At 67.8% G+C, this 461,373-nt stretch carries 409 protein-coding genes, 4 tRNA genes and 3 pseudogenes (1 of these 416 only partly in view); 174 read left to right on the forward strand and 242 right to left on the reverse strand.

What is annotated here, in order from left to right:
- Window positions 1–163: 163 nt before the first annotated feature.
- The 10 genes from ACIG5A_RS38450 to ACIG5A_RS38495 form a co-directional block, all read right to left on the reverse strand.
- Window positions 164–832, reverse strand: a complete 669-nt coding sequence (locus ACIG5A_RS38450; RefSeq protein WP_397249509.1) for an MspA family porin — start codon at window positions 830–832, stop codon at window positions 164–166.
- 66 nt (window positions 833–898) lie between these two features.
- A complete protein-coding gene (locus tag ACIG5A_RS38455) occupies window positions 899–1,576 on the reverse strand; it encodes an MspA family porin (protein WP_397249511.1) in 678 nt (225 codons plus the stop codon).
- A 381-nt stretch (window positions 1,577–1,957) separates the two neighbouring features.
- Entirely contained in the window at window positions 1,958–2,629 is a 672-nt protein-coding gene (locus ACIG5A_RS38460; protein WP_397249513.1) for an MspA family porin, read from the reverse strand.
- Between the two features lie 67 nt (window positions 2,630–2,696).
- Window positions 2,697–3,371, reverse strand: coding sequence for an MspA family porin (locus ACIG5A_RS38465; protein ID WP_397249515.1), 675 nt, complete (start codon window positions 3,369–3,371; stop codon window positions 2,697–2,699).
- Window positions 3,372–3,706: 335 nt separating this feature from the next.
- Entirely contained in the window at window positions 3,707–4,384 is a 678-nt protein-coding gene (locus ACIG5A_RS38470; protein WP_397249517.1) for an MspA family porin, read from the reverse strand.
- 114 nt (window positions 4,385–4,498) lie between these two features.
- A complete protein-coding gene (locus ACIG5A_RS38475; RefSeq protein ID WP_397249519.1) occupies window positions 4,499–5,173 on the reverse strand; it encodes an MspA family porin in 675 nt (224 codons plus the stop codon).
- Window positions 5,174–5,872: 699 nt separating this feature from the next.
- Window positions 5,873–6,367 carry a molybdenum cofactor biosynthesis protein B gene (locus ACIG5A_RS38480; RefSeq protein WP_397250297.1) on the reverse strand — a complete coding sequence of 165 codons (495 nt, stop codon included), beginning with the start codon at window positions 6,365–6,367 and terminating at the stop codon, window positions 5,873–5,875.
- A 137-nt stretch (window positions 6,368–6,504) separates the two neighbouring features.
- Complete coding sequence (locus ACIG5A_RS38485) at window positions 6,505–7,977, reverse strand: trypsin-like peptidase domain-containing protein (protein ID WP_397249522.1); 1,473 nt, start codon at window positions 7,975–7,977, stop codon at window positions 6,505–6,507.
- Between the two features lie 72 nt (window positions 7,978–8,049).
- On the reverse strand, window positions 8,050–9,444 hold the full coding sequence (locus ACIG5A_RS38490; protein ID WP_397250299.1) for an ATP-binding protein: 1,395 nt from the start codon (window positions 9,442–9,444) through the stop codon (window positions 8,050–8,052).
- Window positions 9,445–9,526: 82 nt separating this feature from the next.
- On the reverse strand, window positions 9,527–10,213 hold the full coding sequence (locus ACIG5A_RS38495; RefSeq protein WP_397249524.1) for a response regulator transcription factor: 687 nt from the start codon (window positions 10,211–10,213) through the stop codon (window positions 9,527–9,529).
- Window positions 10,214–10,569: 356 nt separating this feature from the next.
- On the opposite strand from ACIG5A_RS38495, the gene ACIG5A_RS38500 reads away from it, so the two are divergent.
- The 5 genes from ACIG5A_RS38500 to ACIG5A_RS38520 are packed head-to-tail and all read left to right on the forward strand — an operon-like array spanning window position 10,570 to window position 15,489.
- On the forward strand, window positions 10,570–13,287 hold the full coding sequence (locus ACIG5A_RS38500) for an ATP-binding protein (RefSeq protein ID WP_397249526.1): 2,718 nt from the start codon (window positions 10,570–10,572) through the stop codon (window positions 13,285–13,287).
- Window positions 13,284–13,691, forward strand: a complete 408-nt coding sequence (locus tag ACIG5A_RS38505) for a roadblock/LC7 domain-containing protein (RefSeq protein WP_397249528.1) — start codon at window positions 13,284–13,286, stop codon at window positions 13,689–13,691. The genes ACIG5A_RS38500 and ACIG5A_RS38505 overlap by 4 nt, the downstream gene beginning before the upstream one ends.
- 8 nt (window positions 13,692–13,699) lie before the next feature.
- Complete coding sequence (locus ACIG5A_RS38510) at window positions 13,700–14,071, forward strand: DUF742 domain-containing protein (RefSeq protein WP_397249530.1); 372 nt, start codon at window positions 13,700–13,702, stop codon at window positions 14,069–14,071.
- Window positions 14,061–14,693, forward strand: coding sequence for a GTP-binding protein (locus tag ACIG5A_RS38515; protein WP_397250301.1), 633 nt, complete (start codon window positions 14,061–14,063; stop codon window positions 14,691–14,693). Before ACIG5A_RS38510 ends, ACIG5A_RS38515 begins: the two co-directional genes overlap by 11 nt.
- A complete protein-coding gene (locus ACIG5A_RS38520; protein ID WP_397249532.1) occupies window positions 14,686–15,489 on the forward strand; it encodes an MHYT domain-containing protein in 804 nt (267 codons plus the stop codon). The genes ACIG5A_RS38515 and ACIG5A_RS38520 overlap by 8 nt, the downstream gene beginning before the upstream one ends.
- 123 nt (window positions 15,490–15,612) lie before the next feature.
- On the opposite strand, the gene ACIG5A_RS38525 is transcribed toward ACIG5A_RS38520, so the two are convergent.
- On the reverse strand, window positions 15,613–16,422 hold the full coding sequence (locus ACIG5A_RS38525) for a VOC family protein (RefSeq protein WP_397249534.1): 810 nt from the start codon (window positions 16,420–16,422) through the stop codon (window positions 15,613–15,615).
- A 141-nt stretch (window positions 16,423–16,563) separates the two neighbouring features.
- Between ACIG5A_RS38525 and ACIG5A_RS38530 the strand changes: the two genes are divergently transcribed.
- A complete protein-coding gene (locus tag ACIG5A_RS38530) occupies window positions 16,564–17,610 on the forward strand; it encodes a glycoside hydrolase domain-containing protein (protein WP_397249536.1) in 1,047 nt (348 codons plus the stop codon).
- A gap of 460 nt (window positions 17,611–18,070) precedes the next feature.
- Window positions 18,071–18,295 carry a hypothetical protein gene (locus ACIG5A_RS38535; RefSeq protein ID WP_397249538.1) on the forward strand — a complete coding sequence of 75 codons (225 nt, stop codon included), beginning with the start codon at window positions 18,071–18,073 and terminating at the stop codon, window positions 18,293–18,295.
- 149 nt (window positions 18,296–18,444) lie between these two features.
- On the opposite strand, the gene rpmF is transcribed toward ACIG5A_RS38535, so the two are convergent.
- From rpmF to mrf, 3 genes are read right to left on the reverse strand one after another with little or no spacing between them, the layout of a single operon-like run.
- Window positions 18,445–18,618: a 50S ribosomal protein L32 gene (gene rpmF / locus ACIG5A_RS38540; RefSeq protein ID WP_397249540.1), complete on the reverse strand. Its 174-nt coding sequence runs from the start codon at window positions 18,616–18,618 to the stop codon at window positions 18,445–18,447.
- Window position 18,619: 1 nt separating this feature from the next.
- Window positions 18,620–18,883 carry a type B 50S ribosomal protein L31 gene (locus ACIG5A_RS38545; protein ID WP_397249542.1) on the reverse strand — a complete coding sequence of 88 codons (264 nt, stop codon included), beginning with the start codon at window positions 18,881–18,883 and terminating at the stop codon, window positions 18,620–18,622.
- Window positions 18,880–20,253 carry a ribosome hibernation factor-recruiting GTPase MRF gene (mrf, locus tag ACIG5A_RS38550; protein WP_397250303.1) on the reverse strand — a complete coding sequence of 458 codons (1,374 nt, stop codon included), beginning with the start codon at window positions 20,251–20,253 and terminating at the stop codon, window positions 18,880–18,882. Before mrf ends, ACIG5A_RS38545 begins: the two co-directional genes overlap by 4 nt.
- 101 nt (window positions 20,254–20,354) lie before the next feature.
- Here mrf and rpmB point away from each other — a divergent pair, with 101 nt between their 5' ends.
- From rpmB to rpsR, 4 genes are read left to right on the forward strand one after another with little or no spacing between them, the layout of a single operon-like run.
- Entirely contained in the window at window positions 20,355–20,591 is a 237-nt protein-coding gene (gene rpmB, locus ACIG5A_RS38555) for a 50S ribosomal protein L28 (protein WP_328406336.1), read from the forward strand.
- Between the two features lie 13 nt (window positions 20,592–20,604).
- Window positions 20,605–20,775 carry a 50S ribosomal protein L33 gene (rpmG, locus tag ACIG5A_RS38560; RefSeq protein WP_040695436.1) on the forward strand — a complete coding sequence of 57 codons (171 nt, stop codon included), beginning with the start codon at window positions 20,605–20,607 and terminating at the stop codon, window positions 20,773–20,775.
- On the forward strand, window positions 20,775–21,080 hold the full coding sequence (rpsN, locus tag ACIG5A_RS38565; protein WP_397249545.1) for a 30S ribosomal protein S14: 306 nt from the start codon (window positions 20,775–20,777) through the stop codon (window positions 21,078–21,080). The genes rpmG (ACIG5A_RS38560) and rpsN overlap by 1 nt, the downstream gene beginning before the upstream one ends.
- Before the next feature lie 34 nt (window positions 21,081–21,114).
- Window positions 21,115–21,369: a 30S ribosomal protein S18 gene (gene rpsR, locus ACIG5A_RS38570; RefSeq protein WP_040695439.1), complete on the forward strand. Its 255-nt coding sequence runs from the start codon at window positions 21,115–21,117 to the stop codon at window positions 21,367–21,369.
- Window positions 21,370–21,456: 87 nt separating this feature from the next.
- Here rpsR and ACIG5A_RS38575 read toward each other — a convergent pair whose 3' ends face one another.
- Window positions 21,457–22,017 carry a LysM peptidoglycan-binding domain-containing protein gene (locus tag ACIG5A_RS38575; RefSeq protein WP_397249547.1) on the reverse strand — a complete coding sequence of 187 codons (561 nt, stop codon included), beginning with the start codon at window positions 22,015–22,017 and terminating at the stop codon, window positions 21,457–21,459.
- Between the two features lie 278 nt (window positions 22,018–22,295).
- Between ACIG5A_RS38575 and ACIG5A_RS38580 the strand changes: the two genes are divergently transcribed.
- Window positions 22,296–22,757 (forward strand): hypothetical protein, encoded by a 462-nt coding sequence (locus tag ACIG5A_RS38580; protein ID WP_397249549.1) that lies wholly within the window; start codon window positions 22,296–22,298, stop codon window positions 22,755–22,757.
- A 4-nt stretch (window positions 22,758–22,761) separates the two neighbouring features.
- On the opposite strand, the gene ACIG5A_RS38585 is transcribed toward ACIG5A_RS38580, so the two are convergent.
- From ACIG5A_RS38585 to ACIG5A_RS38615, 7 genes are all read right to left on the reverse strand, one after another.
- Window positions 22,762–24,366 carry a family 20 glycosylhydrolase gene (locus ACIG5A_RS38585; RefSeq protein WP_397249551.1) on the reverse strand — a complete coding sequence of 535 codons (1,605 nt, stop codon included), beginning with the start codon at window positions 24,364–24,366 and terminating at the stop codon, window positions 22,762–22,764.
- Between the two features lie 71 nt (window positions 24,367–24,437).
- On the reverse strand, window positions 24,438–26,006 hold the full coding sequence (purH, locus tag ACIG5A_RS38590; protein WP_397249553.1) for a bifunctional phosphoribosylaminoimidazolecarboxamide formyltransferase/IMP cyclohydrolase: 1,569 nt from the start codon (window positions 26,004–26,006) through the stop codon (window positions 24,438–24,440).
- Window positions 26,003–26,695: a phosphoribosylglycinamide formyltransferase gene (gene purN / locus ACIG5A_RS38595; protein WP_397249555.1), complete on the reverse strand. Its 693-nt coding sequence runs from the start codon at window positions 26,693–26,695 to the stop codon at window positions 26,003–26,005. The genes purH and purN overlap by 4 nt, the downstream gene beginning before the upstream one ends.
- Before the next feature lie 132 nt (window positions 26,696–26,827).
- Window positions 26,828–28,345, reverse strand: a complete 1,518-nt coding sequence (locus ACIG5A_RS38600; RefSeq protein WP_397249557.1) for a DUF6350 family protein — start codon at window positions 28,343–28,345, stop codon at window positions 26,828–26,830.
- A 76-nt stretch (window positions 28,346–28,421) separates the two neighbouring features.
- The gene (locus tag ACIG5A_RS38605; protein WP_397249559.1) at window positions 28,422–29,489 is read right to left on the reverse strand and encodes a DUF5336 domain-containing protein; all 1,068 of its coding nucleotides are present in this window, start codon (window positions 29,487–29,489) and stop codon (window positions 28,422–28,424) included.
- Window positions 29,490–29,691: 202 nt separating this feature from the next.
- On the reverse strand, window positions 29,692–29,949 hold the full coding sequence (locus ACIG5A_RS38610) for a hypothetical protein (RefSeq protein ID WP_397249562.1): 258 nt from the start codon (window positions 29,947–29,949) through the stop codon (window positions 29,692–29,694).
- An 80-nt stretch (window positions 29,950–30,029) separates the two neighbouring features.
- A complete protein-coding gene (locus ACIG5A_RS38615; RefSeq protein WP_397249564.1) occupies window positions 30,030–33,335 on the reverse strand; it encodes an AfsR/SARP family transcriptional regulator in 3,306 nt (1,101 codons plus the stop codon).
- Window positions 33,336–33,556: 221 nt separating this feature from the next.
- Here ACIG5A_RS38615 and ACIG5A_RS38620 point away from each other — a divergent pair, with 221 nt between their 5' ends.
- The gene (locus tag ACIG5A_RS38620) at window positions 33,557–34,495 is read left to right on the forward strand and encodes an undecaprenyl-diphosphate phosphatase (protein ID WP_397249566.1); all 939 of its coding nucleotides are present in this window, start codon (window positions 33,557–33,559) and stop codon (window positions 34,493–34,495) included.
- 110 nt (window positions 34,496–34,605) lie between these two features.
- Here the strand turns inward: ACIG5A_RS38620 and sucD are convergent, their stop codons facing one another.
- Complete coding sequence (gene sucD / locus ACIG5A_RS38625; protein WP_397249568.1) at window positions 34,606–35,520, reverse strand: succinate--CoA ligase subunit alpha; 915 nt, start codon at window positions 35,518–35,520, stop codon at window positions 34,606–34,608.
- Window positions 35,521–35,548: 28 nt separating this feature from the next.
- Window positions 35,549–36,712 (reverse strand): ADP-forming succinate--CoA ligase subunit beta, encoded by a 1,164-nt coding sequence (sucC, locus tag ACIG5A_RS38630; protein WP_397249570.1) that lies wholly within the window; start codon window positions 36,710–36,712, stop codon window positions 35,549–35,551.
- Between the two features lie 512 nt (window positions 36,713–37,224).
- On the opposite strand from sucC, the gene ACIG5A_RS38635 reads away from it, so the two are divergent.
- From ACIG5A_RS38635 to ACIG5A_RS38645, 3 genes are all read left to right on the forward strand, one after another.
- On the forward strand, window positions 37,225–38,472 hold the full coding sequence (locus tag ACIG5A_RS38635; RefSeq protein ID WP_397249572.1) for a M23 family metallopeptidase: 1,248 nt from the start codon (window positions 37,225–37,227) through the stop codon (window positions 38,470–38,472).
- 874 nt (window positions 38,473–39,346) lie between these two features.
- On the forward strand, window positions 39,347–40,318 hold the full coding sequence (locus tag ACIG5A_RS38640) for a M23 family metallopeptidase (protein ID WP_397249574.1): 972 nt from the start codon (window positions 39,347–39,349) through the stop codon (window positions 40,316–40,318).
- Window positions 40,319–40,598: 280 nt separating this feature from the next.
- Window positions 40,599–41,978: a DUF1731 domain-containing protein gene (locus ACIG5A_RS38645; RefSeq protein WP_397249576.1), complete on the forward strand. Its 1,380-nt coding sequence runs from the start codon at window positions 40,599–40,601 to the stop codon at window positions 41,976–41,978.
- Window positions 41,979–43,055: 1,077 nt separating this feature from the next.
- On the opposite strand, the gene ACIG5A_RS38650 is transcribed toward ACIG5A_RS38645, so the two are convergent.
- A complete protein-coding gene (locus ACIG5A_RS38650) occupies window positions 43,056–45,593 on the reverse strand; it encodes a UvrD-helicase domain-containing protein (RefSeq protein ID WP_397249578.1) in 2,538 nt (845 codons plus the stop codon).
- 460 nt (window positions 45,594–46,053) lie between these two features.
- Between ACIG5A_RS38650 and ACIG5A_RS38655 the strand changes: the two genes are divergently transcribed.
- The gene (locus ACIG5A_RS38655; RefSeq protein ID WP_397250305.1) at window positions 46,054–46,347 is read left to right on the forward strand and encodes a chorismate mutase; all 294 of its coding nucleotides are present in this window, start codon (window positions 46,054–46,056) and stop codon (window positions 46,345–46,347) included.
- Between the two features lie 115 nt (window positions 46,348–46,462).
- Here the strand turns inward: ACIG5A_RS38655 and ACIG5A_RS38660 are convergent, their stop codons facing one another.
- Window positions 46,463–47,917 (reverse strand): NAD-dependent succinate-semialdehyde dehydrogenase, encoded by a 1,455-nt coding sequence (locus ACIG5A_RS38660; protein ID WP_397249580.1) that lies wholly within the window; start codon window positions 47,915–47,917, stop codon window positions 46,463–46,465.
- Between the two features lie 4 nt (window positions 47,918–47,921).
- The gene (locus ACIG5A_RS38665) at window positions 47,922–48,485 is read right to left on the reverse strand and encodes a hypothetical protein (RefSeq protein WP_397249582.1); all 564 of its coding nucleotides are present in this window, start codon (window positions 48,483–48,485) and stop codon (window positions 47,922–47,924) included.
- Window positions 48,486–48,716: 231 nt separating this feature from the next.
- On the opposite strand from ACIG5A_RS38665, the gene pgi reads away from it, so the two are divergent.
- On the forward strand, window positions 48,717–50,369 hold the full coding sequence (pgi, locus tag ACIG5A_RS38670; protein WP_397249584.1) for a glucose-6-phosphate isomerase: 1,653 nt from the start codon (window positions 48,717–48,719) through the stop codon (window positions 50,367–50,369).
- A 271-nt stretch (window positions 50,370–50,640) separates the two neighbouring features.
- On the opposite strand, the gene ACIG5A_RS38675 is transcribed toward pgi, so the two are convergent.
- Together ACIG5A_RS38675 and ACIG5A_RS38680 are read right to left on the reverse strand one after the other, a co-directional pair.
- Window positions 50,641–51,345, reverse strand: coding sequence for a nucleoside/nucleotide kinase family protein (locus tag ACIG5A_RS38675; RefSeq protein ID WP_397249586.1), 705 nt, complete (start codon window positions 51,343–51,345; stop codon window positions 50,641–50,643).
- A 185-nt stretch (window positions 51,346–51,530) separates the two neighbouring features.
- On the reverse strand, window positions 51,531–52,445 hold the full coding sequence (locus tag ACIG5A_RS38680; protein ID WP_397249588.1) for a LysR family transcriptional regulator: 915 nt from the start codon (window positions 52,443–52,445) through the stop codon (window positions 51,531–51,533).
- A gap of 71 nt (window positions 52,446–52,516) precedes the next feature.
- Here ACIG5A_RS38680 and ACIG5A_RS38685 point away from each other — a divergent pair, with 71 nt between their 5' ends.
- Window positions 52,517–52,927 (forward strand): nuclear transport factor 2 family protein, encoded by a 411-nt coding sequence (locus tag ACIG5A_RS38685; protein WP_397249590.1) that lies wholly within the window; start codon window positions 52,517–52,519, stop codon window positions 52,925–52,927.
- A gap of 66 nt (window positions 52,928–52,993) precedes the next feature.
- Here ACIG5A_RS38685 and ACIG5A_RS38690 read toward each other — a convergent pair whose 3' ends face one another.
- Together ACIG5A_RS38690 and ACIG5A_RS38695 are read right to left on the reverse strand one after the other, a co-directional pair.
- Window positions 52,994–54,616, reverse strand: coding sequence for an acyl-CoA dehydrogenase family protein (locus ACIG5A_RS38690; protein ID WP_397249592.1), 1,623 nt, complete (start codon window positions 54,614–54,616; stop codon window positions 52,994–52,996).
- Window positions 54,603–55,241 carry a TetR/AcrR family transcriptional regulator gene (locus ACIG5A_RS38695; RefSeq protein ID WP_397249594.1) on the reverse strand — a complete coding sequence of 213 codons (639 nt, stop codon included), beginning with the start codon at window positions 55,239–55,241 and terminating at the stop codon, window positions 54,603–54,605. The genes ACIG5A_RS38690 and ACIG5A_RS38695 overlap by 14 nt, the downstream gene beginning before the upstream one ends.
- A gap of 177 nt (window positions 55,242–55,418) precedes the next feature.
- Here ACIG5A_RS38695 and ACIG5A_RS38700 point away from each other — a divergent pair, with 177 nt between their 5' ends.
- From ACIG5A_RS38700 to ACIG5A_RS38710, 3 genes are all read left to right on the forward strand, one after another.
- Window positions 55,419–56,171, forward strand: coding sequence for a crotonase/enoyl-CoA hydratase family protein (locus ACIG5A_RS38700; protein WP_397250307.1), 753 nt, complete (start codon window positions 55,419–55,421; stop codon window positions 56,169–56,171).
- A 3-nt stretch (window positions 56,172–56,174) separates the two neighbouring features.
- Complete coding sequence (locus ACIG5A_RS38705) at window positions 56,175–57,824, forward strand: hypothetical protein (protein WP_397249597.1); 1,650 nt, start codon at window positions 56,175–56,177, stop codon at window positions 57,822–57,824.
- A 123-nt stretch (window positions 57,825–57,947) separates the two neighbouring features.
- Complete coding sequence (locus ACIG5A_RS38710; RefSeq protein WP_397249599.1) at window positions 57,948–58,505, forward strand: dihydrofolate reductase family protein; 558 nt, start codon at window positions 57,948–57,950, stop codon at window positions 58,503–58,505.
- A 24-nt stretch (window positions 58,506–58,529) separates the two neighbouring features.
- On the opposite strand, the gene ACIG5A_RS38715 is transcribed toward ACIG5A_RS38710, so the two are convergent.
- The gene (locus ACIG5A_RS38715; protein WP_397249602.1) at window positions 58,530–59,735 is read right to left on the reverse strand and encodes a PucR family transcriptional regulator; all 1,206 of its coding nucleotides are present in this window, start codon (window positions 59,733–59,735) and stop codon (window positions 58,530–58,532) included.
- A 215-nt stretch (window positions 59,736–59,950) separates the two neighbouring features.
- Between ACIG5A_RS38715 and ACIG5A_RS38720 the strand changes: the two genes are divergently transcribed.
- Window positions 59,951–61,348: a lipase family protein gene (locus tag ACIG5A_RS38720; protein WP_397249604.1), complete on the forward strand. Its 1,398-nt coding sequence runs from the start codon at window positions 59,951–59,953 to the stop codon at window positions 61,346–61,348.
- A 60-nt stretch (window positions 61,349–61,408) separates the two neighbouring features.
- On the opposite strand, the gene ACIG5A_RS38725 is transcribed toward ACIG5A_RS38720, so the two are convergent.
- Window positions 61,409–62,101, reverse strand: coding sequence for a pyridoxamine 5'-phosphate oxidase family protein (locus ACIG5A_RS38725; protein WP_397249606.1), 693 nt, complete (start codon window positions 62,099–62,101; stop codon window positions 61,409–61,411).
- 79 nt (window positions 62,102–62,180) lie between these two features.
- Here ACIG5A_RS38725 and ACIG5A_RS38730 point away from each other — a divergent pair, with 79 nt between their 5' ends.
- From ACIG5A_RS38730 to ACIG5A_RS38745, 4 genes are read left to right on the forward strand one after another with little or no spacing between them, the layout of a single operon-like run.
- Complete coding sequence (locus ACIG5A_RS38730; protein ID WP_397249608.1) at window positions 62,181–63,557, forward strand: PLP-dependent aminotransferase family protein; 1,377 nt, start codon at window positions 62,181–62,183, stop codon at window positions 63,555–63,557.
- Window positions 63,558–63,567: 10 nt separating this feature from the next.
- Complete coding sequence (locus ACIG5A_RS38735; RefSeq protein ID WP_397249610.1) at window positions 63,568–63,813, forward strand: DUF2630 family protein; 246 nt, start codon at window positions 63,568–63,570, stop codon at window positions 63,811–63,813.
- Window positions 63,814–63,820: 7 nt separating this feature from the next.
- Window positions 63,821–65,257: a dihydrolipoyl dehydrogenase family protein gene (locus ACIG5A_RS38740; protein ID WP_397249612.1), complete on the forward strand. Its 1,437-nt coding sequence runs from the start codon at window positions 63,821–63,823 to the stop codon at window positions 65,255–65,257.
- 14 nt (window positions 65,258–65,271) lie between these two features.
- Window positions 65,272–66,783 carry a carboxylesterase/lipase family protein gene (locus tag ACIG5A_RS38745; protein WP_397249614.1) on the forward strand — a complete coding sequence of 504 codons (1,512 nt, stop codon included), beginning with the start codon at window positions 65,272–65,274 and terminating at the stop codon, window positions 66,781–66,783.
- Window positions 66,784–67,048: 265 nt separating this feature from the next.
- Here the strand turns inward: ACIG5A_RS38745 and ACIG5A_RS38750 are convergent, their stop codons facing one another.
- From ACIG5A_RS38750 to cobF, 3 genes are all read right to left on the reverse strand, one after another.
- The gene (locus ACIG5A_RS38750) at window positions 67,049–67,918 is read right to left on the reverse strand and encodes an Fpg/Nei family DNA glycosylase (RefSeq protein WP_397249616.1); all 870 of its coding nucleotides are present in this window, start codon (window positions 67,916–67,918) and stop codon (window positions 67,049–67,051) included.
- 52 nt (window positions 67,919–67,970) lie between these two features.
- Window positions 67,971–68,564, reverse strand: a complete 594-nt coding sequence (locus ACIG5A_RS38755; RefSeq protein WP_397249618.1) for a Uma2 family endonuclease — start codon at window positions 68,562–68,564, stop codon at window positions 67,971–67,973.
- A 79-nt stretch (window positions 68,565–68,643) separates the two neighbouring features.
- On the reverse strand, window positions 68,644–69,408 hold the full coding sequence (gene cobF, locus ACIG5A_RS38760) for a precorrin-6A synthase (deacetylating) (RefSeq protein WP_397249620.1): 765 nt from the start codon (window positions 69,406–69,408) through the stop codon (window positions 68,644–68,646).
- A gap of 45 nt (window positions 69,409–69,453) precedes the next feature.
- On the opposite strand from cobF, the gene ACIG5A_RS38765 reads away from it, so the two are divergent.
- Window positions 69,454–70,257: a thymidylate synthase gene (locus ACIG5A_RS38765; RefSeq protein ID WP_397249622.1), complete on the forward strand. Its 804-nt coding sequence runs from the start codon at window positions 69,454–69,456 to the stop codon at window positions 70,255–70,257.
- 74 nt (window positions 70,258–70,331) lie between these two features.
- A complete protein-coding gene (locus ACIG5A_RS38770) occupies window positions 70,332–70,823 on the forward strand; it encodes a dihydrofolate reductase (protein ID WP_397249624.1) in 492 nt (163 codons plus the stop codon).
- Here ACIG5A_RS38770 and ACIG5A_RS38775 read toward each other — a convergent pair.
- The gene (locus ACIG5A_RS38775; protein ID WP_397249626.1) at window positions 70,820–71,272 is read right to left on the reverse strand and encodes a MarR family winged helix-turn-helix transcriptional regulator; all 453 of its coding nucleotides are present in this window, start codon (window positions 71,270–71,272) and stop codon (window positions 70,820–70,822) included. The two genes, ACIG5A_RS38770 and ACIG5A_RS38775, sit on opposite strands and share 4 nt — an antisense overlap.
- Window positions 71,273–71,375: 103 nt before the next feature.
- On the opposite strand from ACIG5A_RS38775, the gene ACIG5A_RS38780 reads away from it, so the two are divergent.
- From ACIG5A_RS38780 to ACIG5A_RS38810, 7 genes are all read left to right on the forward strand, one after another.
- Complete coding sequence (locus tag ACIG5A_RS38780) at window positions 71,376–72,377, forward strand: hypothetical protein (protein ID WP_397249628.1); 1,002 nt, start codon at window positions 71,376–71,378, stop codon at window positions 72,375–72,377.
- 57 nt (window positions 72,378–72,434) lie between these two features.
- A complete protein-coding gene (locus ACIG5A_RS38785; RefSeq protein ID WP_397249630.1) occupies window positions 72,435–72,764 on the forward strand; it encodes a cupin domain-containing protein in 330 nt (109 codons plus the stop codon).
- A gap of 57 nt (window positions 72,765–72,821) precedes the next feature.
- Entirely contained in the window at window positions 72,822–73,865 is a 1,044-nt protein-coding gene (locus ACIG5A_RS38790; RefSeq protein ID WP_397249632.1) for a Dyp-type peroxidase, read from the forward strand.
- On the forward strand, window positions 73,862–74,662 hold the full coding sequence (locus tag ACIG5A_RS38795; RefSeq protein WP_397249634.1) for a family 1 encapsulin nanocompartment shell protein: 801 nt from the start codon (window positions 73,862–73,864) through the stop codon (window positions 74,660–74,662). Before ACIG5A_RS38790 ends, ACIG5A_RS38795 begins: the two co-directional genes overlap by 4 nt.
- A gap of 79 nt (window positions 74,663–74,741) precedes the next feature.
- Window positions 74,742–76,229, forward strand: a complete 1,488-nt coding sequence (locus ACIG5A_RS38800; RefSeq protein WP_397249636.1) for a carboxylesterase/lipase family protein — start codon at window positions 74,742–74,744, stop codon at window positions 76,227–76,229.
- A 110-nt stretch (window positions 76,230–76,339) separates the two neighbouring features.
- Entirely contained in the window at window positions 76,340–76,873 is a 534-nt protein-coding gene (locus ACIG5A_RS38805; RefSeq protein ID WP_397249638.1) for a hypothetical protein, read from the forward strand.
- Between the two features lie 79 nt (window positions 76,874–76,952).
- Window positions 76,953–78,491, forward strand: a complete 1,539-nt coding sequence (locus tag ACIG5A_RS38810; RefSeq protein WP_397250309.1) for a TerD family protein — start codon at window positions 76,953–76,955, stop codon at window positions 78,489–78,491.
- Here ACIG5A_RS38810 and ACIG5A_RS38815 read toward each other — a convergent pair.
- Window positions 78,492–79,146, reverse strand: a pseudogene (locus ACIG5A_RS38815) (TetR/AcrR family transcriptional regulator). It lies immediately after the preceding gene.
- 182 nt (window positions 79,147–79,328) lie between these two features.
- Between ACIG5A_RS38815 and ACIG5A_RS38820 the strand changes: the two are divergent.
- The 4 genes from ACIG5A_RS38820 (at window position 79,329) to ACIG5A_RS38835 (ending at window position 84,215) form a co-directional block, all read left to right on the forward strand.
- Entirely contained in the window at window positions 79,329–80,834 is a 1,506-nt protein-coding gene (locus ACIG5A_RS38820) for an amino acid permease (protein WP_397249640.1), read from the forward strand.
- Window positions 80,831–81,583, forward strand: a complete 753-nt coding sequence (locus tag ACIG5A_RS38825; RefSeq protein ID WP_397249642.1) for a DUF1989 domain-containing protein — start codon at window positions 80,831–80,833, stop codon at window positions 81,581–81,583. Before ACIG5A_RS38820 ends, ACIG5A_RS38825 begins: the two co-directional genes overlap by 4 nt.
- On the forward strand, window positions 81,580–82,194 hold the full coding sequence (locus ACIG5A_RS38830) for an urea amidolyase associated protein UAAP2 (RefSeq protein WP_397249644.1): 615 nt from the start codon (window positions 81,580–81,582) through the stop codon (window positions 82,192–82,194). Before ACIG5A_RS38825 ends, ACIG5A_RS38830 begins: the two co-directional genes overlap by 4 nt.
- 62 nt (window positions 82,195–82,256) lie before the next feature.
- Window positions 82,257–84,215: a 5-oxoprolinase/urea amidolyase family protein gene (locus ACIG5A_RS38835; RefSeq protein ID WP_397250311.1), complete on the forward strand. Its 1,959-nt coding sequence runs from the start codon at window positions 82,257–82,259 to the stop codon at window positions 84,213–84,215.
- Between the two features lies 1 nt (window position 84,216).
- Here ACIG5A_RS38835 and ACIG5A_RS38840 read toward each other — a convergent pair whose 3' ends face one another.
- Window positions 84,217–84,615 (reverse strand): hypothetical protein, encoded by a 399-nt coding sequence (locus tag ACIG5A_RS38840; protein ID WP_397249646.1) that lies wholly within the window; start codon window positions 84,613–84,615, stop codon window positions 84,217–84,219.
- Window positions 84,616–84,706: 91 nt separating this feature from the next.
- Complete coding sequence (locus ACIG5A_RS38845; protein WP_397249648.1) at window positions 84,707–85,855, reverse strand: epoxide hydrolase family protein; 1,149 nt, start codon at window positions 85,853–85,855, stop codon at window positions 84,707–84,709.
- A gap of 63 nt (window positions 85,856–85,918) precedes the next feature.
- Between ACIG5A_RS38845 and ACIG5A_RS38850 the strand changes: the two genes are divergently transcribed.
- Window positions 85,919–86,869, forward strand: coding sequence for a helix-turn-helix transcriptional regulator (locus ACIG5A_RS38850; protein WP_397249650.1), 951 nt, complete (start codon window positions 85,919–85,921; stop codon window positions 86,867–86,869).
- Between the two features lie 41 nt (window positions 86,870–86,910).
- On the opposite strand, the gene ACIG5A_RS38855 is transcribed toward ACIG5A_RS38850, so the two are convergent.
- Both ACIG5A_RS38855 and ACIG5A_RS38860 read right to left on the reverse strand, forming a co-directional pair.
- The gene (locus ACIG5A_RS38855) at window positions 86,911–88,062 is read right to left on the reverse strand and encodes an epoxide hydrolase family protein (protein WP_397249652.1); all 1,152 of its coding nucleotides are present in this window, start codon (window positions 88,060–88,062) and stop codon (window positions 86,911–86,913) included.
- A 174-nt stretch (window positions 88,063–88,236) separates the two neighbouring features.
- Window positions 88,237–88,710: a MarR family winged helix-turn-helix transcriptional regulator gene (locus ACIG5A_RS38860; protein ID WP_397249654.1), complete on the reverse strand. Its 474-nt coding sequence runs from the start codon at window positions 88,708–88,710 to the stop codon at window positions 88,237–88,239.
- 109 nt (window positions 88,711–88,819) lie between these two features.
- On the opposite strand from ACIG5A_RS38860, the gene ACIG5A_RS38865 reads away from it, so the two are divergent.
- Window positions 88,820–89,959, forward strand: a complete 1,140-nt coding sequence (locus tag ACIG5A_RS38865; protein ID WP_397249656.1) for a GDSL-type esterase/lipase family protein — start codon at window positions 88,820–88,822, stop codon at window positions 89,957–89,959.
- Window positions 89,960–90,010: 51 nt separating this feature from the next.
- Here ACIG5A_RS38865 and ACIG5A_RS38870 read toward each other — a convergent pair whose 3' ends face one another.
- Window positions 90,011–90,628 (reverse strand): TetR/AcrR family transcriptional regulator C-terminal domain-containing protein, encoded by a 618-nt coding sequence (locus ACIG5A_RS38870; protein ID WP_397249658.1) that lies wholly within the window; start codon window positions 90,626–90,628, stop codon window positions 90,011–90,013.
- 70 nt (window positions 90,629–90,698) lie between these two features.
- Between ACIG5A_RS38870 and ACIG5A_RS38875 the strand changes: the two genes are divergently transcribed.
- Window positions 90,699–91,253, forward strand: a complete 555-nt coding sequence (locus ACIG5A_RS38875; RefSeq protein WP_397249660.1) for a peroxiredoxin-like family protein — start codon at window positions 90,699–90,701, stop codon at window positions 91,251–91,253.
- Window positions 91,250–91,789, forward strand: a complete 540-nt coding sequence (locus ACIG5A_RS38880) for a DUF1772 domain-containing protein (protein WP_397249662.1) — start codon at window positions 91,250–91,252, stop codon at window positions 91,787–91,789. The genes ACIG5A_RS38875 and ACIG5A_RS38880 overlap by 4 nt, the downstream gene beginning before the upstream one ends.
- Before the next feature lie 128 nt (window positions 91,790–91,917).
- Here ACIG5A_RS38880 and ACIG5A_RS38885 read toward each other — a convergent pair whose 3' ends face one another.
- The 6 genes from ACIG5A_RS38885 to ACIG5A_RS38910 all read right to left on the reverse strand — a co-directional run bounded on the left by ACIG5A_RS38885 (window position 91,918) and on the right by ACIG5A_RS38910 (window position 146,576).
- Window positions 91,918–92,523, reverse strand: coding sequence for a Uma2 family endonuclease (locus ACIG5A_RS38885; protein WP_397249664.1), 606 nt, complete (start codon window positions 92,521–92,523; stop codon window positions 91,918–91,920).
- Between the two features lie 124 nt (window positions 92,524–92,647).
- Complete coding sequence (locus ACIG5A_RS38890) at window positions 92,648–143,044, reverse strand: non-ribosomal peptide synthase/polyketide synthase (RefSeq protein ID WP_397249666.1); 50,397 nt, start codon at window positions 143,042–143,044, stop codon at window positions 92,648–92,650.
- Between the two features lie 337 nt (window positions 143,045–143,381).
- Complete coding sequence (gene cobM, locus ACIG5A_RS38895; protein ID WP_397249668.1) at window positions 143,382–144,137, reverse strand: precorrin-4 C(11)-methyltransferase; 756 nt, start codon at window positions 144,135–144,137, stop codon at window positions 143,382–143,384.
- A gap of 26 nt (window positions 144,138–144,163) precedes the next feature.
- Window positions 144,164–144,589 carry a PPOX class F420-dependent oxidoreductase gene (locus ACIG5A_RS38900; protein ID WP_397249670.1) on the reverse strand — a complete coding sequence of 142 codons (426 nt, stop codon included), beginning with the start codon at window positions 144,587–144,589 and terminating at the stop codon, window positions 144,164–144,166.
- A 107-nt stretch (window positions 144,590–144,696) separates the two neighbouring features.
- On the reverse strand, window positions 144,697–145,314 hold the full coding sequence (locus ACIG5A_RS38905; RefSeq protein WP_397249672.1) for a LuxR C-terminal-related transcriptional regulator: 618 nt from the start codon (window positions 145,312–145,314) through the stop codon (window positions 144,697–144,699).
- Window positions 145,311–146,576, reverse strand: coding sequence for a sensor histidine kinase (locus tag ACIG5A_RS38910; RefSeq protein ID WP_397249674.1), 1,266 nt, complete (start codon window positions 146,574–146,576; stop codon window positions 145,311–145,313). The genes ACIG5A_RS38905 and ACIG5A_RS38910 overlap by 4 nt, the downstream gene beginning before the upstream one ends.
- A gap of 130 nt (window positions 146,577–146,706) precedes the next feature.
- Between ACIG5A_RS38910 and ACIG5A_RS38915 the strand changes: the two genes are divergently transcribed.
- From ACIG5A_RS38915 to ACIG5A_RS38925, 3 genes are all read left to right on the forward strand, one after another.
- Window positions 146,707–147,774, forward strand: a complete 1,068-nt coding sequence (locus tag ACIG5A_RS38915; RefSeq protein ID WP_397249676.1) for an ABC transporter permease — start codon at window positions 146,707–146,709, stop codon at window positions 147,772–147,774.
- Between the two features lie 68 nt (window positions 147,775–147,842).
- Window positions 147,843–148,586, forward strand: a complete 744-nt coding sequence (locus tag ACIG5A_RS38920; RefSeq protein WP_397249678.1) for an ABC transporter ATP-binding protein — start codon at window positions 147,843–147,845, stop codon at window positions 148,584–148,586.
- A gap of 74 nt (window positions 148,587–148,660) precedes the next feature.
- Complete coding sequence (locus tag ACIG5A_RS38925; RefSeq protein ID WP_397249680.1) at window positions 148,661–149,518, forward strand: hypothetical protein; 858 nt, start codon at window positions 148,661–148,663, stop codon at window positions 149,516–149,518.
- A gap of 64 nt (window positions 149,519–149,582) precedes the next feature.
- Here the strand turns inward: ACIG5A_RS38925 and ACIG5A_RS38930 are convergent, their stop codons facing one another.
- A complete protein-coding gene (locus tag ACIG5A_RS38930; RefSeq protein ID WP_397249682.1) occupies window positions 149,583–150,362 on the reverse strand; it encodes a helix-turn-helix transcriptional regulator in 780 nt (259 codons plus the stop codon).
- Between the two features lie 36 nt (window positions 150,363–150,398).
- Here ACIG5A_RS38930 and ACIG5A_RS38935 point away from each other — a divergent pair, with 36 nt between their 5' ends.
- Window positions 150,399–150,764 (forward strand): DUF4345 family protein, encoded by a 366-nt coding sequence (locus ACIG5A_RS38935; RefSeq protein ID WP_397249684.1) that lies wholly within the window; start codon window positions 150,399–150,401, stop codon window positions 150,762–150,764.
- Here the strand turns inward: ACIG5A_RS38935 and ACIG5A_RS38940 are convergent.
- On the reverse strand, window positions 150,761–151,663 hold the full coding sequence (locus tag ACIG5A_RS38940; RefSeq protein WP_397249686.1) for an SDR family NAD(P)-dependent oxidoreductase: 903 nt from the start codon (window positions 151,661–151,663) through the stop codon (window positions 150,761–150,763). The two genes, ACIG5A_RS38935 and ACIG5A_RS38940, sit on opposite strands and share 4 nt — an antisense overlap.
- Before the next feature lie 227 nt (window positions 151,664–151,890).
- Between ACIG5A_RS38940 and ACIG5A_RS38945 the strand changes: the two genes are divergently transcribed.
- Both ACIG5A_RS38945 and ACIG5A_RS38950 read left to right on the forward strand, forming a co-directional pair.
- Window positions 151,891–152,811 (forward strand): hypothetical protein, encoded by a 921-nt coding sequence (locus ACIG5A_RS38945; RefSeq protein WP_397249688.1) that lies wholly within the window; start codon window positions 151,891–151,893, stop codon window positions 152,809–152,811.
- Entirely contained in the window at window positions 152,808–153,992 is a 1,185-nt protein-coding gene (locus ACIG5A_RS38950) for a JmjC domain-containing protein (RefSeq protein ID WP_397249690.1), read from the forward strand. Before ACIG5A_RS38945 ends, ACIG5A_RS38950 begins: the two co-directional genes overlap by 4 nt.
- A 3-nt stretch (window positions 153,993–153,995) precedes the next feature.
- Here the strand turns inward: ACIG5A_RS38950 and ACIG5A_RS38955 are convergent, their stop codons facing one another.
- The gene (locus ACIG5A_RS38955; RefSeq protein ID WP_397249692.1) at window positions 153,996–154,397 is read right to left on the reverse strand and encodes a nitroreductase family deazaflavin-dependent oxidoreductase; all 402 of its coding nucleotides are present in this window, start codon (window positions 154,395–154,397) and stop codon (window positions 153,996–153,998) included.
- An 87-nt stretch (window positions 154,398–154,484) separates the two neighbouring features.
- On the opposite strand from ACIG5A_RS38955, the gene ACIG5A_RS38960 reads away from it, so the two are divergent.
- The gene (locus ACIG5A_RS38960; protein ID WP_397249694.1) at window positions 154,485–155,063 is read left to right on the forward strand and encodes a TetR family transcriptional regulator; all 579 of its coding nucleotides are present in this window, start codon (window positions 154,485–154,487) and stop codon (window positions 155,061–155,063) included.
- Window positions 155,064–155,067: 4 nt separating this feature from the next.
- Here the strand turns inward: ACIG5A_RS38960 and ACIG5A_RS38965 are convergent, their stop codons facing one another.
- Entirely contained in the window at window positions 155,068–155,994 is a 927-nt protein-coding gene (locus ACIG5A_RS38965; RefSeq protein ID WP_397249696.1) for a LysR family transcriptional regulator, read from the reverse strand.
- 155 nt (window positions 155,995–156,149) lie between these two features.
- On the opposite strand from ACIG5A_RS38965, the gene ACIG5A_RS38970 reads away from it, so the two are divergent.
- Window positions 156,150–157,505, forward strand: a complete 1,356-nt coding sequence (locus tag ACIG5A_RS38970; protein WP_397249698.1) for an MFS transporter — start codon at window positions 156,150–156,152, stop codon at window positions 157,503–157,505.
- Window positions 157,502–158,284: a 3-hydroxybutyrate dehydrogenase gene (locus ACIG5A_RS38975; RefSeq protein ID WP_397249700.1), complete on the forward strand. Its 783-nt coding sequence runs from the start codon at window positions 157,502–157,504 to the stop codon at window positions 158,282–158,284. The genes ACIG5A_RS38970 and ACIG5A_RS38975 overlap by 4 nt, the downstream gene beginning before the upstream one ends.
- 2 nt (window positions 158,285–158,286) lie before the next feature.
- On the opposite strand, the gene ACIG5A_RS38980 is transcribed toward ACIG5A_RS38975, so the two are convergent.
- Entirely contained in the window at window positions 158,287–158,886 is a 600-nt protein-coding gene (locus tag ACIG5A_RS38980; protein ID WP_397249702.1) for a TetR/AcrR family transcriptional regulator, read from the reverse strand.
- Between the two features lie 92 nt (window positions 158,887–158,978).
- Here ACIG5A_RS38980 and ACIG5A_RS38985 point away from each other — a divergent pair, with 92 nt between their 5' ends.
- Genes ACIG5A_RS38985 through ACIG5A_RS39010 form a run of 6 tightly spaced genes read left to right on the forward strand, consistent with a single transcriptional unit; the run spans window position 158,979 to window position 167,056 of the window.
- Complete coding sequence (locus ACIG5A_RS38985) at window positions 158,979–160,574, forward strand: carboxyl transferase domain-containing protein (protein WP_397249704.1); 1,596 nt, start codon at window positions 158,979–158,981, stop codon at window positions 160,572–160,574.
- 5 nt (window positions 160,575–160,579) lie between these two features.
- A complete protein-coding gene (locus ACIG5A_RS38990; protein ID WP_397249706.1) occupies window positions 160,580–162,628 on the forward strand; it encodes a biotin carboxylase N-terminal domain-containing protein in 2,049 nt (682 codons plus the stop codon).
- Complete coding sequence (locus tag ACIG5A_RS38995) at window positions 162,625–163,785, forward strand: acyl-CoA dehydrogenase family protein (RefSeq protein WP_397249708.1); 1,161 nt, start codon at window positions 162,625–162,627, stop codon at window positions 163,783–163,785. The genes ACIG5A_RS38990 and ACIG5A_RS38995 overlap by 4 nt, the downstream gene beginning before the upstream one ends.
- A gap of 32 nt (window positions 163,786–163,817) precedes the next feature.
- A complete protein-coding gene (locus ACIG5A_RS39000) occupies window positions 163,818–164,267 on the forward strand; it encodes a MaoC family dehydratase (protein ID WP_397250313.1) in 450 nt (149 codons plus the stop codon).
- A complete protein-coding gene (locus tag ACIG5A_RS39005) occupies window positions 164,264–165,082 on the forward strand; it encodes an HpcH/HpaI aldolase/citrate lyase family protein (protein WP_397249710.1) in 819 nt (272 codons plus the stop codon). The genes ACIG5A_RS39000 and ACIG5A_RS39005 overlap by 4 nt, the downstream gene beginning before the upstream one ends.
- Window positions 165,083–165,112: 30 nt before the next feature.
- Window positions 165,113–167,056: an acetoacetate--CoA ligase gene (locus tag ACIG5A_RS39010; protein ID WP_397249712.1), complete on the forward strand. Its 1,944-nt coding sequence runs from the start codon at window positions 165,113–165,115 to the stop codon at window positions 167,054–167,056.
- Between the two features lie 58 nt (window positions 167,057–167,114).
- Here ACIG5A_RS39010 and ACIG5A_RS39015 read toward each other — a convergent pair whose 3' ends face one another.
- Entirely contained in the window at window positions 167,115–167,303 is a 189-nt protein-coding gene (locus tag ACIG5A_RS39015; protein WP_397249714.1) for a hypothetical protein, read from the reverse strand.
- Between the two features lie 339 nt (window positions 167,304–167,642).
- Between ACIG5A_RS39015 and ACIG5A_RS39020 the strand changes: the two genes are divergently transcribed.
- Complete coding sequence (locus ACIG5A_RS39020) at window positions 167,643–168,002, forward strand: Rv2640c family ArsR-like transcriptional regulator (RefSeq protein ID WP_397249716.1); 360 nt, start codon at window positions 167,643–167,645, stop codon at window positions 168,000–168,002.
- Here ACIG5A_RS39020 and ACIG5A_RS39025 read toward each other — a convergent pair whose 3' ends face one another.
- Together ACIG5A_RS39025 and ACIG5A_RS39030 are read right to left on the reverse strand one after the other, a co-directional pair.
- Window positions 168,003–169,478 carry a protein kinase gene (locus ACIG5A_RS39025; protein ID WP_397249718.1) on the reverse strand — a complete coding sequence of 492 codons (1,476 nt, stop codon included), beginning with the start codon at window positions 169,476–169,478 and terminating at the stop codon, window positions 168,003–168,005.
- 100 nt (window positions 169,479–169,578) lie between these two features.
- On the reverse strand, window positions 169,579–170,313 hold the full coding sequence (locus ACIG5A_RS39030) for a DJ-1/PfpI family protein (protein ID WP_397249720.1): 735 nt from the start codon (window positions 170,311–170,313) through the stop codon (window positions 169,579–169,581).
- 223 nt (window positions 170,314–170,536) lie between these two features.
- On the opposite strand from ACIG5A_RS39030, the gene ACIG5A_RS39035 reads away from it, so the two are divergent.
- Both ACIG5A_RS39035 and ACIG5A_RS39040 read left to right on the forward strand, forming a co-directional pair.
- On the forward strand, window positions 170,537–171,784 hold the full coding sequence (locus ACIG5A_RS39035) for a TetR/AcrR family transcriptional regulator (RefSeq protein ID WP_397249722.1): 1,248 nt from the start codon (window positions 170,537–170,539) through the stop codon (window positions 171,782–171,784).
- A gap of 187 nt (window positions 171,785–171,971) precedes the next feature.
- Window positions 171,972–173,186 (forward strand): TetR/AcrR family transcriptional regulator, encoded by a 1,215-nt coding sequence (locus tag ACIG5A_RS39040; protein ID WP_397249724.1) that lies wholly within the window; start codon window positions 171,972–171,974, stop codon window positions 173,184–173,186.
- Between the two features lie 41 nt (window positions 173,187–173,227).
- Here the strand turns inward: ACIG5A_RS39040 and ACIG5A_RS39045 are convergent, their stop codons facing one another.
- The 11 genes from ACIG5A_RS39045 to ACIG5A_RS39095 are packed head-to-tail and all read right to left on the reverse strand — an operon-like array spanning window position 173,228 to window position 182,798.
- Window positions 173,228–173,860, reverse strand: coding sequence for a hypothetical protein (locus ACIG5A_RS39045; protein ID WP_397249726.1), 633 nt, complete (start codon window positions 173,858–173,860; stop codon window positions 173,228–173,230).
- Between the two features lie 12 nt (window positions 173,861–173,872).
- Window positions 173,873–175,051 (reverse strand): MCE family protein, encoded by a 1,179-nt coding sequence (locus ACIG5A_RS39050; RefSeq protein ID WP_397249728.1) that lies wholly within the window; start codon window positions 175,049–175,051, stop codon window positions 173,873–173,875.
- Window positions 175,048–176,127: an MCE family protein gene (locus tag ACIG5A_RS39055; RefSeq protein WP_397249730.1), complete on the reverse strand. Its 1,080-nt coding sequence runs from the start codon at window positions 176,125–176,127 to the stop codon at window positions 175,048–175,050. Before ACIG5A_RS39055 ends, ACIG5A_RS39050 begins: the two co-directional genes overlap by 4 nt.
- Window positions 176,124–177,215 (reverse strand): MCE family protein, encoded by a 1,092-nt coding sequence (locus ACIG5A_RS39060; protein ID WP_397249732.1) that lies wholly within the window; start codon window positions 177,213–177,215, stop codon window positions 176,124–176,126. The genes ACIG5A_RS39055 and ACIG5A_RS39060 overlap by 4 nt, the downstream gene beginning before the upstream one ends.
- Window positions 177,215–178,237 (reverse strand): MlaD family protein, encoded by a 1,023-nt coding sequence (locus ACIG5A_RS39065; protein WP_397249734.1) that lies wholly within the window; start codon window positions 178,235–178,237, stop codon window positions 177,215–177,217. The genes ACIG5A_RS39060 and ACIG5A_RS39065 overlap by 1 nt, the downstream gene beginning before the upstream one ends.
- A complete protein-coding gene (locus ACIG5A_RS39070; RefSeq protein ID WP_397249736.1) occupies window positions 178,234–179,256 on the reverse strand; it encodes an MCE family protein in 1,023 nt (340 codons plus the stop codon). Before ACIG5A_RS39070 ends, ACIG5A_RS39065 begins: the two co-directional genes overlap by 4 nt.
- 1 nt (window position 179,257) lies before the next feature.
- Window positions 179,258–180,646, reverse strand: a complete 1,389-nt coding sequence (locus tag ACIG5A_RS39075; RefSeq protein WP_397249738.1) for an MlaD family protein — start codon at window positions 180,644–180,646, stop codon at window positions 179,258–179,260.
- An 8-nt stretch (window positions 180,647–180,654) separates the two neighbouring features.
- Complete coding sequence (locus tag ACIG5A_RS39080; protein WP_397249740.1) at window positions 180,655–181,518, reverse strand: ABC transporter permease; 864 nt, start codon at window positions 181,516–181,518, stop codon at window positions 180,655–180,657.
- 1 nt (window position 181,519) lies between these two features.
- Window positions 181,520–182,374 carry an MlaE family ABC transporter permease gene (locus tag ACIG5A_RS39085; protein ID WP_397249742.1) on the reverse strand — a complete coding sequence of 285 codons (855 nt, stop codon included), beginning with the start codon at window positions 182,372–182,374 and terminating at the stop codon, window positions 181,520–181,522.
- Complete coding sequence (locus ACIG5A_RS39090; protein ID WP_397249744.1) at window positions 182,371–182,574, reverse strand: hypothetical protein; 204 nt, start codon at window positions 182,572–182,574, stop codon at window positions 182,371–182,373. The genes ACIG5A_RS39085 and ACIG5A_RS39090 overlap by 4 nt, the downstream gene beginning before the upstream one ends.
- Window positions 182,574–182,798 carry a hypothetical protein gene (locus ACIG5A_RS39095; protein ID WP_397249746.1) on the reverse strand — a complete coding sequence of 75 codons (225 nt, stop codon included), beginning with the start codon at window positions 182,796–182,798 and terminating at the stop codon, window positions 182,574–182,576. The genes ACIG5A_RS39090 and ACIG5A_RS39095 overlap by 1 nt, the downstream gene beginning before the upstream one ends.
- 207 nt (window positions 182,799–183,005) lie before the next feature.
- Between ACIG5A_RS39095 and ACIG5A_RS39100 the strand changes: the two genes are divergently transcribed.
- Window positions 183,006–183,914, forward strand: a complete 909-nt coding sequence (locus ACIG5A_RS39100) for an oxygenase MpaB family protein (RefSeq protein WP_397249748.1) — start codon at window positions 183,006–183,008, stop codon at window positions 183,912–183,914.
- 38 nt (window positions 183,915–183,952) lie between these two features.
- Here ACIG5A_RS39100 and ACIG5A_RS39105 read toward each other — a convergent pair whose 3' ends face one another.
- Window positions 183,953–185,698, reverse strand: a complete 1,746-nt coding sequence (locus tag ACIG5A_RS39105; protein WP_397249750.1) for an FAD-dependent oxidoreductase — start codon at window positions 185,696–185,698, stop codon at window positions 183,953–183,955.
- A 316-nt stretch (window positions 185,699–186,014) separates the two neighbouring features.
- On the opposite strand from ACIG5A_RS39105, the gene ACIG5A_RS39110 reads away from it, so the two are divergent.
- The 3 genes from ACIG5A_RS39110 (at window position 186,015) to ACIG5A_RS39120 (ending at window position 188,579) form a co-directional block, all read left to right on the forward strand.
- Window positions 186,015–186,887 carry a GNAT family N-acetyltransferase gene (locus ACIG5A_RS39110; RefSeq protein WP_397249752.1) on the forward strand — a complete coding sequence of 291 codons (873 nt, stop codon included), beginning with the start codon at window positions 186,015–186,017 and terminating at the stop codon, window positions 186,885–186,887.
- A gap of 102 nt (window positions 186,888–186,989) precedes the next feature.
- On the forward strand, window positions 186,990–187,685 hold the full coding sequence (locus tag ACIG5A_RS39115; RefSeq protein WP_397249754.1) for a type 1 glutamine amidotransferase domain-containing protein: 696 nt from the start codon (window positions 186,990–186,992) through the stop codon (window positions 187,683–187,685).
- Window positions 187,686–187,706: 21 nt separating this feature from the next.
- The gene (locus ACIG5A_RS39120) at window positions 187,707–188,579 is read left to right on the forward strand and encodes an aldo/keto reductase (protein ID WP_397249756.1); all 873 of its coding nucleotides are present in this window, start codon (window positions 187,707–187,709) and stop codon (window positions 188,577–188,579) included.
- Window positions 188,580–188,845: 266 nt separating this feature from the next.
- Here the strand turns inward: ACIG5A_RS39120 and mftG are convergent, their stop codons facing one another.
- The 5 genes and pseudogenes from mftG to mftA all read right to left on the reverse strand — a co-directional run bounded on the left by mftG (window position 188,846) and on the right by mftA (window position 193,579).
- Entirely contained in the window at window positions 188,846–190,309 is a 1,464-nt protein-coding gene (gene mftG / locus ACIG5A_RS39125) for a mycofactocin system GMC family oxidoreductase MftG (RefSeq protein WP_397249758.1), read from the reverse strand.
- A gap of 13 nt (window positions 190,310–190,322) precedes the next feature.
- Window positions 190,323–191,720, reverse strand: a complete 1,398-nt coding sequence (gene mftF, locus ACIG5A_RS39130; protein ID WP_397249760.1) for a mycofactocin biosynthesis glycosyltransferase MftF — start codon at window positions 191,718–191,720, stop codon at window positions 190,323–190,325.
- 199 nt (window positions 191,721–191,919) lie between these two features.
- Window positions 191,920–193,149, reverse strand: a complete 1,230-nt coding sequence (gene mftC, locus ACIG5A_RS39135; RefSeq protein ID WP_397250315.1) for a mycofactocin radical SAM maturase — start codon at window positions 193,147–193,149, stop codon at window positions 191,920–191,922.
- 153 nt (window positions 193,150–193,302) lie between these two features.
- Window positions 193,303–193,500 (reverse strand): annotated as a pseudogene (gene mftB / locus ACIG5A_RS39140) (mycofactocin biosynthesis chaperone MftB); the annotation flags it as partial.
- Window positions 193,501–193,513: 13 nt separating this feature from the next.
- On the reverse strand, window positions 193,514–193,579 hold the full coding sequence (mftA, locus tag ACIG5A_RS39145) for a mycofactocin precursor MftA (RefSeq protein ID WP_397250317.1): 66 nt from the start codon (window positions 193,577–193,579) through the stop codon (window positions 193,514–193,516).
- Between the two features lie 351 nt (window positions 193,580–193,930).
- Between mftA and mftR2 the strand changes: the two genes are divergently transcribed.
- Entirely contained in the window at window positions 193,931–194,569 is a 639-nt protein-coding gene (mftR2, locus tag ACIG5A_RS39150; protein ID WP_397249762.1) for a mycofactocin system transcriptional regulator MftR2, read from the forward strand.
- A 61-nt stretch (window positions 194,570–194,630) separates the two neighbouring features.
- Complete coding sequence (locus tag ACIG5A_RS39155) at window positions 194,631–195,686, forward strand: 2Fe-2S iron-sulfur cluster-binding protein (RefSeq protein ID WP_397249764.1); 1,056 nt, start codon at window positions 194,631–194,633, stop codon at window positions 195,684–195,686.
- A gap of 1 nt (window position 195,687) precedes the next feature.
- On the opposite strand, the gene ACIG5A_RS39160 is transcribed toward ACIG5A_RS39155, so the two are convergent.
- From ACIG5A_RS39160 to ACIG5A_RS39170, 3 genes are all read right to left on the reverse strand, one after another.
- Window positions 195,688–196,428, reverse strand: a complete 741-nt coding sequence (locus tag ACIG5A_RS39160) for a DNA alkylation repair protein (protein ID WP_397249766.1) — start codon at window positions 196,426–196,428, stop codon at window positions 195,688–195,690.
- Window positions 196,429–196,481: 53 nt separating this feature from the next.
- Window positions 196,482–197,240, reverse strand: a complete 759-nt coding sequence (locus ACIG5A_RS39165; protein ID WP_397249768.1) for a glutamate racemase — start codon at window positions 197,238–197,240, stop codon at window positions 196,482–196,484.
- 63 nt (window positions 197,241–197,303) lie between these two features.
- Window positions 197,304–198,515: an NAD(P)/FAD-dependent oxidoreductase gene (locus tag ACIG5A_RS39170; protein ID WP_397249770.1), complete on the reverse strand. Its 1,212-nt coding sequence runs from the start codon at window positions 198,513–198,515 to the stop codon at window positions 197,304–197,306.
- A gap of 162 nt (window positions 198,516–198,677) precedes the next feature.
- Here ACIG5A_RS39170 and ACIG5A_RS39175 point away from each other — a divergent pair, with 162 nt between their 5' ends.
- From ACIG5A_RS39175 to ACIG5A_RS39185, 3 genes are all read left to right on the forward strand, one after another.
- Complete coding sequence (locus tag ACIG5A_RS39175; protein ID WP_397249772.1) at window positions 198,678–199,037, forward strand: SPW repeat protein; 360 nt, start codon at window positions 198,678–198,680, stop codon at window positions 199,035–199,037.
- Entirely contained in the window at window positions 199,037–199,663 is a 627-nt protein-coding gene (locus ACIG5A_RS39180) for a TetR/AcrR family transcriptional regulator (RefSeq protein WP_397249774.1), read from the forward strand. The genes ACIG5A_RS39175 and ACIG5A_RS39180 overlap by 1 nt, the downstream gene beginning before the upstream one ends.
- A 93-nt stretch (window positions 199,664–199,756) precedes the next feature.
- Window positions 199,757–200,668, forward strand: coding sequence for a hypothetical protein (locus ACIG5A_RS39185; RefSeq protein ID WP_397249776.1), 912 nt, complete (start codon window positions 199,757–199,759; stop codon window positions 200,666–200,668).
- Window positions 200,669–200,784: 116 nt separating this feature from the next.
- Here the strand turns inward: ACIG5A_RS39185 and fusA (ACIG5A_RS39190) are convergent, their stop codons facing one another.
- Window positions 200,785–202,887 (reverse strand): elongation factor G, encoded by a 2,103-nt coding sequence (gene fusA / locus ACIG5A_RS39190; RefSeq protein ID WP_397249778.1) that lies wholly within the window; start codon window positions 202,885–202,887, stop codon window positions 200,785–200,787.
- A 248-nt stretch (window positions 202,888–203,135) separates the two neighbouring features.
- Between fusA (ACIG5A_RS39190) and ACIG5A_RS39195 the strand changes: the two genes are divergently transcribed.
- Together ACIG5A_RS39195 and tuf (ACIG5A_RS39200) are read left to right on the forward strand one after the other, a co-directional pair.
- A complete protein-coding gene (locus ACIG5A_RS39195; RefSeq protein ID WP_397249780.1) occupies window positions 203,136–203,561 on the forward strand; it encodes a hypothetical protein in 426 nt (141 codons plus the stop codon).
- 281 nt (window positions 203,562–203,842) lie between these two features.
- Window positions 203,843–205,033, forward strand: a complete 1,191-nt coding sequence (gene tuf / locus ACIG5A_RS39200) for an elongation factor Tu (RefSeq protein WP_397249782.1) — start codon at window positions 203,843–203,845, stop codon at window positions 205,031–205,033.
- A gap of 104 nt (window positions 205,034–205,137) precedes the next feature.
- Here tuf (ACIG5A_RS39200) and ACIG5A_RS39205 read toward each other — a convergent pair whose 3' ends face one another.
- The 9 genes from ACIG5A_RS39205 to hppD form a co-directional block, all read right to left on the reverse strand.
- Window positions 205,138–205,452, reverse strand: coding sequence for a hypothetical protein (locus tag ACIG5A_RS39205; RefSeq protein ID WP_397249784.1), 315 nt, complete (start codon window positions 205,450–205,452; stop codon window positions 205,138–205,140).
- Window positions 205,453–205,487: 35 nt separating this feature from the next.
- Window positions 205,488–205,970, reverse strand: coding sequence for a hypothetical protein (locus tag ACIG5A_RS39210; RefSeq protein WP_397249786.1), 483 nt, complete (start codon window positions 205,968–205,970; stop codon window positions 205,488–205,490).
- 109 nt (window positions 205,971–206,079) lie between these two features.
- On the reverse strand, window positions 206,080–207,270 hold the full coding sequence (gene tuf, locus ACIG5A_RS39215) for an elongation factor Tu (RefSeq protein WP_397249788.1): 1,191 nt from the start codon (window positions 207,268–207,270) through the stop codon (window positions 206,080–206,082).
- 114 nt (window positions 207,271–207,384) lie between these two features.
- On the reverse strand, window positions 207,385–209,487 hold the full coding sequence (gene fusA / locus ACIG5A_RS39220) for an elongation factor G (RefSeq protein WP_397249790.1): 2,103 nt from the start codon (window positions 209,485–209,487) through the stop codon (window positions 207,385–207,387).
- Window positions 209,488–209,632: 145 nt separating this feature from the next.
- Window positions 209,633–210,103 (reverse strand): 30S ribosomal protein S7, encoded by a 471-nt coding sequence (gene rpsG / locus ACIG5A_RS39225; RefSeq protein WP_014353063.1) that lies wholly within the window; start codon window positions 210,101–210,103, stop codon window positions 209,633–209,635.
- Window position 210,104: 1 nt separating this feature from the next.
- Window positions 210,105–210,479 carry a 30S ribosomal protein S12 gene (gene rpsL / locus ACIG5A_RS39230; RefSeq protein WP_014353064.1) on the reverse strand — a complete coding sequence of 125 codons (375 nt, stop codon included), beginning with the start codon at window positions 210,477–210,479 and terminating at the stop codon, window positions 210,105–210,107.
- A gap of 271 nt (window positions 210,480–210,750) precedes the next feature.
- Window positions 210,751–211,302, reverse strand: coding sequence for a DUF3558 domain-containing protein (locus tag ACIG5A_RS39235; RefSeq protein ID WP_397249792.1), 552 nt, complete (start codon window positions 211,300–211,302; stop codon window positions 210,751–210,753).
- A 12-nt stretch (window positions 211,303–211,314) separates the two neighbouring features.
- On the reverse strand, window positions 211,315–211,842 hold the full coding sequence (locus tag ACIG5A_RS39240) for a DUF3558 domain-containing protein (protein WP_397249794.1): 528 nt from the start codon (window positions 211,840–211,842) through the stop codon (window positions 211,315–211,317).
- A gap of 219 nt (window positions 211,843–212,061) precedes the next feature.
- Entirely contained in the window at window positions 212,062–213,240 is a 1,179-nt protein-coding gene (hppD, locus tag ACIG5A_RS39245; RefSeq protein WP_397249796.1) for a 4-hydroxyphenylpyruvate dioxygenase, read from the reverse strand.
- Window positions 213,241–213,379: 139 nt separating this feature from the next.
- On the opposite strand from hppD, the gene ACIG5A_RS39250 reads away from it, so the two are divergent.
- Together ACIG5A_RS39250 and ACIG5A_RS39255 are read left to right on the forward strand one after the other, a co-directional pair.
- Complete coding sequence (locus tag ACIG5A_RS39250; protein ID WP_397250319.1) at window positions 213,380–213,904, forward strand: Lrp/AsnC family transcriptional regulator; 525 nt, start codon at window positions 213,380–213,382, stop codon at window positions 213,902–213,904.
- Window positions 213,905–214,044: 140 nt separating this feature from the next.
- Window positions 214,045–215,211, forward strand: coding sequence for a low temperature requirement protein A (locus ACIG5A_RS39255; protein WP_397249798.1), 1,167 nt, complete (start codon window positions 214,045–214,047; stop codon window positions 215,209–215,211).
- Between the two features lie 167 nt (window positions 215,212–215,378).
- Here ACIG5A_RS39255 and ACIG5A_RS39260 read toward each other — a convergent pair whose 3' ends face one another.
- The 3 genes from ACIG5A_RS39260 to ACIG5A_RS39270 all read right to left on the reverse strand — a co-directional run bounded on the left by ACIG5A_RS39260 (window position 215,379) and on the right by ACIG5A_RS39270 (window position 219,377).
- Window positions 215,379–216,491 carry a winged helix DNA-binding domain-containing protein gene (locus tag ACIG5A_RS39260; RefSeq protein WP_397249800.1) on the reverse strand — a complete coding sequence of 371 codons (1,113 nt, stop codon included), beginning with the start codon at window positions 216,489–216,491 and terminating at the stop codon, window positions 215,379–215,381.
- Window positions 216,492–216,614: 123 nt separating this feature from the next.
- Entirely contained in the window at window positions 216,615–217,589 is a 975-nt protein-coding gene (locus ACIG5A_RS39265) for an NADPH:quinone oxidoreductase family protein (protein ID WP_397249802.1), read from the reverse strand.
- Between the two features lie 117 nt (window positions 217,590–217,706).
- Window positions 217,707–219,377 carry a serine/threonine-protein kinase gene (locus ACIG5A_RS39270; protein WP_397249804.1) on the reverse strand — a complete coding sequence of 557 codons (1,671 nt, stop codon included), beginning with the start codon at window positions 219,375–219,377 and terminating at the stop codon, window positions 217,707–217,709.
- 150 nt (window positions 219,378–219,527) lie between these two features.
- Between ACIG5A_RS39270 and ACIG5A_RS39275 the strand changes: the two genes are divergently transcribed.
- A complete protein-coding gene (locus ACIG5A_RS39275; RefSeq protein ID WP_397249806.1) occupies window positions 219,528–220,304 on the forward strand; it encodes an acyl-[acyl-carrier-protein] thioesterase in 777 nt (258 codons plus the stop codon).
- Window positions 220,305–220,350: 46 nt separating this feature from the next.
- On the opposite strand, the gene ACIG5A_RS39280 is transcribed toward ACIG5A_RS39275, so the two are convergent.
- On the reverse strand, window positions 220,351–222,021 hold the full coding sequence (locus ACIG5A_RS39280; RefSeq protein WP_397249808.1) for an FAD-dependent oxidoreductase: 1,671 nt from the start codon (window positions 222,019–222,021) through the stop codon (window positions 220,351–220,353).
- Window positions 222,022–222,172: 151 nt separating this feature from the next.
- Between ACIG5A_RS39280 and ACIG5A_RS39285 the strand changes: the two genes are divergently transcribed.
- On the forward strand, window positions 222,173–222,664 hold the full coding sequence (locus ACIG5A_RS39285) for a SixA phosphatase family protein (protein ID WP_397249810.1): 492 nt from the start codon (window positions 222,173–222,175) through the stop codon (window positions 222,662–222,664).
- Between the two features lie 25 nt (window positions 222,665–222,689).
- Here ACIG5A_RS39285 and ACIG5A_RS39290 read toward each other — a convergent pair whose 3' ends face one another.
- Window positions 222,690–222,890 carry a hypothetical protein gene (locus ACIG5A_RS39290; RefSeq protein WP_397249812.1) on the reverse strand — a complete coding sequence of 67 codons (201 nt, stop codon included), beginning with the start codon at window positions 222,888–222,890 and terminating at the stop codon, window positions 222,690–222,692.
- Window positions 222,891–222,948: 58 nt separating this feature from the next.
- Between ACIG5A_RS39290 and ACIG5A_RS39295 the strand changes: the two genes are divergently transcribed.
- Both ACIG5A_RS39295 and ACIG5A_RS39300 read left to right on the forward strand, forming a co-directional pair.
- Window positions 222,949–223,317, forward strand: a complete 369-nt coding sequence (locus ACIG5A_RS39295) for a glyoxalase superfamily protein (RefSeq protein ID WP_397249814.1) — start codon at window positions 222,949–222,951, stop codon at window positions 223,315–223,317.
- A 79-nt stretch (window positions 223,318–223,396) separates the two neighbouring features.
- Window positions 223,397–224,257, forward strand: coding sequence for an alpha/beta fold hydrolase (locus tag ACIG5A_RS39300; RefSeq protein WP_397249816.1), 861 nt, complete (start codon window positions 223,397–223,399; stop codon window positions 224,255–224,257).
- 57 nt (window positions 224,258–224,314) lie between these two features.
- Here the strand turns inward: ACIG5A_RS39300 and ACIG5A_RS39305 are convergent, their stop codons facing one another.
- Together ACIG5A_RS39305 and sigJ are read right to left on the reverse strand one after the other, a co-directional pair.
- Entirely contained in the window at window positions 224,315–225,493 is a 1,179-nt protein-coding gene (locus ACIG5A_RS39305) for an NAD(P)/FAD-dependent oxidoreductase (protein ID WP_397249818.1), read from the reverse strand.
- A gap of 81 nt (window positions 225,494–225,574) precedes the next feature.
- Window positions 225,575–226,537 carry an RNA polymerase sigma factor SigJ gene (sigJ, locus tag ACIG5A_RS39310; RefSeq protein WP_397249820.1) on the reverse strand — a complete coding sequence of 321 codons (963 nt, stop codon included), beginning with the start codon at window positions 226,535–226,537 and terminating at the stop codon, window positions 225,575–225,577.
- A 91-nt stretch (window positions 226,538–226,628) separates the two neighbouring features.
- On the opposite strand from sigJ, the gene ACIG5A_RS39315 reads away from it, so the two are divergent.
- Both ACIG5A_RS39315 and ACIG5A_RS39320 read left to right on the forward strand, forming a co-directional pair.
- Window positions 226,629–227,102 carry a MerR family transcriptional regulator gene (locus ACIG5A_RS39315; protein WP_397249822.1) on the forward strand — a complete coding sequence of 158 codons (474 nt, stop codon included), beginning with the start codon at window positions 226,629–226,631 and terminating at the stop codon, window positions 227,100–227,102.
- Window positions 227,099–228,106: an aldo/keto reductase gene (locus ACIG5A_RS39320; protein ID WP_397249824.1), complete on the forward strand. Its 1,008-nt coding sequence runs from the start codon at window positions 227,099–227,101 to the stop codon at window positions 228,104–228,106. Before ACIG5A_RS39315 ends, ACIG5A_RS39320 begins: the two co-directional genes overlap by 4 nt.
- Before the next feature lie 45 nt (window positions 228,107–228,151).
- Here ACIG5A_RS39320 and ACIG5A_RS39325 read toward each other — a convergent pair whose 3' ends face one another.
- Window positions 228,152–228,322 (reverse strand): hypothetical protein, encoded by a 171-nt coding sequence (locus ACIG5A_RS39325; RefSeq protein ID WP_397250362.1) that lies wholly within the window; start codon window positions 228,320–228,322, stop codon window positions 228,152–228,154.
- A 143-nt stretch (window positions 228,323–228,465) separates the two neighbouring features.
- On the opposite strand from ACIG5A_RS39325, the gene ACIG5A_RS39330 reads away from it, so the two are divergent.
- The 4 genes and pseudogenes from ACIG5A_RS39330 (at window position 228,466) to ACIG5A_RS39345 (ending at window position 230,540) form a co-directional block, all read left to right on the forward strand.
- Window positions 228,466–228,759 (forward strand): putative quinol monooxygenase, encoded by a 294-nt coding sequence (locus ACIG5A_RS39330; RefSeq protein ID WP_397249826.1) that lies wholly within the window; start codon window positions 228,466–228,468, stop codon window positions 228,757–228,759.
- 3 nt (window positions 228,760–228,762) lie between these two features.
- Window positions 228,763–229,230, forward strand: a pseudogene (locus ACIG5A_RS39335) (carboxymuconolactone decarboxylase family protein); the annotation flags it as partial.
- A 12-nt stretch (window positions 229,231–229,242) separates the two neighbouring features.
- Window positions 229,243–229,554 (forward strand): GNAT family N-acetyltransferase, encoded by a 312-nt coding sequence (locus ACIG5A_RS39340; RefSeq protein WP_397250321.1) that lies wholly within the window; start codon window positions 229,243–229,245, stop codon window positions 229,552–229,554.
- Complete coding sequence (locus ACIG5A_RS39345; RefSeq protein WP_397249828.1) at window positions 229,551–230,540, forward strand: pirin family protein; 990 nt, start codon at window positions 229,551–229,553, stop codon at window positions 230,538–230,540. The genes ACIG5A_RS39340 and ACIG5A_RS39345 overlap by 4 nt, the downstream gene beginning before the upstream one ends.
- 113 nt (window positions 230,541–230,653) lie before the next feature.
- Here the strand turns inward: ACIG5A_RS39345 and ACIG5A_RS39350 are convergent, their stop codons facing one another.
- A complete protein-coding gene (locus tag ACIG5A_RS39350; protein WP_397249830.1) occupies window positions 230,654–231,631 on the reverse strand; it encodes a GlxA family transcriptional regulator in 978 nt (325 codons plus the stop codon).
- Window positions 231,632–231,739: 108 nt separating this feature from the next.
- On the opposite strand from ACIG5A_RS39350, the gene ACIG5A_RS39355 reads away from it, so the two are divergent.
- The 3 genes from ACIG5A_RS39355 to ACIG5A_RS39365 all read left to right on the forward strand — a co-directional run bounded on the left by ACIG5A_RS39355 (window position 231,740) and on the right by ACIG5A_RS39365 (window position 234,966).
- On the forward strand, window positions 231,740–232,678 hold the full coding sequence (locus ACIG5A_RS39355; protein ID WP_397249832.1) for an NADP-dependent oxidoreductase: 939 nt from the start codon (window positions 231,740–231,742) through the stop codon (window positions 232,676–232,678).
- Between the two features lie 275 nt (window positions 232,679–232,953).
- Window positions 232,954–234,174, forward strand: a complete 1,221-nt coding sequence (locus ACIG5A_RS39360) for an FAD-dependent oxidoreductase (RefSeq protein WP_397249834.1) — start codon at window positions 232,954–232,956, stop codon at window positions 234,172–234,174.
- A gap of 144 nt (window positions 234,175–234,318) precedes the next feature.
- Window positions 234,319–234,966 carry a hypothetical protein gene (locus ACIG5A_RS39365; RefSeq protein WP_397249836.1) on the forward strand — a complete coding sequence of 216 codons (648 nt, stop codon included), beginning with the start codon at window positions 234,319–234,321 and terminating at the stop codon, window positions 234,964–234,966.
- Here ACIG5A_RS39365 and ACIG5A_RS39370 read toward each other — a convergent pair whose 3' ends face one another.
- A complete protein-coding gene (locus tag ACIG5A_RS39370; RefSeq protein WP_397249838.1) occupies window positions 234,967–235,824 on the reverse strand; it encodes a helix-turn-helix transcriptional regulator in 858 nt (285 codons plus the stop codon).
- 100 nt (window positions 235,825–235,924) lie between these two features.
- Between ACIG5A_RS39370 and ACIG5A_RS39375 the strand changes: the two genes are divergently transcribed.
- Complete coding sequence (locus ACIG5A_RS39375) at window positions 235,925–236,935, forward strand: aldo/keto reductase (protein WP_397249840.1); 1,011 nt, start codon at window positions 235,925–235,927, stop codon at window positions 236,933–236,935.
- Between the two features lie 23 nt (window positions 236,936–236,958).
- On the opposite strand, the gene ACIG5A_RS39380 is transcribed toward ACIG5A_RS39375, so the two are convergent.
- The 20 genes from ACIG5A_RS39380 to rplJ form a co-directional block, all read right to left on the reverse strand.
- Window positions 236,959–237,429 carry a PaaI family thioesterase gene (locus ACIG5A_RS39380; protein ID WP_397249842.1) on the reverse strand — a complete coding sequence of 157 codons (471 nt, stop codon included), beginning with the start codon at window positions 237,427–237,429 and terminating at the stop codon, window positions 236,959–236,961.
- Between the two features lie 89 nt (window positions 237,430–237,518).
- The gene (locus tag ACIG5A_RS39385; RefSeq protein WP_397249844.1) at window positions 237,519–238,025 is read right to left on the reverse strand and encodes a CD225/dispanin family protein; all 507 of its coding nucleotides are present in this window, start codon (window positions 238,023–238,025) and stop codon (window positions 237,519–237,521) included.
- Between the two features lie 90 nt (window positions 238,026–238,115).
- Window positions 238,116–239,180, reverse strand: coding sequence for a glycerophosphodiester phosphodiesterase family protein (locus tag ACIG5A_RS39390; RefSeq protein WP_397249847.1), 1,065 nt, complete (start codon window positions 239,178–239,180; stop codon window positions 238,116–238,118).
- 94 nt (window positions 239,181–239,274) lie between these two features.
- The gene (locus ACIG5A_RS39395) at window positions 239,275–240,306 is read right to left on the reverse strand and encodes an alpha/beta fold hydrolase (protein ID WP_397249849.1); all 1,032 of its coding nucleotides are present in this window, start codon (window positions 240,304–240,306) and stop codon (window positions 239,275–239,277) included.
- Between the two features lie 454 nt (window positions 240,307–240,760).
- On the reverse strand, window positions 240,761–240,988 hold the full coding sequence (locus ACIG5A_RS39400) for a hypothetical protein (protein ID WP_397249851.1): 228 nt from the start codon (window positions 240,986–240,988) through the stop codon (window positions 240,761–240,763).
- 192 nt (window positions 240,989–241,180) lie between these two features.
- Window positions 241,181–245,134: a DNA-directed RNA polymerase subunit beta' gene (locus ACIG5A_RS39405; protein ID WP_397249853.1), complete on the reverse strand. Its 3,954-nt coding sequence runs from the start codon at window positions 245,132–245,134 to the stop codon at window positions 241,181–241,183.
- Window positions 245,135–245,250: 116 nt separating this feature from the next.
- On the reverse strand, window positions 245,251–248,757 hold the full coding sequence (locus tag ACIG5A_RS39410) for a DNA-directed RNA polymerase subunit beta (protein ID WP_397249855.1): 3,507 nt from the start codon (window positions 248,755–248,757) through the stop codon (window positions 245,251–245,253).
- 424 nt (window positions 248,758–249,181) lie between these two features.
- Complete coding sequence (locus ACIG5A_RS39415) at window positions 249,182–249,940, reverse strand: hypothetical protein (protein WP_397249857.1); 759 nt, start codon at window positions 249,938–249,940, stop codon at window positions 249,182–249,184.
- Window positions 249,941–249,949: 9 nt separating this feature from the next.
- Entirely contained in the window at window positions 249,950–250,699 is a 750-nt protein-coding gene (locus ACIG5A_RS39420) for a hypothetical protein (RefSeq protein ID WP_397249859.1), read from the reverse strand.
- 29 nt (window positions 250,700–250,728) lie between these two features.
- Window positions 250,729–251,970 (reverse strand): MCE family protein, encoded by a 1,242-nt coding sequence (locus ACIG5A_RS39425; protein WP_397249861.1) that lies wholly within the window; start codon window positions 251,968–251,970, stop codon window positions 250,729–250,731.
- Window positions 251,967–253,205, reverse strand: a complete 1,239-nt coding sequence (locus tag ACIG5A_RS39430; protein WP_397249863.1) for an MCE family protein — start codon at window positions 253,203–253,205, stop codon at window positions 251,967–251,969. The genes ACIG5A_RS39425 and ACIG5A_RS39430 overlap by 4 nt, the downstream gene beginning before the upstream one ends.
- Window positions 253,205–254,437: an MCE family protein gene (locus ACIG5A_RS39435; RefSeq protein WP_397250323.1), complete on the reverse strand. Its 1,233-nt coding sequence runs from the start codon at window positions 254,435–254,437 to the stop codon at window positions 253,205–253,207. Before ACIG5A_RS39435 ends, ACIG5A_RS39430 begins: the two co-directional genes overlap by 1 nt.
- A gap of 34 nt (window positions 254,438–254,471) precedes the next feature.
- Entirely contained in the window at window positions 254,472–255,482 is a 1,011-nt protein-coding gene (locus ACIG5A_RS39440; protein ID WP_397249865.1) for an MCE family protein, read from the reverse strand.
- Complete coding sequence (locus tag ACIG5A_RS39445; protein ID WP_397249867.1) at window positions 255,483–256,562, reverse strand: MCE family protein; 1,080 nt, start codon at window positions 256,560–256,562, stop codon at window positions 255,483–255,485.
- Window positions 256,559–257,911, reverse strand: coding sequence for an MCE family protein (locus tag ACIG5A_RS39450; RefSeq protein ID WP_397249869.1), 1,353 nt, complete (start codon window positions 257,909–257,911; stop codon window positions 256,559–256,561). The genes ACIG5A_RS39445 and ACIG5A_RS39450 overlap by 4 nt, the downstream gene beginning before the upstream one ends.
- Window positions 257,908–258,672: an MlaE family ABC transporter permease gene (locus ACIG5A_RS39455; protein WP_397250325.1), complete on the reverse strand. Its 765-nt coding sequence runs from the start codon at window positions 258,670–258,672 to the stop codon at window positions 257,908–257,910. Before ACIG5A_RS39455 ends, ACIG5A_RS39450 begins: the two co-directional genes overlap by 4 nt.
- Before the next feature lie 105 nt (window positions 258,673–258,777).
- Complete coding sequence (locus tag ACIG5A_RS39460) at window positions 258,778–259,485, reverse strand: MlaE family ABC transporter permease (protein ID WP_397250327.1); 708 nt, start codon at window positions 259,483–259,485, stop codon at window positions 258,778–258,780.
- A 98-nt stretch (window positions 259,486–259,583) separates the two neighbouring features.
- Entirely contained in the window at window positions 259,584–260,648 is a 1,065-nt protein-coding gene (locus ACIG5A_RS39465; RefSeq protein WP_397249871.1) for an ABC transporter ATP-binding protein, read from the reverse strand.
- A gap of 244 nt (window positions 260,649–260,892) precedes the next feature.
- Entirely contained in the window at window positions 260,893–261,273 is a 381-nt protein-coding gene (gene rplL, locus ACIG5A_RS39470) for a 50S ribosomal protein L7/L12 (RefSeq protein WP_397249873.1), read from the reverse strand.
- A gap of 64 nt (window positions 261,274–261,337) precedes the next feature.
- On the reverse strand, window positions 261,338–261,898 hold the full coding sequence (rplJ, locus tag ACIG5A_RS39475; RefSeq protein WP_397249875.1) for a 50S ribosomal protein L10: 561 nt from the start codon (window positions 261,896–261,898) through the stop codon (window positions 261,338–261,340).
- 437 nt (window positions 261,899–262,335) lie between these two features.
- Here rplJ and ACIG5A_RS39480 point away from each other — a divergent pair, with 437 nt between their 5' ends.
- The gene (locus ACIG5A_RS39480; RefSeq protein WP_397249877.1) at window positions 262,336–263,973 is read left to right on the forward strand and encodes an MFS transporter; all 1,638 of its coding nucleotides are present in this window, start codon (window positions 262,336–262,338) and stop codon (window positions 263,971–263,973) included.
- Window positions 263,974–264,058: 85 nt separating this feature from the next.
- Here ACIG5A_RS39480 and ACIG5A_RS39485 read toward each other — a convergent pair whose 3' ends face one another.
- The 11 genes from ACIG5A_RS39485 to ACIG5A_RS39535 form a co-directional block, all read right to left on the reverse strand.
- Window positions 264,059–264,592 carry an NADPH-dependent FMN reductase gene (locus tag ACIG5A_RS39485; RefSeq protein WP_397249879.1) on the reverse strand — a complete coding sequence of 178 codons (534 nt, stop codon included), beginning with the start codon at window positions 264,590–264,592 and terminating at the stop codon, window positions 264,059–264,061.
- A gap of 151 nt (window positions 264,593–264,743) precedes the next feature.
- Window positions 264,744–265,457: a 50S ribosomal protein L1 gene (rplA, locus tag ACIG5A_RS39490; protein ID WP_397249881.1), complete on the reverse strand. Its 714-nt coding sequence runs from the start codon at window positions 265,455–265,457 to the stop codon at window positions 264,744–264,746.
- 110 nt (window positions 265,458–265,567) lie between these two features.
- Window positions 265,568–266,002: a 50S ribosomal protein L11 gene (gene rplK, locus ACIG5A_RS39495; protein ID WP_397249883.1), complete on the reverse strand. Its 435-nt coding sequence runs from the start codon at window positions 266,000–266,002 to the stop codon at window positions 265,568–265,570.
- A gap of 154 nt (window positions 266,003–266,156) precedes the next feature.
- Window positions 266,157–266,954: a transcription termination/antitermination protein NusG gene (gene nusG / locus ACIG5A_RS39500; RefSeq protein WP_397250329.1), complete on the reverse strand. Its 798-nt coding sequence runs from the start codon at window positions 266,952–266,954 to the stop codon at window positions 266,157–266,159.
- 139 nt (window positions 266,955–267,093) lie between these two features.
- Window positions 267,094–267,489, reverse strand: coding sequence for a preprotein translocase subunit SecE (gene secE / locus ACIG5A_RS39505; protein ID WP_397249885.1), 396 nt, complete (start codon window positions 267,487–267,489; stop codon window positions 267,094–267,096).
- A gap of 65 nt (window positions 267,490–267,554) precedes the next feature.
- Window positions 267,555–267,627 (reverse strand) — tRNA-Trp (locus ACIG5A_RS39510).
- Window positions 267,628–267,956: 329 nt separating this feature from the next.
- Window positions 267,957–269,030: a fused (3R)-hydroxyacyl-ACP dehydratase subunits HadA/HadB gene (locus ACIG5A_RS39515; protein ID WP_397250331.1), complete on the reverse strand. Its 1,074-nt coding sequence runs from the start codon at window positions 269,028–269,030 to the stop codon at window positions 267,957–267,959.
- A gap of 187 nt (window positions 269,031–269,217) precedes the next feature.
- On the reverse strand, window positions 269,218–269,388 hold the full coding sequence (rpmG, locus tag ACIG5A_RS39520) for a 50S ribosomal protein L33 (RefSeq protein WP_011211653.1): 171 nt from the start codon (window positions 269,386–269,388) through the stop codon (window positions 269,218–269,220).
- A gap of 43 nt (window positions 269,389–269,431) precedes the next feature.
- Window positions 269,432–269,507: transfer RNA gene (locus ACIG5A_RS39525), tRNA-Met, on the reverse strand.
- 90 nt (window positions 269,508–269,597) lie between these two features.
- Window positions 269,598–269,670 (reverse strand) — tRNA-Thr (locus ACIG5A_RS39530).
- Window positions 269,671–269,898: 228 nt separating this feature from the next.
- A tRNA-Tyr gene (locus ACIG5A_RS39535) sits at window positions 269,899–269,981 on the reverse strand.
- A 172-nt stretch (window positions 269,982–270,153) separates the two neighbouring features.
- Here ACIG5A_RS39535 and ACIG5A_RS39540 point away from each other — a divergent pair.
- Window positions 270,154–270,645 (forward strand): YajQ family cyclic di-GMP-binding protein, encoded by a 492-nt coding sequence (locus ACIG5A_RS39540; protein WP_397249887.1) that lies wholly within the window; start codon window positions 270,154–270,156, stop codon window positions 270,643–270,645.
- Window positions 270,646–270,740: 95 nt separating this feature from the next.
- Here ACIG5A_RS39540 and htpX read toward each other — a convergent pair whose 3' ends face one another.
- The gene (gene htpX, locus ACIG5A_RS39545) at window positions 270,741–271,622 is read right to left on the reverse strand and encodes a zinc metalloprotease HtpX (RefSeq protein WP_397249889.1); all 882 of its coding nucleotides are present in this window, start codon (window positions 271,620–271,622) and stop codon (window positions 270,741–270,743) included.
- A gap of 84 nt (window positions 271,623–271,706) precedes the next feature.
- Window positions 271,707–272,729, reverse strand: a complete 1,023-nt coding sequence (locus ACIG5A_RS39550) for a polyprenyl synthetase family protein (RefSeq protein WP_397249891.1) — start codon at window positions 272,727–272,729, stop codon at window positions 271,707–271,709.
- A gap of 194 nt (window positions 272,730–272,923) precedes the next feature.
- Between ACIG5A_RS39550 and ACIG5A_RS39555 the strand changes: the two genes are divergently transcribed.
- Genes ACIG5A_RS39555 through ACIG5A_RS39565 form a run of 3 tightly spaced genes read left to right on the forward strand, consistent with a single transcriptional unit; the run spans window position 272,924 to window position 275,136 of the window.
- Window positions 272,924–274,192 (forward strand): geranylgeranyl reductase family protein, encoded by a 1,269-nt coding sequence (locus tag ACIG5A_RS39555; RefSeq protein ID WP_397249893.1) that lies wholly within the window; start codon window positions 272,924–272,926, stop codon window positions 274,190–274,192.
- 24 nt (window positions 274,193–274,216) lie between these two features.
- Window positions 274,217–274,645, forward strand: a complete 429-nt coding sequence (locus ACIG5A_RS39560) for a helix-turn-helix transcriptional regulator (RefSeq protein ID WP_397249895.1) — start codon at window positions 274,217–274,219, stop codon at window positions 274,643–274,645.
- A 53-nt stretch (window positions 274,646–274,698) separates the two neighbouring features.
- On the forward strand, window positions 274,699–275,136 hold the full coding sequence (locus ACIG5A_RS39565; protein ID WP_397249897.1) for a VOC family protein: 438 nt from the start codon (window positions 274,699–274,701) through the stop codon (window positions 275,134–275,136).
- Window positions 275,137–275,208: 72 nt separating this feature from the next.
- Here ACIG5A_RS39565 and ACIG5A_RS39570 read toward each other — a convergent pair whose 3' ends face one another.
- The gene (locus ACIG5A_RS39570) at window positions 275,209–275,718 is read right to left on the reverse strand and encodes a DUF2505 domain-containing protein (protein ID WP_397249899.1); all 510 of its coding nucleotides are present in this window, start codon (window positions 275,716–275,718) and stop codon (window positions 275,209–275,211) included.
- 40 nt (window positions 275,719–275,758) lie between these two features.
- Between ACIG5A_RS39570 and ACIG5A_RS39575 the strand changes: the two genes are divergently transcribed.
- From ACIG5A_RS39575 to ACIG5A_RS39590, 4 genes are all read left to right on the forward strand, one after another.
- A complete protein-coding gene (locus ACIG5A_RS39575) occupies window positions 275,759–276,211 on the forward strand; it encodes a DUF3592 domain-containing protein (RefSeq protein ID WP_397249901.1) in 453 nt (150 codons plus the stop codon).
- A gap of 100 nt (window positions 276,212–276,311) precedes the next feature.
- Window positions 276,312–277,454, forward strand: coding sequence for a glycosyltransferase family 4 protein (locus ACIG5A_RS39580; protein ID WP_397249903.1), 1,143 nt, complete (start codon window positions 276,312–276,314; stop codon window positions 277,452–277,454).
- Between the two features lie 30 nt (window positions 277,455–277,484).
- The gene (locus tag ACIG5A_RS39585) at window positions 277,485–278,222 is read left to right on the forward strand and encodes a demethylmenaquinone methyltransferase (protein ID WP_397250334.1); all 738 of its coding nucleotides are present in this window, start codon (window positions 277,485–277,487) and stop codon (window positions 278,220–278,222) included.
- Between the two features lie 91 nt (window positions 278,223–278,313).
- Entirely contained in the window at window positions 278,314–282,522 is a 4,209-nt protein-coding gene (locus tag ACIG5A_RS39590) for a molybdopterin-dependent oxidoreductase (RefSeq protein ID WP_397249905.1), read from the forward strand.
- A gap of 15 nt (window positions 282,523–282,537) precedes the next feature.
- On the opposite strand, the gene ACIG5A_RS39595 is transcribed toward ACIG5A_RS39590, so the two are convergent.
- Complete coding sequence (locus tag ACIG5A_RS39595) at window positions 282,538–283,572, reverse strand: aldo/keto reductase (protein WP_397249907.1); 1,035 nt, start codon at window positions 283,570–283,572, stop codon at window positions 282,538–282,540.
- A gap of 82 nt (window positions 283,573–283,654) precedes the next feature.
- On the opposite strand from ACIG5A_RS39595, the gene ACIG5A_RS39600 reads away from it, so the two are divergent.
- The 3 genes from ACIG5A_RS39600 to ACIG5A_RS39610 all read left to right on the forward strand — a co-directional run bounded on the left by ACIG5A_RS39600 (window position 283,655) and on the right by ACIG5A_RS39610 (window position 285,054).
- On the forward strand, window positions 283,655–284,290 hold the full coding sequence (locus tag ACIG5A_RS39600) for a TetR/AcrR family transcriptional regulator (protein ID WP_397249909.1): 636 nt from the start codon (window positions 283,655–283,657) through the stop codon (window positions 284,288–284,290).
- Window positions 284,291–284,463: 173 nt separating this feature from the next.
- Window positions 284,464–284,700, forward strand: coding sequence for a hypothetical protein (locus ACIG5A_RS39605; protein ID WP_397249911.1), 237 nt, complete (start codon window positions 284,464–284,466; stop codon window positions 284,698–284,700).
- Window positions 284,701–284,820: 120 nt separating this feature from the next.
- The gene (locus ACIG5A_RS39610; protein ID WP_397249913.1) at window positions 284,821–285,054 is read left to right on the forward strand and encodes a hypothetical protein; all 234 of its coding nucleotides are present in this window, start codon (window positions 284,821–284,823) and stop codon (window positions 285,052–285,054) included.
- A 122-nt stretch (window positions 285,055–285,176) separates the two neighbouring features.
- Here ACIG5A_RS39610 and menD read toward each other — a convergent pair whose 3' ends face one another.
- The 3 genes from menD to ACIG5A_RS39625 form a co-directional block, all read right to left on the reverse strand.
- Window positions 285,177–286,820, reverse strand: coding sequence for a 2-succinyl-5-enolpyruvyl-6-hydroxy-3-cyclohexene-1-carboxylic-acid synthase (gene menD / locus ACIG5A_RS39615; protein WP_397249915.1), 1,644 nt, complete (start codon window positions 286,818–286,820; stop codon window positions 285,177–285,179).
- Between the two features lie 167 nt (window positions 286,821–286,987).
- Window positions 286,988–287,434 (reverse strand): DUF6918 family protein, encoded by a 447-nt coding sequence (locus ACIG5A_RS39620; RefSeq protein ID WP_397249917.1) that lies wholly within the window; start codon window positions 287,432–287,434, stop codon window positions 286,988–286,990.
- A gap of 85 nt (window positions 287,435–287,519) precedes the next feature.
- Complete coding sequence (locus ACIG5A_RS39625) at window positions 287,520–288,209, reverse strand: PaaI family thioesterase (protein ID WP_397249919.1); 690 nt, start codon at window positions 288,207–288,209, stop codon at window positions 287,520–287,522.
- Between the two features lie 128 nt (window positions 288,210–288,337).
- On the opposite strand from ACIG5A_RS39625, the gene ACIG5A_RS39630 reads away from it, so the two are divergent.
- From ACIG5A_RS39630 to ACIG5A_RS39650, 5 genes are all read left to right on the forward strand, one after another.
- On the forward strand, window positions 288,338–289,231 hold the full coding sequence (locus tag ACIG5A_RS39630; RefSeq protein WP_397249921.1) for a 1,4-dihydroxy-2-naphthoyl-CoA synthase: 894 nt from the start codon (window positions 288,338–288,340) through the stop codon (window positions 289,229–289,231).
- A 21-nt stretch (window positions 289,232–289,252) separates the two neighbouring features.
- On the forward strand, window positions 289,253–289,645 hold the full coding sequence (locus ACIG5A_RS39635) for a VOC family protein (RefSeq protein ID WP_397249923.1): 393 nt from the start codon (window positions 289,253–289,255) through the stop codon (window positions 289,643–289,645).
- A gap of 370 nt (window positions 289,646–290,015) precedes the next feature.
- Window positions 290,016–291,146 carry an o-succinylbenzoate--CoA ligase gene (gene menE / locus ACIG5A_RS39640; RefSeq protein ID WP_397250335.1) on the forward strand — a complete coding sequence of 377 codons (1,131 nt, stop codon included), beginning with the start codon at window positions 290,016–290,018 and terminating at the stop codon, window positions 291,144–291,146.
- A gap of 81 nt (window positions 291,147–291,227) precedes the next feature.
- A complete protein-coding gene (locus ACIG5A_RS39645; protein ID WP_397249925.1) occupies window positions 291,228–292,214 on the forward strand; it encodes an ATP-binding cassette domain-containing protein in 987 nt (328 codons plus the stop codon).
- Window positions 292,215–292,281: 67 nt separating this feature from the next.
- The gene (locus tag ACIG5A_RS39650; RefSeq protein ID WP_397249927.1) at window positions 292,282–293,118 is read left to right on the forward strand and encodes an ABC transporter permease; all 837 of its coding nucleotides are present in this window, start codon (window positions 292,282–292,284) and stop codon (window positions 293,116–293,118) included.
- Between the two features lie 64 nt (window positions 293,119–293,182).
- On the opposite strand, the gene ACIG5A_RS39655 is transcribed toward ACIG5A_RS39650, so the two are convergent.
- Window positions 293,183–296,533: an AfsR/SARP family transcriptional regulator gene (locus tag ACIG5A_RS39655; protein WP_397249929.1), complete on the reverse strand. Its 3,351-nt coding sequence runs from the start codon at window positions 296,531–296,533 to the stop codon at window positions 293,183–293,185.
- A 128-nt stretch (window positions 296,534–296,661) separates the two neighbouring features.
- On the opposite strand from ACIG5A_RS39655, the gene ACIG5A_RS39660 reads away from it, so the two are divergent.
- Window positions 296,662–297,123, forward strand: coding sequence for an SRPBCC family protein (locus tag ACIG5A_RS39660; RefSeq protein ID WP_397249931.1), 462 nt, complete (start codon window positions 296,662–296,664; stop codon window positions 297,121–297,123).
- Window positions 297,124–297,171: 48 nt separating this feature from the next.
- Entirely contained in the window at window positions 297,172–298,041 is an 870-nt protein-coding gene (locus ACIG5A_RS39665) for a 1,4-dihydroxy-2-naphthoate polyprenyltransferase (RefSeq protein ID WP_397249933.1), read from the forward strand.
- A 20-nt stretch (window positions 298,042–298,061) separates the two neighbouring features.
- On the opposite strand, the gene ACIG5A_RS39670 is transcribed toward ACIG5A_RS39665, so the two are convergent.
- From ACIG5A_RS39670 to ACIG5A_RS39685, 4 genes are all read right to left on the reverse strand, one after another.
- The gene (locus ACIG5A_RS39670) at window positions 298,062–298,454 is read right to left on the reverse strand and encodes a phage holin family protein (protein ID WP_397249935.1); all 393 of its coding nucleotides are present in this window, start codon (window positions 298,452–298,454) and stop codon (window positions 298,062–298,064) included.
- A 77-nt stretch (window positions 298,455–298,531) separates the two neighbouring features.
- Window positions 298,532–299,137: a Clp protease N-terminal domain-containing protein gene (locus tag ACIG5A_RS39675; RefSeq protein WP_397249937.1), complete on the reverse strand. Its 606-nt coding sequence runs from the start codon at window positions 299,135–299,137 to the stop codon at window positions 298,532–298,534.
- Window positions 299,137–299,358: a helix-turn-helix domain-containing protein gene (locus ACIG5A_RS39680; RefSeq protein ID WP_397249939.1), complete on the reverse strand. Its 222-nt coding sequence runs from the start codon at window positions 299,356–299,358 to the stop codon at window positions 299,137–299,139. Before ACIG5A_RS39680 ends, ACIG5A_RS39675 begins: the two co-directional genes overlap by 1 nt.
- 32 nt (window positions 299,359–299,390) lie before the next feature.
- Window positions 299,391–299,708, reverse strand: coding sequence for a hypothetical protein (locus ACIG5A_RS39685; RefSeq protein WP_397249941.1), 318 nt, complete (start codon window positions 299,706–299,708; stop codon window positions 299,391–299,393).
- A 238-nt stretch (window positions 299,709–299,946) separates the two neighbouring features.
- On the opposite strand from ACIG5A_RS39685, the gene ACIG5A_RS39690 reads away from it, so the two are divergent.
- Window positions 299,947–300,255 carry a hypothetical protein gene (locus ACIG5A_RS39690; RefSeq protein ID WP_397249943.1) on the forward strand — a complete coding sequence of 103 codons (309 nt, stop codon included), beginning with the start codon at window positions 299,947–299,949 and terminating at the stop codon, window positions 300,253–300,255.
- 20 nt (window positions 300,256–300,275) lie between these two features.
- Here ACIG5A_RS39690 and ACIG5A_RS39695 read toward each other — a convergent pair whose 3' ends face one another.
- Both ACIG5A_RS39695 and ACIG5A_RS39700 read right to left on the reverse strand, forming a co-directional pair.
- Entirely contained in the window at window positions 300,276–301,361 is a 1,086-nt protein-coding gene (locus tag ACIG5A_RS39695; protein WP_397249945.1) for a PLP-dependent cysteine synthase family protein, read from the reverse strand.
- Window positions 301,358–301,708 carry a DUF4229 domain-containing protein gene (locus ACIG5A_RS39700; RefSeq protein ID WP_397249947.1) on the reverse strand — a complete coding sequence of 117 codons (351 nt, stop codon included), beginning with the start codon at window positions 301,706–301,708 and terminating at the stop codon, window positions 301,358–301,360. The genes ACIG5A_RS39695 and ACIG5A_RS39700 overlap by 4 nt, the downstream gene beginning before the upstream one ends.
- Before the next feature lie 182 nt (window positions 301,709–301,890).
- On the opposite strand from ACIG5A_RS39700, the gene ACIG5A_RS39705 reads away from it, so the two are divergent.
- The 3 genes from ACIG5A_RS39705 (at window position 301,891) to sph (ending at window position 303,698) form a co-directional block, all read left to right on the forward strand.
- A complete protein-coding gene (locus ACIG5A_RS39705) occupies window positions 301,891–302,100 on the forward strand; it encodes a BldC family transcriptional regulator (RefSeq protein ID WP_397249949.1) in 210 nt (69 codons plus the stop codon).
- 125 nt (window positions 302,101–302,225) lie between these two features.
- On the forward strand, window positions 302,226–302,432 hold the full coding sequence (locus ACIG5A_RS39710) for a hypothetical protein (RefSeq protein ID WP_397249951.1): 207 nt from the start codon (window positions 302,226–302,228) through the stop codon (window positions 302,430–302,432).
- A gap of 297 nt (window positions 302,433–302,729) precedes the next feature.
- Window positions 302,730–303,698: a sphingomyelin phosphodiesterase gene (gene sph, locus ACIG5A_RS39715; RefSeq protein WP_397249953.1), complete on the forward strand. Its 969-nt coding sequence runs from the start codon at window positions 302,730–302,732 to the stop codon at window positions 303,696–303,698.
- A gap of 104 nt (window positions 303,699–303,802) precedes the next feature.
- On the opposite strand, the gene ACIG5A_RS39720 is transcribed toward sph, so the two are convergent.
- The 7 genes from ACIG5A_RS39720 to hemL form a co-directional block, all read right to left on the reverse strand.
- Window positions 303,803–303,928 carry a hypothetical protein gene (locus ACIG5A_RS39720; protein WP_397249955.1) on the reverse strand — a complete coding sequence of 42 codons (126 nt, stop codon included), beginning with the start codon at window positions 303,926–303,928 and terminating at the stop codon, window positions 303,803–303,805.
- Window positions 303,929–303,932: 4 nt separating this feature from the next.
- The gene (gene ccsB, locus ACIG5A_RS39725; protein WP_397249957.1) at window positions 303,933–304,898 is read right to left on the reverse strand and encodes a c-type cytochrome biogenesis protein CcsB; all 966 of its coding nucleotides are present in this window, start codon (window positions 304,896–304,898) and stop codon (window positions 303,933–303,935) included.
- Window positions 304,899–304,900: 2 nt separating this feature from the next.
- On the reverse strand, window positions 304,901–306,640 hold the full coding sequence (locus ACIG5A_RS39730) for a cytochrome c biogenesis protein ResB (RefSeq protein ID WP_397249959.1): 1,740 nt from the start codon (window positions 306,638–306,640) through the stop codon (window positions 304,901–304,903).
- Window positions 306,637–307,482, reverse strand: coding sequence for a cytochrome c biogenesis CcdA family protein (locus ACIG5A_RS39735; RefSeq protein ID WP_397249961.1), 846 nt, complete (start codon window positions 307,480–307,482; stop codon window positions 306,637–306,639). Before ACIG5A_RS39735 ends, ACIG5A_RS39730 begins: the two co-directional genes overlap by 4 nt.
- The gene (locus ACIG5A_RS39740) at window positions 307,479–308,081 is read right to left on the reverse strand and encodes a TlpA disulfide reductase family protein (protein ID WP_397249963.1); all 603 of its coding nucleotides are present in this window, start codon (window positions 308,079–308,081) and stop codon (window positions 307,479–307,481) included. Before ACIG5A_RS39740 ends, ACIG5A_RS39735 begins: the two co-directional genes overlap by 4 nt.
- Window positions 308,078–308,707 carry a histidine phosphatase family protein gene (locus ACIG5A_RS39745; protein ID WP_397250336.1) on the reverse strand — a complete coding sequence of 210 codons (630 nt, stop codon included), beginning with the start codon at window positions 308,705–308,707 and terminating at the stop codon, window positions 308,078–308,080. The genes ACIG5A_RS39740 and ACIG5A_RS39745 overlap by 4 nt, the downstream gene beginning before the upstream one ends.
- A gap of 104 nt (window positions 308,708–308,811) precedes the next feature.
- The gene (gene hemL, locus ACIG5A_RS39750) at window positions 308,812–310,146 is read right to left on the reverse strand and encodes a glutamate-1-semialdehyde 2,1-aminomutase (RefSeq protein ID WP_397249965.1); all 1,335 of its coding nucleotides are present in this window, start codon (window positions 310,144–310,146) and stop codon (window positions 308,812–308,814) included.
- Between the two features lie 160 nt (window positions 310,147–310,306).
- On the opposite strand from hemL, the gene ACIG5A_RS39755 reads away from it, so the two are divergent.
- Complete coding sequence (locus ACIG5A_RS39755; protein ID WP_397249967.1) at window positions 310,307–310,684, forward strand: hypothetical protein; 378 nt, start codon at window positions 310,307–310,309, stop codon at window positions 310,682–310,684.
- A 1-nt stretch (window position 310,685) separates the two neighbouring features.
- Here ACIG5A_RS39755 and ACIG5A_RS39760 read toward each other — a convergent pair whose 3' ends face one another.
- The 6 genes from ACIG5A_RS39760 to ACIG5A_RS39785 form a co-directional block, all read right to left on the reverse strand.
- The gene (locus tag ACIG5A_RS39760; RefSeq protein ID WP_397249969.1) at window positions 310,686–310,934 is read right to left on the reverse strand and encodes a hypothetical protein; all 249 of its coding nucleotides are present in this window, start codon (window positions 310,932–310,934) and stop codon (window positions 310,686–310,688) included.
- A gap of 95 nt (window positions 310,935–311,029) precedes the next feature.
- Window positions 311,030–311,266 carry a hypothetical protein gene (locus ACIG5A_RS39765; protein ID WP_397249971.1) on the reverse strand — a complete coding sequence of 79 codons (237 nt, stop codon included), beginning with the start codon at window positions 311,264–311,266 and terminating at the stop codon, window positions 311,030–311,032.
- A 37-nt stretch (window positions 311,267–311,303) separates the two neighbouring features.
- Window positions 311,304–311,546 carry a hypothetical protein gene (locus ACIG5A_RS39770; RefSeq protein WP_397249973.1) on the reverse strand — a complete coding sequence of 81 codons (243 nt, stop codon included), beginning with the start codon at window positions 311,544–311,546 and terminating at the stop codon, window positions 311,304–311,306.
- Window positions 311,543–312,052 (reverse strand): hypothetical protein, encoded by a 510-nt coding sequence (locus ACIG5A_RS39775; RefSeq protein WP_397249975.1) that lies wholly within the window; start codon window positions 312,050–312,052, stop codon window positions 311,543–311,545. The genes ACIG5A_RS39770 and ACIG5A_RS39775 overlap by 4 nt, the downstream gene beginning before the upstream one ends.
- 271 nt (window positions 312,053–312,323) lie before the next feature.
- Window positions 312,324–313,307 carry a porphobilinogen synthase gene (gene hemB, locus ACIG5A_RS39780; RefSeq protein WP_397249976.1) on the reverse strand — a complete coding sequence of 328 codons (984 nt, stop codon included), beginning with the start codon at window positions 313,305–313,307 and terminating at the stop codon, window positions 312,324–312,326.
- 46 nt (window positions 313,308–313,353) lie between these two features.
- A complete protein-coding gene (locus ACIG5A_RS39785) occupies window positions 313,354–313,530 on the reverse strand; it encodes a hypothetical protein (protein WP_397249978.1) in 177 nt (58 codons plus the stop codon).
- 310 nt (window positions 313,531–313,840) lie between these two features.
- Between ACIG5A_RS39785 and ACIG5A_RS39790 the strand changes: the two genes are divergently transcribed.
- The 3 genes from ACIG5A_RS39790 to ACIG5A_RS39800 all read left to right on the forward strand — a co-directional run bounded on the left by ACIG5A_RS39790 (window position 313,841) and on the right by ACIG5A_RS39800 (window position 316,063).
- Window positions 313,841–314,626: a hypothetical protein gene (locus ACIG5A_RS39790; RefSeq protein WP_397249980.1), complete on the forward strand. Its 786-nt coding sequence runs from the start codon at window positions 313,841–313,843 to the stop codon at window positions 314,624–314,626.
- An 82-nt stretch (window positions 314,627–314,708) separates the two neighbouring features.
- Window positions 314,709–315,572 (forward strand): tetratricopeptide repeat protein, encoded by an 864-nt coding sequence (locus ACIG5A_RS39795; RefSeq protein ID WP_397249982.1) that lies wholly within the window; start codon window positions 314,709–314,711, stop codon window positions 315,570–315,572.
- A 188-nt stretch (window positions 315,573–315,760) separates the two neighbouring features.
- Window positions 315,761–316,063, forward strand: coding sequence for a hypothetical protein (locus ACIG5A_RS39800; protein ID WP_397249984.1), 303 nt, complete (start codon window positions 315,761–315,763; stop codon window positions 316,061–316,063).
- A gap of 85 nt (window positions 316,064–316,148) precedes the next feature.
- On the opposite strand, the gene ACIG5A_RS39805 is transcribed toward ACIG5A_RS39800, so the two are convergent.
- The 5 genes from ACIG5A_RS39805 to ACIG5A_RS39825 form a co-directional block, all read right to left on the reverse strand.
- Window positions 316,149–317,714, reverse strand: coding sequence for a uroporphyrinogen-III synthase (locus tag ACIG5A_RS39805; protein ID WP_397249986.1), 1,566 nt, complete (start codon window positions 317,712–317,714; stop codon window positions 316,149–316,151).
- On the reverse strand, window positions 317,711–318,766 hold the full coding sequence (hemC, locus tag ACIG5A_RS39810) for a hydroxymethylbilane synthase (protein ID WP_397249988.1): 1,056 nt from the start codon (window positions 318,764–318,766) through the stop codon (window positions 317,711–317,713). The genes ACIG5A_RS39805 and hemC overlap by 4 nt, the downstream gene beginning before the upstream one ends.
- 70 nt (window positions 318,767–318,836) lie before the next feature.
- Window positions 318,837–320,237 (reverse strand): glutamyl-tRNA reductase, encoded by a 1,401-nt coding sequence (locus ACIG5A_RS39815; protein WP_397249990.1) that lies wholly within the window; start codon window positions 320,235–320,237, stop codon window positions 318,837–318,839.
- Window positions 320,234–321,070, reverse strand: a complete 837-nt coding sequence (locus ACIG5A_RS39820; protein ID WP_397249992.1) for a redox-sensing transcriptional repressor Rex — start codon at window positions 321,068–321,070, stop codon at window positions 320,234–320,236. Before ACIG5A_RS39820 ends, ACIG5A_RS39815 begins: the two co-directional genes overlap by 4 nt.
- 402 nt (window positions 321,071–321,472) lie before the next feature.
- Entirely contained in the window at window positions 321,473–321,736 is a 264-nt protein-coding gene (locus ACIG5A_RS39825; protein WP_397249994.1) for a glutaredoxin family protein, read from the reverse strand.
- A gap of 207 nt (window positions 321,737–321,943) precedes the next feature.
- On the opposite strand from ACIG5A_RS39825, the gene ACIG5A_RS39830 reads away from it, so the two are divergent.
- Entirely contained in the window at window positions 321,944–322,894 is a 951-nt protein-coding gene (locus ACIG5A_RS39830) for an HAD family hydrolase (protein WP_397250338.1), read from the forward strand.
- Between the two features lie 201 nt (window positions 322,895–323,095).
- Here ACIG5A_RS39830 and ACIG5A_RS39835 read toward each other — a convergent pair whose 3' ends face one another.
- From ACIG5A_RS39835 to ACIG5A_RS39875, 9 genes are all read right to left on the reverse strand, one after another.
- Window positions 323,096–324,124: a lysophospholipid acyltransferase family protein gene (locus ACIG5A_RS39835; protein WP_397249996.1), complete on the reverse strand. Its 1,029-nt coding sequence runs from the start codon at window positions 324,122–324,124 to the stop codon at window positions 323,096–323,098.
- Entirely contained in the window at window positions 324,121–325,152 is a 1,032-nt protein-coding gene (locus tag ACIG5A_RS39840) for an NAD-dependent epimerase/dehydratase family protein (protein WP_397250340.1), read from the reverse strand. The genes ACIG5A_RS39835 and ACIG5A_RS39840 overlap by 4 nt, the downstream gene beginning before the upstream one ends.
- Window positions 325,153–325,531: 379 nt before the next feature.
- Window positions 325,532–325,633: a 30S ribosomal protein bS22 gene (locus tag ACIG5A_RS39845; protein WP_003402602.1), complete on the reverse strand. Its 102-nt coding sequence runs from the start codon at window positions 325,631–325,633 to the stop codon at window positions 325,532–325,534.
- A 188-nt stretch (window positions 325,634–325,821) separates the two neighbouring features.
- Window positions 325,822–326,094: a helix-turn-helix domain-containing protein gene (locus ACIG5A_RS39850; RefSeq protein WP_397250342.1), complete on the reverse strand. Its 273-nt coding sequence runs from the start codon at window positions 326,092–326,094 to the stop codon at window positions 325,822–325,824.
- A gap of 190 nt (window positions 326,095–326,284) precedes the next feature.
- Complete coding sequence (proC, locus tag ACIG5A_RS39855) at window positions 326,285–327,103, reverse strand: pyrroline-5-carboxylate reductase (RefSeq protein ID WP_397249998.1); 819 nt, start codon at window positions 327,101–327,103, stop codon at window positions 326,285–326,287.
- Window positions 327,104–327,114: 11 nt separating this feature from the next.
- A complete protein-coding gene (locus ACIG5A_RS39860) occupies window positions 327,115–328,023 on the reverse strand; it encodes a thioesterase family protein (RefSeq protein WP_397250000.1) in 909 nt (302 codons plus the stop codon).
- A gap of 219 nt (window positions 328,024–328,242) precedes the next feature.
- On the reverse strand, window positions 328,243–329,106 hold the full coding sequence (locus ACIG5A_RS39865; RefSeq protein WP_397250344.1) for a sugar phosphate isomerase/epimerase family protein: 864 nt from the start codon (window positions 329,104–329,106) through the stop codon (window positions 328,243–328,245).
- A 103-nt stretch (window positions 329,107–329,209) separates the two neighbouring features.
- Window positions 329,210–330,880 carry a hypothetical protein gene (locus ACIG5A_RS39870; protein WP_397250002.1) on the reverse strand — a complete coding sequence of 557 codons (1,671 nt, stop codon included), beginning with the start codon at window positions 330,878–330,880 and terminating at the stop codon, window positions 329,210–329,212.
- Window positions 330,877–331,902, reverse strand: a complete 1,026-nt coding sequence (locus ACIG5A_RS39875; protein ID WP_397250004.1) for a hypothetical protein — start codon at window positions 331,900–331,902, stop codon at window positions 330,877–330,879. Before ACIG5A_RS39875 ends, ACIG5A_RS39870 begins: the two co-directional genes overlap by 4 nt.
- A 136-nt stretch (window positions 331,903–332,038) precedes the next feature.
- Between ACIG5A_RS39875 and ACIG5A_RS39880 the strand changes: the two genes are divergently transcribed.
- Entirely contained in the window at window positions 332,039–332,917 is an 879-nt protein-coding gene (locus ACIG5A_RS39880) for a hypothetical protein (RefSeq protein WP_397250006.1), read from the forward strand.
- Between the two features lie 192 nt (window positions 332,918–333,109).
- Entirely contained in the window at window positions 333,110–333,442 is a 333-nt protein-coding gene (locus ACIG5A_RS39885) for a hypothetical protein (protein ID WP_397250009.1), read from the forward strand.
- A gap of 198 nt (window positions 333,443–333,640) precedes the next feature.
- On the opposite strand, the gene ACIG5A_RS39890 is transcribed toward ACIG5A_RS39885, so the two are convergent.
- From ACIG5A_RS39890 to ACIG5A_RS39900, 3 genes are all read right to left on the reverse strand, one after another.
- The gene (locus tag ACIG5A_RS39890) at window positions 333,641–334,330 is read right to left on the reverse strand and encodes a response regulator transcription factor (protein ID WP_014988578.1); all 690 of its coding nucleotides are present in this window, start codon (window positions 334,328–334,330) and stop codon (window positions 333,641–333,643) included.
- Window positions 334,327–335,562 (reverse strand): sensor histidine kinase, encoded by a 1,236-nt coding sequence (locus ACIG5A_RS39895; protein WP_397250011.1) that lies wholly within the window; start codon window positions 335,560–335,562, stop codon window positions 334,327–334,329. The genes ACIG5A_RS39890 and ACIG5A_RS39895 overlap by 4 nt, the downstream gene beginning before the upstream one ends.
- A gap of 221 nt (window positions 335,563–335,783) precedes the next feature.
- A complete protein-coding gene (locus ACIG5A_RS39900) occupies window positions 335,784–336,182 on the reverse strand; it encodes a winged helix-turn-helix transcriptional regulator (protein ID WP_397250013.1) in 399 nt (132 codons plus the stop codon).
- A gap of 91 nt (window positions 336,183–336,273) precedes the next feature.
- Between ACIG5A_RS39900 and ACIG5A_RS39905 the strand changes: the two genes are divergently transcribed.
- Together ACIG5A_RS39905 and ACIG5A_RS39910 are read left to right on the forward strand one after the other, a co-directional pair.
- Entirely contained in the window at window positions 336,274–336,939 is a 666-nt protein-coding gene (locus ACIG5A_RS39905; RefSeq protein ID WP_397250015.1) for an NADPH-dependent F420 reductase, read from the forward strand.
- 158 nt (window positions 336,940–337,097) lie between these two features.
- Window positions 337,098–337,427: a hypothetical protein gene (locus ACIG5A_RS39910; protein WP_397250017.1), complete on the forward strand. Its 330-nt coding sequence runs from the start codon at window positions 337,098–337,100 to the stop codon at window positions 337,425–337,427.
- A gap of 57 nt (window positions 337,428–337,484) precedes the next feature.
- Here ACIG5A_RS39910 and ACIG5A_RS39915 read toward each other — a convergent pair whose 3' ends face one another.
- The 8 genes from ACIG5A_RS39915 to ACIG5A_RS39950 form a co-directional block, all read right to left on the reverse strand.
- Window positions 337,485–339,518: a CocE/NonD family hydrolase gene (locus ACIG5A_RS39915; protein WP_397250019.1), complete on the reverse strand. Its 2,034-nt coding sequence runs from the start codon at window positions 339,516–339,518 to the stop codon at window positions 337,485–337,487.
- A 177-nt stretch (window positions 339,519–339,695) separates the two neighbouring features.
- Entirely contained in the window at window positions 339,696–341,747 is a 2,052-nt protein-coding gene (locus ACIG5A_RS39920) for a CocE/NonD family hydrolase (protein ID WP_397250021.1), read from the reverse strand.
- A 269-nt stretch (window positions 341,748–342,016) separates the two neighbouring features.
- Complete coding sequence (locus tag ACIG5A_RS39925) at window positions 342,017–342,745, reverse strand: S1 family peptidase (RefSeq protein ID WP_397250023.1); 729 nt, start codon at window positions 342,743–342,745, stop codon at window positions 342,017–342,019.
- Between the two features lie 304 nt (window positions 342,746–343,049).
- The gene (locus ACIG5A_RS39930) at window positions 343,050–343,787 is read right to left on the reverse strand and encodes a phosphoglyceromutase (protein ID WP_397250025.1); all 738 of its coding nucleotides are present in this window, start codon (window positions 343,785–343,787) and stop codon (window positions 343,050–343,052) included.
- A gap of 105 nt (window positions 343,788–343,892) precedes the next feature.
- Window positions 343,893–344,798, reverse strand: a complete 906-nt coding sequence (locus tag ACIG5A_RS39935) for an ROK family protein (RefSeq protein ID WP_397250027.1) — start codon at window positions 344,796–344,798, stop codon at window positions 343,893–343,895.
- Window positions 344,799–344,965: 167 nt separating this feature from the next.
- On the reverse strand, window positions 344,966–345,442 hold the full coding sequence (locus ACIG5A_RS39940; RefSeq protein ID WP_397250346.1) for a YbjN domain-containing protein: 477 nt from the start codon (window positions 345,440–345,442) through the stop codon (window positions 344,966–344,968).
- Between the two features lie 23 nt (window positions 345,443–345,465).
- A complete protein-coding gene (mshA, locus tag ACIG5A_RS39945) occupies window positions 345,466–346,884 on the reverse strand; it encodes a D-inositol-3-phosphate glycosyltransferase (RefSeq protein WP_397250029.1) in 1,419 nt (472 codons plus the stop codon).
- Window positions 346,885–347,161: 277 nt separating this feature from the next.
- Window positions 347,162–347,983, reverse strand: coding sequence for an alpha/beta fold hydrolase (locus ACIG5A_RS39950; RefSeq protein ID WP_397250031.1), 822 nt, complete (start codon window positions 347,981–347,983; stop codon window positions 347,162–347,164).
- 75 nt (window positions 347,984–348,058) lie between these two features.
- Between ACIG5A_RS39950 and ACIG5A_RS39955 the strand changes: the two genes are divergently transcribed.
- Complete coding sequence (locus ACIG5A_RS39955; protein WP_397250033.1) at window positions 348,059–348,796, forward strand: SDR family NAD(P)-dependent oxidoreductase; 738 nt, start codon at window positions 348,059–348,061, stop codon at window positions 348,794–348,796.
- A gap of 61 nt (window positions 348,797–348,857) precedes the next feature.
- On the forward strand, window positions 348,858–349,298 hold the full coding sequence (gene mscL / locus ACIG5A_RS39960; protein ID WP_397250035.1) for a large conductance mechanosensitive channel protein MscL: 441 nt from the start codon (window positions 348,858–348,860) through the stop codon (window positions 349,296–349,298).
- A gap of 19 nt (window positions 349,299–349,317) precedes the next feature.
- On the opposite strand, the gene ACIG5A_RS39965 is transcribed toward mscL, so the two are convergent.
- Window positions 349,318–350,559 carry an Ig-like domain-containing protein gene (locus ACIG5A_RS39965; RefSeq protein ID WP_397250037.1) on the reverse strand — a complete coding sequence of 414 codons (1,242 nt, stop codon included), beginning with the start codon at window positions 350,557–350,559 and terminating at the stop codon, window positions 349,318–349,320.
- Between the two features lie 68 nt (window positions 350,560–350,627).
- Complete coding sequence (locus tag ACIG5A_RS39970; protein WP_397250348.1) at window positions 350,628–351,710, reverse strand: UDP-N-acetylmuramate dehydrogenase; 1,083 nt, start codon at window positions 351,708–351,710, stop codon at window positions 350,628–350,630.
- A gap of 49 nt (window positions 351,711–351,759) precedes the next feature.
- On the opposite strand from ACIG5A_RS39970, the gene ACIG5A_RS39975 reads away from it, so the two are divergent.
- The 3 genes from ACIG5A_RS39975 (at window position 351,760) to ACIG5A_RS39985 (ending at window position 353,634) form a co-directional block, all read left to right on the forward strand.
- On the forward strand, window positions 351,760–352,245 hold the full coding sequence (locus ACIG5A_RS39975; protein WP_397250039.1) for a DUF2505 domain-containing protein: 486 nt from the start codon (window positions 351,760–351,762) through the stop codon (window positions 352,243–352,245).
- A 76-nt stretch (window positions 352,246–352,321) separates the two neighbouring features.
- Window positions 352,322–352,843 (forward strand): DUF2505 domain-containing protein, encoded by a 522-nt coding sequence (locus tag ACIG5A_RS39980; protein ID WP_397250041.1) that lies wholly within the window; start codon window positions 352,322–352,324, stop codon window positions 352,841–352,843.
- Complete coding sequence (locus ACIG5A_RS39985) at window positions 352,813–353,634, forward strand: class I SAM-dependent methyltransferase (protein WP_397250043.1); 822 nt, start codon at window positions 352,813–352,815, stop codon at window positions 353,632–353,634. The genes ACIG5A_RS39980 and ACIG5A_RS39985 overlap by 31 nt, the downstream gene beginning before the upstream one ends.
- On the opposite strand, the gene ACIG5A_RS39990 is transcribed toward ACIG5A_RS39985, so the two are convergent.
- Complete coding sequence (locus tag ACIG5A_RS39990) at window positions 353,624–355,099, reverse strand: hypothetical protein (protein ID WP_397250045.1); 1,476 nt, start codon at window positions 355,097–355,099, stop codon at window positions 353,624–353,626. The two genes, ACIG5A_RS39985 and ACIG5A_RS39990, sit on opposite strands and share 11 nt — an antisense overlap.
- Before the next feature lie 87 nt (window positions 355,100–355,186).
- The gene (locus tag ACIG5A_RS39995; protein WP_397250047.1) at window positions 355,187–355,768 is read right to left on the reverse strand and encodes a hypothetical protein; all 582 of its coding nucleotides are present in this window, start codon (window positions 355,766–355,768) and stop codon (window positions 355,187–355,189) included.
- A 98-nt stretch (window positions 355,769–355,866) separates the two neighbouring features.
- On the opposite strand from ACIG5A_RS39995, the gene ACIG5A_RS40000 reads away from it, so the two are divergent.
- Entirely contained in the window at window positions 355,867–356,583 is a 717-nt protein-coding gene (locus ACIG5A_RS40000; RefSeq protein ID WP_397250049.1) for a DUF2993 domain-containing protein, read from the forward strand.
- Between the two features lie 238 nt (window positions 356,584–356,821).
- Here the strand turns inward: ACIG5A_RS40000 and deoC are convergent, their stop codons facing one another.
- Window positions 356,822–357,490 carry a deoxyribose-phosphate aldolase gene (gene deoC, locus ACIG5A_RS40005; protein ID WP_397250051.1) on the reverse strand — a complete coding sequence of 223 codons (669 nt, stop codon included), beginning with the start codon at window positions 357,488–357,490 and terminating at the stop codon, window positions 356,822–356,824.
- 205 nt (window positions 357,491–357,695) lie between these two features.
- Here deoC and ACIG5A_RS40010 point away from each other — a divergent pair, with 205 nt between their 5' ends.
- Both ACIG5A_RS40010 and ACIG5A_RS40015 read left to right on the forward strand, forming a co-directional pair.
- Window positions 357,696–358,280 (forward strand): GNAT family N-acetyltransferase, encoded by a 585-nt coding sequence (locus tag ACIG5A_RS40010; protein ID WP_397250053.1) that lies wholly within the window; start codon window positions 357,696–357,698, stop codon window positions 358,278–358,280.
- 70 nt (window positions 358,281–358,350) lie between these two features.
- Window positions 358,351–359,316: a formyltetrahydrofolate deformylase gene (locus ACIG5A_RS40015; RefSeq protein WP_397250055.1), complete on the forward strand. Its 966-nt coding sequence runs from the start codon at window positions 358,351–358,353 to the stop codon at window positions 359,314–359,316.
- A 9-nt stretch (window positions 359,317–359,325) separates the two neighbouring features.
- Here ACIG5A_RS40015 and ACIG5A_RS40020 read toward each other — a convergent pair whose 3' ends face one another.
- The 5 genes from ACIG5A_RS40020 to ACIG5A_RS40040 all read right to left on the reverse strand — a co-directional run bounded on the left by ACIG5A_RS40020 (window position 359,326) and on the right by ACIG5A_RS40040 (window position 363,579).
- Window positions 359,326–360,363: an alpha/beta fold hydrolase gene (locus tag ACIG5A_RS40020; RefSeq protein ID WP_397250057.1), complete on the reverse strand. Its 1,038-nt coding sequence runs from the start codon at window positions 360,361–360,363 to the stop codon at window positions 359,326–359,328.
- A gap of 126 nt (window positions 360,364–360,489) precedes the next feature.
- Window positions 360,490–360,795, reverse strand: coding sequence for a DUF2516 family protein (locus tag ACIG5A_RS40025; RefSeq protein ID WP_397250350.1), 306 nt, complete (start codon window positions 360,793–360,795; stop codon window positions 360,490–360,492).
- 137 nt (window positions 360,796–360,932) lie between these two features.
- Window positions 360,933–361,559 carry a heparin-binding hemagglutinin gene (locus ACIG5A_RS40030; protein WP_397250059.1) on the reverse strand — a complete coding sequence of 209 codons (627 nt, stop codon included), beginning with the start codon at window positions 361,557–361,559 and terminating at the stop codon, window positions 360,933–360,935.
- Window positions 361,556–362,059 (reverse strand): helix-turn-helix domain-containing protein, encoded by a 504-nt coding sequence (locus ACIG5A_RS40035; protein ID WP_397250061.1) that lies wholly within the window; start codon window positions 362,057–362,059, stop codon window positions 361,556–361,558. The genes ACIG5A_RS40030 and ACIG5A_RS40035 overlap by 4 nt, the downstream gene beginning before the upstream one ends.
- A 104-nt stretch (window positions 362,060–362,163) precedes the next feature.
- Window positions 362,164–363,579: a DUF445 domain-containing protein gene (locus ACIG5A_RS40040; protein WP_397250063.1), complete on the reverse strand. Its 1,416-nt coding sequence runs from the start codon at window positions 363,577–363,579 to the stop codon at window positions 362,164–362,166.
- Between the two features lie 224 nt (window positions 363,580–363,803).
- Between ACIG5A_RS40040 and ACIG5A_RS40045 the strand changes: the two genes are divergently transcribed.
- The 5 genes from ACIG5A_RS40045 to ACIG5A_RS40065 all read left to right on the forward strand — a co-directional run bounded on the left by ACIG5A_RS40045 (window position 363,804) and on the right by ACIG5A_RS40065 (window position 369,665).
- Complete coding sequence (locus ACIG5A_RS40045; protein ID WP_397250065.1) at window positions 363,804–364,472, forward strand: TetR/AcrR family transcriptional regulator; 669 nt, start codon at window positions 363,804–363,806, stop codon at window positions 364,470–364,472.
- A gap of 219 nt (window positions 364,473–364,691) precedes the next feature.
- Complete coding sequence (locus tag ACIG5A_RS40050) at window positions 364,692–366,152, forward strand: ABC1 kinase family protein (protein WP_397250067.1); 1,461 nt, start codon at window positions 364,692–364,694, stop codon at window positions 366,150–366,152.
- Window positions 366,153–366,179: 27 nt separating this feature from the next.
- Window positions 366,180–367,430 carry a saccharopine dehydrogenase family protein gene (locus ACIG5A_RS40055; protein ID WP_397250069.1) on the forward strand — a complete coding sequence of 417 codons (1,251 nt, stop codon included), beginning with the start codon at window positions 366,180–366,182 and terminating at the stop codon, window positions 367,428–367,430.
- Window positions 367,431–367,548: 118 nt separating this feature from the next.
- Window positions 367,549–368,181 carry a class I SAM-dependent methyltransferase gene (locus tag ACIG5A_RS40060; RefSeq protein WP_397250071.1) on the forward strand — a complete coding sequence of 211 codons (633 nt, stop codon included), beginning with the start codon at window positions 367,549–367,551 and terminating at the stop codon, window positions 368,179–368,181.
- A 47-nt stretch (window positions 368,182–368,228) separates the two neighbouring features.
- On the forward strand, window positions 368,229–369,665 hold the full coding sequence (locus ACIG5A_RS40065; RefSeq protein WP_397250073.1) for an alanine/glycine:cation symporter family protein: 1,437 nt from the start codon (window positions 368,229–368,231) through the stop codon (window positions 369,663–369,665).
- Window positions 369,666–369,672: 7 nt separating this feature from the next.
- Here ACIG5A_RS40065 and ACIG5A_RS40070 read toward each other — a convergent pair whose 3' ends face one another.
- Window positions 369,673–369,873, reverse strand: a complete 201-nt coding sequence (locus ACIG5A_RS40070) for a hypothetical protein (protein ID WP_397250075.1) — start codon at window positions 369,871–369,873, stop codon at window positions 369,673–369,675.
- A gap of 84 nt (window positions 369,874–369,957) precedes the next feature.
- A complete protein-coding gene (locus ACIG5A_RS40075) occupies window positions 369,958–370,701 on the reverse strand; it encodes a GntR family transcriptional regulator (protein WP_397250077.1) in 744 nt (247 codons plus the stop codon).
- Between the two features lie 156 nt (window positions 370,702–370,857).
- Between ACIG5A_RS40075 and ACIG5A_RS40080 the strand changes: the two genes are divergently transcribed.
- From ACIG5A_RS40080 to ACIG5A_RS40105, 6 genes are all read left to right on the forward strand, one after another.
- Complete coding sequence (locus ACIG5A_RS40080) at window positions 370,858–371,256, forward strand: hypothetical protein (RefSeq protein WP_397250079.1); 399 nt, start codon at window positions 370,858–370,860, stop codon at window positions 371,254–371,256.
- A complete protein-coding gene (locus tag ACIG5A_RS40085; protein ID WP_397250081.1) occupies window positions 371,238–371,870 on the forward strand; it encodes a WXG100 family type VII secretion target in 633 nt (210 codons plus the stop codon). The genes ACIG5A_RS40080 and ACIG5A_RS40085 overlap by 19 nt, the downstream gene beginning before the upstream one ends.
- Window positions 371,867–372,592, forward strand: coding sequence for an ESX secretion-associated protein EspG (locus ACIG5A_RS40090; RefSeq protein WP_397250083.1), 726 nt, complete (start codon window positions 371,867–371,869; stop codon window positions 372,590–372,592). The genes ACIG5A_RS40085 and ACIG5A_RS40090 overlap by 4 nt, the downstream gene beginning before the upstream one ends.
- Window positions 372,593–372,689: 97 nt before the next feature.
- Window positions 372,690–373,535: a polyphosphate kinase 2 family protein gene (locus ACIG5A_RS40095; RefSeq protein WP_397250085.1), complete on the forward strand. Its 846-nt coding sequence runs from the start codon at window positions 372,690–372,692 to the stop codon at window positions 373,533–373,535.
- Window positions 373,536–373,686: 151 nt separating this feature from the next.
- A complete protein-coding gene (locus ACIG5A_RS40100; RefSeq protein WP_397250087.1) occupies window positions 373,687–374,457 on the forward strand; it encodes a DsbA family protein in 771 nt (256 codons plus the stop codon).
- Window positions 374,454–375,026: a vitamin K epoxide reductase family protein gene (locus ACIG5A_RS40105; RefSeq protein WP_397250089.1), complete on the forward strand. Its 573-nt coding sequence runs from the start codon at window positions 374,454–374,456 to the stop codon at window positions 375,024–375,026. Before ACIG5A_RS40100 ends, ACIG5A_RS40105 begins: the two co-directional genes overlap by 4 nt.
- A gap of 7 nt (window positions 375,027–375,033) precedes the next feature.
- Here ACIG5A_RS40105 and ACIG5A_RS40110 read toward each other — a convergent pair whose 3' ends face one another.
- Window positions 375,034–376,128: a S1C family serine protease gene (locus ACIG5A_RS40110; RefSeq protein ID WP_397250091.1), complete on the reverse strand. Its 1,095-nt coding sequence runs from the start codon at window positions 376,126–376,128 to the stop codon at window positions 375,034–375,036.
- Window positions 376,129–376,212: 84 nt separating this feature from the next.
- Window positions 376,213–376,677, reverse strand: coding sequence for an SRPBCC family protein (locus tag ACIG5A_RS40115; protein ID WP_397250093.1), 465 nt, complete (start codon window positions 376,675–376,677; stop codon window positions 376,213–376,215).
- 101 nt (window positions 376,678–376,778) lie between these two features.
- Here ACIG5A_RS40115 and ACIG5A_RS40120 point away from each other — a divergent pair, with 101 nt between their 5' ends.
- Together ACIG5A_RS40120 and ACIG5A_RS40125 are read left to right on the forward strand one after the other, a co-directional pair.
- Window positions 376,779–377,834 (forward strand): NAD(P)-dependent alcohol dehydrogenase, encoded by a 1,056-nt coding sequence (locus ACIG5A_RS40120; RefSeq protein ID WP_397250095.1) that lies wholly within the window; start codon window positions 376,779–376,781, stop codon window positions 377,832–377,834.
- Between the two features lie 290 nt (window positions 377,835–378,124).
- On the forward strand, window positions 378,125–379,351 hold the full coding sequence (locus ACIG5A_RS40125; RefSeq protein WP_397250097.1) for an AI-2E family transporter: 1,227 nt from the start codon (window positions 378,125–378,127) through the stop codon (window positions 379,349–379,351).
- Window positions 379,352–379,354: 3 nt separating this feature from the next.
- On the opposite strand, the gene ACIG5A_RS40130 is transcribed toward ACIG5A_RS40125, so the two are convergent.
- Complete coding sequence (locus ACIG5A_RS40130) at window positions 379,355–380,656, reverse strand: hypothetical protein (protein WP_397250099.1); 1,302 nt, start codon at window positions 380,654–380,656, stop codon at window positions 379,355–379,357.
- Window positions 380,657–380,753: 97 nt separating this feature from the next.
- Here ACIG5A_RS40130 and ACIG5A_RS40135 point away from each other — a divergent pair, with 97 nt between their 5' ends.
- The gene (locus ACIG5A_RS40135; RefSeq protein ID WP_397250101.1) at window positions 380,754–381,305 is read left to right on the forward strand and encodes a TetR/AcrR family transcriptional regulator; all 552 of its coding nucleotides are present in this window, start codon (window positions 380,754–380,756) and stop codon (window positions 381,303–381,305) included.
- A gap of 8 nt (window positions 381,306–381,313) precedes the next feature.
- Here ACIG5A_RS40135 and ACIG5A_RS40140 read toward each other — a convergent pair whose 3' ends face one another.
- Entirely contained in the window at window positions 381,314–382,045 is a 732-nt protein-coding gene (locus ACIG5A_RS40140) for a ZIP family metal transporter (protein ID WP_397250103.1), read from the reverse strand.
- A 176-nt stretch (window positions 382,046–382,221) separates the two neighbouring features.
- On the opposite strand from ACIG5A_RS40140, the gene ACIG5A_RS40145 reads away from it, so the two are divergent.
- Window positions 382,222–383,727 (forward strand): WD40 repeat domain-containing serine/threonine protein kinase, encoded by a 1,506-nt coding sequence (locus ACIG5A_RS40145; RefSeq protein ID WP_397250105.1) that lies wholly within the window; start codon window positions 382,222–382,224, stop codon window positions 383,725–383,727.
- 5 nt (window positions 383,728–383,732) lie between these two features.
- On the forward strand, window positions 383,733–384,062 hold the full coding sequence (locus ACIG5A_RS40150; protein ID WP_397250107.1) for a WD40 repeat domain-containing protein: 330 nt from the start codon (window positions 383,733–383,735) through the stop codon (window positions 384,060–384,062).
- A 138-nt stretch (window positions 384,063–384,200) separates the two neighbouring features.
- Here the strand turns inward: ACIG5A_RS40150 and metE are convergent, their stop codons facing one another.
- The 3 genes from metE to aceA form a co-directional block, all read right to left on the reverse strand.
- Entirely contained in the window at window positions 384,201–386,504 is a 2,304-nt protein-coding gene (gene metE / locus ACIG5A_RS40155) for a 5-methyltetrahydropteroyltriglutamate--homocysteine S-methyltransferase (RefSeq protein ID WP_397250109.1), read from the reverse strand.
- 98 nt (window positions 386,505–386,602) lie between these two features.
- Complete coding sequence (locus ACIG5A_RS40160) at window positions 386,603–387,472, reverse strand: 3-hydroxybutyryl-CoA dehydrogenase (protein ID WP_397250111.1); 870 nt, start codon at window positions 387,470–387,472, stop codon at window positions 386,603–386,605.
- 192 nt (window positions 387,473–387,664) lie between these two features.
- Entirely contained in the window at window positions 387,665–388,954 is a 1,290-nt protein-coding gene (aceA, locus tag ACIG5A_RS40165) for an isocitrate lyase (RefSeq protein WP_397250113.1), read from the reverse strand.
- 485 nt (window positions 388,955–389,439) lie between these two features.
- Here aceA and ACIG5A_RS40170 point away from each other — a divergent pair, with 485 nt between their 5' ends.
- On the forward strand, window positions 389,440–390,570 hold the full coding sequence (locus ACIG5A_RS40170) for an alpha/beta hydrolase family protein (RefSeq protein WP_397250115.1): 1,131 nt from the start codon (window positions 389,440–389,442) through the stop codon (window positions 390,568–390,570).
- A 7-nt stretch (window positions 390,571–390,577) separates the two neighbouring features.
- Here ACIG5A_RS40170 and puuE read toward each other — a convergent pair whose 3' ends face one another.
- The 7 genes from puuE to uraD form a co-directional block, all read right to left on the reverse strand.
- A complete protein-coding gene (gene puuE, locus ACIG5A_RS40175) occupies window positions 390,578–391,483 on the reverse strand; it encodes an allantoinase PuuE (protein WP_397250117.1) in 906 nt (301 codons plus the stop codon).
- Window positions 391,480–392,439, reverse strand: a complete 960-nt coding sequence (gene alc / locus ACIG5A_RS40180; protein ID WP_397250119.1) for an allantoicase — start codon at window positions 392,437–392,439, stop codon at window positions 391,480–391,482. Before alc ends, puuE begins: the two co-directional genes overlap by 4 nt.
- Complete coding sequence (locus ACIG5A_RS40185) at window positions 392,436–393,668, reverse strand: DUF6986 family protein (RefSeq protein ID WP_397250121.1); 1,233 nt, start codon at window positions 393,666–393,668, stop codon at window positions 392,436–392,438. Before ACIG5A_RS40185 ends, alc begins: the two co-directional genes overlap by 4 nt.
- 103 nt (window positions 393,669–393,771) lie before the next feature.
- Window positions 393,772–395,142: an 8-oxoguanine deaminase gene (locus ACIG5A_RS40190; protein ID WP_397250123.1), complete on the reverse strand. Its 1,371-nt coding sequence runs from the start codon at window positions 395,140–395,142 to the stop codon at window positions 393,772–393,774.
- On the reverse strand, window positions 395,139–396,047 hold the full coding sequence (pucL, locus tag ACIG5A_RS40195; RefSeq protein WP_397250125.1) for a factor-independent urate hydroxylase: 909 nt from the start codon (window positions 396,045–396,047) through the stop codon (window positions 395,139–395,141). Before pucL ends, ACIG5A_RS40190 begins: the two co-directional genes overlap by 4 nt.
- Before the next feature lie 4 nt (window positions 396,048–396,051).
- Window positions 396,052–396,369, reverse strand: coding sequence for a hydroxyisourate hydrolase (gene uraH / locus ACIG5A_RS40200; RefSeq protein WP_397250127.1), 318 nt, complete (start codon window positions 396,367–396,369; stop codon window positions 396,052–396,054).
- Window positions 396,366–396,860 carry a 2-oxo-4-hydroxy-4-carboxy-5-ureidoimidazoline decarboxylase gene (gene uraD, locus ACIG5A_RS40205; protein ID WP_397250129.1) on the reverse strand — a complete coding sequence of 165 codons (495 nt, stop codon included), beginning with the start codon at window positions 396,858–396,860 and terminating at the stop codon, window positions 396,366–396,368. The genes uraH and uraD overlap by 4 nt, the downstream gene beginning before the upstream one ends.
- A gap of 138 nt (window positions 396,861–396,998) precedes the next feature.
- Here uraD and ACIG5A_RS40210 point away from each other — a divergent pair, with 138 nt between their 5' ends.
- Complete coding sequence (locus ACIG5A_RS40210) at window positions 396,999–397,601, forward strand: NTP transferase domain-containing protein (protein WP_397250131.1); 603 nt, start codon at window positions 396,999–397,001, stop codon at window positions 397,599–397,601.
- A gap of 16 nt (window positions 397,602–397,617) precedes the next feature.
- Window positions 397,618–398,658 carry an XdhC family protein gene (locus tag ACIG5A_RS40215; RefSeq protein WP_397250133.1) on the forward strand — a complete coding sequence of 347 codons (1,041 nt, stop codon included), beginning with the start codon at window positions 397,618–397,620 and terminating at the stop codon, window positions 398,656–398,658.
- A 12-nt stretch (window positions 398,659–398,670) separates the two neighbouring features.
- Here ACIG5A_RS40215 and ACIG5A_RS40220 read toward each other — a convergent pair whose 3' ends face one another.
- The 4 genes from ACIG5A_RS40220 to ACIG5A_RS40235 form a co-directional block, all read right to left on the reverse strand.
- Window positions 398,671–399,762 carry an ABC transporter substrate-binding protein gene (locus tag ACIG5A_RS40220; RefSeq protein ID WP_397250135.1) on the reverse strand — a complete coding sequence of 364 codons (1,092 nt, stop codon included), beginning with the start codon at window positions 399,760–399,762 and terminating at the stop codon, window positions 398,671–398,673.
- 78 nt (window positions 399,763–399,840) lie between these two features.
- A complete protein-coding gene (locus tag ACIG5A_RS40225; protein ID WP_397250137.1) occupies window positions 399,841–400,635 on the reverse strand; it encodes an ABC transporter permease in 795 nt (264 codons plus the stop codon).
- Window positions 400,636–401,382 carry an ABC transporter permease gene (locus ACIG5A_RS40230; protein WP_397250139.1) on the reverse strand — a complete coding sequence of 249 codons (747 nt, stop codon included), beginning with the start codon at window positions 401,380–401,382 and terminating at the stop codon, window positions 400,636–400,638.
- On the reverse strand, window positions 401,379–402,215 hold the full coding sequence (locus ACIG5A_RS40235) for an ABC transporter ATP-binding protein (protein WP_397250141.1): 837 nt from the start codon (window positions 402,213–402,215) through the stop codon (window positions 401,379–401,381). The genes ACIG5A_RS40230 and ACIG5A_RS40235 overlap by 4 nt, the downstream gene beginning before the upstream one ends.
- 151 nt (window positions 402,216–402,366) lie before the next feature.
- Here ACIG5A_RS40235 and pnuC point away from each other — a divergent pair, with 151 nt between their 5' ends.
- Entirely contained in the window at window positions 402,367–403,056 is a 690-nt protein-coding gene (gene pnuC, locus ACIG5A_RS40240; RefSeq protein ID WP_397250352.1) for a nicotinamide riboside transporter PnuC, read from the forward strand.
- 33 nt (window positions 403,057–403,089) lie between these two features.
- Here the strand turns inward: pnuC and ACIG5A_RS40245 are convergent, their stop codons facing one another.
- From ACIG5A_RS40245 to ACIG5A_RS40275, 7 genes are all read right to left on the reverse strand, one after another.
- The gene (locus ACIG5A_RS40245) at window positions 403,090–403,851 is read right to left on the reverse strand and encodes a TetR/AcrR family transcriptional regulator (RefSeq protein WP_397250143.1); all 762 of its coding nucleotides are present in this window, start codon (window positions 403,849–403,851) and stop codon (window positions 403,090–403,092) included.
- 8 nt (window positions 403,852–403,859) lie between these two features.
- Entirely contained in the window at window positions 403,860–405,389 is a 1,530-nt protein-coding gene (locus tag ACIG5A_RS40250) for a cytochrome P450 (protein ID WP_397250145.1), read from the reverse strand.
- Window positions 405,390–405,517: 128 nt separating this feature from the next.
- Complete coding sequence (locus ACIG5A_RS40255; protein ID WP_397250147.1) at window positions 405,518–406,312, reverse strand: DeoR/GlpR family DNA-binding transcription regulator; 795 nt, start codon at window positions 406,310–406,312, stop codon at window positions 405,518–405,520.
- Window positions 406,313–406,445: 133 nt separating this feature from the next.
- Entirely contained in the window at window positions 406,446–408,521 is a 2,076-nt protein-coding gene (locus ACIG5A_RS40260) for a CocE/NonD family hydrolase (protein WP_397250149.1), read from the reverse strand.
- 125 nt (window positions 408,522–408,646) lie between these two features.
- Window positions 408,647–409,300 carry a TetR/AcrR family transcriptional regulator gene (locus ACIG5A_RS40265; RefSeq protein ID WP_397250151.1) on the reverse strand — a complete coding sequence of 218 codons (654 nt, stop codon included), beginning with the start codon at window positions 409,298–409,300 and terminating at the stop codon, window positions 408,647–408,649.
- 51 nt (window positions 409,301–409,351) lie between these two features.
- Entirely contained in the window at window positions 409,352–409,546 is a 195-nt protein-coding gene (locus tag ACIG5A_RS40270) for a ferredoxin (RefSeq protein ID WP_397250153.1), read from the reverse strand.
- Between the two features lie 50 nt (window positions 409,547–409,596).
- Window positions 409,597–410,472, reverse strand: coding sequence for a LysR family transcriptional regulator (locus tag ACIG5A_RS40275; RefSeq protein WP_397250155.1), 876 nt, complete (start codon window positions 410,470–410,472; stop codon window positions 409,597–409,599).
- Between the two features lie 95 nt (window positions 410,473–410,567).
- On the opposite strand from ACIG5A_RS40275, the gene ACIG5A_RS40280 reads away from it, so the two are divergent.
- Genes ACIG5A_RS40280 through ACIG5A_RS40295 form a run of 4 tightly spaced genes read left to right on the forward strand, consistent with a single transcriptional unit; the run spans window position 410,568 to window position 413,812 of the window.
- Window positions 410,568–411,125, forward strand: coding sequence for a UbiX family flavin prenyltransferase (locus ACIG5A_RS40280; RefSeq protein WP_397250157.1), 558 nt, complete (start codon window positions 410,568–410,570; stop codon window positions 411,123–411,125).
- A 16-nt stretch (window positions 411,126–411,141) separates the two neighbouring features.
- Window positions 411,142–412,635, forward strand: a complete 1,494-nt coding sequence (locus ACIG5A_RS40285) for a UbiD family decarboxylase (RefSeq protein WP_397250159.1) — start codon at window positions 411,142–411,144, stop codon at window positions 412,633–412,635.
- Between the two features lie 35 nt (window positions 412,636–412,670).
- On the forward strand, window positions 412,671–413,075 hold the full coding sequence (locus ACIG5A_RS40290) for a DUF3224 domain-containing protein (protein ID WP_397250161.1): 405 nt from the start codon (window positions 412,671–412,673) through the stop codon (window positions 413,073–413,075).
- On the forward strand, window positions 413,075–413,812 hold the full coding sequence (locus ACIG5A_RS40295) for an SDR family oxidoreductase (protein ID WP_397250163.1): 738 nt from the start codon (window positions 413,075–413,077) through the stop codon (window positions 413,810–413,812). Before ACIG5A_RS40290 ends, ACIG5A_RS40295 begins: the two co-directional genes overlap by 1 nt.
- Window positions 413,813–413,901: 89 nt before the next feature.
- On the opposite strand, the gene ACIG5A_RS40300 is transcribed toward ACIG5A_RS40295, so the two are convergent.
- Genes ACIG5A_RS40300 through ACIG5A_RS40310 form a run of 3 tightly spaced genes read right to left on the reverse strand, consistent with a single transcriptional unit; the run spans window position 413,902 to window position 416,946 of the window.
- Complete coding sequence (locus tag ACIG5A_RS40300; RefSeq protein WP_397250165.1) at window positions 413,902–414,816, reverse strand: carbohydrate ABC transporter permease; 915 nt, start codon at window positions 414,814–414,816, stop codon at window positions 413,902–413,904.
- The gene (locus ACIG5A_RS40305; RefSeq protein WP_397250167.1) at window positions 414,813–415,667 is read right to left on the reverse strand and encodes a carbohydrate ABC transporter permease; all 855 of its coding nucleotides are present in this window, start codon (window positions 415,665–415,667) and stop codon (window positions 414,813–414,815) included. The genes ACIG5A_RS40300 and ACIG5A_RS40305 overlap by 4 nt, the downstream gene beginning before the upstream one ends.
- 28 nt (window positions 415,668–415,695) lie before the next feature.
- The gene (locus ACIG5A_RS40310; RefSeq protein ID WP_397250169.1) at window positions 415,696–416,946 is read right to left on the reverse strand and encodes an extracellular solute-binding protein; all 1,251 of its coding nucleotides are present in this window, start codon (window positions 416,944–416,946) and stop codon (window positions 415,696–415,698) included.
- Window positions 416,947–417,103: 157 nt separating this feature from the next.
- On the opposite strand from ACIG5A_RS40310, the gene ACIG5A_RS40315 reads away from it, so the two are divergent.
- The 5 genes from ACIG5A_RS40315 to ACIG5A_RS40335 all read left to right on the forward strand — a co-directional run bounded on the left by ACIG5A_RS40315 (window position 417,104) and on the right by ACIG5A_RS40335 (window position 422,237).
- Window positions 417,104–418,018, forward strand: a complete 915-nt coding sequence (locus ACIG5A_RS40315) for an SIS domain-containing protein (RefSeq protein WP_397250171.1) — start codon at window positions 417,104–417,106, stop codon at window positions 418,016–418,018.
- Window positions 418,019–418,083: 65 nt separating this feature from the next.
- On the forward strand, window positions 418,084–419,160 hold the full coding sequence (locus tag ACIG5A_RS40320; protein WP_397250173.1) for an ROK family protein: 1,077 nt from the start codon (window positions 418,084–418,086) through the stop codon (window positions 419,158–419,160).
- A 142-nt stretch (window positions 419,161–419,302) separates the two neighbouring features.
- Window positions 419,303–420,463 carry an N-acetylglucosamine-6-phosphate deacetylase gene (locus ACIG5A_RS40325; protein ID WP_397250175.1) on the forward strand — a complete coding sequence of 387 codons (1,161 nt, stop codon included), beginning with the start codon at window positions 419,303–419,305 and terminating at the stop codon, window positions 420,461–420,463.
- Window positions 420,460–421,398: a hexose kinase gene (locus ACIG5A_RS40330; RefSeq protein WP_397250177.1), complete on the forward strand. Its 939-nt coding sequence runs from the start codon at window positions 420,460–420,462 to the stop codon at window positions 421,396–421,398. The genes ACIG5A_RS40325 and ACIG5A_RS40330 overlap by 4 nt, the downstream gene beginning before the upstream one ends.
- Before the next feature lie 11 nt (window positions 421,399–421,409).
- The gene (locus ACIG5A_RS40335; protein WP_397250179.1) at window positions 421,410–422,237 is read left to right on the forward strand and encodes a class II fructose-bisphosphate aldolase; all 828 of its coding nucleotides are present in this window, start codon (window positions 421,410–421,412) and stop codon (window positions 422,235–422,237) included.
- Window positions 422,238–422,243: 6 nt separating this feature from the next.
- On the opposite strand, the gene ACIG5A_RS40340 is transcribed toward ACIG5A_RS40335, so the two are convergent.
- On the reverse strand, window positions 422,244–422,969 hold the full coding sequence (locus ACIG5A_RS40340) for a helix-turn-helix domain-containing protein (RefSeq protein ID WP_397250181.1): 726 nt from the start codon (window positions 422,967–422,969) through the stop codon (window positions 422,244–422,246).
- A gap of 273 nt (window positions 422,970–423,242) precedes the next feature.
- Between ACIG5A_RS40340 and ACIG5A_RS40345 the strand changes: the two genes are divergently transcribed.
- Together ACIG5A_RS40345 and ACIG5A_RS40350 are read left to right on the forward strand one after the other, a co-directional pair.
- Complete coding sequence (locus ACIG5A_RS40345; protein ID WP_397250183.1) at window positions 423,243–424,040, forward strand: alpha/beta fold hydrolase; 798 nt, start codon at window positions 423,243–423,245, stop codon at window positions 424,038–424,040.
- A 43-nt stretch (window positions 424,041–424,083) separates the two neighbouring features.
- Entirely contained in the window at window positions 424,084–424,476 is a 393-nt protein-coding gene (locus ACIG5A_RS40350) for a hypothetical protein (RefSeq protein WP_397250185.1), read from the forward strand.
- A 70-nt stretch (window positions 424,477–424,546) separates the two neighbouring features.
- Here ACIG5A_RS40350 and ACIG5A_RS40355 read toward each other — a convergent pair whose 3' ends face one another.
- Together ACIG5A_RS40355 and ACIG5A_RS40360 are read right to left on the reverse strand one after the other, a co-directional pair.
- Window positions 424,547–424,759 carry a DUF397 domain-containing protein gene (locus ACIG5A_RS40355; protein ID WP_397250187.1) on the reverse strand — a complete coding sequence of 71 codons (213 nt, stop codon included), beginning with the start codon at window positions 424,757–424,759 and terminating at the stop codon, window positions 424,547–424,549.
- Window positions 424,756–425,634: a DUF5753 domain-containing protein gene (locus tag ACIG5A_RS40360; protein ID WP_397250189.1), complete on the reverse strand. Its 879-nt coding sequence runs from the start codon at window positions 425,632–425,634 to the stop codon at window positions 424,756–424,758. The genes ACIG5A_RS40355 and ACIG5A_RS40360 overlap by 4 nt, the downstream gene beginning before the upstream one ends.
- A 1,295-nt stretch (window positions 425,635–426,929) precedes the next feature.
- Here ACIG5A_RS40360 and ACIG5A_RS40365 point away from each other — a divergent pair.
- Complete coding sequence (locus ACIG5A_RS40365) at window positions 426,930–427,379, forward strand: DUF4254 domain-containing protein (protein ID WP_397250191.1); 450 nt, start codon at window positions 426,930–426,932, stop codon at window positions 427,377–427,379.
- 119 nt (window positions 427,380–427,498) lie between these two features.
- A complete protein-coding gene (locus tag ACIG5A_RS40370; protein WP_397250193.1) occupies window positions 427,499–428,260 on the forward strand; it encodes a hypothetical protein in 762 nt (253 codons plus the stop codon).
- Window positions 428,261–428,513: 253 nt separating this feature from the next.
- On the opposite strand, the gene ACIG5A_RS40375 is transcribed toward ACIG5A_RS40370, so the two are convergent.
- The 8 genes from ACIG5A_RS40375 to ACIG5A_RS40410 form a co-directional block, all read right to left on the reverse strand.
- Entirely contained in the window at window positions 428,514–428,936 is a 423-nt protein-coding gene (locus ACIG5A_RS40375; RefSeq protein ID WP_397250195.1) for a hypothetical protein, read from the reverse strand.
- A gap of 246 nt (window positions 428,937–429,182) precedes the next feature.
- The gene (locus tag ACIG5A_RS40380; protein ID WP_397250197.1) at window positions 429,183–429,539 is read right to left on the reverse strand and encodes a nuclear transport factor 2 family protein; all 357 of its coding nucleotides are present in this window, start codon (window positions 429,537–429,539) and stop codon (window positions 429,183–429,185) included.
- A gap of 338 nt (window positions 429,540–429,877) precedes the next feature.
- Entirely contained in the window at window positions 429,878–430,162 is a 285-nt protein-coding gene (locus tag ACIG5A_RS40385; RefSeq protein ID WP_397250199.1) for a DUF3349 domain-containing protein, read from the reverse strand.
- A 17-nt stretch (window positions 430,163–430,179) separates the two neighbouring features.
- Window positions 430,180–430,515, reverse strand: a complete 336-nt coding sequence (locus tag ACIG5A_RS40390; RefSeq protein ID WP_397250201.1) for a DUF3349 domain-containing protein — start codon at window positions 430,513–430,515, stop codon at window positions 430,180–430,182.
- Window positions 430,516–430,526: 11 nt separating this feature from the next.
- The gene (locus ACIG5A_RS40395; RefSeq protein ID WP_397250203.1) at window positions 430,527–430,802 is read right to left on the reverse strand and encodes a hypothetical protein; all 276 of its coding nucleotides are present in this window, start codon (window positions 430,800–430,802) and stop codon (window positions 430,527–430,529) included.
- An 11-nt stretch (window positions 430,803–430,813) separates the two neighbouring features.
- On the reverse strand, window positions 430,814–431,995 hold the full coding sequence (locus ACIG5A_RS40400; RefSeq protein WP_397250205.1) for an anion permease: 1,182 nt from the start codon (window positions 431,993–431,995) through the stop codon (window positions 430,814–430,816).
- A 102-nt stretch (window positions 431,996–432,097) separates the two neighbouring features.
- On the reverse strand, window positions 432,098–433,372 hold the full coding sequence (locus ACIG5A_RS40405) for a lipase family protein (RefSeq protein WP_397250207.1): 1,275 nt from the start codon (window positions 433,370–433,372) through the stop codon (window positions 432,098–432,100).
- A 137-nt stretch (window positions 433,373–433,509) separates the two neighbouring features.
- The gene (locus tag ACIG5A_RS40410; RefSeq protein ID WP_397250209.1) at window positions 433,510–435,021 is read right to left on the reverse strand and encodes an ATP-dependent DNA ligase; all 1,512 of its coding nucleotides are present in this window, start codon (window positions 435,019–435,021) and stop codon (window positions 433,510–433,512) included.
- A gap of 93 nt (window positions 435,022–435,114) precedes the next feature.
- Between ACIG5A_RS40410 and ramB the strand changes: the two genes are divergently transcribed.
- Both ramB and ACIG5A_RS40420 read left to right on the forward strand, forming a co-directional pair.
- Window positions 435,115–436,521, forward strand: a complete 1,407-nt coding sequence (gene ramB / locus ACIG5A_RS40415) for an acetate metabolism transcriptional regulator RamB (RefSeq protein ID WP_397250211.1) — start codon at window positions 435,115–435,117, stop codon at window positions 436,519–436,521.
- 173 nt (window positions 436,522–436,694) lie between these two features.
- Complete coding sequence (locus ACIG5A_RS40420) at window positions 436,695–437,372, forward strand: hypothetical protein (RefSeq protein ID WP_397250213.1); 678 nt, start codon at window positions 436,695–436,697, stop codon at window positions 437,370–437,372.
- 103 nt (window positions 437,373–437,475) lie between these two features.
- Here the strand turns inward: ACIG5A_RS40420 and ACIG5A_RS40425 are convergent, their stop codons facing one another.
- Window positions 437,476–438,735 (reverse strand): MFS transporter, encoded by a 1,260-nt coding sequence (locus ACIG5A_RS40425; RefSeq protein ID WP_397250215.1) that lies wholly within the window; start codon window positions 438,733–438,735, stop codon window positions 437,476–437,478.
- Window positions 438,736–438,809: 74 nt separating this feature from the next.
- Between ACIG5A_RS40425 and ACIG5A_RS40430 the strand changes: the two genes are divergently transcribed.
- Window positions 438,810–439,721: a TetR/AcrR family transcriptional regulator gene (locus ACIG5A_RS40430; protein ID WP_397250217.1), complete on the forward strand. Its 912-nt coding sequence runs from the start codon at window positions 438,810–438,812 to the stop codon at window positions 439,719–439,721.
- A gap of 69 nt (window positions 439,722–439,790) precedes the next feature.
- Here the strand turns inward: ACIG5A_RS40430 and ACIG5A_RS40435 are convergent, their stop codons facing one another.
- Window positions 439,791–441,620: an acyl-CoA dehydrogenase gene (locus ACIG5A_RS40435; RefSeq protein WP_397250219.1), complete on the reverse strand. Its 1,830-nt coding sequence runs from the start codon at window positions 441,618–441,620 to the stop codon at window positions 439,791–439,793.
- Window positions 441,621–441,924: 304 nt separating this feature from the next.
- Complete coding sequence (locus ACIG5A_RS40440) at window positions 441,925–442,800, reverse strand: NERD domain-containing protein (RefSeq protein WP_397250221.1); 876 nt, start codon at window positions 442,798–442,800, stop codon at window positions 441,925–441,927.
- Between the two features lie 268 nt (window positions 442,801–443,068).
- On the opposite strand from ACIG5A_RS40440, the gene ACIG5A_RS40445 reads away from it, so the two are divergent.
- The gene (locus ACIG5A_RS40445; protein ID WP_397250354.1) at window positions 443,069–443,602 is read left to right on the forward strand and encodes a carboxymuconolactone decarboxylase family protein; all 534 of its coding nucleotides are present in this window, start codon (window positions 443,069–443,071) and stop codon (window positions 443,600–443,602) included.
- 7 nt (window positions 443,603–443,609) lie between these two features.
- Here the strand turns inward: ACIG5A_RS40445 and ACIG5A_RS40450 are convergent, their stop codons facing one another.
- Window positions 443,610–444,380 (reverse strand): TetR/AcrR family transcriptional regulator, encoded by a 771-nt coding sequence (locus ACIG5A_RS40450; protein ID WP_397250223.1) that lies wholly within the window; start codon window positions 444,378–444,380, stop codon window positions 443,610–443,612.
- 217 nt (window positions 444,381–444,597) lie between these two features.
- Window positions 444,598–445,449, reverse strand: coding sequence for an SDR family oxidoreductase (locus ACIG5A_RS40455; RefSeq protein ID WP_397250225.1), 852 nt, complete (start codon window positions 445,447–445,449; stop codon window positions 444,598–444,600).
- Between the two features lie 105 nt (window positions 445,450–445,554).
- On the opposite strand from ACIG5A_RS40455, the gene ACIG5A_RS40460 reads away from it, so the two are divergent.
- From ACIG5A_RS40460 to ACIG5A_RS40470, 3 genes are all read left to right on the forward strand, one after another.
- Window positions 445,555–445,947, forward strand: coding sequence for a winged helix-turn-helix transcriptional regulator (locus tag ACIG5A_RS40460; protein ID WP_397250356.1), 393 nt, complete (start codon window positions 445,555–445,557; stop codon window positions 445,945–445,947).
- A 166-nt stretch (window positions 445,948–446,113) separates the two neighbouring features.
- Entirely contained in the window at window positions 446,114–447,283 is a 1,170-nt protein-coding gene (locus ACIG5A_RS40465; protein ID WP_397250227.1) for a heparan-alpha-glucosaminide N-acetyltransferase domain-containing protein, read from the forward strand.
- A 62-nt stretch (window positions 447,284–447,345) separates the two neighbouring features.
- On the forward strand, window positions 447,346–447,762 hold the full coding sequence (locus ACIG5A_RS40470; RefSeq protein WP_397250229.1) for a PPOX class F420-dependent oxidoreductase: 417 nt from the start codon (window positions 447,346–447,348) through the stop codon (window positions 447,760–447,762).
- A gap of 56 nt (window positions 447,763–447,818) precedes the next feature.
- On the opposite strand, the gene ACIG5A_RS40475 is transcribed toward ACIG5A_RS40470, so the two are convergent.
- Both ACIG5A_RS40475 and ACIG5A_RS40480 read right to left on the reverse strand, forming a co-directional pair.
- Window positions 447,819–448,775 (reverse strand): ATP-grasp domain-containing protein, encoded by a 957-nt coding sequence (locus ACIG5A_RS40475; protein WP_397250231.1) that lies wholly within the window; start codon window positions 448,773–448,775, stop codon window positions 447,819–447,821.
- Between the two features lie 8 nt (window positions 448,776–448,783).
- Window positions 448,784–449,995, reverse strand: a complete 1,212-nt coding sequence (locus tag ACIG5A_RS40480) for a pyridoxal phosphate-dependent aminotransferase (protein ID WP_397250233.1) — start codon at window positions 449,993–449,995, stop codon at window positions 448,784–448,786.
- 92 nt (window positions 449,996–450,087) lie between these two features.
- Here ACIG5A_RS40480 and ACIG5A_RS40485 point away from each other — a divergent pair, with 92 nt between their 5' ends.
- Entirely contained in the window at window positions 450,088–450,681 is a 594-nt protein-coding gene (locus ACIG5A_RS40485; protein WP_397250235.1) for a winged helix-turn-helix transcriptional regulator, read from the forward strand.
- 247 nt (window positions 450,682–450,928) lie between these two features.
- Window positions 450,929–452,629 (forward strand): protein kinase, encoded by a 1,701-nt coding sequence (locus ACIG5A_RS40490; RefSeq protein WP_397250237.1) that lies wholly within the window; start codon window positions 450,929–450,931, stop codon window positions 452,627–452,629.
- A 71-nt stretch (window positions 452,630–452,700) separates the two neighbouring features.
- On the opposite strand, the gene ACIG5A_RS40495 is transcribed toward ACIG5A_RS40490, so the two are convergent.
- The 3 genes from ACIG5A_RS40495 to lpdA all read right to left on the reverse strand — a co-directional run bounded on the left by ACIG5A_RS40495 (window position 452,701) and on the right by lpdA (window position 455,362).
- The gene (locus tag ACIG5A_RS40495; RefSeq protein WP_397250239.1) at window positions 452,701–453,420 is read right to left on the reverse strand and encodes a polysaccharide deacetylase family protein; all 720 of its coding nucleotides are present in this window, start codon (window positions 453,418–453,420) and stop codon (window positions 452,701–452,703) included.
- An 89-nt stretch (window positions 453,421–453,509) separates the two neighbouring features.
- On the reverse strand, window positions 453,510–453,932 hold the full coding sequence (locus tag ACIG5A_RS40500; protein WP_397250241.1) for a hypothetical protein: 423 nt from the start codon (window positions 453,930–453,932) through the stop codon (window positions 453,510–453,512).
- 26 nt (window positions 453,933–453,958) lie between these two features.
- The gene (lpdA, locus tag ACIG5A_RS40505) at window positions 453,959–455,362 is read right to left on the reverse strand and encodes a dihydrolipoyl dehydrogenase (RefSeq protein WP_397250243.1); all 1,404 of its coding nucleotides are present in this window, start codon (window positions 455,360–455,362) and stop codon (window positions 453,959–453,961) included.
- 556 nt (window positions 455,363–455,918) lie between these two features.
- Here lpdA and ACIG5A_RS40510 point away from each other — a divergent pair.
- On the forward strand, window positions 455,919–457,082 hold the full coding sequence (locus ACIG5A_RS40510; RefSeq protein WP_397250245.1) for an AraC family transcriptional regulator ligand-binding domain-containing protein: 1,164 nt from the start codon (window positions 455,919–455,921) through the stop codon (window positions 457,080–457,082).
- 229 nt (window positions 457,083–457,311) lie between these two features.
- The gene (locus tag ACIG5A_RS40515; RefSeq protein WP_397250358.1) at window positions 457,312–458,325 is read left to right on the forward strand and encodes an NADP-dependent oxidoreductase; all 1,014 of its coding nucleotides are present in this window, start codon (window positions 457,312–457,314) and stop codon (window positions 458,323–458,325) included.
- Window positions 458,326–458,465: 140 nt separating this feature from the next.
- Here the strand turns inward: ACIG5A_RS40515 and ACIG5A_RS40520 are convergent, their stop codons facing one another.
- Entirely contained in the window at window positions 458,466–459,443 is a 978-nt protein-coding gene (locus tag ACIG5A_RS40520) for a dipeptidase (RefSeq protein ID WP_397250247.1), read from the reverse strand.
- Between the two features lie 122 nt (window positions 459,444–459,565).
- On the opposite strand from ACIG5A_RS40520, the gene ACIG5A_RS40525 reads away from it, so the two are divergent.
- A protein-coding gene (locus ACIG5A_RS40525; protein ID WP_397250249.1) for a prolyl oligopeptidase family protein crosses the window boundary here: on the forward strand, window positions 459,566–461,373 show its 5' portion. 256 nt of this gene lie beyond the right edge of the window; only the first 1,808 of its 2,064 coding nucleotides appear in the window; it begins with the start codon at window positions 459,566–459,568; its stop codon lies off the right edge, out of view.

The raw sequence follows: 461,373 nt of genomic DNA on the forward strand, positions 1-461,373 counted from the left end.
CCCCACCCACCCCCCCCGGGGGCCGACAACCCGTCGTCTTAATTTTTTGAAAACCCCCCCCCCCAATAGGCGGGGGCAGGCTTAAAACGCCCCCCGGGGGGGGGGGGCCCCCCCCCCGCCCCGCTTCTGTCTGTGTCCGCTCGGGTTGTCCCCTCCGAACGGATCAGCCGAGGCTGAAGGGCTGACCCCACAGCGTCACGATGGAGACCACGTTGTCGGTCTCGACCTTGACCCGGACGAACGAGCGCGCCTGCGCGTAACCGGCGCAGCCGTTCACGGCGATGGTCGCGTCGTTGTAGGTGACGGCACCGTGCGTGCCCTTGAACTTGGTGCGCTTCTTGTGCGCCTCGTTGCCGAAGTCATCGGCCTCTTCGACGTCGAGCAGCTGCAGCACCTTCGCCTGGCCGGGGCCGAGGGTCAGGGCGCCACCGGCCTTGGCGGAGAAGTCAGGCTTCTTGCCCTCCCAGTCCGTCTTGCCGCCGCCGGCACCGCTGACGTTGCCGCCGACGATGTTGACCTGGCAGCCGACCACGTAACCCGGGAAGATCTGGCCGCCCTTGGCAGCCTTGCCCTCCAGGTCGACAACGGCGCGGCCGCTGGCCCACACGTTGCGCGAGAGCGGGGTGCCGTTCATCGACGGGTTGATGTTCGCCGACTCGTTTTCCATCTTGACGTGCACGATGGTGCCGTCGTCGAGCGTCTCGGTGATCTCGCCGCCCGGCAGCGGGATGAAGGTGTCGGCGTTGGCGGCACCGGTGGAAAGCAGGCCCACAGCGACGGTGGCGGCGGCTCCTACACCGGCCATCCGCGCCACGATCTTACGGTTGATCATATTTCCTTTGCCCCTCAGGGAATGAGTTCGCTTGTGCGAGAAAAGATTTGAGGAATCTTGCCGACATCAGCCGACGCTGAACGGCATCCCGTAGAGGATGGTCTTCGAGTACTCGTCACCGATGATCTCGACGACGGTGTAGGAGCGCGCCTGGGCGTAGCCCGCGCAGCCCTGGATCTCGATCTCGGTGTCCTTGTACTGGACCGAGTAGGTGCCGGGCTTCAGGATGTCCTTGCCGTCGATGGCGACGAACTTGATCTCACCGGGGCCGAGCTTCACACCGAGCGAGCCGTTGAGGCCGGGGCCGACGTTACCGATGCTGACGTCGCCGCCGAGCGCGAACGCGTCGCTCGCGATGCTGACCTGGCAGCCGATGATGTAGCCGGTGCTCAGGCGGGAGGCGCCGTGCGTCGAGGAGTTGTTGGTACCCGGGATGTTCTGGGCGCCGTTGTTCGGGCCGACCTTGCCCTCGGGGGTGGCGGTGACTTCGGCCTTCGCCTTACCCGAAACCCACACGACACGACCCGCGCCGTTGGCCGCGAGGGACGGCGAGACCGTTGCGCTTTCCTGGGTGCGGTTGATCGTGACGCCCGGGCCGATCTGCTGGCCATCAGGCAGCGGCACAAAGACATCCGCGTTCGCGGCGCCGGTCGAGAACAGGCCCATGGCCACGGCGGCAACCGCGGTACCGATGGACGCGGCCCGGGCACCATGACGCAGACCGTTGGTGCGGTTCTTGCTCATACTTCCCCTCATCAGGTTCTAGCGTTCGGCCTCGTCACGAGACCTGTTATGTCCGTTTCCGGCGTGCAGAGCATAACGGAACGCCATGCCTGCCAACGGAATTGCTGGCCGTCCGATCAGTGAATGATCATGGACAAAAGCGCAACCGGCAAGTTACCGCTAGGTATCCAGCTAGCGGCTATCTCGTGGGACGCTCCGGGCGCGCGCACATATCTGATCGTGAATCTGCTTGTGCGACAAGTGGGCGGGCGAACTGTTCATATTGTTCATGCCGAACGGTCTTCGAACACAAAGGAAACGGGCCCGTCGTGTTGTCGACGAGCCCGAATCCTTTGTTGCGAGAAGTTAACTGATGGAGGGTCTATCGAGCAGGAGCTCGAATCAGCCGAGGCTGAAGGGCTGACCCCACAGCGTCACCCAGGTGATGACGTTGTCGGTCTCGACCTCGACGCTGACGAACGAGCGCGCCTGCGCGTAGCCGGCGCAGCCGCTCAGGCCGATGGTTTCATCGGACCAGGTGGCAGAGCCGCTGTTGCCCTTGAAAGGCCAACTCCGCTTGTGGGTTTCGTTACCGAAGTCGTCCGCCTTCTCGCGGTCGATCACGTTGAACCTGGTCGCCTGGCCCGGGCCGAGAGTCAGGGCCGCGCCGCTGCTCGCGCTCGCCTCGACCTTCTTGCCATCCCAGGTTCCGCCGACGCTGCCATCGCCGGTGACGCCGCCGCCAGAGATGTTCACCTGGCAGCCGACAACATAGCCCGGGATGATGGCGCCGCCGACGGTGGAGTTGTTACCGGACAGTTCGACCTGGGCACTCGCGGAGACCCACGCGTTGCGGTGCACCGGAGTGGCGCCCATGGACGGGCTGATGTTGGCGGACTCACCGACCAGCTTGATGGTCACCACGGTGCCGTCGGACAGCGTCTTGGTGAGCTCGCCGCCCGGCAGCGGGACAAAGGTGTCGGCGTTCGCCGCACCTGTGGAGAACAAGCCGAGTGCCATTGTGGCGGCGGCGCCGACACCGGCCACCCGCGCCACATTCTTACGGTTGATCATTGTTCCTTTACCCCTCGAGGGTTGAATTCGCTTCAGCGAGAAAGATTTCCGATGGTTCGACAAGTCGTCAGCCGATGCTGAACGGCATCCCGTACAGGGTGGTCTTCGAGTAGTGGTCGCCGATGATCTCGACGACGGTGTAGGAACGCGCCTGCGCGTAACCCGCGCAACCCTGGATCTGGATCTCCGCGTCCTGGTACTCGACCGAGTACACACCCGGCTTGGTGATGTCCTTCGAGTCGATTCCTACGAACTTGACCTCGCCGGGACCAAGCGACACGCCGATCGAGCCGCCGACGGCGCCGCTGCTCAGATTGACGCTGCCGGAAACACCGGCCGAGATCGCATGATCGGAAATCGCCACCTGGCAGCCCACGACGTACCCGGTGTTGATCTGGGACGTGCCATGTGTCGAGGAGTTATTGGTACCCGGGAAATTGGTGGCGCCGTTGTTCGGGCCCACCTTCCCCTCCGGGGTAACCGAGACATCGGCGATGGCGTTGCCGGAAACCCAGACAACGCGACCAGCGCCGTTGGCGGCCAACGACGGCGAAATCACCGCGTGTTCGCCGTTGCGCGTAATGGTGACACCCGGGCCGACCTTCTGTCCGTCCGGCAACGGTACAAAGACATCGGCGTTCGCGGCACCGGTCGAGAACAGGCCCATAGCCACAGCAGCGGCGGCGCCTATACCCGCGAAACGGGTGCCGCGACGCAGACCGGCGGTGCGGTTGTTGCTCATACTTCCCCTCATCAGGTTCTAGCGGTCGACCCCGGGGTTTTACCGAGGCCGAAAGATGTCCCTTTCAGGTCAGCCGAACTCGTGGAATGTCTTGTCCACCATGGGATCTGCCGACCGTCTCGTCCCATCTCGTCGATGAACGATCTTGGGGCAGGGCCCATGGTATTGCTTTCTCACGAATCTCTCAGGCATTTGGACCAAGTTGCGTACAACTGACCAACTCAGCGTTAACATCCTGAATCGTGTTGAGCGGCAAAGGGTCCCAAAATGGGACGAGCCCGTTGCGAATGCAACGGGCTCGTTCGATTTGCCGCGGGATCACTACCCGCCGTTTGTCAGCCGATGCTGAAAGGCTGACCCCACAAAGTCACCCAGGTGATGACGTTATCGGTCTCCACCTCGACGCTCACGAAAGAGCGCGCCTGGGCGTAGCCAGCGCAGCCGCTCAGGCCGATGGTCTCGTCGGACCAGGTGACCGAACCGCTGTTGCCCTTGAACTTGTTGCGCTTCTTGTGCACTTCGTTGCCGAAGTCGTCCGCCTGCTCGAGATCGAGCACGTAGAAGGACCGCGCCTGGCCGGGGCCGAGGTTCAGGTTGGCGCCGCTGCCCGCGCTGGCGGTCGGCTTGGTCTGGTCACCGCTCCAGTCCAGGCCGACGCTGCCGTCGTGGCTGGTGCCGCCGCCGGCGATGTTCACCTGGCAGCCGACGGTGTAACCCGGGAAGATCGCACCGCCGGTGGCGGTGCTGTTACCCGAGATTTCGACCTGCGCGCTACCCGTGACCCACGCGTTGCGGTGCACCGGGGTGGCGCCCATGGACGGGCTGATGTTGGCGGACTCACCGACCAGCTTGATGGTCACCACGGTGCCGTCGGACAGCGTCTTGGTGAGCTCGCCGCCCGGCAGCGGAACGAAGGTGTCGGCGTTGGCCGCGCCGGTGGACAGCAGGCCCATGGCCACGGTGGCGGCGGCGCCGACACCGGCCAGCCGTGCCACGTTCTTACGGTTGATCATGTTCGCATTCCCTCGAGGGTTGTATTCGCTTCAGCGAGAAGAGTGTTCGTTTCCATTGGCGGCGTGCACGAGCCCGGAAATGGCCTGGCGGCACCGCGGCGACTCCGAAAGACGTCAGCCGATGCTGAACGGCGCCCCGTACAGGGTGGTCTTCGAGTAGTGGTCACCGATGATCTCGACCACGGTGTAGGAACGCGCCTGGGCATAGCCCGCGCAACCCTGGATCTGGATCTCGGCGTCCTGGTACTCGACCGAGTACACACCGGGCTTGGTGATGTCCTTCGAATCGATCTGGACGAACTTGACCTCACCGGGGCCGAGCTGCAGGCCGATCGAACCGCCGACCGAACCGCCGTCGAGGTTGACACTGCCCGAAACGCCGGCCGAGATGGCGTTATCGGCGATGGCAACCTGGCAGCCGACGATGTAGCCGGTGTTGATCTGGGATGCGCCGTGGGTCGAGGAGTTGTTGGTACCCGGGGCGCCGGTCGCGCCGTTGTTCGGGCCGACAGTGCCCTCCGGGGTAACAGCGACATCAGCGATCGCGTTGCCGGAGACCCAGACAACGCGGCCCGCACCATTGGCGGCCAGCGACGGCGAAATCACGGCATGCTCGCCGGTACGGGTGACGGTCACGTTCGGGCCGACCTTCTGGCCGTCCGGCAGCGGCACGAAGACATCGGCATTCGCAGCGCCGGTCGACATCAGGCCCAAGGCCACGGCAGCGGCGGCGCCAACGCCCGCGACGCGGGCACCGCGACGCAGACCGCTGGTACGGTTCTCGCTCATACTTCCCCTCATCAGGTTCAAACAGTCAACCTCGACCATCGAGGCTGGAATGGTCCTCTCAGGCCCAGCTCAGTTTGTCGCCTCCATGTTGCCGATTTGTAACCGGCTGTTATTTCGGCGCAACGACAGAGCTGGCGAAGGAACCGAGCCGGGTTCCGCCGGGACTGCCGCTGACGTGGCATCCCCGGGCCTTCAGGGTCCAGTTGTGGGTTGGCTCGTGAGCGAACATTAAACCGTTGGTAACTTTCCCGCAACGGTGGACTCGATAAACGCTGCCATGTGATCCGGCTCACAGCTCGTCGCATAAAGGTATCGCGCGACGTGCATAAATACCCCGGACATGGCGCGCTCGACGGCCGCACGGAAGGGCCGGAGTCGCGGAAGCGCCAGGTGTGCAAGTACGAGCCGACACCGTAAAAGTATCGCTAAGAATTAACGGCCAGGGCAGACAATCACGGCCAGATCACGGGAAAGTGAATGCAGATTTACGCAGCGGCGCCGTAGGTCGGCCTCAGCCGTGATGGGGCGGCACCTGGTCCCGCAACCACTCGTCGGAGCTCGATCCGCGCCCGGTGTCGTGGTCGCGTTCATCGCTGGTGGTGTCGGGCAGCGCGTCGCCGAAGATCCGGGCCAGACGCGCCGAATCCCTCGCCCGGCGATCGGCCGGACGAGGGTCTTCGGTGGAATCGGTGGCGGAAATTATTCGGCCAATCCGGAGAGTTCGCCGATGACGCGGCTGGCCAGCGGCCCGAGGGTCGCCATGCCGTCGCGCACCGCGGACCTGGTGCCGGGCAGATTCACCACGAGGGTGCTACCCGAGATGCCCGCCAGGCCGCGCGAAAGACCGGCGTCGAGCGAACCGGCGACGCGGCCCGAGGAGCGCAGCGCCTCGCTGATACCGGGCAGTTCACGGTCGAGCACCTGGCTGGTCGCCTCGGGGGTGACGTCACGCGGCGACATGCCGGTGCCGCCCACCGAGATCACCAGGTCGACGCCGCCGATCACGGCGGTGTTGAGCGCGTTGCGGATCTCCACCTCATCGGCCTGCACCGACACCGAAGCGTCGACAAGGAAACCCGCCTCGGTGAGCAGCTCGGTGACGAGCGGCCCTAGCGAGTCCACACCTCCATGTGCCGTTCGATCGTCGACGACCACCACCAGAGCACGCCCCGCCACAGGAGCATCGATTTCCATGCTGCTCACCGTAGCGCTTGCGTTCAGAACCTCGGCGGTCGCGCTCAACAGCTCACGGTCCTCCGCGAGCAGGTCCGGATCGAGGCCGAGTTCCACCGCGCCGAGCCTGGGGGTCCAACCACCGGGAAGTACGCGCATCATCGGCCACCGTCCGCCGGGGCACCGGCGAGGGTCACCTCGACGGTCTTGGGATTGTTGCCTTGTTCATCGGTATAGGTGATCTTCACCTTGTCTCCCGGTTGGTGCGAGCGGATCGCGGCGACGAGCGCGTCGCCGGAGTCGATGGCGCGGTCGTTCACCTTGGTGACGATCGCGTTCGCGGGGATGCCCGCCTTCGCGGCCGGGCCGTCGGGTGTCGACTCGATCACCCGTGCGCCGTTGACGGTGTCCTGGCGCTGGATCTTGATGCCGATCTGGGCGTAGGTCGCGTGGCCGGTCTTGATCAGCTCGTCGGCGACGCGGCGGGCCTGATCGACCGGAATCGCGAAGCCGAGGCCGATCGAACCGCTTTGCGCCCCTGCCATTTCGGCGGTGCCGAGGGTGGCGATCGCGGTGTTGATGCCGATCAGCTTGCCGCTGGCGTCGACGAGGGCGCCGCCGGAGTTGCCGGGGTTGATCGCCGCATCGGTCTGGATGGCGTCGATGACGGTGTTCGGCACGTTCGGGTTCTGGCCGCCCTCACCGCTGGTGGAGACCGGGCGGTTCAACGCGGAGACGATGCCGGTGGTGACGGTGCCCGCCAGGCCGAGCGGCGCGCCGATGGCCACCACCGGCTGACCGATCTGCAGATTCTGCGACGAGCCCAGTTCGATCGGGGTCAGCCCGCTCTTGCCGGTCACCTTGATGACGGCGAGGTCGGAGACGGGGTCCGTGCCGACCAGGCTGGCCGACGCCGAGCTGCCGTCGTTGAACATGACCTCCATCTTGGCGTTCGGACCACCGCCGGAGGCGACGTGATTATTGGTCAGGATCAGGCCGTCGGAGGACAGGATCACCCCGGAGCCCTCACCCTGGGCGCGATTGCTCGCCACCTTGATCGTCACCACGCTCGGCAGTACCTTCTGCGCGACCGCCTGGGTGGAGCCTGCCGGTGCGTTGGCGGCGTTGTTGACGTTGGGCTTCGGCGCGTCGAGCGCGTTGGTCACCACCGAATGACCGGTGTCGTTGCGGGTGGCCAGCGAGCCGACCGCACCGCCGACGCCACCGCTGACCAGTGCGAGCACCACGGCGCCCGCGACGAGCCCGGCACGGACCGGTTTGCGCTGCGGCTGCGGCGGCTGCGCGCCGAAGGCGGCGCCGGGCACCGGGCCGGGCGGGGGCGGATCGAATGTGGAGGCCGCGTAGTCCGGGCCGGGAAACGACTGAGTCGCCTGCGGCGGGGCGTTGAATTGCGACTGCCCGCCATAGGTCCCGAAGGGCTGAGTCGGGTTGTGCGGCGGCGGGTAGTGCCCCATCGGCTGCTGCCCCATCGGGTGCTGCTGCGCCTCGTAGGCTCCCAGCGGCGGCTCGTAGCCGGGCTGGGGTGCCGGGATCTGCTCGGTCGGCTGGTGATCCGGTACGGCATTCGCCGTCGCCGGCTCGTCCCGCCGGTCCTTCGAATCCTCGGTCATGGACTCCTCGTTTCTCCTTGCGTTGCCACCTAGCTTGGTGACACCGACTGAGAGCGGACTGAGACCCTGCTTTCAGTTCTCCGAGATCTGTGCGGACTGACCACCCTCCCCAGGCAACACGATACGGATCAAAGCGCCGTAGCGCGTGGAAGTGTCGATGCTGATGGTGCCGCCGTGTTTGGTCACCACCTGTTTGACGATGGCCAGCCCGAGGCCGGAGCCCGGCATCGAGCGCGAGGCGGTGGTCCGGTAGAACCGCTCGAACACCAGCTCGCGCTCGTTGGGCGGGATGCCTGGTCCGGCGTCGTCGACGGCGAGCTCGAGCAGCCCGCGCCCGGTTTCGCGCATAGTGACCTTTACCTGCGCGCCCGCCGGGCTCCATTTCGCCGCGTTGTCGAGCACATTGAGAATGGCGCGCTCCAGCCCGGCCTCGTGGCCGTAGACGAACCACGGCCGCAGCTCGGCCACGAATTCGATCGATCCGCGCCTGCGCCTTGCCCGTTCGAGCGCCCGCTCGGTGACCTCACCGAGATCGACGCGCTCGTAGACGGTTTCGGGCGCGTCCTCGCGCGCCAGGTCGACCAGGTCGCCGACCAGCGTGGACAGCTCCTCGATCTGGGCCATCACATCCGAGCGCAGCTCGGCCATGTCCTCGTCCGGAATGCGTGGCGCACCAGGGCGACTGGAGGCCATCAGCAGTTCGGTATTGGTGCGCAGCGAGGTGAGCGGCGTGCGCAGCTCGTGCCCGGCGTCGGCGACCAATCTGCGCTGCCGGTCCCGCGATTCGGCGAGCGCGCGCAGCATGGTGTTGAAACTCTCGGTGAGCCTGGCCAGTTCGTCGTCGCCGGTGACCGGGATCGGGGTCAGGTCATCCGTGCGGGCGACCCGCTCGGTGGCCGCGGTGAGCCGGGCGATGGGCCGCAGGCCGGTGCGGCCGACCGCGGTGCCCGCGCCCGCGGCGAGCACGACACCGCAGCCGCCGACCACGAACAGCAGCCAGGCCAGCCGGTCGAGCACCTCCCTGGTCGGCTGCAGCCGCTGCGAAATCACCAGCGTCGATCCGGAATTCGTGCGCCTGGCGAGCACCCGCTGATTGCTGACGGTGCGCAGCGAGGAGGACAGCTCCCCGCGCGCGACCGCGAGTTCCTGGACGCCGACCGGCGGATTCGTCTGCTGCGGCGGCAGATACGAGCGCAGGTCGGGAAAGATCAGCGCGACGCCGATGTCGTTGGAGTACAGGCTCGCCACCAGAATCGACTGGAAGCCGAGGCTTTCGATGTTGTGGTCGATCATGGTGGCCGCGCGGGCCTCCAGCTGCTTGTCCACGTCGTCGTTGAGTGAGCGCGCCACCAGCGCGTAGGCCGCGATGGAGGTGACGGCGACGGCGATGGCCACCACGGATGCGGCGAGCAGCGTCACCCGCCAGCGCAGCGAGACCGAGCGGGTCAGCGGCATCGGCGGGCGCATATCCGCCGGATCGAGCGGACGATGCTGATCGAGCGCGGCGACGACGGGTCGCCGGGGAACGGTACGTGCCATGCCGGGCGGCCTACGGAGGCGTTTCGCGCAGCACGTAACCGACGCCACGCACGGTATGAATGAGGCGCGGCTCACCCTCGGCCTCGGTCTTGCGGCGCAGATATCCGATGTACACCTCGAGTGCGTTGCCCGAGGTCGGGAAGTCGTAACCCCAGACCTCCTCGAGTATCCGGCTGCGGGTCAGCACCCGGCGCGGATTGGCCATCAGCATCTCGAGCAACGAGAACTCGGTACGGGTCAGGCTGATCGAACGCTCGCCGCGAGATACCTCACGCGTCACCGGATCCAGCGACAAGTCGGCGAACTGCATCGCCTCCGATGTTTCACCGGGATCGACGGCGGTGCGCCGCAACAGCGCCCGCAAACGCGCCAGCAATTCCTCCAACGCGAAAGGCTTCGGCAAATAATCGTCGGCGCCCGCATCGAGTCCGGCAACCCGCTCCGACACCGAATCCCGTGCGGTCAAAACGAGAATCGGCAGATCGTCACCCGTGCTGCGCAGGCGACGGCACACCTCGAGGCCGTCGAGCCGAGGCATCATCACATCGAGCACGAGCGCGTCGGGACGCTGCGCGGTTGCCTTCTCCAGCGCGTCGACGCCGTCGACGGCGAGGTCGACGGAGTAGCCGTTGAAGGTCAGTGACCTGCGCAGCGATTCACGGACGGCGCGATCGTCGTCGACTACCAGAATGCGCATGCCACCAGTTTGACGGGCTCGACTGAGAGCCGACTGAGAGGGCGCCTCCGACACGCCGCACAGTGCCACGCCGAGGCAGGGCCGGGAACGCCGCACCGAGTAGGACGCGTGACCAGCAACTTTCCCACGCTGTTGCGTAACCCGCTACATTGGCTCTGCAATCAGGTACGAAACATGTTCTGTCTAGCCATATTCGAGCAATTGCGGACCGACTGCTCCAGATTGCCGACGAACACTCCGCACGGTATGTTCCCTGCGGTAAAAAGAAGACCTCAAGTTGGTTCTGCGGGTTGAATCAAATCACGAAACAGCCACGCGGCTCGGGGTCACTCGTGAAGCGGAGGCGACGGAAGCGGATGGAAGCTGCACCGCGGTCCTGGCAATTCAGCCTGTCCAACTGGTCTGTCACCCGCAAGGTGGGCATCGTCCTCGTGCTGCCGGTGTTGCTGGCCACCGTCTTCGCGGTGCTGCGGATCAACAACGAGCTGCGCACGATGTCTCAGCTCGACGCGGCCACCGAACAAGCCATCATCATCCGGCCCATCGTCAAATTGGGTACGGCCACCGAACAACTCGCGGTCAGCGTAACCGCCGGTTATGGCAACATGGCCGACCCGCAGACCGCCGCCGCGCTCGCCACCTTCTCGACGGCGCTCGACGATCTGCAGGCCGCGATGCGCACCACCAAGGTGAGCAGCAAGGTGACCACCGAGCTCGCCTCGGCCGTCGCCACCGGAAGCACGCTGCGCAACAGCCTGCGCACCGGCTCGCCCGCGCTGATGGGCGAACAGCTCGGCGCGCAGGCCGACGAGATCGCGGTGCGCATCGGTAACGCGCTCGCGCTGTCGCCCTCGGTCGAGGACCTCATCGTCCAGCGCTACTTCCTGCAGCTCGGCGCGATCCAGACCGCGCGCCGCACGCTCACCCAGCAGCGCATGCTGATCAGTTCGCCTGAGGCGGGCAAGAATCCGGCCGTGCGCCCGCGCGTACTCATCGCGGCGGGCGCCGAGATGACCATGGTCGGCACCTACGCGATGATCCTGCCGGAAAACGCGGGCAATATGCCCGCGCTGATGGAGGCCGTGCAGACCCGCCTCGGCGCCTTCTCCCAGAACGCGGGCGATCCGACCACCAACCAGATGGTGGTCGATTCGCTGCAGGTGAGCGCCGACACCTACGACAAGACCACGAACGGCCTGACCGACACCATTGATCGGGCGCTGGCCAACCGCACCACCGAGGCGCAGAACAGCGCACTGCGCGAGACCACGATCGTGATCGGCATGCTGCTCGCCGGCCTCGCGCTGGCGCTGTCGGTCGCGCGCACCCTGGTCGTCCCGGTCCGCCGCCTGCGCCGCGACGCGCTCGAGGTCGCGCACGTGAAGCTGCCCGACGAGCTCGCGGTCGTGCGTGCGGGCGGCGCGACCCCGGAGATCCACCCGGTCGGCGTGCACAGTACCGACGAGATCGGACAGCTGGCCCGAGCCGTCGACGAAATGCACGAGCAGGCGCTGAATCTCGCGGCCGAACAGGCTCGCCTGCGCGTGCAGATCGGCAACATGTTCGAGACCCTCTCGCGCCGCAGCCAATCGCTCGTCGAACAGCAGCTCGCCCTGATCGAGGATCTGGAACACGACGAGGACAACACCGAACGGCTGCAGAGCCTGTTCCGCCTCGACCACCTCGCCACCCGCATGCGCCGCAACGGCGACAACCTGCTTGTGCTCGCCGGTACCGCGCTGCGCCGCGGCCAGCTGCATCCGGTACCGCTCGCGGACATGCTGTGGAGCGCGGTCTCCCAGGTCGAGGACTACCAGCGGGTCGAGATCGGCGCGGTGCCCGACGGCATCGTCGCCGGTGAGCCCGCGGTCGATATCGAGCACCTGCTCGCCGAGCTGATCGATAACGCGCTGCGCTACTCGCCGCCGACCACGCCGGTCGCGGTGATGGTGGCCCGCGCGGTGGACGGCGGCTATCTGGTCGAGATCACCGACCGCGGCCTCGGCATGTCGCTCGAGGATCTGCAGACCACCAACGACCGCCTCGCCTCCGGTGGTGAGGTGACCGTCGAAACCGCGCGCCGGATGGGTCTTTTCGTCGTCGGCAGGCTCGCCAAGCGGCACACCATCACGGTCAGCCTGCGCCGCACCTCCACCATGGCGCAGCAGCCGGGCATCACCGCGAGCGTGCACCTGCCCGGTGCGCTGGTCTCGCCGCAGCTCGACGCCACCGATCCGAACGGCAGGCCGCTCGAACTGTCCCCCGAACCGGTGCTGCCCGCCCTGCCCGCCGCGCCGTCGGCGCCGCAGCCGCGCACGCTGGTGCCGGTGCCGAGCCTGCCGCAGCGCGAGACCGCCACCCGATTCGGCGTGACGAGCACCGGGCTGCCGCAGCGCAGGCCAGCGATCCGGGTCGCCGAGGACACCGAGCAGCCCGCGGTCTCGGTGCCGAGCGGCGTCGCGGAGGCGCAGTTCCGGCCGAACGGGCCGTTCGGCCCGCCGACGCCGATCGGTGGGGAAATCGCCGGGCCGAATACGGTGATCGACGCCGAGCCGGACCCGTCGGCTGGTCCGAATACGGATATGTGGACCGAGGTGGACAAGCTGGTGACCACCACGCCCACCCGCCGCGAGGAGCAGGCGCCGCCGACCACCGGTCGCTCCGGGCTGCCGATCCGCAAGCCCGCGGCGCAGGCCGAGGACGCCGCCCAGGTCACTTCGACCCGGCTGCAGCCGGTCGCAGGCGCCTCGCCGACCCCGATCTATCAGCGCATGGTGTCGGAGTGGCTGGTCGAACCGGCTACCTCGCAGGCGCCCGCCGACGCATGGACTTCGCCCGCCGATGCGGGCTGGATGGCCGCCGAAGACGCCAGCCATCCGACTCCCAGTGCCCGGACTGTCGGCGGACTTCCCATCCGCAGGCCGGGTGCGCAATTGGTGCCGGGTGGCCTCGCGCCGGCCGAAGAGGCCGGAACGCGGGATCCGGAGGAGATCCGGAACAACCTCACCAGGCATCTCAGTGGGGTCCGCAGCGGGCGGGCCGACGCGCAGTACAACGACGGAGGGCTTGCATGACCACCCCGAACAGCACCACGGACGAGAACCTCAACTGGCTGGTCGCCCGCTTCACCCGCGACGTGCCCGGTGTCTCCCACGCCGTCCTCGTGTCGGCCGACGGCCTGCTGCAGGCCACCAGCCCGCACCTGCCCGCCGATCGCGCCGAGCAGCTCGCCGCGGTGACCGCCGGTCTGGCCAGCCTGTCGGCGGGTGCCGCGCAACTATTCGACGGCGGCAAGGTGATGCAGTCGATCGTGGAGATGCAGCGCGGCTACCTGCTGGTGATGAGCGTCGGCAACGGCTCCCACATCGCCGTGCTCGCCAACAAGTCGCACGATATCGGCCGCATCGGCTACGAGATGGCCCTGCTCGCCGATCGAGTGGGCAGCGTAGTCACCGCTACCGCTCGCACAGCCGTCTGAGCAGAGAGATGTCGAGCCCACTCGGCCCCGGAAACAGACCGACGACCCGGGTCCGACCGTACGCCCTGACCTCGGGGCGTACCGAACCCGCGGTCGACCTTCCGCTCGAGGCGGTCATCGAAACCATTGCCTACAACGCGCATCTCGACTGGCCGACCGGCGATATCCGCATCGAGATCCTGCGGCTCGGCACGCACCGGCTCTCCGTCGCGGAGATCGCCGCGCACCTCGACCGCCCGCTCGGCATGGTCCGGGTGGTGATCGGCGATCTGGTCGTCGACGGCGCGCTGCGCGTGCATTCGACGCTGACCGAACAAGCGAGCTTCGACGAACGCCGTTCCCTGATGGAGAGGACTTTGCGTGGACTCCGTGCCCTATAGGAATCCGGTTCCCAATCAAGCCCAAGGGCAAGATGATTCCGACATCCGCGTCGCATCGACCAAGATCGTGGTCGCGGGTGGTTTCGGCGCGGGCAAGACCACGTTCGTCGGCGCCGTATCGGAGATCGTTCCGCTACGCACCGAGGCCATGGTCACCCGCTTCTCCGACGGCGTGGACGACCTGTCCGACACTCCGGAGAAGGAAACGACCACCGTCGCCATGGATTTCGGCCGGATCATCCTGCCGGGCAACCTGGTGCTCTACCTGTTCGGCACCCCGGGCCAGCGCCGGTTCTGGTTCATGTGGGACGACCTGATCCGCGGCGCGATCGGCGCGGTGGTGCTGATCGACACCAGGCGGCTGGAGGACAGTTTCGCGGCCGTCGACTTCTTCGAGGCGCGCAAGCTGCCGTTCCTGATCGCGGTCAACCGCTTCCCCGACGCGCCGCGCTTCCCCATCGCCGAACTGCGCGAAGCGCTTTCGGTGCGGGAGGGGGTGCCGATCGTGGATATCGACGCGCGCAACGCGATGGAGGTGCGCCAGGCGCTGGCCGCGGTCACCGAGTACGCGATCGCACAGCTCAAGGCTCTGGAATTGGAAGGTACCGCTACGCATGCATGAGGCCCAGCTGCTCGCGCTCGGGGATGCGAGGGTGGAGCAGTTCTCCATGGGCGTCTGGCTCGCCGCCCTGTCCTTCGGCATCTCCGTGCTAGGCGCGGTCGTCGGCTTGGCCTGCGTCCTACACGGCGCGCGCTCGGCCAGGTTCCGGCTGGTCTGGGTGGCCTCGGCGGCGGTGTCGGTCGGCGGCGTCGGCATCTGGCTCGCTATGTCGGTGGCGCTGCTCGGGCTGAAGGTGAGCGGCACCGCGCTGCGCTACGACACCAACATGCTGATCACCTCGATGGTGGTGGCCTTCGTCGGCGTCTTCGCCGGACTCGTACTCATCGGACGGACCAGGCGGCTGCCATGGCTGCTCGCCGGTGGCCTGGTGATGGGGCTCGGCGCGGGCGGATCGATCTACCTCGGCATCACCTCCGTGCAGGTGCAGGGTTCGGTGGAGGTCACGCTGTGGCTGGCCGCGGTGGCCGCGGTCGTCGCGGTGCTGACGGCGATCGGCACGCTGTGGTCGTTCCAGACCTTCCGCACGCAGCTGGCCCGCGGCGTCACCATCCTGCTGTTCGCCGTCGGCGTCGCCGCGACCTACTACCTGACGGTGTTCGCGCTGGAGACGAGCGTCGACGCGTCGGTGAAGACGCCGGGCGGGCTGGCGCTGTTCGACTTCGTCTTCCCGATGTTCGTGGTCGGCTCGCTCGCACTGACCGTGCCGATCTCCGCGGTACTGATCGCGCCCGACCGGCGCGACTCGGCGCCGGTGCTCCCCACGTCGCGCCGGAGCGGACTCGGGGCTACCCGCTAATGCCGCGGAGGCCACTGAGGTAGTCGATCCGTCGAGCGCAGTCATATGGCCCTCGATTACGGCGTGTCACAGGGCCATTCGACTGCGCTCGGCGAGTGCGTCGCTACGGATAGCTGTGCCGGGTTACGAGGTGGGGGCGGGCATTTCGCCGACGCGTTTGCTCGGGTCGATGATGCCGAAGACCTCGCCCTGTGGCGCGGTGATCAGTGTGCTGCGCCCGACCGGTGAGTCGGTCGGCGGTTGCAGCACCGTGCCGCCGAGTTCGGTCGCGCGTTTCGCGCCCGCGTCGACGTCGTCGAACTGGAACCAGGTGAGCCAGTAGGCGGCGGGTTCGCCGCGCGCGGCGGAATCGTCGCTGATGCCGCCGACGGATTCGGTCCGCGCGGGCGGGGTGAAGGTCACGTACTTCTCGTCACCGAGATCGAAGTCGGTGTAGGTGTAACCGAAGATATCGCGGTAGAACTTCTTCGCCGCGTCGAAATCGTGGGTGTGCAGCTCGTTCCAGACATAGCCACCGTGTTCGCTGTACCAGGCGGCGCCGTTGTGCCCGCGCGCCTGCCACACCGCGAACACGGCTCCGGTGGGATCGGCGGCGACGAACATCCTGCCGAACTCCATGACATCGAACGCGGGCACGACCAGCCGCCCGCCTGCCCGCGCCACCGCCTCGGCGCTGGCATCGGCATCGTCGACCGCGAAGTAGGTGGTCCACACCGACGGCGAACCCGCCATCGGCTCCGGTTTCGGACCGATGCCCGCCGCGGCCGCACCGGATTTCGCGGCCATCAGATATCCGCCCGATTCGGGCCCGCCGTCCTGGATCTCCCAGCCGAACAGTTCGGCGTAGAACTCCCCCGCCTTCGCCGGATCGTCGACTTGGCAGTCGATCCAGCACGGTGTCCCCTGTGGCCAGGCCTCGGTGCGTATGGGCATCGGTCATCTCCGTTTCGAATGGGTACTTCGTTTCCTCCAAGAACGCGCGAACCCTCTCTAGTGAACCAGTAGGGTGGAGCAGTTTTGGCCGGTTCGGCAATGCCGACGATTTCCGGCGCGAACCCACTTACAGTGGGACGCATGCGCTTCGGTCTGGATTACGCCGCGGGGCGGCCGGGTGGTGCGGCGATCCGTGCGGCGGGGTTCGACTTCGTGGTGCGCTACCTGTCCGACGGCGGGCCGAGCCTGCCCGGCAAGCTGCTCACCCCGGCCGAGGCCGACGATCTGCGCGCGCACGACATCTCGATCGTGTCGAACTGGGAGACCACCGCGACCCGCATGCTCGACGGCTACGGCGCCGGAATCGTGGACGCGCGAACGGGTTTGGCGCAGGTGCTGCGCTGTGGCGGCCGGCGGGACCGGCCGATCTACTTCTCCGCCGATTTCGATACGACACCGCAGGATCAGGCGGCGGTCAACGCCTATCTCGAGGGCGCGGGCACGGTGCTCGGTCCCGCGAATGTCGGTGTGTACGGCGGATATTGGTCGATCAGCCGGGCATTGGACGCGGGCTGCGCGAGCTGGGCCTGGCAGACCGAGGCCTGGTCCGGCGACAACCTGGAGAGCAGGCGCAATATCCATCAGACGCGCCGCCAGGTGGTGGTCGGCGGGGTGCTCTGCGATGTGAACATGGCCATGACCACCGATTTCGGCCAGTGGGATTTCGTACAGGAGGAAGAAGCGGACATGACGCCGGAGCAAGAGGCAGTGCTGCGCGATATCCAGGTGCAGTTGCGTGGGCCGGGTCTCGCCGGTTGGCCGCAGCTCGGCGCCGACGCGGAGGGGCACAATCTGACGCTGGTCGACGGGCTGGCCGCCGCCCTGCGGCGCATCGATGAGCTGGAGGGCGAGTCAACGGGGCTACGCACGCAGATCGGTGAATTGCGCACCGAGATCAGCGATCTGGAGACAACGACCGCGGATCTGGCGCGTCAGGTGGAGCGGTTGAGCGGGCGGCATTGGCCGTGGCCGCTATCGCTGATCGAGGGGCCCGCGGCGGTGGTCGGCGAGCAGCTGGCCCGGCTCGAGTCTTTGCTGCCCGACTTGCCCGGTTTGTCGGGTCGTCCTGAAACAGAGCGGCATTCACCAGGAAACGGCGCGGTCGCCGCCGCCGATACCAGCAAGTGAACGTCGCACAATCCACTGATTGCCGGGAGCTGAATCCTTGAATCAGCAACAGCAAGAAGGATTTCGGAGATTCGGCCGAACGGCCGGAAGTTTGGCGATGAGCGGGTTCCCACCGGGAACCGGGAGAACCCGCCCTCCCGGATGAGGGTACCGGCGTCAGGACACGAAAACATCACTTCCGCGAGACTTTTACAGATACCAAAAACCAACCCTCAGTAGGTATTTCACCCTACAGCTACCCCGATGCAATCCAGCGGTCGACGAGAGCGCCCGGTAGCTTCCGCCACGCCGATAGCCATTCGATTGCCAGATCGTTGCAGCGGTCACGCACGCGCCGACGGCAACCCGCGCTGCCTCGACATTCGGTCGAACGTCCACGGTCGGGCGCGTTCAGCTCCCATGACAGCACCCGGCGGGTTATCGTCGGCTTGCACTGTCAGGTTCGTTCGAAGGAGTTCGCATGGCCGTCAACGTGGTGCTCGACAAGGCGCTCGACAAGGCGTACGAAAACAAATCACTGAAGGATATTCTCTCCGCCCCACCCTCGGCTCTGGCCGGCCTCACCGAAGCGCACGATAAGCAGCTGCTGGAGGCCCTCAAGATCAAGACCATTGCCGACCTGGGGAGCAACAAGTTCTTCCAGCTTGCCGCGACGCTGGTACAGCTCGCCGAAAAAGAAGGCTGAGATTTTGGCCGCGCCTTCGGCGCGGCGGATTCGTGGCCCCCTGATGGCTCGCATCCGGTCGACCGCTGCTCGCGGCTTCGCCGCAATCGCATCGGCCGACCGGATGCGAGCCGGGCCACGAATCGACAATGTACGAGAGTCGTTGCCTGTCAGAGCCGTTCGGGATCGATGAGGCCGCGGCGAATGGCCGCGACCAGCCTGCGCGGCACCTGGTAGACCACGCCGCCGACGGTGATCGGCACCAGATTCACCGGCGCCGCTTTCCACTGCGAACGTCGGCTGCGGGTATTGGACCGCGACATCCTGCGCTTCGGCACCGCCATCTCAGGACTCCCCTCGCCGCGTACGCTTGCCGTACTTGCGCTCGAACTTCTCCACCCGGCCCTGGGTGTCCATGACGCGGTGGGCGCCGGTCCAGAACGGATGCGAATCCGAGGTGACGTCGACGACGAGCAGCGGGTAGATGTTGCCGTCCGACCATTCGATCTCGCGCGCGCTCGTCGCGGTGGACCTGGTCAGGAACCGGGTGCCGGTGCTCGAATCCTCGAACACCACCGGGTGGTAGTCGGGATGGATCCCTGTCTTCATTTCGCTTCTCCTCCATGCTGATTGGGGCTGATGGTGGCGTTCTCGCCGTCCTCACCGGGAGCTGCATTCAATTCGCGGCTCTCCCTGGGCCCTGCGTGGTTACGCTGCGCTGCCTCCTCCGGGCCCTGAGCTCGAGCCGCTGGATGCCAGTCGCCGAACGGGTCGGCCCACTGCGCCACCCGTTCCGGCGAGCGCTCGACCAGGCGTAGTTCGTCGTCCTCGACCAGCGCCCAGTGCAGCGCCTGGCGGATCTCGGCCGGATCGGCATCGTGCACCAGGATCACCAGCGAGGTGTCCCGGTCACCGAAGTGCTCGTCCCAGCGCAGCGCCGCCAGCGCGCGCCGGTCCGGATCCGCCTGCGCCAGTTCGTCATCGGTCATCGCGGCCAGCCAGCGGCCCGCGCCGCCGACGCGCAGTCCGCCACCCGCGGACTCCAGCCACACCACCTCGTCGGGCTGGGTGGCCAGCCAGATCCGCCCGCGCGCGGTGACCACGCCGTCGAGCAGCACATCGATGGCCGCGTGCAGCCGCTCCGGGTGGAACGGGCGCGCCGCGGCGAACTCGATCAACTCGACCCCGTAGTCCTGGCTCAACGGTGGCTGCCCGCGCAACAGCGGCGCGTGCGCGTCGAAGGTCCGCCCGCGCCTGGCATCGAACGGGACCCGTGCGAGCAACTGTTCGATCTCGGGCCGATCGAGCAGATCGGGCTCATCCAGCCAGGCCACCGGCGCGGTCGGCGCCAGCCTGCTCAGCACCGCGGCCAGCCTGCCCCGATCCAGCGGGTCCGTTGCGGGCCCCAAAGCCACCAGGGCATCGGCGAATTCGGCCTGTCCGACGGCGACCTGCGCCACCGTCCGCTCGTCGTCGGCGGTGGCAACACCGTACTCGGCGAGCGTCTCGTCACCCGTGGCATCGGACAGCCAGGTCTCGGCATCCAGGCAGGTCAGCACCGCGTCGACGCGGACGTCGCGCCCGGCGGGCCCGTCCACCCTGCCGACGACACCGGTGACGACGACGCCATCGATGGCCTGACACACCGCCTCCGCCTCGAACGCCGGATCCAGCTCCAGCACAATGCGATCCACCGAATCGCGGGCGGCGAGCGCACAGAGCAGCGGCAGCAGATCCTGCCGCAGCGTGCACGACACACAGCCGTGCGCCAGTTCGAGCACCGTCGCCGTTTCCTGCTCGAACATGCGCACCGTGCGGTGCACGATGCCCTCCCGCAGCGCGCTCAACTCGTGCCGGACGACGACGGTGCCCGGCGCCGACAGCAGTGCCATCGCCGCCCGATCCACCCCGGCCGCGGCACGCCCGGCGGATCCGGTGATCAGCACGACGGGTGTTCTCCGGTCGGACTCAACCACCAGGACCCCTTTCGACAATGATTTTCATTTGGCTTCGAGTCACGGTACATTGTCGAGCGGCCGTTGTCGAAAATGATTGTCATCTACCGGAGGAGGCTGTGTCTATGTCGGCCCACTGCCAGGTCACCGGGCGCAAACCCGGATTCGGCAAGTCCGTCTCGCATTCGCACAAGCGGACCAGCCGCCGCTGGAACCCCAACATCCAGCGCAAGACCTACTACCTGCCCAGCGAGGATCGGCGCATCACGCTGACCGTCTCGGCCAAGGGCATCAAGACCATCGACCGCGACGGGATCGAGGCCGTGGTCGCCCGCATCCGAGCACGCGGCGACAAGATCTGAGAGGAGCGCCACCATGGCATCGAAGTCGACCGAGATCCGGCCGATCATCAAGCTGAAATCGACGGCCGGAACGGGATACACGTATGTGACCCGCAAGAACCGGCGCAACGACCCGGACCGGATGGTGCTGCGCAAATACGACCCGGTCGTGCGCAGGCACGTCGATTTCCGCGAGGAGCGCTGATGGCGAAGAAGTCGAAGATCGCGCGCGACGCACAGCGCAGGGCGATCGTCGCCCGCTACGCGACGCGCCGGGCCGAGCTCAAAGAACTCATCCGCAAACCGGGCACATCGGACGCCGATCGGGCTGCCGCGCAGAGCGAACTGGCCCGCCAGCCCCGGGATGCCAGTCCGGTACGATTGCGCAATCGGGATGCCTCGGACGGGCGGCCGCGCGGTCACCTCCGGAAATTCGGACTGTCCCGTGTGCGTGTGCGCGAGATGGCCCATCGGGGTGAGTTGCCCGGTGTGCGCAAATCGAGCTGGTAGACAACCACTGTTCTCGTGAGAAGGAACCCGTCATATGGCAGTCAAGCGAGCACCGTCGAAGAAGGTACGCGCCGAGCAGGCCCGCCGGCCCAAGAAGAACCCGCTCATCGCCGCAGGTGTTGAAACTGTCGACTACAAAGACGTCAACCTGCTGCGCACATTCATCTCCGACCGCGGCAAGATCCGCAGCCGCCGGGTCACCGGACTCACCCCGCAGCAGCAGCGCCAGGTCGCCGTCGCGGTGAAGAACGCCCGCGAGATGGCCTTGCTGCCGTTCACCAGCCGGTAGACCACCACCGACCAACGACCGAGCCCCCGATGCGGATCGCATCGGGGGCTCGGTCGTCGTATCACAAAAGCGGTGTGCGACTACGGGTTACGGGATGGTCAGCACCTGGCCGACGTTGATCGCATCCGGGTTGTCGATACCGCTCGCGTTCGCGATCTCCTGGTAGCGGTTGCCGTCGCCGTAGAAGCGCTCGGCGATCGACCACAGGGTGTCACCCGGCTCGACGGTGTAGGTCTGCGCCGCGGGCGGGGGCGGCGGCACCTCTTCGTGGGCGGCCGGCGCGGCGGCGGCCGGCTCCGGGGCGGGCAGCGGGTCGTCGGTCTGGGTGCCCGAGGACCACAGCGCGCTGCCGTCCTTGCCGTAGAGCACCACATTGCGATCGGCCTGCACCTGCAGCCGGTCCGCGTCCTTGCCGTTGGTCTCGGTGGACCACGCGGCGCCGTCGCCCTTGTAGAGCACGAAGTTGCCGTCGTCCTGCAGGACGGCCCGCTCCACGTGCTGGTCGTGAGTTTGGGTGGCCCACACGACATTTCCGCTCGGCTCGCTCAGCACGAGATTACCGTCCGGCTGCAGAGTGAGGGTGTACGCGCCACCGGTCAGAGATTGGCCGAGTCCCAGTTCTTCACCTACGCGCAGTGTGTCGCCCACGTCGATCCTTTCGAAGAGTTATCGTGCGGAGAGTTGCCGAGCAGCAGAGCATGCGATCGTCGATGCCCGCCGAAAGCCCCTGGCGCGCATCGAAGCCGAATTTACTGCCCTGACGGGCCCGGCGTAGGGATTACGCGCAGGGTTCGCGGAAAGTTCACTGTGTGGGCTTCGTCGCTGTGATGAATTGGCGCACATGACGCTCGGGATTTCGGAAAGTTTGCTGAACTCGGCCGACTTTCCGGCGGCGCGGGCGGGCGGGTCAACTAGGGTGGTGCCCCATGACCCGGATGTCCGGCGGGCGCACCGCCGCAGCTGTTGCCGTCGCGCTGTCCGTACTCGCCGTCACGGCCTGTGGAAGCTCGGATGACGGTGCCGCACAACAGAATACGAGCACGAGAAGCTCCGCGGCGCCGAGTACGCCGACCGAGGACACCGGCACCGGCGCCGGTAGGCCGTTCACCGCGGACCCGGCCATCGTCGGCGCGCACGCGATCGCCTTCACCTCGTGGACGCGGCTGCCCGGTGACAAGATCGCGGTCAACTTCCAGACCGGCTCACCGGAGTGCTACGGCGTGGACGCGAGCGTCAAGGAGACCGGCAAGTCGGTCACCGTCGAGTTGCGCGCGGGCACCCGCGCCGATTCGGTCGGCAAGGTGTGCACCATGATCGCCGTCTTCGGCACCCTGGAGGTGCCGCTGAAGGCGCCGCTCGGCGATCGCCAGGTGCTGAGCGCGGTCTGAGCCGTCACGGCGCCGATAGGCCGACAGCGGCGACGCGGTCGGCGAATTCGGCGTAGCCGCCTGCCCGCGCGCCGCGCCAGGTCAGCTGCGCCTGCACCGCGAGCGGCATGGTGATCGATACCGAAATCTGTTGGGGCGTCTGTGCCGTCGGGTCGTCACACCAGACGAGTAGCCCGGCGCCGAGATGGTGCGCGAGCTGTTCCGGCGGCAACCGCGTGCCGTCGACGAACACCGTGGGATCCCACAATTCGTAGGCGGCCATGGGCGGAACATTGAACTTCGCGATATCTCCGCCGGTGACGTAGTACGTCGGCGCGAAGGTGGCATTGCGCACGTCGTGTCCCGCGGCGACGAGATCCGCGGGGGTGCGCGCAGATCCGAAGAACGGCAGCGGTTCCAGCTGCGTGCCGCCCTTGCTCCAGTAGTCGATGACGATATCGGGAGCGAGGGCGAGTGTCGCCTCGCCGACCCGCAATCCGTCGTTCCAGATCCGAGGCCGTTTACCGTGCGCGCGCACGATATCCGCGCCCCAATTGATCAGTCCGAGCAGCACGTCGGCAGGCCGGGCCTGCGGGCCGTACGTGGCACGCGCATAGGAGCCCAGTTGCGGAAACTCGTCGTAGGTCGCCACCCGGCTGCCCTGGAGCAGGAATTCGTCGCCACCGAGATGCCAATAGCGGCCGGGGAACAGCGGCACGAACTCCTCCAGGATGTCGCGCATCAGTTCGTAGCCGCGCGGATCCGAGAGGTCGACGGCCGCGTCGGACACCGTGCCGTCGCGGCTACGCAGCTTCAGTTCCGGATAGGCGGCGAGTATGCCGTTCATGTGGCCGGGGAAATCGACCTCGGGCACGATCTCGACCTGGTTGCGCGCGGCATAGTCGATCAGATCGCGGATGTCCTGCTTCGAATAGTGCTGCGCCGCAGTGATTTCCGGGCGTCGCTCGCTGGCGAGCCGGAAGCCGAAGGAGTCCGAGAGATGCAGGTGCAGCACGTTGAGCTTGAGATCGCCCATTCTGCGGATCTGCGCGCGCAGCACGTCGAGGGGCATGAACTCACGGCCGACGTCGAGCATGAGGCTGCGCTCGCGATACTGCGGCCAATCCGTCACGGTCCCGCCGGGAATCGTGCCCGATCGGCGCAGCATCTGCAGCACGGACCTGGTCGCATAGAAGACACCGGGCAGGTCCGCACCCTGGAGTTCGAGCGTCTCGGCTATCGAAATCCGGTATGCCTCAGCGGTATCCGGCGCGTCGGGCACGCGGCCGGTGCGGAGCACGATATCGCCGGGGGCGGCGTCCACGCCCGGCTCGGCATGCACCGGCCTGCCGATCCGCGCCTCGAGCTCCGCGGCCAGGTCGTCCGCGATGGTGCGCAGGTCCGCTCGCGCGAAATGCACGCGGGGCCGCTCGCCCACCGTGAACGCGGATCCGCCGGGCATCCAACTCTGCGCCGACGGCACCGTCTGCGGTGCGACCGGCGCGGCGGCGGCCCGCGGCGCACCGACCGACAGCGCCGCCGAACCGAGCACCACCACGACGAAACCCGTGATCGCTCGCCGGATCGCCCGACGAGCGTTCCAGCGAGCGAGTGCGGTCCATGCCTGCATCCGGCAACAGTAGATGCCGCCGGATGCCATGAACATCCCCGAAAAACCGGGGATTGTTCGGTTTTTGTGCGTCAGTGCGCGAAGTGCCGAGATCCGGTGAGGTACAACGTGACTCCGGCCTCGCGGGCGAGGTCGACGGTGTCCTGATCGCGGACCGAACCGCCCGGCTGGACGATGGCGCGGATGCCTGCCTGGATCAGCTGCTGCGGACCGTCGGAGAAGGGGAAGAAGGCATCCGAGGCGGCGACGGAACCCTTGGCCCGGTCACCGGCGCGCTGCACCGCGAGCCCGACCGCGTCGACCCGGTTGACCTGGCCCATGCCGACGCCGACGGAGGCGCCGTCGTGTGCGAGCAGGATCGCGTTCGACTTCACGGCACGGCAGGCGCGCCAAGCGAATTCGAGATCCGCCAGGGTCGCCGCGTCGGCGGCTTCGCCGGCCACCAGGGTCCAGTTCGCCGGATCGTCGCCCTCGGCGTCGAGGATGTCGCGCTGCTGCAGCAGCGCGCCACCGCTGATCGGGCGCAGTTCCGCACCCGCGCGCCGCGGCGGGGTCGCGACCAGGATGCGCACATTCTTCTTGCGCTGCAACACTTCCACCGCGCCGTCGGCATAGCTCGGTGCGACGATCACCTCGGTGAAGATGTCGGCGACCTGCTCGGCCAGTTCTACGGTGACCTCACGGTTGGCCGCGATCACACCGCCGTACGCGCTCACCGGATCGCACGCGTGCGCCTTGCGGTGCGCCTCGGCGATATCGGCGCCGATCGCGATGCCACAGGGGTTGGCGTGCTTGATGATCGCCACCGCGGGGGCGTCGTGGTCGTAAGCCGCGCGCCAGGCGGCGTCCGCGTCGGTGTAGTTGTTGTACGACATTTCCTTGCCGTGCAACTGCTTTGCCTGCGCCAGCCCCTGAGCGCCGTCATTGTTCGAGTACAGCGCCGCCGCCTGATGCGGATTCTCGCCGTAACGCAGCACCGAGGTCCGCTCCCAGGTACCGCCGAGCCAGCCCGGGAAACCGGCCGGCTCCTGCGCGACACCGGGCGCGAGCACGCTGGTCATCCAGCTGGCCACTGCGACGTCATAGCTCGCGGTGTGCTGGAAAGCCTTGGCCGCCAACACGGTCCGCTCGGCCAGCGTGAAACCGCCCGCCCGCACCGAGGCGAGCACGTCGTCGTAGTCGGCGCTGGCCACGACCACCGCGACCGAGGGGTGGTTCTTGGCGGCGGCGCGCACCATCGACGGCCCGCCGATATCGATCTGCTCGACGCATTCGTCCTGGCTCGCGCCGCTCGCGACGGTCTGGGTGAACGGGTACAGGTTCACCACCACCAGCTGGAACGCCTCGACGCCCAGCTCGACCAACTGGTCGACATGCTCCTGCTTGCGCGAATCGGCGAGGATGCCCGCGTGCACCCGCGGATGCAGCGTCTTGACCCGGCCGTCCAGGGTCTCCGGGAACCCGGTCAGGTCCTCCACCTTGGTCACCGGGATACCCGCGTCGGCGATCTTGCCCGCGGTCGAACCGGTCGAGACCAGCTCGATGCCCGCCTCGTGCAGGCCCGCTGCCAGCTCGATCAGTCCGGTCTTGTCGTAAACGCTGATCAACGCCCTACTGATCGGCCTGCGTTCGCTGGTCACGACTGCGCCTCGCTGACGCTCGGCTCCGTCGCGCCCAATGGTGCTGTGTTTTTGGCTCGCTCGCTTCGCTCGCTCACAGGGATAGATGCCTTTCGTCCGTCGGAGACAATGCCGCGCGTCGCGACGGCGGCGACAACCTCCGCCAGCAACCGTCGCTCGACAACCTTGATGCGCTCGTGCAGGGTGGCCTCGTCGTCGTCGGGCCGCACCGCTACCGCCTCCTGCGCGAGGATCGGGCCGGTGTCCACGCCCGCGTCCACCAGGTGCACCGTCGAGCCGGTGACCCGCACGCCGTAGGCGAGCGCGTCGCGCACCCCGTGCGCGCCGGGGAACGACGGCAGCAGCGCGGGATGGGTATTGACGATGCGGCCGCCGTAGCGGCCGAGGAAAACGGGGCCGAGGATCTTCATGAATCCGGCGGAGACCACCAGATCGGGTTCGTGGGCGGCGACCGCCTCGGTCAGCGCGACATCCCAGGCCGCGCGATCGGGAAAGTCCTTCAGCGCCACTCGGAAATGCCCGACGCCGAACGCATCCGCGTGTTCGGTGGCGGCACACTGCCGGTCGACGCCGACGGCGACGATCTTCGCCGGGTAGCCGGGCGCTTGCGCGGCGTCGAGCAGCGCGCGAAGCAGCGATCCGGTGCCCGAGGCGAGCACGACGACGGTGGCCGGGGCCGCGGCGGGCACCCACTGGGCAGGTGGGGACGTCAGCGCTCTACTCCTGCGTGTCGATCGGATGGCGGACGGATGAAGCTCCGCCGTGCTGAAGCCTAGTTGGCGCGATGGAATGCGATCCGTCACACCCCTTGCCAGTTACGGCTAGCGGCCCGGCACCGGGTCGGCGTCGGGCAGATCGGTCTCGACCACCTCGGCGTCGACGATGTCGGGGACGCCCGCGCTGTGCGGTGCGCCGGATCCGATGGCCGGTTGCTCGTCGACCAGTTCGCCGTCGATCTCGACCTCTAGGTCGGGGCCGTCGTAGTCGGCGTACTCGTAGTACTCGTCGTCGGCGTAGTCATCATCGTCGTAAGAGGAGTCGTCGCCGCCGTCTTCGTAATCGTCGTCTTCGTAGTCGTCCGCGTGGTAGTCGTCGGCGTCGTAATCGTCGTAGCCGGATCGTGCGCCGGCCGGAATCACGAACCACCGCGCGCACAGCAGGCCCGCGTATCCGCCGATGGCGAGCCAGCCGAAGGTCAGCACCGCGAAGATCGGCAGCTCGAGGCCGACGTGACCGAACGAGCCGAGTTCGCCGCCCGCGAGCACGGCGAGCAGCAGCACCACGACGGTGGCCAGCCCCGCCGAGGTCAGCGTCGCCCACGGCGCCATCGCCCGATCCTCGGACGTGCGCGCGGTATCGATGCCGCCGAGCACGCCGACCGCGGCGGGCAGCACGAGCAGCACCGACCACCAGCCCGCGGCGGGCCCGAACGGCACCGCCGCCATCACCGGCACCGCCGGAATCGGCCCGCCCGCAACGGAAAACAGCGCGACCGAGGCGGACCCGAACTGCGCGGTGCCGCCGACGAGCACGCCGGTCGCGAGCAGCGCCATATTCGGCAGATACGCCAGCGAAAGCACCGAGAGCCCGATCACACCCGCGGCGTTACCCGCCGACTGATAGGTGGCCCCGATCTGGGACCAGTGCGCGAGGAAGGAAATGATCGTCACCGCAGTGGCGGCGGCCAGCAGGCGAAGGATGGTCCGGCCCGCGCCGTATACACCGGCGATCGCCCACTCGGGCGCGCGGACCAACTCGAAGAACTGCCCCCGGGTGCGGCTCACGATTCCGCCCGCCGCGGCGAGCAGATGGAGCAGCGCGACCCAGCCGAACGCGGCGAGCGTATTCGGCGGTTGCAATGCGACGACGCCGGAGGCGTCTTCGGTGACCGCCAGGCAGACGGCGGTGACCAGCAGCGGCCCGGCCAGCGCCGCGCCGACCAGCCAGCCGAGATCGGCGCGGGAACTGTCCGGCTCGGCCGCGCGTGCGCATTCCCGGCCCGCCAGCCAGAGCACGAACGCGGTCGGTAGTAGGGGTAGTAGGCCGAGCGAGGTCTTCCCGATCACCAGCGGAACCTGGTGTGCGCCAAGCCAACCGGCGGCGATCGCACCTGCGGCGCCGTCCATCCCGCCGCCGGAGGTGAACAGCGTGGCCAGAATCGCGACGGTGAGCGCGGTCAGCGTGACGGCGGCGGGCCGCGCCGCGACGAGCAGCAGCGCCCTGGCCCGCTCCGGGCTCAACGACAGAAACCCGGCCTCGTCCGCGGCATCGGCCTGCGGTTCCGGCTCGGCCTGCGACGCGCCGGTCCGCCGGACAAGGGCATTTCTGGGGGAGCTCATGACAATTCAGGTTGGCAGCTCCCCCACGGCGCGCGGGTCAGGCGCGCCGCTACGCCATGGGGGAAGGGGCCTTGTCTTACTTGTTGTCGTCGGAGGGACGGAAGGCCTGGGTGGCGTCCGAGGCCGGGTCCGAGGACTTCTCGCCGCCGAACGGCTGGCCCGGCTGCGCGGACTGAGCCTGCTGGCCCTGACCGAAGTTCAGCGAACCGTAGCCCGGCTGCTGCGCGCTGCCGAAGTGCTGCGTCGCACCCTCGTCGGCGGCCGGAGTGGCCGCCGGTGTGCCGTACGAAGGCTGTTGCGTCGCACCGTAACCCGCGGGCTGCTGACCGTAGGTCGGCTGCTGGGCCTGGCCATACGTCGGCTGCTGGGCCTGACCGTAGGTCGGCTGGCTCGGCTGGCTCTGGCCGTAGGGCTGCGGCTGCTGGTACTGCGGGGTGGACGGCTGGCTGCCGTATCCGCTCTGGCCGTACCCCGGCTGGCTCTGCCCGTATCCGGGCTGGCTCTGGCCATAACCCGGCTGGCTCTGCCCGAAGGACTGCTGGCCGAACGACGACTGGCCGTAGCCACCCTGACCGAAACCGGGCTGCTGGCCCTGCTGCTGCGCGGGGCGCGGCGCGGGCGCCTTCACGATGCCGGACTCGAAGAGCACCGCGGCCACCGCGACCGCCGCCTGCACGAAGGCGAGGAACAGCAGCAGGTAGGCGCCCCACTCCAGCTTCGCGTCCAGGTTGTCGGGCACGGTGAACGACATCAGCAGCAGACCGAGGAAGCCCGCGACGGAAGTGGCCGCGGCGGCACCGGTCAGATTCTGCTTCGGCAGCAGCGACAGCGCCGCGAGCAGGCCGCCGATCAGCAGGATGGTGAGCAGCGCCGGACCGCCGAACCATTCGAACAGGCTCGCGGTATCGGAGTTGCTGACGCTGACCCCGCCGACGGTCCTCGGCTTGCTACCGAGGTAGGGGATGAAACCGAGCAGGAAGTTGAGCACGCCGAGCGCCGCGGCGCCGACCACGAGGAAATACGGCAGCCCCTTGGCGGCGGAGCTCGAACCTGAGCCGGGAGCACCCGTCGAACCGAGGTTGGCTGAAGAGGTGGGTGTCTGCGCGGGTGTGTTGTACCCGGAGCCCCCGGTCGGGTATGACATGTCGTCGTCTCCTAGGTCGAGTCGTACGTCTGTGGTTCACGGCCTTGCTCGCTCTTGACGCTACTGCACTCGCTCGCCCAGGTCACCCTTAACCGACTGGCCGTACGACCTGATCGGACCGCCTAAGGGACGGATCGCGGCCGGTACGGGCCACAAATGCGTTCAGGGATCCCCAGGGGCGGGAATCCCTGAATCCACAGGGTCAGTACCTGGGGACAACTCGCCAGGCACCGTAGCTGCCGACACAGTCGAAGTCGCGCCACTCCCCTTTCTCGATGCCCTGATTGCCGCGGGCCAGGCACTGGTGCTCGTATTCGAAGGGACCGAGATTGCCGGGGGCAGGCAGGCTGGAACCGGTGTCGAACGGACCGGCCATCGCCGGGGCGACACCGAGGAATCCGGCGAAGACGACGGCGGCGGCCGCGGCGATCCTCGCCGCCGAGTTACGGGAAATGGTCATGGTGTTGGCGTCTTTCGTTCGAAGGGCGTTGCGCCGAACAGATTTCCGCCCACTCGTCTCAGCGCGATTTCACCGGGATTTCACGAGTCGACGAGCGCGCGCACCCGGTCGGCGTAGCGGCGCCAGCCGAATCCGGATTCGGTGTGCTGCCGGTGCAGTCGTTTCGCCAGGTCGCGCGCGGCCGCCTCCTCGCCCCCGGCCAGGAGCAGGGTGACCGTCACCGCGTTGGCCGCCTGCCACGGGATGCCGTGCGGTGCGTCGGCGAAGTCGGCGAGCAGCTCGCGCGCCTCGGCCAGCTCGCCCTTGGCGATGAGCACGTCGGCGAGGTCGACGCGGGCCATCCCGTCCGCATCGCCCTCGTGTGCGAAGGCGGCGCGGCAATAGGACTCGGCGGCGTCGAGCTGCCCGGCCGCCAGCGCGGCGCCGGCCCGGACCAGGTCGTTGAGCGGCAGGATCTGCCGGTCGTCCAGGCGGCGGGCGTACCGGTCGGAGGCCTCCGCGGCGGCCAGCGCCTCCTCGATCCGGCCGAGATCGAGCAGTGCCCGCGCCTCGTTGCTCAGCCCACGAGAGAGGCCGTGCTCGTCGCCGTTGTCCTTGTCGACCTCGGCGGAGCGCCGGTAGGCGGCCAGTGCGCCGTCGGGGTCGCCCGAATCCAGCAGCGCGGTGCCGAGCGCGTCGGCGAAGGATGCCCCCTGAGATGGGCTCTGCGCCAAGCGTTCGCCCTCACGCAGCCGAGCGACGGCCGCGGGCAGCACGCACCGTTCGATATCGACGATGCCCTGGTAGTAGCGCACGGTCTGCGCGAGCTCGAGGTCGTCGACCGGTGCGGCCACGGTGGCCGCGCGGGCCAGGTAGTGCGCGGCGCGATCCAGCTCACCGGTCATCAGCGAGTGGAAACCGCTGTGACTCAAGGCCGTCGCCGATTCGTGCGGATCGAGACCAGGCGTATCGACGAGTGCGGCGAAATGCCTGCTCGCCTCCCGATACCAGGCCCTGGCCAGCCACGGCACATGCATCGCGGTGGCCAGCGCCAGACCGTCGGCGGCGCGCGAGGTACCCGGCGCATTGTCCAGCGCGGCCAGCGTATTCGGCCACTCCGCGAATACCGCGGCCACCGCGTCGGCCCCCGCGAAATCGTCCGGCTCACCGAGCGCGCGCACCCGATCCAGGCACCAGTTCAGGTGCGCGGCACGCATCCGCTCGGTCTCGTCCGCTTCCGCCGATCGTGACAGCGCATAGTCGCGCACCGTCTCCAGCAACACGAACCGCTTTGCCGCACCGTCGGATTGGACCGTCACAAGGTTGCGGTTCACCAGATCCGCCACCGCGGGCGCGACATCGCCGACCTCGATCGCCGCGCGCACCGCGCCGCCCCTCGCACGGCCACCGATCGCCCTATGGTCGCTGACGTCATCGTGGCCACCAGCCACCGGCGCTCCGCCGAGAATGTCTGTGCCACTGGTTGATTCCGCGCTACCAACCGGGCCGGGCACCACCGCCTCGGCCGCTTCGAGCGACGCGCCGCCCGCGAACACCCCTAGTCGGCGCAGTACCACCTGTTCCCGCTCGTCGAGCAGCTCATAGCTCCAGTCCAGCGCCATCCGCAGGCTGGTGTGCCGCCCGCCGCCCGCATCGCGCGGCCCGCCGACCAGCAGCCGCACCCGGTCGTCGATGCGTTGCGCCAGTTGGGAAATCGTCAGCACTCGAGTGAGACCGGCGGCCAGTTCGATCCCGAGCGGCAGCCAGTCGACGGCCGCGCAGATCCGCACCAGCTCCTCCCGCTCCCCCGCCGTCACCAGCCCGTTCAACCCGGCCCGCTCGGTGAACAACGCCACCCCGACACTGCGATCCAACGCCCCGAGCGGATACACCGACTCCCCAGCCACCCCCAACGCCCGCTGCGAGGTGACGAGCACACCGGCACCACGCGCGACACCGACGACTTCCGCCACCGCGTCGACGACGTGCTCGGCGTTGTCGAGCACGAGCAGCACGGTGTCGTCCTGCGGTACGCCCAGCGCGGTGGCGATCGTGGTCAGTGGATCGGCGGGGTCGGCCGAATTCCCGTCCAGCAGAGCGCCGTTCTCCAATGCCGCGACGACCGCGCCCGGTATATCGTCCGTCCTGCCGAGCGGGGCCAGCTCGACGAACACCACGCGACGTCCGGAATATGCGGTGGCACGGGCCAATTCGGCGGCCAGCCGGGACTTTCCGCTGCCCGCGACGCCGGTCACTGTTGTCAGCCCCGGCACAGTGAGGCGGGAGGCGAGAGCCGCGAATTCGCGGCCGCGACCGAGGAAGCTGGTCTGCGGAGCGAAGACCACGCACTCCGCGTCGCGCACCGCTCCCTCTGCCGAGTAGTACGGAGATCCCGAGGCAGAATCGAGCGAGGACCGTCCCGCGACATCGCGCGGGACTCCATGCGGTGGCTCATGCGTCGACCTCGCCGCCGGATCGAACACAGCACGCCCCGCCGCATCACTCGACGCACCCGCCCCGGAATCACGCGACTTCGCCGCCGCATCACGCGGAAAGACCGAGCCGCCCTGGCTCGGATTCCGTGGGGAGCGAACGTCGTTCGGCGAACGCCGGGCCGAGTCGTGCGCGGAACCAGAAGCTTCCGGGTGGAATCGCAGGGCGTCGTACGGGGAGCGCAGCGTCGGATCGTGGTCGAGGATGCGCAGTTCCAGTGCTGTGGTGTCGGGGGAAGGGTCGACGCCGAGTTGTTCGACGAGCACGCGTCGCAACCGGGCGAGGCGGTCGAGCGCGTCGGCTTGGCGACCGGTGCGGTACAGCGCGAGTGCGAGTAGGCAGCCGAGCGGTTCGTGCAGTGGATGGCGGGATACCAGGCCGGTCAGCTCGGTCACCACCTCGCCTGCCGCACCGAGTTCCAGGTTCGCTTCGAGCCCGGCCACGGTGAGCGAGAGCCGCCAATCGTCGAGGCGGTCGCCCTCCGCCGCCGCGAACGGGAGTCCGCGCAGGTCCGCGAACGCGGGTCCGCGCCACAGCGCGAGCGCCTCGCGCGCCGCCGCCGCGACGGCCGCATGCTCACCGGTGCGGCGCGCGGCGTACATCCGCTGCGCCGCCGCCTCGGCCGCTCGCAGATCCGCGACCACCGCGGCGCTCTGATAACCCGCGGGGGTGCGCTCGATCAGTTCGGCATGCGGTTTGAGTGCGGCGCGCAGCCGGGACACGACGACGCGCAACCGCTGCACCGGGCGCTCGACCTCGGCGCCCCACAGATCCTCGGCCAGCCGCCCGTCCGGTACCGGCACTCCATCGGCCAGCGCCAGCCGCACCAGCACCGCCCGCTCCAACGGCCGATCAATGGCGACGGCAACGCCGTCGGCCCACACCTGTACTGGACCAAGCCCCAGCACGTCCACGCCACCAGCATGCACTGTCGCCCCCACCCGCTTCCGTCCGGTCACCGATGTCCAACTCCAGCTATCGACCGAAGGGGCTCAGAACGCAACGAGCGGCCGGGCCGAGGCCGTCCGCACAGCGCTGTGCACAGCGAAATCTCAACTGCGACAAGCATTCCAATCAGGACAAATGACCAACACCGCAACGCAACCGTGATCAGGGCGTGCCAGGCTGGCAGTCGATGCTCACGTATACCCAAGCCGTCGTGATCGGCGCACTCCAAGGTATTACCGAACTCTTCCCGATCTCCAGCCTCGGCCATTCCGTGCTGGTGCCCGCCTGGCTGGGCGGATCGTGGCGCGAGCTGGTGACCCAGGGTGATTCCGAGACGGGCACACCGTATCTCGCGTTCGTGGTCGGACTGCATGTGGCGACGGCGATCGCGCTGCTGGTGTTCTATCGGCGGGATTGGGTGGACATCATCACCGGATTCGTCACCACGCTGCGCACCCGCCGCATCGAGACCTCCAGCCAGCGCCTGGCCTGGCTGGTGCTGCTCGCGACGGTGCCGGTCGGCGCGCTCGGCCTGCTGCTGGAACACCCGCTGCGCACCCTGTTCGCGAAACCCCTTGCGGCCGGGCTGTTCCTGACGTTGAACGGGGCCGTGCTCATCGCGGGCGAGGTACTGCGCCGGCGCAGTCAGCCGACGCTGGCCGACTACGGCCGTGCTTTCGCGGTCGCCGAGGCGCGCGCCGACGCGGTCGAGCGGGGCTATCTGACCGAATCCAAGCGGGAACCCCGGCTCGCGGAGCTGACCGCGAAGGATGCGCTGATCATCGGCGCCTCGCAGACCGGTGCGCTGTTCGCCGGAATCAGCCGATCCGGCATGACCATGGTCGGCGGCCTGCTGCGTGGCCTCGATCACGAGGACGCGGCGAAATTCGCCTTCCTGCTCGCCACGCCGGTCATCCTGGCCGCCGGCGTGCTGAAGCTGCCGACGCTGGCAGGGCCGCAGGGTGACGGCATCCTCGGGCAGGTGCTGGTGGGTTCGCTGGTGGCGGGTGTCGCGGCCTATGTCGCGGTGCGCTTCCTCGAGCGCTATTTCAAGAGCAACTCGCTGCTGCCGTTCGCGGTGTACAGCTTGGTATTCGGACTCGCCTCGGTGGTCCGCTTCCTCTGAACACGACGAAGGCCGCCTCCGGCGAACGGAGGCGGCCTTCGTGGTCCGATACGGATCAGGCCCGCCTCGTCCCCGCCACCACCCTCAACGGAGACGCTGCGCGCCGCTCATCACACTTCTACGCTGGCCTTCTCCAAGATCTCGCGCGCCAGCGCGGCGGTCTCGGACGGCGTCTTGCCGACCTTCACGCCCGCGGCCTCCAGCGCGTCCTTCTTCGCCTGGGCGGTGCCCGCCGAGCCGGAGACGATGGCGCCCGCGTGGCCCATGGTCTTGCCCTCGGGGGCGGTGAAGCCCGCGACGTAGCCGACGACCGGCTTGGTGACGTTGGCCTTGATGTAGGCCGCGGCCCGCTCCTCGGCGTCGCCGCCGATCTCGCCGATCATCACGATCAGCTTGGTCTCGGGATCCTTCTCGAACGCCTCGATGGCGTCGATGTGGGTGGTGCCGATGACCGGGTCGCCGCCGATGCCGATGGCGGTGGAGAAGCCGAAGTCACGCAGCTCGTACATCATCTGGTAGGTCAGGGTGCCGGACTTCGACACCAGGCCGACCGGGCCCTTGCCGGTGATGTTGGCCGGGGTGATGCCGACCAGCGACTCGCCGGGGGTGATGATGCCGGGGCAGTTCGGGCCGATGATCCGGGTCTTGTTGCCCTTCTCCACGTTGTAGGCCCACGCGTAGGCGGTGTCCTGCACCGGGATGCCCTCGGTGATGACCACGAGCAGCGGGATCTCCGCGTCGATGGCCTCGATGATGGCGTCCTTGGCGAACTTCGGCGGCACGAACGCGATGGAAACGTCCGCGCCGGTCTCCTTGATGGCCTCGGCGACGGTGCCGAACACCGGCAGCTCGACCGCGGCGCCGTCCTTGTCGGTGTGCGCGACGGTGGTGCCCGCCTTGCGCGCGTTCACACCGCCGACGACCTGGGTGCCCGCCTTCAGCATCAGCGCGGTGTGCTTGGTGCCCTCGCCGCCGGTGATGCCCTGGACGATGACCTTCGAGTCCTTGTTCAGGAAGATAGACATTTCAGCGTATTCCTTACTTGGCTCGGTGTTACCGGGAAGCCAGTTCGGCGGCCTTGTCGGCGCCTTCGTCCATTGTCTGCGCAAGAGTGATCAGCGGGTGCGCGGCATCGACCAAAATCTTGCGGCCCTCGTCGACCTTGTTGCCGTCGAGGCGGACGACCAGCGGCTTGTTCGCGTCGGCGCCGAGGATCTCCAGCGCCTTCACGATGCCGTTGGCGACCGCGTCACAAGCGGTGATACCACCGAAGACGTTCACGAACACGCTCTTGACCTGCGCGTCGTTCAGGATGACGTCGAGGCCGGCGGCCATGACCTCGGCCGAGGCGCCGCCACCGATGTCGAGGAAGTTGGCGGGCTTGACGCCGCCGTGGTTCTCGCCCGCGTAGGCGACCACGTCGAGGGTCGACATGACCAGGCCCGCGCCGTTGCCGATGATGCCGACCTCACCGTCGAGCTTGACGTAGTTGAGGTCGTTCTCCTTGGCCTTGAGCTCCAAGGGATCGGTCGCGTCCTTGTCCGCGAATGCCTCGTGGTCCGCGTGGCGGAACTCGGCGTTCTCGTCCAGGGTGACCTTGCCGTCGAGCGCGAGGATCTCGTTGTCGGGGGTGCGGACCAGCGGGTTGACCTCCACCAGGGTGGCGTCTTCGCCGACGAACACCTCCCAGAGCTTCTGAATGGTCACGGCCGCCGCGTCGAGCACGTCGGCGGGCAGGTGGCCCTGCTCGGCGATCGAGCGGGCGAACGCGAGGTCGACACCCTTGACGGCGTCGACGGGAACCTTCGCGAGGCGCTCCGGCTTGGTCGCCGCGACCTCTTCGATCTCCATGCCGCCTTCGACCGAGCACATGGCCAGGTAGGTGCGGTTGGACCGATCGAGCAGGAAGGAGATGTAGTACTCCTCCGCGATGTCCTTGGCCTCTGCGACAAGGATCTTCTTGGTGATGTGGCCCTTGATATCCAGGCCGAGGATGTTCTGCGCGTGCGTGAACGCGTCGTCCGGGGTAGCGGCGTACTTGACGCCACCAGCCTTGCCGCGGCCACCAGCCTTCACCTGAGCCTTGATCATCACCGGCTTGCCGATTTCCTCCGCGATGGCGCGGGCGTCCTCGGCCGTGTCCGTGACGCGGCCCTCGGACGAAGGCACTCCGTGCTTAACGAAGAGCTCCTTCGCCTGATATTCGAAGAGATCCATGTACTCACCGTCTCGTCTGCGTTGTGATGACAACGTCTTTGTTGGCGGCCCGACGTCGGAAGCGGGTCGGGTCGGACTCTAACCAGTCACATGGACGGCCAATCGGCCACATACATCCTAAGTGGCGCAGGTCACGGGCCGAAACGGGCGCCGGAAAAACCGCTGGCCAACGCTACTGGCGAGTAGGTTATTGACGGCGCGCCAGGTAGAGCCGCCCAACCCGGGACCCATGCCCGTCTACTACGGATTGTCGTCGATCAACCTCACCGGAGTGCCCGCCAAAAGGTGAGATATTCCGTGTCGTTACGGTGATCAATCTCACATGTTTGGATAGATTGTGCCCACCGCTTGCGGACCCTGCAATCGTTTCGTTACCGTCAATGCGGTCGATATCACAACACGGTCACGACTAGGAGGACGGCGAGCTTGACGCAGCACAGCACTCCGCGGGTGGACAGCCGTTCCGCTGACCGGTTGACCTCGGATTATCGCTCCAAGAAGCGGCTCACTCGATGAACCATCGCTCGGCCTTCGTTCCCGAAAACCGGTCTCGCTCCCATCGTTATCGCGATGACGAGGAGTCGTACGGCGCCAACGGTCACTCCGGCGGGCAGCGTGATGTAGGCGACAGTGGGTACGCCCCCGCGAGTGTGAGCTTCGCCAGTTTCAATCCCGAGGATTCGTGGGACGGGTTCGCACAGGGCGACTCATGGACCGCTAACGACGATTCGTGGGCGCCCGAGCCGGCGCAGGGCTCGTGGGCTCCGCAGGCGCAGAACACGTGGGCGGCCGATCAGGCGCAGGGCTCGTACAAGGCTCGGGGCGCGTGGACGCCAGACCGTGGGCAGAGCGACTCCTGGTCCGCGAACGAGGCTTGGGGACAGGACGATTCCTGGCCCGAAGGTGGCGCCTGGTCCGAAGGTGGCGCCTGGGATTCGGAGCAGTCCTGGGCGGACGATGAGGACGCCGAGACGCCCGCCGCCACACCGACCGTCGTCCCGGCTCGCCGCGCGAACCGGCGCGGTGGCGCCCATCGGGTGCCGACGCCGCCCGCCGCCCTCAAGGGCCGCGCCGCCGTTGTCGCCGTTGCCGCGGGCGCCGTTGTCGCCGCGGGACAGGCCGCGATCGCCTCCCCCGGCGAGCAGCAGTCGCACTCCATCGACTACCAGGCCGCGGGCCAGGTGCACGAGATCGCCGCACAGTCGGTGAGCGTGACCGAGCCCGGCGCCGCCAACCCGGAATCGCCTCAGGTGCTGAATGTTTCGGCGCCGACCAACCTGAACCAGTTCAACGACATCCTGGAGAAGGGCCGCAAGTACGCGGAAGACCTCGCCGCCCAGGAAGCCGCCAAGCTGCGCCCGCTGTTCACCAAGTTCACCAGCGGAAACTTCACCTCCGGCTACGGCGCCCGCTGGGGCGTGCAGCACCTCGGCATCGACGTCGCGGGTCCCATCGGCACCCCGATCGTCGCGGTCGCCGACGGCACCGTGCTCGAGGCGGGCCCCGCCGCGGGCTTCGGCATGTGGGTGCGCCTGCTGCATGACGACGGCACCGTCACCATCTACGGTCACATCGACACCGCCACCGTGTCCCAGGGCCAGCGCGTCATGGCAGGCGACCAGATCGCCACCATCGGCAACCGTGGCTTCTCCACCGGCCCCCACTGCCACTTCGAGGTCTGGCTCAACGGCACCGACAAGATCGACCCGGTGCCGTGGCTGGCTACGCGTGGCATCGGGCTCGGGCCGCAACGCGACTGAGTTCCGGTTCGGTTTGCGGGCCATGGCAGTCGGCGAGCTGGCCTGACGCGTTCCAATAGGCGTGGAGCCACCGCACGCAGCATTGAGCTCGGACCACCGCACGACCCGCGGCGATCGACCGCAGGGGTTGGCGTACGCCCTATCGCTGGCCACTCGCGGCGGAACCACAGGGACCGACCCGGCAGATTGGGTCGGTATGTCCAGCTGGCTTCCAATAGCCCGTGGCGCCAGGCGTCCAGCAAGCGGGCTCGACGCGCCCCAGCCGCGCATCTTCTGATTTCCCGCGCGCCGAACCGCCTGCGATTTCGTGTGCGGCAAGTCAAAGGCTGTGCGGCGATAGTCATCCCGTCGGCCGCATCATCCCGTCCGCCGCATCATCCCGTCGGCCGCACGTCCGGCCGATTGAGGGGCGCGGAAGCGTGGCTCGCGAGACACAAGCGATTCCGGCGCTTTGGTCGGCGACTCGCGGCATCGGCTTGGGCAGCGGGCAGCGGGCTTGGAGGGATCGGCCGAGTCGGCAGTTCCGGGGCGCTGGCTCCCATTTGCCGAGCAAGATCATCAGGAACTGGCGTAAGTCCTCTCTCGCACTTTACTTACCTCAGTTCCCGATGATCATGGAACTTGGTTCGCGCGGACTGAATTCGGGGGCAGCTCAGTCTGATTCGTCCGATGTTCGGTTTGCGTAGCCGCAATCGATTCGTTACCTTCGATCCCATCGATGATCATCACGGCCGCTGCGATCGGAGACGACCAGTCCTATGCGCGTTGAGAACCCTGTGCAGTTCCGGGCAACCCTTCAAGGACCAGGCAATTCGGACATACAGGCGTGTTCTCGACATTTCGGTCAGGTTGTCGAGGTGGGTCTTCGACTGGCATGAGCAGACGTCGCGCGGGTCGCTCCGAGGGCGGCCGCATCCCGGTTCAGCAGCTGCTCAACAACATTCAGCAAACTGATAGCTATTCAAACTCCGCGTGGCCGGAGCATGATGTCTGGCCCGAAGCGGATGCGGTCGCGGACGACTTTTTCTGGGAATCCACCAACTGGTGGGAACCCGAGGAGTCCGATCGGCAGCCGCCGCCGGAGGTGCCGACCGCACCGGCACGCCGTGCCAAACGCGGTGGTGCTCATCGGCTTCCCGCGCCGCCCGCCGCATTGAAGGGGCGCGCCGCGATTGTCGCGATGGCCGCCGGCGCCGCGGTCGTCGCGACCGGGCAGATGTTCGGGAACAGCGATGTCAAACCGGCACAGACCGCCGACTATCAGGCGGTAGGGCAGGCGCGGACGATCGCGCTCCCCGACGCCGCACCACCGGCCCAGGGCGACGATAGTCCGCAATTGCTCGACGCCAAGGGACCGGTCGATATCGGCCAATTCAGCGATCTGCTGCACAACGGAGCCGAGTACGCGCAGGAACTCGCCGAGCAGGAGGCCGCGAAGCTGCGACCGCTGTTCACCAAGTTCGCCTCCGGCACGTTCACCTCCGGTTACGGCGCCCGCTGGGGCACACTGCATCCCGGCGTCGATGTGGCCGCCCCCATCGGCACCCCGATCTACGCGGTCGAGGACGGCACCGTCATCGATGCCGGCCCCGCCGCCGGGTTCGGCATGTGGGTGCGCGTGCGCGGCGACGACGGCACCGTCACCGTCTACGGCCACATCAACACCGCCCTGGTCTCCGTCGGCGAGCATGTCCTCGCCGGCGACGAAATCGCCACCGTCGGAAACCGCGGCGAATCCACCGGCCCCCACTGCCATTTCGAAGTCTGGCTCAACGGCACCAACCGAATAGACCCCATCCCCTGGCTGGCCACCCGAGGCATCAGCCTAGGCCCCGAACGCGACTGACCACCCCACGATCGCGCGGGCGGCAACCGGCCAAGGCCAATGACTGGCGTAAGAGGGCGGACAGCACCCGAGGCGGCGGAGGTACGCGAGACGGCGGACCGTGCGCAGGGGGCATCTGTGAACGGCGCACGGTGCGCAGGCGGCGAATGCTGCGGAGTGTGGGGACATGCACGGGGGCGTCTGGATGATCGATGTGCTGGTGACGGCCGTGGAGGCTGGGACGGGTGGTGGTGACGATCGGCACGCGGTGGTGTCGGCTCGCGGGGGATAGCGTGTGGGGATGGCTGAGACGACGGTGTATTCGCAGTTCATCGCGGTGGCTCCGGAGCGGGTTTGGGCGGTCGTCGGGGATCCGGGGCGGTGGGGCGAGTGGAATCCGGCGGTGACGTCGGTTCGACTGCATGGGGCGGTCGAGGTTGGGGCTACCGGGGATTACTTGCCGAGAGGGCGGGTTTTGGGGCGGGTGCACGGGCGGGTTGCGCCGCCGTTTGTGATCAGCACGTTGGTGCCGGGGCGGGAGTTGGCGATCGAGCAGCCGGAGCCGGGTGGGCGGATGCGGATGTCGTGGACGCTGGCGCCGCGCGATGGGGGCACGGAGGTAACGCAGCGGCTGACGTTCCTCGGGGCTTCGGCGTCGATCGCGCGGGCGGCGGTCGGTTCGCTGCTGGAGACCGATGCGCGGGTGTGTTTCGCGCGGCTGGCGAAGCTGGCGGGGATCGCGCCGGAACCGACCGCGCTGAGCGTTGTCATTGCGGGTGGCACCGGGGCGCTGGGTAAGCACCTGGCCGCCGATCTGACCTGCCGCGGGTATCGCGTGACCATCCTGACCCGCCGCCGCGATCCGGCCCTGCCGTTCGATCAGGTGGAGTGGGATGGCAAGACGGTGGGCGAATGGGTTGGCGCGCTGCGCAATCCGGGACCGACCGCGTTGGTCAACCTCGCGGGCAAGCTGGTCGACGTCCGGCCGACGCGTCGCCAGATCGGCCGATTGCGTAGCAGCCGAGTGGATTCGACGCGCGCGCTGGTCGAGGCGGTTGCCACGCTCGATGCGCCGGTCGACTACTGGGTACAGGCGAGTACAACCGCGATCTGGTCGGACGCGGGCGAAACCCGTTGCACCGAAACCACTCCGCTGCCGGTGGGACTGCCGCAGATGACCGGCGTCGCGGAACCCTGGGAGCGTGCGTTCGACGGCGCGAAGGCCGCACATTCGACGATCCTGCGCACCGCGATCGTGCTCGACCCCCAAGCGCCCGCCCTGAAACGCCTCGGCATGCTCGTCAAGGCCGGTCTCGGCGGACGGGTCGGCAGCGGTGCGCAGTGGTTCAGCTGGATCCACGTCGACGACTGGCTCGCCATCGTGCGCGCCGCCCTCGGCCTCGACCCACAGGTCACGCTGCCGGACGGAATCGTGGTGGCCGCCACCGACTTCCCGGTCCGCAACCGCGACCTGATGGCCGCGCTCCGCCGCCACCTGCACCGCCCACCGGCCCCACCAACCCCGGCCCCACTACTGAAGCTCGGCGCGATCTTCCTCCGCACCGACCCCGCCCTAGGCCTCACCGGCCGCCACACCACCTCAACAGTCCTCCGCGAAGCAGGCTTCACCTTCCACTACCCCACCCTCGACGAAGCCCTGACCAACCTCCTCCCCCACTGACCCGCCACACGACGTACCGCGCCCCGCGCGTAGTCAGATAGCGGTGCGACACACCGTAATCAACCACCATCCACCTACGCTCGGCAAACGGAATCCCGCCGACGAACCCTGCCCCGGATCCCGAGGTCCCTCCATCGCCCTCCGCACCGGCTCGGCCGGGTGGCCGCCCCTCTGCGGGCTGACGCGCGGTGCCGCGCCCCGCTCTTCACGCCGCGCTTCGGATCCCGCACCATCTCGTGCGCGGCGGCGCAATCAGCGCGCAGCAACCAACTACCCACCCGCAGCGTTGTTCCCGCACGCAGCGCGCAGTCAAATGGCCCCCGAAACCGGCATGTCGCACGGCCATTCGACTGCGCTCGACGGTTGGGCGTGAACAGGGCTTGACCGCCTCGGTGGCTACCGGCTCGGAAAAGGCTCGGCGGCAAGGGGTTTACCTGGGCAGTGCTGGGCACGTTGAGTGCCGTCCCCGGCTTGGAACTCGAGCCAGGTACATGTGCTGGGCTTCCAGCCCAGTCGTCTGGCTGTGGTCCCGTTCTCGAGATCAAGAAATCCGCGAGCGCAGTCAAATGGCCCTGCGACACGCCGTGAACGGGGGCCATATGACTGCGCTCGACGGTCGGGTATGAACGGGGCTTGACGGCCTCGGTGGTTATCGGCTCGGAAAGGGCGCGGCGGCAAGGGGTTTACCTGGGCAGTGCTGGGCGCTTTAGGTGCCGTCCCTGACTTGGAAGTCGAGTCGGGTGCATGTTGTGGGCTTCCAGCCGGATCGTCTGGCCGTGGTGCCGTTCTCGAGATCAAAAGCCCCGCGAGCGCAGTCAAATGGCGGTGCGACACGGCGTGACCGACCACCATTTGGCTGCGGTCGGCGAGGTTCGCGGCAGCTGGCCAACCGCCACTGCCGCCGGGCGCTGGGCTGCGTCAACGCCTCGTCTGTTGCCTCTCGGTACGGCGCTCGGCGAATGGTGGTCGGTGTGCGGCAGCCGACCAGGTCGCTACTGCGCGACACTTCGTCGACCATCGCGCAGCCAACTCGTTGCCTCGAACCGCGGCACCCTGCGGACCCGTTTCAGGGACTGCTCAGAGTTTGACCAGGGTGCGGCTGTATTGGGGGATGAGGCGGATTTTTCCCGCGGTGCCGAAATCGATGGTGACGGTGGCGAGGGGGCCGAAGCCGTCGGCGGCTACTACGCGGCCGAGGCCGTATTTGTCGTCGCTGACTCGATCGCCTACGGCCAGTACGAGGTTGGCGTTGTTGCGGGCGGGGGCCGAGGCGGGGGCGGGGCGGCGGGGGCCGCGGTCGCGCAGGCCGGGGCGCTGGGGTTCCCAGCCGTCGCCTCGGGTCCAGTCGCGTTCCATGCCATCGTCGTCACCGCGGCGACGGATACCGCGACTCGCCGGCGAGCCCGCGGGTTCGAGGCGGCGCCAGTCGATCAGGTGGCCCGGAATCTCTTGCAGGAAGCGGGATTCGGGGTTCGAGACGGGCTGACCCCAGCCGGAGCGCACCACCGCGCGCGACAGGTACAGCCTGCGCCGGGCGCGGGTGATGCCGACGTAGGCGAGGCGGCGTTCCTCGGCCAGTTCGGCCGGATCGCCGAGTGCGCGCATATGCGGGAACTGGCCGTCTTCCCAACCGGTCACGAAGACCACCGGGAACTCCAGCCCCTTGGCGGTGTGCAGCGTCATCATCGTGACGACGCCCGCACCCTCGTCTGGGATGGAATCGGTATCGGCCACCAGCGACACCCGCTCCAGGAACGCGGCGAGCGAACCGGGATCGGGCTCACCCTCGGCGGCCTCGGGCAGCATGCCCTCTTGCCTGGCGGCTTCGGCGTTGTTGTGCGCCTCGGAGCTGAACTCCCGTGCCACGCTGACCAATTCGTTCAGGTTGTCGAGCCGCGCACCGTCCTGCGGGTCGTCCGAGGCCTCCAGCTCGGCGCGGTAACCGGTGCGCTCGAGCACCGCGTCCACCACGTTGCCGACATCGGGGAAGTCCGAATTCTCCTGCTCCCCAGCGGCTCTGATCTCCTCGAGCAGCTCGAGGAAGCCGGCGATGGCCCGCTGCGCGCGCGTGTTGAGCAGCGCGACCTTGCCGTCGGCGGCATCGCGCAGCGCCGCGGCGAACCCGATATCGCGCTGTTCGGCGTGCACGGCGACGCAGGCCTCGGCCCGATCGCCGATGCCGCGGCGCGGGGTGTTGAGGATGCGGCGCAGGCTCACCGCGTCCTCGGGGTTGTCGAGTACCCGCAGGTAGGCCACGATGTCGCGGACCTCCTTGCGCTCGTAGAACCGCACGCCGCCGACCACCTTGTACGGCAGCCCCATCCGGATGAAGATCTCTTCCAGCGCGCGGGAGTTGTTGTTGGTCCGGTAGAACACCGCGACATCGCCGTAGTTGGCATCGCCCTGATCGACCAGCTTGTCGATCTCGCGCGCCACGAACGAGGCCTCGTCGTGCTCGTTGTCGGCGACGTACCCGGTGATCAGATCGCCTTCACCGGAATCGGTCCACAGCTTCTTGTCGCGACGGTTCTCGTTGCGCGAGATCACCGCGTTGGCGGCGGACAGGATGTGCTGGGTGGAGCGGTAGTTCTGTTCCAGCAGAATGGTTTCGGCGTCCGGGAAGTCGCGCTCGAACTCCTCGATGTTGCGGATGGTCGCGCCGCGGAAGGCGTAGATGGACTGGTCCGCGTCGCCGACCACGCACAGCTCGCTCGGCTCGACCTGATCCTCTGTCTGTTCTTTGCGATGATGGCCGACCAGCTCGCGCACCAGGATGTACTGCGCGTGGTTGGTGTCCTGGTACTCGTCGACGAGCACATGCCGGAACCGGCGCCGGTAGTACTCGGCCACCTGCGGATGGTTCTGCAGCAGCGCCACCGTCTCGCCGATCAGGTCGTCGAAGTCGAGCGCGTTGGCCGCGCGCAACCGCCGCTGGTACTCGGTGTAGACGCGGGCGACCAGGGCGGGCAGTTCGGTGTCGTCGGATTCGGCGTCGGCGGTGGCGCGCGCGGGGCCGATCAGTTCGTTCTTCAGATTCGAGATGGCGGTGGCCAGCAATCGCGCCGTGTACTTCTTCGTGTCGATGTCGAAGTCGCGGCTGATCATGGTGAGCAATCGCCGGGAGTCGTCGGCGTCGTAGATGGAGAAATTGGAATTCAGTCCGGGCAGCAGCGCCGCCTGCATGCGCAGGATCCGCACGCAGCTGGAGTGGAAGGTGGACACCCACATGTTGTTGGCCCGTGGGCCGACCAAGCCGATCACCCGCTCGCGCATCTCGGCGGCGGCCTTGTTGGTGAAGGTGATGGCGAGGATCTGCCCGGTGTTCGCCCCGCGGGCGGCGAGTAGGTAGGCGATCCGCCGCGTCAGCACCGCGGTCTTGCCGGAGCCCGCGCCCGCGACGATCAGCAGTGGCGCGCCGGTGTGCACGACGGCGGCCCGCTGCTGCGGGTTGAGACCGTCGAGCAGCCGCTCGGCCTCCTCCGCGCGGCGCTGTTCGCGTTCGGCACGCCGACGCGCGACCTCTTCGGCGTAACCGCCGTCGGCCTGCGGGTTCGGGGTCGGGTCCTTGGGCAAGTTCTGGCCTGCCTGCATCTGGGGCGCCACCGTGATGTCCATCGCCCATCCACGCTACCGGCGGGCACCGACAGAGATGAAGTCCCCGGTCGACTCGGCGGTGGAAGCGGCGGCCCGGAAGCGGCAGCTTGCGTAACCACGGAGGGCCTCGTGAACACCGCCAACTGATGTCGTGTCGATCGGGTGCCGCTCAGGCCAACGGAAGGTGAACAGGCACCGCTCCGCGCGCCCCTAGGTTAGGGGGCATTCTCAGCAGATTTATAAACGCAAACGTTTTGCTCAGCTACCGCGCCGTGGCAGACTGGCCCCATGATCAGCGCTCCATCAAGGCACCCGATTCGGTTACCCGCCGGATATCGTGACTGCGGACCTTGCACCTGAGCGCTAACCTTTCTTGGGGGGACTATGCAAGGCCCCCAAGGTCTGATTCACGGTGAAAGAACCGGTCGGTAACGCACTCGGCTCGCCTGCCGATCCATGTTCTGACACGAGGAGATGAATGATGAGCACCCCTGCCACGACAACCGGGTCCGACTCGGCTCTGCCGCAGACCGAGGCTGAGATCGATAAGCTCCGCAAGGAGATCGACCAGCTCGATGCCGAGATCCTCGCTGCCATCAAGCGCAGGACCGAGATCTCCCGCATCATCGGCCGGACCCGGATGGCCTCGGGCGGTCCCCGCCTGGTGCACAGTCGTGAGATGAAGGTGCTGGAGCGCTTCAGCGAGCTAGGCCAGGAAGGCCACACCCTCGCGATGCTGCTGCTGCGCCTCGGTCGCGGCCGTCTCGGCCACTGATCTCGAACTTCTCCGGCCACGTTCGGTGGCCCCAGATCTCCGCGGCGCTCGCAAGACACCGCGACCCCAAGGCCGCCCCGGGTGTTGAACACCCCCGGGGCGGTCGTTTTCATCTTCAGGTCAGGGCGATGTACTTCGTCGAGAGGTATTCCTCGATGCCCTCGATACCGCCCTCGCGGCCGAAGCCGGAGGCCTTCACGCCGCCGAACGGCGCCGCCGGATCGGAGATGACGCCGCGGTTGACGCCGACCATGCCGGACTCCATCCCCTCCGCGACGCGCAGGGCACGGTCCAGGTCACGGGTGTAAATGTAAGAGACCAAACCGAATTCGGTGTCGTTGGCGGCGGCGATGCCCTCGGCCTCGGTGGCGAAGCCGACGATCGGGGCGACCGGGCCGAACACCTCCTCGCGCAGGATCCTGGCGTGCGCGGGCACGTCGCTGAGGATGGTCGCCGGATAGAACCAACCGGGGCCGCCCGGGGCCTTGCCGCCGAGCCGCAGCCGGGCGCCCGCGGCGACCGCGTCCTCGACCAGCTCACTGACCGTGTCGAGCTGGTTCTCGTTGATCAGCGGGCCGAGGGTGGTGGCGGGGTCGGTGCCCGGTCCGAGCGTCACCGTGCTCGACATGGCGTCCACCAGCTTGGTGGTGAACTCCTCCAGCACGCCGTTCTGCACGTGGAAGCGGTTGGCCGCGGTACACGCCTCGCCGCCGTTGCGCAGCTTCGCCAGCATCGCGCCCTGCACCGCGGCGTCGACATCGGCGTCGTCGAACACCACGAACGGGGCGTTGCCGCCGAGTTCCATCGAGGTACGCAGCAGCCCGCCCGCCGACTTCTCCACCAGCTTCTTGCCGACCTCGGTGGAGCCGGTGAAGGTGAGTTTGCGCAGCCGGGGGTCGTCGAGCAGCGGCTGGGTGACCGCGCCGGAGTGGCTGGTGGTGATCACCGAGAGCACGCCGTCCGGCAGCCCGGCCTCGCTGCACAGCTTGGCGAGCAGCAGCATGGTCAGCGGTGTCTCGCCCGCGGGCTTCACGATCATCGTGCAGCCCGCCGCGAGCGCGGGGCCGATCTTGCGAGTTCCCATGGCCAGCGGGAAGTTCCACGGCGTGATCGCCAGGCACGGGCCGACCGGCTGCTTGTGCACCATGATCCGGCCGGTACCGGACGGCGCGTGCAGGTAGCGCCCGTGCACCCGCACCGCCTCCTCGCTGAACCAGCGGAAGAACTCCGCGCCGTAGCGCACCTCGTTGCGGCTCTCCGGCAGCGCCTTGCCCATCTCCAGGGTCATCAGCAGCGCGAATTCCTCGGCGCGAGCGGTGATCTGGTCGAAGACGGTCCGCAGGATCTCCGCGCGCTGCCGCGCCGGCGTGGCCGCCCACTCCGCCTGCACCGCCACGGCGGCATCGAGCGCGCGCACCGCGTCCTCAGGGGTGGCATCGGCGACGTGCGTCAGCACCTCGCCGGTGGCGGGATTGTGCACCGGAAAGGTGCCTCCCCCGGTAGCGGCGACCGGGCCACCGATCCACAGCTGCGTCGGGACGGATTCGAGAACTTCGCGTTCGGACACCATGAGCTCAGCCTAGGCCGGGCTGCCCGCGCCGTTGCCGGATCATGGCGACCGCGTCATCGGGGAACAGTTCACGGGGTAGCGCCTTGAATATCCGCGAGTTGTAGGTGATCAGCACGATCTCGTCGTACACATCGAATCCCATCAGCCCGCGGTACGAGAACTTCTCATACGTGCAGACCGTCTGGATATCGAAGGCGTGCGCACCGAAGCGGCTGGTCATCTCCGCACCGTCCGAGACGACAGCGCGCAGCGCGACCTCGAGGCGCATGCGACTACGCCATGCGCCCACCGGGAGACTCAGCGCCAGCAGGACGATGATCATGATCGCCGCGGCGCGGCCGATGTCGCCGCCGAGGATCGCCAGCAGACATGGGAGCACGAGCAGCACGGCGACGGTCCGCCAGGCGCCCGGCTTGCGCCACAGGGCACGTGAGGTCGCGCGCGCCAGCCGAGGGGCCGTATCCGGGCCTGCCACGAACCGGGCATCGGGCGGCCCTGGTTCCGGCACGAACGGCCCCGGCCAGGCGACACACGTGTCGATCGGTTCGCTTCCCGGCATATCGGTCACAACACTCCCCCTTGGCAGTCAGTTCCGACCAAGGAATACGCCATAGGTCCCACCGTGTCATTTCGACGGGCTGTGCTGGATAAACCGGACCGATGCGAGGTCGCGGATGCTACTCCGGCAGATCGGCTTGCGGCACATCGGAAATCTCACCGGTCGCATCCGCCGAGTACACCGACTCTTCGCTACCCGTTCGCGTGCGCTGGTTCGGGGTGGTGAGTAACCTCGGCGGACGTGAGCAGCGACATCACCGCATCGGCGGCATGGCGGAAACTGCACGACCACCACAGCGCGGTAGGCGGGCGACACCTCAGGGAGATCTTCGCCGACGATCCGGCGCGTGGTCGTGAGCTGACCGTCGAGGTGGGCGATCTGCACATCGACTACAGCAAGCACCGCGTCACCAGGGAAACGCTGGGACTGCTGGTGGAATTGGCGAGTGAGGCCGGGGTGGCCGAGCGGCGCGACGCGATGTTCCGCGGCGAGCACATCAACACCTCGGAGAACCGCGCGGTCGAGCACATCGCACTGCGCCTGCCCGCGGGCGAGTCGCTCATCGTCGACGGCGCCGACGCGGGCGCCGAGGTGCACGAGGTGCTGCGACGGATGGGTGAGTTCACCGACGCGCTGCGCTCGGGCGCCTGGCGCGGCGCCACCGGCGAACGGATCACGACGGTGGTCAATATCGGGATCGGCGGCTCCGATCTCGGCCCGGTGATGGTGCACCAGGCGCTGCGCCACTACGCCGACGCCGGAATCGGCGCCAGGTTCGTCTCGAATGTCGACCCGGCGGATCTGGTCGCGAAACTGGACGGGCTCGACCCGGCCACGACGCTGTTCATCGTTGCCTCCAAGACGTTTTCGACGCTGGAGACGCTGACCAACGCGACCGCGGCCCGGCGCTGGCTGGTGGCCGCGCTCGGCGCCGCAGAGTCATCTACGGACGTGGTCGCCAAGCATTTCGTCGCGGTGTCGACGAACGCCGAGCGGGTCGCGGCATTCGGTATCGATACCGCCAATATGTTCGGCTTCTGGGACTGGGTCGGCGGCCGCTACTCGGTGGATTCCGCGATCGGCCTCTCGGTGATGGCGACCATCGGCAAGGAGCGTTTCGCCGAGTTCCTCGCCGGAATGCACGCCGTCGACCGGCATTTCGCGACGGCGCCGCTGGAGGCGAACGCGCCGGTGCTACTCGGCCTGCTCGGGGTCTGGTACTCGAATTTCTTCGGCGCGGAATCGCGTGTGGTGCTGCCGTATTCGAACGATCTGGCGCGCTTCCCCGCCTACCTGCAACAGCTGACCATGGAGTCGAACGGCAAGTCGGTGCGCGCCGACGGCACCCCGGTCACCACCTCGACCGGTGAAATCTTCTGGGGCGAACCGGGAACCAACGGCCAGCACGCCTTCTATCAGCTGCTGCACCAGGGCACCCGCCTGATTCCCGCCGATTTCATCGGCTTCGCCAAGCCCACCGACGATCTGCCGACTATCGACGGCACCGGCAGCATGCACGACATCCTGATGAGCAACCTGTTCGCCCAGACCAAGGTGCTCGCGTTCGGCAAGACGGCCGAGGAGATCGCCGCCGAGGGCACCGATCCGAACGTGGTGCCGCACAAGGTGATGCCGGGCAACCGGCCGAGCACCAGCATCCTGGCGCCGCGGCTCACGCCCTCGGTGGTCGGTCAGCTGATCGCACTGTACGAGCATCAGGTGTTCGTCGAGGGCACCATCTGGGGTGTCGACAGCTTCGACCAATGGGGTGTCGAACTCGGCAAGCAGCAGGCACTGGCACTGGCGCCGCTGCTCACGTCGGCGGAAGAACCCGCACCGCAGGGTGATTCGTCCACGGATGCGCTGATCGGGTGGTATCGAGGCAATCGCTGACGGCCCCGCCGGTATGCGCGGCCTCTGCTGAGCACGCCCACGGACGCGCTGATCACATTGCGCCACACCGGCCACCGACGACTTCACCGGCATCGGCGCGCTCGCGCTCGACGCACACCCACGGACGCGCTGATCGCGTTGCGCCACACCAACCGCCGACGGCTTCGCTGCGTTGGGCGGGACTCAGCTCAGCGGACAATTTCGCCGAATATGGGGCGAATTCGGGTGTTTCGCGTTGAAAGTGTCCAGGCAGCAGAGCATCCAGGAGTAGTCAGGTCGCGATGGTGTAGTACTTGCCGCCGCGCTCGTGCAGCACCAGATCCGCGTGAATGCTGGTGGGGGCGACCAGGTCCGCGTTGCGCAGATCGCTGTCGGTGACCTTGACCTTCGCTTCCTCAGGGGTGCGGCCGCCGCGAATGTGCCGGTGCAGCAGGCGTTCTTCGAGTGATTCCCGGGTGGCGTCCAGGTACCAGCACTCGTCGAGGAGTTTGCGCACCCCGGACCAGGCCGCAGTGCTTTCCGCGTCGGTCAGCGTGCCGTCGAGCAGCAGGTAGTTGCCTTCGGTGATCACGATCGGCTGACTGTCGAACACCACACCGCCCGGCACCGGCTCCTCGATGGACCGGTCGAAGGTCGGCCACAGCATCCGCTGGCCGACCGGGGTATGGCGCAGTCGTTCCAGGTGTGCGACGAACCCGGCCGCGTCGAAAGTGTCGGGCTCACCCTTGCGTGCCAGGCTGCCCGCCGCGCGCAGCACCTCATTCGGCAGGTGGAAGCCGTCCATCGGCGCGATCTCGGCGACCGGCCGGTCCGCCGCCGCGTTGAGCGCCTCGCGCAGCGCCGCCGACAACGTCGATTTGCCCGCCCCCGGCGGCCCGGCGATCCCGAGCACATAGCGCCCGGGACAGGCGGCCGCGCGCGCACGCACGCGTTTCGCGAGGACGCTCAGCGGTATTTCGATGTGTGCCTCGACCACGGGATGCGACTCTACCTCTGCGATATCGGTATTCGTTCGATGCGAAAAGTAGTGCTTTCCCTTGCTACATCGCCGACCACGTCCCGAGCGAAACACAACACGCGAGCTAGCCCGAACGCCAAACGTGCAGGCCCCCGTAAAACGGTGCCACACACGGGCCGACAGCTTCGCTGACATCCGCCTGCTCAACGCAGGCGGTGCCGGATGTGGGCCGACAGTTCTGCGGCGGTGTCGCGGAGGGATTCGGTGAAGGCGCGGCGGAGGGGATCGTCGCGGTGGGTGGGGTGGTACGCGATGGCGGTTGGGCGGGTGGCGTCCGGGTGGTCGATGCGGACGAGGGCGATGGTCGGTGGGAGGACGGGGGCGGCGATGCCGGGGACGACGGTGATGCCCATGCCCGCGGCGACGAGACCGAGTTTGGCGAACCAGTCGCGGGCGACGAAGGCGATGTCCGGGTGTCCGGAGCCGGACCATGCGCCGAGGAGGGTGCTGTCCCGGTCGGCGCTGCCCGCGATCCAGCGTTGGTCGCGGAGCATCGCGGGCGTGGCGCTGACGCGGCCCGCGAGTTCGTGGGATGGTGGCACGGCGACGAGGAGCGGATCGTCCAGTAGCGGTTCCAGTTCGACGCCTGCGGGCGGGTCCGCCGGTGCGGTCACCACGGCAAGGTCGAGGCGGCCGCGGGCGACGGCGGTGAGCAGTCGCGGGCTCATCCCCTCGCGCAACGGAATTCGCGCGTGCGGGCGTTGTCCGCGCACCGCGGCTATCGCGCGCGGGACCAGGGCGGCCATGGCGGTCGAGAAGGCGCCGATTCGAAGGCGTTCGGCGGCAGTGGTTTCCAGGTCGCTCAGTTCCTGACGGGCGGTGTCGAGCTCACCGAGCACCGCCTCGGCATGCCGCACGACAACCAGCCCCGCCGCGGTCGGCCGGACACCGCGTGCGTGCCGTTCGAACAGCGGCTGCCCGGCGGCCCGCTCCATCAGCGCGATCTGTCGCGACACCGCCGACTGGGTGTAGCCGAGGTTCTCCGCCGTGGTGGAGAACGAGCCGGTCGCGGCCGCCGCTCGGACCACACGCAGGCCGAGGACGGTGAACTCAGTCATGCGGATCACTGATACCAGAGATGCGAGAACCTCGCTTGTCGCATACCTCGTGGCTACCTAGCGTCGATGTCATGAGCACAGCCGAGAACAAGAAACTGCTCCGCGCCCTCTTCGACGAGATGGCCAAGGGCAATACCCGCGCGATGGGCGAGGCCATGGCCGACGATTTTCGCTGGATCTTCCCCGGAAACTGGTCGTGGTCGGGCACCTGGGGCCCGAAATCTGTTGCCCTGCAGGATCTCCTGCGACCGCTGATGACCCAGTTCACCGACTACCGCAGCGCCGCCGAGTTCATGATCGCCGAGGACGACCGGGTGGCGGTACAGGTCCGCGGCCACGGCACCACCACCCGCGGCGAAACCTACGACCAGACCTACTGTTTCCTCTTCCGCATCCGCGACGGAAAGCTCACCGAGGTGATCGAGCACTGCGATACCGCCCTGGTCGAGCGCGTACTCGACGCCCCCGCGCACCGACCATGATCATCAGGAACTGACGCAACTCGCCACTCGCGAAACGCCGCCGCCAGTTCCTGATGATCGTTGACATCACGCGACGAAGGCGCGCTCCACGATGGCTCCGGTGTCGACGCCGGTGGGCAGGGTGCCGAAGGCGATGCCCCAGTCGTCGCCGAGACGGGTCGCGCAGAACGCGTCGGCGACGGCGGGGTGGCCGTGCCGGACCAGTTGCGCGCCTTGCAGAACCAGGGCCATCAGTTCCACGATGCGGCGGGCGCGGTATTCGATATCGCTGAGGTCCGACAGCTCCTTGCCGACCTTGGCGATGGCGTCGTCCAGGCGGGGGTTGCTGCCCTTGGCGAGCGAGACCTCGTTGAAGTAGGCCTCGACCGTCTCCGGCTGACGACCCATGGCACGCAACGCATCCAGGGCCGCGACATTGCCCGACCCCTCCCAGATGGACATGAGCGGCGCCTCCCGATACAGCCGCGGCATCCCCGACTCTTCGGCATATCCGTTGCCGCCGAAGCATTCCAGCGCTTCGGCCGCATGCGACGGCGCCCGCTTGCACACCCAGTACTTGGTGACCGCGAGTGCGATGCGGCGCAGCGCCGCCTCGGCCGGATCGGTGCCCGCCCGGTCGGTGGCGCCGGCGAGGCGCATCATCACGGTGGTCGCGGCATCGGATTCGATCACCAGGTCGGCGAGCACATTGCGCATGGCGGGCTGATCGATCAGCTTGGCGCCGAACGCTTCCCGGTGCCGCGCGTGATGCACCGCGAAGACCGCGCCGACGCGCATGCCGGTGGCCGAACCGATCACGCAGTCGAGCCGGGTCATATTGACCATCTCGATGATGGTCTTGACGCCCGCGCCCTCCGCGCCGACCAGCCAGCCGGTGGCGTTCTCGTATTCGATCTCCGAGGAGGCATTGGACTTGTTGCCGAGCTTGTCCTTGAGCCGTTGGATCCGAATGGGATTGCGGGTGCCGTCCGGCAGCACGCGCGGCAGCAGGAAACAGGACAGGCCGCCCGGCGCCTGAGCCAGCGTGAGGAACATGTCCGACATCGGCGCGGAGGTGAACCACTTGTGCCCGACGATCCGGTAGGAGCCATCGGGATTCGGCGTCGCCGTCGTGGTGTTGGCGCGGACGTCGGAGCCGCCCTGCTTCTCCGTCATCGACATGCCCGCGATGAGCCCCGCCTTGGTCGACGGTTCACGCAGGCCGAAATCGTAAGTGCGGGAACCGAGTAGCGGCTCGTACCTGGCGGAGAGCTCCGCGTTGTGCCGCAGCGCGGGGACGACCGCGTAGGTCATCGAGATCGGGCACATATGGCCCGCGTCGGCGACGCCCCAGGTGTAGAACTTGGCCGCGCGTGCGGTGTGCGCGCCGGGCCGGTCGTCGAGCCACGGCGAACCGTGCAGGCCGTGCGCCACCGCGACATTCATCAGATCGTGCCAGTGCGGGTGGAATTCGACCTCGTCGACGCGATGGCCCCAGCGGTCGTGGGTGTGCAGCACCGGCGGGTACTCGTTGGCCAGCCTGCCCCACTCCTGCGCCGCGAAACCGCCTGCCAGCACGCCGAGTTCGCGCACCTCGGCCTCGGCCCAGCCCGCGCCCTCGCGGTGCAGGCCCTCCAGCAGCGCCGGGTTGCGGGAGACATCGAACGGCACGATATTCGGAACCTGGTTGAAGACTTCATGCGTCGGCATCGGACACTCCTGTTTCTGGCTGAGCGCTTGCTTCGCGCACGCCGAGCGCGCGCAGGGCGAAGGTGACTAGTTGGGGCACAACGGATTCCCCGTGCGGTGCGTCGGCGAGCGGGCCGACGAGCACCTCGCCGATCGCGCCGACCAGCGCCGCGGCGCTGGTCCGCGCATCCTGTGCGGGGAGTTCACCGCGCGAAACCCCTTCCCGCACCGCGGATTCGAAGGCGTCGGCGAAGGCGCGGCGGAAGTGCAGGCGTTCCACATCGACCACCGCGTCGACGGGTTCGGCGAGCAGCACGTAGGCCAGGCGCGGGTTCTTGAGCGCGCGACCGGCGAACGTCTCCACCGCCGCGGTCACCCGATCGGTCGCATTGCCCGCGGCGGCGGCCTTGCGCACCGCGGCCACCTCGCGCGCGACGACCTTGCGGAAGACCGCGGTCACCAGCTCGGCCTTGCCGCCGAAGTGTTTGTAGACGGTTCCGGTGGCCACCCCGGCCTCGGCGGCGACCGCGGCCATGGACAGGCCCGCGAAGCCGTCCTGCGACAGGATCTTGGTCGCGGCCTGCACGATCAGCCCGGCCTGCGCATCCAGTCTGGCCTGGACAGCAGGGGTTCTGCGGTACGCCACGCAAGAAGTGAAGCATGAATTCACTTCTTCACACAAGGGGTGGTCAGGCCGTATGGTCGGGTGAGGGACGAGCCCGGCGAAGGCGCCGAGCCGGCGAACAGCAGCCGCGGTGGCGGCGGAGGACGGGTGACGACCGTGAGCGATCGAGGCGAAGCAACCGAGTCGGCCGGCAGCGGTGTGCGCGTCGAGCACGCCGGACCCGTCACCACGGTGATCCTGCATCGCCCCGCGGCGCGCAATGCGGTGGACGGACCGACCGCCAAGGCGCTCGCCGATGCCTTCCGCGCCTTCGACGCCGACCCGCAGGCCTCGGTCGCCGTGCTCTGGGGCGACGGCGGAACCTTCTGCGCCGGAGCCGATCTCAAAGCGCTCGGCACCGAGCGGTCCAATCACGCCACCGAGAACGGCGACGGGCCGATGGGGCCGACCCGTATGCGGTTGTCCAAACCGGTGATCGCCGCGGTGTCCGGATACGCGGTGGCGGGCGGGCTAGAGCTCGCGCTGTGGTGCGACCTGCGCGTCGCCGAGCAGGACAGCACCTTCGGCGTGTTCTGTCGCCGCTGGGGTGTACCGCTGATCGACGGCGGGACGGTGCGGCTGCCGCGCATCATCGGCCACGGCCGCGCCATGGAGCTGATACTCACCGGCCGCGCGGTCAGCGCGCCGGAGGCACTGCAAATGGGCCTGGTCAATCGCGTGGTGCCGACCGGTGACGCGCGCCGGGTCGCCGAGGAACTGGCGGCCCAGCTCGCCGTGCTGCCGCAGACCTGCCTGCGCACCGACCGCATGTCGATGCTGGAGCAGGAGGGCCGCGAGGAGGAGGCCGCGATGCGCAACGAGTTCCGGCACGGCCTCGGCGCACTGGCCGACGGCGCGCTGGACGGCGCACAGCGCTTCGCCGCGGGCGCCGGCAGGCACGGCGTCTTCTGACGGATGAGCAGGCTCAGCGTCGTCGACGAGATCTTCCTGCGGACCCACCGCGGGCTCGGTACGCCGATCGCGCTCCAGGGCCTGTGGCGCACCGCCGATCGAGTCGAGCACGCGCTGCTGTACCGCGTGCATGCCGAACTCAGCGCAGGACCGTTGGGCCGCAGGGTAATTCGCCCCCGCGTCCCGGGTGCCCGCCGCACCTGGCAACCCACCACCCGCGCACACCCACTCGAACTGACCACCCAACCGATACCGGTCGCCGACCTGCTCGACTGGGCCAACATCCAAGGCGAGAACCTCGACCCCGAATACGGCCCCGGCTGGCGCCTCTCCGCGACGCCACTGGACGACGGCGGCTCCATCGTCTCGCTGACCTGCTCACACGCCCTCGCCGACGGCCGCGCCCTGGTACTCGCCATCGACGACGCACTGCGCCGAGCCCGTGAGCGCGCGCCCGAGCCGTGGCCGCCTGCCGACAGCGCGCCGCCGAATCAACGATCTGTGGGCGGCACGGCGAACCATCTGGCCGATGCGCTGACGAAAGTGTCCGCCCCGAAGCCGAATTCGGCTGCCACCGAGCCACCGGGCAAGCCGACCGCCGTCGGATCCACAGCGAGTCCCACCGGCGTCGCCTCCCCGAGGGATCGCACCTCCATGCTGCCCGCGATCGGCCCATCGGCCGATGCACGCGGGAGAATCCGCGACGGAGAAGCGTCGCCCACCGGCGCACCGGACCCATCCGGCATGAAGCCGACCGCGGTGATGTCGAATCGGGCCGATGCGCGCGGGCATACGCTCGCCGAAGGCACCATACTGTCCGGCGGCTCGGCGGTCACTGCTCAACCGGTTCCACGCGACGCGAAGTCGGCTGCGGCGGAATCGGATTGGGCCGATGCGCGGCGGCAGTGGTGGATCGTGCTGCGCGGCACCATGCGGGCGCTGCGAGGCGGCATCCCGCGACGCGCAGTCACGGGGCATGGACGTGATGCCGCAGGTATCGCGCAGCGGTTCGTGCCGTACGGCGCGGTGCTGAGCTGCCCGGTGGTGGAGTGGGATCGCGTAGCGGCCGACCACGGGGGCACTGCCAACAGTCTTTTCGTTTGGCTTGTCGCGCATATGTTGTGGTCCAGTGGGTTTCCGGGCGAGTCACTCACCGTGAGCCTGCCGGTCGATACTCGGGACGAGCCGCGGGTCGACAACGACCTGGCCATGACCGAGATTGCCATGGGGCAGCAGGACACTCTCGCCACTATTCGCGAAAAGTGCCGTGCCGCTTACGAATACCGCATGTCCAGCCCCGGTGGGATGCCGGAGGAGATCCTTCAGGTCATCCCGGACCGGTGGGCCTACGCGCTGTCCAGGGGCGCGGGCGAGCGAGACATCCTGTGCTCCAACATCGGTGAGCTCCCGGATTCGCTGCGCGCGCTCGGACCGCATCGGTGCACCGGTGTCGCCGCACGGGCCATCCATCCGGGGCTCACCGCGGAACACCTCCCGCGCACCCGCCTCTCGGGGTATCTCTGCCGGATCGGTGACGACTACACGCTCGCGCTGGTGAGTCTCGACCCCGTTCATATCGCCTCGCCTCGGGCGCTGCGAGACCTCGCCATGACGACCGCGGCAACGCTGCGACTGCCGATCGCGCCGTGGTGAGCGGCCCCCGGCGGGAAACCGTAAACAATCCGTAAACCGGTTCCACCAGGCTGAAAGCACATCAGGAGAGCGGGTCACCGCGATCCGCTCTCTGCTCGACAAGCAGCGAAAGGAACCACCATCATGCGCAAGCTCAAGCTCCAGGTACAGACCTCCGTCGACGGCTACATGTCCGGCCCGAACGGCGAAATGGACTGGATGCACTTCCCGTGGAGCGACGATCTCACCGCCTACGTCACCGAGCTGAGCCAGTTCGACACCATCGTGCTCGGCCGCACGCTCGCCGAGGGTTTCATCCCGACCTGGGCCGCCAACCCCGAGCACGAGACGCAGGAAGCGATCGACCTGATGAACAAGACCCCGAAGGTCGTCATCAGCAACAGCCTCACCGAATCCCCGTGGGACAACGCCACCGTCGCGGGCGGCGATCTCTCCGAGATCATCAACGGCCTGAAGGCGCAGCCGGGCGGCGACATCATCGTCTACGGCGGCGGCACCCTGGTGCAGAGCCTGATCGCCGCGGAGCTGATCGACGAGCTGCACCTGTTCGTCAACCCGACCGCCATCGGCGTCGGCCTGCCGGTCTTCCCCGCCGAGAGCTACGCACGGCTCCAGCTGGTCGGCGCCACCGCCTTCGACTGCGGCATCACCGCACTGACGTACCAGCCGAAGCGCGCCTGAACGCCCATCGTCGACCGCTGGCGGTCAGTTCGAGTCCATCAGCGCGTGCGCGGTCAACGCGGCGGCGAAGAGTTGGGCATGTTCGGGGCGGCTCGGATCGTAACCGGTGAGCGTGGCGATCCGGTGCAGGCGATAGTTGAGCGTATTGCGGTGCACGACAAGGGCTGCCGCCGCATCCTGCCGGTTGTAGCCGTGATCGATCAAGGCGCGCAACGCATCGAGCAGATGCGGCTGCCCCTCGAGCGGGGTCAGCAGCGAAAGCAGCCAGGTCCGGGCAGGGCCGGGGCGGGCGAGCTGATATTGCAGCGCCAGGTCCGCCATCCGATAGAGGCCGGTCGGCCGCTTCAGTTGCCCTGCCAGCCTGGCGATTTCGCCCGCTTCCTCAGCGGCGGCGCCGACCTCGGCCGCGGTCGTGGCGCTCGCCAGTCCGGCGACGGTGCGCACACCGGCCCCCGTCGCCAGCCGGGTGACGAAACCGGCAGGCTTCGTGGTGGATTCGTCCTCACCTGCGGGCAGCAGTACCACGCCGCCCGTGCGGTCGAAGATGCTCAACGCACGGGGGGACAACGCATCCACCTCGCTGTGCGTCAAGCGCAGCACCGGACGACTACCGCCACCGGACGGCCCCTCGGGTTCGACGAATCGGAAGACGAGCACCTGGAATCCGCCGTCGAGCGCGATCCCGAATCGCTCGGCGAGCAGATCCACCGGCTTGCCGTGCAGCAGCGCGTGCGCCACCGCGCGTTTGGCTTCCCGCTGCTCCCAGTGCAGGTCCTGACGTTCACGCAGATACGCGCCCGCCACACCGGGCGTCACCGCACCGAGGTAGCCGAGCACGAAAGGCACTGCGGCGAGCAGCTGTTCGCGCTGCTCGGGCGTCACCGCCCCGGCCGCCATGGAATTCCAGGCCGCGATGGCGCCGTGGTGGTAGACGGACAGGACCGTGTCGATCGGGACGCCCGCCCTGGCGCGGCGCACCGCGACCTCGACCAGCTCGGCCAGCTCGTCTCCGTGCGGCGGCCGCCCCTCGATCAACGAGTTCAGGAACAGCCGCAGGTTCGCCTCGGCGGCCCTGGGCAATTCGACACCGATCAGCTCGGCGGGCAACTCACGATAGTCGGGGACGGTCTGCAGTACTCCGGTGAGCATGTCCCGCGCGACCTCGGGCAGCAGCGCGCGGAAGTGCTCCGAGAATTCCTCCACGGCCTCGGGATTCGGACGAGCGGTCATCCGAATATTGTTTCCACAGACAAACCCGTCCGCACAATAGGCAGTTCCGGACAATCTGATTGGTGCACGTGGCCAAACCACCGCCCTGTCGAACGCACAAATCGCGGAACTCATTCCTTGGCATGTGAACGGTGACCCAGGCCACGGCCGCCTGACACGGTGAATCGACCACGCGACCGATGATCGCGACACACCGTGCACAGATGAGGATTTCGATGAGCCAACGCCGATGGCGCCGCTGCCGCCGCCTGCTCGCCGCCGGGACCGCGGCGGGGATCCTGTTCGCACCGACCATCCAGGTCACCGCCGCGGCCGGGCCGCCCGATCCCGGCGCCATCCGGATCGAGCAGCCGCCCGCGCTCACATTGCCGCCCGAACTCGACGAGTTCTACCAGCCACCCGCCGGTCTCGTCGCGGCGGCCGAACCGGGACAGGTGTTGCGGGTGCGCGCCATCCACCCCGCCTTCTTCGGTTTCGCACAGCTCAATATCGACGCGTGGCAGCTGCTGTACCGCAGCACCAACACCTTCGGTGCCGCCATCGCCACCGTCACCACGGTGCTGAAGCCACGGGGTCCCGCACCGGAGGGCGGACGCAAACTGCTGTCGTATCAGATCGCCGAGGACAGCGCGGCGCAGTACTGCGCGCCCTCCTATGTGGTCCAATCGGGGGCTATTCCAGCGGACTTCGTGAACGCGTCGGAGATCCTGATCCCCATCGCCGCCGGTATCGGACAGGGCTGGACAGTCGCGCTGCCCGATTACGAGGGCCCGAACTCGTCCTACGGCACCTCACGCCTGAACGCGCAGACCACCCTCGACGGCATCCGTGCGGTGGAAAGCTTCGCTCCGGCCCAGCTTTCGGGACGGGATACGCCGACGGCGCTGTGGGGCTACTCCGGCGGCACGGTACCGAGCTCGTTCGCCGCGGAGATCAAACAGGAGTACGCGCCGGAGCTGAACATCGTCGGCATCGCCGCGGGCGGCATCGCGGCGGCCGACTACGCGGAGGCCTTCCGGCACAACAACGGCGGCGTGTACACCGGTGTGTTCGCCGGAATCGCCAACGAGTACCCCGATTTCCGGCAGCTGCTGCGGGAGCGGCTCGATCCGCTCGGGCAGCTGCTGATCGGTTCGAAGTACATCCTCTGCCACCCGATGGGCACCGGGCTCATACCGTTCTACAACTACTTCGGCTCGTTCCAAGGCGGTAATCCCTTGGAGGATCCGACGGTCAAGCGGTTCATCGCGGAGAACTCGCTGGGCCAGTTCACCCCGTCGGTGCCGGTGTACATCTATCACGCGCAATACGACGAGATCCTGCCGAATTCGGGCGTCGACCGTCTGGTGAACAAGTACTGCGCCGAGGGCGCGCCGAGCGTTACCTATGTGCGAGAACTGCTGGCGGAGCACATCTCCGGTGTCGCCACCCACCTGCCCGGTGCGTTCAACTGGCTCCGTGATCGGCTGAACGGCGTTCCGGCGCAACCCGGTTGCGCGATCAGCAGCCCGGCAACAATCGTGACCGATCCACAGTTCGGCCAGGCTCTGGTCGAATTGGTGCCGACGGTGATCCAGGCGCTCGTCGGACAGGCCATCGGCGCGAACAAGTAACGAACCGCGAACAAGTAACAAGCAAGGTGGACAGGCGGGCTCGCCTGTCCACCTTGTCGTTCAGCCTGCGACGATCAGCCCGGATTCACTGCGCCGCACTACTTCCCGCGGCACCTCGACACCCGGCTCCAGATCGTCGGAGTCGATAGGCGCGTCCCACACCTGACGCAGTGGCAGCACGCCCGCCCACACACCGCCGGTCTCGATATCGGCCTCGTCGTCGCGCGGCGGGCCGGAGCGCACCTTCACCGACGCCTCGGTGAGGTCGAGCGCCAGTACGACGGTGGCCGCCAGTTCCTTCTTACTCGGCTGCCGCACCCGGTCCCACGCGCCCGGCGCGGAGTGCTCGACGATCACCCGCAGCGCGTGCAGCCGCTCCTCGCGCTCGGTGAGTTCCACCGGGCGCCCGTGCACCACCGCAGAGCGGTAGTTCATCGAGAAGTGCATCGCCGAGCGCGCGTAGACGAGCCCGTCCACCAGGCTGACCGCCACCGAGACATCGCCGGTCATGGCCGCCCGCATGTTCCCGGAGCCCGTCGATCCGTGCAGGTAGAGGGTGTCGCCGTCGCGGCCGTAGACGGTGGGCAGCACCACGGGAGCGCCGTGCAGCAGCACGCCGAGGTGGCAGATCAGTCCGGCGTCGAGCACCGCGTCCAGTTCGGCGCGGTCGGTCCTGCCACGCTCCTTCGACCTGGTCAGCGTGCTGCGCGGCGTCGAGGAAAGCGGTGTCCGTGGAGTCGCTGATTCGATCATGTTCCCAGCATCGGGGAGGAGGTGGCATTCTTGAATAGCCAATTCGTGTGCAAAATGAAAGACCACTTGGAGGGCGGAGATGGCGAACCGGATCGACGAGCTCCCGCTGGAGCTCGATCGCAAGGGCCTCGCGCCGCTATCGGTGCAGGTGGCCGACGGGCTGCGGGCCGCGGCCGCCACCGGGGTGCTGCGCCGCGGCGACCGGCTGCCCTCGTCCCGTTCGCTCGCCGACCAGCTGGAGGTGAGCCGGACCGTCGTCTCCGCAGCCTACGACCAGTTGCAGGCCGAAGGCTGGATCAGCGGTAAGCAGGGTTCGGGCACCTATCTGCTCGCGGCGCCGCAACCGACGCCTGCGCACCCCGTCATGTCGGCCGCCTCGAACGAGGCCGCCGACCTGCTCGATCTCGGCCCCGGCGCGCCGTGCATCGAGACCATCGATCCGGCCGCTTGGCGCCGGGCCTGGCGCGCCGCCGCCGACCGTGCGCCGCTGGTGCGCAAGGATCGGGCGGGCGAACCGGACTACCGCACCGCCGTCGCCGAACATCTGCTCCGGCACCGCGGCTTGACCGCGGGCAGCGACACCGTGGTGCTCGCCACCGCCGGAAGTAGTTCCGCGGTAGGCGAATTCGCGGCCGCGATACTGCGGCCGGGTGACCGTGTGGCGATGGAGGATCCGGGCTACCAGCGCGCGGTCGGCGCGTTCCGTGCGGCGGGCGTGCAGGTGCTGCCCATTCCGGTCGATGCGCAAGGCCTGCGGGTCGATCAGCTTCCCGCCGATATCCGGGCGGTGTATTGCACTCCGGCACACCAGTTTCCGCTGGGCGGGCGGATGCCCGCCGCACGCCGGGTGCAGCTCGTCGAATTCGCCAGGCAGCGCGGCGTACTGATCATCGAGGACGACTACGACGGCGAATTACGCTACGACACAGCGCCATTACCACTGCTCGCGGCACTGGCCCCCGATGTGGTCGTCCATCTCGGCACCACGAGCAAGATCCTGTCGCCGAGCCTCGGCGCGGGCTGGCTGGTCGCCACGCCGGGTATCGCCGAAGCCGTACTGGCACACCGGGAACGCACCGGCACCAGTCCCGGTCCGGCGGGGCAGCAGGTGCTCGTCGAATTAGCGCGCAACGGCGATCTGGCCCGGCATCTGCGCAGGCTGCGCCGCGAAATGCCGCCGCGCCGCGCGGTGGTCGTCGACGCGCTGCACCGGCGCGGCCTCGAGGTGATCGGCGACGATGCGGGCTCACACGTCGTGGTGCCGCTCCCGTCGGCGGCGGCCGAGGAGCGGGTCTGCGGCATGGCCAAGCGGCGCGGCGTCTACCTCGACGGGCTCGCCCGCCATCACCTCGGCGACGAACACACCTTCGGCGTCGCCCTCGGCTACGCGGCGCTGCCCGAGTCGGTGCTCACCGCGGCCACGCGCATCGCGAGCTACTGCCTGTCGCGGCCGTAGAGTGGTGCGCATGACCGAACAGGACATCCTGGGCCGTATCAAGGAACTGGTCGACCACGAGCACGAACTGCGCGCGCAGGCGACCCGCGGCGAACTCGATCCGAAGACCGAGCGCCAGCGCCTCGCCGAGCTGGAGGTCATGCTCGACCAGTGCTGGGATCTGCTGCGGCAGCGCCGCGCGCGCATCGATAAGGGCGATTCGCCGGACGACGCCCAGGTGAACACCGCCAAACAGGTCGAGGGCTATCTCCAGTAATCCCCCGGTGACCACCGAATACGAGACGACCGACTACGACGTCATCGTCCTCGGCGCCGGACCGGCCGGGGAGAACGCCGCGGCCTACGCGATCGCGGGCAGCGACCGCACCGCGGCCATCGTGGAACGCGAGCTGGTCGGCGGCGAATGTTCCTACTGGGCCTGTATGCCGAGTAAGGCGCTGCTGCGGCCGGGCCATGTCCTGGCGAACGCGCGGGCGATGGACGGGATCACCGCGTCCGGCCTCGATGTCGACGCGGTGTTGCGGCGGCGTGACTCGTTCGTGCACGACCACGACGACGCGTCGCAGGTGCGGTGGGCGAACGACAATCGCATCGACGTCATCCGCGGCACCGGCCGACTCGCCGGTGAGCGGCTCGTCGAGGTCGGCGGCCGTACCCTGCGGGCCGGGCTCGCCGTCGTACTTGCCACCGGGACCACCGCGAACGTGCCCGATGTGCCCGGTTTGCGCGCCGCGCTGCCCTGGATCTCGCGCGACGCGACCAACCTGCACGAGGTGCCGGACCGCGTGCTGATCATCGGCGGCGGCGTGGTGGCCTGCGAGGCCGCGACCTGGCTCGCCACACTCGGCGCGCGGGTCACCGTCGCGGTGCGCGGGCGGGCGCTGCTCGCCGCCGCCGAACCGTTCGCCGGGGAGCGGGTGGCCGCCGGACTCGAATCCGCGGGCGTGCGTGTGCTTTTCGGCACCTCGCCGGTGCGCGTCGACCGGCCGGACGCCAAGGACACCGGCGAGGGGCGCATCCACGGCGGCCCGGCGACAGTCGTGCTGGACGGGCCCGCGGGCGAGTCGACCATCGAGGTCGACGAGATCGTCGCCGCCGCCGGACGCGCGCCCGCCACCGCCGATCTCGGGCTCTCGGCGGTCGGGCTGCCGGAAGGCCCGGTGACGGTGGACGATCACCTCACCGTGCCCGGCTCCGACTGGCTGTACGCCGTCGGCGACGTGAACGGCCGGGTCGCGCTGACGCACATGGGCAAATATCAGGCCAGGGTGTGCGGCGACGTGATCGCCGCGCGTGCGAAAGGGCGCACGCTCACCGACGCCCGGTATGCGGCGAGCGCCGATCATCAGCAGGTCCCCCAGGTCGTGTTCACCGCACCGGAGGTGGCCTCGGTCGGGCTGACCGAGGCGGCGGCGCGGGACGCCGGATACAACGTGGAGACGGTCGAGCTCGATATCGCCGTGGCCGGATCGGCGCTGGCGCGCAACGACTTCGACGGACGGGCCAAGCTGGTCATCGACCGTGCCGCCGATACCGTGCTCGGCGCCACCTTCGTCGGCCCCGACATGGGTGAACAGCTGCACGCGGCGACCATCGCCGTGGTCGGCAGGGTGCCGATGGCAACCCTGTGGCACGCGGTGCCCGCCTATCCGGCCGTGAGCGAATTCTGGTTACGTCTGTTGGAGGCACGGCGGGCCTAGATACCATCGGAAAGATGGTGGCATCGACAGATATCCAGACCGCCGACGGCATGGTCCGCGGGCGTCGGGGCCGCCGCGTGCTGCGCTGGCGGTCCATTCCCTACGCCGCACCTCCGGTAGGAGACCTGCGATTTCGCGCGCCACAGCCGGTCACGCCGTGGGCGGGGGTTCGCCAGGCCACCGAATTCGGCTTCGCCGCGATGCAGCACAGGTCCGGCGCGCGGATCGGGCCGCGCCGCTATCAGCCGACGCACGAGGATTCGCTGACACTGAATGTCACCGCACCGGTGACACCCGCCGATCGGCCGCGGCCGGTCATGGTGTTCATCCACGGCGGCGGGTACCTCATCGGCACATCGGCGCTCGCGCTGTACTCCGGTGCCCGGCTCGCGATCGGCGGCGATGTGATCGTGGTGTCGCTGAACTACCGGCTCGGCGCCTTCGGCTACGTCGATTTCGGCGAATTCTCCACGGCGGAGCACACTTTCGACTCGAACCTAGGTTTGCGCGATCAGGTGGCCGCCCTGGAATGGGTGCGGACCAATATCGCCGCGTTCGGCGGCGATCCAGGCAACGTCACCATCTTCGGCGAATCCGCTGGCGCGCACGCGGTATTGAGCCTGCTGGCCACCCCGGCGGCCAAGGGATTGTTCCACCGCGGCATCGCGCAGAGCCCGCCCGCCGACTGGGCCGTCGGCGCGCACGACGCGCGGGTCTTCGCGCGACGCTGCGTCGACGCGCTCGGCGCGACCGCCGACGATGCCGCGACCGCCCTGATTCGCGCCGACGCCAACGACATTCGCCGCGCCGTCGACCGGGCCATCAATACCGTGATGCGGGCACAGCCCGGCGTGTTCACCGCGGTACCCACCGTCGACGGCGACTATCTGCCGCAGGCGCCGATCGACGCACTGCGCGACGGCACCGCACACCGGGTGCCGCTGATCATCGGCACGAACCGGGACGAGGGCACGCTGTTCGATCGGTTCGCCGACGAACTGCCGACCAAACCCGAGCGCCTGCGCAAGGCGCTCGGCCCGGACGGCGCGGAACTCGAATCCCGCATCGCCGCAGCCTATTCCGGCTATCCGGAGCCGAAGGCCGCGGTGCGCGCCGGTGGCGACTACACCTTCTGGCGGCCGTCGCTGCTCGCTATGGAGGGGCACAGCCGTTATGCGCCGACCTACGCCTACCGCTACGACTTCGCCCCGCGCGCACTGCATCTCGCCGGTCTCGGCGCCACCCACGCCACCGACCTCATCCCCGTCTTCGGCGCCACCGACAACGCGATCGGCCGCGCCTTCACCGCCGCGGGCGGCCGCCGCGGCCTGCGCGCCGTGACCCGTCAGTTCCAGGACAACTGGCTCACCTTCGCGCACACCGGTACACCGCTGCCCTCCTGGCCCGCCTACACCGAAGAGCGCCGCACCACCCTGATCATCGACGACCCCACCCGCCTGGTCCACGATCCGGACCAAGCCAAACGCCTGGCCTGGCAAGGCATCCGCGTCCCCACCCTGACCTAGCACCACCGCTGAGACCTAAGCGCCACCGCTGAAGTAATCGGATTCCATCGAGCGCAGTCAAATGGCCCCCAATTGCGGCGTGTCACAAGGCCATTCGACTGCACTCGACAGATCTCTCCATCTCGAGAACGGCATGAGGCAGTCAAGCCCCGCTGACATCGCACCACCGAGCACAGTCAAATGGCCCCTGGTTACGGCGTGTCGAAGGGCCATTTGACTGCGCTCGGCGGACGGGGCGCAGCTAGTGGCGCAACTCGGCTCCTGGCTATTTGAGGAGGCGGGACATGCGGCGGTCGGCGAGGATTTTGCCGCCGGTTTGGCAGGTCGGGCAGTACTGGAAGGAACGCTCGGCGTAGGAGACCTCGCGGACGGTGTCGCCGCAGACCGGGCACGGGAGGCCGGTGCGGGCGTGGACCCGCATGCCGGAACGCTTTTCGCCCTTCAGGCGGGCGGCGTCCTGGCCGACCGAGCGCTGGACGGCATCGGAGAGCACGTCGCGCATCGCGGTGTACAGCTGCGAAACCTTCTCGGCGGGCATGGTTTTCGTATTGGCGAACGGTGAGACCTTGGCGGCGTGCAGTATCTCGTCGGAATAGGCGTTGCCGATGCCCGCGAGCAGGGTCTGATCGACGATCGCGGTCTTGATCCGCTGCGAGGCGCCGCGCATGATCTCGGTGAACTGGTCCTCGGTCACCTCGAGCGCGTCCGGCCCGAGCCGCGCGATACCGGGCACCAGCTTCGGGTCCTCGACGATGTACACCGCGAGCCGCTTCTTGGTTCCGGCCTCGGTCAGGTCGAACGCGGGCGTCGCGCCTTCGAGGGTGAAGAAATGCACCCGCAGCGCCAGCGGGCTCTTGCCGCCGGGCTTCGGCGGCGTCTGGCTCGGCTCGTCCACCCACCGCAGCCAGCCGCCCCGCGACAGATGGGTGATCAACCACAGCCCACCGCAATCCATCCCGAGGAACTTCCCCCATCGCCCCGCCCCGGTCACATCACGGCCTGACAGCGCGGTCACCGGCGGATCGAACGTCTTCACCGCGCTCAGCGCCCCCACATCGACGCGCCCCACCACCGCGCCGACCGCATGCTCCCGCAGGAACTGCGCCAACGCCTCCACTTCTGGCAGCTCAGGCACGATCCCCAGGCTACCCGGCACCACCGACACCCGCCGGACTACACAACGCCGCTCAACTCGCGGGGCTGCGACGTCCCGTCAGCGAGTCGAGGTCGAGAGTCAGCGGAAACGGAGTATCGATCGAGACAACACCGGTGGTGCGCGGCGTGATGTGGTACGTACCGGCGCTATCGAGGGTGTACACGGTGAGACCGGCGGGCTCATCATCCACGTTCGGAATGTCGATAACCCAGTAGTGGGCGATGCCATTCGCGGCGTATTCGCCTGCCTTGATCGAGTAGTCCCGCACAGCGGACTCGCCGGAGGAAGCGATTTCGATCGCGATCGCGATCTGCTCGCTACGGATTCGCACCTGTTCGTCGACCTCGACCGGCGCGACGACAACATCGGGAACACGACGTGGCGAACGGCCCTTCGGGAGTTCGGTCTCCAGCTCGGCGAAAGCCTCCAACCCTTCCGGCAGCTGGCTATCGAGCTGAGCGAGCAGACGTTTGATGGCACGGCTCTGTGGCGGTGCGGGTCGGGCGTTCACGAGCAAGAGTCCATTCTCGATCTCGTAACGATGGCTGGTGTCGATGGGCAGAGCGTCGAATTCTGCCACGCTGATCGGCTGCCCGTCCGAGATCGGCACCGTCTCGACCGCCATCGTCCGCCTCCGTGTGCTCGTGTCGATGTCATGACCGCCCGACGCTGCTGTCATGCACCCCGCATCACATCATCGCACTTCAGCGGACGGCCTGGTGATTCACGGCGGACGGGGCCGCGGGGCGCAGGAGGTAGATGTCCATGATCCAGCCCTTCTCCGCGCGCAGGCGGGTGCGGGTTTCGACGATGGTGGTCGCCACCTCCGACAGCGGCCCCTCGAGCAAGGTCTCGTCGGGCATACCGAGGTAGGCGGCCCACCAGATGTGGACGTCGCCGGGGAGGTCGGTGAAGGCGCAGTCGCCGTCGAGCATCACCACGGTCGAGCCGGGGCCGAGGCCTTCTTCGCGCAGGCGGCGGCCGGTGGTGATGTGTACGGGTTCGCCGATGCGGTGCAGGACGGTGCGGTGACGGGCGGCCAGTGCGTGCACGCTGGTGACGCCGGGGATGACCTCGACATCGAAGCTCTGCTCGGCGAGTACCCGGTCGATCATGCGCAGTGTGCTGTCGTACAGGGCGGGATCACCCCAGACGAGGATGCCGCCGACGCCGTCGACCTCGGCGAACGCCGCGGCGAGCAGTGCGGCGCGGCGCTCGTGCCAGTCCTCGACGACACCCCGATAGTCGGCGGGCGTGCGGTCGCGCGGCGGATCGGGGATCTCGACGACCTGATACGGATGCCGCAGATGTTCGGCGAGTATCGCCGTGCGCACCTCGACCAGCTCCCGCTTCTCCGCGCCCTTGCCGATGACGAAGAACACCTCGACCTGTCGCATGGCCTTGATGGCCTGCATCGTCACCTGGTCGGGGTCGCCCGCGCCGATACCGATCACGTAGAGCTTGCGCATACGCGGAGAGCTTGCCAGGCCGGACCGGCAGTAAGGTTGGCAGGCGTGGCGACCACAGATACCCAGTACGAGGACCTGCTCCGCCTGGTGCTGGAGTCCGGCACGGCGAAGGCGGACCGCACCGGCACCGGAACGCGCAGCGTCTTCGGCCATCAGCTGCGCTACGACCTCGCGAACGGCTTCCCGCTGATCACCACGAAAAAGGTGCACCTGAAGTCGATCGTCTACGAGCTGCTGTGGTTCCTGCGCGGCGATTCCAATGTGGGCTGGCTGCGTGAGCACGGCGTATCGATCTGGGACGAATGGGCCGACGCGAAGGGTGAACTCGGCCCGGTCTACGGCGTGCAGTGGCGCTCGTGGCCGACGCCGGACGGCACGCACATCGATCAGATCGCCCAGGTGCTGCAAACCCTGCGCACCGATCCGGATTCGCGGCGCATCATCGTCTCCGCCTGGAATGTCGCCGAGCTGGACAGGATGGCGCTTGCGCCGTGCCACGCGTTCTTCCAGTTCTATGTCGCCGACGGCAAACTGTCCTGCCAGCTCTATCAGCGCAGCGCCGATCTGTTCCTCGGGGTGCCGTTCAATATCGCCAGCTATGCCCTGCTCACCCACATGGTGGCGCAGCAGACCGAGCTCGAGCCCGGCGAATTCATCTGGACCGGCGGCGACTGCCATATCTACGACAACCATGTCGAGCAGGTCACCGAACAGCTGACCCGCGCACCGTACCCGTTCCCCACGCTGCGGCTGCGCCCGGCGCCGACGCTGTTCGACTACGTCTACGAGGACGTGGAAATCGTCGACTACCAGCATCATCCGCTCATCAAGGCGCCGGTCGCGGTGTGAACGTCAGGCCCGGAGGAGGCAGCTTGCGTAACCACGCAGGGCCGAGTGAACACCGCCATGGACGCAGCTTTGGCGTGGGGCGCACCATCGGCCTGATCTGGGCGCAAACCCTGGACGGCGTCATCGGATTCGAGAACACCATCCCCTGGCGGTTGCCCGAGGACATGGCCAATTTCAAGGCGGTCACCTGGGGCCATCCGGTGGTGATGGGCAGGCGCACCTGGGATTCGCTGCCGCCGCGGTTCCGGCCGCTGGCGGGGCGGCGCAATATCGTCGTCACCAGGCAAGCCGATTGGGCGGCTGAGGGCGCCGAGCGCGCCGGTTCGCTGGCCGAGGCGATGGAGCTGGCGGGCGGCGATACCGTCTGGATCGCCGGAGGCGGCGAAATCTATCGTGCGGCAATGCCTTTCGCGACGGAGCTGCGCGTGACCGAGATCGACACCCGGGTGGAAGGCGATGCGTACGCCCCCGCCGTCGGCCTCGAATGGCACGCCGACACCCCTGAACCCTGGCGCACCTCCACCTCCGGTCTGCGTTTCCGCGTACGCCACTACCGGCGCGCCTAGTCCGGTTCGAGCTCCGATTCGAAGGATTCCTCGATGGCGGCGAGGAATCCGGCGATAACCGCCAGCTCATGTTCGGTGTAGTCGCCCATCCGATTCCGCCACGACTTGACCAACGGTGCGTATAGCGGCGCGATGTCGGTTCTGGCCCGGCCGGATTCGAGTTCCACCAGCACGCGGCGCCGGTCCAGCGGATCGCGGGTTCTCGTGACGAAGCCCGCCCGCTCCAGTCGATCGATCATGGTCGTCATCGATGCGGTGGTGACGCCGAGATGCCGAGCCAGCTCGCCCGCCGTCTTCGGGCCGCCCTGCAGCGCCTGCAAGCAGCTCATGTCGGAAGCATTGATACCGAGCGCGCTAGCGGCAGTGTGATTCATCCGCATCCCCAATTCGACTGTGCGCCCAAGCCGACCCGCGATGTCGGTGATCAAACGTGCACGCGCGCTTGACATTCCCCACTCCCTCGGTAATCTATTCTCTAGATAATCTAGATATTAGAAAATCTGACATCTCAGCCTAGCCGTCTCGGCTCGCCGGGACATTCGGGAGCATCTCATGTCCATCCGCGCCCACCACCTGCTCACCCTCTTGGCCATTGCCGCTCTCAGTGCGAGCGCCTGCGCCGACGATGCCGATCCCGGCCCCGCCGCCCGCCCCTATCTGGGCAAATGGAACTACGACCAGCCCGACTCCGCCGCGGCGATCAATATGGCCACCCTCGAGCTGCCCAACGGGCCGCAGCGCGCACCGCAGATCGGCGATGTGGTCTACACCTTGGAACCCGGAAATACGCTGGGCGACACCGTGATCGGCCGCACTGATGTCGGCTGCACCTGGCGCTTCCGCGTCGATCGCGACGCGATGCGGCTCGACCCGCCCGCTCAGCTGTGCCACAACCCCACCTCGAACATCGCCTACACGATCACCTCGTGGACAGCCACTGTTTCCGGCAACCACATGAGCGAGTCCATCACCGCGAAAAGCCACCGCCCCGACCGCGATCTCGACTTCGCCCTCGAGAAGGGCGCACGCACTCGCACCGCGGAGGCCGACGCGGCGGGCGTCGCGGCGTTCGTCGGCACCTGGACCTACGACCCCGCCGAGCCGGCCACCCGACGCAACCTCCGCACGATCCGGGGCCCGGGGCCGGGCATCACCGAAATCCCGGAACGGGGTGCCGTCACCATCACCGCCGACTACGACAACCGCATCACCGCGCGCACCAGCGACGGCTGCGCCTGGACCCTACTCACCCGAGGCAATACCGCCAAGCTCGATCCGCCGGTGCAGACATGCCCGCGTCCGGCGGGCGCCACCATCACGCTGCGCTCCTGGACCATCGCCACCGACGGCAGACGCCAGGACGCCGCACTCATGGGTACCGACGAATCCGGCGCGGCGTTCGCGCTCATGGCTGGCAACCTCACCAAGGCGCAGCAAACTTCTCGCATCCCTTTTTCTTATGGACGCAACGGTATTCGCCAGGAGAACACGCCGGACGGGGGGCACACCAATCAAACCCGTCCCTTGGCACCGGACGGTCGGGCATACTCCTGAATATCAGCCCGTGACACCCGCCTGGGACAGGTCGGTGTGCACTGCGAAAGGCGGTCCATGGACAAGAAATCGCTTACTGCGGTAGCTCGCCAACAACTGAAGTTGGCCGCCACCGCCACGAGCGGGCGCAGTTCGCAAACTATCTACGGCGGTCACGCGCACGCGCTGCGCCAGACCGTCGTCGGTCTGAGCGCGGGCCAGAGTCTGGCCGAGCACGATAACGCGGGCGACGCGACGCTGCTCGTACTCAGCGGCACGCTGACGCTGATCAGCGGGACCAACGAGTGGAAGGGTTCGGCGGGCGATCTGCTCGTGGTGCCCAAGGCCAGGCACAGCGTCAAAGCGGTGGATGACGTCGCTTTCCTGCTGACGGTCGCCAAGCAATAGCCGACGCGGCCATACCGCGTGGGCGGTATCCACGCCGGGGGTTCTAGGCTGGAGCCCATGGGTGAGCCGCAGCCGATCCTCGAACCGCTCACACCGGCCGCACTGTTCCTCGTCGCGACCATCGACGAGGGCGGGGAAGCGGCGGTGCGCGATCTGTTGGCCGATATGCCCGGTTTACGCCGCTCCGTGGGCTTCCGGGTGCCTGGCGCCGGGCTCGTCTGCATCACCTCGATCGGCTCCGCCGCCTGGGATCGGCTTTTCGCCGGTCCGAAACCCGCTGAGCTGCACGACTTTCCGGGTTACGCCGGGCCGAAACACCAAGCGCCTGCCACCCCGGGCGATCTGCTGTTCCACATCAAGGCCGAAACACAGGACGCCTGCTTCGAATTGGCGATGGCCATCGGCGAACGGCTGTCCGGCGCGGCCACCTTCGTCGACGAGACCACCGGTTTCCGCTACTTCGAGCAGCGCGATCTGCTCGGCTTCGTCGACGGCACCGAGAATCCGGAGGGCGCACTCGCCGCCTCGGTCGCGCTCATCGGTGACGAGGATCCCGAATTCGCCGGGGGCAGTTACGTGATCGTGCAGAAGTACCTGCACGCGATGCCGCAGTGGCGCGCGCTGCCGGTATCGGAGCAGGAGCGCGTCATCGGGCGGACCAAACTGGAGGATTTCGAACTCGCCGACGCGGACAAACCGGCGAATTCCCATGTCGCGGTGAACACCGTGATCGATGCGGACGGCAACGAGCGCCAGATCCTGCGCGCCAACATGCCGTTCGGCAGCGTGCGCGACGGCGAATTCGGCACGTACTTCATCGGATACGCGGCGACACCGAGCGTCACCGAGACCATGTTGGAGCGGATGTTCCTCGGCACCGAGGACGCCACGCACGACCGGATCCTGGATTTCTCCACGGCCGTCACCGGCACCCTGTTCTTCACGCCTGCCGACGGCTTCTTCGACGCACTGCCCGATGCGGCGGCGACCCCGGCCGGGGAATCTTTGCCGGCCGATAACGTTCGAAGCAATGGTGACGTGCGGACCAACGGCGACGGCTCACTGGACATCGGCACGCTGAAAAGGAGCATTCACTCATGAACAACCTTCATCGGGAACTCGCGCCGATCACCGCCGAGGCGTGGCAGGCGATCGAGGAAGAGGCGACCCGCACCTTCAAGCGGCACATCGCAGGCCGCCGGGTGGTCGATCTGTCCGGTCCGCACGGCGTCGACTACTCCGCGGTCGGGCTCGGTTACACCACGCCGATCGCCGCGCCGGACGAGGGCGTGCACGCCCGCCAGCGCGTGGTCGCGCCGCTGGTCGAGCTGCGGGTGCCGTTCTCGCTGTCGCGCGATGAGCTCGACAATGTGGAGCGCGGCGCCAAGGACACCGATCTGGACGCGGTGAAGGATGCCGCGAAGCGGATCGCGTTCGCCGAGGACCGGGCCATTTTCGAGGGCTACGCGGCCGCCAATATCACCGGTATCCGCGCCAGCTCGTCCAATCAGCCGATCAAGCTGCCGGCCGAGCCGCAACTGGTACCGGAGGCGGTCACCCAGGCGCTCACCGCGCTGCGGCTGGCCGGAGTCGACGGGCCGTACTCGGTGCTGCTGAGCGCCGACCTGTACACGGCGGTCAGCGAGACCTCCGATCACGGCCACCCGATCCGCACCCATATCGAGCGCCTGATCCCGGACGGCGAAATCATCTGGGCGCCGGCCATCGACGGCGCGTTCGTGCTGACCACCCGCGGTGGCGACTTCGATCTGCAACTGGGCCAGGACCTTTCGATCGGCTACCTGTCACACGACGCCGATTCGGTGCACCTGTACTTCCAGCAGAGCCTGACCTTCCTGACCTACACCGCCGAAGCAGCGGTCGCGCTGGAGGCGTAGCGGCTCCCTACCGACCTGACCGATTCGCCCGCCCGGCCGCGCGCCGGACGCGAGAATCGGTGCCGAAGGAGGAGTCGGTATGGAAACGATTGTGTCGGTCACGGGTGGCAAGGTGCGCGGCGTCACCCGGGACGGAGTGAGCGTCTTTCTCGGTATTCCCTATGCCGCGGCGCCGGTCGGGGCCGCGCGGTTCGAGCTGCCCCGACCGGCGCCGGAATGGTCCGGGGTGCGTGACGCGGTGGAGTACGGCGCGACCTGCGTGCAGTCGCCGTATCCGCCGCCGATCCATGCGCTGATCGGCAGCGACGGGATACCTGGCACGGAGTATCTGAACGTGAACGTGTGGACGCCGGATCCGGGCGGGTCCGGCCTGCCGGTCATGGTGTGGATCCACGGCGGGGCGTTCACTCGCGGATCCAACGCGCGAAAGATCTACGACGGCAGCGCGTTCGCCCGCGACGGCGTGGTGCTGATCTCGATCAACTACCGGCTCGGCATCTCGGGATTCGCGGCCGTGCCCGGCGCGCCGCTGAATCGGGGCCTGCACGATCAGCTGTTCGCCCTGCGGTGGGTGCAGGACAACGCCGCGGCGTTCGGCGGAGATCCCGGCAACGTCACCATCTTCGGCGAGTCCGCGGGCGGCATGAGCGTGGCCGCCTTGGTGGCCGCACCGCTGTCGCGCGGCCTGTTCCATCGGGCGATCATGCAGAGCGGCAACGGATCCGCCGTCGCCGCGGCCGAGGACGCACAGCGGATCGCCGTCGAGGTGGCCGCCGGGCTCGGCATCGAGCCGACCGCCGCGGCATTCGGCGAGGTCGGGCCCGACCGGCTTCGGACGGCGCAGGATTCGATCGCGCTGGAGCTGATGATGAACCCGGATCCCGCGCGCTGGGGCCCGACGGTGGTCGGCAACGGGCTCGGCATCCTCAGCTTCTTCCCGGTGATCGACGGCGACATCATCGTGGACCGGCCCACCGATGTGCTTGCCGCCCAACCGGATCGGGCCGTGCCGCTGCTCGCGGGCTACACCACCGACGAATTCCGCTTCTTCACCTTCCCCACCGGTATCGCCGCGGGTATCGACGACACCACGCTGCCGCTGCTGCTCCCCCGCTACGGCGTCGGTCCCGCGGTGGCCGAGGTCTACTCCGCCAATCGCCCCGGCGCCCGCGCCGCCGATATCTTCGCCGCGATCGTCACCGACCTCGTGTTCCGCGCGGACACCACACGCATCGCCGAATCCGTCGCGGCCGCGGGCAAATCCGCGCATCTGTACGAATTCGCCTGGCACTCCGGCATCGACGAGCTGCGCGCCTGCCATGTGCTCGAAATACCGTTCGTCTTCGACGCCCTCGCCGACGCGCACACACTGACCGGGCCGAATCCGCCGCAGCGGCTGGCCGACGAAGTCCATCGGGCCTGGGTGGGTTTCGCCACCACCGGCGATCCGGGCTGGCCGGAATTCCGGCCCGGCTCGCGATCGGTCAAGGTCTTCGACTCGCCCGAGTCGACGGTGGTGATCGATCCGCGCGCCGACGAACTGCGGGCACTGGGGCACGGCGCGTAGCGGAGCTCCGCGTTCGGTGTCGGTGGGTGAGCATTTGCACACTCTCGGCCGGGTGCGGCCCAGGTAGCGTGACACTCGGTACGGCGGGGGACCGAGACACGGAGGCCGGGATGACGACGGTGCACGCTGGTGTGGTGCCGCTACGGCGGGCGATCGGCTACGCCGCGCTCGGGCTGCTGACGATCGGCGCCATCTGTGCCGCGACCGTCTGGGCGTTCGGCATACCGCGGGTGTTCACCGGGCTGGCGCTCGGCGCGATCGCGGGTATCGCCGCGCTCACCGCGCTGTTCACCAGGGATTCGGTGATACTCACCGACCAGGCCATCTACCGGCGCACCCCGTGGGCGCGCACCAGCATCGACTGGGGTCGCGTGGTCGCCGGGCGGTTCGCCCTGGACGAGCAGGCGCGCTGGTCGCTCGCGCTCGACCTGTCCGGTGGTGACGAGCGGCACGGCGAGCTGGTGCTGCTGTGCATTCCGCCGGTCGCCGGACCGGTCGCGGGCGCCTACGACCTGCGCAAACGCGAGCAGGTGAACGAAATACGGGAGATGTTGCGCCGCAAACGCGTTCCGGTGACCGTGCTGCCGGAGATCGCGGGCGCGCTGCAACAGCACTGGCAGATCGCACCACCGACGGCACGCTGACCTCGGCGCGTCGCCGAACCGCCGACTCGAATCCCCGGCACGCGGTAGTGCCCTTTCGGATACGTTGGGAGACGTGTCGATGAAGAAGGGCGCCAACGTTGCGGTGCCGATGTCCGCCGTCCGTATCGAATTGGGCTGGCAGGCGGGGCCGGGGGTGCCTGATGCCGACGCCTCCGCGCTGCTGCTGGTCTCGGGGAAGGTGCGGTCGGACAACGACTTCGTCTTCTACAACCAGCCGTCGCATCCCTCGGGCGCGGTGCGTCACGAGGGCAAGCAGCAGGGGCCGATGGTGCTCGACGTGCTGTCGGCGAACCTGGCGCAGGTGGAACCGCAGATCGACACCATCGTCATCGCCGCGTCCGCCGACGGCGGCACCTTCGGCCAGTTCAACGGCCTGTATGTGCGTTTGATCGATCAGGCCACCGGCGCGGAGGCGGCCAGGTTCGACAGTGTCGGCGCCACCACCGAGACCGCGTTCGTGCTCGGCGAGCTGTACCGGCGTCAGGGCGCGTGGAAGTTCCGCGCGGTCGGGCAGGGCTACGCGTCCGGATTGGCCGGGCTCGCTACCGATTACGGGATCTCGGTGGACGACGCGCCCGCCGCACCGGCGCCGCCGCAGCAGTACACGCCGCCACCACCACCGCCGGCACCCGCGCAGCAGTACACGCCGCCACCGCCGCCGCCCGCGCCGCCGCAGCAGTACACGCCGCCACAGCAGTACACGCCGCCACAGCAGTTCCCGCCGACACAGCAGTTCCCACCGCAGCCGCAGTATCAGCAGCCCGCGCCGCCGACCCAGCAGTACGGGCCCGGCTACCCGCAACCGGCTCAGCCTTATCAACAGCCCTATCAGCAGCCGCAACCGTACGGATACCAGCAGCAGCCCGCACAGCCGTACGGTCAGCCGCAACAGGTTCCGCCACAGGGCTATCCGCAGCAGCCCGTGCCGCCACAGCCGGCACCGGGCCAGCCGGTGAGCCTGAGCAAGATCTCGCTGACCAAGGAGTCACCCTCGGTCTCGCTGACCAAGCAGGGCGCGACCGGCGGCACCATGCGGGTGAACCTGAACTGGACCGGCATGGCGCCGCAGGGCGGCGGCGGGCTGTTCGGCCGCAAGCGCGGCGGCGGCAACCTCGATCTCGACCTCGCCTGCTTCTTCGAGCTCAGCGACGGCCGGATCGGTTCGGTCCGCGCGCTGGACAAGTCCTTCGGCGCGCTCGACCGTCCGCCGTATGTCCGGCTCGACCAGGACGACCGCACCGGCGCCAGCGCGAACGGCGAGAACCTGGATATCAACCTCGATTTCACCGCGCAGTTCCGCCGGATCCTGGTGTTCGCCTCGATCTACGAGGGCGCCAAGGACTTCCGCGGCATGCAGGCGACGGCCACGCTGTATCCGCTGAATTCGCCGCCGATCGAGATCCTGCTCGGCGGCTGCATGGACGATTCCCGCGACATGGTCATCGCGCACATCGAGAACATCAACGGCGAGCTGGTGGTCCGCCGCGACGGCACCTTCATCCGGCCGCCCGCGGGGCGCCCCGGCGGCGGCGTCCGGGAGATCGCCCGAATCTACAACTGGGACTTCGAGTTCCGTGCCAGCCGGGGTAAGGGCTGATCAGGACAGTAGGGAGCCCGCATCGTCCCTGAGCGCGGGCAGGTCGCCGGGCCAGCCGAGGATGCGCAGCGCCGCGTCCGGAATGGCGCGTTCGGCGTAGTCGGGCGCCGCGCCCTCGTCGGCGCGGATCCCGATCACCGTCTCGACGAGACGGAACGGCAGTACGTGCGCGCCGGGCACACCGGCCGCGCCGGACTCGGCGATCACCTCGGTCGCGAAACGCTCGTAGTGGCCGCGCAATTCGTCGCGGCGCAGGCGGAAGGCCGCGAAGCGCTCGGTGCGCAGTTCGGGCAGCAGGTAGAGCGCCCCCAGATTCCAGCGTGCCTCGCACAGCTGCCGCACGTCGAACCAGACGAGTGCGTAGAGCCTGATTGCGGCCCGCTCCGGGGCCACGGCTAGTCGTTCGGCGAGTTCCAATGGCGCCGCGATGGTTTCCGGCGAGCAGCGCGTCGAGAATGTCGTCCTTGGCCGCGAAATGATGATAGAGGGAAGCCTGCCGAATTCCCACCGCGTCGGCGACGACACGGGTAGAAGTATTGGCGTAGCCCTTGGTGGTGAACAACTCGGCGGCGGCATCGAGAATTTCCGCGCGCGGTGTATGACCGCGGCGGCGTCGCTGCTCGAGTCGGGGTCGGCCAGGACCGAGGTTTGCCATCGCCCCATTCTGGCACCGCGCCGGATAACACCGGCGGAGAGGTTTCTGTCACTTGATAGAAATCTCGGCAACGAAGACGTTACCCAGATTCCCGGAAGCGATACACGCGGGTCACCGGAAGCGCGCTCGGGGACGGAAAACTATCACGCGATAGATATTTGGCCACACGCAAAGGAATGTCCATGGCCATCAATGTTGATTCACCCCCACCCCCATCACTCTCGCCGGACAGCGCCGATCTGGCGGCCTTCGGTTATCAGCCGGTGCTGCACCGCAAACTCGGCCGCTACGCCTCGTTCGCGGCGGGCTTCTCCTTTGTTTCCATCCTCACCACGATCTTCCAATTCTTCGGCTTCGGTTACGGATTCGGCGGCGCCGCATTCTTCTGGACCTGGCCCATCGTGTTCACCGGGCAGCTGCTCGTCGCCCTCAATTTCGCCGAACTCGCCGCGCGCTACCCGATTTCGGGCTGCATCTACCAGTGGTCGCGCCGGCTCGGCGGCGCGGTCGTCGGCTGGTACGCGGGCTGGCTGATGATCATCGCGCAGATCGTCACGGCCGCCGCCGCGGCGATCGCACTGCAGGTCGTCCTCCCCTCGATCTGGGGCGGCTTCCAGATCATCGGCACCGAAACGGCGCTCACCTCCGCCGACGGCGCGGCGAACGCGATCTTGCTCGGCAGCATCCTGCTCGTGTTCACCACGGCGATCAACGTGATCGGCATCGGCGTGATGGCACGGATCAACTCGATCGGCGTGACGCTGGAGATCATCGGCGTCGCCGCGATCGTCACCCTGTTCTTCACCCATACCGAGCGCGGCGCCGATGTGGTGCTGCGGACCGATCAGGCCGCGCCGGGGCCGTACTGGGCAGCATTCCTGGTCTCCGGGCTGATGGCCGCCTACGTGATGGTCGGATTCGATTCCGCCGGTGAACTTTCCGAGGAGACGAAGAACCCGCGCCGGGTGGCGCCGCGCACCATACTCACCGCGCTGTCGGTCTCCGCGCTCGGCGGCGGGCTGCTGCTGCTCAGCGCGCTGATGGCGGCACCGAGCCTGGACGACGGCGCGCTGGCCACCGACGGACTGGCCTACGTGCTCACCAGCAAGCTGGACAGCCCGGCCGGCAAGGTGCTGCTCGGCTGCGTCGCGGTGGCGATCACGGTGTGCACCTTGGCCATTCAGACCGCGGGCGCACGGCTGCTGTTCTCCATGGCCCGCGACGGGCGGTTGCCGTTCGGCGCGCGCCTTGCCGCGGTGCATCCGCGTTACGGCACGCCGGTGCTGCCCGCGATCATCATCGGGGTGCTCGGCATCGGGCTGCTCGTGCTGAATCTCGGCAATGCCGCCCTCTTCGCCACGCTGGCCAGCGTCTGCATCGTCATGCTGTATCTGGCGTATCTGCTGGTGACGGTGCCGCTGCTGATACGGCGGTTCAAGGGGCTGCCCGCGGCGGATCCCACGCTGTTCAGCCTGGGCCGCTTCGGGATTCCGATCAACATCCTGGCCGTCTGCTGGGGTGTCGCGATGGCGGTGAACCTGGCCTGGCCACGCGCCGAGGTCTACGTCCCACATGGCGGCGGCTGGTGGATGCAGTGGGCGGCACCGCTTTTCGTGTTGCTGGTGATCATCGTCGGCGTCGGCGTGTACCGCCTGGTGTCGAACAACACCGAAGGAGTATCTCGATGACCGATACGGCATCCACCACCGCGGCTCGTGCGCATGCGCGAGCGCAGGCGGCCGCCGCCGCACTCGCCGTACCCGTGCTGCCCGATGACATCGCGGAGGCGAAAATCACTTGGGCCCAGCGTATTCCGTCGGGCGGCTACGCCGATGTCACCCTCGGCCGTGGCACGCGGATCCGGCTGACGGATCCCGACGGCGCCGCGGGCGCGCAGCTGCTGTTGCTGCGTGCGGGCGCGACATGGGAGCGGCTGAACGTCGCCGACACCGTGAAAGTGCCTTGGCAGGCTTATCTTTCAACCGGGCATCCGCTCCTGTCGGATCAGGGCCGGATACTGGCCACGCTGGTCGCCGACACCTCCGGGCACCACGACACCCTCTGCGGCCCCACCGCACACGGTCGCGCGTTGCTGCGCCTCGCCGGGGCCAAACAGGGACTGGAACCACGAGATATCGGACCGACCGTATCGCTGTTCCGCGGCGTTCGCGTCGAATCCGACGGCGCGCTCACCGCCACCGGTAGCGCGGGGCCGGGCGCGTCGGTCGATCTGCTCGTCCATCTGCCGGTCGTGCTGCTGATCGCCAACGCCGCGCATCCGCTCGACGACCGCGAGCCGACCGCGCTCGACATCGTCGCGTGGACCGCCCCCGAGGAGCTCGGCGCGACCCACAACACCGACCCGGAGTACCAACGGGCCGTGCAGAACACCGAGGCGGCCTGGCTCGCCGCGCGGACGACGGAGGTCACGGCGTGAACACACCGGGCACCGTGGTACTGGACGAGACCGTTCCCGCGCGCGCACCGTGGTCGGCGGTGGTACGCGCGGGCGATCGGCTCGAAATCATCGACCTGCGCGGCAATCAGGCGGTGGACTGCCTGCTCTACGCCGCCGCCGACCACACCGACCGCTACAGCGCGCAGGCCACCGTCGCCGCACAGCGCAATATCTTCCTGAGCACCGGCAGCGTGCTGCTGACCGATGCGGGCACCGCGCTGATGACCGTGCTCGCCGACGAGGTCGGCAATCACGACACCATCGCGGGCGCCTGCTCCCAGGAGTCGAATACGCTGCGCTACGGCCACCACACCCGCCACCAGCACGCCTGCGTGGAGAACTTCCTCGCCGAGGCGGCGAAATGGGGTATGGGCAAACGGGATCTGGTCTCCAATATCAACTGGTTCATGAACGTCCCGGTGGAGGCCGACGGCACGCTCGGCATCGTCGACGGACGGTCCGCGCCGGGGAAGAAGGTCACCCTCCGCGCCGAGACCGACACGCTGGTGCTTGTCTCCAACTGCCCGCAGATCAACAACCCGTGCAACGGTTTCGACCCGACGCCTGTGCGGATGGTGGTGATCAGGTGAAGGTGGCGATCGGCGCCGATCCGGACCTACCGACGCATCCCGTGCCCACCACTGACACCGAAATGCCCCGCACCACCATCGAAGTCGTCAGACCCGGCCTGCTGACCACGGTGCAGGACTGGCCGGGCCGGATCGGCTACTGGCATGTCGGCGTGCCGCCGTCGGGGCCGATGGACGATCTGTCGTTCCGGCTCGGCAATCGCGCGCTCGGCAACGCCGAAGGTGCGGCAGGCCTCGAATGCACCCTCGCCGGGCCCGCACTGCGGTTCACCGAGCCGACCTGGGTGTGCGTCACCGGCGCACCGGCGGAGGTCGCCATCGACGGCGCCGAGGTCGAGCTCTGGCGGACGGCGCTGGTGCCCGCGGGCGGCGTACTCGATATCGGCGCGGTGCGCGGGCCTGGCATGCGCACCTACGTGCTGATCGCGGGCGGCATCGACGTTCCCGAATACCTGGGCAGCGCGGCGACATTCACCCTCGGCAAGTTCGGCGGCGTCGACGGGCAGGCGCTGCGCGCCGGTGCGACGTTCACGCTCGGACCACACCGCGGCCGGGTCACCAAGGCCGTTCCGATGGCGGATCAGCCTGCGCTGACCAGGCATTGGCAACTGGCGGTCACCGAGGGGCCGCACGGCGCACCGGAGTTCCTGACCCGCGGCGACTTCGACACCCTCGTCGGCACCGGCTACCGGGTGCACTTCAACTCCGACCGCACCGGCATCCGGCTGATCGGCCCGAAGCCGGTGTGGGCGCGCCCCGACGGCGGCGAGGCCGGGCTGCATCCGTCCAATATCCACGACACCGCGTATTCGGTTGGCACACTGGACTTCACGGGCGATACCCCGATCCTGCTCGGACCGGACGGCCCGAGCCTCGGCGGATTCGTCTGCCCGGTCACCGTTGTCGCGGCCGACCTGTGGAAGCTCGGGCAGCTCTGCCCCGGCGATACCGTGCGCTTCGTCCCGGTCCGCGCCGAACGGGCCGCCTCGGTCCGCGAACTCGGGCAGGCCAGGCGCGCGCACATCGCCACCGTGCTCTCGGACGGCGGCGACGGTGACGACGGCGTGCTACGCCGCGCCGAGGTCGACGACGAGATCGCGGTGACCTACCGCCGCGCGGGCGACGACGGCGTGCTCGTCGAATACGGTGCCATGACACTGGATCTGGGCCTGCGCGCCCGCGTGCACGCGCTGCATCAGCACCTGCTCTCGGCGCGGCTTCGCGGGGTCGTCGAGCTCACGCCCGGTGTGCGCTCACTGCAGATTCGGGTGGATCCACGCCTGCTGTCGATAGCCGCACTGCTCGCCCTGCTGGCCGAGGCCGAGCGGGATATCCCTTCGGCCGACGCGCTAGTGGTACCCAGCCGGACCGTGCGGCTGCCGCTGTCCTGGGACGATCCGGCGACCCGCGAGGCCATCACCCGCTACATGCACGGCGTGCGCGCCGACGCGCCGTGGTGCCCGTGGAATATCGAATTCATCCGCCGAGTCAACGGATTGGCCTCCGTCGCCGAGGTGTACGACACCGTCTTCGACGCGGAGTACCTGGTGCTCGGCCTCGGCGACGTCTATCTCGGCGCACCGGTGGCGACCCCGACCGATCCGCGGCATCGGCTGGTCACCACCAAATACAACCCGGCACGCACCTGGACACCGGAGAACGCGGTCGGCATCGGCGGCGCCTACCTGTGCATCTACGGTATGGAGGGGCCCGGCGGCTACCAATTCGTCGGCCGCACCACCCAGGTATGGAACCATCGCGCCCGCGAAAATCCCTGGCTGCTGCGCTATTTCGATCGCATCCGCTGGTATCCGGTCGAGGCGGACGAATTGCTCGACCTGCGTGCCGATTTCGCCTCGGGCCGGGTCGACGTCACGACCGAGGACGGTGAATTCCGGCTCGCCGACTACCGCGCGTTCCTCGCCGACAACGCCGCGTCCATCGATCGGTTCCGCACCGCCCAGACCGCGGCGTTCGCCGCCGAGCGCGACTCGTGGCGCGCGGCAGGTGAACTCGGATGACTCAGGTCATCGTGGTCGGGGTGACCGGGCCGTTCCAGCCGCACGGCAGGCCGCAGGTGGCGATCACCAGGGAGGCCGCGGTCTCGTCGTCGAAGCGAACGACGATGGTCGAGGCGTGGGTCGGGTAACCGCAGGCGGGGCACTTGCCGAAGTAGTTCAGTATCGGATCCACGTGCGAGTCGACGATGGTGCGCTGCCGCCTGCGGACCCGGCCGTCGGCGTGCGTATCCGAACCCGCCGAATCGACGGTCCAGCCCAAAGCCTCTGCCTGTTCGATGGATTCGTCGTCCCAGTCCTGTTCGATCGCCCGCCGCTGCGCATCCGGCAGATCCGGCGACCAGCCGCAGCGCCGCCAGAAGGCTTCCCGGTGTTCCCGGCTCAATGCATTCGGTTCGCGCATGGCGATCGCTCCTGGGTGCCACGGGTATTGCTCCCACGATTGTGGGCCCGTCCCGGCGACGACATGCCGGAACGGGCCCAAGTGTTCGCTGTCAGCGCAGCGCGCGAAAGAATTCGCGGATATCGGCCGTGAGCAGCACCGGTTCCTCCATGGCCGCGAAGTGACCGCCGCGGTCGACATCGACCCAGCGGGTGATGGTGTTCTCGGTCTCCAGATAGCGCCGGATGCTGACATCGTGCGCGAAGGTGATCATCGCCGTCGGCACGCCGGAATTCTCGTTCACCGCGCTCCAGTCGCTCTGCGCGTAGCAGACATATGCCGCCGAACCGGCGGTTCCGTTGAGCCAGTACAGCATCACGTTGGTCAGCAGCCGATCCCGATCGATGATCTTGCCGGGATCGACCGCCCGCGGGTACGTCCACTCGCGGAACTTGTCCATGATCCACGCCAGCTGACCGACCGGTGAATCGACCAGGCCGTAGGCCAGCGTCTGCGGTCGAGTCGACTGGATGGCGATGTAGCCGTGCTCCTCCCGCATGAACGCCTCGATGCGACGGATACGGTCACGCTCCAACTCGGTCATGCTCGCGAGTTCCGCCTCGGACAGCGACTGCGGCGGAAACGCCAAGGCACCGTTGAGGTGTACGCCGACCACATGCTCCGGCGCGACCCTGCCCACCTCCGGGCTGATCCCCGCGCCCATATCGCCGCCCTGCGTGCCATAGCGCTCGTAACCGAGCCGGTGCATCAGCTCCGCCCACACCTTCGCGATCCGGTTGGTGGTCCACCCGGAATCGGCCACGGGGCCGGAGAATCCGAAACCGGGCACCGACGGGATGACCACGTGGAAGGCGTCCGCCGGATCGCCGCCGTGCGCACGCGGATCGGTCAGCGGGCCGATCACGTCGAGGAATTCGACGACCGAACCCGGCCAGCCGTGAGTCAGCAAGAGCGGCAACGCATTCGGTTCGGGCGAGCGCACATGCAGGAAATGAATGCGCTGCCCGTCGATCTCGGTGACATATTGCGGGAAGGCGTTGAGTTCGGCTTCGGCCGCGCGCCAATCGTATTCGGTGCGCCAGTAGTCGACCAGCTCACGCAGCCACGCGGTCGGCACACCGGTGTCCCAGTCGTCGCCGGGCAGCGGCGCGGGAAAGCGCGCGCCGTCGAGTTTGCCGCGCAGGTCGTCGAGCTGTTGCTGAGGAATCTCGATGCGGAATTCGATGACTTCGTTGCTCATGACTACTACGCTAGAAGGCACCTAGGACAGCTTCTGCCCTAGCTATCCGGCAGAATTATTTGCATGTTGGAGACCTCGGCACGACTGCTGCGCCTGCTGTCGCTGTTGCAGACGCCCCGCGACTGGACCGGCGCCGAATTGGCCGCGCGCCTGGAAGTCGACGCGCGCACCGTGCGCCGCGATATCGATAAGCTGCGCAACCTGGGTTATCCGGTGAACGCGACGCCCGGTGTCGCCGGTTACCGGCTCGGGGCGGGCGCCACGCTGCCGCCGCTGCTGCTCGACGACGACGAGGCCGTCGCGGTCGCGATCGGGCTGCGCACGGCGGCGGGCGGCACCATCGCCGGTATCGAGGACAGTTCGCTGCGCGCGCTCACCAAGCTCGAGCAGGTGCTGCCGTCACGGCTGCGCCACCGGGTCGGCATGCTCCAGGCGGCGACCGTCACCGTGCCCGCGGGCGGGCCTCGGGTCGATCCGGAGACACTGACCGCGATCGCGGGCGCCATCAGGGACAGCCACCGCCTGCGCTTCGACTACCGAAGCCATGACGGCACAACGTCTTCACGCACCACCGAACCACATCGCCTGGCGCACACCGGACGCCGCTGGTACCTGATCGGCTGGGACGTCGGCCGCGCCGATTGGCGCACCTACCGCGTCGATCGCCTGCATCCCCGCATTCCCACCGGGCCGAGGTTCACGCCGCGCGAGGCGCCCGACGCCGACCTGGCGGGCTACCTCTCACGCGGCATCTCCAGCTCGGCCTACGCCTATTCAGCCAGGATCACCCTGCGCGTGCCCGTCGAGGTGGCGGCCGACAAGTTCGCGCCGACGATCGGTGTGCTCGAGGCCATCGATGCCGAATCCTGTGAACTGCGAACCGGATCCAATTCACTCGACGAACTCGCCGTGTGGGTGGCCGCCTTCGGTTTCCCGTTCCGTGTGCACGAACCACCGGAACTGATCGAGCACATCCGCGCCCTGGCCGCCCGGCTCGCCGACTCGGTGGGCTAGTGCGAAAATCACCGTGCCGGAACAGCCCCGAGAGTTCGCTGTCAGCGCACAGTGCGGAAGAATTCGCGAATATCGGCCGTGAGCAGCGCCGGTTCCTCCATGGCCGCGAAGTGACCGCCGCGGTCGACATCGACCCACCGGATGATGGTGTTCTCGGTCTCCGCATACCGGCGGATGCCGATATCGTGCGCGAAATTGATGACCGCCGTCGGCACGCCGGAGTTCTCGTTGACCGCGCCCCACTCGCCCGGCTGCGCATAGCCGACGTACGCCGCCGAACCGGCGGTTCCGTTGAGCCAGTACAGCATCACGTTGGTCAGCAGCCGATCCCGATCGATGATCTTGCCGGGATCGACCGCCCGCGGATGCGTCCACTCGCGGAACTTGTCCATGATCCACGCCAGCTGACCGACCGGTGAATCGACCAGGCCGTAGGCCAGCGTCTGCGGTCGAGTCGACTGGATGGCGATGTAGCCGTGCTCCTCCCGCATGAACGCCTCGATGCGACGGATACGGTCACGCTCCAACTCGGTCATGCTCGCGAGTTCCGCCTCGGACAGCGGCAGTGGCGGAAACACCGGCGAGCCGTTGATATGCACTCCCGCCACACGTTCCGGTGCGACCCTGGCCACCTCGGGGCTGATCCCCGCCCCCAGATCGCCGCCCTGCGTGCCGTAGCGCTGGTAGCCGAGCCGGTCCATCAGTTCCGCCCATGCCTTCGCGATCCGAGCGGTGGTCCACCCGAATTCGGTGACCGGGCCGGAGAATCCGAAACCGGGCACCGACGGGATGACCACGTGGAAGGCGTCCGCCGGATCGCCGCCGTGCGCACGCGGATCGGTCAGCGGGCCGATCACGTCGAGGAATTCGACGACCGAACCCGGCCAGCCGTGAGTCAGCAAGAGCGGCAACGCATTCGGTTCGGGCGAGCGCACATGCAGGAAATGAATGCGCTGCCCGTCGATCTCGGTGACATATTGCGGGAAGGCGTTGAGTTCGGCCTCGGCCGCGCGCCAATCGTATTCGGTGCGCCAGTAGTCGACCAGCTCACGCAGCCACGCGGTCGGCACACCGGTGTCCCAGTCGTCGCCGGGCAGCGGCGCGGGAAAGCGCGCATTGTCGAGCCTGCGCCGCAGATCATCCAGTTGACTCTGGGAAATCTCGATTCGGTATTCATTGATCTTGTCGCTCATGGGCACAACGATATGAACCATCGGGAATAGTATCTGCCCTCGAGTTCAGGGGCATGCGCCCTTCTCGATCGGAGACCTCGGCACCTCGATTACGGTTTTGCCCTGGGCGTGGCCTGTAGCGACATGGGATATCGCGGCGGCGGCACGAGCCGGGGGGTAGCGACATTCGATCAACTAGTCCGTTCCGGCGGTGGCGCCCGGGTTGGTGGCGTCGCGGATGATGCGCAGGGCGGTGATCAGGGCGTCGAGTTGGGGCGGGGTCAGTAGGCCGGTGAACGAGCGGTCGACGGCGGCGATGTACTCGGGCAGCGCGGCGGCCAGCCTGCGCGCGCCGTCGTCGGTGAGTACCGCGTAGGCGCTGCGGCGGTCGGCCGGGTCCAGTTCGCGCTCGACCAGGCCCGCGCGGGACAGGCGGTCGACGAGGCGGGTGACGCCACTGGTCGACAGCTCGGTCTGGACGGCGAGGTCCGTCATGCGCAGCCGGCGTTGCGGCGAACGACTCAGGCGCATAAGGGCATTCATATCCATGCCGGACAGGCCGTGCGCCTCCCACACCGGCGTCAGCTTGCCGACGACGCCGCTGTACGCCTCGAACAGCAGGCCCATCGTGGTGAGGTGCGGGTCGTCGAAGAGGTCGTCCATGTCCATGCCTCCAATCTAGCGCAACTGCTTGACTCCGGGATAGTTGACACGCGGAATACCTTGGAGTAGAAATATGTCAACGCAAATTTCCTCGCATCAATTACTGGAGGTTTCCATGTCGCCGAACACCCGCTGGGTCGCCGGATTCCGCTCCGCGGTGCTCGACCCGCACGGGCAGGTCATGTTCGCCGAACCGCGTGGCTTCGCCGACGAGACGGTGCGCCAGGTGCTGCACCTGGCGGGCGGCGGCGAGCAGGTCCGGGTGCGGCTGTCGAACCGCTTCGGCCGGACGCCGCTGACCATCGGCGCCGCACAGGTGGCGCTGCGCAAGTCCGGCGGGGAGATCGTCGCCGAAACGGCGATCGCGGTGCGCTTCGACGGGGCCGACCGTGTGCGCATCCCGGCGGGTGGCGAGGTGGTCAGCGATGCGGTGGCGCTCGCGGTGACGCCGGGTACCGATCTCGTGCTGAGCCTGTACCTCCCGGAGGAGACCGGGCTCGCGACGGCCGCGCACATCCCGAGGGAAGTCGCTTACGTCGCAAGCGGAAACGCCGCGTCCGCACTGGAACTTCCTGCGGCCGAGGTGGTTTCGGGCCGCTTCTTCGTCACCGGCGTCGACGTGCTCGCACCGGGGGATACTCCGGTGGCGGTCGCGTTCGGCGACTCCTGGTTCGAGGGCGTCGGCAGCACGGAGAGCGCGAACCGGCGCTCGGTCGACGTGCTCAACGAGCGGCTCGAGCGCGGCTGGGTGGTCAACCAGGGCCTCACCGGAAACCGTTTGCTCCTGGACGAAGTCGGCGAACCCGGGCTGTCCCGCTTCGATCGCGACGTGCTCGAGGTGCCCGGCGTCACCAGTGTGCTGCTCAACTTCGGCATCAACGACATGATCCTCGGCGGCATGCTCGACCAGCCGCTCACCACCGCCGAGGCGATGATCGCGGGTTTCACCGCACTGGCCGAGCGTGCGCGCGCCGCGGGCCTGTCCGTGCACGCCGCCACCATCGGGCCGTACGCGGGGTGCGTCGTTCCCGGGCTGCCCATCGCCGAGTCACTGCCGATCCGGCATCGGATCAACGAATGGCTGCGCGGCACCGATGTTTTCGACTCGGTCTTCGATGTGGCGCGCGCCGTGGCGAACCCGGACGACCCGGACTACATCGCCGCCGAGTTCGACAGCGGTGACGGCTTCCATCTCAACGACGCGGGCGCACGCGCGATGGCCGAGACGGTCGATATCACCGTGCTGTTCCACTGAGTTCCGCCTCGTCGCGAGAGCCGTTGCCCCACGGTGGGCGACGGCTCTCTCTCATTCTCCCGGCACGAGCCCGCGCAGCACGATCTCCAGACCGCCGCGAAACTCGTCTTCCGCAACCAGCTTTCGCGCCTCCGCCGCGGTCGCGGCCAGGAACGGATACTCCTCGGCGGGCAGCTTCGCGAGCACGGCGGTGCCGCGGCCGCCGATCGCCGCGTAGTGCTGATTCTCCAGGAAGCCGAGCAGGAAGGCGATCACCGTGCGCTGCGCGATAACTCGTGCGCGGCCGTGGAATCCGCCGTCGGCGAGCGCGCCGAGCATGGCGTTCATCCAGCGCATCGCCGAGGTCGAGTCGTGGCGGTGGCGCGGGACGAGCGGGGCGATCGCCGGATGCGCGGAGATCGCCGCGCGCATCCGATCGACCAGGAGGGCCACGCGCGCACGCCATTCGGCGTCGGGCGGGGTCGATATGTCGACCGCACCGAGTACCTGATCGACCACGAGCAGCTCGAGCTCGCCACGATCGGCAACATAGCGATACAGCGACATGGTCGCCATATTCAGCTCGTTGGCCACCGCCCGCATGGTGAGCGCGGACAGGTCACCACGATCGATCACCGCGAGGGTGGCCGACACCAGATCGGTCGTCGACAGCGAGCGAGGACGGGGCATGGATTGACAGCGTACAAGATACGCGCATACTGAACGTAGGCGTACGACGTATGCCTACGAAGGAGTTCTCATGCCATTGCCAACAACCGTCGGCCCACGCGTCCTGGTCACCATCACCGACGCCGATGTCCCGATTCCGGACCCGGATCGCCTGATACACCTGCAATTCCGCCGCTTCGCGGGCTGCCCGATCTGCAATCTGCACCTGCGCTCGATCGTCACCAGGCACGCCGAGATCACCGCCGCGAACGTTCGCGAGGTGGTCGTATTCCATTCCAGCGCCGAGGAATTGCGGAAGTACGCCGACGATCTCCCACTCGACCTGATCGCCGACCCGGCCCGCACCCTCTACCGCGAATTCGGCGTCGAATCCGCACCACGCGCCCTGCTCGACCCCCGCGCCTGGCCCACCATAGCCCGCAGCATCGCCCACACCCTCCGGGATGTCCGCGCCGGAAAACCCGCTCCCCCGACCAAGGCCGAAGGCGGCCGCCTCGGCCTGCCCGCCGACTTCCTCATCGCCCCCGACGGCCGCGTCCTCGCCGCCGAACACGGCGCCCACGCCGACGACCAGTGGTCCGTCGACGAACTACTCGCCCACGTCCGCACTGAGGCGGCCCGATGAGGCACACGACCACGGCCGACGAAACAGCACCCGAAAGCCCCACGAGCACTGCGCTTTTCCGCATCGCACGCCCTGAGCTGGCCCGCGCGTGCGCCTTGACCTTCGGCGGATTACTCGCGGGCGCGTTCGGCTATGGCGCGGTCAACGTCCTCTACGCCTTCCGAAAAGTGCCCTTGGACGTCCGCTTCACCTTCCACACCGCCCTGATGAGCGTGAACGGCCTCGTCATGCAGTCACTGATGGCGCTGACCGCCCTCAGCTGCCTGACCCTCGCCATCCGCAGCACCGCCCGCGACCGCTGGCTCGCCGCCACCGCCACCGCACTGGTCGTCGGCGTATTCCTGACCACCCGCCTCGGCAACATCCCGATCAACCAGCAGATCAAACAGTGGGCCGTCGCAGGCCCACCCGCCGACTACGCGAACATCCTCTCCCACTGGGAGACCTACCATTTCACCCGCACCGGCTTGGCACTGCTGGCCTTCCTCATCATCGTCACCCTCACCCTGCTCCCTGCGAAAGAAGCACGCCGATGATGACCGTCGACCTGTCCACCCAACTGACGCTCACCCACTACATCTTCTGCGCCCGGTATGCCGCAAGGTCTTCGCCGAAGAACACACGATCCCCGCCACCTGAACACCGAACGGCAGTCCGGTCCCGGTCAGGGCAACAGTGATCCAGTGTCGACGGTGAAGTCGAAGGGGCTGTGCAGACTGACGGTGTTTCCGGCCGCCGCTCGGTGCGTCAACTCGTAGGTGCGGTCTTCGCCGAGTTCGTAAGCGAACAAGACCGGCAGGACTTCACCTGGGAGTTGCCCCTTGAACGCGTTGGTCTCGAAGCGCCAGTAGTTCGGGATTCCGGCCTCGGCGTAGAGGACCGGCTTCACCATGCGGTCTTGCAAGGTGGTCGACTTGGATACCACTTCGATGGCGAGCTCGACCTGCTTCACCGGTATCCCGCGTTCGTCCACATCAATCGGGAGCGTCACCACCATGAGATCCGGGATTGGCTCGTCGTCGCCGATCAGTACACCGACCCCCTCGACTACCAGGTGGTCTGTTGGCACGGCGGCGTCGAGCGCGCGCTCCAATGCCTTGATAATCAGCTGATGACGCGGTTTCGGCGCCGCGTTCACGACGAGCTGGCCATTCAACACCTCGTAACGCAGTCCGTGATCGGGCAGGTGATCGAGGTCTGCGGCCGTCCAACGGTCGGAGTGTGGCACAGGTATGGGCGACGCAGGTACGCGCGGCGCAGGCATTGCCATTGGAACACCTCCAACCTCATCGAGCAGGGGCGAATGCTGAATCGGCCCAATTCTAGCCTGGAGAATCCTCTCCTCCGCTGGTGACAAACGCGGGGCACGCGTTTGTCACCAGCGAGGCTCGGGTCTACTCCGCGATGATGATGCGGGTTTCCTCGTCGGCGGCGGCCGTCGGTTCGGTGGGGGTGACGAACCAGTGGGTTACTTCGCCGTCGGCGAGGTCGTCGGCGATCTCGGCGTCGGTGGGCAGGACCGAGAGGGCGCCCGCGGTGGCGGAGGCGAGGAACTCGAGCAGGGCTGCCCGGCCCGCGGCCGCGGTGGTGTACGTGGTCGACTCGTAGTCGATGCCGTACTCCTCGCGCAGCTGTTCGGCGCGGTCGAGTGCCTCGGCCTGGCCGAGTGCGGTGACGCCGTCGGTGCTCAGCACCACGAACGCCGGGTGTTCCTCGCCGAGCGGGCGGACCCGATCGGCGTAGGACACCGGATGGGTTGGCGCGGCGGCCAATTCGGCCTGCACCACCGGGTCCGAGGACACCAGCCAGCGCACCGCGTCGCCCGCCATCGGCTCGGCGGTGATGCCGAATCCGGCACCGGCGGAGGCGATCTCGGCGGCGCTGAGCCCACCGGCGAACAGGCAGGCCGCACCCGCCTTCTGCACGGCCCACGCGGCGACCACCGCGTCCACCGAGCGCGGCAGCGCCACCGCGACGATATCGCCGGGGCCCGCACCGCGTTCGATGAGCACCCGCGCCAGCTGCGAGGAGCGCCGATCCAGCACGTGGTAGGCGATCTCGGCACCGTCGGCGAGCAGCGCGGGCGCCTGCGGATCCGCCTCGACCACCTCGGCGAGCGCCTTGGCGACCGTGCGAGCACCGACCCGGCCCGCCGGCTCCGGCGCCGAAGCCGTTGCCGCGATCCCGGATTCGGCCAGCAGGCGGGCCCGCTCGGCGGCATCGAGTATGTCGATGTCGCCGACCAAACCGGCGGGATCGCCGACCAGCGCGTCGAGCACCCGCACCAGTCGCGCACCGAGGGTTCGCACCTCGTCCTCGGTGAACCGGCTGAGCTGGTACTCCATCCCGATTTGCAGCGTCGACTCGGCGGTCACCGTCAGCGCGAGCGGGTAGTGCGTCGAACCGTCGAGGCCGACACCGGTCACCGTCATACCGTCGATCGAGCTGACCGCCTCGATGGCGGCCTTGTCGATCGGGTAAGACTCGAACACCAGCAGCGTGTCGAACTGCGCACCGGCGCCGGCGATCCGCTGGATATCGGTGAGCCCGACGTAGTGGTGATCGAGCAGATCGGCCTGCTCACGCTGCACCGTCTTCAGCAGATCGTCGACCGTCGAGCGCTCGTCGATGCGAATCCGCACCGGCAGCGTGTTGATGAACAGGCCGACCATCGACTCGATACCGGGCAGCTCGGCGGGCCTGCCGGACACCGTGGCGCCGAACACCACGTCGTCGCGGCCGATGAGCCTGCCGATCAGGATGCCCCAGGCGGCCTGCACCATCGTGTTCACCGTGATGCCGAGCTCGGCGCAGTGCTTGATGAGCATCCGCGTGCGATCGACGTCGACCTCGGTGGCCAGCTTCGCGGTGTCGAACGTCTGCGCCGAACGCTGTTGCGGTGCGAGCACGGTCGGTTCGCTGACGCCGGAAAGCACACGCTCCCAGGTCTGTAGCGACTCGGCCATGTCCCGGTCGGCGAGCCAGCCGAGGAACTCACGGTAGGAGTCGATCTCGGGCAGCGCCGTCTGATCACCGCGCACCGTGTACAGCACCAGCAGGTCACGCAGGACCAGCGGCAACGACCAGCCGTCCAGCAGGATGTGGTGGCTGGTGATCACCAGGTGCCACTGCGCCGCGTCGGTGCGGAACAGCGTGAACCGCACCAGCGGCGGCGCCGCCATATCGAAGTTCGTCGCCTGGTCGGCGTCGACCTGCCTGCGCAGCTCCGGAATTCGCGCCTGCTCGGGCAGGTCGGTCAGATCCACCTCGCGCCACGGCACCTCGACGCGGTCGAGCACGACCTGCACGGCCTGCCCACCGGAATCGGTGACGAATGCGGTGCGCAGGTTCGGGTAGCGGTCGATGATCCCCTGCGCGGCCGCGCGCAGGCGTTCGGCGTCGACGACGCCGCCGAGGTCGACCACCGAGTGCTGGACGTAGGCATCGACGGTCGAGGTGCTCATCAGCGCCTGGAACAGCAGACCGGACTGCAGCGGCGAGAGCGGCCACACCTCGTTCAGTGCCGGGAATTCGCGCTCCCACTGCTCGATATCGGTCTGCGCGACCCGCACCAGCGGCATATCCGACGGCGTGAAGCCACCGGCGCCTGGACGCTGCGCATGCTGCGCCAACGCACCGAGCGCGGCGACCCACAGGTCGGCGAACTCCTGAACCTGCTGCGCGGCAAGCACTCCCGACGGGAAGGCGAACTCGGTGCGCAACCGGCCACCGACAACGCTCGCGACGATATCGAGCTCGGCGCCCGCCTGCCCGGTGACTCCGTCGGCGATACCGGCAACCCGCGCCCATGCCTGGTCACCCGCGGGCAGCGGGGTCAGGTACCGGAACCGGATCCGGCCAGCGGCGGGCAGTCCGAGCAGCCCGTAGCCGACGCCGTGATCCGGCACCGCGAGCAGCTGTTCCTTGATCGACTTGACGATGCCGCGCAGTGCGTCACCACCGTCGAAGGCGTCGCCGAGATCGGCGCCCGCCAGGTCGAGCCGCACCGGGTAGGCGCTGGTGAAGGCGCCGACGGTGCGCGCGAGCCGCGCGCCACGCGCGGTGGCATCGGCACGGGCGTCGCCGTCGATCCTGACCAGCGCCGCTTCGCCGCCGCGCCAGCGGACGACCGCCATGGCCAGCGCCGAGAGCAGCCCGTCGGTGACCACGCCGTGGTAGCGCTGCGGCACGGTGCTCAATACCGCCATCGTGACATCGGCGGGCACGGTGACCGCGATCCGCTCGACCTCGGTGGCCGTATCGACGGGCCAGCCACCGAGCTGCGACTCGTCGGTCGCCGAAACCTGTTGCCAGTAGCCGAGTTCGGCCTCGCGAGTGGCCGCGGCCTCGGCCAGGCTGTGCGCCCAGCGACGCAGCGAGGTGCCGACGACGGGCAGCGCGATCGGCAGCCCGGCCATCAGCTGCGACCAGGCCTCGGCCAGGTCGGAGCCGAGGATGCGCAGCGAGGCGCGGTCGACCGCGAACTCGTGCGCGACAACGAGCAGCAGGTCGCTGCGCTCCCGATCGTCGAAGCTGAGCCGGACGAACTGCGCGAGCACGCCCGCCGCCGGATCGAGGCGATCCGCCGCGGCGGTGGTCGCGGCCTCGACGATCCGCGACAGTTCCGCGTCGTCGATGGCCGGATCGATCGGCACTTCGCGCACCAGTTCCTCGATGGCGATCTCGCCCGGTGCGAGCACATCGAGGAACCATTCGCCGTCGGTCCCGCGCAGCTTGGCGCGCAGCGCGTCGTGGTGATCGACCACCGCACCGGCAACGGTCAGCAGCACGTGCCGATCGATGGTGTGCGGCAGCCGCAGCACGGTGGACTGCGCAACCCGCCGGTAGGAACCGTTGCCGGCGATCAACGCGGCAACCGATGGCGGCAGCGGCAGCGCACCGATGCCACCGCCGGCCAGTTCGGCCATCCGCTGCGCGGGCTCGACCGCCGAGGTGGCGACCGCGGCGAGTCCGGCGACGCTGCGCTGATCGAAGACGTCGCGCACTCGGAACAGCACGCCCTGCGCCTTCGCCCGCGAGACGAGCTGGATCGACAGGATGCTGTTACCACCGAGGGCGAAGAAGTCGTCGTCCGCGCCGATCCGCTCGACACCGAGCACATCGGCGAACACGTTCGCCACGATCTGCTCGGTCGCGGTGACCGGTGCGCGGAACTCCGCCTGCTCGAAGGCCGGCTGCGGCAGCGCCTTGCGGTCCAGCTTGCCGTTGGCGTTCAGCGGCAGCGCATCCAGCCGCATGAACACCGAAGGCACCATGTAGGACGGCAATTCGGCACCGATCCGGGCCGCCAGCTCTTTGGTGTCGAGGGCAGCGGATCCGACGACGTAGCCGACGAGGCGGTCGCCGAGGTTCGGATCGCTGTGCGCGACAACGGCCGCGGCGTCGATATCCGGCTGGCGCAGCAGCGCGGCCTCGATCTCACCGAGCTCGATACGGAAACCGCGGATCTTCACCTGGAAGTCGGTGCGGCCACGGTAATCCAGCTCACCGTCGGCGTTCCAGGCGACGAGGTCACCCGTGCGGTACATCCGCGCGCCCGACTGGAACGGGTTGGCCACGAACCGATCCGCGGTGAGGTCGACCCTGCCGTAGTAGCCGCGCGCCAGCTGCGCACCGGCAAGGTACAGCTCACCCGAGACACCGACCGGAACCGGCCGCAGGCGCGCATCCAGCACGTACACCTGGCTGTTCCATTCCGGCGCACCGATCGACACCGACACCTGATCGGCATCGCGCACCGCGTGATTGGTGATCGACACCGCGGCCTCGGTCGGACCGTACAGGTTGAACAGTCGCGCCGCGTTGTTGCCGCGGAACCGCTGCGCCGTCGCCGCGGGCAGCGCCTCACCGATGGCGAGCACTCTGCGCAGCGAACTCGTCAGCGCGCCACCGGATTCGGTCATCAGCGCATCCAGCATCGACGGAACCACGTGCAGGGTGGTCACCGCTTCGCGCAGCATCAGCGCGTTGAGGTACGCCGGATCCCGATGCCCGTCCGCGGTGGCGACGACCAGGCGGCCACCGGATACCGCGGCCGACCAGAACTCCCACACCGAGAGGTCGAAGGTCGCCGCCGTCTTGAGCAGCACCGCGTCCTGCGCGGCGAGGCCGAATTCCGCCGTCTTCCAGCGCAACTGGTTGGCGATCGCCGCGTGCGGCACCGCGACACCCTTCGGGCGGCCGGTCGAACCCGACGTGAAGATCACGTACGCGGTATTGCCCGGCCGCAGCGGCGACACCCGTTCGGCATCGTCGATCACGGTGCCCGCGTAGCCCGACAGGTCGAGCGCATCGATCTCGACCGTATCGACGGTCTCGACCGTGAACTCGTCGCGACCGGTGGTCAGCACGCAGACCGGTGCCGCGGTATCGAGGATGTACTCGGTCCGCTCGGCCGCCTGATCGGGATCGATCGGCACATACGCCGCACCGGACTTCGCGACCGCGTACATCGCGACAACCAGATCGATCGAACGACGGATCGCCAGCGCGACCCGATCCTCCGGGCCCACGCCACGACCGATCAGGTAACGCGCCAGGCGATTCACCCTGGCATCGAGCTCGGCGTAGGTCAGCGTCGCGAAGCGACTCGATGAGGGGTGGTGGTCGGGCGACGGGTGGGCCAGCGTCTCCGCTTCGTCGCCGACGAGCGCGACCGCGTTCGGGGTCGCGGCGACGGTGGCATCGAGCAGCGATACCAGCGTGGCCGGTGCGACCTCGTGCGCCGTGGCGTTCCATTCGGTGACGACCAGCGCGCGCTCGGCGGCGTCGAGCACCTCGATCTCGCCGACCGGAGTGCGTGGCGCGGTGGTGATTTCGCGCAGCACCCGCAGGAACCGATCCGCGAAGCCCTGCACCGTCGCCTGATCGAACATGTCGGTGGCATAGGTGAAGTAGCCGTTGACACCGGCCGGGGCACCCGCCTCGTCGTAGCCGTCGGCCACGATCAGGTGCAGATCGAACTGCGACAGATGGGTCTCGAACTCCAGGCCACCAACGGTCAGACCTGGCAGTTCCAATGCGCTCTGACCGAGGTTCTGGAACGAAAGGCCCACCTGGAACAGCGGATGCCGCGCCGTCGAACGCACCGGGTTGAGCACCTCGACCAGCCGCTCGAACGGTACATCCGCATTCGCGAACGCCTGAATGTCGGTCTCCCGCTGACGCGCGAGCAGCTCGGAGAACGGCTGGCCGCCATCGACCTGAGTGCGGAACACCAACGTGTTCACGAACATGCCGATCAGATCATCGAGAACAGCCTCACCACGACCCGCCATCGGCGTGCCGATGGCGATGTCATCGGTACCCGACAGACGCGACAGCAGCACCGCGAGCGCGGTGTGCACGACCATGAACAGCGTCGCGCCCTCGGCACGCGCCAATTCGGCCAGCGCACGGTGCAATTCGGCGTCGACCCGCACGTCGACCTTGCCGCCGACGAAGGACTGCGCCGCAGGGCGCGGGCGATCCGACGGCAGATCCAACTGATCCGGCAGATCCGCCAAAGCCTGCTGCCAATACGCAACCTGCTTGGACGACAACGACTCCGGATCATCTTCGCTACCGAGCAGCTCACGCTGCCAGATGCTGTAGTCCGCGTACTGCACTTCCAGCGGCGCCCAATTGGGCGCTTCACCGGCCGAGCGCGCGGCGTAGGCGATCATCAGATCCCGAGTCATCGGCGCGACCGACGAACCGTCGCCGGAGATGTGGTGCACGACCATCGCCAGCACATAGTCGTTCTCGGCACCGTCGAGGCGGAACAGCTCGATGCGGACCGGCACCTCGGTGGTGACATCGAAAACGGTCGAGACCAGGGCCGCGATCGTCGCCTCGATGTCCTGCGACGCCAGCGCGCGCACCGCCACCTGCGGCACGGCCTGCGCGGCGGGCAGGATCACCTGCACGGCATCGCCGTCCTCGATCTGCGGGTAGACCGTGCGCAAGATCTCGTGGCGGGCCACCAAATCGGCGATCGCCTGTTGCAGCGCACCGATATTCAGCTCGCCGGTGAGGCGCACCGCGAACGGCACGTTGTAGGCCGCCGACTCCGCGCCCTGCACTCCGGCGGAGAACTGGTTGAGGAACCACATCCGCTGCTGCGCCAGCGACAGCGGAATCCGCTCCGGACGCGGACCGGCCACCAGGGCCTTACGCGCACCCGCGCCGTGCTGCTCCGCACGCACGGCCAGTGCGGCGACCGTCGATGCCTCGAACAGCAAACGCACCGGTACCCGAGAGTCCAGCGCCGCGCCGAGACGCGCCGCGACCTGGGTGGCCAGCAGCGAGTTGCCGCCGAGCGCGAAGAAGTCGTCGTCGGCGCCGACCCGTTCGATGCCGAGGACATCGGCGAACACTCCCGCCACGATCTCCTCGATCGGGGTCGACGGCGCACGGAAGGCCTGGGCCTCGAACTCCGGCTCCGGCAACGCCTTTCGATCGAGCTTGCCGTTCACGTTGAGCGGCAGCGCATCGAGCACGACGAACGCCGAGGGCACCATGTACGACGGCAACCCGGCGGCGAGCGCCGACTTCACCTGCACGATGTCCACCGAATCCGCCGCATCGGCGGAGGCCGACGCGTCGACCGGCACCAGATAGGCGACCAGACGATCGCCGATCTTCGGATCCGACTTCGCCAGCACCGCGGTCTGCGCGATCTGCGGCAACGCCAACAGCGCCGCCTCGATCTCACCGAGCTCGATACGGAAACCACGGACCTTCACCTGGAAGTCGGTACGCCCGCGGTAATCCAGTTCACCATCGGCGTTCCAAGCGACGAGGTCACCCGTGCGGTACATCCGCGCACCAGGCTGGAACGGGTTGGCGACAAAGCGATCCGCGGTCAGATCCGCACGACCGAAGTAGCCGCGTGCCAGCTGAGCACCCGCAAGGTAGAGCTCACCCGCGACACCCGCCGGAACCGGGTTCAAACGCGCATCCAGCACGAAGACCTGGCTGTTCCACTCCGGCGCACCGATCGACACCGACACCTGATCCCGTGCGGTGACACGGTGGCTGGTGATCGACACCGCCGCCTCGGTCGGACCGTAGAGGTTGAACAGCTCGGTACGCGGATTGGCCTCGAGGAACCGCTGCGCCAGTGCACCGGGCAGCGCCTCACCGATAGCCAGCACTCGCCACAGCGAATCCGGCAGCTCGCCGGTGCTCAGCAGCGCATCGAGCATGGACGGCACCACATGCAGGGTGGTCACCCACTCACGGGCCATCAGCTCGTTGAGGTACGCCGGATCCCGGTGCCCGTCCGGTGCGGCGATCACCAGACGACCACCGCAGACGGCGGCCGACCAGAACTCCCACACCGAAAGGTCGAAGGTGGCCGCGGTCTTGAGCAACACCGCATCCGCGGCATCGAGCCCGAATTCCACCATCTTCCACTGCAACTGATTCGCGATCGCACCGTGCGGCACCGCGACGCCCTTGGGGCGGCCGGTGGAGCCGGAGGTGAAGATCACGTACGCGGTGTGCTCCGGACGCAGCGGCGCGATCCGCTCCGCATCCGCGATCGGCGTCTGATCGACATCGTCGAGCACCAGCTCATCGATGCGCACCAACGGCGCTGCGGCAGTGGTGAACTCCGCTTCCGCGTTGGTCAGCACGCAGACCGGCGCCGCGGTCTCCAGGATGTAGCTCGTACGCTCGGCGGGCTGATCCGGATCCACCGGCACATACACGCCACCGGACTTCGCCACCGCGTACATCGCCACGATCAAATCCACCGAACGACGCAAGGCGAGCGCCACCCGCGACTCCGGGCCGACACCCAGCGAAATCAGATGCCTGGCAAGACGATTCACCCTGGCATCCAGCTCGCCATAGGTCAGCTGAGCGCCGTCGTCGGTGACCAGCGCCACGGCCTTCGGATCGGCGGCGACTCCGGCATCGAGCAGCGACACCAGCGTGGCGGACGAATCCACCTCGTACGCGGTCGCATTGCGCTCGGCGACGAGCTCGGCCCGCTCCGCGGCGGCGAGCACATCGATATCGCCGACCAGAGCGCGCGGTGCGGCGATGATTTCGCCGAGCAGGCGCGCGAACCGATCGGCGAAGCCCTGCACCGTCGCCTGATCGAACATATCGGTGGCATAGGTGAAGAAGCCGTTGACACCGGCCGGGGCGCCTGCCTCGTCGTAGCCGTCGGCCACGATGAGGTGCAGATCGAACTGCGATACGTGGGCGTCGATATCGAGCCCGGCCACCGTCAGGCCCGGCAGCTCCAAAGCGCTCTGAGCGAGGTTCTGGAACGACATACCCACCTGGAACAGCGGATGCCGCGCCGTCGAACGCACCGGGTTGAGCACCTCGACCAGCCGCTCGAACGGCACATCCGCATTCGCGAACGCCTGAATATCGGTCTCCCGCTGCTGCGCAAGCAGATCCGCGAACGGCTGCCCGCCATCGACCTTCGTACGGAACACCAGCGTGTTCACGAACATGCCGATCAAATCGTCGAGAACAGCCTCGCCACGACCCGCCATCGGCGTACCGATCGCAATGTCGTCGGTACCCGACAGACGCGACAGCAACACCGCGAGCGCCGTGTGCACGACCATGAACAGCGTCGCACCCTCGGCACGCGCCAATTCGATCAATGCCTGATGCGTCGCGGCATCAATGGTGATGTCGACCTTGCCACCGGCGAAGGACTGCACGGCGGGACGCGGACGATCCGACGGCAGATCCAGCTGATCCGGCAGATCCGCCAGCGCCTGCTGCCAGTAGGCAACCTGCTTGGACGACAACGACTCTGGATCCTCATCGCTACCGAGCAGCTCACGCTGCCAGATGCTGTAGTCCGCGTACTGCACAGGCAACGGCGCCCAGTTCGGAGCCGCATCGGCCGAGCGTGCCGCGTAGGCGATCATCAGGTCGCGGGTCAGCGGGCCGACCGACGAACCGTCGCCGGAGATGTGGTGCACGACCATCGCCAGCACATAGTCGTTCTCGGCGCCGTCGAGCTGGAACAGCTCGATGCGGACCGGCACCTCGGTGGTGACATCGAAGACCGTCGACACCAGGGCCGCGATCGTCGCCTCGATATCCTGCGACGCCAGCGCGCGCACCGCCACCTGCGGCACGGCCTGCGCCGCGGGCAGGATCACCTGCACAGCGGTTCCATCCGCAGTCTGCGGGTAGACCGTGCGCAGGATCTCGTGGCGGGCCACCAGATCCGCGATCGCCTGTTGCAGCGCACCGATATTCAGCTCGCCGGTGAGGCGGACCGCGATCGGCACGTTGTAAGCCGCCGACTGGGTGTCGAAACGGTTGAGGAACCACATGCGCTGCTGCGCCAGCGACAGCGGAATCGAGTCGGGGCGCGGACCTGCCACCAAAGCCTTACGACCACCGGCACCGGCATGCTCCTCGGCCTTCACCGCGAGCCCGGCGACCGTGGACGCCTCGAACAGCGCACGCACCGGCACCCGCGAGTCCAGCGCCGCACCGATCCGTGCGACGACCTGGGTCGCCAGCAGCGAGTTACCGCCGAGCGCGAAGAAGTCGTCGTTCGCGCCGACCCGCTCGATGCCGAGCACGTCGGCGAACACACCGGCCACGATCTCCTCGATCGGGGTCGACGGCGCACGGAAGGCCTGCACCTCGAACTCCGGCTCCGGCAACGCCTTCCGATCCAGCTTGCCGTTCGCATTCAACGGCAGCGCATCGAGCACGACGAACGCCGAGGGCACCATGTACGACGGCAAACCGGCGCTCAGCGCCGACTTCACCTGCGCCACATCGACAGTGCCGTCCGACGGCACCAGATAGGCGACCAGACGATCGCCGATCTTCGGATCCGACTTGGCCAGCACCGCGGTCTGCGCGATCTGCGGCAACGCCAACAGCGCCGCCTCGATCTCACCGAGCTCGATACGGAAACCACGAATCTTCACCTGGAAGTCGGTACGGCCCTGGTACTCCAGCTCACCGGCGGCATTCCAGGAAACGAGGTCACCCGTGCGGTACATCCGCGCACCAGGCTGGAACGGGTTGGCCACGAACCGATCCGCGGTCAGATCCGCACGACCGAAGTAGCCACGTGCCAGCTGCGCACCCGCGAGGTAGAGCTCACCCGCGACACCGATGGGCGCCGGGTTCAAACGCGCATCCAGCACGTACACCTGGCTGTTCCACTCCGGCGCACCGATCGACACCGACACCTGGTCGGCATCGGTCACCGCATGGCTGGTGATCGACACCGCCGCCTCGGTCGGACCGTACAGGTTGAACAGCTCCGCGGCGTTGTCGCGCCGGAACCGCTGCGCGACCGCGCCGGGCAGCGCCTCACCGATCGCGAGCACCCGCCGCAGCGAACTCCGCAGTGCACCACCGGATTCGGTGACCAACGCATCCAGCATCGATGGCACCACATGCAGCGTGGTGACGCCGGTGCTGCGCATCAGCTCGTTCAGGTACGCCGGATCACGGTGGCCGTCGGCCGCCGCGATCACCAGGCGGCCACCGGACACCACGGCCGTCCAGAACTCCCACACCGAAAGGTCGAACGTCGCCGCGGTCTTCAGCAGCACCGCGTCCTCGGCACCGATACCGAATTCGGCCGTCTTCCACAGCAACTGGTTCACGATCGCCGCGTGCGGCACCGCGACACCCTTCGGCCGGCCGGTCGAACCCGACGTGAAGATCACGTACGCGGTATTGCCCGGCAGCAGCGGCGCAACCCGTTCGACGTCACCGATCGCGGACGCCGAGTACGCCGACAGATCCAGTTCATCGATTCCGATCACCGGTGCGACAGCGGTTGCGAATTCCGTCTCCGCGTTGGTCAGCACGCAGACCGGCGCCGCGGTGGCCAGGACGTAGTCGGTCCGCTCGGCGGGCTGATCGGGATCGATCGGCACATACGCCGCACCGGATTTCGCGACCGCGTACATCGCGACAACCAGATCGATCGAACGACGGATCGCCAGCGCGACCCGATCCTCCGGGCCCACGCCACGACCGATCAGGTAACGCGCCAGGCGATTCACCCTGGCATCGAGCTCGGCGTAGGTCAGCGTCGCGAAGCGACTCGATGAGGGGTGGTGGTCGGGCGACGGGTGGGCCAGCGTCTCTGACTCGCCGACCAAGGCGATCGCGTCCGGCGTGGCCGCGGCCGCGGCGTCGAGCAGCGAAACCAGTGTGCCCGAGGCGATCTCGTGCGCGGTGGCGTTCCACTCGGTGACCACCCGGCGGCGCTCGGCGGCGTCGAGCACCTCGATCTCGCCGACCAGCGTGCGCGGCGCGGCGCTGACTTCGCGCAGCACCCGCAGGAACCGGTCGACGAAGCCCTCGACCGTCGCCCGGTCGAACAGGTCGGTGGCGTAGGTGAAGTAGCCGCCGAGGCCGGCGGGGCGGCCCGCCTCGTCGTAGCTGTCGGCCACGATCAGGTGCAGGTCGAACTGCGACAGGTGGGTCTCGAAGTCGAGGCCCGCCACGGTGAGGCCGGGCAGTTCCAGCGCGGTCTGCGCGAGGTTCTGGAACGACAGGCCCACCTGGAACAGCGGATGCCGCGCCGTGGAACGCACCGGGTTGAGCACGTCGACCAGTCGTTCGAACGGCACGTCCGCGTTGGCGAACGCCTGGATATCGGTTTCCCGTTGCCGCGCGAGCAGATCCGCGAATGCCTGACCGCCGTCGATGCGGGTGCGGAACACCAAGGTGTTCACGAACATACCGATCAGGTCGTCGAGCACGGCCTCGCCACGACCCGCCATCGGCGTGCCGATGGCGATGTCGTCCGCGCCGGACAGGCGCGACAGCAGCACCGCCAGCGCGGTGTGCACGACCATGAACAGCGTCGCGCCCTCGGCACGCGCCAATTCGGTGAGCGCACGGTGCAATTCGGCGTCGATGCGGACATCGACCTTGCCACCGGCGAAGGACTGTGTCGCGGGACGCGGACGATCCGACGGCAGGTCGAGCTGATCCGGCAGATCCGCCAAAGCCTGCTGCCAGTACGCAACCTGCTTGGACGACAACGACTCCGGATCGTCCTCGCTGCCGAGCAGCTCACGCTGCCAGATGCTGTAGTCCGCGTACTGCACCGGGAGCGGGGCCCAGTTCGGAGCCTCGCCCGCTGAGCGCGCGGCGTAGGCGATCATCAGATCCCGAGTCATCGGGGCCACCGACGAACCGTCGCCCGAGATGTGGTGGATGACCATGGCGAGCACGTAGTCGTCCGCGGCGCCGTCGAGCTGGAACACCTCGATGCGGACCGGCACCTCGGTGGTGACGTCGAAGACGGTCGAGACCAGTCCCGCCACCGTCGACTCGATGTCCTGCGGCGCGATGGTGCGCACCGCGATCGTCGGCACGGCCTGCGCCGCGGGCAGGATCACCTGCACGGCGCCGCCGTCCTCGGTCTGCGGGTAGACCGTGCGCAGGATCTCGTGGCGGGCCACCAGATCCGCGATCGCCTCCTGCAGCGCACCGACATTCAACCCACCGGTCAGACGCACCGCGACCGGCACGTTGTAGGCCGCCGACTCCGCGCCCTGCACTCCGGCGGAGAACTGGTTGAGGAACCACATCCGCTGCTGCGCCAGCGACAGCGGGATCCGCTCCGGACGCGGACCGGCGACCAGCGCGGCGCGGCCACCGCCACCGGCGTGCTGCTCCACCTTCACCGCGAGACCGGCGACGGTCGACGCCTCGAACAGCGCGCGCACCGGCACCTGGGAATCCAGTGCCGTGCCGATGCGGGCCGCGACCTGGGTGGCCAGCAACGAGTTACCGCCGAGGGCGAAGAAGTCGTCATCGGCGCCGACCCGCTCCGCACCGAGCACCTCGGCGAACACACCGGCCACGATCTCTTCGATCGGCGTGGCCGGGGCGCGGAAGGCCTGCGCCTCGAACTCGGGCTCCGGCAACGCCTTTCGATCCAGTTTGCCGTTCACGTTGAGCGGCAGCGCGTCCAGCACCACGAACGCCGAGGGCACCATGTACGACGGCAAACCGGCGCTCAGCGCCGACTTCACCTGCGCCACATCGACAGTGCCGTCCGACGGCACCAGATAGGCGACCAGACGATCGCCGATCTTCGGATCGGACTTGGCCAGCACCGCGGTCTGCGCGATCTGCGGCAGCGCGAGCAGCGCCGCCTCGATCTCACCGAGCTCGATACGGAAACCACGAATCTTCACCTGGAAGTCGGTGCGGCCCTGGTACTCCAGCTCACCGGTGGCGTTCCAAGCGACAAGGTCACCCGTGCGGTACATGCGGACGCCGGGCTGGAAGGGGTTGGCCACGAAGCGATCCGCGGTCAGGTCGGCACGGCCGAAGTAGCCACGTGCCAGCTGCGCACCCGCGAGGTAGAGCTCACCCGCGACACCGGCCGGAACCGGGTTGAGTCGCGCGTCGAGCACGTACACCTGGCTGTTCCACTCCGGCGCACCGATGGAGACCGACGCCTGATCCCGTGCGGTGACACGGTGGCTGGTGATCGACACCGCCGCCTCGGTCGGACCGTACAGGTTGAACAGCTCGGTGCGCGACTGATCGCGCACGAACCGCTGCGCCAGCGCACCGGGCAGCGCCTCACCGATCGCGAGGACACGCCACAGCGAATCCGGCAGGCCGTCGGCGAGCAGCGCGTCGAGCATGGACGGCACCACATGCAGGGTGGTCACCCATTCGCGGGCCATCAGCTCGTTGAGGTACGCCGGGTCGCGGTGCCCGTCCGGTGCGGCGATGACGAGTCGGCCACCGCAGACGGCGGCCGACCAGAACTCCCACACCGAAAGGTCGAAGGTGGCCGCGGTCTTGAGCAACACCGCATCCGCGGCATCGAGCCCGAATTCCACCATCTTCCACTGCAACTGATTCGCGATCGCACCGTGCGGCACCGCGACGCCCTTGGGGCGGCCGGTGGAGCCGGAGGTGAAGATCACGTACGCGGTGTGCTCCGGACGCAGCGGCGCGATCCGCTCCGCATCGGTGACCGGCGTCGCCGCCGTGCCGTCGAGCGCGAGCTCGTCGAGCGAGATCACCGGGGCGACAGCGGTATCGAAGGCCGCTTCCGCGTTGGTCAGCACGCAGACCGGCGCCGCGGTCTCCAGGATGTAGCTCGTACGCTCGGCGGGCTGATCCGGATCGACAGGCACGTATGCGCCACCGGACTTGGCCACCGCGTACATCGCGACGACCAGATCCACCGAGCGGCGCAGCGCGAGCGCGACCCGCGACTCCGGGCCGACACCGACCGAGATCAGATGCCTGGCAAGGCGATTCACCCTGGCATCCAGCTCGCCGTAGGTGAGCTGGGTCCCGTCGTCGGTGACCAGCGCCACCTCCTTCGGATCGGCCGCGACGCTGGCATCGAGCAGGGAGACCAGTGTTGCGGACGAATCCACCTCGTACGCGGTCGCATTGCGGCGTACCAGCAGCTCGGACCGCTCGGCGGGAGCGAGCAGCTCGATATCGCCGACGGCGGTGCGCGGCGCGGCGATGATCTCGCCGAGCAGGCGGGTGAACCGATCGACGAAGCCCTGCACCGTATCCCGGTCGAACATGTCGGCGGCATAGGTGAAGAAGCCGGTGATGCCCTCGGGCTCCCCCGCGTCGCCGTAGCGATCGGTGGCGATCAAGTGCAGATCGAACTGCGACAGCTTGGTGTCGATATCGAGCCCGGCCACCGTGAGACCCGGCAGCTCCAGCGCGCTCTGGGCCAGGTTCTGGAACGACAGGCCCACCTGGAACAGCGGATGCCGCGCCGTCGAACGCACCGGGTTGAGCACCTCGACCAGGCGCTCGAATGGCACGTCCGCGTTGGCGAACGCCTGGATATCGGTCTCACGCTGCCGGGCGAGCAGCTCGGTGAACGATTCACTCGGCTCGACCTGCGTGCGGAACACCAAGGTGTTCACGAACATACCGATCAGGTCGTCCAGCACGGCCTCGCCGCGGCCCGCCATCGGCGTGCCGATCGCGATGTCCTCGGTGCCCGACAACCGCGCGAGCAGCACGGCCAGCGCGGTGTGCACGACCATGAACAGCGTCGCGCCCTCGGTGCGGGCCAGCTCGATGAGCGCCTGGTGCGTGGCCGCGTCGATGCCGATCTCGACCTTGCCACCGGCGAAGGACTGCACGGCGGGACGCGGACGATCCGACGGCAGATCCAGCTGATCCGGCAGCTCGGCAAGCGCCTGCTGCCAGTAGGCAACCTGCTTGGACGCCAGCGATTCCGGATCGTCCTCGCTGCCGAGCAGCGCGCGCTGCCAGATGCTGTAGTCCGCGTACTGCACCTCCAGCGGCGCCCAGTTCGGGGCCTCACCGGCCGAGCGCGCGGCGTAGGCGATCATCAGGTCGCGGGTCAGCGGGCCGACCGACGAGCCGTCACCGGAGATGTGGTGGATGACCAGTGCGAGCACGTATTCGACCGTGTCGTCGGCACGCTGACCGATCTGGAACAGCGCGACCCGCAGCGGCACCTCGGTGGTGACGTCGAAGATCGTCGATGTCAGTGCCACCACGGCGGATTCGATCTCCGCGGGCGAGACCACCCGCACGTCGAGCTCGGGCACGGCTTGCGCGGGCGGCAGGATCACCTGCACCGGACCGGCATCCGTCTGCGGGTAGACGGTGCGCAGGATCTCGTGCCTGCTCACCAGGTCCGCGATGGCGGCGCGCAGCGCGCTGACATCGAGATCGCCGGTGAGCCGCACCGCGATCGGCACGTTGTAGGCGGCCGACTGGGTGTCGAAGCGGTTGAGGAACCACATGCGCTGCTGCGCGAGCGACAGCGGAATGTGTTGCGGCCGTGGCGCGGCCACCAGTTCCCTGCGGCCGCCGGCACCGGCGTGCTGCTCCACCCGCACGGCGAGCGCCGCGACGGTGGACGCCTCGAACAGCAGGCGCACCGGCACCCGGGTGTCGAGCGCCTCGCCGAGGCGCGCCGCGACCTGGGTCGCCAGCAGCGAGTTACCGCCCCAGGCGAAGAAGTCGTCGTCGAGACCGATCCGCTTGGCGCCCTCGCGATCCGCGATGCGCAGCACCTCGGCGAAGGTGTTCGCCACGATCTGCTCGATCGGGGTGACCGGCGCGCGGAAGACCGCCTTCTCGACGGTGGGCTCCGGCAGCGCCTTGCGATCGAGCTTGCCGTTGGCGTTCAGCGGCAGCGCGGGCAGCTCCAGGAAGACCGTGGGCACCATGTACGACGGCAATTCGGCCGACAGCGCCGACTGCAGCTGGCGCTTGTCCAGCGCACCCGCGGCGGGCACGACGTAGGCCACGAGGCGGTCACCGATATTCGGGTCGGTGTGCGCGAGCACGGCCGCCGCGGTGATCTCGGGCAGACGCAGCAGCGCCGCCTCGATCTCGCCGAGCTCGATGCGGAAACCACGGATCTTCACCTGGAAGTCGGTGCGACCGCGGTATTCCAGCTCGCCCTCGGCATTCCAGGCCACGAGGTCGCCGGTGCGGTACATCCGTTCCCCGGCGCCCCCGAACGGGTCGGCGACGAAGCGGTCGGCGGTCAGCTCGGCGCGGCCGAAGTAGCCGCGCGCCAGCTGCGCACCGGCCAGGTAGAGCTCGCCCGAGACACCGGCGGGCACCGGGCGCAGGCGCGAATCCAGCACGTAGACACGGCTGTTCCACTCCGGCGCACCGATCGACACCGACACCTGGTCGGCATCGGTCACCGCGTGGCTGGTGATCGAGACCGCGGCCTCGGTCGGGCCGTACAGGTTGAACAGCGCGGCCGTGTTGTCGCGGCGGAACCGCTGCGCGGTGGCCGCGGGCAGCGCCTCACCGATGGCGAGTACCCGGCGCAGCGCGGACGGCATGCGCCCGCTCGACTCGGTCAGCAGCGAGTCGAGCATCGACGGCACCACATGCAGCGTGGTGACGCCGGTGCTGCGCATCAGCTCGTTCAGGTACGCGGGATCGCGGTGGCCGTCGGCCGTCGCGATCACCAGGCGGCCACCGGATACCGCGGCCGTCCAGAACTCCCAGACCGAGAGGTCGAAGGTCGCCGCGGTCTTCAGCAGGATCGCGTCCTCGGCACCGATACCGAATTCGGCCGTCTCCCAGAACAACTGGTTGACGATGGCGGCATGCGGCACCGCGACGCCCTTGGGCTGGCCGGTGGAACCGGACGTGAAGATCACGTACGCGGTGTTGGCCGGGCTCAGCGCGCGGCGGCGCTCCTCGGCGCGCACCGGACCCGCGGCGATACCGCCGAGGTCGAGCGCGTCGATCGCCACGGTTTCCACCGTGGCGCTGCGGAATCCGTCGCGACCGGTGGTCAGCACGCAGACCGGCGCCGCGGTGGCCAGGATGTAGTCGGTCCGCTCGGCGGGCTGATCCGGATCGATCGGCACATACGCCGCACCGGTTTTCGCGACCGCGTACATGGCAATCACCAGTTCGGCAGAGCGGCGCATGGCCAGCGCGACCCGGTCCTCCGCGCCGATGCCGCGCTGAATCAGGTGGCGCGCCAAGCGGTTCACCAGCACATCGAGCTCGAGATACGACAGCGTCACGGAGTGACTCGATGAGGGGCGGTGGTCGGGCGACGGGTGGGTGAGTTCCACCTGGCCGGACGGCGCGTCGGCCACGAGGGCAACGGCATTCGGGGTCGCGGCGACGGTGGCGTCGAGCAGCGACACCAGGGTCGCGCTCGTGTCCACCGCGTGCGCGGTGTCGTTCCACGCGGTGAGGATGCGGTCGGATTCCTCGGCGGCCAGCAGATCGATCTCACCGACGGTGACCGACGGATCGGCGAGCACGGCGTCGAGTACCCGGACGAACCGGTCCGCGAAGCCCTGCACCGTCGACTCGTCGAACAGGTCGATGGCGTAACCGAATTCGGTGACGATCTCGGCGGGCGTGCCGTCCTCGGCGTACCGGTCGTACAGCGTGACATGCAGATCGGTCTTGGCCAGCTGCGAGTCGAAGTCGACCGAGCTCACCGAGAGCCCTGGCAGCTCGAAGGTGGCCTCGGCCAGGTTCTGGAACGAAAGGCCGACCTGGAACAGCGGATTGCGCGCGGTGGAGCGCACCGGGTTGAGCACCTCGACGAGGCGCTCGAACGGCACGTCCGCGTTGGCGAACGCCTCGAGGTCGCGCTCCTTGACGTCGGCGAGCAGATCGGCGAACCGATCGCCGGGCCGCACCGAGGTGCGGAACACCAAGGTGTTGACGAACATACCGATCAGATCGTCGAGTTCGCGTTCACCGCGGCCCGCGATCGGGGTGCCGACCGCGATGTCGTCGGTGCCGGACAGGCGCGCGAGCAGCACCGCGAGCGCGGCGTGCACGACCATGAACAGCGACGCGTTGTTGGCCCTGGCCAGCTCGTGCAGGCGGGCGTGCCGCTCCGGGGTGATCTCGAAGCGAATCGCCTTGCCCTGGAACGACTGCGCGGGCGGGCGCGGCCGGTCTGCGGGCAGCTCCAGCTGATCGGGCAGCGCGGCGAGCGCGGCCTTCCAGTACGCGACCTGCTGCGCGGCCAGCGACTCCGGATCGTCCTCGGATCCGAGCACCGCGCGCTGCCACAGCGCGTAGTCGGCGTACTGCACCGGCAGCGGCACCCACTGCGGCACCTCGCCCTGTGCCCGCGCCACGTACGCGGTCATCACGTCGCGGGCCAGCGGGCCCATCGACGAACCGTCGGCGGTGACGTGGTGCACGGTGAACGCGAGCACATGCTCCTGCTCCGCGATGCGGAACAGCGCGACCTTCAGCGGCACCTCCTGGGTGACGTCGAAGGTGGTGAGCGCGAACGCGATCACGGTGCCGACGAGATCGGCCTCGGTCACGTCGATCGGCGTCAGCGCGGCCGCGGTCTGCGCCGCGGGCAGGATCACCTGGTGCGGTCCGTCCGCGGCGCCGGGGTAGGTGGTGCGCAGAACCTCGTGCCGGGCGAACACATCGCCGATCGCCTGCTCCAGCGCGGCCACGTCGAGCGTGCCCGACAGGCGCACGGCCAGCGGGATGTTGTCGACCGCCGAGGTGGCGGTGTCGAACTGGTTGAGGAACCAGTACCGCTGCTGCGCGGGCGACAGCGGAACGCGCTCCGGGCGCTCACCCGGCCGCAGCGGCGGGCGGGTGCGGCCGGAACCGGCGTTGCGCTCGACCCTGGCGGCCAGCGCGGACACCGTCGACGCCTCGAACAGGTCGCGGACGGCGAGCTGGGTGTCCAGCGCCGCGCCGAGGCGTGCGGTCACCTGGGTGGCCAACAGCGAGTTGCCGCCGAGTTCGAAGAAGTCGTCGTCGACGCCGACCCTGGCGACACCGAGCACGTCGCCGAAGGTGCCTGCGACGATCTCCTCGATCGGTGTCGACGGCGCGCGGAACACCTTGGCCTCGAACACCGGCGCGGGCAGCGCCTTTCGATCGAGCTTGCCGGAGGCGTTGAGCGGGAACGCGTCGAGCACCATGAAGGCCGAAGGCACCATGTAGGCGGCCAGCTGCGCGGCGAGCGCGGTGCGCACCGCGTCGATATCGATCGCCCGGTCCGGGTTCGCGACGAGGTAGGCGACCAGCTGATCGCCGGTCCGCTCGTCCGAGCGCACCACGACGACCGCCTGGGCCACCGAATCCTGTGCGGTGAGCGCCTGTTCGATCTCGCCGAGCTCGATGCGCAGACCGCGCAGCTTCACCTGGAAGTCGGTACGGCCGATGTACTCCAGCTCACCCGCGGCAGTCCAGGTGACGAGGTCACCGGTGCGGTACATGCGGTCCGCGTCACCGAACGGGCTGGCCACGAACCGTTCCGTGGTCAGGTCGGGGCGGCCGACGTAGCCGTGCGCCAATTGCACACCGGCCAGATACAACTCACCCGGCACACCCACCGGAACCGGCCGCAGGCGCGAATCCAGCACGTACACCTGGGTGTTGAACACCGGAGCACCGATCGGCACCGACGCGGCATCGGCATCGACGACCTCATGGAAGGTCACATCGACCGCGGCCTCGGTCGGACCGTACAGGTTGTGCAGCGCCGCGCCGGTGAGCTCGCGCAGGCGCTGCGCGGTCACGGCGGGCAGCGCCTCACCGGAGGCGAACACCATGCGCAGGCTGGCGCAGTCGGCCGCCCGATCGTCGGCGACGAACACCGCGAGCATCGACGGCACGAAGTGCGCGGTGGTGATCTGCTCGCGCTGGATCAGCTCGGCAAGGTAGGCCGGGTCACGGTGGCCGTCCGGCTTCGCAACCACCAGGCGCGCGCCGATCTGCAAGGGCCAGAAGAACTCCCACACCGACACGTCGAAGGTCGACGGCGTCTTCTGCAGCACCACATCGCCCGCGGTGAGGCCGTAGGCGGCCTGCATCCAGACGAGGCGGTTGACGATCGCGGCATGGCTGACCGCCACACCCTTCGGGCGGCCGGTCGAACCGGACGTGAAGATGACGTACGCGGTATTGCCCGCGCGCAGCGGCCGGTGCCGGTCGGCGTCGGTGAGCGGCGCGTCCGAGAAGCCGGACAGGTCGAGCTCATCGATGCGGACCTGGCGCGCTGTGTATCTCGCGGCGTTCGCGGGGCCCTCCGTGGTTACGCGAGCTGCCGCCTCCGGGCCCGTCGCTACCGCCGGGGCCACCTCGAGATCGCTGCCCGAGGTCAGCACGCAGACCGGGCCCGCGGTGTCGAGGATGTGACCGGTGCGCTCGGCCGGGTGATCCGGATCGAGCGGCACGTAGGCGCCACCGGCCGCGTGCACCGCGTACATGCCGACCACCAGATCGATCGAGCGCCGCATGCCGAGGGCCACATACGATTCCGGGCCGACACCGTGCAGCTTGAGCCAGCGCGCGAGGCGGTGCACCCGGCTCGCGAACTCGGCGTAGGACAGAGTCGTCCCCTCGAAGGTGAGCGCGATCGCGTCGGGCGTGCGCACGGCCTGCTCTTCGAACATCGAGACAAGCGTTGCGGTGCCGTCGGTCTCGTAGCCGGTGGCGTTCCACGCCTCGACCACGGTGGCACGCTCGGCGGCATCGAGCAGGTCGATATCGCCGATCGTGACGGCAGGTTCGGCGACGACGGCCTCGAGCAGGCGAACCAGCCTGCGCGCCACGCCCGCGACGGTGTCCGCGTCGAACATGTCGGTCGCGTAGGCGAATTCGGCGGTCATGCCGTCGGCGGCGCCCAACTCGTCGAAACGGTCGGTCAGGTTCAGGTGCAGATCGAACTTGGCGGTCACCACGTCGAGCGGCACACCGGCGACCTCGAGGCCGGGCAGCTCGAACGAGGCCTCCCCCGTGTTCTGGAACGACAGCATCACCTGGAACAGCGGATGCCGCGCCTGCGAGCGGGCCGGGTTCAGTATCTCGACGAGCCGCTCGAACGGCAGGTCGGCGTGGCCGAACGCGGCCAGGTCGGTTTCCCGTGTCCGCGCGACCAATTCGGCGAACGACTCGGCCGGGTTCACCTCACTGCGCAGCACGAGGGTGTTGACGAACATACCGATGGCGTCGTCGAGCGCGGCCTCGCCTCGGCCCGCGACCGCGGTGCCGATGGCGATGTCCGCGCCGTTGGACAGCCGGGCGAGCAGCGCGGCGAAGGCCGCGTGCACCACCATGAACAGGCTGGCGCCGTGTTCGCGGGCCAGTGCGTTCAGTCCGTGCAGCAGTCGCGCGTCGAGGTCGAATCCGTACACGCCACCGGCATTCGACGCGATGGCCGGACGCGAGCGATCCGACGGCAGGTCGAGCTGATCGGGCAGACCGGCCAGGTGCTCGGACCAGTACGCGACCTGCTGAGCGATCAGCGAGGCCGGATCCTCCTCGGAGCCGAGCGTTTCGCGCTGCCACAGCGCGTAATCGGCGTACTGCACCGGCAGCGGCGCCCAGCCGGGCGCCTCGCCGCGCGAGCGCGCCGAGTAGGCGACCATCACGTCGCGCGCCAGCGGACGCACCGACCAGCCGTCGCCGGAGATGTGGTGCACCACGAACACCAGCACGTGGGTTTCCGGCTGCGATCCGTCCATCGATGCCTCGATGCGGAACAGCGCGGCGCGCACCGGCACCTCGGCGGTGACATCGAAGCCGGTGAGCACCAATTCGCGGATGCGGTCGGTGATCTCGGTCTCGGACACCGTGATCGGGCTGAGGTCGATGGGCTCCTGCCCCGCGGGCAGCACCACCTGCACGCCGACGCCCTCGGCGGTCTCCGGGTAGACGGTGCGCAGCACCTCGTGCCGCTCGACGACATCGGCGACGGCCTGGCGCAGCGCGTCGGTGTCGAGAGTGCCGGTGAGCCGGACCGCGAGCGGGATGTTGTTGACCGCGGTCTGGTTGTCGAACCGGTTGAGGAACCACATCCGCTGCTGGGCCAGGGACAGCGGGATACGCGCCGGGCGGGCACCCGCCGCGAGTTCGCGCCGGGCTCCGGTGCCCGCCTGGCCCTCCAGCCGCGCGGCGAGCGCGGCGACGGAGGGCGCCTCGAACAGGATCCGCACTGGCACACGGGTATCCAGTGCCGCGCCGAGGCGGGCAGCCACCTGGGTGGCGATCAGCGAGTTACCGCCGAGTGCGAAGAAGTCGTCGTCCAGGCCGACCTGGCGGCGATCCTCGGCGGCGGCCAGGCCGAGCACCTCGGCGAAGGTGTCGGCGACGATCTCCTCGATCGGGGTCGACGGCGCGCGGAATTCCCTTGCCTCGAAGGCGGGTTCGGGCAGTGCCTTGCGATCGAGCTTGCCGTTCGGGTTGAGCGGCATGGCGTCGAGCACCACGATCGCGGCGGGCACCATGTACGACGGCAGCTGCGCGGACAGGTGGGTGCGCAGCGCCTCGACATCGACGAGCGCGCCTGCCGCCGGGACGACGTAGCCGACGAGCTGATCGCCGGTACGCGCGTCGGAGCGGACCATGGCGACCGACTGCGCCACGGAATCGTGTGCGGTGAGCGCGGTTTCGATTTCCCCGAGCTCGATGCGCAGACCACGCAACTTCACCTGGAAGTCGGTACGACCGATGTAGACGATCGACCCATCGACATCACGGGTGACAAGGTCACCGGTGCGATACATACGCTCACCGGTACCGAACGGATTGGCAACAAAACGATCCGCGGTCAGATCCGTACGACCGAAGTAACCACGCGCCAACTGAGCACCCGCGAGATACAGCTCACCCGCAACACCCGGCGCGACCGGGTGCAGACGCGAATCGAGCACGTACGCCTGGGCATTCCACACCGGCAGACCGATGGGTACCGCGCCCTCGACGTCCGCCGCCACCGGGGCGTGGGTCGCGTGCACCGTGAACTCGGTGGGGCCGTACAGGTTGTAGAGCTCCGCCCCGGACACCTGGCGAATGGCGTCGACGGCATCGGAGGTGAAGGCCTCACCGGCGATGAACAGCAGGCGCAGCGACGCCAATTCGGCGCCGACCTCGGCGGTGCCCGCGTAACCCGCGAACACCGTCAACATCGACGGCACGAACGAGGTCATCGTGACCCGCTCCGCCGCGATGACATCCGCCAGGTACTGCGGATCACGATGACCATCCGGGCTGGCAACCACGATCCGGCCACCGGTGCTCAACGGACCGAACAACTCCCACACCGACACATCGAACGTCGCGGGAGTCTTGAACAACACGACATCATCAGCACCGATGCCGTACTCGCCGGTGATCCAGCGAATCTGGTTCACCACCGCCGAATGCGGCACGGCCACACCCTTCGGGCGGCCGGTCGAACCGGACGTGAAGATCACGTACGCCGGGTGTTCAGGACGCAACGGCGCGATCCGCTCCGAAACCGCCACCGGCGCATCGGAGTACACCGACAGATCCAGCTCGTCGATCGACAACGTAGCGATAGCTCCGCCATCGAAACCATCACGCGAGGTCGTCAGCACACAGACCGGTGCCGCCGACTCGAGGACATAGTTCACCCGCTCGGCAGGCTGATCGATATCGAGCGGCACGTAACCGGCGCCCGCCTCGTGCACCGCGTACACGGCGACCACGAAGTCAACAGAACGCCGCAGACCAAGCGCGACAAGGCTTTCCGGACCGACACCGGCCCCGATCAGCTTGCGCGCCAAACGATGCACCCGGGCACCGAACTCGGCGTAGGTCAGCGAAGTACCGTCGGCCGGATCGACGATCGCGACCGCGCCGGGCGTCGCCGCCGCCTGCGCCGCGAACTCGTCCACCAGCGTGCCCGCACCGGGCAGCGCACGCGCGGTGTCGTTCCAGCCGCGCAGTGCCAGTTCGGTTTCCGCCTCGTCCAGCAGCGCGATATCGCCGATGGCCCGCTCGGGCTCCGCCGCGATCGCGCGCAGCAGGCGGTTGAACCGGCTGCCGAACTCGGCCATCGTGGCCGGATCGAAAAGATCGGTGGCGTAGATGATCTCGGCCGCGATACCGGAGGGCACGCCCGCGGTGGCAGTCCGCTCGGACAGCGTCAGCTGCAGATCGAACTTGGCCACGTCGACCGGCAGTTCGACACCGCTCGCCGTCAGGCCTGGCAGTTCCAGGCTGGTCTGGCCGGTGTTCTGGAACGAGAGCATCACCTGGAACAGCGGATTGCGCGCCTGCGAGCGGACCGGGTTGATGATCTCGACCAGGCGCTCGAACGGCAGATCGGCATGGCCGAACGCCGCGATATCGGTGGCGCGCACCGCACGGAGCAGTTCGGTGAAGGTCGCCGACCCGTCGACCGCGGTGCGCAGCACCAGGGTGTTGACGAACATGCCGATCAGGTCGTCGAGCGCGCGATCACCACGACCGGCAACCGGTGTGCCGATGGCGATATCGTCCTCGCCGGACAACCGCGCGAGCAGTACCGCGAGCGCGGTGTGGGTGACCATGAAGAGCGTCGCACCGCGCGTGCGGGCGAGTTCGGCCAGCTTGGCGTGCGTTTCGGCGTCGATCTCGAAGACGTGCGTCGCACCGCGGTTCGAGGCGACGGCCGGTCGCGGCCGGTCCGCGGGCAGGTCGAGCTGCTCCGGCAACCCGCGCAGGGCGGTCCGCCAGTACGAGATCTGCTGGGCGATCACGGATTCCGGATCGTCCTCGGCGCCGAGCACCGCGCGCTGCCACAGCGCGAAGTCCGCGTACTGCACCTCGAGCGGGCGCCACGCGGGCTCGCCGCCGTCGACGCGCGCGCCGTAGGCGGTCATGACGTCACGGGTGAGCGGACCCATGGAGAAGCCGTCGGCCGAGATGTGGTGCACGACAAGGGCGAGCACGTGTTCGGTCGGGCTGATCTCGAACAGCGCCGCGCGGAACGGCACCGCCGTGGTGACATCGAAGGCGGTCAGTACGAGCTGCGAAAGCCGCAGCGGCAGTTCGGCCTCGGTGACGTCGATCGGCGAGAGATCCGGGATCACCTTGCCGGTAGGCACGGTCTGCTGATGTGCGGTGCCGTCCACCTCCGGGTAGAAGGTGCGCAGCGATTCGTGCCGCGCGAGCACATCGGCGACCGCGACCTGCAGCGCCTGCCGGTCGAGCAGGCCGGACAGCCGCACCGCGGCCGGGATGTTGTCGACGGCCGATTCGGGGTCGAAGCGGTTGAGGAACCACATGCGCTGCTGCGCCAGCGACAACGGCACCAGTTCGGGCCGCTGCTGCGGCACCAGCGCCGCACGGCCGCCCGCACCCGCCCGCGATTCCGCGCGGGCCGCGAGCGCGACCACGGTGGACGCCTCGAACAGTTCACGGACGCCGAGCTCGGTATCGAGCGCGGCCGACAGCCGCGCCGCGACCTGGGTCGCGCTCAGCGAGTTGCCGCCGAGTGCGAAGAAGTCGTCGTCGAGGCCGACGCGGTCGAGGCCGAGCACATCGGCGAAGGTGTCCGCGACGATCTCCTCCACCGGCGTGGTCGGCGCGCGGAATACCGCGGCCTCGAACACCGGCGCGGGCAACGCCTTGCGATCGAGCTTGCCGGAGGCGTTGAGCGGGAACTCGTCGAGCACGAGCACCACCGACGGCACCATGTAGGCGGGCAGCTGCCTGCCGAGATCCTCGCGCACCAGCTCGGTGTCGAGCCGGACATTCGGCGCGGCAATGACATACGCCACCAGCTGATCGCCGGTGTGCTGGTCGCCGCGCACCACCACGACGGCCTGGGCGACCTCGTCGAGCGCGGTGAGCGCCTGCTCGATCTCGCCGAGCTCGATGCGCAGACCGCGCAGCTTCACCTGGAAGTCGGTGCGGCCGATGTACTCCAGCTCACCCGCAGCGGTCCAGGTGACCAAGTCACCGGTGCGATACATCCGCTCGGCATCACCGAACGGATTGGCCACGAAACGGTCGCTGGTCAGGTCGGGCCGCGCGACGTAGCCGCGCGCCAGCTGGGTGCCCGCCAGGTACAGCTCACCCGCGACGCCGACCGGAACCGGCCGCAACCGCGAATCCAGCACGTACACCTGGGTGTTGAACACCGGAGCGCCGATCGGCACCGTATCCGCGTCGGCCGTGCCGACCTCGTGGAAGGTGACGTCGACCGCGGCCTCGGTCGGGCCGTACAGGTTGTGCAGCGCCGCACCGGTCAACTCACGCAGGCGATGCGCGGGCTTGGGCGGCAGCGCCTCACCCGAGGCGAACACCATCCGCAGCGAATCACACTGCGCGGCGGCCGCATCGGCGACGAAGACGGCGAGCATGGACGGCACGAAGTGGGTGACGGTGACCCGCTCGGTCCGGATGATCTCGGCCAGGTAGGCCGGATCGCGATGGCCGTCCGGCCGCGCGACCACCAGGCGCGCACCGATCTGCAAGGGCCAGAAGAACTCCCACACCGACACGTCGAAGGTGGCCGGCGTCTTCTGCAGCACCACATCGCCCGGGGCCAGCCCGTACTCGGACTGCATCCACACCAGGCGGTTGACGATCGCGGCATGGCTGACCGCCACACCCTTCGGCCGACCGGTCGAACCCGACGTGAAGATCACGTAGGCGGTATTCGACGGCCGCAGCGGCGCACCGCGTTCGGCGTCGGTCACCGGTTCGTCGGTGAGCCCGATCAGGTCGAGCAGATCGATGCGCACCTGCGCGGTGTCGATGTCGAGATCGGTGCCCGAGGTCAGCACGCACACCGGATCGGCGGTGGCCAGAATGTATTCCGTGCGCTCGGCCGGATGATCGGGATCGAGCGGCACGTAGGCGCCGCCGGCGATGGTCACCGCGTACATGCCGACGACCAGATCGATGGAGCGCCGCATGCCGAGTGCCACATAGGACTCCGGGCCGACGCCGCGTTCGATCAGCCAGCGCGCCAGGCCGTATACCCGCCCGGCGAACTCGGCATAGGACAGACTCGTCCCCTCGAACGTGAGCGCGGTCGCGTCGGGGGTCGCGGCGAGCTGCGCCTCGAACATCGACACCAGCGTCGCGTTCTGGTCGATGTCGTGCGCGGTCGCGTTCCAGCCCGTGACGACGAGCTCGCGCTCGGCGGTATCGAGCAGTTCGATATCACCAACGGCCGCATCGGGTTCCTCGATGATCGCGGTCAGTACCCGGATCAGGCGCTCGGCGATCCGCCGCACGGTCTGCTCGTCGAACAGATCGCGCAGGTACCCCGCGCGGATCCGCAGCTCGGAATCGAGCTGAGCGATCAGCGTCAGCGGGTAGTGGGTGGCATCGGTGGCGTCGAGGTCGACCACCGCCATGCCGTCGATATCGGCGGCCTTGGCGCGGATGCCGTCGGCGTCCACCGGGTAGGACTCGAAAACCACCAGCGTGTCGAACAATCCGCCGACACCGGCGGCGGATTGGATGTCCGCGAGGCCGACGTAGTGGTGGTCGAGCAGGTCGGCCTGCTCGCCCTGGGTCCTGGTGAGCAGGCCGCGCGCCGATTCCGCGGAGTCGAAGCGCACCCGCACCGGCACGGTGTTGATGAACAGGCCGACCATGTTCTCGACGCCGGTCAGCTGCGGCGGGCGCCCGGACACCGTGGTGCCGAACAGCACATCGTCGCGGCCGGTCATCCGGCCGATCAGGATGCCCCACGCGGTCTGCAGCACGGTGTTCGGCGTGACGCCGAGCGAACTGGCCAGCGCGGTCAGGCGCGCGGTGGCGGCCTCGTCCAGGCCGAACAGGTATTCGCCTGCCAGCGCGGTGATTTCGCGTCCGGCGTCAGGACGCGAGAGCAGCGTCGGTTCGGTGACGCCGCGCAGCGCCTTCGACCATGCGGCCATCGAGGCCGAATGATCCTGCAGCGCGACCCATTCCAGGAAGTGCCGGTAGGAGCGGGCGGCGGGCAGTGCGCTCGCGTCCGCGTGCACCGCGTACAACACGAGCAGGTCCTGCATGAGCAGCGGCATAGACCAGCCGTCGAGCAGGATGTGGTGGTTGGTCACCACGAACTGCCACTTGTTGGCGGCCACCTGCACCAGCGTGAACCGGATCAGCGGCGGCGCGGCCAGATCGAAGCGCTGCGCGCGGTCGGCGGCGATCAGATCCTCGGCGGTACCCGCCTCGATGCGGTCGTGCTCGGTCCAGCCGATGCGGACGCTGTCCAGCACCACCTGCACCGGGTTGCCGTCGTTGTCGGTGACGAACGCGGTGCGCAGGCTCTCGTGGCGATCGACCAGAGCCTGTGCGGCCGAACGCAATCGGGCCGCATCCACCCGGCCGGTGAGCGTCAGCACCACCTGTGCGGTGTAGACGTCCACCGAGCTCGCGGCCAGCCGCGCGTGGAACAGCAGACCGGCCTGCAGCGCGGACAGCGGCCAGACATCGGCCAGCGCGGGGAAGCGCCGCTCCCAGCCGTCGATATCGCGCTGGGTGAGGTCGCGCGCGATACCGTCCCTGGTCCGGCGCACCAGCGCGAAGTCCGACGGTGTGTGCCCGCCCGCGCCGGTCGAATGGGCGTGCTGGGCAACCGCTTCCAGCGCGCTGGTCCACAGGTCCGCGAATTCGCGGACCTGGTCGGCGTCGAACAGCGTTGCCGGATAACCGATATTCGCGGTCAGCGTGTCGCCGACGACGATGGCGTTGATGTCCAGCGGCGCCATCGCGGGCATATCCGCGTCGTAGGCGCCGCCGAGCGCACCGAGTTCGGGCGCCGGAATCCAGCCGAAGCCGCGCAGCGCCTCCGGTACATCGCTGTCGGAGACGCGGCCCAGGTAGTTGAAGCTCACCTGGCCCGGCAGCTGCGCGGGCAGCTCGGCCGCGGTGTCGGTGTTCAGGTAGCGCAGCATGCCGTAGCCGATGCCCTTGTCGGGCACCGCGAGCAGCTGCTCCTTCACGGCCTTGATGGCGCTGCCGAGCGCGGGACCGCCGGCCAGCGCGGCATCGATATCGATGCCCGCCAGGTCGAAGCGCACCGGGAACATCGTGGTGAACCAGCCGACCGTGCGCGAGAGGTCCGCGCCGGGCACGATGTCCTCTTCGCGGCCGTGGCCCTCGAGCCGGATCAGCAGCGAGTCCTCGGCGCGTGCGCCCGGCTTGCTCGCGCGCCACTTCGCGGTGGCCAGTGCCAGCGCGGTGAGCAGGCCGTCGTTGACGCCGCCGTGGAACAGTGCGGGCACCGTGGTCAGCAGGGCGCGGGTGACCTCGGCGGACACCTCGACCTTGATCTTCTCGATGACACCGGAGGTATCCACCGCGGGATCCATCGGCCGCGCGGTCAGCAGCGGATCGCCGCTAGCGACTGCTTGCAGGTCGCTCGAACCAACACTGCTACCGACCACCGAACGCCAGTAGTCGAGTTCGGCGACGCGGTCCGCGCCGCGTGCCGCGCGCTCCAGCGCGTGCGCCCATGCCCGCATCGAGGTGGCCGGTGCGACCAGCTCGGGTTCCTGGCCCGCGGCCAGCTGACCCCAGGCCGCGACAAAGTCCGGCACCAGGATGCGCCAGGAGACACCGTCGATCACCAGGTGGTGCGCCACCACGATCAGGCGTCCGGCGCGCTCGGCGGACGAAGGCTCGAGCCAGACGAACCGGATGACGACGCCCGTGGCGGGATCGAGCAGATCCAGCGAGGCATCCAGTGCGGCGGAGGCGATCTCGACCAGCGCGGCGTCGTCGACGCCCGCGTCGAATTCGGTCCGGTCGATCAGCGCGTCGACGTCGACGGTGCCCGGCTCCGCGATGTCGACGATCCAGTCGTCACCGGCGTGGTACAGGCGGGCACGCAGCATGTCGTGCCGATCGATGACCGCGCGCACGGTGGCGGCGATACCGGAGCGCTCGATGCCGACCGGAAGCTCCAGTGCCATGGTCTGGTTGAACCGGCCGAACGAACCGGCCCGCTCGGCCATGAAACGGACCACCGGGGTCAGCGGCAGCTCGCCGACGCCGCCGCCGGGCAGCTCGGCGAGCACGGTGGTCGACGCCGTCGCGCTCGCGGCCGTCTGGGCGACCGAGGCCAGCCCGGCGACGGTGCGCTGCTCGAAGACGTTGCGCGGGCTGAAGACCACGCCGCGCGCCTTGGCCCGCGAGACCAGCTGGATGGACACGATGCTGTCGCCGCCGAGCGCGAAGAACGAGTCGTCGATGCCGACCCGGTCGACGCCGAGCACCTCGGCGAACACCTCGGCGATCGTGTGCTCCAACGGATTACGCGCCGCGCGGAACACCACCTCGGAGGCGAACACCGGCTCGGGCAGCGCGCGGCGGTCCAGCTTGCCGTTGGGGTTGAGCGGCATGGCGTCGAGCACCATGATCGCGGCGGGCACCATGTACGACGGCAGTTCGGCGGCCAGGTGGGTGCGCAGCGCCTCGATGTCGATGTGCGCGCCGCGTGCCGGGGTGACGTAGCCGACGAGCTGATCGCCGGTGCGCGCGTCCGACCGGACGATCGCGACGGCCTGGGCGACCGAATCCAGTGCGGTGAGCGCGGTTTCGATCTCACCGAGCTCGATGCGCAGACCACGCAACTTCACCTGGAAGTCGGTACGACCGATGTAGACGATCGCACCGTCGACATCACGGGTGACAAGGTCACCGGTGCGATACATACGCTCGGCGGTACCGAACGGGTTGGCAACGAAGCGATCCGCGGTCAGGTCGGCGCGGCCGAAGTAGCCACGCGCCAACTGGGCGCCCGCGAGATACAGCTCACCCGCGACACCCGGCGCGACCGGATGCAGACGCGAATCGAGCACGTACGCCTGGGCATTCCACACCGGCAGACCGATGGGCACCGCGCCGCGCACGTCGTCGGCGACCGGGGCGTGGGTGGCGTGCACGGCGAATTCCGTCGGCCCGTACAGGTTGTAGAGCTCCGCCCCGCTGACCCGGCGGAACGCCTGAACGGTGTCGGAGGTGAAGGCCTCACCGGCGATGAGTAGTGCGCGCAGCGAGGTGAGTGCCTCGCTCTCGACGGCGCCGGCGAACGCGGTGAGCATGGACGGCACGAACGAGGTCATCGTGACCCGCTCCGCCGCGATGACATCCGCCAGGTACTGCGGATCACGATGCCCGTCCGGGCTGGCAACCACGATCCGGCCGCCGGTGCTCATCGGACCGAACAGCTCCCACACCGATACGTCGAACGTCGCGGGGGTCTTGAACAGCACGACATCATCAGCGCCGATGCCGTATTCGCCGGTGATCCAGCGAATCTGGTTCACCACGGCCGAATGCGAGACCGCGACACCCTTCGGGCGGCCGGTCGAACCCGAGGTGAAGATGACGTACGCAGGATGCTGCGGGCGCAGCGGCGCGATCCGCTCCGAAGCGGTAACCGGCGCATCGGAGTACGCCGACAGATCCAGCTCGTCGATCGACAACGTAGATATAGCTCCGCCATCGAAACCGTCACGCGAGGTCGTCAGCACACAGACCGGTGCCGCCGACTCGAGCACGTAATCGATGCGCTCGGCAGGCTGATCCAGATCCAGTGGCACATACCCGCCACCGGCCTCGTGCACCGCGTACGCGGCGACCACGAAGTCAACAGAACGCCGCAGACCAAGCGCGACAAGGCTTTCCGGACCGACACCGGCCTCGATCAGCTTGCGCGCCAAACGATGCACCCGGGCACCGAACTCGGCATATGTCAGCGTCGCGAAGCGACTCGTTGAGGGGTGGTGGTCGGGCGACGGGTGGGCCAGCGTCGCGAAGCGACTCGATGAGGGGTGGTGGTCGGGCGACGGGTGGGCCAGCGTCGCCGTGACCTCGCCCGAACGGTCGACGATCGCGACCGCATCCGGCGTCGCCGCCGCCTGCGCCGCGAACAGCTCGACCAGCGAAGCCGCCGAACCGATCGCACGCACCGTGTCGTTCCAGCCGTGCAGCGCCTGCGCGACCTCGGCCGCGTCCAGCAGCGCGATATCGCCGACCGGCAGATCAGGCGTCGCGACGACGGCCGCGAGCAGCCGCTCGAACCGCTGCGCCAGCGCCGCCGCCGTCGGCTCGTCGAACAGATCGGTGGCGTAGGTCAGCGCGAGCGCCATACCGCCCGCACCGTGCTCGGACAGGGTGAACTGCAGGTCGACCCGGGAGACGTTCTCCTCGACGTCGAGCGCCGAAACCATCAGGCCCGGCAGTTCCAGCGTGGTGCGATCCAGGTTCTGGAACGCGAGCAGCACCTGGAACAGCGGGTTGCGTGCCTGGGAGCGCTCAGGCGCGAGCAGTTCCACCAGTCGCTCGAACGGCACGTCGGCGTTGCCGAACGCGTCGAGGTCGGTGCGCCGCACCTTGTCCAGCAGCTGGGTGAACGATTCGGATCGGTCGACGCCGGTGCGCAGCACCAGCGTGTTGACGAACATGCCGACCAGATCGTCGAGCGCCTGCTCGCCACGACCGGCGATCGGGGTGCCGATGGCGATGTCGTCGCCGCCGGAGAGCCGGGCGAGCAGCACCGCGAGCGCGCTGTGCATCACCATGAACAGCGACGAACCACGCTGGCGCGCCGCGTCTTCCAGCGCGCGCACCAGTTCCGGCGCGAGCCTGCGGTGCAGGGTCGCGCCGCGCAGCGAGGCGATCGGCGGGCGCGGGCGGTCGGTGGGCAGCGAAAGCTCGTCCGGCACACCGTCGAGCGCCGTGCGCCAGTAGGCGACCTGGCGGGCCATCAGCGAGTCCGGATCCGCCTCGGAGCCGAGCACTTCCCGCTGCCAGATCGCGAAATCGGCGTACTGCACCGCGAGCGGCGCCCAGGTCGGCACGCTGCCCTGGGTGCGCGCGGTGTAGGCGGTCATCACATCGCGGCTCAGCGGCCCCATGGAGAAACCGTCACCGGCGATGTGGTGCATCACCACCACGAGCACGTGCTCGTCCGCGGCGGCCTGGAACAGCCTGGCGCGCAGCGGAACCTGTTCGGCCACATCGAATCCGGCCGAGACGTACTCGGTCACCGCCGCGGTCAACTCGGCCGCGGGCGCCTGGTACGGCCGCAGGTCGAGCGCGATCTGCTCGGCGGGCACCACGAGCTGCATCGGCGTTCCGCCGTGCTCCGGGTAGCGGGTGCGCAGCGACTCGTGCCTGCGCACCACGTCGGCGATGGCCAGTTCCAGTGCGGCGGTGTCCAATTCGCCGGTCAGCCGGATCGCCAGCGGCAGGTTGTACGCCGCGGACGACTTGTCGTACTGGTTGATGAACCACATGCGCTGCTGTGCGAACGACAGCGGCACCAGTTCGGCGGCCGGGCGCTGCCGCGCGACCAGCCTGGCCCGCGACGCACCGTCGGCGTGCGATTCGATCCGTGCCGCAAGCGCTTCCACCGTCGGCGTCTCGAACAGGGTGCGCACCGCGACGGTGGTGCCGAGCGCGGCGCCGATGCGGGAGGCGACCCTGGTCGCGATCAGCGAGTTGCCGCCGAGTTCGAAGAAGTCGTCGTCCAGGCCGATCTGCGCGAGATCGAGCACCTCGGCGAATACCGCGGCGACGGTCTCCTGCACCGGCGTCTGCGGCGCGCGGAAGGCACGCGCGCGCACCGCGGGGGCGGGCAGCGCGCGGCGGTCCAGCTTGCCGTTGACGGTCAGCGGGATCCACTCCAGCCGCACCATGGCCGAGGGCACCATGTAGGACGGCAGCCGCTCGGCCGCGCCGTTGCGCACCACGTCCAGATCCGGCGTCGCCTCGGGCTCGGCCACCACGTAGGCCACGATGCGCTGATCTCCCGGCTGGTCCTCGCGCACGATGACCGCGGCCTGGGCGATGCCGGGCTGGGCGAGCACGGCGGATTCGATCTCGCCGAGTTCGATGCGGAAACCACGCACCTTGACCTGATCGTCGGCGCGGCCCAGGTATTCGAGCTCACCGAAGCGGTTCCAGCGCGCGAGGTCGCCGGAGCGATACAGGCGGGTGCCCGCTGCCTCGGCCCCGCCGAGCGGGTTGGCGACGAAGCGCGTCGCGGTCAGATCGGGGCGGCCGAGGTAGCCGCGGGCCAATTGCGGGCCCGCCACATACATTTCGCCCGCGACGCCGACCGGCACCGGCCGCATCCGGTTGTCGAGCACGTACACGCGCAGGCCCGCGATGGCGCGGCCGACCACGCTGCCGGAGGCGGCGGCGATGGTCGCGGCGTCCAGCGCGCGGTAGGACACGTGCACCGTGGTCTCGGTGATGCCGTACATGTTGACCAGCAGCGGGGTGCTATCGCCGTGGCGCGCGACCCAATCGGCGAGCCTGCGCAGCTCCAGCGCCTCGCCGCCGAACACCACGTAGCGCAGCGCGAGCGCGCCCGCGTCGGCCGCGGCGTTGCGATCGGCCTCGGCCAGTTGGTAGAACGCCGACGGCGTCTGGTTGAGCACCGTGACGCGTTCCCGGCGCAGCAGTTCCAGGAACTGCTCCGGCGAGCGCGAGGTGTAGTAGTCGACGACCACGAGGGTGCCGCCGTAGAGCAGCGGGCCCCACAGCTCCCAGACCGCGAAGTCGAAGGCGTAGGAGTGGAACAGGGTCCACACGTCGTCGGGGCCGAAGCCGAACTCACGATCGGTATTCGCGAACAGCCGCACCACATTCCGGTGCGCGACCGCGACACCCTTCGGGCGGCCGGTCGAACCGGAGGTGTAGATCACGTAGGCCACGTGATCGGGCGTCAGCGCGGCGATGCGGTCGGCGTCGGTGATCGGCGCGTCGTCGGCGTCCTCGACATTGCCGGTCTCCACGGCGAATCCGTCGAGCACCACCGACGGCAGCTCTTCGGGCACCGTGACCTGCACCGTGGAGTCGACGATCACGCTCGTCGGGCGCGAATCCGCGAGCACGTACGCGATGCGCTCGGCCGGATAGGTCGGATCGACCGGCACATAGCCCGCACCGGTCTTCACCACCGCGAGCAGCGCGACGACCAGGTCGAGCGAGCGCGGCAGGATCACCGCGACCAGCGATTCCGGACCGGCGCCCTCGGCGATCAGCCTGCGCGCCAGCACATTCGCGCGCCGGTCGAGCTCGGCGTAGGTCAGCGTCTCCACGCCGAACTTGGCCGCGATGCGGTTCGGATGCGCGAGGACCGCGGCGTCGAACAAGCCGACCAGGGTGATGTCGGACTCAGCGAACAGGCCGGTGCTGTGCCCGATGGTGGCGCTCCCGGGGCCCTGCGTGGTTACGCGAGCTGCCGCCTCGGGGCCCGCCGCTCGCGCCACGGCATCGACACCGGCGGACACCCAGCGCTGCGTGACATCGAGCCGCTCGGCCTCGCCGAGCAGGTCGATATCGCCGACCACGATCTCCGGATCCTCGGCGACGCTGCGCAGGATGCGCACGAGGCGGTCGGCGAACAACGCCACCGTCTCTGGATCGAACAGTTCTGTGGCGTAGTTCCAGGACAGCGCGAGCGCGCCGTCCGCGGTCCCACCGACGGTCAGCTGGACATCGAACTTCGAAGTGCCCGCGTCGAATTCGACGACGTCGACATCGAGGCCGGGCAGCGCGATGGTGCCGAGATCGGCGGCGGAGGCGGCCTCGAAGGTCAGCGCGACCTGGAACAGCGGATGATGCGCCTGCGAGCGGGTCGGGCTGATGACATCGACCAGCCGCTCGAACGGCACGTCGGCGTGCGCGAACGCGGCCAGATCGGTGCGGCGCACCTGCTCGAGCAGTTCGCGGAAGGTGGTGCCGAGCTGAACGTCGTTGCGCAGCACCAGGGTGTTGACGAACATGCCGACCAGATCGTCGAGCGCGCGTTCACCGCGCCCGGCGATCGGAGTGCCGATGGCGACATCGGTGCTGTTGGACAGCCGCGCCGTCCACGCGGCGAGCGCGGCGTGCACCACCATGAACAGCGTGGCGCCGTTGGCGCGTGCCACCTCGGCGAGCGCGGCATGCAGTTCGGCGTCGATCGAGAAGGCGTGCGTGCCACCGGCATTGGAGGCGATCTCCGGGCGCGGGCGGTCCGCGGGCAGCTCGATCTGGTCGGGCAGGTCGCGCAGGCGCTCGGTCCAGTAGGCGATCTGCTCGGCCGCGACCGAATCCGGATCCTCTTCGCTGCCGAGCACTTCGCGCTGCCACAGCGTGTAATCGGCGTACTGCACCTCGAGCGGCGCCCACGCAGGGGCCTCGCCCCTCGTGCGCTCGGTGTAGGCGACAACGACATCGCGCAGCAGCGGGCGCAGCGAGAAGCCGTCACCGCTGATGTGGTGCAGCACGAGCACCGCGACGTGTTCGGTCTCGCTCACTGTGAGCAGGCTTGCCCGGAACGGGATCTCGGTGGTGACGTCGAAGTGCGTGCTCGCCAGCTCGACGATGCGCGCGGGCAGCCCCGCCGCGCTCACCGATTCCGGCGCCAGCGCGACGCGCGCCTCGTCGACGGGCAGAATGCGCTGGTAGCCAACGCCTTCCACCTCGGGGTACACCGTGCGTAGGGCCTCGTGCCTGGCCAGCACGTCGCCGAGGGCCGCGTCGAGCGCGGCGCGGTCGACGGCGCCGGTCAGCCTGATGGCGACCGGGATGTTGTTCACCGCGGTGCGGCTGTCGAAGCGGTTGAGGAACCACATGCGCTGCTGTGCGAGCGACAGCGGGACAAGCCCGGTGCGCGGGCGCGGGGTCAGCGGCGTGCGGCCACCCTCACCCACATGCGATTCCAGGCGCGAGGCCAGCGCGGACACCTGCGCGGTCTCGAACAGCACCCGGACCGGGAGCTCGATATCGAGCGCCGCGCCGAGGCGCGCGACCAGCTGGGTGGCCAGCAGCGAGTTGCCGCCGAGTTCGAAGAAGTCGTCGTCGGCGCCGACCCTGGCGACACCGAGCACCTCGCCGATGGTGTCGGCGATCGCCTGCTCCACCGGTGTGCTCGGTGCGCGGAATGCCTTGGCCGCGAACACCGGCGCGGGCAGCGCCTTGCGGTCCAGCTTGCCGGAGGCGTTGAGCGGGAACGCGTCGAGCACCACGAAGGCCGCGGGCACCATGTAGCCGGGCAGCTGGCGGCCGAGCGCGGCCTTGACCGCGTCGATGTCGAGCACGCCGTCGGCGGGCACCACATAGGCCGCGAGCTGATCGCCGAGGCGCTCGTCGGAGCGCACGACGACGGCGGCCTGGGCCACCGCGCGCAGCGCCGTCAGCGCCGACTCGATCTCGCCGAGCTCGATGCGCAGGCCACGGATCTTGACCTGGAAGTCGGTGCGGCCCAAATACTCCAGCTCACCGGCGGCGGTCCAGGTGACCAAGTCACCGGTGCGGTACATGCGGTCCGCGTCACCGAACGGGTTGGCCACGAAGCGATCCGCGCTGAGGTCGGGCCGCGCCAGGTAGCCGCGCGCCAATTGCACACCGGCCAGATACAACTCACCCGGCACACCCACCGGAACCGGCCGCAACCGCGAATCCAGCACGTACACCTGAGTGTTGAACACCGGAGCACCGATCGGCACCGACGCGGCATCGGCATCGACGACCTCATGGAAGGTCACATCGACCGCGGCCTCGGTCGGACCGTACAGGTTGTGCAACGCGGCGCCGGTGAGCTCGCGCAGGCGCTGCGCGGTCACGGCGGGCAGCGCCTCACCGGAGGCGAACACCATGCGCAGGCTGGTGCAGTCGGCCGCCCGATCGTCGGCGACGAACACCGCGAGCATCGACGGCACGAAGTGCGCGGTGGTGATCTGCTCGCGCTGGATCAGCTCGGCAAGGTAGGCCGGATCGCGGTGGCCGTCCGGCTTCGCGACCACCAGGCGCGCGCCGATCTGCAAGGGCCAGAAGAACTCCCACACCGACACGTCGAAGGTGGCCGGAGTCTTCTGCAGGACGACGTCGTTGGCGGACAGCCCGTACTGGGCGTGCATCCAGACGAGGCGGTTGACGATCGCGGCATGGCTGACCGCCACACCCTTCGGCCGACCGGTCGAGCCCGATGTGAAGATGACGTAGGCGGTGTTGTCCGGGCGCAGCGGCGTGCTGCGATCGGCGTCGGTGAGCGGCTCGCCGGAGAACACCGACAGGTCCAGCTCGTCGATGCGGACCTGCGAGAGCCCGTCGATATCCAGGTCGCTGCCCGAGGTGAGCACGCACACCGGCTGGGCGGTGTCGAGGATGTGGCCGGTGCGCTCGGCCGGATGATCCGGATCGAGCGGCACGTAGGCGCCACCGGCGACGGTGACCGCGTACATACCGACGACGAGGTCGATCGAGCGCCGCATACCGAGCGCGACAAGCGATTCGGGGCCGACGCCCGCGGCGACCAGCCAGCGCGCCAACCGGTGTACCCGGTCGGCGAACTCGGCGTAGGACAGACCTGTCCCCTCGTACGCCACGGCTGTCGCCTCCGGCGTGCGGACGACCTGCGCCTCGAACAGCGAAACCAGCGTCGCCGCCGCGGCATCGGGGGCCTCGGGCAGCACCGCGTCCACCTCGAACGCGGTGGCGTTCCACAGGTCGAGCTGCGCGCGCTCGCTCGCGTCGAGCACGTCGATATCGCCGAGCCTGACCTTCGGGTCGGCGACGACACCGCGCAGCACCCGCAGGAACCGATCGGCGAAGGATGCGGCGAAGCCGGAGTCGAACAGTTCTGCCGCGTAGAGGATTTCGGCTTCCATGCCGTGACCGGCCGCGGGGTCGGCGCCCTCGTCGAGGGTCAGCTGCAGGTCGACCTTCGCGGTCTGCTGATCGACGCCGAGTTCGGCGACGCTCAGACCGGGCAGTTCGAGCGCGGCGCGGCCGAGGTTCTGGAACGACAGCATCGCCTGGAACAGCGGATGCCGCGCCTGCGAGCGCGCCGGGTTGAGCACCTCGACGAGCCGCTCGAACGGCACGTCGGCGTGCGCGAACGCCTCGAGATCCTGCTCGCGCACCTGCCCGAGCAGTTCGGTGAACGGCTGCGCGGGATCGATCCTGGCCCGCAGCACGAGGGTGTTGACGAACATACCGATCAGGTCGTCGAGCGCCTGATCGCCGCGGCCCGCGATCGGCGTGCCGACGGCGATGTCGTCGGTGCCGCTCAACCGCGCGAGCAGGGTGGCGAACGCACCGTGCACCACCATGAACAGCGTGGTGCCGTTGGCGTGGGCCACCGCGTTCAGCCCATCGATCAGCTCACCGGGGACACGGAACCGATGGGTGCCCGCCCGGTACGACGCGATCGCCGGGCGCGGGCGGGTGGACAGCCGCAGCTCGTCGGGCAGGCCGGCGAGCGCGCGCCGCCAGTAGCCGAGCTGTTCGGAGATCAGCGACTGCGGATCGTCCTCGGAGCCGAGCGTTTCCCGCTGCCACAGCGCGTAATCCACGTACTGCACCGCCAGCGGAGCCCAGCCGGGCGCCGACTCGGCGGACCGCGCCAGGTAGGCGGTCATCAGGTCGCGGACCAGCGGCCGCATCGAGAAGCCGTCCGCGGCAATGTGATGCGCGACGACGACGAGCACGTAGTCGTGCTCGTGGATCTCGTAGACCCGCAGCCGCACCGGCGGCTCCGCGGTCACGTCGAAGCCGTGCTGCACGAAATCGTAGAGCGCGCCGTAGATGTCGTCCTCGGTGACGAGTTCGACCGCCATATCCGGAATCGCCTGCGCGGGCGCGAGCACCTGCTGGTAGGCGATGCCGTCACGGGACGGGTAGATGGTGCGCAGCGATTCGTGCCGCGCGACGACGTCGAGGATGGCCTCGCGCAGCGCGTCGAGATCGAGCGCGCCGCGCAGCCGCACCGCCACCGGAATGTTGTTGGCGGCGGAATCGACATCGAAGCGGTTGAGGAACCACATCCGCTGCTGAGCAAGCGACAGCGGCGGGAATTCGGGCCTGGTGCGCGCGGTCAGCGCCTGGAAGGCGCGCGCGTCCGAGGGCGCCTCCAGTCGCGCGGCCAGCGCGGCAACGGTGGGCGCCTCGAACAGGATCCGCACGGGCACACGGGCATCCAGCGCGGCGCCGAGCCTGGCGACCACCTGGGTGGCGATCAGCGAGTTGCCGCCGAGGTCGAAGAAGTCGTCGTCGAGGCCGACCTGGCGATCGCCGTCGGTCGGCGAGAGGCCGAGCACCTCGGCGAAGATGCCCGCGACGATCTCCTCGATCGGCGTGGACGGCGCGCGGAATTCCCTTGCCTCGAAGACGGGTTCGGGCAGCGCGCGGCGGTCCAACTTGCCGTTGGGGTTGAGCGGCATGGCGTCGAGCACCACGATGGCCGACGGCACCATGTACGACGGCAGGTGCGCGCCCAGTTGCGCGCGCAGGTCGTCGAGGTCGACGGCGGCGCCGTTCGCGGGCACCACGTAGCCGACGAGCTGATCGCCGGTACGCGGATCGGAACGGACAAGCGCGACGGCTTGGGCGACGGAATCGTGCGTGGTTAGGGCAGTTTCGATTTCCCCGAGCTCGATGCGCAGACCACGCAACTTCACCTGGAAGTCGGTACGACCGATGTAGACGATCGCACCGTCGACGTCGCGGGTGACGAGGTCACCGGTGCGGTACATACGCTCGGCGGTACCGAACGGGTTGGCAACGAAGCGATCCGCGGTCAGGTCGGCGCGGCCGAAGTAGCCACGCGCCAACTGGGCGCCCGCGAGATACAGCTCACCCGCAACACCCGGCGCGACCGGGTGCAGACGCGAATCGAGCACGTACGCCTGGGCATTCCACACCGGCAGACCGATCGGCACCGCGCCCTCGATCGCGGGTGCGACCGGGCCGTGGGTGGCGTGCACGGTGAATTCCGTGGGGCCGTACAGGTTGTAGAGCTCCGCCCCGGACACCTTGCGGATCGCTCGAACCGCATCCGAGGTGAACGCCTCACCGGCGATGAACAGCAGGCGCAGCGACGCCAATTCGGCGCTCACGCCCGCCGTATCGGCGTAGCCCGCGAACACCGTCAGCATCGACGGCACGAACGAGGTCATCGTGACCCGCTCCGCCGCGATGACATCCGCCAGGTACTGCGGATCACGATGACCATCCGGGCTGGCAACCACGATCCGGCCACCGGTGCTCAACGGACCGAACAACTCCCACACCGACACATCGAACGTCGCGGGAGTCTTGAACAACACGACATCATCAGCACCGATGCCGTACTCGCCGGTGATCCAGCGAATCTGGTTCACCACCGCCGAATGCGGCACGGCCACACCCTTCGGGCGGCCGGTCGAACCGGACGTGAAGATCACGTACGCCGGGTGTTCAGGACGCAACGGCGCGATCCGCTCCGAAGCCGCCACCGGCGCATCGGAGTACACCGACAGATCCAGCTCGTCGATCGACAGCGTAGATATAGCTCCGCCATCGAAACCATCACGCGACGTGGTCAGCACACAGACCGGTGCCGCCGACTCGAGGACATAGTTCACCCGCTCGGCGGGCTGATCCACGTCGAGCGGCACATAGCCACCACCGGCCTCGTGCACCGCGTACGCGGCGACCACGAAGTCGACCGAACGCCGAAGGCCGAGCGCGACAAGGCTTTCCGGACCGACACCGGCCTCGATCAGCTTGCGCGCCAGACGATGCACCCGGGCACCGAACTCGGCGTAGGTCAGCGAAGTACCGTCGGCCGGATCGATAAGAGCAACCGCATCCGGCGTAGCCGCCGCCTGCGCCGCGAAGAGCTCGACCAGCGAAGCCGGCGAACCGATCTCGCGCACCGTGTCGTTCCAGCCGTGCAGCGCCTGCGCGACCTCACGCTCGTCCAGCAGCACGATATCGCCGACCGGCACCGTCGGATCGGCGGTGACCGCCGCGAGGATCCGGTCCAGCCTGCTCGCGAACGCCGCGATCGTGTCCTCGTCGAAAAGGTCGAGCGCGTAGGAGATCTCGGCCGACATCCCGGCCGCTTCGCCGTCCTCGTCCTGGGTCTCCGACAGGGTCAGCTGCAGGTCGAACTTGGCAAGGCCCGGATCGTAGTCGATGCCGTTGACCGAGAGGCCGGGCAGTTCCAGGTTGGCCTGCCTGGTGTTCTGGAAGGTCAGCATCACCTGGAACAGCGGGTGGCGTGCCTGCGAGCGCGCCGGGTTGAGCACCTCGACCAGCCGCTCGAACGGCACGTCGGCGTGCGCGAACGCGTGCAGGTCGGTCTCGCGGGCCTGCGCGAGCAGATCGGCGAAGCTTGCCGCGCCGTCGATCTCGGTGCGCAGCACGAGCGTGTTGACGAACATGCCGATCAGGTCGTCGAGCGCGGCCTCACCGCGGCCGGCCACCGGCGTGCCGATGGCGATATCGCCGGTGCCGCTCGCGCGGGCGAGCAGCACGGCGAGCGCGCTGTGCATGACCATGAACAGCGAGGCATTGTGCCTGCGGCCCAGATCGACAAGCGCGCGCTGGGTTTCCCCCGAGATGACGAACGGGTAGGTGCCGCCGCGATAAGTGGCGACGGCCGGGCGCGGCCGATCGGCGGGCAGCACCAATTCGTCGGGCAGATCGGCGAGTTCGCGGGTCCAGTACCGGATCTGGCTGGAGATCAGCGAATTCGGATCGTCCTCGGCGCCGAGCACTTCGCGCTGCCACAGCGCGTAGTCCGCGTACTGCACCGGCAGCGCGGACCAGGCGGGTGCCTCCCACGAGGTGCGCGCGGCGTAGGCGACCATGACATCGCGCGCGAGCGGGCCCATGGACCAGCCGTCGGCGGAGATGTGGTGCACCACCATGCCGAGCACGTACTCGGATTCGGAGATCTCGAAAAGCCGTGCGTGCAACGGCACTTCGCTGGTCACGTCGAAGGCCATCGAGGCCAGCTCGACCAGGTGCGCGATCAGGTTGTGCTCGGTCACCGGCACCGGCGTCAGGTCGGGCACGATCTGCGCCGCGTCCAGCACCACCTGTACCGGGCCGTTCTTGGTCTCCGGGAAGACGGTGCGCAGCGATTCGTGCCGGTCGATCACGTCGATGACCGCGACCTGCAGCGCCGCCACGTCGAGGTCGCCGGACAGGCGGATGGCGACCGGGATGTTGTTGACCGCCGACTCGGTGTCGAAGCGGTTGAGGAACCACATGCGCTGCTGCGCGAGCGACAGCGGCACCCGGTCCGGGCGCACCCTGGCCACCAGCGCCTTGCGCGCGCCGTCACCGGCGTGCGATTCGACGCGCGCGGCGAGCGCGGCCACCGTGGAGGCCTCGAACAACATGCGCACCGGCACCCTGGTGTCCAGTGCGATACCGAGGCGGGAGGCCACCTGGGTGGCGATCAGCGAGTTGCCGCCGAGTTCGAAGAAGTCGTCGTCGACGCCGACCCGGGTGATGCCGAGCACCTCGCCGAAGATCTGCGCGACGATCTCCTCGATCGGCGTTGTCGGCGCGCGGAATTCGCGCACCTCGAACACCGGGGCGGGCAACGCCTTGCGGTCCAGCTTGCCGGAGGCGTTGAGCGGGAACGCCTCCAGCACCACGATCGCCGAGGGCACCATGTACGCGGGCAGCGTGCGGTGCAGCGCGTTCTTGATGCTGTCGAGATCGACCGGTCCGGCGGGGGTGACGATGTAGGCGACGAGCTGATCGCCCGCCACCGTGTCGAGCACGAGCACGACGGCCTGGGTGACCGTCGGATGGTCGAGCAGCGCGGCCTCGATCTCGCCGAGCTCGATGCGCTGACCGCGGAACTTCACCTGGAAGTCGGTGCGGCCGATGTATTCCAGGACACCCGCGGTGCCGACCTCGGGATCGCGCGGTTCGGGCCCACCCGTCGCCCGGCCACCACCCCCCATGGAATCGCTTCGCGATGCAGCGATCCATTTGACGAGGTCGCCGGTGCGGTACAGGCGAGCGCCCGGCGCGCCGAACGGATCGGCGACGAAACGCTCGGCGGACAGGTCGGGCCTGCCGTGGTAACCGCGCGCCACCTGGGCGCCACCGAGGTACAGCTCACCGGGGACACCGGCCGGAACCGGGTTCAATCCCTGGTCGAGCACATAGGTTTGAGCGTTCCACACCGGGCGCCCGATCGGCACCGTGGCCGGGGCGACCTCGCTGAGGTGCCACGCGGTGGCGTGCACGGTGAACTCGGTCGGCCCGTACAGGTTGTGCACCGCGGCGGTGGAGAACTGCCGGAACGCGGTCACCGTCGCGGGCGGCAGCGCCTCACCGGCGACGAGAACCGCACGCAGCGAAGCGCATTCGGCGGGCGAGGCGGCGCCGGCGAAGACCGAGAGCATCGACGGCACGAACGAGGTCATGGTGACCTGATGCCGTCCGATGATCTCGGACAGGTACATCGGATCGCGGTGCCCGTCCGGCGCGGCGATCAGCATGCGCGCGCCGACGGCCAAGGTGCCGAACAACTCCCACACCGACACGTCGAAGGTGACCGGCGTCTTCTGCAGGATCACATCGGCCGGGGTGATCCGGTATTCGGCGGTGATCCAGGCGACCTGGTTGACCACCGCGGCGTGCGGCACCGCGACGCCCTTGGGCCGGCCGGTCGAACCGGAGGTGTAGAGCACGTAGGCGGTGTTCGAATCACGCAGCGGCGCAATACGATCCGCGTCGGTGACCGGCGCGTCGGCGAAGTCGTCCAGCGCCAGCGTGTCCAGCGCGAAGACGGGGCAGTCCGCGCCCGCGACATTGTCGTTGGTGGTGGTCAGCACGCAGACCGGCGCGGAGCTGGCCAGTACGTACTCGGTGCGCTCGGCCGGATGATCCGGATCGATCGGCACGTAGCCGCCGCCCGCGGTCATGGTGGCGTAGATGGCGACGAGCATGTCCACCGAGCGGCGGATGCCGACGGCGACCAGCGATTCCGGGCCGACGCCCTCGGCGATCAGCTTGCGCGCCAAGCGATTCACGCGCGAGGCGAACTCGGCGTAGGTTAGTTCGACCTGCGGCCCGAACTCCCCTTCGGCGCGGTCACCGCCGTCGAAGACGACGGCGATATCGTCCGGGCGCAGGCGGACCTGCGCCTCGAACAGCTCGAGCACGGTGGCCGCGGGCAGCTCGCTCGCGGTGCGGTTCCATTCGGTGAGCACGGTGGCGCGCTCGGCGTCGTCGAGGATCTCGATCTCGCGGACCGCGGTATCCGGTGCGGCGACGGCGGATTCGAGTACGCGCAGGTAGCGGTGGCCGAATTCGGCGACGGTCGCCGCATCGAACAGGTCGGTGGCGAACGAGACCACCGCGGCCATGCCCTCGGGCTCGCCGTTGGCGCCGCGTTCCTCGGTGACGGTCCACTGCAGGTCGAACTTGGCGATATCGACCTCGAGCTCGTCGGCGGTCACCGAGAGGCCGGGTAATTCCAGTGTCGCGTGCGACATTTCCTGGAACGACAGCATCACCTGGAACAGCGGATGCCGCGCCTGCGAGCGGGTCGGGTTGAGCACCTCGACCAGCCGCTCGAACGGCACGTCGGCGTACGCGAACGCCGCGAGGTCGGATTCCCGTGTCCGGGAAAGGAAGTCGGTGAACCGCTCGTCGCCGTCCACCTCGGAGCGCAGCACCAGGGTGTTGACGAACATGCCGATCAGGTCGTCGAGCGCCTGCTCACCGCGCCCGGCCACCGGGGTACCGATGGCGATATCGCTGGTGCCGCTCAACCGGGCCAGCAGCACCGCGAGCGAGGCGTGCATGACCATGAAGAGGCTGACGCCCTGCGCACGGGCCAACTGGGCCAGGCGCTGGTGCAGATCGGCATCGATATCGAAGCTCACCCGGCCGCCGCGGAAGCTCTGCACCGGCGGGCGCTGCCGATCCGTCGGCAGGTCGAGCTGATCCGGCAGACCGGCCAAAGCGCCACGCCAGTAGGCGATCTCGCGTGCGGCCATCGACTCGGGATCGGATTCGGCGCCGAGCAGCTCGCGCTGCCAGATGCTGAAGTCCTGGTACTGCACCGGCAGCGGTGTCCAGCTCGGCGGCTCGCCCGCGGCGCGCGCCAGGTAGGCGGTGGCGACATCGCGCGAGAGCGGGCCGAAGGACACACCATCGGCGGCGATGTGGTGCACCACGAACGCGACCACATACTCGGGCGTGCCGTTCGACCGGCCGCCGATCACCTGATAGACCCGCACCCTGATCGGCAGCTCGAAGGACACGTCGAAGCCGGTGGCCGCGAATTCAGCGAGCACGGCGGGCAATTCGGCGTCGTCGATGGGCTGCACGGCGATGCCGAGATCGACCTCGTCCATCGGCAGCACGCGCTGGTAGCCGCCGTCACCGGATTCGGGGAAGATCGTGCGCAGCGACTGCTGGCGCTCGACCACATCGGTCAGCGCGGCCTGCAGCGCCTCGAGTTCGACATGGCCGCGCAACCGCACCACGAAGGGCAGGTTGTAGGTCGGCACCGTCGGGTCGAACTGGTTGATGAACCACATGCGCTGCTGCGCAAGCGAGAGCGGCACCCGCTCCGGCAGCTGCTGGGCGACCAGCGGCGGCCGGGAACCGTCGGCGGGCGTGGCGCTTTCGGCGCGGACGGCGATACCCGCAACGGTCGGCGTCTCGAACAGCGCGCGGACGCCGAGCTGGATGCCGAACGCCGCGCCGATCCGCGACACCACCTGGGTGGCGACCAGCGAGTTGCCGCCCAGATCGAAGAAGTTGTCGTCGATGCCGATGCGGTCCTGGCTGAGCACGTCGGCGAAGATGCCCGCCACGATCTGCTCGGCCTGGGTGCGCGGCGCGCGGAAGCTCGTCGCGTCCGCGCTGAACACCGGCTCCGGCAGGGCCTTTCGGTCCAGCTTGCCGGAGGTGTTGAGCGGGAAGGCGTCCAGCACCATGATCGATGCGGGCACCATGTAGGTGGGCAGCTTTTCCGCGGCGAAGCGGGTCAGCTCGGTCGAATCGATCGAATAGCCCGGTGCGGGAACCACATACGCGACCAGCTGCTGGCCGGTGGCGGTGTCGACCACCAGCACGACGGCCTGGCTGACCGCCGGGTGGGCGAGCAGATCGGTCTCGATCTCGCCGAGCTCGATGCGCTGACCGCGGAACTTCACCTGGAAGTCGGTGCGGCCGATGTATTCCAGCGTGCCCGCGGCGTTCCAGCGCACCAGGTCGCCGGTGCGGTACATGCGCTCGCCGTGCGTGGACAGCGGGTTGGCGACGAAGCGATCCGAGGTCAGATCCGGCCTGCCGCGGTAGCCGCGCGCGAGCTGGCGCCCGCCGAGGTACAGCTCACCCGGTGCGCCGATGGCGGCCGGGCGCAGCCGCGAATCCAGCACGTAGACCTGGACATTCCACTCCGGGATACCGATCGGCACCGAGACGGTGTCGGCGGCGGTGGCCTCCCAGTAGGTGACCGAGACCGCGGCCTCGGTCGGGCCGTACAGATTATGCAGGCCCGCGGAGGTGATCGCGCGGAAACCGGCGGCGGTCTCCGGCGGCAGCGCCTCACCGATCACGAAAACCGCGCGCAGCGAGGCACATTGGGCCTGGGTCGCATGCGCGACGAAGACCGTCAGCATGGACGGCACGAAGTCGGTGACGGTGACGCCGTGCCGCTCGATCATGTCCGCGACGTAGAGCGGATCCCGGTGCCCGTCGGGCGAGGCGATGACCAGCTTGGCGCCGACCATCAGCGGCAGGAAATAGCCCCACAGCGAGACGTCGAACGTGGTCGCGGTCTTCTGCAGGTACACGTCGTCGGCGGTGAGCCGGTATTCGTCCAGCATCCACAGCTGCTGGTTGACGATCGCGTGGTGGGTGACCGCGACGCCCTTGGGGCGGCCGGTCGAACCCGAGGTGTAGATGACGTAGGCGGTGTTGTCCGGCCGCAGCGGCGCGCGCCGATCGGCGTCCGTGACAGGCGAATCCGCGTATCCCGATACGTCGAGGGTGTCGATTTCGACCCGGCGCACCGTCTCCGGCAGTTCCAGCTCGTCGGCGGCGACCGTCAGCACGCAGACCGGGGCCGCGCTGTCCAAGATGTAGGCGGTGCGATCGGCCGGATGATCCGGATCGATCGGCACATACGCGCCACCGGCCTTGAGCACGGCGTGCATGCCGACGACCAGTTCGAGCGAACGCCGCATGCCAAGGGCGACAAGGGATTCCGGGCCGACGCCGTCGTCGATCAGATACCTGGCGAGCCGGTTGACCCTGGCATCGAATTCGGCGTAGGTCAGCGTCGCACCCTCGAAATCGAGCGCGACGGCCTCGGGCGCCAGCGGCATCTGCGCGTCGAGCAGTGCGGCCAGCGTGGTGTGCGGCGCGTCCTGGTCGGAGTCGTTCCAGTCGAGCAGGGTGAGCTCGCGCTCGGACTCGGTGGTGACGTCCAGCTGCCAGACCGCGGCGTCGTCGGCCGCGGCGAGGAACCGGTCGAAGAACTCCAGGAAACGCGAATGATGCTGGCGCGCTTCGTCTTCGGTGTAGAGGTTCGGGTTGGTCTCGAAGTCGATGTGCGAGCGGGTGCCCGCGACGGACTGATAGAAGTTGACGCCGAGATCTTCGATGCTGCCGGTGGAGAGCACGCTGAGCTGGCCGAGCATCGGGCCCATCACCAGCTCGTCGTGGAACAGCATGATGTTGACCCACGGGCCGAAGAACTCGGTGGTCACCACGCCGTCACCGGCCGCGTCACGGCGGATGTCCTCGTGCCGGTACCGCTGGTGGCGCAGTGCGCCCGACACCTCGACCGTCACCTGCTTCAGCAGCTCGGCGACGGTGGTGCCGTGGCCGACGCGCAGCCGCAGCGGCACGATATTCGACGAGACACCGCCCGAGCGGCGCATCGCTGCGGTGGTGCGCGCGGTCACCGGCAGGCTGAGGATGACGTCCTCCGAGCCGGTCCACTGCGCGAGATAGCCGGCGAACGCGGCGAGCAGCAGCGCGGCGGGCGACGAATCATGGCGCGCCACGGCCGCTTCCAGCAGCGAGTTCTGGTCGTCGGACAGCGCGGCGCTGGCGATACCGTTGATCGCGGCGGGCGGGGCGGAACGCCCGGCCAGGCTGGTGCCGTCCTCGAGACCGGCGACCCGGCTGGCCCAGTGCTCCTTGTCCGCGGCGAAGCGGGTGCTCTCGCGGTAGGCGATCTCCTGGTCGAAGAGCGTGCGCAGATCGGTGGCCTTCGACACCGCGGGTTCGGTGCCGTTGACGTAGGCCGTGTACAGCTCGGCGATGCGGTTGAGGTTGGTCATCGCGCCGAAACCGTCGAGCGCGATGTGATGCGCCCGCGAGTACCAGTACTGATGGTCGTCGGCCAGCTGCAGCACGGCGATCATGATCAGCCGGTCCGTGGTCAGGTCGAGCGGACGGCTGTACTCGGCACGCATCCACGCCATCGCGGCCGCGGCCGGATCGTCCTCGCCACGCAGGTCGACGTAGACGGCCTTGTCGTACGCCGCGATACCGTGATCGACGTACTGCAGCGGTTCACCGTCGCGTTCGACGATGCGCAGGAAGCCCGAACCGAGCTCGTGCGAGGCATCGATACTGGCGCGCTCCAGCGTGTCTACATCGAGCTCGCCGTGTAGGTCGACATACTGGGCGATGTTGATCGGCACCTGCGGGTCGACATGCTGCGCGTACCAGATGCCCAGCTGCGCAGGCGACAACGGAAAATGCTCCACCGAAGCTTGCGCCGCGCCGTGTGCCCGTTCGCCACTAGTTTCGCCGTTTCCGCCGAAATCCAGCCGGTCCAACCGTAACCTCGCTTCCGGAACACCACGCAAGCGCTCCCCGACGACACCCGGATAGGACGCGCACCTTCTTACAGCGTGGCGTCCGGGGATCCGGGTTCAGTACTCATATCAATCAGGCAAAAATGTCCATTGGCACTATCTGTCTGCCAGGCCGATCTTGTTACATGCGGTCGACCCAACCCGTTACCCATCGACCGGCCTCGCCGGGAACTTCGCTGCTGATCACCGGCCTAATCTACCGTTGCCCCCGGCGGCGGGCCAACCGGCCTCGATAGCCGATCGACATCACAGCAGTACCTGCGGCGATCGCTTGATTTCAAACACTCTGTAACCGAGGTCACATTCGCGGCGAGCGGGTCCGTCGCGGGTCGTAGAGATGGGATTGGGTGCAGGACACCGGGTCCGAGAGCGCGCGGCCGACCAGGATGATCGCGGCCTGGCGCAAGCCGGCCGCCGCGACCCGCTCGGCGATGTCGGCGAGGGTGCCGCGCAGGATCAGCTGCTCGGGCTGGCTCGCGCGATAGACCACCGCGACCGGACAGTCCACGCCGTAGTCGGCGGCCAGTTCCCCTGCCAGCGTCGCGATCCGGGTGATAGCCAGGTGCAGCACGAGCGTCGCCTTGGTGGCCGCGAAATTCGCCAGCGCCTCCTCGGCGGGCATGGCGGTCGAGCGGGCCTGGGTGCGGGTGAGCACCACGGACTGCACCAGCTCGGGGACGGTCAGTTCGGTACCGAGCAGGGCCGCCGCCGCGGCGTAGGCGGGGACGCCGGGAGTGACATCCCAGGCGATGCCGTGCGCGTCGAGGCGACGAGTCTGCTCGGTGAGCGCCGAATAGATCGACGGATCACCGGAACACAGCCTGGCCACGTCCCGGCCCGCCGCGTCGGCGCGCACCAGGTGCTCGGTGATCTGCTCGATGTCGAGGTGCTGGGTGTCGATCAGCTCGGTGCCCGGCGCACAGTGCGCGAGCACCTCCGCGTCCAGGTAGGTGCCCGCATATAAACAGACAGGCGAACGGCGCAGCAGCTCGACCGCGCGCACGGTCAGCAGGTCCGCGGCGCCGGGGCCTGCGCCGATGAAGTGCACTGTCATGCGGGCGAGTGTATGCCCGAGTTCGCTCAGCCGGTCGTATCGAAGTTGGCGATGACCTTGGCCGGGCGCAGGCGGACCACCAGTTCGCCTGGCACGCCGTTGCGCTTGCCGAACTCCTCGGCGCGATCGGCGCCCATATAACGGCCGCCGATCTCGGTGGCGGTGCGCACCAGCTCGTCCGGATCCTCCGACAGCGTGACGGTGCCCTGGATCTGCACCGACGGATACGGCTCACCCTCGACATCGACGACGAACGCGACGCGGCCGTCGCGCGCGAACGCCTTACCCTTCGCGGTGTCCTTGCCGGTATTGAAGACCACGTCGTCGCCCTCGAGCACGAACCAGACCGGTGTCACCAGCGGGCGGCCGTCGCTCGCGATGAACGCGACCTTGCCGGTACGCGTGCCATAGGACAAGAACTTGCGCACCTTCGGATCCGACAGTGAGGCCATTCGCTCACCCTAAGTGCTCCCCCGGCGCGCGGCCCCTCGGCGCGCAGACGCACGCCTTGGACAAGCGCACCCGTGCCGGCGCGGCGAGTCGGTGCCTCCGACTCGGCCTAGATGGCGCCCTGTTCGCGGGCGCGGGCGACGGCCGACGTGCGCGACTTCACACCGAGTTTGGCGTAGATGTGCACGAGGTGGGACTTCACGGTGGTCTCGCTGAGGAACAGCTCCTTGGCGATCTCGCGATTGGCCCTGCCGTCGGCGACGAGGCGGAGCACCTCGATCTCGCGCGGGCTCAGCGTGGTGTCGGCGCGGCGCACCCTGGTCATCAGCTTGGACGCCACCGTCGGGGACAGCACACTCTCCCCCGCCGCCGCGGAACGGACCGCGGCCAGCAGTTCCGAGGGCGGCGTGTCCTTCAGGATGTAGCCGACCGCGCCCGCCTCGATGGCGCCGAGAATGTCGGCATCGGTGTCATAGTTGGTGACCACCAAGACATTCGGCGGCTGCGGCAGCGCGCGCAGATCCGTGGTCGCCTCCGCGCCGGAACGTCCGGGGCCGAAGCTCAGATCCATCAGCACCAGATCCACCGGCGTGGTGGCGCAGAAGGCAACGGCCGCTTCGGAGGTGGGCACATCACCGACCACGGTGATGTCATCGGCGCCGTCGAGCAGGGCGCGCAGGCCCGCACGCACGATCGCGTGATCATCGGCCAGCAGCAAGCGGATCATCCGCGGTCCGCCGAATGCGATCCGCCGTACTCGATGCCCAGAGGGCCGAGTTCTATTGCCGGGGAGCCTGGTTCGGACTCCAACGCAGCGGAACTCGACTGCATACCGGGTTCCAGCGGGAACGAAACGGTGACCGCGGTGTGGCCCGGCTCGGACTCCACGGCCATGGTGCCGCCCTGCTGTTCGACGCGGCCGCGCATGGCGGCGAGGCCGAACGAGCCGGAGGGGGCGCGGTCGAGCACGGCGGGGTCGATGCCGATGCCGTCGTCGACCACGTCGAGATACACCTCGTCGTCGCCATAGGTCAGCGTCAGCCGCATGCGCTCGGCCTTGGCGTGCTGCACCACATTGGCGACCGCGCCCTGGGCGATGCGGACCAGTGCCGCCTCGATCGTCATCGGCAGGCGCTCCGGGGTGCCCTCGATGACGGTCATGGCGCTGAGTCCCGGCGCTTCGGCGCGATGGGCGATGCGTTCCAGCGCCTGTGCGAGCGACTGCCCCTCCAGTGCGGCGGGCGCCAATTCGGCGATCAGTCTTCGGGTTTCGGCGAGGTTCTCCGCGGCGGTCTCCCTGGCCAGCCGAATCTGTTGCAGGGCGGGATGATCCGGCGCGGACTGCTCCGTGGCGTGCAGCAGCAGCTGGATACTGCTCAACCCCTGCGCGACGGTGTCGTGGATCTCCTGTGCCAGCCGTTCCCGTTCCGCGAGCTTGCCCGCCGTGCGCTCCTGCTCCGCGAGCGTGGCTCTGGTGCTGAGCAATTCGTCGATGAGGCGCTGGCGCTCGGCGGACTCGCGGAACAGCGCTTGATAACCGAGCCCGATACCGATCGCGACGGCGGCGCCGAACACCGGTCCCACCGCACCGGCCACCGACCAGCCGCGGTGCAACCCGAAGCCGATCACCGCGACGACGGTCGCGGCACCCACCGCGAGCAGGCTCCACGGGCGCGGCAGCAGATGCAGATAGAGGAAGAACATGCCGAAGACGAGGTATCCGGCATCGGGGGCGAGCACGACGAGCCCGAGCCACAGCGCGGTCAGCGCCAGCAGCCACGCGGGGATCAGCACCCCTTGACGACTGCCGAGCAGGCCGCCCGCGAAGTAGACCACCAGGAACGCCACCGTCAGCGTGACCACCGCGACCGGATGCGGCGCGCCCGGCAGCAGCGCGCGCACCGCCGTCACCACCGCGAGCGCCGTCATCAGCACATGCAGCCCCAACCGCAGCGCGGTGAAGACAGGGGTGAGTGGTGACGAGTGCACCTTGTCAGCTTATGTGCGGCTACCGGGCGGGCATCCATCGAAAGGTGTAAAACGCCCGCCAACCTTCGATCGGCCCCCTTTCCTTCCCGCGCGCGATGGCGGCGGGGCGTGCGCGCGGAACAGTGAAGGCATGTTCGTCGCACTCAGAGATCTGCGGGCCGCCCGCGGCCGCTTCCTGCTCATCGGGATGGTCGTCACGCTGGTGGCGCTACTGGTGAGCTTCCTCAGCGGGCTCACCGCGGGCCTCGCGCACCAGAACATCTCGGGCATCGAAGCGATCAGGGCCGACGCGATCGTCTTCGCCGACAGCGGGGCGAAGCCGTCGTTCGACGCATCCGCGCTGAGCGTGGAACAGGTCGACGCGTGGCGGGCCGCGGCGGGCGCGAACGGGACCGTCGACCCGATCGGCATCAGCCACGGGCAGGCCGCGCTCGCCGGTGACCATGTGGGCGCACCCAGTCAGGTCGCGCTGTTCGGCACTACTGGAACGGCATTCGGCAACCAGGCCGCAACCGATTCCGGTTCGGTCGTGCTGAGCACCGGCGCGGCCAAGGCGATGCGGGCCGCGGCGGGCGATACCGTCACCATCGGCGCGAAAACCTTCACCGTGGCCGCGGTGCGCGGCGACGACTGGTACAGCCACACACCCGTGGTCTGGATGACCTCCGCCGACTGGCAGTCGGTGAGCCCGCGCGGCGGTGCCGCCACCGTGCTCGCCGTCTCGGGCGTGCCGAATATGGCCGCTGTCAACGCTTCCGCGCACACCACGACGACCACGGTGTCCGGCTCGCTGTCGGCGCTGAGCTCCTACCAGGCCGAAAACGGTTCGCTCACCTTGATGACCGTACTGCTGTTCGCCATCTCGGCCTTGGTGATCGGCGCGTTCTTCACCGTGTGGACGGTGCAGCGGATGCCCGATATCGCCACGCTGAAGGCGCTCGGCGCGACCTCCGGATCGCTGGTCCGCGATGCGCTGTCGCAGGCGGCGATCGTGCTGGCCGCCGGTGTGTCGGCCGGCCTCGGAATCACCGTGGCCGCAGCCTCTTTCCTCGGTGACGCGCTGCCGTTCGTACTCAGCCCGGCCACCACCCTGCTGCCCGCCGCGGCGCTGATCGTGCTCGGCCTGCTCGGCGCCGCGTTCGCCCTGCGGTTCCTGTTCACCACCGACCCGCTCACGGCGCTGGGGGCGGCTCGATGAGCGCGCTCGCCGAATATCCACGGCCGCTGACAGATTCGACCGTAGCCAACTCACGGAGACCGAACACCATGACCCCCACCGCGATTCGCACCGCACTCACCGTCGAGGACGTCACCCTCACCTACCCCGACGGCGCGAGCCGCCTCACTGCCGTCGACCACGTCAACCTTCAGGTCTCCGGCGGCACCGTCGCCGCCATCACCGGCCCCTCCGGCTCCGGCAAATCCAGCCTGCTCGCCGTGATCTCCACCCTCATCCGCCCCGACTCCGGCCGGATCCTTCTCGAAACCGACACCGGCACCGTCGATCTCGCGTCACTGAGCCGCGCCGAGGGCGCTGCCCTCCGCCGCGAATCCATCGGCATCGTCTTCCAGCAGCCCAATCTGATCCCCGCACTCACCGCCGTCGAACAACTCGAAGTGATGAGCCACCTGGGTCAGTCCCTACTCACCTCGCGCGCCGCCCGCCGCGAAACCCACACCAGGGCAATGGAACTCCTCGACGCCGTCGGCCTCGCCGACCACCACGCCAAACGCCCCGCCCAACTCTCCGGCGGTCAACGCCAGCGCGTCAACATCGCCCGAGCCCTCATGAACACCCCCGCCCTCCTCGTCATCGACGAACCAACCAGCGCCCTCGACTCCGAACGCGGCGCGGCCATCATCGACCTCATCCTCGACATAGTCCGCACCCACAACGCCGCCACCCTCCTGGTAACCCACGACCGCACCCACCTCCACCGCATGACCACCGTCCACCGCATGCTCGACGGACACCTCACCCCCGAACGGCTCATCGCCCGCACTGCCTGACGTCACCACCATTAGCGACCAAGCGCACCAACAAGATCAAATACCCTGTCGGTGGCTGGCGATAGCGTCCCCACATGCCTTCCGCCCTGCACGAAGCGTTGGTGGATCTGATCCGGCGACGCCCAGAATTCGCCGCCGAGCTACTCACCCTCGTGTCGGATGTCGAACTACCTGAATTCGATCACGCACGCACCGAATGTGGAGACTTCCCCGACATAAATCCCACCGAATACCGGGCCGACGGAGTCGTGGTGCTCGCAACCGGCACCACACCGGTCCTCGGCGTGGTCATCGAAGCCCAGCTCCGTCCGGACAAGGACAAGAGTTGGAGCTGGCCGGTCTACCTGACCACCCTGCGCTCGCGCCTGCGGTGTCCAACCGCGCTGCTGGTGCTGTGTTTGAACAAGAGCACCGCAGCCTGGTGCCGCGAACCTATCGAAGTCGCACCCGGGTTCGTCCTGGTCCCGATGGTCCTCGGCCCCGACGAAGTCCCGATAGTCACCGATCAGCACACCGCGTCCACCAACCCGGAAATGGCGACCCTGTCCGCGATTGCCCACCGCAGGCACCCCGACCGTGAGGCGATCCTGGCGAACCTCGTCGAATCCATGGTCGACGTCCAGAACGGAAAAATGTACATTGACCTGGTATTGGCAGCCCTGCCCGAAACCGCCCGGCACTACTTGGAGGGCCTGATGACGACCGCAAAGTATGAGTACAAGAGCGACTTCGCCAAGGGCTATTTCAGACAAGGCGAGGCCAGGGGCGAGGCCAAATCCTTGCTCAAACTCCTTCGAGCACGTGGCATTGACGTCGCGGACACGACCGAAACGCGCATCCTCGAATGCACCGACCTCGACCAGCTCGACACGTGGTTCGACCGCGCACTCGTGGCCAGCACCCTCGACGATTTAGGCATCGAACAGCCCTGACGTCCCGAAGTCGATCACCGAGCACCCGATATCGACTGCGAGACGTAGCGGCGCGGTTGCTGCGTCAGGGGAGTAGGTGGAGGCGGGGGCCGGTGGTGAGGAGTTGGGTGGCGGAGAGGCCGAAGGTGGTGCGGAAGCGGTCGGATAGGTGGGAGGGGCTGGCGAAGCCGGATTCGGCCGCGGCCGTGGTGAGGTTGTTTCCGGCGGCGACCAGGGCCGCGGCGTGCTGGAGTCTGGCCCACGTGCGGTAGCGGCGCAGGCTGGTGCCCGCTTCCTGGCGGAACAGGTGCAGGAAGCGGGATTCGGAGAGGTCGGTCGCGGTGGCGAGCGCACGGGCGGATATCGCGTCGGCGGGGTGTTCGCGGATGCGGCGGATCGCGTCGGCGATGCGTGCGTCGAGTATTCGGGCGGTCGTCGGCGCGGCGAGATCGAGCCAGCACTGCGCGGCGGCGTCGGTGTCGTCGGCGAAAAGCGAAGCGCCCCGGGCAATCAACTGATCCTCACCGGTGTGGCCGGAGCCGATCTCGCCGCGCCACTGTGTCATGTTCGCGCGACAGGATTCGGCGCGATCGGAGGCGGGATCGAAGTAGCCGAAGATCATTCGACTTCCGTGGCAGCGCAACTGATGTGTCAGTCGCGGCGGAATCAGCGCACTCCGCGCCATCAGCGTACGGTCTTCGACGCGCACGGTGATCGGCCGGTCGACGCCGACCGCGAGGCACCACACCGACCCGGAATGCGGTGCGAGCTCGAGCGAAGGCCCGGCATACAGCGCGTGCCCCGCCCACATCCACACCGACGGGTAGCAGATTCGCGGAAGCGCCGCGACAGGTTCGTCGCCCATGCTGGCCTCCTCTGCATACCGAAACTGGAGGCTACCTTGGTCATCGTCGTCACGGCCGTCGTCGGCGCGTTCTTCCTCGCCATGGGCGGCTACGCCCTCGCAGCACCGGGAGCAACGATGCGCTCGTTCGCAATTCACCTCACCGAACCACGCTCACGCTACGAGGTGCGCGCCGTCTACGGCGGATTCGGCATCGCGATGGCCGTGGTGCTCGCCATCGCCGCGCTCGACCCAGGTTCCACCCGCACCGGCATCATGATCGCGGTGGGCGCGGCACTCGCGGGCATGGCGGCCGGGCGCCTCATCTCTGTCCTCCTCGACGACCGAACGTCGTTCTACCCCAACTGGTTCTACTGCCTCGTCGAAGCCGTGGCCGCCACCGCGCTACTGATCGCGGCCTAGGTCGTCGCGAGCTGAAGGAGTACGGCGGAGTCGGTCCACAACGCCCGCGCGGAGTCGTCGCTGCGCGCCAGGTCCGACGGATCGGGCCAGGTGAGTTTTCCCCGGCGCAGGGCGGCGTAGGTTCGGCCTTCCGGTGGCGTGACGGTGCCGAGCGCCAGGTCGGCCAGGGTTCGGGCGGCTGCTGGGCGGGTGTTCATGGTGGGGTTCAGGCGGCGTAGCGGGGCACCGATCGGGGTGCCGAGGACGGTCCACGCGATACGCAGTGGAGTGGCAAGGTCGCGGGCCAGACCGGTGCCGAATACCTGGCCTGGGTCGTAGGCGATCGGGGCGATGCGCCGCGACCGGATTTCGGGGTCGGCGTGCAGTGCGCGGACGGTGAGAACGGCGCAGAGCTTGGCCGCGGTATAGGCGTGCTGGCCCGCTTTTCGCGGAGTGGTGTGGCGGTCCGGGTCGCGGTCGGGATGTGCGAGGAGTTCGGCGTTCGCGTGCCGCGGGGTAGCCAGACCGGCGCCCGTGGCCGGGTCGTGGGTTCCGCTGGTGGTCAACACGACTCGTGCCCCATCGGCGAGCGACGGCATCAGCAGTCGCAGCAGGAGGTAGTGCGCGAGATGGTTGACGGCGAAGGTCGTCTCGTAGCCGTCGGCGGTACGCCCGGTGTCGTCGGGCCGAATTGTCCCTGCGTTCAGCAGCAATGCGTCGATTCGAGTGTCGCCCACCCGCTCGAGCACGGTGGCGGCGAAGGTGCGCACGGAGTCGAGGACGGTCAGATCGAGCAAAATCGAGTCGGCCGATGGTGAGCGCGCCCCCTTGAGCAGCCGGATATCCGGCGACCGCACGAGCAACTGAGCGGCAAGCGCTCCGAATCCTGAACTGCCGCCGGTCATCACGATCGTCGCCACAATGGCCCCCTTCGATCGGGCCCACTCGAATGAGACTCAGAATACGAGCCGCCGCGAGTCCCAACGTCCCGAATTCGCTATAACCCGAAGGGCGTTCGGCGGCGGCCGACATCCGGCATCCCCGCGGCACAAGGTTCACCCCGGGTCCATTGGACGGACCAGACGGTATACAAATGCCCCTCTGGGCATGGAGCATCGGAATCCTCCACGGGCACAAGGAGTTACACGTGATCGACAACCCAGATCCACCACCCGCCGTGCATCAGCAAGAAGAGGGACGCCCGAAAGCGGGCGAAACCACCTTCGCACCGCTGACCATCTCCTCCGACGAAGGCTTGTTCCATTTCACCGTCAAGCGCGAACCGCTCGACGGATGGGCCAACATCGGCATCGACCACTGGGCCGAAGCCCTCCAGGACTCGACTCCCCCGGCCCCCACCGATCCGCCGGAACCCGCGACCGAGACGACCGCCGTCAAACCGCTGACAGTCACCTCCGACGAGGGCCTGTTCACCTTCACCGTGAAGCGCGACCCAGTCAACGACTGGACCAATGTCGGCGCCGACCGCTGGGCCGACGCCGGGCAGGACTCGACTCCCCCAGCGCCGACCGAACCGCCGGAGGCCGCGACTGAGACGACCGCCATCAAGCCACTGGCTGCCACCACCGACGAAGGCCTGTTCACCTTCACCGCGAAGCGCAACCCGCTCAACGACTGGACCAATGCCGGTGTCGACCGCTGGGCCGACGCCGGGCAGGACTCGACTCCCCCAGCCCCCACCGATCCGCCGGAACCCGCGACCGAGACGACCGCCATCAAGCCACTGACTGCCACCACCGACGCGGGCCTGTTCGCCTTCAACGTGAACCAAATCCCGCTCGACCGCTGGACCAACATCGGCATCGATCGCTGGGCCGACGCCCGGCAGGACTCGACTCCCCCGGCCCCCACCGATCCGCCGGAACCCGCGACCGAGACGACCGCCATCAAGCCACTGACTGCCACCACCGACGAAGGCCTGTTCAACTTCACCGAAAAGCGCAATCCGCTCGAGGATTGGACCAGTATCGGTATTGATCGCTGGGCCGACACGCTGCAGGATTCGACTCCCACAGAGCCCACTGAGCAGCAGGAGGAGGAGCGGTGAGCGGCGGGCGGCGGCTAGGGATCGCTGAATGGTTCGAGCCGTACGACCTGGCCGAGTTCGGGCGGTCCGTGCTCGGTAAGGAACCGTTCGCGGGGCCGCCGCGGGCCGATTTGGCCGAGCGGGCCAAGCAGGCGCTGGGAGTGCGGTCGATCGAGGATATCTTCGCCAAACCCGGTGTCGCGGTGGATGCCTGGTTTCACGATCTCGCGGGCAGGCTCAATTCGGTGCCGGTCGATGCCGCCTACGCGGACCGCGTCTACGGCGCGGGGACGACGCTGTTCTTCCGGCACATCCCCGAGTTCGCGCCCTTCGTCCGCGAGGCGATCGACGCGTTCCGGCTAGCTCCCGGTGCGGTGAAATGTCAGTTGTTCTGCAGCCGCGCCGGTGGAAGAACGAGGGCGCATTTCGACTCGATCGATGTCATCACGATTCAGCTCACTGGCAACAAGACCTGGTGGCTCGCCCCCAACACGTTCGCGCCCGCGCCGACCAACGGCTGGACGACGCTCGATCCGGTGTCCGCGCCGATGCGCAACTACACACAGGCGGTGGCACCCACCGAAATTCCGGACGGCGCCACCGAGCACGTGCTCGAACCCGGTTCGGTACTGCACATTCCACGCGGCTACTGGCATCAGACCAGCTCCACCGAGGATTCGATCTCGCTGCACCTGTCGCTGCTCACCCCGCTGCGGGTGGAATTCCTGTTGGCGGCCTTGAAAAGTGAGCTGCTGCGCGACGAACACTGGCGCACCGCGATGTACGACTTCGCCGAGCCCGCCGAGGCCTCCACGCAATTACTGAGCGACCGGCACGCCCTCGCCGAGGCCGTTCGCCGCCTCGATCCGCACGATCTGCTCCGCATCGCGCCGACAAACGCTGCCGTGGAACCGGATACGGCATTCGTCCGAGCGGGCCAGTCCGGTTTCGGCGTCGACGCGATCGACGGGACCACCGCACGAATCTCGTTGACGTCCTATGGGTTTCGCGACACACGCACCAGCAGAACGGAAGTCGGACGCGACCTGCTTCCGGCACTGGGCTGGATCGCCACCCTGCCCACCGGAGCACCCGTCGACCTCACCGACGTCCTGCGCGAATCACCCACGATCACCAAGGCTGCCGCGCAACAACTCCTGGCCATGCTGGAGCAGGCGAGGTTACTGCGCCGCACCGCGTGAGGTTCAGCGGGACGGCGTCACTTCGCGCACCACCTCGGCGCTCAGGAAATCCGGCGCGTTGAGGACGTAGCGGAGCATGACGCGGATGGGCAGCGGCATGTCGCTCGCCGTCTTGTCGTGATAGACGCGCGGCGAGCCCACTTCGTAGTGGTGGCCGCGGGTTTCGAGTTCGAAAGCGCCCGCGGCCACGACATTGCGCACCCAATCCGAATCGCGGCCGTAGGTCAGCGCGATCACGTAGCCGCCGTCGCGACGAAACGCCCAGAGCGGGGTGCGGAAGGTGCGCCCCGACTTTCGGCCGCGGTGGACGACCACCGCCCAGCCGGGCGCCCAGGGGGCGATGAATCCGGTGACCCGGTTGAGGCCGAACTTGTTGGCCTTGGCGACCCAGCGTGGCGTCGGCATCGGATAACTCCTCACCTGTGGAATTTCTTGATTCGAGGCTAGCCCCGGACGAACCGGAAAGTCAACGACTGTAGAATTTCTGGCACTATGCCCCCGATAGGACGACGGCCAGGCAAGACCGAAACCCGGAATGTACTGATCGAGACCGCGCGCCGGATGTTCGCGGCGACGGGCTACGACAAGACCTCGGTGCGCGATATCGCCGCCGAGGCAGGCGTGGACCCCGCGCTGATCAGGCACTATTTCGGCAACAAGGCGGAGCTGTTCCGCGCGACCATGGGCTGGCCCTTCGAGCCCGCGCAGATCGCGGCGCGCATCATCGACGGCGACCCCGCCGCGATCGGTGACCGGCTGACCCGAGTCTTCTTCGAGGCGTGGGCTCACCCCGAATCCCGCGCGCCCCTGCTGGCCATCCTGCGCGGCGCCGCGACCCATGCCGAATCGGCCACCCTGGTCCGCGAATTCATCCAGGGCCGCGTCTACGACCAACTGGCGCAAGCACTTCCGGGCCCGGACAGCGCCCTGCGCATCGATCTCGCCATGGCCCAGCTGCTCGGCATCGCCTACCTGCGCTACATACTCGAGGTCGAACCGATCGCCTCGGCATCACTCGACGAACTGACCACCCGGATCGCCCCCGTCATTCGCACTCACCTGACCCCGTGAACCGTCACGACCGCAACCCGAGCAGCGCTTTGCGCTGGCTCTGCACGCGCGCGCGGATCGCCTCGACGACGGCGGAAACCTCAGGGCGGCGCAAGGTTTCGGCCCTGGCGACCATCCAGTAGGCGAGCCGAATCGAGACCTCGTCCGGCAGCACCCGCACCAGGTCGGTGTGCCGGTCGGCCATGAAACACGGCAGCAGACCGAGGCCCGCCGACGCGCGGGTCGCCTCGACGTGGACGAAAACATTGGTGGACGTGATGGATTCCCGCATACCCGGCGCGAAGCTGCGGGCCAGATCGAGGTCGTCGACTTGGAGCATGGAGTCGATGAAGTAGACCAGCGGCTGGCCGATCAGATCGTCGAGCGAGCTCGGCGTGCCGTGCTCGCTCAGGTAGTCGGCCGAGCCGTAGAGGCCGAGGCAATAGTCGGCGAGCCGAATCGCCTTGGCGCGGTGCACCTGCGGTTCACCGACCATCACCTCGAGATCCAGCCCGCTGCGCTGCTGCGAGACGCGGCGGGTGATGGCCACGATCTCGACGCCGACCTTCGGATGGTGGCGCTGCACCTCGGCGGCGGCCGGTGCGGCGATGTAGGCGCTGAACCCATCGGTGGCCGAGAGCCGCACGACACCCTCGAGCACCCTGTTGCCCCCCGCGTCGGTGGCGAGTGACTGCACGGCGGATTCGACGGCCTCGGCGGCGGCCAGCGCCTCGCGCCCCAGATCGGTGAGCTCCCAGCCGCCGCCGACGCGGGCCAGGACGCGGCCGCCGAGCGATTCCTCCAGTGCGGCGATGCGCCGCGAGATGGTGGTGTGGTTGATGCCGAGCTCCTCGGCCGCGGACACGAATCGGCCGGTCCGGCCCACGGCGAGCAGGACAAGGAGATCATCCGCACTCGGCCGGCGGGGAGGTCCGGAAGACACCGAGCTCATATCTGCCTAATCTATCTGCACAATCGCAGATGCCGAGTGCGAATCTGGCCATTGCAGGCGCAGATATCTGCACTAATACTCTGTGCAAGCACTATTTTGTGGGAGCCATCACATCTTCTAGGTGATTGTGCTCCCGGTCATGAAAGAGATGTTCGATGAGTGTACGAGATGCCTACGCGGCCAGCGGTTTACGAAGAGTCGTCGCCGCATCGATGGCGGGCACCGTCGTGGAGTGGTACGAGTTCTTCCTCTACGGCACCGCGGCGACGCTGGTCTTCAACAAGGTGTTCTTCGCCAAGGGCACCAGCGATCTGGACGCCATCCTCGCCGCCTTCATCACCTACGCCGTCGGCTTCGCCGCGCGCCCGCTGGGCGGCGTGGTGTTCGGGCATTTCGGTGACAAGTACGGCCGCAAGACGCTGCTGCAGCTCAGCCTGGTGCTGGTCGGCGCGGCCACCTTCCTGATGGGCTGTCTGCCGACCTACGGACAGGTCGGTTATCTCGCACCGACTTTGCTGGTGATCCTGCGTTTCATCCAGGGCTTCGCGGTGGGCGGTGAATGGGGCGGCGCCGTCCTGCTCGTCGCCGAGCACAGCCCGAAACAGAGCCGCGGATTCTGGGCCAGCTGGCCGCAGGCGGGCGTGCCGATGGGCAACCTGCTCGCCACCACGGTGCTGCTCGTGCTGACCTCGACCCAGTCCGACGCGGCATTCCTGTCCTGGGGTTGGCGTGTGGCGTTCTGGCTGTCCGCGGTGGTGGTGCTTGTCGGCTACTACATCCGCACCAAGATCACCGACGCGCCCATCTTCGTGCAGGCCCAGCAGGAGGCCGAGCAGCTGAAGAAGACCTCGCTCAGCGTCGTCGAGGTGCTGAAGCGTTATCCCCGTGGCGTTTTCACCGCGATGGGCCTGCGCTTCGGCGAGAACGTGATGTATTACCTGGTGGTCACCTTCTCGATCACCTACCTCAAGGTGCACGTGCACGCCGACACCAAGCACATCCTCTGGTGGCTGCTCATCGCGCACGCCGTGCATTTCGCGGTGATCCCGCAGGTCGGCCGGTTGAGCGACCGGTTCGGCAGGCGCCCGATCTACCTCGTCGGCGCGATCGCCGCGGGGACATGGGGCTTCTTCGCCTTCCCCATGATGGACAGCGGCAACTACGCCGCGATCATGGGCGCGATCATCATCGGCCTGATCTTCCACGCCTGCATGTACGCCGGACAGCCCGCGATCATGGCGGAGATGTTCCCGACCAGGATGCGGTATTCCGGTGTCTCCCTCGGCTATCAGGTGACCTCGATCGTGGCGGGTTCGCTGGCGCCGATCATCGCGGTCCGGCTGCTCAACGACTTCAAGTCCTCGGTGCCGATCGCCTGGTACCTGGCGGGCGCCGCGCTCATCACGGTTATCTCGGTCGTGGTGGCCAGGGAGACAAAGGGTTTCGCCCTCGAAGATCTGGACCGCGCCGATGCCGAGTACCTGGCCGGTCAGGCGGTGGTCGCCAAATGAATACGGCAGCACGCACCGATGAGCTGCCGGGCGGTGACGACCTGGCTGGGCGGTCCGCCCTGATCACCGGCGGCGCCAGCGGTATCGGCGCGGCCTGCGCGCGGGAACTCGCCGCACGCGGCGCCGAGGTCACCATCGCCGATATCGACGATGTCGGCGCGAAGCGGCTGGCCCGCGACCTCGGCGGAAAGGCGTGGGCGGTAGACCTGCTCGACGTCGAGTCGCTCGAGCACGCGGAGCTCGAGGTGGACATCCTGGTGAACAACGCCGGGGTGCAGAGCATCAGCCCCATCGATCAGTTTCCGCCGGAGCAGTTCCGCCGCCTGCTCACGCTGATGGTCGAGGCGCCGTTCCTGCTCATCCGTGCCGCGCTGCCGCACATGTACCGGCACAACTTCGGCCGGATCATCAATATCTCCTCGGTGCACGGCATTCGGGCGTCGGCCTACAAGTCGGCGTACGTGACCGCCAAGCACGGGCTGGAGGGCCTGTCCAAGGTCACCGCGCTGGAGGGCGGCCCACATGGCGTCACCAGCAACTGCGTCAACCCCGGCTATGTGCGAACCCCCTTGGTGGACAAGCAGATCGCCGATCAGGCCAAGGCGCACGGCATCGCCGAGCAGGAGGTACTCGACAAGATCCTGCTCACCGAGAGCGCGATCAAACGGCTGGTCGAGCCGGAAGAGGTTGCCTCCCTGGTCGGTTGGCTCGCCTCGCCGAGCGCGGGCATGGTCACCGGCGCGTCCTACACCATGGACGGCGGCTGGAGCGCCCGGTGAGTTCAGCTCGACGTCAACGCGGACAACGCCATCCGGCGAAGTATGGGCCTGGCCCGTGCGGCGGTGGCGGGCGTCGCGCTGTGCGGCGTCGAGTTGATCAGGCCGAAGGCCGCGTGCGCCTGCACGCGCGCGGCCTCCTCCGGTAGGCCGGGGTGCAGCGCACGCAGCACCCCGACCCAGATCTCGACGTAGTGCCGCTGGGTGCGCCGGATCTCGCGGCGGGCCGCCGCCGGGACGTTGTCGAGGTCGCGGTCCTGGATGCGGATCAGCTCGGATTCACCGAACGCGAAGTCCAGGTGGAAATCGACCAGCCCGTCCAGCGCGTCGCGCGCCGAATCCGTCCCGGCGACCACCGCCTTGCCGCCGTCGAGCAACCTGCGGCTCACCCCGGCGAGCAGTTCGACCAGCAGCGCTTCCTTGTTCGGGAAGTGCCGATAGACGGCGGGACCGCTGATACCGGCGGCCGCGCCGAGGTCGTCGAGGCGGACGCCGAGGTAGCCGCGCTCGGCAATCAGCCTGGCACCCGCATTGAGCAGTTGTTTGCGCCGCTCCGCCTTCAGCTGCTCTCTGCGGGTGAGCGCGACGGGTTCGTAGCTGGTCACATGCGCTCCCTTCACCCGCTGTGGACAACTCAGTTAATGAAGATTAACCTGAATTCCAGTTATCGGCCACTAACTGAGAGCAGGATGGTGTGATGACGGTTACCGAACAGGTCGGCAATCGGGCCGCCCAGGTGGCGCTGGTGGACGACCTGCGCGCCAGACTCGCCGCCACCGCACTCGGCGGGCCGGCCAAGGCCAGGGAGCGCCATGTCGCGCGCGGCAAACTACTGCCGCGCGAGCGGGTGGACCAGCTGCTCGATCCGGGCAGCCCGTTCCTCGAGCTGTCGCCGCTTGCCGCCACCGGGATGTACGGCGACGAATGTCCGGGCGCGGGGATCATCACCGGCATCGGCCGGGTATCCGGGCGCGAATGCGTGATCGTGGCGAACGACGCCACCGTCAAGGGCGGCACCTACTACCCGATGACGGTGAAGAAGCATCTGCGCGCCCAGGAGGTCGCGCTGCAGAATCAGCTGCCCTGCCTGTATCTCGTCGATTCGGGCGGTGCGCACCTGCCGCATCAGGACGAGGTGTTCCCGGACCGGGAGCATTTCGGGCGCATCTTCTACAACCAGGCGACCATGAGCGCCAAGGGCATCGCGCAGATCGCCGCGGTACTCGGCTCGTGCACCGCGGGCGGCGCCTACGTGCCTGCGATGAGCGACGAGGCGGTGATCGTGCGCAACCAGGGCACCATCTTCCTCGGCGGCCCGCCGCTCGTGAAGGCGGCGACCGGCGAGGTGGTCACTGCGGAGGCGCTCGGCGGCGGCGAATTACATTCGCGCACTTCGGGTGTCACCGATCACCTGGCCGAGGACGATCAGGACGCGCTGCGCATCGTGCGCCGCATCGTCGCCACCCTCGGCCCGAAGCAGCCGAGCCCGTGGGATGTGCTGCCCACGGTCGAACCGGCCGCGCCGCAGGATGATCTGTACGACGTGGTGCCCGCCGACCTGCGCACCCCGTACGACGTGCGCGAGGTGATCGCCCGGATCGTCGACGGTGATCCGCACGGCGCCGACGGTTTTCAGGAGTTCAAGGCCGAATACGGCAAGACGCTGGTGACCGGATTCGCCCGCATCCACGGACATCCGGTCGGCATCGTGGCCAACAACGGCGTGCTGTTCAGCGAATCCGCCATGAAGGGCGCGCATTTCATCGAGCTGTGCGACAAGCGCAAGATCCCGCTGCTGTTCCTGCAGAACATCACCGGCTTCATGGTCGGGCGCGACTACGAGGCGGGCGGCATCGCCAAGCACGGCGCCAAGATGGTGACCGCGGTGGCCTGCGCGCGGGTGCCGAAGCTGACGGTGGTGATCGGCGGCTCCTACGGCGCGGGCAACTACTCGATGTGCGGGCGCGCGTATTCGCCACGCTTCCTGTGGATGTGGCCGAACGCCAGGATCTCGGTGATGGGCGGCGAACAGGCCGCCTCGGTGCTCGCCACGGTGCGCGGCGATCAGCTGGACGGCAACGGTCAGCCATGGTCGGCGGCGGACGAGGAGGCGTTCAAGGCGCCGATCCGCGACCAGTACGAGAGCCAGGGCAATCCCTACTACTCGACGGCCCGGCTGTGGGACGACGGCGTGATCGACCCGGCCGACACCAGAACCGTCCTCGGGCTTGCCCTTTCGGTGTGCGGGCAGGCGCCGCTCGAACCCGTTTCCTACGGCGTCTTCCGGATGTGATCGCAATGTTGAACAAGAATCACCCCGTAGGATTCGACACCGTACTCGTCGCCAATCGCGGCGAGATCGCGGTGCGGGTCATCCGCACGCTGCGCGGCATGGGAATTCGGTCGGTCGCGGTGTACAGCGACGCCGATGCCGGTGCCCGCCATGTGCGCGAGGCCGATACCGCGGTCCGGCTCGGGCCTGCCCCCGCCCGCGAGAGCTATCTCGCCATCGACAAGGTGGTCGACGCGGCGGTGCGCACCGGCGCGCAGGCGGTGCACCCCGGCTACGGATTCCTTTCCGAGAACGCCGCGTTCGCGGCCGCGCTGGCCGAGGCGGGCATCGTCTTCCTCGGGCCGCCCGCGCGCGCGATCGAGATCATGGGCGACAAGATCGCGGCCAAGAACACCGTGTCGGAGTTCGACGTCCCGGTGGTGCCCGGTATCGCGCGGCCCGGTCTCACCGATGCCGAATTGATCCGGGCCGCAACCGATATCGGCTATCCGGTGCTGGTCAAGCCGTCCGCCGGTGGCGGCGGTAAGGGCATGCGGCTGGTGACCGAACCCGCGCAGCTGCCCGACGCGCTGATCAGCGCCCGCCGCGAGGCCGGCGCCGCCTTCGGCGACGACACCCTGTTCCTGGAGCGCTTCGTCACCCGCCCGCGCCATATCGAGGTGCAGATCCTGGCCGACCAGTTCGGCCACGTGCTGCATCTCGGCGAGCGGGAATGCAGCCTGCAGCGCCGCCACCAGAAGGTGATCGAGGAGGCGCCGTCGCCGCTGCTCGACGCGGAGACCAGGGCCAGGATCGGCGCCGCGGCCTGCAATACCGCGCGCAGCGTGAACTACGTCGGCGCGGGCACGGTCGAATTCATCGTCTCCGCCGACAAACCCGACGAGTTCTTCTTCATGGAGATGAATACCCGTCTGCAGGTGGAACATCCGGTGACCGAGCTGGTGACCGGCGTCGACCTGGTGGAATGCCAGATCCGCGTCGCGGCCGGGCAGAAGCTCGGGGTGGCCCAGGACGATATCCGGATGGTGGGGCACGCCATCGAGGCCAGGGTGTACGCCGAGGATCCCGGCCGCGGCTTCCTGCCGACCGGCGGGCCGGTGCTCGACCTGGTCGAGCCGGAAGGCGCAGGGGTGCGGGTGGATTCGGGGCTCGCGGTGGGCACCGTCGTCGGCAGTGACTACGACCCGATGCTGTCGAAGGTCATCGCGCACGGCAACGACCGTGCCGCCGCACTCGCGAAACTCGATCGGGCGCTTGCCGATACGGTACTGCTCGGCGTGACGAGCAATATCGAATTCCTGCGCTTCCTGCTCGCCGACACCGATGTCGCCGCGGGCAGGCTCGATACCGGACTGCTCGACCGCAGGGTCGCCGACTTCCGGCCCGTGCCGGTCACCGACGCCGAATTCATCGCCGCCGCGGCCCATCACTGGCTGCGGCGCTGGCCTGCCACACCGGGCGATCCGTGGGCGGTGCCGTCCGGCTGGCGCGTCGGCGCGGCCGCGGCGACCGCGATCCGGCTCTCCGGTGGCGAGCGCGTCGAACACGTCTACCTGACCGGCACGCCCGCCGCGGCCTCGGTTCGCGTCGGCGATGGCGAATCGACCACGCTCACAGTGACTTCCACCGCCGAGGGGCTCACGCTCACCCTCGACGGAGTCCGCGTGCGGTACCGGGTGGCCGAACACGACGGGCAGCTCTGGGTGGCTGGCCCGTCCGGTGTCGCGGTGCTGCGTGAGCTGGCCGAGGCCGGCGTGCGCGGCGATGCCGAACACGTCGGCGACGCCGAGATCCGCAGTCCCATGCCGGGTTCGGTGATCGCGGTGCCGATCGCCTCCGGCGCACAGGTGGCGGCCGGCGCGCCCGTTGTCGTCGTCGAGGCGATGAAGATGGAGCATTCGCTGACCGCGCCGGTCGCGGGCACCGTCGAACTGCTCGTCGAGCCGGGTGCTCAGGTCCGCCTGGATCAGGTGCTCGCCCGGATCACCGCCGCACCCGCCGAATCCACCGCACCCGCTTCCGATACCGCTGAGCGAGAAGGAACACAAGCATGACCGACTACCTGTCCACCGGCTCGCTGCCCGAGGACTATCGCGACCTCGCCATGACCGTGCGCGACTTCGCCCGTTCGGTGGTCGCCCCCGTCGCCGCCGAACACGATGCGGCGCACACCTTCCCGTACGAGGTGGTGGCGGGCATGGCCGAGATGGGCCTGTTCGGGCTGCCGTTCCCGGAGGAGTACGGCGGCATGGGCGGCGACTACTTCGCGCTGTGCCTGGCGCTGGAGGAACTCGGCAAGGTCGACCAGAGCGTGGCCATCACCCTGGAGGCCGGTGTCTCGCTCGGCGCCATGCCGCTCTACCGCTTCGGCAACGACAAGCAGAAGCAGGAGTGGCTGCCGCAGCTGACCAGCGGCCGCTCGCTCGCCGCGTTCGGGCTCACCGAACCGGGCGCGGGCAGCGACGCGGGCGGCACCCGCACCACCGCCGTCATCGATAGCGGCGAGTGGATCATCAACGGCAGCAAGCAGTTCATCACCAACTCCGGCACCGATATCACCACGCTGGTGACGGTGACCGCGGTGACCGGCCAGAGCGGCGGCAAGAAGGAGATCTCCACCATCCTCGTGCCCACCGACACGCCGGGTTTCGTCGCCGAGCCCGCCTACAACAAGGTGGGCTGGAACGCCTCCGACACCCATCCGCTGAGCTTCACCGACGTGCGGGTGCCCGAGGAGAATCTGCTCGGCGAGCGCGGGCGCGGCTACGCGAACTTCCTGCGCATCCTGGACGAGGGCCGGATCGCCATCGCCGCGCTCTCGGTCGGCGCGGCACAGGGCTGCGTGGACGAGAGCGTCCGCTACGCCAAGGAGCGCGAGGCGTTCGGCCAGGCCATCGGCCGCAACCAGGCCATCGCGTTCAAGATCGCCAGGATGGAGGCGCGCGCGCATGCGGCGCGCACCGCCTATTACGACGCGGCCGCGCTGATGCTCGCGGGCAAACCGTTCAAGAAGCAGGCGTCGATCGCCAAGCTGGTGGCCAGCGAGGCCGCCATGGACAACGCGCGCGACGCCACCCAGGTCTTCGGCGGCTACGGGTTCATGAACGAATACGCTGTGGCCAGGCACTATCGCGACAGCAAGATCCTCGAAATCGGCGAGGGCACAACGGAGGTGCAGCTGATGCTGATCGGACGGGAGCTGGGGCTGTGACAGAGAGCTTGCGCCGGGTAGTTCAGACCGGAATGTGGTTCGAGGAACTGGAGACCGGCGTGCTGTACGAGCACCGGCCGGGCCGCACCATGACCGAGACCGACAACGTGCTGTTCAGCACGCTGACCATGAATCCGCAAGGGCTGCACATCGATGCGGCCTACAGCGAGGCGCAGGAACCGTTCCATCAGCGCCTGGTGAACTCGCTCTTCACCCTCGGCACCATGGTCGGGCTCGCGGTGGCACACCTGACCCAGGGCACCACGGTCGCCAATCTCGGCTTCGCCGAGGTGAAGTTCCCGGCCCCGCTGTTCCATGGCGACACCGTCTACGCCGAAACCGAGGTGCTGGACAAGCGGCTGTCCAAGAGCCGTCCCGGCGAGGGCGTCGTCACCTTCCGGCACACCGCACGCAACCAGCACGGCACCGTCGTCGCGGTCGCGGTGCGCAGCGCGATGATCCGTTTGCGGCCGACCGCATGAGTGGTGCATGGCAGCTACCCGGACCGTCCTGGCTGTTCTGCCCGGCCGACCGGCCGGAGCGCTACGGGAAGGCGGCGGGTGCGGCGGATGTGGTGATCCTCGATCTCGAGGACGGGGTCGCCGCGGCGGACAAGGCCGCGGCGCGCACCGCGCTCGTCGCGACGCCGCTGGCTCCGGAGCGCACCGTCGTGCGGGTCAATGCCGTGGGCACCGAAGACCATTCGCTCGATCTCGCGATGCTGGCGAGCACCGGCTACCGACGGATCATGCTGCCGAAATGCGAATCGCCGGAGCAGGTTACGGCACTGGCCGAGTACGAGGTGATCGCGCTCATCGAATCACCGCTCGGTGCGCTGACCGTCGGACAGACGGCACAGGCGGCGAATACCATCGGCGTCATGTGGGGCGCCGAGGATCTGGTCGCCGCGCTCGGCGGTAATTCGAGTAGGCACGCCGACGGCGGCTACCGCGATGTGGCGCGCCACATCCGGTCCACCGCGCTCCTCGCGGCCAAGGCGTACGGGAAGTTCGCGCTCGATTCGGTCTATCTCGATATCCGCGACCTGGACGGCCTGCTTGCCGAAGCCGTCGACGCGGCGGCGGTCGGCTTCGACGCCAAGGTCGCCATCCATCCGAGCCAGGTGCCGGTCATCCGTACCGCCTACGCGCCGTCCGACACGGAGGTCGACTGGGCGCGCAGGCTGCTCGCCGAGGTGCCGGGCCACCGCGGCGTCTTCACCTTCGAGGGGCGGATGGTCGACGCTCCCGTCCTGCGGCATGCCGAACAGATCGTGCGCCGCGCCAACAACAGCTGACCGAGCACAATCCAGCCAGGAGGTATTGCGGTGCAACCACAGTGGGTGCCCACCGAAGCAGATATCGCGCAGGCGCGCGTCACCGACTTCGCGAAGTTCGTCGAGGCGCGCACGGGCGTTGTCGCACCGGATTACCGCACGCTGTGGCAGTGGTCGGTGGACGATCTGGCCGGATTCTGGCATGCGATCTGGGACTACTTCGAACTCGGCGAGATCGCCGGTGAGGTGCTCGCGAGCGCCGAGATGCCCGGCGCGCGTTGGTTTCCCGGCACCAAGCTGAACTACGCCGATCAGGTGGTGCGCCAGGCGCGCACCGATCGGCCCGCCATCGTGCACGCGCGCGAGGACGGTTCGCTGCGTGAGCTGTCCTGGGCCGAATTGATCGACGGCACGGCGGCTTTCGCGCGAACGCTGCGCTCGCTCGGCGTCCGCGCCGGTGACCGGGTCGCCGGATTCCTGCCGAATATTCCGGAGGCGGTCATCGCCTTCCTGGCCACCGCAAGCATCGGCGCGGTGTGGAGCGCCTGCGGTCAGGACTATTCTCCCAAGGCGGCGCTAGACCGGCTCGGACAGCTCGAACCGACGGTGCTCGTCACCGCCGACGGCTACCACTTCGCCGGTAAGGCGCACGACAAGCGCGCGGATATCGCCGAATTGCAGGCGGGCCTGGGCAGTCTGAAGGCCACGGTCGCCATCTCCCAGCTCGGCCTCGACGTGCCGAACGCGCTCGGCTGGGACGAGGCAGCGACCAATACCGATGGCGCGCTGATCGAAACGGTGCCGGTCGATTTCGATCATCCGCTCTGGATCGTCTTCTCCTCCGGCACCACCGGGCTGCCGAAGGGGATCATGCACGGCCACGGCGGCGTCGTGCTCGAACATCTCAAAGCCGTTGGCCTGCAATCGGATATCGGACCGGACGACACCTTCTTCTGGTACACCAGCCCGAGCTGGATGATGTGGAACTTCCAGGTGTCCGGCCTGCTGACCGGCGCGACCATCGTCTGCTATGACGGCAGCCCGACCCATCCCGAACTGGATTCGCTGTGGCGCATCGCCGCACAAACCGGGGCCACCGTCTTCGGCACGAGCCCCGGCTATGTGCTCGCCTGCATCAAAGCGGGCAAGGTGCCGCGCGCCGAGCACGATCTGTCCGCGCTGCGCACCGTCGGCATCTCCGGCTCCGCGTTCCCGGCCTCGTCGGCGCTCTGGTTGGGCGAGAACGCCGGTGAGCACGTGCAGGTCTCCTCGCTCAGCGGCGGCACGGATGTGGTGTCCGCGTTCGTCGGCGGTGTGCGCACGGTGCCGGCGTGGCCGGGCGAACTGTCGGCGCCCTACCTCGGCACCGCGCTCGACGCGTTCGACGAGAACGGCAAGCCGGTGCGCGGCGAGGTCGGTGAGCTGGTGATCACCAAGCCGATGCCGTCCATGCCGGTGCGTTTCTGGAACGATCCGGACGGAAAGCGTTATCACGACGCCTATTTCGATACCTTCCCCGGCGTGTGGCGGCACGGCGACTGGATCACCATCACCGAGCACGGCAGCACCCTGGTGCACGGCCGCTCGGATTCCACGCTCAACCGGCACGGTATCCGGATGGGCAGCGCCGACATCTACCAGTCGGTCGAGCAGCTGCCGGAGATCACCGAATCGCTGGTGATCGGCGCCGAGCAGCCCGACGGCGGCTATTGGATGCCGCTGTTCGTCGTGCTCGCGCCCGGCGCCGATCTCACCGACGAGCTGAAGGATCGGATCAAGGCGACCATCCGTGCCGAGGTGTCACCGCGGCACGTGCCCGACGAAATCCTGGTCGCCCCGGGCATTCCGCACACCCGCACCGGCAAGAAACTCGAGATCCCGATCAAGAAGCTCGTCCAGGGCGCGGATCCCGCCCGCGTCGTGGAACGCAGCGCCGTCGACGATCCGGCGCTGCTCGACTGGTACGCGGCCGTCCGCCCGGCGGCGCGGGCGTAACCCGATCCCGCTCCGTCATTCCGGCCGGTGGTCACCGGAATGACGGAGCCGGAATCGATCAGCGGTACCAGGTGTAATGCCCGCCCAGTGACGCACTGAAGATCGCGCACTGGGCGGCGCGCGCCTGTTGCAGGTTGCGCCGTTCCTCGGGGGTGAGGCGCATCCGGGCACGGAGGCGACGGACCGGCCCACTCAGCGCGGCCAGGACCGGGACGGTGTGCAGACGTGGGTGCACTGCGAACGTCATGACAAACTCCTCGAAAAGGCCAGCCGCCACAGCCGTTTTCCGCAACGGAGCAGCCACGCATCAGCGGGGCCGATTCAAACAGATATGCGGCCGCGGCGAGCCGGGAACGAAATAGTTACCGATCCCCTACTCGGATACGGATCATCGCCGAACTCCATTTCGTCCTCACCTCCTCGCCGCCAGGACGCCCACGCGTCACGATTCGCTGCCCCGCCCATGGTCGCCCTCCCCCGCGGTCCCGTCAAGCCACGTGAACACCGGCGCGGAACAGCTCCGCGTGCGGCCGAACCGGGCTCGGCGGCGCGGACCACGGCGGGTCGCGCTGAGTAGGGTGAAAAGATGCCGAAAGCTCTGCCGACCATCGATCTGTCCGCGCCGGTGTGCTGTGCGCCGGTGGCGGCGGCGCTGGTCGATGATGCGGCGGCGCTGGAGGTGGCGTTGCGGCTGAAGGCGATCGCCGATCCGGCCCGGGTGAAGCTGATGTCGCTACTGTTGACCACACCGACCGGTGAGCAGTCGACCAAGGATCTCGCGGCGGCGGTGGCACTGGCGGAATCCACGGTGAGCCACCATCTCGGCCAGCTGCGCAACGCGGGGCTGATCGAGTCGGATCGGCGCGGGATGAGCGTGCATCACCGCGCCCGGCGCGAGGCGTTGTCCGCGCTGTGCGTCGTCCTCGATCCCGGCTGCTGCCGTTGACTACCGCCGACGGCGGCCGTTGACCCAGCGGGCGGTCGGGCGGGATACGGCGCCGATGAGCAGCGCGATGGCAACCGCCAGAGAGACGCCGTAGGCGGCCTTCCCCTCGTCGAGGAAGCGACCGTTCAGCAGGTCGTACGCCGAGAACAGCACGGCGACAACGGATCCGATCACCACGAGGGTGCGTCCGGCGCGCCTGCGGAAGAACAGCATCAGCGCGCCGAAGCACAGGAATACGGCGGTCGGCACGAAGCCGAGTAGCTGCTCCATATCGCGGCGGACGTAGAACCGCTCGTAGGAGCTCACCTGGAGGTCGCTCACCTGAGGCATGAGGTCCGCACCCCAGTAGATCGCCCGCCAGACCGCGACGAGACCGGACAGCAGCGCCACCGTCGCCACGATCAGGCCGACGATCGCCGCGCTGACGCGCCCCTCGCCACGATCGGCCGGTGGCACGACAGCGGGATCGGCGGCCTGGTCGCGACCATGTCCCAGTTCGCGAGTCGGGACCGGTTCGCGAGTAGGCACCTTGTCGCGAGCCGGTGCGGTAGCCGGCCTCGGTTCCGCGGTCGGCCGCTGCTGGCGCGGTGCGGTGCGCTGGGGATTCATCATGGTCGGTGCGAGCCGACCGGGCCCGGTCCCCGGGCGGCCGGGATGGCCGAGGGTCAGCGCCTGCGCGAATTCCCGGCAGTCGCCGAATCTTTCGCCGGGCTGCTTCGCCATCGCCCGTTGGATGGCGCCTTTGAGCTGTGGTGAGACATCCGGACGGGCAAGTGGCGGAACAGGTTTGTTCAGATGACCGGCCACCACCTGACCGGGATTGGTCGCGGCGAACGGCGAGCGCCCGGCGAGCATGGTGTACAGCGTGCAGGCGAGCGAGTATTGATCGCTGCGATGGTCGACGCGCTCACCGGACAGCTGCTCGGGTGAGGCGTAGGCCAGTGTGGCGGTGAAGGTTCCGGTGGAGGTCAGATGGGTGTTGGAATCCACCAGCCTGGCGATGCCGAAATCGGTGAGCACGGCACGCTCGGCCCGGCCCGCCTCCGAGGCGGACAGCAGGATATTGGCGGGCTTGATGTCTCGGTGCAGCACCCCTCGGCTGTGCGCGTAATCGAGTGCGGCGGCGGTCTCGCCGATGAGGCGCACCGCTCGCTCGACCGTCAGCGTGCGCGGATCGATCCGCGACGCGTCGATGCCCTGGATGTACTGCATGGCGATCCACAGATGTCCGGCATCGGAGCCGCGATCATGAATCCCGACGATTCCGGGATGATCGAGCCGGGCGATCACGTTGGCCTCCTGCTCGAACCGCCTGCGCAGCTCGGGATCGGCCGAGACCTCCCGGTTGAGCAGTTTGAGCGCGACCAGCCGTGGCAGCCGGGGATGCCGCGCGGCGTAGACGGTGCCCATCCCGCCGTGCCCGGCAACGCCCTCGATCAAGTACCCGGCGAACACCGTGCCCACCAAGGCGTCCACTTGAACCTCCCGCACCCACCGACGACCCTGGCAGCATATCGGTGCGCACGCGCAGGCGGGGCGGACGCCGGGACCGCCGCCGCCGGGCCGAGCCGGAGATCTATCGGCGGATCCGGCGGATCATGCTGCGCCACAGCGCCTTCTGCGTGCCGGTCAGTGTGGTGAGCAGGGCACCGCTGCGCTGGAACTCCGGTGTCAACCGGCCCATATCGACCAGCGCCTTGCGCTTCACCGCCGCTGACGCCTTGGTGACATGTCCCGCGTCGAACGGCGGCCGCGGATCGTATTCGATGATCAGCTGGATGGATTCGGCCTGCTCCCTGCCGAACATCTCACCGACCAGCCACAACGCCAGATCGATCCCCGCGGAAACGCCTGCGGCCGTCGCGATCCGGTCACCGTGCACGAACCGCGCCGTACGCTGCGGTTTCGCACCGAGCAGGCCGAGCGCCTTCTGCCCGCCCCAGTGCGTGGTGGCGGGCTGCCCGTCGAGCAGGCCCGCCCCGGCGAGAATCAGCGCGCCCGTGCATACCGACGTGGTCCAGGTGGTGGTCGCGTGGGCGGTCCGCAGCCAGTCGAGCACCCGGTCGTCACCGGCGACGCCGGTCGCGGCCGGACCGCCGGGCACCACGATGACATCCGGCGACGGCGTCTCCTCGAAGGTGTGCGTGGCGCCGAGGGCGAGCACACCGCTGTCGGTGAGCACCGGGCCGGTCTCGTGACCGACGAATCGGATCCGCGCACCCGGCACACAGCGCAGGACTTCATAGGGACCGATGGCATCGAGTGCCGTCATGCCCGGATAGAGGACGATGGCGATCTGCAGGTCAGCCATGCGACAGGCCCCCCTCGTCGGCTGTTCGGATACTCAGGACGGTAGCACAACGCCGACCCGACCATGTGAACTCTCATTCGCCTGACGCCACCGGCTGCCCACTGCCGGGATGTCGGTCTATGTGGCAACTTGTTCGGCACGGTTGCCGCTGCGGAGATGTTGCCCGCAACACACCGCGACCTGGGCAAATCATCAATCGGCCCCGCTCGATAACATGTCACGCATGAGTGTCGACAATCGCCGCACGGCGCATAAGGCTGTTACCGGCGACTCGGCACCCCGCGAGGTCCGGCGCAGGCCGAAGAATCGGCGGGCCCAGATCGCCGCCGCGTCCGCCGCGGCATTCGGCGCGCTCGGCTATCACGGCGTGAGCATGGAGGACATAGCCTCCGGGCTCGGCATCAGCTCGGCCGCGCTGTACCGGCACTATCCGAGCAAGTACGCGCTGTTCCGCGAGGAACTGCAGCGGGTCGGCCGGGCCATGACCGAATCCGTCGAGTTGCCCGAGGAGGCGGCGAACTGGCTTCCGGAGCGGCGGCTGCGCTATGTGCTCGACGCGCTGATCGCCGTGACGATCGAGAACCGCCCGACCGTCACGCTGGTCCGCTGGGAGGGCCGCTACCTGGAGCCGGAGGATCACACGGTCCTCATCGAGCAGCAGGACAAGGTGCTCGGCGCGCTCGGCGCCCACCTGAGCGCATTGCGGCCGACGTTGTCCGAGAACGACATTCGGGTACTGCGGCTTACCATGCTCAGCACCGTCACCAGCATCGCCGACCACCACGCGGCACTGCCGGCGAAATCACTTGCCCGCCTGCTCGCCGCGGCGAGCTGGGCGATCGCGGAGACCGAGCTGCCGCAGGAGCAGGCCACCGCGGACGCCCCGAACGCCATCGAGATCCCCGATTCGTTCAAACACGAACTGCTGCTGCACAAAGCGGTGCAGCTGTTCCACGACCGCGGCTACCCGAATGTCAGCGTGGAGGATATCGCCAGTGCCGCAGGGCTTTCCGCGGCCTCGGCGGTCTACCGCTTCTATCGGGGCAAGAGCGATCTGCTCGCCGCCGCGTTCCGCCGTGCGGCCGAACGCGTTTCGGGCGCGATCGGCCCGGCCGTCGCGGCGGCGGGCAACTGCGAGGACGCGCTGGTCAGCCTGATCGATCAGTACGTGACGGGCTCGTTCAGCGAGCGCGCGCTGACCTTCGTGTATTACACCGAGTTCCAGCATGTTCCGCAGGACGAGCGGACGGTGCTGCGCAACATTCAGCGACTCAGCGTCGAAGAGTGGGCCAGGCTGCTGCGCGATGTGCGACCGGAGCTGTCGCCCGCCGAGGCCAGGTTCCTCATCCACGCGGCCTTCGCCGTTGTCGTCGACCTCGGGCGCGCCTTCGGCTCCGAGCCGATGGCCGGACAGGCGCGGGTGGCGCTGCTGATGCAGGTCGTGCTGTTCGGCCGTCCCGCGCATTCGTGACCGGCGGCGCCTAGGCTCCGCAGGGCAATGTCGCTTTCGGCTATGTTACCGATCATTCACATCACTGTCTGAGTCAAAGTTGGTTGCTGAACTGGATACATAACCCTCTTCTGTGACCTCTAATTCAGTTCACCGGAAGGCGCGTAAGCCGGGTTTACCAAGCGTTCAATTGGGCTACCATCGCGGAGTGAGTGCCCAGGATCGCCAGGATGCGAATGCGCGGGTGATCCGCCGCAGGCCGCGCGATCGCCGGGCACAGATCGCCGCCGCGGCCGCCGAAGCCTTCGGCACCCTCGGCTATCACGGCGTCAGCATGGAGGACATCGCGGCGAGGCTCGATATCAGCTCCACCGCGCTTTACCGCCACTACCCGAGTAAGTACGCGCTGTTCCAGGAGGAGGCACTGCGCCTGGGCGCGCTCAGCGAGGACGCGGCGCGGCTGCCCGCGGACGCACGGGACCTGCCTGCCGCAGAGCGCCTCGGGCTGATCCTGGACGCGCTGATCGCGGCGTCGATCACCAATCGCCGCAGCGCCGCCCTTTTACGCTGGCAGAGCCGCTATCTGACCGACGACGACCGCGCGATCCTGCGCGACCGGTTGATCGCCACCGACGCGGTGATCCGCGGGCTGCTCACCGAAACCCGTGCCGGACTGCGTGGTTCGGATCGCGCGGTGCTCGCGGCCGCGGTGTTGAGCGTGATCGGCAGCATCTCCGATCACCAGGTCACCATCCCGGTCCGCACACTGTCGGCGCTGCTGCGCTCGGCCTGCGATGCCGTAACCAGCTGTGCGCTACCACCATTGGATGACAACGACGAAGCACCAAGCGCCACCGAGGTGCCGCTGACCTTCAAACACGAACTGCTGCTGCGCCGGGCGGTGCAGCTGTTCCACGAGCGCGGCTACCCCAATGTCAGTATGGAGGACATCGCCACAGCGGCCGGGCTACCCGCCTCGTCGGCGGTGTATCGCTTCTATCGCGGCAAGGGCGATATCCTCGCGGCCGCCTTCCGCCGTGCAGCGCAACGGGTTTCGTCGGCGATCGGGCCTGCCATCGCCGCGGCGGACGGACCGGGACAGGCGCTCGACACGCTGATCGAGCTGTACGTCGACGGCTCCTTCGCCGAGCGGGAACTGACCTTCGTGTACTACGCGGAGATCAGCAATGTGCCGAAGGACGACCGCACGGTGCTGCGCAATATCCAGCGGCTCAACGTGGAGGAGTGGGCCAAGCTGGTCGTCGGTGTCCGCCCCGAGCTCACCGCCGCCGAGGCGCGGATACTCGTGCACGCGGCGCTCGCGCTGGTCGTCGATCTGGGTCAGTGGTTCGGTCCGGACAACGCGCTCTGCTCGCGGGGCCGGGTGATCCGCCTGATGCGGACCATACTGTTCGACGCTTGACTGGCGCAGCCGGACGAAGCCCGGCCCAGACCGCGCGGCGCCTATGGCTGCGAAGGCTGGACGAGCGGCGAATTCATCTTGTTGACAAGCCATTTACCGTCGACGTTCACCATTCGCATCACCATGGACAGCTGCCCGGGCGCGGGTTTGCCGTTGGTCCCCAGACTGGTGATGGTCTGCCCGATCACCACGATCGCCTCCGCCGATGTCTCGTCGCCGGACTTGATGGCGCACTGGACATCGCTCACCCGCGACACCACCTGCGCCTGCGAGAGCGCCTCGCGCAGTTGCTTGCTCGTATCGTCGAACTGTTTCTTCCAGTCGCCGGTCGCGCCGTCGAGCACGGCGGCGACGAACGGATCCAGGCTCTTGGCATCGTAATTCGCCAGTACCGGAGCGTAGGCACAGGCGGCCTGGCGCGCGGATTCATGCGCGTCGATGATCGCCTTGTTGTCGCTGTTCTGCGTATAGAAGAACACCGCGGCGCCGACGGTGGCGCCGAACGCCACCGCGGCGGCACCGCGAAGCGCGACGGCAGTCTTGCGACCGGGCGCGCGAATCAATCGGAGCCGGTCGGCCACAACGGTTTTCGTCGATTCGATGGCAGGCGATTCCGCGACGGGCGCCTCGACCCCGTCGACGACATCGGTGACCTCGTCTGTGGGTTCGCTCATGATATTCACTCCTCAGTTGCCGAGTGGTGGACGGGACAGTTCGTTGCCGGTGACGCCGGGCGGCGGACCGGATCCGTTGTCCGGCACGTTCGGTCGCGGCGCGTTCGCGGAACCGCGCACCTGCAGCGCCGGATTGCTGGTGACGCAGTAGTTGTAGAGCCGCACTCTGGTATCGACCGTCTTGTCGGTCGGCACGAGGGGGATGGTGTCGTAGTCGCAGGTCGGTCGCGGCCACGGGTCGACGAGGGTGTAGTAGGCGTTGTCGTGTGCCGGGATTCCGATCGCCTCCGAGCCCAAGCGCAGTGCCGGGAACAGCGCGGCGATCGCGGGCGCGCGCAACTTCGCCGCCTTGGTGATCGCGACGAAGTTGGTGATCAGGTTGGTCATCGGATCCTCGGTATCGCGCACGATGCCGCCGAGCGTGGCCAGCTGGCCGGGCCCGAGCTCGAGTAAGGTGCGCACCTCCTGATCCGCCGCGGTCAACTGCTGGAACAGCGCGCTCGATCCGGTGGTCAGCGTGGTCAGATCCGGCTGCGCGTGCGTGGTGGTCTCGGCGATCACCTGCAGATTCGCGATGAGCCGGCGGGTCTGCGGCAGCAGGTCGGTCAGCCCGGCCATGGCGCGGCTGATGCCGGAGATCATGTTGCGCAACCGATCCGGGCCGCCGGCCAGCGCCTTGTCGAGCTCATCGATGATGACGTTCAACCGGCCCGGGTTCATACCGCCGATCAGCCCGCTCATATTGGCCAGCACCGACTGCACCGTCACCGGAACGGTGGTCTGCGCGCGGGCGACCACCGCGCCGTCGGCGAGATAGGGTCCGCTGTCGGCATCGGGACGAAAATCCAGGTACTGCTCCCCCGCCGCCGAGAGCCTGCCGACGGCGACCGTGCCGCCGACGGGAATCCTGATGGCGTCGTCGATTTCGGCGACGACGGCGACACCGTCACCGGCGACGCGCACCGCGTCGACCCGCCCGATCCTGGTGCCGCGAAAGGTGACGTCGTTGTTCGCCGCGATGCCGCCGGAGGAGGCCAGCTCGACGGTCACCGTGTACGTGCTCGGCAGCGGCTCGATCCGCAGTACCGCGGCGCCGAGGTAGGACACCCCGAGCACCAGCACCACGACCAGGCCGAGGTTGGCCACCGCGATCCGGCGGCGCACCAGCCATCGCCACAGCGGCGGATTCATCGACCGCCCCCTTGCAACCGGCCGAGCACCTTTTCCAGCACCTGCGCGAGGCTGCCGATGAACGCGGGAATGTCGCCGAGCTCGGGCGGCCTGCTGCCCTTCGGATCGGTCAGCGCGCTGATGCTCAGATAGGACACGGTGCCCGCGACGGCGAGCACCGGCCCGTCGAAGCTGGCCATCACGCCGGGATAGATGGCGTGCAGGTTGTCCAGCGTGCCCGCCAGGTTGTCGCCCATATCGGCGAAGCCGGACATCAGCCGCTGGATGCTGTCGAACAAGCTCAGGAATTCCGGGCCGGTGGTGTCGGTGAAATCGCCGAGCGCGGCCATGGTCACCGACACCTTGGCAACGAGATCTGAGATGCCCCTGTTGTTTTCGGCGAGCAACCCGATCAACGGCGGGAAGGTGTCCGCGGCGGCGCCCAGTTCGGTTTTGCGCCTGGCCAATTCACCGGTCAGCGCGTTCAGCCCGGTGAGCACGCCGTCCACGTCGGCGGTACGCCGGTTCAGCGCCGCGAGCACCTCCGTCAGCTCGGTGAGCAGGTGCGCCAATTGCGGTGCGCGCCCGGCGAACATCGAGTTCATCTCCGAGGTGATCCGCGCGGCCTGGTTGAGCCCACCGCCGTTGAGCAGCATCGAGATCGACATCATCAGCTGCTCCACCGAGGCTCCGGTGGCGGTCTGCTCGGCCGGGATGGTGTCGCCGGGGCGTAGCAGGTCTTCGCGCTCCTGCTTGGCGGGCAGCGTCATCGCGACGAACATGTCGCCGAGCGGGGTGGCCTGCCGCAGCTCGGCCGTCGTGCCCCTGGGCAGCCGGATATCGTCGCGGATCAGCATTTCCACGTCGGCGAGGAAGTTGGTACTGCCGATCGCGGTGACCATGCCGATATCGGTGCCGCCGATCTTGACGTGCGCGTGCTGCGGCAGGTTGAGCGCGTCACGGAACACCGCGTGCAGTGTGTATCCCGGTCCGCCGATGCCAGGGTTGGGCAGCGGCACATTGTCGACGGTCACCGCACACCCCGCCGTCGCGCCGAGCGTCGCGGCCGTGATCGCCACGGCGAGTGCCCTTTTCATTTCGTCAGCCCCAACAGCGCCGCGGTCAGCCCGAAGTCGGGGCCGAAGTCCGCGATCTTGCCGGTGCGGCAGCCGTCGACTCGCATCTGAACGCGCTCACAGAACAGCGAGAGCGCCTCGCCGTCGAGTACGGACTTGTCCAGCAGACCGTGCAGCCGTACGGCCCGCTGCTCGCGGCTGACCGCGTTGGACAGGTTCTGGAAGAACAGCGGACCGACATCGGTGATCTCGGTGAGGCCGCGGGCATTGGCCCGCATCTGCGCGGTCAGCGTGGTGAATCTGGTGAGCGCGCCGAGCAATTGGTCGCGGTTCTCGCCGACCACCGTCGCGGTGTTGGCGACGAAATCGTTGAGCTGCGTGAGCACCGCTTGCAAGCCGGGCGCCTGTTCACCCATCAGGCGCACCAGCTCGGTGAGCCTGCCGCTGAAATCGCGGACGGTCTGGTCGTTGTCGGCGATGATCTGGGTGATCTCGTTCAGTTTGACGATGGTCCTGGAGATCTGGTCACCGTTGGCCAGCGACACCTCGAAGGCCGAGGACAGCGCGTCCAGTGTGGCGCGCAGCTTGTCGCCGTTGCCGTCGAGCAGCGGGAACAGCACCCGGCTCGCCATCGGCCCGGTCTGATTGTCGCCGCGCAATGCCCGGCCGAGCTGGTCGAAGTTCTCCAGGATGCGATCGAGTTCGACCGGGGTGCGGGTGTGCTCGAGCGGGATGTGCGCGCCGTCGGTCAGCACCGGGCCGTCGCCGGTGTAGGCGGGGGCGAGTTCCACGTGCCGATTGGTGATCAGCTGCGGGGAGACCAGTGCGGCAACGACATCCGCGGGCACCTTGACACCCTTGTCGATCGACATCGTCACCTGGACGTAGCTGCCCTTGGCCGTCACCGTGTCGACCCGGCCCACCGGTACACCGAGTATGTCGACCTCGTTGCCCGCGTACAGGCCCGCGACGTTCTCGAAATCGGCACTGATGCGCAGATGTTCGCCGAGGTACTGGCGCGGCAGCGCCGTGAGGCTGTCCGGCACCAGCGCACATCCCGCGGCGAGGACGGCGGCCGTACACAGCACGCCGAGCTTCCAGAACTTCATCAACTGCACCCCTTGACCGCGGCGGCGAAACACATCCAGTTGTCCGGAAACACCCACGGCGCCCACACATCTCCGTACGGTCCGTTGCCGAGCGCATTGTTGAACTGCCGCAGCGCGACCGGCATGATCTCGTACAGCGCATCGAGGTTGTCCCGGTTCTTCTCCAGCCCCTCGGACATGGTGTTGAGACTGCGGATCAGCGGCCCGAGCTCGCCGCCGTTGTCCAGTCCCATCTGCTGCAGCAGCCGCGACAGATCGGCGACATTGTCGAGCAACTGCCGCAGCAGGTTCTGCCGCAGCGCGACGGCATCGCCGATGGCCTCACCGCGGGTGAGCAGCAACAGCACGCTGTTGCGGTTGTCCGACACCAGCGTCGAGACCTGGTCCATGCTCTTCAGCAGCAGATCCACCTCGTCGCGCCGGTCGTTGATCACCTTGGCCAGCGCGCCGATGCTGTTGAGCGCCTCGACGGTCAGCTGCGGCGAATCGCCCATCTGCTGGGTGAGCACATCCAGCGATCGGCGCAGCTTCACGGGGTCGATGCGCTCGATGCGCTCGAACGAGGACTTGTACACCGGATCGCGGACGATCTTGCCGAGGTTGTACGGCACCGAGGTCTGCGCGAGCGGAATACGGTTGCCCGCCAGTCCCTTTCCGTTCCCCGGCACCAGCTCGACATGCAGCTTGCCGAGGATCGTCGACATCTTGATCGCGGCGCGGGCATCCGGGCCGAGCCGCAGATCGCCGCGCACCTTCAACTCGACGAGCACCTTGGCGCCGTCGAGCCGCACAGTGCGCACCGTACCGACATCGATGCCGGACACATCCACCGACGCGCCCGCCCGCAGCCCGGCGGCCTGCGCGAATTCCGCCTGAATCGTCTTGTCGCCCAGTCTGGCCTGCGACAGCACGCTCGAACCGACCAGCAACAGCAGCACCGAGCCCGCCGCGGTCACCCCGAGCCACAGGAAGCGGTTGCGCGGCAGTCGAAACCGCCGGACCCGATCGAGCAGCGTCGTCATCGGCACACCTCCGAATGCGAATTGCCGCCCACCTGGGAGAACAGCCCCGGTGGCAACACGACGCCCCACAGCGACACGTCGAGCGAGCAGAAGTAGGCGTTTCCGTATGCGCCGTTGCCGGTGAACCTGGCCAGCGCGTTGAGCACGGTCGGCAGTTCGACCGCGGCCTGATCGAGCGAAGCGCCGTTGAGCAGCAGCAGCGCGACGCCGTTCGTCGCATCCCGCTGCGCCTGGGCCAGACCGGGTTTGACCTGCCCGATCAGCCTGGCCAGCGCGTCGGTGGACACGGCGACCTGCGCCACCGACGATTTCAGCGATTCGCCCTGGCTGTACAGCGCCTCGACCAGCGAACGGGCCTGGGTGATCAGCGTTTCCAGTTCACCGCTGCGATGGGCGAGACCGCTGATGACGCTGCTCAGATTGCCGATCACATCGCCGAGGATCTGATCGCGCTGCCCGAAGGTGCCCGCGAGCTGCGCGGCCTGAGTGATCAGCGCGCTGAGCGAGACGTCGTTGCCCTGTAGCGCCTGAATCAGCGTCTCCGACAGCGAGTTGATCTGATCCGGCTGCAGCACGCTGAACAGCGGCTCGAAGCCGGACAGCAGCGCGGACACGTCGAACGACGGCTCGGTGCGCGCCAAGGGAATCGCCGAACCCGGCGCCATCTCCTGCCCGCCGCCGCTGCCCGGTACCAGCGCGATATAGCGCTGCCCGATCAGATTCTGATAGCGGACAAGGGCTTTCGTGGTGGTGGTCAGCCGCTGCCGGTTCTGGATGCGGAAATCGACCTTGGCCCGGTAGTCGCCGTCGAAGCCGATCGCGTCGACCCGGCCGACCCGCACGCCCGCCATCCTGATGTCGTCGCCGACGCGCAGGCCGAGCACATCGGTGAACGTCGCGGAGTAGGTATCGGTATCCCCGCTGACCGAGCGCTGCAGCGTCGACCAGATCGTGTAGGTGAGCAGTATCGCCACGACGGCGAACAGGCTGAAGCCGATCAGCGCCCTTCCTGATTTCATCTCAGCGCCCGCCTCCCTCGGTCACGGTCAGCGAGCCGCCCGCGAGCACCGGCGAAAGCAGCAGGTACTGCGCCATATTCGGCGTTCCACCGACGATGGCCGCCACCGCGTCGGACCCGCGCAGCGCGGCGGGCGCCGCGACTCGTGGGCCCACTGTCGCCGACGCGGGCGCGGTGATACCGGGAATCGGCGGCAACCCGGGCATGGTCAGACCGGGTATCGCCGGGAGTCCGGGCAGCTGCGGCGCGATGACCGGCGCCGGACCCGCCGACTCGAGCCACTGAGGCCGCAGCTGGGCCGGAAACTCCTGCGGTGGCGCTACTTCGGGGATGGTCGGACCGCCGCAGCGCGGCCCGGCCATCGCGCCGTAGCGCGGGCAGTCCTTCGCCGTGTACTGCTGGAACGGCGTGAACGACACGTCCATCTTCCACACCATCTGCCTGCCGGGCCCGTAGTGGAATACCGAGCGCAGCTTGCCGAGTGCCACATTGAGATTGGCCGCCGTCTCCGGAATCGCCCTGGCATCCTCGGCCAGACTGCCGAACAGCTCGTCGACGCCGGCCACGAACTCCTTGCCCGAGTTGGGATTCCGCGCGAAGAGCGAGTTCACCGAATCGACCGCGCCACCCGCGTTGGTCAACAGGGCGATCAGCCGGTCCCGCCGCTCGGTCAGCGTGCGCGCGGTGGTCACCGACTCCGACAGCACGCCGACCAGGTCCGGCGCGGAGGCGCTCAATGCCGATGCGGCCGCACCGAGATCGCCGAGCAGGGTGCCGATACCGGGTATGGCACGCACCTCGGTGAGCCAGGTGTCCAGCCGCTCGATGGTCGAACCGGGCACCCGCGCGGACGGATCGAGCGCGTCGGCGAGGGTGGCGAGCACCCGGCCCAGTTTCTCCGGCTGGATGTGGTCGAGCACGTCGCGCAGCACGCTGAGCGTGGTCTGCAACTGCACGGTAGCCGCACTGGTGTCCTCGGGTATCCGCGCGCCCGCGCGCAATGTCTCGGCAGCGCGCCCGTTGTCGACGAGTTCGATGGCCGTGACGCCGAAGATGTTGCTCGGGATCACCCGCGCGGTCACATTCGCCGGAATCATGCCAGCCACATCGGGTTTCAGGTCCAGAGCGGCCTGTTGGCGTTCACCCTTGGCCATCACCTCCACCGCGGCGACCGAACCGACGAGCATGCCGCGGAACTTCACGTCGGCGTGCGCGGGCAGCCCGTCACCGGTACTGGTGAGCACCGCGACGACCGGCACCGTGTCGTCGAAGCGCCCGGTGTAGCGCAGGCCGAGCAGCGCGAGTGCCAGCGCAGTCGCGGCGGTCATCGCCAGGCCGGCGAGGGTCAGCTGTCGTGCGGTGGGGCCGCGTCCGCTGGGATCGAGGATCATCGCCGCGCCTATCCGGAGATCCGGAATCCGGGGTCGATGCCCCAGATCGCCAGGGTCAGGAACAGATTGGCGAACACCATGACGACGATCACCATCTTGATCGCGCGCCCGGCCGCCTGGCCGACGCCTTCGGGTCCCCCGCTGGCGATGTAGCCGTAATAGCACTGGATGAAGGTCGACAGCAGCACGAACACCATCACCTTGAGCAGCGAGTAGAAAACATCTGGGCCGTTGAGGAATTGGAAGAAGTAGTGGTCGTAGGTGCCCGCCGAGGTACCGCCGAGGAACAGCACCGCCAGCTTGGTCATCAGGTAGGCGACCGCGAGACCGACGCTGTAGAGCGGGATGATGGTCAGCGTCGCCGCGATCATCCTGGTTGTCACCAGGTACGGAAGCGGCCGGATGGCAATGGATTCCAGCGCGTCGATCTCCTCGGCGATGCGCATCGCGCCGAGCTGCGCGGTGAACCGGCAGCCCGCCTGAATGGCGAACGCCAAAGTGGCCAGGATGGGCCCGATCTCGCGCGTGGTGGCGAATCCGGAGATCGCGCCGGTCAACGGGTTCATCGTCAGCAGGTTGAGGGCGGTGTAGGACTCCATGCCGACGGTGATTCCGCCGAAGCCGCACAGGATGATGACGACACCGACGGTGCCGCCGCCGACGATGAGCGAGCCGTTGCCCCAGCCGACATCGGCGGTCAGCCGGAGCACCTCCTTGCGATAGTGCTTCAGCGCGAAGGGAATCGCCGCGACCGCCTGAAAGAAGGTGATCGCCTGGTGCCCGAGCCGCCGGTTGGCCCGCACCGGAATACGCGCCACCTCGCCCACCGCGCGAACGGGTCGCAGCACGGGCGGGGTGTATCTGGTGCCCATCTCAGATCACCTTCACCGGGAAGAGCGTGTTGTAGAGCTGCGTGATGATGATGTTGGTGGCGAACAGCATCAGCGCCGAGTTCACCACCGCCGAATTGACCGCGTTGGCCACGCCGCCCGGTCCGCCCCTGGTGTGTAAGCCGGTGTCGCAGGCGATGATCGCGGTGATCGCGCCGAAGACGGCCGCCTTCACCAGCGCGACGATGAGATCATCGGCCACCGCGAACGAGGCGAAGGTGCTGATGAACGAGCCCGAAGTGCCGCCCTGGGCGTACACATTGAACAGATAGCCGGTGGCGAACCCGACGAAGACCACGAACCCGCACAGCAGGATGCTCACCAGCACCGCGGCCAGTAGTCGCGGCGCGACCAGCCTGCGGATCGGGTCGACGCCCATCACCCGCATGGCGTCGATCTCCTCGCGGATGGTGCGCGAGCCGAGATCGGCGCAGATGGCCGACCCGACGGCGCCCGCGATCATCAGCGAGGTGACCAGCGGCGCGCCCTGCCTGATGATGCCGAGCCCGCTCACCGCGCCGATGAAGGTCGTCGCGCCCACCTGGTTCACCAGCGAGCCGACCTGGATCGAGACGACCACCGCGACCGGTATCGCGACGAAGACGGTCGGCGCGGCCGACACATTGGCCATGAACGCGCACTGCTTGATGAACTCGTGGAACGGAAACCGCCGGGCGAACAGCGCGCGGAACATCTCCAGTACCGCGTCGCGCCCCAAAGTGACCTGGCGGCCGAGCGTTTCGAGCGACCGCTGCGGATGCCTGCGCCACAGTCCCTTGACGTCCTCGACGGCCTGCTCGAGATCGGTCCGCCCGCGTGGTTCTTCGGTGGTCGTCATCGCGCACCCGGTGCGGCGGTGCCGGTCAGCTGGTGGTCGAGCAGGACGAGCAGGTAGCCGAGGACGGCGATACCGGCCGCGGCGGCGCTCAGCACGGCGAGCCACAGCCCGAGCCGCAGCACCGGATGCACGCGCGTGCGCCCGCCGAGGATCTTGACGCAGATCACCAGGATGTCGATGAGCCGAACGAGAATCATCATCAGGTCATGCACACATTCGCGAAGGTGAGCACCGGCCAGCACACGATCGAGCCGAGGAACGAGATCACCACGTCGATGCCGTGCATGGTGCGCAGGTGACCGGTGTGCGTGAGCGTCCAGATCAGGCCGATGAGGCAGTAGGGGACGGCGAGGATGATCAGGGTGCCGAGGAACTCGGAGACCTTCATCTCGTAGCTGAACAGTCGATCCAACCGCTCGAGCATGTGCGTCCTTCCGTCGGCCGATCCGCGGTGACCGGCCCGTCATGGGCGCATATGTTACGCACAATTCTTCTCGTTGAGGAAGAACTTGAGCACACTTCCTTCATTCAATATCCGCATACGCAGCGCGAAGATGTCATACAGTGCATGTAGTCGCTAAGAATGATTAGTAACATAGCGAGCAATCGCGCCCGTGGGAGAAGGATCAGGATGACCGCCGCCGCTCAGCCCTCGGATCGCCGTGACACCGCCATGCTGACCAAGGACCGCACCCGCATCCCCATCGACGCCACGCACCGGCCGTTCACCAAACGCCCGGTGCGGCTCACCGACGCGCTCGACTTCTGGTCCTTCGCGGGCGCCGCCGCCAATGTGGTGATGCAGATGGCCAGGCCCGGCGTCGGCTACGGCGTCGCGGAGAGCCGGGTCGAATCCGGTTCGCTGATGCACCATCCGTGGAAGCGGGCACGCACCACCACCCAGTACCTGGCTGTCGCCATCCTCGGCACCGAGGAGGAACGTCTCGCCTATCGCGAAGCGGTGAATGTCGCGCACCGGCAGGTGCGTTCGGCACCGGACAGCCCGGTGAAGTACAACGCCTTCGACCGCGACCTCCAATTGTGGGTCGCCGCATGCCTTTATATCGGTTTCGAGGACACCTACCAGCTACTGCAGGGCAGGATGAACGACGAGCAGGCCGAGGCGTTCTACGCCTCCTCCTCGACCCTCGGCACGACACTCCAGGTCACCGAGCAGATGTGGCCCGCGACCCGCGCCGAGTTCGACCGCTACTGGAACGCGGCGAGCGAGCAGGTGGTCATCGACGACTACGTGCGCGGCTACCTCGACGACCTGCTGAACCTGCGGATGATCCACTGGTATCTGCGGCTGCCGTTCCGGAACCTGTTGAAATTCCTCACGATCGGCTTCCTGGCACCGATCTTCCGCGAACAGCTCCGTATCGAATGGACACCGGCCGACCAGCGCCGCTTCGAGCACCTGTTCGTCTTCGTCGCCTTCGTCAACCGCTTCATCCCCCGATTCCTGCGGCACGGCGGCACCCATGTCCTGATGGCCGATGTACGCCGCAGGATTCGCACGCAGCGCAAGCTGCTCTGAGCGCGACTAGGGCCGGGCGTAGTGCGCTCGCCGAGCGCCTAGCGCACCGGGTAGCGCCGATCGACGAGGTCGAACATATTGGGTTGGCCGGCGCGGTAGAGCGCCTGATCGATGAGTTTGAAAGGCTCCCATAGGGGTTGGACGAAGCGGCCCTGAATGCGCGCCGCCGGTGCGGGTGAGCCCGACGCGTGCAGCACCGCATTGGCCGCCAGCCTGCCGCCCTCGTTGGCACCCTCCATGCACGCCACGTTGATCTGCGTCTTAATCCAATCCCCCGCGAGGAAGAGGTTGTCGATGCCGGTGACGGCGTCCGGGCGCGCGGACCACGAGCCAGGGTTCTGGATGAAGATCGGATCGTCGTAGCCGACCTCGGGGGTGCCCGCCCCGGTGAGGCCGGGATCGAGCAGCCAGGAATGCACGATGCCGTCGGGCAGGCGGACACCGTTCTTGCCGTCGACGTGCGCCCTGATCTGCGCCCAGGTCTCGATGGCGAGTTCCTCCGGCGTGCACTGCGCCGCGGACTTGCCGTTGTAAGTACCCGGCAGGTCCCAGGTCGAAATGATCGCGGACAGCACGTCTTTCACGGTGCCATCGCCGTAGCTCGGCAGCGGCCGCCGCCAGAACTGGGCCTGGCTGATCGAGGTCAGGCCCCACGGTGCGTCGTTGTAGCCGACGTGGCCGTTGGCCAGATCCATTCGCTCCCTGAGGAAGAACTGGATGCCGACCATCCAGGCGTTCTGCAGCTCACGCACGCCGGCCAGCGCGGGATCGGCGGCGAGCAGGTCGTCGGAGAGCAGCCCGGCGAACTGCTCGAGCGGAATCGCGGCGAGGTAGTGGTCGGCCTCGACGGTGTGCGTGCCGTTCACGGTCGCCTCGGCGATGTGCGCGCCGTCGGTGCGCAGACCGGTGAGCCGTTGGCCCAGCTGGAAAGTCACGCCGATCGAACGCAGATAGTCGACCCACGGGTCGATCCACGCCTCGGTGGTCGGGCCGTTGAGCACCCGGTCGTTGCCCTTGGTGTCGATATCGTTGTTGAGACCGAGCAGCGACCAGACGTACTCCTCACCGACGATGCCGATCGAATGTGCGCTGCAATTACGGGATTTGGTCGCGACCAGCTCGCGAATGAAGCCGTCGCCGAGGAAGCGGTTGTACTCCGGCGAGGAGTTGTCGAGGCGGGCGAAGTCGGTCCAGGTCATCCGCTCCCACTGGCCGAGTTTGCGTTCGGTGCAGCTGGTGACGTAGACCCCGAGCCGTTCCGCCGCGAAGATCGCCTCGTGCGGCGGCAACCGGAACAACGTCTCGAATCCCGCCGCGACGGAATCGGCGAACGCCTGCGGTGTCATCGGCGTCCGCGAGGGTGGCAGCGGAAACAGCAGCGGCACAGTGAGATTGCTGCGGCCGACGCCCGCGATCATCGCGGCGTTCAACCGGACCAGGTTGTCCCAGGTTCCATTGACGTTGCCGGGGAACGGAATTCGGCGCATCGTGTCCGGCAGGTTGTGATAGAAGCCGAAGAAGCTGCGGAAGCCGTGCTCACCCGGCAACCCGTCGGGGGCGTAGACGCTACGAGCCTTGCCGCCGAGCGTATCCCGCATTTCGTACACGGTGACCGCGAATCCGCGCTCGGCCAGCTCGTGCGCGGCGGTCAAACCCGCTGGGCCGGCGCCGAATACGGCCACCGAACGCCCCGGCGATTGCCCACCGGCCCGGCCGCCGGTCGGCGCGAGCGTCATGGCCGCCCCGGTCAGTGCTGTCGCTTTCAGGAATGCGCGCCGTCGCATCGTTGGTCACCCGACCTTCCGGCCCGTGGCACCCCTCGCACCTCGGGCTCGCTACCTGGATGTCAGAGTATGTTAATGAACATTCTTCCGCAGCCAAGGCAAATCAAAGGCGCATCAGGCTGTGAATGTTCATAACAAATCTCCAGATAGTAGGAGCATGGGGCGAGGCTCGGCAGCCTGGCCATCCCTCGGTACCGCCGAGCCCCGCCGCCCATCCGACGCGCTGCCCGACCACCGGCGCCCTCGCGTCGGCTCACCGGGCCGCTTCAGCGCCGAGTACGGGTTCGGGTGTGGCGCACCGCCTAGAGTCGGGGGCATGCAGCAGCGCCGCGAGTATCGCGGGCCCGCGGATCTGCGGGCCATGCAGGAGCTGACCCAGCGACTATGGTCGCGGTCCAGCTCGCATCATGTCGGCGATCTCGCGTGGGGGCGGTTCATGTTCACCGCGGAATCGGACGACTGGCCGATCGCACTGTGGGAGAGCGACGGCCGCGTGGTCGGGTGGGGCTGGGCGTGCCTGCCCGACGATCTCGAATTGCAGGTAGATCCCGCCTATCCGCAGGTGCTCGACGAGATACTCACCTGGTTCGACGAGGTGGCCGACGGCGGCCCGCGCGAGATCACCGTGCTCGACGCGGAGGTCGAGGTGATCGCGGCCCTGGTGGCCAACGGCTACCGCAGGCGCGACGATGCGCCGTTCTTCGCCTACCACGCACACGATCTGGCGAACCTGCCCGCGCCCGAGCTGCCCGCCGGATTCCGGCTGCGCGCCGTGCGCGGCGCCGACGATCTGGCCCACCGCGTCTCCGTGCACCAGCTGGCCTGGGAGTCCGAACGAGTCACCGCCGAGTCCTATGGTGCGGTGATGGCGGCCTGGCCCTACCGCGCCGACCTGGACTGGGTGGTCGAATGCGCGGACGGCCGGTTCGCCGCCTACTGCCTGATCTGGCTGGACCCGGTGCATCGCGTCGGGCTGATCGAGCCGGTGGGCACCGCCCCCGAATTCCGCCGCCGCGGCCTGTCGCGCGCGGTGTGCCTGGCGGCGTTGCATGCGCTCGAGGCCGCAGGGGGACGCTCGGCGGTCGTCTATCCACGGGGTGACGCGGGTTACCCTGTGCCCCAGATTCTGTACCGTGGACTGGGGTTCGCGCAGTACGCGAGAACCCTGGCCTACACATCGAAATCCTGATGTCCGGTATTGGCCTTCCCATTGGTTGCCCGCCCGAAATCGGCCTACGTTCGAGCGGGTCGCGACGCGATCTCGCTCATCAACCGAAGTGGAGCACACCTCATGGCCAAGATTCTTTTCGTACTGACCGGCACCGACCGCTGGACCCTCGCCGACGGCACACCGCACCCGACCGGCTTCTGGGCCGAGGAGTTCGCGGTGCCGTACGAGGCGTTCAAGGCAGCGGGATACGAGATCGCGGTCGCCACTCCCGGCGCTGCGACACCCACCGTCGACCAGGGCAGCCTCGCCGCGGGTGCGAACGGCGGCCAGGACGGGGCCGACCGGATCGCCCGCATCCTCGCCGAAAGCTCCGAACTGCGGAATCCGCTGGCGCTGAAGGAAATCGACCTCGCCGAGTACGCCGCCGTCTTCTACCCCGGCGGCCACGGGCCGATGGAGGATCTCGCGGTCGACGCCGAATCCGGCGCATTGCTCACCGCCGCACTGGAATCCGGTAAGCCGCTCGCCGTGCTGTGCCACGGTCCGGCCGCACTGCTCGCCGCGACCACCGCCGATGGCGGCAACGCATTCGCCGGGTACACCCTCACCGGATTCACCAATGCCGAAGAGACACAGGCCGGTTTCGCCGACAAGGCGAAGTGGTTGCTGCAAGATCGTCTCGTCGAGATCGGCGCCGACTACCGGGCCGGGGAGCCGTGGGCACCGCACGTTGTGGTCGACCGCAATCTCGTCACCGGACAGAATCCGGCCTCCTCGGCCGAGGCGGCCGCAGCGGTGTTGAAGAAACTGGGCTGATCCCGAAAGGATCTCGTATCCATGAGCACGCATGCCGATCCTCGTCCCGCCGATGCCTCCGGCACCTTCGCGATCGGCGGTGAGCTGCCCGTGCACCGGCTCGGCTTCGGTGCGATGCAGCTGACCGGCCCCGGCGTCTGGGGTGATCCGAAGGACGGGGACGAGGCGGTACGCGTGCTACGCCGCGCGGTCGAGCTCGGCGTCGACTTCATCGATACCGCGGACTCCTACGGCCCCTTCGTCAGCGAGCAGTTGATCCGAAAGGCATTGCACCCCTATCCCGATGGTCTGGTGATCGCGACCAAGGGCGGGCTGACCAGATCGGGCCCGAGCGATTGGCGGCCGGTCGGCAGGCCCGAATACCTGCGGCAGCAGACCGAACTCAGCCTGCGCCACCTCGGCGTCGACCGGATAGACCTGTACCAGCTGCACCGCATCGATCCCCGCGTGCCGCTGGCCGATCAGCTCGGCGAGCTGGCACTACTGCAGGGGGAAGGCAAGATTCGGCATATCGGCGTCTCGCAGGTGAGCGTCGAACAGCTGCAGCGGGCGCGCGAGATCGCCACCATCGTCTCGGTGCAGAACCTGTACAACGTGGCCAATCGCACCGACGAGGACGTGCTGGACTACGCCGAGCGGTCGGGCATCGCCTTCATTCCGTGGTTCCCGCTGGCCACCGGTCACCTCGCCGGCCCAGGCGGCCCGCTCGAGTCCATCGCACGCGAGCACGGCGCCACGCCTGCACAGCTCGCACTGGCGTGGCTGCTGCGCCGGTCACCGGCGATGCTCCCGATTCCGGGCACCGCGAGCGTCGCGCATCTGGAGGAGAACATGGCGGCCGCCCTGATCGAGTTGTCGGACAACGACTTCGCGACACTGTCGGCCGTGGCCTGAACGGTTCCCGCCTGAACGGTTCCCGCCTGAACGGCCGGACCCCCGCCGGTACCGAACCTTCCCTGTGTCCGGCACCGGCGAAGCTTGTGGTACCCAGCGTACTAGCGGGCACCGACAGGTCCGGGCGAGCTGTACCCCCGACAGATACAGCTCACCCGGCACCGCCGCTTCGTTGGACCGTACCGGTTCACGCGACCGGGTATCGGTGCAAATCCGCAACCGAACGCATCGTATTCGACACGCACCAAATGTGAGCCGCGAACATTTTACTTCGGCGGATCGAGCATGCCCGCGGCCTGTTCCGCGATCAGCACCGCAGTCGCCTGCGGGCCGCGACTCAGCGGCACCGGAACGATCGACAGGTCCGCGACGGACAGCCCGGTGACACCGTGCACCCGGCAGTACTCGTCGACCACCGCGCGCTCGTCGTCGGCACGACCCATCCGGCAGGTACCCGAGAGGTGCTGCGAGGTACCGAGATTCGCGCGCAGCCAACGATCGGCGGGCCGCCCGGCACGCGACGGCATCGGATCGGCCTGCCTGGTCCCCGGCATCTTCGCCAGCGCCTCCCGCGCCAGCGCGACCGCCTCCCGCAGGTGCACGCGATCGTGCTCGGCCGCGAGGTAACGGTGGTCGATGACCGGCGGCACCGCGGGGTCGGCGCTGCGCAGCCGCAACGCTCCACTGGCGTGCGGGCGCATCGACGCCACACCGAGCCGCTGCAGCCCGGGAGTGAACGACATTGTGTACGGCCGCATTTCGATATCGCCGCATTCGAGCACGTACTCCAGCGCGACGGTATCCGCCGCGGAACCCACCGCATCGCGATGATATTCGACGCCGATCTCCGGATGATCGCTGAACCACTCACCCACCGGCGCGGCATGCACCACCGGAATACCCAGTGCACGTAGCTGTTCCGGATTTCCGATACCGGAGCGCAGCAGCAGCGCGGCCGATTCCACGGCGCCGGCGCACAGCACGATCCGGTCGGCGTACACCGTCTCGGTCCGGCCGTCACGCACACAGTCCACGCCGATCGCGCGCGTGCCGTGAAATCGGAGGCGGGTCACCCGCGTAGCGCCCGCCACGGTGAGATCGGGCCGATCCAGCGCGGGCAGCAGATAGCTCGACCCGGTATCCACGCGCCTGCCCCGATCGACATTGCACGGCACCGGGCCGATCCCGTCGGACGGCTCCGTACCGGGCAGCGCGTTCAAATCCGCGATGGCGGCGAACCCGAGTGCGGCGGCGGCCGCGGCGAATTCGGCGCTCAGCGGCGCCGGATGCGCTACGCGGCGCACGGTGATCGGCCCTGACCTGCCGTGGCCCGGCCGGTCGCCGTAGTCCAGATCGCGCTCCATGCGCCGATAGGCGGGCAGCACCGCGTCGAACGACCAGGCCGAAGCCGAGCCGCCGAGCACACCGCTCCACGCGGCGAAGTCCGCCGCGATGGCGCGCACGAAGTAGCCGCCGTTGACCGCGCCGGAACCGCCGATCACCCTGCCGCGCACCAACTGTCCCGCCACCCCGGACGTCAGCGTCGCGTCGTAACGCCACAGCCACGGCGCGTCCGGAGCCAGCGGCAGCCTGGTCGCGTCGAGCAACTCGGCAGGCGCCCGAGCCGCCCCCGCTTCCAGCAGCAGCACCGAATGCCCTGGCTCAGCGCTCAGCCGAGCCGCGAGCACACACCCCGCCGTGCCGCCGCCGACGATGAGTGTGCCGACCACGCCGTCGATCCGATCAGTGCGGCGCGGTGGGTTTCAGCGCCTCGACGCTGCGGGCACGGAAGGCGCCGAGCCACAGACCGGTGCCGTAGGCGATATCGTCGAGCCGCTTGTACGCCACGTAGCGCACGGGATCGAGCCCGCCCACGTCACGGTGGGTGAACCAGTCGGCCAGGCCGTCCGCGACCGCCATGGTCACCGCGATCCGCCGAATTCGCCTGGACGCCAGCATCGCCAGCAGCGTGACCGGCCAGTAGTGCCTGCACATCGCCGAGGCCAGCCGCCACAGACCGGCGAAGAATCCGCGCGAGAGGTAGATGGCGGCGATCCTGGTCGAGTTGTCCACCCCGGCGAATACCCGGCGTAGTCGGACCAGCGCGGTGGCCAGCGTGATCAGCCCGCCGAAGAGCCCCCACTTGGACAGCGTGGCGAACAGCAGTGCGGCGAGCACCGTCCAGGACGGCACCGACAGCGGCGAGACCATCCCGGTGTGCCGCTCGCCGAGCGGCGCCGCCCCGGTGCCGTAGAACAGCTTTCGGCCGAACCAGGAACGGAAGGAGACCCGATGGTCGTGCGCCACGTGCGCGGCGGGCTCATAGCGCAGCCGCCAGCCCGCCTGCTCGAGCCGCCAGCACAGATCGACATCCTCGGCGACGTGCATCGACTCGTCGAACCCGCCCTGCCCGAGCAGCGCCCTGCGGCGGACGAGCAGCGCCGCGCTCGGCACGTAGGACACCAGCCCGCGCGACTGCACCGCCGACTCCCGCCTGCCGAGGTCGAGTGAGCTGCGGGTGTGCTCATAGCGGGCCAGCGCGTTGGACTCCGGGTCGAGCGCGACGATGCGCGGGGCGACCAGCGCGACCTCGGGATCGCTGAAATGCCCGAGCATCACCTCCAGCCAGCCGCTGCGCGGCACCACGTCGGAGTCGAGGAAGGCGACGAACTCGGTTGTCGCCGCCCGCAATCCGGCATTGCGCGCGGCCGCCGGCCCCTGCTTGCGGTCGTGGCGCAGCACGGTCACCCGGCAGCGGGTCCCGCGATTGCGCGGAATCCGCACCGGCTGGTCGGAGCCGTCGTCGACGACGATCACGTTGTGCCCGCGCAGCGCGGCGAGCAGGCGGGCGAGCCCGTCGGCGTTGTTGTGCAGCGGGACAATCACGGTCACGTCCTCCGGTGAGGGCAGCAACCGCGGACGCGGGTTGGCCACACCGGAGTCGAGTAGCCGTCTGGCGACGACAGCGGACTTCGGACCGGTCACCTCGAGGTACCCGTCGCCGATCATCTCGGCGGCCTCCGGGGCAAGCCGCAGCAACCTGGCGGGTGAGCCCCCGATCAGGATGCGTCCCCCGGAGTATGCGCGTACCCGTGGATCGATCCGCACCCCGAATCCGTCGGGAAGGCGATCATGGCGCATTCCTGGCATGCTAGGCGGAGATTCGCGCGCGGGCATCATCGGGCCGGTAAAAAGGAAAGAAATCCATACGAATCCGATTGCGCGCGTCCGCAAGACTCGCCGCCAGCGAACGCCGAGCAGCCGTCACCGGCACCATTGCCACCTCTGGCAATCTTTCGGCAAACGCCAGCTCGGCGGGCCATCGCCTAGCCGTCCCGCGTCATGCCAGCGGACTTTCGTCGCACGCGCGCGACGGCCGCCGCACCGTGAGAGTCAGTGGGACCGGACCGGATTTGTGCGCGCCGGGTTTGCGCGCCGCGCCGCGCCGGGAGTGGTCGACCGAGGAGCGCGGAATCGTCCGGCCCGCGTCCGCCAGCGCCGCCTCGCCGTAGCCCTGCACGCATTCCGGATCGGGTCCGTCGGCGGGCAGCCCGGTGAAGAACTTCGCCGCCATGCAGCCGCCGCGGCAGGCGTCGTAGTGCGCGCAGCCGGAGCAGGCGCCGCCGCCGCTCGGCGCGCGCAGCTCGGTGAACAACTCCGACGTCGCCCACACATTCTGAAAACCACCGTCCGCCACGACATTTCCGGCGTGGAACTTCTCGTGGATGGCGAACGGGCAGGCGTACACGTCGCCGAGCGGATCGACAAGGCAGACCACCCGGCCCGCGCCGCACATGTTCAGCCCGGGCAGTGACTGGCCGAACGCGGAGAGGTGGAAGAACGAATCACCGGTGAGCACGCCCTCGCCGTTGCGCAGCAGCCAGTCGTAGAGCACCCGCTGCTGCTCCTGGGTCGGATGCAGCTCGTCCCACACGTCCGCGCCACGGCCGGAGGGCCGCAGGCGCGTCAAACGCAGTGTGGCGCCGTACTTGTCGGCGATCGCGCGAAACTCGTCGAGCTGGCCGATATTGTGCCTGGTCGCGACGACAGAGAGCTTCGCGTCCTTGAAACCCGCCGCCGCGAGGTTTTCCAGCGCCCTGATGGCCATGTCGTAGGAGCCCGGCCCGCGCACCGCGTCGTTGACCGCGGCGTCCGCGCCGTCCAGCGAGATCTGCACGTCCACGTAGTCGCTCGCGGCCAGGCGCGTGGCCACCTCCGGAGTGATCCGAACACCGTTGGTGGAGAACTTGACTCCGACATGGTGCGCGGTCGCGTAGTCGACCAGCTCCCAGAAGTCGGGGCGCACGGTCGGTTCGCCGCCGCCGATGTTCACATAGAACACCTGCATGCGCTCGAACTCGTCGATCAGCGCCTTGCACTGCTCGGTGCTCAGCTCGCGCGGATCGCGCCGCCCCGACGAGGACAGGCAGTGCACGCAGGACAGATTGCAGGCGTAGGTCAGTTCCCAGGTCAGGCAGATCGGTGCGGCCAAACCGGTTTCGAACTTGTCGATCAGCCTGCCCGGTGCGACCTCACGGGAAACCGGCTGCGCCACAACGGGACTACCCACCGGCGACCCCGGGGCGCTGTATCCATGGCGGTCTTCGCGGGGCCCTGCGTGGTTACGCGCGCTGCCGCCTCCGGGCCTGACGCGAACACCGCGGACGATCATGTCCGAGTCGGCCAGCTGCGCCAACGCCTGCAGATAAGGCGCCGCGTTCTCGTCGGCGATACCCGCCGCCCTGATCGCCGTGCGCGCCGACGCGTGCGCGGGCAGCGAGCGCACGATCTCGACGATGCGCGGGCTCTTCAGGAACGAGAGCTTGCGCGTGCCGAAGTGGTAGAGCAGCGCGCCGAACGGTTCCGGCCGCAACGCGACCCGCGGATGCAGCTGCCATCGAGTGTCGAGATCGAGCATCATCGGCTCCCGCGCGTCAGTAGACGCCGCACATGCCGTCGATGGACACCTCTTCGATGAGTGTCTCCTCGATCAGCGGGATTTCCTCGGTCGCGGTGTCGTCCGCACCGACCCGACCCGTGTTGTCGGTGTGACCGTTGGATGCGTATTCCGGCATGCCTACCTCCGCGAGGGCGATCCTGCTGCGCGGCCACCCGATGTAGCCGCGCTCACACTTTAACGTCATTCGCTGACAAAATGGAACATGTTTCACTCAGTGAAACCGGGCGTGCGTCAACACGCGGGACTCGCCGCACACACCGCAGGCGAGCGCGCCGCGCGACGGTCCTCGGCCGCAGCCGGACCGTGCCAGGCCACGGCGTTCTAGACTTCCGGTGTAGAGCAGCTGGACAGAACGTGACGGGCGACACACGCCCGCGGTGGTAGAGGTGGCATGGGAGTCGGACGTATGCAGGCGAGCGGGGGCGGCAACACTCTTTCGGAATCCGAGATCGTCGAGGCCGCACTGCGCGTGGTTCGCGAAGACGGCGTGGAGAAGTTGTCGATGCGACGGCTGTCCCGCGAACTCGGGGTTTCGCCGATGGCGCCCTATTACTACGTCGCGGACAAACGTGAACTGCTCGACCTCGTCGCCTCCGCCGCGCTGACCGGGGTGCGCACGCCCGCAGCGGAATCCGGCCCGTGGCAGCAGCGGTTGCGCGAGCTGATCGACCAGATCGACGAGAAGCTGCGCAAGCATCCCGGGCTCGGCGACGTACTGATCGAGCAGATGCTCGGCAAACAGCTCGACCTCATCGCCGCGATTATGGAGATACTGGTAGAGGCGGGCTTCACCGATCGCAACGTGCTCGCCGCCTACGCCACCATCCACACCTATCTGTTCGGCCGCAGCCGGGTGAACCCGCGCGACCGCGCACCACTATCGGACGTCTCGCTCCCCGAGGTCGTCGAACGGGCAACGAAGTACATGGCAGACCTCCGCGGCAAGTACGCCTACGACTTCGGCATGGACGTGTTGATCTCCGGCCTGGAGGCCCAGCTTGTCCGCCAACCGGACAGCGACGTACGATGAAACTGAAACACGTTCTAGTTTTGTCGGCTGCCGCCGACCGTGCCATGTTCGAGAGGACGACATGACAGACGTCGACGTTCCACACGGGTCGCGATCGGTCGTGCTGCGGGTTGCCGCGGTCATCACCGAGACGGCCGACACCTGTTCGCTCGTCTTCGACGTACCCGGCGAACTGCGCGACAAGTTCGCCTACCACCCCGGCCAGTTCCTCACCCTGCGCATCCCGAGCGACCTGACCGGCTCGGTGGCACGGTGCTATTCGCTGGCCAGCTCGCCGTTCACCGACGACAAGCCCAAGGTCACCGTGAAGCGCACCGAGGGCGGCTACGGCTCGAACTGGGTGTGCGACAACGTGAAAGCAGGCGACAGCATCGAAGTGCTGCCGCCCTCAGGGGTTTTCACGCCCAAGGATCTGGATCAGGACCTGCTGCTGTTCGGCGCGGGCAGCGGCATCACCCCGGTGATGTCCATCCTGAAATCCGCGCTCGCCCGCGGCAGCGGCAACATCGTGCTCGTCTACGCCAACCGCGACGCCGACAACGTCATCTTCGCCGACGAGCTACGCGATCTGGGCGACAAGCATCCGCAGCGGCTCACCGTGATGCACTGGCTCGAACCGCTGCAGGGGTTGCCGACCGCTGACGGACTCGCCAACCTGGTCACGCCCTACACCAGTTACGACGCCTACATGTGCGGCCCGAAACCGTTCATGGACCGGGTGCACGACGCACTCGCCCAGCTCGGTGTGCCGCGCTCGCGCACACACGCCGAGGTGTTCAATTCCCTTGCCGGCGACCCGTTCCAGGATCAGGCGCCCGCCGAGGTGAGCGACGAGGAGGCCGCCGACGCCGCCACCGTCGAGGTCGAGCTCGACGGCGAGGTGCACGAGCTGAAGTGGCCGCGCAAGCAGACCCTGGTCGACATCATGCTGTCCAAGGGCCTGGACGTGCCGTACTCCTGCCAGGAGGGCGAATGCGGTTCCTGCGCATGCACCGTGCTCGAGGGCAAGGTCGAGATGGACAGCTCCGACATCCTCGATCCCGAGGACATCGAGAACGGCTATATCCTCGGCTGCCAGGCGCATCCGGTGACGGACCACGTGAAGATCCAGTTCTGAGTCAGCGCGCCCGATAGTCGGCGCGCATCGACGGATCCAAATGCTCGGTGGCATAGCTCAATGCGGTGCGGCCGAGGTCCGCGGCATGCCGCTCCAGGAAGCCGATGAGCAGTCGCTGATCGACGCGCTTGCCCACCTCGCGCAGCATCCAGCCGAGCGCCTTCTGAATCAGGTCACGACGATCATCGAGCAGGCGTTCGCCGAGCTCGAAGGTCGTCGACGCATCGCCCGCCTTGATGAACGCGAAGGTGGAAAGCAGCGCGACGCGCCGTTCCCACAGCGAATTCGCCTGGGCCAATTCGAAGAGCAGATCGCGGGGACGGTCGAGCAGCCACGGCCCGAGCACGTTCTCGGCGGAGGCGTCGACCAGATCCCAGTTGTTGACCCGGCCGCGGCGCACCGCAGCGAGATAGAGGTCGACCATCTCCGACTGCGCCGCGACATCGCACGTCTTCGGTTTGCTCGCGTGCGCGAATCGGGTGTTCAGGATGATCAGCGCCGCGAGCCGCTCCTCGTGCACCGCGCTGTCGAGTAGCTCATCGATCTGGTCGAGCGGAAGGGCCGCAAAGCGTTTCGCGATCGAACGGGTGACAGGGACGCGCACGCCGACGAAGACATCGCCCTCGCCGTACTCACCGGGACCGGTCTTGAAGAACCGCTGCAGATGGATGGCGTCGGCCGCATCGGCGACCTCGGCCAGCGCCGCGCGCACGTCCCTGGCCGTCGGATTCTTCCCGGTCATCGAGCGAACCTCCTTTTCGGCGTTGGCGATTCAGCGTCGGGTTGACGAATTCGCTACTGGGCGCCCAGAATCCGGCCCGATTCGAATGCCGCCGCACTACTGGGCAATACGCCGGGACGGCCGCTGTTCAGCACCCGCACCTCACCGTTGCCCGTGCTCGGGCGGCCGAGCGCGTCCATGCGCCGAATGGTTTGCGCGGCAACAGCTTGCGCGCTGTCGAAGAGCCGGACACCGTCGGGCAGCGCGGCGACGATGGCATCGATCACCAGCGGATAGTGCGTACAGCCGAGGACGACGCCCTCCACCCCGTCGGGCGACTGCTCGACCGCGCGCACGATGGATTCCTTGGCCGCCACCAGATCACCGCGATCGATCGCGTCCGCCAGGCCGTGACATGCGACGCCGACCACCTGCGCGTCGCCGCCGAAGCGGGCGATCAGATCCGCCTGATACCGGCTCGCGGTCGTGGCCGCGGTGGCCCACACGGCGACCGAACCGCATACGGCGGCAGCGGGTTTGATCGCGGGCACGGTGCCGATCACCGGAACGTCCGGCCCGACCTCGGCACGCACCTGGTCGAGCGCGGTGACGCTCGCGGTGTTGCACGGGACGACGATGACCTCGGCGCCGAGTTCGACGGAGGTGCGCGCGGTGCCGACCACCCGATCGATCAGCCACTCCTCGGACTTGGGCCCCCACGGCGCGTTGTCCGGATCCAATTGCAGCAGCAGATCCACATCGGGACGCAGTTTGCGCAGCCATGCCGCGGTCGGCAGCAGGCCGAGACCCGAATCTATGAGCGCGACGATCACCCACCCACCGTATTACAGCGCGCGCCCGGATCATGCACGGCGGGGAACACCACCGTTCGCGGATCAGCTCGTGGTCAGCACCTCGGCGAGGGGCGCGGCCGCGGCGATCTTGGCGCGCGCCTTCATGACCTGGGCGGTCATACCGGCACCGACGACGCCGGTGAGCGAGCCGTGCTTGGCGTAGAAGGCGAGGAATTTGCGGCCGTCGTCGAAGGTGAGGCTGACGTCGTCGTCGGCGGCCGGTGTGCCGAGCGCCTGGATCTTCACGTCGTACTGGTCGCTCCAGAAGTACGGGACCCGCGCCAGGGTCGGCGGTTCGGCGCCCAGCAACGCGCAGGCGAGCAGCTTGGCCTGCTCTCCCGCGTTGGTCCAGTGCTCGACCCGCTTGCGTACCCCGGTGTCGTGCAGCCACGCCGCGACGTCACCGACGGCCCAGACCCCGTCGACGGAGGTGCGGCCGACCTCGTCGGCGACCACCCCGCCACCCTCGGCCGGGTCGGCGAGCTCGATACCGGACCCGGCGAGCCATTCGGTCACCGGTCGCGAGCCGACGCCGATGACGACCAGGTCGACGGCCACCTCGGTGCCGTCGGACAGCCGCGCACCGCGCACCCGGTCGGTCTTGTCGGCGACGAAGGTGTCCAGGCCCGTGCCGCAGCGCAGATCGACGCCCTCCGCCACATGCATCCTGGCGATCAGCGCGCCGACCTGTTCGCCGAGCACACCGGCCAGCGGCGCCTGCTGCGGTTCGACGAGCACCACGTCGACGCCGCGCGCACGGAAGCTCGCGGCGAGCTCGCAGCCGATGAATCCGGCGCCGACCACGAGTGCCCTACTCGCCGTGGTCAATTCGCCGCGCAGCGCGCTGGCGTCGGCGTGCCCGCGCAGCACGTGCACACCGCCGAGATCGGGCAGGCCCGGCAGCCGCCGCGGCCGCAGGCCGGTCGCGATGATCAGCTGGGCGTAGTCGAGCGCCGTGCCGTCGGCCAGCCGCAGCGTGCGCGCCGCGGCGTCCACGCCGACCGCTTCGGCGCCGAGCCACAGATCGATGCGCTTGTCGGCGAAGAATTCGGCCGGGCGCAGCGTGGTGTCGTCGGTCTCGCCACGGACGAACTGCTTGGACAGCGGCGGGCGATCGTACGGCGGGCGGGATTCGTCGCCGAGCAGCGTCAGCGCACCGTCGTAACCCGCGCGCCGCAACTCCTCGGCGGTGCGCAGGCCCGCCAGGCCCGCACCGACGATCACGATCGGGGCTGCGTTCTGTGAAGACGACACGAGCCTCACCCTAACGTCTGCTTGGTTCGCTTCCATAGTGAGGCGCGCCACTCGAATCGCGCGGGTGAATGCCGCGCAATCGTGTCCGATCCGAGATTGATCGGGCGGTCAATCAGGAGTAGACCGAGAGTACGAACATACCCAGAGCCCAAGGAGGCATACATGTTCACCGACAGCCGCGCACAGCACTTGGTGGTCACCGTGCTTGGCATCTTCACCGCCCTGTCCCCGATCTGGGTCACGCACAACGACAAGACCATGTGGACCCTGGTCGTGCTCGGCGTGCTCATCGCCCTCGCCGGCCTCGTGCAGCTCAGCCGGTCCCTCGGCGCGACGGCCGACTACGCGATCGGCGTACTCGGCGCGCTGTTGTTCATCTCTCCCTGGGGAATGGACTTCGCGGACACCTACCGGAGCGCATCCTGGACAGCATGGGTAGTCGGAGTGGTGACGGTGGTGGCGGCCCTCGCGTCGCTGCCGATGGTGTCGGGTCGTCTGGACAAGATGGTCCCGCATCACTGATGCAGATGCCGAAACCCCGGGCGGGGCGTCGCCGGAGCGCGAAAGTCGACGGCGACGCCCGTCAGCTCATCCTCGATGCCGCCGAAAAGCTTTTCGCGGCACAGGGATTCGATGCCACGGCGACCGCCGCCATCGCGGCGGGCGCCGCGGTGCCGAAAGGTCTTGTCTTCTACTACTTCCCGACCAAGGATGCGATCCTGTCGGCACTGATGGCCGAACGGATCCCGGCGCAGCCGATCGACGATATCGGCACGGTGGTCGCGCCGGGCGATCCGGCCAAGAGCCTGGTCAATCTCGATGCCGCGCTCAATCTCCGCGACCACCATTCCTCGGTGCTCCGCGTCATCATGTGGCGCGAGGCCGACACCCATCCCGATGTCCGGCGGCAGCTGCGGCGGCTGCGCGATCAACTGCTCGACGTAACCGCGCGGGTATTGCAGGCCAGCGCACCGGATCCGGTGCGGCCGGGCACCATTCGCGCCTGCGCGGCCGCCTGGGTCTCGGCGATGTTCGCCATCGCGAGCACCGACCGCCTGCACGCGCTCGACGGCGTGCCGATCCCGACGACCGATGACATCCTCAATGTCGCGCAGGTGGTCGCCGCCGGCATGACCCAGCTGGGCTGAACCATCGACCAGTAGTTGTGCACATCCCCGGAGTTGTCCACATTCGGCGGATCGGCGCTGGTGGCGAGCCTTGCGCGGTCCGAGGATCGCAGTATGGATGCACCGCAACCGATCTCGACGGGACTGTCTCCGGTCGAACTGCACAGGCTGTGCCGCCGGGGTGTATGGCGGCGGCTGCGCGACCACCCCGGCGCCGCGCTCAGCGCGGAGGGGCGGCATCTGCTGCTCGTACTCGAGGTCGCCGAGACGATGGCCGATACCGATGTGGCGAGCCACTGTTCGGCGACCGTGCTGCTCGGACTGCCCGGCTGGTCGGCCCGGCTCGGGCGCGTGCACCTGACCAGGATCACCACCAACGGAGGATTCATGAGCAGGCACGTCGTCGTGCATTCGGCGCGGATCGAACCGGACGAGATCCAGACCGTCAACGGGATACCGGTCACCACACCGCCGCGCACCGTCATCGATATCGCCCGCTGGGAGGGTTTCGAACACGCCGTCGTGGTCGGCGACGCGGCACTCAACCGTGGGCTGACCACCTCGGCGGAACTGCGCGAGCACCTGCGCCGTGCCGAACACCGCCCCGGCTATCGCAAGGCGGAGCGGGTGGTCGGCTTCCTCGACGGGCGCAGCGCGAGCGTCGGCGAATCGCGCAGCCGGGTGGCGATCCATCGCGGCGGACTGCCCGCACCGGAACTGCACGCGCACGTCTTCGCCGCGGGCGGCGCGCACCTCGGTCAGGTCGACTTCCTGTTCGCCGAGCTGGGCGTGATCGGTGAATTCGATCGAGCGGGCCTGGACCAGAACGGATTACCCCGGATCGGGGCCGACCCGATCGTGAAGATTCCGGAGGCCGCGCTGCGCGCGCTCGGATGGTGCGTCGTCCGGTGGAGCTGGGACGATCTCGACGAGCCCGACGAGCTGATCCACCGCCTGCGCGCGGCCGCCGAGCGGGCCGGGCACCTGCGGCGGACCGGGCACTGGCGCGCGAGCCCGAAGACATGAACCGACCGCCACCGGCTCCGGGCCTCGGCGGGCAAACCCCCTCCCCCTGCCTGTCCGCTCCGAGAAGCCCGGACGGCGCGCGGCGCCGCTCTGATAGCGGCGCCGCGCGCTCCCCCCTAACCGCCGGTCACCTTCGCGATGATCGCCCGCGACACGGTGGCCGGAACCTCCGCGTACGAGTCGAACACCATCGAGAAGTTCGCCCGGCCCTGGGTTTTCGACCGCAGGTCACCGATGTAGCCGAACATCTCCGACAGCGGAACCAGCGCCTCGACCACCCGGGCGCCCGCGCGCTCGGACATGGCGTGCACGTGACCACGGCGCGAGTTCAGGTCGCCGATCACCTCACCGAGGTAGGCCGCCGGGGTGACCGCCTCGACCCGCATGATCGGCTCCAGCAGCACCGGACCCGCCAGCGCGATCGCCTCCCGCACCGCCTGCGCGGCGGCGGTGCGGAACGCGAGCTCGGACGAATCCTTCACGTGCGCACCGCCGTCGAGCAGGATCACCCTCAGGTTCACCAGCGGATATCCGGCGAGCACACCACTCTGGGTCGCGTCCTGCGCACCGGCGTCCACCGCGGGAATGAACTCCCTCGGCACCCGGCCACCGGTCACCCTGCTCTCGAATTCGTAGCTCGCGCCGTCCGCGCCCGCGAACGGCTGCACCGCGATCACCACCTTGGCGAACTGGCCCGAACCACCCGACTGCTTGCGATGGGTGTATTCGAACCGGGGTACCGCTGTGGTGATCGTCTCGCGGTAGGCCACCTGCGGCTTGCCGACATTGGCCACGACCTTGAACTCGCGCTCCATCCGGTCCACCAGGATGTCCAGATGCAACTCGCCCATGCCGCCGATCACGGTCTGCCCGGTCTCCGGATCCAGGTGCACCGAGAAGGTCGGATCCTCCTCGGCGAGCAGCCGGATCGCGGTGCCGAGCCGATCCTGATCCGAGGCCGTCCTCGGCTCGATGGCGACCTCGAGCACCGGCGCGGGGAACGTCATCGACTCCAGCACGATCTGGTCCCGCGGATCGCACAGGGTGTCACCGGTTGTCGTCTCCTTCAGGCCGATCACGGCACAGATGTGCCCCGCCCGTGCCTGAGCGATGGGGTTCTCCTTGTTGGAGTGCATCTGGAACAGCTTGCCCAAACGCTCCTTTCGTCCCCTGGTCGAATTGATCACCGCGGTGCCGGGTTCGGCGACGCCGGAGTACACGCGCAGGTAGGTGAGCTTGCCGAAGAACGGGTGCACCGCGACCTTGAACGCCAAGGCCGCGAACGGCTCGTCGACGCTCGCGGCGCGACGCACGACCGTCGTCTCGTCACCCGGCAGGTGCCCCTCGGCGCCGCCGGAATCCAATGGCGTCGGCAGATAGTCGATTACCGCGTCGAGCAGGGGCTGCACGCCCTTGTTCTTGAACGCCGAACCGCACAGCACCGGATAGGCCACCGATTCGACGGTCATCCTGCGCACCGCGCCCTTGAGCTCCGCGACCGAAATATCCACTCCGGCAACGAACTTCTCCAGCACGACCTCATCGAAGGCGGCGACGAGCTCGAGCAGTTCCGCACGCGCGGCCTCGGCCCGCGGACGCAACGCGGCCGGGATCTCGACGATCTCGTAGCGCTCGCCATGTGCCGACGCGTCGCGCCAGACCAGCGCGCGCATCTCGAGCAGGTCGACGACGCCCTCGAACGACTCCTCGGCACCGATCGGCAGCTGCAGCACAATGGGTGCCGCGCCGAGCCGTTGCCGCAGGGTGCGGACGGTGAAGTCGAAGTCCGCGCCGATCTTGTCCATCTTGTTGACGAAGCAGATGCGCGGCACCGCGTATCGATCGGCCTGCCGCCACACCTGCTCCGACTGTGGTTCGACACCCTCCTTGGCATCGAAGACCGCGACCGCGCCGTCGAGTACCCGCAGCGAACGCTCCACCTCGACGGTGAAGTCGACGTGGCCGGGCGTGTCGATGATGTTGATCTGGTGGTCTTTCCAGAAACAGGTCGTCGCGGCCGAGGCGATGGTGATGCCGTGCTCCTGCTCCTGCGGCATGCGGTCCATCGTCGCGTTGCCGTCGTGCACCTCACCGAGCTTGTAGGTGACACCGGTGTAGAACAGGATTCGTTCGGTGGTCGTCGTCTTGCCCGCATCGATATGCGCCATGATCCCGATATTCCGGACGCGGCCGAGATTCGCGAGCACACCTCTGGTCATGGGAATCCCCCACTCCATCAACTAGTTTCGTCTACGAGGGACGCTCGTCTAGTTGAGGCGTTCCGCTACGGCACGAGCGTCGTGACACGCGGCGCCGACACGCGCCGGTGGACGCTATGCCGAGGGTTGCCGCGAATGCGGACGTGCGGAAATCATGCCTCCATGTGTACCGGACGCCCGGTCCGCTGTCGAGGTGAATATGCCGAAAACGTCTTCCCTGCCGCCGCTTTCACCACAGAATGTGCGCCATGGATGCCGACTTCGCCGAACTCCAGACCCCCACCCTGTCCCGCCCGGAACGGATCGGGCTCTCCCCCGCGGCACGAGCCATCGTCGGCCAACTCGACACCGCCTTCCACCGGGCCGTCGACTCGGCACAATCCGTGCCACCACCCGGCGACGAACCACAGCCCGTGACACGGCACACGAAACCCCAGAGCGACCCTCGCACCGGTGTCGACGTGCACCTGGTGATGCGCCTTCTGATGGCCAGCCACGACCTGCAGGCCGCGGCCATCACTACCGAATCCGGCGACACCACCCCCGACGATCTGGTTCGCGCCGCCCGCACCACCCGCCTCGCCGCCGTAGACCTCGTCTCCGCCTGGTACGGCGGCGGCGACCAAATGCGCCAATACGCCGAAGCCCTCCTCGCCGCCGCCAAATCCCCCTAACCCCAACCCATTACGGCGCCGCCCCCGCGGCGCCGTTCCTCGGCACCCTTCGGCGACCTTCTCGCCGACCGTCGATATCATCGACGGCTGCCACACTCTCTTCATCAATGGCCGAGCCGACCGGTTCGTACGATTGATGATTTGATCTACCTGCGAAAAGGTGGGGTGCTCACAGGGTTTCGGGGTTATCGTCAGGGTGAGGGTCTCGCGTGGTGCGGGGTACCCGTTGCCGTGCAGACACCCTCGTGTCATACACACCGGCAAGCCAAGGGGGCTCCACTGTGGCGAAGGCGAAGTTCGACCGGACGAAGCCTCACGTCAACATCGGCACTATCGGTCATGTTGACCACGGCAAGACCACGCTGACCGCGGCGATCACCAAGGTCCTAGCGGAGAAATATCCGAAGCTGAACGCGATGTCGCCGTTCGACGCGATCGACAAGGCGCCGGAGGAGAAGGCGCGTGGGATCACGATCAATATCGCGCACGTCGAGTACCAAACGGAGCGAAGGCATTACGCGCACGTCGATGCGCCGGGCCACGCGGACTACGTGAAGAACATGATCACCGGTGCGGCGCAGATGGACGGCGCCATCCTGGTGGTCGCCGCGACCGATGGGCCGATGCCGCAGACCCGCGAGCACGTGCTGCTCGCCCGTCAGGTCGGCGTGCCCTACATCCTGGTCGCGCTGAACAAGGCCGATATGGTCGACGACGAGGAGATCCTCGAACTGGTCGAACTCGAGGTCAGGGATCTGCTGGCTTCCCAGGAGTTCGACGAGGACGCGCCGATCGTCCGGGTCTCGGGACTCAAAGCGCTGGAAGGCGATCCGGCGTGGATCGAGACCATCTTCGAGCTACTCGACGCCGTCGACGAGTCGATTCCGGAACCGGTGCGCGAGATCGATAAGCCGTTCCTGATGCCCATCGAGGACGTCGTCACCATCACCGGCCGCGGCACCGTGGTCACCGGCCGCGTCGACCGTGGCGTGATCAAGGTGAACGACGAGGTCGAGATCGTCGGCATCCGCGACAAGCGCATCAAGACCCACGTCACCGGCGTCGAGATGTTCCACAAACTCCTCGACCAGGGCCAGGCGGGCGATGCCGTCGGCCTGCTGCTGCGCGGTGTCAAACGCGAGGACGTGGAACGCGGCCAGGTGGTGGTGAAGCCGGGATCCATTACCCCGCACACCGAATTCGAAGGCCAGGTCTACATCCTGGCCAAGGACCAGGGCGGCCGCCACACCCCGTTCTTCAACAACTACCGCCCCCAGTTCTACTTCCGCACCACCGACGTCACCGGCGTGGTCACCCTCCCCAAGGGCACCGAAATGGTCATGCCAGGCGACAACACCGAAATGTCCGTCAAACTCATCCAACCCATCGCCATGGAAGAAGGCCTCCGCTTCGCCATCCGCGAAGGCGGCCGCACCGTAGGCGCAGGCCGCGTCACCAAGATCCTGAAGTAAGCCAACATGAAAGGGCCGCTCCCCGGAGCGGCCCTTTCATCTACGAATGTTCCGCACTACCAACCCTCGACACCTCCACTGTGGTATGCGTTTCCACCGGGCTCTCAGTCCGTCGCCTTCGGGTGTCCGGCGCCTGCGAAGGTAACCCACGCGGTGCGCTTATCATCGTCGATCAGATACCAGATGCGACCGCCGCTGGTCACCTCGTACTGCCAACGCTCGAGAGTGCCGCCCTTCCAAACTCCCGAGCCTAGTGAGCCTTTCAGCCGGTGCTGCCGATCCGGATTCGACGATGACCGTGGATCGGAACGGATCGCCTCGAAGGCACGCCGCAGGTTGGCAGGCGCCTGCTTTGCCAATATCTCCCATCCGATGGTCGATTCAGTTGTGGCGAAGCGGATTTCGAACTCTTCGCCCACCGCGGGCGGTGCGGCGCGGTCGCCCCGCTTCGGACTCACCGGTCAGGTTCTTCCGGATCGGGCGCGGGGACCGGTCCGAAATCACCGTCCGGCTCGCGAGTAACCATCTCCAGCAGGGTTGGATCAGCGTAGATCTCGGCGCTGTGACGCCACTGGGTTAGCAGAGTGGCCACAGGAGCGAGATTCTCCAACGCCGCCGCTCCTTGCGACACCGCAACGAGTTCGACCAGGAACTGATCGATGTCGGCAGTCGGCAGGAACGTCACCCACGGAACGGCGTCGGGTAACGCATCCCGGACCGCGTCCACACCGAGACGCCGGACCAGTCCGGCGAGGAGCCGGGCCGTGAAGTCTACGACCACTCCCTCGGCATCCAACTGCTCGACGCGCATCAGCGCCAGATCACCGGCATCGCGACGACGGAGCCGCAAGGCACGGACCTGATCGAGAAGCCCAGCGGTAACAGCCGGCCTGTGTAGCAGGTCGCTGAAGGGGACGACGTCGTAGGCGGCGCTCATAACATCCACACTACCTTGGATGTCAGAGGAGTCATAGACGCGACCCTGAAACGCCGAACGGCGCCGACCCTTTCGGGGCGACGCCGTTCGGTGTCAGTGATTCAGGAAATCACTTGATGATCTTCGTGACGCGACCGGCGCCGACGGTGCGGCCACCCTCGCGGATCGCGAAGCGCAGACCCTCGTCCATGGCGACCGGCTGGATCAGCTTGACGGACATCTCGGTGTTGTCACCGGGCATGACCATCTCGGTGCCCTCGGGCAGGGTCACAACGCCCGTCACGTCAGTCGTACGGAAGTAGAACTGCGGACGGTAGTTGTTGAAGAACGGGGTGTGGCGGCCGCCCTCGTCCTTCGACAGGATGTACGCCTGGCCCTCGAACTCGGTGTGCGGGGTGGTGGTGCCCGGCTTGATGACGACCTGGCCGCGCTCCACGTCCTCGCGCTTGATGCCACGGACCAGCAGGCCGACGTTGTCGCCCGCCTGGCCGTTGTCGAGCAGCTTGCGGAACATCTCGATACCGGTGACCGTGGTCTTGGTCGAGGTCGGGCGAATGCCGACGATCTCGACTTCCTCGTTCACGTTGATGATGCCGCGCTCGATACGACCGGTGACGACGGTGCCACGACCGGTGATCGTGAAGACGTCCTCGACCGGCATCAGGAACGGCTTGTCGGTCTCACGGACCGGCTCCGGGATGGACTCGTCGACGGCGGCCATCAGGTCCAGCACCGACTGGGTCCACTTCGGGTCGCCCTCGAGCGCCTTCAGACCGGAGACGCGCACGACCGGCGCATCCTCGTCGAACTCCTGGGAAGCCAGCAGTTCACGGACCTCCATCTCGACGAGCTCGAGGATTTCCTCGTCGTCGACCATGTCCGACTTGTTCAGCGCGACCAGGATGTAGGGCACGCCGACCTGACGGGCGAGCAGCACGTGCTCGCGGGTCTGCGGCATCGGGCCGTCGGTGGCCGCGACCACGAGGATGGCGCCGTCCATCTGCGCCGCACCGGTGATCATGTTCTTGATGTAGTCGGCGTGACCCGGGGCGTCGACGTGCGCGTAGTGGCGCTTCTCCGTCTGGTACTCGACGTGGGAGATGTTGATCGTGATACCACGAGCCTTCTCTTCCGGCGCCTTGTCGATCTGATCGAACGCGAACGCGGCGTTCAGATCCGGGTACTTGTCAGCCAGCACCTTGGTGATCGCTGCGGTCAGCGTGGTCTTGCCGTGGTCGACGTGACCGATGGTGCCGATGTTGACGTGCGGCTTCGTCCGCTCGAACTTCGCCTTCGCCACTTGGTGTCCTCCTGGACTTGTTGGTGCGTGCAGTTGCAGCAGTGCGGTTTATTTATGGGGTCGTACTGACGCCCGGCTGATGGGGGCAAGTGTGTCACCTGCCCCCGATCGGTATTACTCGCCGGTCGCCTTGGCGATGATCTCCTTCGACACGTTGGCCGGAACCTCCGCGTACGAGTCGAACACCATCGAGAAGTTCGCCCGGCCCTGGGTCTTCGACCGCAGATCGCCGATGTAACCGAACATCTCAGAGAGCGGAACCAGCGCCTTGACGACACGGGCACCACTGCGTTCCTCCATGGCCTGAATCTGGCCACGGCGGGAGTTCAGGTCGCCGATCACATCGCCCATGTACTCCTCGGGCGTGGTGACCTCGACCGCCATCAGCGGCTCGAGAATCACCGGACCGGCCTTGCGGGCCGCTTCCTTCAGTGCCTGCGAACCGGCGATCTTGAACGCCATCTCCGAGGAGTCGACGTCGTGGTAAGCGCCGTCGAGCAGGATCACCTTCAGGTTGACCAGCGGGTAACCGGCGAGCACACCGTACTGCATGGCGTCCTGCGCACCGGCGTCCACCGAAGGGATGTACTCACGCGGAACGCGGCCACCGGTGACCTTGTTCTCGAACTCGTAGGTCGCGCCGTCCTCGCCCTTGAAGGGCTCGACAGCGATGATGACCTTCGCGAACTGGCCCGAGCCACCGGTCTGCTTCTTGTGCGTGAACTCGAGCTTCTCGACCGGCTTGGTGATCGTCTCGCGGTAGGCCACCTGCGGCTTGCCGATGTTGGCCTCGACCTTGAATTCGCGCTTCATCCGGTCGACGTAGATGTCGAGCTGGAGCTCGCCCATGCCGCCGATGACGGTCTGGCCGGTCTCCTGGTCCAGCTTCACGTTGAAGGTGGGGTCCTCCTCCGCGAACTTCTGGATCGCGGTGCCCAGCTTCTCCTGGTCGGCCTTGGTCTTCGGCTCGATCGCGACCTCGATGACCGGGTCCGGGAAGGTCATGGACTCCAGGACGATCTGGTTCTGCGGATCGCACAGGGTGTCACCGGTGGTGGTGTCCTTCAGGCCGATGACCGCGTAGATGTGGCCGGCCTGGGCCTCGGCGACCGGGTTCTCCTTGTTGGAGTGCATCTGGAACAGCTTGCCCAGACGCTCCTTCTTGCCCTTGGTCGAGTTGATGACCTGGGCGCCGGAGTCGACCTTGCCCGAGTACACCCGGACGTAGGTCAGCTTGCCGAAGAACGGGTGCGTCGCAACCTTGAACGCCAGAGCCGCGAAGGGCTCGTCGACGCTCGCCTTGCGGTGGATGATCTCGTCTTCCTTGTTCGGAACGTGACCATCGGTGCCACCGTCGTCCAGCGGGGTCGGCAGGTAGTCGATGACGGCGTCGAGCATGGGCTGCACGCCCTTGTTCTTGAACGCCGAACCGCACAGCACCGGGTAGAGCTCGGAGTTGACGGTCATCTTGCGGATGGCGCCCTTGATCTCCTCGATCGAGAGCTCCTCGCCGCCGAAGAACTTCTCCAGCAGCGATTCGTCCGACTCGGCGACGGTCTCCAGCAGTTCCTGGCGGTACTGCTCGGCGCGATCCTTCAGATCGGCCGGGATCTCGACGACCTCGTAGTTCTCACCCAGCTTGGTCTCACCGCGCCAGACCTTCGCGTTCATCTCGACCAGGTCGACGATGCCCTCGAAGGTGTCCTCCGCGCCGATCGGCAGCTGGATGACCAGCGGCTTGGCACCGAGGCGGTCCTTGATGGTCTGCACGGTGAAGTAGAAGTCCGCACCCAGCTTGTCCATCTTGTTGACGAAGCAGATCCGCGGCACGTCGTACTTGTCGGCCTGACGCCACACCTGCTCCGACTGCGGCTCGACACCCTCTTTGCCGTCGAACACGGCGACGGCACCATCGAGCACGCGCAGCGAACGCTCCACCTCGACGGTGAAGTCGACGTGCCCGGGGGTGTCGATGATGTTGATCTGGTTGTCGTTCCAGTAGCAGGTGGTGGCGGCGGAGGTAATGGTGATACCCCGCTCCTGCTCCTGGGCCATCCAGTCCATGGTGGCCGCGCCGTCGTGGACCTCACCGATCTTGTACGTGATACCGGTGTAGAAGAGGATGCGTTCGGTAGTGGTGGTCTTACCGGCATCGATGTGGGCCATGATGCCGATATTGCGGACCTTGTTCAGGTCGGTGAGCACGTCCTGTGCCACGGAAATCTTCCCCGCTCGTAGCTAGTTGGGATCTTCGGGTAAGACCCTGTCGGGTCATCACTATGTCAACGCCGGAAGTGGCACCTGAGTGCCACACCGACTGTGTGCCTACCGGCGCCGACACAAGCGACGGGCCGGACGGCTATCACCAGCGGTAGTGCGCGAAGGCCCGGTTCGACTCGGCCATCTTGTGGGTGTCCTCGCGACGCTTCACCGAAGCGCCGAGGCCGTTGCTCGCGTCGAGCAGCTCGTTGGCGAGACGCTCGACCATCGTCTTCTCACGACGCGCGCGGGAGAAGTTGACCAGCCAGCGCAGCGCGAGGGTGTTGGCGCGGCCCGGACGGACCTCGACCGGCACCTGGTAGGTGGCGCCACCGACACGGCGGGGCTTGACCTCGAGAGAAGGCTTGACGTTGTCCAGCGCGCGCTTGAGGGTGACGACCGGATCGGTGCCGGTCTTCTCGCGCGCCTGCTCCAGCGCGCCGTAGACGATGCGCTCGGCGGTGGACTTCTTGCCGTCCAGCAGGATCTTGTTGACCAGCTGAGTAACCAGCGGCGAACCGTAGACCGGATCGTTGATCAGCGGACGCTTGGGTGCGGGGCCCTTGCGTGGCATATCAGCTCTTCTCCTTCTTGGCGCCGTAACGGCTGCGGGCCTGCTTGCGGTTCTTCACACCCTGGGTGTCGAGCGAGCCACGGATGATCTTGTAGCGGACACCGGGGAGGTCCTTCACACGACCGCCGCGAACGAGCACCATCGAGTGCTCCTGCAGGTTGTGGCCCTCACCCGGGATGTAAGCCGTGACCTCGACCGCGCTGGTCAGGCGAACGCGCGCGACCTTACGCAGCGCGGAGTTCGGCTTCTTCGGGGTCGTGGTGTACACGCGGGTGCACACGCCACGGCGCTGCGGGCTCCCCTTCAGGGCCGCAGTCTTGGTCTTGGCGACCTTGTCGCGGCGACCCTTGCGGACCAGCTGGTTGATGGTTGGCATAGACCGGCTTTCCTTATTAGTAACGCGGTGTCTGGAACTTCATGTCTTTGTAATCGAGCGTTAGCTCGCACGTCCGTCCACGTTTCTCGCGTCCCGAGGTCGGGCGTGTCGTGCGCGAAACAGGGTCCGAATTCCGGGCATGCCGGAAAGGCTCGGCCGCTTTCGCTGGCCTACGTTTGCTCACGAACTTGCCCGCATGCTTCCGGGCACAGCGATCCACGATACCCGCGGTCCCGACGGGGGGTCAAAGCGGGGTGGGTCGGACGCCCATCTACCTGGCCAGATTCAACGTGAGCTCGACGAGCTTCTTCGCGCCCGCGCACGGATCAGGATGACTGGAGCCCGCGCGGTAGTTGATCCACCATCCGACGATACCGCTGTCCGGCGCGCTGGCGCTGACCCCGCAGGAGTCGGGGTCGTTGGGGCGCTGGGTCTGCAGCGCGCGGCTGCCCTGCACGGTGACCGGCGTGGTGGTGTAGCCGAGCTTGTCGTTGGTGGTCTTCTCGTTGTTCAGCGAACCGATCTCGTACCAGTTCAGCGTGACCATGGCATCGCCGCCCGCGGCGCCCTGCACATCCCACATGCAGACCGCTCCGTAGAACGACGGCATGGCGAAGGCGCCCTTGGACACCGCCTCACCGATCTTGTCCATGGAGACGGCTTCGCATTCGCGCAGCAGCTTGTCGAATTTGGTGTTGACCGAGGCGCTCGCGCCCGCGGGCTGGGCGGTGCCGCTGACGGTGCGCCCGCAGCCGGACACCGAGGCGGCGCAGGCGAGCAGCGCGACCGCGGCGAGCACCTTGGCGTTGCGACGACGATTCATGCTGTCCTCCCCCTACCCGAGCCGCTGCACGGTCAGCTCGGCGAGCTTGCGCATCCGGTCACACGGGTTGCCGGTGGAACCGAATACTCCGAAGGTCATCGACCATTCGAAGAAATCGTCGTCGAGTTGCACGGCCAGGTCGCAGACCTGACCGTTCGGCTCCAGCGCCTGGAACCCCTTGCGGCCACCGACCTCGATGTCCTGCGGGTTGCGGCCCTGGGTGGACACCCATGCCTTCTCGCGCGCGATCGGGCTACCCCGGTAGGAGGCGAAAGTGACGCTGGCCGAACCGAAACCCGCCGACTGCCAGTTGCACCCGGTCGAGTTCTTGAACACCTGCGACACCTGCGGCAGCCCGGCCAGGTCGCGCACCTCGTCGTCTTTCACATGGCCGCACTCGCCGACGAAAGGGCCGAGCGAGGCGACCTTCGGCGGCGGGCGCAGCGGGGCACTCGTCGAATCGGAATCACCACCGGACCCACACGCCGACAGCATCAATGCCAAGGCCATTCCGGTGACGATGGCCGACGGGATCCGCATGCAACGAACTCTACTGTGCTGGATGGCGCCGCCTCCGGCGTCGCTGTTCGCGGCCCCCTGGTGTCTCGCGTCCGAGCGGCCGAGACTCGCGCCTTCGGCGCATGCGCTTCGGCCACTCGGACGCGAGACGGGCCGCGAACGTCGCTCGCAAAACTCGCTCCGTGGAAGTCGCGACGGCCACGACCAGAGCAGCGTTGCCAGGCCAACGATCAGTCGGATTCAGAGGTTGCCGCGCGCCTCCTGCTCGCGCTCGATGGCTTCGAACAGCGCCTTGAAGTTGCCCTTGCCGAAACCGAGCGAGCCGTGCCGCTCGATCAGTTCGAAGAAGACGGTCGGCCGGTCGACGAGCGGCTTGGTGAAGATCTGCAGCAGATAGCCGTCCTCGTCGCGGTCGACCAGGATGGCCCGCTTCTTGAGCTCCTCGACCGGGACGCGCACCTTGCCGATGCGGGCGCGCAGTTCCGGATCGTCGTAGTAGCTGTCCGGCGCGTCGAGGAATTCGATGCCCTCGGCGCGCAGCGCGTCGACACAGCCGAGGATGTCGCTGGTGGCCAGCGCGATGTGCTGGACGCCAGGCCCCTGATAGAACTCGAGGTACTCGTCGATCTGCGAGCGCTTCTTGCCGACGGCGGGCTCGTTGAGCGGGAACTTCACCCGATGATTGCCGTTCGCCACGACTTTGCTCATCAGCGCGGAGTATTCGGTGGCGATATCGTCGCCGACGAATTCCGCCATATTGGTGAAGCCCATGACCCGGCGGTAGAAGTCGACCCACTCGTCCATCTGGCCGAGCTCGACATTGCCCACCACGTGGTCGATCGCCTGGAACAGCCGGACCGGCGCGCCCTCGCGCGGCTGATAGCCGGCGCGGCGGGTGACATAGCCGGGCAGGTACGGGCCGTCGTAGCGGGAGCGGTCGACCAGGGTGTGCCTGGTCTCGCCGTAGGTGGCGATCGCGGCCGAGCGGACGGTGCCGAATTCGTCGGTCTCGTCGTGCGGCTCGACCAGGACGGTGGCGCCGTGCTCGCGGGCCCACTCGATGCAGCGGTCGACATCGGGCACCTCGAGCGCGATATCGACGACGCCGTCGCCGTGCTTGACGTGGTGGGGCACCAGCGGGCTCTGCGGATCCACCGCCCCCTTGATGACGAAACGCGCGCCGCCGCTGCGCAATACGTACGACTTGTGGTCGCGGTTGCCGGTCTCCGGACCGGCGTAGGCCTCCAGCCGCATGCCGAAGGCGGATTCGAGGAAGTGTGCCGTCTGTGTCGCGTTGCCGACTACCCAGACCAGCGCGTCCCAGCCGATGACCGGAAACGGATCGGCGCTCTCGTCGTGGTCCACCAGCCCGACCAGTTTGCGCAGTTCACCCTGGGTCGGCAGTTGCTCGATCGTCATGCACCAAGGTAATCGCCGCCCGGCCACAGTAGGCAACAGCGCGATTTTTGAGTAGGCACTGTGGCGAATTGGGCTAGCAAGTGGTCGGTAATGCTGGACAATTTGAATAGATATGAGCTGGACCACACAGGAGGACGCAATGCCGCGCACACCGGCGAAACTCGACGAACTCGACCTCGCCATCCTCACCGCCATGCACGAGTTCCAGAAGGCGGGGATTCTCGAGCTGTCGCGCCGGACCAGAGTCGCCAGGGCCACCGTGCAGTCACGGATCGGCCGGATGGAGGAATCGGGGGTGATCGCCTCCTACGATCCGCACATCGATGTCACCGCAGCGGGTTTCGACGTGCAGGCGTTTGTCACGCTGGAGATCGCGCAGGGCGCGCTCGATCTCGTCGCGGCCGAACTCGACGCCATCCCAGGCGTGCTGGAGGCGTACGCGACCACCGGATCGGGCGATGTGCTGTGCCGGATCGGCGCCGACTCGCACGCCGGGCTGCAGGCGGTGCTGTTGAGCATCGACCGGACCAACTCGGTGGTGCGCTCACACAGCGTGATCGTGCTGTCCACGGTGATCTCGCATCGCACGCTGCCGCTGCTGCGCACGCTCGCGCCGACCGGAACCAGCAAAGCCCCGGCATACCGCGAGGTCCGCGAGGGCTGATCGAGTCGAGCGGGCGGGCGGCGCACCGCTACGCTCTCGGCGGATACGGGAATCTCCGCCTGGTTCGCGCCGTTGCGGCGGCCAGGCGGTCGTTCGTGTGCCGCTGTTATCGAGATCTGTTGTGAGTGAGCGTCAGCAAGTTGAACCATAAGACGACCGTCGAACCAAGCCCCCATGCCCGCGCCACCTGGGCCGAGCTCTTCTTCGATCTGGTGCTGGTCTTCGCGGTCACCCAGACCGCCCAGGTGCTCGGCCACCACACCTCCCTCGCGACGCTGGGCGAGGCGCTCGTGCTGCTCGCCCCGCTGTGGTGGGGCTGGGTCGGGGTGACCGTGCTGGTGAACACCGTCGAGGAGACGAACGCGCAGCGGCTCGTGCTGTTCGGCGCCGGGCTGTGCATCTTCTTGATGGCGGTGGCCGCGCCCGCGGCACTGGACGAACCACGTGGCGCGGCAATGATTTTCGCGGCAGCGCATTTTGTGTTGCGGATCATCCTGCTTGTCGCGGTGATCCGCACGCACGCCTTCGAGACGTCGATCAACCCGATGAGCGTCAGCATGGTCACCTCGACGGTGATCCTGCTGAGCGCGCCGCTGCCCGCGCAGCCCAGGATCTGGGTGTGGGCCGCCGCGATCGTCGTGCAGCTCGGTGCGCCGCTGATGTACGGAAGGGCGGTGCGCGACAGGAAGATCGGGGTATCGCATCTGTCGGAGCGCTTCGGGCTGTTCATCATCATCGCGCTGGGCGAGTCGGTGGTCGACGCGGGCGCACAGGCGTCGGCGGCGGGGCTCACCCCCGAGGTGGTGCTCGCGCTGGTACTGGCATTCGCCGTCGGGGCCGGATTGTGGTGGATCTACTTCAATTTCAGCTCGAAGGTGATCGAGCACGCGCTCGCGACGCTGCCCTCGCCCGGCCTGATCGTGCGAGATGTGTTGAGCTACGGGCATTTGGTGCTGGTGGCCGCACTGGTTGCGGTGGCCGTCGGGCTCGGGCATACGGTCGCCGATCCGGGGCACACCGCGCACGGTGTCGCCGCGACCTTGGCGCCCGGTGGCGCCGCGCTGTTCGTCGGCACGTTCATCTTCACTCGATGGCGCACCGTCGGCGCGCCTTCGATGACCCGGGTGGTCAGCACGACGGCGCTCATCGCGGTCGCGGCCGTTGCCACCTGGTTGCCCGCCATCGTGGTCGTGGCGCTGACCACCGCGATTCTGGTGGCGCTGAACCTCTATGAGCACTGGCTGCTGAGCAAGGGGCACGCGGTGCCCGAGTTCCGGATTCGCCGCCGCACTCCGCGCATTGCCTAGTGCCGCGTCCAGATAGCCTCTGAGGTAATCGAGATCCGTCGAGCGCAGTCGTATGGCCCTCGATTACGGCGTGTCGCAGGGCCATACGACTGCGCTCGGCAAACGAGCCGGAGCGCTAGGAGCGAGGGCGGTCATCCGGCGGCCGAGATCAGCCGACGGCCACCGCGTTACGGGCGGAGATCGGCGTCCACGTCGAGGATTTCGACGCTGGGTTTCAGGTCGACCTCCAGGAAAGCCAGCAGCGCATGCGCTTCCGCGTCGACCTCGGCGCGTTCCGCCGCGGTCCACGGGCGCAGCGGACTGATGCGCAGGCGGGCGACGCCCTTCTCCGGGAAGAGTTTGTACAACCCGGCCACGTAGCCGTCGACCAGGATCGGGGACACCGCGGCGGCGAACCGGCGCAGCGGCTGGCCCACCGGTTCCGGCACGATCCTGGTCCGATCCTGGTGGGAGAGCACGGCATTGTCGTACCAGCCGAGCATCCGCACCGGGGCCGGACGCTCCGGATCGGCCAGCTCGCCGTCGGCGAGGTCGTAGAGGGTGCGGCCGCGTTCGTCGGTGTAGGTGCGCAGCCGGTCGCCGAGTTCGGCCACCGCGTGCTTGATGCCGGTCAGCTTGGACCAGGTCTGCATATCCATGGTGCTCGCCGGGCCGAACGCGCGCAGGTAGCGAACGATCAACTCCGCCAGCGGATACGACGGATCGAGCGGTGCGCCGAGCCACGGCTCGACCCGCGACCAGATCGGCCTGCTGTTGTCCTTCCACTTACCGCGCGGCGGGGTCTGCAACACCGGCAGCTGATACAGCCAGGTCTGTAGTACCGCACCGGCGTCGCGGTCCGGATACAAGGCAGCGGCTACCGCACGCAGGTCCGCCGCCGACATCGGCTCGTCGCCCAGCGCCGCCTCGCCGCGCTCGCGCACCTCGTCGGGATCGAGCCCGACCATCGCGCCGTAGTTGAAACCCTTTCGAAAGGGCACCTTTTCGAGCTCCGGTTGGATGTGCGGAGCGATCCGCAGCGCATCCGGCGGGGTAACCAGGTGAATCGTGCCGCGCATCAGGGTGATTCGGACCAGCGAGCGATCCTCCAGACCCGCCGAGACCACCGCGGGATCGAAATCGACTGTGCGGCTCCACAAGGCAATGAACGGCGGTGGCGAGTCCTGCGCCTGCAAGCCGACGAGGTGATCACACATCTCGTGCGCGGTCAGCGACGAACGCTCCAGCAAGTGCTGGCGGTCGAGCAGGGTCCGATTCAGCACCCGATTGGAGAGCTTCATGATTCCATCACCGTACCGGCATAGCCCACATTCCGATGTCCCGCGCACCGACCGCGCCGCCGCGCACGAATTCCGGCGATAAACCGTGCGCGGCGCGCTGATTCATGCGCGGCTCCCGTCAACTCAGCGGAGCGTCACGACGACTTTGCCGGTGGCCGTGCGGTTTTCCAGCGATGCCACCGCCTCGGCGGCCTTCTCGAGTGGGTACAGCACCGGATCCGGCGGGGCGATCTTGCCGGAGGCGAGCAGCGGTTCCACCTCGGCCCACTGCTCGGTCAGGTAACCGGGATGGGTCATCACCCATTCGCCCCAGGCCGCGCCGGTGACCTCGACGTTCTTGAGCAACAGGCGATTCACCTTGACCGTGGGAATCTCCCCCGCGGTGAAGCCGACCACGAGCAGCCTGCCCGCCGACGCCAGCGAACGGATGCTGTCGGTGAACCGGTCGCCACCGACGGGATCGAGCACGATATCCACGCCGCGACCGCCGGTGAGTTCCTTGACCGCGTCCAGCCAGCCGTCGGTGCGCACCACATCGGTGGCGCCGTTGGCGCGCGCCACCTCGGCCTTCGCCTCGGTGCTCACCACCGCGATCACCCGGCCCGCGCCGAGCGCCGCCGCCATCCGCAGCGTGGAGGTGCCGATACCGCCCGCGGCGCCGTGCACGAGCACGGTTTCGCCGTCGGCGAGCCTGCCGCGATTGCGCAGGCAGAAGTGCACGGTGAGGTCGTTGAACAGCACACCGGCGCCCGCCTCCAGCGAGACATTGTCCGGCAGCTTGAACACCATCTGCGCGGGCGCCACCGCCACCTCGGCCATGGCGTTACCGAGCAGCGTCAGCGCGACCACCCGATCGCCGGGCCGCACGTGCGCGTCCGCAGGCGCCGAGCGCACCACGCCGGCGATCTCGCCGCCGACGACGAACGGCAGCTGCGGCTTCATCTGGTACAGCCCGCGGGTCATCAGCACATCGGGGAAGGCGACGCCCGCCGCGTGCACATCGATGACCACGCCGCCGGGGTAGGCGTCCGGTTCCGGAATGTCGACGATCTCGACCGACTCCGGCCCCTCCAGCTTGCTGACCTGAGCTGCGCGCATATGCCGACCTCTCTGTCCTCTCGACAGCGCCGTCATCGCCGACGACACCTGGATCAACCTATCCGCGCGCACGCGCCGTGCTCAACAGCTGCGAGTCACGAATCGGGCCGATCCCGGTCAGCGGTACGCGAACTCGAGCATCGGCTCGTTGGAGACGACGGCGCCGCCCTGCACGATTATCAGGGCGCGCGACGAGATCCGGTACTCCGTGCCGTCTTTCGGATTGGTCGCGGTGAATCCGCCGTTGCCCGTCGGCACCGGATCGTCGAGCTCGATCCCGTTGCCGTTGCTGACCGCCAGCCCCTTGTAGTAGAACCGGCCGACGCCGGTCTGGCACACCACGAAGCGGGAGCGCCCGGTCCGGCCGATGGTCACCGCGGGATTGGTGGAGTTGCACCGCGGTCCTGCGGTGAAGCCCTGGCCGTCGCTGCCTGCGACCGTGCCGACCAGCGGCGGCGTGGTGACGGGCTGCGGCGTGGTCACCGGTGTCGTCGGCGGTGTGCCGCCGGTCGACGTATCCGGCGTCGACGTCGGCGCTGTACTCCCCGCCGAAGGCGCGGTGGTTGGCCCGGTCGAGGTGGTAGTCGTGCCGCCGTCCCTACCGGACAGCAGCAGCCACGCGATGATCGCGCCGGCCAGCAGCACCACCGCCGCGCCGAGCGCGCCGGTCAGCAGCGGCGCCATGCCACCACCACGGCGTCCGCCGCCGCCCTGCGGCAGCGGCGGCGGGATGGGCAGCGGCGCCGAGGGATGGGTGTGCAGCGGTTCGAATCGGGTCGGCGGCAGCTGTTGCGGCTGCGAGAGCTGATGCGGCTGCGACAGGTGCTGGGTTTGCGGCGGCCGACCGGCCTGCGGAAGTTGCTGCGGGTGGCGCTGCGGCGCCGAGATCTCGGCCACCGGCGTGACCGCCGTTTCCGGCGCGGGCCTGCCCACCGGTGCCATCCGGGCGCCCGCCTGCGGGACATGGGCCAGCGCCGCGCGCGCGGCGTAGGCGAGTTCGCCCGCGGTGCGGTGACGTTGCCGCGGGTCCTTCGCCATGCCGCGGGCGATCACCTGATCGAAACCGGCGAGCGCGGGCGATACCGCGCTCGGCCGCGGCGGCGGCGCCATCTGATGCGACCGGATCGCCACCAGAAAACTGTTGGCGGGGAACGGCACCCTGCCGGTCAGGCATTCGTAGAGCACGCAGCTCAGCGAGTAGATGTCGACGGCGCCGGTCGCGGCGACGTTCTCGAAACGCTCCGGCGCCATATAGGCGAACGAGCCGACCGCGCTGCCGGTGACGGTCAGCTGCACATCCGATTCGGAGTGCGCGATACCGAAGTCGACCAGGTAGGCGAACGGCCCCTTGGTCAGCAAGATGTTGGCAGGCTTGACATCCCGGTGCACCAGCCCGGCCTCGTGCGCGGCATCCAGCGCGGCGGCCATCTGCTCGACGATCGTCACCGCGAGCGCGGGCGGCAGCGGCCCCTGCTCCTGCAACCGCTCCTTGAGATCGTGGCCCTGCACCAGGCGCATATCGATATAGAGGACGCCGTCGATATCGCCCCAGTCGTGCACCGGAATGACATGCGGCTCTTGCAATCTCGCCGCCGCGAACGACTCACGCCGAAACCGCTCGACGTATACCGGGTCCCGTGCCAGCTCGAGATCGAGCAGCTTCAGCGCTACGGTGCGCCCCTTGCTCGTGTCATAGGCCTCGTAGACCTCCCCCATCCCGCCGACGCCGAGCAGTCTGCGCAGTTCGTACTGCCCGAAACGGGACCCCTCCCTAGATCCTGTGCCCACGCGCTCAGGCTACGCGAAAATGTCGCCGTTGAGACATGCCGCCGGGTACAGGTGACTCGACGCGAGTGTGTGACCCACGCCCCGTAAAGTCGTGTCACAACAGCACCGCATGAAGAAACGCAGCACTACCGTGCAGCGCGAGGAGCACCAGTGTCACTCGATCAGCCACTCGCCCCGCTTCCCCAGGAGGGCACGGGCTTTGCTTCGGCGTGGCCCATCCGGGCTGGCGATGTGGATCCGTACAACCGGTTGCGGTTCGACGCCATCGCCCGCTACCTGCAGGACATCGCCTGGGAGCAACTGCATCAGACCTTCCTGCACCGCAGCGATCCGAGCTGGATCGTCCGGCGCACCGTCATCGATGTCATCCGGCCGATCATGTGGCCCGACGAGGTGCGGTTGCTGCGCTGGTGCTCGAGCATGTCGACCCGCTGGACGAATATGCGGGTGCGAATCACCAGCGGCAACGGCGGATTGATCGAGACCGAGGGCTTCTGGATCAATATCAGCGAGTCCAACAACCGGCCGGCCAGGATCAGCGACGAGGGCCTGGCCTACCTGGCGCAGACCACCCAGGAGCACCGGCTGCGCTGGCGGGCCTACCTCACCGATCCCGCACCGCCGGAATCCGATACCGATCTGCCGTTCCCGGTGCGCGCCACCGATATCGACCAGTACAACCACGTCAACAACGCCTGTTACTGGCAGGCGGTGGAACAGTTCCTCGTCGAATATCCGAAGCTGCTCGGCGGTCCGCACCGCGCGGTCATCGAGTACGTTGCGCCGGTGTACGCGCGCCAGCACGTCACCGTGCGCAGCCGGTACGAGCCGGGCGACGTGACCGGGCATCCGGTGCTGCGGCTGTGGTTCGTGGTCGGCGGCACCACGACGACGGTCGTGCGGATCATGCCGCTGCCGACGAACTGACCGGCGCCGGAACCCAGGTCGCGTCACCTGGGCCCAGCGCTTCGCGTCAACCCCGCGCGGCCTTCAGCAGGTCTTCGCGGGTGGTGAACTTGACCCGCGGCCTGCCCGCGGGCTTGCCCGCCGCCTTCTCCGCCTGATCGATCGCCTTCCAGCCCTCGCGGTCGACCAGATCCGCCTGGCGCTGGCCGAGCAGCGTTTTCAGCGCGGCCCGATCGCCGAGCGGCGCGGCCAGTTTGCCGGTGCCGAAGTCGGCGATGAGCTGCTCGACGGTCTCCTCGGAATCGATACGGTTGGTGCCGATCACCCCGCGCGGGCCGCGCTTGATCCAGCCGCTGACGTACACGCCGGGCAGCGGCGTGCCGTCCGCGCCGAGCACGCGACCGTGTTCGTTGGGGACGACGCCGCGCCGCTCGTCGAAGGGCAGATCCGCGACCGGTTCGCCGCGGTAGCCGATCGACCTGAGCACCAGCGAGGCGTCGAGGCGATCGGTGCGGTCGGTCGGGCGCGCCACCAATTGGCCGTTCTCGTCGGCCAATTCGTTGTGCGCGAATTCGATCGCCTCGACCTTGCCGTCACCGAGTAGCGCCGTCGGCGAGGCCAGGTAGCGGAAGATGATCCGCTTGTTGGCCGGATCGCGCTTGCCCGCCGCGTACTCCTTGGCGAGGGTGTACTTGAGCTGCAGCGACGGCTCGACATCCGGATCGTCGAGCAGCTCCTGGCTCGCCGGATCGAGTGCCAGCTCGGCCTCGTCGACGATGATGTCGACGCCCTTCAGGTGGGTCAGCGCCAGGAACTCCGGCGAGGTGTAGGCCGCCTGCAGCGGGCCGCGCCTGCCGAGCACGACCACCTCGCGAATGTTGCTGCGGCGCAGCGCATCCAGGGCGTGGTCGGCGATATCGGTCTTGGCGAGTTCGTCCGGGCGCACGGTCAGCACCCTGGCCACGTCGAGCGCGACATTGCCGTTGCCGACGATCACCGCGCGTTCACCGGACAGATCGAACTGGCGGTCCGCGTAATCGGGATGGCCGTTGTACCAGGCGACGAACTCGGTGGCCGAATGGCTGCCCGGCAGATCCTCGCCAGGCACGCCGAGGCGCCGGTCGGTGGACGCGCCGACCGCGTAGAGCACCGCGTGGTGATGCGCGAGCAGCTCCTCGTGCGAGATGTGCTTGCCCACCTCGACATTGAGGTAGTACTGCAGCGTCTCCCTGCGGAACGCCGATTCGAACAGGCTGGAGACCGTCTTGGTGCCCGGGTGATCCGGCGCGACGCCCGCACGCACCAGCCCCCACGGCGTCGGCAGCCGATCGAACATCTCCACCTCGACATCGCAGCGGCGCAGCAGCTCATCGGCCGCGTAGCAGGCCGCCGGTCCCGCGCCGACGATCGCGACCCGCAGCGTGCCGAGCTCCTTCGGCGGCCGGGCAGGCGTGATGATCGGATCGAAGTTCGATTCCAGCGGATGCCGCTGGAAGTAGGCCGCGTTGATATCGCGGAATCTCGCGAGCGATGCGGTCAGGTCGTCCTCGGAGAAGATGGCCTCGACCGGGCACGCGTCGACGCAGGCCCCGCAGTCGATACAGGTGTCGGGGTCGATGTAGAGCATCTCGGTCGTCGCGAACTCCGGCTGGTCCGGGGTGGGACGGATGCAATCGACCGGGCACTCGGTGACGCAGCTGGCATCGTTGCAACAACGCTGCGTGATTACGTAGGCCATATTGTGCAGATCCTCGAAAAGGGTACGTGGGCTGTAGCGACCCAGGGGTTCCCGCGGGGCTGGTTGCGGGGCGTCCGGGTTGTGACGCCGCTTTCAGTTTGCCTCGAGTGTGGCCGAGGCAACCGATTCGGCAGGCCTTAACGTATGTCCCATGGTGCGGACCTTGATCCTCATGCGGCACGGCAAGTCGGCCTATCCCGACGGCGTCGGCGATCACGAGCGCCCGCTGGCGCCGCGCGGTCAGCGCGAGGCCGGACTGGCCGGGCAGTGGCTGCGGGAGACGCAGCCGCCGATCGACGCGGTGCGCTGCTCCACCGCGACCCGCACCAGGCAGACGCTGGCCGCCACCGCGATTTCCGCGCCGGTGGTCTACGAATCCTCGATCTACGAGGCGTCACCGAGCGCGCTGATCGAGCTGGTCCAGCTCAGCGACGACGACGTATCGACGCTGCTCGTGGTCGGCCACGCACCCGGGATGCCGTGGACCGCATGGGAACTGGCGGGCAACCGGGACTCGGCGCAGGCCGTCGAGCTCAGCCGCAAGTTCCCCACGTCGGCGCTCGCGGTGCTCGAATTCGACCGGCCGTGGGCCGATATCGATCCGGGCACCGGGGAGTTGGTGCGGTTCCACATCCCTCGGTAGCGCCGTCCGGGTGGCGCCGTCGGCGTCAGCGGCGCTTGACGACAACCACCGCGACGATGCCGTACACGACGAGCAGCAGGAAGGCGGCGAACCCGCCGACCAGCAGCCACACCGCGACGAGCGCGGCAACGAACGGTGCGGCCGCGATGGCGGCGATCACCGGATTTTCCTTCACCGTCGCCAAGGCGGATTGCGCCTTGATCCGGTTCAAGTCCTTACCAGGCATGCCCCCAGGGTAAGACGAATCAGGCGCGCATGCCCGGACACAGTGGGATGCTCGACCGATGGATTGGAAAATCGAACTGGTCGCCATCCCGGTGACCGATGTCGACCGCGCGAAAGCCTTCTACACCGGGATCGGATTCAACGCCGATCACGATCACCGGGTGAACGAGAACCTCCGTTTCGTCCAGCTCACCCCGCCCGGATCCGGCTGTTCCATCTGCATCGGCGATGGCATCACCGATGCGGTGCCAGGCAGCGTCGAGGGCATGCAGATGGTCGTCGCCGACGCCGAAGCGGCCTACCGGGCGCTCGTGGCGGCCGGAGTGGAGGCGACGCCGGTGAAGGATATGGGCTGGGGTCTGTTCACCTTCTTCGCCGATCCCGACGGCAACCGGTGGGCAATTCAGCAACTGCCGAAATACAACTGAATGAGGGCCGATCACCGAGCGAAGAAACAGGTCTGCGAAGCTCCGTGCTGATCGACGTTTCTCTCGTTTAGGTGGTCCCGTGAATATTGCCCGTGTCTCGCACAAATTCGTCGACATCGACGGCGTGCGTGTCTTCTACCGCACGGCAGGGCCGCAGGGCGCGCCGACACTGCTACTCCTGCACGGCTTTCCGTCCGCGTCGCATCAGTACCGGCGGCTGATCGACGCGCTCGGCACCCGCTACCGGGTGATCGCGCCCGACTATCCCGGCTTCGGGCATACGGAGGCGCCCGCGGACTTCACGTACTCCTTCGATGCGCTCGCCGATGTGCTCGACGGGTTCGTCGAGGCGCTCGGGCTGGACCGATTCTTCATGTATGTCTTCGATTTCGGTGGGCCGGTCGGCTTCCGGGTGGCCACGCGCAAGCCGGAACGCATTGCGGGACTGGTGATTCAGAACGCCAACGCCTACACCGAAGGACTGTCGGAGCTCGCACAGCAGGCGATCGCCAACAAGCCGGGCGTGCCCGGCGCCGAGGACGGCGTACGCCAGATCCTCGCGCTGCCCGTGACCCAGGGCCAATACCTCGGCGGCACAACCGATTCCGAGCTCGTCGCACCCGAAGGCTGGGTGCTCGACCAGTACTTCCTCGACAAGCCCGAACGCCAGGATGCGCAGATCGCGCTCGGCTTGGACTACCACACCAATGTCGAGCTGTACCCGGTCTGGCAGCAGTGGCTGCGCGAGCATCGTCCGCCCGCACTGATCATCTGGGGTCGCAACGACATCTTCTTCCCCGAACCGGGCGCCCACGCCTACCTGCGCGATCTCCCCGATGCCGCGCTGCACGTCTTCGATACCGGCCATTTCGCGCTCGAGGAGTTCCTGCCCGACATCGCCCCCCTCATCGCCGAATTCATCGACAAGTTCGGCGAATAGGACAGTGGTGACGGACCTCGGATCAGCCGGGGTCCGTCACTGTGCCTGCCTTGCCGATCACGCGGTGACGCGTGCGCCGCTGGCCACGAGGTGGCGGCGGCGGCTCGGCACCAGCAGGGTCGGGTGCAAGACACTCCAAGCCGCCGCCCCGCAGATGAGCTCCTTGACGCGAGCGCCCATCCGGCCGGTGGTCACCTTGGCGGTCGGCTGATCGTCCGCTGTCACCGCCTGGACGATGGCGTCGCGGCGGCCGAGGCTGATGCACTGTTTGCGGTAGCCGATGGGGGCGTCGGGCACCTCGCGGCCGGTCAGGCGCGCGGCGATGGCGTCGGCGCCGAGCCACGCCATTGGTGAGGCCGTTGCGCAACCCATCCGCAATGCCTTACCGCCGACGCCGATGGCATGCGCGGCATCGCCGAGGGCGTACACATCGGGATGCGAGACCGAGCGCAAGGTGGCGTCGACGACGATCTGCCCGGCATCCGTCACCTCGAGCGTGCTGGCGGCCGCGATCGGATGCACGGCGAAACCGGCTGTCCAAACGGTCATTTGCGCCGCGATCCGCTGACCCGAGCGCGTCTGCACACCATCCTCGGTGACACCCGTGACATCGGCGTGCTCGTGCACGGTGATGCCGAACCGCTCGAACGCACCACGCAGGTAGACCTGGGCCTTCTCGTCGAGCCAGTCGCCGACGCCGCCGCGCGCGGCGATCGCGACCTGGAGGTCCGGCCTGGCCTCTGCGATCTCGGTGGCCGCTTCGATGCTGGTCAGACCGCCGCCGACGATCACAACCGACGCACCGGAACTCAATTCGCTCAAGCGGGCCCGCAGCCGCAGCGCCGCCTGCTTCCCTGCCACGTTGTGGGCGTGCTCCGCGACGCCGGGGACGCCGTAGTCGGCTACGGTGCTGCCGAGTGCGTAGACGAGCGTGTCGTAACCGAGGGTCTCGGCGCCGTTCTCGTCGATGAGGTCGACAGTCTTGCGGTCCGCGTCGACCGCGCTGACCCGCGCGATCCGAAGCCGCACATCCGTTCCCGCGAAGATGTCACGCAGCGGGCGAACGGGCAGATCCTGCCCGCTGGCGAGCTGGTGCATGCGCACCCGCTCGACGAATTCGGGGTCGGCATTGACGAGGGTGATCTCCACGTCGTTCCGGTGCAGCCGCTTGGCGAGGCGCCCTGCGGCGATCGCTCCGGCGTATCCGGCGCCGAGGACAACGATGCGGTGCTTCATGGTCTTGCTCCTGTCTTGGTGGGTTCGCATCCTGAACCGGACAGCGGCGCGAATGCTGACAGCAGCCGACAGTGATGTGGGTCACCAGGATTCGATGAGCGGTTCTCCATGCTCGAAGGCCGCCCACTGACGGTTGGCGCGCTCGAGCTTTTCGGGGTTGACCATGGCGTGCAGCGCGGCGATGCCGTCGGCGGTCACCTCGAACGAGACGACACCGACGACCCGCCCGGCGACGACGAGCACGAGCGCGGGCCTGCCGTTGGCGACCGCGGCGAACATGGCGGGGCTGCCGCCGAACCATGCCCGTTTGACGTCCGTCGGCTTGATGCCGAGGCGCACGAACAGCGCCACCCGCGACGCGCCGACCAGCGGCCTGTTGAGCGTCGGGATGTAGATGCCGCCGTCGCCGATGCTGAAGGCGTCGTCGGTCAGCAGCTCGACCAGCGCCTCGGTCCGGCCGCTCATCGCCGCGGCCAGGAACTCCTCGACGATCCGGCGGGCGGCGGCCTCGTCGACCTCGACGCGCGTCCGATCGGAGGCGAGATGCTGCTTGGCCCGCCGGAAGATCTGCTGGCAGTTCGGCTCGCTGATATCGAGCAGCTCCGCGATCTCGCCGTGCGCGTAGCCGAATGCCTCACGCAGCACGTACACCACGCGCTCCTTGGCCGAGAGCCGCTCCATCAGCGTGAGCATCGCGATCGACACCGACTCACGCTGCTCGACCGTATCGGCGGGCCCGAGCATCCGGTCACCCGCGAACACCGGCTCGGGCAGCCACTGCCCGACATACGTCTCCCGCCGGACCCGCGCCGAGCCGAGCTGATTGAGACACAGATTCGTGAGCACCTTCGTCAGCCAGGCCTCGGGTGTCTCGACATAGCCGCGATCAGCCGACTGCCACCGCAGATACACATCCTGCACCGCGTCCTCGGCATCCCCCGCCGAGCCGAGCAGCCGATAGGCGATCGCCTCCAACCGCCCACGGAAGCCCTCGAACACATCGGCCTCATACGCCATGACCACCATGCCGCCATAGTCGGTCATCCGCCCAGGCCAAGTCCACTCGCCCGGGTGGAAAGCACAATCGGAAGAATGGGGCTTGCTTGGAGTGCACTCCAGGTGGATAGCGTTTCCGGTGTTCGACGAGAAGGGTGCAGCGGTGGGTGACGCGATACGGCAGGGCGCGGAGTGGGAGCAGCCTCGGTATTCGATCGGCGACGCGGCCGAGCGGTCGGGGCTGAGCCGGGACACGCTGCGGTGGTACGAACGGATCGGGTTGATGAACTACATCGGCCGCGATCACACCGGTAAGCGGCGGTTCAGCGATCGCGACCTGGACTGGCTGTCGCTGATCGGGCGGTTGCGCACCACCGGGATGTCGGTGGCGGACATGGTCCGCTACGCCGAACTGGTGCGGGCCGGGGACGCCACGCTCCCCGAGCGCCTCGACATGTTCCGCAACACCCGCGCGGAAGTGCTGGCCAAGATCGACGAACTGCAACAGACCGTGGCCGTGCTGGATTACAAGATCGCCGTCTACGAGGGCAAGACCTCGACGGTCCGGCCGGCCGCGCTCACACAGTACCGAAGCGAAGGGAAAAGGGCATGACCACACTGCCGACAACCACACTGGGCGCCAGCGGAATTCGGGTCGGTACACAGGGCCTCGGCTGCATGGGGATGAGCGAGTTCTACGGTGCGGCCGACCTCACCGAGTCGCGGGCGACGCTGGACCGGGCGCTGGAACTCGGTGTGACCCTGTTCGATACGGCCGATGCCTACGGCTCGGGGCACAACGAGGAATTCCTGAGCGAGTTCGTGCGGGCCAACCGCGACCGCGTGGTGCTCGCCACCAAGTTCGCCATCGTCCGCAAGGCGGAGGATCCGGCATATCGCGGCATCGACAACTCCCCCGCCTACATCCGCTCGGCGGTCGACGCCAGCCTGCGCAGGCTCGGCATCGACACCATCGACCTGTACTACATGCACCGGCGCGATCCCGCGGTGCCGCTGGAGGAATCCGTCGGCGCCATGGCGGAACTGGTGGCGCAGGGCAAGATTCGGGCGATCGGCCTGTCCGAGGTGACCGGCGCCGAGCTCAGGGCGGCGCACGCGGTGCATCCGATCGCGGCGCTGCAGTCCGAATGGTCGCTGTTCTCCAGGGATGTCGAGCACAGCGCGGTGCCGGTCGCGGCCGAACTCGGCGTGACATTCGTGCCGTATTCGCCGCTCGGCCGCGGCTTCCTCACCGGATCATGGTCCTCGGCATCCGAATTGACGGACAACGACTACCGGCGCAACCAACCGCGCTTCTCCGGTGACAACGCGGCGCACAACGCCGAGTTGCTCGCCCCGCTGCAGGCCATCGCCGAGGCGCACGGCGGCACGGTCGCCCAGGTCGCGCTGGCCTGGGTGCACGCACAGGCGAAACGCCATGCGCTGTCGGTTGTTCCGATTCCCGGCACGCGCCGCCGCACCAGGCTCGACGACAATGTGGCCGCGGCGACGATCGAGCTGACCACCGAGGACTTGGCGACACTCGAGCCGATCGCCGACCAGGTAGCCGGAAACCGTTACCCGGATATGTCTTTCACCTCCGTCGGCCGCGAGTAGCCGGGAACCGAACCGGCCCCCGTCTCCGGAACGGGGGCCGTGCGCTCAGTGGAATGTCCGGCCGCCCAGCGAGGCGGTGACGACCGCGGGCGGCGACCAGCTCGCCAAGAGGTTCGCCCGTTCCTGCGGTGTCAGATCCTGCCGCGCCCAGATCCGTTGCGCTCGCCTGCAGCATGCGGCAACGAACGTGGGCGCGGAGCGGTGGCGGAATTCCATGACAGTTCTCCTTCGATGAGCCTTCCATCGTCTGCCGCCGCGTCGCACAGCGCGAGATCAACGGGGCGATCTGTACGCATCTCATACGCAGGTGTAAAGAATCTGAAGGCAAGGCATTTCATCCACGAAAGTCAGGAGCACCGATGTCCACGTTGACCCTCAACGTCCGCTTCCTAGCCAAGCCCGGTCAGGAGGCCGCACTGCGCGAGGTGCTGCAGGGCCTGATCGAACCGACACTCACCGAGGCGGGCAATATCCGCTACGAGCTGTACCTGCACCCGACCGATCAGGCGCGGATGGTGCTGCTCGAGGAGTGGGTCGACGAGCAGGCGCTGGCCGACCACTTCGAGACCCCGTACCTGAAGGAAGCCGTGCCGGTGCTCCAGGAGATCCTGGCCGAGCCGTTCCAGATCCGCCGGTTCACCGAGATCGGCTGAGCCATGGAGTCACCCGCCACCGATGCCCGCGTCTGGATCGACAAGCAGACTCCCGATGTCTACCGCGCGCTGAATGCCGTGGCAGGAACGGTCCGCGCCGCGGGCGCGGCGGCGGGCCTGGATCGCAAGCTGATCGAGCTGATCAACCTGCGGGTGTCCCAGATCAACGGCTGCGCCTTCTGCCTCGACGTGCATCACCGGGCGGCGATCGCCGCGGGCGCCACCGAACGCGATATCGCCGTGCTGCCCGCGTGGCGGCGCGCCGAGCTGTATTCGGACCAGGAGCAGGCCGCGCTCGCGCTCGCCGAGGTCACCACGGCGCTGCCCGACGAGGACGCCATCGAGCGTGAGTACGCTTTCGCTCGCAAATACTTGTCGGATGATCAGATCTCGGCCGTCGTCTGGGTGGCGACCACGATCGGCGCGTTCAACCGCGTGTCGATCATGAGCAAGCACCCGGTGCGGGCGCGAAAGGAGAAGGCCATGAGCGAATCGAACCCCGAGTCCAAGGTCGCCGACAACCCGGGGCAGAACCGCTACGAGGTGTTCTACGGCGGTGAGCTGGCCGGCTTCGCCGAGTACCAGCTGCGCGAGGACGAGACGGTGTTCATCCACACCGAGATCGACGGCGCCTTCTCCGGTAAGGGCCTCGGCGGTGTGCTCGCCAAGGCGGCCATCGAGGATGCGATCGCCAAGGGCCGGGTCATCCGCCCGCTGTGCCCGTTCATCAAGGCCTACCTGGACAAGCACCCGCAGTACGACGCGCATGTCATCGGCAAGGGCATCCAGCGGTGAGCGACCTCGAGGCCGTTCCCGACGTCGCGGTCTGCGAACCGGCGCCGGGACCCGGCCCCGTCGCCGAGCTCTACCCGGCGCGCGAGGTGCCGCTCGGCGGGGTGCGCGGCGTCTTCGTGGAACGCGTACTGCCGCAACGGGATCTGCCCACCGTCGGCGCCTGGTGCTTCTTCGATCACTTCGGCTCGCCGACGGTCACCAAGACCGGCGCATCCCCCGATATCGACCCGCATCCGCATATCGGCCTGCAGACGGTGACCTGGCCGTTCGACGGCCGGATCCGCCATCGCGATTCGGTCGGTTCCGATGTCGAGATCGAGCCGGGTCAGCTGAACCTGATGACCTCGGGGCGCGGCGTCGCCCATTCGGAATACGGGGTCGCGGGCGTGCACTCGGGCCACGGGCTGCAGCTGTGGATTGCCTTGCCCGGCAACAGCACCGGAATCGACGCGCATTTCGAACAGCACCGCGAGCTGCCGATCTACCAGACGCGGGGGCTGCGCGCGATCATCCTGATCGGCTCGCTCGCCGGACTGACCTCGCCTGCCGAGGCCTATACGCCACTGGTCGGCGCGGACATCCGGATCGAGCCGGGCGCCGAGATCACGCTGCCGGTGCGGCCGGACTTCGAGCACGCGGTGATGGTGATCGAGGGCGATCTGGCCGTCGCCGGAACCGAACTCACCCCCGGACCACTGCTGTACCTCGGCACCGAGCGCGACGAGTTGCGCCTGGGCAGCTCGACCGGTGCGCATTTCGCGCTGATCGGCGGCGAGCCGTTCGGCGAGGAACTCGTGATGTGGTGGAACTTCGTGGCGCGCAGCCACGAGGAGATCGTCGCGGCCCGAAACGATTGGGAGAACCACGATCTCGACCGGTTCCCGGATATCGCGGGCCACACCCCCGATCAGCGCATCCCGGCACCACCGCTGCCCGCTCTGCACCTCAAACCGCGCAAACGCCGGATGGGCACAGCACACAGCTGATTGCAGCCCGCGGCCCGGTCTCGCTGAGCCGCAGCAGGTTATCTACGGACGCCGCGAGTCCTGTGCTGTGGCAGCGGACGAGACAGCGCCTCGGGCAGCGGTACCTGGCGAACTCAGACCACTGATCCGCGAAATGTCCTGCGGTAGTTGTTCGGTGAGGTGCCGAGCACCGAACGCATGTGCTGGCGCAGCGAATTGGCGGTGCCGAACCCCGCGCGGTGCGCGACGAGGTCGATGCTCAGATCGCTGTTCTCCAGCAGATCGCGGGCGCGCTCCAGGCGCTGGGCGGTGATCCAGCGCCCCGGCGTATCGCCGACCTCGTCGCGGAACTTCCTGGTGAAGGTGCGAACGCTCATCTTGGCGTGCGCGGCCATCTCCTCCAGCGAGGTCAGCTCGGTCAGCCGATCGAGCAGCCAAGCCCTGGTCGCGGCCGTGGAGGCCGCGGTGGGCTCGGGGACAGGGCGTTCGATGAACTGCGCTTGGCCGCCATCTCGCCACGGCGGGACCACGCACTGGCGAGCGACATGGTTGGCGATCGCGGTGCCGTGATCGCGGCGCACCAGATACAGGCAAAGATCCACGCCCGCGGCGGTTCCCGCGGAGGTGAGCACGTCGCCGTTGTCCACGAAGAGCACGTCCTCGTTCACTCGGACCCGGGGGTAGGCGCGGCGGAACTCCTCGGCGCGCTCCCAGTGCGTGGTCGCCGGTCGGTCGTCGAGCATGCCCGCGGCGGCGAGCACATAGCTGCCGGTGCAGATCGAGACCAGCCGGGCGCCCGGCCGGATCATGGCGAGCGCGGCGGCGAGCCGATCCGGCAGCGGACCGCCGAAGTGCAGGTCGCCGAGGTCCTCGGCGGGCGGGATGATCACCGTATCCGCGTGCGCCAGCGCCTCGGGACCGTGCGCGACGGCGAGCGGAATGCCCTCGTCGCTGAGTACGGGCCCGCCATCCACCGAGCACACCGTCACGTCGTACAGCGGCGCCCCGTTCTCGTCGAGGGCCTGTCCGAACACCCGCGACGGGATGCCGAGTTCGAACAGCGGGACGTGGTCGAGCGCGAGCAGCACGACACGATGCGGAACGAGGGCCATGGCCGGATTCTGTCACATATTGGCCATCCGGCCAGCACCACGAGCGGTCGTCGCGGGGCAATCTGGTCATCGCTCAGCCAGTGAGCGACGACCGGAAAGGACCGATAGATGACCACCATGCTCGCCGTCACCGTCCCCGAATGGGGCGGCCCCGAGGTGCTGACGCCCGACCGGATCGAGCGGCCGGAGCCCGGCGTCACCGAGATCCTGGTGCGGGTGCATGCGGCAGGAGTCAACCCGGTCGACTGGAAGACCCGGAACAGCGGCGGTCTGATCGCGTGGGCCGAGACACCTATCATCGGCTGGGACGTCTCCGGCACCGTCGAGGCGGTCGGGCCGGGCGTGACGCTGTTCCAGCCGGGCGACGAGGTCTTCGGCATGCCGCACTTCCCCGGCCAGGCGGGCGGGTACGCCGAATTCGTCGCCGCGCCCGCGCGGCAGTTCGTCGGCAAGCCCGCCGAGATCTCGCATATCGAGGCGGCCGCGCTGCCGCTGGCCGCGCTCACCGCGTGGCAGGGGCTCGTCGACACCGCGAAACTGCAAGCGGGGCAACGGGTGCTGATCCATGCCGCGGCGGGCGGCGTCGGCCATCTCGCGGTGCAGATCGCGAAGGCGCACGGCGCGTACGTCATCGGGACGGCGCGCGCGGACAACCACGAATTCCTGCGCGGCCTCGGCGCCGACGAGGTAATCGACTACACCACCACCGATTTCAGCGAAGCGGTGGGCGATGTCGACATCGTGCTCGACGGGATCGGCGGCGACTACGGCACCCGCTCCCTGCGCGTGCTCCGGCCCGGCGGTCACCTGGTGACGCTGCCTACGCCGGACGACGTGCCCCCGGCCGACCAGTCGGGCGATATCCACACCGGCTGGACCGTGGTCGAACCCGACCGGCACGGCCTCCTGGCGATCGCGAATCTGGTTGCGGCAGGAGAACTCCGGCCGACGATCGACACCGTACTGCCGCTCACCGACGCCGCGAAGGCACACGCCTACGGCGAAAACGGCCGCACCCGGGGAAAAATCGTTCTCCAGATCGTGTAGTCCGCCTTTACGATTCAGCCAGCGGGATGGCGCCATCCCGTCAGGATGCGGCCCGTGGCAGAGCGGCCGATTGCGCCCCGCGCACGAAGGGATAACTCGTGCGCGGGTTGACGGGCAACGAGCGCCCCTGCTCCGACCCTGTCCGTGGGTTCGAATCCCGCCGGTCACCGCATCCGACCAGGCCTACCACCCAACCACTCGACAAGAACCAAGATCGACTACTACGTTGAGTAGTAGTAAATGTATTTGGTTGATATCGAGTGTTGGGGACTGTCATGGAACGTACGCAATGCTGCATCGTCGGCGGCGGGCCCGCCGGAATGATGGCCGGGCTACTGCTGGCCAGGGCCGGGGTGCGGGTGACGGTGCTGGAGAAGCACCGCGACTTCATCAGGGATTTCCGCGGCGACACCGTCCATCCGTCGACGCTGCGACTGCTCGACGAACTCGGACTCGGCGAGCGGTTCGCCCGGCTACCGCAGCGCAGGCTGGACAAGATGCGGATGCACATCGGCGACCAGACCGTCGTCGCCGCCGATTTCGGCCGAATCCGCTTCCCGCACCGCTATATCGCGATGGTGCCGCAGTGGGATTTCCTCGACATGATCGCCGACGTGGCGACCGCCGAGCCCACCTGCACCGTGCGGATGAGCACGGAACTGACCGGGCTGCTTCGGGATTCGGGCGCAGTGTGCGGCGTCAGGTACCGCACCGCCGACGGCGCCGAGGGTGAGATCCACGCCGACCTGGTCCTGGCCTGCGACGGCCGCGACTCGGCCGCCAGGGCGGCGGCCGGACTGCGCCAGACGATGGTCGAGGTGCCGATGGATGTCTGGTCGGTGCGTATACCCGTTCCGGCGCAACGCCATAACGACGGACAGGTGTTCGCCAGATTCGGCGGCGGCCGGGCTGCGGTGACGATGGACCGCGGCGACTATTACCAGACCTCATATCTCATTCCGAAGGGCGCCGACGCGAGCCTGCGTGAACAGGACATCCAATGGCTGCGCGACCAGCTCGGCGCGCTCTTCGGTTGGGACGCAGACATTCTCGCCGAGATCCGATCCTGGGACGACGTGAAGCTGCTCGAGGTGACGATGGGCCGCCTCGACCGCTGGTACACCGAGGGCCTGCTGTGTCTCGGCGATGCCGCGCACACCATGTCGCCGGTCGGCGGAGTCGGGGTGAACCTCGCGATCCAGGACGCCGTCGCGGCGGCGCGCATACTGGCGGATCCGCTACGACGCGGACAGGTGTCGACGACCGATCTCGCCAAGGTGCAGCGCAGGCGGTCGCTGCCGACGGCGGTGACCCAGCGGTCACAGCGCGGCGAGCACGACATGCTGCTGAAACCGGCATTGGACGGCACACTCACCGCGGTGCCCGCGCCGCTGCGACTGGTCGATCGGATACCGGCGCTGGCCGGCCTCACCGCCTACCTCGGCGGCGTCGGCCTGCGCGCGGAACACGCACCGGACTTCGCGCGCAGACGGTAGTTCCCACGGGTTGACAAGATCGCGGCGGTCGACCTGCGGTGATAGCCGATACCTCCAAATCTATTGTGCGCGAAGTACTTTTGATTACAGTTTGGACACGGTATCGTCTCGGGCACACCGGCAGGGGGCGACGAAAGAAGCAGGATGAGGATTTCCCGAATCACCGCCACGGCCGTGCTGGCCCTGTGCGCCACGGCCTTCACCACCACCGTGACCCACGCGGAACCCGCGCCGCCGCCCGCGGCCACCGCGCCGTCCGCCGACCCGCTCGCGCTACGCGGCTCGTTCCACGAAATCGCCTACCAGGTCGCGCCATCCGAGGATCGGCGGTCCACGGTGACCACCATCCAGGACGGCCGCTTCGACGTCGCACGTGACGGCAAGATCGTCACGCTGACCGACCGGACAGGCCAGGTGGTCGCCGCGTTCCCGATGGCGCTGCGCATCGGCGGTCAGCGCATCGGCCTCAGTCCGGTCATCGACGAGACGGGCACCCAGCTCAGCGTCCAACCGGTGGCACGTGCGGAGGCGCCGCTGCGCGACGTCAGCGCGGAGGAACGCTTCTTCACGCAGGTCGAGCGCACCATGCCGACCATTCTGGCGGGCGCCGGCATCGGCGGCGCGATCGGCTTCCTGCTCGGCTTCCCGCTCGGGCTGTTCGTCGTCGACTTCATCACGATCCCGATCACGACGGTCATCGGCACGGCGCTCGGCGCGTTCGTCGGCCTCGCGGTCGGCGGCGGTCAGCCCGCCGTCGAGGCGGCGGTGGACTACTTCGACACCATGCCTTGATCAGGACGGCGTGACGTCCGCGGCGGCCAGGCGCTGAGTTCCGATGACGCGCAACAGATCCAGCTTCTCCGCCGCGTCCGTACCGGGGCGCGGCAGGTAGACGAGCAGGTGCTGTGCGGAGTTCGGGGTGACCAGGACTTCACAGATCGTGTCGACCACACCGACCTCGGGATGGATGATCCGCTTGGCATCCGAAACCCGCACCGCCACTTCGTGCTCGTTCCACAGCGCCTCGAATTCCGGGCTGGCGGCCCGGATCTCGGCGATGAAGCCGGTGACGTCCGCGTCGCCGGATCGGCGCGCGGCCGTCGCGCGCAGGTCGGCGACGTGCTTGCGGCCCAAGCGATCCCAGTCCTCGACGGGGAAGATCTCACGCGCCTGTGGATCGTTGAACCAGCGCCACGCATAGAACCGGTCGAGGCCGCGCCGGTTCGCATGGTCGCCGACCAGGAGGGTGTGCATCCGATTCTGGACGAGCACCTCGCCGAGATCGGTGATGACGGTGGCGGGTGTGTCGTCCAGTTTCGCCAGCAGGTGCAGCAGACCGGGCCCGACGTGCTTGTCGGGATGATCCCGGCCGGGCGCCGGATGCCCGACCAGGTGGTACAGGTGGTCGCGTTCGTCGCTGCTGAAGCGCAGCGCGCGGGCCAGCGCGGCGAGCACCTGCACGGACGGGCGCGGACCGCGCGACTGCTCCAGCCGGGTGTAGTAGTCGGTGGACATGCCGGCCAGCAGCGCGACCTCGTCGCGGCGCAGGCCCGGCGTGCGCCTGCGCACACCGGGGGCAATCCCGACGTCGGCGGGCGTCAGCTGTTCGCGCCTGCGACGCAGGAAATCGGCCAGTTCCGTACGGTCCATGTCACCACTGTCCCGCACGGTGCCGCGGTAAGCCAGGGATCGCCGATCCCCCGATAAAGGATCTCTCCCGCACCCGGTTCGACAGGGTCAGGCTGGTGCCATGACCAGTGCGAAGATCACCACAGTGCAACTCGGCAAGACCGGCCCCACCGTCAGCCGCATCGGGCTCGGCGCGATGGGTATGTCCGGCATGTACGGCGCCGCCGACGACGCCGAATCGACCGCGACCATCCACGCGGCGATCGACTCCGGCGTCAACCTGATCGACACCGGCGATTTCTACGGCGCGGGCCACAACGAGCTACTGATCGGCAAGGCCATCGCCGAGCGGGCGCGCGAGGACGTGGTGCTCAGCGTGAAGTTCGGCGCGCTACGCGGCCCCGGCGGCACCTGGGGCGGCGTCGACAACCGCCCCGAGGCGCTGCGCAACTTCCTCACCTACTCGCTGCAGCGGCTCGGCGTCGACTACCTCGACATCTACCGCCCGGCCCGGCTCGACCCGTCGGTGCCGATCGAGGACACCATCGGTGCGATGGCCGAACTCGTCGAGGCGGGCTACATCCGCCACATCGGCCTGTCCGAGGTCGGCGCGGACACCATCCGGCGGGCGGCCGCGGTGCATCCGATCGCGGATCTGCAGATCGAATACTCGCTGATCTCGCGCGGGATCGAGGCCAACATCCTGCCCGTCACCCGTGAGCTCGGCATCGGCATCACCGCATACGGCGTGCTCTCGCGCGGCCTGCTCAGCGATACCGTGCGCGGCGGTGCGACGTTCGCGCCGAACGATTTCCGCGCGCACAGCCCGCGCTTCCAGGGTGAAAACCTCAGTAAGAACCTGCAACTGGTGGAGGCGCTCGCCGAAATCGCTGCGAGCAAGGATGTTTCGGTCGCGCAACTCGCCATCGCCTGGGCGCTGACCCGCGGCGAGGACATCGTCCCGGTCATCGGCGCCCGCCGCCGCGCGCGCTGGACGGAAACCGTCGGCGCACTGGATATCCAGCTCACCGCCGACGAGCTGAGCACCATCGAGGCCGCGGTACCGGCCGATCAGGTCGCGGGCGACCGCTACGCCGCGGCCCAGATGGCGCATCTCGACAGCGAGCACTGAGCTGGTTCGGGCGCGGCACCGATTCAGGCGCGGCGTGGTCGCATCACCGCGGTGAATGCCGCGGTGGCGACCAGCTTTTCCGCGCTGTCGGTGATGCGCACCGGCACCTCCAGCTCGATCGGGGTGCGCGCCGCGATATCGGCGCGCACCCGGTCGATGGTGTCGGCGGACAGTTCGGAGGTGGCCAGGAAGGGCCCGGCCGTCCCCTTGGCCCGTGCGCGATATTCGATGCGCCCGTCCTTGGCCACGATGAACGTCTCGGCCATCAGGTCGACGATGCCGGAGATCGAGGTGCCCATGGCCGCGGTTTCCGCGAGCCCGAACAACACAGCGGCGTGCAGGTCGCCGTTGTGGTTGAGATGTTCGGGCCGCGGCGCGATCCGCACCAGGTTGTAGCCCGCGCGGAATTCGACCCCCTCGATGCCGGTGTACTGGATGAACCCCAGCTTCTGAAAACCGGCCATCACCAACTCGCCCATGGTGGCGTTGTCCATCGCATCTCCCGCACTACCGAACTGAAACGTGTTCTATTTTCATACCCGAGGCACGCGAACGTTGTCCACCGAGCGGGAGTTTCGGTGAGCTAGTCGAAGGCCGACGGGTTGATGGCGGAGACGATCAGCATGACCACGACGAACACCGCGATCAAACCGTCGCACACCGTGGCCGCGATCGCCCACATCTTCGCCTTCTTCGAGGCGGCCTCCGCCCCATAGGCATCGCCCATCTGCCATTTGCTCGACACCTGATTGCCGTAGACGATCGCGACGATGCCGAAAGCCAAACCGAATGTGCAGCCGATGGCGCCGATCACCGTCACGATGATCGACCACGCCAGGTACTTGGGCGGCATGGCGGCCGGATCAAGCGGCGGCCCGTACGGTGCGTACGGAACATATCCATAGCCCTGCGGCGGGTAAGGACTGTACGGATAACCGTATGGATTCTGAAGTGGCTGGCCGCCGCTCGGCTGATCCTGATAGCCGTGCGGATTCCCATAGGCCGGAACACCATTCGGCTGATCCTGAGGGCCCGCGGCCCGTGCGTCACCCGATTTGGCGAGCCAGTCGGGCGAATCCCCCGATGTCATCGAAACTCTCCTCCCGGAGGACGCCCGAGCGCCCTCCGCCGAGGAACTTACCCGTCGAACGAATCCACCACGACTACCACCGGAATCGTGTCATTCCCGCCGATAGGTCCGAGGCAGCTCATAGCCGTACTCCTCGAGAATCGTGCGCAGCAGATCCGGCCGATTGGTGATCATGCCGTCGACGCCGAGGTCGAGCAGCGACGTCATGGTCGCTCGGTCGTCGACGGTCCACGGTATGACGAGCATTCCGTTCCGGTGCGCGGCCGTAACCAACTCGGCGGTCGTAAAGGCCTGGTAGCCGGGGTCGTCGACGTGGCCGTTCTGCGGGTCACCGTGCACCGGGGACACCGCGTCCGCGCCGATGGAGGCCGCCGCTGCCACGTACTTCTCCTGCAGTGAGCCGGGGAAATCGTCGATGTCGAGTCCGCCGAGCCACGGCGACGCACCCGGCTGGCCCGCCTGGAGGAACTGCTGCCCGTTGGTCAGCGCGACGATCGGCAATTCGGGCGCCACCGCACGCATCCGCATCAGTGCACCCCAGTCGAAACTCTGGATGGTGACCTGACTTTGCCGATGCGCCCGCCGCACCTCCGCCGCGACCACCTGGACAAACTGCTCCCTCGGCGCGGTCTGCTCCGGTGCGCCCGCCTCCACCTTGGTCTCGATATTCAGCTTCACCTGGTCGGCGTGATAGGCGGTCAGCAGGTCGAAAACCTCGGCCAGCAACGGCATTCGCTGCCCCGGCACCGTGCGCTGTTCCGGAAAATCCGCCGATCGCAGTGTGCCGCAGTCGATCGTGCGCACCTGTGCGAGCGTCAGGTCCCGGATGTATTTCGTGCCAGGAACATACGGAAACTGCGGGTCACCCGGAAACGCGGGAACGGTGTCCACGCATTTCTGCGGGCTCGGATCGCGATCGTGGGTGACCACCGCGTAACCGTCGGCGGTGATCTGCACATCCAGCTCGAGCGTGCTCACCCCGAGTTCGAGCGCATTGGCGAACGCCGCCAAGGTGTTCTCCACTACCAGCGCGATGCCGCCGCGATGGGCCTGCAGGTCGAACGCGCGCCCCGGTTCCCTCGCTCCGGCCACGGCGCTGGTCACCCACCCGGCCGCAAGCAATCCGACGATTCCTGCCGCGAACGCTCGACGCACCCATCCATCGTCCCCCATCCGCACGGGTTCCGCGCGCGAGCCGCCGCCTTCGCCGGTGCGAATCATGCTTGCGAAGACGGCGATTCGCGTGCGATCAGGCGAGACCGCCCGGCTTGGCGAGCAGGTCGCGCAGGGCGGTGTCGATGAAGCGGGTGTCTTCGGGGTTGCTGCCATGCCCGGCGAAATGGCCCCAGATTCCCGGGATTACGCGCAGTTCGGCATTCGGGATGTGGCCGACGGCCCATTCCTCGTCTTCCGGCGGGAAATACAGGTCCTTGACGGCGGGCATGACCAGGGCGGTGGCCTTGATCGAGGCCAGCGCGGCTTCGGTGTCACCGTCGAAACCCGGTGTCCGCCCGACGTCCCCGTTCTGCCAGGTCCAGAGCATGGCGAGCAGGTTGTTCGGGTCGCGGTTGTCGAGGAAGAAGCCTTCCCAGAAGCCGATGAGGAAGTCCTCCAGCGAGGTGTAGCCGAGCTTCTCGTACTCCTTCTCCCAGTAGAAGGCCTGCGAGAAACCCCAACCGGCGTAAACCCTTGCCAGCGCGCGCAATCCGGTGGTCGGCCACACGTCGCCGTACCAGCCGCCCGCGAAGACCGCGTCGGCGGTGAGCGCCGACTTCACACCCTCCAGAAAGACTTTGTTGTGCAGGCTCGTTCGCGCCGAACCACAGAACGGGGCGATCCGCTCGACCATCTCCGGATAGCTCACCGCCCACTGGTAGGTCTGCCCCGCGCCCATCGACCATCCGGTCACCAGCGCGAGCCGCTCGATCCCGAATTGCTCTGTCACCAGCCGATATTGCGCGGCCACCTGGTCGTAGACCGTGATGTGCGGGAACCGCGCCCGGTCGTAGGGCTGCGGCGTATTACTGGGTGAGCTGGACAGTCCGTTGCCGAGCATATTCGGCACGATGATGAAGTACTCGGCCGGATCCAGCGCCATCCCCGGTCCGATGAGCCACTCGTTGTCCCAGTGCCGCCCGGAATACCAGGTCGGATAGACAACGGCATTGCTCTTGTCGGCATTGAGCTCACCATAGGTGGTGTAGGCCAAGAAGGCCCCGCGCAGTGTGGCGCCGTGCTGAGTGGTGAAATCACCGAGATCGAAGACCTGGTGCTCGGTCATGAAACAACCTGCTTTCCAACAGTGGAACAGCATCCGGGCACCCCGGCCTGCGCACCACCGACACCCGAACACCTTCAAACGAAAATATTGTGCCAGGAAGTATTGCCCATGGAAGCAGGTTTCGCACGGATCCCTGCCATATCCCCACCGCCGTCCACGCTCCAGCGATCGGCGTGCCCCGCTCCTAGAGCGCGTCAACCACGATGACCTGCACTATCACTTGAATCAGTAGCGGGCCGGTTTCGATGAGATTGTAGAAGATGGTTACGCCACCGAGATCCCACTCGTAGGCGTCAGGGATCTCGTCACCTCCGGCCCGAAATGGGATGGCGCCCTTCGCGAGGGGCAATGGATCGTCGAGCAGGTCGAGTAGCGCGAGCCGGACTTTGATGCGAAGCAGCTCGGGGAGTTCATAGATTGCTGCTCGGCCCGTGGGTTGACCTCGATGAGAACCCTACGGCCGATCAAATATGTCTTCTTGCTGCAAGTCTTCACGAGTCAAAGTGCGGAAAGCCTCGGGCTTGGTGGCGTAGTACGCCATACCCTCGCGAAGTTGCGCGGCGATGTGGTCGCGGCCGCGCGGCTCACGGAGCCGACGCAGCTCCTCTCGGGCCGCCTTGAGCTGCTGGTACTCCCGCAAAGAGACAATGACCTCGACCTCACCGTCGGGACCCGTGATCACACGGTGTGGGTCACCGGATGGTAGAGGGCTCACAGAGGACATTGCCCCATGATAGGCGATCATACGCACGATAGGCCGTGACGGCAGGGACTGACGACGATGCTCGAGCGGTGGGCCCGTTCGAGCTCGGATACGCAAACGGCCCCCGTTCCGAGGTGGAACGGGGGCCGGATGTTATTGCCTACCTACAGATCAGCGGTAGTCGCTGAAACCGTAGTCGTCCAGCGGAACCGCGGCACCGGTGGTCTGGCCGAAGCTGTCCGGGCTGTAGTAGGTGTCGTCGTAGGACGGCACCGCGTACGCGGCGGCACGGGCTTCTTCGGTCGGCTGCACCTGGATGTTGCGGTAGCGGTTGATACCGGTACCGGCCGGGATCAGCTTACCGATGATCACGTTCTCCTTGAGGCCGATGAGCTTGTCCGAGCGGCAGTTGATCGCCGCATCGGTCAGGACTCGGGTGGTCTCCTGGAAGGACGCCGCCGACAGCCACGAATCGGTGGCCAGCGACGCCTTGGTGATACCCATCAGCACCGGGCGACCCGACGCGGGCTCGCCACCCTCGGCGACCACGCGGCGGTTGGCGGCTTCGAACTCGGCACGCTCGGTGAGCGAGCCGGGCAGGAACTCCGTCGCACCCGAATCGATGATCGTCACGCGACGCAGCATCTGGCGCACGATGACCTCGATGTGCTTGTCGTGGATCGACACACCCTGCGAGCGGTAGACCTCCTGGACCTCGTGGACCAGGTGGACCTGCACCTGACGGGGGCCCATCACGCGCAGCACCTCGTGCGGATCCGCCGCGCCTTCCAGCAGCTGCTGGCCGACCTCGACGTGATCGCCATCGGCGAGCAGGCGCTCGGTGCCGTCGTCGTGCTTGAACACACGCAGCCGCTGACGCTTCGAGAGCTTGTCGTAGACAACCTCTTCGCCACCGTCATCCGGGATGATGGTGATCTTGTAGAAGCGATCGTCGTCTTCCATCCGCACGCGGCCGGAGACCTCGGCGATCGGCGCCTTGCCCTTGGGCACACGAGCCTCGAAGAGCTCCTGCACGCGGGGCAGACCGCCGGTGATGTCGTCACCCGCGACACCACCCTGGTGGAAGGTACGCATGGTCAGCTGGGTACCCGGCTCACCGATGGACTGCGCGGCGACAATACCGACGGCCTCACCGATGTCGACCAGCTTGCCGGTCGCCATGGAGCGGCCGTAGCAGGTCGCGCACACGCCGGTGCCGGTGGTGCAGGTCAGCACGGAGCGGACCTTCACCTCGGTGATGCCCGCGTCGAGCAGCGCCTCGAGGGCCGGGTCGCCGAGGTCGGCGCCCTTCGCCACGACGACATTGCCCTTGGCGTCCAGCGCATCGGTGGCCAGCGTCCGTGCGTAGGTGGAGGTTTCCACGTGCGCGTCCCGGATGAGCGAACCATCGAGCTGCTTCTCCGCGATCGGCACCACGATGCCGCGCTCGGTGCCACAGTCGTGCTCGCGCACGATGACGTCCTGCGAGACGTCCACCAGACGACGGGTCAGGTAACCCGAGTCGGCGGTACGAAGCGCGGTGTCGGCCAGACCCTTACGGGCACCGTGGGTGTTGATGAAGTACTCGAGAACGGTCAGGCCCTCACGGAACGAGGACTTGATCGGCCGCGGGATGAACTCACCCTTCGGGTTGGTAACCAGGCCCTTCATACCGGCGAGGGTACGAGTCTGGGTGAAGTTACCGGTCGCGCCCGACTCGACGATCGTGATGATCGGGTTGTCCGGCGGGTAGTGCGCCCGCAGCGCGGTACCGACCTCTTCGGTCGCTTCCTGCCAGATCTTGACCAGGGCGTTGTTGCGCTCCTGGTGATCGAGCGCACCACGCTGGTACTTCTTCTCGATCTGATCGGCCTGCGCCTCGTAGCGCTCCATGATCTCGGCCTTCTCCGGCGGAACGAGAACGTCCGACATGGAGACGGTGACACCGGAGCGGGTGGCCCAGTAGAAGCCCGCGTCCTTCAGCTTGTCGACGGTCTGCGCGACCACGATCATCGGGTAGCGCTCGGCCAGATCATTGATGATCGTCGCCTGACGCTTCTTCGGCATCTGCTCGTTGATGAACGCGTAGTCCGCGGGCAGCAGCTCGTTGAAGAGCACACGGCCCAGAGTGGTTTCGGCGATCCACGCGTCACCGCGCTGCCAGCCCTCCGGGAACAGCTCCGCCTCGATCTCGCGGGGCGGACGCTGATGGGTGAGCCGCACCCGGATGAGCGAACGTACGGTCAGCTCATCACGGTCGACCGCCATCTGCGCCTCGGCGGGCGAGGAGTACACGCCGAATTCGGCGGAATCCTTTGTGGCCGCCCGGTACTCGCCCTTCGCGCCCTCTGCGAGGCGGGTCAGGTAGTACAGGCCGGTCACCATGTCCAGACGCGGCATCGCGAGCGGACGACCCGAGGCGGGCGACAGGATGTTGTTCGAGGACAGCATCAGGATGCGGGCCTCGGCCTGCGCCTCCGCGGACAGCGGAAGGTGCACGGCCATCTGGTCACCGTCGAAGTCGGCGTTGAACGCTTCACAGACGAGCGGGTGCAGCTGGATCGCCTTACCCTCGACGAGCTGCGGCTCGAACGCCTGGATGCCGAGGCGGTGCAGGGTGGGCGCGCGGTTCAGCAGCACCGGGTGCTCGGCGATGACCTCTTCGAGGACATCCCACACCTGGGGACGCTGACGCTCGACCATCCGCTTGGCGGACTTGATGTTCTGCGCGTGGTTCAGGTCGACCAGGCGCTTCATCACGAACGGCTTGAACAGCTCGAGCGCCATCAGCTTGGGCAGACCACACTGATGCAGCTTCAGCTGCGGACCGACGACGATGACCGAACGGCCGGAGTAGTCGACACGCTTACCGAGCAGGTTCTGCCGGAAACGACCCTGCTTGCCCTTGAGCAGATCGCTCAGGGACTTCAGCGGGCGGTTACCCGGTCCGGTGACCGGGCGGCCGCGGCGGCCGTTGTCGAACAGCGCGTCGACGGACTCCTGCAGCATCCGCTTCTCGTTGTTGACGATGATCTCGGGCGCACCGAGATCGATCAGTCGCTTGAGGCGGTTGTTGCGGTTGATCACGCGGCGGTACAGGTCGTTCAGGTCGGAGGTGGCGAAGCGGCCACCGTCGAGCTGAACCATCGGGCGCAGCTCCGGCGGGATCACCGGAACGGCGTCGAGCACCATGCCCATGGGCGAGTTGCCGTTGGCCTGGAAGGCCGCGACGACCTTGAGCCGCTTGAGCGCGCGCAGCTTCTTCTGGCCCTTGCCCGAGCGAATGGTCTCGCGCAGGTTCTCGGCCTCGGCGTCGATGTCGAAGTTCTCCATCAGCTTCTGGATGGACTCCGCACCCATGGCGCCGGTGAAGTACTCGCCGTAGCGGTCGATCAGCTCGCGGTAGAGCACCTCATCGACGATGAGCTGCTTGACCGACAGCTTGGTGAAGGTGGTCCAGATCTCGTCGAGACGATCCAGTTCGCGCTGGGCCCGGTCGCGCAGCTGACGCATTTCGCGCTCGCCGCCGTCCTTGACCTTGCGGCGCACGTCGGACTTGGCACCCTCGGCCTCGAGCTCGGCCAGGTCGGCCTCGAGCTTCTGGGCGCGGGACTCCAGGTCGGCGTCGCGCTGGTCGGCGACCGCCTTCTTCTCGACCTCCATCTCGGCCTCGAGGGTGCTGAGCTCGTTGTGGCGCAGCTCCTCGTCGACACCGACGATGACGTAGGCGGCGAAGTAGATGATCTTTTCCAGATCCTTCGGCGCCAGGTCGAGCAGGTACCCGAGGCGCGAAGGCACGCCCTTGAAGTACCAGATGTGGGTAACCGGAGCGGCCAGCTCGATGTGGCCCATCCGCTCACGACGCACCTTGGCGCGAGTCACCTCGACGCCACAGCGCTCACAGATGATGCCCTTGAAGCGGACACGCTTGTACTTACCGCAGTAGCACTCCCAGTCCCGGGTGGGACCGAAGATCTTCTCGCAGAACAGGCCGTCCTTCTCCGGCTTGAGCGTGCGGTAGTTGATGGTCTCCGGCTTCTTCACCTCGCCGAAGGACCACTGGCGGATGTCGTCGGCGGTGGCAAGGCCGATCCGGAGTTCATCGAAGAAGTTGACGTCTAGCACGTAACTTCCTTTCCCCTGTGCGGGTCGAGTTCGAGCAAAAGTTCACTAGTGGGTAAAACGCGGGGCCGAATGCCGTTGGCGTTCAAGCGAATGCGCAACGACATCCGGCCGACCGCCTAGTTCGCCAAATCGTCGACGGTGGCTGCTTCGTTCCTGGACAGGTTGATGCCCAGGTTCGCCGCAGCGCGCTCCAGGTCCTCGTCGTCGCCATCGCGCATCTCGATCGCGGCGCCGTCGGACGACAGCACCTCGACGTTGAGGCACAGCGACTGGAGTTCCTTGAGGAGCACCTTGAACGACTCCGGAATGCCCGGCTCCGGAATGTTCTCGCCCTTCACGATCGCCTCGTAGACCTTCACACGGCCAACGACGTCGTCGGACTTGATGGTGAGCAGTTCCTGCAGCGTGTATGCCGCGCCGTAGGCCTGCATCGCCCAGCACTCCATTTCACCGAAGCGCTGGCCACCGAACTGTGCCTTACCACCGAGCGGCTGCTGGGTGATCATCGAGTACGGACCGGTCGAACGGGCGTGGATCTTGTCGTCGACCAGGTGGTGCAGCTTCAGGATGTACATGTAGCCGACCGCGACCGGGTACGGGAACGGTTCGCCGGAACGGCCGTCGAACAGGGTCGACTTGCCGTTCTCGTCGACCATCCGGTCGCCGTCGCGGTTGGGCAGGGTCGAGGCGAGCAGACCGGTCAGCTCCTCCTCGCGCGCGCCGTCGAACACCGGGGTGGCGATGTTGGAGTCGGCCGGAGCCGCCAGCATCTCCTCCGGCAGTGCCTTGGCCCAGTCCGGACGGGTGCCGTCCGCACCGACGCCGACATCCCAGCCCGCCTTGCCGATCCACCCCAGGTGGGTCTCCAAGATCTGGCCGATGTTCATACGACGCGGCACACCATGGGTGTTCAGGATGATGTCGACCGGCGTGCCATCGGGCATGAACGGCATATCCTCGGTCGGGAGGATCTTGCCGATAACACCCTTGTTACCGTGCCGACCGGCGAGCTTGTCACCGTCCTGGATCTTGCGCTTCTGCGCCACATACACGCGCACCAGCTCATTGACACCCGGCGGCAGATCGTCCTCGTCCTCACGCGAGAACACCCGAATACCGATGACCTTGCCCGACTCACCGTGCGGCACCTTCAGCGACGTATCACGCACCTCACGCGCCTTCTCACCGAAGATCGCCCGCAGCAACCGCTCCTCCGGGGTCAGCTCGGTCTCACCCTTCGGGGTGACCTTGCCGACCAGGATGTCACCGTCACGAACCTCGGCACCGATACGGATGATGCCGCGCTCGTCCAGATCCGCCAGCACCTCATCGGAGACATTCGGAATATCCCGGGTGATCTCCTCGGCACCGAGCTTGGTATCACGCGCATCGATCTCGTGCTCCTCGATATGAATCGAGGTCAGCACATCCTCTTCCACGAGACGCTGCGACAGGATGATCGCGTCCTCGTAGTTGTGCCCCTCCCACGGCATGATCGCCACGAGCAGGTTCTTACCCAGCGCCATCTCACCGTTCTCGGTGCACGGACCGTCGGCGAGCACGTGGCCCTTCTCGACCCGCTGGCCCTCGTCGACGATGGGACGCTGGTTCGCGCAGGTGCCCTGGTTGGAGCGGGCGAACTTGCGCATCCGGTAGCTCTTGCGGGTGCCGTCGTCGGCCATGACGGTGATGTAGTCGGCGGAGACCTCCTCGACGACACCGGCCTTCTCGTTGACGACGACATCGCCCGCGTCGACCGCGGCACGCAGCTCCATACCGGTGCCGACCAGCGGCGACTCGGAACGGATCAGCGGAACGGCCTGACGCTGCATGTTCGCACCCATCAGGGCGCGGTTGGCATCGTCGTGCTCGAGGAACGGAATCATCGCGGTCGCCACCGAAACCATCTGGCGCGGCGAGACGTCCATGTAGTCGACCTCGGAGGCCGAGACGAACTCGACCTCTTCACCGGCGCGGCGCACGAGGATCTTCTCCTCGAGGAAGCGGCCCTCGGCGTCGACCGGCGAGTTGGCCTGCGCACGAATGTGGCGGTCCTCCTCGTCGGCGGTCAGGTACTTGACCTCGTCGGTCACCCGGCCGTCGACGACCTTGCGGTACGGGGTCTCGATGAAACCGAACGGGTTGACCCGCGCGTACACCGACAGCGAACCGATCAGGCCGATGTTCGGGCCTTCCGGGGTCTCGATCGGGCACATACGGCCGTAGTGCGAGGAGTGGACGTCGCGGACTTCCAGGCCGGCGCGCTCACGGGACAGACCACCCGGGCCGAGCGCCGACAGGCGACGCTTGTGGGTCAGGCCCGACAGCGGGTTGTTCTGGTCCATGAACTGCGACAGCTGGGAGGTTCCGAAGAACTCCTTGATCGCTGCGACCACGGGACGGATGTTGATCAGGGTCTGCGGCGTGATCGCCTCGACGTCCTGGGTGGTCATCCGCTCGCGGACCACGCGCTCCATGCGGGACAGGCCGACCCGGATCTGGTTCTGGATCAGCTCGCCGACGGTGCGCAGGCGGCGGTTGCCGAAGTGGTCGATGTCGTCGACCTCGACCGGCACCTCGGCGCCACCCGGCGCGGTCATGTTGCGGTCACCCGCGTGCAGGCGCACCAGGTACTCGATGGTGGTGACGATGTCTTCCTTCGTCAGCACCGAACCGATGACCTGCTCACCCAGGTGGATGCCCAGCTTCTTGTTGATCTTGTAGCGACCGACGCGCGCGAGGTCGTAGCGCTTCTCCTTGAAGAACAGGTTCTCCAGCAGAGTCTGCGCGGACTCCTTGGTCGGCGGCTCGCCCGGACGCAGCTTGCGGTAGATGTCCAGCAGCGCCTCGTCCTGACCGGCGGTGTTGTCCTTCTCCAGGGTCGACATCATGATCTCGGAGAAGCCGAAGCGCTCGACGATCTCCTCGGTGGTCCAACCCAGCGCTTTCAGCAGCACGGTGACCGGCTGGCGGCGCTTGCGGTCGATACGCACACCGACGGTGTCGCGCTTGTCGACGTCGAACTCGAGCCACGCGCCACGCGACGGAATGACACGCACGCTGTGCAGGTCCTTCTCGGTCGCCTTGTCGACGCTGTGATCGAAATACACACCCGGCGAACGCACCAGCTGCGAAACGACCACACGCTCGGTGCCGTTGATGATGAACGTGCCCTTGTCGGTCATCATCGGGAAATCACCCATGAAGACCGTCTGGCTCTTGATCTCACCGGTGTTGTTGTTGATGAACTCAGCGGTGACGAACAGCGGCGCCGCGTAGGTCATGTCCTTGTCTTTGCACTCGTCGATCGAGGCCTTGACCTCTTCGAACCGAGGATCCGAGAAAGACAGGGACATGGAGCCGGAGAAGTCCTCGATCGGCGAGAGCTCCTCGAGCACCTCCTCGAGGCCACCGACTAGCCCGACGTCGCCGCGAGCCGCGGCTTTTTCACGCCATTCCGCTGAACCGATCAGCCACGAAAAAGAGTCCGTCTGTAGATCGAGAAGTCCGGGCACCTCCAAGGGTTCACGGATCTTCGCGAAAGACACCCGCAACGGGGCTCCGGGGATTCCGGCAACTGCCTTGGTCTGGGTGGAGACTGCCAAGATGCGTCCTTCCAGCACCTCACGCGCGTCGCGTGGTGGTCCGCGACCGTCGCTTGCTTCTGCTACGAATTCCGCTGGTTACAACCCGAACGAAACCCGAACAGGCAACAACGGAAGTAACACCGGAAGGGTGGAACTTACGTGTGCGAATCGAGGTATGGACAGGAGGCAGCCAGCGCAACGTCCAAACTTACACCCAACTACACGGGGGTGTCAAAGTACCACCCGTGCGAACATCCGCGTGGCTGGCGCGCCGGACCGAATTCGCTGGCTGCGTAGTGAGCCGCGGTGCGCCTGAAGCCACTGTGACAGCTGCCGCTGTTGTGAATAGCGTGACGTGTCGGGCGAAACTCGTCAAGTGGCGGGCTCGACCCGGCAAAGGAGTGAGATCGCCTGTCGCGCTACAAGATCACGCCCACAAGCGGGCGAAACTCGGCGAAACCTACTGGGGCGGGGCTTGCAGAACGGGTCGATCGGGAATCTCGCTGGCCAGCCACTTGCCGCCGACCTTCTGCATCCTGACGATCACCGGACCGAAGGCGCTCTGCTGCGCGACTCCCCCCTTCGAGGCGCTGACCACGAGGTTCACGATCAATTCGGCACGATCGCTGGTGAGCAGCGTCACCCCGGATGGGCCGGGTTTGGCATCGGCGCGCACCTGCGCCTGACCGAGCGAGGAGAAGGTGGTGTCGGCGTACTTGTCGAACTCGGTGAGCATCGCCCCGGTCAGCACGTTGGGCAGCGCGGCCTTGTAGCCCGCGACGTTCGCCGAGTCGGTGGAGTAGATGGTCTTCAGCGCGTTCTCCGCCGCGGCCTTCACTTCCTCGGTGGCCTTGTTGTCGACGAAGGCCTTGTTCGAATCGTCGACGCCGGGTCGCAGCGCGCCGAATACCGCGAAGGTGCCGAGCAGTACCGCGAAGACGGCGACGACCGCGACCACGGTCCAGGACGGGCCGGACACGGGCGTCGGTTTCGGGCGCGCGACGATGCGCGGCACCGGCCGCGCGAACCACTGGAGTCCCGGCGCGACGCGCTCGGGGCGCTGCGGCTTTTCCGCGGTGCGCGAACCGGCGGTCTTCACCGGACGGGCGTCGCGCTTACCCGCCGGACGGGCGACGGTACGCCGCTGCGGCTGGGCGGACTGCTCCGCCGCGGGCTTGCGCTTGGAGGTGACCCGATTGACCGGTCGACGAGAATTCACGGCGCTCTCCTACGATCCGGGCTTGGGCTGACCGGGCTGACCGGATTGATCCGGCTGTCCCGGCGCGGGCTGCGGCGGCACCGCGGGCTGTGCGGGCGTCGAGGAGTCGGCGTTACCGCCCAGCAGCACGGGCGGTTCCAGCGAGGCCACCTGCTCGGCCTTCCACACGTCGCCGACCTTGGCCATGTTCAGGCTCCAGGTGTAGCGGTAGTTGGCGGCAGGGCGATCCGGCCTGGTCTCGGTGACACGGAGCACCACGACGGCCGAGGCCTTATCGCGTTCGCTGTTCAGCTCGCTCAGCGCCGAACCGACGATCTTGGCCTGCACCTTCACTCCGGCGCTGCGCATCATCGCCTCGATCTGCTGCTGATTCTTGGTCGCCGAATCGAGCAGCGCGCCGGTCATCGACGAGCGCTGCAGTGCCGAGGATCCCGGCACATCGTCGAGGTTGGTCGTGCTCATATTGAGCGCGGCCTGGCGCGCGCCGTCCAGCGCGGCATCGCGGGCGTCGACGCGCGGGGTGACGGTGAAGAACTCCTGCTGCACCCAGCGGCCGCCGAACCACAGCGACGCGAGAACGGCGAATACCAGCGCGACGGTCGCCGCGATGAACGCGACCAATCTGACCGTTCCGGTATCCGTGCGCGCGGGCTTGATTTCTGTTCGCGCGGGCACGGTGTCGGCGAGCCCACCCGACGGTTCGGCCGCCTTTTCGGGCACGGTCGAATCCGGCTCTTTGGAGAGATCGACTTCACTCACGCCAGCCACCCTAACGTCACTACTACTGGTCACCGCTTGGGCGTAACTCCCATCAGAGTCGCGAGCTGTACGGCGATCGGGTTCAGGTTCAGCTTTTCCGGATCGGTTTTAGGATTCGAATCCCACGGCTGAACGATATTGGGATCGGCGAGATCGGCACGCAGGCCGCCGCGCACCGCGGACGGATTACCGAACGGCACAGTGCATTTCGCGTCTTTGTTGAACGGGAATTCGTCGCGGGTGTCGTCGAAATCCGGGTTTTTCGCCTTCATCTCGTCGAGGATCTGCTTGGTGCCCTCATAGCCCTGGGTGCACGCGGGCGGATTGTTCACCTCGAGTACCAGGCCGAAGTGGCTGGTGCCGTCGCCGGGCGCGGTCGCCGAGGCGCCGATGGACAGGTGCGGCAGCATCTGCAGCAACGGGCGGATCGCGTAGAACTTCGGTGAGATGGCCAGCATCAGCTGGCGCAGATTGGTCAGATCCTGGGTGAGCGTGCCGCCGCTCTCGTTGAGCAGCGCCGCGATCTGCTCACCGAAATCGGCGCCGGTGCCGATGAGCCTGCGCACGTCGGGATCGTTGGACCGCAACTGCGCGGTGAGCTGGTCGAGGCCGTCGCTGAAGCGGCGGATCGCGTCGGACTGCGCGACCTGGGTGCCGAGGAAGGTACGGCTGTCGCGGATGAGCGCGATCGTCTGCGGCAGTGTCTCGTTGAAGGTCGCGGTGAATTTGTTCAGCGAATCGACGAACACCTTCAGGTCGTCGCCCTTGCCGTCGAACGCCTTGCCGAGCTCGGTGACGGTGGTGGTGAGCGCGTTCAGATCGACCGTACGAGTGAAGCTGTCGACGCTGGTCACCAGCTTTTCCACCGAGATGGGCACGGTGGCCGAGGTGATCACCGAACCGTCTTTCAGATACGGTCCCTTATCGGTGTCGGGCTGCAGATCGAGGTACTGCTCACCGATGGCGGAGCGGTTGGCCACCACGGCCTGCGCCGACGCCGGGATCTTCGGTGTGCCCGAGGTGATCTCGAGATCGATGACGACGCCGTCCGGGGTGAGCTGCAGATCGCCGACCCGGCCGACGGGGACGCCGCGGTAGGTCACCTCGGCGCCCTTGTAGATGCCGCCGGTCTGCTTGGCCTGCACCTTCACCAGGTACTGGCCGAAGCCGAACATCTGATCCAGCCGAATGTATTTGGCGCCGACGAAGGCGACGCCGACCACCGCGACCACCACGAAGACGATCAACTGCCAGCGAACGAGCTTGGTCATCGCGGACCACCCACTCCGAGCTGCTCCAGGAACTTGCCGAGCGGATCCGGCGCGCCCGGCACACCCACGGCGGGCGCGAGCGCCATATTCGGCGGCAACGGCAGCAGCGACACCGTTGGCCAGCCGGGACGCGCGCCGTTGCCGTTGTAGTAGGGGTTGGTCGGGTTCACCGGTACCGGCGGACCGGCCGGCGGGATGTAGACCGGATCCGGTTTGCCGACGCCGAGATTGCTCAGCGTGACACCGATCTGCTGATCCACCGAGAGCCAGGTGTTCACCTGGCCGCCGAAGGTGCCCTCCAGCGAGGAATCCGGGAAGGGATAGGTCGGCACCAGCGGCAGCGCGGTGACCAGATCCGGTGCGGCCCTGCCCAATTCCTGCAGCGTCGGGCGCAGCGAGGTGAGGTCGGTGATCAGATCGTTCTTCGAGGTGTTCAGCACGTCGAAACCGGCCTGCCCGACCCGGTCCAGCTGGGTGAGCAGACCGATCAGCTGCGGCCGCTGCTCATCGAGAATCTTTATGCCCTTGGGTAATTCGTCGAGGATCTTGCCGATCTGCTCGGTCTGCCTGGCCACCCGGCTGCTCAGCACGTCCAAACCGTCCAGCGCCCTGGTGATGTCGTCGACCTGCGCGTTGAGCCCGGCGATCAGGGTGTTGGCCTGTTCGAGCAGCGAGCGCACCTTGTCCTCACGGCCGCCGAGCGTCTTGTTCAGCTCGGTGACGATCGGTTGCAGCTGCGCGACGCCACCGCCGTTGAGCAGCAACGACATCGCGCCGAGCACCTGCTCGATCTCGGTGGCGTGCCTGGTACGAGTGATCGGGATGGTCGCGTTGTTCACCAGTTTGGCGGTATCCGCGTCGTCCTTCGGCTTGGACAGCTCGATGAACTTCTCGCCGAGCAGATTCGACTGCCGCACTTCGGCCCGCGCGTTGGCGGGCAGATCGACCGACGAATTCACCAGGGTCTTGACCGTGGCGACCCATTCGTCGCGCTGAATGGTGATGTCCTCGACGCGGCCCACCGGCACGCCCTCGACCTTCACCGCGGCCTGCGGCACCAGGTCGAGCACATCGTCGAATTGGATATTGATGGTCATCGGATGCGCGCCGACATCGGCGCCGCCGGGCAGCGGAATGCTGTAGATGCCGTCCGACGAGCACGAGGTGACCAGCGCGGCGGCCACGCCGATGGCCACGGCGGCGCCGAAACCGCGTGCGAGGCAATGGTTTCGCATCACCTTTCACCTCCCTGCGAGGGCGGCAGCCGGTCCGACGGCGTGCCGGGCACGGTACCGGGCACCGGCGCGCGCTGCTCGTTCTCACCGCTCAGCAGACCGAACGGCAGGATCAGCGTCGGCGTCTTCACCCCGGCGGTGATCTGATCGGTGATCGCCTTGCAGTGCTCGAGCAGCGGGCGCATCTGCCTGCCGATGGCCTCGAACCGCGGATCACCCGGCATCAGCTTGCTCAGGTCGAGCATCTTGCACACCACGCCGAACGGATCCTGCAGATCGGTGAAATTGGCGCGCATGTCGAGGGTGCCGGATTCGGCATTGTGCACGTTGATCAGGTTGCTCAGCGCCAGCGGCAGCACGGGCAGCGCGGCGGCCAGATCGTTACGCTGATCGGCCAGCGTCTTCGTCAGGGTGACCAGCCCCTCGGCGTTGCTGGCCACCAGCTCGCGGTTGTCGTCGATGAACCGGGCGACATCGCCGAGCGCGACGGAAAGCAGGTTCAAGGCCTCGCCGAGCGTCTGCCGTTCCCCGGCCAGGAAACCGGCCAAATCGGCGAGCTGGCCGTTGAATTCGCGTACCTGCTGATCGTTGCGACTCAGCATGGAGACGAAGCTCTGGAGGTTCTTGATGGTGTCGAAGATGTCACCGCGCGCATCGGAGAAATACCGCGCCGCCCGCGACAGCTGAGTCAGGCTGTTGGCCAGCGCTTCTCCGTTGCCCGCCAGGTTCGCCGCCGAGGTGCGCACCAGCTCGTTCACCGCGCCCTCTTTGTTAGCGCCGTTGGGCCCCAGCGCATCCGAGAGTTCGGCGATGCTCTTGTACAGCTGGTCGACCTCGACCGGGGTAACCGTGCGCTCGCGCGGAATCGTCGCGGTGCGGCCCATTTTCGGGCCGCCGGTGTACACCGGCGTGAGCTGGATGTAGCGGTCGGACACGATCGACGGGGTGATCTGCGCGGCCTTGGCCTCGGCCGGGATGTCGTAGGAGCGGTCGACGCTCATGACGACCTTCACCTTGTCGCCCATCGGCTCGATCGAGGTGACCGAACCCACCGGCACGCCGAGTACGCGCACGTCCGAGCCCTCGTAGATGCCGATCGACTGATCGAAGTACGCGGTGATGGTTGTCGTGGTCAGCCGATCGAACAGCCACCACAGCACACCGGCGAGCAGCACGGCCGCCGCCGCGACCAGCGCGACGGCCGCCTTGGTGCCACGGCTGGATTCACGCAGCGCGGTCAGCGGTTCCTTACGCCAGGTCGCCACGTCAGTTACCTCCCAGGTTGCGCACCGGCGGCCGGTCGCCCGGAATCTCCGGCAGCCCGGGCGGCACCAGGTTCACGATCACCGCGTCGAACCAGCGGCCGGTGCCGAGCACGTTGGCGTACAGGCCGTAGAACGGCGCGGCCAGCTCGAGTGTCTTGGAGATGTTCTGCTGGTTGGCATTCAGCAGATCGATCGAGGCACGCAGGTTCTTCAGTGCAGGCCCGATCTGTTCCTCGTTGTCGTGCACCAGCGCGCTCAGCTCGGCCGCGACCGTCCGCGCTCCGGACAGCAGCTGCGAAATGGATTGCTGGCGCACGTTCAGCTCGGTGAGCAGCTGACCGCCCGAGGCGAGCAGCCGCTCGAATTCGGCGTTGCGGTCGGCGAGCACCTTGGTGGTCTGGCGGGTCGCGGCGAACATTCGCTTCAGCTGCTCGTCGCGCTTGGCGAGGGTTTCCGACAGCCGCGCGACACCGTCGATGGAGCCGCGGATCTCCGGCGGCGTCGTCGCGAAGGTGTCCGAGAGCACCCGCATGCTGGTGGCCAGCTGCGCGGTATCGATCTGATCGATGTTCTTCGCGGCGTCGGTGAACGCGTCCACCACGTCGTACGGGGAGACGGTGCGCGACAGCGGAATTCGCTGCGCTGGATCGGCGGGCTTCGACCCCTTCGGATCCAGCGCCAGGTACTTCTGCCCGAGCAGCGTCTTGATCTGAATGGAGGCGGTGGTCTCGTTGCCGATCCAGGCGTCCTGGGTGCGGAAATCGACGAGCACCCGATCACCGGCCAACTTCACATCGGCCACCTCGCCGACCTTCACGCCGGCGATGCGTACCTCGTTGCCCTTCTTGATGCCCGCCGCCTCGGAGAACTCCGCGGTGTACTTGGTGCCCGCGCCGATGATCGGCAGCCGGTTCAGGAAGAACGCGGACAGGGTGATCAGCAGCACCACCGAAACGCCGAGCAGGCCCATGAACGCGGGGCTGCGCTTGCCGAGCAGGATCCGGTCGTCCATTTAGTGGCCTCCCTTCCCACTGCAGCGCGGTGCGGCATTGGTGTAGAGCGGCTGGTTGACCGTCGGCAGCCCCGCGGGCAGGTTGAGCTGCGGCGCATCCACCGCGCCCGGCCCGACAACGATGTCGATACCGCAGAGATAGAACTGGAACCAGGAGCCGTAACTGCCGACGCGGCCGAGCTTTTCCATCTTGATCGGCAGGTTCTTCAGCACCTCGTTCACATCGTCGGAACGCTCGTTGAGCGTGCCGGTCAGCTGGCTGAGCCCGGCGATCGAACCCTGCAGGGTCGGGCGAACCGGAACTAGCAGATCGGCGGTGGCCGAGGCCAGGTTGCCCAGCGAGCTCACCGAGCGGCCGATGGTGTCGCGCTCGGCGGCAAGCCCGCTGATCAGTGCTTCGGTATTCACGATGAGCTGATCGAACTGGTCGTCGCGCTTGTTCACCGTCTCGAGGATCGCGGTCAGGTTCTTCACCAGCTCGCCGATCACAGCGTCCTTGTCCGCGATCTTGTTGGTCAGGTTCGCGGTGGTGCCGACCAGATCGTGGATGGTGCCCTGCTCACCCTGGAACACCTGGATGATCTCGAAGGAAAGCTTGTTCACGTCATCGGCGGTCAGCGTACGGAACAGCGGGCGGAAACCGTTGAACAGCGTGGTCAAATTCAGCGCGGGCCTGGTGCGCTCCAGCGGAATGGTCCCGCCGCCGTTGAGCTTTCGGCCCTGCTCGCCCACGCCCTGCTCCAGTGCGATGTAGCGCTGGCCGACCAGGTTGCGGTATTTGATGGTCGCGGTGGTCGAGGCGGGCAGCCAATTGCGGTTCTGCAGTTCGAATTTCACCTCGGCGAGGCGCCGGTCCACGATCGAGACGCCGGTCACCTTGCCGACCCGCACGCCGGCGATGCGCACCTCATCGCCCGGATTGAGCGAGGTGACATCGGCGAAGCGGGCCTTGAATTCGGTACCGCCACCGCTGTAATTGGCGATGGAGAGCCCGAGAATGGTGGTCGCGAAAAGCGTCACCACGATGAAGACGATCAGTTTGGTGAGCGGTCCCGCCATGCCGCGCAATTGCTGTTTCATTTGACCCTCACCTCGCTGCCACGGAAGGCGGGCGCGCCGATCGCGGTGATCCAGCTCGGCACCTGCTCCGGCGAAACCCCTTGGGCCGCACCGTAGATCGTGCCGAGCGAGCGCGACTCCATCGGCGAGCCGACGGTGGTCGGTGCACCGGCGACCGGGTACACACCGAACTGTGGCGGCGACAGTTTGCCGGTCACCTGGTCACCCGGGTAGCGGCTGGGCACCTGGTAGGAGCCGTCGTTGAGCGATCCGCCGGTGTACTGGCCGGGATCGGTCGGCGTCGGATACTCCGGCACGCACCACGGCCCCGAAGTATCCAGCCAGCGCGGCTCGTCCTGATTCGGCAGGTATTTGCCTCGGGTATTGGTCAATTCGATGGTGACCCGCGAGCCGGGCCGATCGGTGCCCTTGCCGAAGAGCTGATCGATGCGCGGCTTCATCTTCGCGAAGTTGGCCAGCGCGCACGCGTAGCTCGGCGAGTAGTAGGCCAGCGGCTCGAGCAGCCCGCGCGAATCGGCGGCGAGGTCGATGATGTTGTCGCGGTTGGCGACCAGGAAATCGGCGCTGGTGGCCGAGGCCGGGGTCAGCACCGCGTACAGCGAGTCGATATCCCAGCGGCGTTGCACGATGGTGGCATTGGTGGTGCGGAAGTTGTCCAGCGCCTCGACCAACTGCGGCGCGGCATCGGAGTAGGTGGCGGCCACCGTGGCGAAATCGCGCAGATCCTGCTGGATATCGGGCATCACGCCGTTGAGCTCGCGGAAAATCGTGTCCAGCTTGTCCACGCTCTCACCGAGCGCGAGGCCCTGGCCGGACAGTGCCTGCGACAGCGAGCCGAGGGTGGCGGCCAGATCCTGCGGCGGAATCGCCTGCAGCAGCGGCAGCAGATCGTCGAGCAGCTTGCTCAGCTCCAGCGCGTTACCGCTCTTGTCCTGGTACAGCTTCACGCCGTTGGTCAGCTTGCCGCTCGGCTCCTGCGGGATCACCAGATCCACGTAACGCTCGCCGAACAGCGTCTTGGGCAGCAGCCGCGCGGTCGCGTTGGCCGGAATCTGCTGCGCCTTCGCGGGATCGATGGCCAGTTTCAGCGTCACCTCGCTGCCGTTGGCCTCGCTGGAGCGCACCTCACCGACGCTGACTCCGCGCACCTTGACCTCGGCGTTGCGGGTCAGCGCGTTGCCGACGCTGTCGGTGACCACGTCGACATCGACGGTCTTGGTGAACTCCTTGTTGTAGATCGCGATCGAGCCCGCGACGAACAGGGCGACAATCAAGAAGAACGCCAGGCCGAGCAGCCGCACGCGCAACTTCTCCGTCTTGCGCCATGCCAGCACGCTTTTCGTACTCATCCGGCCACCCGCACCGTGGTGGTGGTGCCCCAGATCGCCAGGCTCAGGAAGAAGTCGAGCACGTTGACGATCACGATGGCCGCGCGCACCGCCCGGCCCACCGCGACACCGACGCCTGCCGGGCCGCCGCTGGCGGTGAAGCCGTAGTAGCAGTGCACCAGGATGATGACGAACGCGAATATCAGCACCTTGAGGAACGAATAGAGCACGTCCTCCGGTGGCAGGAAGAGACTGAAATAGTGGTCATACGAGCCACTCGACTGCCCGTTGAACCAGATGCTGATCGCGCGCGAGGCGAAGAACGCGCCGAGCAGGCCGACGATGTAGAGCGGAATCACCGCGACGAATCCGGCGATCACCCGGCTGGTCACCAGGAACGGCACGCTCGGCACCGCCATCACCTCCAGCGCGTCGATCTCCTCGGAGATCCGCATCGCGCCGAGCTGCGCGGTGAAACCACAGCCGACCGTCGCCGATAACGCGAGCGCCGCGACCAGCGGCGCGATCTCGCGGGTGTTGATGTAGGCGGTGAGGAAGCCGGTGAGCACCGAGGTGCCCAGCGCGTCGAGCGCTTTGAAGCCTTGCAGGCCGACGACGACACCGACCGAGCCGGACATGAACACGATGACGCCGACCGTGCCGCCGATCACCGCGAGCGCGCCGCTGCCGAAGGTCACCTCGGCGAGCAGCCGCATGACCTCCTTGCGGTAGTGCACGGCGGTACGCGGAATCCAGGCGATGGCACGGGAGTAGAACGACATCTGCTCGCCCGCGCGATCCACCACATTCAGTGGCGCGCGGACGATCTGCACGGCCCGGCGGGCGGACTTGGCCAGGACCGGGTTGCGGTACGAACTTGCCACGGCTCAGGCGCCCTTGGCGGGGACGACCTGCAAATACACCAGGGTCAGGATGAGGTTCACGAAGAACAGGACCAGGAATGTGATCACCACGGATTGGTTCACCGCGTCACCGACTCCTTTCGGGCCCCCTTTGGGATGCAGCCCCTTGTACGCGGCGATGACGCCGGCGATGATGCCGAACACCGCGGCCTTGATCTCCCCGATCCACAGATCGGGCAGCTGGGCCAGCGCGGAGAACGAGGCGAGGTAGGCACCCGGTGTACCGCCCTGCAGCAGCACGTTGAAGAAGTAGCCGCCCGCGATGCCGACCACCGACACCAAACCGTTGAGCAGCAACGCGACCAGCGTCATGCCGAGCACGCGCGGCACGACCAGCTTCTGGATCGGATCGACGCCGAGCACCTCCATGGCGTCGATCTCCTCGCGGATGGTGCGCGAGCCGAGATCGGCGGCCACCGCCGAACCCGCGGCGCCCGCGATGATCAGCGCGGTCACCACCGGCGCCGCCTGCTGCACGATGGCGAGCACGCTCGTCGCGCCGGTAAAGGATTCCGCGCCCAGCTGTTTCACCAGCGAGCCGGTCTGCAGCGCGACGACCGCGCCGAAGGGAATGGCCACCAGTGCGCTCGGCAAGATCGAGACGCTCGCGATGAACCACGACTGCTCGATGAACTCACGCAACTGGAACGGCCGGCGGAATGTCTTGCGCATGACGTCGATGAGCAGCGCAAAGACATTGCCGGCCTGGGCAAACCCCGACTCCAGTGGAGTCCGCAATCGCGCCAGGGTCGAGTTCACGATCGCAGATGTTACCCGTTAGTTGTGTTAGGACGCACGGTAGTGTCGAACGACCCGCCCAGGTCACCGCCGTTGTACGCCATAACTTGCGTGTCGTCGTTCTGATCGAGCGACTCGCGGATGGCCACCTGCGCCGCGTGCGGCAGGGTGTGCATGATCTCGCGGACCCGGTCCTTGCGGCGGATCACGGCCTGGCGCACCGGCATTCCCGGAGTGGCCCGCATCTGCGGAATGATGCCCTCGACCTCTTCGGCGCCGCCGTGGTGATGACCCGCGTCGAACATCGCCTGCTCGCGCGCCATCTGGGCCTCGTCCTTCTCCTCGGACATGCCGATCGGGCCCTGCATGCGGCCGTTGAGGAACTGCTTGACCACCGGCTCGTCGCTGGTGAGCAGCACCTCGCGCGGGCCGAACATGACCAGCTGGCGGCGGAACAGCATGCCGATGTTGTCGGGCACGGTGCGGGCCAGGTTGATGTTGTGCGTGACGATCAGGATCGTGGCGTCGATCTGCGCGTTGATGTCGATCAGCAGCTGGCTGAGGTAGGAGGTGCGGACCGGGTCGAGGCCGGAGTCGGGCTCGTCGACCAGGATGATCTGCGGATCGAGCACCAGGGCGCGGGCCAGCCCGGCACGCTTGCGCATACCGCCGGAGATCTCGCCGGGCAGCTTGCCCTCGGCCCCGAGCAGACCGGTCAGCTCCAGCTTCTCCATGACGATCTTCTTGATCTCGTCTTCGGATTTCTTCGTGTGCTCGCGCAACGGGAAGGCGACGTTGTCGAACAGATTCATCGAGCCGAACAGCGCGCCGTCCTGGAAGAGCACGCCGAAGAGTTTGCGGATCTCGTAGAGCTCCTTGTTGGAGCAGGTGGTGATGTCGGTGCCGTCGATATAGATCGAGCCGCGTTCCGGGCGGAGTAGCCCGATCAGCGACTTGAGGAATACCGACTTACCGGTACCCGACGGGCCGAGCAGGGCGCTCACCTCGCCCGAAGGCAGGGTCAGTGACACGTCCTGCCAAATGCGCTGCGAACCGAAAGACTTGGTAACACCCTCGGTCCTGACCTCGACGCCCACGCCTACCTCCACAATTTCTCAGCGAGCCGCCCACCGGCGAACCGCGCGCTCGGTCATCGCGGTGTGTCACGTCACAGTGGGTGCGGTCACTGTATCCCATGACCTTGACCTGGCACACCCCAACCTGACTGAAGAGTAACCCCGCATTGCCGCCGGTAGCCGACCGGACAGCGCATGTCGGGGGAAAAAGCAAAACGGGCGGTCCCCCGAGGGGGACCGCCCGTTTTCGCGATTCGGTCTGGAATTACTTGACCGAGACCTTGGCGCCGGCCTCTTCCAGCTTCGCCTTGGCAGCCTCGGCGGCATCCTTGGCGACCTTCTCCAGGATCGGCTTCGGGGCGCCCTCGACCAGGTCCTTGGCTTCCTTCAGGCCCAGGCCGGAGACGATCTCACGGACCACCTTGATGACCTGGATCTTCTTGTCGCCCGCACCCTCGAGGATGACGTCGAACTCGTCCTGCTCCTCGGCGGCGTCGGCGGCAGCGGCGGCCGGGCCGGCGGCGGCAACGGCGACCGGGGCGGCAGCCTTGACATCGAACTTCTCTTCGAACGCCTTCACGAACTCCGAGAGCTCGAGCAGGGTCATGCCGCCGATTTCCTCGAGCAGCTGCTCAACGTTAGCCATTGATATTTCCTTTCGATTGGGTCATCTCCGCCGTGGCGGCGATGAAATGCTTTGTGTGGGTGACTTATTCGGCGTCGGCCGGAGCGGCGTCGGCCGGAGCGGCTGCGGCGCCGGAGCGCTGCTTCTCCTCCAGGGCGACGAGCAGGCGGGCCATCTTGGTCGCGGGCGCGGCGAACGTCGCAGCGGCCTTCGACAGGTTGGCCTTCATCGCGCCGGCCAGCTTGGCCAGCAGGACCTCGCGGGACTCCAGGTCGGCGATCCGCTCAACTTCGGACACGGACAGCGCGACGCCGTCCATGTAGCCGCCCTTGATGATCAGCGCCTTGTTGTCCTTGGCGAAAGCCTTGAGCGCCTTCGCGGCGTCGACCGGCTCACCCTTGATGAAGGTGATCGCGGTCGGACCGACGAACAAGTCATCCAGGCCTTCGACGCCAGCCTCGGCGGCAGCGCGCTTGACCAGGGTGTTCTTGGCGACGGAGTAGGTGGCGTCCGCGCCGAGCGCACGACGCAGCTCGGTGATCTTGCCGACCGACAGGCCACGGTATTCCGTGACAACAGTGGCCGTCGAGCTCTTGAACTGCTCCGTGATCTCCGCAACCGCGGTGACCTTTTCGGGTTTTGCCATACTTCGCCTCCTCTCTGGATGGTCGGTTCGTATCGAACTGCCGAATTCCAGGGGCCAGCAAAGCAAACGCCCCGAACGCAGAGCGTTCCGGGGCGCACAGGAATCATGGACTCGGACTTGCCGAATCAATTCCCCGACCTCGGCTCTCCCTGCGTGGGCCGCCGGCAATATCGCCGGACCTTCGACCGCACCCTCACGGGCACAGCGACCAACGGTCTTCGGTAGAACGGATTGGGTAGTTATCGAACGAGTCGATTACTTGGCACCACAGTACCTGCACGGGTCCCCATCTGCCAAAACGGGGTCCATCGGGACCTGATCGGGCCCTTTGCGCGGCCGAGTCGTTGTGTGCTGGATCACTTTCTGGGGCGAATGTGGCCGAGGTCGCTCTCCTCAGGTGTTACCAAGGGTGACATTTACTGTCAGACTGCTGAAGTATGGCAACCTCCATAGTCGATCCACCGGTGCTGCTGGAGCGACCCGCCCAGCGCTATATCGCCCTCGCCGCGATCTGCCTGGCCGAATTGCTGGTCATGCTCGACAACACCCTCGTGAATGTGGCACTGCCGTCCATCGGCGTGCAGCTGACCGCCGATATCAGCAGCCTGCAGTGGGTCGTGGACGCGTTCACCCTGACTTTCGCCGGGCTGCTGCTGGCCTTCGGTAACCTCGGCGACCGCTACGGACGCAGGCTCGTGATGATGATCGGCCTGGTCGGCGTCGCCGTCATGTCGATCGCGGGCGCGCTGTCGGAATCCATGGGCCAGGTCATCGCCGCCCGCGCCGCGATGGGCGTCTTCGCCGCCGCGGTCTTCCCCGCCACCCTGGCGCTGATCATCAACATCTTCACCGACAAACGCGAGCGCGCACTGGCCATCGCGGCGTGGACCGCGATCGCCGGATTCGCCATCGCCATCGGCCCGATCTCCGGCGGCTGGCTGCTGGAGCAGTTCTCCTGGCATTCGGTCTTCTGGATCAACGTGCCGGTGGCGGCGATCGCGCTGGCCGCCACCCTGAAATGGGTGCCGGAATCCCGCGCGACACAGGTCGGCAAGCTCGATCCGCTTGGCATCGTGCTCTCCATTTCCGGCATCACGCTGCTGGTCTGGGCCATCATCGAGGCGCCGCGCTACGGCTGGCTGTCGGTGACCACCCTCGCCGCGGGCGCGCTCGGCGCGGCGCTGCTGGCCGCCTTCATCGTGTGGGAATTGCGCACCAGCGCACCGATTCTCGATATGACACTGTTCCGTAATCGGCGATTCTCGATGCCCGCCTTGGCGATCGCCGTCGGCTACTTCTCGATGTTCGGCTTCCTCTTCCTGATCACGCAGTACTTCCAGGGGGTGCGCGAGTACACGCCACTCGAATTCGGCATCGCCTCACTGCCGTTCGCGTTCTCGGTCGGCCTCGGTGCGCCGATCGCCACGCTGATGGCCCAGCGGTTCGGCACGACGCCGGTCATCGTGACCGGCCTGCTGGTGATGGGGCTCGGCCTGTACCTCGGCGGCCAGGTGACCGTGGACAGTCCCTATCTCACCGATGTGCTGCCCTCGATGGTGTCCATGGCGCTCGGTGTCGCGATCGTGCAGGGTCCCGCTACCGAATCCATCATGGGGGCATTGCCTTTGGACGAGGCGGGCGCCGGATCCGCGGTCAACGACACCACCCGCGAAATCGGCGGCACCCTCGGTGTCGCCGTGCTCGGTTCCATCGTCGCGTCCTATTACACGACCAGGATCGCGCCACGCATCGATGCCGTCCCAGCGGGATTGATGAACGACAACGAGAAAAGCCTGGTCAAGGCCAGCCCGCTCAGCGTGCTGGAGATGCGCAACCGCCAGCTGGTCCCCTTCCTCGACCAGCAACGCGAAAACCTCATCACCGCAATGAAAACCGCAGCACTCCAGGGTTCACACACCGCATCGCTGGTCGCCGCGGGCGCGGTCGTCGTATGCGCCGCGATCATCGCGATCTTCCTGCCGTGGGGCGTCCAAGAGGGCGAGTCCGTCCTCCTCGGCTGGCGCAAATCCGCACAACCGGACCCGAATTCAGCGAACCAGCACCTTCCGAGGTAGCCGAAGTCCGTCGAGCGCACCGGGCCATTCGACTGCGCTCGGCGGCGAGTCGGCCGCGATAGCGCGGCTCCGGATCGGGGGGCCGCTATTGGTGCGTCGCGTGGTGTACGAGGCGGGTCAGTACTTCCAGTGCGGCTGTGTGGAATTCGGGATCGGTGACGAGGCCGTCTTCGCCGACGGCGTCGCGGGCCACGGTGAGTTTGGCCCGGCCGGTCGGTTCCACGTGCGCGCCGACGTAGCCGAGTACCAGTGCCAGGGTGGCGTCCGCGCCTTCGCCGCGGCCGGGGGCGCCGACATTGATCCAGGTCGTCGGCTTTTCGTAGAGGTGGGCGGTGCCGACGGTCCAGTCCAGGAGGTTCTTGAAGCTGCCTGGCAGGGTGCCCGCGTATTCGGGAGTGCACAGGAGTACGGCGTCGGCGCGTGAAAGTTGTTCGCGCAGTGCGAGTACCGACGGATGTCCGGTGCCGTCGTCATCGGGACTGAAAGCGGGCAGCTCGGGCAGCCCGTCGTACCAGGCGGTTTCGATGCCCTCCGGGGCGATCGCCTGCACGGTGCGCAACGCGGCGGAATTGGTCGACGCGGCGCGGGTACTACCGGAAATCAGCAAGACAACGGTCACCCTCAGGCCAACGACCGCCGATACCGAATTAGTCCGGAGAACGCCGAAGGGCGGGAACGCGATTCGCGTTCCCGCCCTTGCGGTGTTGTTCAGCTTCCGAAAAGCCGGGTGCTACTTACGCTGATCGTTTCGAGCGACCTGCAAGCAGTTGCTACGCATCCTCGTCGAGGAGGTTGCGGGTGCGGTTCGGGTCCACCGGGATGCCCGGTCCGGTGTTCGTCGAGACCGTCACCTTCTTGACGTAGCGGCCCTTGGCGGTCGACGGCTTCACACGCAGGATCTCGTCCAGCGCGGCGCCGTAGTTCTCCACCAGCTTGGCGTCGTCGAAGGACGCCTTGCCGATGACGAAGTGCAGGTTGGCCTGCTTGTCGACGCGGAAGTTGATCTTGCCGCCCTTGATGTCGTTGACGGCCTTGGTCACATCGGGGGTGACCGTGCCCGTCTTCGGGTTCGGCATCAGGCCGCGCGGGCCGAGGACACGCGCGATCCGGCCGACCTTGGCCATCTGGTCCGGGGTGGCGATCGCGGCGTCGAAGTCCAGCCAGCCGCCCTGGATCCGCTCGATCAGGTCCTCGGCGCCGACGGCGTCCGCACCGGCGGCCTCGGCCTCGGCGGCCTTGTCGCCGACCGCGAACACGATGACGCGGGCGGTCTTACCGGTGCCGTGCGGCAGGTTGACCGTGCCGCGGACCATCTGGTCGGCCTTGCGGGGATCCACACCGAGACGAACGGCGACCTCGACGGTCGCGTCGGTCTTGGCGGTGGCGGTCTCCTTCGCCAGGCGCGCGGCGGCCAGCGGGGAGTAGAGCTTCGTGCGATCGACCTTCTCGGCCGCGGCGAGATACGCCTTGCTTCGTTTTGCCATGATTCTCTGTCCTTAAATGTCTGGTTCAGAAGTGGTTATCGGGCCTGGCCGGCCCTCCCACTGGAACAAGCGGACTCAGCCCACTGTGTTCAATGCGGGCTTCGCTGCGCTCAGCCCTCGACGGTGATACCCATCGACCGCGCGGTACCTGCGATGATCTTCGCGGCCTGCTCGATGTCGTTGGCGTTCAGGTCTTCCTGCTTGGTCTTGGCGATCTCACGGACCTGGTCCATGGTGACCTTCGCGACCTTCACGCGGTGCGGCTCGGCCGAACCCTTCTGCACACCGGCAGCCTTGAGCAGCAGCCGAGCGGCGGGCGGGGTCTTCAGCTTGAAGTCGAACGACCGGTCCTCGTACACCGAGATCTCGACCGGAATGACGTTGCCACGCTGCGACTCGGTCGCGGCGTTGTACGCCTTGCAGAACTCCATGATGTTGACGCCGTGCTGACCGAGCGCGGGGCCGACCGGAGGGGCCGGGTTCGCCTGGCCGGCCTGGATCTGCAGCTTGATGATCCCGGCGAGCTTCTTCTTCTTGGGGGGCATCTTTCTTCCTTGGTTTCGGTTCCTTACGGTTGCCGTAAGCCTTAGGCGGGCGCGGCAAAGCAACCCGCATACCTTACCGGGACCGCGATCTCGGCAAGCGAGCGGGTCCCGTCATACGAAGGCGGGGCCACGCTGTACAGCGGGCCCCGTCCGACTAGATCTTGGCGACCTGGGTGAACGCCAGCTCGACCGGAGTCTCGCGGCCGAAGATCGACACCAGCACCTTCAGCTTCTGCTGTTCGGCGTTGACCTCGGAGATGCTGGCGGGCAGCGTCGCGAACGGGCCGTCCATCACGGTCACCGACTCGCCGACCTCGAAGTCGACCTCGATGACGGGCTTCGGCGCCACATCGGTGGCGGTCTGCGCACCGCTGGCGGCAGCCTCGGCGGCCGGCTTCTTCTGCTGCTGCGCGGCCGGGACCAGGAACTTCACCACGTCGTCGATGGAAAGCGGCGACGGCCGGGAGGTGGCGCCGACGAAACCGGTGACACCGGGGGTGTTGCGCACCGCGCCCCACGACTCGTCGTTGAGCTCCATGCGGACCAGGATGTAGCCGGGCAGCACCTTGCGGTTGACGTGCTTGCGCTGGCCGTTCTTGATCTCGGTGACCTCTTCGGTCGGCACCTCGACCTGGAAGATGTACTCCTCGAGGTCCAGGTTCTGCACGCGGGTCTCGAGGTTGGCCTTCACCTTGTTCTCGTACCCGGCGTAGGAGTGGATCACGTACCAGTCACCGGGGGCGCGCCGCAGCGCTGCCTTCATCTCGGCGACCGGATCGGCCGGCTCGGCATCGATCGGGGTGGCGTCGACGAGTTCGGCCTCGTCGGCGGCCAGTTCGTCTTCGTCAGCGGCGTCGTCAGCGGTCGCGGCATCCTCGACGGACTCGGTGGCATCCACCACGGTGTCGTCGACCGGGAACTCGTCGTTTGTGTCGTTCTCCGGGGTGCTCACTGGGGCACTCGCTTCCTGTGTCGTCACGTACATCCTCTGCTGCCTGGCCGGGCGCGGCGGAACAACTCCGCACGTCCGCCCCGGAATCGGCCGACCTGCCATCGGTCGCGGGCGGCCGGCACCGGCGTGTTGTCTCGGCTCAGCCGAACAACCAGTTGACACCCTTGATGAACGCCACATCCAACCCGCTGATGAACGCGACCATGAAGATCACGAACACCAGCACAACGCTCGTATAGGTGACCATCTGCTTCCGGTTCGGCCAGATCACCTTGCGCAGTTCCGCGACAACCTGACGCAGGAAGGTGATCAGGCGCTTGAACGGATTAGCCGTTCCGGTGCGCTTGGCCTTGCCGGTGGTCTTGTCTGCCTTCTGCGATGACGCCGGCCGATCGAGCGTGGCGATCGAGCCGGTGTCCGAGGGCGACGCATTACGGCCACGCCGAGCGGAACGCTTGCCGCTCGGCCGACTCACTGCGGCGGTGCCTTCGCCTTCATCGGCCGCGCCGTGGCGAGATTCCCGCTCGTCACTCACGTCGATCCTTTCGTCGATGGCATGCTGGCCCTTTCGAGCGACCTGCAAGCAATCGCTACGGAAGGCAGGGGCGACAGGACTTGAACCTGCAACCTGCGGTTTTGGAGACCGCTGCTCTGCCAGTTGAGCTACGCCCCTTCGGTTGGACATTCGGTGAACCGATCGTGCCATCCAACCACTGTTCGATATTCAGTTGTCGCACTGGACATTTCTGTCCGGTGCGCCGGTGTCACACAACACGCGCGCTACTCCGGCGGTAACCGGCCCCGTTGGCGACAGCTTGCGCTACCACCTGGAACCAGCCCCGTAGAGCAGCGCGCAGCGGCTGGTGACCCCAGATTTCCGAGTGTACGTTACCGCCCTCGGCATTCGCCAATCAGGGTCACCCGACCAGCTCAGGCTGTGCATATTCGGCCTGATCGGGGGCCTGCGTGGCCACGCAGGCCCCCGCCTCCGGCCCTGACCGATCAGGCCAGTTGCACCGTCGCCGTCGCGCGCCCGAAGATCTTGCGCCCCGCCGACTTCGCCACGATGGCGACGACCGCGGTCCGCGTCTCCGGATCCACCGACTTCACCTTACCGGTGTACTCGATCTCGGCCGCCTCGTCGGTGCCGACATAGACCGGGCTGGTGAACCGGACGTTGTACTCCTTGACCGCACCGGGATCGCCGAGCCAGGACGTGACGAATCCGCCACCGAGGCCCATGGTGAGCATGCCGTGCGCGACCACGTTGTCCAGGCCGACGAGTTTGATCACCTCGTCGCTCCAGTGGATCGGGTTGGCGTCGCCGGAAACACCGGCGTAGTTCACCAGATCGCCACGGGTCAGCCGGACGCTGCGCGGCGGCAGTTCGTCGCCGACCGATACGTCCTCGAAGTTCAGCGCGTGCTTGCTCGGCGCCACCTCGGGCAGGCTGGTCACCGGCTCGGGCGGCACGGCCCCTGGCCGCAAAGTGCGCGGATGATGACTCGGCGCCTCTTCGCCGATGCCGTGCATGAGCACGTTGCGCACCGCGTCGTTGAGGTTCGGGTCGATATCGCCGCCGCTGCGGCCGATGAGCGTGGTGTAGGTGGTGAGCACCAGCTCGTCGTTCTGCGCGGTGACGATGTTCTTGGTGACGATGATGTCGCCGCCGAATGCCTGCCGGAACGAGTGCAGGTAGACATCGCAGACCAGCTGATCGCCGACCTTGATCGGCCGGTGGAATTCCAGGATCTGATCGGTCTGCATGATCTGGCTCAGGTCGTAGCCCGTGACGATCTGCTCGAAGAGCTTGCGCTGGGCCAGAATTCCGACGAGCGAGATGAAGGTGAGCGGGGCGAGCAGGCCGTCGTAGCCGAATTCCTGCGCCAGATCCTCGTCCCAGTGCACCGGGTGGTAGTCCTGCACGGCGCGGGCGTATTCGCGGACCTTTTCGCGGCCGACTTCGTAATAGTCGTCGACGCGGTAGTGGTGACCGACCATGGCCGCCGCGTGCGCCGCCGGGTCGAATGCTTCCGCTTCGCCCGTCTGGACCGCTTCGTCAATACCGGTGTTGATTGTCACGTGGAGGACTGTACCTATCTGACCCCGCAACGGAGTCGGCGGAGCACGCACCACCGCACCTCGTACCCGTGAAATGCGTCAGGGCCGGACAAACGTCCGGCCCTCGCGGAATCACGATCCGAGGTAAACCGAGATCAGCGTCCCGGCTCCCAACCACGCGGCAGTATCGCGCGTGGTGGGTCTAGCGGGATTCGCGATGCGCCCGGTGCGTGCCACAGTTCGGGCAGAACTTCTTCAGTTCCAGCCGATCCGGGTCATTGCGCCGGTTCTTCTTGGTGATGTAGTTGCGGTGCTTGCACTGCTCGCAGGCCAAGGTGATCTTTGGCCGGACATCGGTGGACTTCGCGGCCACGACATTCCTTCTTTCGGTCAACCAGATGGTCTGATCGGTTCTTTGGTAGCGATGGCCGGACTTGAACCGGCGACACAACGATTATGAGTCGTTTGCTCTACCGACTGAGCTACACCGCCACGGGCGTCGCATTGCCTTGATGACGCGCCCAGCCCCACGTCCGTGGACATGATAGCGATGCCGAGTCGGTCACCACCGGCAATCCGGCGAGCCCCCTAACGGAATCGAACCGTTGACCTTTTCCTTACCATGGAAACGCTCTGCCGACTGAGCTAAGGGGGCATGGCTACCTTCGCACCGAGTGTTGATCTCTCTAACCCGGAGCGCCGAAGCCTTGAACGAGGTTACACACTCAACGGCCACACCACCAAACCGGCTGCTCAGCGCCGGTTTCCACGAGACATTCGCGGCACGGGGCAGCGGCAAGGGACAACGAGGGGCGCCGAAGTGGCGTGAGAAGGAGTGCGGCAAGCGAAAACCCCCGCCGATCGTGATCGACGGGGGTTTCGGTGGCAGATGTAGGATTCGAACCTACGTAGGCTTTCGCCGACGGATTTACAGTCCGCTCCCATTGGCCGCTCGGGCAATCTGCCGTCGCGCTTTCGGCGCGGAAGCAGAATACAACGAACCTGCACCCCCAATGCAAACCGGCTGGCTATCGGCCCTGCCGGGCGGCTAACGTCATGGCTTCGGGGTAGAACTGACGAAGGCCGGGGATCACCGGCGTACGCGCCCCGGGCAGGACCGTCAGGACAGGAGCGAAGTGTGGCCGATTCGTCTTTCGATGTGGTGAGCAAGGTCGACCGTCAGGAGGTCGACAACGCACTGCATCAGGCGGAGAAGGAGCTGAACACCCGCTACGACTTCCGCGGCGTCGGCGCGACCATCGAATGGTCCGGCGAGGACAAGATCGTGCTGACGGCCGAGGCCGAGGAGCGCGTGAAGGCGGCGCTGGATGTGTTCAAGGAGAAGCTGATTCGCCGCGATATCTCGCTGAAGGCATTCGACGCGGGCGAGCCGCAGGCATCGGGCAAGCTCTACAAGATCACCGGCACGCTGGTGCAGGGCATCGATACCGAGCACGCGAAGAAGATCTCCAAGAAGATCCGCGATGAGGGCCCCAAGGGTGTCAAGGCGCAGATCCAGGGCGAGGAGCTGCGGGTGAGCAGCAAGAAGCGCGACGATCTGCAGGCGGTGATCTCGCTGCTCAAGGGCGAGGACTTCGGTATCGCACTGCAGTTCGTCAACTACCGGTAGGCCGTCGCCCGCGCAGGCGAGTCGGATCGCCGATTCGCCTGCGGGACGGTCGAATTCACCCCTAGCGCATATTCGACCCCAGCGCATATTCGACCTCAGTGGGTCCGTGGACCGCCCGCCATCTCTTCGAGGCGGGCGATGCGCTCGGCCATCGGCGGATGGGTGGAGAACCACCGCGCGGCCCGCTCGCCCGCGCGGAACGGGTTGGCGATCATCAGGTGCGACTGGGCGGTCAATTGCGGCTCAGGGGGCAGCGGAGCGGCCTGTACGCCGCGCTCCAGTTTGCGCAGTGCCGAGGCCAAAGCCAAAGGGTCACCGGTCAATTCGGCGCCGGACTGATCGGCCTGGTACTCCCGCGAGCGGGAGACGGCGAGCTTGATCAGCGAGGCCGCGATCGGGCCGAGTAGCGAGACGAGCAGCACGCCGAACATGTTGGGGCCATCACCGTTGCGGTTGCCGCCGAACATGGACGCGAAGAAGGCCAGGTTGGCCAGGCCGGAGATGACCGCGGCCAGCGCGCCGGCGATCGAGGAGATCAGGATGTCGCGGTTGTAGACGTGCGACAGCTCGTGCCCGAGCACCGCGCGCAGTTCCCGCTCGTCGAGGATCTGCAGGATACCGCTGGTACAGCACACCGCGGCATGGCGCGGGCTGCGGCCGGTGGCGAAGGCGTTCGGTGCGTTCGTCGGGCTGATGTAGAGCCGGGGCATCGGCTGCCTGGCCGTGGTCGCCAGCTCGCGCACGATCCGGTAGATGACCGGCGCCTCCAGCTCGCTGACCGGCTGGGCGTGCATCGCCTTCAACGCGATCTTGTCGCTGTTGAAGTACGCGTACGCGTTCATGCCGAGCGCGAGCAGGATGGCGAAACCGAGGATCATCGGGCTGCGGAACATCGCACCGGCGAACACGATCAACGCCGACAGACCCACCATCAGCCCGAACGTCTTCAGACCGTTCGCATACCCATGCCCGTGCATCCAGTCTCCTCGCCCACTACCCCATCCGTTGAGTGCCTTACACCAGACAAACGATAGGTGGCACGGGCAAAGTTCCGGTGTACCTCAGCCGACGCGTTCGATGGTGTAGCGGACCAGCCGCTCCAGCGCCTCGTTGGCCGGGCCCGCGGGGAGGGCGGACAGCTCGGCGTGGGCGAGGTCGGCGTAGCCGTGCAGCTTCTCCTTGGCCAGCACCATGCCGCGGGAATGGGCGAGCAGTTCGAGCGCCTCTTCGACCTCGGCGTCGGACTGCAGCGGGTTGGCGAGCAGCTTGCGCAGGCGGTCGCCCTCGGAGCCCTCGTCGCGCAGCGCGTACAGGACCGGCAGGGTGTGCACGCCCTCGCGCAGGTCGGTACCCGGCGTCTTGCCCGACTGCTCGGCGGCCGAGGAGATGTCGATGATGTCGTCGGAGATCTGGAAGGCGGTGCCGACCGCGTCGCCGAGGCGGGCGAGCCGCTCGACGTGATCGTTGTCGGCGCCGGAGAAGGTGCCGCCGAAGCGCCCGGAGGCCGCGATCAGCGAACCGGTCTTCTCCCACACCACGCGCAGGTAGTGCTCCACCGGATCCTGAGATTCGCGGGCGCCCATGGTTTCTCGCATCTGGCCGGTGACCAGCTCGGCGAAGGTCTCGGCGATGATGCGCACCGCGTCGGGGCCGAGCGTCGAGGTGAGCCGGGAGGCGTGCGCGAACAGGTAATCGCCCGCGAGGATGGCGATGTTGTTGCCCCAGCGCGAATTCACGCTCGGTGCGCCGCGGCGCATGGACGCCTCGTCCATCACGTCGTCGTGGTACAGGGTGGCCAGATGCACCAGCTCCACCACGGTGCCCGCGGTGATCAGCGCCGGATCGGTCGGGCGCGGACCGAGCTGGCCGGTGAGAATGGTGAACAGCGGACGGAACCGCTTGCCGCCCGCCTTGGCCAGATGTAGCGCCGCCTCCTGCAGGAAGAGCTCGCCGTCGGACAACTCGTCGATCAGGAGCTGCTCGACCTGCTCCAGGCCGAGGCGCACCGTCGAGGCGAGCTCGGTGTCACCGAGATCGACCCCGGCCACCACCGTGCTCTGTTCGTCCACAGCCGATGTGCTCATCTCTTCTCCCAGCGATGCGTCCGACCCCACGTATAGAGAACCTAGCGTGTCCCCGTCCGCGGGCCCATGAACACCGTCACTATGCGGTGTATCAGACACTTTCGCACACCAGGGTATGCCGCTTTCGCGCGCCTACCTGCGCGTGACTGAACCGCCTTCGACACCAACTGGGCTGCCCTGCAAGTATTGAGCGCATGGGTTCACCGGATGTCACACCCGAGGGCAACGACGGGGGCACGCCCGTACGCACCGAGGTGCTCGTGGTCGGTGCGGGTCCGGCCGGATCCGCCGCGGCGGCATGGGCCGCGCGCGCGGGCCGCGAGGTGCTGCTGATCGACTCTGCCGTGTTCCCACGCGACAAGACCTGCGGTGATGGGCTGACCCCGCGCGCGACCAAGGAGCTCGAACACCTCGGACTCGGCGAGTGGCTGCGCGCGCATACGGTCAATCACGGCCTGCGGATGGCCGGTTTCGGGCGCGAGGCGCTGCTGCCGTGGCCGGGCGGTTCCTTCCCGACCTACGGAAGCGCCGTCCCCCGAACCGAACTCGACGACAAGCTCCGCGAAACCGCGGTTAAATCGGGTGCGACCATGCTCGACGGCACCAAAGTGGTGGATATCACGCGCGAGGGCGACCGCGTCACCGGTGTGACGGTGCAGACCGGCGACGGCACGAGCTCCATCGCATGCCGGACGCTGGTGGTCGCCGACGGCGTGCGCTCCCCGATCGGCAAACTCCTCGGCCGCACCTGGCATCGCCGGTACGCGTACGGGACCGCGGCCCGCGCCTACATCAAGTCGGGGCGCAGCGACGACCAATGGATCAGCTCACATCTGGAGCTGCGCGATGCCGACGGCGAACTGGTGCCCGGCTACGGCTGGGTGTTCCCGCTGGGCAACGGCGAGGTCAACATCGGCGTCGGTTCGCTGGCCACCGAACGCCGCCCCTCCCACATCGCGCTGAAACCGCTACTGCAGCACTACACTTCGCTGCGCTTCGACGAGTGGGAGTTCGAGGGCGAGCTGCGCGCCGTCGCGTCGGCGCTGCTGCCGATGGGTGGCGCGGTGTCGAATGTGGCGGGCCGCAACTGGGTGCTGATCGGTGACGCCGCCGGGTGCGTGAACCCGCTGAACGGCGAGGGCATCGACTACGGCCTCGAGGGCGGGCACATGCTCGCCGATCTGCTCGACGAGCCGGATCTCACCAGGATCTGGCCGGAACTGCTGCGCGCACGCTACGGGCGGACCTTCTCGGTGGCCCGCCGCATCGCCGGGCTCGCCACCCATCCGCGCATGGTGCCGACCGGCGGGCCGCCGGTGATGCGGTCGAAGTACCTGCAGCGCACCGCCGTTCGCGTGATGGGCAATCTCGTCACGGACGAGGATCTGGATATCACCGCGCGCGCCTGGCGGACCGCGGGCCGCGCCTCGATGCGGTTCGACGAACTCCAGCCCTTCACCTGATCCCTGCGCGTAGGTTGAGGACCTATGGGCGACCAGGCGCCACGCGGGTTGCCGCCGCTGTATCTGCTGGTCTACCTGCGGCGGGCGCGCGATCACGCGGATCGGAACTACGCCGAGCCGCTGGATCTCGATGAGCTCGCCCGCGCCGCGGGCATTTCCAAGTACCACTTCCTGCGCGCGTTCGCGGCCGTGTACGGGGTGACGCCCGCCGCGTATCTGGCGCAGCGGCGGATCGAACGGGCTCAGGATCTGCTTCGGTCGACCAACCTGACGGTCACCGAGGTCTGCATGCTGGTCGGCTACAGCAGCCTCGGCTCGTTCAGCAGTAAATTCCGCCAGCTCGTCGGGGTGACCCCGTCGGAGTACCAGGCCGAATTCGCCGACGGCGCCCCGCGCATCCCCGGCTGCTACGTCTTCATGCACGGGCTGTCCGATCGCAAGCCGGTCGACTGAACCGCGCAATTTCGGAGAAGCCCGCGCCGGAGGCCGCGCCATAGCCTTGACGCATGACAACCATTACGAATGTTTCCCTGGTCACGGTGTACTGCACCGATCAGGACGAGGCCAAGCGGTGGTACACCGACAAGCTGGGTTTCGTGGAGACCGGCGATATCACCATGGGCGACAACGGATTCCGCTGGGTGACCGTCGCGCATCCGCAGCACATGGAGCTGGAGGTGACCCTGATGGTGCCCGGGCCGCCGCTGGACGACAATCTGGCGGAGGCGATCCGCCGTTCGATGGCCAACGGCACCCACGGCGCGCTGGGGCTGAAGACCGAGAACTGCCAGAAGACGTTCGAGGAGCTGACCGCCAAGGGCGTGGAATTCATTCAGCCGCCCGCCGAGCGCCCGTACGGCACCGAGGCGATCATCCGCGACTGCTCGGGCAACTGGCTGGTGCTGGTGGAGCCGAAGGACTACTCGCCGGAGGACTTCGCCTGAGCACGCATTGCCTGAGCACGCGGAGCAGCACCTCCCGTGCCCCGGCGGGCGCCAGGGCACGGGAGGCGACGGTCAGACCGCGTCCGCCTGGTTGGCGAACCACTCCTCGATGAACTTCTGCTCGCTCTTGAGCACCCGGTGGTGCAGCTGCTCGGCGAGCGGCTCGATGGCGCCGCCGACCACCGGCACCTTGACCTCGACGGTGCCGACCACCTCGATCTCGGAGCCCTCCGCGGTCGAGCGCATCTCGTAGGTGCCCGACATCTCGGTGGTGATCCCCGTCGTCGCGCCCGCGAAGCTGCCCTTGGCGATCTCGCCGTCGAGCACGCCCCAGTCGTCGGTACGTTCGAGTACCAGCGGGCTCTTGAGCACCTTGCTCACCACGCTGGGAACCTTGTCCTCACTTGCCTTTTCGGTCATATGAATGCGGATGGTGCTGTCGCCGTCCGGATGCGACAACTCCAGCGTCGCCGTCGCGGCTTCCGCGAAACGGGCCTGCCAGAGCGCCTCGTTGGTAACTGCCCGGTGAAGCTCTTCTACCGGGACGGAGTAGGGCACGGTGAAGCTGAATTTTCGGGACATGGGCGCACACGGTAGCGGAGCCGCCGAGTAGCCTTGTGCGGTGTCGGAAACCAGCCAGTCGGAAAGGCGGTCGAACCGCCTGAGGCGGGCCAGGATCGGCGTCATCACGGCCGCCGCCGTGGTCAGCGTCCTCATGGTGCTGCTGGTGCTCGCGGCCTGGCGCAACGACTATCTGATCAGCTCGGACAAGGGTGTCGCGACGGCCGAGGTGCTCTCGGCGGGACGGCTGCGTTCGGCGGTCAGCTATGTGACGCCCGACGGCGTCAACCACAATCCGAAGGTCGGCGTGCTGTATCCGACCAATCTGACCGCCGGTGAGCGGATCAACGTGGAGTATTCGCGCAGCGATCCCGACCTGGTGCGGGTGGCCGGGCGCGACGTGCGCGTCGCGATACCGCCCGCGCTCTCGGTGATCGCGGTGAGCTGGGCGCTGGCGCTGCCCGCGTGGTGGATCCTGATCCGGGTCGGCAGGCGCACGCCGGACGAGGACTGAGCCGGATCAGAACCGAGCGGCCCCGACAGTTCGCCGGAACTTTCCGTCGGCGTCACGTCGGTGTCGAAGGGCGGCGCGCTGCGGCGGTCAGTCTGAGATCGTGCGTGTAGCGATCGTCGCGGAGTCGTTCCTGCCGAACATGAACGGCGTGGTCAACTCCGTCCTGCGGGTGTTGGACCACCTGGACCAGCACGGCCACGACGCCATGATCGTCGCGCCGGACACCCTGCGCGGGGTACCGCCCGCGCCACGCTGGCACGGCCGATTCCCGGTGCACCGGGTACCCGCGATGATGGTGCCGAAGATCAGTTCGCTGCCGGTGGGGCTGCCGCAGCCGGGCATCACCGCGGCCATCGACGAATTCGACGCCGATGTGGTGCATCTGGCCTCGCCGTTCCTGCTCGGCGCGGGCGGGCTGGGCGCCGCGCTGCGGCTCGATCTACCGTCGGTCGCGGTCTATCAGACCGATGTGGCCGGCTTCGCCAAGAGCTACGGGCTCGGCCTGGCCAGCCGCGCGGCATGGGGCTGGACGCGCCGGATCCACGAGGGCGCGACCAGGACGCTCGCGCCGTCCAGCGCGGCCGCCGAAGATCTTGCGCGGCACGGTATTCCGCGGGTGCACCGGTGGGCGCGCGGGGTGGACATCGCGCGCTTCAGCCCCTCGGCCCGGCGCGAGGAGCTCCGCGCATCCTGGCTCGGCGGCCACGATCGACTACTCGTCGGCTTCGTCGGGAGGCTCGCGCCGGAAAAGCACGTCGAGCGGCTCGCGGTGCTGGCCGCGGATCCGGACGTCCAGCTGGTGATCGTCGGCGACGGGCCGGAGCGGGCGCGGCTGACCCGGCTGCTGTCCGGTGCGGTCTTCACCGGCGAACTGGGCGGCGCCGAGCTCGCACAGGCCTACGCGAGCCTGGACGTGATGGTGCATCCCGGCGAGCACGAGACGTTCTGCCAGGGCGTGCAGGAGGCGCTGTCCGCGGGCATCCCGGTGATCGGTCCCGACGCGGGCGGCCCGCGCGACCTGATCGCGCACTGCCGCAACGGATATCTGCTGCCGGTGGACCGCTTCACCGAACTGCTGCCGAGCGCGGTTGCGGCACTGCGCGATCCGGCGCTGCGCGCCAAATTCGCGGGCGCTGCCCGCAAATCCGTGCTGCACCGCACCTGGCCCGCCATCTGCACCGAGCTCATGGGCCACTACGCCGACGTCACCGGCACCCAGTTGCGATTGCCACATACCGCCTGACTTTCGCGCGTCGTGTCCAGTGCCACGCCGATGAGCAGGCCGTCCCGCGTTAGGGTCGAGTACGTGGCTAAAACGCAATCGGTCCGTGCCTCGCTGGACAAGCAACCGCACGAGGTCGCGTCGATGTTCGACGGTGTCGCCAAGCGATACGACCTGACCAACACCGTGATCTCCGCCGGGCAGGACCGGTACTGGCGCTGGGCGGTGCACAAGGCGGTCGCGCCGCGCCCGGGTGAGCGGGTGCTCGATCTCGCGGCCGGCACCGGGGTGTCCACCCTGGATCTGGCGAAGTCCGGCGCATGGTGCCTCGCGGCCGATTTCTCCAAGGGCATGCTCGCCGCCGGCAAGTTCCGCGAGGTGCCGATGGTGGCGGCCGACGCCACCAACCTGCCGTTCGCCGACGACTCCTTCGACGCGGTGACCATCTCCTATGGCCTGCGCAACATCTCCGACACCGATCAGGCGCTACGCGAGATGCTGCGCGTCACCAAGCCGGGCGGGCGCATGGTGATCGCGGAGTTCTCCACGCCGATCATCCCGGTGTTCCGCACCGTCTACATGGAGTACCTGATGAAGGCGCTGCCCAAGGTGGCGCGCGCGGTCAGCAGCAACCCCGATGCCTACGTCTACCTGGCCGAATCCGTCCGCGCGTGGCCGAACCAGCGCCAGCTCGCGATGCGGATCGCCGATGCGGGCTGGTCGTCGGTGAAGTGGCGCAACCTCACCGGCGGCGTCGTGGCGCTGCATCGCGGCTACAAGCTGGGCTGATCACACTTCCTCACCGCCGCCGCCGCGCGCGGTGAGGAAAATTGTCACTTGGCGATAACGTCGGGTAAATCCGGCGCAACCGAGGTTGGCCATGATCGGTGACATGTCGGATACAGCCTCGGACCTCGGCACGGGTGACGCTCGAACAGCGTGCTCGTACTGCGGAGTGGGCTGCGGCATCACCGTGCAAACCCGGCGCGACGATACCGGCGCGCCGGTGATCGCCAAGGTCAGCGGCGACAAACTGCATCCGGCCAACGCGGGCAGGCTGTGCACCAAGGGCGCCACCCACCTGGAGTTGATGCGCACACCGGGCCGGATGGAGACGGCGTATCTGCGCCCGGAGCGCGACCAGGTGCCGCTGCCGGTCCCGGTGGACGAGGCGGTCCGCGAGGCGGCGCGGCGACTGCGCGCCATCCTCGATGAACACGGGCCCGACGCGATCGCGCTGTACGTCTCCGGGCAGATGTCACTGGAGGCGCAGTACCTGGCGACCAAACTCGCCAAGGGCTACCTGCGCACGTTGCATATCGAGTCGAATTCACGGCTGTGCATGGCCAGCGCGGGCACCGGCTACAAGCAGTCGCTCGGCGCGGACGGACCGCCCGGCTCCTACGACGACTTCGAGCACGCCGATCTGTTCCTGGTGGTCGGCTCGAATATGGCCGACTGTCATCCGATCCTGTTCTTGCGGATGGCCGATCGGCTGAAGGCGGGCGCGAAGCTGATCGTCGTCGATCCGCGGCGCACCGACACCGCCGCACGGGCCGATCTCTTCTTGCAGATCACGCCGGGCACCGACCTCGCGCTGCTGAACGGGCTGCTGCACCTGCTGCTCGCCAACGGTGATATCGACAAGGACTTCATCGCCGAGCACACCGAGGGCTGGGACGCGATGCCCGAATTCCTCGCCGACTACACCCCGGATCGGGTGGCCGAGGTCACCGGGCTGGCCGAGGCCGATATCCGTACCGCCGCGCGCTGGATCGGCGAGGCGGGCGAATGGATGACGCTGTGGACGATGGGGCTGAACCAGTCCACCCACGGCACCTGGAGCACCAACGCGATCTGCAATCTGCACCTGGCCACCGGGGCCATCAGCCGTCGCGGCAGTGGCCCGTTCTCGCTGACCGGCCAGCCCAATGCCATGGGCGGGCGCGAAATGGGTTACATGGGACCGGGCCTGCCGGGCCAGCGCACCGTGCTCTCCCCCGACGACCGCACCTTCGTCGAAACGGCGTGGGGCATCGAGCCGGGCAGCATTCGCAGCGAGGCCGGGCCCGGCACCATCGAGATGTTCCGCGAGATGGCCGAGGCGCGGATCAGGGCGGCCTGGATCATCTGCACCAATCCCGTTGCGTCGGTGTCCAATCGGAAGACCGTGATCGCGGGCCTCGAGGCGGCCGAGCTGGTGATCACCCAGGACACCTACACCGAGACCGCGACCAACGCCTACGCCGACATCATGCTGCCCGCCACGCTGTGGGCCGAAGCCGATGCCACCATGGTGAATTCGGAGCGCAACGTCACCCTGCTACGGCGTTCGGTCGATCCGGTCGGCGACGCGCGCCCCGATTGGCTGCTCATCGCGCAGGTGGCCACGGCGATGGGGTTCGACGGCTTCCAGTTCGGCTCCAGCGCCGAGGTTTTCGAGGAGATCACGCGGTTCGCCAATCCGGCCACCGGCTACGACCTGCGCGGGATGAGTTACGAAGCGCTGCGCGAGGGGCCGATGCAGTGGCCGTGCGCGGATGCCACCCGGCGGCGAAACCCGATGCGGTATCACAACGACGGGGTCAGCCAGTCGCTGTTCGTCGACGAGGAAGGGCATCGCCCGCCGCTCGCCTTCGCTACGCCGAGCCGCAAGGCGGTGTTCTGGCCGCGGCCGCACCTGGCGCCGAACGAGCTGCCCGACGACGACTACCCGTTCGTGCTCAATACCGGCAGGCTGCAGCATCAGTGGCACACGATGACCAAGACGGGCAAGATCGACAAGCTCACCAAGCTGAACGGCCGGCCGTTCGTCGAGGTGCATCCCGCCGATGCCGAGCGGCTCGGGATCGGCGCCGGTGATCAGCTCGAAATCGCCTCGCGCCGTGGCCGCGCCGTACTTCCGGTGTCGATCAGCGATCGGGTGCGCCCCGGTAATTGCTTCGCGCCGTTCCACTGGAACGACGAACAGGGCGAGTATCTGACCATCAACGCGGTCACCAACGACGCGGTGGATCCCTTCTCGCTACAGCCGGAGTTCAAGGTGTGCGCGGTATCGCTGCGCCGGGTCGCCACCATGCCGGAAGCGCCCGTCACCCCCGAGGCGTCCACCGCCACCGAGACCGCGGAGCCGCCGCGGCATCCGCTGGCGGTCATGCTCGGCCTGGACGCGGCAACCACACCGACGCTGTCGGAGAGCGAGCGAATCTACCTGAGCGGGTATCTGTCCGCGCTGCAGGCGGTTTCGGTGATCGGTCAGCCGGTGCTGCCCGACACCGCGCCGATGTCGCCGCGCAGCAGGCTCTGGATCGACGGCCTGCTCGCAGGCATGTACTCGCGTGGGACGACAACCGCGACGGGACAGCAGGAAGCAGCGCCCGAGCGGCCGGTCACCGTGCTGTGGGCGTCGCAGACCGGCAACGCGGAGGAGTTCGCGGCCACCGCGGGCGGGCGGCTCGCCGAATCCGGTTTCACCCCACGACTGCTCGATATGGATTCGTGTTCGCTCGACGAGCTGTCCGGCGATGTGCTGGTGATCAGCAGCACCTTCGGCGACGGCGGCGCACCGGACAACGGGTCGGACTTCTGGGACCGCCTGAGCGACAGCGCCATCCGGCTCTCGCAATTGCGCTACGCGGTGTTCGCGCTAGGCGACTCCTCCTATGACGATTTCTGCGGGCACGGCCGCAAGCTCGACGAGAAGCTCGCCGCCTGCGGGGCGACCAGACTGCTGCCCCGGGTGGACAGCGAACCCGATTACGAGGAACCGGCGGCACGCTGGCTCGACGACGTACTTGCCGCACTGAACGGTGCGGGTGATTCCGGTGCACCGCAAGCGGATTCGGCTCCGCCCGCACCGCAGCTCGACGGCCCGGCCCCGCGCACGGTGCGGATCGCCAACTCCAGCACCATGACCCGTGCCGCCGCGCCCGCACCGGGGCGGCGACAGGCCGCGCCCGCGTCGTTCACCCGCAGCGCGCCGCTGTCGGCGTCGCTGGTCCGCAACGAGATCCTGTCGCTGCCCGGATCCTCGAAGGAGGTGCGGCAGTTCGGATTCCACCTCGGCGGCACGGAAGCGAGCTACGAGGTCGGCGATTCGCTCGGCGTGTGGCCTGCCAACGGCGCCGAGCTGGTCACCGAATGGCTGGCGGTGACCGGCCTGGAGGGTCGCCGCATCGTCGAACTCGACGACCGGGAGCTGACGCTGGCCGAGGCGCTGCGCACCCGCTACGACATCACCAAGATCAGCCCCGATCTGCTCGGGTTCATCGCCGACCGCAATCCGAGCAACCAGCTCGCCAAGCTGCTGCGCCGCGACAACCGCATCGAGCTCGACAACTACCTGTGGGACCGTCAGGCCGTCGACCTGCTCCGCGATTTCCCGGTGCGCGCCGATCTGGTCGACTGGCTGGGCACGCTCAAAAAGCTGCAGCCGCGCCAGTATTCGATTTCGTCGAGCCCGCTGGTCAATCCCGACGAGGTGCAGCTGACGGTCGGCGTGGTGCGCTACGGGGACGCGGCGACGCGCCGCGGCGGCGTGTGCTCGACCTACCTCGCCGATCGGGTCGGCGCGACCGAACCCGGCGGCACGGTGCCGATCTTCCTGCAGCGGGCACCGCACTTCCGGCCGCCGGTCGACCCGACGACGCCGATGATCATGGTCGGTCCCGGTACCGGCATCGCGCCGTTCCGCGGCTTCCTGCACGAGCGGCGCGCACTAGGCGCCACCGGCCGTAACTGGCTGTTCTTCGGTGATCAGCACGCGGCCAAGAACTTCTACTACCGCGCCGAATTGGAGGACATGTTCCGCTCCGGCTTCCTCACCCGGCTCGATCTCGCCTTCTCCCGCGACCAGCGCGAGCGGATCTACGTGCAGCACAGGATGATCGAGCACGGCGCGGAGCTGTGGTCCTGGCTGAAGGACGGCGCCCACCTCTATGTGTGCGGCGACGCCGCGCGCATGGCCAAGGATGTCGACGAGACCCTGCTCTCCATCGCGCGGATCCACGGCAAGCTCGACGAGGTGGGTGCGCTCGCCTTCAAGAAGCAGCTCGTCGCGGAGAAGCGCTACGTCCGCGACGTGTACTGACAAGGCCCGCAGACCTCACACCGCAGGCGGATTCAGCCGGGCGAAGTCGGGCATGCGGTAGTACGGGTAGTAGGGGTACGGCGGGGTCGCCGCGCTGGCCTTGTCCAGGCGGGCGATCTGCTCGGCGTCGAGCTGCCAGCCGATCGCACCGAGGTTCTGCCGCAGCTGCTCCTCGTTGCGCGCGCCGACGATGACCGTGGACACGGTCGGCCGCCGCAGCAGCCAGTTGAGCGCGATCTGCGGGACGGTCTTGCCTGTCTCCGCGGCGATGTCGTCCAGTACGTCGACCACGCCGTAGAGGCGCTCGTCGTCGACCGGCGGCCCGGCCTGCGCGGTCTGGTGCAGCCTGCTGCCGTCCGGCAGCGGCTGCCCGCGCCGGATCTTGCCGGTCAGCCTGCCCCAGCCGAGCGGGCTCCACACCACCGCGCCGACGCCCTGATCCTGGCCGAGCGGCATCAGCTCCCACTCGTAGTCGCGGCCGACCAGCGAGTAGTACACCTGGTGCGCGACGTAGCGGGTGAGGCCGTTCTTGTCCGCCGCGGCAAGGGATTTCATCAGCTGCCAGCCGGCGAAGTTGGAGGCGCCGAGGTAGCGGATCTTGCCCGCGCGCACCAGATCGTGCAGTGCGGCAAGGGTTTCCTCGACCGGTGTGCGCGCGTCGAAGGCGTGCAGCTGGAACAGGTCGATGTGGTCGACGCCGAGCCTGCGCAGCGAGGCCTCCACCGCACCGATCAGCCTGGCCCGGCCCGCACCGAGCTCGCCGGCGCCGGGACCGGTGGGCAGGCCCGCCTTGGTGGACAGCAGCACCTGATCGCGGCGCCCCTTGATGGCCGCGCCGAGCACCTCCTCGGAGGCGCCGTCGGAATAGACATCGGCCGTGTCGAACATGCTGACGCCCGCCTCCAGGCTGATGTCGACAAGCCGCCGCGCCTGGTCGGCATCGGTGTCGCCCCACGCGCTGAACAGCTCACCACGCCCACCGAAGGTGCCCGCGCCGAAGCTGAGGGCCGGGACGAGCAGACCTGATGCGCCGAGCCGCCGGTACTCCATGATGACTCCTAAAGGGTCTATAGTTCCGTTAACACGTCGAACCCTACACCTGTCGCGCCATAAATGAAACTGGAGTTCCGTTATGACTGACGAAGTCAGCACCCCCGGCTCGGTTCGCCCTGGCGGGCGCACCGCTCGCGTTCGCGAATCCGTCCTGCGGGCCGCGGGCGATCTGCTCGCCGAACGCGGTTTCGCGCACCTCGATCTGGCCGAGGTCGCCGCCAAGGCCGAGGTCGGCAAGACCACCGTCTACCGCCGCTGGCGCACCCCCACCGGACTGGTCACCGACCTGCTGACCGATATGGCCGAACAGTCACTGCCGCACGCCGACACCGGCTCATTGCTCGGCGATCTCACCGCGAACGCCCGCCTGGTCGCCAAGACGCTCACCGATCCACGCCAGGGCCGCCTCTTCCAGGCCGTCATCTCCGCCGCCACCTGTGACGACTCCGCCGCGACAGCGCTGCGCCGCTTCTACGACATCCGCCTCACCGAATGGGCCGCCTGCATCGAAGCCGCCATCAAGCGGGGCGAAGCGCCGCCGAACACCGACGCGCGCGCCGCCATCGCAGCCGTCTCCGCCCCCCTCTACTACCGCCTGCTGGCCAGCGGTGACCCCATCGATGACACCGCCGCCGACACCGCCGCCCAGGCCGCCGTAAACGCCATCACCGCAGGAACATTCGTCACAACCCCGGAATCGAGGACGGCAGGTTGATCCGCTGCGGGGCTACTCGGCCGTACATCGACCGATGCGCTATCCCCTGTCGTTTCCCGAACGCATGCGGGCGGTTCTCACGCGCTGGCACAGTCCGCGCGACGCCGCCCGAACGGGCCCGTCGCGACCATGTTGTGACAGCGAAAAGCCCTGGAAAAGAGGAGAATTGGTAGATGAAGGGCGATCGAGTCGAGATTGTCGTCGACTTCGGCGACGGGTCTCGCAGTTACGACATTGTCGCAACCCGTGCGGGGCGGCGAGTAGATGTGCGCATCGCGCGCGGAGTGGTCGAAGTCAGCGAGGTGACGCGCAACGGCACGCCGGTGCGTACCGCGCGGTTCATGGCGGGGCGCACGCTGGCGCTGGTGGAGCATCCGGCGAACGGGGCGGGGCCACTGAGCGACGAATGAATTCGGGCGACCGGTCGGGTTGCCCCGTCGCGCGCCGCGGCGCATCCTCGAATCAAGTGGACTGTCCACGCCGAAGTGGGGTACCCACCGAGGAGGTCAACGCGGAGAGGAGCGAGCACGATGATCGATCGCAGCACAACCCGCACCATGGACGCGGTTCCGGAGGCGGACTACGTCGAGCAGTCCATCCCGGCATACCCGGAGGATCCCACCGGTTCCGACGACGAGAACACCGAAGCGGAACTGTCGGCCGCCATCGACCGCGACGCCTTCACCGCCGACCCGGCCGATATCGTCGAACAGTCGATACCGGTCCCGCTGGACGACGAACGCGACCCATCCCCCAGCTACTGACTCGCACAGTACGACAACATCTTTGGGCTGCCGAAACCCGATGGTCTCGATCCCGGCGGCCCTGCGTTTCGGCAGCGACCATCTCGGGTTCGATTACGAGACCCGCCAGTAGCCTGCTGAATTCAGGGGGCGATTTTCGCGCGCACCGTGGCGTGCAGTTCGCGCAGGCTCGAGCGTTCCGTCGCGACCTCCAGGACGCGCATGCCGTGGGCGTTGCCGGTGAGTTCGATGGCGAGTTCGTCCGGGTTCACCTGGCGGTGCGGGATGCGGTAGGCGGCGCAGAGGGCGGCGAGGTCCATGCCGTGCGGTGTGCCGAAGACGCGCTCGAAGACGCCCGCGTACTGCGGATCGCCCTGCTCGAGCAGTTCGAAGATGCCGCCGCCGTCGTCGTTGGCGACCACGATGGTGAGGTCGGCGGGGCGTGGTTCGCCGCGGCCGATGAGCAGGCCGGAGGCATCGTGCAGGAAGGTCAGGTCGCCGATCAGCGCGATGGTGCGGCCCTGATGGTGCAGTGCGGCGCCGACGGCGGAGGACACGGTGCCGTCGATACCGGCGACCCCGCGGTTGGACAGCACGCGCACACCGGGTTTCGGACACGAGACCAGCGCGGCGTCGCGCACCGGATTCGACGCGCCGAGCAGCAGCTGATCGCCCTCGCGCAGCGCGTCCATCACCACGGCCGCGACATGCATGCCGGTCGGCTTCGGATGCCGGGCGAGCTCGTCGCGCACCACCTGGTTCGCCTTCGCGTCGAGCTCACGACAGTGCGCGAGCCACTCCGGACGCGGTGCGCCGGTGGTCACCGCGCGGGTGCCGGTGCCGAGCACGTTGCCGGAGACGTCGGGCCAGCGCGGGCCCGTGGTCAGCGCGAACACCCTGACCTCGGGGTCGGCGAGCACACGGGACACCTGGCGGTGCAGGGTCGGGCGCCCGGTGATGATGGCCTGGCGCGGTTTCAGCAGCGGCAGCGCGAGCGGATGCAGCGCGGGACCGTGCATGGGCGCGGTGGGTTCCGCGACGGTCGGCAGCTCGGCCAGTTCCGGTCGCAGGCCGGCGCCGTGGCCGGAGATGACCACGGTGTCGGGGGTGAGATCGAGATCGAGCGGCACGTCGAGCGTGGCGTACTGGGTGAGCGTCCACGCTTCGTCCTCGGCGCGCCCGGCGGGTGCGAACTCGTTCGGCGCCAGATCGGGGACGAGCGGTTCCCGCAGCGGGATATCGAAATGCACCGGGCCCGCATTGCCGGAGCGGGTGCCGCGCGCCGCGGCGAGTACCCGGCAGACGGCCGAGCGCCACTGGCTGTTCTGGTGTCCGTAGGCCGCGCAGTCGTCGGATTCCGGTTCCTGCTCGGCAAGTCCGAGGCTGATGGTCGCGCGAACCTGGCTGCCGAACAGGCCGAACTGCTCGACGGTCTGATTGGCGCCGGAGCCGAGCATTTCGTAGGGCCGGTTGGCGCTGAGCACCACCAGCGGCACCCGCGCGTAGTTCGCCTCGAGCACCGCGGGGCCCAGGTTGGCCACGGCGGTGCCTGAGGTCATCACGACCGGTACCGGAAGCCGGCTCGCTACCGCGAGGCCGATGGCGAGAAATCCCGCGGTCCGTTCATCGATGCGCATGTGGAGGCGCAGCTTGCCCGCCGCATCGGCGGCCTGCAGGGCGAAAGCCAGCGGCGCGTTGCGTGATCCAGGGCAGAGGACGACATCACGCACACCCCCGCGCGCGAGCTCGTCGACGACGACCTGCGCTTGTGCTGTAGACGGGTTCACGCCTCCAGCCTCTCAGACAGTATGGTCGCCGTCTTCGTCACCCTGCTCACAGTGGCCGGTCGTCCCCCAGAAGTCGAGCCGGAGACACAGCGCGTCGCACGTCGAATGGTCCAACTGCCCAAGGCCTTCCGATGTGCGACGCGCTAGACGTGCATGATGCGTGCTTATCAGCCCGCGTGCCGCTGTACCAGGTCGCCGACGCGCGGCAGCGCCTCGATGACGTGCTTCTTGGCCGAGGAGCGCATGGAGGAGTAGACCTTCTTCAGTGCGGGCCGGGTCGACGCGTCCGCACGGGCATCGGTGACCGCGAGCAGCGCCTCGGCAACCTCATCGGACTTGGCGGTCAGCAGATCGGCGAACTTGCCCGATCCGGACGCCGCGTATTCCTGCCAGAACGGCTCCAGCTTCTCGACCAGCTTGGGCGCCAACGACTCCAGCCCATCGGGCACGATGGACGGGCTGATCTTCTTGACCGCCGCGTAGCCACCCTTCACTGCCAGGCCGGACGCACCACCCTTGTCCGAGACCTCGGCATCCAGAACCTCGACGGCATCGCTAAGGAATGCCTTACGCTTGGCGTCGTCGAGCAGGGATTCAGACAGTGCTGCAACCACTTTCAGGTTCCTCCGGATCGGTTTCGATGAACGAGCAGCCGCAACTATACGCATCGATGTCCGTTATCTCACGGCACTCACCGCCTCAGGGCTGCCACGGCAGCAACTGGACCATCAGTCCTTCACAATCCGCGAGGACTTCGCCCTGCTCATCGACCAATTCGGCGGTGATGAAGGTCTTGCGCCCCTCGATGTGGTCGACACGGCCGCGCACGGTCAGCGGCGTCTCCAGCGGGGTGATCTTGCGGTAGTTCACGTGCAGGTATGCGGTGCGGCTGATCGGCCTGCCCGAGTAGTGCACGATCATGCCGAGCAGGTCGTCGAACAGCAGCGGCAGCACACCGCCGTGCGCGGCGCCGTTGCCGCCGAGATGGAAGCGACGGAATTCGCCCGCCATCGTGATGCCGTCCGGCCCCGCGCTGACGACCTGCCATGGCAGCAGTAAAAGGCTTCCGCGGCCCGGCAATTCGACGGCGCGCCCGGCCGGTCCTTGCAGCTCCGGTGCGCGGTGCGGTTCGAGCAGTTCGATCATCTCTCCGGCTTTGGCGAGCGCGGCGCCGAAGACCTCGTCGGGCGCGTCGACGGAGACAGCCAGATCCTGCAGAGTGCGCATGGCCTCGATGAACGGCCCGAATTCGGCGCCGATCTTCGCGCGCGACACCTTGGGGAAGCCGCCGTGCTTCTCGTAGCGGGACTCGTCGACCGCGCTGGTATCGATGCGTGGCCCGCTGCGCCCACCCACCCGTTCTGCAACAGGTTTCACTTGCTCACTCATACCTGCACGGTAACGCTTTGTTTTACACCGTCAAGCCGGACATTCCACTTACCTTGCCCGCCACGCCGTCACCAGCCCTGGAAAGTCGGTGGATTGCCCGGGACAGGCCCCGGACAATAATCACTGGGGTGACGTTCAATCCGAAGCTGTGGCGGCCCGTTCCGGGATTCGAGAACCTGACCGACATCACCTATCACCGGCACGTCGACCAGGGCACGGTGCGTGTCGCGTTCGACCGCCCCGAGGTGCGCAACGCGTTCCGCCCGCACACCGTCGACGAGCTGTACCGGGCACTCGACCACGCCAGGATGACCCCCGACGTCGGCGCCGTGCTGATCACCGGCAACGGCCCGAGCCCCAAGGACGGCGGCTGGGCCTTCTGCTCCGGCGGCGATCAGCGCATCCGCGGCCGCAACGGCTACCAGTACGCCAGCGGCGAGACCGCCGACACCGTCGACCAGGCGCGCGCGGGCCGGCTGCACATCCTCGAGGTGCAGCGGCTGATCCGCTTCATGCCGAAGGTGGTCATCGCGCTGGTGAACGGCTGGGCCGCGGGCGGCGGGCACAGCCTGCACGTGGTCTGCGATCTCACCCTGGCCAGCCGCGAGCACGCCCGCTTCAAGCAGACCGACGCCGATGTCGGCAGCTTCGACGGCGGTTACGGCAGCGCGTATCTGGCGAAGATGGTCGGGCAGAAGTTCGCCCGCGAGATCTTCTTCCTCGGCAGGCCCTACACCGCCGAGGAGATGCACCAGATGGGCGCGGTGAACAAGGTCGTCGACCATGCCGAGCTGGAAAACGTCGCGCTGGAATGGACCGCCGACATCAACGGCAAGTCGCCGCAGGCGCAGCGCATGCTCAAGTACGCCTTCAACCTGCTCGACGACGGACTCGTCGGCCAGCAGCTGTTCGCCGGCGAGGCGACCCGCATGGCCTACATGACCGACGAGGCGGTCGAGGGCCGCGACGCGTTCCTGGAGAAGCGGCAGCCGGACTGGACGCCGTACCCCTGGTACTTCTGAGTTCCCTGGTACATCTGAGCGATGGACATTCTCAGCAGCCGTGTCATCCTGCGGCCGCGGAACTACCAGGAGACACTCGCGTTCTACCGCGATGGGCTCGGGCTGGCTATCGCCCGGGAATATCCAGGTGGAACCGTTTTCTACGCGGGACAGTCGCTGGTGGAGGTCGCGGCGCACGGTGGCTCCGGCACGTCGTCGGCCTTCGACGGCGCGCTCTGGCTACAGGTCCGCGACCTCGATGACGCGGCGGCGGAGCTGGCGCTGAAGGGAATTCGGATCGATCGGTCCCCGGTGCGCGAACCGTGGGGACTGATCGAGATGTGGATTCGCGATCCGGACGGTGTGCCGATCGTGCTGGTGCAGGTTCCTACCGAGCATCCGCTTCGACGCGATTCGCGCTGGTCACCGGACTGATCGCGATCCTTTTCGGGGCGAATGCGCGGTAGGTCGAGTTGCCAACGGCCGACCTGGCGAGGACGATAGCGCTCGGGTGACCTCCGACCGCCGACGTCCGGATGGCCGCCGTCGATCTTCGTCCGACGAGTGAATCGCAGACTCCATGCCTGGCCTATCAGAGCCTCCTCGCGTGGGAGTGGCCACACTCCCCGCGCGCCATTCCAGCAAACCGACCCGTTCCGCGCGCGGCGACGCGGGCATGACACGATCGAACTCGTGAGGGAGCGCAGCGAACTGGCTGAGGTGGGGTCGTGAGCGGGCGTGGCGAGCGAACCAGCAGCACAGCCGAGGTGGAGTCGTGAGCACGCGTACTTTGCGCACCCTGTTGATGCCGACCGGATCCCGGGTGGGCGAGGTCATGCCGCATCTGCGCGAAGCGCTGGAGGGTGGCGGGCCCGCGTGGCTGCCGATCCCGACCACCGACCGCAGGGAAGCCCAGCGGCTCAGCGACGCACTCTCGCCCGGCGAATCGATCGATGACGAGGTCGCCCTCGTCGTCACCACCTCGGGCACCACGGGTGTGCCGAAGGGCGCGCTGCTCAGCGCCGCGGCACTGCGCGCGAGCGGCACCGCCACCCACGAGCGGCTCGGTGGGCCCGGCAGTTGGCTGCTGGCACTGCCGACCCATCACATCGCCGGTATCCAGGTGCTGCTGCGCAGTATTCAGGCGGGCACCGAACCCACCGTGCTCGACGTGTCGGGCGGTTTCCTGCCCGAGGCGCTGGCAGGCGCGATCGCCGGCATGCGCGGCGAGCGCAGGTACACCGCGCTGGTGCCGACCCAGCTGATCAAGGCGCTCGATCTACCCGACGCCGCGAACGCGCTCGCCGCACTGGACGCGGTGCTCGTCGGCGGCGCGGCCACCCCGGCGCCGGTCTACGAACGCGCGAAAGCGGCCGGTATCAACGTCGTTCGCACCTACGGGATGAGCGAGACCTGCGGCGGCTGCGTGTACGACGGCATACCGCTCGACGGCACCACGGTGCGCATCGAGCACGGCAGGGTGCTGCTCGGCGGCGCCATGCTCGCCTCCGGCTATCGCGGCCAGCCCGACCATCCCGCCTTCGCCGAACCGGGCTGGTTCCGCACCGAGGACGCGGGCAGCATCGACAACGGCAGGCTCACCGTCACCGGCAGGCTGGACGAGGCGATCATGACCGGCGGACTGCTCGTGGTCCCCCAGGTCGTCGAGGCCGTGCTGATCACCCACCCGGCGGTCAAGGAGTGCGTGGTGCTCGGCCTGCCCGACGACCGGCTCGGCCAGCGCGTCGCCGTGGCGATCGTGCCCAACGGTCCCGCACCCACCCTCGACGAACTGCGTGCGCACGTGATGCGGGAGCTCGAGTCGATCGCCGCGCCGCGCGAGCTCGCCGTGCTCGACGACATTCCGCTGCGCGGTCCCGGCAAGCCCGACCGGGCGAAGCTGCGCGACTACCTGCTCACCGAATCCACGCACTGACGACACCCGACAGCCGCGTGCAAGCGGCCGCGCCATCCCGGCGCAAGAGGCGTGCAAGACGCGGACCGCACAGTCGTTCCCATGACTTCTTTCGCACCAACTTCAGCGCTCGCCGTCGAGGCGGACGGCCTGGTCAAGGTGTTCGGGGATCAGCGCGCCGTGGACGGCGTGAGCCTGGCGGTGCCGCAGGGCTCGGTCTACGGTGTGCTCGGACCGAACGGCGCGGGCAAGACCACCACCATCAAGATGCTGGCCACGCTGCTGCGCCCGGACGGCGGCAGCGCGCGGATCTTCGGCCACGACGTGGTCGCCGAGCCGACGTCCGTGCGGTCGCTTGTCGGCGTCACCGGGCAGTACGCCTCGGTCGATGAGGACCTGACCGCCACCGAGAACCTGATCCTGTTCTCCCGCCTGCTCGGGCTGAGCCGGATCGACGCCAGGCGCAAAACCGCCGAACTGCTCGAGGAATTCGATCTCATCGAGGCGGCGAACAAGCCGCTGAAGAATTTCTCCGGCGGCATGCGGCGCAGGCTCGATCTGGCCGCCAGCCTGATCGCGACCCCGCCGCTGCTGTTCCTCGACGAGCCGACCACCGGCCTCGACCCGCGCACCCGCGCCCAGATGTGGGAGACCATCCGCCGCCTCGTCCGCGAGGGCGCGACGGTGCTGCTCACCACGCAGTACCTGGACGAGGCCGATCAGCTGGCCGACCGGATCGCGGTCATCGACCACGGCCGGGTCATCGCGGACGGCACCGCCGACGAGCTCAAGGCTTCGATCGGCGGCTCCTCGCTGCACCTGACCCTGGTCGAGCGGGCTCAGCTCGAGCAGGCCCGCAGCATCGTCGGCGAATTCCTCGGCGCCGAAGCCCAGATCACGCCGGAGGCGGGCCGGCTCACCGCGCCGCTGCGCGATGCGGGCGTGACCGCCGACCTGCTGATCCGGCTGCGCGAATGGGATATCGCCATCGACGAGATCACCGTGAGCAAGCCGAGTCTCGACGAGGTCTTCCTGACCATCACCGGACATCCGGCCGACGACAACGACACCGAACGGAGCGCGGCATGAGCGTCAGGCCCGTAGGCGGCAGCCTGCGTCACCACGGAGGGCCCGCGAATGCCGGAAAGGAAACAGCATGACGACTACGATCACCGCCACCCCGGCGGCGCAGCGCGCGACCGCCTCGATCCCCAAGGCCAGCAACCACATCGGCCTGCGCCAGACCGTGGCGACCTCGTTCACCATGGCCTACCGCGGGCTGCTGAAGATCAAGCACAATCCGGAGCAGCTGTTCGATGTGACGGTGCAGCCGATTCTGTTCACCGCGCTGTTCACCTACATTTTCGGCGGCGCGATCTCGGGCAACGTGCACGACTATCTGCCCGTCCTGATCCCGGGCATCATGGTGCAGACCGTGCTGCTCACCTCGATCGTGACCGGCACCCAGCTGCGCGAGGATATGGACAAGGGCGTCTTCGACCGGTTCAAATCCCTTCCCATCGCCCGCATTTCGGCGCTGTCGGGCGCGCTGATCGCCGATATGGTGCGCTACGGCCTCGCGTCGGTGCTGACCATCGGCGTCGGCATCGTGCTCGGCTACCGGCCGGACGGCGGCGTGCCGGGCGTGGTGGTCGCCGCGCTGGTCATCGTGGCCTGCTCGTTCGCGATCAGCTGGATCTGGGCGCTGGTCGGCGTGACCGGCAAGAGCGCCGGCTCGGTGCAGGGCATCTCGATGATGGTGATGTTCCCGCTCACCTTCATGTCCGGCGGATTCGCACCGGTGAGCACCATGCCGGGCTGGATGCAGGGCCTCAACCACGTGAACCCGGTGTACTACATGGTGAACGCGTGCCGTGAGCTGATGAACGGCAACGTCTACAGCAGCAACCTGCTGTGGTCGCTGGTCGGCTCGCTGGTCGTGATCGCGATCTTCGCACCGCTGACGGTCAGGGCGTACATGCGCCGGGCCTAGCCCTCGAAACCGACTGTCGCGGTGGGAGACTCGAGTCTCCCACCGCGATTGTCGTTGCGGGGGTTCAGCGCTGTGATTGCAGGCGGCCGAGCACACCGAGGATGCGCTCGAACGCGACGATTCTGCGCAGGTGTGCCACCTGTTTCCTGGCCGTGGCCACCCGCTCGGCGCCGAGCGCGGCCCTGGCCATGTCCGCGTGCCGTTCCCAGAGCATGACCGGAAAATCCTGGCGCGCTACGAGATTGGGGGCGAGCACGAGCAGTTCGAGACCGGTGTCCGGAGCGCGCCCGCTCGCGATGAGATAGGAGCCGATCCCACAGGCCGCCGCACCGAGCTGCGGGCGGTCCGGATACTGACCGAGCATCGGCACCGCGGCATCGATCAGTTCGTCGACCAGCCGCGCGGCCGGTTCCAGCGCACCGTACAGCACATGCGCGTCCACGGCCGCCGCGGCGATCATCAAGGCGCCGGGCCCTGGGCCGACACCGTTGTCCGGCCAGCCGAACAGCTCCAGCGTGTGCCGATAGCCGCCGAGGCCGGCCTCGATATTCCCTTGCGCGAGCTCCAATTCCGCCGCGCTCTGGGTGATCGTGGCGAGCAGCCGGTTCTGCATTCCTCCGCCTGCGGTCCCGAAATCCGTTGTCCGCATGGCGAGATCCAGTTCGTGCCGCGCCTGCGCCAGTTCCCCGGTGCCGATCAGCGAGGCCACAAGCATGGCCCTGGTCTCCATCGTGTCCTCATAGGCGCCCAGGCGAAGCAGTACGTCGAGTGCGCGCCGGTAGTACGCGATCGATTCCGCGTACCTGCCCGTCTGGCCGCACACCTGGCCGAGGTGCCTGCACACCATGGACATGCTCCAGACGTTGCCGTCGCCGAATATCTCCAGCGCGCGCATCGCATCCCTGGCCGAACCGCGGACGTCGCCGTCGTTCTCCCTGACGTTGGCGCGCAGCAGCAGCGCGGTGGCCTTGGTGTCCCGATCCCCCGACCGCAGTCCGTCCACGATGAGGCGCCCGAGCCGGGAGCCGTCGGCCCTGCTGGTCATCACCTGGGCGATAAAGCGGTAGTTCGGCGTGAGATCGGTGCGATTACGCAGCACCGTGCGCACCCGCCAGCGGATCCGCGCCAGCTCGCGCGGGTCACCCTTGGTGTAAGCGAGATGCAGGAACAACATCTCGTAGCTGGTGAGCACGAGATCGGCCCTCGGCATCTCGGGACCGGAGTCGGCGGGCACCAGCTCGAAGACCCGGGTCGCCCAGTTCACCACCTCCTGATGCGAGCCGCGAATCACCCACAGCATCGAGATGACCGGAAAGACGGTGTAGGAGGTGTACGCATCGCGGCGCTCGACCGCGTATCGCAGCACCGCGAGCAGATTGTCCAGCTCGGCGGCCACCGAGAGGGCGAGCAGTACCTGGTCCCCGTCGGCGTAGCGCACCGCGGCGTCATCGGCGAAGTCACGGGCCCACGCCATCATTCGGTCGGTCACCAGCTCGGACTCGTCGGCATGGCGGGCCAGCTGCTCCTCGCCGTACTCGCGGACCGTCTCCAGCATCCGGTAGCGGGTGCCGAGGTGCTCGTCGTCCAGCACGGTCAGCAGCGACTGGTTCACCAGCCCGTCCACCGCGCCTGCCACGTCGGCGACCTCCGGACCACCCGCGACGACTTCGGCAGCGGCGAGGGTGAATCCCGCGGGGAAGCGGCACAATCGGCGCAGCGCGACCTGCTGCGGGGTATCGAGCAGCTGCCAGCTCCAGTCGATCACCGCGTGCAGGGTGCGGTGCCGTTCGGGCGAACTGCGATCACCGTGGCGCAGCAGCGCGAAACGGTCCGCGAGCCGGGTGTTGATCTCCTCGACGCTGAGCACCCGCACCCGCGCGGCGGCGAGTTCGATCGCCAGCGGCAGCCCGTCGAGGGTGTGGCACAGCTGCGCGACGATATCCGGATCGAGCCGCACACCGGGCCGGACCGCCCTGGCGCGCGCCGCGAACAGCTCGGTGGCCGGCGAGCCCGCGGCGTCGATGGTCAAGGGCGGCAACGGATAGACCGTCTCCGCGGTGATCATCAGCGGCGCCCGGCTCGTGGTCAGTACCCGCAGGCGATCGGCCGCGCCGATCAGATCGGCGACCATCACCGCCACCGCGTCGATCAGGTGCTCGCAGTTGTCCAGGATCAGCAGCATCGGGCGTATCGACAGCGCGTCACGCAGGCGCTGGCGCGCGTCGAGTATCCGCATGCCACGCCGCGGCCCCAGATCGAGTGTCATATCGCTCAGGCCGATCGCGGCGCCGATCGCGTCCTCGATCTCGGTGCGCGCCTGCTCCCCCGCACCGCGCACCGAAGCCAGTTCGACCAGCACGACCGGGCCGGTGCCCGCCGCACGCGCGCCGACCTCGTTGGCGATCCTGGTCTTCCCCGCGCCGCCGGGGCCGAGCACGGTGGTCACCCGCGAGGTGGACAGCAGCGCGTCGATCGCGGCCAGATCGGCCTCGCGGCCGAGCAGCGCGTTGGGCGCCGCGCGCAGGCCGATCACCATGGGCAGCGCGAAATCCGTACGCCCGCCCGGCGTTTGCCCGTCGTCCGGCCGCGCCGCGCCGTTTCCATTGCCCACCGATCCGGTGGCTCGGCGATTCGCGCCCTCGCGCGGCGCGAGCGCGTCGACCGGTTCGCCGCGCAGGATCGCGGTATTCAGTTCCACCAGTGCGGGTCCCGGATCGGCGCCCAGTTGGTCGGCCAGCCTGGCACGGAAGGTCGCGAACGATTCGAGCGCCTCGTTCGGCCGTCCCGCCGTGGCGAGCAGGCGCATCAGCGCGAGCTGTGCCGGTTCGTCCAGCGGTTCACGCGCGGCGCGCAGCCGGGCCAGGCGCAACGCGCCGTCGATATCACCGGAGGATTCGCGCGCCGCGAGTTCGATGGCGTCGAGCTCGGTGAGCCTGGCCGCGGCGGCGGTGCGCAGTTCGTCGGCCACCTCGCCCGCGGGCAGATCGGCGGCCGGTTCACCGCGCCACAGCGCTCTGGCCGCCGCGACCGCGGCGAGGCAGCCGGGCAGGTCGCCCGCGTCGCGGTGGCGCTGCGCCGCGCGCACCAGCCCGCCCGCGTACGTCAGGTCCACTTGATCGGCGGCCAGCGTCAGCCGGTAGCCGGCGGGCCCGATCTCGAGCGCACCGTCGGGCAACGCCGTGCGCAGCCGCGAGACCTGGGTGTGCAGCGCGTTCATCGGCGCGCGCGGCGGCTGCTCACCCCACACGTCGTCGATGAGCGCCTGCGCGCTGCGGCTGCGCCCCGGCCGCAATGCCAAGGCCGCGAGCAGCAACCGGGATCTGGCGCCGGGCAGTGCCGCGAGCGCACCGTCCTTGCGTAGCGCGATCTCACCCAGCAGGGCCACCACGAGTGGTTCGCCTGCGGGCGTGGTCATTGCATTGCTGCGGGCACCATGGCCGCTCTGATCCGGAAACATCCCGTGCTCATCGTAGGTGAGGGCGCCCCATCGGACCCTCATGGTTTTTACCACCATTTGCTGAGGTCAGGCCTACGCTGATGCGCATGGCTGAGTTCGAAGTGGTCCGGCAGGCCGTTGTCTCGGCCGAGCCGTCGCGCATTCACGGGCTGATCGATGATTTTCACGAATGGCCCGCATGGTCCCCCTGGGAGGACATCGATCCGAAGATGCAGCGCAGCTACGGCGGCGCCGAATCCGGTGTCGGCGCCGAATACGCCTGGATCGGCAACCGCAAGGCGGGCAGCGGCAGTATGACCATCGTCTCCAGCGTCGAACGCCAGATCGGCATCCGGCTGGAGTTCGAGAAGCCGTGGGCGGCCACCAATCAAGTGACCTTCGAGCTGAACCCGGTCGAGGGCGGCACCCAGGTGGTGTGGCGAATGACCGGGCAGCACCAGGGTGTGATGGGCCTGCTGTCGCGGGTGATCCCGATGGATCGCATGGTCGGTAAGGACTTCGAGAAAGGACTCGCCCGGCTGAAGGCCACCGCCGAGAACGGCGCCTGACGCGCGGCCCGAGCGGCCATGAGGCACCGCGCCCATTAGGCTGCGATCATGGCTACAGCAGCGCAATGGATCGAGGGCGCACGGCCCCGCACTCTGCCGAACGCGATCGCCCCCGTCATTGCCGGAACCGGTGCCGCGGCCGCCATCGACGCCGTGAACTGGTGGAAAGCCGCTCTGGCACTGCTGGTTTCGCTCGCGCTGATCATCGGGGTCAACTACGCCAACGATTACTCCGACGGTATCCGCGGCACCGATGACGTGCGCGTCGGCCCGGTGCGGCTGGTCGGCCAGAAGCTGGCGGCGCCCGCCGCCGTGCGCACCGCCGCGATGCTCAGCCTCGGCATCGCCGCGGTGCTCGGGCTGATCCTGGCCGCCACCACGGCGTGGTGGCTGGTGCTCATCGGACTCGCCTGCCTGGCGGGCGCGTGGTTCTACACCGGCGGCAGCAAGCCCTACGGCTACAGCGGATTCGGCGAGATCGCGGTGTTCGTCTTCTTCGGTCTCATCGCCGTACTCGGCACCGAATACGTGCAGGCCGAGCGGGTGGAGTGGATCGGGCTGCTGCTCGCCGTCGCCGTCGGCTCGTTCTCCAGCGCGGTGCTCGTCGCGAACAACCTGCGCGATATCCCCACCGATACCCAGTCCGGAAAGACAACGCTCGCGGTCAAACTCGGCGATCCCCGGACCCGCACGCTGCAGGCGGCGCTGCTCGCGATCCCGTTCGTCACCACGCTGGCGCTGATCACCCAGACTCCGTTCGCCCTGGTCGGATTCGTCGCCGCGCCGCTGGCGCTGCGCGCCAACGCACCGGTCCGCGCCAATAAGGGTGGGCTGGAACTGATTCCGGCGCTGCGCGATTCGGGTCTGGCCATGCTGGTCTGGTCCCTGGTCACCGCGCTGGCGCTCGGCCTGACCTAGCGTCGCGCGGCCTCGGTGTCCTAGTCGTCGTTGTCCGGAACCAGGATGCCGAGGATCCAGTTGACCAGGGAGATGATGATGGCGCCGACCATCGCGGTCCAGAAACCGGTGACGCGCAGGCCGTAATCGGCGTCGAACGCCTCGGTCAGCTTGGCGGTGAGCAGCAGCATCAGCGCGTTGATCACCAGCAGGAACAGGCCGAGGCTCAGGATGACCAGCGGCAGGGACAGCAGCTTGATGATCGGCTTGACCAGGGCGTTCACAATGGTGAACACCAGCGCGATGCCGAGTACGACGATGATTTTCACCCCGTTGCCCTTTTCCGGCGGGTAGAGGATGTCGATCTTGTCGACCCAGGTGGCGGCCAGCCAGATGGCCACCGCGTTGATGATCAAGCGAATCACGAGCGTCATGGGGCCATGCTAGAGCCGACCGGCGGGCGGGTGCGCCTTCACAACGCGATTGGCGGCTCGGGCACCCGCCCACGCACTCATGCGGCACGGTCGAGCAGCGCGTGCACCTTCGGCCGCAGATCATCGATGGCCTTCGCGCCGCCGAGGATTCGCGTCGTCATCTCGTTGGGGGCACGCAGGATGCCGAGCAGGATGTGCCCGGATTCGATGCTCTTCTCCTTGCGCGCCAATGTCTCGCGCAGGGACAGCTCGAGTACCTTCTTCGCTTCGCGGGTGAACGGGATGTGCCCGAAGCTCGGCGTGCGATCACGGAAGCGCCCACGTTTCGGCTGCTCCTTCGGCACCGCGTTGTCGAGCGCGTCGAGGCCGAAGTTCGCCTCCAGCGTTTCGCGCACCGCGTCGAGATCGATGCCGATGGAGCGCAGCGCCTCCGCGTCCTCCGCGCCGAGCGGCTCCCCCTCATTCGGCTGCGCCTGCCCCGGACTCACCTGCGCCAGCCGCCGCACCACCCCCTCGTGAGTCAGCCCGGCCTCGGCGAGTAGCTCCTTCAGCTCGTGCTCACTCTCCGACAGCAGCCCGAGCAGCACATGCTCCACATCGATATTTCGGGACCGCAGTTCGCGCGCGTCCTCCTGCGCGACGATGACGGCCGTCCGTGCCTGCCTGCTGAACCGTTCGAACATCAGCGGTTCCCGCCTCTCCGGTTGTACTTCTGATGGACCGCCTGCTTGCTGACCTCGAGCGCCTCCGCGATCTGCTGCCACGACCAGCCCTGATTGCGGGCATTGGTCACCTGGATCGCCTCCAGCCGTTCGAGCAGCCGTCGCAGCGCCAGCACCGCGCGCAGCCCGACCTTGGGGTCGGGGCTGCCCGCGGCCGCCGCCAGTGTGGTTGCCTCTGTCATGCCGTCAATTTTGATTGACGCCTATCGAGTTGTCAACAAAAATTGACGAGCGGCGTAGGGCCCACACGGTCGTGCCGCTCGACTAAGGGAGCGCCTCGCACCGGATCGTTCAGCCAGTCGTCGGCCAGCGCCGCCAGCGCGTGCGCGCCGGCCTGCCTGATCGAGTGCTTGTCGTGCGCCATCTGGTCCACGCAGGTCCGAAGCGCTCGGTCACGGGCCAGTGCGTGCGTTTCGGCGAATTGCTTCTCCGCTCGCAGCAGCGTCGGCAACACACCCGTCAACGCGATCAGACCGACCAGGACCGCCAGGAGACCGGTGGCCACCGTCGCTATGGGTTGGGTGAGCGCCACGTGGTCCCCCCGGAACCGCGGAACGGGATGTCTCCGTTGTGAATCCGCCCCTCATGATGGGGGCTGCCGGAGTCAGGATGCGTACGAGAAGCGTTGTCGCGCACCAATACCGGGCAGTCGGTGCAATTCGAATGAAATGCGTTGTACTGGAACATGATTCGAGCTAGGCGCGGGACAATCGGTGGGTGACGCGCAGTGTGGCCGCCATGCCCTGATAGTCGTAACAGAGGAGCTCGTCATGAGCATGATCCTGACCGGAATGCTGGACCTGGATTCGCACGATGTCAGCGAAATCCACGGTGGCAACACCAGTACCTTCACGCAGGTCAACTTCCCGACGCCGTTCCCGGCGGGTTCGCAGGTGGTCGTCATCCCGATGGTGCAGACCTTCAACGGACCCGACACCCCCGGGGTGCGGATCGCCGACGTCACCGCGACCGGATTCCGGATCCGGCTGAACGAGCTGGTCGCCGAGGGGAAGTCGGTGGCGGCAGGCGGTGGCCACCACACCAAGGAACGAGTCGCTTGGCTGGCGACGACCGTCTGAGCGCGCCGGGCTGACGCTCGCTAGCCGGTCCAGGTGCCGGTGGCGAGGAACTTGTCCAGGATGGCGGTGGGTTCGGCGAGGTCGAGCCCCTGGGATCGGACCCATTCGTCATCGAAATAGGTTCCGGCGTAACGGTCTCCGCCGTCGCAGAGCAGCGTGACGACGCTGCCGTCACGACCGGCGGCGAGCATTTCGGCGATGAGACCGAAGACGCCCCACAGATTGGTACCGGTGGAACCGCCGACCCGGCGGCCGAGCGCGTTGCTCGCGTGGCGGGCCGTCGCGATGGAGGCGGCGTCGGGTACCGCGATCATCCGGTCGACGACCTGGCCGACGAAGGAGGGTTCGACGCGGGGGCGGCCGATTCCCTCGATACGCGAAGGCATTCCGGTCTCGTACCCGTTGTCGCCGGTCTCGTAGCCGCCGTAGAAGGCGGAGTTCTCCGGATCGACGACCGCCAATCGCGTTGCGTGCCTGCGGTATCGGATATAGCGGCCGATGGTGGCGCTGGTGCCGCCGGTGCCGGCGCCGACGACAACCCACTCCGGTACCGGATACGCCTCCAATTCCATTTGATGGAAGATGGATTCGGCGATGTTGTTGTTGCCGCGCCAGTCGGTGGCGCGCTCGGCGTGGGTGAACTGATCCATGAAGTGGCCGTCGCATTCGTCGGCCAAACGGATTGCCTCGGTGTACATATCCGCCGGACGCTCGACGAAATGACAACGGCCGCCCTGCGCTTCGATCAGCGCGACCTTCTGCGGCGAGGTGCTCGCGGGCATCACCGCGACGAAATCGAGCCCGAGCAACTTGGCGAAGTACGCCTCGCTCACCGCGGTCGACCCCGAGGAGGCCTCGACCACCGTGGTTCCCTCGGTAACCCAGCCGTTGCAGATCGCGTACAGGAACAGCGAACGAGCCAGCCGATGCTTGAGGCTGCCGGTGATGTGGGTCGACTCGTCCTTGACGTAGAGCCGCACGTTCCACTCGGCGGGCAGCGGGTACCGCAGCAGGTGCGTATCGGCGCTGCGCTGGGTGTCGGCATCGATCAGCCGTACCGCGTTGTCGACCCAGTCGCGCGGGGTGCTGCGATCGCAGTGCCTCATGAGGGCGACCCCGGCTGGTCGGATTCGCCGCGCAGCCTGGCCCGCAGCTGCGCCTTGTCGTGGCGGCGTTTCTCGTCGACCACCGCGATATCCTCGTTAACCCGGGTACGCAGCTTCTTGAACAGCGTCAGCGACAGCGGCATCGCGATGATCAACGCGAAAAGTATCGCGACGACCAGCGGGATCTCCACCGAGACCAGCCGGGCGACGCCGACGATCGCCGCGGTGATCGCGGCGACGAGGGCCAGCCTGGCCAGTGTGTAGAGGGCGAGATTCCCGGCAAGACGCTTGCCCGCGCTCGCGTTGGGTCGGGTGGGTGCACCGTCCGGTGGAGTTGCATCACTCACGCCCGCCAGCCTATGCCACACTGTTGCCCGCGCTCGGGGGACACCTCTCGCCGAGGTCGAACGCGTATCCGTTTTGTCTATTACTTCCCCTTTACCAACAGTAGGTGGTTCGAGTACCTAGGGGTTGGGGTGCAACGATGACGCCACTGATGAGGGAACTGTCGAGAACGGAGAGGTTTGCTATGAGTGCGATCACCGTCGGCGGCCAGGACACCCTGCTGACACCGGGCCAAGTGGCCGCCATGTTCCACGTCGATCCCAAGACCGTCACCCGTTGGGCCCACGCCGGGCGCCTCGGGTCGCTGCGCACACCGGGCGGCCATCGCCGGTTCCGCGAATCCGAAGTCATGCAACTGCTCAGGTCGCTGACGACGGAAGCCTCCGTGCGCTGACACCGGAACGCGGGCCCATCGTGCCGGGGCCCGCGTCCGGTGCGTGCGGAACGCCTGCCAATTTCGTGTCTGTGGTGTGAAGTGCCAACGCACGCGGCTACCCTCGATAGCAGGAGGTGAGCGACGTGACGTACCTGTTGGCACTCATCGCGGTCGTGGCAGTCGCGGTGTTGTGCTGGAAGGCGTTCGGCCCCGAGAAATCGGCGGGCCCGACCACCCCACCTACGCGTTCACCACAGCGTAAGCAGATCAAGGGGCCAGACGATGACCCCGAATTCCTCTGGCGGATCTCGCGCCAGCATCGCGACGGCGACGGTTCCACCGAACGCTGATCGCCCTGACATCGGTCGTGTGCGGCTGATGGCTGTCCTTTACCAATGCGGCGCGCCCTCGGGCGCCGCGGTGTCTCGATTCGGTTCACGCAGCTGAAGTGATGCCCTCGTACCAGGTCCTCCTGTACGAGGGCATCATGCGGTCCGCGTGAGTTCAAGCTGCCTTTCCCCAGTTGCACCCCCAGTCGCGTCCGCATGGCACTTGCCGGACGATCGGACGTAACGGGCAGGTCATTCGGTGCTGATCGGATGGCCCGCGTTCTGTCCGGATATCTCGTGAGACTCGAGGAAAGTGCCTTGCCGCTTACAAAGCCGACCCGGCTCAGCATCATCGCCGCACTCGCCACCACCCTCATGGCGACCGCACCGCAAGCCTCCGCCGCACCCGACTCGACACCAGCGCTGAAGGTGCTGACGTACAACGTGTTCTTGATGAGCAAGAACCTGTACCCGAACTGGGGGCAGGACCATCGCGCCGCCGAAATCCCGAAGACCGACTTCTTCAAGGGCAACGATGTCGTCGTGCTGCAGGAGATGTTCGACAACGGATCGTCGGACGCGCTGAAAGCCCAAGCGTCCGCCGAGTACCCGCATCAGACGCCGGTGGTCGGCCGATCGAAGAGTGGCTGGGACGCCACCGGCGGCAAGTACTCGGTGACCACGCCGGAGGACGGCGGCGTCACGATTCTCAGCAAGTGGCCCGTGCTCCGCAAGGAGCAGTTCGTCTACGCCGACGCCTGCGGCGCGGACTGGTGGTCCAACAAAGGCTTTGCCTACGTGGTGCTTTCGGTCAACGGCACCAAGGTGCACGTGGTCGGCACGCACACCCAGTCGACCGACTCCGGTTGCTCCGCGGGCGAAGCCGCCCGCGACCGCGCACTGCAATTCAAGGAGATCGACAACTTCCTGAAGGCGAAGAACATCCCGTCGACCGAACAGGTCTTGATCGCAGGCGATTTGAACGTCGACTCACGCAGCACCGAGTACAACTCCATGCTCACCGACGCCAACCTCGAACCGGCCACCTCCCGCACCGGCCACCAATTCTCCTTCGACACCAAGGAAAACTCGATCGCCGCCGACCGCTACCCCAACGACCCGCGCGAAGACCTCGACTACATCCTCTACCGCAAAGGCCACCCCAAGCCCGCAACCTGGCAAAACCGCGTCATCCAAGAAACCACCCCCGCCTGGACCGTTACCAGCCAAGGCAAGACCTACACCTACACCAACCTCTCCGACCACTACCCGGTAGTCGCCTCCTAATCCCAACCCCCGCACACCTTTTGACTTCCCGCACACAACGCACCGCGCCGGAACGCATGCGTTTGTCAAAAGGTGTGCGGGACCGGGAATGGTCGGCCAGTGCCCTAAGCGAAGTCTCGACGGCCCAGTTCGTAGCGCGCGTCGGGAGCCACGCTGATCTCGAAGGGCTGCTCGACCACGAGCACTTCGTCGCCGGTCACCGTGCCGCGGGAAACATAACGCCCGCGCACGAGGTCAGTTCAGCCCCGCGTAGCTGTGCAACCCGCTGATCACCATGTTGATGATGAAGAGGTTGAACAGCATGGCGACGAAGCCGCCGATGTTGATCCAGGCGGCTTTGGTGTCGCGCCAGCCGGAGGTGGCGCGGGCGTGGAGGTAGGCGGCGTAGAGGACCCAGGCGATGAAGGAGCAGGTTTCTTTGGGGTCCCAGCCCCAGAAGCGGCCCCAGGCGGCTTCGGCCCAGATGGCGCCGAGGATGACGCCTGCGCTGAAGAGGGGGAAGCCGATGATGGCGGTTTTGTAGGCGAGGCGGTCGAGGGTGCGCGCGTCGGGGAGGCGGCGGGCGATATTGCCGACGACGCCGGTGGATTCCGCACCGTCCGGCTGGCGCAGGCGGTACAGGAACAGCAGGCTGGCGACGCCGGAGAAGAGGAAGACACCGCTGCCGATGCTGACGATGGTGACGTGGATGGGCAGCCAGAACGACTTCAGCGCGGGCACGACCGGTGCGGCGTCGGCGTAGAGCACGGTGCCGGCCAGGAACATCAGGATGAGCACGGGGACGAGCAGGAACACCCACATCAGGCGGTACTTCTGCTCGCGAAGGAACAGCACGCCGACGGCCACCGCGGCGCCGGCGGCCATGGTGACGAATTCGTACATGTTGCCGAGCGGGAAACGATGAGTCGCGAAGCCGCGCAACACGATCGAGGCCACGTGCAGCACCACGCCGACGATCAGCACCGAGAACGCCATATTGCCGTAGCGCTCCGACAGCGGCTTGGCCTGCGGCGTCTGCACCCGGCCGGGCAGCGCGGGATCGGCGGGCCCGCCCGCGTACGCCAGTTCGCGCTCGGCGACCTGCTTCGAACGCGTCGACGCGTACTGCACGATCAGCAGGATCAGCACCAGCGCGTACACCACGATCGAGGTCTTGAACGCGAAATCGCTGAAGCGCGAGAGGGTCTCGTTGATCGGCATACTTACTCTCCCGTGGTCTTCACGTTCGCGTCCGGCGTGGCATTGTCGAGCAGGCGGCCGCGCAGGCGATCGAATTCGCCGCCCCAGCCCGCTTGATCGGTTCTCGCGAGCCCGCCCATCTCTACTACGGTGTGTCGTTGATCAACCGTACCGGCAGAATCCCCGGCCGGATAGACGCGCAGCCAGATCCGGCGCCGCTTCACCAGCAGCGACACCATCAGCCCCGCCATCATGGCCAGCGCGCTGATCAGCACCCACTGCTGCGCCGGGTCGTGCGACACCTGCAGGTTCACGAATTCCTGCGCGCCGTCGAAGGTCACCTTGGTGCCGTTGGGCAGCGTGCTCGATTCGCCGGGGCGCAGGTTGACCCTGGCCTCCTTGGTCAACCGGCCTTGCGCCACCATCTCCGGATCGAGCGCGAACAGCGACTGCGAGCGCCCGGTGTCGAGCCCGGTATCGCCGCGGTAGATGTCGACCGCGACCGCGGGATCGTCCATGGTCGGGAACGAGGAGCTCAGCAGCTTGCCGTGGAAGGAGGCGGTCGGCGCGAAAAGGCCCTCGATGGCGATCTGGTTCTTGCGCCGCTCCTCCTCGGTGGCGAACATGCCGCCGGGCGGATCGATGCGCAGCACACCGCTGGACAGGAAGGTGGTGGCATTCGTCGGGCGCCACTGAATGGTCTCGGTGCGCGTCTGCCCGTTCGGGAAGGTGACGGTGAACGTCGGCGCGAAGCCGTGGCCCTGCAGGTACAGCCGGTCCCCGGCGACCCGCAGCGGATGGTTCACCTGGATCGCCGTCTCGCGCCAGGTGTCGGTGTTCAGGTCGTCGCCCGCCTGGTAGGCGATGTTCGAGGTGAACATCTCGGCCTGGCCGGTCTTCAGGTAGTCGGCCTTGAAGTCCTTGACCCGCACGCAGATCGGGGTCATCCCGGTGCCGTCGTTGACGTTGCCCGCCTTGAACGAGTCGAACACCGCAGGCGAGGTGGTGCAGAACCCCGGCCCGTTGTTCGCGATGACGATCACGTTGCCCTCGTACCCGAACAGCTTGCCGACCGCGATCGCCACCAGCAGCCCGACCAGCGCCAGATGGAACACCAGGTTGCCGAGTTCGCGGGTGTAGCCCTTCTCCGCCGACAGCGTGACCTCGCCGTCGCGGGTGCTGGGTTGAATGCGGCGCTCACCGGGCCCTTCGTGGTTACGCAGGCTGCCGCCTCCGGGCCCGAGGTTCGCGCCGTGCCGCACCTCGGTGCGCCAGCCGCGCAACTGCTTTCGCGCCTGCTCGATCACCGCGTCCGGTGTCCGCGTCGAGGTGCCCGAGTAGTGATGCGGCAGCCGGGTCAGGTTGCGCGGTACCCGCACCGGCGGCGTACGCAGCGCACGGTAGTGATCGAGACAGCGCGGCAGGATGCAGCCGACAAGCGAAATGAACAGCAGCACATAGATGGCGGTGAACCAGAAGCTGCCGAACACGTCGAACAGTTCGAACCGGTCCATCCACGGACCGAGCGTCGGCCGCTTGGCGATGTACTCGGCGACCTTCTGCTCGTTGAGACTTCGCTGCGGCAGCAGCGCGCCGGGGATGGCGCCGAGGGCGAGCAGGAACAGCAGCACCAGCGCGGTGCGCATGCTGGTGAGCCCGCGCCAGGTGTTGCGCACCAGTGCCCACGCCCGGCCGGGCAGGGACTGGCGGGGCGGTTGGGCGGGTGAATTCTGTTCGGCCACAGGCGGGTCCATCACGGTCATATCGGCAGGGTCACCTCGGAAACGAAGGCGTCGCGCACCCAGGCGACGAACTGGTCCCACGCCCCCGTGACCAGCGCGACGCCGACCGCGACGAGCAGGATGCCCCCGATGATCTGAATGGTCCGCGAATTGCGCCGCAGCCAGCCGACCCCGCGCAACGCGCTGGCCGAGCCGAAAGCCAGGATGACGAACGGCAATCCGAGCCCGAGGCAGTAGGCGACGATGAGCGCGACGCCGCGCACCGCGGTGGTTCCGTCGGTGCCCGCGGCCACCGCCATCACGCCGGACAGCGTCGGCCCGAGGCACGGCGTCCAGCCGAGCGCGAAGACGCCGCCGAGCAGCGGTGCGCCGAGAATGCTTGTCAGCCTGCGCGGTTCCATCCTGGTGTCGCGCTGCAGCGCGGGGATCAGGCCGATGAACGCGAGCCCCATCACGATGGTGACCACGCCGCCGATGCGCTGCAGCAGTTCACGATTCACGTTGAGGGTCTGGATGACACCGAAAACCGTTGCGGTGGCGAGCACGAACACGACGGTGAATCCGGCGACGAACAGCCCGGCCGCGCCCGCTATCCGCAGCTTGCCGGTGCGAGCGGCGCGTTCGACCGAAACCGCCCGTCCACCATCGCCTTTGGCCTGGGCGACCGTCGCCGGTGGCGCTTCCGCACCGACCAACCCGGCCAGATAGGACAGATAGCCGGGAACCAGCGGCACCACGCACGGCGACGCGAACGACACCAGCCCGGCGAGCAGGCACGCACCGAGCGCGACGAGCAACGGCCCGGTGGCCGCCGTCTGCTGGAACGAGTCGCCGACCGCGGCGAGCACCGAAACCTCGCTCACCGGTCGCTCTCCGCCGCGATGCGTTCGACCACCGGCCGCAGATCGTCCGCGAGCAGCGCCTTCAGGAAGACCGCCGCGACCCGATGCTGCCGATCCAGGATCAGCGTGGTCGGGATGACGCTGGTCGGGAAGTTGCCGCCGAGCGCGAGCAGGGTCCGCATGGACGGGTCGTAGATGGACGGGTAACCGACCTTGTTGTCGGTGACGAAGTCCTGCGCCTTGTCCTTCTGCGGGTCACGGACATTGATGCCGAGGAACGCGACGCCCTTGTCCTTGGTCGCCTCGTAGACCTGCTCCAGCGCGGGCGCCTCGGCGCGGCACGGACCGCACCACTGCCCCCAGAGGTTGATCACCACGACCTTGCCCGGGAAGTCCTCGACCGAATCGGTCTTGCCCGCGGTCATCAGATCGGGGCCGGACAGCTTGCCGATGGTGCCGCGCGAACTCGGCGGATCGTAGAGGATCTCGGTCTTGCCGCCGGGTGAGACGAATTCGAAGGTACCGCCGGAGGCCACCGCGTCCGTTCCGGTCGCACAACCCGCCAGCGCGGCGATCAGCGCCAGGCAGGCGAGCAGGATCGGCGCGGTGGGCCTTCTCATGCGCCGTGCACCGAGGGATCCGACCCGCCCGCCGGCTCGGAGTAGACGATGTCGACGAGCGTGTCTCCCTGGTAGACAAGCGAAGTCAGCGAGGCGAGCGAGCACTGCCGCTGCCTCGGGTCGTGCCAGAGCCGCTGCCCCTGCAGGAACCGCCGCAGCGTCCACACCGGCAGCTGATGGGAGACGAGCACCGCCTCGTGCCCGGCCGCCTCGACCCGCGCCTTGTTCACCGCGGCCAGCATGCGGTGCGCGATCTGCAGGTACGGCTCGCCCCAGGACGGGGTGAACGGGTCGCGCAGCTTCCACCAGTGCCTCGGCTTGCGCAGCGCGCCGTCGCCGACCGAGACCCGCAGGCCCTCGAAGGTGTTGCCCGCCTCGATGAGGTTCTCGTCGGTGCGCACGATCAGGCCGTGCTGCTTGGCGATCGGCTCGGCGGTCTCCTGCGCCCGCTGCAGCGGGGAGGCGATCACCAGCGCGATGTCGTGATCGGCTAGCGAGCGCGCCACCGCGCCCGCCTGCGCCCGGCCGGTCACCGAGAGGCTGAAGCCGGGCAGCCTGCCGTAGAGGATGCCCTTCGGGTTGTGCACCTCGCCGTGGCGCAGCACGTGCACGATCGTCTCGACCAGTGCGGGGGTGGCGTCGTCCTCGTCGGACTCCGCACGCACGGCGGCGTCGGAAGTAGCTGCGGCAGTGACGCTTAGCTCGCGCTCGGTATCGGGCTGATCGGAACTCACGCGCGGGATCCTTCGGGGGTTGCGGCCGCGGCCGCGTGTGCGGCGGCGGGCAGAGCGGCGGCGATACGGTCGAATGCGTCCTCGTCGAGCGCCGAGGAGACGAACCACGCCTCGTACGCGCTGGGCGGCGCATAGACGCCGCCGTCGAGTAGCGCGTGGAAGAAGGCTGGGTAGCGCCAGGTCTGACTGTCCTTGGCAGCGGCGTAGTCGGTGACCGGGCGGTCGGCGAAGAACACGCTCACCATATTGCCCGCGAACTGCACCTGGTGCTCGACCCCCGCGGTGGTCAGCGCGTCGGTGAACAGGGCGCCGAGCCGCTCGGCGTTGCGATCGAGCGCGGCGTAGACCGCGTCGTCGGCGGCGCGCAGCGAGGCGAGGCCCGCGGCGACCGCGACCGGATTTCCGGACAGGGTGCCCGCCTGATAGACCGGGCCGAGCGGCGCGAGCTGATTCATGATCTCGGTGCGACCGCCGAACGCCGCGGCGGGCAGGCCGCCACTCATCACCTTGCCGAAGGTGTACAGATCGCCGGCGACGCCCTCGAGCCCGAACCAGCCGGAGCGGCTGACCCGGAATCCGGTCATCACCTCGTCCATGATCAGCAGTGCGCCGTTGTCGTGCGCGAGCTTGCGCAGTCCCTCGTTGAAGCCGGGCAGCGGCGCGACCGCGCCCATATTGCCCGCGGCCGCCTCGGTGATCACACAGGCGATCGCGCCGGGATGTTCGGCGAAGGCCACGGCGACCGCGTCGAGGTCGTTGTACGGCAGCACGATGGTGTCCGAGGCCTGCGCCCCGGTGACCCCCGGCGAGGTGGGCAGGCCGAGCGTGGCGACACCGGATCCGGCGTCGGCGAGCAGCGCGTCGACATGGCCGTGATAACAGCCGGCGAACTTGATGATCTTGGAGCGCCCGGTGTAGCCGCGGGCCAGCCGGACCGCGCTCATGGTGGCCTCGGTGCCGGAGTTCACCAGCCGCACCCGCTCGGCGGGCGTGCGCTCGGCGATGAGCTCGGCGAGCTCGATCTCGGCCTCGGTCGGCGCACCGAAGGACAGACCGCCGACCGCGGCCCGCCGCACCGCGTCGACGACCGCGGGGTGCGCGTGCCCGAGAATCATCGGGCCCCACGAACACACCAGGTCGACGTAGTCGTTGCCGTCGGCATCGATCAGCGTGTAGCCGCTGGCGGAGGCGATGAATCGCGGTGTGCCGCCGACGGATTTGAAGGCACGCACCGGGGAGTTGACGCCGCCCGGAATCACCGAGCTCGCCCGTTCGAAGAGTTGAGCGGAAACCGGAACCGATGCCCTGGTCGCGCGCGGAGAAGAACTCACGCGAACCAGTCTGTCAGCCCGGCGCGCACGCGTCGACGACAGGGTGTAGGAGAGTGGCGTGCGTCGCAACACGCCGGACCCATTTTGGCCCGGAGAAGGACCCCCTAGAGATAGCTTCTTGATTGCCAGCACAGACCAGCTATCGGCCGGGAGGCTCGTCATGCGGATTGCCCTCATCACTGCGGTAGGCGCGGCGCTCGCCACGGCACTCGCATTCGGCGCTGGGAACGCCGGTGCCGCGGTGCCGATCGGCCAGCAGGACCGGGTCGGCCTGACCCTGAGCCACGAGGAGACCTCGGCGATCTCCGACGGACCGCTGCCCGCGCTCGTCACCATGTTCGTGCCGCTCAACAGGATCGGTGCGGGCCTGAAGAGCGACACGACCATCTACCGCGACGATCAGGGCGGCGTGCACGCCTCGCTACGGCAGATCATGATGGAGGCCGCCGACCATCCCGACGGCACCGTCACCTTCTACGTCAACGCGCCCGGCACCAGGAACGGGCGTGTGCTGGATATTTACCAGAACTGGCACTGAGTCAGCTGTACATGCACGGCGCCGCGGCCGAGACGGTGTGCAGGTAGCACATGAAGGAGTTGTAGGGGCCCGCGGAAAGACTCTCCGGCACGAAGATCGGCGCGGGCGCGACCGAAACCGCCTCCGGCGCCTGTTCCAGCGGCAGGCCGGGAGCCGCCGCGCCAGCGGTGGCCGGAACCGCGCCGACGCCTATTCCGATCGCGGCGGACACCGCCACCGTCGCACAAACCTTGCCGATCAGCCGCTTCACCAGGATTACCCTTCATCGAACGCACGAATTCCACTTGCGCCCGAAATCCTAACGGCCACAAGCATATTCCTGCGATCCCGGCGGCCGATGCCTGGTCAGGACGACGTGATGCCCAGGCAGAACAGCGCCCAGCCGGTGGTCACCAGGCAATCGAGCGGCGGCGGTAGCAGATGCAGCAACGGTGCGGGCGGTGTCGCGATGAGGACGGGAGTCACCGGTACCGGCGCCTCGGCGGCGGGCGCCGCGGCAGCGGGTGCGACGGCCGCCGCACCGATCAGGCCACCCGCCACGACCCCCGCGAGGATGCCCTTGATGCGGACTGTTGGCTTCATGGGATCGATGTTCCCCCGATCCCTGGCACAAAACTGGCTATCGACGGAGGACGCCGACCGCCCGCGCGACGCCGTCGATCGCGAGCAGGCCGCCCACCGCGACAAGCACGGCGGCGAGCAGCAGCCAGGGTGCGGAATAGCGGGTCGCCTCGAAGGCCGGTATCTCACCGACCGCACTGAATACGGTGTGGCGCAGACCGCCGCGCCAGCTCGCCACCGCACCGAGCAGGCACAGCGCGGTCAGGACCAGGTCGACGACCACCACGATCCACTTCTTCACCGGTCCGCTCCGTTCTCGCTGTCGGTATCCCGAATTCGCCGCACCGCGCCGGTCAGTTCGGTGCGCAGCGTGCGATGGTCCCTGGCCCACGCCTGCACCAGACCGCCGTCGGCGAGGCGAAGCCCGATACCGGTGCGCTTGCGCGGCACGCCGGACAGTTCGCCGAGCGCGCGCGCCGACTCCCAGTCCTCATCGTCCCAGGAATCCTCGTCGCGCTCGGGCAGCACCTCCGCGATCGAGGTCAGCGGGAGTGTCTCGGTACCCTCGCGCAACGCTTCGCCGGTGAGCGCCACACTGACGTGCCGCTGGCCCGCGATCACCTGCAGCGCAACGAAACCGGCGATCAGCGCGGCGCAGAAGATCAGCGCGAACCAGTGCACCGAACTACCGGTGACCAGCTCGACGACCAGCACGATCGCACACAGCACCGGCCCGTATGCCACGGCGCGCCAGCGGGCGCCCGGTTCGGCGAATAGCAGGGCAGCGGCCTTCGACTCCTCGGTCACGTCGGGAACAGCGGCCGCCTCAGCGCATGAGGCCGGGGATCAGCAGGACGGCGACGGTGACAACACCGAACAGGATCAGCAGGCTCAGCACGGCCAATTCCCGCCGAATGCTCTGCGGCTGTTGAATCACCACGCGCATCGAAGCCTCCGATCGACCGGAGCCTGCTGACGCGCAGATAACTCCAGGTATTCCTGTCCACTGTGACAACCCTCACGATACATGTTCGGGTGTGCGAGACAAACTCGGCGCCGGTTGGCGTCCGCGCTTTCCCTATCGCTGGTCGAGCCAGTGCGCGGCCTCGGTGGCCCAGTAGGTGAGCACGATATCCGCACCGGCCCGCCGGATACCGAGCAGCGATTCGAGTACGGCGCCGCGGCGATCGATCCAGCCGCGCTCGGCGGCCGCGGTGATCATCGCGTACTCACCGGAGATCTGGTACGCCGCCACCGGCACCGTCGAACGGTCGGCGACATCGCGCAGGATGTCCAGGTACGACATGGCGGGCTTCACCATGACGATGTCCGCACCCTCGGCCAGATCCAGCTCCAGTTCCCGGATCGCCTCGCGGCGGTTGGCCGGATCCTGCTGGTAGGTACGCCGATCGCCCTGGAGCGATGAGCCGACCGCCTCGCGGAACGGTCCGTAGAACGCCGAGGCGTATTTGGCGGCGTAGGCGAGGATGCCGGTATCGGTGCGGCCGACCGCGTCGAGGCCGCGCCGGATCGCGCCGACCTGGCCGTCCATCATGCCGCTGGTGCCGAGCAGGTCGGCGCCGGAATTCGCCTGGGCCAGCGCCATTTCCACATAGCGGTGCAGCGTCGCGTCGTTGTCGACGGCGCCGTCGGCCGACAGCACACCGCAGTGGCCGTGGTCGGTGAACTCGTCGAGACAGGTGTCGGCCATGATCACCGTCGCGCCGCCGACCTCGTCGGCCAGTGCGCGCAGGCCGCGGTTGAGGATGCCGTCCGGATCGCTGGCCTTGCTGCCGCTGGCGTCCTTGTCCTCCGGCAGCGGCACGCCGAACAGCATCAGCCCGCCGACGCCCGCCGCGACCGCCTCGACCGCCGCCTTGCGCAGCGAATCCATCGAATGCTGCAGCACACCGGGCATGGAGCTGATCTCGCGCGGTTCGTCCAGCCCGTCGGCCACGAACATCGGCAATACCAATTGCCGTGGCTGGAGGGTGGTTTCGGCCACAAGACGCCGCATCGCTGGAGTACGGCGCAACCGCCGTGGGCGGTCCAATCCGGTCATGTTCGCATGATATGCCCGCTCGCGCGCGACGGGTCGGGCGGTGCCCTCAGCCGCGGTCCGCGCTCTGGCTCAGCGCGAAGATCAGCGTGCCCATGGCCAGGAGCCCGGTCACCGCCGCGGTGATACGGAAGCTCGGTGTCACCGGAAGGAACCACACGCCGATCGCGATCGCGATGATGCCGATACTCCCCACGATGGTCCTGATCCGCTGAGCCTTGGTCATGCTGTCCTCCCGAGTCGTGCGGCGCGCCGCTCCCCCTTCTCAACCGGGTGAAACCCGGCATGGGTCGGCGTCGCGCACTCAACCATTACCGGCACAGGCGTATCCCTGCTGCCGAATCGCGCAATCACGATCGGGCCCATGCCGATTCGACGCGGTCTCGACGACTGGTCGGCTACCTGTGAACCCTTGCGGCGGATGGACATTCGCCGCCGACCTACCGGGTTGGCCGGACCCGCCGTTACGGACACTCAGCGAGATCACCCGTCCGAGGCGCATACTTCAGACGGAGGGCAACCCTGGGGGAGCCAGCATGACCGATCCGCAGACCGACGCCTCTCTCGCGCGGGCCGCCGACTTCGAATCATGGGCGGCGGTGGCGCTCGCGCAGTGGTGGCCGCTGCTCACCGGCGGGCTCGCACCGCCGGTCACCGCGCTGCGCGCGTGGCGGGCGCTCGACGGGACGGGGCGGGTGTTCCGTGTCGGTTTCATCGCGCGCAAGATCGCCGGTCCCGAGCTGATGCCGGTGGCGCGCAGGGCTTTCGAATATCTGGGCATGACGCCCGACATGCACGAGTGGCAGCAGTCGCAGGGCAGGCATCTGGTGGGCGGCACCGATGACGCGATACTGCGGGTGCGATTCTCCGATACCGCGCACACGGTGTTCGTGCGGTTGGAGAGCAGGCCGTGCGAGGTGTCGTGGGCGGCGGGGCGCAGGCTGCTCGGTACCCCCGACGAGAACGTGCCCTTCCCGAACACCAGCACGGGACCGCTCGATATCCGGGTCGCCCGCAACAGCGCCAGGCATCTGCTGGCCGACCACGGCAGGCAGTGGGCCGATCCGCACGACCCGTTCCAGCTCGGTCCGCCGACCCACGTGTTCGATGTCGGCTGGGCCTACGTCTTCCCGTGGGCGACCACCTCCTGGTACGAGGACGGCACACCGCCGCAGCTGGCCTCGGACAGCGGCGGGCCGATCGTGGTTGTCAAGGACACCGGACATACCTGGCTGCTCGGCAGCATCGGCAGCTTCGATGCCCAACTCGCCGCGTACGCGCACGATCAGGGCTATCAGCACCACATTCCCTATCCGGCGTGAACACCCGACCGGCGAACTCGGGTGATGACAGGTCGGCAATGCGCGGCAATCATCGATCGCATCCGCCGACCAGAGGACGCCCATGCCCACCGATCCGCCGGACCAGACCGCCGCGAACGAGCGAAAGCTGAACGCGCTGCGCGTCATCGCCGAGGACGGCGACGTCCGCGCCATGGCGCACCTCGCGCAACGGCTGTGGGAATCCGGCGATGCGGCGGGCGCGGAGTCGTGGCTGCGCCGCGCGGTCGAACTCGGAAGCATCACCGCAATGGCCGCGCTCGGCAGATTCCTCGCCGCCGACGGCCGGATCGCCGAGGCCGTCACCTGGTTGGCGGCCGCCGCCGCGGCGGGTGACGAGGCGGCGGGCCAGCAGCTCGGCGTGCTGCAACTGGAACGCGGCAACCTCGACGAGGCCGAGCGCTGGTTCCGCCCCGCGGCCGAAGCGGGGCTGCCCGAAGCGCTCTGCAATATGGGCGTCGTGGCCAACCAGCGCGGCAACGACGCGGAGGCGGAGTACTGGTACGAGAGCGCGGCCGACGCCGGAAACGCCACGGCCATGCGAAGTCTCGGCGTGCACCTGGCCAGGCGCGGTCAACTCGACCGCGCCATCGCACTGCTCACCGAGGCGGTGCGCCGTGGCCGCACCGACGCCATGGCCGTACTCGGCACGATCTGCCTCGGCGACGGCGACCACCTGGCGAGCGAGCGCTGGCTGCGCCGCGGGTCCGAGGCAGGTGATCCGGATTCGATGTTCCATCTCGCGCTCTTCCTGCGGGAACAGCACATTCAGCACGTACCTGGCAGTTTGGACGACCCGGACACCCTGCGCACGGTAGCGGGCATCATCACCGGCGAACCCTCGCCGCATCAGGAGGCACAGGACTGGCTCGAACGCGCTGCGGCACTGGGACATCCGCAAGCGCTGCGCCTCCTGCACGATCTCTGAGACCGGCACCCAGCCGCTCACCTTCGGCTTCCCGCACATCGAATCGTCTGCGAATGCGCAGGAATCACGGGGTGTGCGGCTGCGCGAAAACCCTTGTGGCCAGCGGAACTTGTCGGTGGCGGCCGGTAGAATCGAAGGTACGTTCGAGGGGGGAATCGACTTCCCCCGATCGTGATGGGAGGAGTCCTGTGGCCACTGTTATACCCAAGGTCGTTGCCTCGAAGGTCGTCGCGCCGAAGGTGATCGATCGGCCGTATGCCCCGCTGGAGAAGAAGCGGCTGCCCGCTGGACGTCCGCGCTCCTGGTACGTCACGCACAACCGCAGGCTGAAGGCGATGCGGCTGGCGATCGCGCTGCTGGATTCCGGCGTCTATGTCGCGAAGCAGGCCCGCAACGACGAGATCCGGCGCACCGCCGAGCTCGTCGGCATCCGCCCGCCGTCGGACACCACCTGCCGGCTGGTGCGCGACCTGATGCGCACGCGACGCTGAAAGGCGACGGGCGAAACCGATAGTGGGCGCCGTGAAAACGCGAGTGCCCGCACCGAATTCGGTGCGGGCACTACGCGCCGACTGTTCAGCGGCTGCGGCGGCTCTTCTTGCGCGGCGGCGGCAGCAGGCCCTCGGCACGCAGGCGAGCGGCGTGCTCCGCGAGCGCCTCGACCAGCGGGCCGACCTGCGCCGTCTCGGGCTGCACGTCCACGCGCAGGCCGAATTCGATGGCCGTCTCGGCGGTCTTCGGGCCGATGCAGGCCACGATGGTGCGGGTGTGCGGCTTACCCGCGATGCCGACCAGGTTTCGCACCGTGGAGGACGAGGTGAACAGGACCGCGTCGAAACCGCCGGTCTTGATCATCTCGCGGGTCTCCGCGGGCGGCGGGGAGGCGCGCACCGTGCGGTAGGCGGTCACGTCGTCGATTTCCCAGCCGCGATCGCGCAGGCCCTCGGCCAGCGTCTCGGTGGCGATATCGGCGCGCGGCAACAGGACTCGGTTCACCGGGTCGAACACGTCGTCGTAGGGCGGGAAGTCGGCGAGCAGGCCCTCGGAGGACTGCTCACCCGAGGGCACCAGCTCCGGGTTGATGCCGAACGAGCGCACCTTCTCCGCGGTGGCCTCGCCAACGCAGGCGATCTTCACACCGGAGAAAGCCCGTGCGTCCAAACCGAATTCGGCGAACTTCTCCCACACCGCGCGCACCGCGTTGGTCGAGGTGAACACCACCCACTGGTAGCGGCCGTCGACCAGGCCCTTGACCGCGCGCTCCATCTGCGCCGGGCTGCGCGGCGGCTCGACCGCGATGGTCGGCACCTCCATCGGGATGGCGCCGTGCGTCACCAGACGCTCGCTCATCTCGGCGGCCTGATCCTTGGTGCGCGGCACGAGCACGGTCCAGCCGTACAGCGCCCGCGATTCCCACCACGACATCTTCGACCGCGCGGCGACGACCTTGCCGATCGTCACCACCAGCGGGCCGACCAGTTCGGAAGCCGCGCTGTTCAGCGTCGCCAGGGTGGCCTCGATGGTGCGCTGCTGACGGGTGGTGCCGCGCACGGTCACCGCGACCGGGGTCTGCGGCGCCATACCGTGTTCGACCAGCGCGCTGGCGGTTTCGGCCAGGTGGCCGGAGGTGGCGTGCAGGACGAGCGGGCCGGGGGCGGCGGCCAGCGCGGCCCAGTCGACCTCACCGCGCACGTCGGCCTCGGTGTGCCCGGAGCCGAGCGCGATACCCGCGTAGCTCGGCACCGCCGAACCGCTCGGCAGGCCGGGCAGCACCTCGAAGACCATGTGCGAGCGGGTGACCGTGTTGACCTCGTTGATCACCGCGTCGGTGGTCAGCGGGTCACCGGCGACCACGCGAACCACGTCGTGCCCGTTGCGCGCCTCCGCGATCAGCGTCTTGGCCACCTCGGCGGGCTCGCCGAGCGCGGGACGCACGTCGACCGGGCGGGTGCCATCCGGATCCTCCTCGACCGCGATGCCGATCAGCGCGAGCACGCCCTTGTCGACATCCGGATCGGTGAATGCCAGCCGCGCCCGGCCGAGCACCTCGCGGGCCCGCACGGTGAGCAGCGCCGGGTCACCGGGACCCGACCCGACGAAAATGATCCGACCAGGTTGCTTCTTGGTGGCACGGCTGCTCATTGGCGATTCTCCATTGGGCTGGGATTGTCAAAGTCTGCGGCGGGCGTCGTCACCGCCGGTGTGGTGGAGCCGTCCGGCTCGTGGGTGCTGAGCAGCTCGCGCGCGCCCATCTCCAGCAGCTCGCGGGCCAGCGCCCGGCCGAGCTCCTCGGCCCGCTCCGGCGCGCCGACCACCGACGCGCGCAGCACGTCGGATCCGTCGATGGCCGCGGCGCAACCGCGTAGCGACAGCTCGTCCATCACGCGGCCGTCGTCGTCGAGCGATTCGACCACTTCGGCGAGCGCACCGATCGGGGCGGTACATCCCGCCTCCAATTCGGCGAGTAAAGCACGTTCCGCGGTGATCGCCGCGCGCGTCGCCGCATCGTCCAGGCCGGTCAGCACGGTGATCAACGTGGTGTCGTCGCTGCGGCATTCGACAGCGAGCGCGCCCTGGGCCGGGGCGGGCAGCATCTGCACCGGCTCCAGCGCCTCGGTCACCGCCTCGGTCCTTTCGATCCTGGCCAAGCCGGCTCTGGCGACGACCACCGCGTCCAGCTCACCCTCGGCAACCTTGCGCAGCCTGGTGTCCAGATTGCCGCGCAGCGGCACGATGTCCAGGCCGAGCCCGAGCGCACGCAGCTGGGCCGCGCGCCGTGGCGCCGAGGTGCCGACGCGGGAACCGGCGGGCAGCTCACCGAGCACGAGCCCGTCGCGGGCGACCAGCGCGTCGCGCGGATCCTCGCGCGGCGGGATCGCGGCGATGACGAAGCGCGGATCCTGCGCGGTCGGCAGGTCTTTGTAGGAGTGCACGGCGATGTCGATCGTGCCCGCGGCCAGCTCGTCGCGCAGCGCGGAGGTGAACACGCCGACGCCGATCTTCTGCACCGGGTCGGAGGACAGGTCACCGGCGGTCTTGATGACGACCAGCTCGGCCGGATGCCCGGCGGCGATCAGCGCATCGCGGACCGTGCCCGCCTGGGTGAGCGCCAGCAGGCTGCCTCGGGTGCCGATCCGCCACGGCGCGTGCGTGCTGCCTGCGGTCACGTTGTCCTCTTCCTGCACCATTGTCATGCTGTTTCACTTCCGGCATGAGCGGAGCCCTGTGTGGTCACGCTGCGCTGCCTCCTCCGGGCCTGACCGGTCATGCCGTCTGCCCCTGTTCCTCGCCGCGATGTCCGGCGGTGAAGTCGTCGGCCAGATGGTCGCCGCCGATCGCGGTGATCTCCATCGGCGCCGCCACCGCCTGTGCCGCACCGGGTTTGAGCTCGAACAGTTCGCGCAGCGCCTCGGCGTAGCTGTCGCCGCCCGGGGTGGAGGCGAGCTGTTTGACCCGCACCGTCGGCGCGTGCAGCAGCTTGTCGACCACGCGGCGCACCGTGCGCGCCACCTCGTCGCGTTCCGGATCGGCCAGGCCCGGCAGCCGCGAATCCAGGCGCATCAGCTCCGCCTCGACCACCTCGGCCGCGCGCTGGCGCAGCGCGGCGACGGTCGGGGTGACCTCGGCCATCCGCTGTCCGGCAAGGTATTTCGCGAGTTCCTCGGCGACGATCGCGCGTGCGGCGACGGTGTCGTCGGCGGCCGCGCCCGCGGCCGGATCGCGCTGCAAAGTCTCGATGTCGATGACGGTGACGCCGGGCAGGCCCGCGACCGCGTGCTCGACATCGCGGGGCAGTCCGAGATCACAGAACACCAGCGGCCGCTCCACCGCGCTGGCGCGCGCACGGTCGGCCAGTGCCCGGTGGGTATCGGCCAGCGTCACCACGGCGCCGACCGCGCCGGTACAGGTGATGACCACATCGGCGGCGGCCATGGCCTCGGTGAGCCGCGATAGTTCCATCGCCTCGGCCTCGACACCATGCGTGCCCGCGGTCGCGGCGAGCCTGCGCGCCCGCGCGATGGTGCGGTTCACCACGATGATCCGGCCGATGCCCGCGCGCGAAAGATGCGCCACCGCAAGGCCGCCCATCGCACCCGCGCCGACGACCACGGCGGTACGGCCGGTCAGCGCGCCGAGCACCTGCTGGGACCGATCGAGCGCCACCGAAACCACCGAGGCGCCCGCGCGATCGATGCCGGTCTCCGAGTGCACCCGCTTGCCGACCCGCAGCGCGTGCTGGGCCAGCTCGTGCAGCGTGCGGCCGACCGCCTGCTGCGCGTCGGCCGAGGCGTAGGCGCCGCGGATCTGGCTGAGCACCTGCTGCTCGCCGATCACCATCGAATCGAGCCCGCTGGCCACCGCGAACAGATGCTCGGCGGCGGCCTCGCTGTAGCGGACGTAGGCGTGCTTGGTCAGATCGGGCAGCGGCAGCCCGGAGTGCCTGGTCAGCAGTTCGCCCACCTCGGCGAGGCCGCCGTGGAAGGCGTCGACCACCGCGTAGACCTCGACGCGGTTGCAGGTGGAGACGATCATCGCCTCGGAAACGTGGCTGGAGGCCAGCATCCGATCGATCAGCTTCGGCCGATCGGTGTCGGTGATCGCGACCTTCTCCAGCACCGGGACCGGGGCGCTGCGATGCGAAATACCGACCAGAAGAACACTCACTGGATCACCGATCCCTTGCTTGTTGGCTCCGTTGCCGAATGCGAGGTCGTCGAATGCGACGCCGTTGAATGCTTCAGCGCCGGGTGCGCCGGCGAGGCGTGCGGCGTCGGCACGCGATGGGTGATCCGCCCGGAAACCGCGTGCGCCACCTCGGGCAGCTGCGGTGCGTTGCGGGCGGTTTCGAAGGAGAGCATCTGCAGCTCGACCGCCAGATCGACCCGGCGAACCTCGACGCCCTCCGGCGCGACCAGCTGGCACGGCGCGAAACTCAGGATGGATTGCAGGCCGGCGGCGACGAGCCGATCGCAGACATCCTGCGCGGCGTCGTCGGGCACGGTGATCACGGCGATGGTCGGGGCCAGCGAGGTGACCGCGTCCGGCAGTCCGGCCACATCGAGCACCGGCATACCGGCGACCGAGAGGCCGATCACGTCCGGATCGCTGTCGAACATGCCGACCACGGTGAAACCGCGGCGGCGGAACCCGCCGTAACCGACGAGGGCGCGGCCCAGATTCCCGGCGCCGACCAGGACAACCCGATGTCCCTCGGACAGCCCGAGCACGTCCTCGATCCTGGCGCGCAGCTTGGCCACGTCGTAGCCGACGCCACGCACGCCGTTGGGTCCGAGGAACGAAAGATCCTTGCGCAACTTCGCCGAATTGACACCCGCCGCGACAGCCAGTTCCTCACTCGATACGATGGCAACACCTTCGTCGGCCATCATGGCGAGGACACGGAGATAGGTGGCCAACCGCGCCACCGTGGCCTGCGGGATGTCTTTCTGCAGAGCCCTGCCGGAGACGCCGCCTGGCGCCTCATGCTGCTCTGTCACGTCGTCGGCTCCTCGTCCGGCCCGTGCGCGGTCCGGGTCGTCTGTCGACCTTCGTGCCCGGGACGGTCCGGTGCCGTGGTCGATGTGTCGGATTTCAAGGGTGGGTCCGCAACCTCGGCATCGCGGGTCGCGTGCCACCACCGTAACTGCTTGTGAAGCCCTGCACAAAGTCGGTGAATTTGGCCTCATTTTCCGCCGCGACCAGCGCTGTGTGCGCAAGCGACACGCGCCGGTGTCATCTCACCGATAAATCAGCCCCGCTCAGCGCGAGTCTTACGAGCGCCGTTCGCGGCCCGTCTCGCGTCCGACCGGTCGAAGCGCATGCGCCGCAGGCGCGAGTCTCGGCCGGTCGGACGCGAGACACCAGGGGCCGCGAACACGCGGCGCCGCGGGCGCCGCCAATTAGACACTGCCCAAATCAGTGCGCAATCGCGGCTCGTCTACGTCGAAATAGCTGTGCTCGCGGCCGTTCAGCAACACCACCGGCAACCGGTCGCCGTACTCCGCGCGCAGGCCAGGGTCGGTGGCGGCGGCTTCGTCCACGTCGACGGTGCTCGGCTCGATGCCGAACTCGGCGCAGATCACCCGCAATTGCGCGAGCGCGGTGGTGCACAGGCCGCAACCCGATCTCGTCAGCAGGGTCACCGAATGTGTGGCATTGGTCATGGCAAGTATTAAATCCCCTCACCACGTCGGGTTCGGTGCGCGCCGTCTGGCCGTGACTGTCACCGAATCCGGTTAGTGTGGACATGGTTCGCGCGACGGGCGGAGGTACTGGTGCCGGAACGATCGAAGGTGGCAAGGGCCGGATTCATCGCGGGACGATTCGGCGAGTTTCCGGTCAGATGGAATCAAGGCCGCCTCGGCCAGGGTCTGCAGGACCAGCTGGCACGCATCTCTCGCAGCCCCTTCGGCCCGAGCGAGGAGGAGCTGCGCGCCAACCTGGCCGGTGAGGCCAGTGCCGACGCGGCGCTGACGCTGCACGACGCCGAACTGGCCGCCGCGGCCGAATCAGCCGCCGCCGAACAGGAATCCGCGGGACCGGAGGCGCCGCGAGATCTGACCGCGGCCGCGTTCTTCGACGTGGACAACACCATGGTGCAGGGCGCGTCGATCGTGCACTTCGCCCGCGGCCTGGCCGCGCGCAAATACTTCAAGACCTCCGATCTGGTCGATGTCGCCTGGAAGCAGGTCAAGTTCCGGGTCACCGGCAAGGAGTCGAGCACCGATATGGCCAGCGGTAAGGAGAAGGCGCTCGCGTTCATCGCGGGCCGCTCCACCGCCGAATTGGCCGCGCTCGGTGAGGAGATCTACGACGAGATCATCGCCGACAAGATCTGGCCGGGCACCAGGGCGCTTGCGCAGATGCACCTGGACGCGGGCCAGCAGGTGTGGCTCGTCACCGCGACGCCGGTGGAGCTGGCGCAGGTGATCGCCAAGCGGCTCGGCCTGACCGGCGCGCTCGGCACGGTGGCCGAAAGCGTGGACGGCACCTTCACCGGTCGCCTGGTCGGCGACATCCTGCACGGGCTCGGCAAGGCGCACGCGGTGCGCACGCTCGCCATCCGCGAGGGCCTGAACCTCAAGCGCTGTACCGCCTACTCCGACAGTCACAACGATGTGCCGATGCTCTCGCTGGTCGGCACCGCGGTGGCGATCAACCCGGATTCGGATCTGCGCGAGGTGGCCAAGAACCGGGGCTGGGAGATTCGCGATTTCCGCACCGGGCGCAAGGCCGCGAAGGTCGGTGTGCCAACGGCTTTGGCGCTCGGCGCGGCGGGCGGCGCGGTGGCCGCGGTGGTCACCCGGCGGCGCGACCACTGAGGCGCGAGCGTCAGGCCCGGAGGCGGCAGCGCAGCGTCACCACCGAGGGCCCGGGAGCGCCTCACATCGAACACTGAGTATTTCTCGCCCCGTCGTTTCGGCGAACGCCGGAATCCAGTGCGGCCGAGGGGTTTACCGACTGGCTCCCGGCGTCCGCCGGGACGACGGGGAAGGCGTCCCTGGCCAGAACGTCGGCTGCGGCTAGCCGGTGAACGGGTTTCGGCGTTTGGTGAGCAATTTGTAGAGGGTCTGCTGGATGGTCTCGCGAACCTGATCGGTGACCTCGAACATGGTCATCGGGTCGTCCGCGGCCTCCGGCTCGTAGCCGGTGGTCGGGATCGGCGTGCCGAATTCGATGTACCACTTGGACGGCAGCGGCAGCGCGCCGAGCGGTCCGAAGTGCGGGAACAGCGGCGTCACCGGGAAGTACGGCAGGTTGAGCAGGCGCGCGAGCGGCTTGATATCGGCGAGCTTCGGATAGATCTCCTCCGAGCCGACGATCGAGACCGGGATGATCGGCACCCCGGAACGCACCGCCGCCGCGACGAAACCGCCGCGGCCGAACCGCTGCAGTTTGTACCGGTCGGCGTAATTCTTGCCGACGCCCTTGAAACCCTCGGGGAAGACACCGGTCAGCTCGCCGGTGCGCAGCAGGCGCTCAGCGTCGGGGCGGCAGGCCAGCGTGTGCCCGGCCTTGCGGGCGAGCATGCCGAGCACCGGCGTCTCGAAGATCAGGTCGGCGGCGAGCAGGCGCAGCGCGCGCTGCTTCGGATGCCGGTCGTGCACGGCCAGTTGCAGCATCAGCCCGTCGATCGGGACGGTGCCCGCGTGGTTGGCCACCAGCAGCGCACCGCCCACCTCGGGCACATTCTCGATTCCGCTGACCTGGACACGGAACCAGAGATCCGACAGCGGCCGCAGTGCGGGCAGGATGACCGATTCGAGGAGATGTTCGTCGAAGCCGAATTCGTCGACCTGGTAGTCGCCGGTGATCCGGCGCCGCGCGAAATCGGCTGCCTTGCCGATCTGTTTGCTCACCTCGCCGCGCACCAGGTCCGATAATGATTGCGGCGCAGGGGGTTCCGCGGCGGCGAGCCGATCGGTCAGCGAGGTCACCGAACTCGGCGCCGCCTCGCCGTCGACGGGGTCGGGCCAGCGCCGCGCGACCGGGCGCTGGCGCGCCTCGGTGTGCAGGTCGTGCAGGTGGATGACCTTCGCAACGTCATTCATGATTGTGCTCCCGTACCGGCCCCGATCAGGCCGAGCAGTTTTCGTTCTGCGACATCGATCCACGCGGGATCGAAGACGGGCCGCAACGCTGCGCCCCCGATGAAGTCGTCGAAAGCCTGCACCGTTGTCCAGCGTGGCACGAACTCGAGTTCGGTGCGCATACGCGTGGTGTCCAGGCCACATCCGAAATGGAAATAGTCGAGTTGCTCGCCGCTGAACTCCCGCATCACCGGGCCCATCAGCGTGCGGCCGATGGTGCGGAACACCGCGAACGGCACCGGCAGTTCGATCCGGCCCGCCCGCCGCACCGCCTGCGACAGTGCGAGCGCGCCGTCGCCCGCGATATTGAAGGTGCCACCGGGGCCGGTCAGCGCCGCCAGGGTCAGCGCGGCGATCGCGTCCTCCTCGTGCAGCAGCTGCAGCCTGGCGTCGCGGCCGAGCACGGTGGGCGTGATCGGCGAGCGCAGGTACTGGATGTCGCTGCCCGCCAAGCGAGGTCCGACGATTGGCGCGAATCGCAGAATAGATGTGGCAATATCCGGGCGACGACGCGCCAAACCTCGGACGAATCCTTCGATTTCGATCATGTCGCGCGCAAACCAACCACTCGGTGGCGTGCGCGCGCCCATTTCCTCGGTGAATTTCGCCGGATCCTTCGCACTGCAGCCATACACAGCCGACGACGAGCGAACCACAACTCGTTCTACGGTCGGCGATTTCTGACAGACCGCGAACAGTTGCATCGCGCCGAGCACATTGAGGTCTTTCATCACCGCGCGCCCGCCGCCCGACGGCGGGTGGGCGAGGACCGCGGCGTGCACGACGGTGTCCACATCGTTGCCGCCGATCACCTTGCGGATCAACGGATTCCGAATGTCGGCGCGCACGAATTCGGCGCGGCCCATGCGTCGCTGCAGCTCACGGGGTGGTGTCATGGTGTCGACGGCGATGATGCGCTCGACGCCGGGATCCTGCGCGAGCCGGGCGACCACGTTGCCGCCGAAGAAACGGGCGGCACCGGTCACCATCACCACCTTGGGCGAGTGTCGGTCTCTCACTTCAGATCCCACCACACCGGATCCCACCTGACAGGCCCCCGTTTCATGATTTTCGCGTTCCAGAGTAGCCGCTGTCATCCGTAGCCCCGCGAGTATTTACCAGGATCTAACGATGACTTCAGTCACCTGATACACGACTTTGACACGGTGGCGTGCAAAGCATTTCAAATATGAACACTGCAAAGCGAGAAGCCCGCCACCTCGAGAGGTGACGGGCTTCCGAGCTACCGCGCAGCGTCGAGAGCGTCAGGACCGGAGGCGGCAGCGAAGTGTTACCACGCAGGTCCCGCGAGCGCCGCAATATATACAGCGTCGAGAGCGCGGACCGGACTCGCGTCCGGCCACGGTCTTACTTGCCGAGTTTGCGCCGCTGAACACGCGTGCGGCGAAGCAGCTTGCGGTGCTTCTTCTTCGACATGCGCTTGCGGCGCTTCTTGATCACAGAACCCATAGGGTTGTTCCTCGCGTTCTCTCTACTCGGCGCGCACGCGACTTCACGCACGCAAACTGTCCGGTCGCTCGGCATGCCTCACGCCCAGTGCCCGCGCCGCCGGATACCACGGGGCACCACAAAATGGCGCCGCCGGCGGGGCGAACACGAACCGAGGGTCTATCGTACCGGGGCGTCCGGTCGAGCTATCAACCGGCGTCGAAGTAGGACGTCTCCAGGTAGTCATGCACAGCCTTCGCGTGCACCCGGAACGACCGACCCACCCGCACCGCGGGCAGTTCGCCCGAATGTACGAGTCGGTACACCGTCATTTTGGACACCCGCATCAGGTTCGCCACCTCGGCGACCGTCAGAAACTGGGTGCCACCTCCGATGACGGGCTGAGTGCCGCTCCGGCCACCTGGACCCGAGCTGCTGGACGACCCGCCGCTATTTGCAGACATCTTGTTCGAAGACATCATTGCACCATTGACCTCCGGCACGTCCGCGCCGCCGGCTTCCCCACCGGCGGAACAGACACGCACGTGCTCCTTGAAGCTTAGCGGGACCAGTGGGATTACTGCGACGGGAGTGAGAAATCAGGTTTCCTGATCGAGAACCGACCGGTTGCGTCCATACAACATCAGGTGAACGGACACGGCTCGCGAGGGCCTACTCGGACGACGCGCCCTGTTCCGCGGAGCGCTGCTTCGCGGCATGCAGTGCCTCCAGGAAGGCCGACCTGACCCCGCCGCGTTCCAGTTCACGCATCGCCGCGGCCGTGGTGCCCGCGGGCGAGGTGACCGCCGCGCGCAACTCCACGGCACTCTGCTCCGACTCGTCGAGCAGCGCCGCGGCGCCGACCATCGTCTGCACCACGAGCTGGGTGGCGACGTCCCTGGTCAGGCCGAGTGCGACGCCCGCGTCCACCATGGCCTCGACGATCAGGAAGAAGTAGGCGGGCCCCGATCCGGATACCGCGGTCACCGCGTCCATCTGCGATTCCGCGACGGTCACCACCTTGCCCACCGCGCCGAGCAGTTCGGTCACCTGGGCCAGTTGCTCGGGGCGCGCGTAGCGGCCCGCGGCGAGCACGCTCATGCCCTGCCCGACCAGCATCGGAGTATTCGGCATCACCCGGATCACCGGGAAGCCCGCGGGCAGCTGGCGTTCCAGCCGCACCGTCGGCACACCCGCGGCCAGCGAGACGAGCACCTGATCCCGGTCGCTGCCGAGGACGGCCTTGCTCAGATCGGTCAGCACGGCGTCGACGTCACCGGGCTTGACGGCGATCACCACCAGATCCGCGCCGACGGCGGCATCGGCGACCGCGTCGGTCACCCGCACCCCGAACCGGTCGGCGAGAAACGCGGCCCGATCGCGATAGGTCTCGACAACCACCAGGTCCTTTGCCGCCCGGCCCGATTCGAGCAAACCGGCGATCAACGCCTCGCCTATCCGGCCGCCGCCGATCACCGCAATTCTGGTCATGACGTTCAAGGCTAATCGCGCCGCCTGCGCGGTGACTTCCCGGGGATGCGGGCGGGCATCAGCGCGAGCTGGCGGCTCTGGGCGACGACGGCGCCGGTGGAGTCGAGGACGAGCTGGTCCTCGTCGAACATCCGGCCGCCGACCTCGCGGCTGGTCGCGATGATGCGCAGCCAGCCGGGGGCGGGTCGGCGGCGCAGGTAGGTGGTCATCTGCACGGTCGGCGCCCAGCCGAAATGGCCGAGGTTCATCGGGACCGGCGGGCTCATATCGGCCGACATCATGGCGAAGAAGGTGGCGACCTCGGGATCGGCCGCGTCGCCCGCGAACGGGCGGATCCACAGCCGCAGCCGCGGAATGCCCTTCTCGCCGGACAGGAATCGGGCCCAGTCCGTATCGATGGCGAGTTCGGCGCCCTGCGCGACATTGACGACGCTCATCGGCGAACCGGTCCCGTAGTGCAGCGCGCCCGCGGGCGGCTCGGTGGGCATCTCGTCGTCGCCCGCGTAGAGCGGCTCGCCGTCGTCGAGGTGGCCGAAGGTGAACGCGGTGCGCACCAGCGTCTTCCCGTGCTGCCTGAGATCTGTGTCGGCCAGGCAGATCTGGCGGCCGACCTTGCGGATGCGCACCTCGTACTCGATCTCGCCCGGATCAGGCGCGCCGCGGAAATCGGAGCTCGCGGCGATCGGGGCCATCTCGGCGAGTTCGGGATGGGCGGTGCGCAGCCAGCGGGTGGCCGCCGCCGCGCTCGCCGCGACCATGGTGCCGCCGTGCACCTTCGGGCCGATCGTCCACGTCGGCTCGATGGTGCCGACATAGCGGCCGACCTCCGGAGTGGTCGTCGGCAGCTCGGTCAGCGCGACCACCCGGCTGAACGGTGCGGTCGCGGTGATCGGGTCGAGATCGGTGGTCAACTCCGGCATGCGGCAACTCCTGTCGTTCCAACCGCCGCGACCGTTTACTGGTACACGACGTTCGTACAGCGTAGAACGACCGCTCTGCCACTCCACATTCCCCCTGTACCAGCACAGGGATGAAACGGTTCAACCGATTTCGCGGGCACATGGGTAACTCGCCGGGTACGGGCGAACTCGGCCGGACACCCAACCGCCGGCCCGCAACGCGAAATCTCGCGGCTGGTACTAGTGCGCTGAATTCTCGGAGAGGCGGCTCTGCGCGGGGGCGAAGCCGTTGAGGTGTTCGCGGGCGAAGGCCAGGGTGCGGTGCAGCATGCCTGCCCGGTCCTGGGTGGTGCGCGCGTTCTGGGTGTTGATCTCGGCGACGGCATGACCCGAGAAGCCGGAGCGCACGAGCATGGCGCACAGTTCGGCGCACGGCTGCGTGCCCTCGCCGGGGACGAGGTGCTCGTCGTGCGCGGCGCCGCGGCCGTCGGCCAGATGCAGGTGCGACAGGCCATGGCCCATGCGCGCGGCAAGGGCGAGCGGGTCGGCGCCCGCGGTCGAGGTGTGCGACAGGTCGAGGGTGTAGTGCCGGAAACCGGTGTCGGTGGGGTCGTAGGACGGGCTGAACGTGGTCAGCGCCAGGCCGGGTCCGCCGCGGCGCTCCAGCCGCTTCACCGAACCGGCGCCGCGGAACAGCGTGTCCGCGCGCATCGGAAACATGTTCTCCACCGCGACGATGACCGGGCTGTCCTCCTCGAGCTCCGCCACCTGGTCGGCGAATCCCTCGGCGTAGCGCCGCTGCCAGCGGAACGGCGGATGGACGACGACGGTGTCCGCGCCGAGCGCCTCGGCGGTGCGCACGCTGCGTTCGAGTTTGCTCACCGGATCCGAACCCCACACCCGCTGCGAGATCAGCAGGCACGGCGCGTGAATGGCGAGCACCGGCACGCCGTACTTGCGGGTGTACGCCTGCACGGTGGCGATGCTCTGGCTGGCCGGTTCGGCCCAGACCATCAATTCGATGCCGTCGTAACCGAGTTCGGCCGCGTAGCGGAACGCCGCCTCGGTGTTCTGCGGATACACCGACGCCGTCGACAGCCCCACCTGGATCTGCCGCGCGCCGGGCCGCGGCGCGGGATCGGGCGTCGTAGCGTGCTTCACCTGTGTCCCGTCCGCCTGCCCGATGTTCCCCACAGCAGCTCCCTACTCAGTTCGTACTGAGAAGAAAGGCTAGCGGTCCCAACGTGACAAAGGTGCCGACGACGACGGCGATCACAGTGCTGAGTACGTCATCGGTGCGGCGCAGAATCCGCACCAGCGCGACCAGACCGAGGATCACGATCATCGCCAGGGTGAGCGCCACCCACGGCAGCATCTCCCACATCCGCTCGAAGCCCTTGAACAGCAACATTCCGGCGATCGCCGCGCCAGCGCTCTGGCCGCCGAGGATCATCCACTGCCGCCGGTTGGCGTCGTCCTCCGCCTTGCGCGCGGCCCGCGAGCGGCGCGGCGCGGTCTTGGTCGCCGTCGCGCGGCCCGAATCGTGCTCGGCCGGTTCGTCGTCCAGGTCGTCGTCGGCGTCCATGCCGAGCGGCCCGTGCACATCGGTGCGACCGTCGAGCCCGTCGAAGTCGTCGACGGGCGGGCGGGGCTGGTCGCGCTTCGAGCGTCCGCGCTTGCCGTCGCGGCGCCCGCGATCCCGGCCGTGCTCGCGTTCGGCATCCGCGCGCTCGGCGCGTTCGACGCCGTCGCGCAGCAGGTCACCGGCCACCGTCTGACCGGAGAGCAACTGCTGATCCTGACTGGCCAGCGACCAGGCCGAGGTCGGAATGCCACCGGATTCGGGCGACGGCTCGCCGCGTGGCGGCGGGGCCGGTTTGCTGTTGTGTCTTCGGGCCGACCAGGCGGGCAGACCGCCGTCGCCCGCACCACGCTTGGCCGGTCTTCGCTGCGGATCCGGTTGCGGCGGTTCCGGATTCGGCGGGCGCACGGGCGCGTTCGCTCTGCTGCCACGCGGTTCCGCCACCGGTAGCGGCGCCGATTCCGGCGCGAACTCCGCGGCGGGCGGTGCCCACGCCGCGGTGGACGGGCCCGCGTCGACGGCGGCCTCGGCCTCCTCGGCCGCCTCCTTGGCCCGGCGGCGCGCGGCGCGGCTGCCCGGCTTCGGCTCGCTGAAATCCAGTGCGGGCGCGCCGCGCTCGCGTTCCGGCAGCGGTGCGCGCGCGGGCGGTGCGGGGCGCACATCGCGCAGCGGCCGCACCTCGGTGGTCGGATCCTCGGGCTCGGGGCGGTGCCTGCGGCCGGTGCGGCCGGAACCGATCGACGGTGCGGCGCCACCGGACAGTGGATCCGGTGCGTAGCGATCGGGCGAATACGAATCCGGCGCGGGCGCATAGGCATCGGGCAGCGGATCGGCGGGGGCGCCGTGCCGCGAGGACGGCATCTCCCGGCCCGGCATGACGCGGCCGGAACGTCCCGAGGGATCGAGCGGGTTGTACATCGAGATCGGCCCCGACATCGGGGAGTAGCTCGGCAGGTCGGGCGCGGGCTCGGGTGGTGCGTACGAAACCGGCTCCGGCGCTGAGTATTCGGGGGCCGCAAAGCCCGATCCCGAATAATCGGGCACCGAATAGTCGGGCCCGGAGTAGTCGAACGAGGGGGCGGCCGCTACCGGTTCGTCCGGGATGTCGGTATCGGGTGCGGCGTGCGAGGACTGCCCACCGCCGATGACCGGCAGATCACCGGTCAGCTCGGCGACCGAGATGCCGCGACCACCACGCCTGCGCCTGCCACCGCCGCCCGATGCGGGCGCGGAACCACCTTGGCCGTTGCGCGCCAACAGTTCCGCGACCGATAGCTGCTTGCCTTCGTCCGTCAAGACGGCACCGCCTCCGATAGGGCGGCACCGCCGCCGGGTACCGGCTTGCCGCTCGCGGCCGCCGGTCCCTGGGTGGTCATCGCCCTAAGTCCGCCGTTCATATCGGTATCCAGTTTGCGCAGGATCAGCCCTTCCCGCAGCGCCCATGGACAAATTTCGAGCGTATCCAGCGATAGTGCCCGCATACTCGCCTCCGCGACCAATGCGCCAGCCACCAATTGCTGTGACCGATCGGAACTTACCCCTTCCAATTCTGCACGGTCCGACGCCGTCATTCTGGAGATGAAGGCAATCAGTTGGCGCAGACCTGAGCTGGTGAGTGTACGACGCACCCGGGGGCCCGCCGCCGAGGGTGCCGCTCCGGTCAGCCGGGCAAGCGACCGAAAAGTCTTGGAGGTGCCGACCGCGAGGTCGGGGCGGCCCGCGTCGATCAGCTGTTTCGACGGTGCGACGAGCTCGGCGTCCAGCCAGTCGCGCAGCACCGCGACCCTGCGCTTACCCGGCGGATCCTCGCGCAGCCACTCCCTGGTCAGCCGGCCCGCACCGAGTTGCAGCGACAGCGAGATGTCCGGATCCTCGTCGCCGCCGTTGCTCATTTCCAAAGAGCCGCCGCCGATATCGAGGTTGAGGATGCGCCCCGCGCTCCAGCCGTACCAGCGCCGCACCGCGAGGAAGGTCAGCCTGGCCTCGTCGGCGCCCGCGAGCACCTGCAGGTCGACACCGGCCTCGGCGCGCACCCGCGCGAGCACCTTGTCGGAGTTGGTCGCCTCGCGCAGCGCGGAGGTCGCGAACGCCATCAGCTCGACACATCGGGAGGTCTGGGCGATGCTCGCGAATTCGGCCACGGTGGCGATCAATTTCTGGGCGCCGGCCTCGGTGATCCGGCCGGCGTCATCCATGTTCTCCGACAGGCGCAGCGTCGCCTTCGTCGAGCTCATCGGCATGGGATGACCACCACGGTGTGCGTCCACCACGAGCAGGTGGACGGTATTACTTCCGACGTCTAGTACCCCAAGCCGCACATGAACACGGTACTGGGTACTCCGGCACTTTAGGCCAAGGCGGTGGCCTCGGCTTCGCTCGTCCAAGCGCAAGAGACTGAAGACGGACTGCGTCCGGCAGTGCTTGTCAGGCATTGAACTGTTAGCGTCTGGCAGTGTGACGGTAGGCGCATCCGCGAGCGGTCCGAGTAGCCCCCGACCAGCGGGGAAGATCGATCCGAGCCCAGAGGTCGATCTCGATTTCCCCAGGGAATGGATCGAGTTCGTCGATCCGGCAAACGATGAGCATCTCATCGTCGCGGATCTGACGTGGCTGCTGTCGAGATGGACGTGTGTCTTCGGCACCCCCGCCTGCCAAGGAATCCTGTCCGACCGCCCGGACGACGGCTGCTGTTCGCACGGCGCCTTCCTGTCCGACAAGGACGATCGCAAGCGGCTGCAGAAGGCTGTGAAAATGCTCACACCCGAGGATTGGCAGCTGATGGGCGAGGCCGTCGACGCCAACGGCAAGGTCACCAAGAAGGGTTTCCTCGAGGAGGACGAGCTCGAGGACGAGGTGTCGCTGCGCACCCGGCGCTTCGACGGCGCCTGCATCTTCCTCAACCGGCCCGGCTTCGAGGGCGGCGTCGGCTGCGCGCTGCACACGATGGCGCTGCGCAAGGGGATCGAGCCGCTGGAGGTGAAGCCGGATGTGTGCTGGCAGCTGCCGATCCGGCGCACCCAGGACTGGGTCGACCGGCCCGACGGCGTGCAGATCCTGCGCACCGTCGTCACCGAGTACGACCGGCGCGGCTGGGGCCCTGGCGGCCTCGACCTGGACTGGTACTGCTCCGGCTCGCCCGACGCGCACGTCGGCCAGCGCCCGGTCTGGCAGTCCTACGGCCCCGAGCTGAAGGAACTCCTCGGCGGCCCCGCCTACGAGGAACTGGCCAGGCACTGCAAGCGCCGCGAGGGCCTCGGCCTCATCGCCATCCACCCGGCCACCGTGCACGCGAACCGAATGAAGGAGCCCCCGCTCAGCGCGCCTGATATGTAGAAAGGCGACGACTGATCTCGCGAGCACATGCGTAACTCCTGGGGCACGCCCGGAACCCGGCCAGGCTGCCAACCGCCGGACGCCAACGCGAAATATCGAGGCTATCCGGTCTGGCCTGAAGTCGCGGGGAGGCGGGCAAGCTTCACACGTAGGTCACCCATGCTTCATTCACTCGAGGTTTGATACTCGGTCATGTCGAAGAAAGTTCTGGCGCTGGTGACCCTCGCGGTCGGCGCCACCCTCAGCATGACCGGCGTCGCACACGCGGAGCCGAATACCGATCCGGCCAAGTACGCGGATTTCACCGCCGACTTCGTGCCCGCCAACACCCCGGACGCACTCAATGCCAAGGCGTCCGGCAAGAACTTGATCATGAGCCCGTACGGGACCTCGCGCACCATCGCCTGCAAGGGCAACGGCACCACGGTCGACCTGTACGACTGCATGCAGGAAGACGATCTGGGCTGGATCACCCTGCGCAAGACCGACACCCCCATCGGCCCCACCTGGCTCTACCTGCCTTAATACCCCCGTGTAGTCACGAATCCCGTTGTGCTCATCCGCCTCTCCGCGACTTCAGGCCAGACCTGGGTGCCACGGAGGTAACGTAGGCGGCCGGCAGTAAGGCGCTGGCGAAGTTCTGGGCGTACCCGACGAGTTACCCATGTGCTCACGAAATCAGTTGTCCCGTTTCGTGAACACATGGGTTTCCTGCTTCAGGCCTCAGGCTTCGAGTTTGTAGCCGAGGCCGCGCACCGTGACGAGGTGCTCCGGCTTGGCCGGGTCGGCTTCGATCTTGGAGCGCAGGCGCTTGACGTGCACGTCGAGCGTCTTGGTGTCACCGACGTAATCGGCGCCCCAGACGCGGTCGATCAGCTGGCCGCGGGTCAGTACCCGGCCGGAATTGCGCAGCAGGTATTCGAGCAGGTCGAACTCCTTGAGCGGCAGGGTGACCGGCTTGCCGTTGACCAGCACGGTGTGCCGGTCGACATCCATGCGGACCGGGCCCGCCTCCAGCACGCCGCTCTCGTTACCGCCGTCCAGCTCGTCGCCCGCGCCGCGGCGCAGCACGGCACGGATCCTGGCGATCAGCTCGCGGGCCGAATACGGCTTGGTCACATAGTCGTCGGCGCCGAGCTCGAGCCCGACCACCTTGTCGATCTCGCTGTCCCTGGCGGTCACCATGATCACCGGAACACCGCTGCGGGTCCGCAGCTGCTTGCATACATCGGTGCCGCTCATGCCGGGCAGCATGAGGTCGAGCAGCACGATATCCGCGCCGGACCGGTCGAACTCCGCGAGCGCGGACGGTCCGTCACCGACCACGGTGACCTCGAATCCCTCCTTGCGCAGCAGGAACGCGAGCGGATCGGCCAGCGACTCCTCATCCTCGACGATCAGAACACTGGTCATCTGCGTGCCTCCACACCGTTGGGTCTGCTCGGCCCCTGGGGGCGCGGGCTTGTTTCTCTCATGCTCACCGTCGGCTCCACGGCGTCCTCTTCTCCGTCGGTCTCGTGGTGGGCAGGTATTCGCAGGGTGAACGTCGATCCGGTGCCGAGCTTGCTCCACAGGGTGATCTCACCGTTGTGGTTGGCCGCCACGTGTTTGACGATAGCCAGCCCGAGGCCGGTACCGCCGGTGGCGCGCGAGCGGGCCTTGTCGGATCGGAAGAAACGCTCGAACACCCGTTCCTGGTCTTCCTTGCCGATACCGATGCCTCGATCGGTGACGGCCATCGCCACGTGATCGCCGCGCAGCGAGCGGCTCACCGAGACGTGTGAACCCGGCGGCGAGTACGCGATGGCGTTCTCCACCAGGTTGGACAGGGCGGTGACCAGCAAGGTTTCATCGCCGAGCACCTCGAGCCCGCTGGGCCGGTCGGTGCTGACGGTGATGCCTGCGGCCTCGGCGGCGGTGCGCGAGCGGTCGACCGCCTGCATCACCACGGTGTCCACGTCGACCACCTCGAGCTCGGGCAGCTTCTCCGCGCCCTGCAATCGCGACAGCGCGATGAGTTCGGTCACCATCTTGCCGAGGCGCCGCGATTCACCGAGCATGCGCTGGCCGAAGTGGCGCACCGCCTCCTCGTCGTCGGCGGATTCCAGCAGCGCCTCCGCGAGCAGGCTCAGCGCGCCGACGGGGGTCTTGAGCTCGTGGCTGACATTGGCGACGAAATCGCGGCGGGTGGCCTCCATCCGGGCCTGTTCGGAATCGTCGTCGGCGAACAGCACGGTGAAGCTGGTTTCCTCGCGCGAGAGCTGCCTGGCGACGCCGCGCACGGCGATCCTGCTGCGGCCGGGCATCGGATTCTTCGCGGTCAGGTCGAATTCGGTGGACTCCCCCGTGGCGAGCACCTTCTCGACCGCGGCCCAGGCGCGCTCGTCGAGCAGCCGGTTGCGGACCAGGCCGAGTTCCTCGGCGCGCGGATTCACCAGCACCACATCGCGATACTCGTCGACGACGGCGATGCCGCTCTCGGACGCGAGCACGATCAGATCGAGCACCTGCGACATGGTCAGCCCGGAATCGGCCTGCCTGCGCGCGGCCTGTCTGGCGTTCATATACGGGATCAGTAGCCCGCCGACTGCCAGGCCGACGACAGCCGCTAGGACTGCCAACAGCACGGCCTGCGGAACACTCACACTTGAATCGTACGGTCGCCAACCGGCTGACCAACTCCGGGTGCGCGAAGTTTCGCGCAGGTCACAGGGCATTTAGCCCCCGTTAGCCGCATGTTTACGCAGAGTTGGGTGTCGCGCGGGCGCACCACCGGCGTCGCAGGTCGGATATGGTGCGCGGACGTTTCGGCGCGGTTCGCGATCTCCAATTCTGCGCCCGCGACACCGGCCTGTCGAGGGTGAGATCAGTCCTCCGCGGCGGCCATGGCCTCGTTGACCGCGCGGCCGTGTTGGTCGACCCAGTCGCCGAGCGCGTAGATCGGGATGAGCAGATCGCGGCCCGCGGTGGTGAGTTCGTATTCGACGCGTGGCGGTGCCTCGGCGTACCGGCGACGTTCGATGAGCGTCATCTGCTCCATCCGCCGCAGGGTCTGGGTGAGCATCTTCTGGCTGATGCCGCCGATGGCGGTGCGCAGTTCGCCGGGGCGCATCGGGCCGTCGCGGAGCATGTAGACGATGACGGGCAACCAGGAATTGCCGAACAGGTCGACGCCCATCCTGGCCGGGCAGTCGGATTCGTAGTCACCGTAGGGCGCGAACTCCACCTCTTCGGCGGTGATCGGTTCGACAAGCGCGGGCCTCATGGATACAGCCTGCCAGCTGCATTACGCACCCGCGGGTGCCTATCGGACTCCCTACCTTCGGTCGGGTTCCATCCGAGTTTGAGGAGTTCACATGCGAATCGGAATCATCGGCGCGGGCGCGATGGCGCGGGCGCTCGGCGGCGGCTGGGCGGCGGCCGGACACGACATCGTGGTCGGCGCTCGTTCCAGTGCCGCGGCGGACGCGGCGGCGACGGCCATCGGACCCGGCGCGCACGGCGGCACCATCGCCGAGGCCGCCAGGTTCGGCGAGGTTGTGCTGCTTGCCATTCCGCCGCGGGCCTGGGATGACGTACGCCGCGAAGCGGCGGGCGCGTTCACCGGGCGCACGCTCATCGACTGCACCAACGCGTACGCGCCGGATACCGCCGCGCCCGAGGGCACCACGGCTTTCGTACTCGCCGAGGACGCCGTCGCCGAGCGCATCGCGGCGGGCGCGCCTGGCGCACACGTGGTGAAGGCGTTCAACCTGTGCGCCGCCGAAGTCTGGGAGTCGAACACCCGCGAATTCGAGGGGCGCAGGCTCGCGGTGCCGCTCTGCGGCGACGATCCTGCGGCGCTGCGCCTGGTCGCCGGGCTCGCCGAAGATCTGAAGCTGCAACCGATTTCGGCGGGCGGACTGCATCGGGCCAAATACCTCGAAGCCACCTCGGTATTCACGGTGGGATTGTGGTTCGGCGGTCAGGACGCGCGCGCGATGTTCCCGCCACTGGAGGCGGCCTTCGCCGTCGCCGACTGACGGGGAACGTAACGACGGAGTGAATTCTGTTCGCGCCCAACGTTGGGCTTTCCATTCGGGTTCTCCGGGACGTACGGTATCTGCCATCACGGCGCACCGCCGAAACCCGATCGGGAGGATCGCACGGCCGGTGCCGCCGGTTCGTATCGGAGGGATTCGTGAACCATTCACATTCGACAGTACAAACGCGCCTTTTTCGCGGGCTCGCCTGCCTCGCGGGCGTCGCGGCCACACTGGCCCTGACGACCGCGTGCAGCCCCGGCGCCGCGAAGGCGAAGGTCGGCGATTGCCTCACCGGCAAGTCGTACGGCAAGCTGTCCGAGGCCAAAATCGTGCCGTGCAGCGATAAGGACGCCACCTTCCGGGTCAGCGCGGTACTCGGCGCGGGTAAGAGCAAGGACTGCCCGAGCGATGGCGGCAAGTACTTCTCGTTCACCGACTATTACGAGGTGGATGGAAAGACCTTCTGCCTGAAGAAGAACAAGTAGTGACGCCTACCGGCGCGCCCACTTCACCACATGGGCGCGCCGGAGGGTGTTCGGTAACTACCAGCCAGGGTTACCGCACACCGGAATGTTGAGGTAACTCGGCACGGCCGGGTCGAGCAGCAGATGCTGTGGGCGCAGGCCACTTTCGACGAGCAGCGGTGTCGGCGGCAGTCCCTTGGGCAGGTTCAGGGCGTAGACGTCGACGCGCAGGCGGTGGCCGGGTTGCAGCACCGCCTCGATGCCCGGCACGGAGATGTCGAGTTGGGTCGCCTCCCCCGGCACCGTCGGCTGCCTGGTGTCCAGCGACAGATCGGGCACCGGATCGGTGTAATCGCCGGTGGCCGCGCGGGTGCTGCGGGATTCGTCGATCTGGCGGAGCGAGGCGACCAACTGCCCGGAGGACAGCACCGTCGAGCGCCCGTCGGGCGCGACATCGTTGACGGTGGTCACCCAGTAGCCGTCGGTGGCGTCCTGAATCGTGTTGAGGTGCACCGCAATCGGGCCGGAGATGCCGGTCGGCTCGGCTACCGGCGCACTGGTGAAGGTCAGCCCGTCGAGCTCCTGGATCCGCGAATCCTTACCGCAGGCATCGATGATCGAGAGGACACCGACGGATTCCTGCGCGGCGTCGCGCGAGCACAGGCTCGCCACGCCGGGTGCGACGGTGAGCCGGTCGACGCTCGGTGCCGGTGCGGTGAACAGGGATCCGTCGTGCACGCTGCCCGCCGAGGTACCGCTGGACGCGGCGGACAGGTACATCCGCCGGTGCTCGGCACCGGGCCGCGGGAACGACGGCGCGGTGATCCAGCCGCCGCCGTGCTGGCGCACGGTCACCGGTCCGTATTCATCGATCCCGTTATCGATCCCCTTGAGCCACTTGTCGAACCAGGCGCGCTGCAGCACGTCCATCCGCGGCGGCAGGCCGGGGCGGCCGGATTCGTTGCCGTTGCTGATGTGGTAGCCGTCGCCGACGAACAGTTGTTTCTGGCCGGGCGGCAACGGGATTCGCCGGTACACGTCGGCCTGCGAGTTGACGAAGACGTCGTGCCAGCCGCCGGTGACGAAGGTGGGCACGGTGATCCGGGCCGGGTCGGTCTCCCATGCCTGGCGCAGCGGGCCGTCGGCGCGCAACAGCTGCTGCACCTTCGGGCTCAGCTGGTCGATACTGGGTGTGATCAGGATGTTCACCAGCGCGTCGACGAAGGTGAGCGGGTCGGCCAGGCGATCGGTCAGCCATTTCGTATCGAACTGCCCACGGGCCAGCGCCGTCAGATCGGGTACCAGTTTGCCGCCGTTGACCACGGCCAGCCAGGCGGGCATGAAGGCGATGCCGATGGCGCCACCGGGAGCGACCAAGTCGCGGAACGGGTTCCGGCTCGGCACCACCGGAAAGATCGTCTCGAGCGCGGGCGGGTTCTTCGCCGCCACCTGCAGCTGGTTCAGGCCCGAGTAGGACACCCCGTTCATACCGATGCGACCGGTCGACCACGGCTGGCGCGACGCCCAGTCGATGACTTCGACACTGTCCTGCTGTTCACGCGCGCCCAGTGTGTCCCAAATACCTTGTGAGAAGCCAGTTCCGCGAACGTCGACGACCACCTGGGTGTAGCCGCTCTTGATCAGCTGCCGATCGACGGTGAAGTTGCGTAGCAGGCCGCCGCCGAGCGCCCTGGTCAGGTCGGTGATGCCGGAGAACGGCGTACCTGACAGATCGATATCGCGCGCCACCTGCATGACCGCGTCCGACAGCCACGGGATGGAGATCAGGCTGTCACCGATCATCGAGCCCAATTTGGTGTAGGGCGTGAGGTTCACGATGGTCGGGGTCGGCGTCGCGATCGGCCTGCCGTCGGCACCGGCCGGGTGGTAGACGTTGGATTTGAGCACGGTGCCGTCGCTCATGGTGATCGGCACATCCCACTCGATGAACACATTCGGGTACTGCTGCGCGCCGTCCTCGGTCGCGGCCCACGCCGCACCCGCCGCGCCGGCATCCGGTCCGGCCGGTGAGTCCGCGGCGGCCGGAGAAACGAAGGGCGCCAAGGCGACCGCGGCGCACAGGGCGACCGCGGATCGGAGTGCCAACCTCATTCGATCCACTTTCCTAGAGCACAGGTTTCTACAGAGCTGGGCTCCCTGAATCTAGGGACGGAACGGTCGGTTGTATGCGGTTCGCGGCGGAATACCCAAAAGTCGTGCGGATTCACAAAATACGGCGGGCGCTTTTCAGCAAAATGTGAAAAGCGCCCGCCTTAAACCTTTTCCGCTTTACCAGCCGGGGTTACCGCGCACCGGAATGTTCACGAAGCTCGGCCGATCCGGATCCAGCTGAATGTGCTCCGGCCGGAAACCGGTGTCCAGCAACATCGGCAGGATCGGCAGGCCCTTCGGGAAGTTGCCCGCGAACACGTCGACGCGCAGCCGGTGGCCGGGCTGCAGCACCGCCTCGGTGGCGGGCAGCGCGATATCCAGCGTGGTCGCCTCGCCTGGCACGGTCGGCTCGCGCCGATCCAGCGAGGTGTAGGCGCGCGGATCGGTGTAGTCGCCGTTGGCCGAACGACTGCTGCGGCTTTCGTCGACCTGCCGCAGCGAGGCCATGATCTGCCCGGACGAGAGCACCGTCGACTGACCATCCGGCGCGACGTCGTTCACCGTGACGACCCAGTAGCCGTCCGCCGCGTCCTGAACGGTGTTGAGCCGCACCGCGACCGGACCGGAGATGCTGGTCGGCCCGGCGACCGGCGCGCTGGTGAAGGTCAGGCCGTTGAGCTCGGCGATCCTGGAATCCTTCGCGCAACCGTCGATGATCGACAGGATGCCTGCACTACCCTGTGCCGCGTCATTGGAGCACAGGGTAGTGAGGCCGGGCGCGACCGAAAGCCGCGCGGTATCGGAATTCGCTTCCCCGGTAAGGGATCCGTCGTAGACGCTGTTCGCGGTGCCGCTGCGCGCCGCGGACAGGTACATCCGGCGGTACTCGGCCTCGTCACGACCGGTCGCGGTCTCACCGAAACCGTTGCTGGTCACCCAGCCGCCGCCCTGCTGGCGCAGGGTCACCGGACCGTAGCCGTCGATGCCGTTGTCGATCCCCTTGAGCCACTTGTCGAACCACGCGCGCTGCAGCACATCCAGGCGCGGCGGCAGGCCGGGCTTGGCGTACTCGTTGCCCGAGCTCACATGATAGGTGTTGCCCATCAGCAGCTGCTTCTGCCCGGCAGGCAGCGGAATCTGGTTGTAGATCTGGGATTCGGAGTAGGTGAACAGGTCGTGCCAGCCGCCGACCACGAAGGTCGGCACCTGAACGCGGCTCGGGTCGCCCATCCAGCCCGCACGCGGGGTCGAGCTGTCGGTGAGCAGTTCCTTGGCGCGCGGATCGAGATCCTCGATGCGCGCGGTGGTGTACACGTTGAGCAGCACGTCCATGAAGGTGAACGGATCACGCACCCGGTCGGCGAGCCACCTGGTGTCGAACTGGCCGTTGAGCACCGAGCCGAGATCGGGAATCAGCTTGAGCCCGTTGATCGCCGTCAGCCACAGCGGGATGAAGTTGAAGCCGAAGCCGCCGCCCGGCGCGAGCACGTCGTCGACCAGGTCGCTGCCGGGGACCACGGGGAAGATCGCCTTCAGCGCGGCCGGCTGCTTCTCGGCGGCCTGCACCTGATTGATGCCCGAGTACGAGATGCCGTTCATGCCGACCTTGCCGTTGGACCACGGCTGGCTCGCGGCCCAGTCGATCACCTCGACGGTGTCCTGCTGCTCACGCTGGCGCAGCATGTCCCAAACACCCTGGGAGAAGCCGGTGCCGCGGACATCGACGACGACCTGCGAGTAGCCGCTCTTGATCAGCTGCCGGTCGACGGTGAAGTTGCGCAGTTCGCCGCCGCCGAACGACTTGGTCAGATCGGTGACGCCGGACAGCGGTGTACCGCTCAGGTCGATCTGGCGGAACAGCCCGATCAGCGCGTCGGACAGGCCGGGAATCGACTGCGCGTGGTCGGCCAGGTTCGACACCAGCTTGGTGTAGGGCGTCAGGTTGACGATGGTCGGCGTCGGGGCGTCGATCGGCCTGCCCGCCGCATCCGCGGGGCGGTAGACGTTGCCCTTGAGCACCGTGCCGTCGCTCATGGTGATCGGCACATCCCACTGGATGTTGATGTTCGGGTACTGCTGCGGGCCGTCTTGGGTGGCGGCCCACTGCGCACCCGCGGCGCCGCCGTCAGGGCCGGTGGGTGTCTGCGCCGCATCGGCGCCGCTGGTCAGGAAGGGGACGAGCATCGTCGCGGCAACTGCCGCCACTGTGGCCCGCAACGCGTGCTTCATCGGACGTGATCCACCTCTCGTACTGGTCGAACGCCCGAATTCTTACATACCTACTTGTCGGTAAGCACGAGGGGTCACACTTATCGCGTTTCGAATGTTGATTCACATATCCCGCGATATGTGCCATAGCGGCTGCGTATGACACCTAAAGTCCGCCCCTAACGCAGAATAAACACTTACCACAGGGGTATGGATGGTGGCCCGAAACGACGCAGGCGGGCGGGACATGACCGGCATGTCCCGCCCGCCGAGCGGGTCGTCGAAGAGGGTCAGAAGGGGCGGAAGCCCGCGCCGATGCCGCCACGGCGGTCGATATCGGCGAGCACCATCGCGATGGTGGTGGACAGCTCGGGCTGGTGGATCAGATCGCCCTGTCCCTTGCACGGCGCCAGCTCGATGCTGATGGGACCCGCCTGAAAATTGGAGCCCGCGACGACCATGCCGACCAGGCGATCACCGATCAGCACCGGCGCGCCCGAATCTCCGTGGTCGGCACACACCTGGCTGCGGAAGTAAGCGGGCTTGGTCTCCCAGACCGGCCCGCAGGTGAAGCCGGTGGTGCGGCCGTTCTTGCAGACCATGTCGCCGATCCGCGGCGGCGCGCCGAGACCGGCGACCACCGACTGCGCGATCTGCCTGCTCGGCGCCACCCGCGCCGCGTCGAGTTCGATGACCGCCCAATCGTTGTCGGCATTCTTGTTGGCGATGGTGCCGAGCACGCCGGAGCGCACCGACTGCTCCGCGAGCACCCGCGCGCCGACCTCACCGCAGTGTCCCGCGGTCAGCGCGACCAGGCGGTTGTCCCGGTCGTAGCCGACCGCGGTCATGGTGCATTCGGCGACCATGTTCGGATCCGGCTGCTCAACGTAGATGCCGGAACCACCGCCGATCACCGCGGGCGCGGCCGAGGCATGGCCCGACATCATGGCCGTACCCGCGAAGGCGACCACCAGCGCCGCCGCGGTACGAAGAACTCGGGCCCGGCCCGCTGCAAACATCTCGACTCATCTCTGCTTACCCGGAAACGTCCGGAAACCCTCGATCGCCCACCGCCGGGCAGCACGGAACCCCAGCCTGATGGATCGAAATCCCCCCTGGCAGACGGTATCTCGGCTGCGGCACGACGACAGACCATCGCACACTATCAAGCCGTCTGATCACGCGCCCAGTTCCCTGCTGTGTCCGAAGCGCCACGCACCCCGTCCGGGGCGAGTCTTACGAGCGACCGTGAGCGGCCGTCTCGCATCCGAGCCCTCGAAGCGCAGCGCCGAAGGCGCGAGTCTCGAGGGCTCGGATGCGAGACTACTTGCCGCCCTGGTTGGCCACGGCGGCGGCGCCCGCGGCGGCGGCCTCCGGGTCCAGGTAGGCGGCCGGGCGGACCGGGCGCAGGTTCTCGTCGAGCTCGTAGCGCAGCGGGATGCCGGTGGGGATGTTCAGGCCCGCGATGTCCTCGTCGGAGATCCGATCCAAGTGCTTGACCAGCGCGCGCAGCGAGTTACCGTGCGCGGCAACGAGAACGGTCTTCCCTGCGACCAGATCCTTGGAGATGGTCGACTCCCAGTACGGCACCATCCGGTTCACCACGTCGAGCAGGCACTCGGTCGGCGGCACCTCGATCTCGGCGTAGCGCGGATCGGCGTCCTGGCTGTACTCGTCGTCCTTGGCGATCGGCGGCGGCGGGGTGTCGTAGCTGCGGCGCCACAGCATGAACTGCTCGTCGCCGTATTCGTCGCGCACCTGCGCCTTGTTCTTGCCCTGCAGCGCGCCGTAGTGCCGCTCGTTGAGCCGCCAGTCGCGCACGACCGGGATCCAGTGCCGGTCGGCGGCGTCGAGCGCGATGTTCGCGGTCGAGATCGCGCGGCGCAGCAGCGAGGTGTAGACGATGTCGGGCGCGATGCCGTGCTCGGCGAGCAACTCCCCCGCCCGCTTCCCCTCGGCGATGCCCTTGTCGGTCAGATGCACGTCCACCCAGCCGGTGAACAGGTTCAGGGCGTTCCATTCGCTCTCGCCGTGGCGCAGCAGCACGAGGGTGTACGTCATGCGGGCCATTCTTGCAGGTGCGGAATTCCGCGCCGCACCAGTTCCCCACCCTGAGCGCGGCCGGATGGCGGTCCGCGCCGCGTTCGACCGCGTTCGACGCGCGGGTCAGTCCATGACGTCGGCGGTGGCATGTCCCGCGGCCAGCACACCCGCGCCGACGAGGGTGGCGCCGTTGGTGATTCGGGATTGCACGACGCGCAGACCGTGCAGGAACTCCAGCCGGGCGTGTTTCGCGGCGGCCGCGCGCAGCGGCGTCCACAGCGGATCGCCAGACTGGGCGAAGCCGCCGCCGATCACCACCATATCGATATCGAGCAGCGCGGCGGCCGAAGCGATCGCCTGCCCGAGCGCGGTCCCCGCACGCTCCAGGGCGGCGAGTGCGATCGGATCACCGATATGCGCGGCCTTCGCCAGTTCCGCGCCGGTGTTGCCGTCCCAGCCCTGCGCGCGGGCCCAGCGCACCGAGGACATGCCGCTGGCGATGGCCTCGACACAGCCGACGCCGCCGCACGCGCACGGGGTGTCCCAGCCCGGCACCACGATGTGACCGACATGTCCGGCGTTGCCGGTGCGGCCCAGCGCGACCTTTCCGTCGACGATGATCCCGCCGCCGATGCCGGAGGACACCGTCATGGCCAGCGCGTTCGGCACGCCGCGCAATGCGCCGACATGATGTTCGGCGAGCGCGAGACAGGCGCCGTCGATGGCGAATCGTATTGCGGCGGTAGGAAACAGCTCCTGCACCTTGGCCACGATCGGGAACCCGGACCGCCACTCCGGCATATTCAGCGGCGCGGTGACACCCGACGGCACGTCCACCGGCCCGGCCGATCCGATGCCGACCGCGGTGACCGTTTCGTCGCCCGCGACCTCGAGCAGCAGCGCGCGGCAGACCTCCCAGACCGACTCGCGCGGCACATCCACCTGACGGACCTCGCGTACCCGCCGACCGGCGTGCACCCGTCCCGCCGAGAATTTGCTCGCGCCGATATCCAGGGCGAGAACCGTCATGTCGTGCCTCCTGCCGCGAGCGGGCCACCGCCGCCTGCGCGAGCCGTCCTTCCGAGCGCGCACTCCGCGCACCCGCCGATCATGCCGGACCGCCCCCGCTCGCGATAGGTATCCCGGAAGATGCCGGTGTTCGGCTCAGGCGTGATCGACCCCGAGCAGATTCCCGCTCAGGGCTGGTCGGCGGAATCCACCAGATGTTCGAAGGCGCGCAGGTTCTTCAGCGACTCACCGCGCGACACCCGCCACTTCCATTCCTTCCGAATGGATTCCGCGAAGCCGAGCTCGAGCAGCACGTTGAAATCGGCATCGACGGCCTCGAGTATCTGGCCGAACACGCGGTCCAGCTCGTCGGCCGTGACGGCGTGCGTGGCGATGCGGCCGACCAGGTAGATGTCGCCGACCCGGTCGAGGGTGTAGGCAACGCCGTAGAGCCTGCGGTTGCGGCGCAGCAGAAATTTGTAGACGCCCTCGAAGTTCTCGTCGGGCTTGCGGCAGACGAACGATTCGATCCGCACGCCGTGCTTGCCGACGGTGAGCATGACCGTGGTCTTCAGCTTGCGCTCACCCGGCAGGATGACGACGAAGGTGTCCTCGCCCGGGTGGGTGTACTCGATCTCCCTGTCGCGCAACGTCTCATCGATCAGCTGCACGGTGGACCGCACGTCGCTCACCGATGCACTCCCGTTCTGCGCCGCCACAGCGCACGCGACCTGGCCTGGCTGCTCTCGCCGAGGAGAGCGGCACTGCGTTCGCTGGCCAGACTAGTCCGCTCGACGGGGCCCGCCGCGCGGCCGAGCACACCGCGGAAACGACCGTGTTGCGCACGGAAACCGGCGAGCGCGGCCGAATAGCTGGCGAGCAGACCGTCGGCGGTGTGCTCCCAGGAGAACATGCCTGCGTGCTCGACGGCGTTGGCGCCCATCCGATGTAGTCGACCGCTGTCGTCGAGCAGCGCACCGAGCGCATCGGCCCAGTCCGGCGTGGCGTGGCCCGGGACGAGCAGACCCGTCTCACCGTGGCGCACCGCGGTGCCGAGCCCGCCGACGTCGGCGGCGAGCACCGGGGTGCCGCTGGCCTGCGCCTCGATCGCGACCAGGCCGAAGGATTCGTTGTAGCTCGGCACCGCGACCAGATCGGCGGCGCGATACACCTGAACGAGCCGGTCCGGCGGCTGCGGCGGCAGGAAGGTGACCCGATCGGTGATGCCGAGGGCGGCGGCCAGCTCGATCAGCGCGTGCGGGCGCTCCAGGCCGGAACCGGACGGGCCACCGACGATCAGCACGCGTAGTCGGCGGCTCGGGTCACGGCGCAGCAGTTCGGCGGCCGCGCGCACCAGCACGTCGGGCGCCTTCAACGGCTGGATCCGGCCGACGAACGCCACCACCTGCTCATCGGGCGACAGACCGAGTTCGGCACGGGCGGCAGCCTTTTCGCCGGGGCGGTAGCGGGTCAGGTCGGCGCCGGGCGGCACCACGTCGATGCGTTCGGGTTCGGCGCCGTACAGCTCGACCAGCTGCCGCGCCTCCTCGGCGGTATTGGCGACCAGCCGATCCGATTCCACCATGACCTGCTTCTCGCCGATCTCACGGGTCGCGGGCTCCGGACAGTCACCGTCGGCGAGCGCGGCGTTCTTCACCGCGGCCAGGGTGTGCGCGGTGTGCACCAGCGGCACCCGCCAGCGGTCCTTGGCCAGCCAGCCGACCTGGCCGGACAGCCAGTAGTGCGAATGCACCAGGTCGTAATGGCCTGGCAGGTGCCGCGCCTCCTGGCGCAGTACCTCGGCGGTGAACGGGCACAGCTGGGTCGGCAGATCCTGCTTGTCCAGCCCCTCGAAGGGACCGGCCACCACATTGCGCACCAGCACCCCGGGCGCCGCCTCCTGGACCGGCGGCACGTTCGAGGAAGTGGCGCGGGTGAAGATCTCGACCTCGGTGCCGCGCATGGCCAGCTGAATCGCGGTTTGCAGCACGTAGACGTTCATGCCGCCCGCATCGCCGGTCCCCGGCTGAGCAAGTGGTGAGGTGTGCACCGATATCACGGCGATACGGTTCGGCCGTAGGTCCGGGCGTTGACTCACACTATCCATAGTGCACGGTGGATCGCCGACTCAGACGCCGTCACCGGCCAAGGTGACAGCCATCACAGCTGTTTCGTGAGCACCCTCACGCAGGGAAGTTGCCTCTCGGATCGCGGATTTCGGACACGGCGGAGATCTCGGGGCCGGAAACCGCCAGCGCAATCGGCTTCGTTCATGCGATAATCGAACGTTTGATCGATACCGTGCCGTCCGGTTCGCGGCGCAGATACGTCACGGGCGGTTACGGCCACGGAATCGATTGCGGCCGGGCAGGTTCAGCCCTGACTCAGAGCGCGTCCACGAAGGCCGACACTTCGGCGACGAAGCGAGGGCGGTCCTCGATGAACAGGCCGTGATGGGCGCCCTCCCAGAAAGAAGCGTGGGCGTTCGGGACAGTGTCCCTGATGTATTCGGCGTTCTCGATGGCCACCACGTTGTCGTTGGTCCCGTGCAGCAGCAGGACCGGAACATCAAGGGCGCGAAGGGTTTCGGTGTTGTCGACGGTGCGATAGAAGAGCGCCTTGCGCACCCGGGGCAGCGTAGCGAGGCTGGTACCGAACAGTCGCTGGGCGTCGACGCCCTTGTCCTGGCCCGTTCCCGTATTGGCGTTGCCGAAGGCGCCGAACGCACGCACCGCCTGGGCCGAGCTCTCCTCGAAGACACCGGGGATGGCCGCCTGCATTGCCGAACCCGTCGCCGCGCCCGGCACGCCGCGCCCGATATTGGCCATCGAGCCGGTGTAGATCACGCCCGCGACCGCGCCGGTGCCGTAGGCGGTCAGATAGTCGCTCAGCACGATGCCGCCGTAGGACCAGCCGAGCAGCACCGCACCACCGTCGATGCGTTCGGCGGCGAGTACCGCGGCGATATCCGCGGCCCAGTTCTTCGGATCGTCGTAGCCGGACTCGGGAGCGCCGGAGTAGCCGTGGCCGCGCAGATCGACGGCGATCACCCGGAAGCGTTCGGCGAGATCGTCCGCGGCCGCGCCCCAGCAGCGCAGGTTCGCGGCCCAGCCGTGCAGCAGCACCAGCGGGCGCGCGTCCGCGGGGCCACTCACCCGGTAGACGATGGAGGTTCCGTCGGCGCTGATCGCTTCCCGTATAGCCATGGCACCGACATTAGGCCGCCGTCGCGGTGATCCGGGCAACAGCATCGCACCGTGGCCCAGCTTAGGATCTTGGCCATGAGCGAGATTCGTACTGCCGTCGTGACCGGAGCCAGCTCGGGCATCGGAGAAGCCACCGCCAGGGAACTCGCCAAGCAGGGCTACCACGTCTACGTCGGCGCGCGCAGGCTCGACAGGCTGCAGCGGCTCGCCGACGAAATCGGCGGCACCGCACTCGAACTCGATGTCACCTCCGACGAATCGGTGCAGGCCTTCGCCGATGCCGTCGACAACGCGAACGTGCTGGTCAACAATGCCGGTGGCGCCAAGGGCATGGCCACCGTCGCCGACGCCGACCTCGACGACTGGCGCTGGATGTGGGAGACCAACGTGCTCGGCACACTGCGCGTCACCAAGGCGCTGCTGCCGAAACTGATCGACTCCGGCGACGGGCTGATCGTCACCATCACCTCCGTTGCCGCATTCGTCGCCTACGACAACGGGTCCGGCTACACCACCGCCAAGCACGCCCAAGCCGTGCTGCACCGCACCCTGCGCGGCGAACTGCTCGGCAAGCCCGTGCGGCTCACCGAGATCGCGCCCGGCGCGGTGGAGACCGAGTTCTCGCTGGTCCGCTTCGGCGGTGACGCGGAGCGCGCCGCCAAGGTCTACGACGGCATCGATCCGCTGGTCGCGCAGGACATCGCGGAGATCGTCGGCTTCGTCGCAAGCCGCCCGCCGCACGTGAACCTCGATCAGATCATCGTGAAGCCGCGCGATCAGGCCGACGCGGGCCGTTTCGCCCGGCGCTCCTGAGGGCCGCTACCCTGCCTGGTGTTTTGAAATCTAGTTACATCAGATTGGGGTTTTCCGAGTCATGCTCAAGGGGTTCAAAGATTTCCTGATGCGCGGCAACGTCATCGATTTGGCGGTGGCGGTCGTCATGGGCACCGCGTTCACCGCCGTGGTGACTTCGGTGACGAAGGGCTTGGTCAATCCCCTGCTCGCGGTCTTCGGCGGCACCGACGAACTCGGCCTCGGCTTCCATTTGATCGCGAGCAAGCCCGCCACCTTCATCCAGGTCGGCCCCATCATCACCGCCGCGATCAACTTCGTCGTCATCGCGGCCGTCCTCTATTTCGTCCTCATCCTCCCGATGAAGACACTCAAGAACCGCTTCGGCACCACCAAGGTCACCGAACCCACCGAAGCCGAACTCCTCATCGAAATCCGCGACCTGCTCGCCGAACGCAACGCCGCGATGGCCACCGAGCGGGAGGCCGATCGCCGTGTCGAATCGGAGTCGGCCAGGGGGTAGGGACGGCCGAACTGACGGATCAGCGGCCGCCTGCGGGCTGCGGCGGCAGCGGAGTGGCGGTGACTACCTGGGAGGGAGCGCCTTTCAGGGCCGACATGCTCTGCCAGGTGGCCCAGTCGATGGTCCAGTCGTAGAGGTCACCGTCGGCGGCGGACAGCGGAATCGACGTGCCGGTCACCTCGACCGGGTCACCGTAGAGCGCGGTCGGGAAGTATGCCTGGGCGTCCGAGGGCGACAGGTTGATGCAGCCATTGGTGACGTTCGACGAGCCCTGCGCGGACAGCGATTCCGGGTTGGCGTGGATGAATTCGCCGTTGTTGGAGATGCGTACGGCCCAGCGTTCGCGAACGTTGGTGTAGAACGGCGGATTCGACATCAGGAAGTCTTCGTACTTCTCGGTGACCACGTGCACACCCGAGCGGGTCACGTTGCGCGGTTCATTGCCTTCGCCGTAGCTGACCGGGAAGTCGAAGACGACCTGCCCGTCGCGGACCACCTGCATCCGGTGGCTCGGCGCGTTGCCCTTCACGATCTGGCTGCGGCCGATCTTGAAATCCGAAGTGAGATCGGAGTATCCGTAGGTGCCGCCACCGAGATCGAGCCCGTAGAGCTTGGCCGCGACGTGCACGGTGGTGCCAGGCTTCCAGTAGTCCTTGGGACGCCAGTGCAGCCGGGAGCCGCCGTTGTCGTCCGGGAACCAGGCCCATGCGCCCTCGGTGGCCGGCGTGGTCGTGACGGTGAGCGCCTTCTCCACCGCGGCCTTGTTCTGCACGGAACCCTTGAACTGCAGGATGATCGGCGCGGCGATGCCGACCTCCTGGTTGTCGGCGATATTGATGGTCGCCGGTGCGGTGCTCTTCGGCGCAAGGGTGGTGAAGCGGCCTTCGATCGGTACCGGCTTGCGGTCGGTGCCGACCGCGGTACCGGACCAGGTGTAAGTGGCGTCGTAGCCGAGCGGCTCGGTGACCTTGAAGCTGCGCTTGTCCGTGGCGAACTCGCCGCTGACCTGTTTGCCGTCGGCATTGGTCAGCGCGATCTGATCGATGGTGCCGTCGGACACCGTGACGGAGACGGGCGCGACCGGGTTGACGTTCTTGGCGTCGGCCCCCGGCGTCAAGGTCACCTTCGCGACGGGGCCGCGGTCGGCGGCCTCGCTCTTGTCACCGCGATCGGCCGTGCATCCCGCCACCAGGGCAACAATCACAAGCAAAACAGCCGACACTGCGGCAACCGGTCTTCTGCTCACTGGACGGTTGCTCACTTCATCGAATTTACGCGGGTGAAATCGTTCGATCGGCTAGCGAAGAGTGTGGTGTCCGTTTCACCCGTTTACAGCGTGACGCCGACCGTGACCGGCTCCGGCTCCAGCGTGATGCCGAAACGATCGGCCACACCGTCGCGCACCGCGCGGGCCAGCGCGATCAGGTCGGCGGCGGTCGCCGTGCCCCGGTTCGTCAGAGCCAGCGTGTGTTTCGTGGACAGCCTGGCCGGCGCTTCAGCACCGGGAAAGCCCTTGGCGAAGCCGGCGCGCTCGATGAGCCAGCCCGCGGAGAACTTCACGCCCTCGGGCGCCGGATAGACCGGAATCGTGACATCGCCCACATGCGCCGCGATCGCCGCGCGCACCTCGTCCACCCGCGACCGCGGCACCACCGGATTGGTGAAGAAGGACCCGGCGCTCCAGGTGTCGTGATCGGCGGGGTCGAGCACCATGCCCTTCCCCGCGCGCAACCGCAGCACCGCCTGCCTGACCTCCGCGGCCGGACGCGTCGAACCCTCGGCCGCGTCGAGCGCGACCGCGAGCTCGCGATACGCCAGCGGAGCGCTGGCGCCACTCGGATCGAGCGCGAAATCGACGGCGAGCACCACCGCCTTGTCGCTGTGCTTGAGCACGCCGGTGCGATACCCGAACCCGAGTTCCTCCGGTTCCGCCCAACGGATTTCACCGCTCGCCCGATCGAGCAGCCGCACGCGACGCAGCAGGTGCGCCACCTCGACGCCGTACGCGCCGACGTTCTGCACCGGCGTCGCCCCCGCCGAACCGGGAATGCCGGACAGGCACTCCAGCCCGCCGAGACCCGCCGCGACGGTCGCGGCCACCACCGTGTCCCAGTTCGCGCCCGCCTCGGCGAGCACGCCGTCCGCACCGATCTCCACTCGCTCGGTCGCTACCTGGACGACGACGCCGTCGAACCCGTCGTCGCTGATCAGCAGGTTGGACCCGCCCGCGATCAGCAGCAGCGGGATACCGGCCGCGTCCAGCGCGCGCACGGTCGCCGCGAGCGAATCCCTTGTCGCACAGGTCACGACGGTGGCGGGGCCGCCGACCCGCAGCGTGGTCAGCTCCGCTAGCCGCACCGATTCCCGGACCTGCGCGCCGGTATCGGCCAGCAGCGCACGCAGCCGGTCCATGGACACCACCCGAGAAGTTCGCACACCGCAGACGGTAGCGTGTTCGCCTATGGCTACACCGCTGGCGTTCACTGCCCGCCACCCGCATTCGGTCGACGCTGTCCGTGCCGCGTACGCGAACGAGCAGTACTGGAAGGACCGCATCGCCGAGGTGGGCGGACCGAACGCGCGACTCGATTCGCTCACCATCGACGGTGACCACATCCGGGTCGAGATGGTGCAGGCGATCGCCGCCGAGCTGCTGCCCGCCGCCGTGACCGCGGTGCGCCCCGGCGACCTGATCATTCCCCGCGTGGAGACCTGGAACGGCGACACCGGCACCTTCGAGGCACGCGTCGAGGGCGCACCGGCCGAGGTCCGCGGCACCACCGTGCTGAGCGCGGACGGCGCGGGCGCGGTCGAGACCGTCACCGGCAGCATCGAGGTGAAGGTTCCGCTGTTCGGCGGCAAGATCGAGGCCGCCATTCAGGAACAGCTGGTTCAGCTGCTCGCCAACGAGGAAGAGTTCACCAACACCTGGATCGCCCAGCACTGACCGGCCGGTTTGTGCGCCGCGCCGCACCTACCGCCGAGCGACGAGACGGCTTCGGGCACCGGTAACGTGTCCGCTCATGGCTCGCCGACTGGATTATTCAGCTCGCTATCCGCTGCACACCACCACCGAGGTCTACGCGGCGCTGTCGAACCGTGAGTACTGGGACGCGCGGATGGCGGAGATGGACACCTACTCCCCCGGCAACAAGGTGGTGCACCTCGATGTCAGCGACGCGGGCATCGATATCGAGCTGAACCACACCCTGCCGCGTGAGCTGCTGCCGGAGATCGCGCAGGCGGTGATGCGCAAGGACATGGTGATCACGCACAAGCAGAGCTTCGGGCCGTTCGATGCCGAGGAGGTCACCGGCAAGTTCTCCGCGTCGATTCCGGCCGGGCCCGGCAGCCTCGGCGGCACCATGCGGCTGTTCCCCACCGAGACGGGGTGCACCATGCGCTACTCCTCGGAGGCGAAGGTGTTCATCCCGATGGTCGGGCCGCGACTGGAACAGCTGATGCTGGTGAACCTGGTCGACCTGTTCCGCGGCGAGGCGGAGTTCACGATTCAGTGGTTGGACGAACACCACCCCGCAGCCTGACCAAACCGGTCGGCAGCATCACCAGGGGTACCACCGGCGTCAACCGGTTGCGCCGCAGCGACCGCTGGCTGATCCACGATGAGCTGGTCACCGCGCGCCTGCTCGCCGCGCCCGATCCGCTCGTCGTCGATCTCGGCTACGGCGCGAGCCCGTGGACCACGCTGGAGTTGGCGTCGCGGCTGCGCACCGTGCGCCCCGATGTGCGCGTGGTCGGGCTGGAGATCGATCCGGACCGGGTGGTGCCGGGCCGCGACGGCGTCACCTTCGCCCGCGGCGGATTCGAATTGGCCGGGCTGCGACCGGTTCTGGTGCGCGCGTTCAATGTGCTGCGCCAGTATCCGGAGGCGGCGGTGCCCGAGGCATGGCAGACGATCCTGTCCGGGCTGGCGCCCGGCGGACTGCTCGTCGACGGCACCTGCGACGAGCTCGGCAGGCGCTGTGCCTGGGTACTGCTCGACCGTTCGGGGCCGCTGTCGCTGACGCTGGCCTGGGATCCCTTCACCGTCGAGCGCCCCTCGGATATCGCGGAGCGGCTGCCGAAGGCGTTGATCCACCGCAACATTCCCGGCGAGCCCATCCACGCATTGCTCACCGCCGCCGATCGTGCGTGGGCGATGGCGGCACCGCTCGCACCGTACGGGCCGCGCGTGCGCTGGCGCGCCGCGGCGGAAACGCTACGCGCGGAGGGCTTTCCGCTGCGCCGCTACCGTCGCAGGATGCGCGACTGCGTGCTCTCGGTGCCGTGGTCGACGGTGCTGCCCGAGCCCGCACGCCCGAACCTCAGCGCCTGAGCAGCCCGCGCGCGTAACCGGCGATCATGGCGACGGGCAGGATCGAGCGGGGCTCGAAGGGCTGGCGCCACAGTCCGCCGTGCACCGCGCCGGTCGCGAACAGCGCCTCCGGGTTGCCGTGCGACCGGACCGGGTGGTTGAGGTCGGCGACCAGTTTCGCGGCCAACAGCGTTCGGGCGGTGTCGGATTCGAAGACCTCGATGCCGAAGTGATGGGCGCCGCGATAGGACGCGGCCAGCGATCGGGGTAGCCGCCCGGCCAGCGTCGGCGGCGCGACGGTGAACGACACGGTATGCCCCGCGCGCTGCGCCACTGTCGCGCGCCAGCGCTGGATGCGCTGGGCCATGGCGTGATTCGGACCCTGCGCGGTGACGAGCGCATCGGCGACGCTCCACCGCGCACCCAGTTCGTCGGTGATCTCGATGCCGTAATTCGGCGTGTAGAGCGCGGATCGGGTGAGCACGCACAGCGCCTCCTGCAGCACACCGCGCAGGCCGTGGCCGAACAATCGCTCCCGCGCCTGCGCGACAACCGATTCGGGCACGGCGTAGCAGTCGGTCGGCGCGCCGAGAAAGGCGAGTGCCGCATCCGCACGGTAGTCGAGCAGGTCGACGGCGAGCAGATCGGTCGCGGCCGCCAGGCGAACACCGTGCGGCCCAGGCCGATTGGCGTAGCCGCCGAATACCGGGCGCACGGCCGGATCGTCGAACTGGCCGCGAATCCAGTGGATCAGCGCGGGGAACTGCCGGACCAGATCGGCGCCGGGACCGCGGGTGATCGGGAAGCGCAGCACCCCGGCGCCCGCGCGGGCGTACTGCGAAAGTTCCTGCCAGCGCCGCTGTCCCGGCAGGTCGACTGCGAGTACCTCTGCGCCCCAGCGCAGCAGCGGACGCAGCGGGCTCAGCGCGGCGGCACCGGCGACGATCACCCGGAAACCGGGTAGCGCCAACCACTCCGGATGGTCGATCACCCGCCCGACGGCGTCGGCGAAACCCGGTTCGACGATGCCGCGCCGCCGCCATTCGATAAGCTCGCGCCGCAGCGAGTCCTCCGCGAGGACGGTGCCGCGATACGGCACCTCCAGTCGAGCAAGCGGTTCGGCGGTGCCATCGACGCGGCCCGTTTCCAGCGCGTCCGTCGCGGGATCGACCACCGTGCCGAGTGCCACGCTGTCCAACGGCGCCACGGAGTATCCGGCCGCGAACCGCAGCAGGGTACGCGCCGCGTGCAAGCCGTCGGCAGCGATACCGGTCGCGGCGGGCGCCGAACTCGCGGCGAGCGCGGTCAGCGCGCGAAAGACGGTGCGGTACCCCGATTGCCAGTTCCGGCAGGTCTCCACTTCTTGGGCGAGGTCGGCGTCGAACCGGCGCACCGCGTCGGCGACGACCGCGGTGGCGAACAGATCACCGGCCCGCTCCGGCGCACAGGACGGAAAGACCAGATCCCACCTACCTACCGTCCCCATGCTCAGTCACACTGCCACGAATGTGGTCCGCGCAACACCGGACGCGGATCGAACCCATAGCGAAGCCGAATAAGACGGTGCCAGGTTTCACACCGCGGTGAGCGCCCGATACACCCTGGCGGCCGCGCGCGGTGGCAGACGCACACTCGCGGAACGTATTTCCTCACTCGCGCAGCGGTGGATGGCGACGGCGTCGGCCACCACCTCGTCCAGCGCGGCCTGACCGATATCGGCCTCGGCGAGATCGAGCACGGTGCGCACCGGAGTGGTCACCAGAAACGACCCGGCCGATTCCACGTCGGCGCCGATCAGCCTGCGCCGCAACACCACAAGCCGCGGCGTCACCGGCGGCCTGCCCGCGCCGATCGACAGGTGCAGGAACCTCGGCCGTAGTCGGCCGATCCCGTGCAACTCGGCCGCGCTCTGATGCGACACCGCGGCGGCGCCATCGAACCAGGCCGCCCACATCGCGAATTCGTCGAGCGGGCCCGCGGGCCATTCGGCCAGCCGCAACACCCCGACACCGGCCCGCGTCACCGTCCCGTCGCCCAGCCCGGCGCGCACCCGCGCCTCGCAGCCGGTACGCAGCACCTGTCTGGTGGTGAAGAATCCGGCATGGCGCCCGGCCAAGCGCCGCAGCACCCGCCACCCAGCCACATCGCCAGCCATGGTCACCAGGCTACGCCCGATCTTTGTGTTCGATGTCACAATCGAAGCCCTCATCGAGCCCACAGAGCGGGCACAGAAAGATGGTGAAGAATCGGCCTATGAGCACACCGCCCCCACCTGCCAGGACGGTCAGTCGCCGCACGCTGGTGATTGCCGTCACCGTGGTCGCGGTACTGCTCGCGACCGTCCTCGTCGCCGGGGAGGCCATCGCCCGGCACACCTATTCCCGTTGCATCAGTTCACAATTCGAGAAGGACATGGGCTCGAAGATCGATGTGCGCTTCGGGTACAAGCCGCTGCTGGTCACCTGGCTCGACGGCAAGGTCTCGCGGGTCTCGGTGGACAGCGAGGGCGGTAAGTTCGGCCCGGCCGTCGGCATGGTCGTGCACGCCACCTTCAACGACATCGAGGGCATCGACGGCACCAAGGGCGTGATCGGCAGTTCCTCGGCCGACGTCACGTGGGACAACGACGGCATCAGGCAGACGCTCGGCGGGCTGGTGAGCGGCGTGCACTCCTCGGCGGGCAGCGGCATGCTGACGCTCGATGTGCTCGGCGGCATCGCCAAACTCCAGGTGAAGCCGCAGGTCACCAATGGCGTCGTGCATGTGGAGACGATGTCGGCGCAATTGCTCGGCATGGGCCTGCCGACCGACCTGGTCTCCGGCATCGTCGACGTGTTCACCCAGAGCCTGCAGAGCTACCCACTCGGCCTGCAGCCCAAGACCATCACAGTCACCGACAACGGCATCGCGGTGAAGCTCGCAGGCGGCCGCACCGAGCTCCCCGCAGCGCAGAACGGAGGCAGCTGCTGACCGGATCCCTACGCCAGAGTGATCAGCGCGGGACAGTCGTCACCTCGTCTTTCCCGCCACACCGGGACCCAGCCCCCGAGCTGGGTCCCGGCGCTGTTCCGCCTCCCCGCGAATTCAGGCCAGACCAAGTGCCGCGAGACCACCGTTGGCGGCCGGCGGTTGCGTAGTGGGCAAGTTGGCCGGTCCCCGGCGAGTTACCCATGCACTCGCGAAATCAGTTGTTCTACTGGGGTTTTGACTACGGGGCAAAGCCGTCCAGCACCGCGCTGGATTTGGAGAGTCCCAAACGTGTTGCGCCAGCGGCGATCAGGGCGGCCGCGGCCTCGGCGGTGCGGATGCCGCCGCTGGCTTTGACGCCGAGGCGGCCGCCGACGGTCCGCGCCATCAGCTCGACCGCGTGCACGCTCGCGCCGCCCGCGGGGTGAAATCCGGTGGAGGTCTTCACGAAATCGGCGCCGGCCCGCTCTGCGACCCGGCACACCTCGACGATCGCGGCATCGGGCAGCGCCGCCGATTCGATGATCACCTTGAGCACCGCGCGGTCGCCCACCGCCTCGCGGACGGTCACGATATCGGCGAGCACCTCGGTGTACGCACCCGCCAGCGCGGCGCCGACATCGATCACCATGTCGACCTCAGCCGCGCCCTGCTCGACCGCGAGCCGCGCCTCGGCGCCCTTGACCAGCGAATGGTGCTTGCCGGAGGGGAATCCGGCGACGGTCGCGACCACCAAACCCGGTGCGCGCACCGGCAACATGGACGGGGATACGCAGATCGCGAGCACCCCGAGCGCGCGTGCCTCGTCCACCAGCGCGGCGACGTCGGCGGGCGTTGCGTCCGGCGCGAGCAGCGTGTGATCGATCATGGCGGCCACTTCGGCCCGGGTCAGCGGCGTGGAATCGGCCATGAGGTCAGAGTCTGGCACACCGGTGGCGAATTCCGTTGCGTGCCTCGGCAGGTTCGCGCACACTCGTAACTGTCGGCGGTCTGTTTTGCGCCGACGCTCTGTAGTAAGCAGAGCTCTGTAGTAAGCCGACGCTCTGTAATAGGCAGAGCTCTGTCAGAGACGCTGTGTACGGGTGGCCACACTTCGTTCGGGAGGAGACGACACCGTGCTGATCCGTCGCGAACGCGCCGACGATGCCGCCGCGATCGCGGAGGTGCATCGCAGTGCGTTCGGCCCGCAGTACGCGGACAGTGACATCGATACCGACGACGACGCCGATCTCGCCGAGCTGACCGGCGAAGCCGACGACGAGGGCGCGGCCGATCCCCCCGAGGTGGATCTGGTGGCCCGCCTGCGCAGCGATCCCGGCTGGATCCCGACGCTGTCGTTCGTCGCGGTGGAGCACGACGCCGTCATCGGCCATGTCTGCCTGACCCGCGCGGCCGTCGGCCCCTTCCCCGTACTCGCGCTCGGCCCCATCGGCGTGCTCGCCGAACATCACGGCACCGGCGTCGGATCGGCGTTGATGCACGCGGCGCTCGGCGCGGCCGACGCGCTCGACGAACCGCTGGTATGCCTGCTCGGGCACCTCGACTACTACCCGCGCTTCGGCTTCGTCCCGGCCGCCCGGCTCGGGATCACCCCGGACGAACCCGCCTGGATCTCCCATTTCCAGGTGCGCCCGCTCACCGCCTACGACCCGCGGATCGTCGGCGAATTCCGCTACGCCGAACCGTTTTACGAGATGTGAGCGATCCCACAGGCCACGTCGCACCCGGTGCGCGCGGCTGCCGTCCGACCCGACCTGGGAGGATGGGCCCATGAGTTCCGCTCCATCCGTTCGAGACGACCGCCGCTTCGTGTTGACCCTCGGCTGCCCGGACCGCCCGGGCATCATCGCCGGGATCACCTCGTTCATCGCCGAGTTCGGCGGGTCGATCGTGGAGGCGGGGTATCACTCTGCGGCGGGACCGTCAGGCCTGGAGGCGGCAGCCCGCGTAACCACGGAAGGCCCGGGAGCGCCGCCATCCAATACAGCTACCGATACCGGGTGGTTCTTCACCCGTCAGGCGATCAAGGCGTCGACGGTGCCGTTCGAGCTGGCGGAACTGCGCGACCGGTTCGCGGGTGTGGCCGCCGAGTTCGGCCCGGAGACCGAATGGCAGCTGCACGACTCGGGCGAGCGGCGCAGGGCCGTGCTGCTGGTCAGCAAGGACGGGCACTGCCTGCACGATCTGCTCGGCCGGGCGGCCAGCGGCGAACTGCCCGCGACCATCGAGGCGGTCATCGGCAACCATCCCGATCTGGCCGGGATGACCGAGGCGCACGGGGTGAAGTTCCACTACGTGCCGTTCCCGAAGGATCCCGCCGAGCGCGGCCCTGCCTTCGAGCAGGTGCGCGAGCTGGTCGACGGGCACGATCCGCACGCGGTGGTGCTTGCCAGGTTCATGCAGGTGCTGCCGGCCGAGCTGTGCGCGCACTGGGCGGGCAAGGCGATCAACATCCACCACAGCTTCCTGCCGTCGTTCGTCGGCGCGCGCCCGTACCACCAGGCCTTCGCGCGCGGCGTGAAGCTGATCGGCGCGACCTGCCACTACGTCACGGCGGAGCTGGACGCGGGCCCGATCATCGAACAGGACGTCAGCCGCATCGACCACGCCGACGACGTGCACGACATGGTCCGTCAGGGCCGCGATATCGAACGCGTCGTGCTCGCCCGCGGCCTGCGCTGGCACCTCGAGGGCCGCGTGCTCGTACACGGCCGCCGCACGGTGGTATTCAGCTAGATACTGTGGCTAACCCGCGATTTCGGCTGGGCGGCGGGTGGATTCGAGGACGCGCGCGAGTACCTCGTTGAACTGCTCGTAGGCCTCGACGTTACCGAGGTGGCCGGTGCGCAGCACCTCGTAGCCCGCGAGAGTGCCTGTCTCGCGCAGCATCTGGGCGATGCGCTGCGAATGGACCTCCGGCGTCAGGTCATCGAGCGAGCCTGCGACGATCGTGGTCGGCACCACCAGGTTTCGCGCGGATTCACCGACGTCCATGTTCGCGAGCAGCACACCGAATCTGGCGCGCACCGGCGCCGGGCACGAGCGGACGATCGCCATGCCGTAGTCGAGGATGTCGCCGGTGGCGTACGCGCTCATGATCTGGCGCGCGAAGATCCAGCGCACCGGCGCCAGCGGCGGGAAGACGATCGGCAGCCCGAGCCCGATGCGGCCGAGGAAGAACGGCAACGGTATGCGCGCCTTGATCAGCGGCAGTGGCCGGTTCACGACCGGGACCACGGTGGTTTCGGCGATCAGCCGGTCGGGCGCGGTGTTGGTCATCAGCACCGCGAGCGCCTGTTTCGCCACCCGATCCGGATAGCGACCGGCCCACGCCTGCAACGTCATTCCACCGAGGCTGTGGCCGACCAGCACCGCGCGCTTACCCGGCGGCAGCGTCGCCGCGAGCACATCGGCCAGATCGTCGGCGAGCAGATCCATGGTCAGCGGGCTCGTGCCGAGCTCGCTGGCGCCGTGCCCGCGCTGGTCGTAGGCGATCACGCGATATTCGCCCGCGAAGGCGTTGATCTGGGCGTTCCAGTATTCGATGCAGCAGGTCCAGCCGTGCACGAGCACGAGCACCGGGCGGTCGGCGGGCCCGTAGGCGTGCACCCGCAGCGCGGTGCGGTCGCGGGTGAGCACCGGGATCACCTCGTGCGGCACGGTCGGCGGGTTCAGCGCGGTGGTCGCGTAGGTACGCGATCGCAGGTTCGCACGGTGGGCGTCGAGGACAGCAAGGACTCGGCCCGGGATGGCCGCGAACGCGGACGGCAAAGAGGCACGCATCGGACACTCCTTTGTGTTACTGCTCGCCACAGTAAACCCGATTCGCGCTGCTTGCTAGTGCAAGCACCCGAAATTGTTATGGAGCATTCCGCGCGTCGGCGCCAAATGTGATGTTCGACAGGGCGCTTACCAGCGCGGACCCCGCTGGATCTCGTCCACCTTCGGCCGCACGTCGGCCAGGTACACACCGGTCGCCACGACCGCGAGCAGCGCGACGAAGCCGAATCCGACCGGCGAGAGGAGCAGCAGCAACAGCGCCACCGCCAGGATCGTCATCCAGATCGGCTTGGTCAGCTTGTCCACCGCCGTGAACGCGTCCGGGCGCTGCCGAACGGCATGGATCAGCGCGAAGATGGTCGCGCCGAGTGCCGCAAGCCACAGGACGAGCAGGATAAGCCCGGTCAATCCGTGCACGAAGTTCACGAGAACCATCATAGAAGCAACGCCCCCGCACACCAGGGGTGCGCGGGGGCGTTGTGAATCGTGCTGTGCCGCATTGGCGGCGCTCCCGGGGCCCTGCGTGGTTACGCAGGCTGCCGCCTCCGGGCCCGTCGCTCGCGCCGCAGGGGTCAGGCCTTCTTGGGCGCGGCCTTCTTCGCGGGCGCCTTCTTGGCAGGTGCCTTCTTGGCGGCGGGAGCGGGCGCGACCTCGCCGTCCGTGGCGGGCTCGGTCTCGGTGGTGACCTCGACGACCTCGGCCTCGACGACCGGCTCGGCGACGACCTCGTCCTCGACCTTCGCCGGACGGCCGAGCAGACCGCTCACCCGATCGGCCGCGTCCTTGTACAGGGTCTCGACGCGCTCGATCTGATCCTCGACCAGGTGGTTGGCGCGCAGCCGCTCGACGGTCTCCTCACCGCGGGTGGCGAGGTCCTCGTACAGGTCGAGCACCTGCTTGTAGTACTTGTCGGCGAGCGCGCGCAGCTCCTCGGGGGTGAACTTCTCGCGCAGCTCGGCGAGGTCCTCCGGCAGCTCCGAGGGCAGCCCGGACAGGCGGGCGCGCAGCGATTCGAACTGCGCCTGCACATCGGCGGGCACGTTGGCGAAGCGCTCGCGCGCCTCCTCGACCCGGGTGGTGCCGGTGCCCGTGCGCTCACGGACCTGGCTGACCACGTCGATCACGGCGGCATAGATGGCATCGCCCGCGCCGACGGTGGCGAGCAGTGGCTTGGTGACGGTGGGGTTCTTTTCGGTCATGGTTCTTGCGTCTCCTGGCGTGACGGAGTTTCGGTTGTGCGCGGAACGTCGCTGTCCCATTCATCCCCCCCTACCTCGCTTCCTCCGTTTTCCCGGCGAAACGATTCATAGATGTCCAGGAGCACCTGCTTCTGCCGTTCGGTGATCCCCGTATCGGCAAGCAGTGCGTCCCGGACCGGACTGTGCGGCCGCTGCTCGAGATAGCCAGCCCGGACGTACAACACCTCCGAGGACACCCGCAGCGCCTTGGCGATCTGCGCGAGTACTTCGGCGGAGGGATTGCGCAATCCACGCTCGATCTGACTGAGGTACGGATTGCTCACCCCCGCCAGGGTGGCGAGTTGACGCAGCGAAACTTGCGCGGCTTCCCGCTGCGCCCTGATGAAACCTCCGATGTCGTGCGCCGCACTTGCGACGCGACCCCCTCGTTCGCCGGCGCCGGCGGATTGCTCCTCCGAACGTCCGGTGTACTCGGCGGAAACCTCGGGCTGGTCTGCCATCACTCACCTTCTGGCGGTTGTACGTGTCCAATTCTAGGGCAGGGTGCTAACTATTGCAAGCAGTCTGCTAGCACCCCCTGGGCAAACATTCAGCGGTCTATCGTTCAGCCACCGAACATCAGATGGGAAATGGTGTAAATCGCCAGGCCCGCGAGCGAACCGACCACGGTGCCGTTGATGCGAATGAATTGCAGATCACGCCCGACCTGCAATTCGATCTTCTTACTCGCTTCCTCGGCATCCCACTTGGCAACCGTATCGGTGACCAGCGTGGTGATCTCCTGTGCGTAGTTCCCCACCAGATACCGCGTGCCACGATCGATCCAACCGTCGACCTTGGCCCGCATCTCGTCGTCGTCGCGCAGCCGCTCGCCGAGCTGCTGCACGTTCTCGGCCACCTTACGGCGCAGCGTGCTGTTGGGGTCGTCGGCCGATTCCAGGATCAGCCGTTTGGCCGCGCGCCAGGTCGCCTCGGCCATTCCGGTGATTTCCTCGCGGCCCATGATCTGCGCCTTGATCCGCTCGGCCTTTTTGATCATCGCGTCGTCGTGCTGCAGATCGTCGGCGAATTCCTCGAGGAACTTGTTGGCGGCGAGCCGCACTTCGTGTTCGGGATTCGAGCGCACCTTCCAGGTGAACTCGACCAGCTCCCGATAGATCTTTTCGGCGAGCAGCACGTTGACGAATTTCGGCGCCCACTGCGGCGCGTCGCGCATGACGATCCGGTCGATCGTCTCCTGGCTGCCGAGCGCCCACTGGTGCGCGCGCTCGGCGAGCATGTCCAGCAGCACCAGCTGCCGGTTGTCCGCGAGAAGTTCGGCGAGCACCCGGCCGATCGGCGGGCCCCACAGCGGTTCGGCGATCCGCTTGACGATGGTGTTGTCGATGATCTGCTCGACATCCTCGTCGCGCAGCACGCCGACCACCGCGCGCAGAATCGTGGAACTCTCCTCGGCCACCCTGGCCGCGTGCCCGGGATCGGCCATCCAGCGCCCGACCCGCCAGGAGATCTGCGCCGAGCTCACCTTCGCCGAAACCACGTCGGGCGCAAGGAAGTTCGTGCCGACGAAGCTGCCGAGGCTGGCGCCGAGCTGGTCCTTCTTCTTCCGGATGATCGCGGTGTGCGGGATGGGCAGGCCGAGCGGGTGGCGGAACAGCGCGGTCACCGCGAACCAGTCGGCGAGCGCGCCGACCATGCCCGCCTCCGACGCGGCGCGCACATAACCGACCCACTCACCACCCGAGCCGCGCGACTCCATCCAGCGGCAGAACAGGTAGATCACCGTCGCCAGTGCCAGCAGCCCGGTGGCCAGCGCCTTCATCCGCACCAGGTCGCGTTTCTTGCCGGTCTCGTCGACGAACGCGGCGAAACCGAGCGGTGCGGGCGAAGCGGCAGTGGCTCGCTCTTCCAGCACCGCTGTGCTTGATTGGCGGCGCTCCCGGGGCCCTACGTGGTCACGCTCCGCTGCCGCCTCCGGGCCCGTCGTTCGCGCCGCAGTGTTGCCGGGGGATTTCTCCATACCCCCATTCTGCTGTGTTCGGCCGCGCGACCGGGGAGCCAGCGCGCCCGATTGTGTGGAACCTGTCGCATCGGGGTCCAAACGCGCGTATCGGGGGTTGCCTGGACCTAAGCTGGGGGCCACACGAAATACCACTTCGAACGAGGGAGCCTGCGCTGTCCACCGAAGACCTTGTCGACATCGGCGAACGCGCCGATCGTCCGTCGGCGGTGCGCGGCGGCCGGATGGACGGCCGCAAGCGCCGGTGGCGTCAGCACAAGATCGACCGCCGCGAGGAATTGGTCGACGGCACCCTTGCCGCGATCCGCACCAGGGGCAGCAGCGCGGGCATGGACGAGATCGCCGCCGAGATCGGCGTCTCCAAAACCGTGCTCTACCGCTACTTCTCCGATAAGAACGACCTGGTCCACGCGACCATGCAGCGGTTCATCGAAACCACGCTGATGCCGAGGGTGTACGAGGCGATCAGCCTGGACGCCGACGAATACCAGCTGGTGCGCTCGGCGCTGGCCGCCTACGTCGGCACGGTGGACGACGATCCCGAGGTCTACCGATTCATCATGGGCAACGGCTCGGCGGACCAGTCCTCGCTCGCCGAATTCGAAAAGCTGTTCGCCGAGGTGGTTTCCGCGGTCATCACCGACCGGGCGGGCGCGCGCGGCATCCAGACCGACGGCGCGCTGCTCTGGTCGTATGTGCTGGTCGGCGGCATCCAGTTGGCCACGCACTGGTGGACGACGAGCAAGACCATGTCGCGCGACGAGGTCCTGGATTACCTGACCATGATGGCGTGGAGCGCGATCGAGGGCATGGCGCGGGCGAACGGTTCGCGCGAGGTGTTCAACGCGCAGCCGCACGTGCTGCCTACTCCCGGGTCAGATAACGCCAACTGATCAATCGCCCGACTTCCGGGCCATACCGGCTGCTAGCTGGGGCGCTTGCTATAGCGCTAGCTGAAGAGCGACGGGCGGGCTCGACTTTGCCGCAACGTTGGCTACTCTGAACCCCGAGCGGCGCGCCGAGTGGTGTGTGTCACCGCCTTCGCGGGGTCGATAGCGGCCCGCGCGGAGGCGCGCACCGCTCCGACCGCTGGTACCAACGGAGGTTCCTCGATGGCGAAGCAAGTGCCGACGTCTCGGCTTGCTCGCGGCACCAAACTGGGTGCCGTCGCTGCTAGCTCGGTGCTGCGGACGCAGCGCGCCCGGCTGTCCATGCGCGGGCGGTCCGAGGCGGTGCGCGCCAAGATGGCCGAGGAGTCGATGATCCGCACCACCGAGCAGGTGGTCATGGTCCTCGGGACCATGAAGGGCGTAGCCATGAAGCTCGGCCAGATGATGTCGGTGCTCGATCTGGATCTGGTGCCCGCCGAACACCGCGAACGCTTCCAGAAGCGGCTCGCCGTGCTGCGCGACTCGGCGCCCTCGGTGTCGTTCGAAGCGATGCGCCAGGTGATCGAGGACGATTTCGGCAGGCCGCTGCACGAGGTGTTCGCCGACTTCGAGCCGGAACCCGTCGCCGCGGCCTCGATCGGCCAGGTGTACCGGGCGCGGCTGCACGACGGCCGCCAGGTCGCGGTGAAGGTGCAGTACCCGGGCATCGACGCGGCCGTGCGCGCGGACCTGAAGAACCTCAACATGTTCCGGCGGGTGCTGCAGTCGGCGATGCCGTGGGTGACCCCCGCGGTGCTCGACGAGCTGCGGCTGAACATGGAAGGCGAACTCGACTACCAGGCCGAGGCGGCGACCCAGCTGCAGATCGCCGAGCTCTACGCCGGGCATCCGTTCATCGTGGTTCCGCGTTCGCTACCCGAGCTCAGCACGACCCGCGTGCTGGTCAGCGAGTACATCGCGGGCCGTGGCTTCAACGAGATCCGCGGGCTCTCGCAGGAGGAGCGCAATCGGGTCGGCGAGATCATCTACCGGTTCTATGTCGGTTCGCTGTTCACCTTCAACGAGTTCTGCGGCGACCCGCATCCCGGCAATGTGCTGCTCGCCGACGACGGCCGCGTCGGCTTCCTCGACTTCGGGCTGTTCAACCGGATGGATCCCGACCACGTGCGGTTCGAGGCGATCTGCCTGCGCGCCGCGGCCGAGGATCGCGCGGAAGACCTGCGGCAGTTGATGATCGAGCGCGGGGTGATCGACTCCCCCGAGGAAATCGGCGCCGAGGAATGCCTGGAGTACGTGCTCGCGGCGTCGGAGTGGTGCCTGGTCGACGAGGAACTGACCATCACCCCCGAGCTGGCCAGCGGCGCGTTCCTGCTCGCGGTCGACCCGAGGGCCAGCGAATTCGCCGGGATGAAGCAGCAGAATCTGCCGCCGGAGCACCTGTTCTCGCGCCGCGCCGATTTCCTCACCTTCGGCATGCTCGGCCAGCTCGAGGTGACCGCGAACTGGCATCTGATCGCGCGCGAATGGCTCTACGACGAGCCGCCGGTCACCGAGCTCGGCGAGGTCCATCACCGGTGGCTCGCCGAAAATCCGCCGCCTGCGCCGAAACCGCGCGGGCGGGCGAAAAAAACGAGTCGGGCCAAGAAGACGACGCGGGCGCGCGACACTGAGCCCGACGCCTGAACGACACTCTCGGGAACGGAAAAGACCATGGCAGACACTCGCGAATTCGATATCGCCCTATTCGGTGCGACCGGCTTCGTCGGCAAACTCACCGCACTGTATTTGGCGGGCGCGGCGCCCGATACCGCGCGGATCGCGCTGGCCGGTCGGTCGCTGGACAAATTGACCGCTGTCCGTGCGGAATTGGGTCCGGCGGCGGCGAATTGGGAACTGGTGGTTGCCGATTCCACCGACCAGCCCTCGATCGATGCGCTGGCGGCGCGGACCAAGGTCGTGGTGACCACCGTCGGCCCGTACCTGCGCTACGGCATGCCGCTGGTCGCGGCGTGCGCCAAGGCGGGCACCCACTACGCCGACCTCACCGGTGAGCCGCTGTTCATCAGGGACGCCATCGACCGGTATCACGAGCAGGCCGTCGAGACCGGCGCGAAGATCGTGAATTCCTGTGGCTACGACTCGATTCCGTCGGATCTGAGCGTGTACCTGCTGTACAAGCGCTCGGTCGAGGACAACACCGGCGAGCTGGAGGACACCACGCTGATCGCCTCGATGAAGGGCGGCGCCAGCGGCGGCACCATCGACTCGGGGCGCGCGATGATGGAGGCCATCGCGGCCGATTCCACCAAGGCTTCGGTACTCGCGCACCCGTATTCGCTGAGCCCGGACAAGACGATGGATCCCGACGTCGGCCGCCAGACCGATCAGGCGCTGATGCGCGCCAGCGCGATTCACCCCGGCCTGGACGGCTGGGTCGCCACCTTCATCATGGGCGCGCACAACACCAAGATCGTGCGCCGGAGCAATGGGCTGCTCGGCTGGGTGTACGGCAAGAACTTCCGCTACCGCGAGGTGATGAGCGCGGGCAAGTCACCGGCCGCGCCGCTGGTCGCCGCGGGCATCGCGGGCGGCATCGTGGCGACGATGGCCGCGGGCGCGGTGCTCTCCCGCGTCTCGGCGGGCCGCAAACTGCTGGACCGGGTGCTGCCCAAGCCGGGCACCGGCCCGGACGAGAAGTCGCGCAACAGTGGCTGGTTCACCATGAAGACCTACGCGCACACCACCTCCGGCGCGAAGTACGTGGCAACCTTCTCCGGCAAGGGCGATCCCGGCTACCAGGCGACCGCGGTACTGCTCGGCGAGAGCGGGCTGTGCCTTGCCTTCGATACCGGCAAGCAGCCCGAACTGGCAGGCATCCTCACCCCGGCGGCAGCCATGGGCGATGCGCTCACCGAGCGCCTGCGTGCCGCGGGCATGACCATCGAGGTCGATCGCGCCTGACACCGGCGGCACGCACGCCGCCGGGTACGACTCCCCAACGACGAGGAGCCCCAATGGAATTGATCGCGCGACTACCCAGCGGCGGCGGGTGGCGGGTACCGACGGCCGAGGCGAGCCGATGAACATCGCCAGGCGCACGATGAACGCGCCCGCGCTGGCCGCGGTGTACGAGCGGGCATGGCGGCCTGCGCTGTTCTATCTGGCCAGCGGGCGCACCACCGCGGCGGACCGGCGCGACGCGGTGCGCACGCTGCGGCTCGGCGGCGCGCAGCGGGTGCTCGATATCGCCTGCGGGCCCGGCAATTTCACGCGATACCTGAGCAATTCGCTCTCGGGTGACGGGTACGCGGTCGGGCTGGACTACTCCGCGCCGATGCTCGCCAGGGCGGTCGCCGACAACGCGGGGCCGCGCGTCGGCTACCTGCGCGGCGACGCGCGGCACCTGCCGTTCGCCGACGGGAGTTTCGACGCGGTGTGCTGTTTCGGCGCGCTGTACCTGATCCCGGATCCGATCGCGGCCACCCGCGAGATGATCCGGGTGCTCGCGCCCGGCGGGCGCATCGCGATCACCACCAGTCACCGCGCGGACACCCCGTTCGGCTACGCCAGCCGCGTCGTCGGCGGCTGGAGCGGGCTGCGGGTCTTCGACAACGACACCTTCCCCCGGCTGTTCGCCGAGGCCGGGCTCGTCGACATCGACCAGCAGGTGCACCGTGTGCTCCAGTACCTGAGCGCCACCCGCCCCGCCTGACGAACCGGTTGCCGCGGGCGCGGGTTGCCGAACGGTAGCCTGCGGACATGGGAACGCCGAGTTCGTTCGTCGCCGATCTGAATGACACGTTCTGGAGCTGGCTGCTGATTCCGCTGGTGATCGCGGCCGGACTGTACTTCACCCTGCGCACGAAAGTGGTGCAGCTGCGGCTGCTCCCGGAGATGTTCCGGGTGGTTGCCGAGAAGAATCCGCCGGATCCGGACGGCACCAAACCGGTGTCGGCGTTCGCGGCGTTCAGCATCTCGGCGGCGGCGCGGGTCGGCACCGGCAATATCGCGGGCGTGGCGACCGCACTCACCCTCGGCGGGCCCGGCTCGGTGTTCTGGATGTGGGCGATGGCCACCGTCGGCGCCGCCTCGGCATTCGTGGAATCGACGCTGGCCCAGCTGTACAAGACGCGCGGCGACGAGCCGGGCACCTTCCGCGGCGGGCCCGCCTACTACATGGAGCGCGGGTTGCGGCGGCGCTGGCAGGGCGCGCTGTTCGCGGTGGTGATCACGGTGACGTTCGGCTTCGTATTCAATGCGGTGCAGGCGAATACGATCGTCAGCACCGGCCGCACCTCGTTCTCGGCGCTGCGCGGTTCCTGGTTCGAGCCGGTGCTCGGGCTGGCGCTGGTGCTGCTGCTCGGCGTGATCATCTTCGGCGGCGTGCACCGCATCGCGCATGTCACCGAGGTGCTGGTGCCCGCGATGGCGATCCTCTACATCCTGCTCGGCATCACGGTGGTGCTGTGCAATATCGGCGATCTGCCCAGGGTGCTCGCCGATATCGTCGGCGGCGCCTTCGGATTCCGCGAGGTCGCGGGCGGAACCGTCGGCGCTGCCATCCAGCACGGCATCCGCCGCGGCATGTTCTCCAACGAGGCCGGCCTCGGCTCCTCACCGAATGCCGGTGCGGCGGCACAGGTTTCGCATCCGGTGAAGCAGGGCCTGGTGCAGGCACTCGGCGTCTTCTTCGACACCATGCTGATCTGTTCGATCACCGCGTTCATCATTCTGACCACCGATCCCGATCTGTCCGAACGCCGCGGCGCCGATCTCACGCAGACCGCACTGCAGACCACGCTCGGCGCCTGGGCGGGGCACGTGCTCACCGCGGTGGTGTTCATGCTGGCGTTCAGCTCGATGATCGGCAACTACTACTACGGCCAGGCCAATATCGAATTCCTCACCGGCCGCCGCTCGGTGCTGCATTCGTTCCGAATCCTGGTGCTGCTCGCCGTCTTCGGCGGCGCGCTCGGTTCGGTCGGCCTCATCTGGAACCTCGCCGACGTCGCCATGGGCGTGATGGCCCTGGTAAACCTGAGTGCCATCATCCCGCTCGGCGTGATCGCCTTCCGCCTGCTCGACGACTACCAGCGCCAGCGCCGCGCGGGCGGCAATCCCGTGTACCGGCACCGGCCCGAGATCGCCGACCCGCGCGGGGTCGAATGCTGGGAATCGGCGACCGCCCGCGTATAGCGGTTGCTCAGTCGGGGTCGTCCGGTGGCGGCGTGGTGGTGAGCGCCAGCATCTTGTGCAGCATCGTCGGATGCAGGACGAATTCGAAATCGCCGTCCGCACCCTCGAAGACGAACGTCAGGTAGTCGTCGCGGTGCTGCGGCGCGCGGCGCACCGCGCAGTGCTCCCCGACGACCACCCAGCTTCCGATGGTCAACTGATCGAACATCGCACCTCCCACCCTCTGGACTATGCCGACCTCGCTACGGGGACTATTCCAGTAACGACGGCGGGTGTCAACGGGGAAAACTGGCTACGACCTGGCGGAATACTCCTGCTGGAGCATCCAGCTGTCGGGCGGGAACACCACCTCGTCGAACTCGAGTACGGCGCCGCTCGCATCGTGCAGGGTCAATTCGTACACCAGGACGGCGGCCGGTTCGGCGAGTCCGAGATGTTCACGCTCCTCGGCGGTGGCCAGCCGCGCGCACACCCGGTCGCGGGCATGCGCGACCCGGTGATCGGTGGCCGATTCGAGATAGCCGATGGGCCCGCCGGTCAGCCGGTCGGCGGCGAGCAGTCGCGGCGCGGTCGCGGCGAAGCTGGCGGGAAACCACGACGTGGCCAGCTCGTGCGAGCTGGATTCGTTGGTGGCCAATCGCTTTCGGCGAATCGCCGCATTGCCCGGCGGCAGCCGCAGCACCTCGGCGACGTAGCCGGGCGGTTCGCTGACGCCGACGTCGAGCATCGTCACCGACGCGTTCTCGGCATAGGCCGAACCGTAACGCTGTGCGCGCCTGTACTTTTCGCGCGCCAACGGAGTGATACTCCGATCGACGACGTAGGTGCCCGACCCGCGGCGGGATTCGACGACTCCCTGCTGCCGCAACAGATTCAGCGCCTTGGCCGCGGTCGGCCGCGCGACCTTCCAACTCGCGGCCAGCTCGCGCTCGGAGGGCACCTCCGCGCCCGCCGCGAGTTCACCCCGCTCGATCTGGTTGCGCAGATACCCGGATATCTGCAGATATTTCGGGACCACTTCTTCGATTTCGGGCACAGGACGCCTTCCGCCGCGGACACCGCCGAATACCCGGGGCAGTGTAACAACGTCCCAGCGTGGGCCTCATCGGGCCACACCGGCCCCTACTCGACGGTAGAGTGCCGGACCATTAGGGCGGTACCGCGAGGACCGAACACAAGGGGGCCTGTCCAGATGACCGTGCCGGAGACCGGGCAGACGAAAGCGCGCGAGCTGTACGCGGCCGCCACCGCGACCGACGGCGACGAGCCGTTCCGGCTGTCCGAGGACGTCGCGGACAAGCTCGCGACCGCCTGCGACAAACTCGTCGACGATCTGCAGAAGGCAAGGCGGACAGGACATCTCGCCACCGAGGTGCGCGGATTTCCCGACCTGCCCACCGGGAACGACCTCGCCGCGGGTTTCGCGGGCAAGGGCAGGCAGCTGCTGGACACCGTGACCGCCTTCCAGCAGACCGCCCTGCTCTACAAGGCCGCCTACCTGGCCGCGGGCCGCAGATTCGCCGACGCCGAGGCCGCGAACAAGGCCGCGTTCGATCTGATCGCGAACACGCAATGGCCGACCCCGCGCTGAGAGCGGCCGCCGACAGCATCCGGTCGGCGCTCGCCGAGAACACCGAATCGGGCAGTGGCGGAACCGATCCCGTATACGCAACAGAGCGCGAACACTTCGACGGCTACACCCATCAGGAGATCTGGGACCGGGTGCACGAGGTCATCGACCCCGAAGCGCTCGGCCGGGCGGCGGATGCGTGGCGGGCCGGCGCGGACGCGATCGGCGAGGCGTTCCAAGCCTTTTCCGATGCGGCCGACCACGAATTCGCCCGCTGGTCCGGCCGCGCCGCCGACGCCGCGCGGCAGGCGACACGCGAATTCGTCGACGCGGGCGGCGCCGCACACGACGTATGCCGCGCGGTACAGCGGCTGATGGAGTTGAATCGCGATGCCGCACAAGCAATTCGGGCAGCCATTCCGCCGCCGGGGCAGTACCGCCCAGCGGACGATCCGGTCGTCGAGACGGTACTCGGCGGGCAACGCAGGATGGATCACGACAGCGCGGCGGCCGCGGCGCAGGCCGATGCGCAGGACACCATGACCTACGTCTACACCCCGACCATGCCCGCCTCCGGCGACCGGGTCCCCCGATTCACGCCCCGCACAACCGATCCCGCGGGCGGCCGATCGTGAAGTGGGTACTCACCCCGGACGAGTTCACCCACGTCTGGGCCAACGAAACGAATCTCGACCGCAGGCCCTACCCGGTCAACCTGGCGCCCTCCGGCACGGTGCGCACCGAAACCGAGTACGCCGCACTGCGTTTGGACCAGCGCTTCGGCAAACAGGCGGATCCGGATCTGGCCGCGGCGCTGATGCTGTGCGCGCGAACCGACGCGACGACCGTCACCGTCTCCGGCAGCCGCGCCCGCCCCGCGCGCAACGGCTCCGGTCCGGCCGACGAGCAGATCCTGGTCTTCGCCGCCGCGGTGCACCATCACGCGGGCATTCTGGTCGCCGCGCCGGACAAGGTGACGGTGCTCATGTGCCATGTGCGCGGCCTCGGCGAGCAGCTGGTGCAGATCATCGGCTCCGCGCGGGCCGGGCGCCTCGGCCCGATGCGCGAACCGCAGGACGCGGTGCTCAGCCCGGATCGCACCGAACCGTTCGTCACCAATGGTTATCGCGGCGCCGCCCGATTCCGGCAGACGCTGCGAAAACCCGTGGACGGCCGTGGCTTCATCACGGTCACCGTGGCGCCGGACAACCCGATGTCGCCGCCGACCAGGCACCGCAGCTGGCTCGATGTCACCGGCGACGGCCGCTATCTGCTCACCACCTCGCACGACCTGATCCTCACCCCGGTCTCCGACGAGGATTTCGCCGCCCAGCTCCTGCGCTTGGCGCAGCTCTAGCCGAGACGCGAACTCAACCCGCTCAGCGCGAGTCTTACGAGCGCCGTTCGCGCCGCGCCGCAGGCGCGGCCATCAAACACTGTGGTAGTCCTGGTAGATGGCGAAACATTGGTCGCGTCCTGCCACCGAGGCGCTGCAGGCCGACGGGCTGCGGATCACCGATCTCGATACCTCGGCGACGCCCGGTTTCAAGGGCGACAAGAAAGCGGGTAAGGAACTGCTGGCCGAGCGCACGCAGGTGCTGTCGGATCTGCAGGAGAAGCTCTACGCCAACGGCCGTTCCGGCGATTCGCGCAGCGTGCTGCTCGTGCTGCAGGGCATGGACACCGCGGGCAAGGGCGGCATCGTCCGGCACGTGATCGGCTCGGTGGATCCGCAGGGCGTCGACCACGCCGCGTTCGGCGTGCCGACCGAGGAGGAGAAGCGCCACCACTATCTGTGGCGCATCCGCAAGCAGCTGCCGCGCGGCGGGCAGCTCGGTGTGTTCGACCGGTCGCACTACGAGGACGTGCTCGTGGTCCGCGTGCACGAGCTCGTTCCCCAGAAGGAGTGGGAACCGCGCTACGACGAGATCAACGCCTTCGAGCGGGAACTGGTGGACGAGGGCACCACGCTGATCAAGGTCGCCATGTTCGTCTCGCTCGACGAGCAGAAGCGCCGCCTGCGCGAGCGCCTGGAACGCCCGGACAAGTATTGGAAGTTCAACCCGGGCGATATCGATGAGCGCGCCTATTGGCCCGCTTATCAGGAGGCCTACCAGGCGATGCTCGACCGCACCTCGACCAAGTACGCGCCCTGGTATGTGCTCCCGTCGGACAACAAGTGGTTCTCCCGGCTGGCCATCACCGAACTGCTCGTCGACGCACTGGAGACGCTCCAGCTCGATTGGCCGCCCGCCAAATTCGACGTGACCGAGCAGCTGCGCAGGCTCGACACCGCCTGAGCGGATCGAGTGGGTGCCCGAAATTTCGGAATCTCTCAGGTTCGGCCAGCATGATGTGGCCGTGGCCGATCACGCCATGGGTCCCTAGTCGGAATTACCATCGTGGCGGCATGGATACCGGCAGGCGAGCGAAAGGCGTGGTGAACGCACGGTGAGCAAGAATCCGGGACGGAAGAAGGATCCGCTGGCGGGGTTGAACAACTCCGACCGCAACCGCAAGATCCTGATCCAGGTACTAGTGGCCGCCGTGCTGGTCGGCCTGGTCGCCGCGATCGGTATCGGCATCGCGGTGAAGAAGGCGCGTAAGGACGCGCCGGGCGCCACCCCGTCCATCGCGGCCAGTTCGGACCCCGCGGGTATTCAGGGCTCCATCACCGACAACGGGGCCATCCGCATCGGTAAGCCCAATGCGAAGGTCACCGTCCGCGTCGTCGCCGACCTGCAGTGCCCCGCGTGCAAGGGCTTCGAATCGGCCAATGCGCAGGTGCTGGAGGACGCGGTGAACAACGGCACCGCCGCCGTCGAATACAACGTGATCGCCTTCCTCGACCGCATGTCGACCACCCAGTACTCCACCCGCGCGTCGAATGCCTCGTACTGCGTGGCCGAGGCGGATCCGACCAAGTACGCCAAGTGGCTCGCGTCGATGTTCGCCCAGCAGCCGCCGGAGGGCGGCGCGGGCCTGACCGACGAGAAGATGGTCGAGATCGCCAAGGCGGCGGGCTATCCGGATTCGGTGGGCTCGTGCATCACCGACGGTAAGTACAACAAGTACATCGCGGCCAAGACCCAGGACGCGCTGAACAGCGGCATCAAGTCGACGCCATCGGTCTTCGTGAACGGCAAGCAGATCGAGTCGAGCCAGGAGATCTTCGGACCCGGCGGCCTCGCACCCGTGATCGCCGCCGCCGCGGCCCAGTGACCGTCACCGCCGCCCCGCCCAGGGCCGCATGGGTGCTGCTGCTCTGCGGCGCGGCCGGTTGGCTCGCCGCGATCGCCCTGACGATCGAGCGCTTCAAACTGCTCACCGATCCCGGCTACACGCCCTCGTGCAGCATCAACCCGATCCTGTCCTGCGGTTCGGTGATGATCACGAAACAGGCTGCCGCCTTCGGCTTTCCGAACCCGATCATCGGCGTCGTCGGCTTCTCCGTCGTGGTCACCCTCGGTGTGCTCGCGGTGGCCGGTGTCGGTCTGCCGCGCTGGATCTGGGGCGGGCTGTGGTTGGGCACGCTGCTCGGCGTGATCTTCATCGGCTGGCTGATCTTCCAGAGCCTGTACCGGATCAACGCGCTGTGCCCGTACTGCATGGTGGTCTGGGCCATCATCACCCCGCTGCTCGCGGTGGTGACCGATCAGCTGTGGGGCAATTCGCGCGGTCCGCTGCGGATACTCGCCGAGTGGCGCTGGACCATCGTCGCGCTGTTCTACGCGGTGGTGCTGCTGCTGGTGTTCCTGCGGTTCCAGGACTACTGGCTGTCGCTGGTCTAGTGCCGCGCTAGTTCGGGGCGCCGAGTGCGAGCACCACCGAAACGATCCGCTGCGCACCGCCCGCTCCGGTGACGCCGAGCCGGACGGTCTCGTCCGGCTTGCGCACGTTGATGGCGGCGCGCAGCGCGCGTGCGGTGGTGATGGCCCTGCCGTCCACCGAGGTGATCACCTCGCCGTCGAGCAGTCCTGCGCTGTGCGCGGGCAGGCCGTAGATCGCCACGTCGATGCGGGCGCCGCTCGGCTTGGCATCGGAGATCAGCACGCCGAGCGTCGCGGTCGGCCCGATGTGCACGTCGTCGGTCGGTGTCCCCGAGCGGATCTGACGCACCACCCGCATGGCCGTATCCATCGGCACCGCATAGCCATTGGGCGCACGGCCGACCTCGCGGGCCGGCTCGCCCGATGCCGCGGTGATCACGCCGACCACCGCGCCGTCCCGGTCGGCGAGCGCGCCGCCGGACTGTCCCGAGGTCACCGGCGCCGCGATCTCCAGCATGCCGGTGAGCGATTTGCGGGTCAGGTCGGCGGAATTCAGCGCGACGATGGTGCTGTTCAGATCGGTGATGGTGCCCGCGATCGCCGTCGGGGTGCCGCCGGTGCCGCCCGCGTTGCCGATCGCCATCACCTCGTCGTGCAGCCGCAGGCCCGCCGAACTGCCGATGTGCGCGGTCACCAGATCCACCGCACCCGCCAGCTCGAGCAGCGCGATATCGGCGGTCGAGTCGTAGCCGAGCACGGTGGCCGGATAGACCTGGCCGTTGCCGACATCGGTGACCGAGACGGTGTCGGCGCCCTTCACCACGTGATGGCTGGTGAGCACCTGCCCGCCCGCGGTGAGCACGATGCCCGAGCCGGCCGCGCCCAGGCCGAACGGCTTGGTGGAGGCGCTGATGTGCACCAGCGCCGGTTCCACGACGGCGGTGACGAGCGCCGGATCCAGCGGCGGCGCGGCGGCCAGCGTCACCGGCGTCTCTGGTGCGCCGCCGCCGAACGGCGGCCAGCCGGGTAGCTCGCCGCGGTAGCCGAGGAAGGCGGCGCCGCCCAGCAGCGCGGCGACAATGGCGATCAGCGCGCGCCTGCCACCGCCTCTACGGTCGTCCATGGCTCTCCCGCTCCGCTCAGGTGTACGAATTCCATTGTGGCCGGAGATCTTCACCGTAGATCGGAAAACCGCACCGCGACGCGGTCACCAGGTTTCGCTGTAGGTCGCCAGATATTGCCGATCGATGGCGTTGAGCACGGTGTGGAACGCGAAATCGGTGCCGAATTCGCCCCATCGCTCGATCGTCGCGCCGAGTACCGGCAGCCCGGTGCTGAAGGTTGTGGTCCAGACGACCTCGGTGCCCTCGGGCACCGGCCGCAGGCGCACGGATCCGCCGTGGTGACGGAAGCCGACGGGGCTCGTCTTGTGCAGCAGGTAGTCCCAGCGCAACGGCCGCTCGAAGGCGACGACCTCCTCCTCCATCCAGACCAGCGGAGCCAGCCGCACCCGGCGCAGCGAGCCGACGCCGTAGCGCTCCCGCGCGCCGTCGCGTAGCTGGTCGACACCCCAGATGCCGGGCAGCGTGGCCAGGCGCGACGAGTCGGCGATCGCCTCGAAGACGTAATCGGCCGGTGCGGCGAGTGCCTGTCGGACAACCAGCGTGCGCAAACGCGGAACCTCCGTATCGAGTGGGTTGCTCGAGGATCAGGAAAGCAGGTTATTCGCGTCGCTGTTGGCAACCGCGCTGATGCGGCGGTAGGCATGTACGCATGAGTACTGTTGCTGCCGCCTACGCCATCTCCGCGCCCGACGGTTCGTTCGAGAAGGTGACCATCGAGCGCCGCGACCTCGGCCCGAACGATGTGCTGATCGACATCAAATACGTGGGCATCTGTCATTCCGACATCCACACCGCGCGCAACGAGTGGAAGGGCACCAGCTACCCGTGCGTGCCGGGTCACGAGATCGCGGGCCTGGTCGCCGCGGTCGGGTCGGCCGTCACCAAGTATCAGGTCGGCGACCGGGTCGGCGTCGGCTGCATGGTCGGCTCCTGCGGCGTCTGCGCGCCATGCCTCGCCGACGAGGAGCAGTACTGCGAGCGCGGCACCGTCTGGACCTACAACAATCCGACCGATCCCGCGCTGCAGGCGGGCGGCTACACCATGGGCGGCTACTCCACCGCGGTGGTGGTGACCGAGAACTTCGTCGTTTCCATTCCGGAGGGCATCGGCCTCGACGTCGCCGCGCCGCTGCTGTGCGCGGGCGTCACGCTGTACTCGCCGCTGCGGCACTGGCAGGCCGGGCCGGGTAAGAAGGTCGCGATCATCGGGATGGGTGGGCTCGGCCACGTCGGCGTGAAGATCGCCGCGGCGATGGGCGCGGAGGTCACCGTGCTCAGCCAGTCGCTGCGCAAGCGCGACGACGGACTGCGCCTGGGCGCCACCCACTATTACGCGACCGGCGACCGGCAGACCTTCAAGGATCTGCGCGGCCGGTTCGATCTCATCCTCAACACCGTCTCGGCGGATCTGCCGATCGATCACTACCTCAAGCTGCTCGCCCTCGACGGCACCCTGGTGATCCTCGGTCTGCCGGAGAACCCGATGGCCGTCACCGGGCGCAACCTCGCGGCCTACCGTCGCTCGCTGGCCGGCTCGATGATCGGCGGCATCGCGCAGACCCAGGAGATGCTGAACTTCTGCGCCGAGCACGGCATCGGCGCGGAGATCGAACTCATCTCCGCCGACGAGATCGACTCCGCCTACGACCGGGTCATGGCCAGCGACGTGCAGTACCGCTTCGTCATCGACACCTCGACGATGTAGCGGCCCGCCGCCGCGGTGGTGAATTGGCGGCGCTCCCGGGCCCTGCGTGGTTACGCTGCGCTACCGCCTCCGGGCCTGACGCTCGCGCCGCAGTGTTGAATTGGCGGCGCTCCCGGGCCCTGCGTGGTTACGCTGCGCTACCGCCTCCGGGCCTGACGCTCGCGCCGCAGTGTTGAATTGGCGGCGCTCCCGGGCCCTGCGTGGTTACGCTGCGCTACCGCCTCCGGGCCTGACGCTCGCGCCGCAGTGTCGTGGCGCGAATCGGCCGCCGCCTCGGTACGTTTGGCGATGTGGCTGCCGAAGATGACGACACGAAGCCCACCGATGCCGCGGCGGCGACCGATGACACAGCAGCGACCGGCGACGCGGTGGTGACCGCCGAGGTCTCCGCCGGGCCGCCGCCGTGGCTGTTGCGCGCGTTCCTGCTCGCCGCCGCGACGGTGGCCGGGCTGGTCGGCGGGTTCTGGGTGCTGATGCGGCTGCAGGGCCTGCTGACCGTGCTGCTGGTTTCGCTGTTCCTCGCCTTCGCCATCGAACCCGCGGTGAACTGGCTGGCCAGGCGTGGCATGCGGCGCGGCCCGGCGACCGGCCTGGTCTTCCTGGCGCTGACGGTGGTGATCGTCGCGTTCATCTGGACGCTCGGCGCACTGCTCGTCGATCAGGTCACCACCCTGATCGACAACGCGCCCGCCACCGCGGATCAGGCCGTCGACTGGTTCAACCGCACCTTCAAGACGCATCTGGCCGGCACCGATATCGAGAAGTACGCGAAGAACTGGAGCTCGCACCTCGACGGCGTGGCCGACAATGTCTGGGGCACCGCGACCGCGACGGTCGGCGCGGTGTTCCAGGGCCTCGGCGTGCTGCTGTTCACCTACTATTTCGCGGCCGACGGCCCGCGCTTCCGCAATGCCGTCTGCTCGGTGCTGCCGCCGCGCAGTCAGCGACATGTGCTGCGCGCCTGGGATATCGCCGTGGACAAGACCGGCGGCTACATCTATTCACGCGGCCTACTCGCGCTGGCCTCGACCATCGCCCACTATGTCGCGCTGCGGATCATCGACGTGCCATCGGCTTTCGCGCTCGCGCTCTGGGTCGGCGTTGTCTCGCAGTTCATTCCGACGGTCGGCACGTATCTCGCCGGTGCGCTGCCGGTGCTCGTCGCGCTGGTGCACAGCCCGACCGACGCACTGTGGGTGCTGGGCTTCATCCTCGTCTACCAGCAGTTCGAAAACTATGTCCTGCAACCGAGGATCACCGCGACCACGCTGGATATGCATCCGGCCGTCGCGTTCGGCGCCGTACTGGCGGGCGCGGCCCTGCTCGGCGCAACCGGTGCGCTGCTCGCCATTCCGGTCACCGCCACCGTCCAGGCCTTCTCCAGCGCCTACATCCGCCGCTACGAGGTGACGGCGGATGCGGAGTCCACGCCCGCCGATCCGCCCAAGCGAAAGCGGAAATGGACACGGCAGTTGACGATTCGGCTCACCAGAGCACGGAAACCGCCCGCCGAGTAGGCATTACGCGACACGCACGTCCCGCAGCGCCTCGACGAGCGCGAGGGTCACCTTGCCCATCTGGCCGCGGCTGTGTTCGGCGGTGTCGTATTCGACCTGGATGGTGAGCTCGCCACCGACGGTGAAGACGGTCAGCTTGGGCGGCATTCCCGGACCCATCGCGAAGATGTCGTCGCGCACGGCCGTCACGCCCTCGGGCATGGGGTGCGCGGGCATCCTGCCGATATTGGAGATGGCCATGGTCGGCTGGGCGGCGAAGATCGCGGCGGTCAGCTCGTCCCGAACCCGTTGTGCGGCAAGCAGGAACACGCTCGCCTCGTGCCGATCCAGCGCGGCCCGCACGCCCGCCGCGGCCAGCAGGCCGAGCTCGATCGGGTTCGCGTCCTCGCCGACCTCGGCCGGGGTGCCGATACCGGAAGCGCAGTTCAGCATGGTGGATTCCGATAGGCGCGGCACCAGCTCGTAGCGCACGTCCACTGCATGGCCCGCCAACATCGGCAGCGGTCCGGTGACCGGTTCGAGCTGTGCGCGCCATGCCGCGAGCGCGGCGCCGGTGAGCAGGCTGTTGACCGAAAGCCCGTGCGCGCGTGCGGTGGCGACCAGACCGACTGTCTCCTGCTCGGTCAACTCGATGCGCTCCATGCCGAACCGGCCGAGCGGATCGCGGCCGGCGCCGTCGCCGTCCCTGGGGAGCGCGCGCGGGGCAGCTGCCGGATCCATCGCCAGCGCACCGGTACGCACCAGCTCGAGAAACTCCTCGACCTCCGCGTCCGAGGTCACCGCGGCCAGCTGCACATCCACCGCCTCCGGCAGTCGCTGATCCGAATTCGACAGCGGCAGCGGCGCTCCCGCGAGGTGGCCGGTGTAGCGCCGCCACAACTCGTCGAGTAGCGCGAAGGCGGAACGGCCGTCGGCGATGCCGTGGTGGATCACCAGCACGATCCGGTCGTATCCGCCGCCGCGCAGCAGCCGCGCGTGGAATAGGCCATCGCGCCAATTCTGGTGGGAATTCACCAGTTTCATATATTCGGCCGTGCCGCCCTCCCCGATGTGGAGGGCGGGCTCGTATGCATCGTCGCGCTGGAACCACAGCGCGCCGTCGGCGTCGGTCAGCACCCGGCTGCGCAGCAGCGGATGTCCGGCAGCCAGCTCACCGAGCACTCGGCGCAGGATCTCGGCATCGATCGTGCCGCGCACGGTGGTGCCGATGTAGAGCGGCATACCGGCGGTCGGCACGCTCCCCAGCTTGGTGGCGGTGCCGAAGAAGGTGGTCTCGAAGGGGGAAAGAAGGCGTTGCGTGGTCATGACCCCGACCATACACACGTTTCAAACATTTGTAACAGACGAATGTTTGAAACCTATGTCACAAACAGACGTATGCCCGACTGCTACGCTGCGCTACGTGGGAACCCGAGAAGATCTGCTCGCCGCGGCCAAGCAATGCCTGGCCGAGCGCGGTTACGCCCGCACCACCGTGCGTGACATCGTCGCCGCCTCCGGCACCAACCTGGCGGCCATCAACTACCACTTCGGCACCCGCGACAAGCTGCTCAACCAGGCGATGCTCGAATCGACGGCGGCCGCGGTGCAGCAGATACTCGACTCACTGCCCAGTGACGACGCCGGACCCCCGGCCGCGCGACTGGAGACGTTCTGGCGCAAGCTGATCGAGTCGTTCGGCACCGACCGCGCACTGTGGGTGGCCAATGCCGAGAGCCTGGCGCAGGCGATGCACTCCCCCGAGATGCGCGCCGAGATGGGTGGCGCGCAACAGCAGGCGCGCGACGGGCTTTCGGCGATGTTCGGCGATCCCGACAACCAGGTCGGCGCCGTGCTGCAGACGCTGATCGGCGGGCTGCTCATCCAGTGGATCGTCGACCCCGAGCGCGCACCGGCCCCCGAGGATCTCACCGCGGGCCTGCGCGCGCTCACCGGCCTGGTCGCACCGGAGTAACCCGCACTTCAATCATGCAGTGCCGCAACGCCGAACATCAGCGCGGCGCCGGCAAGCGTGTAGACCAGCACCGCGCGCGACGGCTTGCCCGCGTGCGCCTCGGGCAGGATGTCCGAGGTCGCCAGGTACAGCAGGAAACCGGCGAAATAGCCGAGGTAGAGCCCGGCCAGATCCGGCGGCACCCGGATCACCGTGCCGAGCACCGCGCCGAGCACCGGCGCGAGCGCGTCCAGGCCGAGTACGATCAGCGCCCGCTTGCGCGCGTTGCCGTACAGCGTGGGAATGGTGAAAGCGTTGAAACCGTCGGCGAAGTCGTGGCTGATCACCGCGATCGCCACCGCGATGCCCACCGAGGAGCCCGCCTGGAAGCCGATCCCGATGCCGAAACCGTCGAGCATGCTGTGGAATACCAGCCCGGCCGCCGCGAGCAGGCCGACCGATTCCAATCCGTGTGTGTGCGTGCCGTATTCGCCCTCGTGCCCGCGGTGGATCGCGACCTCGCGCTCGAGGATGTGGATGGTGAAGAACCCGACCACCGTGGCGAGCAGCGCCACCGGCACGCCGCACACCGGCGGCGGTGACTGCTCCAGCGCCTCCGGCAGCAGATCGAAGAACACCACCCCGAGCATCACGCCGGCGGCCAGCCCGAGCACCAGCCGCCGGTGATCGCCGACCCGCAGCGCGACCCAGCCGCCGACCAGCGTCGAACACATCGAGACCAGCGCGAGCAATATGGCCATGGGTGTGGGATTTTCGCAGGTCTGCGCGTACATACCCGCACCGGAGCCCTCGGTTCGGCGTGTCGCCGCCCTCGGTCGGCCGACGGCCACGCGCCGACCGCTGTTCGCCCCGCGCACGCCGAACTACCGGCGTATCGTTTTTCGACGATTCAGCATCGAGAAAGGTGTTGGCGCAGGTGCGGTTACAGCCGGGATCGGTGTTCGCGGGGTACACCATCGAGCGACCGCTCGGTGCGGGCGGTATGGGCGTGGTGTATCTGGCGCGGCATCCTCGATTACGGCGGATGGTCGCGCTGAAGGTGCTCAACGACGCGCTCGCGGCCGAACCCGGTGTGCGCGCCCGCTTCGACCGCGAGGCCGAGCTGGCCTCGCGGCTCGATCATCCCAATGTCGTCCCCGTCTACGACCGCAGCGATCCCGGTGACGACGCGCTGTGGCTATCGATGAAGTTCGTCGACGGCGGCGATGCGACGGCGCTGCTCGCCCGCGCGGGCGGCAGGCTGCCCGCCGCGCAGGCGGTGCGCCTGATCACCGATGCCGCACGGGCTTTGGACTACGCGCACCGCAACGACGTGCTCCATCGCGATATCAAACCGGCCAACCTGCTGATCGAACACGGCGGGCAGGACATCGAGCGCGCGCTGCTCACCGATTTCGGTATCGCGCGCACGCTCGACGACACCGTCACGCTGTCCGGTATCACCGCGACGCTCGCCTACACGGCACCGGAGCGGTTCCGCGGTGAACCGGCTGACCACCGCGCCGATATCTACTCGCTCGGCTGCACCCTCTACCAACTCCTCACCGGCCGAACACCCTTCCCGCGCGCCGATCAGGCCGCCGTCGTCGGCGCGCACCTGACGGCGCCGCCGCCGCGCCCGAGCGATACCGAGCCGGGACTGCCGACCCGGCTCGACGACGTGATCGCCGCGGCAATGGCCAAGTCACCCGAGCAGCGGCCGCAGACCTGCGCGGCCCTCGCCGCCGCGGCCGCCGGTGTGCTCGCCGACGCCGCCAGGGAAACCTTTGTCCACCACCCCGTTCCGCCGATGCCATCGCCGTCGCGGACACCGCCGCCGACCAGCGATCCCTCGTTGCGTATCCCGCGTCATCGAGCGAGCTGGGTGCGACGCTCCACCATCCCCGTGACGACGCTGACCGAGCAGGGATCCGGCTGGGCACTCGAATTCAGTCCGGACGGACAGCTACTCGCCGCGGTCGGCCCCGACAACACCGTCGAGCTGTGGCACGTACCGGGCCGCCGCCAGGTCATGACGCTGCGCGGCCATCAGGACCCGGTGGCCGCGCTGGCATTCAGCCCGGACGGCGCCCAACTGGCCACCGGCAGCTGGGATCACACCGCGCAACTCTGGGACCTGCGCAGCGGCCGGTCGTTGAAAACCTTTACCGGCCACACTGATTGGGTACAGGCGGTGGCGTTCAGCCCCGACGGAACGCTGCTGGCCACCGGGAGCAGCGACCGCACCACACGACTCTGGAACGTGCGCACGGGCACGCAGGTCGCGCGCCCCCGATGGGCGGCGCGGATCCGGTGCACGCCATCGCGTTCAGCCGGGACCACGCGGTACTCGCCAGCGGCGGTGTCGGTTTCAGCATCGGACTCTGGCACGTCCCCACGGGGAGATCGGCGGGCAAGCTCACCGGGCTGCACAGCTACGTGAGCGCGATGGATTTCAACCCCAACGGGACGCTGCTGGCCTCCGTCCACTGGGACCACAGCGTCTGGGTGTGGGATGTGCGCACCCGCACGCGCGAGGGCAAACCCTTTGCCGGGCACACCGACTGGGTGCGTTCGGCGGCGTTCTACCTCGACGGCAGCCTGCTCGCCACCGGCGGCGACGACCAGACCGTCCTGCTGTGGGATATGACGACCCACGAACCGGCGCGCCCGCCGCTGACCGGCCATCAGGACTCCGTCCGCGCGGTCGCGTTCAGTCCGGACGGCGCGCTGCTCGCCACCGGCAGCGACGCCGTGCGCCTGTGGAGTGTCGCGTGATCCACGGGTTCTCGGCGGGCACCGGCTCAACGCCGAATTCGCCGAGCCGCTGTGCCTCGTCGTACATCCGCGCCACCCAACAAAAGGCCGCCTTCACCGGAATGCGAAGGCGGCCTTCAGTTTTCGAGTTGCGCGGCGCTACTCGGCCGAGGTCACCCGCCTGCGCAGCCTGCGGGCCGCGGCGACCATATTGCGCAGCGACGGCTCCAGCTGCCAGTAGTGGCGGGTCTTCAGCCCACCGTCCGGATTCGCCCACAACCGGTCCGCCGTCACGGCTTCGGCCGCGGCGGTGAGCAGTGCGTCGAGCTCATCGATATCCGGGATGCGCGCCGAACGACTCTCGTACACACCGGGGCCGACGCCGTGGCTGAGCCCGTTCCCGGAACCGCAGTCCTCCTTGAGCGCCTTGAGCACCCATTCGATGGACCGGGTCGCCACGATCGCGGTGACATCGGCGTCGAGCTCCTCGATCGCCCCGACCACCTCGGCGCGGCCGGAATAGCCGATGTGCGTGTGGATCTGGGTCGCCGGCTCGACGCCGGAGGTGGCCAGCCGGAACGCACCGACCGCCCAGCGCAGGTACTCCGCCCGCCCGGTCGGACGCAGCGGCAGCATCTCCCGGATCGCGGGCTCGTCCACCTGGATGATGGCGATGCCGGCCCGCTCCAGATCGGCGACCTCGTCTCGGATCGCCAGCGCGACCTGATCGGCGGTCTCGTGCAGCGGCTGATCCTGGCGCACGAACGAGCGCGCGATCATCGTCACCGGCCCGGTGACCATGCCCTTGACCGGCTTGTCGGTCAGCGACTGCGCGTAGGTGATCCAGTCCACCGACATGGGCGCGGGCCGCGCCACATCGCCGTAGATGATCGGCGGTCGCACGCAACGGGATCCGTACACCTGCACCCAGCCGAAGTGGGTGGTCGCGAAGCCGTCGAGCAGCTCGGCGAAGTACTGGATCATGTCGTTGCGCTCGTGCTCGCCGTGCACGAGCACGTCGAGACCGATGTCCTCCTGCAGCCGGATCGTGGCCTCGATCTCGGCCTCGATCTTCTTGCGGTACTCCTCGTAGGACAGCCGTCCCTGCCCGAGGTCGTAGCGCGCCTGGCGAATTCGAGTGGTCTGCGGGAACGAGCCGAGCGTGGTGGCGGGCACCGGCGGCAGATTCAGCCTGCGCTGCTGCGCTTCCCGGCGCACCTCGTACGGCTCGCGCTCGCGCATCTGCGGCGTGATCGCGTACACCCGCTGCCGCACCGCGTGCTTCTGCTTGAAGTGCACCTCGGTCGGCCGCTTGCGCCACTTCTCCGACGGACCCTCGGTGAGCGCCTTGGCGAGCGAAACCACCTCGCCCACCTTCTGTTTCGCGAAGGCGAGCCGGTCGGCGACATTGCCCTCGATGTCGTACTCGGCGAGCACGTCATATGGCACATGCAGCAGCGTGGTTCCGGTGGACACCACCAGATCCGGGCACACCTTGGCGATCTCGTTCAGGTACTCCAGCGTCACGTAGCGGTCGGCCCGCCACACGTTGCGGCCGTTGATCACACCGGCATACAGCCGCTTGCGCCGGATGCCCGGCACCGCGGCCAGTTCCTCCGGGGTGATCCGGTAGCTGGCCAAGTCGAGCCCGATGGCCTCGACATTGGTCTGCGCCAGAATGCGCAGCGCCTCACCGAAATCACCGTACTGGCCGGTGACCAGGATGCGCGGGCGCAGCGGCGCCTTCGACAGGCGGTGGTAGGCCTTCTCGAACGCGGCCAGCTCGGCGTCGGTGCGCTCGCTGGTGAACGCGGGCTCGTCCAGCTGCACGCAGGTGGAGCCGCGCTTGGCCAGGATCTCGAACAGCTCCTCGTAGACGGGCAGCAGCTTGTCCAGCAGGCTCATCGTGTCGAACTCGGCCTCGCCGGGCACGTGGCCCGCCTTCGAGAGCAGCAGCAGCGACACCGGTCCGAGCACGACCGGCCTGAGCTCGATGTCCTGCGCCTTGGCCCGATCCCACTCGTCGAGCAGCGCCTCGGGGTGCAGCGAGAATTCGGTGTCGGCGTCGAGTTCGGGCTGGCGGTAGTGGTAGTTGGTGTTGAAGAGCCGGACCAGCTCCAGCGGCGGCAGATCGGGACGACCCCGCGCCATCAGGAAGTAGAAGTCCAGCGGATCCATCACGTCCCGGTACGGCTCGAACCGCTTCGGCACCGCGCCGAACAGCAGCGCGTTGTCGAGCACGTGGTCGTAGAACGAGAAGGTGTTGCCTGGCACCTGGGTCAGTCCGGTCGCGGCCAGCTCGTTGAACTGGCGCTCCTGGATATCGCGACCGACCTCGACGAGGTCCGCGCGGGAGATCGAACCACGCCAATAGGATTCGAGGGCCCGCTTCAGTTCCCGGTGCGACCCCATTCGCGGGTAGCCGAGAATGCTCGACCCGAAACCGTCGCTGACGTTGACCATTACGGGGACTCCCTTTCGATCACCGCCGCGTACGGCGGTCTTCTAGCAGCTTAGGCCGGATACGACGCGGGCCGGGCCGAAGCCCGGCCCGCTGCCGTTCAACGGTTGTACTGGTAGAAACCGGCTCCGGTCTTCTTCCCGAGGAGTCCGGCCTCGACCATCCGCATCAGCAGCGGCGGGGCGGAGTACAGCGGCTCCTTGAATTCGGAGTACATCGAGTCCGCGATCGACTTGACGGTGTCCAGGCCGACCAGGTCGGTCAGCGCCAGCGGGCCCATCGGGTGGGCACAGCCGAGCACCATGGCCTTGTCGACGTCTTCCTTGGTGGCGAAACCGGATTCGACCATCCGGATGGCCGAGAGCAGGTACGGCACCAGCAGCGCGTTCACCACGAAGCCGGAGCGGTCGGCGGAGCGCACGACCTGCTTGCCGAGGATGTCGCTCGCGAAGGCCTCGGCCCGCTTGGACACCGACTCGGTGGTCTTCAGCGTGGTGACCAGCTCGACGAGCGGCAGCACCGGCACCGGGTTGAAGAAGTGCATGCCGACGACCCGCTCGGGGTTGGCGGTGGCCACCGCGATCTTCATGATCGGGATGGACGAGGTGTTGGAGGCCAGCACCGCGTTCGGGTCGGTGACGACCTTGTCGAGCTCGGCGAAGATCGAGGTCTTCACCTCTTCGTTCTCCAGCACGGCCTCGACGACCAGCTGCCGGTCGGCGAAGTCGCCGAGGTCGGAGGTGAAGCGCAGCCGCCATGCGGCCTGCTCGCGCTCCCGCTCGGTGATCTTGCCGCTGGACACCCCGCGGTCCAGCGAGCGCAGGATGCGGGCGCGGCCGGCGGCCGCTAGTTCCCGGGTCTGTTCGTAGACGAGCACGTCGACGTGCGCCCGGGCGCACACCTCCGCGATTCCGGCACCCATCTGTCCGGCGCCGATGATGCCGACGCGCTGAATCTTCTCGCTGCTCACGTCCCGCTCCTGCTGGGTTGGTCTGGCTGAAGGTGGCTTGTGTACCGAAGGGGCAGCTCGGGGATGTGAGCGTGTCCTTCGATGGTCCAAGGTATAGGGATGCCCTCCCCGCTGGGGCTGTTCAGCGGGGAGGGCAGTACACCCCTACTGGCGTAGAGGATGGTCAGCCTGCATTACTGCCGGCGGTGCGACTCAGTGGAACTGGCCCTCTTCGGTGGAGCCCTTCAGCGCCGCCGTCGAGGTGTTCGGGTCGACCGTGGTCGCGATGGTGTCGAAGTAGCCCGCGCCGACCTCACGCTGGTGCTTGACGGCGGTGAAGCCACGCTCGGCGGCGGCCTTGAACTCGCGCTCCTGCAGGTCGACGAAGGCGGTCATGCCCTCGCGGGCGTAGCCGTAGGCCAGGTCGAACATGCCGTAGTTGAGCGAGTGGAAGCCGGCCAGGGTGATGAACTGGAACTTGAAGCCCATCGCGCCGAGCTCACGCTGGAACTTCGCGATGGTCGCGTCGTCCAGGTGCGCCTTCCAGTTGAAGGAGGGCGAGCAGTTGTAGGCCAGCAGCTGGTCCGGGAACTCGCCACGAACGGCCTCGGCGAACTTGCGCGCGACCTCGAGGTCCGGCACGCCGGTCTCCATCCAGATGAGGTCGGAGTAGGGGGCGTAGGCCTTGGCACGCGCGATGCAGGGCTCGATGCCGTTCTTCACGCCGAAGAAGCCCTCGGGGGTGCGGGTGCCGTCCAGGAACTCACGGTCGCGCTCGTCCACATCGGAGGTGATGAGGGTGGCGGCCTCGGCGTCGGTGCGGGCGATGATCACCGAGGGGACGTCGGCGACGTCGGCCGCGAGGCGCGCGGAGGTCAGGGTGCGGATGTGCTGCTGGGTGGGGATCAGCACCTTGCCGCCGAGGTGGCCACACTTCTTCTCGGAGGCCAGCTGGTCCTCCCAGTGCACACCGGCGGCGCCGGCGGCGATCATGGCCTTCTGCAGTTCGTAGGCGTTCAGCGCGCCACCGAAGCCGGCCTCGGCGTCGGCGACGATCGGGGCCAGCCAGTTGCTGACCGAGGTGTCGCCCTCGACCTTGGCGATCTCGTCGGCGCGCAGCAGCGCGTTGTTGATGCGGCGCACGACCGACGGCACCGAGTTGGCCGGGTACAGCGACTGGTCCGGGTAGGTGTGGCCGGACAGGTTCGCGTCACCGGCGACCTGCCAACCGGACAGGTAGATGGCCTTCAGGCCGGCGCGAACCTGCTGCACGGCCTGGTTGCCGGTGAGGGCGCCGAGGGAGTTGATGTAGTCCTCGTTGTTGACGAGATCCCAGAGGATCTCCGAGCCGCGACGAGCCAGGGTCGCCTCTTCGACGACGGTGCCCTGGAGCTTCGACACCTGCTCCGCGGTGTAGTTACGGGTGACGCCCTTCCAGCGCGGGTTGGTGTCCCAATCCTGCTGGATTTCCGCAGCGGTCTTCGGGGTGCCGGTGGTCGACATCTCTGACTCCACTTCTGAGTTGGTCGGTGCGCCCACGGTCGAGTTCGACTCGAACTGCTGGAGCGGCAATTTGCAGGCTTGCTAGGCCCATGGGGTGTACTTCCACACGATGGCACATCCGGAAATGCCGGTCTACCTGTTGCTACTGCAAATCTTGGCTAGGTTTCGACAACCATTTGCTAACTCTGCGAAATTAGCCGGTGAATTGCAACCGTGAAACCTACCGGCTAGTAGCCCTGACGTGCGGTTTTAGGATAACGCTCGTACTGTTTGCCGTTCGTGGTCGATCTTGTGGTGGCGCCACACCGCATTCCCGCTTGTGAGCACCTTCACAAGTCCGGGCGGTCGCTTCCTGTGTGTGCTGGACCACCCAAGGGCGGGCGCCGATCACGATCCGGCAGACTTGGCACCGATCCGCGTCTTGGACGCACGACCGGAAGTCATCGCTCGCGCGCGGCGGATCCACGCATACCGACAGGAGCACCATGCGGAAACTGTGGACCGCCGCGGCCGTCACCCTCGCCTGCGGGGCGAGCCTGCTGAACCTGCCCGCGGCGGGCGCCGATCCGGGCACCGTGGTGTCCACCGCGCCGTTGGCGCAGGTCGCGACGCTGCCGGGCGCGGTGAACGCCACCCGCATCCTGTACTCGTCCACCACCGCGAACGACGCACCGACCACAGCGAGCGCCGCGGTGTACTTCCCGCCGGGCCAGCCGCCCGCGGGCGGCTGGCCCGTGATCGCGTGGGCGCACGGCACCGTCGGGCTCGGCGACAGTTGCGCCTACAGCGTCGGCGGGCCGGGCTCGGTCGAACGCGACTGGGCCTACCTAGGCACCTGGCTGAAGCAGGGCTATGCGATCGTCGCCGCCGATTACGCGGGGCTCGGCACACCCGGCGAGCACCCGTACCTGAACGGAATCGTCGAAGCGCACAATGTCGTTGACGCCGTAAAGGCGGCGACCAGGCAGTATTCGTCGCTTGCGAAGAAGTGGGTTGTCGTCGGGCAGTCACAGGGTGGCGGCGCCGCGGTATTCGCCGCGCGCTACGCCAGCGAATTCGGCGGCCCGGAATTGGATTACCGCGGCGCTGTCGGCACCGGGGTGCCCGCGTATATCGAGGACATTCTGCTTCCGCTCGGACCGCATATGCCGCCGATCAAACTCGGCGCGCACAGCACCGCCTACGTGCTGTACATCCTCAACGGGCTGCGCACCACATTCCCCGAGCTCGATATCGATTCCTACCTCACCGACGCGGGCCGGTCCTGGGTGACGAAGGCGCGCGAGGAATGCCTCACGCCGCTCGGCGACGAACTCAGCGCGGGCGGTGTGATCGTCGGCGATCTGTTCAGCAAGCCGCTGCTGCAGATCCCCGATCTGCGCGGGCTGCTCAGCCGCTACCTTGGCCTGCCCGAATCCGGGTACGACAAGCCGGTTTTCCTCGGCCAGGGCCTGCGCGACACCGACGTGATCACCCCGGAGACGCTGCGTTTCGCGGCGGTGCTGAAGCTGAACGGCCAGCCGGTCACCCTGCACACCTACAACGAGGACCACAGCGGCGCGGTGAACGCGTCGCTGCCGGACTCGCTGCCCTTCGTGCGCGGGCTCTTCGGGTAGCCGTCGTTCAGCGCGGCGGGTGCTCCCGCCGCCAGTGCTCGGCGATATCGATGCGGCGGGTGATCCAGACCTTGTCGTGCGCCTGGATGTGGTCGAGGAAGCGCTCGAGCGCGGCTGTGCGGGCAGGGCGCCCGACGATGCGGCAGTGCAGGCCGATCGAGAGCATCTTCGGACTGCCTTCCGCGCCTTCGCGATACAGCGTGTCGAAGGCGTCGCGCAGGTGGGCGAAGAACTGCTCGCCGGTCGGGAAGCCTGCGGGCGAGGCGAAGCGCATGTCGTTGGTATCGAGGGTGTAGGGCACCACCAGGTGGTCGCGGCCGAGCACGCTGACCCAGTACGGCAGGTCGTCGGCGTAGGAGTCGGCGTCGTAGGCGAAACCGCCGTGTTCGACCACCAATTCGCGGGTGTGCGGGGAATCGCGGCCGGTGTACCAGCCCAGCGGTGCGGCGCCGGTCAGTTCGGTGAGTATGCGCACGGCCTCGGCCATGTGCGCGCGCTCGGTCTCCCGATCGGCGAGCTGATACGACTTCCAGCGCAGGCCGTGGCTGGCGATCTCGTGGCCGAGTTCGCGAAAAGCGGCCACCGCCTCCGGATTTCGCTGCATGGCCCGGGCGACGGCGAAGATGGTGAGCGGCAGGCCGCGGCGCTCGAAGACGCGAAGCACCCGCCACAGTCCGGCCCGTGCACCGTATTCGTAGAGCGATTCCATGCTCATGTGCCGGTTCGGAAAGGCCTCCGCGGGCGTCATTTCCGACAGGAACGTCTCCGAGTGCGGGTCGCCGTCGAGCACATTGTTCTCGCCGCCCTCCTCGTAGTTCAGCACGAACTGCACCGCGATGCGGGCGCCGCCCGGCCAGCGCGGATCGGGCGGTGTCGGGCCGTAGCCGAGGAAATCGCGTGCGGGGCCGGTCATTTCGTCAACTCTCCGTAGAGGCGAAGCCGGGCGAGGCCGCCGTCGGGATAGACGTCGAGGCGCGCCTCGCGCACCGCGTCGGGCACCGTGATCGGGAATCGGTGCCTGGTATCGGGCAGCAGGTCGGTGCGCGGCAACAGCTCCACCTCGGCGCCGTCGGCGGTGCGGCCGGTGAGGCGCGCGGCGCCGGGGCTGTTGCCGAGGAAGTAGGAGGTGTCGATCTCGGCCAGATGGATGCGGCCCAGGCCCGCGAGTTGGATTCGCACCCAATCGTTTCCGTCGTCGCGACGGCGGGCCGTCTCCCAGCCGTCACCCATCCGCCGGGCCAGGCCCGGATAGAGCAGCTGATTCGGCGAGCTGTAGAAGCGGTTGGAGCAGTCGAGAACGAGCGCGCCGTTCTCCAGCGCCGCCAGGTCGACCGGGCCGAGGCCGAGCAGGCGGCGATCGGGGCGGCCCTCACCGTGCACCCGCAGCCTGGCCACACCGCCGTCCGGGTGCATGGTGAGTTTCACGTGCGTCCAGCGGCCGTCGTGCTCGATCGGGAACGGGTTGCGGCTGTCGCCGGTCACCTCGGCGCGGTCGACCAGCGTCACCCAATCATCGTGCTCGGCAATGGATTCGGCGGTCGGGTAGCCGTCGATCTCCAGCGCCGACACCGAGACGGCGGGCGGGAAGTTGCCCTTGAACCACGCGGTGTCCACGACGACGCCGCGGATCACACCCGGCACGCCGAGTCGCACGATCGCGGCATCGTCGCCGGGTTTGCCGCGATGCCTGCGGGTTTCCCAGCCGTCGTAGATCTGCCCCTTGTGGCCGAAGGTCGACGTTTGATAGTCGGCCGGGCCCGGATTGATCAAATTCTCCTTCTCCGCGAAGAATTCGTCGTTGGCCCAGATCACCGAGCCGCCGAGCGGCCGGACGGCCAGATCGGGCAGCAGCGTGAAGTCCTCACTCATAGTGCCTCCTGCGGGATCGGTTCGCGGGCAACGAGGGCGCGCAGCACCGCCGGGGTGAGTTCCGGTGCGAGCGCGGTCAGTTCGCCGGCGGTGCGGGCGCCGCAGTTGAGGCCGCGTAAGACGGTGGCGGCCAAGGCTTCCGCGGTGGCGGGCTCGTCCATCACGCCACCCGAGCGGCGCGCCAGATAGGCCTGCAGGCGCGGCACCGCGACATCGATGGCCCTGCGGAAGAAGTCGTAGGTGGCGAGCCAGCGGGTGATCAGATGGCCGGGATGCATATCCCAGCCCTGGTAGTAGCCGCGCTGCAGCGAGCGGGAGACCAGCCGATGATGGTTGCGCAGCGCGAATTCCGGATCGGTATCGGGCACGATCTGGGTGGAACCGTCGCACACCCACACGCCGGTCTGTGCGGCGGCGACCTGCATGACCGACTTGGCGAAATCCGCGGCGGGGTGGTCGAGCGCTTGATCGGGCGCGGCGACACCGCACGCGGCGGTGTAATCGTATGTGCCGAAATGCAATCCGGCGCAGCGCCCGGCGGCGAGGCGGAGCATCGTCGCGATCGGCGCGGTACCGTCGGCGGCGATGATCGCCTGCGGGCTCTCGATCTGCAGCTCGAAGCGCAGCGTGCCGTCCGCGAGCCCGTGCCCGCGCTCCAGACCCTCGCACAGCGCGACGATGGCCGACACCTGTTGGGCGGCACGGATCTTGGGGACGGTGAAGACGAAGCCCTCGGGCACACCGCCCAGCGATTCCAGCACGAGTTCCAGCGTGCGCAGCGCGCGGCGGCGCTCGGCACCGGCAAGCCCCTTCATCCGGATGCCGTAGCTCGCGGGTCCACCGGCCTTCGCCCAACCGGCCAGCACCGTGCCCGCGGCGGTGGCGGCGGCGTCCTCCTCGTCGTCCGCGCGGAAGCCGTAGCCGTCCTCGAAGTCGATGCGCAGATCCTGGATCGGATCCTGGCCGAGTCGCTGCCAGACGGCGCGCAGCGAATCCGTCCCGTCCAGCTCGGCGAGCAGCGCGTGCTGGGTGTCGAGCAACTCGGTGGCCGCCCTACCCCACTCAGCGGGCGTATCGGCCGTCACCCGGTCGGCGGGCACATACGCGGTGTGGATCGGCTGGGCGCGGCCGTCGCCGCCCGGATAGTTCGCGCGCAGATCGGCGTCGACCGCGTCGAGCATGGCCTCGACGCGCGCACGAACGTTTTCGGGAATCCGCGTCGCGGTCACCGTGGTGCTCCTTCCTGTGCGGTGCGGGAGATACCGCACCCCGGCGGGATTGTGCCGCATCGTGCCGTTTGGATGTTTCTCCAAGCCCGATCCAGGGTCGCGCCTAGCCCGCCTTGGCGACCAGAGCGGCCTGCGCGCGAGCTACCTGGCGCCCCACCTCGGATTCGTCGATCGTTCGCATCGCGTCGTCGGTGACGACCTCGCGGCCGTTGACGATGAGGGCGGCCAGCGGCGGTCGCGCGCCGAGGATCAGTGCGGCCACCGGATCGTCGATGCCCGCGTGGGCGGGGGTGTCGAGGCGCCAGAGGGCGAGGTCGGCCAGCTTGCCCGGTTCGATGGAGCCGAGTTCGGCGTCCCGGCCGAGCACGCGCGCGCCGCCGATGGTCGCCATTGCCAAGGCTTTTCGCGTGGTCAGTGCGCGCGGGCCGCCGTGGGCGCGGGCGAGCAGCAGTGCGTTGCGCGGCTCCTCGAGCATCGAGGACGACTCGTTGCTCGCCGCGCCGTCCACCCCGAGCCCGACCGGGACACCGGCCGCGAGCAGGTCGGCGGTGCGGGCGATACCGGCGCCGATCCGCGCGTTCGAGGTGGGGCAGTGCGCGATTCCGGTCCGCGACGCGGCGATCGAGGCGATGGCCGCGTCGTCGAAGTGGATGCCGTGCGCGTACCAGACGTCGGGGCCGAGCCAGCCGAGCTGCTCCATGTATTGCGCCGGGCTGCACCCGAAGCTCTGCTGGCAGAAGTCCTCTTCGTCGAGCGTCTCGGCCAGGTGGGTATGCAGCCGGACGCCGGATTCGCGTGCCAGCGTCGCCGATTCGCGCAGCAGCTCGGGTGTCACCGAGAACGGCGAGCACGGTGCGAGCGCGATCCGCAGCATCGAGTCGAAGGACGGATCGTGCCAGCGATCGATGGCGTCGGCGCTGGCGGCGAGGATGGCGTCCAGCGATTCGACCACGTCGTCCGGCGGCAGCCCGCCCTTGCTCTTACCGAGATCCATCGAGCCGCGGCAGGGATGGAAGCGCAGCCCGATATCGGCGGCCGCCGCGATCTCGGCGCCGAGCAGGTCGCCGCCCTCGCGCGGGAACACATAGTGGTGGTCCGTGGTGGTGGTACAGCCGCTGCGCGCGAGCGAGGCGAGCCCGCCGGTGGCGGCGACGCGCACCGCGTCCTCGTCGATGCCTGCCCAGATCGGATAGAGCGTGGTCAGCCATTCGAACAGGGTGTGGTCGGGGGCCAGCCCGCGGGTAATCCATTGGTAGAGATGGTGATGCGTGTTCACCAGGCCGGGTGTGAGCAGGCAGCCGGTGCCGTCGATCCGCCGGACCCCTGGGCCGAGATCGGGTGCGGGACCCGCGCCGACCACACCGATCCTGTTGCCGTACAGGAGCACATGCCCGCTGCGGTATTCGGTGCCGTCGGCGTCGACGGTCGCCACCGCACACCCATCGATGATCAGGGTCACTGCTTGCGTGGTCACTGCTCCCATGCCTGTCCCGCCTCGGGCGCGTCCGCGCGGCGCACCGTGGCGTGGATCAGCCCGTACGGCCGGTCGGCGGCGTGGTAGACCTCGCCGTTGTTCTCGATGCCGAATCGGCCGAGGTCGTAGTCGAAGTGGTGTTTGTTCGGCGCGGCGAGCCGGATCTCGGCGAGCACCGGGAAATCCGCCAGCACCGCCTTGCCCATCTCGAACAGCGTCTGCTGCAAGGCTTTCGAATGCTGCGTCGCGAAAGTGCCGACCAGCCTGGCTCGCACGCCCGCGTACACCGCGTCCCAGTCGATGCCTGCGGTATCGGCGAAACGCCACTGTACGGCGAGCGAGGTCGCCAGCATCCGGTCCCTGGTCGGCGCGAGCACCGTGAATTCGTCGGTGAGGAAATCGGCGAATTCGGAGCCGGTCGACTTCAGGATGGTCAGGTCCTTCACGCCGCCGATCACCCAGGCGCGCTGCGCGGATCCCTTGCCCGCCACCGTGACCGCGGCGGTGCGTACCTCAGTCCCCTGCCGCACCCAGGTGTGGTCGTGCTCGATCCCACCGACCTCGACCCGCTCCCACGCGTACTCGTCCACCTCGATCCGCGCGCTGGCGACCGGTTCGATCGCGTCGACGAAATGCCCGGCCAGCGCCAGCGCGTAATCCTCGATGGGTTGCGGCCCAGGCTTTTTCGCGTACGCGTAGGCGGTCTGCTTCTGGGTGTCGGTCGGCAGCACCTTCGACTGATCACCGGAAACATAGGCGTCGGCGAAATCGCCGCGCAGTACCGTCGAGACGTTCACGTCGCGGATCTCGTGGCGCGCACCGTCACGGTATACCCGCACGATCCGGTTCTCGGCCTTGCCGTATCGGTGGTCGGACAGCTCGATCGGCCCGGACAATTCCAGCACTGGCTCAGCTCCCTCGATAGGTGGAGTACGCGAACGGCGACAGCAGCAGCGGTACGTGATAGTGCCGTTCGGCGCCGACGATGAATTCGACCGCGACCTCGGGGTAGAACGTCTCGACCCCGCGTTCGGCGAAGTAGGCGCCGGTATCGAACACCAGCCGGTACGCATCGGGGGCGAGTATGCCGCCGAGCGCGCCGATCCGGCCGTCCGCATCGGTGATGCCGGAGTCGAGCAACCGCGCACCGCGATACAGCCCGACCGCGATGCCCGCGGCGGGCGCACCGCGCACCGCGTCCAGTACGTGCGTGCTGAGGGTGCTCACCCGAGCAACCGGCCCAACCGGATTCGGTTGATCTTCGCCAATTCCGTTCGCATGACGCGCCTTTCGGTCTCGGGATCGTTGTCGAGCCTGGCGGTGAGCAGCTCCAGCAGTTCGGCGCCCGATCTGCCGCTCGCACACACCAGGTAGATGTGCCCGAACCTGGCCTCGTAGGCGCGGTTTCCCGCGGCGAGCGCCGCCTTCACTTCGTCCTCGGCGGTGGCGACGCCCGCCTGCTCGCGGGCCGATGCCGCGGAATCGGCCCGCTCGCCGATGCGCGGGTGCCCGGCCAGCGCCAGGTCGATCTCGGCCTCGGGCAGCCGCGCCACTGCCGCGTCGGCGGCGTCGAACAGCGCTGCGCGGTCCAGGAAAGGCCGCAGCGCCACCAGCGTCGCGGCCCATTCCGGCGAGGCACAGCAGTCGAGCAGGGCATTCGCCGCTTCGGCAGCGGACAGTACGTTCAATCCGTCGATCCCCGCCGCGTCCGCTGTCATCGGACCAGCATCGAATACGCGGGCCCGCCGTGCCACTCGAACAGAGATAGATCACCTTCGGCGTGTCGCGGCGATCGAATCACGCCCCTAACGCTTTTCGGACACCCACTGGCTACCTCGCCGGGCTACCGTCTAGCCATGGCTGCCTCCGACAGCTCCCCCACCGCCGCACCCCCTTGCGCGGGCATCGTGCTCGCCGCGGGCGCGGGCACCCGCTACGGCATGCCGAAAGCGCTGGCCGAAGGCGGTTCCTGGCTGCGCGCCGCGGTCACCGCACTGCGCGACGGCGGCTGCGCGCCGATCATCGTCGTACTCGGCGCCACCGGCCCGGCACCGGACGCCGTCGCGCTGCCCGACGGTGTGCGCGCGGTGTGGGCCGCCGACTGGGCCACCGGCATGGGCGCCTCGCTGCGCGCCGGGCTGCGCGCGGCCGCGGAAACCGCCGCCGAGTACGCCGCGATCATGCCGGTGGATACCCCCGATATCGGCGCCGAGGTGATCGCCAGGGTGCGCGCCGCGGCCATCGCCGCGCCGAGCGGCCTTGCGCGCGCTGTGTTCCAGAACACACCCGGACATCCGGTCGTCATCGAACACCGCCACTGGAGAGCGGTTTGCGCCGTCGCGGTAGGAGATTCGGGCGCCCGCACCTATTTGTCCGGTAGGAACGATATGGTGTGCGTCACGTGCGACGATCTGGCGACGGGAAGCGATCGTGACTACCCGGCCACGACCGCACGGTGATCGGAGCTGAAACCTGATGCGGGACATCGTCGACGACCTACTACGCATGTGGCATTCCGGCCGGACCGGCGGCTTGGCCACCATCGTGCGCACCGTCGGTGCGGCCTCGTTCCCGATCGGCGCGGCGATGCTGGTCGACCCCGACGGCGGGGTGCACGGCTCGATCGGCGGCGGTGGGCTCGACGAGACCGTCTACGAGGCCGCGCTGCAAGCCGTGCGCACCGGCCGCCGGGCGATGCATCGCTACAGCGTGGCAACCGGAATGGAGACGGGTTCGATCGACGGTGACACCGTCGACGTGTTCACCGAGCCGTTCTCCCGCCGGGACTTTCCCGAATTCCCTACGGTCGCAGCCGAAATCGCCGCACACCGGCGGATCACCGTCTTCACCGTCGTGTGGAATTCGGATGTGGACATGATCGGGCAGCACCTGATCACCGACAAGCGCCACCCCACCGAGCTGGTGACGCTGCCGGATTCGGATATCTTCGTCTCCTCCTTCGCGCCGCCGCCGCGGCTGATCATCTTCGGCGCCAACTCCTTCGCCGGTGCGCTGACCGCGCAGGCCAGGATGATCGGCTACCGGGTCACCATCTGCGATCCGCGCCACGAATTCGCCACGCCCAATGCGTTTCCCGGCGCCGAGGTGGTGGTCGACTGGCCGCACCGCTATCTGAACACGTTGTCCTCGGCGGGCGAAATCGACGGCAGCACCGGCATCGTCGTGCTCGGGCACGATCCGAAGTTCGAGATCCCGCTGCTCACCATCGCGCTCCGACTACCCGAGCTGGGCTATCTCGGCGCGATCGGCAACCGTGCGACGCACATCCGCCGCATGGAGGACCTGAAGGCGGGCGGCTTCGACGACGCCACCCTGGCCCGCCTCTACTCGCCCGCCGGACTCGATATCGGCGCGCGGACCCCGTCGGAGACCGCGGTATCGATCATCGGCGAACTGCTCGCCGCCAGGGCGGGCCGGTCGGGGGCGCACCAGTCATACAACGTGTACGCCCAACCGTCCGTCACGGCGAAAGCCCCAGTCGGACTGGGGCTTTGACGCCGCTACCGGCTACTTGAGGCCGGGATTCTCGGCGAACACCTCGCGCAGCACCGACAGGTCGAACAGCTGCTCGGCCTTGATGTCGATCTTGGCGCTGCGCAGCGCCGCGATATTCTGCTCGATCAGCTGATCGGTCATGGTGAGCAGCCCGTTGGCCTTCGAATCCGCGGAGACGACCAGATCGTTCTGCGCCATGGCCTCTTTGGTCTGCTCGGCCAGGTCCAGCTTCTGGTCCTTTCCGTACACCTCGACGGCGAGGCGGGCGGATTCGGCAGGGCTGGCCACCGCGTCCTTCCAACCCTTGATCTCGGCGATCAGGAAGGCCTTGAGCTTGTCGCGCTCCTTATCGATGGTGGACTGCTTGACCGTGAGCGTCTCGGCGACCAGCGGTAGGTTGTAGTCCGCGAAGAGGAAGTTGGTGTTGGCGAATCCCTTGGCGGCCAACGTGATCGGCTCGTTGGTCACATAGCTCACCCAGCCGTCGACCTCGCCGTTGGCCAGCGGGGTCGGATCGAACTGCGCGGGCACCACCGTGACATCGCTCGGCTTCATCCCGTTGGCGGTCAGCAGCGCGTTGAAGATCAGCTGGTTGGTGTCCTGCACGCCGATCTTGCGGCCCTTCATGTCCTGCGGGTTCTTGATCGGCTTGGCCGCCGAGCTGACGATACAGAACGGGTTCTTCTGGTAGGTGGTGCCGATGATCTTCGCGGGCAGTCCCTCGAGCACCGCGGGCGCGGTGGTCTGCGGTGCGGAGAGGCCGAGCCAGACCTTGCCGGTGTCCAGGCCCGCCTCCACCGACGTGCTGGCCGCGCCGCCCGCGATGAGGTTCACCGAGCCGAATCCGGCGTCCTTGAAATACCCCTTCGAGTCGGCGAAGTACTCGCCGGCGAATTCGATGTTCTTCAGCCAGGACAGCTGAATCGCCACGGTGCCGAATTTGGAGCCGTCCGGCGAGGAACCACTCGATGAGCTCTTGTCGTCACCGCCGCACGCGGCAAGCAGGCCGCTGCCGCCGAGTGCGGCGCCGGCCAGCGCGGAGTAACGGAGAAACGATCGGCGGTCCAGGCTCGTCCCGAACGAAGAGCGGTGCACGGGTGTCATGCGCCGAATCTAGGTCGATTTCGTTTCATTTTCTTTGCTTTGAGGTTCCGAGCAGAGATTTGCTCGAATTTCGCCCGGTCAGCGGCCCGCGTCGGGTCCGAAGCGGGCGAGCACCAGGTTCTCGATCACGCCGACGATCGCGTACAGCACCACCGAGACGATCGTGACGATGGCGATCGATGCCCACAGCTTGTTGTACTGGAACGTCGGGATGGCCCGGATCAGGCTGGCGCCCAAACCCGTTCCGCTGCCGAGCCATTCACCGATCAGCGCACCGATCAGCGCACCGGGCACCGAGATACGCGCCGCGGCGAACACCGAGGGCAGCGCGGCGGGCACCGCGACCATGCGCAGCCCCTTCCATCGCGAACCACCGTAGGCCGCAACGAGATCCAGCGCCTGCCTCGGCGCGTTACGGAGGCCCGCCATGATCATCACCAGCGCCGGGAACAGCACGACGATCGCCGCCATCACCGTCACACCGGCCAGCCCGCGGCCGAACACCAGCACGATGATCGGCGTCAGCGCGACCAGCGGCACCGACCGCAGCAGCATCGCCACCGGCATGAACGTCTGCTCGACCGCGGCGAACGAGACGAACAGCGCCGCGATAACCACCGCCGCGCCCATCCCGACGCCGAAGCCGATCGCGGCGTCGCGCAGCGTGATCTGCAGGTCGTCGAGGATCGCCTGCCGCGCGTTCGACGCGCTGGACGAGGTGACCAGGTAATCCCAGATATTGCCCGGCGTCCGACCGATCCGCGGACCGACCTGCGGATACGCCTTCAGGAATATCCACCAGATGCCCAACATCAACAGCAGCGAGATGATCAGCGGGAACAGGAACACCACGATGCGGCGCAGCACGTTCATCTACTTCGCCTCCTGGGCGGTCCACGGCGCCACCACGCGGGCGGCGAGAGCGACGATGGCGTAGCCGAGCCCGGCGAGCGCGGCGGCGGCCAGCGCCATGCCCCAGGTGCGCGGCACGTTGTAGGCGGTCTGCGCGGCGGTCAGCGCGACGCCGATACCGCTGTCGATGCCGCCGAGGTATTCACCGATGATCGCGCCGAGCACCGCCGACGGCGCGGCGATCTTCAACGCCGCGAACGTATTCGGCAGCGCGGAGATCAACTGCACCCGGTACAGCCGCTGCCAGCGCCCGCCGCCGTAGGCGCGGACCAGATCGAGGCTGGTCGCATCCGCCGAGCGCAGCCCGGTGACGGTGCCGACCATGGTGGTGAAGAAGCAGTACATGGCGGCGAGGAACACCGTGGGGGTGCGGCCGCCGAAGACGACCAGGATGATCGGCCCGAGCGCGAGCAGCGGTGTGCAGTAGCTGAGGATGGCCAGCTGGGTGGCCAGCGGTTCGATCGGCGGGATCAGCATGATCAGGATCGCCAGCCCGATCGCCAGTGCGTTGCCCCAGACGAAACCCTTCAGGGCGCCGAGCGCGGTGATGCGGAAGTTCGGGCCGTACAGCGCCCAGCCGTCGGTGTACATGGTGTGCACCACCTGCCACGGGCTCGGAATGGTGCCGCCGGCGACGCCCGCCGCCGCGAGCACCCACCACACCGCGATGAGCCCGACGACGCCGAGCACGCCGCCGATGCGCTTCATGCCTTGCCGCCCTTGTCCGCCGCGACCGCTTGCCCTTCGACACCGCCGGTGCCCGACTTACCGAACAGCAACTCCGAGAGGTAGTCGTGCAGCTTGTGGAACTCCGGGGTGCGCATCATCTCCGGCGTGCGCGGGCGCGGCAGATCGATCTCGACCAGCTCGAGCACCCGCCCCGGCCGCGGGCTCATCACCGCGACCACGTCGGAGAGGAAGACCGCCTCCGCGATGCCGTGCGTGACCATCAGCGTCGTCGCGGGCTTTTCCGTCCAGATGCGCAGCAGCTCGAGGTTCAGCCGCTGCCTGGTCATATCGTCGAGCGCGCCGAACGGCTCGTCGAGCAGCAGCACGGTCGGCTTGACCACCAGCGCACGCGCGATCGAAACCCGTTGGCGCATACCGCCGGACAGCTGTGCGGGCTTGGCCTTCTCGAAGCCGTCCAGCCCGACAAGCCTGATCAGATCGGCGATCTGCGCCGAATCCGGCGTGATGCCCGCGACCTGCAGCGGCAGCTTGATATTGGATTCCACCGTGCGCCACGGCAGCAGCGCCGAATCCTGGAAGGCGATACCGAGTTCATGTTTGCGCCGCAGGTCCGCGGGAGTGTGGCCGTCGATGAACGCCTCGCCCGCCGTCGGATTCTCCAGCCCGGCCAAGATGCGAAGCACCGTCGACTTGCCGCAGCCGGACGGGCCGAGCAGCGACAGGAACGCACCCTGTTCGGTGTGCAGATCGACCGAGTCGAGTGCCCGCACCGTGCGCCTGCCGACTCGGAATGTTTTGGTCAACCCGCTGATGTGGATGCCAGTCCCCCCGGCGCTGCTTTCCGTGCTCATAAAAGTCACCCTAGAAGGGGTCCGTTGCACAGATATTGCGAATCGCCGCACCAGATTGCGCAAGAGTTACGCGCGTCGGCGTTCCCGCAGGTCTTTCGAATCAGGACGAGTCAGGCGGATGAAAGACGGACCACGCCGGGTTCTACTGCAGGTGAACCCCTTCCTCACGCTGCTCGACGCCAAACTGCACATCGCGGGCTCGGAGATCCTGTGGCGCGAAATCATCGGCAACGGGTTCGGTCTCGCCTCCGCGGTGGGCGGCATGCGGCGGCGGGTGTGGGCGTGGCCGATCGGCATCGCGGGGAACGCGCTGCTGTTCACCGTCTTCGTCGGCGGCGTCTTCAATACGCCGCAGCATCTGAACATGGCCGGGCAGGCGGGACGTCAGCTGATGTTCATCGCGGTCAGCGTGTACGGCTGGTGGCAGTGGCAGCGCCACGCCAACGAGACCGGACTCGAGCACCGCGGCGTCGAACCGCGCTGGGCGAGCGCGCGCGAACGCTGGCTGCTCGTCGCCGCGATGCTGGCCGGCACCGCGGGCTTCGCGCAGCTCTTCGATCTGATCGGCTCCTACGGCCCGTGGGCCGAGGCGTGGATCTTCACCGGCTCGATCCTGGCCACCTACGGCATGGCCCGCGGCCTCGCCGAGTTCTGGCTGATCTGGATCGCCGTCGACATCGTCGGCATCCCGCTGCTGCTGAAGGCGGGCTACTACCCGTCGGCCACGCTGTATCTGGTCTACGCGGGGTTCGTGCTGTGGGGCTTCGTGGTGTGGGTCAGGAACCTGCGCGCCACTGAGAGCGCGGCCCACTCCCCGGTCGCCGTCGCGGCCGAACACTAGGCACATTCACTGCGCACGCCCGCCGTGCCAGGCCTATGAAGTGGGATCCGCCATCGGATGTTTGGCGGCGTCGGCGAACAGCTCGCTCAGCGCGGCGGCCACATTCGCGGAACGGTCGAACCGGTAGCCGAGTTCGCGGGCGTGGCCTTCGAACAGGTACCAGGTGGACGAGGTTAGTAGGCGCGCAATGGTTTCCAGCGCGGGCCGATCGGCGCCCTTCGGCGTGCTGAGATATTGGGTCACCACGCCTTCGACCATGCCGACGACGCCGAACACCAGCGGATGGAAGGGGGCGACATCGATGCCGAGTACCGCGGTCCAGGACGAGAACCGCTGCCACAGCATGTCGGCGACGCGGTGCCGGAACGTGGCCATCGCACCGGCGCCCGCATCGGGACCGGGTAGGGAGCCGGTCTGGCCGAATCGATAGAGGTTCGGGTGCTCGTCGGCCCAGCGCACCACCGTGCGCATGACCTCGAGCAGTACCTCTTCCGCGCTCCTGCCCGGATCGAGTACCAGCAGTTCTTCGAATTCGGCGAGATAGCGCTGGAAGATGAACTCACGCGCCTGCGCGTCGAGATCCTCGCGGTTCTCGAACTGGCGGTAGACCACCGAGCGAGCCAACCCGGCGCGCTCGGCGATCTGCTGAATGGATGCCTCGGCGCCGGGCGCGCCCTCCTCGATCAATGCGATGGCGGCCTCGAGAATCGTGGCCTGGCGCGCGGAGTTGTGTTCCTTCCAGCGCTGCCCGCCCGCGCGCCTGCGATGGCTACGCAAGTCGACGGGCGGTTTCACGGCTCCGACTATACGGCGGTGTCGACGGGCTCCAGGTCCGGCAGGAACCGGGGCCGCATCGGCAGCGGGCCGTCCGGGCCGCCGGTGAAGGAGATCTGCCGCCGCACCCGCTGGTCGGATACCGCGTCGAACTCCAGGTGCTGGGCGAAGGTGGCGACCACGAGCGCCGCCTCCATGCTGGCGAATCCCGAGGCGACACACATCCGTTTGCCCGCACCGAACGGAATGGCGGCGCGCTTCTGCTCGCGGTCGAGGTTCTCGGGCAGGAACCGGCTGGGATCGAATTCCTCAGGGCGCTCCCACACCCGCTGATGGTGGTGCAGGCCGTGCAGGATGACCGCGACCGTGGTGCCCGGCTTGATCGGATAGCCGCCGAGCACATCGTGCTCCTTGGCGGTCCTCGCCAATCCGATCACCGGCGGCAGCAGCCGCATGGTCTCGGCGACGACGGCCTGCGTCCACGGCAGCCGGTCGAGATCCGCGGCGGTCGCCGGGCGCGAGCCGAGCACCGAGCGCACCTCGGTGCGTAGCCGCTCGCGCGCCTCGGGATGTTCCGACAGCAGCTGCCAGACCCAGCTCAATGCCGTTGCGGTGGTTTCCATTCCGGCGCCGATGAAGGTCAGCAGCTCGTCGTGGATCTCCTGATCGCTGTAGCGGTACCCCGTCTCGGGATCCTCGGCGTCCATCAGCAGCGCAAGCAGGTTGTCCTTGCGATCGATGCGACCGCTGCGGTGGTCGGCGATCAGGCCGTCCACCACGCGCTCGGCATGGCGCAGATCGCGCATCGCCTTCGGCTCGATCAGCCAGCCGCCGACCCGCATGATCCGCATGGGCAGCCGGGAATTCGCGGCGTCACCGCTGCCGAAGCGCTTGTGCAGCCAGATCGCGACGTGGTGGATCGGGTGGCTGAGGTTGGTCATGAAGCCGCGCCCGAAGAAGCGGAGCAGCCGGGCGAGCACCACCTCCGACATCGGTCCGGTGATATCGGTACCGAACATCGTGCGTGAGGTGATATCCAGTGTGAGCCGGTTCATTTCGGCGCCGACATCGACGATGCCGTCCTGCGCGGCGAGTTCCCCGATCCGCGATACCGCGTCCCGCGCCGCCTCGACCATCACCGGCGCGAAGCCATCGACGTTGCGCTTGCCGAAGATCGGCTGCACCAGCCGCCGATTCCGTTGCCACGTCTCGTCGTTCAGGTCGGTCACCAGTCCGCGGCCGAAAGCGACGGCGAGCATGTCGTATTCGGGGCTCTTCATGTAGCTGCCCTGGTTGGTCACCAGTACCTGCCTGGCCAGCTCGGGGCTGCGCACGATCACGAAGCGCGCGAACGGCACTCGCGCCACGATCACGTCGTCGGGTCCGGGCAGCGCCACCGCGTAGTCCAGCAGGGTGTGATCACGCACCCGCGGCAGGATCTTCAGCGCCAGCCGCCAGGACTGCCACCACCCGACCTGCGTGCCGTGCCAGCGAATGAAGGTCGGCATCCACTTCGGCGGATGCAGCGTGGAATCACCGGGGATATCGACATCGGCCATATCCGGCCCCTTCGTGTCATGTGGGACGTGCCGTCCCATTCACAGTAGTGAGACACCATGACCTGGTCAATAGACAGAAAAGGCCCGCGCGCGAAGACGCCTCGCGCGCGGGCCGTGCCTGTCGATCGTCAGACCACGTCCACGCGGACGCCCGCCGCGCGCATCGCGGCCAGCGCCGCCTTGTCCGCCGCCGAGTCGGTGACGACCACGTCGATCTGCTCGATGGCGCAGATGCGGGCCAGCGCGGTCTTCTCCAGCTTGTCCGCGGTGGCCACCACGATGACGTGATGCGAGCGCCGCACCATCTCGGTGTTCACCCCCGCCTCATCGATATGCCTGCACTGCGCGCCGCCCTCGGCGGAGATCGCGTTGACGCCGAGGATCAGCTCGTCCAGCCGCAATTCGGCGAGCGCGCGCTCGGCCAGCGGCCCGTGCAGCTCATAGGACTCCCTGCGGGCCACCCCACCGAGGCAGATGGTGCGCAGATGCGGGCGGAGCACCATCTCGCCCGCGATATTGAGCGCGTTGGTGACGATGGTCAGCTGATCGTCGGCCGACTTCCCCAGATCGGCCCGCCCGGCCAGCGCCCGCGCCACCGCCGAGGTGGTGGTGCCGCCGTTGAACCCGACCACCGCGCTCGGATCCACCAGCGCCGCCGCATGTTCGGCGATCCGCTGCTTGGCCTCACCGCCCCCAGTCTGCCGGTAGCGGGCGGGCAGGTCATAGGCGACCGAGGTGGCAACGACACCGCCGTGAGTCCTGGTCGCCAACTGTTGTTCGGCGAGCGCGGTGAAGTCACGGCGCACCGTCGCCGGTGAGACGGCCAAGCGCTCGGCGGCCTCCTCCACCGAGAGCCTGCCCGATTCGGCCAGCAATTCCAGCAGCCGGTTCCACCGCTGCGGACGATCTGTAGGCGCGGTCATGTCACACCACCCTGGTCACCCTGACGACCTGGCATTTCTCTACGCACGCGAACAATAGGACCACAGCCACGCCGCCGACCGTAGGGATTCCGCGCCGGTATTGCCAAGCCGTCGCCGACAGCGTCACATTCGTTCAGCGTTCCGGTCGCGACACACCGGCCAGCGGGACGGTGAGGAATGAGGCCGCGCTGCCGGTTCGCTGGATGTCGTACGCGCCGCCGAACAGCGACGGGTAGTCCTTCGGATTGAGGATGTGCGTCGGCAGGTCACCGGAGGCGATGGTGATCTGCAGCCGGTGTCCCGGCTGGAAGACATGGAAGGCGGGGCGCACCTTGACGTTGTATTCGGTCACCTCGCCCGGCACCACCGGCAGCAGCGATTCCCGCGTGCCGGGATGGAACGCGGCTTGCACGCTGCCGTCCTGGGCACGCCAGGTCCTATCTTCGTCGAGCGCACGGTAATTCCCGGCCAGCTGCCCGTCGGTGAGCGCGACGGCGGATCCGTCGGGTGCGATGTCCTGCACGGTGACGCTGAATGCCGATGCGGGCCTGTTGGATACGGCGAACAGGGTGGCGCCGATCGGACCGGCGAGCACGGTCGGCTCGCTGAACGCCTCGCTGGTGTATTGCGGATTCACCAGTACGGGAGGCACATTCGGGTGCGCGGGAAACCGGGCACACGGATCGTCCGCACCGAACATCGAGGCGAGCGTCTCGTACACGCCGGAGAAATTGCGGGAGAACGAGGCGTTGCATATCGTGCCGCCGTTGACCGGCGTGAAGTCGACCCGGTCCGAGCCGACCGGAGCCGTCGGCCGGTCCGGCGAAAGCCGTCCGCCCGCTTCCAGATACAAATTCCTGGCGGGCGCCTCGCGCACCGGGTAGGTCGCGCTCTCGATCACGTTGCCGTCGATATCGATGGCGTGCAGCGGGGTCGGGGTCTCGTCGATCCCGTTGCGGTCGTTCTTCAGCCAGCGATCGAACCAGGCCAGCTGAATGGCGTGCATATCGATATCGGTGTTGCGCTGTACACCGGGCTGGATGTGGAACCAAGGGCCGGTGAGCATTTGGAAGCGGCCGCTGGATTTCGCGTCCGCCGGCATCGGGCCGTTGTGCGAGCGGCCCGCGTAGGCGTTCTGCAGACCGGCGAAGGTGCGCGGAGTGCCGTCCTGCAGCAGGTCGTACTGACCGCTGATCAGGTAGGTCGGAATATCGTTCGCGGCAATGCCTTCGATCACGTTGTCGATCGCGCGCGACTCCCAGTACGGGCCGTTGTAGAGCTTGTCGCCGTCGAGCAGCGCGTTGATGATCGAGGGCCATGTGCCGTCCGGCTGGAGGTGTGCCAGCAGATGGTCGACGAAGACGCTCGCCATCTTGCCCGGCTCGCGATACAGCCCGAGGATCGGATCCAGTTGCGGCAGTGTGGTGATCGGGAAGGCCAGGATCGAGGAGAGGAACGCGATATTCAGGAAGCCGTCGTGGCTGATCAGATCCTGGAACGCGTGATTGCCCGGCATCAGCGGGAACAGCGCCTTGATCGGCGAGCCCGGTTCGAGCACGCCCGCGGTCATCAGCTCGCTCATGCCGAGATACGACAGGCCCCACAGCCCGATCTCACCGGTCGAATTCGGCAGTCCCGCCGCCCATTTCACGAGGCGCTTGGAATCCTCCCGTTCCTGCGGCTGCAACACGCTCCACTGCCCGCCCGACGCGCCGGTGCCGCGAATATCGGCGATCACGCTGATATAGCCGCGCTTGACGAAGTAGTCGCCGTAGCCCGCGGCATCGGAAACCTGCTTCAGCACGTCGATCACACTGGGCAGCGCACCCTCCAGCAGTGGCCCCAGCCCCTCATAGGACACCAACCGCATGAACCCAGCGCTGTCCTTGCCGTAGGACGTCTGGGTCAGCACGATCGGGAACGGCCCCGGCGCGGGCGCACCGGAAGCATCCGTCGGATAGCGGACGTCGGCGCGCAGCACGACGCCGTCCGTCATCGGGATCTCGACGTTCTTGGTCTCGCCGATGCCGTAGCGTTCCGGGCCCGGCCGCCAGTCGTCGGGTAATCCGGTGCGCGCGTTCGCCTTCGGGAAGGCGGCCGGTGGCGCCGGGTCGGCCGTTGCCGTCGGCGCCGCGGCGGCGGCGAACAGGACGGCGACCAGCGCGGTTGCGTGGATCAGGGTGGCGAAGGCGCCGCGGGTCATCTGCATTGCTCACCTACGTGTTTCGATGCCGCGTCTCAGACGGCATATCGGTAAGCGATATTTTCAGATGGTGATCCGGATGTCCACCCCTTGCCGACGTGCGAAAAGTGTGCCTATCGGAAGCTGTCGAATCAGCCCTGGGCGAGCACCGAATTCACGATGACCGCGATCTCCTCGCAGATCTCCTCCGGTGAGATCACCGAATCGGGATGGGTTCGCTGCACCAGCTCCTGCGCCAGCGAGTTCACCGCGCCGAGCACCGCGAGCGCGAACAGGTCGAAACGCCTCGGCTTGATCTCCCCGTTCGCCACCGCCCGCTCGGCCTCGCTGACCACGAGCGCCGACAGCAGGCGCCGCTGCTGGCGCCGCCAATCCTCCACGGCGGCACTGACTCCGACCACTTCGACATAGCAGACCCGCGCTGTCCGGTGATCCTGACAGGTGACCGACAGATAGGCGCGGAAACTCTCGACCACCCGCGTCGACAGCGGTTCGTCCTCGGTCTTCTCCAGCGCCGCCAGCGTCCGCTCGACCGCCCGCGAGGTGGTGCGATTGACCAGCGCGATCAACAATGCCTCACGACTGCCCATATCTTCGTAGAAGCTGCGCGTCGACACATTCGCGACGGCGCACAATCGCTCGATCGAGGTGGCGGCATAACCCTGAGTACCGAATAATTCCAGGGCCGCATCGATCAATCGCGTCTGCCGCTGCGCTACCCGCTGCTCCTTGGACAGCCCGCCATAGCTGCGACCATCCTTGATTTCACCATCCCGCCGTCCCACTGTTCGATGCTACCGCCCGCTCTCGGCGCCACGGAATTCGAGCAATCGGGGCTAGGCGGTGGTGGTAATTGCCCGGGCCGGGCATTCGTGCGCGGCCCGATGGCTGGCGACCAGCGCACGCTGCGGCGGATCGGGGAAAAGCAGCAGCACCTTGCCATCGCCCGGATCGTGATCGAAGACGTCGGGAGCCAGGCGCACGCAGATCCCGGAACCGACGCATTGCCTGCGGTCGACGGAGATGTTCACGGTCGGAGATTAGGTAGTGCCGTTCGGGCCGCACTATCCGGCGAATGCCCCTATTTCGCGGCGAGCCGCGCGAATTCGAGGACTTTGTCGCCCGGGTCACCGGCCCGCCAGGCCAGCAGCACGTGGGTATCCGGCATACCGGTGAAGGGCACGAATGCCACACCGGGATGGGAGAAATGCGCGGGCATGGCGGCGGTGGTGACGAATACGCCGCCGCCACCGGCGACCGTGCTGAGCATTTCCTGTTCGGTGCGGGCGACCGGTCCGCGCCGGATGGGCCTGCCGGTCGGCGTCGCACTCGGCGGCCAGAAGGTGCGCGCGATCTCGGGCGGCACCGAGGACGGGCCGATCACGATCAGATCGGCGAGCTCCTCCAGATCCACCGAGGCGGCCGCGGCCAGCGGATGGGTGCGCGCGATGGCCAATATCCTTGGGAACACCCCCATTTCGGGGCCGACGGTGATGTCGGGCTGCTCCACCGGGGCCAGGCACAGCTGCAGATCCACCTCGGCACGGCGCAGCGGCCCGAACACATCGGTCCACGGCAGCTGCACCAGCGAGACGAGGCAGGCGGGATGCCGCGCCCGGAATCGCGCGATCGGCTGATCGAGGGTGCTGGCATAGGGGCCGAGGAATCCGATGCGCAAGCCCTGCGCCGCATTGCGCGCCTCGGTGATCGCCCGGTGCAGCATGCTGAAGGCGGGCACCACATCCCGCAGCAGCCGCCGGCCGAGTGGCGTGATCTCCACTCTGCGACTGGTGCGCTCGAACAGCCGACCGCCGATCCGGCGTTCCAGCGCACGAAGCAGCTGGCTCACCCGTGGCTGCGTGAGTCCCAAACGCGTTGCGGTGCGGCCGAAATGCAGCTCCTCCGCGAGTGCGACGAAGACTTCCAGTTCGGGCAGCTCGATGCGCTCGTCGTTCAATGGCCACCCTCGCTGTCGATAAGCCGTACTTCTCGATACTGCCGAATTCGCCCGTTGATAGCGCGGTGACCACGGATGATGCTCAACATGTGGACATGAGGCGCCTGGTGGTCGGCATCAGCGGAGCGACCGGCATCGCCTATGGCGTGCGGGTGCTGGAGCTGGCCCGCAAGGCGGGACTGGAAACCCACCTGGTGGTGACCACTGCCGGGCAGCAGACACGGGCCTACGAAACCTCACTCAGCGCACAGGATCTCGCTGAAATGGCGGACGTGGTGTATCGCCCCGCCGAGATCGGCGGGGCGATCGCCTCCGGATCCTTTCGCACCGCAGGGATGATCGTCGCGCCGTGTTCGATCCGCACGCTGTCGGCCGTTGCCTACGCCAACAACGACAATCTGCTCACCCGCGCCGCGGATGTCACGCTCAAAGAACGCAGGCGGCTGGTGCTCATGGTGCGCGAAACACCGTTGACGCTCGCGCATCTGCGGGCCATGACCGCCGTCACCGAGATGGGCGGCGTCGTCATGCCGCCGGTGCCCGCCTTCTATCTCGCGCCCGCCTCCGTCGCCGACATCGTCGAGCACACCGCCGCTCGCGCACTCGACCTGCTCGGCATCGACGTGCCCGACCTGCCCCGCTGGGGCGAATAGACCTTCAGGAGAAGCCTTGCCGCATATCAAGAGCCTGCGCGAGTTCGTCGCCGAACTGAACCGGATCGGGGAGATCCAGCAGATCGACACCGAGGTGGACTGGAACCTCGAGGTCGGCGCGATCATCCGGCGCTCCTACGACCTGCGCGCTCCCGCACCGCTGTTCACCAACCTCACCGGCTACGGCGACAGCGGCTTCCGGCTGCTCGGCGCGCCCGGCGCGCTGTCGGGACCGGAGCATCCGCTGGCCCGCCTGGCGCTCGCGGTCGGCCTGCCCGCCACCGCATCCGGCCAGGAGATCGTCGAGGCGCTGGCCGGAGCGCGTGAAAAGCCCGGCATCCCACCGGTGGTGGTGCATCGCGACGCCGCACCGTGCAAGGAGCACATAGTCATCGGCGACGATATCGACCTGTACGCCTTCCCCACCCCGATCATCCACGGCAATGACGGCGGCCGGTACATCCAGACCTACGGCATGAACATCGTCAAGACGCCGGACGGGTCGTGGACGAACTGGTCCATCAATCGAATGATGATCGCGGGCAAGGACACCCTGGCCTGCCTGATTCCGGCGCCGCAGCACCTGGGCATCATCCGTTCGAAGTGGACCGAGATCGGCGAGCCCATGCCCATCGCGCTGGCTATCGGCGTCGAACCGGGGCTGCCGCTGGTGGGCGGCATGCCGATTCCCGAGGGCGCGGACGAAAGCCATTATCTGGGGGCGTTGTTCGGTGAGGGCATCGAGCTGGTGCCCGCCGAGACGGTGGATCTGCTCGTGCCCGCCACCGCGGAAATCATTGTCGAGGGCCACATCTCGATCGACGAGACGGTCATGGAGGGCCCCTTCAACGAGTTCCCCGGCTACAACGCCACCGAGGCCTCACCCAAGCAGCTGTTCCGTGTCTCCGCGATCACCTACCGCGACAACGCCATTCAGCCGGTGGTGGCGGCCGGTCCCCCTGTCGAGGAGGACCACACCATCATCGGCGCGACCAGCGCCGCCGAGATACTGCACCAGCTGCGCGGCGCCGGGCTGCCGATGGCCTCGGCCTGGTACAACTTCGAGGCCGCCGTGCACTGGCTCACCCTCGCGGTGCGCGGCGACTGGCATGAAATCACCGGCCTCGCCTCGCACGAGCTGGTCGACCGGATCGCGCGGGTCATCTTCAGCGGGAAGCCCGGGGTGAACGCACCGAAAATCCTGCTCGTCGAGGACGATATCGATATCACGGACCTGAGCCAGGTCGTGTGGGCGTTCGCCACCCGCTCCCATCCCGACGTCGATCGGGGCGAATTCCACTTCCCGCACAGGGTCAGCGATCAGCTCGCCGTCTACCTGTCGCCAGAGGAACAGCACACCTTCATGGCGGGCAAGGTCATCTACAACTGCCTGCTCGCCGACCTGTATCCGCAGGGCCGCCGCCCGGTGAAGGGCAGCTTCGAAAACGGCTGGCCCGTCGAGATTCAGCGGCGCGTGCTCGACAACTGGGAGAAGTACGGCTACCGGTGACCGACCGGGGCCGGAACAAGAGAAAGAGAACACCCATGACCACGACGACCCATGTCGAAGCAGCCATCACGGTGCACAAGTACGAACCGGCCGTCTACGAGGAGCCCGCCGAGGGGCCGGTGCTGAGCCGAATCCACTTGGAAGAGAGCTTCAGTGGCGGCATCGAGGGTGACGGCATCGTCGAATTCCTCCAGGCCGCCGATGCCGACGGCAGCGCGAGCTTCGTCGGCATCGAGCGGGTGACGGGCGCGGTGGACGGCAAGTCGGGCTCATTCCTGTTGCAGGACAACGGCACCGTGGCCGACAACATCGTCAGCGGCGAGTGGTTCGTCGTCCCCGGCTCCGGCACCGGCGAGCTCACCGGCCTGCGCGGCTCCGGCGGCTTCCGCGCCGACCTCGGTGCGGGCGCGCAGGTGTGGCTCGACTACTGGTTCGACTGATGCCTGACGATGCCAAAACCGCACTGGTCACCGGCGCGGCCACCGGCATCGGCCGGTCCATCGCGGAAACCCTTGCCGCGCAGGGGGTGCGGGTGGTGGTCAATCACCCGCACACGCCGGATCCGGCGGACGAGGTGGTCGCCGCGATCGTGGCCGACGGCGGCCGGGCCATTGCCGTCGCGGCCGACGTGCGCGACCGCGACGAGTACACCGCCATGGTCGAGCGGCTGCTCGCCGAGTACGGCCGCTGGGACATCCTGGTCAACAATGCCGCGGTCGCCATCACCAAGCCGTTCCAGGAAGTCACCGACGACGAGTTCGACCTGAGCTTCGCCGTCAACGTCAAGGGCGTCTTCCACGGCATGCAACTGGCCTGGCAGCACATGACCGACGGCGGCCGGATCATCACGATCTCCAGTTCCACCACCGCGCTGATGCTGCCCGGCTACGCCGTCTACGACGCCACCAAAGGCGCGGTCGAACAGTTCACGCACATCCTGTCCAAGGAATTCGGCCCACGCGGCATCACCGTGAACGCGGTGAGCCCCGGAGCCACCGAAACCGAGTCCTACCGAATCGGCAAATCTCCCGAATTCCTGTCCCGTCTCGAGGCCATGAGCGCCTTCGGCCGCCTGGGCCGCCCGAGCGAAATCGCCTCCGTCGTCGCGTTTCTCGCCGGTGACGCGGCGGGTTGGGTGACCGCGCAGAACATCCGGGTGAACGGCGGCACCGCCTGACGGGGCCGCGAGTTCGAGTGGCCGGCGGGCGGCACACGGTTCCGGCAAACCGAGAGGAGTCTCTCCATGGTGTGCCGCGCGCCGGCTTGCTACTTGACGCTGCCCGCCGTAAGGCCTGCGACCAGGCGCTTCTCGATGAGCGCGAACAGGATGACCACCGGGATGATGCCGACGGTCGAGATCGCGAAGACGTACTGCCACGCGGTGTCGTACTGACCGACGAACTTGGTCAGCGCCACCGAAAGCGGCTGATTCTCCGGGGTGGTCAGCACCACCAGGCTGGCGGCGAATTCGTTCCAGCAGGACACCACAACGAAGATCGTCGCGGTGACGATGCCCGGCCACACCAGCGGCAGGCTCACCTTCACCAGGATCTGGAACCGGCTGAGCCCGTCGAGCTGCGCCGCCTCTTCGATCTCCACCGGAACGGAGGCGAAGAAGGAGTGCATGATCCACACCGCGAACGACAGGTTGAACGCCGCGTTCACCAGGATCATCGCCAGCCAGGTGTCGTTGATGCCGAGCACGAAGAACTCCCGGATCAGACCGGTCACCAGCACCGTCGGCTGCAGCATCTGGGTGATCAGCACCAACCCCAGGAAGACCGCCTTACCCGGAAACTTGTGCCGCGCCGTGTAATACGCCGCCGGGATGGCGACGAGCAGCACCAGAATCGTGGCGGCCACCGAGATGATGACGGTGCTGATCAGGTTGAACGGCAGCGGCGTCTCGGTGACGTCCCACATGGTGGCGTAGTTGTCCGGATGCCACTGCTCCGGCAGGTATGTCGGTGGGATGCGCAGGATTTCGGGTTTGCTCTTGAGCGATCCGAGCACCATCACCACGTACGGGATCAGGAACACCGCGGCGATCAGCACGCCGACGGCGGTCATGCCCCACCGGCGCCGCTTGGGCTGCTGTGGGATTCGATCGCCCGTATCGGGCGGCCCCGCGGCGATACCCGTCTCGCGCGCGATGCGTGCGACATCGGCCTGGGTCGTCATGAGTCGACCTCCTGGGTCGGCCGGATCAGCTTCACGTAGACCGCGATGATGACGATGATCAGCACGAAGTTGAACACGCTCATCGCGGCCGCGGTATCGACCTGCTGGTTCTGCCGGATCAGCTTGAACGTGAGCGTGGTCGTGGTGTCCGCGGCGAATCCGGCGATGCTGCCGGTGATCACCTGCAGGATCGGCAGCGAGTTGAACGCGTTGATGATGTTGATGATTGTCGCCACCGCGATCGCCGAACGCAGTTGCGGCAGCGTCAGATACCGGTAGCGCTGCCACGCGCTCGCACCGTCGATCCGGCCCGCCTCCTCGACCTCGGCCGGAATCGCCTGCAGCCCGGCCAGAATCGTGTAGGTGGTGAACGGCACCGAGACGAACACGGCCACCACGATCGCGACGATGAACGCCTGCGTCGGCTGTTTGGTGAAACCGTAACCGCGATCGAGTAATCCGATATCGACGAGCAGCCGGTTGACGATGCCGACGTCGGGATCGAGCAGGTAGTAGAAGATGGTCGTCGTCATCACGACCGATGCCGCCCACGGGATCAGGATCGCCATGCGCACCGCGGTGCGGCCAGGGAAGTCCTTGTTCAGGAACTGCGCCAGGCCTGCCGAGATGACCAGGGTGATGCCGACGACCGCCACCACCCAGACCACCGTGTGCGCGAGCACCGAGCCGAGCTCGGAGATACCGAACAGAGTGCGGAAGTTGTCCAGCCCCGCGGAACCCCGATCCTGCCCATAGGGGCTGAGGTCCCGCGTGCTGGTCCACACCATGTAACCGGCGGGGAAGGCGACGATGGCCGCGATCAGTACCAGGGAAGGCCCGATCCACGGCATCGCCGCCAGTGTGCTTTTGCGCCGCACCCTACTTCGCGGCTTCCTGGATCCGCTGCAACACCTGCGCCGGATCGGCGCCCTGCGCGATGGTGCCCATCTGCTGACGAATGGCGCCTTGCGCCGCAGCCCATTTCGGGTTGTTGCTCGGGTAGAACTTGGCCGAGGGCAGCGTCGGGCCGAACGCCTTGGTCACCGGGTCGTCGGCGAGCTTCGCTGCCGCGCTGTTGGTGATCGGAATGAAGCCCTCGGTGGAGACGAACTTCGCGTAGACGTCGGCGGAGTAGAAGAAGTCGAGGAACTTCTTGATCGTCGCCGCCTTCTTGCCGTCCTTCTTGAACGCCATCAGGTGGTCGGCAACACCCAGGGTGACCGCGTCGCCGGTCTTGGTCGGCGTCGGTGCCGTCGCGTACTGCAGGCTCGGGTTCTTCGTCTTGATCTGGCCGATGGTCGGCGGCAGGCCCTCGATCATGCCGATCTTGCCCTGGATGAAGGCGTTGATCACGTCCTTGCGGTCGGTCGCGCCCGGATTCGGTTGCGTGGCATTGGCATCCGCCAGCGCGCGCATCGCCTGCACACCCTCGAGGTTCTGCGGGGTGTTCACGGTGACCTTGTCGCCATCGGACCAGTTGCCGCCCGCGCCGAAGGTCCAGATCGAGGTCTCGCCCTGGGCTTCCTCGCTGCCGAGCGGCAGGCCGTAGCCGGAGACGCCGTTGCCGAGCGCCTGAATCTTCTTGGCCGCCTCGGTGAGTTCGGCCCAGGTCTTCGGCGGCGCGGCGATACCGGCCTGCGTGAACAGGTCCTTGTTGTAGAACAGCGTGCGCGCCGAGGCGAACAGCGGCAGCCCGAACTGCGTCCCGTTCAGCGACGCGTTCTTCTTGAAGCCGGGCTGGATATCGGAAAGCACGGAGTCGGAAACGATCTCGCTGGCCGGGTAGAGCAGGCCGTCACCGGCGAAGCTGGCGTACGCGTCGATGTTCAGGATGTCGGGCGTGCTCGACTTCGACTGCAGCTTGGTTCGCACCACATCGTTGATCGAGTTCCAGGACTCCACCTGAAGATTCACCGTGACATCCGGGTTCTTCTTCTTGAAGTCGGCAATGATGCCGTCCCACAGCGCCTTTGTGCCGGTGGCACCGTCGCTGTAGACCGGGGCCAGGAAGTTGATCGTGGTGTCGGAATCGGAGGAATCCTTCGACCCGAACCCGCACGACGATGTCGCCAGCACCACGCTGGCGGCTATCGCAACCCCGGCGAGGATGCCGTGGAGTGGTCTTTTCACGAGCACGAACCTTTCAAATATGCACACCCGGCACCATCGGACCGCCGATGATGGAGCGAACGATCGTTTGACCCACAATCTAGACCCAATAGTGATCGTATGTGACTGATTCGCTCGTAAATTTGACATGAACGATCACCGAGCGGATTCTGGTGCTGTGCCGACCTCCGCTCACTCCACTCCAGTGACCCACCTTGCCGCCGAGGTTGCGACCCAGCCCGACGACTGGGCCCGCGCCGAGAAGCTCGCCGCCGAATACCGCGCCCTACTCCCCCAACCGGGCGAGCGGGTAGCCGTAATCGGTTGCGGCACCTCCTTCTTCATGTCCCGAGCCATTTCCGCACTGCGTGAGGGCGCAGGCGCGGGCCTGACCGACCCCTGGCCGGCGAGCCAGGTGCGCTTCGGCCGCGACTACGACCGCTACCTGGTGATCTCCCGCTCCGGCACCACCACCGAGGTGGTCGAGGCCATGCGCCAGATCCCAGCACACATTCCGCGAACCGTCATCTGCAGCAGCCCGGGCACGCCCGTGCTCGACCTCGGCGATCCGATCCTCATCGAAGAGGTCGACGAGGAATCGGTGGTGCAGACCCGCTTCGCCACCACCACGCTGGCCATCCTGCGCTGGCATCTCGGTGAAGACCTGAACCCGGTGATCGCCCAGGCCCGCGCCGTGCTGGCCGAGGATCCGGCCGAATCGCTCGCCGCCGTCCGCTACGCCGAACAGATCAGTTTCGTCGGCATGGACTTCGCCGCCGCCATCGCCGACGAGGCAGGCCTGAAGCTGCGCGAATCCTGCCAGTCCTGGACCGAGGCCTACCCCGCCACCGAATGGCGGCACGGCCCGATCAGCATCGCCGCCCCCGGCCGCGCGGTGTGGGCGTTCGGGCCGCTGGTGCCGAACTTCGCCGCCGACGTCGCCGTCACCGGCGCGCACCTCGAGCACCGCGAGATCGACCCGATGGCCGATCTGGTGCGCGTGCACCAGCTCGCCGTGCTCCGCTCGGCCGACCTCGGCCTCGACCCCGACCACCCGCGCAGCCTGAACCGCTCGGTCGTCCTGGACCAGTGACCTCCGTCCGCGCCGCGCACCGACACGCAGCGACAGGCCCGCTGCCGGGAACTACTGTCGCCTCAATGGGAACGGCAAGACCCGCAGCGGGCACACCACCGTCACCCGGCCCGGACACCACCTCGGGCCGGTCGTTCCAGGCGGCCGGCACCTCGGCCGCCTCGGTATCCGCCGGGTCGACCCCCCACCCATCGGGGTCGATCCGGCAGTCCGCCGATGATCCGCTGCCCGCGGACGCGCTCGTACTCGGCATCGACGTCGGCGGCACCACGATGAAGGGCGAGGTGACCGCCGCCGACGGCACCGTCCTTTCCACCGGGGTGCTCGACACGCCCAAGGGTGAGGCGGCCTTCGACGCGATGGGCGCGCTCGGTGACCAGTTGCTCGCCGAACTGACCGACGACCAGCGGGATCGGGTGGCGCGCGCGTCGGTCATCCTGCCAGGCATCGTCGATACCGCGCGGTCGATCGCGCTGTTCAGCAGCAATGTCGGCTGGCGCGACGTCGCGATCGGCAACCGGTTCAGCGACCGCTGGGGCATGCCGGTGCTGATCGATCACGATGTGACCGTGGCCGGTTGGGCCGAATGGCGTTTCGGCGCGGGGCGCGGCCACGACGACGTCTGCGTCGTCATGATCGGCACCGGGATCAGCGGCACCCTCTCCGTCGGCGGCAGGCTGCTGCGCAGTGAATACGGCCAGGTCGGCGAGTACGGGCACATCCCGGTCCGGTACAGCAACGGATTGCGTTGTCCCTGCGGCAATATCGGCTGCGTCGAAACCGTCGCCTCCGGCGCGTCCATCGCCAGGGCCTACACCCAGCGCACCGGTCGCGATATCAAGGGCGCCGAAGTCGTTTTCGCGCTGCGCGATACCGACACCGACGCCAAGACGGTCATCGGCGACGCGGTGGAGGCGCTGGCCGACGGGCTCATCGGGCTCATCCACTCCGCCTGTCCCAGCTTGATCATCCTCGGTGGCGGCCTCGCCGGTGCGGGCGCCGCGCTCACCGAACCGCTGCACCACGCGATCACCGAGCGGCTGCGCCTGGTGCCGCCGCCCGAGGTCATCGTCGCCGAATTCGGTGCCCGCGCTGGACTGATCGGCGCGGCGCTGTTCGCCCGCCACGGTGCGCTCATATGATCCGGCTCGCACCGGTAACTGTCGCGCCCGCCTGGCCGCGGGCCCGCGTCGGCGGCACGATCACCGGAATCAGGTCGGCAGCACTGTCATTCGACGAGCAGCCGATGCGTACGACAGCCGGTGTCGAGAGGTGTGATCGCGAATGGGTGTAGCCGAGGCGTTCCAGGTGCGCGGTCGAATCGTTTCGGCCGCAGCCGAACTCGACGACGGGGTGGTCACGGTCGATGGGGATCGGATCGTCACCGTGCTATCGCTACCGGAATGGGTTGCGGCCAACGGCTCTTCACCGGTGCCCGAGTTCGCGGGCACGGTATTGCCCGGCCTGGTCGACATCCACAATCACGGCGGGTTCGGGCATCGGTTCGACACGGTCGATGCCGGCGAGGCCAGGGCCGCCGCCGAATTCCATCAGGGGCGCGGATCGACAACGGTGCTCGCCAGCGTGGTCACCGGCGCGGCCGACGATATGGTCGCGCAGGTCGCGATGCTGCGCGAGCTCGCCACCGACGGTGTACTCGGCGGGATCCACGCGGAGGGGCCGTTCCTGGCGGCCGCACGGTGCGGCGCGCAGGACCCGCGCTACCTGCGCGAACCCGATCTGGAGCTGACCGATCGGCTGCTCGATGCCGCGGGCGGGCAGCTGCGGGTCATGACGCTGGCGCCGGAGCTTCCCGGCTATGGCAAAGTCGCGCAGCGGCTCAGCGAGCACGATGTGGTGGTGGCACTGGGACACAGCGACACCGCGTACACGCAATTTCGGGATGCCTTGCGCCCACGTGGATTCGGCGGCCTGGTCACCCATCTCGCCAACGGCATGCCGCCGCTGCATCACCGCCATCCAGGACCGGTCGCGGCCGGATTGGTCGCCGCGGCCGAGGGCGATGCGATCGTCGAGCTGATCGGCGATGGGGTCCATGTCGAATCCGGCTTCGGCGCACTGGTTTTCGCGACGGCGCCGGGGCGGGTCGCGCTCATCACCGATGCGATGCAGGCGGCGGGGATGCCCGACGGCGACTACATTCTCGGTCCGCAGGCGGTCACGGTCACCGACGGCGTCGCCCGAATCGCCAACGGCTCCATCGCCGGTGGCACCAGTACCCTGCTGCAATGCTTGGCCTGGGCTGTCCAGGCCTGCGGCGTGCCGCTGCGGGAGGCGGTGCTCGCGAGCACCGCCATACCCGCGGCGGCCGCCGGACTCGCCGATGTCGGCGATCTGCGGACCGGCCGGTTCGCCGACCTGCTCGTTGTCGATGATGATCTACGGTTGCGCCGAGTACTCAGACGAGGACAGTGGTTGTCGTGATCCTTACCGTGACAATGAACCCCGCGTACGACATGACCTACCGGGTCGAACGCTTCGAACGTGGCCAGGCGCATCGCGTCAGGTCGGTCGAGCAGCGCATCGGCGGCAAGGGCATCAACGTGACCCGGGTGCTGAACCAGCTCGGGAAGTACGCGCGCGCAACGGGTTTCTCCGACCATGCCTTCGCCGCCGCGGCGGAGCTGGAGCTGCCCGTCGATTTCGTGCACGCGCTGCCCTGGGTCCGGCGCACCGTGGTGATCAGCGAATCCGAGGACGGCACCGCGACCGCGCTGTGGGAGCCGGGCGCCCGGATCTCCAATCCACATGCCGCCGAACAACTCGCGGTGCGGGTGGCTGGGCTGCTGCCCGATATCAACGGCCTCGTCGTCTCGGGCTCACTACCCGGCGGCGTCCCCGCGAGCCTGCCCGCCGATATCGCGCGCACCGCCATCGCCGCGGGCGTGCCGACCATCTGCGACGTCGACGGTGAGGCACTTCGCCTCGCCGCGCAGGTGCCCGGCATCGTGCTCATGCCGAACAGCGAAGAGCTGCAACGCCTTACCGGCACCGTAGCGAAGACGGCCGACGACATCGTCGCCTGTACCCGCCCGCTCATCGACCGCGGCATCCGCGCCGTGCTCGCCACCCGCGGCTCCGAGGGTATGGTGGCCGTCACCGCGCACGGCGCGTGGTCCGCGACACTGCCCGAACCGCTGAACGGAAATCCCACCGGCGCAGGCGATTCCGCGACCGCCGCGGTGATCGCCATCCTGTCCGAAGAGGCCGATCCGGACTGGCCCGCCGTACTCACCGATGCCGTGGCCACCTCCGCGGCCGCCGTCGTCATCCCGGTCGCGGGCGAGATCGATCGTGCGATCCGCACTCGGCTACTCCCGACCGTCCACATCGAAAAGCTGGCCGTTCCGCCAGCGTAGGAGATTCACCCATGCCGCTGACGCCTGTTCCCGAGTTGATCGCCGCCGCACGCCCCGGCGGGCTCGGCGCCTTCAATGTGATCACCCTGGAACATGCCGAGGCCATCGCCACCGCTGCGGAATCCGCGAAACGTCCTGTGGTACTGCAAATTTCGGAGAACACCGCGCAGTACCACGGCGCTCTCGCCCCGCTGGCGCTCGCCTGCCTGCGCATCGCCGCGGACAGCACGGCCGCCATCGCCGTGCACCTCGACCACGCCACCTCGGCCGATCTGGTGCGCGCCGCGGTCGACCTCGGCATCCGCTCGGTCATGTACGACGGCTCCACCCTCGACTACACCGCGAACGTCGCCGCCACCGCGGAAATCACCCGCTGGTGCCACGACCGCGGCGTCTTCGTCGAGGCCGAACTCGGCGAGGTCGGCGGCAAGGACGGCGCACACGCGCCGGGCGTGCGCACCGATCCGGACGAGGCCGTCGAATTCGCCACGACCACCGGCGTCGACGCGCTGGCGGTGGCCGTCGGTTCGTCGCACGCCATGCACGCGCGCACCGCCGAACTGGACAATGAGCTGATCGCCCGACTAGCCGCGAAAGTCCCTGTCCCCCTTGTGCTGCACGGCTCGTCCGGGGTGCCCGACACGGGCCTGCGCGCCGCCGTCGAGCACGGTATGACCAAGGTGAACATCGCCACCCGGCTCAATGTGCTCATGTCGGACACCATCCGCGAGATCCTCATCGGCTCCCCCACCGTGGCCGACCCCCGCAAATACCTGAGCCCGGCACGCACCACCATCACCGACGAGGTCGAGCGCTTCCTTCTCCTGCTTGCCCCCTGACCCGCGTCAATCTTGATCGACGCCGCGGGCGGCCAGGATTTGCCGCCATTTGTCCATGGCTTGCCGGAAGGCGTCGCTGACGAGATCGAGCAGTTCGGCGGAGGACTCGAAGCGGGCCCCCGCGGGCGTCGCCGCGCCGAGAACCGCTGCGGAGCGCCGCGATTCGGCCGCAAGCGCCTGGGTCATCTGCAGTCCCGCGAGCAGGTTCCGCAGCCATATCCCGTCGTCGATGACGTAGCGCTCGCGGCGTTCGCCGGGTAGCCGTTCGCGTTGCAGCATGCCCTGTTGCTCCAGGAATGCGACGGCGTGCGAGATCGACGCGGGGCTGACCCGCAACCGCGCGACCAGCTCGGCGGCGGTGAGCGCGCCGGCGTCGGCGATGTGCAGGCAGGCGAGCACTCTGGCCTCCATCCGCGGCAGGCCCTGCTGAACGAGTAGTGCGGTAAAGGATTCGGTGATGTCCTGGACCGCTCGGGGGTCGCGACCGTAGCCGACATCGGGGAGCGACGGCACGGGCGGTGGAGTCTGCTTCTGCCTGCGCGCGCGGTGGCGCGTGTCCTGCTGCGCGGCCTCCGCGCGATAGCCGTCGGGGCCGCCGTTGCGGGTGACCTCGCGCATGATCGTCGAGGCGGGGCGCTCGAGACGGCGGCCGATCTCCGCGTATCCGAGCCCCTCGGCCAGGCCGGCGGCGATGCGCTCGCGGTCCTCGTCGGTGAGTCTGCCTCCTGGCATCTGCGCTGGTCTCCTCGTGTCGACATGCGCGGAGCCTCGCGCCCGCACCGTTGCCCAGTATGCATTCAGACGATGCCCATTGCAAAGAAGTGGAGGCTTACCGCCTTTGCGTTCACTGTCATTGTCATTGCAAAGCATGGCCATAAGCCTTATTGACCTGTCGAAACAACCCAGCTTTGCGTGTTGACGATTCTATGAACGCAATGTACCTTTGCAGAAGTTCAGAGATTCCCGAACACAAGGGAGCCTCACAGACCAGACAGGGAGAACCTCATGAGCGCCACCTCGAACACCACCGCCGCATGGACCGGCATGGTCGAGATCGACGACACCGCACTGGCCGTCACCGACACCGGCGGCAACGGCCCCGCGATCGTCTACCTGAACGGCTCCTACGCCGATACCTCGCACTGGCGGAAGCTGATCACCGAACTCGGCCCGAGCTACCGGCACATCACCTTCGACGAGCGGGCGCGCGGCAAGTCGAAGAAGTCGGCGGACTACTCCTTCGAGGCGTGCCTGCGCGACATCGACGCCGTGCTCGCGGCGCGCGGTGTCGAGCGGCCGATCCTGGTCGGCTGGTCCTACGGCGCGCTACTGGCCGTGCACTGGGCCGACCGCAACCCCGACCGGATCGCCGCGGTCGTCTCCGTCGACGGCGCCATGCCCTACGGCATCACCGGCGAGGAAAGCCGCGACCGCATCCGGAAACTGTTCCGCCGCACGAGGTTCTTCATGCCCATCGCCCGCCCGCTCGGCCTGGCCGCACGGATGAGCGCCGACCAGCACGCCGAAGTCAACATCGAAGCCAACGAACTGCACGCCGCGCTCGCGCCGGTCCTGCACCGCGCGACCTACCCGGTGCGGTACGCCCTGGCCACCGGCGCCAACTTCGGTGCGCAGGAGGAGGAAATGGCAGCCGTGCGCGCTTCACTCGACCCGGTCCTGGCCACCAACCCCAACATCCGGATCGGCGTCAGGGTCCCCAGCAACCACTCCCACATCCTGCGCAAGGACTTCCGCGCCGTCGCCGACGTCGTCCGCGAAACCGTGGCAGCCCACGGCCGGTAAGAGCCGAACCCGTATCCCCCAACCGATTTCAAGGAGAACAACCATGTCCATCACCCTCGCCACCCAGGACAAGTCCACCCTGCGCACGGCTGCCTACGGCGCGGTCTCGCTGGTGGCGGCCGCCGGTGACAAGCCAGGCAAGGCCGCCACCGCAGGCACGATCGCCCTCACCTCCGCGACCGGTCTCGTCGGGTACGTCCTCGCCGAAAGGTCGACGGGCGTAAAGCTCGTCGGCAAATCCGTCGCCGAGCTCGCCGACCAGGTATTCCCCGCCCTGACCGCAGCCGTGGCCCTGCTCGGGGAGCAGGCGCCGGCGGAGGCCGACAACTTCCGCAACACCGTGCTCGTCGCCATCGACGCCGCACAGATTCACCAATCCACCCCTGCCATGGTCGAAATGGCACGCAAGATCACCGCGGCACTCGACGCCGCGTGATCGAATGCCGACCCGCGCAGCCGTAGCTCGTCACGGGGTCCGTCACGGATCCCGTGACGCGGCAGGGCAATCAGGCGTCGGTGAAGGTTCCCGCGCGCACACCGGCCAGGAATGTCGACCATTCGGGCCGGCTGAACGCGAGGATCGGACGGACCTCGCCCTGCTGCTTGGTGTCGCGCACCAGGACGTGTCCCTCGTCGAATTTCACTTCGACACAGGCCATTTCGGCGGAGGAGTACGACGACTTGAACCAGCCGGCGGAGTCGGATTCGGCAGAGCTCACAGACTGGATTCTAGCCGAGCGGCGGTCTCATCGATCAGCCCGAGCGTTTCTTCGCGGCCGAGCGCCGATTCGACACCGCGATGGTGGACGAACCCCAGATCGCGCACCTTGGACTCCTTCTTGCTCGGACCGTCCACCAGCAGCTGGCCGAATACCGATGTTTCGATCCACCCCAGCGTCGGCAGCCGCGGACTGGCGAAGTCGAGCAGATGAAAGGTGGTGCCGCCCAAGATGTTCGACGCCGCGAAGGGGATGACGCGCAGATCGACATTGTCGGGATGGGATCGGACGACCTCGGCCAGATGGCACAACTGCCGATGCAACACACCGGGACCGCCGAACTGCTGGGTCAACACGGCTTCACTGATCACCGCGATGAACTCGACGCGGTCATCACCGTCCAACCGTTCCTGGCGGCGCCTGCGCACCTCTACCCGCTGCGCAACCTCCTTCGCGGGGATGACCGCCGCCGCGGCCTCCATCAGTGCCCGGCTGTACTCCTCGCTTTGCAGCAACCCCGGCATGAAGATGCCCTCGTAGGTTCGGATCGACCGCGCGCCCCACTCCATGCCGTAGTACCTGAGCAATTCGTCACCGAACAGCGCGGTGTAGCCGCTCCACCAGCCACGCCCCTTGGCCTCGTCCCGCAGCGCGTGCAACTCGTCGCGCTCCGCGTCACCGAGATCGAGCACCTCGAGTAACTCGTCGAGTTTGTCCTTGGGCAACAGGTTTCGCTCATTTTCGATGTGCGACCAGTAGGCGGGTGATACATCCAGAACCCTGGTGAGCGAGGCGGAGCCGATGCCGAGCTCCAGGCGTCGCTGCCGCAATCGGCGCGCGAGCTCCCAGCGTGCGACCGCAGGTGACAAGCCCATGGCGGGCATCCTACTTCTTAATTTCGGCCAAATGCTGAGGCCTAGATTGACTTGTATAGTCTACAAATCTAGGGTCGTTGGTGTCATGCATCACAGCCGGAGAGTTCTCCAGCCGGCCCCGCCCGCCGGGAACCAGGGGGTTTACATGGCAGTACACGTCATTGATCGGTCGTGGATGGTGGGCGACCGAACAGAGCATCAAGCGCGTCGAGTGAGCGATGACGCGTGGGTTGTGTCGTACCTGCGCGGGCGAATGCTCACGACCGAGCAGGCGACCGCCGCCATCCAGGCCGCCGAAACGGTGACACACATGGATGAACTCGCAAGCCGAATGGGGCTGACAGCACTGGAGGCAATGGGCTTGGCGAAATCCGAAACACCATGGGGGACACAGCTCTCCCGAAACCGACTACTGATCGGCCGACAAGGCGGGAGGCATCGCCGGTAGGTCACTCCGGCCGTCGAGCGGCACCGACTCCGACAGGAGGCCGCACCCCGCCCGAGCGAGTAGCACCACGCGAAATACCTGCGACACCATCGGCACGCGGCAGCAGGCCGCGCTTTGCGCGATATCGGAATAGGCAGTGGGACAACATTCTCCACGCGCCATGCGCCCGGCCGATCGAGTAGATCGCATTGATAGCCAGCCCCAGGCGATACCTGGCACCGAGCTCTTCTGCCTGCAGACCCCGGACACAGTTCCGGCCAGGACCAGCTGCTCCACCCGCCTGACAGCGGCACTGCCACCCGGCAACACCGATCACTGAGCCTTTCCGCTGGCGTCGCCGGGCCCAAGCCTCTCCGTCGATTTCGTCGCAACCCGCACGTCCGCACGACGACAACGACGCGCGCACTTTCACCCGGCGATGCCGGGAACCAGCTCCTCCACCCATCCACAGCAGGCACAAGCACTCCTACCGGCATTCGGGCAAGCAGCACGCCCTACCGTGTCGACGACCACCGACTCTTCCGCCTGGCGGCCGGCTGACACCGGCTTTCCACGTAGCGTCAGCGGGCACGCGCACTCCGGTTCAGTAGCGCCGGGGACCAACCGGCCTTCGACAATGCCCGACACCAGCTCTGCCTCAACGACACCACACCAACACCTCGACCAAAGACGCCGTGCACCAACACTTCTCCCCGGCAACGCCAGAACCGGCTGCGCCCCGGCAACGCCGGGCACCGGCTCCGTACCACTCCGGCGACGGCGGGCACAGCTTTGCCCGGACCATCCGCAACTGGCGCAGCGGCGAACAAACCCGTTGTCCAGCAATACATTCTCAGGGGTAGTTCCAATGGAAGTATTACCGTCCAAAGAGCAGGTCCTCGAAGCGTGCCGCGCGGTGCCGAGGACAACGCACCCGGTTCTCGACGCCGCACATCAACTCGCCGGACTACACCGGCAGCGGTTGCGCGCGGTACCGGGCAGAACCGGCGAGATCGATCAGCACCGCGCGCGCCTGGTGCTGACCATCGATCAATGGGTCGCCGCCGAAGCGCCCGTCCCGCACGGCGGCGCGCACCTGCACACCGAAACCGTCGGCACGGTGATCGATCGGATCGCCCAATTCTCCACGCACGCATACGAAATCATGCTCTCGGCACCGAACCGCGCGGTGCACGACGCCTGGGAGCGCCTGGCCGAACTCGCCCTCGGCTACCAAGACCTGGCCGACGACGTCTCGACCGGCCACCGCCGCCTCCCCGACCTCGGCACCCCGCGCAACTACCCCACCGGCGGATGACCGGCGCGTCAGCGCAATGGTTTTACCGCCGCACGCGAATTGCCCGAGGAATCGGTGCGCGGTAAGTCCAGCGGTGCGTCGCAACGCAGTTTGATGCGTGATAGCTATCATTGCTGGCCATGCGAGGTGCGCGGGTCGGGTGGGCGGTGGTTGTCGCGGCGGTATGTGCGGTACCCCTGGCGCCACCCGCGAACGGTGCCGATGTCGGGAACTGCGATGGCGAGGCGCGGACCGCGTCACTGCGGCAGGACGAGAAGCGGATGCTGGCGCGGCTGGGCACTCTCACCGTGCTGCGCGGGCCGGAGGATATCGCCGCACTGGCCGGGCTCGGATACGCGATTCCGATGCACATGCTGAACAGCTTCGAGAATATCGGTACCTCGATCGGGCGGGCGGACGCGATCCTGGATCAGCAGGTCCACTCCGGCAATCCCGGCGTACTCGTCTATCGCGCGAACCAGAAGGTGCCCTACACCGGCGATCCTTACCGTGCCGCGTTCCCCTACGACCTGATCGGCTGGGCGCACGGAATCATGTACACGCCCGGCGCGCTGCCCACCTCACCGGATCTCTGTGTGAGCCAACTGGATTGGTTCATCCACGAACAGGGCGTGCACGCGCTGCCCGACTGGGGATTCAAACCCCAACCCCCACCCGAACACTATCGCGGCGAAGAAATGGGCGACATGCTTCCTCTCCCCACCGCCGCCCTCGGCCCCACCCACGGCCGCTTCTGGAACATCCACGTCTGGCGCGACCCCACCGGCGGCCCACCCATAATCTCCGTCCAATACCCCTTCGGCTACATAGCCGGTCTCCCCACCAAACCCAACACCACCTTCTTCTACCCTGAACACCTCCCCACCACCCACCACCACTAACCCTCCCCACCACCACGCGAAGATCCCCCGTCACCAAAACCATTGCGCGGGAACACCAAACCCAACCACCGCTGCCCGTCCCGCACACTTTCCACGGCGCCACGCACCGATTCCGTGAACAGTTCGTACGGCACGAAAACAGATGTGCGGGAACGCCGAACGCGGCCCTCGGCGTGATGCCGGGGCCGCGTGGGTGGGGTTGGTTTATCTGGTCGAACTATGCCGGTCGGGGTGGGGCGGTGATGGCGGTGCGTCACTTGGCGCGGCGTACGCCCAGGTACTGCATGGCGGCGAAAGCGCCGACGGTGCCTGCTTGCATAACGGTCCAGATCGAGCCGACAAGGTTGAGGTCGAGCGCGCCTTCGACGAGCGCGGCGAGGCTGACCACGACCCAGGCGGTATTACCCGCGGCGACAACCGTGGCCGCGGTGGTGTTGATGGTCTTCGGCAAACCGGTGACCGCGACAGCGAGGCCGTAGAGGGTGAGGAAGACCCCGATCGGGATGCCGATCTTCTGATCGAGCCCGAGCAGTGTCTCCAGCGGCCCCGACAGCGCAAGGTAGGCCAGCCCGTTGCCGGTGGTGACCACAGCGTCGGTACGCAGCGACAGCCGCAACAGCTTGTCCCCGGGAGCGAGCAGGGTAGCCAGGTAGCCGGGCGCGGTGCTGGTAGTCATGATGATGCTTCTTCCTATAGCGGGTTCGAGTAAAAGGCTTGGGACACAAGTGCTTTGCCAGTACCACCGGCCCGATGCCGATGCCGATGTGGCGTCGGGGCGGGTGCGTATCCGCCCTGCGAGCCCAGGGTGGGCGGGAGCTCGCCGAGCGCAGTCGAATGGCCCTTCGACACGTGGTGACCTGGGGCCATTTGACTGCGGTCGGCGGGTTGTAGTGGTCACTGAGTGTCGAGGCCAGTGACGGGATTACAGGCCTGTGGGGACTTTGTCGAGGAAGCCGTAGACGTTGGTGATGCGGGCGTTTTCGATGGTGGCTACGTCGAAGCCGATGACGATGGCGGGGGCATCGGCGGGGGCTAGTTCCCAGGTGAAGCGGACCTGGTTGTGGTGGGCGTCGACGGGGCCGGCGAGGCGGAAGGTCAGGCCGGCGAATTGGGCTTGGGCGGCGGCGATTCCGGCGTCGATTTCGTCGTGGCCCGCCACGGCCATCAGTGGGTCGGTGTAGGTGGCGGTGGGGGTGAACAGGCGGGTGATCGCGGCTTTGCGGGCGGTGGGGTCGGTGGTGTTCCATGCTTCGAGGTACTGGGCGACGATGTCGTTCATGATGTCCTCCGAAAGGGGGTGTGAGCTGGTGGTTTCTGTCTGTGTTGCTGACAGGAACTACGTTATTTCCGAAGGCACCGGTGCCGAATCAGTCGTCGTATAAGTACTTTCCAACCGCCTATACGTATGCCGGTGTCAGTAGCCGCGAAGGGGGGTGATCTGGTCGTGCCCCTGGGTGAAACCACCCGGCCATATGTATGCCCGGACCTACCTCGCCGGTATCAGCGAGCGGACGATCCGGTCGCAACCCCTGGACTCGAGCCACCCCAGCCTTATGCATCGCCCCGGCAGGGGTACGTCGCAACCACGAGTGAGCGATCAGGCATAGCCCGACGAAGCTATTCGGGCGTCGGCCAGGCGTGGGTTTCCAAGCGGGCGCGGACCCGCGCGACGTCGGGTTCCGACGGCATCTCGTTGGTGATCTTGGTGATCATGACCTGGATATCGGCCTTGTCGACCGGGTGATCGCCGCCGGAGAGCAGTTCCGCGGCGATCTGGCGCACCTCGTCGTCGGAGAGGCGGCGGCGCAGCAGCGCGAGCAGCGGGATGTAGTCGGATTCCGGGACACCGTCCGGATATCCGGCCCGCAGCCAGTCGATGATGGCGTTCAGGAAAGGTGGCATCGGCGAACGCTTTTCGCTCAGTCGGAGTCGGACTCGGACAGTGGTGCGGCGAGCGGCCAGCCGCCCGCCGCGAGATGCGAGGCGACGCGGGCGATGTCGTTCGCGGCGGGCTGCTCCTTGGCGAACCGCGCGATCGCCTCCTCTATCGCCTCGTGGCTGATCTGCTCGCCGTCGTTGCCGTCCGCCAGAGCCTCGGCGATCGCGACGACCTCGAAATCGGTGAGGTGCCGGTGCAGCACCGCGAACAGCGCGACATAGTCGGACCTCGGCACGCCCTGCGGATATCCGGCGCGCAGCCAGCCGACCACCCGGCCGAGTACCTTCGGCCGCGAGACTTTCGATTGATCGGTCACGATTGCGCCCCTTATTGTCCGAACAGGTGGATACCGAACTTGGCGGCGATGAATGCCTTGGCGGTGTAGAGGATTCCGGTGATGATCGCCACGATCACCAGCGCGAAGCAGGCCAGCGCGCCGGCCAGCGCTTGGTAGTTGCGCTGCACCGCGCGGCCGCTCACCGTCTCGGCCGACGACCACAGCCGCACCCCGACGGCGAACACGATCGGCAGCCCGGCGCCGAGCACCAGCGCGACGAGGGTGACCTTCCACAGCGAGTTCAGGTTGGTGAGCAGAGTGTGCACGCCGGATCCTCCTAGACCTGTGCGGAGTGCGCGGATTCGGCGGGCGCGGCGGGGATATCCACCTCGGGCCACTCGTTGACGTTGCCGTGGTCGACCGGATCGCGCCGCGACCGCAGATAGATCGCACCCGAGAGCGTGATCAGGATCGCGAACACCACGAGCACGCCGGGCAGCCCGCCGATGAAGTGTGCGATCGCCCAGCACACCGCGCCCGCCACGCCCGCGAGCGGCAGGGTGAGCAGCCATGCGACCACCATCCGCCCCATCACGCCCCACCGCACCTCGGCGCCCTTGCCGAGCCCGGTGCCGAGGATCGAGCCGGTCGCGGTCTGCGTGGTCGACAGCGGCAGGCCGAAGTGCGCCGAGGTGAGAATGATCGCCGCGGAGGCCGATTCGGCGGCCAGGCCCTGCGGCGAATCGATCTCGACGAGCCCCTTGCCGAGGGTGCGGATGATCCGCCAGCCGCCGAGGTAGGTGCCGAGCGCGATGGCGACGGCACAGGCGGCCATCACCCACAGCGGCATTTCGTCGTTCTTGGTGAGGGTGCCGTGCGCGACCAGCGCCAGGAAGATGACGCCCATCGTCTTCTGCGCGTCATTGGTGCCGTGTGCCAGCGAGACCAGTGAGGCCGAACCGATCTGTCCCCAGCGGAAGCCCTCGTTCACCTTGTCCGCGTCGGCGCCGCGGGTGATCCGATAGACCGACCAGGTGCCGAGGGCCGAGACCAGCGCGGCGACGATCGGCGCGAGCACGGCGGGCAGGATGATCTTGGTGAGCACGCCTTCGGAGCCGGCCGCCCAGATCACGCCGCTCCAGCCGAGCGAGGCGATGGTCGCGCCGATCAGACCGCCGAACAGCGCGTGCGATGAACTGGACGGCAGGCCGAACAACCAGGTCAGCAGGTTCCACAGAATGCCGCCGACGAGTCCGGCGAACACGATGATGAGCAGGTCGTGCCCCTGCACCGCGTCGAGCCGCACGATGCCCTTGGCGACGGTGGCGGCGACCGCCACCGACAGGAACGCGCCGATCAGATTCAGCACCGCGGACAGTGCGACGGCGACGCGTGGTCGCAGCGCGCCGGTGGCGATCGAGGTCGCCATCGCGTTCGCGGTGTCGTGGAAGCCGTTGGTGAAATCGAATGCGAGTGCCGTGATGATGACGATCAGGAGAACCAGTAGTTCGACGGTCACCCCACCAGTGTGAAGCACCGCTAGCACGGATTGCCAAACGGTTGCCGAATATCGCGCGGCGAGTGGCGTCCGCTAACGTGAATCCTTAACCCAAGCGTCCGTTCACCGACCGGAACTGGAGCAGCCCTCCGCGACCGGCTTGCCGGTGACCCGGTCCTCGATCCAAGCGTGCGCTGCGGGTATCCCGCTGAGCCCGACCACAACGTGCTCGCCCAGATATCCCTCGAACCGGACCCGCGCGCCCTTCGCGCACCAGTCGTCGTAGAGGTTGGCCGCGCCGGCGAACGGAATCCAGAATTCGTTGACACCGTGGTACAGGAAGATCGGTACGGTCGGCGCGGTGGCACCGAGCTTGTTCTCCGCCAGAATCTCCTTGATCCACGGGATCTCGGTCGGCATCGGCGCATCGGTGAACGTCTGCACCGGCAGCGGTGCGACCGCGCCGAGCGCGCCTTCGGCGGTGAAGCACAGATCCTTGCCCAGTTGCGCCATCCGCCAGCCGTTGTCGTTCATCAGGCTCAACATTTCCGGGTATTCGCGGGCCAGACCGAGCGTGGCGGCCAGGAATACCCCCGAGGCCGCGTTGCGGCCGTTCATGCTGCCGATCAGCATGGCGAAGTCGGCAGGCACCCCACCGAACGCGGCGCCGACGATATTGAGTTCCGGCGCGTACTGCGGTGCGAGCTGCGCCGCCCATCCGGACGCGATCGCCCCGCCGGAGTAGCCGGTGAGCACGGTCGGCGTGTCCGGTCGCAGGCCGAGCCACGGCGCGTTCACCACGCCACGGACCGCGTCGAGCACCGCATGCCCGGCCATCCGGCCCGCCGCGTAGGCCTGCCGCGGCCCCTGATGGTCGGGCACCAGTACCGCGAAGCCCTTGAACAGCGAGATCTGCGATGTCCACAGGTCGTCGGACTGCTGTTTGAGAATGTAGGACGGCGCGCATTTGTGCCCGAGCGAATCGATCGCCGCGTTGAGCGACACCAGCGGGCGGGGCCCCGGCCCGGTCCATGGCGCGGTCGGCATCAGCAGGGTCGCGACGACGGGCACCGGTCTGCCCTTCGCGTCGGTGGACCGGATCAGCAGTTCGGTCGCGATCACCGGAAAGAGTGTGGCGCCGGTCCCGCCCGGACGGGACGCGAGAATCGTGCCGAGCGGCTCATCCTCGAAGCCGGGCCGCGGTGTGTAGAACGGATCGCCGAGCGGCGTCGGCAGGATGCCCGCCGGATCGCGCGACGGCGTCAGAAATTGATCGAGCGGATTCGCCTGCGCGGCAGCGCCATCGAGCGCGCCCATCATCAGTACCGCCACCAAGACATGCGTGATCCGCGCTGCCGCGACCCGCCCCGCACGCGACAAGCGCGCCCCAAAACCCACCGCTACTACCTATCCCGAAACACGACCCTGCCAGTTCCCCCCTGCATTCTGACGGGCGCCGAGCCGGAATCGGAGCCCATAGTTACAGTGGCACAGCCATATTCGCCGCAGCTCACGGCGGCCGCAACCGAATTTCGCTACGGGAGCAGCGCGCGCACGGTATCGATGGTGTCCGCGTCGGCGGATTCCTTGTCCGGGCGGTACCGCACGACGCGCGCGAAGCGCAGCGCGACGCCGCCAGGATAGCGCGGGCTGACCTGGACGCCGTCGAGCGCGATCTCGACGACCAGTTCCGGATGCAGATACACCGTGTACTCGTCGCGGGCACGCTCGTGCCGCGGGAATTCCGCTGTCTGCCAGTGCAACAGGGCATCGGTGAGCCCCTTGAAGGTCTTGCCGACCATCACCGGTTCACCGGTCTCCGGATCACGCGCGCCGAGATGCAGATTCGACAGGTAGCCGGTGCGGCGGCCGTATCCCCATTCGGCGCCGAGCACGAGCAGATCGAGGGTGTGCGTCGGCTTGATCTTCTGCCAGGCGCGGCCGCGGCGGCCCGCCGCATAGGGCGCGGTCAGCGATTTGATCATCACGCCCTCGTGTCCCGCCGCGAGCGCGCCGTCGAAGTATTCGGCGGCCGCCTCGGCGTCGGGCCGGATCAACGCCGGAATGCTGTGTTCGGCGGCGACTTTGGTGAGCGCGATGCGCCGCTCGGACAGCGGCGCGTCGAGCAGGTCCTGCCCGTCCAGATGCAGGCAGTCGAAAAAGTAAGGGTGCAGCAGCAATTCACGGGTGGAGCTCACCTCGGCGAATCTGCTCATCGTCTCCTGGAACGGGCGGGGGCGCCCGGAATCGTCTAGCGCCAGCGTTTCCCCGTCGAGCACGGTGCTCGTGCAGTCCAATCCGGCGACCAGCTGGACCAATTCGGGCACGCTCGCGGTGATATCGCGCAACGTCCTGGTGAATACCCACACGCGGGAGCCGTCGCGATGCACCTGGATCCGCGCGCCGTCCATCTTGTGTTCGACGCTCACCTCACCGTCGAATTCGGCGAGCGTCTCGTCGAGCGTCGCCCCTGGCGAGGCGAGCATGGGCTGGATCGGGCGGCCGATCTCCAACCGGAATTCGCCGAGTGCCGCGGCGCCGCCGGTCAGCGCGGCGACCGCGGTAACGGGCAGCTGCCCGGACAGCATGTGCGCCCGGCGCACCAGCTCCAGCGGTACGTCGGCGGCCTGCGCGACCGCCTCGGCGACGATCGCGGTGAGCGCGCCCTGGCGGAGCTCACCGGTCAGCAGACGCACCAGAAAAGACTGTTCCTCGGCGGTCGCGGCGCGCCATAGCGCGGCGAGTAATTCCTTGCGCCGGTTCGCCGATCCGGCCCCGGATACCGTCGCCAGCTCGGACAAAGCCGTGTCGACGGCCGAAACAGTCAGCGCGGCAACCGAAGCCGGAGTGGTTTCCATCGAAGCGATGGTGCGCCAACCGGTGCCGATCCGGCCTTGGCGTAGCTCTCCGGAAACCCACGCGACCACCGGCGCGAGCTCGGCGGGCGCGGCGGCGCGCACCAGCGCGGCGAGCGTAGCGATCTTCGTCTTACGTGACCTGGTCGCCCGCACCGTGTCCGAGGCCAGCACCACATCCGAGAACAGCACGAATCGACGGTAACTCCTCGGTGTGACATATCGCTCAGCTCTGCTGCTAATTCACCATTGGCAGAGCTGCGAATCCGATCTTAAACTGGACATATGGCCAAGACTTACGTCGGGGCGCGGCTTCGTCAGCTGCGGACCGAACGGGGGCTCAGCCAGGTCTCGCTCGCCCAGAAGCTGGAGATCTCGGCGAGCTACCTCAATCAGATCGAACACGATGTGCGCCCGCTCACCGTGCCGGTGCTGCTGCGGATCAGCGAAGTGTTCGGCGTCGACGCCACCTTCTTCTCCTCCCAGGATGACACCAGGCTCATCGCCGAGCTGCAAGAAGTGGTGATGGACCAGGAGCTCGGCATCGAGGCCGACACCCAGGAGATCGCGGACATGGTCTCCGCGCATCCGAGTATGGCCCGCGCGCTGGTCAACATGCACAACCGCTACCGCAACACCTCCGCCCAGCTCGCGGCGGCCACCGAGGACCGGTTCGCCGACGGATCGGGCAGCGCCGCGATCAGCAAGCCACACGAGGAGGTGCGCGACTTCTTCTATCAGCGGCAGAATTACATCCACGAATTGGACACCGCCGCAGAGGAACTCACCGCGCGGATCCGATTCCACGGCGGCGACGTGAACAGCGAGATCGCGCGCAGGCTGCGCGCACACGACGTCCGCATCGTCGAGCGCATCGACCTCGGCGAGGGCGTGCTGCACCGCTACGATCCGGAAAGCCAGCGGCTGGAGATCGCACCGCATCTGTCCGGCGGTCAGCGCACCTTCAAACTCGCCGCGGAACTCGCCTACTTCGAATGCGGCGATCTGCTGGAAAAGCTGGTCGAGGAGGGCAATTTCGCCTCCGAGGACACCCGTAAGCTGGCAATGCTCGGGCTGGCGAACTACTTCGCCGCGGCGACCGTGCTGCCCTACACGCATTTTCACGAGGTGGCCGAGGATTTCCGCTACGACATCGAGCGGCTCTCGGCATTCTTCACCCAGAGTTACGAGACTATCTGCCACCGGCTTTCGACGCTGCAACGCCCCAAACTGCGCGGCGTGCCGTTTTCGTTCGTGCGGGTGGATCGGGCGGGCAATATGTCGAAACGCCAATCCGCCACCGGTTTCCACTTCTCCTCCAGCGGCGGCACCTGCCCGCTGTGGAATGTGTACGAGACCTTCGCCTATCCCGGCAAGATCATGACGCAGATCGCGCAGATGCCGGACGGCCGCAAGTACCTGTGGGTTGCCCGCACGGTCGAGCGCCGCGCCACCCGATATGGCCAGCCCAGCAAGACATTCGCCATCGGACTCGGCTGCGAGCTGCGGCACGCGGGCCGGGTGGTCTACGCCGACGGCATCGATCTGGACGAGGCAGGCGCGACTCCCATCGGCGCGGGCTGCCGGGTCTGCGAGCGGGCCAATTGCCCACAGCGCGCCTTCCCGCCGCTGGGCAAGGTGCTGGATATCAGCGAGCACCGCAGCTCGGTATCGCCTTACGTGCTCAAGTAATTCGCGAGCGCGCCGGGCTCGGTGAGCACGTATCGATATGGGCCGAGCGCGGCGAGTCTTGCACCGTGCGAGCATTCGCTATGTGAGCGAAATCAATTGTGCCCCTTCGATTTATGGGTGTTAGCCTGACGGGCTGGACGCGACCGCGCGTCCATTCACCTGTGGGGAAATAGATGAGAGTCAAGAAGTTCGCCGTTGCCGCGCTGTTCACGGCGGCGGTGACGGGGGTCGTCGGCGGAGTCGCGCATGCCGAGCCGACGCCGGCCACGCCCGACCAGATCACCACCTTCCAGCCGAAGGCCGCGGACGGCTCGTTCCAGCCGAAGACCGCGAGCGGCACGGAACAGGGCGTGGGATACACCATTTCGCAGTCCACGGACGGGAATTCGCTCGTCGCCACGCTGACCGGGGGCACCTTCAAGGTCGCCGACGGCACGCTCACCGTGACCGACCAGGTCGGCAAGGTCATCGCGAGCACGCCCGTCGATCTGAAGCTGGACGACGGCACGGTGAACCTGCAGCCGTCGATCGATAGGGATGGGACCCGCCTGACCGCCGCCCCGATCGGCCACTGGGTCACCTCGTCGCCCAGGGAACGCAATATCGGCGCGGGCGTCGGCATCGGCGTGTTCCTCGGCGCACTGCCCGCGGGCATCATCGGCGTCGCGATCGCGATCGGCTCCATGGGACTGCTCATCCCGCTCGCGATCCTCGCGCTGCCGCTCGGCGCGATCATCGGTGGCGCGATCGGCGGTGCGATCGGCGCGTCGATCCCGGCCTCGGATAAACCGGACATGCGCACCTGGACCCGCGACTGCTTCAACAACGGCTACTACACCTACTGCTGGTAGGGGCTTGTCCGACAACAAAGGGCGGCACCGGGATTCGGTGCCGCCCTTTGTTGTTCGTCCTCGGCCGACCCGGCATACAGCGACCGGCGAGGGATTCGGCCCGTTAGGCGGCCGAGGCTGACGAAGCCGTCGAGGCGAACCGAGCGACGCGCTGCAGACGCGCGCCGAGCAGGGTCAGGCCGAGTGCGATGACGAGGAGCACCGCCAGCGTCCAGGCCAGCACCGAGAAGCCGTGCGGTGCGGCGGCCGCCGCGATCAGCGGGCCGACGGTGGCGCCGACGTAGAAGCTGAACATGGCCACCGAGGTGGCGGCGGCGCGCGCCTCACCACCGAGTTCACCGGCGCTCTGCAGGACGGCGGGCGCGATGGTGCCGAGCCCGCCGACCAGCACGGCCAGCAGCACGGTGAGCACCGCGAGATGGGTGCCCTCGAACGTGGCGACCACCATGGCGCCCGCGGCGATCAGCACACCGAGCACGATCTGGCCCGGCTTCGACAGCCGCGACAGCGGCACCGCGAGCAGCGGCAGGGCGACCATCACGGGCAGCGCACCGGCCCGCAGCGCGAGCAGTTCGCCGGATCCCTTGACCAGACCGGTGATTTCGATGCCGGTGTAGACGCCGACCATGACCGCCATGCTGAGCGCGCCCGCCGCCAGCATCGGCAGCAGCTCCTTGATGCGCAGCACCGCGGGGATCGCGGCGTAGCTGTGCCGCAACGGCTTATCCCGCCCGGTGGGGGCGTCGTCGAGCATCACCGCGCGTAGCGCGAAGGCCAGTGCCGCGAAAACGACTGCCGAGCCGAGGAATACGGTGCGCCAGGGGAAGGACCCGACCACCGCCTGCGAGACGATCTGCGCGATCACCGTCGCGGCCAGGAACGACGTGGCCACCGACATGGTGACCACCGGCCGGTGTGCGGGAGTGATCCGGGTGGCGACATAGGCCATGATCGCGGGCGGAATCGAGCCGACCACCAGCCCCTGCAGAATGCGCAGGCCGACGGCCAGCGGCGCGCTCACCGCCAGACCGGTCAACAGGGTGACCACCGCGGCGACGAGCATGCCGGTGACCAGCACCTTGCGGTGACCGTAGCGATCCGACAGCGGACCGAACAGGACGAAACCGCCCGCGTAGCCGAACGCGAAGGCGCTGATGATCCAGGTCATCACGCCCGCACCGACATTCCAGTCGGCCCGCATGGCCGTGAACAGTGGAATCGGGATGTACATCTGGCCGGTGGCCAGCAGGGCGGACAGCACGAAGACGGGCAGGGTGCGGCCGGTGTGCGCGCGGGGTGATGCGCTGCGGGCCGGCGCCGCAGCGGGGGTACCGGCCGGGAGGAGAAGTGTCTGCGTTGCCATGCGGAAGACGCTACGACTCCAACCAGTTGGTTGTCAACCAAACAGTTGGTTTAAGAAATGGTAAAGTCGTCGCCATGACGGCCATGATCAAGCGCAGCGACGCGACCAAGCAGGCCCTCTTGCGTGCCGCGCGCGACGAATTCGCCGAATACGGCCTGGCCGGAGCCAGGGTCGACCGCATCGCGGAGGCGGCGGGTGTGAACAAGGAACGCATCTACGGCCTGTTCGGCAGCAAGGACAAGCTGTTCGACGTCATCCTGATCGACACGCTGCGCGAGTTCATGGAGGTGGTCCAGCCGCTCGCCGAGACCGAGCCGGGCGAATACGTCGGCAAACTGTTCGACTACCACAACGCGCACCCGCACCTGCTGCGCCTGATGCTGTGGGAGGCGCTGCACCGCGGCGCCGACGCGCACGATATCGATGGCTGGCGCGCCGAGCACTACGAGACCAAATTCGCCCGCGCCAGTGAGCAATTCGGCGTGGAGAAGCAGTCCGCCGGACATCTGCTGCTCGCACTGTGCGGCCTGTCCAACTGGAACCTCGCGGTACCGCAGACCGTCCGCCTACTGCTCGGCCCCGCCGCCGACGACAAGGCCGCCACCCGCGAATACATGGTGAACTTCGCCAGGGCGGCGATGCGCGAGGTCGGCCACACCGCGGCCCGCGGCACCCAACCGGTCAACACGACGACCGCCGGGCACGACGTCCGGCCGGTCAACATGACGACCGCAGCGGGAGAACGCTCAGCGGTCAACACGACGACCACACCGCACGACCCCCAATCGGTCAACGATGTGACCACCGAGGTCGACCGCGCGGCCGAACGCCTCCGCAATGCCCAGGCCGCCGCCGACGCCGCCCGCGACGAACTCGCCGCCGCCCTGCGCGCCGCGAACGCCGAGGGCGCGAGCGCCAACCAGCTGGCCCGCCAGGTCAGCGGCACGCTGTCGCGCCCCGTGGTCCTGAAGCTGCTCGCCGACTGACGACGCGCGAACTACACCGCCGCGCACCAATTCTCGCGAAAACCGGTGCGCGGCGGCGCAATCAGCGCATCAGAAGGAGGCCTCGTCGAGGTCCATGATGTCGTTGTCCAGCGCGGCGATGATGCCCTTGGTGGCGGTCAGTTCCGGCAGCACGTTCTTGGCGAAGAAGCTTGCGACGGCGACCTTTCCGGCATAGAACGGCCGGTCCTTGTCCGAGGCGTCACCGGCCAGCGCGGCCGCGGCGATCTCGGCCTGGACGAGCAGCCGCCAGCCGATGATCAGGTCGCCCACCGACATCAGGAAGCGCACCGAACCGAGGCCGACCTTGTACAGCTCCGCGGGCGCCTGCTGGGCCGCCATCAGGTAGCCGGTCAGCGTGGCGGCCATCGCCTGCACGTCGGCCAGCGCGGTGCGCAGCAGCGCCCGTTCGGCCTCGAAGCGACCGGTCGCGGCGTCGAGGAACGCGGTGATCTGCCCGGTGACGTGCCCGATGGCCGCGCCCTTGTCGCGAATGATCTTGCGGAAGAAGAAGTCCTGCGCCTGGATCGCGGTGGTGCCCTCGTACAGCGAGTCGATCTTCGCGTCGCGGATGTACTGCTCGATCGGGTAATCCTGCAGATAGCCCGAACCACCAAGCGTCTGCAGCGATTCCGTGAGGTACTGATAGGCCCGCTCGGAACCGACGCCCTTGACGATCGGCAGCAGCAGATCGTCGACGCGATGCGCCATATCCGCATCCGCGCCCGAAACCAGCTGCGCCACATCGGCATTCTGATGTGCGGCGGTGTAGAGGTACACCGCGCGCATGCCTTCGGCGTACGCCTTCTGCATGGCGAGCGCACGGCGGACGTCCGGGTGGTGGGTGATCGTCACCCGCGGCGCGGCCTTGTCCGACATCTGGGTCAGGTCCGCGCCCTGCACCCGCTGCTTGGCGTAGTCGAGCGCGTTCAGGTAGCCGGTGGACAGCGTGCCCGCCGACTTGATGCCGACCACCATCCTGGCGTTCTCGATCACCTGGAACATCTGCGCTATGCCGTTGTGCACCTCGCCGACCAGCCAGCCCTTGGCGGGCACCGCGGTGGCGCCGAAGGTCAGCTCGCAGGTCGGCGAGGACTTCAGGCCCATCTTGTGCTCGACACCGGTGACGTACACGCCGTTGCGGTCGCCGAGTTCGAGAGTCTCGTGGTCGAACAGGAATTTGGGTACGTAGAAAAGGGACAGGCCCTTGGTGCCGGGCCCCGCGCCCTCGGGGCGGGCGAGCACCAGGTGGAAGACGTTCTCGGCGGTGTCGCCGACATCGCCGCCGGAAATGAACCGCTTGACGCCCTCGATATGCCAGGAGCCGTCCTCCTGCCGCACCGCCCTGGTGCGCCCGGCGCCGACATCCGAACCGGCGTCCGGCTCGGTGAGCACCATGGTGCCCTGCCAGCCGCGCTCGAAACCCACGGTGGCCCAATGCTTCTGCTGGTCGGTGCCGACGTTGTAGAGCACCGACGCCATCACCGGGCCCATATTGAAGAAGCTGGCCGATGGGTTGGCGCAGGTGATCATCTCGTTGACCGCCCACACCACCGCGGCGGGCGCCGAGGTGCCGCCCATGCCCTCGGGCAGGCCGAGCCTGCTCCAGTCGGCCGCACGGACGGCGTCGACCGTCTTGCGCAGCGCGTCCGGCACGGAGATGGAGAACGTAATCGGGTCGTAGACCACCGGGTCACGGTCGGCCGCGGCGAACGATTCCGCCACCGGCCCCTCGGATAGGCGCTTCACCTCGGCCAGGATCTCGCGCACGGTGTCGGAGTCGAGATCACCGTAGGCACCCGTATCGAGGAGTTTGTCCAGTCCTAGCACTTCGAACAGGTTGAACTCGATATCTCGCACGTTCGCCTTGTAGTGCCCCACCGTGTCCTCCTCGGACTCAGCTCCGCGACCCGGCAAGCCGCGGGATCCATGTTCTGACGTTGTACAAACGAAGCCTGCCGCACCATCCCCGCGCTACGCAACCGTAGCCGGACCGGGTCGTCACAAAGATTCACCGATCGGTAACCGGCACGCCGCACACCGCCAGAACACCGGCAACGGGCTCGTCATCGAAAGTCGTTACAGCGCAACCCGCTATCACCCTATCCCGGACGCGGCGCAGTAGAGAAAGGCGCGCTACGGCGATGTTCGCCAGCCTGTTGCCGACTATCGATCGCGGCCGATCTCAGCAGTTGGGCTGGAACGGATAGCACTCGATCGGGTGGTAGGGCGACGGTGACGGAGTCGGGCTCGGCGCCTGGGTGGTGGTCGGCGTGGGGTGCGCGGTGTCGTTGGCCAGCGCGGCGATCACGACGCCGAGGACGGTGAGCATGCCGACGATCGCGACGACAACAACGGCCCACGCGGCGACCGTCTGGCGCCGCGACGGCGGGCGCGGGGTGGGGACCTCGCGCGGTTTCACCGGCCGCGCAATGGTTGTCGTCGGTTCCGGCGCGGTGGTCTCGAAGCCGTCCGCGAGCAGTTCCTCGCGGCGCGGGGCACCGTCGGTGAGCCCGAGCGCCTTGCACGCGCCGAGCACACGATCCGCGGTCCAGTTGCGCGGGCCCGCCGAGAAGCTCTCCAGGTAGATGCGCAGCTCGGTGGAATCGGAGACATTGGCGACGACCACATCGAGGCCGGGGTGCAGGTTGGTGCGCGACGGACGGACCACGACGCCGCGGAACGGGATCAGCGCGATGACACCGCAGACGTGCCCGGGGTCGAGCAGCGCGCGTTCGAGCATGCCGCGCACCTCGTAGACGCTCTGTTCCAGCCAGTCCGACGGCCTGCCCTGTGGCGGATCGTCCAGATCGGCGGGCGTATCGCTGATCGTCCACGGTCCGTCGGCGGGCACGGTGAGTATGCCGCTCTGGCGGCGCCGGAAACCGAGCACCTGCACCACGGTGATGCCGCGCGGTGTGAAGATCACCGCGAGAATCCGCCTGGTGCCTCGGCTGTCGCCGGCCTGCATGTCGACGAGGGCGACGCCGGTGGTCGGATATTTGCGCAGGCAGTCGACGAATTCTTGTTCGGCACCGGAGAGATTCGCTCCGGTCTTCACCCGTACGAGCATCGTGTTAGTCCCCTGCCCACCTGTTCCGACTGTAGTGATAATGACTGGCTATCCCCGTCCAAACCACCGGAAACCGAAGATGGGTAAGGGCAATTCGCACAGCACGGACCGGTCGGTCGCGAGAGTCGCCGGTGTCTGAGGAGGTGCCGGAGTACGCTCGCCATTCGGGCGGCACGGCAGCCGCACAAACGACGATCACGCGGCGCGCACGCGCGCTGGACAGGCGAAAGAGGCGGCATCACCCATGGTTTCAGCGCTGCGGCCACGCGTCTCCCCGGGCCGGTTCCGGGAGCTCGGTCCGATCAACTGGGTTGTCTGGCAAGTACTCTCGCGCGCGGCGGGCACCGACGACGCGCACCTTTTCAGCACGCTCGGCCGCACCAAGGGCCTGTTCCGCGGCTGGCTGCACTACTCGGGCAAGCTCATGCCGGGCGGGCGGCTGCCGAGGCACGAGTCCGAGCTGGTCATCCTGCGCGTCGCGCACCTGCGTGACTGCGCGTACGAGACCGATCACCACATCCGCCTCGGCAAGCGGGCCGGGGTGACCTCGGAAATCCTGGAGCGGTTGCGCACCGGACCGTCGGCGCCCGGCTGGTCGGACAAGCACCGCGCGCTGCTCGGCGCCGTGGACCAGCTCGTCCGAACCCGCGATATCGACGACGACGCCTGGGCCGCGCTGGCCGCGCACTACGACGAGCGCACGCTGATCGAGATCGTGCTGCTCGTCAACCAATACGAGGGTCTGGCGGCGACAATCACCACCCTGCGCATCGAGCAGGACGGATTCTGACCGGCGCTCAGCGCTTTTCGATGAGCGCGGCCAAACCGTCGAGTGTCCGCGCGAGGCCGAATTCGTAGGCGTGCTCCGCGCTGTAGGCGGAATCGTGGGTCTTGCCCGCGACGGCACCGACCCGGACCCCCAGCGGATACCGCTCGGCGTCGAACACCTGCTCGAGCAGCGGTGCGGCGCGCGCCCACCACTGCTCGTCGGAGAGTGCGCTGTCCGCGGCGGCCCGCGCGGTATCGATGGCGATGCGCGCGACCGAGGTGACGAAGCCGAGCAGATAGGTCAGCGCCGCGTCCATCTCGAGATCGGCGAGCCCGATGCCGTCGAAGGCCCGGAGTTCGTAGTCGTACTTCGCGGCCGTGCCTGGACCGAGCGGCGGGCGGGTGGTCGGCAGATAGGCCACCCACGGGTGGCGGGCCAGCAGATCGCGATTCGCCGCGGCGATCGCCGAAACCCGCTGCCGCCAAGGAAGATCGGCGAGATCAGGGCGCGGCATCTCGCGGTAGACGGTGTCGAGCATCAGATCGATCAGCTCGGCCTTGCCGGGCACATAGGTATAGGTGGCCATCGGCGTCAGACCGAGCGCGGTCGCGACCGCGCGCATGGTGAGCGCACCGATCCCCTCCGTGTCGGCGAGTTCGATGGCCGCCGCGACGACGGCGTCGACACTGCTGCGCTGTTTCGGACCGCGCGAACCCGCGGTGCCGCCGATCCGCCACAGCAACTCCAGCGTGCGCGCGGGATCACCGGCACTGCTGCGATCACCTCTTTTGTCGGCCACGACACCCCTCCTCGATCACGATGCGGTCGGCACGGTGCGGGTCATCGTGCGGCCGTTCGAGAATTTCCATACAAAGTACAGCGCACTGAGGAGGGGTGCTTCGCGGCCGGGGCATGCGGTTGCTTCGCGACCTTGCTCCGCAAAGCGGACACTTTCGTCGCCGTTCGACGGAAATCCCGCCTGGTCGGCGCGAAAGTGTCTGCGCGGCAGGGGTGGTTCAGCTGAGCGCGGCGCGGAAGACCTCGACCGCGGGCGTGGCCGGACGGCCGAGCAGCTTCTCCAGGTCGCCGCTGGTGACGTCGAGAACACCCTGTGCGATACCGGAATCGGCGTTGGCCAGCGCGCCCGCGTACGCGGCGGGCTTACCGGCCGCCTCGAGCGCGGCGGCGTAGTCCGCTTCCGGCAGGTCCTGATACCGCACCGGCTTACCCGCCGCCTCCGAAATCACCTGCGCCAGTTCGGTGTAGGTGATCCGCTCGGAACCGCCGAGCTCGTAGACCGCGCCCGCGTGGCCGTCGGTGGTCAGCACCTTGGCGGCCGCGTCGGCGTAGTCGGCGCGCGCCGCGCCCGCCACCCGGCCCTCGCCCGCCGCGCCGTACAGCACACCGGATTCCACCGCGTGCGGCAGCGCGCCGACGAAGTTCTCCCAGTACCAGCTGTTGCGCAGGATGGCGTGCGGCACAGTCGATTCCGCGAGTACTGCCTCGGTACCCCTGTGCTCCTGCGCCAACGTCATCGGGTTGGTCTCGGCGTTCGGGATGCTGGTGTAGACGAACAACCGCACACCGGCGCGCTCGGCGGCGCGAATGACGTTGGTGTGCTGCGCTACTCGCGCGCCGAACTCGTTGCCGGAGACGAGCAGCACGCGATCGACACCGGCCAGCGCGCGATCCAGCGCGGCCGCGTCGTCGTAGTCGGCCTGGCGGACGTCGACGCCTTGCTCGGCCAGGTCGGCGACCTTCTGCGGATCGCGTACGACGGCGACGACGGGCGCCGCGCCCTCACGCAACAGTGCCTCGACGATCAGGCGACCCAACTGACCACTGGCTCCGGTGACTGCGACGGTCATGACTACCTCCAAGGAATGTGACGGTTCTGCAAGCACTAACTAATAGTAAGTACTATGCATTCCCACAATGCTGTCGTCAAGTTAGGTACCATCGAATCCATGACCATGCAGCGCACCCCGTCGGCGGAGACCGACGATCCCGCGCTGGAAGCCGACGTTTTCGCCAAAAACTGCACCTCACGCCCGGTTTTGCAGAACGTGGCCAGCCGCTGGGGAATCCTCGCCCTCGTCGCACTGCGCGAGGGGCCGTACCGTTTCAGCGCCCTACGCCGCCGCGTCGACGGTGTGAGCGAACGCATGCTCTCGCAGACGCTGCAGGCGCTCGAGCGCGACGGCATGGTGCACCGCGAGGTGCACGAGACCATCCCGCCGCGCGTCGAGTACACCCTCACCGCGCTCGGCGCGGAGGTGGCCGATCGCCTGGAGTCGCTGATCGTCGTGGTCGAGACCAATATGGATCGAGTGCGCGAGGCCCAGGCCGCCTACCACCGCGACTGACGTCCTGGCGCGCTCACGATCCCTTAATGGTGCGCGCGGCACAGTGGGCGCCATGGGTGTTGGGGTAGCCGGCTCGGACGGCGCACAGGGTTGGTTCGACTGGCGGCGGTATACCGGCCGGAAAACTCGTTTGCCCATGTCCGGGCGCTCGGCCAAGATCGATCCAATGGCCGTGCGAACGAGCGACCCGAGCCGGATCAGCGCGCTGGACACCGCGCGCGGCCTCGCCGTGATCGGCATGATCGCGGCGCACACCCTCGGTTACGGCGATCTCACCTGGTCCGATCCCGGGCACTGGCACACCATCGCCTCCGGGCGATCCTCGATCCTGTTCGCCGTGCTCGGCGGCGCTTCGCTGGCCCTGATGACCGGGCGGATGACCCCGCCGACCGGAGCCGACCTGGTGGCCGCGCGGCTGCGCGTGATCGTGCGCGCCTGCCTGCTGTTCCTGATCGGCGGGATACTCACGGCCACCGGCACCGAGGTCGCGGTGATCCTGGAGTTCTATGCGGTGATGTTCGTGCTCGCCGTCCCGTTCCTGACCTGGCCGCCACGCAAACTGCTGACCGCGGCCGCCGTCTGGGCGGTGGCCGCGCCGGTGCTGCTGTGGTGGCTGTACTCCGTGCTGCCCGAAAGCGCCCGCATGGCAGGCGGAATCGTCAACCTCGGGATCACCGGCACCTATCCGGCCGCGCTCTGGGTGGTCTTCATCCTGATCGGCCTCGCCATCGGCCGCAGCGATCTGACCGCCCCGCTGACCCGGAAGCGACTGCTGGGCTGGGGCATCGCCGCCGCGGTCATCGGCTACGGCGGTGCGTGGCTGGCCACCTGGCTGTTCGTTCCCCAGGACAATGCCTTCACCGATTTCGCCTACACCGACGCGGATACCGGCGGGACCGTCGATGCCGACAAGGTCGACCTCCCCGACCCAGGATTCACCTCGCTGCTCAACGCGGAACCGCACTCCGGCACCACTTTCGAGATACTCGGCTCGGCGGGCGTCGCCGCGGCGATACTCGGCCTGCTGCTGATCTGCCAGCCGGTGCTCGGCCGTTTCCTGGCCCCGATCACCGCGATCGGCTATATGCCGCTGACCGTGTACACCGGACATGTTGTCTCGCTGGCGATCTGGGAATCCAACGCGGACAGCCCCGCGCTGTTCCTCAGCTCCGTCGCGATCGCCGCGGCCGGATCACTGCTGTGGATCCACTACTTCGGCCGCGGTCCGCTCGAGCGGGCGATGACCTGGGTGACCAAGGCGGCGGTCCGCACCGGCGAATCCAAGCGCGAATCAACGACACTCAGCTCGCCGGGGGAACAACCTCGGCCCGAGTAGCGACACGCCTGCGACACGGCGCATCGGGAACGCCGACGCGCCGTGCCCGGTTGAATACGCACATGGAACTCGCCGACGCACTCGACTTCGCCAGCAACACCAAGCGATCCGTGCTCACCACGATCCGGCGCAACGGCCGCCCGCAACTGTCCAACGTGCTGCACGTGGTCGGCGACGACGGCCTGATCCGTGTCTCGATCACCGCGGACCGCGCCAAATATCACAACCTGCTGCGCGATCCGTGGGCTGCCGTCCACGTCACCCGCGCCGACTTCTTCGCCTACGCCGTCATCGAGGGCACGGTCGAGCTCAGCCCCGTCGCCGCCGACCCCGACGATCCCACCGTCGACGAACTGATCGCCTATTACCGGGCGGGCTCCGGTGAGCACCCCGACTGGGACGACTACCGCAAGGCGATGGTCGCCGAACGACGCGCCCTCGTGCGGCTCACCCCCACCCACGCCTACGGCATGCTCTGATCTGATTGCCCAGGCGCCCAATGCCATTCACAGACAACGGCGTACCGGCGCCGGTCTCAGGTCGCGAGCCGGAGGATCTCCTGACACAGCGCGGGGAAGTCCCATCCCGCGGCTCCGGCGGCCAGGGGCAGCAGGCTCGCGCCGGTCAGCCCCGGTAGGGAGTTGACCTCGAGTACACGGGGCGCGCCGGTGGCGTCGAGCATCAGGTCGACCCTCCCGTAGGAGGTGTCGCCGTAGCCGAGGGCGTACATCGATTGTGTCGCGAGATCCATCAATCGGTCGTTCAACGCGGGATCGACAGGGGCGGGGCAGATTTCACGGGAGCCACCGGGCTGGTACTTCGCGGCATAGCCGAACCAGCCGTCGCCGGGTTCGATCAGGACGGGCGGCAGCACCCGGGCGCCGACGACGCCGACGGTGAACTCCGCGCCGGGCAGGAACTCCTCGATCAGCACGGGGCCGTCGATGCGTGCGATCGCCGCCTCGATCTCGCCGGCGTCGGCGCATTTGAACACGTTGATGCTCGAGCCGTCGAGCGCGGGCTTGACGATGCAGGCGGTCCGGTCGGGCGGGGTGGCGAACGACCGAGGGACGGGCACCGACGCCGCGGCCAGCGCGGCGATCGTGTCGGCCTTGTCCCAGGAGCGGGCCATCACCTCGGAGCGGACGCCGGTGCTCGTGCTGCCGCGCTGTTCCAGAAGTGCTTTCAGCTCACCGGATTCGCCGATGCCGCCGTGCAGCGCCAGGAAGACGACATCGCCATCGATATCGGCCCAGAAGGCAGCGCTGCCGAGATTCGACCGGAAATCGGCTTCCAATTGCTTCGCCTCCGCCGCGGGCGGCGCGTCGACGCCGATCTGCGCGGCGAACGTCGCGGCGCGCGGCCAGACCGCGGGATCGATCTCGTCGACCGAATGACCGAGTGCGCGTAGGGCGTTGGCGACGGCCGCGGCGGATGCGGCCGATACGGCGCGTTCATTGCTCTCGCCGCCGCCGAGCACGGTGATCTTCATCCGCTGGCCTACTGCCGGTAGGTGGCGAGGAAGCGGCCGATGCGTTCGATGATCGCCTCCAGTTCGTCGGCGTGCGGGAGGGTGACGATCCGGAAGTGGTCGGGCCGCGGCCAATTGAAGCCGGTGCCCTGCACGATGTGCAGCTTCTCCTGCAGCAGCAGATCGAGGACGAACTGTTCGTCGTCGTGGATCCGGTACATGTCGAGGTCGATCTTGGGGAAGGCGTAGAGGGCGCCCTGCGGCTTGACGCAGGAGACGCCGGGAATCGCGTTGAGCGCCTCCCAGGCTCGGTCGCGCTGCTCGCGCAGCCTGCCGCCGGGCAGGGTCAGGTCGTAGATGCTCTGGTGTCCACCGAGCGCGGCTTGAATCGCCTGCTGCGCAGGCACATTCGCGCACAGGCGCAGGCCGGCGAGCATCGTCAGGCCCTCGAGGTAGCTCTGCGCGTGCTGGGTCGGGCCCGTCACCACCAGCCAGCCGGACCGGAATCCGGCGCAGCGGTATGACTTCGACAGGCCGGAGATGGTCAGGCACAACAGATCCGGCGCGAGTGAGGCGGTCGCGGTGTGCGGTGTGTCGTCGTAGCGGATCTTGTCGTAGATCTCGTCGGAGAACACCACGAGGTTGTGCCTGCGGGCGAGCTCGAGTATCTGGCGCAGCACCTCCGGCGGATAGACCGCGCCGGTCGGGTTGTTCGGGTTGATGATCACGATCGCGCGGGTGCGGTCGGTGATCTTCGCGGCGATATCGGCCAGGTCCGGGTACCAGTCGGCGTTCTCGTCGCAGATGTAGTGCACGGCGCGGCCGCCGTTCAGCGTGGTCGCCGCGGTCCACAGCGGGAAATCCGGTGCGGGAACGAGTACTTCGTCGCCGTTCTCCAGCAGCGCCGTCATCGCCATCATGATCAGCTCGGAGGCGCCGTTGCCGAGGAACACCTCTTCGACGTCGACATCCGCCACGCCGAGGGTCTGGTAGTACTGCACCACCGCGCGCCGGGCGGGCAGCAGCCCCTTCGACGAGCTGTAGCCGCTCGACGCGGGCAGGGTGCGGACGATGTCCTGCAGGATCGCCGCCGGCGCCTCGAAACCGAACAGCAGCGGGTTGCCGGTGTTCAGCTTGACCACGTGATGGCCCTCGGCCTCGAGCCTGGCCGCCTGCTCGGCCACCGGGCCGCGGATCTCATACGACACGCCCGCTAGCTTGCTCGACTGCTTGACCTGCATGAACATCCCTTCTCGGTGCGAATGCCGACCACTCTACTTGGAAATTCCAAGTATGCACTTGGAATTTCCAAGCTAACGGATACAGTGGGGGCGTGCCACGCCGAACCTACGACCACTACTGCGCCGCCGGCCGAGCCCTCGACGTCGTCGGCGATCGATGGAGCCTGCTGGTGATCCGCGAATTATGTTCGGGCCAGCGCCGTTACAGCGATCTGTTCGCCGACCTGCCCGGCATCAGCACCGATGTACTCGCGGCCAGACTCAAAGACCTGGAGCGCGACGGCATCGTGACGCGTCACCGAGTAGGACCGCGCGCGACCACCGCGGTCTACGAACTCACACCGGCCGGTGCTGCCCTGCGGCCGGTTCTCGACGCGCTATCCGTTTGGGGCACACCACTACTGGGCGACCGCCGTCCCACCGACGCCGTGCGCGCCCACTGGTTCGCCCTACCCATCGGCCGCGCCATCGCCGACCACCTCCCCAAGGGCACCGCCACCGTCCACATCGGCGACACCGTCTTCCACGTCGTCATCGACGACACCGGAATCACCCATCACGACGGCCCGGCAACGGATCCGGACGTCGAACTCCACCTGGACCTCACCGCCGCCACCGCCGTGGCCAACGGCACGCTCCCGCTGGCCGCCGCCACACCGGACACCGAGTGGGTCAGTGCTTCATGAGCTCCGAGACGGTGACGAACGGCGGAACCGTCATAGCGCCCCAGCAACTACCTGCCCGTTGCGAGGTCACTAGCTGCGTCGCCGAGCATGCTTCGAAGGCCCAGACGCCCTGAGGACTTAGACTTCGACCACATGCACGTCTCCGGCAGTGCCCGATTCGATGTCACAGCGGTCCCCGGGACTCCCTCGGCGCAAAAGGCCGCAGCGTATCGTCGGCACAACAAACCAGGGGTGGGAGGAAGCAGCAGTGGCTTACTCGTTGAGGGCAGGGCAGATCTTCGCGGGTTACCGAATTGAACGGCCACTTGGCGCGGGCGGGATGGGGGAGGTGTATCTCGCCCGCGACCCCGGCCTGGAACGGTCCGTCGCATTGAAGGTTCTCGCCCGAGACACCAGCCGCGACCCGCAGCTGCGCCAGCGCTTCCTGCGCGAGGCCGATACCATTGCGCGGCTAACGCATCCCAACATCGTGGCTATCTATACCCGCGGCGAGGATGACGACCGCCTCTGGATTTCGATGCAACACATCGATGGCTCCGACGTGGCTGCCGAGCTGAAACACGGCCCGCTCGCACCAGACCGCGCAACACAGATAATCGCGAAAGTCGCAGAGGCATTGGATTACGCCCACGACGCGGGCGTCCTTCATCGTGATGTCAAGCCCGCCAACATCCTGCTCACTCGCGGAGCGAAGGAACGGGTTTTTTTGGCGGACTTCGGGATCGCCAAAGCTATCGGTGGAACGAGCACTCTGACTCAGGTCGGCGGGATTCACGCCAGCTTTGCCTACGCTGCGCCGGAACGACTGGACCCGAGCGCCACTGTCGGCCGTCAGGCCGACGTCTATTCGCTGGGATGCACACTCTTTCACATGCTGACCGGAGGCCTGCCATACATAGGGGATAGTCCTGCGCAGCTGATAAACGCTCACCTCAACGTAGATGTACCACGACCCACCATCCGGAATTCTTCTCTGCCATCGGAATTCGACGCCGTGATTGCGCGGGCACTGGCCAAAACCCCTGAGGCCCGGTTCCGTGATTGCGGCGAACTCGCTGCTGCCGCCGTCGACGCATTCCACAGCCACCTGCCCCGAATCGGAAAGGTAACCGCGGCCCAGTCGCCGAAGCCTGCCTCACTGGGACCCACCGTCCCCCATCGTCACGCAGCCCCAAAGACCCACCACCTGGGTAAAAAGTCTGCTAGGGACACCGACTCACGTTACTGCCCCATCAACGCAGTTGTCTTCGACTGGCGAGGCACACTTGTCACAGAACTCACCCCCCATAGCTGGGCCCGAGAAGGACTGAAGCGGGCGGGGCGGAATTGCGACGCCGATGCCGCCAAAACTCTGCTGGAAAGGATCCAGACAGCCGCCAGCCAGCCGAACCGACGCCGATCACCGCAGGGCAACGCCAGATTCCACCAGCACAACGCGGCGTACTACGAGGTGTTCGAAGACGCCGGAATAGAAGGTGATCTCGCCGACGCCCTATTCGAAGTGGACTCTGACCCAACCTACAACAAATTCGCCGATGACAGCGCAGACACGCTAACTAGGCTCGCCGAAAAGGGCTGCAAGATAGGCGTTCTCAGCAACATTCACTTCGATATCCGCCCTAGCTTCGTCGAAGCACAGCTCTTCGGCTTGATCGACGAATTCGTCCTGTCCAACGAGCACGGCATCCAGAAACCTGATCCCGCCATATTTCTCCTGATGCTTGAGAAACTGAACGTATCCGCACAGCAAACCCTCATGGTCGGAGCCCGGGTCTATCGCGACGGAGCCGCCGTCGAGCTAGGGATACCTACAATGATCGTCCCAATTCTGACCGACCCTCGCCAACGACGACTCCACCTCGTCACGAGCACCGTCGACGCCAACCGCACCTCATTCGATGCGATGAAGGGCTACGTTCGCAAGTTTCGAGTGAGGCATGGTAGGTGAGCCATCGCGGATCGCCTAGCGCGGCACGGTTGGCCGAGATTGAAGCAGTTACGCACACAGCAGGCTGACCGTCAGTGCTTCATGAGCTCCGAGACGGTGACGAAACTGTAACCGGCGGAACGGAGTTCGGCGACGATGCGGGGGATTGCGGCCAGCGACGGCCCGGCCCACTCGTGCATGACATGCAGCAGGACGATCGAACCGGGCCGCACCTCGCGCACGGTTTCGGCGACCATCTCGTCGGTTGTCGCGATCTTGCCGGAATCGGGCTCGACATCCCAGGTCACGGTGGTGCGGTCGTGGTCGGACAGATACTTGGGCAGCTCCCACAGCTTCTTACCGTTGGGCGGACGGAACGTAATCGGGCCGCGGTAACCGGTTTTCGCGATCTCGGCGTCCGTGCGCTCCACTTCGTCGCGCACCGTGTCACTCGACACGAAAACCATCCGCCGATGGTTGTAGGTGTGATTGCCGATCTCGTGCCCCGCCTGCGCGATCTGTCTCCCGTACTCCGGATGCGCCGCGAGATCACGCCCCATCAAATAGAACGTGGCCGGAACCCCCGCATCCGCAAGCACTTTCAGCACCTCGGGTGCCTTGTCCGTCGGCCCGTCGTCCAGCGTGAGCGCAACCACCTTGTCCCGGGTATCGACCCGGTCCACCAGCCGCCCCGCCAACTGGAACGTCCGCGAATTCATCAAATAGTAGACACCGACCCACAGCCCGAGCAGGACCACAAGCACCAGCGCCGTACCGATAAGCACCCTACGACTGAGCAATCTACGAACCATCCGCCGTGTCTAACAGCGCCCCCAACACCCCGGCCAGCCCCAGAAACTGCCACTACTGACAATCCGTAAGTACCGCTGTAATCGATCGTTCAGCGGCCGAAGGTGAATTCTTTTGCGGGGATGAAGAGTTCGTGGCCGGAGGTGAGGTGGAGGCGGACGCCCTCGGGTTGCCAGTCGGCGGATTCGAGGGAGGGGTGGTCTTCGCCGGTGATGCGGATGTCTACGAAGTGGCCGTAGGAGAGGCCTGGGTCGCTGCCGGAGTAGAGGGAGTAGGTGTCGTCGCGGCGGAACAACCAGGTCCGGGTGCGTACGAGGGCGACGTAGTGGGTTCGGCCGTCGGCGTAGGCGATCGAGGTGGGCTGCTGGATCGGTGCGGAGCCTTCGCGATGCGGCGGGCCCCAGGTGTCGGCCAGCGCGATCAGGCCGACCAGGATCAGCGCGGCGCAGAAGCCGAGTGCGGCGGGCAGCAGGAAACGCGCGGTCGGCCCGGTGGGTCGCGAATTCGCTTGCACCGGGCCGATCGTGCCAGAAGAACGGATCAGAAGTTGATCATGTGCCCACCGAGGCCGTGGAAGGCCTCCTGGAGGGCTTCGCTCAGCGTCGGGTGGGTGTGCACGTTGCGGGTCAGCTCGTTGACCGTGAGGTCCCACTTCTGCGCCAGGGTGAGCTCGGGCAGCAGTTCGGAGACATCGGGGCCGATGAGGTGGCCGCCGAGCAGTTCGCCGTACTTGGCGTCGGAGACCAGCTTGACGAAACCGGTCGGGTCGCCGAGGCCGTGCGCCTTGCCGTTGGCGGTGAACGGGAAGGTGGCGACCTTCACGTCGTAGCCCTCGTCGCGTGCCTGCTGCTCGGTGAGACCGAAGCTGGCGACCTGCGGCTGGCAGAAGGTGGCGCGCGGCATCATCCGGTAGTCGCCGAGGGTCACCGTCGGCGCACCGGCGATGGTTTCGGCGGCGACCACGCCCTGCGCCTCCGCGACGTGTGCGAGCTGCAGCTTCGCGGTGACATCGCCGATGGCGTAGATGTGCGGCACGTTGGTGCGCATGTTGTCGTCGATGGCGATGGCGCCGCGATCGGTCAGCTGCACACCGGTGTTCTCCAGGCCGTAGCCCTCGACGCGCGGTGCGAAGCCGACGGCCTGCAGCACCTTGTCGACGGTGACGGTCTCGATCGCGCCGGACTTGTTGTCCTTGATCGCGACGGTGACCTTGGCGCCGTCGTCATCGATGGACTGCACGGCCGCACCGGTGGTGATGGTGATGCCGAGCTTCTTGTACTGCTTGGTGATCTCCTTGGAGACGTCGACATCCTCGTTGGGCAGCGCCCGGTCGAGGAATTCGACGATGCGCACGTCGACGCCGTAGTTCTTCAGCACATAGCCGAACTCCATGCCGATCGCGCCCGCGCCGACGATGAGGATCGAGCCGGGCAGATCCCTGGTCAGGATCTGCTCCTCGTACGTCACCACGTTGGCGCTCAGCGAGGTGCCCGGCAGCAGCTTGGTGACGGTGCCCGCGGCGATGATGACGTTGCCGAAGGTGATGGTCTCGGTGCCGCCGTTGCTCAGCGCGACCGAGAGGGTGTTGGCGTCGACGAAGGAGCCCTTGCCGTCGAACTCGTCGATCTTGTTCTTCTTCATCAAGAAGTGAACGCCCTTGACCCGGCCGTCGGCGACCTTGCGGCTGCGGTCGAACGCCGCACCGAAGTCGAAGCTCACATCGCCGGAGATGCCGAAGGTCTTGGCTTCCTTCGTGAAAATGTGTGCGAGCTCAGCGTTGCGCAGCAGCGCCTTGGAGGGGATGCAGCCAACGTTGAGGCACACACCGCCCCAATACTTCTGCTCGACGATTGCGGTACGGAGGCCAAGCTGTGCCGCGCGGATGGCGGCGACGTAACCGCCAGGACCGGCACCGAGAACGACAACGTCGTAATGGGAAGTCACGTCACCGAGCCTAACGCTGCCTGGCAAACTTCACCCACCGGTCCCCCGGTGCATTGTGGCGCGAGCCACAGCGGGCGCGGCGAGCTCGGCTAGGCGGACACTTTTCCGAGGTATGGCCCAGAATTCCGCTGCACCGCCGGAAAAGTGTCCACGTAGCCGGGTCCACACCATCGCCCGCACCCCATCGGTCACCGACCGCGGCAGCACACCACGGCACAGTCGACCGAACATCCCCGGCACGGGCAAGCGGTGAATACCTCCAGAGCTTTGATAGCTACCGGCTACCACGGCCCCAGAGCGCCACGCCGTGCACCTGCACACCGCCCGTTCGCGCGTCGAGCACCGACACTCCGGTGCTCGATGCCTCACATCTTCGAGTGGGGCCGTCGTCGGCGCGAACGACCACGCACCGTTGAGCGCGCGACATGTTCGCCTTCGAACGCACGGCATATAGGCGGTTGCGCGCGACGTGCACAAACGCTTCGATGCCGCGCATCCACGAGCCGAGCCGTGCACGCCAGGGCGGACCGACGACCGGGGAGATTACTGTTGGCGCGTGGCAGCTGGCGGACCGGGCATCGACGCGGCGGCCGCCGCACCTCGATCCGCCGCACCTCGATCCGCCGCGCTCGACCCGAGCACCGACGCGACCCCGACCTCGGACGGTCGCGCACCGCTCGACCCGATCGACGGCACCATTTCCACTCATCTCGCGCGGCTGGTGCTGAGCGGCGCGCGACAGAGCGGCGTCGACGCGGAACAACTCACGACCGTGCCGGGCATGAACGAGACCGTGCTGTCCGGCGAACTCAACCGCCTCCCGCTGAGCTCACTGGTGCGGCTGTGGGAACTCATCGCACACGCCGGACCAGAGGCGGGCGCCGGCATCGCGGTGGCCGCCGCCGCACCGCTCGGCACCCTCAACACCTGGGACTACCTGATCACCAACGGTGCGACACTTGCCGATTCGCTACGCGCCGCCCAGCCGTACCACCGTCTGGTCACCGCCGCGGCCGAGGGATTCGACCTGAGTCACGACGACGCGCTGACCATCGGATACCGCACCAGCGCTGGCGATCCCGCGGTATCCGCGGTGGTCAACGAGTACGTGCTCGCCTACTACCTGCGCCGCGCCCGCGAGGCACTCGGGCGCGCAGTGGTCCCCGAGCGCGTCGCTTTCAGCAACCCCGCCCCGCGCAACCATCAGACGCTGATCGCGGCATTCGGCACCGCCCGCATCGAATTCGATTCTCCCGCAGACGAAATCACCTTCACACCGGCCGACGCGAACGCACCACTGCCGCGCGCCGACCCGATGCTCGCCGACCTGCTGCGCAGCCACGCCGACCTGGTACTCGCCTCGGCCCGCCCGATTCCCGGTCCGCTGGAGGCCTTCCGGATCGCGCTCGCGGCCGGGATCACCGCCGGTGACGCGTCGCTGATCACCGTCGCCCACCGGCTCGCCGTAAGCCCGCGCACCCTGCAACGGCAGCTCGCCGAACACAGCACCACCTGGCGGCACGAATACGACCTGGTCCGCTACGAACAGGCGAAATCTCTTCTGACGGAAGGCCGTTTGACCACCGCCGCGATCGCCACCCGCCTCGGATTCACCGACGACCGCGCCCTGCGCAAGGCCTTCCGCCGCTGGAGCGGTGCATCACCGACCCAACTGCGCGCCACCGGCCGACCCCCACAGCGAGCATCTTCAGCGCGATAGCCACCGACGCGGTCAAGCCCCGTACACATGCAATCGCCGAGCGCAGTCAAATGGCCCCCCAATACGGCGTGTCACAGGGCCATTTGACTGCGCTCGGCGGATCTCGGTGGGTGTCACGAATGGACCGGGGGGTGGCGGCGCAGGACCTGGGATCCGGGGGCGGGGGCTCATAACGTCGTCGGTGCCGGATCGAACGGTCCACCGAGTACTACGAAAAGGTATGAGTGTCATGGAGAATCAGCCGACCAACGCCCGTGAGATCCAGCTGGCCGCGCGTCCGGTGGGCGCACCGACGGCCGCGAACTTCGCGCTGGTGGAGCGTCCCATCGCGGAGCTGGCCGACGGGCAGATCCTGGTCCGCAACACCTGGATGTCGGTGGACCCGTACATGCGCGGCCGGATGGACGATCGCGAGTCCTACATCCCGCCGTTCCAGCTGGGCGAGGCATTGGAGGGTTCCGCGGTCGGCGAGGTGATCGCCTCCCGATCCGAGGCGATTCCCGTGGGCTCCAACGTCTCTCACTTCGCGGGATGGCGGGACTACGCGGTGATCGATGCCGCCTTCGCGACACCGATCGATCCCGCACTGGCCGATGTGCACCACTTCCTCGGCGCACTGGGTACCACCGGCCTGACCGCCTATGCCGCGCTGACCGACATCGCACCGGTGCGCCCCGGCGACACCGTGTTCATCTCGGCCGCGGCGGGCGCGGTGGGCAGCGTCGCCGGGCAGATCGCGAAGGCCCTCGGCGCGGGCCGGGTCATCGGTTCCGCGGGTGGACCCGCGAAAACCCGACTGCTGCTGGAGGAATTCGGCTACGACGCGGCCATCGACTACCGGGCGGGCGACCTGGCCGGACAACTGAAGCACGCAGCGCCCGATGGCATCGATGTCTACCTGGACAGCGTCGGCGGCGAACATCTGCGGATCGCGGTGGACGCCATGCGGCCCAAGGGCCGGATCGCACTGGTCGGCGCGATCAGCGGCTACAACGGCGACGCGCAGGAGGCCGGGCCGGACCTGTACAAAGCTGCGACCAAGGAGGTTTCACTGCGCGGCATGCTGGTCAGCAGCTACTTCCCGATCTTCGGCGAGTACATCGCCACAGCGGCGGGCTGGCTGGCCGACGGCACCGTGCGCACCAAGGAGACCGTGTACGAGGGCCTCGAGCAGGCTCCGGCCGCTTTCCTGGGCGTGCTTTCGGGCGCCAACACCGGGAAGATGCTGGTCCGCCTCGGGTGAACGGCACGTCGGGCGAACGGCGCGACCTCCTGGGTCGCGCCTCCGCCGCGTGGCCGCTCGGCGATACCCGTCGCCACTGGGGCCCGGCAGTCACGCCGCATCCGTTGTGCGGCTTCCGTCATCGAGGCCGCCGGATCATGTCAGTCGCGCCACACCTGCCCCGCCGCACGGGCGAAGTTGCCGCCGAAGACGGCGGCCCGATCCGCCTTGCTGAAGCCGCGGGCGGCCAGCAGCTCGTCCAGACCGGGCACACCGTCGCGCCCGAGCAGATCTTCCGGCGGAACCCATTGCAGCGGACCCCATTTGGTGAAGTCCTCGGAGAAGGCCCCGGGATTGTTGGCGATTTCCTCGTTGAACTCCGGACCGTCGAACGAATAGTCGGAGCTGACGCCGATGTGCTCGATGCCGACCAGCTCCACCCCGTAGGCGATGTGCGCGGCCATCGCCGCCACCCGTTCGGCGCGCTCGTCTATTCCGTTGCACCCCAGGAAGATTCCCACACCGTTGATCCCGATCACGCCGCCGGTCGCCGCACAGGCCCGCGCCTGATCGTCGGTGATATTGCGCGGATGTGCCCACAGCGCGGCGAAATTGGAGTGGCTGTAGATCATCGGCACGGCGGTCAGGTCCGACATCTCCAGGCCGGTCCGCGCCGAGCAGTGCGAACCGTCGACGAACATGCCGACCTCGTTCATGATGCGCACCAGATCCCTGCCGTAGTCGGTGAGCCCGGTGTCCTCGGTGTCCAGGCAACCGCAGGCGGCCTCGTTGGCGTAGTTGTAGGCGGGCAACAGCGAGCGGACGCCGAGCTCGTAGAACATCGCGACGTTGTCCAGCTTCCCGCCGAGCGGGCCCGAATCCTCCAGGTCGAAGGCCAGCGCGATGACCTCGGGATCAGCGCCGATATCCGCGTGCCCGGCGACGAGCCGGAACCGCCCGTCCGCGCGGGCGGCGTCGCGGAAATGGTGCAGCAACGCCAGCGAGTCGTCGGTCGACTGCGGCGAGTAGCCGACGTTCACCGACAGGTACGAGCCGAGCGGATAGCGCGCCAGGTCCGCGATCCGGGCCGATGGCTGCAGCGGCAGACAGCAGTGCTGCTCCCAGAGAAACGGTGGCAAAACACAAACCTCCTGGTCGGATCGGTCTTCGACCTCCGATCGTACGGAGCCGAACCGCTATGCGACCGGCGCAAACGACCGTCTCGGAGCGATCGAGCGCAGAGCTCGGCAACAATGTGGGCATGAACGGCGTTGACGACACTGTGACCGATCCTTTCCTGTGGCTCGAAGAAGTGACCGATGAGCGAGCGCTGGACTGGGCGCGTGCGCACAACGATGTCGTGGTCGGCCGGTTCGCCTCGTCGGACCGGTTCACCGAGTTGGAGCGCCGCATCCTGGACATGCTCGACACCGATACCAAGATCGCCTATCCGGGGCGGCGCGGCCGCTGGCTGTACAACTTCTGGCGCGACGCCGAGCACCCACGCGGGCTGTGGCGGCGGACCACCTTCGACGAGTACGCCAAAGAGTCCCCCGACTGGGACGTGCTGATCGACCTGGACGCGCTGGCCACCGCCGAGGACGAGAACTGGGTGTGGGGCGGCGCCGGGGTGCTGCGTCCCGAGCAGTCCCGTGCGCTGATCAGCCTGTCGCGCGGTGGCGCCGACGCCAAGGTCGTCCGCGAATTCGATATGGAGAAGCGGGAATTCATCGCGCAGGAGGACGGCGGCTTCTTCCTGCCCGAGGCGAAATCGCAGCTCGGCTGGATCGATATCGACAACGTCTATGTCGGAACGGATTTCGGCCCCGGCTCGCTGACCGACTCCGGGTATCCGCGCATCGCCAAGCGCTGGCATCGCGGCACACCGCTCGACGAGGCCGTGACCGTGTTCGAGGGCGAGCCGGGCGATGTGGCCGCCTCGGCGGGCTACGACCGGACGCCAGGCTACGAGCGGCATTTCGTCGGCCGCGCCACCGACTTCTTCAACGAAGAGGTATACCTGCTCGAATCCGACGGCACGCTAAGGCATCTCGACGCACCGACCGATGCGAGCAAGTCCTGGTACAAAGATTGGCTCACCATCCGGCTGAAGACCGCGTGGGAGGTCGGCGGGCAGACCTATCCGTCCGGCGCGCTGATCGCCATCGATTTCGACGCGTTCCTCTCCGGCGCGCGCGATTTCGACGTGCTGTTCACCCCGGATGCGCACACCTCGCTGCACGGCTACGGCTGGACCGAGAACCATCTGCTGCTGATCACCCTGCAGGACGTGCAGACCAAGCTGCACGTGCTCACCCCCGGCGCGGACGGCTGGACCACCGAACCGCTCGCCGATACCCCGCCGATGGCGACCACCAGCGTGATGAACCTTGACCCGCTGGAGGGCGGCGACGAATTCATGCTGACCACCAGCGGATTCACCACGCCGGGCACGCTGCTCGCCAGCTCGGTGGGCGGCGCGACCACCCAGCTCAAGCAGGAGCCTGGCTTCTTCGACGCGGACGGTATCGAGACCGAGCAGTTCTTCGCCCGCTCCGATGACGGAACCATGGTGCCGTACTTCGTGATTCGCCATCGCGATCACAAGGGCGCGCCCGCGCCGACGGTGATGTCCGGCTACGGCGGGTTCGAGGTGTCGCGCACCCCCGCCTACAGCGGGGCATCCGGCATGGGCTGGCTCGAACAGGGCGGCACCTGGGTGATGACCAATATCCGCGGCGGCGGCGAGTACGGTCCGGAGTGGCACACCTCCGTGCAGAAGGAGAACAGGTACAAGGTGTACGAGGACTTCTCCTCGATCGCCAAAGACCTTGTCGCGCGCGGCATCACCACCGCGGGCCAGCTCGGCGCGGTCGGTGGCAGCAACGGCGGCCTGCTCATGGGCGTCATGCTGACCAGGTATCCGGAACTGTTCGGCGCGATCGTCTGCCAGGTGCCGCTGCTGGATATGAAGCGCTACCACCTGCTGCTCGCCGGCGCCTCGTGGATCGCCGAATACGGCGACCCGGAAAAGCCGGAGGAATGGGCGTACCTCAGCAAGTACTCGCC

Source organism: Nocardia sp. NPDC052566 (genome assembly GCF_044547285.1).
Classification (GTDB): domain Bacteria; phylum Actinomycetota; class Actinomycetes; order Mycobacteriales; family Mycobacteriaceae; genus Nocardia.

Bases quoted from the DNA above. Each gene is read 5' to 3' on its own strand.
- ACIG5A_RS38450 (WP_397249509.1), bottom strand. From the start codon at position 832: ATGATCAACCGTAAGATCGTGGCGCGGATGGCCGGTGTAGGAGCCGCC.
- ACIG5A_RS38455 (WP_397249511.1), bottom strand. From the start codon at position 1,576: ATGAGCAAGAACCGCACCAACGGTCTGCGTCATGGTGCCCGGGCCGCG.
- ACIG5A_RS38460 (WP_397249513.1), bottom strand. From the start codon at position 2,629: ATGATCAACCGTAAGAATGTGGCGCGGGTGGCCGGTGTCGGCGCCGCC.
- ACIG5A_RS38465 (WP_397249515.1), bottom strand. From the start codon at position 3,371: ATGAGCAACAACCGCACCGCCGGTCTGCGTCGCGGCACCCGTTTCGCG.
- ACIG5A_RS38470 (WP_397249517.1), bottom strand. From the start codon at position 4,384: ATGATCAACCGTAAGAACGTGGCACGGCTGGCCGGTGTCGGCGCCGCC.
- ACIG5A_RS38475 (WP_397249519.1), bottom strand. From the start codon at position 5,173: ATGAGCGAGAACCGTACCAGCGGTCTGCGTCGCGGTGCCCGCGTCGCG.
- ACIG5A_RS38480 (WP_397250297.1), bottom strand. From the start codon at position 6,367: ATGGAAATCGATGCTCCTGTGGCGGGGCGTGCTCTGGTGGTGGTCGTC.
- ACIG5A_RS38485 (WP_397249522.1), bottom strand. From the start codon at position 7,977: ATGACCGAGGATTCGAAGGACCGGCGGGACGAGCCGGCGACGGCGAAT.
- ACIG5A_RS38490 (WP_397250299.1), bottom strand. From the start codon at position 9,444: ATGCGCCCGCCGATGCCGCTGACCCGCTCGGTCTCGCTGCGCTGGCGG.
- ACIG5A_RS38495 (WP_397249524.1), bottom strand. From the start codon at position 10,213: ATGCGCATTCTGGTAGTCGACGACGATCGCGCCGTCCGTGAATCGCTG.
- ACIG5A_RS38500 (WP_397249526.1), top strand. From the start codon at position 10,570: ATGGAAGCTGCACCGCGGTCCTGGCAATTCAGCCTGTCCAACTGGTCT.
- ACIG5A_RS38505 (WP_397249528.1), top strand. From the start codon at position 13,284: ATGACCACCCCGAACAGCACCACGGACGAGAACCTCAACTGGCTGGTC.
- ACIG5A_RS38510 (WP_397249530.1), top strand. From the start codon at position 13,700: ATGTCGAGCCCACTCGGCCCCGGAAACAGACCGACGACCCGGGTCCGA.
- ACIG5A_RS38520 (WP_397249532.1), top strand. From the start codon at position 14,686: ATGCATGAGGCCCAGCTGCTCGCGCTCGGGGATGCGAGGGTGGAGCAG.
- ACIG5A_RS38525 (WP_397249534.1), bottom strand. From the start codon at position 16,422: ATGCCCATACGCACCGAGGCCTGGCCACAGGGGACACCGTGCTGGATC.
- ACIG5A_RS38530 (WP_397249536.1), top strand. From the start codon at position 16,564: ATGCGCTTCGGTCTGGATTACGCCGCGGGGCGGCCGGGTGGTGCGGCG.
- ACIG5A_RS38535 (WP_397249538.1), top strand. From the start codon at position 18,071: ATGGCCGTCAACGTGGTGCTCGACAAGGCGCTCGACAAGGCGTACGAA.
- rpmF (WP_397249540.1), bottom strand. From the start codon at position 18,618: ATGGCGGTGCCGAAGCGCAGGATGTCGCGGTCCAATACCCGCAGCCGA.
- ACIG5A_RS38545 (WP_397249542.1), bottom strand. From the start codon at position 18,883: ATGAAGACAGGGATCCATCCCGACTACCACCCGGTGGTGTTCGAGGAT.
- rpmB (WP_328406336.1), top strand. From the start codon at position 20,355: ATGTCGGCCCACTGCCAGGTCACCGGGCGCAAACCCGGATTCGGCAAG.
- rpmG (WP_040695436.1), top strand. From the start codon at position 20,605: ATGGCATCGAAGTCGACCGAGATCCGGCCGATCATCAAGCTGAAATCG.
- rpsN (WP_397249545.1), top strand. From the start codon at position 20,775: ATGGCGAAGAAGTCGAAGATCGCGCGCGACGCACAGCGCAGGGCGATC.
- rpsR (WP_040695439.1), top strand. From the start codon at position 21,115: ATGGCAGTCAAGCGAGCACCGTCGAAGAAGGTACGCGCCGAGCAGGCC.
- ACIG5A_RS38580 (WP_397249549.1), top strand. From the start codon at position 22,296: ATGACCCGGATGTCCGGCGGGCGCACCGCCGCAGCTGTTGCCGTCGCG.
- ACIG5A_RS38585 (WP_397249551.1), bottom strand. From the start codon at position 24,366: ATGCAGGCATGGACCGCACTCGCTCGCTGGAACGCTCGTCGGGCGATC.
- ACIG5A_RS38600 (WP_397249557.1), bottom strand. From the start codon at position 28,345: ATGAGCTCCCCCAGAAATGCCCTTGTCCGGCGGACCGGCGCGTCGCAG.
- ACIG5A_RS38605 (WP_397249559.1), bottom strand. From the start codon at position 29,489: ATGTCATACCCGACCGGGGGCTCCGGGTACAACACACCCGCGCAGACA.
- ACIG5A_RS38610 (WP_397249562.1), bottom strand. From the start codon at position 29,949: ATGACCATTTCCCGTAACTCGGCGGCGAGGATCGCCGCGGCCGCCGCC.
- ACIG5A_RS38620 (WP_397249566.1), top strand. From the start codon at position 33,557: ATGCTCACGTATACCCAAGCCGTCGTGATCGGCGCACTCCAAGGTATT.
- sucD (WP_397249568.1), bottom strand. From the start codon at position 35,520: ATGTCTATCTTCCTGAACAAGGACTCGAAGGTCATCGTCCAGGGCATC.
- sucC (WP_397249570.1), bottom strand. From the start codon at position 36,712: ATGGATCTCTTCGAATATCAGGCGAAGGAGCTCTTCGTTAAGCACGGA.
- ACIG5A_RS38635 (WP_397249572.1), top strand. From the start codon at position 37,225: ATGAACCATCGCTCGGCCTTCGTTCCCGAAAACCGGTCTCGCTCCCAT.
- ACIG5A_RS38640 (WP_397249574.1), top strand. From the start codon at position 39,347: ATGAGCAGACGTCGCGCGGGTCGCTCCGAGGGCGGCCGCATCCCGGTT.
- ACIG5A_RS38645 (WP_397249576.1), top strand. From the start codon at position 40,599: ATGGCTGAGACGACGGTGTATTCGCAGTTCATCGCGGTGGCTCCGGAG.
- ACIG5A_RS38650 (WP_397249578.1), bottom strand. From the start codon at position 45,593: ATGGACATCACGGTGGCGCCCCAGATGCAGGCAGGCCAGAACTTGCCC.
- ACIG5A_RS38655 (WP_397250305.1), top strand. From the start codon at position 46,054: ATGAGCACCCCTGCCACGACAACCGGGTCCGACTCGGCTCTGCCGCAG.
- ACIG5A_RS38660 (WP_397249580.1), bottom strand. From the start codon at position 47,917: ATGGTGTCCGAACGCGAAGTTCTCGAATCCGTCCCGACGCAGCTGTGG.
- ACIG5A_RS38680 (WP_397249588.1), bottom strand. From the start codon at position 52,445: ATGACTGAGTTCACCGTCCTCGGCCTGCGTGTGGTCCGAGCGGCGGCC.
- ACIG5A_RS38685 (WP_397249590.1), top strand. From the start codon at position 52,517: ATGAGCACAGCCGAGAACAAGAAACTGCTCCGCGCCCTCTTCGACGAG.
- ACIG5A_RS38690 (WP_397249592.1), bottom strand. From the start codon at position 54,616: ATGCCGACGCATGAAGTCTTCAACCAGGTTCCGAATATCGTGCCGTTC.
- ACIG5A_RS38705 (WP_397249597.1), top strand. From the start codon at position 56,175: ATGAGCAGGCTCAGCGTCGTCGACGAGATCTTCCTGCGGACCCACCGC.
- ACIG5A_RS38710 (WP_397249599.1), top strand. From the start codon at position 57,948: ATGCGCAAGCTCAAGCTCCAGGTACAGACCTCCGTCGACGGCTACATG.
- ACIG5A_RS38715 (WP_397249602.1), bottom strand. From the start codon at position 59,735: ATGACCGCTCGTCCGAATCCCGAGGCCGTGGAGGAATTCTCGGAGCAC.
- ACIG5A_RS38720 (WP_397249604.1), top strand. From the start codon at position 59,951: ATGAGCCAACGCCGATGGCGCCGCTGCCGCCGCCTGCTCGCCGCCGGG.
- ACIG5A_RS38725 (WP_397249606.1), bottom strand. From the start codon at position 62,101: ATGATCGAATCAGCGACTCCACGGACACCGCTTTCCTCGACGCCGCGC.
- ACIG5A_RS38730 (WP_397249608.1), top strand. From the start codon at position 62,181: ATGGCGAACCGGATCGACGAGCTCCCGCTGGAGCTCGATCGCAAGGGC.
- ACIG5A_RS38735 (WP_397249610.1), top strand. From the start codon at position 63,568: ATGACCGAACAGGACATCCTGGGCCGTATCAAGGAACTGGTCGACCAC.
- ACIG5A_RS38745 (WP_397249614.1), top strand. From the start codon at position 65,272: ATGGTGGCATCGACAGATATCCAGACCGCCGACGGCATGGTCCGCGGG.
- ACIG5A_RS38755 (WP_397249618.1), bottom strand. From the start codon at position 68,564: ATGGCGGTCGAGACGGTGCCGATCTCGGACGGGCAGCCGATCAGCGTG.
- cobF (WP_397249620.1), bottom strand. From the start codon at position 69,408: ATGCGCAAGCTCTACGTGATCGGTATCGGCGCGGGCGACCCCGACCAG.
- ACIG5A_RS38775 (WP_397249626.1), bottom strand. From the start codon at position 71,272: ATGTCAAGCGCGCGTGCACGTTTGATCACCGACATCGCGGGTCGGCTT.
- ACIG5A_RS38780 (WP_397249628.1), top strand. From the start codon at position 71,376: ATGTCCATCCGCGCCCACCACCTGCTCACCCTCTTGGCCATTGCCGCT.
- ACIG5A_RS38785 (WP_397249630.1), top strand. From the start codon at position 72,435: ATGGACAAGAAATCGCTTACTGCGGTAGCTCGCCAACAACTGAAGTTG.
- ACIG5A_RS38790 (WP_397249632.1), top strand. From the start codon at position 72,822: ATGGGTGAGCCGCAGCCGATCCTCGAACCGCTCACACCGGCCGCACTG.
- ACIG5A_RS38795 (WP_397249634.1), top strand. From the start codon at position 73,862: ATGAACAACCTTCATCGGGAACTCGCGCCGATCACCGCCGAGGCGTGG.
- ACIG5A_RS38800 (WP_397249636.1), top strand. From the start codon at position 74,742: ATGGAAACGATTGTGTCGGTCACGGGTGGCAAGGTGCGCGGCGTCACC.
- ACIG5A_RS38805 (WP_397249638.1), top strand. From the start codon at position 76,340: ATGACGACGGTGCACGCTGGTGTGGTGCCGCTACGGCGGGCGATCGGC.
- ACIG5A_RS38810 (WP_397250309.1), top strand. From the start codon at position 76,953: ATGAAGAAGGGCGCCAACGTTGCGGTGCCGATGTCCGCCGTCCGTATC.
- ACIG5A_RS38820 (WP_397249640.1), top strand. From the start codon at position 79,329: ATGGCCATCAATGTTGATTCACCCCCACCCCCATCACTCTCGCCGGAC.
- ACIG5A_RS38825 (WP_397249642.1), top strand. From the start codon at position 80,831: ATGACCGATACGGCATCCACCACCGCGGCTCGTGCGCATGCGCGAGCG.
- ACIG5A_RS38835 (WP_397250311.1), top strand. From the start codon at position 82,257: ATGCCCCGCACCACCATCGAAGTCGTCAGACCCGGCCTGCTGACCACG.
- ACIG5A_RS38840 (WP_397249646.1), bottom strand. From the start codon at position 84,615: ATGCGCGAACCGAATGCATTGAGCCGGGAACACCGGGAAGCCTTCTGG.
- ACIG5A_RS38845 (WP_397249648.1), bottom strand. From the start codon at position 85,855: ATGAGCAACGAAGTCATCGAATTCCGCATCGAGATTCCTCAGCAACAG.
- ACIG5A_RS38850 (WP_397249650.1), top strand. From the start codon at position 85,919: ATGTTGGAGACCTCGGCACGACTGCTGCGCCTGCTGTCGCTGTTGCAG.
- ACIG5A_RS38855 (WP_397249652.1), bottom strand. From the start codon at position 88,062: ATGAGCGACAAGATCAATGAATACCGAATCGAGATTTCCCAGAGTCAA.
- ACIG5A_RS38860 (WP_397249654.1), bottom strand. From the start codon at position 88,710: ATGGACATGGACGACCTCTTCGACGACCCGCACCTCACCACGATGGGC.
- ACIG5A_RS38865 (WP_397249656.1), top strand. From the start codon at position 88,820: ATGTCGCCGAACACCCGCTGGGTCGCCGGATTCCGCTCCGCGGTGCTC.
- ACIG5A_RS38870 (WP_397249658.1), bottom strand. From the start codon at position 90,628: ATGCCCCGTCCTCGCTCGCTGTCGACGACCGATCTGGTGTCGGCCACC.
- ACIG5A_RS38875 (WP_397249660.1), top strand. From the start codon at position 90,699: ATGCCATTGCCAACAACCGTCGGCCCACGCGTCCTGGTCACCATCACC.
- ACIG5A_RS38880 (WP_397249662.1), top strand. From the start codon at position 91,250: ATGAGGCACACGACCACGGCCGACGAAACAGCACCCGAAAGCCCCACG.
- ACIG5A_RS38885 (WP_397249664.1), bottom strand. From the start codon at position 92,523: ATGGCAATGCCTGCGCCGCGCGTACCTGCGTCGCCCATACCTGTGCCA.
- cobM (WP_397249668.1), bottom strand. From the start codon at position 144,137: ATGACAGTGCACTTCATCGGCGCAGGCCCCGGCGCCGCGGACCTGCTG.
- ACIG5A_RS38900 (WP_397249670.1), bottom strand. From the start codon at position 144,589: ATGGCCTCACTGTCGGATCCGAAGGTGCGCAAGTTCTTGTCCTATGGC.
- ACIG5A_RS38905 (WP_397249672.1), bottom strand. From the start codon at position 145,314: ATGATCCGCTTGCTGCTGGCCGATGATCACGCGATCGTGCGTGCGGGC.
- ACIG5A_RS38915 (WP_397249676.1), top strand. From the start codon at position 146,707: ATGTTCGTCGCACTCAGAGATCTGCGGGCCGCCCGCGGCCGCTTCCTG.
- ACIG5A_RS38920 (WP_397249678.1), top strand. From the start codon at position 147,843: ATGACCCCCACCGCGATTCGCACCGCACTCACCGTCGAGGACGTCACC.
- ACIG5A_RS38925 (WP_397249680.1), top strand. From the start codon at position 148,661: ATGCCTTCCGCCCTGCACGAAGCGTTGGTGGATCTGATCCGGCGACGC.
- ACIG5A_RS38930 (WP_397249682.1), bottom strand. From the start codon at position 150,362: ATGGGCGACGAACCTGTCGCGGCGCTTCCGCGAATCTGCTACCCGTCG.
- ACIG5A_RS38955 (WP_397249692.1), bottom strand. From the start codon at position 154,397: ATGCCGACGCCACGCTGGGTCGCCAAGGCCAACAAGTTCGGCCTCAAC.
- ACIG5A_RS38960 (WP_397249694.1), top strand. From the start codon at position 154,485: ATGCCCCCGATAGGACGACGGCCAGGCAAGACCGAAACCCGGAATGTA.
- ACIG5A_RS38965 (WP_397249696.1), bottom strand. From the start codon at position 155,994: ATGAGCTCGGTGTCTTCCGGACCTCCCCGCCGGCCGAGTGCGGATGAT.
- ACIG5A_RS38970 (WP_397249698.1), top strand. From the start codon at position 156,150: ATGAGTGTACGAGATGCCTACGCGGCCAGCGGTTTACGAAGAGTCGTC.
- ACIG5A_RS38975 (WP_397249700.1), top strand. From the start codon at position 157,502: ATGAATACGGCAGCACGCACCGATGAGCTGCCGGGCGGTGACGACCTG.
- ACIG5A_RS38985 (WP_397249704.1), top strand. From the start codon at position 158,979: ATGACGGTTACCGAACAGGTCGGCAATCGGGCCGCCCAGGTGGCGCTG.
- ACIG5A_RS38990 (WP_397249706.1), top strand. From the start codon at position 160,580: ATGTTGAACAAGAATCACCCCGTAGGATTCGACACCGTACTCGTCGCC.
- ACIG5A_RS38995 (WP_397249708.1), top strand. From the start codon at position 162,625: ATGACCGACTACCTGTCCACCGGCTCGCTGCCCGAGGACTATCGCGAC.
- ACIG5A_RS39000 (WP_397250313.1), top strand. From the start codon at position 163,818: ATGTGGTTCGAGGAACTGGAGACCGGCGTGCTGTACGAGCACCGGCCG.
- ACIG5A_RS39005 (WP_397249710.1), top strand. From the start codon at position 164,264: ATGAGTGGTGCATGGCAGCTACCCGGACCGTCCTGGCTGTTCTGCCCG.
- ACIG5A_RS39015 (WP_397249714.1), bottom strand. From the start codon at position 167,303: ATGACGTTCGCAGTGCACCCACGTCTGCACACCGTCCCGGTCCTGGCC.
- ACIG5A_RS39020 (WP_397249716.1), top strand. From the start codon at position 167,643: ATGCCGAAAGCTCTGCCGACCATCGATCTGTCCGCGCCGGTGTGCTGT.
- ACIG5A_RS39030 (WP_397249720.1), bottom strand. From the start codon at position 170,313: ATGGCTGACCTGCAGATCGCCATCGTCCTCTATCCGGGCATGACGGCA.
- ACIG5A_RS39035 (WP_397249722.1), top strand. From the start codon at position 170,537: ATGAGTGTCGACAATCGCCGCACGGCGCATAAGGCTGTTACCGGCGAC.
- ACIG5A_RS39045 (WP_397249726.1), bottom strand. From the start codon at position 173,860: ATGAGCGAACCCACAGACGAGGTCACCGATGTCGTCGACGGGGTCGAG.
- ACIG5A_RS39050 (WP_397249728.1), bottom strand. From the start codon at position 175,051: ATGAATCCGCCGCTGTGGCGATGGCTGGTGCGCCGCCGGATCGCGGTG.
- ACIG5A_RS39055 (WP_397249730.1), bottom strand. From the start codon at position 176,127: ATGAAAAGGGCACTCGCCGTGGCGATCACGGCCGCGACGCTCGGCGCG.
- ACIG5A_RS39060 (WP_397249732.1), bottom strand. From the start codon at position 177,215: ATGAAGTTCTGGAAGCTCGGCGTGCTGTGTACGGCCGCCGTCCTCGCC.
- ACIG5A_RS39065 (WP_397249734.1), bottom strand. From the start codon at position 178,237: ATGACGACGCTGCTCGATCGGGTCCGGCGGTTTCGACTGCCGCGCAAC.
- ACIG5A_RS39070 (WP_397249736.1), bottom strand. From the start codon at position 179,256: ATGAAATCAGGAAGGGCGCTGATCGGCTTCAGCCTGTTCGCCGTCGTG.
- ACIG5A_RS39075 (WP_397249738.1), bottom strand. From the start codon at position 180,646: ATGATCCTCGATCCCAGCGGACGCGGCCCCACCGCACGACAGCTGACC.
- ACIG5A_RS39080 (WP_397249740.1), bottom strand. From the start codon at position 181,518: ATGGGCACCAGATACACCCCGCCCGTGCTGCGACCCGTTCGCGCGGTG.
- ACIG5A_RS39085 (WP_397249742.1), bottom strand. From the start codon at position 182,374: ATGACGACCACCGAAGAACCACGCGGGCGGACCGATCTCGAGCAGGCC.
- ACIG5A_RS39090 (WP_397249744.1), bottom strand. From the start codon at position 182,574: ATGATGATTCTCGTTCGGCTCATCGACATCCTGGTGATCTGCGTCAAG.
- ACIG5A_RS39095 (WP_397249746.1), bottom strand. From the start codon at position 182,798: ATGCTCGAGCGGTTGGATCGACTGTTCAGCTACGAGATGAAGGTCTCC.
- ACIG5A_RS39100 (WP_397249748.1), top strand. From the start codon at position 183,006: ATGACCGCCGCCGCTCAGCCCTCGGATCGCCGTGACACCGCCATGCTG.
- ACIG5A_RS39105 (WP_397249750.1), bottom strand. From the start codon at position 185,698: ATGCGACGGCGCGCATTCCTGAAAGCGACAGCACTGACCGGGGCGGCC.
- ACIG5A_RS39110 (WP_397249752.1), top strand. From the start codon at position 186,015: ATGCAGCAGCGCCGCGAGTATCGCGGGCCCGCGGATCTGCGGGCCATG.
- ACIG5A_RS39115 (WP_397249754.1), top strand. From the start codon at position 186,990: ATGGCCAAGATTCTTTTCGTACTGACCGGCACCGACCGCTGGACCCTC.
- ACIG5A_RS39120 (WP_397249756.1), top strand. From the start codon at position 187,707: ATGAGCACGCATGCCGATCCTCGTCCCGCCGATGCCTCCGGCACCTTC.
- mftF (WP_397249760.1), bottom strand. From the start codon at position 191,720: ATGCGCCATGATCGCCTTCCCGACGGATTCGGGGTGCGGATCGATCCA.
- mftR2 (WP_397249762.1), top strand. From the start codon at position 193,931: ATGGGAGTCGGACGTATGCAGGCGAGCGGGGGCGGCAACACTCTTTCG.
- ACIG5A_RS39155 (WP_397249764.1), top strand. From the start codon at position 194,631: ATGACAGACGTCGACGTTCCACACGGGTCGCGATCGGTCGTGCTGCGG.
- ACIG5A_RS39160 (WP_397249766.1), bottom strand. From the start codon at position 196,428: ATGACCGGGAAGAATCCGACGGCCAGGGACGTGCGCGCGGCGCTGGCC.
- ACIG5A_RS39175 (WP_397249772.1), top strand. From the start codon at position 198,678: ATGTTCACCGACAGCCGCGCACAGCACTTGGTGGTCACCGTGCTTGGC.
- ACIG5A_RS39180 (WP_397249774.1), top strand. From the start codon at position 199,037: ATGCAGATGCCGAAACCCCGGGCGGGGCGTCGCCGGAGCGCGAAAGTC.
- ACIG5A_RS39185 (WP_397249776.1), top strand. From the start codon at position 199,757: ATGGATGCACCGCAACCGATCTCGACGGGACTGTCTCCGGTCGAACTG.
- fusA (WP_397249778.1), bottom strand. From the start codon at position 202,887: ATGACCAGAGGTGTGCTCGCGAATCTCGGCCGCGTCCGGAATATCGGG.
- ACIG5A_RS39195 (WP_397249780.1), top strand. From the start codon at position 203,136: ATGGATGCCGACTTCGCCGAACTCCAGACCCCCACCCTGTCCCGCCCG.
- ACIG5A_RS39210 (WP_397249786.1), bottom strand. From the start codon at position 205,970: ATGAGCGCCGCCTACGACGTCGTCCCCTTCAGCGACCTGCTACACAGG.
- rpsG (WP_014353063.1), bottom strand. From the start codon at position 210,103: ATGCCACGCAAGGGCCCCGCACCCAAGCGTCCGCTGATCAACGATCCG.
- rpsL (WP_014353064.1), bottom strand. From the start codon at position 210,479: ATGCCAACCATCAACCAGCTGGTCCGCAAGGGTCGCCGCGACAAGGTC.
- ACIG5A_RS39235 (WP_397249792.1), bottom strand. From the start codon at position 211,302: ATGAATCGTCGTCGCAACGCCAAGGTGCTCGCCGCGGTCGCGCTGCTC.
- ACIG5A_RS39240 (WP_397249794.1), bottom strand. From the start codon at position 211,842: ATGCGGATCCCGTCGGCCATCGTCACCGGAATGGCCTTGGCATTGATG.
- hppD (WP_397249796.1), bottom strand. From the start codon at position 213,240: ATGACGATCGAGCAACTGCCGACCCAGGGTGAACTGCGCAAACTGGTC.
- ACIG5A_RS39250 (WP_397250319.1), top strand. From the start codon at position 213,380: ATGCCGCGCACACCGGCGAAACTCGACGAACTCGACCTCGCCATCCTC.
- ACIG5A_RS39260 (WP_397249800.1), bottom strand. From the start codon at position 216,491: ATGAAGCTCTCCAATCGGGTGCTGAATCGGACCCTGCTCGACCGCCAG.
- ACIG5A_RS39265 (WP_397249802.1), bottom strand. From the start codon at position 217,589: ATGCGCGCAGCTCAGGTCAGCAAGCTGGAGGGGCCGGAGTCGGTCGAG.
- ACIG5A_RS39280 (WP_397249808.1), bottom strand. From the start codon at position 222,021: ATGGCCTACGTAATCACGCAGCGTTGTTGCAACGATGCCAGCTGCGTC.
- ACIG5A_RS39285 (WP_397249810.1), top strand. From the start codon at position 222,173: ATGGTGCGGACCTTGATCCTCATGCGGCACGGCAAGTCGGCCTATCCC.
- ACIG5A_RS39290 (WP_397249812.1), bottom strand. From the start codon at position 222,890: ATGCCTGGTAAGGACTTGAACCGGATCAAGGCGCAATCCGCCTTGGCG.
- ACIG5A_RS39295 (WP_397249814.1), top strand. From the start codon at position 222,949: ATGGATTGGAAAATCGAACTGGTCGCCATCCCGGTGACCGATGTCGAC.
- ACIG5A_RS39305 (WP_397249818.1), bottom strand. From the start codon at position 225,493: ATGAAGCACCGCATCGTTGTCCTCGGCGCCGGATACGCCGGAGCGATC.
- sigJ (WP_397249820.1), bottom strand. From the start codon at position 226,537: ATGACCGACTATGGCGGCATGGTGGTCATGGCGTATGAGGCCGATGTG.
- ACIG5A_RS39320 (WP_397249824.1), top strand. From the start codon at position 227,099: ATGACCACACTGCCGACAACCACACTGGGCGCCAGCGGAATTCGGGTC.
- ACIG5A_RS39325 (WP_397250362.1), bottom strand. From the start codon at position 228,322: ATGGAATTCCGCCACCGCTCCGCGCCCACGTTCGTTGCCGCATGCTGC.
- ACIG5A_RS39330 (WP_397249826.1), top strand. From the start codon at position 228,466: ATGTCCACGTTGACCCTCAACGTCCGCTTCCTAGCCAAGCCCGGTCAG.
- ACIG5A_RS39340 (WP_397250321.1), top strand. From the start codon at position 229,243: ATGAGCGAATCGAACCCCGAGTCCAAGGTCGCCGACAACCCGGGGCAG.
- ACIG5A_RS39350 (WP_397249830.1), bottom strand. From the start codon at position 231,631: ATGGCCCTCGTTCCGCATCGTGTCGTGCTGCTCGCGCTCGACCACGTC.
- ACIG5A_RS39355 (WP_397249832.1), top strand. From the start codon at position 231,740: ATGACCACCATGCTCGCCGTCACCGTCCCCGAATGGGGCGGCCCCGAG.
- ACIG5A_RS39360 (WP_397249834.1), top strand. From the start codon at position 232,954: ATGGAACGTACGCAATGCTGCATCGTCGGCGGCGGGCCCGCCGGAATG.
- ACIG5A_RS39365 (WP_397249836.1), top strand. From the start codon at position 234,319: ATGAGGATTTCCCGAATCACCGCCACGGCCGTGCTGGCCCTGTGCGCC.
- ACIG5A_RS39370 (WP_397249838.1), bottom strand. From the start codon at position 235,824: ATGGACCGTACGGAACTGGCCGATTTCCTGCGTCGCAGGCGCGAACAG.
- ACIG5A_RS39375 (WP_397249840.1), top strand. From the start codon at position 235,925: ATGACCAGTGCGAAGATCACCACAGTGCAACTCGGCAAGACCGGCCCC.
- ACIG5A_RS39380 (WP_397249842.1), bottom strand. From the start codon at position 237,429: ATGGACAACGCCACCATGGGCGAGTTGGTGATGGCCGGTTTTCAGAAG.
- ACIG5A_RS39385 (WP_397249844.1), bottom strand. From the start codon at position 238,025: ATGACATCGGGGGATTCGCCCGACTGGCTCGCCAAATCGGGTGACGCA.
- ACIG5A_RS39395 (WP_397249849.1), bottom strand. From the start codon at position 240,306: ATGACCGAGCACCAGGTCTTCGATCTCGGTGATTTCACCACTCAGCAC.
- ACIG5A_RS39425 (WP_397249861.1), bottom strand. From the start codon at position 251,970: ATGACCAAGCTCGTTCGCTGGCAGTTGATCGTCTTCGTGGTGGTCGCG.
- ACIG5A_RS39430 (WP_397249863.1), bottom strand. From the start codon at position 253,205: ATGCGAAACCATTGCCTCGCACGCGGTTTCGGCGCCGCCGTGGCCATC.
- ACIG5A_RS39440 (WP_397249865.1), bottom strand. From the start codon at position 255,482: ATGGACGACCGGATCCTGCTCGGCAAGCGCAGCCCCGCGTTCATGGGC.
- ACIG5A_RS39445 (WP_397249867.1), bottom strand. From the start codon at position 256,562: ATGAAACAGCAATTGCGCGGCATGGCGGGACCGCTCACCAAACTGATC.
- ACIG5A_RS39450 (WP_397249869.1), bottom strand. From the start codon at position 257,911: ATGAGTACGAAAAGCGTGCTGGCATGGCGCAAGACGGAGAAGTTGCGC.
- ACIG5A_RS39455 (WP_397250325.1), bottom strand. From the start codon at position 258,672: ATGTCGTTCTACTCCCGTGCCATCGCCTGGATTCCGCGTACCGCCGTG.
- ACIG5A_RS39460 (WP_397250327.1), bottom strand. From the start codon at position 259,485: ATGCGCAAGACATTCCGCCGGCCGTTCCAGTTGCGTGAGTTCATCGAG.
- rplL (WP_397249873.1), bottom strand. From the start codon at position 261,273: ATGGCTAACGTTGAGCAGCTGCTCGAGGAAATCGGCGGCATGACCCTG.
- rplJ (WP_397249875.1), bottom strand. From the start codon at position 261,898: ATGGCAAAACCCGAAAAGGTCACCGCGGTTGCGGAGATCACGGAGCAG.
- ACIG5A_RS39480 (WP_397249877.1), top strand. From the start codon at position 262,336: ATGGCAACCTCCATAGTCGATCCACCGGTGCTGCTGGAGCGACCCGCC.
- rplA (WP_397249881.1), bottom strand. From the start codon at position 265,457: ATGGCAAAACGAAGCAAGGCGTATCTCGCCGCGGCCGAGAAGGTCGAT.
- rplK (WP_397249883.1), bottom strand. From the start codon at position 266,002: ATGCCCCCCAAGAAGAAGAAGCTCGCCGGGATCATCAAGCTGCAGATC.
- htpX (WP_397249889.1), bottom strand. From the start codon at position 271,622: ATGCACGGGCATGGGTATGCGAACGGTCTGAAGACGTTCGGGCTGATG.
- ACIG5A_RS39550 (WP_397249891.1), bottom strand. From the start codon at position 272,729: ATGAGCACATCGGCTGTGGACGAACAGAGCACGGTGGTGGCCGGGGTC.
- ACIG5A_RS39555 (WP_397249893.1), top strand. From the start codon at position 272,924: ATGGGTTCACCGGATGTCACACCCGAGGGCAACGACGGGGGCACGCCC.
- ACIG5A_RS39560 (WP_397249895.1), top strand. From the start codon at position 274,217: ATGGGCGACCAGGCGCCACGCGGGTTGCCGCCGCTGTATCTGCTGGTC.
- ACIG5A_RS39565 (WP_397249897.1), top strand. From the start codon at position 274,699: ATGACAACCATTACGAATGTTTCCCTGGTCACGGTGTACTGCACCGAT.
- ACIG5A_RS39570 (WP_397249899.1), bottom strand. From the start codon at position 275,718: ATGTCCCGAAAATTCAGCTTCACCGTGCCCTACTCCGTCCCGGTAGAA.
- ACIG5A_RS39585 (WP_397250334.1), top strand. From the start codon at position 277,485: ATGAGCAGGCCGTCCCGCGTTAGGGTCGAGTACGTGGCTAAAACGCAA.
- ACIG5A_RS39590 (WP_397249905.1), top strand. From the start codon at position 278,314: ATGATCGGTGACATGTCGGATACAGCCTCGGACCTCGGCACGGGTGAC.
- ACIG5A_RS39595 (WP_397249907.1), bottom strand. From the start codon at position 283,572: ATGGAGTACCGGCGGCTCGGCGCATCAGGTCTGCTCGTCCCGGCCCTC.
- ACIG5A_RS39600 (WP_397249909.1), top strand. From the start codon at position 283,655: ATGACTGACGAAGTCAGCACCCCCGGCTCGGTTCGCCCTGGCGGGCGC.
- ACIG5A_RS39605 (WP_397249911.1), top strand. From the start codon at position 284,464: ATGAAGGGCGATCGAGTCGAGATTGTCGTCGACTTCGGCGACGGGTCT.
- ACIG5A_RS39610 (WP_397249913.1), top strand. From the start codon at position 284,821: ATGATCGATCGCAGCACAACCCGCACCATGGACGCGGTTCCGGAGGCG.
- ACIG5A_RS39625 (WP_397249919.1), bottom strand. From the start codon at position 288,209: ATGAGTGAGCAAGTGAAACCTGTTGCAGAACGGGTGGGTGGGCGCAGC.
- ACIG5A_RS39635 (WP_397249923.1), top strand. From the start codon at position 289,253: ATGGACATTCTCAGCAGCCGTGTCATCCTGCGGCCGCGGAACTACCAG.
- menE (WP_397250335.1), top strand. From the start codon at position 290,016: ATGCCGACCGGATCCCGGGTGGGCGAGGTCATGCCGCATCTGCGCGAA.
- ACIG5A_RS39645 (WP_397249925.1), top strand. From the start codon at position 291,228: ATGACTTCTTTCGCACCAACTTCAGCGCTCGCCGTCGAGGCGGACGGC.
- ACIG5A_RS39650 (WP_397249927.1), top strand. From the start codon at position 292,282: ATGACGACTACGATCACCGCCACCCCGGCGGCGCAGCGCGCGACCGCC.
- ACIG5A_RS39655 (WP_397249929.1), bottom strand. From the start codon at position 296,533: ATGACCACGCCCGCAGGCGAACCACTCGTGGTGGCCCTGCTGGGTGAG.
- ACIG5A_RS39660 (WP_397249931.1), top strand. From the start codon at position 296,662: ATGGCTGAGTTCGAAGTGGTCCGGCAGGCCGTTGTCTCGGCCGAGCCG.
- ACIG5A_RS39665 (WP_397249933.1), top strand. From the start codon at position 297,172: ATGGCTACAGCAGCGCAATGGATCGAGGGCGCACGGCCCCGCACTCTG.
- ACIG5A_RS39670 (WP_397249935.1), bottom strand. From the start codon at position 298,454: ATGACGCTCGTGATTCGCTTGATCATCAACGCGGTGGCCATCTGGCTG.
- ACIG5A_RS39675 (WP_397249937.1), bottom strand. From the start codon at position 299,137: ATGTTCGAACGGTTCAGCAGGCAGGCACGGACGGCCGTCATCGTCGCG.
- ACIG5A_RS39680 (WP_397249939.1), bottom strand. From the start codon at position 299,358: ATGACAGAGGCAACCACACTGGCGGCGGCCGCGGGCAGCCCCGACCCC.
- ACIG5A_RS39690 (WP_397249943.1), top strand. From the start codon at position 299,947: ATGAGCATGATCCTGACCGGAATGCTGGACCTGGATTCGCACGATGTC.
- ACIG5A_RS39695 (WP_397249945.1), bottom strand. From the start codon at position 301,361: ATGAGGCACTGCGATCGCAGCACCCCGCGCGACTGGGTCGACAACGCG.
- ACIG5A_RS39705 (WP_397249949.1), top strand. From the start codon at position 301,891: ATGAGTGCGATCACCGTCGGCGGCCAGGACACCCTGCTGACACCGGGC.
- ccsB (WP_397249957.1), bottom strand. From the start codon at position 304,898: ATGCCGATCAACGAGACCCTCTCGCGCTTCAGCGATTTCGCGTTCAAG.
- ACIG5A_RS39730 (WP_397249959.1), bottom strand. From the start codon at position 306,640: ATGACCGTGATGGACCCGCCTGTGGCCGAACAGAATTCACCCGCCCAA.
- ACIG5A_RS39740 (WP_397249963.1), bottom strand. From the start codon at position 308,081: ATGAGAAGGCCCACCGCGCCGATCCTGCTCGCCTGCCTGGCGCTGATC.
- ACIG5A_RS39755 (WP_397249967.1), top strand. From the start codon at position 310,307: ATGCGGATTGCCCTCATCACTGCGGTAGGCGCGGCGCTCGCCACGGCA.
- ACIG5A_RS39765 (WP_397249971.1), bottom strand. From the start codon at position 311,266: ATGAAGCCAACAGTCCGCATCAAGGGCATCCTCGCGGGGGTCGTGGCG.
- hemB (WP_397249976.1), bottom strand. From the start codon at position 313,307: ATGACCGGATTGGACCGCCCACGGCGGTTGCGCCGTACTCCAGCGATG.
- ACIG5A_RS39785 (WP_397249978.1), bottom strand. From the start codon at position 313,530: ATGACCAAGGCTCAGCGGATCAGGACCATCGTGGGGAGTATCGGCATC.
- ACIG5A_RS39790 (WP_397249980.1), top strand. From the start codon at position 313,841: ATGACCGATCCGCAGACCGACGCCTCTCTCGCGCGGGCCGCCGACTTC.
- ACIG5A_RS39795 (WP_397249982.1), top strand. From the start codon at position 314,709: ATGCCCACCGATCCGCCGGACCAGACCGCCGCGAACGAGCGAAAGCTG.
- ACIG5A_RS39805 (WP_397249986.1), bottom strand. From the start codon at position 317,714: ATGAGCAGCCGTGCCACCAAGAAGCAACCTGGTCGGATCATTTTCGTC.
- hemC (WP_397249988.1), bottom strand. From the start codon at position 318,766: ATGACAATGGTGCAGGAAGAGGACAACGTGACCGCAGGCAGCACGCAC.
- ACIG5A_RS39825 (WP_397249994.1), bottom strand. From the start codon at position 321,736: ATGACCAATGCCACACATTCGGTGACCCTGCTGACGAGATCGGGTTGC.
- ACIG5A_RS39835 (WP_397249996.1), bottom strand. From the start codon at position 324,124: ATGAATGACGTTGCGAAGGTCATCCACCTGCACGACCTGCACACCGAG.
- ACIG5A_RS39840 (WP_397250340.1), bottom strand. From the start codon at position 325,152: ATGGTGACCGGTGCCGCCCGTTTCTTCGGCGGCAACGTGGTCGCCCGG.
- ACIG5A_RS39845 (WP_003402602.1), bottom strand. From the start codon at position 325,633: ATGGGTTCTGTGATCAAGAAGCGCCGCAAGCGCATGTCGAAGAAGAAG.
- ACIG5A_RS39850 (WP_397250342.1), bottom strand. From the start codon at position 326,094: ATGATGTCTTCGAACAAGATGTCTGCAAATAGCGGCGGGTCGTCCAGC.
- proC (WP_397249998.1), bottom strand. From the start codon at position 327,103: ATGACCAGAATTGCGGTGATCGGCGGCGGCCGGATAGGCGAGGCGTTG.
- ACIG5A_RS39860 (WP_397250000.1), bottom strand. From the start codon at position 328,023: ATGCCGGAGTTGACCACCGATCTCGACCCGATCACCGCGACCGCACCG.
- ACIG5A_RS39885 (WP_397250009.1), top strand. From the start codon at position 333,110: ATGTCGAAGAAAGTTCTGGCGCTGGTGACCCTCGCGGTCGGCGCCACC.
- ACIG5A_RS39890 (WP_014988578.1), bottom strand. From the start codon at position 334,330: ATGACCAGTGTTCTGATCGTCGAGGATGAGGAGTCGCTGGCCGATCCG.
- ACIG5A_RS39900 (WP_397250013.1), bottom strand. From the start codon at position 336,182: ATGAGGCCCGCGCTTGTCGAACCGATCACCGCCGAAGAGGTGGAGTTC.
- ACIG5A_RS39905 (WP_397250015.1), top strand. From the start codon at position 336,274: ATGCGAATCGGAATCATCGGCGCGGGCGCGATGGCGCGGGCGCTCGGC.
- ACIG5A_RS39915 (WP_397250019.1), bottom strand. From the start codon at position 339,518: ATGAGGTTGGCACTCCGATCCGCGGTCGCCCTGTGCGCCGCGGTCGCC.
- ACIG5A_RS39920 (WP_397250021.1), bottom strand. From the start codon at position 341,747: ATGAAGCACGCGTTGCGGGCCACAGTGGCGGCAGTTGCCGCGACGATG.
- ACIG5A_RS39925 (WP_397250023.1), bottom strand. From the start codon at position 342,745: ATGTTTGCAGCGGGCCGGGCCCGAGTTCTTCGTACCGCGGCGGCGCTG.
- ACIG5A_RS39930 (WP_397250025.1), bottom strand. From the start codon at position 343,787: ATGACGTACACCCTCGTGCTGCTGCGCCACGGCGAGAGCGAATGGAAC.
- ACIG5A_RS39935 (WP_397250027.1), bottom strand. From the start codon at position 344,798: ATGACGGTTCTCGCCCTGGATATCGGCGCGAGCAAATTCTCGGCGGGA.
- mshA (WP_397250029.1), bottom strand. From the start codon at position 346,884: ATGGATAGTGTGAGTCAACGCCCGGACCTACGGCCGAACCGTATCGCC.
- ACIG5A_RS39950 (WP_397250031.1), bottom strand. From the start codon at position 347,983: ATGGCTATACGGGAAGCGATCAGCGCCGACGGAACCTCCATCGTCTAC.
- ACIG5A_RS39955 (WP_397250033.1), top strand. From the start codon at position 348,059: ATGAGCGAGATTCGTACTGCCGTCGTGACCGGAGCCAGCTCGGGCATC.
- mscL (WP_397250035.1), top strand. From the start codon at position 348,858: ATGCTCAAGGGGTTCAAAGATTTCCTGATGCGCGGCAACGTCATCGAT.
- ACIG5A_RS39970 (WP_397250348.1), bottom strand. From the start codon at position 351,710: ATGGACCGGCTGCGTGCGCTGCTGGCCGATACCGGCGCGCAGGTCCGG.
- ACIG5A_RS39975 (WP_397250039.1), top strand. From the start codon at position 351,760: ATGGCTACACCGCTGGCGTTCACTGCCCGCCACCCGCATTCGGTCGAC.
- ACIG5A_RS39980 (WP_397250041.1), top strand. From the start codon at position 352,322: ATGGCTCGCCGACTGGATTATTCAGCTCGCTATCCGCTGCACACCACC.
- ACIG5A_RS39990 (WP_397250045.1), bottom strand. From the start codon at position 355,099: ATGGGGACGGTAGGTAGGTGGGATCTGGTCTTTCCGTCCTGTGCGCCG.
- ACIG5A_RS39995 (WP_397250047.1), bottom strand. From the start codon at position 355,768: ATGGCTGGCGATGTGGCTGGGTGGCGGGTGCTGCGGCGCTTGGCCGGG.
- ACIG5A_RS40000 (WP_397250049.1), top strand. From the start codon at position 355,867: ATGAGCACACCGCCCCCACCTGCCAGGACGGTCAGTCGCCGCACGCTG.
- deoC (WP_397250051.1), bottom strand. From the start codon at position 357,490: ATGGCCGATTCCACGCCGCTGACCCGGGCCGAAGTGGCCGCCATGATC.
- ACIG5A_RS40015 (WP_397250055.1), top strand. From the start codon at position 358,351: ATGAGTTCCGCTCCATCCGTTCGAGACGACCGCCGCTTCGTGTTGACC.
- ACIG5A_RS40020 (WP_397250057.1), bottom strand. From the start codon at position 360,363: ATGCGTGCCTCTTTGCCGTCCGCGTTCGCGGCCATCCCGGGCCGAGTC.
- ACIG5A_RS40025 (WP_397250350.1), bottom strand. From the start codon at position 360,795: ATGGTTCTCGTGAACTTCGTGCACGGATTGACCGGGCTTATCCTGCTC.
- ACIG5A_RS40030 (WP_397250059.1), bottom strand. From the start codon at position 361,559: ATGACCGAAAAGAACCCCACCGTCACCAAGCCACTGCTCGCCACCGTC.
- ACIG5A_RS40035 (WP_397250061.1), bottom strand. From the start codon at position 362,059: ATGGCAGACCAGCCCGAGGTTTCCGCCGAGTACACCGGACGTTCGGAG.
- ACIG5A_RS40040 (WP_397250063.1), bottom strand. From the start codon at position 363,579: ATGGAGAAATCCCCCGGCAACACTGCGGCGCGAACGACGGGCCCGGAG.
- ACIG5A_RS40045 (WP_397250065.1), top strand. From the start codon at position 363,804: ATGGACGGCCGCAAGCGCCGGTGGCGTCAGCACAAGATCGACCGCCGC.
- ACIG5A_RS40050 (WP_397250067.1), top strand. From the start codon at position 364,692: ATGGCGAAGCAAGTGCCGACGTCTCGGCTTGCTCGCGGCACCAAACTG.
- ACIG5A_RS40055 (WP_397250069.1), top strand. From the start codon at position 366,180: ATGGCAGACACTCGCGAATTCGATATCGCCCTATTCGGTGCGACCGGC.
- ACIG5A_RS40060 (WP_397250071.1), top strand. From the start codon at position 367,549: ATGAACATCGCCAGGCGCACGATGAACGCGCCCGCGCTGGCCGCGGTG.
- ACIG5A_RS40065 (WP_397250073.1), top strand. From the start codon at position 368,229: ATGGGAACGCCGAGTTCGTTCGTCGCCGATCTGAATGACACGTTCTGG.
- ACIG5A_RS40070 (WP_397250075.1), bottom strand. From the start codon at position 369,873: ATGTTCGATCAGTTGACCATCGGAAGCTGGGTGGTCGTCGGGGAGCAC.
- ACIG5A_RS40080 (WP_397250079.1), top strand. From the start codon at position 370,858: ATGACCGTGCCGGAGACCGGGCAGACGAAAGCGCGCGAGCTGTACGCG.
- ACIG5A_RS40085 (WP_397250081.1), top strand. From the start codon at position 371,238: ATGGCCGACCCCGCGCTGAGAGCGGCCGCCGACAGCATCCGGTCGGCG.
- ACIG5A_RS40095 (WP_397250085.1), top strand. From the start codon at position 372,690: ATGGCGAAACATTGGTCGCGTCCTGCCACCGAGGCGCTGCAGGCCGAC.
- ACIG5A_RS40110 (WP_397250091.1), bottom strand. From the start codon at position 376,128: ATGGACGACCGTAGAGGCGGTGGCAGGCGCGCGCTGATCGCCATTGTC.
- ACIG5A_RS40120 (WP_397250095.1), top strand. From the start codon at position 376,779: ATGAGTACTGTTGCTGCCGCCTACGCCATCTCCGCGCCCGACGGTTCG.
- ACIG5A_RS40130 (WP_397250099.1), bottom strand. From the start codon at position 380,656: ATGACCACGCAACGCCTTCTTTCCCCCTTCGAGACCACCTTCTTCGGC.
- ACIG5A_RS40140 (WP_397250103.1), bottom strand. From the start codon at position 382,045: ATGGCCATATTGCTCGCGCTGGTCTCGATGTGTTCGACGCTGGTCGGC.
- ACIG5A_RS40150 (WP_397250107.1), top strand. From the start codon at position 383,733: ATGGATTTCAACCCCAACGGGACGCTGCTGGCCTCCGTCCACTGGGAC.
- metE (WP_397250109.1), bottom strand. From the start codon at position 386,504: ATGGTCAACGTCAGCGACGGTTTCGGGTCGAGCATTCTCGGCTACCCG.
- aceA (WP_397250113.1), bottom strand. From the start codon at position 388,954: ATGTCGACCACCGGCACCCCGAAGACCGCTGCGGAAATCCAGCAGGAT.
- ACIG5A_RS40170 (WP_397250115.1), top strand. From the start codon at position 389,440: ATGCGGAAACTGTGGACCGCCGCGGCCGTCACCCTCGCCTGCGGGGCG.
- puuE (WP_397250117.1), bottom strand. From the start codon at position 391,483: ATGACCGGCCCCGCACGCGATTTCCTCGGCTACGGCCCGACACCGCCC.
- alc (WP_397250119.1), bottom strand. From the start codon at position 392,439: ATGAGTGAGGACTTCACGCTGCTGCCCGATCTGGCCGTCCGGCCGCTC.
- uraD (WP_397250129.1), bottom strand. From the start codon at position 396,860: ATGACAGCGGACGCGGCGGGGATCGACGGATTGAACGTACTGTCCGCT.
- ACIG5A_RS40210 (WP_397250131.1), top strand. From the start codon at position 396,999: ATGGCTGCCTCCGACAGCTCCCCCACCGCCGCACCCCCTTGCGCGGGC.
- ACIG5A_RS40215 (WP_397250133.1), top strand. From the start codon at position 397,618: ATGCGGGACATCGTCGACGACCTACTACGCATGTGGCATTCCGGCCGG.
- ACIG5A_RS40220 (WP_397250135.1), bottom strand. From the start codon at position 399,762: ATGACACCCGTGCACCGCTCTTCGTTCGGGACGAGCCTGGACCGCCGA.
- ACIG5A_RS40225 (WP_397250137.1), bottom strand. From the start codon at position 400,635: ATGAACGTGCTGCGCCGCATCGTGGTGTTCCTGTTCCCGCTGATCATC.
- ACIG5A_RS40230 (WP_397250139.1), bottom strand. From the start codon at position 401,382: ATGAAGCGCATCGGCGGCGTGCTCGGCGTCGTCGGGCTCATCGCGGTG.
- ACIG5A_RS40235 (WP_397250141.1), bottom strand. From the start codon at position 402,215: ATGAGCACGGAAAGCAGCGCCGGGGGGACTGGCATCCACATCAGCGGG.
- ACIG5A_RS40250 (WP_397250145.1), bottom strand. From the start codon at position 405,389: ATGGCCGATGTCGATATCCCCGGTGATTCCACGCTGCATCCGCCGAAG.
- ACIG5A_RS40255 (WP_397250147.1), bottom strand. From the start codon at position 406,312: ATGACCGCGCCTACAGATCGTCCGCAGCGGTGGAACCGGCTGCTGGAA.
- ACIG5A_RS40260 (WP_397250149.1), bottom strand. From the start codon at position 408,521: ATGCAGATGACCCGCGGCGCCTTCGCCACCCTGATCCACGCAACCGCG.
- ACIG5A_RS40280 (WP_397250157.1), top strand. From the start codon at position 410,568: ATGAGGCGCCTGGTGGTCGGCATCAGCGGAGCGACCGGCATCGCCTAT.
- ACIG5A_RS40290 (WP_397250161.1), top strand. From the start codon at position 412,671: ATGACCACGACGACCCATGTCGAAGCAGCCATCACGGTGCACAAGTAC.
- ACIG5A_RS40295 (WP_397250163.1), top strand. From the start codon at position 413,075: ATGCCTGACGATGCCAAAACCGCACTGGTCACCGGCGCGGCCACCGGC.
- ACIG5A_RS40300 (WP_397250165.1), bottom strand. From the start codon at position 414,816: ATGACGACCCAGGCCGATGTCGCACGCATCGCGCGCGAGACGGGTATC.
- ACIG5A_RS40305 (WP_397250167.1), bottom strand. From the start codon at position 415,667: ATGCCGTGGATCGGGCCTTCCCTGGTACTGATCGCGGCCATCGTCGCC.
- ACIG5A_RS40320 (WP_397250173.1), top strand. From the start codon at position 418,084: ATGGGAACGGCAAGACCCGCAGCGGGCACACCACCGTCACCCGGCCCG.
- ACIG5A_RS40325 (WP_397250175.1), top strand. From the start codon at position 419,303: ATGGGTGTAGCCGAGGCGTTCCAGGTGCGCGGTCGAATCGTTTCGGCC.
- ACIG5A_RS40335 (WP_397250179.1), top strand. From the start codon at position 421,410: ATGCCGCTGACGCCTGTTCCCGAGTTGATCGCCGCCGCACGCCCCGGC.
- ACIG5A_RS40340 (WP_397250181.1), bottom strand. From the start codon at position 422,969: ATGCCAGGAGGCAGACTCACCGACGAGGACCGCGAGCGCATCGCCGCC.
- ACIG5A_RS40345 (WP_397250183.1), top strand. From the start codon at position 423,243: ATGAGCGCCACCTCGAACACCACCGCCGCATGGACCGGCATGGTCGAG.
- ACIG5A_RS40350 (WP_397250185.1), top strand. From the start codon at position 424,084: ATGTCCATCACCCTCGCCACCCAGGACAAGTCCACCCTGCGCACGGCT.
- ACIG5A_RS40360 (WP_397250189.1), bottom strand. From the start codon at position 425,634: ATGGGCTTGTCACCTGCGGTCGCACGCTGGGAGCTCGCGCGCCGATTG.
- ACIG5A_RS40365 (WP_397250191.1), top strand. From the start codon at position 426,930: ATGGAAGTATTACCGTCCAAAGAGCAGGTCCTCGAAGCGTGCCGCGCG.
- ACIG5A_RS40370 (WP_397250193.1), top strand. From the start codon at position 427,499: ATGCGAGGTGCGCGGGTCGGGTGGGCGGTGGTTGTCGCGGCGGTATGT.
- ACIG5A_RS40375 (WP_397250195.1), bottom strand. From the start codon at position 428,936: ATGACTACCAGCACCGCGCCCGGCTACCTGGCTACCCTGCTCGCTCCC.
- ACIG5A_RS40380 (WP_397250197.1), bottom strand. From the start codon at position 429,539: ATGAACGACATCGTCGCCCAGTACCTCGAAGCATGGAACACCACCGAC.
- ACIG5A_RS40385 (WP_397250199.1), bottom strand. From the start codon at position 430,162: ATGCCACCTTTCCTGAACGCCATCATCGACTGGCTGCGGGCCGGATAT.
- ramB (WP_397250211.1), top strand. From the start codon at position 435,115: ATGGCCAAGACTTACGTCGGGGCGCGGCTTCGTCAGCTGCGGACCGAA.
- ACIG5A_RS40420 (WP_397250213.1), top strand. From the start codon at position 436,695: ATGAGAGTCAAGAAGTTCGCCGTTGCCGCGCTGTTCACGGCGGCGGTG.
- ACIG5A_RS40425 (WP_397250215.1), bottom strand. From the start codon at position 438,735: ATGGCAACGCAGACACTTCTCCTCCCGGCCGGTACCCCCGCTGCGGCG.
- ACIG5A_RS40430 (WP_397250217.1), top strand. From the start codon at position 438,810: ATGACGGCCATGATCAAGCGCAGCGACGCGACCAAGCAGGCCCTCTTG.
- ACIG5A_RS40455 (WP_397250225.1), bottom strand. From the start codon at position 445,449: ATGACCGTCGCAGTCACCGGAGCCAGTGGTCAGTTGGGTCGCCTGATC.
- ACIG5A_RS40460 (WP_397250356.1), top strand. From the start codon at position 445,555: ATGCAGCGCACCCCGTCGGCGGAGACCGACGATCCCGCGCTGGAAGCC.
- ACIG5A_RS40465 (WP_397250227.1), top strand. From the start codon at position 446,114: ATGGCCGTGCGAACGAGCGACCCGAGCCGGATCAGCGCGCTGGACACC.
- ACIG5A_RS40470 (WP_397250229.1), top strand. From the start codon at position 447,346: ATGGAACTCGCCGACGCACTCGACTTCGCCAGCAACACCAAGCGATCC.
- ACIG5A_RS40475 (WP_397250231.1), bottom strand. From the start codon at position 448,775: ATGAAGATCACCGTGCTCGGCGGCGGCGAGAGCAATGAACGCGCCGTA.
- ACIG5A_RS40480 (WP_397250233.1), bottom strand. From the start codon at position 449,995: ATGCAGGTCAAGCAGTCGAGCAAGCTAGCGGGCGTGTCGTATGAGATC.
- ACIG5A_RS40495 (WP_397250239.1), bottom strand. From the start codon at position 453,420: ATGGTTCGTAGATTGCTCAGTCGTAGGGTGCTTATCGGTACGGCGCTG.
- ACIG5A_RS40515 (WP_397250358.1), top strand. From the start codon at position 457,312: ATGGAGAATCAGCCGACCAACGCCCGTGAGATCCAGCTGGCCGCGCGT.